The following is a 461,373-nucleotide window of genomic DNA, read 5'->3' on the forward strand; positions in this document are numbered from 1 at the left end:
CAGCTACTTCCACGCTTCGATGAACTGAAGCGAACCGCGCATCAAAACCCTCAAAACCTTTGTAACTCATTGAATCTCAAAGGTTTTTCCGTTTCGACTGCGCCGGAAGTGGGGCGAATTATAGAGCCACAGGATTTCCCGTCAACGCTTATTTTCACTTTTCTGTCATAAGGGCCGGAAACGCCGTAAACAATAAGGTCTGCGGCGTTAGTACTGACGTCTTCGCGGGCAAGCCCTGCTCCTACAGTCCTCTGTCGCTCCCCAATTTTGTATACGACGCAAACCTGTAGGAGCAGGGCTTGCCCGCGAAGAGGCCCTTAAGCCTTGCTCCACCTATATGAACACCACAGCCAGCGAGCCAACCCAACAAAGTGAGCAATATATTGCTCAATGATGCGTTGTTCCGCATCATATACACCTGCCTCCCTTATATAGCCCCGGATGACACTCTCCCCATGACCCAGCAGTCCCGCAGCCTGGCCTCGACACTTTTCCCCGTCGGCCTGCTGCTTATCGCAATGGCCTCGATTCAATCCGGTGCCTCCCTGGCCAAAAGCATGTTCCCGATTGTCGGTGCCCAGGGCACCACAACCCTGCGCCTGGTATTTGCCAGCATCATCATGGTACTGGTCCTGCGCCCCTGGCGAGCCAAGTTCACCGCCAAATCCCTGCGCACCGTGATCATCTATGGCATTGCCCTGGGTGGCATGAACTTCCTCTTCTATATGTCCTTGAGAAGCGTGCCCCTGGGCATCGGCGTTGCCCTGGAGTTCACCGGCCCCCTGGCGGTGGCGATCTACGCCTCACGCCGGGCCATCGACTTTCTCTGGATTGCCCTGGCAGTCAGTGGCCTGCTGCTGTTGATCCCCACCGGCGCCGCCAGCGCCAGCCTTGATCTGCTCGGCGTCAGCTATGCACTGGGAGCGGGTGTCTGCTGGGCGCTGTATATCCTCTATGGCCAGAAAGCCGGCCACGACAACGGCGTTCAAACCGCCGCGCTCGGCGTGGTGATTGCCGCCCTGTTCATCGCCCCGATCGGTATCGTCCACGCCGGCGCCGCGCTGCTCACCCCGGCCCTGATCCCGGCGGCCATCGGCGTTGCCATCCTCTCCACCGCCCTGCCCTACAGCCTCGAGATGGTCGCCCTGACGCGCCTGCCCGCGCGCACCTTCGGCACCTTGATGAGCATCGAACCGTCCTTCGGCGCATTGTCCGGGATGCTGTTCCTCCACGAGTACCTGTCCGTTGCCCAGTGGCTCGCCATCGCCTGCATTATCTGCGCCTCCGTCGGCGCTACCCTGACCCTGCGCAAGGAGTCCGCACCGCCCGTCGCGGTCGATTGAAACAGAGTGTGAGCCAGCGCTGGTATTTACCGCTCAAATAGGACATGTTTACGCCTAACTCAATGCCAGCCTTGGATATTTTGGACAGGGGCATCAAGGAAGAATCAGGCGGCACGAAAAAAGCCAAACCGGACGGATTGATCCGGGGGCAGAGATAGGGAAGGTAATGAAACGCTTCTTGATAGTCCTGGCAGTACTTGCCGTCGCGGGCTGCGCCGCGACCTCGAAACCGATGAAATACGGCAAGCGTGGCGTCCATATCAACTGTTCCGGGCTGACATCCTCCTGGGAAAAGTGCTACACCAAAGCCGCCGACTCCTGCAGCGATAGCGGCTATAAAGTGCTGGCCAAATCCGGCGACGCCGTGGAAGACCCGGGCGATTACCCATTCGGCCTCAACCCGGCCGGCTATACCAGCCGCAGCATGATCATCATCTGCAAAAAGCCGTCCGCGCTGAGCCCTAAACCGCCCCTGCCAGTTGACGATTGATTTCATCATGGCTGGATCGCAACACCTGGCGCTGAATGTCCGGAGTCACCAGCATTCGCGCCACCACCAATGCCCCCACGCACTGGGACAGAATCGACCAGGCCCGGCTTTCGCTGCCCAGTGCCTGTGCCCAGCGCTGCTGTAACCGATAGATCCAGTCTTCGGCCTGCTGGCGCACCGCCAGATCCGCCCTCGCGATTTCCGCCCCCAGCGCGGGCAAGGCACAACCATTCTCCGGCTGCTCGACATGGCTCATGCTCAGGTAGAGCTTCAGGCAACGCTTGAGCTGCGCCTGATCGGGCTCCCCCTCCCCACCCAGCCGCACCAGGCTCTGGCTCAGTTCCCGCTCGACAATTGAACTGAACAATTCGTCCTTGGACGAGAAATGGCCATAGAACGCCCCGCCACTGAGGCCGATGGCTTTCATCAGGCCGTCGACGCCGACGCCCGCCAAACCTTCCCGTTTTGCCGACAGCGCGCTGCTTTCGAGCAACCGCTCACGGGTTTGCTGCTTGTGACTGAGGGAATAACGCATGGTGCCGTTCCTGTTGACCGCCTTGACGATGGGTGAATCGTAGCATAACGTTCGTTTAGTTAACGACCGTTTACTAAAAGAGCGATCCACACATGACTACTGCAACCCAGAACAAGAAAGTCGTATTGGTCGTCGGTGCCGGCGACGCTACGGGCGGTGCCATCGCCAAACGTTTTGCCGCCGAAGGGTTTATCGCCTGCGTCACGCGGCGCAGTGCCGACAAGTTGCAACCCTTGGTGGAGGCCATCCAGCAGGCCGGCGGCGAAGCCCATGGGTTTGCCTGCGACGCGCGCAAGGAAGAGGACGTCATCGCCCTGATCGAACAGATCGAGAGCCAGATCGGCCCGATCGAAGCATTCGTCTTTAATATCGGCGCCAATGTGCCCTGCAGCATCCTTGAGGAAACCGCGCGCAAGTACTTCAAGATCTGGGAAATGGCCTGCTTCTCTGGGTTCCTCAATGCCCGTGAAGTCGCCAAGCGCATGGTCACCCGCAAACGCGGCACTATCCTGTTCACTGGTGCCACCGCCGGCCTGCGTGGGGCCGCGGGTTTCGCCGCGTTTGCCGGCGCCAAGCACGGTATCCGGGCCTTGGCCCAGAGCATGGCGCGGGAGTTGGGTCCGCTGAATATTCATGTGGCCCATGTGGTGGTCGACGGTGCCATCGACACCGACTTTATCCGCAGCAACTTCCCGGAAAAGTACGCCCTCAAGGATCAGGACGGCATTCTCGACCCCGCCCATATCGCCGAGAATTATTGGTACCTGCACAGCCAGCCCCGCGATGCCTGGACCTTCGAGCTCGATCTGCGTCCCTGGAATGAACGCTGGTAAGCTCAAGCCCACGACAATAACAACAAGGATGCTTTATCCATGAAAAAAACCGTCGAGTTCTACTTTGACCTGGGTAGCCCGGCTGCCTACCTGGCGTACACCCAGTTGCCCGGCCTCTGTGAACAGACCGGCAGCCAGCTGGTTTATCAGCCAATGCTCCTGGGCGGCGTGTTCAAGGCCACGGGTAATGCCTCTCCGGCCGAGATACCGGCCAAGGGGCGCTATATGATCCAGGACCTGGGGCGCTATGCTCGTCGTTACGGCGTCGCCTTCCTCTACAACCCGCACTTTCCGATCAATACCCTGATGCTGATGCGCGCGACCACTGGCGTGCAGCTGCGCTACCCAGAACGTTTTGTCGAGTTCGTCGACACCCTCTATCACGCCCTCTGGGTCGACGGACGCAACCTGAACGACCCGACCACCGTCGCCCGGGTGTTGGCTGAAAAGGGCTTCGACCCGCAGCGGGTCCTCGCGCTGACCCAGGACGAAGAGGTCAAGGCCGTCCTCAAGGCCAAGACCGAGCAGGCCCTGCAGCGCGGCGTATTTGGCGCGCCGAGCCTGTTTGTCGGCGATCAGCTGTTCTTCGGCCAGGACCGCCTCGACTTCGTCCGCGAAGCCTTGCTCCAGGACTGAATAACCTAGATCTCGATCACCAACCGACCTTGCGCCGCGCCGCCGGCCAGCAAGGTATAAGCCTCCTCGGCGGTTTGCAGGGTAAACCGCCGGGGATCGAGCAAAGGCTTCAATTGACCGGCCTCGATCAAGCGTGCGGCCTGTGCCAGTATCTGCCCGTGATGCTCGCGGCCGTGACCGGTGAGCAATGGCAGCAGGGTAAACACCCCGGAGTAAGTGGCCCCGCGAAAGGACAACGGTGCCAGGCTGTGTTGCCCCCAACCAAGGCAGCTCAGGACATGCCCGTGATAGATCCGCGCTGCCTGGAACGACCGGTCCAGGGTTTCGCCGCCCACCGTGTCATAGACAATATCGAAGCCCTCGCCGGCGGTATGCTGCGTGACATATTCCTCCACGCCCTGCTGCCGATAATCGATAAAGGTCGCGCCAAAGCTCTCGATCTGAGCCTGCTGCGTGGCCGAACCGGTGGCGAAGACCCTGGCGCCGAACGCCTTGGCAATCTGCACCGCCACATGGCCGACCCCACCTGCTCCGCCATGAATCAACACTGACTGATCGGCGCCTACCCGGGCGCGATCGACCAAGCCCTCCCAGGCGGTAATCAGCACCAATGGCAATGCCGCGGCCTCGCGCATGCTCAGGTTGGCCGGCTTGCGCGCCAACAGTCGAGCATCGACCGCGGCAAACTCGGCCAGCGAACCCTGGGCACCGCCGATCCCGGTGGCCAATCCGTACACCTCATCCCCCACCGCCCAGCCGCTGACACCTTCGCCCAGGGCTTCAACCACCCCGGCCAGGTCCATGCCCAGGATTGCCGGCAACGGTTGACGGGCATGACCGGCCTGGCCGGCGCGGATCTTGGCATCCAGCGGGTTGATGCCGCTGGCCTTGATACGGACCAGCACCTGACCCGCCGCGGGTGCGGGACGGTCGATGGAAACCAGGCGCAACGGCGCATTGGCGGCGTCGACCAGCAGAGCGTTCATTTCAAGGGAGTGGGACATGTCGGCGATCTCGATCAGTGGAAGTGAGAGCGATCATGCGCCCCGTCACTCATGCCGATAAGACACATTATTGTTATAGTGATCATGCCCTTTTGGCATGAATGAGGCGTCCCGTGGATAAACTCAATGCAATGGCCATTTTTGTCCGGGTCGTCGAGCGCGGCAGTTTTTCCGCCGTGGCCCGGGAACTGCGGACCAGCCAGCCGACCATCAGCAAAATCCTCAAGGCACTGGAGGTCGAACTGGGCGGCAAGCTGATCGCCCGCAGCACCCGCCAGTTGTCACTGACCGATGAGGGCCAGCGCTACTACGCGCAATGCCGGCAGATCCTCGCCGCCGTGGACAATGCCGAACACAGCTTTCAGTCGGGCCGGGAACAGGTCGCCGGCAGCCTGCGCATCGGCTCCTCGGTGAGTTTCGGGCGTTTGCAGATCGCCAGTCGGCTGCCGGACTTCCTCGCACGCTACCCGCAACTGGAGATCGACCTGCAACTCAGCGACCAGAACCAGGACCTGGTCGAGGAAGGCCTGGATGTCAGTCTGCGCATCGGCGAACTGGGCGACAGCAACCTGATCGCCCGGCGCATCGGCGATACCCGGCGGATCACCGTCGCCAGCGCCGCGTACCTGGCGCGCCGGGGCGAACCGCAAACCCCGGAACAACTGAGCGAACACAACTGCCTGCAATTCAATCTGCTGAGCAGCCAGAACCTCTGGTACTACGAAAAGGACGGGCAGCGCTACAGCGTGCGCATCAAGGGCAATGCCCAGAGCAACAATTCGGAGGCGATTAGGGAAATGGTCCTGGGCGGGCTCGGCATTGCGCTGTCGCCGGTGTGGCTGTTTGCCGAGGATCTGCAGGCGGGGCGGGTTATGGCGATTCTGCCCGACTATCAGACCCAGTCGCTGCCGATTCATGCGGTGTTTCCGGCCAATCGCCGACAGTCCGCCAGGGTCAAGGCGTTTGTCGACTATATGAGCGAAGCCCTGCTGAGCGATTGAACACAGCGCGATCCATTGCGGGAGCCGGCAAGCCGGCTCCTACAAAACCGTGATCAGATCGCGACGGTACGGGTGTTCAACCACTCCAGTGCCGCGCCATCGAGCAACGGGCTCAAGCGCTCGCGCACTTCGGCGTGATAAGCGTTGAACCAGTCACGCTCTTCCTGCGTCAACAACGACGGTTCCAGGCAACGGGTATCGATCGGGCACAGGGTCAGGGTTTCGAACTTGAGGAATTCGCCGAACTCGCTCTTGCCCGCCTCACGGTTCAGCACCAGGTTTTCGATACGCACACCCCAACGGCCCGGACGGTAGGTCCCAGGCTCGATGGAGGTGATCATCCCCGGCTGCATGGCGGTCTGCGGGGCCGGAACCGCCTGATAGGCGATCACCTGCGGACCTTCGTGCACATTGAGGAAGTAACCGACGCCATGGCCGGTGCCATGCCCGTAATCCACGCTTTCGGCCCAGATCGGCGCCCGGGCGATAGGATCCAGCAGCGGCGAAAGAATGCCACGGGGAAACTGCGCCCGGGACAAGGCAATCACGCCCTTCAGTACCCGAGTGCAATCGCGTTTCTGCTCAGCCGTCGGCGTGCCGACCGGCACCATCCGGGTGATGTCCGTGGTGCCGCCCAGGTATTGACCGCCGGAGTCGATCAGCAGCAGGCCGTCGCCCTCGATCAGCGCATGCTCCGCTTCAGTGGCGTGGTAGTGCGGCATCGCCCCATTGGAATTGAACGCGGCAATGGTATTGAAGCTCAGCGACACATAACCCGGACGCCGCGCCCGGGCTGCGCTCAGGCGTTCATCGATGGTCAGTTCGGTGACACGTTCACGGCCCAGTGCGGTTTCCAGCCAGGCAAAAAATTCGCACAGGGCCGCGCCATCCTGCTCCATGGCCTGACGGATATGCACCGCGTCATCCAGGCTCTTGCGGGACTTGGCCAAGGTCGTCGGGTTGAGCCCCTCGACCAACTTCACATCCTCGGCAAGGTTGTCCAGCAAACCGACCGTCACGCGCGCCGGATCGACCAGCAGGCCCGCTCCCGCCGGAATGCCGGCCAGCGCCGCGCCGATTTCGCTGTAGTCGCGCAAGGTCACGCCATCGGCCTTGAGCACCTGCACCAACTCGGCACTCACCTTGCCCAGGGACACGAACAGCGTGGCCTGCTCCTGGTTCACCAGGGCAAAGGACACGAACACCGGGTTGAAGGACACATCGGCGCCGCGCAGGTTGAACAACCAGGCGATATCATCCAGCGTGGCGATGAAATGCCAGTCGGCGCCACGGGTATTCAACTCCCGGCGCAACTGGGCGAGCTTCTCGCCACGGGAAACCGTCGCTTGCGGCGGCAGGTGCGGGTAGATCGGCTGGTCTGGTAGCACCTCGCGGTCTTCCCAGACCTGGTCGAGCAGATCGATGTCGGTGCGCAGCCGCGCGCCGCGCGCCTGCAACTTGTCGCCCAGGGTTCGCGCCGAAGCCAAGGCCATGACGGCGCCATCCACCGCAACCACACCACCAGACGGCAACTGTTCGGCCAGCCAGTCCAAGGGACCGGGTTGCCCCGGCAACAATTTCATCAGCTCGATACCGCTACCGGCCAACTCCTTGGTCGCCTGCTCCCAGTACCGGCTGTCAGCCCAGACGCCGGCAAACTCCGGCGTCACGATCAAGGTGCCGACCGAGCCATGGAAACCAGACAGCCACTGCCGGCCCTGCCAATAGGCCGGCAGGTATTCCGACAAGTGCGGATCGGCCGACGGCACCAGCAAGGCCTGCACGCCTTCACGGCGCATCAGTTCGCGGGTGCGTGCCAGACGCTGGGGAACGGTTCCTTGACTCGGGGTCTGCGTGCTCATCATGTCTCCTGCTAACCACTTATTATTCAATTATCATCCGGCACACTCACGGCTGGGCAATCGCCCAGAACGGTGCCGGTGCACTCAGGCTTGCCTTGATCGCCTTGGCGGCGCGGTCGATGTCCTGCTCAGAGGTAAAACGCCCCAGGCTCAGGCGAATGGTCCGGCCGGCCAGGCGTGCATCGTGCCCCAGTGCCAGCAGCACATGGGACGGCGCCTGGCTCGCGGAATTGCACGCCGACGTCGCCGAATACGCCAGGGACCGGCCCAACGCCACACCGTCGAACTCGCCTTCGGCAAAGGTCAGACTCAGGGTATGGGGGATGCGTTCAGTCGGGCTGCCGTTCAGGCGCAGGCCCGGGACATCCGCCAGTTGCTCGAGCAAGCGCTGGCGCAGATGAGCGATGCTGGCGATTTCTTCTTCCAGGTGCTCGGTGGCCAGGGCAAAGGCACTGCCCATGCCGGCGATCTGATGGGTGGCCAGGGTGCCGGAGCGCAGGCCGCCTTCATGGCCGCCACCGTGGATCTGCGCGTGCAGCTTCTGCTGCGCGCGCGGGCCGACATACAAGGCTCCGATACCCTTGGGACCGTAGACCTTGTGGGCGGAAAACGACATCAGGTCCACCGGCAAGGCGGCCAGGTCGATCGCCACCTTGCCCGCGCCCTGGGCCGCGTCCACATGAAACAGCGCGCCCTGTTCACGCACCCGCTGGCCGATGGCCGCGATGTCATTGAGGGTACCCAGCTCATTGTTGACCAGCATCAGCGAGACCAGAAAGGTGTCCTCGCGCAGGACCTCACTGACCATCGCCGCGGTGATCAAGCCTTCGGCATTCGGCACCAGGTAGGTGACGGCGACACCGGCTTCCTGGAGTTGCCGGGCGGTATCGAGCACCGCCTTGTGCTCGATCTGGCTGGTGACCACATGCCCGCCGCTGACACCACGGGCCTGGGCGACGCCCTTGAGGGCCAGGTTGTTCGATTCGGTGGCCCCGGAGGTCCAGACGATCTGCCCGGGGCTCGCCCCTACCAGGCTCGCCACCTGTTGCCGGGCCTGCTCGACCGTCTGCCGGGCGCGCTGGCCGAAGGCATGGGAGCTGGACGCCGGGTTGCCGAAATTGCCGGAAAAGCCGAGACACTCGACCATCACCCGGATCACCCGCTCATCCACCGGCGTGGTAGCGGCATAGTCGAAATACAGAGGAAGTTCATTCATGGCAAAAAGACTCATAAAGCGTGTCCCGCGGATCGATCTCTTGCTGATCACCCACCCTGGTGGTTGGGCGGACAGCTATACCCGATGGAAAACGATTAAAGAAAGATAACTTTCATTTAAAAGTGCGTAGGAACGCTCCCGACCTCAGCTTAACAGGCCACAAGCGCTTGTAGGAGCCCGGCTTGCCGGCGAAAAGACGTCCAGGCGCGCCCGATAAAACGCCCCTGTACCTGTATGTCGGGGCGAAAGGCCCGTATAAACCTTAATATTCTATAAAGATCTATAAATATAAAAATACATTCGTTTACGGAATATTAGAAAGTCCTTACAACTGAGTGCATCCCTGTCGACTGTTGCCCGGGCAACTGTTCGCCCACCAACAGTCGATCAACAAAACAGTCCGCCAGCCAGCACCCGGCACCTCGCTTACCGCGTCGGGCGCCCGCAAACACGGGATCTGGGGCCTTGGTACAGCTCTTGCTGATGCCCTGTCACTGACCCGGCTCGCCGAGCCACTGTTTGAAAAGGAACTGATCATGTCTCGCACACTGAAAGTCGTTGCCCTGTCCGGCGGTACCTACCGTCCCTCCCGCACCCTGGTGCTGACCCAGGCGGTGCTGGCGGAACTGGCACAGCAACTGCCCATCGAAAGCCACTTGATCGAGCTCGGCGATATCGCCCGCCCACTGGGCTCGGCGCTGTCCCGCGCCGAACTGAGCGCCGAGGTCGAGGCCGAACTGCAGGCCATTGAGAACGCCGACCTGCTGATCGTCGCCGCGCCGGTCTATCGCGGTTCCTATCCGGGCCTGCTCAAGCACCTGTTCGACCTGATCGACCTCAACGCCCTGATCGACACCCCGGTGCTGCTGGCCGCCACCGGCGGCAGCGAACGCCATGCCCTGGTCCTCGATCACCAGTTGCGCCCGCTGTTCAGTTTCTTCCAGGCCCTGACCCTGCCCATCGGCGTCTACGCCACCGAGGCCGACTTCGCCAACTACCAGATCACCAGTGAGCCCTTGAGGGCGCGCATCCGCCTGGCTGCCGACCGCGCCACCGCCTTGTTCGGCGTGCACGCCAAACCCCTGCTGAAAATCGCCTGAGGCACTGTCATGGATGTTTTCTGGTTTCTCCCGACCCACGGCGATGGCCATTACCTGGGCACCACCCAGGGCGCGCGCCCGGTCACCCTCAACTACCTGAAACAAGTGGCCCAGGCCGCAGACAACCTCGGCTACCACGGCGTGCTGATTCCCACCGGACGCTCCTGCGAGGACTCCTGGGTCATCGCCTCGGCCCTGGTGCCGTTGACCGAACGCCTGCGTTACCTGGTGGCGATCCGTCCCGGGATCATCTCGCCGACGGTCTCGGCACGCATGGCCGCGACCCTCGACCGCTTGTCCAACGGCCGCTTGCTGATCAACGTGGTGACCGGCGGCGATCCCGACGAGAACCGTGGCGACGGCAGCTTCCTCGACCATGGCGAACGCTACGAAGTGACCGACGAATTCCTCCAGATCTGGCGCCGGGTATTGCAAGGCGAGGCGGTGGACTTCGAAGGCAAGCACCTGCGGGTGCAGAACGCCAAGGCGCTCTACCCGCCGGTACAGAAACCTTACCCGCCGCTGTATTTCGGCGGTTCGTCCGACGCCGCCCACGACCTGGCCGCCGATCAGGTCGATGTCTACCTGACCTGGGGTGAACCGCCGGCCGCCGTGGCGGCGAAGCTGGCCGATGTGCGTGAGCGCGCCGCCCGCAAGGGTCGCACCGTGCGCTTCGGCATTCGCCTGCATGTCATCGTCCGGGAAACTGCGGAAGACGCTTGGAAAGCCGCGGACAAACTGATCGAACATATCAGTGACGAAACCATCGCCGCCGCGCAGAAATCCTTCTCGCGTTTCGACTCCGAAGGCCAGCGGCGCATGGCCGCGTTGCATGACGGACGGCGTGACAACCTGGAGATCGCGCCGAACCTGTGGGCCGGTGTCGGCCTGGTCCGTGGCGGTGCCGGGACGGCCCTGGTCGGCAATCCACAGCAGGTGGCCGAGCGCATCAAGGAATACGCCGACCTGGGGATCGAGAGCTTCATCTTCTCCGGCTACCCGCACCTGGAGGAGGCCTATCGCTTCGCCGAACTGGTGTTCCCGCTATTGCCCGAGCCCTACGCCAGCCTGGCCGGGCGCGGCATCACCAACCTGACCGGGCCGTTTGGCGAAATGATCGCCAACGATGTGTTGCCAACCCAAGCCACAGGATCCTGAACCGTGACTGCCCAGCCACGCAACGCCCTGTTGACCCCTCTGCAAACCGCCCGGCAACTGGCCGCCGATTTTGCCCTGACCGCCGTCGAGCGCGACGAACGCGGCGGCACGCCAAAAGCCGAACGTGACGCCTTGCGTCACAGCGGCCTGCTGGCCCTGAGCATCCCCACCCAGTACGGCGGCCTCGGCGGCCGTTGGAGCGAGACACTGGACGTGGTCCGCGAATTCGCCAAGGTCGACAGCTCGATTGCCCATGTCTTCGGCTTCCATCACCTGATGCTGGCCACCGTGCGCCTGTTCTCCCGTCCCGAACAATGGCAACCCTGGTTCGAACAGACCGCACGCAAGAACTGGTTCTGGGGCAATGCCCTCAATCCCCTGGACACCCGCACGGTGGTGCGCAACCTCGGCGGCTGGCGCGAATTCTCCGGCAAGAAAAGCTTCTGCTCCGGCGCCAGCGACTCGCAGATGCTGATCGCCTCGGCAGTGGACGAAAGCGCCGGCGGCAAGTTGCTGATCGCCGCCATTCCCAGCGGGCGCAGTGGCATCACCCTGCATGACGACTGGCACAATATGGGCCAGCGCCAGACCGACAGCGGCAGCGCCAGCTTCGAGCGGGTGCGGGTCGAGGAATCCGAACTGCTGCTCGACCCCGGCCCATTGAGCACACCTTTCGCCTGCCTGCGGCCCCTGATCGCGCAACTGACCCTGACCCATATGTTCCTCGGCATTGCCGAAGGGGCTTTCGAAGAGGCTCGGCAATACACCCTCGACGAAACCCGGCCCTGGTTCAAATCCACCGCCCGGGATATTCGCCAGGACCCTTACGTGCTCAACCACTACGGCGACTTCTGGGTCGCCCTCGAAGGTGTCCGCCTGCTGGTGGAGCGCGCCGCCGGGTTGCTGGACCAGGCCTGGGCCAAGGGCCAGAACCTCAGCGGCGAGGAGCGCGGCAACCTGGCCATCGCCATCGCCACGGCCAAGGTCGCCGCCAACCGCGAAGGCCTGGCCCTGTGCAGCAAGTTGTTCGAAGTCACCGGTGCCCGCTCGACCCATGCCTCCCTGCGCCTGGACCGCCATTGGCGCAACCTGCGGACCCAGAGCCTGCACGACCCGCTGGACTACAAACTCCAGGAACTCGGCGACTGGGCTTTGAACCAGACGCTGCCGATCCCCACTTTTTATTCCTAGAGAAGCCTATGCAGCTGCTAACGTTACCGCCCTCGCCGGCCCTGGCCACCTCCATCCGCGCCACCGCCCAGGTCTTCGAAGACCCCAAGTCCCAGGCCCTGCTCGCCCACCTGCAACAAGTGGCGCCGAGCGAAGCCAGCGTGCTGATCATCGGTGAAACCGGCACCGGCAAGGAGCTGGTGGCCCGGCATATCCATAACCTCAGCGCCCGGCGTAACCGCCCGTTTGTCGCGGTCAACTGCGGGGCCTTCTCCGAATCCCTGGTGGAAGCCGAGCTGTTCGGCCATGAAAAAGGCGCGTTCACCGGCGCCCTCAGCGCCAAGGCCGGCTGGTTCGAAGAGGCCGACGGCGGCACCCTGTTCCTCGACGAGATCGGCGACCTGCCAATGCCGATCCAGGTCAAGCTGTTGCGGGTCCTGCAGGAACGCGAAGTGGTGCGCCTGGGCTCGCGCAAAAGCATCCCGATCAATGTGCGGGTGCTGGCGGCCACCAATGTGCAGCTGGAAAAAGCCATCAACGCCGGGCACTTTCGCGAAGACCTGTATTACCGCCTCAACGTCGTCAGCCTGGAGCTCAGCCCCCTGCGCGAACGCCCCGGCGATATCCTGCCGCTGACCCGGCACTTTATCGAGAGCTACAGCCAGCGCCTGGGTTATGGCGATATCCGCATCAGCCCCGGTGCCGAACAGAAGCTCAGGAGCTACGGCTGGCCGGGCAATATCCGTGAGCTGGAAAACGTCATTCATCACACCTTGCTGATCTGCCATGACGGCGTGATCGAGCGCGACGACCTGCGTCTGTCGAACCTGCGCATCGAGCGCCAGGACGACAGTGGCAGCGCTCTCGATGACTCGGCCGAGGCCTTGCTCAACCGGGCTTTTCAGAAACTCTTCGAGGAGCAGGCCGGCGCGTTGCATGAAAAGGTCGAGGATGCGTTGCTACGCGCCGCCTACCGTTTCAGCCACTACAACCAGGTGCACACCGCCGCCCTGCTGGGCCTGAGCCGCAATGTGACACGCACGCGGCTGATCAAGATCGGCGAGTTGGCGGTGAACAAGCGCCGGGCAGGCGAAAACGTCCAGGGTGACCGGATGTTGCAACTGTCCATCTAGCCCACCAGGGCACACTGCAAGGCGTCGTCCTGGCTGCGCTCGATGCTGCGCAGCACCTGGAACGAATCGAAGCTCACCGCCTTGGCGTGGTGGGCGCGGATCAGTGCCCAGAAATCCTCTTCGCCGCTTTCGAAACGGGCAAATGCCGCTTCGCCATCTTCCCTGGAACGCCATTGCAGTGTGTTGAGCACACGCCGACCGTCGTCGCTGGCCTGCACCGTGCCGCTGATAAAGCCACCCTCGACCCGGGCCAGTCGCTCGGTCTGCCTGGACAAGGCAGAGACCAGCGCCTCCAGTTGGACAGGCTCGATCTCGAACTGGATCAATTGAGTAAAACTGCGATTTTGTTCTGTCGACGGCATGAAAAGGTTCCCCGTGAAGTCAGACAGGATCTTGTGATCCGAGGCCACGCAGGGTAAAACCTCCAGTTAACTCAAGGTCAAGAGATTTCTCGCCATGGCAACACCAAAACCCCTGCCCACGGACAAGGCCCTGACGGTCGGCCAACTGGCGGCCCGCAGCGGCGTGGCGGTGACCGCCCTGCACTTCTATGAATCCAAAGGCCTGATCCAGAGCTATCGCAATGCCGGTAACCAGCGTCGTTATCCGCGCGAGGTGTTGCGCCGGGTCTCCCTGATCAAGGTCGCCCAGCGCCTGGGCATTCCGTTGGCGGAGATTCACCAGGCCTTGCAGAGCCTGCCCGAAGGCCGTACGCCGACGGCCGAAGACTGGAAGCGCCTGTCGGAAAACTGGAGGAGCGGGCTGGACGAACGCATCGCCCAATTGACCCGGTTGCGGGACAAGCTCAACGGATGTATCGGCTGCGGTTGCCTGTCGATGGAGAACTGCCCGCTGCGCAACTATGGCGATATGTTGGGTGCCCATGGGACAGGCGCGCGGCTGCTGGAGCCGCGGTGAGCCTGTCCATGGTTCAGAACCCCGGGGCGATCTGACCCTTGTAGCGGGTCAGGATAAACTGCCGCACGGCATCGGAATTCAGCGCCTTGGCCAGTTTCTGGATACGCGGGTCATTGATATTGTCCGGCCGCGCCACCAGGAACTCGACATACAGGTCCTTGCCCTTCTCGACGATCAACGCGCTATGGGTGTCGATCCCGGCTTCCAGCGCGTAGTTGGCAAACACGAACGCCAGATCCACCTGGCTCACCGACCGGGCCAGCATCGCCCCTTCCAGTTCGCGGATCTTCAGGTGTTTGGGGTTCTCGACGATATCGTGCTGGGTCGCCAGGGTATTGCTCGGGTCCTTGAGCTTGATCAAACCCGCTTCGTGCAGCAGCACCAAGGCCCGCCCGGTGTTCACCGGATCATTGGGAATCGACACCGAGGCACCGTCCTTCAGCTCGGAAATATGCTTGATCTTGGTCGAGTAAGCCCCGAACGGCTCGATATGCACGCCGACCACCGGCACCAGGTTGGTGTGGCGGGTCTTGTTGTAGTCATCAAGGAACGGCCGGTACTGGTAGTAGTTGGCGTCCAGGTTCTTCAGCGCCAGCTGCTGGTTGGGCTGGATAAAGTCATTGAACACCTTGATCTCCAGGTCCACGCCTTCCTTGGCCAGTTCCGGTTTGACGAACTCGAGGATCTCCGCGTGGGGCACCGGGGTGGCGCCGACAATCAGTTTTTCATTGGCGTGAACCGCCAGGGACATCAGGGCAGCCAGGATGGCCAGGGTCTTTTTCATGCTGTGCTCCAGAGAGGCAAAAGGGGCCGGCGTGTGGCGGACGTTGGGCCAGGGTCGTTCAGGGTTATGGGTAATGAATTCAACGATGGCTGTAGCGGGCCACCAGACGATCACCGATCATTTGCAGGCCCTGGACCAGGACCAGCAGCAGGATCACGGTGACCACCATCACATCGGTCTGGAAACGCTGGTAGCCGTAGCGGATCGCCAGGTCCCCCAGTCCGCCGCCGCCGATCACTCCGGCCATGGCGGTGTAGTCCACCAGCACGATGGCGGTCACCGTCACCGCCGCCAGCAAACCCGCGCGGGCTTCGGGTAACAGGGTGTGGCGGATCACCTGCCAGGTGCTGGCGCCCATGGCCTGGGTCGCCTCGACCACGCCACGGTCGACTTCGCGCAAGGCGGTTTCCACCAGCCGGGCGAAAAACGGCGTGCAGCCCACCACCAGCGGCGGGATGGTCCCCGGCACCCCGAGGGACGTGCCCACCAGCAAGGTGGTCAGGGGAATCAGCACGATCAGCAGGATGATGAACGGCAGCGAACGCAGGATATTCACCAGCACCGACAAGCCGCGGTACACCAGCAGGGTTTCATGCAACTGGCGCTTGCCGGTGAGAAACAGCAGCACGCCCAGGGGCAGGCCCAGCAATACGGTGAAACCCAGGGCCGCCGCGAGCATGCTCAGGGTATCGAGGCAGGCCTGGGCGATGTCCGCCCAGTAGATATTTTTCAACCATTCAGCCATGGACTCAGGACCAGTCGTGACGCGGTGGCTTGATGCCGTTGAGCAACCAGTTGCCGACCACGTGGTACTTCCAGCGCACCGGGTCGTGCAGGGTGTGAACCCGGGCATTGCGCCAGTGGCGATCGAAGTTGTGCTTTTTCAAGGTCGAACGGGTGCCGCCCAGTTCGAAGAGCTTGTTGCTGGCCTCGATGGCAATCTCGGTGGTCAGCACCTTGGCCTTGGCCACCGCCAGCGAGGCCCGGGCGACATTGTCTTCATCGGGGGCCGGACGCGCGGCATCCAGGGCCTTGCCGGCTCGTTCGAGCAAGGCTTCGGCGGCTTCGAGGCGGATCTCCAGGCCGCCGATCTGAATGATGGTCAGGGGGTCTTCGCTGGCCTTGTCCACCCCGGCGTCGATCCAAGGACGGGCGTGTTCACGCACAAAAGCCACGGTGTCACGCAGGGCCGCCCGGGCGATGCCGGCGTCGATGGCGGCGGTGGTCAGTTGGGCGAAAGGCCCGGCCAGGGTCGGGCTTTCGTAGGAGCGATACGTGGGGAACAGGTTGAAGGCCGGCACCTTCAGATCCTCGGCCAGCACCGTGCCGCTGGAAGTGGTGCGCTGGCCGATGCTGTCCCAGTCATCGACGATCACCAGGCCCGGCGTACCGCGCTGAACAAACGCCAGTTGACCTTTCTGCTCGTCATCCAGGGCCAGTACCGCCAGCCAGTGGGCGTACAACGAGCCGGTGCAGTAGCCCTTGCGAGCGTTGATCACATGCCCATCGCCGTGACGACGAATCGTCGCCTGGATGTCTTGGACATTCTTGCCGCCGGTTTCCGACAGGGCATTGGCAAATCGATGGCCCTGCAGGGCCAGGGCGAAGAAATGCGCTTGCTGCTCGGGGGTGCCTTGCAGGCGGATGTCTTCCAGCAGGCAGTAGTGGTTCTGCGGGATCTGCCCCAGGGACGGATCGGCCGCCGAGATGATCGTAATCACTTCGGCCAATACCGCATAGGAAACCTGGGCGCCGCCGAATTCGCGCGGCACGCTGATGCCCCAGAGACCACTGTTGGAATAGCGATCCACCACTTCGGCGGGCACCTGGCGGGTGCGATCACGCTCTGCGTCGTGCTCCAGCAGATCAGCGGCAACGCCGTGGGCAACCGCGAGCGCTTCGGCCTCGTCACGGATCAGGTGGGCGTTGGGGGAATGGATCGGGTAAACGGCGGATTCAGGCAAGGACGACATGGAACGCTCTCGGGCGAATAGTGTTGCCTGGGCTATTGCAGCTTCTGTGCCTGAATTATTATTTGTTGATTTTCATAGGGTTATGGCGTTTACCCAGCAACAGCGTGACGCACGCAGAAGAACACAATGCCGCTTCACTGTTGCTGGGTGAACACCTGGACGAGACCTCAGGCCAGCGCTTCCTCCGCCCTTGCGACCTTCTTCGCTTCCAGCTCCCGCACCAGCGGCAACACCCGTTTGCCGAAGTACTCCACCTCTTCCTGGAAGTGCAGGAATCCCGCCAGCACCAGGTCCACGCCCACGGCTTTCAAGGCAACGATCCGTTCGGCGATCTGCTGCGGCGTGCCGATCAGGTTGGTCTTGAAGCCGTCGTTGTATTGCACCAGGTCCTCGAAGCTGGACTTGGCCCAGTTGCCCTCGCCTTCCGGCGACGACTTGCCCGCCTGTTTCGCCGCATCGCCAAAGGCGCCGACGGCCTCGGGGTCGGCCTTGTCGATAATTTCCGCCAGCACCGCACGGGCCTCTTCCTCGGTGTCGCGGGCGATGACAAAGGCGTTCACCCCGACTTTTACCGAATGGCCATTGGCGGCCGCCTTGGCGCGGATATCATCGACCTGGGCCTTGATTCCTTCGGGCGTGTTGCCGTTGGTGAAATACCAATCCGAGACCCGCGCCGCCATATCCCGCGCCGCCCGGGAACTGCCGCCCTGGAAAATCTCCGGGTGTGGCTGGCTGAGGGGCTTGGGTTTGAGGCTGTAGTCGTTGAAACGGTAGAAATCGCCCTTGAAGGTGAACTGCTCTTCGGTCCAGATGCCTTTCAGCGCACGGATGAACTCTTCGGAGCGGCGATAGCGCTCATCGTGTTCCAGCCAGTGTTCGCCGATGGCGTGGAACTCACCGCGAAACCAGCCGCTGACGATATTGACGGCGATCCGGCCGCCGGTGAGTTGATCGATGGTCGCCAGTTGCTTGGCCGCCAACGCCGGCTGCCAGGGGCCGGGCAGGATCGCGGCAATCACCTTCAGCCTGGTGGTCGCGGCCAGCAGGGCATGGCTGAAGGCGACCGACTCATGCTGGTATTCGGCGCCGTAGCCAGCGGTGAAACGGATCTGGGTCAGGCCGTATTCGAACCCGGCCTCTTCCGCCAACTGCGCCAGCTTGCGGTTGTAGTCGATATCCCAACGGGTGCGCTGTTCGATCTTGCTGACCACCAGCCCACCGCTGACATTGGGCACCCAGTAGGCGAATTTTACGGCTTGCTGACTCATGGTATCTGACCTCGGACCGGGGAATGTCAGAGGGTCAGAGCAGCAAACGTGCCAGTGACCGGGAACCCTCCTGGCAGAAAGAGGCCTCAGTGGAGGAAGTGTTTATGCGGGAGCGACGCTTATGTGGGAGAGGAGCTTGCCCGCGAAGGCGTACTCAAGGCCGCCAAGAGCTTCGCGGGCAAGCTCCTCTCCCACAAAAGCGCGCTACCCACACGGGATCGATACACCCCGGGCGCTGTGGCCTGGCGGACGATTTGTTGAAGCGCTGTGCATCAGGCAACAGTTGTCCCTCACCCGCCCACGGCAATCGCCCGCGCCACCGGGCCTGGCGCTCTCGGCATGGACCCTGCAACCGCTCCTGGCAATCGCATTTTTCTCTGCCTGCCCTCAAGGAGCTGTCCCATGACCGAACACCAGGTGATCAACCCGCTATCCCTTGGCGTCGACTACGAACCCCTGGCCGAACGCTTTCGGCCGATCTTCGCCCGTATCGCCGCCGGGGCGCTGGAACGGGAGCAATCGCGCAACCTGCCCCACGAGCCGATCCAGTGGCTCAAGCAGGCCGGTTTCGGCGCCGTGCGGGTGCCGGTGGAATATGGCGGTGGCGGTGCTTCCCTGCCCCAGCTGTTCCAACTGCTGATCGAACTGGCCGAAGCCGACTCCAACGTGCCCCAGGCCTTGCGCGGACATTTCGCCTTTGCCGAGGACCGCTTGAATGCCGCGCCCGGGCCGAATCGCGACCTGTGGTTCAAGCGCTTCGTCGACGGCGATATCGTCGGCTGCGCCTGGACCGAAATCGGCAATGTGGTGATTGGCGATGTCGGCACCCAAGTCACCCCGGACGGCGAACACTGGCGCCTCAATGGCGAGAAGTTCTACAGCACCGGGAGCATTTTTGCCGACTGGATCGACGTCTACGCCCGCCGCAGCGACACCGGTGGCAATGTCATCGCCGCCGTGCGCGCACGCCAGCCGGGGGTCGAACACAGCGACGACTGGGATGGTTTCGGCCAGCGCACCACCGGTAGCGGGACCTCGCGTTTTATCGATGCCCCGGTGGAGGCCGGGCATGTAATCGACTTCGCCACCCGCTTCAAATACCAGACCGCGTTCTATCAGTTGGTGTTGTTGGCGACCCTGGCCGGGATCGGCCGGGCGGCATTGAAGGATGTGGCGCATCAGGTCCGCGAGCGCAAACGGATCTACAGCCACGGCAATGCCCCCCATGTCAGTGGCGACGCCCAGGTGCAGCAGGTGGTGGGCGAAGTCGCCGCCCTGGTGTATGCCGCCGAAGCCAGTGCGGTGCGGGCCGCGCATCCGGCGCAACGGGCTTATATTGCCCGGTTTGGTGCTGACACCGAGGCTGAACGGCAAGCCAATGTGGACGCGGAAATCGAGTCCGCCACCGCCCAGGTGGTGGTGTCCGAGTTGATCCAGCGGGCCACCAGCGAATTGTTCAATGCCCTGGGTGCTTCGGATGTCCGCCAGGGCAAGGCGCTGGACCGACACTGGCGCAATGCGCGGACGGTGTCGTCGCACAATCCGGCGATCTACAAGGCAAGGATTGTCGGGGATTGGCGGATCAACGGGACTGAGCCGCCCTATGATTGGCAGATCGGTAACGGCCCGCAATCAAAGTCATAGTCAACATTTGTGGTACCTGGTCCACCGCCGCGAAGGCGTCAGAACAAGCACCCCATGGGATAAGGTCGCGGCAACATTCGGTAATGGGTAAGATGACGGCCTTTCGGCGCGGCCCTGCCGCGCCACCTGCCGATAGTAAGCCGACCCCATGCCTTTCGATCTCAGCGTAGACCTGACCACCCTCGCCATTCTCACCGTCGTTGCCTTTATCGCCGGATTCATCGACGCCATCGCCGGCGGCGGCGGGCTGCTCACCACCCCGGCCCTGCTCACCGCGGGGCTACCGCCGCATCTGGTGCTGGGCACCAACAAACTCAGTTCGACCTTCGGCTCCGCCACCGCCGGTTTCACCTTCTATCGGCGCAAGCTGTTTCAGCCCGGACAATGGAAACTGGCGATTCTCGGCACCTTCGTCGGCGCGCTGATCGGTGCCGTGACCGCGCACTTCATGCCCGCCGAATGGCTGAACAAGATGCTCCCGGTGATCGTCTTCGCCTGCGGCCTGTACCTGTTGTTCGGCGGCACGCCCAAGGCGCCGCTGGACAGCAACGCGCCGATCAAAAAGAAACGGCAATTGCCCCAGGGCCTGGCCCTGGGTTTCTACGACGGCGTGGCCGGTCCCGGCACCGGTGCCTTCTGGACCGTCAGCAGCCTGCTGCTCTACCCCATCGACCTGGTCAAGGCCAGCGGCGTGGCCCGCAGCCTGAACTTCGTCAGCAATGCCGCCGCACTCTCGGTGTTCGTGTTTTCCGGCCAGGTGGACTGGGTGATCGGCCTGTGCATGGGCATATCGGTGATGGTCGGTGCCTTCTTCGGTGCCCGCACCGCCATCAGCGGCGGCGCGAAGTTTATCCGCCCGGTGTTTATCACCGTGGTCCTCGGCCTGACCGTACGCCTGGCCTGGCAACACTGGTTCAGCGTGGCCTGAATCCAGAGAACACCCCATAACCTGTAGGAGCCGGCTTGCTGGCGATAGCGATTTTCCAGGCGACGATGATGTCGGCTATCAGATCCCATCGCCAGCAAGCCGGCTCCTACAAGGACGGTGCATGGCCATGAATTGAGCGGTGTAAGGCTAGACCGGCAGCAGCGGTTCCGCATACCCCAGGCGCCTGGCCAGGTACAGGTCGATCAGGTAACGGGCGATTGAACGCGAAGCCGGCAACGGCGGCATATCGTGGATGCTGAACCATTGCGCATCCTCGATCTCATCCGCCTGGGGAACAATCTCGCCACCGGCATACTCGGCGTGAAACCCCAGCATCATCGAGTGCGGGAACGGCCAGCACTGGCTGCCCATGTACTGGATATTCTTCACCTCGACCTGCACTTCCTCGCGCACTTCCCGAATCAGGCATTCCTCCGCCGACTCACCCGGCTCGGCGAAACCGGCCAGGGTGCTGTAGACCCCGGGCACAAAACGCGGCGAACGGGCCAGCAGCACTTCGTCGCCCCGGGTCACCAGCACGATCATGCTCGGCGAAATCCGCGGGTAACTGCGCAAGTCACAGGACTGGCAGAACATCGCCCGCTCCAGAGGCACCTGGGTCATGGCCTGGCCGCAACTGCCGCAGAAGCGGTGCTCGCGGGCCCAGGTAGCGATCTGCGCGGCATAACCGAGCATGCGATAGAGCGTGTGATCGCCCTCGAGCATGAATGTCCGCAGGCCCTGCCAGCGACCGCCCGGCAGTTCGAAGCCGGACTTCAACTCCAGCAGATAGACCGGCTCGCCGTCCAGATGCCCGATGCCATGCTCGGCCAACAGCGACAAGTCCTGGCGCTTGAGCCACTCGCGAGGAAACAGCACCCCATTGTCGTCCAGCAGAAAACCGGCGGGGCTATGCACCACGGCCCAGCCGCCGGTCTGCTCGATATCCAGTACTGCGGTTGTCCAGCGTTGAGTCATCGGGAGAGTCCTAGGCGTCAATCAGGGAATTCGGCTTTCTGCTTGCTCATGTGCGCGGCGATGGCGACGCGCAAGTCAGTGGATTGCAACATGGCGGCGTTCCAGGTGGCAACGTATTCCAGACCGTCATCGATCCGATGGTCGCGCATATAGCTGACCATCGCCTTGGTTCCGGTGACGGCAATCGGCGATTTAGCGGCAATTTCCCGGGCAATGCCCAGCACACCGTCGAGCAAGGCCGCCTGATCGGGGTAGACGCGATTGACCAGGCCGATGCGGATCGCTTCGTCGGCACCGAAGTGGCGACCGGTATACGCCAGCTCACGCAGCATGCCGTCGCCGATGATACGGGGCAAACGTTGCAGAGTGCCGACATCGGCGGCCATGCCGATATCCACTTCCTTGATGGAAAACTGCACGTCCTCGGCACAGTAGCGCATGTCACAGGCGGCGATCAGGTCGACGGCACCGCCCAGGCAGTAACCCTGGATCGCCGCCAGGACCGGCTTGCGGCAGTTGTCGACAGCATTGAAGGATGCTTGCAACTCCTGGATCTTGCGCCGTAGCAGGCGGGCGTTGCGGCCGACATCCTTGCCCAGTTCGTTGGCCACCGAGGCCAGCATCATCAGGTCGATCCCGGAGGAGAAGTGCTTGCCGTTGCCGCTGATGACCACCACGCGCACGGCGTCGGTGTCTTCGATCCACTGGAAGATCTCGATGATTTCGCTCCAGAAGGCGGCGTTCATCGAGTTGATCTTTTCCGGGCGATTGATCCGGACATGGGCGATGTTGTCTACCAGTTCGACGTGGAAGGCTTGGTATTCGGACATGACGGGCATCCTTGGCAGGGCACTGGAAAGGTTGGAACTATAGCAAGCAGGCAGGTGTGGCTGGAGGAAGCGGATGTGCCAAAAGCAGGACCGGGCAGTTCTTCGGCTCGGGAGGGGAATGGCCGCCTGCGGCGGTTCGCGGGCAAGCACCGCTCCCACAGGTTTTTCGTCGTACGCAAAACCGGGAGCGGCTCGGACATTGTGGGAGCGGTGCTTGCCCGCGAACCGCCAGAGGCGGCCATCCACAGCTGATCTATCGCCTGGCCAGAATAAACTGCTCAATGGCCTGCGCCGCACCATCCTCGCTATTGCTACCAGTGACCACATCCGCCTGACGCTTGACCACCTCCTCCGCCTGCCCCATGGCAATCGCCAACCCCGCCCGGTGGAACATCGCCGGGTCGTTGCCGCCATCGCCGATGGCCGCCGTCTGCTCCAAGGGCACGCCAAGGTATTTGGCCAACGTCAGCAACGCCTCGCCCTTGTTCGCCTGCATCGCGGTGATATCCAGGTAGGAACGCTGCGATCGACTGGCCAGCGCCTGCTCCGCCACCAACGGCTGCAACACCGACTCCAGGTCAATCAGCAATTGTCCGTTGCCACTGGCGCCGACAATCTTGTCGATGCGGTCGAGGTACGCCGTGAAATCGTCCACCACCGTCGGCGCATAACCCAGTGCATGCTGCTCCCGAGGGACCATGGTGCCGTGGGGGTTACGCAGCAGCCAATGGTTGTCGGCAAACACCCAGACCTCAACCTCCTCATGCCGCGACAACAACTCCAGGGTGGTCACCGCCGCTTCGCGGGGGATGTAATGCGTCACCAGGTAACTGCCGTCGGGGTTGACCAGCGTGCCGCCATTGAACGCCGCAGTGGGAATATCCACCCCCAGCGCCTCGATCTGCTGGCGCATGGCCCGCGGCGGGCGTCCGGTGGCGAGGCTGAAAAACACCCCCGCCGCGCGCAACGCCTCCACGGCCTCGACCGTGCGCGGACTGAGGCTGTGATCGGGCCCCAACAAGGTGCCGTCCATATCGCTGAGCAGCAAACGGATCGGATACCGCACCACCGCCTTCATCCGAGGCTGCGCCAGACACGGCCGTCACGGGCCAGCAACTCGTCGGCGGCTTCGGGGCCGTTTTCCCCGGCCTTGTAGCCCTGCACCTGATCATCCTCGCCCCAGGCATCGAGGAACGGCTGCACCGCCCGCCAGCCGTTCTCGATATTGTCGGCGCGCTGGAACAGCGTCTGGTCACCGGTCAGGCAATCGTAGATCAGGGTTTCATAGCCGGTGGACGGCTGCATCTCGAAGAAGTCCTTGTAGGCAAAACCCAGCTCGACATTGGTCATTTCCAGTGCCGGCCCCGGACGCTTGGCCAGCAGGTCGAACCACATGCCTTCGTTGGGCTGGATCTGGATCTTCAGGTAGGTCGGCTGCAGGCGCTCGACCTCGGTGTCGCGGAACTGCGCATAGGGCGCCGGCTTGAAGCAGATGGCGATTTCCGTGTTGCGCACATTCATGCGCTTGCCGGTGCGCAGATAGAACGGCACGCCGACCCAGCGCCAGTTGTCGATCATCACCTTGAGCGCGACATAGGTCTCGGTGTTGCTTTCGGGCGCCACGTTGCTTTCTTCACGATAACCGGGCACGGCCTTGCCGCCCAGTTCGCCGGCCTGGTACTGGCCGCGCACCGAATTGGCCCGGGCCTCCTCGACCGTCCAGGGACGGATCGCGCCGACCACCTTGGCCTTTTCACCGCGTACCGCATCGGCACCGAACGCCGCCGGTGGCTCCATCGCCACCATCGCCAGCAACTGGAACAGGTGATTGGGCACCATGTCCCGCAGGGCGCCGGTGTGTTCGTAGAAACTGCCACGGGTCTCGACGCCGACGGTCTCGGCGGCGGTGATCTGCACATGGTCGATGTAATGGTTGTTCCAGAACGCTTCGAACAGACCGCTGGAGAAACGGCTGACCAGGATGTTCTGCACGGTTTCCTTGCCCAGGTAATGGTCGATGCGATAGATCTGCTTCTCGCTCATCACCTTGAGCAGGCGGGCGTTCAAGGCTTCGGCGGTGGCCAGGTCGGAACCGAAGGGTTTTTCGATCACCACCCGACGAAACACCCCGTCGCTTTCCTCCAGCAAGCCGGCCGCGCCCAGGCGCCGCGCCACTTCGCTGAAGAAGCGCGGCGCGGTGGCCAGGTAGAACATCGCGTTGCCCGTGCCGCTGGCGATGATTTTCTCGCCCAGGGCGACATAGGTCGCGTCGTCGAGGAAGTCGCCCTGCACGTAACTGATGTGTTTGGCCAGGCGCTTCCAGAGTTCGGCATCCAGCGCGGTCTCCGCGCCTTCCCCGGTCTTGGCCGCGACTTCGGCGCGACTGAAGTCTTCGAGTTTCTTGGCGAAATCGGCATCGCTGATGGCGTTGTGATCGACCCCGACGATATGCAGGTTATCGCCCAGCAGACCATCGCGGGTCAGGTTGTAGAGCGCCGGCATCAACAGGCGCTTGACCAGGTCCCCATGGGCACCGAACAGAAACAGCGTGGTCGGCGGCGGGGGCTCTACCTTGCGCTTGCTACGGGAGGCATTCATTTTTTCGGTGTCTCCACATGGCCGCCGAAGCCGAAGCGCATGGCCGACAGCAGTTTGTCACCATAGGTGCTTTGCTGGCGGGAGCGGAAGCGGGCAAACAGCGAATTGGACAGCACCGGGACCGGCACCGCTTGTTCCATGGCCGCCTCGATGGTCCAACGCCCTTCGCCGCTGTCGGCCACCGCGCCGCTGTAACCGTCGAGTTTCGGGTCACTGGCCAGGGCGTCGGCGGTCAGGTCCAGCAGCCAGGACGAAACCACGCTGCCGCGCCGCCAGACTTCGGCGATATCCCCCAGGTTCAGGTCGAAACGCTGGTCCTCGGGCAGGCTCGGCGAGTTCTTGGTCTTGAGGATGTCGAAGCCCTCGGCGAAGGCCTGCATCATGCCGTACTCGATGCCGTTGTGGATCATCTTGACGAAGTGCCCGGAGCCCGGCGGGCCGGCATGGATATAACCGCGCTCGGCGCGGTCGTCGGCGCTGACCCGGTCGCGGGTGCGGGGAATGCTGCCGATCCCGGGGGCCAGGCTGGCGAACAGCGGATCGAGGCGTTCGACCACCTTGGCGTCACCGCCGATCATCATGCAGTAACCGCGCTCCAGGCCCCAGACCCCACCGGAAGTGCCGACATCAATATAGTCGATGCCCTTTTGCGCCAGCTCCTGGCCGCGACGGATATCGTCCTTGTAGAAAGTATTGCCGCCGTCGATGATCACATCGCCGGCGTCCAGCAGTTTACTCAGTTCGGCAATGGTGTCCTCGGTCGGCGCACCGGCCGGCAGCATCACCCAGACCGCGCGCGGTTTATCCAGGCCGGCCACCAGCGCCGACAGGTCGGCGACGCCACTGGCGCCCTCTTTAGCCAGGGTGCTGACGAAGTCGGTATTGCGGTCATACACCACTGTCTGATGGCCATCAAGCATCAGGCGCCGCGCGATATTGCCGCCCATGCGGCCCAGTCCGATGATTCCCAGTTGCATGCAGGGTACTCCCGATATCGATGAAAAAGCTCTGACACACCTTAGCCCAGCGGCAGGCGGATGTCTGTCTCGATATCGGTCGGGACACTGATTGCAGACGCCAAGCGGCCTGTTTTCAAGTGGCTCTATCCACTTCGCCAGTATTGAAAAACAGCGCCTGGGCCACAGGCTTGTCGAGGATCTGGCCCCGGTGGATATCCAGCGTCAACTGCGCCCGGCCGCCCTGCCCGGCCTCGATCCTCGTCGCCGCCCGGTGCCGGGCCGTGGCCTGGGCCTTGCTGCCCAGGCGCCGTTGCGCAAGGGTCTTGAGATGCGCGCTGACAAACCCGGCATCCGCCGTGGTGGCTGCCGGGTAATGGAAATGCGCGTACCACAGGGGGCGGCCATCCTTGTGGCTGACCACATACTCTTGCAGGAAACCGCCCTGTTCCTGCGCCTGTCGCCCGCCGGCGCGGTGAATATCCACCTGGTCCTGCTCTTTCAGATACTGCAGGCGCGCCAACCGCGGGGGATTGCGCTTGATCGCGGTGATACGCGCCTGACGCCCTTCGGCGATCAGCCCGGCGGCTTCGCGGCGCAAGCTGTCCTTGAGCGTTTGAGCGGTTTTCATGGGCGCCGATGTCCCGCCGCTCTCAGTGAGGGCCTGTTGGATATCGTCCGCCAAGGCGTTCAGTTTCTGCGCCTTCAGCTCCAGGATACCTTGCAGGTCGCGGGGGTCCTTGGAGGTTCCGGTCAACGCCATCACCTGGCGAATCAAGGCCTCGACACCCTCGCGCTCGGCCTGACCCTGGGTCACCAGCCGGGACAGTCCGACCTTGCGCGGGATCGGCGGTGCCGGCTCGGCCTTCACTTCCTCCCAGAAGGTGTCCCGGGCATCCTCCTTGTTCTCCTTGAAGGCCGACACCAGTGCGCCGTTGGGATCGGTGATCTCGACGATCTCATCCTCCTGTTCGGGCGTACGCTCGCATACCCGGCCGACAAACACTTCACGGTTGCGGGTGCGGATAAACTTCTTGCGCGTGCCGCCAGCCACCGGAGCGGGCCTGGGCACGGGATCGGGTTCGGCCGGCGCGGCCTCTTCCCATAATTCGAACAGTCTGTTCAGCGCCCCTTCACGCAACTGCGCCAGCAGCCTCGACAGGCGCGTGGCGTATTCGAGCAGGCGCTGTTGCGGCATCAGGCCCTGCAAATAATTCAGCAAGTCGTGGGTCTCATCGTAGCGATTGACGGCCGTCAGCAAGGCATCGATGCGGTCCTGGCGCGGATCTTCGGCACTCAGGCGATTGATGGTGTTGGTCACGTACCGGGTTTGCTCGGCGCTGTGCTTGATGGCCGCGAAAATCTGATCGTCCATTTGCAAGGTGATCTGCAAGGGCAGTTCGTCCAGGGTCAAGGCCAGCAGGGTCGACAGTTGCACCGCCTGCCAATCCAACGGGGTGAACGGCTGCACCGGTGCCTGCTGCAGTGCGGCGGCTTGCGCCGGCCCCAGTTCGGGAAGCGCCCGCAACTCATCGAGCGCGGCATATTCCCGGGTGCTCCAGAGGATCTGCTTGTCGGTGATCTCGACATTGTTCTTCAGGTTGGCGACGACCTGGGCATAACGGGCATCCGAGTCGGCGGCGATCATCTCGTTGATCTCCCGGGCACTCAGGCTGCCTTCGCGGCCCACCGCCAGGGACAGGTTCAACAATGTCCGGCAATTGCGCACGCTGTCGGCCAAGGCGGCCACCAGCGTCGCCGATTTGGGCACCACCTGGCGATTGTCATTGAACGCCTTGATAAGGCGGATCTTTTCTTCGAGGGCCACCTGCAAGCCCTCCAGCTTGCCCAGGTATTCGCGACGTTTGTCACTGCGCTGTCGGTCGCTGAAGTTCTTCGCGGTCTTGCCCTCGCTCATGGTCTCAAGACGCTTGCGCAGTATTTCGGCGTCGTTCAACAGGGTGCCGATGCGCGCCGAAGCCTGGGTCATTTGCTCGTGCAGCGCGCTGACCCGGTCGCGCAGTTTGCGCTGCAGGCGCGCCTGAACGGTTTCGCGGCCGCTGCCACCGCGCAGGCGCAGACGCAGATCGAAGCGCCAGCGACCTTGCTCATCGCGCTCCAGAAACGGCCCCGGAACGCCTGAAGCATCGACCACACGGGGCCCGTCATCACTCCACGCGACCTGATACAGGGCATTCTCGATCAGCGCGTGCCAGCCCGTGTCCCCGGGGCCCCCGAGATGCACCAGTCCCTTGTTCGGACCGCTTGCGGAAACCGAACCAAGGCCATCGAGTCGCGGCGGCGTGTCGAAGCCCCTGACACTGAACTTCTCCAGGGCTTTGCGCGAGGCCATCGACAGGGCCTGACGCGGATTCGACCAGGACAAGTCGAAAGGCAGTGGTGGCGAATCGTCGGAAGTCGGAGGCGCTGTGATCCGCTCAAGCGACACCTCCCCCTCGATCGCCAAGGGCTCGCGCTGATCCGCCGACTCCGGGGTGGTAAACGACTCCGGCAACGGCTCGCGCTCATCCGCCGTCACCTCATGCAACAGAACCGCCGCCAGGTTGCTCAGCATATCGGCCCAGCCCTGGGCCCGGGCATCCTCGTCGTCGCCCTGCAACGCCGGCAGGTCCTGGCGAATCCCCCGGTAGAGCAGGATCAACCAGCTGGCCTGGGTCAACGGGCCGCTGGCAAACATCAGCATCGAGCTGAACAGCTGCCATCCGCTGTCCTTCAACCGCGCCCAACGTTTTTCCGCATTCGACCACAACTGCATATCGGCCTGGCGGATCACCGCGTTGATGCAGGCATGAAACAGATGGTGGACATAGTCCTCGGCGACTTCCTCGCCGCCCAGGGTTGCCGGTGCCGCCGGTGCCGGCAACGGCGCGGCTTCATCACCCGGCAGGACCGAGCCGAGATGGGGCTGGCGGAAACCGCCGTTGGCATACACCGCACGTCGATTGGCGGGGAGCCAGGCCAGCACACTGTCCTGCAAGGCTCCCGATTGCCCGACTGCCTCCAGCAGCGCCGGCCGGCTGACATACTCGCCCAGGGGCGGGTCGAACAACGGACGGTAAAGCAGATGCGGGCCCCGGCGGGTATCCCGGGGCTCGATAAGAAACATGCCCGCAGCCTTGTCCGGGCTCGCCCTAGGACTGGCCAGAAAGGCCAGCGGCCGGAGCACGATCGGCAGGCCGTCGACCTGGCGATCACGGGCGTCGAACGCCAACATCGCCCTGACCAGCCGATAGCCCATTTCGGTCATCCCCTGTTCGCCACGGAGCTTGAGTTCCAATGCCGCCAGGGGCAGTTGGGCCTGGATCTGGTGGAAAAAGCGTTGCTGGCGGAACACCGCATACCGCGTATCGTCCAACAGCCGCTGCCGCAGGTAGGCCGGGTAGCCGGCACCGATATCCACCTCGGCGATCAGTTCCAGTAGATAGTCGGCCGTCATCCAGTCCGGTAGCGGCACATCAGCGGCGAGCCGGACACGCATCCGCGTCGCGCCGAAACGAAAATCATCGAGGTTTTCCAGCGCCAGTTCGGGCAGCGTCAACTGGACTTCCTCGAACTCACCCAGCACGTCCGGCAACAGCGGCTTGCGCCGGTACTTCTCCAGCGTCAGCTGGATATCCTGCATGCGGATCTCCGGCATCCGCGGATGCCGCCGCGCCATGGCCGCCCTCAGCGCCTGTCGGCTAAAGCGCGACAGTGAAGCCACCTCGTCGAAAATACTGTGGGACGAAGACTTGCCCAGTGCCGCGACCAAGGTCGATAACAACCCGGCATAACCGCGCCGGTCCGCCTCCCCGGCATTCAGCAGCCACAGCGGCGCCACCTCGCGCACCCGCCGTTGCAGAGGGGTGAGCGGCGCGGGTGCGGGCGTAGCAAACCAGTCTCCCGGATCAGTGATGCGCTCGACGCGCGCCGACCAGGACTCGCCAGCTCCCTGCGTAACACCGCGCGGCAAACGCTCCAGCGCGCGCAACTGGTTTTCCAGCAAGGCCCCGGCCAGGTTGTCGAAGACATTCAGCTGCGAGGGGATCAGGTCGACCTTCCCGGGGTCCGGCACCTGACCACGCAATAGCGTCCAGAGCTCATCGACTGGCTGCAAACGCTTTACGTCATGACCCGGGCGGAGCAGGAAATAGGCAAATTCCGAGGCTGACAGCTGGCGGGCGAAAACCACCGCGACGGGCGTGACGCCAAGCCGTTGCCGCCGGCCCTTGGCATGCAGCAGATAAGCCGCCAGGGCATTCTTGCCCAGCAGGCTGTCACGGATCGACTGGTCTTCGCTGACCAGCGCCTTGGGCAACCTCTGGCTGGCCTGGAGCGCCTGGCTATTGGGCATGCTGCCAGTGCCGTACATCGAAACGAACAGCAGGTTCGAGAGGGCCGCGCAACGGCTGGGAATCTCCGGCGCGTGCCGATCCCAACCAGGCACCCAGGCGTCCGAGCCCGGGACCTTGCCCGCCCAGCCGGGCACCGGTTCATTCCAGAACGCAACCAGTTGTGCCTTGAAGACTTCGAGCAGGGCATCGCCCCAATCATCAAGCGTCGCGCCCAACCGTTTCAGGTCCACCGTAGTGACCGCAACCTCCACCGGCGAGCCGGGTGCCCGGCTCACCAGTATCGAATCGGGAGCGTCATAACGCGGGCTCCAGCCTTCGCTGAAGCGCCGCAACAGGACTTCGGACAAGCCGCTGTATCGATAGCGGGAGGCCGGCTCCCGCTCTCCGAGCCAGAGGGTTTCAGCCTGGATCCGTTGCCCCTGAACCCTGAGGTCGGGAGCCTGTTGGTCCAGCGCCGCCTGCACCAGCGAGTCCACCACCGACGACAGTGTCGGTCGAGCGGCGAAAAGCGTGCGGGCGGTGTTTCGGTAGTGTTGAAGTGAAGTCTCCAGCGAGGTCGGCAGGGAGATCATGAGGCCGCAATCCTTGACATGGGAAAGCGGCCAGCTAACAGGAACCGGTCAGCCCTCGCGCGGTAGCGGGCTATACCGCGTCACGCGGCTCAATCAACCGGGTTCGCGGGCACCGGGAAAAAATACTGTTGCGCCGCCGCCAGGTCGATCCGGCTGCGATAGATCTGCAACGCCAGGTTGGCACTGCCCCCCTTCCCCGTCTGGATCTTCTTGAAGGCCTTTTCCTGCTCCAGCGACTGGTACTTGCCGCCGAGCTTGCGCTGCTCGAGGGTTTTCAAGTGGGCGGCACCGAAGGCCGAGTCGAGTGCCGACAGGCTCGGGTAATGAAAGTGCGCGTACCACAGCGGCTTGCCGTCCTTGTCGAGCAACGCATACTCCTGCAGGAAATCATTCTTGCCGAGCGGGATCCGCTCGCCTTCCTTGCGGATGCTCACTTCGCCCAGCCCCAACAGGTAGTCGATACGCGGCATTTCCGGTGGGTTGGCCTTGATCGCGAGGATCCGTGCGTACTGCCCGGAAGCCCGCAGTCTCGGTGCTGCGTCACGCAGTTGCTGCGCCACCGCCTGGGCATTCCTGACCCGCTCCGGATTGCGCGGCGGCGTTTGCGCCACGCCGAGGAGCTTGTCGATCTCCGTGGCCTGGTGCTCCATCGCCTCGGCCTGCAAGCGCAGGATGTCCTCCTGCGCCCTGGGCGCATTGGAGCGCACGGCCTGGCGCATGACCCGATCGATCGCCGACGCTTCGTCGTTGAGCAGTTGGCGCGCGTTGGACACCCGTTTTTCCAGTCCGACCTCGGGCCTGATCACCGCCGGCCTGGCCGGTTTGTCCGGAGCGACGACCGCTTCCCAGAGCCCATCGGCGGTATTTTTCCGGTAGGTCTCGATCACCTGCCCATAGACATCGCTGACCTGCACGGTCTCTTCGCCATCCGCCGATGCCGGTGCCTGGACCTCACCGGACAGCAGTTGCCGGTGGCGCGTACGGATGACTTTTCTCGTGGTCTTCTTGGACGATGGGCCAGCAACAGGCATCGGCGGCAGCTCCCAATCATCCTGGCCCAGCAACAGGCGCAGATCTTCCCGGGTCTCCTGCCCGAGTGCCTTCAGTGCCGCGAGCACCTGGTCGAGCTTTTCCGTGGGCAGGCGACGACTGACCAGCGTCGCCAGATAGAACTCGAGCTTTTCCAGTAGATCACCGGATTGCTCGACAACCGACTCCAGCAGCTCGATACGCTCGCCGGTCAACAATTTGACCTCATCAAGGGCATCGAGAGAGGAGTAATAGGACACATACGAGCGATGGATCTGATCCCAGATGTCCTCAAACATTTCCTGCCCGAGATGCTCGGGCGTCAGCTCGCCCAGGGCAAAACGGTTCTTCAACTGCGCAATCTTCCAGGCGCGCACTTCCACCTCGATGGAGCCCCAGCCGACCGTCTTAATCAGCCGCTGATAATTCTCCCGGCCGTCGCGTATCTGTCTCAGTTGATCGAGCCAGTCCTTCTGCCAAAGGGCCCAGTCGACCGCCTTATCAGTGGCCGTGGCATCACGCTCCCACTCGGCCTGGACCAAAGCCGGTGCCAACTGCTCTGCTTCAGGCAGTTGGGAAGCCCTCGAATAGGGCATACCCAGTCGTTCCAACAACCAGGTCTGCTGGGCATGGAGCAAGGTCTGCAGTCCCATCACCCCGTTGTCCAGCGCATTGATCTGAAAGGGCCGCGCAGCCTTGATCAGCCGGGTATCGGCCATCAACTTTTTGCTCAGGTCCAGTTGTTGGCGGTAGTTCTGCAGATTTTCCTCCAGCAAGGCGGTCATCTCGCCAAGCAGTGCGGTTCGACGCTCGTAGGTGACCCGCTTGGCCGTCTCGCCCTCGGTCGCCAGCCTCCAGCGCTTGACACTGCTGCTGATCGACGGCTCGCTATCCTTGGTCTGCTGGTTGAGTGCTATCAGTGTCTCGCGCGCCTCGACGAGGTTTTGCCCACCACCGGCCTGGGCCCGCTTGGGCGGACTGCCGCCGCGTAAACGCATATCCAGGCTCCAGCGCCCCTGCTCGTCGCTGCACACCCAGGGTCCGGCATTGCCGTGCTCGTCGACGACTCTGATGCCCTCCTCGTCGGCCTCCCAGGCCACCTCGTAAAGATCACCCTGGATCAAGGCGCACCATTTGCCCTTGCCGGCATCCTCGATATGGACCAATCCCCGAGCCGGCCCCGAGTCCGCCACGCGACCCAGTTCGGTCAAGGCCGATGCCGGCTTGTCAAACGCACGCAGACGATAGGCGCGGACCCGCCTCATCAACGAATCGGGGATTGGCCAGCCCGACATCGACCACGCACTCAATTCGACTCGGGGCAAGTCGGGCGCCCGCGCGATGGTCGGCGCGGGCAACGCTTCCGCGCGCGGCGGCGCAGGCCTGGGTAACGGTGGCGCCTCGGTTTCACCCGGGGCGGAAGCGGCGCGATAGTGCAGCAGCAAGGCCGCGAGATTGAACAACAGGTCCGCCGCTCCCGCCGACTGTTCCGCCCGATTGTCGCTGTCCAGTGCCCGTAGATCGTCGTGACCGATCTTCAGGACCACCAGCCAGCCGAGCACCTCCACCAGACGCCCGACATAAGGCAGCAGGCCGGCAAACGGTAGTTGGGTGATGCCCAGCAGCACCCGCCAGGCGCCCTCCTTCCAGTCCGCCCAGCGCTGCTCGGCATTGGACACCGACTGCCGGTCGGCCTGCTCGACCTGGGCCTTGACCATGGCGGCGAAGATCGCCGGCAGATAGTCACCTTCGATGATGCCCTCGGCGAGCGTTGTGGGGACGGGCCTGGACGGTGCCGGCGCGAACTCGTCGCCGCCGAGGAATTGCTCGATATGCGCTGCATCGAAACCGCCATGGTCATAACGCTGTCGTGCCGTTTCGCTCATCCAGGTCAAGACGCTGCGCTGCAGATCGCCGGGCTGGCGGATCGCGGCGAGCAACGCCTGGCGGGTTTCGAATTGGCGCAGCGGTTGTTGCAGGAACAACGGGCGGTACAGGATCAACGGGCCGCGGCTCATATCCCGTGGACCGATCAGGAACATCGCCTGCACCTCGTCCGCCTGCCAGTCGTCCCTGGCCTTGAACGCCAGGGGCCGCAGGACGATTTCCACGGTATCGACAAAGCGCCCCGGACCCGCCGGTTGGACCAGCGCCTGCACGTAACGAAAGCCGTCGAGGCTGAAACCCGATGCTCCCTTGATCTTCAACTCCAGGGCCTGGAGCGGCAAACGCACCCGCCACTGCGCAACGAACAACGCCTCGCGCCGCCGGGCCTCGGCGACATCAGTGATCAAATGCTCCTTGAGCAGGTCCGGGTAGGCCTGGCCGATGTCGGCGCGGGTCACCAGGCCGCGCAGGTAATCCGCAGTCATCCACCGCGGGACGGGCTCCGGCAACCCGCGCACCTCGATGCGAATCCGCATACCGGTATGGCGCATGCCCCCCAGGTTGGCCAACGCCAGTTCCACCAGCGTCATATCGACCGGCACCGTGACCTGCGCCTGTTGCGGGTCGAGGGTCTGGGTAGCGCTATAGTCGAGTTTGTCGATAGTGAGCTTGATTACATTCGGGTCGATGACACGGGTCCCGGGATAGTCCTGGAGCATCAGCGCCTGCAATCGCCGCGCGGCGAATTCATTGAGGGTGCCGATGTCTTCGAGGAAATGCCGGCCTCCAGACTCACACTGCTGACGTGCCAGCTCCCGCAGCAAAGCGCTGTAGCTTGAACGATCGGCAAGCGAGGCCCCCAGCAACCAGTCGGGCAGCGATTCGCTGGTCAGCCCCAGGGCCGCCGGGCCGCAGCGCTCCTGCCTGAGCACCTGGAAACGACTGGCATCCTGGGTCCTCGCGGGCACGGCGAACCACTTGCCCGGATCGGTAATATCGTCCACCCAACGCTGAAGATGCGCCCTGGCCTCCCAGTCGCCCGGCGGCGTCGCGCTCAGCGCCTGCAATTGATATTCGAGCAAGCCTTTTGCCAGGCTGTCGCCGATGACTTCGGCCGGTTCATTCCAGCGCCAGACAAGCGACTCCCTTATTTCCAGATTGCGCCCGGCGGTCCGGCTGCCGATCAGCATCGCGACCAGCTCGGCACTGTCCATCTTGCCCTGGCGCAGGCCACCCTCTCCCGGATGGAAATAGAGCGGATAGGGCAATGGCTGTAGATTTTCTTCATAGCGCAGGAAGTCGATCACCGGAAACAGCTCCGGGTAGCGTCGGCCCTGGGCATCCACGCTGAAGACCCGGGTCTCGAAGGCGCGAATATCCAGGGTCGGGCTTTCGCCCTGCGCATCGCCAGGCGCATAACCCATGTAGAACGGCAGGCGACTCAGGTCGGGGAGCCCTCTGCGGCCAGGCGTCTGTCCCGGAACGAGCAAGCGTCCGATCGCCGCCGCCAGCCGCGCCCAACGGCTCGGCCCGTGCCCCTCCGGCGACTGATTCCAGCGCTCGATCAGTTGCTGCTTCAGGTTCTCCAGCAGCCGTGATCGCGCCGCCTGGTCCAGGCGCTTGAGCAACCCGTCGAGATCGATCGCCAGGGGTTTCCGCGCGGCCGGTGGCTGCTCGCGCCAGAGCAGATTATGGGTTTCCAGGCGCGGGCTCCTGGAAGCCCCCCAGACCGGAACCCGCAGGGCAAAGCGCTCGACCATGACCTCGCTGAGGCTGTAATAGTTATGCCCTGCCGGGGCACCGTCGATACCCTGGGCCAAGACCCAATAGGGCACGGCGAGGCGTACCCGCTCGGCCGACAGTTCGAATTCGCCATAGTGCTCGTCCAACACCGCCTGAACCAGCGGTGTCGCGACCGAGAGCAAACTGGGGCGATCGGCGAAAAGTGCCTTGGCGACCGAAGTCGGATCCATCGGTTGACTGTCCGGAACCGGCGACTGCGTTGACATGGTTGACGTCCTCGTTCGAATGATAGGAACGAGTCGTTACCGGGTGCATCGGTTTGCCGGCCACGACTCCGGGAGGATTCAAACCTCCCGGCAGGCATCGTGTGCGGTAGATGGATAGGCCCTCTCCGGCAGAGGGCCATGGGTGGCGCAACGGGACTAGAGGGACTTGTTCCAGAACAGCATCTGGCCGTGTTCCGGATCGAGCTGCGCCCCACTGAAACCGAATTTCTTGTAGGAGGCCTGGGCCACGCCGTTGCCTTCCAGCACCTCCAGGGTGATCTTGCAGCAGCCGCGCTGACGAGCGATGTCCTCGACCTTCTGCAGCATCTTCTGGCTCAGCCCGAGGCCGCGAAACTTGCTCACCACCGAGACATCATGCACGTTCACCAGGGGCCGGCAGGCAAAGGTGGAAAAGCCTTCGAAGCAGTTCACCAGCCCGGCCGGCTCGCCGCCGACAAAGGCCAGTACGCTGAAGGCGTGGGGCCGCTTGGCCAGTTCGCCGGGCAGCTGTTGCAGCACATCCGGCGCGAGGCTCTGGCCCCCACCCATCGGGTCTTCGGCATAGTGATTGAGCACCAATCCAATCGCCTCGGCATGTACCGGGTTGGTGTAACTCGCTTGCAATACCAGTATGTCTGCAACGTCCATGTCAGTCCTCGGCGAAACCATTAAAGGGAGCTCTTGCGTGTCAGGAGCCCCGATTGTAACCATGCCCGACGCGGGGAAAGGAAGAAAATTCATGCGTCGACCTCTACTGCAGGAGACCAGAACGCCTATCCATTCAAGTCTTGATAAAAATCAACAGCCCCAGGGCCCCATGCGCAGACATTCACCCCATGCGTTCAGACCGTACCGCCTTTGCTGATCGGTGCACCCGAACGTCCCGTCCCGACCCTGGAGGTGTCATCATGGCAACGCCCTTGCAACAGAGCTCATCCCCCGGCACGACCACACCCTCATTGAAACCGGCGACGCTGGCACAATCGGCGCGCCTGTCCCTGAGCCTGTTGATCGCCCTGGTAGTGGGCTCCATCATCGGTAGCGGCGCCTACAGCCTGCCGCAGAACATGGCCGCCGGTGCCGGTGCCGGCGCGATCCTGATTGGCTGGCTGGTCACCGGGGTCGGCATGCTGTCCCTGGCCCTGGTCTACCAGATGCTGTCCAACCGCAAGCCGGAACTGGACAACGGCGTCTTCGCCTACGCCAAGGCCCTGGGCGGCGACTTCGTCGGCTTCAACTCGGCCTGGGGCTACTGGATCAGCGCCTGGATCGGCAACGTCGGCTACCTGGTCATCCTGTTCGCCGCCGCCAGCTATTTTTTCCCGGCCTTCGGCGACGGTAACAACAAGGTGGCGATCATTGCCGCCTCGCTGCTGCTCTGGGCGATGCACTTCATGATCCTGCGTGGCATACGCACCGCGGCGCGGGCCAATGCCATCACCACCATCGCCAAGATCGTGCCGATCCTGGTGTTTGTCGGCTGCGCCGCGCTCGCCTTTCATCCTGACACCTTCGTTGCCGGTTTCTGGGGAGCACCGGCCCTGGGCTCGATTCTCGACCAGGTCAAGAGCACCATGCTGGTCACCGTCTGGGTCTTTATCGGTATCGAAGGCGCCAATGTCTATTCCGCCCGGGCGGCGGAACGGGTCAACGTCGGCCGGGCCACCATCATTGGCTTTGCCATTACCTTGTTGTTGCTGATTTCGGTCTCGCTGCTGTCGCTGGGCATCCTCGGCCAGCCCGAACTGGCGGCCATGAAAAACCCCTCCACCGCCGGTGTGCTGCAAGCCATCGCCGGCCCCTGGGGCGGCATGATGATCAGCCTCGGCTTGATGGTTTCCGTGGGCGGCGCCCTGCTGGCCTGGACCCTGCTCTCGGCCGAGTCGCTGTTCAGCCCGGCCAAGGCCAGTGTGATGCCAAAGGTCCTGTCCAAGGAAAACGGCCAGGGCGTACCGGCCAATGCACTGTGGGTCACCAACGGTTGCATTCAGCTGTTCCTGATCCTCACGTTGTATGCCAATGCCACCTACCTGGCACTGATCTCCCTGGCCACCTCGATGATCCTGCTGCCCTATCTGTTCAGCGGCCTCTATGCGCTCAAGGTCAGCTGGCTGGACCGTGGCCAGGCCGGGCGCGACAGCCTCAGCGGCCGCGACCTGGCGATTTCCCTGGTGGCCAGCGTCTACTGCTTCTGGCTGTTGTACGCGGCCGGTCCCAAGTACCTGCTGCTCAGTGCCCTGCTCTACGCCCCCGGCTCGCTGATCTACCTGCTGACCCCGGGGCGCAAACCGCTCAACGGTTTCGCCAAGGGCCTGCTGGTGCTGATCTGGCTGGCGGCGGCGGTGGCCGCCTGGATGCTCTGGCAGGGTCTGCTGAGCCTCTGACACGCTCGGCCCCGACGTTATGAAAAAGCCCCTTGCCGATTACCGGCAAGGGGCTTTTCAGTTAACCCCGGCTTCAGTCGGGCCTGACCGTCAGTACACTGCATTCGGGAATCAGCAGGATCCGCTCGGTGGTATCGCCGATCAGCTTGCCCAGGCCCTTGGGCTGGACCGCCCCCATCACCACCACATCGATCCCATTGGCCTGCACGTAGTCGGCGATCACCCCCACCGGCATGCCCATCAGGAAATGCCGGCGCTCGGCCGGCACGCCATAGTCGTCCGCCAACCGGGTGAACGGCTCCAGCAGCGCGGCACGCAGCTCATCGATCCAGATCACGGTGACACTGGGGTCGGCCATAAGCGCCGGCGACAAGTCGTAGGCATACAACAAGTGCAGTTCGGCGTCACATTGCAGCGCCAGGGCTTCGGCCTCACGGATGATCTTGCGGTTGAACTCGGTGATGCCTTCGTCCCCCGTGGAGGTGTCGACAGCCGCCACTACCCGCCGGGGCAATGCCGAGGCGATCTGGTTGACCAGGTGCACCGGCACCGGACTTTCCTGCAACAGCTGCCAATCCAGCGGGGTGGTAAAGACCCGCCTGAGCAGCGGCTCCAGGTAGACATCCTTGATCAGCAGGTCGGGTTTGATCTCGCGGGCGTGAACCAGGATGTCGCGCAAGGGCTGGGTGGTCCACAGCGCTTCGGTGGTCAGTTGCAGGCCACTACCGCGCAAACTTTCGGTCGCCCCCTCCAGCCAGACCCGGTATTTATCCGTGTACGCCGCGCGGGCCTGTTCATCCATGCCCGATTCGATCAGGTGGATACGCGGCGGTGGCTGGACCAGCGCGGTGATATGCAAGGCCGCGCCGCTGGCCGCCGCCAGCGCGGCGGCACGCTTGGCGGCCGGGGAATGGGGCAGGTGCTGATCGGTGATCAGCAGCAGGCGCTGGTATTGACTCATGACACACCTCCATGGGGCAGGACGTTCGGAGCGCCGGACAGCCGCTCGCTGTTCATCGATTTACTGGGCGAAATCCGGCAGTTCGACAGGCTTGATCACCAGCAGGCTGCAGGGGGGTTGATACAACAGGCTTTCGGTGGTGCTGCCCAACAGCTTGTTGAGCGAGCGGTGGGTCACGGTACCGATGACCAGCACATCAAAGACGTCCTGGCCGACAAACTCGACGATGGCCTTTCCCGGCGTGCCGACAATGAAATGCCGGTTGTCCTTGTGCAGGGCATGTTTGTCGGCCAGGTGCAGGAATTTGGCCTTGCGCTCGTCATAGCTGGGGCTGACCGAAACGGGCACCTTGCCGATGCCGATATCGGCGAGATACAGGGCCGTCCAGTCATAGACCCCGAGCAGGTGCAGCGGGCACTTGCAGTGCGTGGCGAAGCGGGCGGCCTGGTCGATGATCCGGTCGTTGAGTTCCCGCGTCGCGACGTCATCGCGCAACACATCGACGCAGGCCAGTACCTTGCGCGGTATGGGCATGCCCTGGGCGGTGACCAGGTGGATCGGCGCCCGGCTGTCACACAGCAAACGCCAGTCCAGTGGGGTGAAGAAAATCCGCTTGAGGGCCGATTCCTGATGGGCATCCTTGATCAGCAGATCCGGATGCTGCGAACGCACGTAACCGGACAAGGCACTCAGCGACGGCTGGTCCCACTTGACCTCGGTCGTCACCTCGACCCCCTCGCCGCGCATGGCCTCGGCCTCCTGTTCCAGCCATTGGCGATAGCGCTGCAGATAGGCCTCGCGAATCTCCGCCTGCCGGTCGGCGTCAAGCAGATCGAGCTGCTGCAACCCATCGAGATAGACGAAGGCCACCAGGGTCAGCGTGGCGTTCATGGCCTTGGCCAGCGCCAGGGCGCGGTCAAAGGCCGGGCTGTGGGTCATTTCGGACGGAGCAACCAGGAGCAAACGTGGACGTGAAGACAAGGGACACCTCCAGGGCACGCCCTGTCGAGCGCACCGGGTAGCGGGCGACGACTTCACGAGACAAGTATTGAAGGGGGTCACCCGAAGAGAATCGGTCATCTCCGATTCTGCGGTGCCCGGCCGGCAGGCCCTTGATTTACATCAAGTGCCGATGGTTTGCCCGCGTGCTCACCAATGATCGCCACCCGCCGGCAAGCCCGGCTTGATCTGTATCAAACCGCCGCAAGCGGGTTGTCGCAGCATGCTGTTTCAATCCGATCCTGCTCATGGAGAGTGAAATCATGGCGATGATGAAAGCGGCGGTATTTGTCGAAAAAAACCGGATCGTGCTACAGGACAAGCCGGTCCCGTCCATCGGCCCCCTGGATGCGCTGATCCGTATCACCACCACCACGATCTGCGGCACCGACGTGCATATCCTCAAGGGCGAATACCCGGTGGCGCCGGGGCTGATCATCGGCCATGAACCGGTGGGCATCATCGAGAAGCTCGGCTCGGCGGTCAGTGGTTTCCACGAGGGCCAGCGGGTCATCGCCGGCGCCATCACCCCCAGCGGTCACAGCTACGCCTGCCTGTGCGGTTGCTCGTCCCAGGATGGTCCGGACACCGCCCACGGATTCAAGGCCACCGGCGGCTGGAAGTTCGGCAACCTGATCGATGGCTGCCAGGCCGAGTACGTGCGGGTCCCCGACGCCATGGCCAACCTCAGCCCGGTGCCGGATGGCCTGAGCGACGAAGAAGTGCTGATGTGTCCGGACATCATGTCCACCGGTTTCAGCGGCGCCGAACGGGCCGGGATCCAGATCGGCGACAGCGTGGTGGTCTTCGCCCTCGGCCCCATCGGCCTGTGCGCCGTGGCCGGGGCCAAGCTCAAGGGCGCGAGCACCATCATCGGCGTCGACTCGATCAAGGCCCGCCAGGACATGGCCCGCCGCCTGGGCGCGACCCATATCGTCGACTTCACCCAGGGCGATCCGGTCGAGCAGATCATGGCCCTGACCCGCGGCCGGGGCGTCGACGCCGCCATCGAGGCCCTGGGCACCCAGACCACGTTCGAATCCGCCCTGCGGGTCCTGCGCCCGGGCGGCTGTCTTTCGAGCCTGGGGGTCTACTCCTCCGACCTGCGGATTCCGCTGGATGCCTTCAATGCCGGGCTGGGGGACAAGCAGATCATCACCACCCTCTGCCCCGGCGGCAAGGAACGCATGCGCCGGCTTATGGACGTGGTGGCCGCCGGCAGCGTCGACCTCAAGCCGCTGGTCACCCACCGCTTCAAACTGGACGATATCGAGGCGGCCTATGAGCTGTTCGCCCACCAGCGCGACGGTGTAATGAAAATCGCTATCACCCCGTGAACAACAGTGCCCGCCGGCCGGATCGCTCCGGTCGGCGGGCACCGGATTGAACGCTCAGAGCGAGTCGGTACCGAGGGTCAGCACGGAACAGGGTGGCTGCGACAGCAGCGACTCGGCAAAGCTGCCCAGCCAGGGAAAGGCATCGGCCTGGGAGCGACCGATGACCAGGGTGTCCACCTCACGTTCGCGCACAAACTCCTCCACCCGCTGGATCGCCTGCCCCAGCAGGAAATGGCGGCGGCGGCCGGGTACCTGATGCGCCCTGGCCAAGTCGTCGAAAGCCTGGCTACGCAATTTCTGCAGGGCCGCCGCGGCATCCGAATCCCACGGGTACTCCTGCATCAGCTCATAACCGGCGAGAATATCGCAGGCGTGCAGCAGTTCCAGGTCCGCGTCGCAGATCATCGCCAGTTCGCTGGCCAGGTGAATCACCTGATCGTCGCGAGTCGTCTCGCCGTCGCCGACATTCTCCAGGGCCACCGCCGCGACGAAATTCTTCGGCCGTGGCGGCGCATCGTGCCGGACCAGCATCACCGGCTTGCTGCACTGGCGCACCAGGTGCCAGTCGGTGGGACCGAGCAACGCGCATTTGAGCTGCGACTCGACCTGCAGGTCCTTGACCACCAGGTCGACCTCGATGTCCTTGACGTAGTCGCGAATAGCCGCATGGGGGTGTTGCGACCAGACCACGTCGTAGCTCACCTCCAGGCCCTGGTTGGTGAGGCTGTGGGACAGTTCGGCGAGTTTTTCACGCTTTTTGTCCAGGTAACCTTCCCGGGCCAGGGTGCCGGCGCCGTGATTGAACAGGGTCATCGCCGCGATGGACTCGACAAAGTCGAAGAGCACCAGGTGCACAGCCGCCTTGCTGGCGCGTGCCAGGGTGGCCGCGCGATGCAGGGCGGGGGTCGCCTGGCAGTGGGTATCGGTAATCAGCAGAATACGTTGATAGTCGCTCATGACGGGGGCTCCAAGGAGGAACAATGGACAATCGACCCTTTAGCTTCACCCTGCTTTTAAAACGACCGCTTGATTTATCTCAAACAACCCGCTACACCTGCTAGGCTCGTCCGACGGCCCCTGTTTTATCGGTGTTTCTACCCGAATTGGATGCCCTCTCCCTACTAATGCAGAGGAACTCCCGTGAACAATCAGGAAGCACTCAAACTCAGGCCTTCGGGCCTGAAATCAGCGTGTGCCAATTGCAGCGTGCTGGAACTGTGCCTGCCCCTGGGCTTGAACGATACCGAGGTCAAGCGCCTGGATGACCTGATCGTGCAACGCGTGAAGATCAAGAAAGGCAACACGCTCTACCGCCAGGGCGATCCGCTGCACGCCCTGTACGCGGTACGCCTGGGCTTTTTCAAGACCACCCTGACCTCGGAGGATGGCCGCGAGCAGGTCACCGGCTTTCAAATGACCGGGGAAATGCTCGGCATGGATGCCATCAGCGAAGACCGCCACGCCTGCAATGCCGTGGCCCTGGAGGACAGCGAAGTCTGCCCGATCCATTTCTCGCAGCTGGAACGCTTGTCCCGGGACCTGCCCTCCCTGCAGCACAACCTGAACAAACTGATGAGCCGGGAAATCGTCAGGGACCACAGTTTGCTGCTGATGATGGGCAATATGAACTCGGATGAGCGCCTGGCGGCGTTTTTCCTCAATCTCTCGCAACGCCTGGCCCTGCGCGGCTACTCGCCCTTCACTTTCATCCTCAGAATGCGCCGCGAAGAAATCGGCTCCTACCTGGGCCTGCGCCTGGAAACCATCAGCCGCGGCATCGCCCGGTTGCGGGAGTTGAACCTGCTGGAGGTCCACGCACGGGAGGTGAAAATACTTGATGTGGGGGGGCTGAAGGCGCTGATCGCCGGTTGCGGCCACCACGGCAACCCGTTGTAACCAGGCAGTTGTGCCCGTGTTTGACTTGAATCAAGCGCGGGCACCCGCCATGGCGTAGAAACAGAACACCGATACCGGCCCACGACCGTACCTGTTCGAGGAGTTCTGATCATGCCCGACCTCAATAGCCCCATCCTGAACCTGCCCGATTTTTCCTCGGTGACAGGCGAACACTGGATCGAAAGCCTGCAGGACGGTACCCACGTCCTGATCCGGCCCTTGCGTGTCGAGGACCGTGAGCGGGAAAAGGCCTTTATCCAGCGACTGTCCCCGGAATCCCGTCACCAGCGCTTTCTCGGTGAAATCGTCGATCCCAGCCCCGTCCTGATGAACCAGTTGATGAATGTCGACACCCACAACCGCGTCGCCTACGTGGCTCTTGTCCATGACAATGGCCAACTGCGTGAAGTGGGGATCAGCCGCTATGCCGCCTCGGGTGCCGAGAATGAATGCGAGTGCGCCATTACCGTTGCCGACGACTGGCAACATCGCGGCCTGGGCACGGTCCTGATGAAACACCTGATCGAAGCCGCGCGGCGCAATCATTTCACCCGGATGTATTCCATCGACAGCGCCTCCAACGTGCACATGCGCCAACTGGCCGACACCCTGCACTTCAGCCGCGAACGCGACCCCGACGATGCGACCCAGGTCATTCATCGGCTGTCGCTGTAAAGCCTCCCGCTCCACCATGGCGCGGCCCGTTGTTCGCGGCCCGCGCCAGATTCCCCTTCAGACAAGACGTTCCGGGCTCAGGGCCAGCAGGCTGCAAGTGCTGCGATAGAGGATATTTTCCGCCGTGCTGCCGAGGATGCCGTCCAGGCCGTGGGAATGGCGGGTGCCCATCACCATCACATCCACCCCGTTGTGCTCGACGAACTGGCCGAGGGTGTCGATAACCGATCCCGTGAGGAAATGCCGCAGGTTCTTGCCGACCCCGTTGCGCTCCGCCAGGGCCTTGAACCCCTGCTGCTCATCGGCACGGCTGGCCATTTCCAGGCCCTCGGCCATCGGCAAGGTGCCCCAGCCCATCTCGTGGACATAGGACCGGGACTTGTCATGCACATGCACCAGGCTGAACGTCGCCGCGCATTGCCGGGCAAACGCCTGCCCGGCCTGGACCAGCGTGTCGTTGAAGCACTCCTCGGCCCTTTCCCTCCCCAGATCCACCGCCACCAGGACATGACGCGGCAATGGATGGCTGCAACCCGCCACCAGATGTACCGGGACCGGACAATCACGTAGCAACTGCCAGTCCAGCGGGGTGGCGAACAGTCGTTTGAGCCCCGATTCCAGGTGGACATCCTTGATCAGCAGGTCGATATTCAGATCACGGACGTACTCGATGATCGGTTGCAGCGGATGATGACGCCAGAAAATATTGCAACTCACATCCAGGCCACGGCCCCGCAGGCGATCCGTCTCATGGTGCAGCCAGCGGCGATGCAGGTCCAGGTAGCCCTCGCGGGCCTGGGTCATGGCTTTCTGGTCGAATAGCGTGGCCACATCAAGGGTCGGCACATAATCGAAGGCCAGGATATGCAAGGCGGCCCCGGTGGACAGGGCCAGCTCGGTGGCCCGCTCGAAGGCGGGGCTGCGGTTCATCTCGGCGGGAGCCAGCAAAAGAATACGATGGTAGTCGGACATGGCGCACCTCTGGGGCAACAGGTTCCCGGCCCAGGGTGGCACGACTTGCAGACCACCCGGCAAATCTCGCCTTTATCGGCGGATCGGGACATTGCGCCCATGATGAGGCGCGCCGGCCCTGCCAGCTTGATATACGTCAAGGCCGCCCCAGCGGGGGACCTAACCAAAGGCTCCCTTGGGCTTCAACCGCCTTGATGCATATCAAATGCCCGACGCCCGACAGCCCTCACCCTGAGACAACACTGCGGGATGCGCACCATGGAAACCATCACTCACGCAACCAACCTGGCCTCGGCCCTGGGCCTGGGCCTGCTGGTCGGGTTCGAGCGTGAGCGCAAGAAAGGCGAGGGAGCGAACCGCCACTTCGCCGGCCTGCGGACCTTCGCCCTGACCTCCCTGCTCGGTTATGTCGGCCTGCTGCTGGGCGGCCCCATGCTGCTCAGTACCCTGACCGTGGCCCTGGCCATGCTCGCCGGCGTGGCCTACTTCAAGCGGCGCAGCCAGAACCCCGGCATGACCACCGGGGTCGCACTGCTGCTGGTCCTGCTGCTCGGGGCCTTGTGCAACAGCGAGGCGGTACTGGCGGTGGCCCTGGCGGTGATTCTGACCGTGCTGCTGAACTTCCGGCAAAGCCTGCACCGGTTTGCCCTGAACCAGCTGAGCGAAACCGAAGTCAAGGATGGGCTGATCCTGGCCACCGCCGCACTGGTAATCATGCCCCTGGTGCCCGACGCCTTTATCGGTCCCTATCAGGCCATCAACCCCCGCTCGATCTGCCTGCTGACAGTGCTGATCATGGGCGTCAGCGCCCTGGGGCATATCGCCATCCGGGTCCTGGGCGTCCGGAACGGGTTGAGCCTGGCCGGATTCGCCTCCGGTTTCGTCTCGAGTGTCGCAACCATCGCCGCCATGGGCAACCGCGCCCGCCAGCAACCCGGGCTCCTGCCACAGGCCGCCAGTGCCGCGATCCTGTCGAACCTGGCGACGCTGATCCTCCTCGGCCTGGTGCTCGGCGCCATCAGCCCTGCGACCCTGGTCCAGCTCAGCCTGCCGCTCATGCTGGGCAGCGCGGTGGCCGCGTCCTACGCACTGCGGCTGATGAAACGCCCTCCCGCGGACACGAGCCCGCCGATCAATATCGGCCATGCCTTCAACCTCAAATTGACGCTGATGGTGGCCGCCGGCATCTCGAGCCTGTTTCTCGTGACCAGCGCCATGCAGGCCCGATTTGGCCTCTCCGGATTGTTTACCGCGTCGATACTGGGCGGCCTGGCCGATGCCCATGCGACTTCGGCGTCGGTGGCCGCGCTGGTCAAATCCGGCCAACTGTCGGCCGAGAACGCACGCTTGCCGATTCTGGCGATTCTCGCCAGCAATACCCTGTCCAAGTGTGTCATGGCCTGGTCCAGCGGCGGCGGCGCCTTCGCCCGCCGGGTGGTGCCGGCGCTATTACTGATCCTGCTGGCCTTGGCGGCCGGCGCTTTTATTCAGGGCAGGCTGATACCGGGGTGAAGCGCTGCAACTGCATCTCGCGCAAACGACTGAGGGTGCGGCGAAACGGGAATGCCAGGTAGCCTTCGGTGTACAACGCCTCCAACGGCACCTGGGCGGCGATGTACAGCGGCACCTTGCGGTCGTAACACTCGTCCACCAGGGCGATAAAGCGCCGGACGCTATCGTCATGGACCGACAGCTGCGGTAACTCACGGTCACCGGCATCGACGCGGCGCGCCGCGTCCTCGGTGCCGCGGGCGATCCGCCCGGGACGCTGGCGGGCACTGAGGTTGGGCACCTCACTCAAGAAAATCGCCGTGTAACGATCACACAGCGCCATGAAATCCATGGCCGCCAGGGGCTGCTCGCACAGCTCGGCATAGCGGCACCAGAGCACCGTCGGCGAGGCCCGCACCACCGCCAGGGTCCGATAACCCATGGCGACCGGTTCGGCGGACAGCGGCTGCCCGGCGGTCAGCACCTTGAACGCTTCGACCAGCCCCGCCGACTGCCCCTCGGGGTCGACCCAGTAACGCTGCACGCCGGCCCCCGGATGCAGGCGATGGTCCTCGCCGCCGTCGACATCCACCACCTCCATATGCTGCTCGATGGCGGCAATCGCCGGCAGGAAACGCTCGCGATTGAAGCCATCGGCATAGAGCTGTCGCGGTGGCTGGTTGGAGGTCGCAACGATCACCACGCCCTCGTCGAACATCACCTGGAACAGCCGTCCGAGGATGATCGCGTCGCCGATATCGCTGACGAACAGCTCATCGAAGCACAGCACGCGGACCTCCCCGGCCAGCTCACGGGCCAGGGCCCGCAGCGGGTCGGCGATACCGCTGAGCTGGAACGAGCGCTGGTGGACCCAGCCCATGAAGTGATGGAAATGCTGGCGCCGCGACGGCACGCGCAAGGTCTGGTGGAATTGATCCATCAGCCAGGTCTTGCCGCGCCCGACCGGCCCCCAGAGGTAAACGCCCTTGGGCACCAGGCCCTGGTGCAACGCCTCGTGGCAGCGCTGCAAGGCCTGCACCGCCTGCCATTGGGCCTGGTCGTGGAGAAAGCCGCGCTGCTCGACGGCAGCGCGGTAGGCACTCAGGGGAGAATCGGCAGTCATGGCGTCGGGCAGGCTCGCAACCGGGAAGCCGTGCAGTATGCCAGCTTGTCCTAGAGGGAAATATCCAACCGCGCGATCTTGCCCTGCTCATTGAGCCGGAACACGTAGCGCAGCTCCACCGAGCCGCCGGGAAAAGTCCCCGAGACCAACTGCTTGACCAGCACCTTGCCAGTGCGTTGCGCGACGTCGAGGACTTCGACCCGGGGTTGGTATTTACGCGCCGTCTCATCCATCCATTGGGCGATGGCGAGGGTGCCGACGCGATGATGGCCTTCATCGAAGACGTTCGCGTCTTCGGCGAAGAAACTCGCCACCGCCGAACTGTCGCGGGCATTGGCAGCGCTGATATAGGCCTCGATGGCCGGGGCGAGCACCGAAGTTTGAGTGGTCATGCTGTTCACAGCTCCTTGCTGGTAGAAGGTGGAGCCATCCTAGTACAGGGCTCCGTCAGTTCTTGTCAGGAGTGAAGCGTTCGTGTTCGTCCTGGTCGAACAGCTTGCGCCATTGCCTTAGCAGGTCGCTGCGCCGGCCCGGATAACGCTCGCCCTGCTCCCGGGCCGTGGCGATGCGGTCGGTGCGAAAGGTCCGGAAGGCCTGGCGCAACTCACACCAGGCGACCACCACCCGCGCCTCGTTCATAAAGCCCAGGGCCAGGGGCCAGATCAGCCGCTGGCTGGGCACCCTGTTCACATCGGCGTAGTCGATATGCAACTTGGCCTGGTCACGGATGGCCTGACGAAACACATTCAACGGCACCGCATTGTCCGGGTAGCCACAGCCCCGCGGCCCCGGCAGCAAGGTCGGATTGCGCAGGGCCTCCTGGGCGGGCGGCGCCAGCACCGCGGCGATCTTGGCCAGGGCATCGGAAGCGGCCTTGCTCAACACCTCGTCACCCCGTTGATCGACATATTGCAGGCCGAGGACGATGGCCTCGGTTTCATCGGCATTGAGCATCAGCGGTGGCAGGAACAAACCGCTGCGCAGGACGTAGCCGACGCCCGCCTCGCCCTGGATCGGCGCACCGAGGGCGGTGAGTTCGGCAATATCGCGATAGACCGTGCGCTCGGAAATCTCCAGCTCGCAGGCCAGGGCCGCGGCGGTGGCCGGGCGGCTTTTGGCGCGCAATACCTGGAGCAAGGTGAGTAAACGCGAAGTGCGGGACACGGTGGACGACCTCTGGCCGGATCAAGGGCCGCAGCTTAGCAGAGCCCCCTGTCAGAAATTGTCAGTAGCGCAGCGGCCTGGATGAAGTCGGCGCGCTGGCATTGCAGAGCAAGGCCAGATACCCGAATTTTGAAGCGAAAACGGTCTTGCAGCGAACGGGCTTGCCCGCTCGCCACAAGACCGCGCTCGCCCCTCAGGTGTTCTTGACCACCGGGCGACCGGGCATCGGGGCCTCAATCTTCAGACGTATCGACTTCACCCAGTCTCACCCGTTTGGCAAACTCGGTCTCGATACCTTGCGCCAGTATCCGCGCCTGACCTCGCCAATCCTCGCGCTCGACCCGCCCTGGAAAGCTGAAGTAATGCTCGATCCAGTGCACCTGCGGCTCCGTCCACTGGGCAATCTGGGAAAACCGGTAAATGCCCAGCTCGTGCAGCACGGCTTCATTCTTGTGACCCACCCCGGAAATCAGCTTCAGGTTATCGAGGGGGCCGGTGGGCTGCTCCATGACCAGCGGACGACTGCCCACTCCGGCGGCATCGGTGGCCGCCGCCCGGGTTCCTGGTTGCGAGCCCGTGGTGCTGGTGGCGGCATCGGCCGCCAGCATCGAGCGAATCCAGGCGCTGAGCCAGCAACCGACCAGGTAAGCGGCAAACAGCAGCAAGGCCGTTTCCAGCCACAAGCCGGCGCGCCCCGGTAACAACTTGAGCACGGCGACCACCAGACCGATAGCAAAGAGCCATAACGCCCCATGCAACCAACCGGCGACCCAACGGAGATGACGTTCGGTCTGAGTGACAATCCAGCCCACCAGCAAACCGAGAATCCCGGCCACCAACATCCAGCCCCAATACTGTTCAAGTAAATAACTCATGATGGTTGCTCCTGGTTATTTAGCGTCAGTCGGGGCGGTCATGGCGTTGTCATCCGTTACCTTTATTTCTATCCGACGATTTTGTGCCTGGCCTTCCGGCGTATCGTTGGACGCCACCGGATCAGCCTCGCCAAATCCCGCAGCCTTCAGATGTTCCCGGGTAACGCCATGTTTGGCCAGATAACTGACCACGGCGTCGGCCCGGCGCTTGGACAGTCCCAGGTTGAAGGCGGCGTTGCCGGTATTGTCGGTGTAGCCATCGACTTCAAACTGCTCGTCGGGACACTGTTTGGCCGTGGCCACCAGTGCATCCAGCGCCGTTTGCGAAGCCGGTGACAAGATGTCCTGGGCGGTGTCGAACAGCACTTTGTATTGATTCAGGGCCGCATCGAACTGTTGCTCGCAGGCCTTGGCATCAATAATGCCGACTGAACTCGGTGGATTGGCCTGGGACTCATCGACAACAGGCGGCGTCGGTGCCACCGGCGCGGGAGGGACAACTTCGGGAGGAGTGCCGATCTCACTATCGGCCGGTTTCACCGGCTGGTCGGCCAGGGTACCGACAACCTGTCTGACACCATACGTCTGATCCGCCGCGTTGCGGTTTTGTGATGTTGCATTGGGCAGGGTCACGTCACGTCCGGCGACAACAATGGGAGCGCTATCGGTTGCACTCCCCACGCGGGTCTGCAAATCCTGTTCGACTTCAGGCGTTGTTATCCAAAGAGCGGCCAACCACAGCAAAGCGAGTAACGGCAAACCCCACCACCAGTTTTTCGAGCGAGCCATTTGTCTTCTCCTTAACGTAGAAAAACTAACGGACTGCGAAAAATGCTGTAGCAGGTGATATTCAAGTGTAGGTAATAGTGGCGGACCGTCAATATAACGGCAATTTCCATCCAATGTGTCAAACTAATGTCCCACTCGACAAGGAAGCCGAAACCCTTATGAACACTCCCGAACTCCGTACCGAACGACTACGGCTACGACCCTTGCAACAGGATGATGCCGCCGCCATCCAGCAACTCTTTCCCCACTGGGAAGTGGTGCGGTTTCTCAACGCCCGGGTGCCCTGGCCTTATCCCGAAGATGGCGCCCTGAGCTATCTGCGCGACGTCGCCCTGCCCGCTGTCGAACGCGGCGTGGAATGGCACTGGTCGATCCGCCTGCGCGCGGCCCCGGAACAGATGATCGGCGCCATCAGCCTGATGGACGAAGCCGACAACAACCGCGGCTTCTGGCTCGCTCCCCAATGGCAGGGCCAGGGCCTGATCGGCGAAGCCAGTACCGCCGTCACCGCGTATTGGTTCGAGACCCTCGGCCGCGAGCGGATGCGCGTGCCCAAGGCCGCCTCCAACCTGGCCTCGCGGCGGGTCTCGGAACGTGAGGGCATGCGCCTGCTGCACAGCGAGGAACGGGATTTCGTCAGCGGGCGTTTACCCTGTGATATCTGGGAAATCACCCGCGAAGAGTGGCAGCGGTTGCGCTGATCAGTCCTGGATAAAACGCACGCCTGGCTTGGCTCGCTCATCGACCTGCAACTCGAACACATCCGGGCGGGCATAGTGGCCGGTGACGTCAAAATCATAACGGGCGCGGACCAGCTGCTCGGTGTCGATCTGCGCGGTCAGCAGGCCGGCCTCGCCGACCAACGGCCCGGCCAGCACCTCGCCCATGGGCCCGACAATCAGGCTGCCACCGTTGATCAGCGGACGTTCCGCCGGCCAATTGACCACCTCCACGCCCAGTGCCTGCGGCGAAGGCTGGACCTGGCAGGCGCTGATCACAAAGCAGCGGCCTTCACAGGCGATATGGCGCATCGTCACCTGCCACATCTCCCGCTCATCCACCGTCGGCGCGCACCAGACCTCAACGCCCTTGGCGTACATGGCCGTGCGCAGCAGCGGCATATAGTTTTCCCAACAGACCGCCGAACCGATCCGCCCGGCCTTGCCTTCCACCACCGGCAACGTCGAACCATCGCCCTTGCCCCAGATCAGCCGCTCGGTACCGGTGGGCATCAGCTTGCGGTGTTTGGCCACCAGCCCGCCCTGGGGTTCGAAGAACAACACCGTGCAATACAAGGTAGAACCCGCGCGTTCGATGACCCCGAGCACCAGGCTCGCCCCGGTGCGAGCGGACAACTGCGCCAGCGCGTCGGTTTCGGCGCCCGGGACATCGATGGCATTGGCGTGATAACGGGCGAAGGCCTCACGGCCCTCGGGCAGCCGATAACCCAACTGGGTGCCGAAGGTTTCGCCCTTGGGATAGCCACCCAACAGGGCTTCGGGCATCACCACCAGGCAGGCGCCGGACTCGATGATCGCGCGCTCATAGCCGAGGATCTGTTCCAGGGTGTCACCCTTGCCCCCCGGCAAGGAACCGATTTGCAACGCGGCAACGATGGACTTGGGCATGACGTGAACTCCATGAAAGTGTGCTGCCGATTGTCATGCCGGCCGACATCATGAATAAAGCCACCTTCGGAACTGAATGATATTAACCAAATAAATATCGAACCCGGACGTCTCAACCTGTTCCAGGATCCTCGAAGCACAGTGCGCGCTATCAAATTGATCTGTTTGCCATCCACTGTTCTCGACAGAGACTGCCGAGGGTTAGAATGGCCGAAACCAGGGAAGAATTCATGAGCGAACCGATCCTTTCAGAAGCCGAGTACGACGCCATCACCGACGCTGCCGCGCATTGGTGCATGCGGCTGCATGAAGAGGATTGCACCAGCGCCGAACGCGAAGCCTTCGCCGCCTGGCTCAAGGCCGACCCGCTGCATGCCGTCGAATACGAGGCCATGCTGGAAATCTGGGACGTGGCCGATCAACTACCGCCGACGGCCGTGCCCCAGGTGGTGGCCCTGATAGCGAAGCGCCGTCGCTGGCAAGGCTACGCCATGGCCGCGACCATCAGCCTGCTGGCCGTGCCCGTCGTCGGCTACCTGGGTTGGAGCCTCGGTTGGATTCCCAATGCCTACCAGAGCTTCGAAACTTCGAACCAGTTGCGTCAGGTCACCCTGGCCGATGGCAGCCAGGTGGAATTGAACCTGGGAACGCGGCTGACCTACAGCAACTACAAGGATCAGCGTCGGGTGACCTTGAAAAAGGGCGAAGCCTATTTCGAGGTGCGCCACGACGCCGAGCACCCCTTCGTGGTGAAGGCCGCCGAGGGTCAGGTACGGGTCACCGGAACCCAGTTCAACGTGTGGATGTATCAGGATCAGGTTCGCGTGACCTTGCTGCAAGGCTCGGTGCTGGTCAGCAGCAATACCACCCACCCTGGTGACGGTTATCGCCTGGACCCGGGCATGCAGGCGCGCTACAAATCCGGCGACCATGAGCCGCAGATCAGCCAGACCTATGCGCAAGACGCCAACCTGGCCTGGCGCGATGGCAAACTGGTCCTCGATAACCTGATGCTGAGCGATGCCCTGCCGTTGATCAACCGCTACCTTGAGCGCCCGGCGCTGCTGGCCGACAAGAACACCGGGACGATTCGCATCGGCGGGATCTACAGCACCGGGGAAGTGCAGCGGTTGCTGACCTCCCTGCCCAAGGTGCTGCCGGTGTACCTGACGCAGAACAAGGAAGGCCAGGCGGTGATCAACGCGATCCCGCAGGATACCCCGAAGGGCTGACGGGATCTTGAAAGCACCGTGAAACCTGTAGGAGCTTGGCTTGCCAGCGAAGCTTTTGCCGCCCTGAAGGACGCCATCGCCGGCAAGCCGGTTCCTACAAGGGACCGCGTTCAGCCTCACCACGAATGTTACTTCTGCGGTTCGCGAATCACCTGCGCCTGATACTCGGCATCCGCCCTGATCTGCTGTTCGGTGAACGGCAACACACTCCATTGCTTCTTCGAGAACGCTTCGGTCTGGTCGCGGAAATGCGGCGATGCCGGATCAGTAGACAGCGAAAACGCCAGCAACCCCAGTGCCTGAGGCCCCTTGTCGTCAAAACTCACCACCTGCAGATAGCTGGTGCCACCGACGACTTCGCGCTTGCCGCCCTCCCCCGGCACACTCTGAATCGCGTTGTACACGCCCAGGGTCGCCGGGCCGCCATGCACCGGCACCGGCTGCCCGCCCCGGCTGACCTGCTGCACATCGCCCCAGTGACTGGCGGCCGTCAGTCCCGCCGCCTTCACCTGTTCCAGCGACGCCAGCATCGCTCCGTGCAGCGCCCTGGCCACCTTGATCTGCTCGAAGGCCAGGCCGCGCGGGGTGTGCTGCGGATCAGCCGGATCAAACCTGACCCGCCAGAAATTCTCGCCTTCGGACAAGTGCGCCATGATGTTCTGGAAATGCACCATGCCCAGCCCGCTTTGCAGGTTCGCATGAGCGTCCCAGTCCTTGAGGCTGGCGCACACCGGCGCCAACGTCGTGGCATCGCTGCCCAGGTCGCCGGCGCAGAAGCGCAGCAGGTCCGGCAGCACCAATCCGGCCAGGTACACCTGATCGTCCATCACCATCGCCTGCAGGTCCGCAACCTTGATCGCCGCGGGCCGATCCAGCCGTGCCAGGCGCTCAAGGGCAAAGCGCGCCCGTGGCCCGAGGGGCTCGCCCTCACGACTGACCAGCGGCGAAAAGCCCGTGAGCGGCGCCCGCGGATTGACCATCCAGGCCGAATCGTTGGAGTTCTGCAGATAGTCGCCGCGTTCCAGTTGCGGCAACTGGTCCGCCGGGAAGATACCCTTCTGCGCGGCATTCGCCGCCACGTTCCAGGCACAGGCGGCGCGCGAGCCGTCGAGCACCACCAGCGGCCCGCTGCCATGGGGATCGCCGCACAAGGCCAGCTTGGCCGCATCCACGTAAGGCACCACCGACAGGTTCAGGTACAGCGCCTTCCCCTGGTCATCCACCGCCAGGGTGTTGACCCAGGGAATGCCCTGAATCCGCTGCACCGATGCCTGCAACGCCTGAAGGTTGTCGGCATGGTTCATCGCATACCACTGCTGCAACACCCGGTCGTTGTCCTGGTTGGCATCGCGCAGGCTGAACGCCACGTCACGGTTCCAGTCGAGCTTGCCGGGCCATTGCACCACCGGCCCGAACACCGAGCTGTAGAGCACCCGTTCAACGGTCCTGGTGCTGCCATCGGCCTGCTTGACCTCGACCTTGACCAGGCGCTTGTCCAGCGCCGTGGATTGTCCGTCGAGCAGGTAACGGGTCGGATCCTTGGGATCGAGTTGCAGCCGATACAGGGTGAAATGCCTGGACGTGTCCACCGTGTGGGTCCAGGCCAGGTGCCGGTTGAAACCGATATTGATCATCGGCAGACCCGGCAAGGCCGCCCCCATCACGTCAAGCTGACCGGGAATGGTCAGGTGCATCTGGTAGAAACGCAGGCCACCGACCCAAGGGAAATGCGGGTTGCCGAGCAACAGGCCACGGCCGTTGAACGAACGCTCGCCGCCGACCGCCAGCGCATTGCTGCCGCGGTCCAGGGCGAAACGTTGCAGGCGTTCGGCCGCCAGCTGGAACGACGCACTCGACACCTGGGCAGTCTGCCGCGGTGGTGTGGCGGCGGCCAGGGCTTCGGCGAACTGCCCGACACCGCCTTCGACCAGCAGGCGCCGGGTCAACCTGACCAGGTCCTGCGGCGTGATCGGCCGCACCCACTGCCCTCGGCACTGCTCCGGCAAGCCCCCGGCCTGGCGCTCGCCGAGCTGGCGGTTGTAACCGGCGACATAACCCTCGATCAATTGCGTGACCTGCGGGGTTTGCGCCTGCCAGAAAGCCGCCACCGCCTCGGGCGTATTGAGCCAGTTGAAAAACAGGTCGCTGGTGAGGTTGTCACGCCGTTCGACGGTCATCTGTTCGGGGCCGAAGTAGCGCGAGCGCTGGCCGTTGACCGTGACGATTTCGTTGGCCAGTAGGCACAGATTGTCCTGGGCATAGGCATAGCCGATGCCGTAGCCCAGCCCGCGCTCGTCGCTGGCGCGAATATGCGGCACGCCAAAGGTGGTACGACGGATCTCGGCGTTCAGCTCGCGACTCGCGTCGCCAGCCTCGCGGGCCTGGGCGTGACTGCCCAGGCCGATCAACAACGTCGCCAGGCACAGCCTGGATAGCGAGCGGGTAATAATCACACTGACTCCTGATGGAATATCGAACACCAGGCGACCGCATGTGCAACAGCGAACGGCAACCCGGAAAAGCGGCCACCGAGGGAAATAAACAAGGGACGGCCGATGCCTGCCCATGAAAGACGAGTCTGAATATGAAAATTTAGGGATATACAGGCGTCTGAACATGAAACTTGAGGGATATCCAGGTGCTATCACCTGTCTGCGACTTGATACCGACAAATTTTCTACATTCGAGGCTTCATGATTTATCCGTCTCGCTCGTCCTTATCAAGGAGAGCCGACATCACATTCCTGATCAGGCTCTGAAAAGGAGTTTTTGCATGTACGACCAGCACAGGTCAACGGACGGTAATTCTTTGCAACGCGATCCTTCCTACAGCTCGGGCGCCATGTTGGCCAAACCTGCCGAACGCAGCGGTAATAACCGCATCCGTCAGTTGCTCAAACACTTCGGTTTGCGCACCAGCCTGATCCGACTCAAAGTCATCGACGCCCTGCTGAGCGCCGACGAAGATCAGCGCCGGCTGGGTGTGCGCGGGGTTCACAGTCATTTGCTGGAATTGGGCATTCCCCTGTCCTTTCTCAGCGTGCGCGAGGTGCTCAAGCGCCTGTGCAGCGAGGGCGTCGTGGTGCTCAACGCGGACAAGAGCTACAGCCTGCACCCGGATGCGACCGCGGCCCTGGAGTTACAGGACTCCATGCCGCAGAGCGCGCAGATCGGCGACTGAGTTCAGGGCTTGACCTTGCGCCGCATCACACCGTTGATCACCACCACGAGCACCGCCACGCCAATGGCGATGTACTGGAACAGCTTCTCGCTGATGACCCCGGTGTTTTGCAGATAGGACAGGCCGAACATGATCCCCAGTACCACCAGGGAAATCAGAATCGAGTACTTCAGACGCTGCGATTGAGTCATTACCTATTCCTGAATAGTTAAAACTTGAAACGACAAATGTATCCGACTTGTATCTGAATCCATACCAAAGCCCTACAAAGGCCGATGAATGAAACGACGCAAACGGGGTCCCATAGTATATCCGGGGAAAGGTTTTATCTTCCCGGCTTCACCCATGAGGATTTATCCATGTTTCGTCGAATCACGATGTTGATTCCCCTGCTGATCATCTTGTCTCTGAGCGGTTGCTTCATTTTTCCCCGTGGCGGAGGCTGGCACGATCATGACCATCGTTACTATGATGGGGGTGGCTACTACCGTCGCTGATCGCTCTTGTCGGGGACGGTGATCGACCGTCCCCTCATCGCCTAAACCCGGTACCCGGTCGGGCACAGATTTCCACCAGCCAATCGACAAACACCCGCACCCGCGCCGACATCTGTCGATGGGGCGGATACATTGCGCTCAGCGGTAATCCGGGGGGTGGATAATCGCCCAGCACTTCGCACAATTGGCCGCTGCGCAGTTGTTCGACCACGTGGTAATAGGGAATCTGCACCAACCCATAACCCGCTTCACACGCCGCCAGGTAACCGTCGGCACTGCTGACCGAGAGACGCTTGGGCAGGTCGATCGCCTGCAACTGGCCACCCTGCTGGAACTCAAGCCCGAAGCGCTTGCCGCTGACACTGGAAAAATACTCGACCATCCGATGCCCCGCCAAGTCCGCCAGTGACGTCGGCAACCCCATGCGCTCGATATAGGCCGCACTGGCACAGGTCACTTGCTCGACCAGCACCAGCGGCCGGGCCACCAGCGATTCGTCCAGGGCCTCGCCACCCCGCAACACACAATCGATACCGTCGCGGATCAGGTCCACGGGCCGGTCATTCAGGCCGATTTCCAGGTCGATCAGCGGATAACGCTCGCTGAACTCGGGCAATACCGGAATCACGATCAAACGCCCGATGCCCGCCGGCATATCGACCCGCAGGGTCCCCCGTGGATTGCGCCGGGCAGAGGAAAACACCGCTTCGGTCTCCTCCAGGTCCGCCAGCAGTTGCACGCAGCGCTGGTAATAGGCCGCGCCGTCGAGGGTGGTGCTGACCTGGCGGGTGGTGCGGTGCAACAGTTGCACCCCCAGGTGCGCTTCCAGTTGCTTGACCAGCACCGTCACCGAGGCCCGGGGTACTTGCAGGCTGTCGGCGGCCTTGGCAAAACCGCCCAGCTCGACGATCCGGGTAAAGACCCGCATGGCATTGAAGCGATCCATCGGCCCTCCATTATTGGGATTTTACGAATAGTGATAGTGCTTTTAGCCGGTTTATCGCGCTTTTGTCGAGGTTCACACTGCATGAAATCCCACAGGAGCCACACCATGCACACCCGTCAACTCGGCAAGAACGGCCCACAGGTCTCCGCCATCGGCCTCGGCTGCATGGGCATGACCGATTTCTACACCACCGGCAGCGACACCCGCGAAGCCACCGCGACCTTGCATCGGGCCCTGGAACTGGGCGTAACCCTGCTCGACACCGCCGATATGTACGGCCCCCACAGCAACGAAGAACTGATCGGCCAGGCCATCGCCGGCAAACGCGACCAGGTGTTCCTGGCCAGCAAGTTCGGCATCCTCCGTGACCCGGCCAGGCCGGCGTACCGTGGGGTCAGCGGGAAACCGGAGTACATCCGCACGGCCATCGACGGCACCCTCAAGCGCCTCGGCGTGGAGACCCTGGACCTGTACTACCAGCACCGTATCGACCCGGAAGTGGCCATCGAGGAAACCGTCGGCGCCATGGCCGAGCTGGTCAAGGCCGGCAAGGTTCGTTACCTGGGTTTGAGCGAGGCCTCGGCCGAAACCCTGGAGCGGGCCCATCGGGTGCATCCGATCAGCGCCTTGCAAAGCGAGTACTCGCTGTGGAGCCGTGATCAGGAAGACAACGGCTGCCTGGCCGCCTGCCAACGCCTGGGAATCGCCTTTGTGCCCTACAGCCCGTTGGGCCGTGGTTTCCTGACCGGAGCCTTGAAGAGCCCGGACGATTTCGCCGCCGATGACTATCGGCGTTTCAGCCCACGCTTCCAGGGCGAGAACTTCGCCCGCAACCTGCGGCTGGTGGAGCAGGTGCAAGGGTTGGCCGCGGAAAAAGGCGTGACGGCCGGGCAACTGGCATTGGCCTGGGTCCTGGCCCAGGGCGACTACCTGATCCCGATTCCCGGGACCAAACAACGCAAATACCTGGAAGAGAACGTGGCGGCCCTGGAGGTGAAGCTGAGCCCCGCCGAATTGCAGGCCCTGGAGGCGATTTTCCCGGCGGGTGCCACGGCCGGGCTGCGCTATCCGGAAGCGGTGATGCAGGGCCTGAATCGCTAAAGACCCGACTGCCGAACCCTGATCCCGAGCACACAACGGAACCTTGTAGGAGCAGGGCGTGCCCGCGAAGCTTTTGGCGCCCTCAAGGACGCCTTCGCGGGCAAGCCCTGCTCCTACAGGATCGTGGGTGACCGCAGAGGAGTGTCACTCCTCAGAAATCGCGCTTGTAGAAGATATCCAGGGAACTGGCCACGCCGCTCGCCGCCTCCAGGTAAACCTTCTTGCTCAACATATAACGCAAGGCGATGGTATTGGCCGGTTCGAATACCCCCACCCCGTAGCGCAAGCTCAGCTTCTCGGTGATCTTGCCGCTGGCCACCACCGATGTGGTGCTGCCGCTGCCCTGGGTATCGAGGGCAAAATCCTCGATGCCCAGGTTCTTCGCCAGGTCGCCGGTCAACCCGGCACTGCCCATCAAACCCAAGCCCAACGCCGCCTGGGCCAGCACATTGCTGTCTTCGCCAGTGGTGCTCAACGGTCGTCCCAACACCAGGTAGGACAACGCCTGCTCCTGGCTCATGGCCGGTTCCGAGAAGATCTGCGTGGTCGGTTGCTCGGCACTGCCGCTCAGGCGAATACCGGCAATCACATCATCGGTCTGGCGAATCGCCTCGATATCCAGGTACGGCTGGTCGATGGGCCCGGCGAACAGCAAGCGCGCCCGGCGAATGGTCAGGCGCTGGCCATAGGCGCTGTAGCGCCCGTCATTCAGGCGCAACTCACCCCGGGTATCGAGGTTGTCACCGATATGCACCTGGCCCTGCAAGTCGGCGGTCAGGCCAAAACCGTTGAAACTGAGCTTGTCCTCCCCCACCAGTACCTCGATATCCATGGACATCGCCAGGGGCGCCTTGCCCTCCTCGGTCTGCTGGCCGACGATCACCGTGTCGTCCGAGACCTTGACCGTCGACGGCGGCAGCTCGCGCACGACGATCGCGCCCTTGGGCACATGCACCTTGCCGGCAATCGCCAGCTTGTCGCCGTGCATCGACACCGTCAGGTCCGGCGCCACCTCCAGGGTCGCATAGGGCTCGACGCTGACCGGCAACTGCGAGCCCTTGATCGCCAATTCCACTTGTAGCGCATCGGTCCAGTCGATATGCCCGGTCAGGCTGCCGTGTCCGGCATCACCGCCGGTCCAACTGCCGTTGAGCTGGACGTTTTCCCCGGCAATCTGCGCCTGCACCCGCAGGTCCTTGACCGTGGTCGGCACTTCCGAGCCGGAGACCTCGCCACCGCTCAAGGTCAGGTTGCCGTTGACCTTGGGCGCCAGCAAGCCGCCGGACAAACGCCCGCTGCCATCGAGGCGACCGGCCAGGGTCTCGACCTTTCTTACGAAAGGCCGGGCCACACTGAGATCGAGGCCGCTGAGACGGAAATCGCCGGTCAGGGGTTTGTTCTTCGCCAGGGGATTGATCTGCGCCTGGAGCATCAGTTCGCCGAGCTTGCCACCGCGAAAATCCAGGACCGTGTCGACCCGCCGTGGGCTCAGGTTGCTGGTCAGCTTGAGGGTCTCGTAGGGGAAGTCCAGCCATCTGCGTCGTTCGCGAATACGCAGGGTGCCGCCGCTGGCATCGATCATGATCTGGCCCTTGGGGCCGCTGGCCGGCAGGTCCACTTGCAGGTCGGCATTCAGCCGGCCCTGCCAGGCGAAGTCGCGGGGCAACCATTGCCCCAGGCTTTCCAGGGGGAATTGCTTGAGGTGATAACGCAAGCGCGGTTCGGGCATCAACCGCTGATCCTCGCCGCACAGGCTGGCCTCTCCCGACAGCCAGCAGTGGCTGCCGAAATTCAATCGGCCATCGGCAAGGTATTCGAGTTTGGCCGGGTTCTGCAGTTTCCAGTCCTGGCCGCCGGTCTGTACATCGCCGGAAACCAGGCGCCCGCGCCAGTTGCCTTTGTCGAGTCCGCCGTCCAGGCCCAGGGCCAGTTTCAACAGCGGGCCTTGCAGATCGAGCTGCGCTTGCTGGCGCTTGAGATCGCCCTGCCCGTGCAAGGTCAGGGTACCCAGGGCCGTTTCGCCAGCCTGGATACCTTCGCCCTTGAGATCCAGTTGCCCACGTTGGGTGCCGTCGAGGTTGGCCTCGAGGCTGAGGTTTTGCAGACGGTTATCGGCAAATACCAACTGCTGGCCGTGCAGGCTGACCTTGCCTTGCGGCGCCTTCAGCGTGCCGGCGAGATCGACCCGGCCTTTGACTTGTCCGCGCAACTGCGGCCAGAGCTGGCCCAGGCGCGGCAGGTTGAGGTCGAGCTGCCCGGCCAGGCGTTGTTGCAGGCTGCCGCTGCCCTGGATACGGTTATCGCCCAAACGAATGTCCAGGGCACCCAGGGTCCATTGCTCGCCTCTACCGCTGGCCTTGGCTTGTAACACTGCCGGTTGCCCGCGCAGTTTGCCCTTGAGGTCGATATTCGCCTCCAGGTTCAACTGCTGGTTCTTCAACTCGCCTTTGCTGCGCAGCGGCCCGGCCAGGGTCCCGGGCAACTCCGCCAGCCAGTAAGCCGGATTGAGCGCGCTCAGGTCCAGTGCGGTGTCCCAGGCGATGCCATCGGCGAATTGCAACTTCAGGTAACCGCTGGCCTTGCCCTGCCCCGCCGTCAGTTCGAGCTGCGGCAGGGCGATCTGTTCCAGGTCGCCACTGAACGGCGTCAGCAGCCGGAACTTGCCCGCCGGGCCATCGAGATCGGCCTGGACGAAACCCAGGTAGTTGCCGTCACGGTAATGTACCTCACCGACCAGGGTCCGCGCCTTGACCGCCGGTTCCTCGATCAACGGGTACAGGCGATGCCAGGGAAAGTCCAGCCAGTCGACCTTGGCGTCGACAGCGAAGCCCTTCTGCCAGTCCAGTTCGGCGCTGAGTTTCAGCCGCTGTTTGGCATCGGCCGTCAGGTCCAGCGCGGCGATCTGCGCGCCCCGCGCATCGACCCGGCCTTGCAGGTTGAGGTCGACGGGACCTTGCTCGGCCGGCAGCACGGCCTTGCCCTGGAGCTGGTAACCGTCTTTCAGGTTGCCGCTGCCGGTGAGCTCCAGCTGATTGAGTTGCAGGGTGTCCGGCAGTTCGGCGCTGGCCTTGAAGCCATCGGCGGTGACCCGCACCCGGGCCGGCAGGTGCTCGGCCAGGGCCTCCAGTTCGCCCGTCAGTTGGCCCTGCAGATAACCGCTGCTGTTGGCCTTGAGCTTGAGGGTCTTGAGCAGATCGCCCTGCACCTCCAGCGCCAGGGCCCAGGGCTCGCCGCCCGGGGCCGGCAACAGCAGCTTGCCCTCGGCCGTCAGCGGCCAGTCGCCGCTCGGTTGCAGCAGCCCGGAGAGGTCCAGGCTGAGGTCGTCGTGCTGCAGATGCACGGTATCGATCTGCAAACCCTGCGCCGTCCAGTGCGCGGCCAGTTGCAATTCCTTGAGCTGCTCGCTGCCATCGAGCCACAGGCTGCCGATACGCACCTGGCGCAACTCGATCGCCACCGGCAGTTTCAGCGTCGGCAAGCTCAGCGGCCCGCTCTCGGCCGGCGCGCTCGGTTCAAAGCGCAGGTCGACCCGCTCGACTTCCAACTGATCGACACACAGCACAAAGTGCGTCAGGCACAACGGCGACCAATTGAAGCGCGGCTGCTGCAATTCAACCCGATTGCCGCCCTGTTGCCAGAGCAGATGATCGGCGCTCCACTGCCCGCCCAGATGACCCTGGAAATTTTCCACGCTCAAGCCCGGCACCTGCGCCAACGCCCAGCGGCTGCCGGCCTGGGTGCCCAGCAGCAGACCCAACGACACCAGCAACAACAGCATCAGCGCGACAAGCGCCAGGCCGAGTATTTTCAAACCACGCTTCACAACTCAGGCCCCATGGAAAAGTGCAAACGGATACCCCCGGGATCGTCCAGCGCATGGGCCAGGTCGAGACGGATCGGCCCCACCGGCGAGATCCAGCGCACGCCGATGCCGACGCCGGTCTTGAGGCTCGGCAACTCCAGGGTGTTGAACGAGTTGCCCTGGTCGACGAAGGTCGCGACCCGCCATTTCTCGGCGATGGAATATTGGTACTCAAGGCTGCCGGCGACCATGTAGCGCCCACCGATCCGATCCCCTTCGGAGTTTTCCGGGGACAGGCTCTGGTAGTCGTAGCCGCGCACGCTCTGGTCGCCGCCGGCGAAGAAGCGCAGGGACGGCGGCACGTTCCGGTAGCCATTGGTGGCGCTGCCGCCGAACTGGATCCGGCCGAGGAAACGGTGATTATCCCAGACCGTGGTCAGGCCCTTGAGCGTCGCCGTGCCGTACAGCAGGTTATTGTCCGAGGCCAGGCCTTCCTTGGCGACCTTGCTGTCGAACTCCAGGCGATAGCCGTTGTGCGGATCGATGCGGTTGTCGCTGCGCAGGTAGGAGTAATTGATGCCCGGCATCAGCAAGGTACTCAGGCCCGAGTCGTCGCCGAGGCGGTACTCCTCGCGCTGCCACTTGAGCGAGATCACCCGCTGCCAGCCGCTGGGCAGCTTGCTGTGCCATTCCGGGCCGATGGTGAACAGCTTGCTCAGGCTGTCGGTGTTGGCGATCTCTTCGTACTGGTAGCCGGCGGCCCAGCGCAGCTTGTCGGTGAGCGGCGGGTCCAGCGGATGGTCGTACCACAGGCCGATATTCTGCCGGGGCGCGGACACCTCGCTTTCGATGCCATAGCTATCGCCCTGGGCATTGACCCAGTGGCGAGTCCAGTTGGCCTTGACCCGGGGCCCGACGTCGGTCGAATAACCCAGGCCCAAGCCCATGGTGCGCGGCTTGCGGGTATCGAGCTGGACCTCGACCGGAATCACCCGGTCCTTGGCCGCCAGCGGCGCCGCATCCACCCGCACGCCTTCGAAGTAGCCGCTCGATTGCAGGGCCTGGTTGAGCTCGGCGATCAGTTCGGAATCGTAAGGGGTACCGGCCTTGAATGGCACCATGCGGTGCAGCAGGTCCTCGTCGAAGGGCGTGTCGCCGGCGAAATGCACCGGTCCCAGGGAGTAGCGCGGACCGCTGTCATAGATCAGCTCGATATCGGCGATGCCCGCCTTGGGGTCGACGATCAACTTCTGGCTGATAAAGTGGCCGCTGAAAAACCCATAGCGCGAGGCCCGGTTGAGAATCAGGCGCTTGGTATCCTCGTAGTGCCCATGGTTGAGCACGGCACCAGGCTTGAGGGCATCACTCCTGGGGATCTGGAAAGCCTTGAGGCTGGCGGCCGGGCCTTCGATGCGCACGGTGACATTGCGCAGATGCACCGGTTCGCCGGGATCGATGGTCAGGATCAGCTTGGGGGTCTTGCCGGCTTCGACTTCGGTCTCGATCTGCGGCTGATAATAGCCGAGCGCCTGGGCGGCCTTGCGTGCCTGCTCCTGCGCGCCGCGGCTGAAACGCCGCAGGGCATTTTCACCACGATTGCCGAGACTGCCAATGTAGCCTTCCACATTGGCCTTCAACTCGTCGTTCGCCGGCTTGACCCGTACATCGAGTTCGCTTTGCGCCAGGGCCGCCATGCTGCAACAGAGCAGGAGCAAACCGCTGGTCAATCTTATAGAAAACATCATAGGCGCGGATGCTATCACGGGCTGGGTTAAGGCCGTCATAGAACGCGAAACCGACCGGAAAGTTCGACAGTCAAGCCATTGCTGTTTGTAACATCAGGGGGTTGGCGTGATAAAACACGTGCTCGCGGATCGGTCCCACCGCTACCTCACCGATGTCCTCATAACCCTGGCGCTTGTAGAACTCAACGTAACGCGAGTTACCGGTATCGAGCACCACGCCTTGGGAATGCGGGTCTTCGGCACACCAGTTGTGCACCGCCATCAGCAACTGCTCGCCATAGTGCTGGCCCTGGAACTGCGGGTGGATGCCCAGCAACGGCAGCACGTGCACCGAATTCGACGGCAGACAGGCGAGCACCGCCTGCTGGTACTCCAGGTAACGGCGGGTACAGCGAAAGCCGGTGCTCAGCACCATGCGCATGCGCCAGACCCAGCTCTCGGTAATGTCCAGTCGACGTTGGGGCGGAGCGATCAGCGCAATGCCGATCAGGCGGTCGTTGACCAGCAGCCCGATGGCCGGCAGATCCTCGAGAAAGTGTTGCTTGACCCGCTCGCGTACCGTGGCCCGGACCCGCTGTTCGTAGCCCGGGCGTTCGGCCTCGAACAGATAGGCGAACGTCGGTTCATGCCGATAGGCCTGGTACAACAGCGAGCGTGCTTCGCGAGAATAACCACCGTCGAGCAGATGGATCTGGGCCGTGATCTCTGGCATTTCCGGCATGGGGGTCAACCTCCCTGGCCGCGGCGCGTTGCCGCAACGATCTGAGAGAACGTTAGCAGTGCATCGACACTCCCGCCACGCTGGCCGTCGCCGGACTTGTCGGCTAGCATCGCTGTTTTGCCAGGATTGCCGCCCATGAAAATCGTCTCGTTCAACATCAACGGCCTGCGCGCCCGGCCCCATCAGTTGGCGGCGCTGATCGAGAAGCACCAGCCGGATGTGATCGGCCTGCAGGAAACCAAGGTCTCCGACGACCAGTTTCCACAGGCTGAAGTCGAAGCCCTGGGTTACCACGTGCATTTCCACGGTCAGAAAGGCCATTACGGCGTGGCGCTGCTGTCGCGCCAGGCACCACTGAGCCTGCACAAGGGGTTCGAGGGCGACGATGAGGAAGCCCAGAAGCGCTTTATCTGGGGCACCTTCGCCGATGAAAACGGCACGCCGGTGACCATCATGAACGGCTATTTCCCCCAGGGCGAAAGCCGCGACCATCCGACCAAGTTTCCGGCCAAGGAACGCTTCTACCAGGACCTGCAGCAGTTGCTGGAAAGCCGGTTCCAGCACGACCAGCCGCTGGTGGTGATGGGCGATATCAATATTTCCCCGGAGGACTGCGATATCGGTATCGGCGCCGACAATGCCAAGCGCTGGCTGAAAACCGGCAAGTGCAGCTTTCTGCCGGAAGAGCGCGAATGGCTGGCACGCCTGAAGAACTGGGGGCTGGTGGACAGCTTCCGGCATCTGCACCCTGAGGTGAATGACCGTTTCAGCTGGTTCGACTACCGCAGCCGTGGCTTTGAAGACGAGCCCAAGCGTGGCCTGCGGATCGATGTGATCATGGCCTCGAATGGCTTGCTGCCACGGGTCAAGGCCGGTGGGGTCGACTATGAATTGCGCGGCATGGAAAAGCCTTCCGACCATGCACCGATCTGGCTGGAGCTGGGCTGATCCCCGCTCTCCTGAACAGCACAACCCTGTAGGAGCAGGGCTTGCCCGCGAAGCTTTTAGCGGTCTCAAGGCCCCCTTCGCGGGCAAGCCCTGCTCCTACAGGTACGTGGCGTTTTCAAGAGTGGGTCTTGGCGCCCGACCGCCGTCATTTAACTGAAACCTGACTGACTTATTCTTGCAGCACTCCGGCCCACAAAAGGTGCAGGCCCCATGCTGCGCGCACTCTCACTGCTGATCCTCTGCGGCCTCCCGGCCCTGACCCTGGCGGCCCTGCCCGCGCCGCCCGATGACGGCCCGGCGCTGCGCATCCAGGGTTCCAACACCATCGGTGCCGACCTCGGACCGGCGCTGGTCAAGGGCTGGCTCGAGGAACAGGGCCTGCACGGCGTGCACCTGGCCAACACCGGCAAGGACAACGAACAGCGCGTGCTCGCCACCACCGAGCAAGGCCGCCGGGTCCGGATTGAAGTCGCCGCCCATGGTTCCAGCACCGGCTTCAGCGCCCTGAAAGCCGGTACCGCCGACCTCGCCGCTTCTTCCCGTCCAATCAAGGACGCCGAACTGGCGGACCTCGCCAGCCTCGGCGATCTGAAAAGCCCCGACGCCGAGCAAGTGATCGCCATCGACGGCGTGGCGATTATCCTTCATCCGCAAAACCCGCTGACTCGACTGAACACCGAAGAACTGGCGAAAATCTTTTCCGGCGAAGTGAAAACCTGGGAAGAACTGGGCGGGATCGGCGGCGCCATTCACCTCTACGCCCGGGATGAAAAGTCCGGGACCTGGGACACCTTCAAGGAACTGGTGCTGGCCCGTCGCGGCAAGTCCCTGGCCGCCGGCGCCCAGCGTTTCGAATCCAGCGAACAGTTATCCGATGCGGTCAGCCAGGATCACCAGGGGATCGGCTTTATCGGCCTGCCCTACGTTCGCCAGGCCAAGGCCGTGGCCATTGTCGATGGCGATTCGCAAGCGATGCTGCCGCTGGCCAGCCTGATCGCCACCGAGGATTATCCGCTGTCCCGACGACTGTTCTTCTACCTGCCGCCCAACCGCCAGAACCCCTGGGCCGCGTCCCTGGTACGTTTCGCGCAAAGCCCGGCGGGCCAGGCGATTGTCGCCGGCAACGGGTTTGTCGCGCAGACGGTGCAAGCCATCCCGGTCACGCCCGGCCCGGCCATGTCGCCGGAATACCAGGCCCTGGCGAAAGAAGCGCAGCGCCTGTCAGTGAATTTTCGTTTCGAGGAAGGTAGCGCCAGCCTGGACAACAAGGCCCGCCAGGATGTGCTGCGGGTCCTGGATTACCTGCATGCCCAGGGCAAGCTGAACAAACAGGTGACCCTGGTGGGTTTTGGCGACGCCAAGAACGACCCGGCCCGCGCCGCCCTGCTGTCCAAGCTGCGGGCGATGGCGGTGCGTCGCGAACTGGTGAAAGGCGGCGTGGTGTTTCGCGATATCCAGGGCTTCGGCGCGCAGATGCCGGTGGCGGCCAACACCCTGGATGAAGGCCGCATCAAGAACCGGCGGGTCGAGGTCTGGGTGTATTAAGAGCGCGGTTCTCAGCGCTCCGAACGCATCATCTCGCGCGGTACATATTTGCCGATCTCGTACTTGCCGATCGCCGCCCGGTGCACTTCATCCGGGCCGTCGGCCAGGCGCAGGGTGCGTTGCATGGCGTACATGTAGGCCAGCGGGAAATCGTTGGAGACCCCGGCCCCACCGTGGATCTGAATCGCCCGGTCGATCACCTTCAAGGCTACGTTCGGCGCCACCACCTTGATCTGCGCGATCTCGCTTTTCGCCACCTTGTTACCGGCGGTGTCCATCATGAAGGCCGCCTTCAGGGTCAACAGGCGCGCCATGTCGATCTCCATCCGCGAGTCGGCGATCTTGTCGATATTGCCGCCCAGGCGAGCCAATGGCCGGCCGAACGCGGTACGGTTGACCGCCCGTTTGCACATCAACTCCAGCGCGCGCTCGGCCATGCCGATGGAACGCATGCAGTGGTGAATCCGGCCCGGGCCAAGGCGACCCTGGGCGATCTCGAAACCACGGCCCTCACCCAGCAGCACGTTCTCGTAAGGCACCCGCACGTTCTCGAACAGCACTTCGGCGTGACCATGGGGGGCATCGTCGTAACCGAATACCGGCAATGGACGGACGATCTTCACCCCGGGGGTATCCACCGGCACCAGGATCATCGAGTGCTGCTGGTGACGCGGTGCGTCCGGATTGCTCAGGCCCATGAACACCAGGATCTTGCAGCGCGGATCACAAGCGCCGGAAGTCCACCACTTCTTGCCGTTGATCACCCACTCGTCACCCTGGCGCTCGGCGCGGGCGGCCATATTGGTAGCATCGGACGAAGCCACATCCGGCTCGGTCATGGCGAAGGCGGAACGGATCTCGCCGCGCAGCAGCGGTTCCAGCCAGCGTTGTTTCTGTTCTTCATTGGCGTAACGCACCAGCACTTCCATATTGCCGGTGTCCGGTGCCGAGCAGTTGAACGGCTCCGGCCCGAGCAAGGAGCGGCCCATGATTTCCGCCAGGGGGGCGTATTCCAGGTTGGTCAGGCCGGCACCCAGTTCGGATTCCGGCAGAAACAGGTTCCACAACCCCTCGGCCTTGGCGCGGGCCTTGAGTTCTTCCATGATCGCGGTGGGCTGCCAGCGATCGCCTTCGGCGACCTGGCGCTCGAACACCGGTTCGGCCGGATACACATAAGTGTCCATGAACGCGGTCACGCGTTCACGCAGTTCCTGAACCTTGGGCGAATAGGCGAAATCCATGGGCAGCTACCTTCTTGAGCAGGTGGTCGGAGTCATGGAATCGATGCTAGATCAGCTACGAAAATTTACCAAAGCTATTCTCGCCGTGTATTAACATTCATCACCGATATATGATCGGCTGATCGAACCCTAACAATAAGAGCGCCGCGAAATGAATCTGAGCAAGGTCGACCTCAATCTTTTCATCGTCTTCGACGCCATCTATACCGAGGCCAACCTGACCCGCGCCGGGCAGATCGTCGGCATCACCCAGCCGGCGGTGTCCAACGCCCTGGCACGCCTGCGCGAGACCTTCAACGACCCGCTGTTCGTGCGCACCGCCCAGGGCATGGTGCCCACGCCGATGGCGCAGAACATCATCGGCCCGGTGCGCAATGCCCTGTCGCTGCTGCGCATCTCGGTCCAGGAAAGCCGGATCTTCAACCCGTTGCAGGCGAACAAGACCTACCGCATCAGCATGACCGACCTCACCGAGGCGGTGATCCTGCCGCCACTGTTCCAGCGCCTGCGCCGCCTGGCGCCGACGGTGGCGATCGAGAGTTTCCTCTCCAAGCGCCGCGAGACCACCAAGGAGCTGGCCGCCGGACGTATCGACTTCGCCGTCGACGCGCCGCTCAACACCGACCCCCAGGTGCGTCATGTCAAGCTGATGGAAGACCGCTATGTCTGTGCCATGCGCAAGGGCCATGCAATGGCGGGCAAGGACAAGCTGACCCTGGATGACTACATGGGATTCACCCACATCCATATTTCCAGCCGACGCAATGGCCTGGGTTATGTCGACCTGGCCCTGGGCAAGATGGGCATCCAGCGCAAGATCGCCTTGCGTTCGCAGCATTACCTGATGGCCTCGCAGGTGTTGCAGCAGACCGATATGGTCATGACCGTGCCGGAACGCTTCGCCCGCCGCCATGACTTGCATTACTTCCCGTTGCCGGTCAATGACGTGCCACCGGTGGAAACCCACCTCTACTGGCACGAAAGCACCGACCAGGACCCGGCCAACCGCTGGATGCGCGAGCAGATGATCGAACTGTGCCAGCAGGTCACGGCCCATGAGAAGAAGCTCGACAAGGCCTGAGCCTGGGGAAAACACTACTCACTTGAATCTGAACGCATACCCCGTGGGAGCGGAGCTTGCCCGCGAAGCTTTTGGCGATCTTGAAGCCCCCTTCGCGGGCAAGCTCCGCTCCCACAAAGGTCATCGCATGCCTCACGCATGCTTGACGTATACGTCAAGCAGCCCTTAGCTTAGCGCCATGACCTTTCTCGAGCGCTTTCATGAGCAGCCAGACCTACAGCATCTCCGACCTCGCCCGCGAGCTCGACATCACCACCCGGGCCATTCGCTTCTATGAAGAGCAAGGCCTGCTCAGCCCTGAGCGCAAGGGCTTGGAACGCATCTACTCGGCCCGGGACAAGGTGACCCTGAAACTGATCCTGCGGGGTAAGCGCATCGGTTTTTCCCTGGCCGAGTGCCGCGAACTGATCGAACTCTACGACCCCACCAGCGGCAACCACAAGCAGCTCAACAGCATGCTGGCGAAGATCACCGAGCGCCGGGCGCAGCTGGAGCAGCAACTGCTGGATATCGAACAGATGCAACTGGAACTCGACACTGCCGAGGAGCGCTGCCATCAGGCGCTGCAGACCCTCGAACAACAGGCCGACCCCATCCTGTAGGAGCAGAGCTTGCTCGCGAAGGGGCTCTTGAGAGCGCTAGAAGCTTCGCGGCCAGACCCTGTTCCTACTCACCAACAAGGTACCCCCCATGTCACTGCCCACCCACGTACGCCTGATCGAAGTCGGTCCCCGCGACGGCCTGCAGAACGAAGCCCAACCCATCAGCGTGGCCGACAAGGTCCGCCTGGTGGACCGTCTCGGCGACGCTGGCCTGGGCTATATAGAAGTCGGCAGCTTCGTCTCGCCCAAATGGGTGCCGCAGATGGCCGGTTCCGCCGAAGTCTTCGCGCAGATCCAGCGCAAGCCCGGGGTCACCTATGGCGCGCTGGCCCCCAACCTGCGCGGTTTCGAAGATGCCGTGGCCGCCGGGGTCAAGGAGGTGGCGGTGTTCGCCGCCGCCTCCGAAGCCTTCTCCCAGCGCAATATCAACTGTTCCATCAGCGAAAGCCTCGAACGTTTCATACCGATCATGGATGCCGCCCGCCAGCATGGCGTGACGGTGCGCGGCTACGTGTCCTGCGTGCTCGGCTGCCCCTATGAAGGCCCGGTCGCCGCCGAGCAGGTCGCCGTCGTGGCCCGCGAGCTGTATGCCATGGGCTGCTACGAAGTGTCCCTGGGCGACACCATCGGCACCGGCACCCCGGGCGCCACCCGGCGGATGTTCGAGGTGGTCTCGGCCAGCGTGCCGCGGGAAAAACTTGCCGGGCATTTCCACGACACCTACGGCCAGGCCATGGCCAATGTCTACGCCAGCCTGCTGGAAGGCATCGCGGTCTTCGACAGCTCCATCGCAGGCCTGGGCGGCTGCCCCTACGCCAAGGGCGCCAGCGGTAACGTCGCCACCGAAGACGTGCTCTATATGCTCAACGGCCTGGGTATCCACACCGGTGTCGACCTCGACCAGTTGCTCCTCGCGGGCCAGGAAATCTGCGCCGTGCTGGGACGTGTTACTGGCTCAAGGGTCGCCAAGGCACGGCAGGCGGTGTGAATGTGTCCGGGTGTTACCGTCTGGAAACACAAACGAGTAACACGGAAACAGATTCACGACATTGCCCTTGGCCGAAGGTTCACGAAAAATATCAAAGCCTTGATTTTAAAGGGTTTTAAAAAGTTGGCACGCCACCTGCTATATCTCTTGCATAACAAGAATAAAAAGCAGCAAACCCATAAAAATAAGACGTACCGACTCTGACATAACAAAAACAACACGGCAGAGACGCAGCTAACAGATTTTTTTGGAGAAGGTGTGCTTTCAGGGAACCCTCGGGTCACCCGCAACCGGACAGAGAACAATAAAACTACCTCAAGGTAGCTCCCGGACTGGTTGGATCACCTGATAAAGCAGATCAGCGCTCAAAAAAATACGTTTGCTCTTTGACCCCGGATGGGGGTCACCTAAACGGCGAGAAAGGGTCACGGTCGACAAAAACAACAACAGACCGCCCCTCAATAATAAGAAAAGAGCATACAACAACACATTCAAGGGGAGCTTCGGCTCCCCTTCGTGTTTCCGCCTTCCTGTCATTCGCTGACAAATCCTCCTTGTGCCTATCTATGTACCGCATCCGCCGAATTCATGGAGCGGATACTGAACCTGCCTACGCGGCCATCCTCCTGTGCGATCGCCCCGTATCAATACCCGACTGATGACAGATCCTGAACAGGATGTTTATTTCTTTAATTGGCAGGTATCACCATGTCTCCAAGAACCCCGGTCAAACCCACGTCGTCCACCATCAAGATACCTGTGCCCAAGACGCCGGACCTTCCCGAATCCTTGCGCCCATCACTTCCCACGGGGCCACATGCCAGCGGCCTGCGCCCACACCACCTGGACAACCCGGCGGTTTCCGGCGGTCAGGCGCCCGCCCTTGGTCGACCGGCAATCAACACGCCAACGGAGCAGAACCTGCAACTGACGGATCTTCCGGATCAGGCCAGGAGCGCCACCTCCCGTTCACTGGAGAGCTACCGGGTCAGCACGAGCCGGGCATTGCCGCCGCCCGACCCGCAGGGCCTGCGGATCATCAAGAACCGTCACTATGTCGATCTCGATAGCGGTGGCACGGTCATGGTCGCGTACGACACGCAACTCGAGACCTACCGGGCAAAACGTTCCAATGAACTGCTGCCGTCCGGCCCCGCGCTTTATCGGATAGGCAACGGCAGCACCTGGGGAACGGAGCCCATGGCGGCCTCCGTCGATCAGGCCACGGCCAGCCCGCCACCGCGCAAACGGCCACGGCTGGTTGACGAGCCGGCGGCCGAGTCCAAGCCATCGGCAGAAGATAGCCGTGCGGCCGACACACCACGGGCGTCCGCTGTCGTCGTGGCCAAATTCAGCTATTCCGGCCAGCCCCCCTACACCCGTCTCGCGGGCCCTGACAGCCAGGGTTACTATCGCCTGAAAAAGTTTGATGCCGATAACACCGAAGACAGCGTGTACGCATTCAGCAAGGACGACGACAACTGGGTGCTGGTTGACCCGCCAGAGGGTCGGATGGACGCAAACGGTCAGTCGCTTGCCGCCGAACGACTGCCCGCCTGGACCGACCACGAGATCTGGGAACACTACGGGCTTCACGGCAACGACATAACGCGCTTCCGCTCCGAGGTCGAAACCTCCGGCAAACAGCCGCAATGGGCCAATGCCAGCCAGGCAGGCAAGACCAGGGAGCAATTGATCCGGGCGCTGAAATGGGCCCATCCCGACAAGAGCGCGGAAGAACGCGGGCAGATCCTGCAAGGATACAACCTGCTGCCGAGCATGCTGCCTCGCCTGCAACAGGCACTTCAGGAACACGCCAGAGTCCCTGACTGGGCACAGACGCACAAACTTCAGTCGGCGACCGAGACCGATCCACGGCGCTTTGACTTGCTGGAACAGGAAGTGCTGCCGCACATCCGCAATATCCGCAACTTTGAACTGCACTCGCTCGACCCGGATTTCGACGCCTACTACACCCGGCCATTCCTCGAGGCGTTCCTGCTCAAGATCGGCTACCGGAAAAACATCCATGGCTGCCTGTACCGCACGGATATCCCCGCCATGTTCAGGACGGAAGATCGCACGCCGTTCGAGCTGGCCAGGGATGGCTGCATGCTCGCCCGTGAAAACCACCCACCGGGCTCGACCACGAAAAAAGCCCTGAGCGCCACCTTCAGCCTGAGCGACGCGAAAAACTACAGCGTCGGTGGCGGGCCGGGTATCGGCCAACTGCGTTACAACAGGCAAACCAACAAATATCCCGGCAGACGCCCCGAGTCGGAGAGCGGCAGCGACGCCGACAGCGAGGGCAGCGCCGATGAGAGCTCGTCGAATGCCAGCCAGGCCGCTTCGTCGTCAGCCTCGGGCAGCACCCGCCAACCGAGTGAAGCGGCATCGAACGGCTCGGGCTCGGGCGCGCCGATTTCCCTCGACAGCGAACGCGGCTATACCACCTACAGGCACCGGCAGATCACCAGCTTCATCTACATGATCGATACCCGCAACGTCGAGGTCGTGCCGGGGCAGGAAAATCGCTTTTTCAACCATGATCCGCAGAGAAGCAACTTCTTTCCTTATGACGATATCGAGGGGCATATTTCAGTCTCCGACCGAGGCGTCAGTGCCGAACGGATATGGCTGGTCAACTCCAGCCTAACCCGTGCCGCCAGTGTCCGCGCGATCCATCAGGCCGCGGGACACACCGCCGCCGACATCGAGAGTGCAACCTGGAGCGGGGTCGACAACAGCGCGGTCTACGATCAGTTGATCGACCAGGTGGCCGAGGCCGGCGGGACTGTGCTGAATTGGCCCGCCGACGGGAAAATCTTTGCCGATGATGTGACCTGGCCCGTCTCACGCAGCTGATTTCACCGCCTGATCGGGTGAATACCTACCGCAGTCCCAACCGATACGCCGCATACGCTGCCCATTCGAATCACGAATCGGGCTTCACACCATGACAGCAAACACTTCGGCGGACGTCGGGTCCGCCATTCCCCCCAGCCGTCCTCCCATACTCCAAGGGCATCGGGGGCGCCATTATGATCTGGTCAAGGGCAAGTTCCCCGGATGGCTGGTCCAGGCCGACACCGCGACGCACCTGGCCCTGGGACAACGCGCACTGGCCGCCGACCTGCCGGTGTTGAAAGAAGCACCGGAGATCTTCAGCCAACTGCATCAGAGCTACACCGCCTGCCTGCACTACCAGCGCCAGGTCCAGGCCGTGCTGCGCAACATGAACAGTATTGAAGCTTTCGCCAAACCCTTGCTGGAGCAGGCCTTGAAGAAGGAGTTCGGGCAGGTGCTGGATGCCAAGCGGGCCTTCATCTTTCAACCGACCAAGGGTATCCCGGGCGATCTCCGCTCATCCATCTCCACCCTGCTGCACGCCGCGCTGCACAACTACGAAGCCCGGGAAACCGAGGAAGGCAAGCTGGACGCACCCGGCGACGCGGCGACGATCCACAGCGGTAATCCCATCGATCCGGACGCGCGGCGGCTGCCCCTCTCGCCAGCCAGGTTCGCCGCCTTGTGCCGCAAGCTGGATCTGGGCCGGCAGTACCAGGAACATCTCCATGAGGTGTTCTTCCCAACCGCCAGGGCTGGGGAAACGGTGCTGGAAGCGCAGCACAGTGTTCGTGGCCATTTCACCGTGTATGACGCCTATGCCCTCGAAACCCAGGTGCATATCGCCTTCCTGCGCGCCCATCTGGACGAGGCCGCCTATCGGCTGATGCTGGAGGTGGCCAAGGGCAAGGAGGTGCCGGTACCGGCCGGACACCCGCAACGCTGCTTTACCTTGAGCCTGCTGAGAATCGCGCTCAACGGCATTCTGGTCGTACGCACCGCCGACGACGCCCGCAGCTGGGTGGTCTACCTGCCGGACGATCCCTTCCATCCCGTCAAGCAATACCCTTCCCGCGCCGCCTTCGAAGACGACCTGCGGGAAAAGCTGCGGACCCTCGATTACCTGAAGTTCTTTGTCCGCTTCATTCCCCAGCGCGAGCGGACAAGGTTTTTCGACAAACTCCAGGAACGCCTCAACCCGAAGCAATGGAACGGCTATTTCTATCAGCCGACACCCGACCCGCGGGCAAAACTCGATGTCGCCGGCGAGGAAATCGGCAGTTATCTGTTTCGTCAGCGCTACCAGCAGAAGGTCGAGAGCTTCTTCGACGACGCCCGGTTTGTCGCGGTGCCCACGGCGCAAAAGGATCGGCAAAGCCTTACGGCGCGCCTGCAGCACTACCTCAATATTGCCCTCAATATCCTCAATGTCGCGGCGTTCATTGTCCCGGGGCTGGGGGAAATCATGCTGGGGGTGGTCGCGGTACAGCTGGGCAACAGTATTTTCCACATGATCGACAGCTTCGCCCTGGGCGAAAAACAGCAAGCCTGGGCCTACCTGACCGGCGTGTTGCAAAACCTCTCATTGATCACTGCGCTGGGAGCCGCTGGAGCCTCCGCGGCGGCCGCCGAAAACGCGGCGATCGCCAGTGCCGGCTTTGTCGATGGACTGCGCCCGGTGACGCTGCCCAACGGCGATATACGCCTGTTCAATCCCGACCTGGCACCGTTCGCCCACAAGCTGGTCCTGCCCCGGCCCCTGGAGCCCGATGCCATGGGCCTCTATCACCATCAGGGCCGGACCTACCTGCCGCTCGACGGCAAATACTACGAACTCAAGCCGCAGGCGTCGTCCCGCCGCTATCAAGCCCGGCATCCACGCAAAACCGACGCCTATACCCCGACCTTCCGGCACAACGGCGCCGGTGCCTGGGTCCATGAGTTCGAGCAGCCGCTGGCCTGGAACGACCTGGGCGCGTTCAGACGCCTGGGGCCGGAGGCCGCGGCCCTCGACGAAAGCGCTGCCCGGCGCGTCATGCAGATCAGCGGCATCAACGGCGATGTGCTGCGCAGTGTGCATCTGGATAACCTGCCGCCCCCGGCCTTGCTGCGCGACACCCTGATCCGCTTCAAGCTCGACCGCGACCTCAACGGCCTGATCGCCCGTCTGCAACGCGGCGATGCCCTGGGTTATTCACGGGATGAATTGCACATGACCCTGCAACTGCTGACCAACCGGCCCGTGTGGCCGGCCTCGAAAGTGTTGCGCTTGCTCGATGAGCAAAAGGTCACGCTGACCGAGTACCCGCCCGATGCAGACGCCCGGGTGACGCGCATAGACGCCACCTGGGACAACCTGCATGCCAATGACTTGCTCGAACTTGTGCTCACTCGGCTGGGAGAACCCGAGATCACCAGCCTGCTCGACGAAGAGTTCGGGCAAGGCCCCCTCAGCCTGGCGGCGCGCACCCGCAAACTGCGGCAGATACTGGCCGGGGAGGCGCTCAAACGGCGCAATAGCCTGTTCGCCTCCCACTATGAGTTTCGTACCCGCTCGACCCATCCATCCGCCGCGCAGGCGCTGATCCAGCGGGACTTCTCCTCGCTGCCGAGCCTGGTGGTCAGGGAACTGCTCAGCCAGGCCAACAGCGTCGAACTGCAACGGCTCGCCGCCGGATCGGTGCCGCTGCGCCTGGCCGAGGAGGCCCGCTACTACCTGCACAACGTCCGTATCGCCCGGCTCTATGAACAGGCCTGTCTCGACTCGGTCGACCAGGCCGAGGCCTATCGGGTCATCCTGCCCATGCTGGAAAAACTGCCGGGCTGGTCGAACGCGCTGCGCCTGGAAATCCGCGACGATACATTCAACGGGCCGCTGCTGGACAGCCTCGGCCCCGAGCCGGCCGCCGTGAGCAAGGTCCTGATCAAGCAGGGCAAGCGCTATACGGCCCGCGACGCCGAAGGTCAAGAGTTGCATGGCCCGGACGACCTGTATGCCGCCGTGCTGCATGCCTTGCCGGACGCCGAGCGGGCCGCCCTCGGCTTGCCCCATGTCGGTCAGGGCGCGCAGCTGCGGCAAATGCTCCTCGAGCTACCGTTACCACCCCGCGAAACACTGCGCGAGAGCCTCGGTCTGCCGCCCATCAAACCGCACCATATCCCGCCGATGCGCCTGGCCGCCGGACAATTGGCCTATCCGATGAGCGGGCGTGGCGCGGGCCGGGCACTGCGCTCATTCGAATTCAACCGCCTTGCCCTGGAGTTGTATCCGACCCTGCGTCTCTCCGAGGTGGAAACCCTGCATGGCTTGCGGGACATGAGTCTGGGCGCGGGGATAGCGCGACTGCGGGCGCTGGAACTCGAATACGCGACCCTGGAAGACCAGCTTGACGCCTGGCTCGGCGAACCCCAGACCTCCGCCGAAGCCAGCGGCAAACAACAGGTCGCCCTGCTGATCAAGCGCTGCTGGCGCCATGAAACAGAGCTGGCCTGCGATGCCGACGAACTGCCCATCGGCGGTCGCCAGCTCAGCCTGGCGGGCTATCCGGTGGACCGCCTGCCGGCGCTGTCGGCAAACTTCGAGCATGTCAGCGAACTGCATCTGCGCGGCCTGGGGCTCAGCGCAACCCCGGAACTGGACAGTTTCCTCGACGTTTTTCCACGCCTGCAACGACTGGACATGAGCCGCAATGCCCTGACGAACCTGCCCACGGCCCTGGGCCGGCTGATGGCGCTCAGGCACCTCGACCTCAAGGCCAACCAGATTGTCCTGACACCGGCCAGCGCGGCTCCCCTGACCCAGCTGATCCGCCTGGAAGTGCTGATCCTGGAAAACAACAGCGCCCTGTCCATGCTGCCCGACCTGAGCCCGCTGACCCGCCTCGCCTACCTGCACCTGCGCAATACCGGGCTGCGCGACTGGCCGCCGGGTTATGCCAATCTCCCGGCCCTGAGACGCCTCGACCTCAGCGACAACCGCATCAGCGCCATTCCCGACGAGGTCTTCGGGACCGACCCGCAACGTCAACGCCTCAACCGGGCGATCAACCTGGAAGGCAACCCGATACCGGTCGCACTGCGCCAACGTGTCGACCGCTACCGACAGGAAACCGATCTCGACCTGGGCCTCGACGTGCTGATCGAAAGCGACGATCAGTCGGAGTGGAGCAGCGATTCGCGCCAGCCATCGCGCGCCAGCTCCCGCCACAGCCGCTGGGGCTCGCCCTCGCCCGTGCCCCGTGACAACACGCACTGGCTCGAGGGCCTGAGCAGGTCGGAACGGGAAACCAGACGCGACCTGTGGCTGCGGCTGGCCAGCGACGATATCGAAGCCTCCGAAGCGTTTTTCAGGGTGCTGGAAGACCTCAAGTATTCCGCCGACTATATCAGCGCCGAACATCGTCCCGAATTGTCCAAGCGTGTCTGGCGCATGGTCAGGGCCGCCACGGAAAATACCGAGCTGCGCGAGCAATTGTTCAGGCGTGCCAATGCGCCGGATCCGGATAGCTGTGAAGACGGGATCAGCGTGGTGTTCAGCGATATGGGCTTCGATGTCCTGCTGTACGAGGCCAGGGCCCTGCCCCTCGAAGCCCGTGAAGCCGAACTGCTGCAACTGGCCCGGGGAAAATCACGTCTGGAGGGGGTGAACCGCCAGGCCAAGGATCTGATCGACACCCGCAAGGCCAGCGGGGTAGATCCCGATGAAGCGGAAATCTACCTGGCCTTTCGCATCGGCCTGGCCGAAAGGCTCGGGTTGCCCTGGCAAGCCCGGAAAATGAATCACGACCGGGTGGCCGGCGTGAGCAGCCAGCAACTCGACGAGGCTTACCAGGCCATCCTGGCCGACGAGCGTCAGCCCGGCGAAACCTCCGGACGCCTGGTCCGCCAGCCGTTCTGGAAGGACTATCTGGAGGAACGCTTTCACGAGGGACCGCTCAAGGCGCCACGGGAGCAGCGCGACAAGCTGATCGGCGCGCTCGACGATTTGTTGAGTGCGCAACGGGAATGGTTCGGCGGCAATCCCCTGGACGAGCAGCAGAACGCCGACCTGGCCGAGACGATAAAACAATCGGCCCAGACACTCGGGTTGACACCCGATGCAGCCTTCGCCAGTGCCATGACCGACAGCACCTATCTGAGACTGTCCAGCGATATCGCCAAAGCCTACAGCGACACTCTGGAGCAGTTGACCGAACAGTTGCTGCGGCAACACGACCTATAGACGCGGGGCTCGAGTGGAGCGGTGCCTGTGTGTGCGGGGCTTGGTCCGGGCGGTGTTCCGACGAAGCTTTTAGCGCTCTCACGGGCCTCTTCGCGAGCAAGCTCTGCTCCCACAAGAGCCAGCTAGCACGAGACGCTGGTCAAAAGGCCATAACCGACTATTTTACAGACGCGGATTATTGATATTAACCAACTGATTTAACTCAACTTTTTCAACTTTTAAGTGCAGGCGTTCGGCATAAGCTGAAAGCCTTATTCACGGAAAAAGTTGATCTTCATGAGTACCGAGCAACGCCCACTTGCCGCCTCCGCCAGCCAGGCGCGATCGACCAGGAACCGTCGCCTGATCCTCAAGCGACTGCCCTCCTGGCTGACCCAGGCCTCCCTCGAACGACGCCAGGCATTCGCCACGCGCCTCAGGCAGAGCCAGATATCCAAAGCCGCACTGGCGCGCCATCTACACGGTCTCAAAAGCGCCAAGGACTTTGCCGCGCCGCTGCTCTCCCGGGCCCTGGACGAGCACTATGGCCCGGGCCTGGACATTCACCACGACCAACTCCGGCATGTGCATATCCTCGCCGCCGCCACCCTCGGCGAACCGCGTCGGGAGAACATTGTCGTGCAGAGCCTGCTGCAAGCCGCCCTGCAGAACTTTGAAAGCAGCGAAACCGGCCCTTTCGGTTTCGACCACGGCTCGGCCATCCAACGTAAAAGTACCGCTGCCCTGAAAAAGCCCATCGCGCCTCCGGACTTCGCCGCCCTCTGCCGCCGGCTCGACCTGGGCGGCCAGTACAAGCGACACATCGAACATTTTCTCCTGCCCACCGAACGCAACCGCCCAAGCCCGCGCTTCAAGACCCTCTTCGAGCACCAGGAGCGCGGCGAACTGGCGGTGCAGGCGGAGATTGCCCTGATCAAGGGCAACCTGGATAAATCGGCCTACCAGATGCTGCACAGCCTGCTCGACCCGACGCAAAAAACCCGTTGGGACAACCGGCCCGTGCACTGCTATTCCCTGACCCTGCTCGACTTTCCGAACGTCGACAGCGGCGCCTGGGGCGCGTTGCTCAAGGGCGTGCTGCTGATCGAGCACGACGCTCCATCAAGCGCAGGCGAGCGCCCCTGCGTGGCCTACCTGTCGGCTGATCCGCTCCAGGCCGTCAAGCGCTATCCGTCCTTCAACGCCTTCCACAATGAACTCAGGGAACGGCTGCGGGATAAAACCTATCAGGCGTTCTTCAAGCGTTATGTTCACCTGCGCACCCAACCGGCACTCTTGCGTGCCCTCGAGGATTGCCTGAGCCCCCTCGACCCCGTCAGCGAACAGCGCAAGCCGGCCCCGCAAGCCAACCTGCGCCTGGAGAAAGGCTCGCTGGGCGACAATCCTTTCAGCGAGTTCTGCGTTCTGCAAACGGTCAAGAAGCTCGACGACGCCCGGATCAGCGCGGTGCCCACGGACGACGAGGACAAGAAGACCCGCACCGCGCGCCTGCGCTCGTTGCTGAACTGGGGGGTCAATCTGTTGTTCCTGGTGCCCGGGCTCGGCGAGGCGATGCTCGCGGTCGCCGCCGCGCAACTGATCGTGCAGCTCTACAACGGCATCGAAGAATGGAGCCACGAAGAGAAAATGCAGGCGGTGCTCGGCTTTATGGGCGTGCTGCTGAACGTTGAACTGCTGGGATTGGGGGCCGTCATGACCCTGGACTTCGAAGGTTCGACGTTTATCGAAGGGCTCAAGCCGATCAACACCGCCCAAGGCGAACAGGCACTCTGGAAACCCGACCTGACCCCTTATGAACACCCACTGCCCGACACACCGGAGCTGCAGCCCGATGGCGCGGGGCTCTATCACCATCAGGACAAGACCTTTCTGGGTCTTGACGGCCGCCATTACCGGATCAAGCCCGGCACAAGCCCCAACCGCTTCCGCCTGCAACACCCGAACAACCCCGACGCCTACGCCCCGCTGATCCATCACAACGGCAAGGGCGCCTGGCGCCATGAATTCGAGCAACCCTTGCAGTGGCGGCAACCGCAGCTGTTTTCCCGACTGGGGCCGGATGCGGCCAGCCTGGACCCGGTGTCGGCGGAAAAAATCATGCAACTGAGCGGGGTCGACGACGATGCCCTGCGCCTGCTGCACCTGGATCAGGAACCACCCCCGGCGTTGCTCGAAGACAGCGTGACCCGTTTCAAGCTCGACCGCGACCTCAAGCGCCTGGTGCAACGCCTGCAAAGCGGTGGCGCGGCCAACAGTTCAATCGACGAACTGCACATGGAACTGCAATTGCTCACCAGCGAACCGGTCTGGCCGCCCTCGAAAGTGTTGCGCTTGCTGGACCGTCACGGCGTGCCGCTGAAGGAATACCCCGCCGGCCAGGCGCAAGCCTTGCGGCGCATCGACCTGCGCTGGCCCGGGCTCGACGCCAACCAACTGCTGCGCAAGGTCCTGGAAAACCTCGACGAGGCCGAAATCCGCAGTTTGCTCGGCGAAGATTTCGGCACCGGTCCCATCAGCCTGGATGCCCGTGCCGTGGCCCTCCGGCGCAAGCTCGCGACCCAGGCCGGCAATCGCCGGGCGGCGCTGTTCGATTCACACTATCGCTATCGCACCCAGAGCAACGACCCCGCCGTTGCGGTGATCCGCAAAGAGTTTCCCAGTCTGTCGACGCCGATCGCGGAGGAATTGTCCAGAAACGCCAGTCCGGCCGAACAGCGGGTTCTGCTCAACGCCAGGCGTGTACCGTTGCGACTGGCCGAAGAGGCCCGCTATTACAGCCGCAATCTGCGCCTGGCGCGCGCCCGGGAAGGCCTCTATCTCGACGCGACGAGCAACCCCGATACCGACAAGCTGATCCTCAACCAGATCGGCAAGCTGCCGGGCTGGTCGGATCAGGTGCGTCTCGAAATCCGCCAGCCCTACTTCAGCGGGCCCTTGCTCGACAGCCTTGGCGCGGAGCAGGCACCGATTCGCAAGGTACTGGTTAAAAATGGCGACCAGTACGAAGCTCATGACGCCCTGGGCCAGGAACTCCACGGCCCGGACAATCTGTACAGCAGTGTCCTGCACGCCCTGCCCGACACCGAGCGCAAGGCCCTGGGCTTTCCCGGCCCCCATGAGGCCGCCGGCCTGAAGCAGACCGTGCTCGATCAGCCATTGCCGCCGCGCAAGGAGATGGAAAAACTCCTCGGCCTGCCCCCCACCAAACCCAACGAAACGCCGCCGAGGCGCCTGGCCGCCCGCCGGCCCGGCCCGTCTGCCGCCGGGCCCGAGGCGGCAGAAAGAATCGTGGGGGCCCGCTCCCCGGCCTTCACCGAGCTTGCGCAACGTCTTTACCCCACCCATGACTGGCGCAATGTGGAGGCCTTTCTCGACCTGCGCGGCCTGAACGAAGGCGCGGCGGTGCAACGCCTCGAGGCACTGGAAAGCGAATACAACACCTTGTCCACGGAGCTCGAAACCTGGGTCAGTACACCGCCGGATCCCCAGATAGGCGTGACGGTCAGGCACTATATTGCCCGGGCGATCAGGCAATGCTGGCGCCGGGAACCCTTCCTGGGCAGCGCCCCGGAAGGCTATCAGATCAACTTCTCACTTTACGACTCGACAGCCCGGCTGCCGACGCTGTCGGCCAACTTCAGCCATGTCACCGAACTGTTCATGAGCGGGACCCACCCGGACATCACCCGGGGACTGAACCGTTTCCTCGAGGGTTTCCCCCAGTTGAAGCGCCTGTATATCGGCGGTGGCGTCCTGACCGAGATTCCCCCCGCGTTGGGTTCGATGAGCGGACTGGTCCACCTCAACCTGAGCGGCAACCGTATCGTCCTGACCGAGGAAACGGCCAACCTCCTCGAAGGGCTGACCCACCTGAGGGAACTGAACCTTTCCAGCAACCCGACCCTTGGCCGTTCGCCGGATTTCAGCGCGATGCTCGAACTGGAGCGTATCGACCTGCGCAACACCGGGCTCACCCAATGGCCGACCGGCTACCAGGAACTGCCGGCACTGACCCGACTGGACCTGAGCTCGAATCACCTGACCACTATCCCCAGCACCGTCCTGGACACCAGCGAAGAAGGGCAACGCATCGCCAGGGCCATCAACCTCTACCACAACCCCATCGAAAGGGACTTTTTCGATGACGCCGTGGACTACAACACGGAAACCGGGATCGACCTGGGGCTGGATATGCCGGTCGATTCGGATTCGGAAGCCAGCGTGAGCGGCGGCGACTCGCCGGCCCATAGTCCGTATGGCCCGCGAGGGCCCGTCACACGGGATGAGAGTGCCTGGTTGCAAGGGCTCGACAGCCAGGCGCAGGAGGCCTTTCGCGACACCTGGCTGCGCCTGGCCGGCGAGGAACCGGTCGATGGGTCCGAAGCGTTTTTCCGGGTGATCGGCGATCTGCGTGAATCGGCCGACTATGCCGACAGTGCCACTCGCCCAGGACTCATGGACAAGGTCCGGCGCATGGTCAGCGCCGCGGTCGATGACACCGCGCTGCGGGAGAAACTCTTCGCCAAGGCCAACGCACCGCAATCGGACGCCTGTGCCGACGGCATCACCGTGGCCTTCAGCGACATGGGCCTCGACGTGTTGCTGCATGAAGCCTACACCGAACCGGACGCCCGCAAGATCGAGTTGAAACTGCTGCAACTGGCCAAGGGAAAATCGCGCCTGGATCGCGTCAACGCCCAGGCCCGGGACCTGATCGGCAAACGCCAGGCCGAGGGTCGACGTCCCGATGAAGCGGAAGTCTACCTGGCCTTTCGCATCAGCCTGGGGGATCGGCTGGAACTGCCCTGGCAGGCCTCGAAGATGAATTACAACCAGATTTCCGGGGTCACCCCGGCCCAGGTGGATGCCGCTTACCTGGCCATCCTCGAGCAGGAGCAGCAGCCGCTGGATCGGGTCAGGCAGATCCTCGGGCAGGAGTTCTGGAAGGACTACATGGAGGTCCAGTATCTGCAGGAGCTCAGCGCGAAAGAGGCGCTGCGCGAGGCCAAGAGCGATGCCCTTCTGGACCTGCAATCGACACAGGAACGCTGGTTCAACAATGGAAACCTGCCCGAGGAAGAAAAGACCCGGCTGCAAGCGGTTATAAAAGCCTCGGCCGGCACCCTGGGCAAGTCCGAGCAGGAAGTGTTTGCCCGGCCCATGACCGACGCCGAATACCAGGCCCTCTACGAAGCCATCGGGCGTGAACACAGCGACGAGATGGAGCGCCTGACCCTGGAGGCGTTGCGCGAGCACGGACTGGCGAGCTGAATCCAACGAGGCTCCGGCCCTGAGCCAGGCCGAAACAGGTGGCGAACGGGCTGCTGCGTCGAAAATGTCCGATTGACAGTCAGCCCTATCACCTTTACGTTAACGTAAAGGTGAACAATCACTCACACCCACGCCTTGCTCAACCCATAACAACAGGTGCCCCATGAGCTATCCGACCCTGAACTTCGCCCTCGGTGAAACCCTCGACATGCTTCGCGACCAGGTGCGGACCTTTGTCGCCCGGGAGCTGGCGCCGCGGGCCGCGCAAATCGACGTGGACAACCTGTTCCCCGCCGATATGTGGCGCAAGTTCGGCGACATGGGCCTGCTCGGCATCACTGTTCCGGAAGAGTACGGCGGCGCCGGCCTGGGTTACCTGGCCCATGTGCTGGTAATGGAAGAGGTCAGTCGCGGCTCGGCCTCGGTCGCCCTCTCCTACGGCGCCCACTCCAACCTCTGCGTCAACCAGATCAACCGCAACGGCAATCACGCCCAGAAAACCCGTTACCTGCCCAAGCTGATCAGCGGCGAGCATGTCGGCGCCCTGGCCATGAGCGAACCCAATGCCGGCTCCGACGTGGTCTCGATGAAATTGCGCGCCGACAAACACGGCGACCGCTACGTGCTCAACGGCAGCAAGACCTGGATCACCAACGGCCCCGACGCCAACACCTACGTGATCTATGCCAAGACCGAGCCGGAAAAGGGCGCCCACGGCATCACCGCCTTTATTGTCGAGCGCGACTGGAAAGGCTTCAGCCGCAGCAACAAGTTCGACAAGCTCGGCATGCGTGGCTCCAACACCTGCGAGCTGTTCTTCGATGACGTCGAAGTGCCGGAAGAGAATATCCTCGGCGTGCTCAACGGTGGCGTGAAGGTGCTGATGAGCGGCCTCGACTACGAGCGCGTGGTGCTCTCCGGCGGCCCGACCGGGATCATGCAGGCCTGCATGGACCTGGTGGTGCCCTATATCCACGACCGCAAGCAGTTCGGCCAGAGCATCGGCGAGTTCCAGCTGATCCAGGGCAAGGTCGCCGACATGTACACCCAGCTCAATGCCAGCCGCGCCTACCTGTATGCGGTGGCCCAGGCCTGCGAACGCGGCGAGACCACCCGCAAGGACGCCGCCGGGGTGATCCTCTACAGCGCCGAGCGCGCGACCCAGATGGCCCTCGATGCGATCCAGATCCTCGGCGGCAACGGCTATATCAACGAATTCCCCGCAGGACGCCTGCTGCGCGACGCCAAGCTGTATGAAATCGGCGCCGGCACCAGCGAGATCCGTCGCATGCTGATCGGCCGCGAACTGTTCAACGAAACCCGCTGAGGGGCGCGCACATGGCAATCCTGCACACGCAACTCAATCCGCGTTCGGCCGAGTTCGCCGGCAACCGCGCGGCGATGCTCGAACAGGTCGTCGCCCTGCGCACCCTGCTGGCCCAGGTCCAGCAAGGTGGCGGGCCGAAGGCCCAGGAACGGCACACTTCGCGGGGCAAACTGCTGCCCCGGGAGCGGATCAACCGCCTGCTCGATCCCGGTTCACCGTTCCTGGAAATCAGCCAGTTGGCGGCGTATGAGGTCTATGGCGAAGACGTCCCGGCCGCCGGGGTGATTGCCGGGATCGGCCGCGTCGAAGGCGTCGAATGCATGATCGTGGCCAACGATGCCACGGTCAAAGGCGGCTCCTACTACCCCCTCACGGTGAAAAAACACCTGCGGGCCCAGACCATCGCCCAGCAGAATCGCCTGCCGTGCATCTACCTGGTGGACTCCGGCGGCGCCAACCTGCCGCGCCAGGACGAAGTGTTCCCGGACCGCGAGCACTTCGGGCGGATCTTCTTCAACCAGGCCAATATGAGCGCCCAGGGCATCCCGCAGATCGCCGTGGTCATGGGCTCCTGCACCGCCGGCGGGGCCTATGTGCCGGCGATGGCCGACGAAGCGATCATGGTCCGCCAGCAGGCGACCATCTTCCTCGCCGGCCCCCCGCTGGTGAAAGCCGCCACCGGTGAAGTGGTCAGCGCCGAGGACCTGGGCGGTGCCGATGTGCACTGCAAGATCTCCGGCGTGGCCGACCATTACGCAGAGAACGATGAACACGCCCTGGCCCTGGCCCGGCGCAGCATCGCCAATCTCAACTGGCGCAAGCTCGGCGAGTTGCAGCAACGCACGCCGATCGCGCCGCTGTACGGCAGCGACGAGCTGTATGGCGTGGTGTCGGCGGATGCCAAGCAACCGTTCGACGTGCGCGAGGTCATTGCCCGGCTGGTAGACGGCTCGGTATTCGATGAGTTCAAGGCGCTGTTCGGCACCACCCTGGTCTGCGGCTTTGCCCACCTGCACGGTTACCCCATCGCGATCCTGGCGAACAACGGCATCCTCTTCGCCGAAGCCGCGCAGAAAGGCGCGCACTTTATCGAACTGGCCTGCCAGCGCGGCATCCCGCTGCTGTTCCTGCAGAACATCACCGGTTTCATGGTCGGCCAGAAGTACGAGGCCGGCGGCATCGCCAAGCACGGCGCCAAGCTGGTCACCGCCGTGGCCTGCGCCAAGGTGCCGAAATTCACCGTGATCATCGGCGGCAGTTTCGGCGCCGGCAACTACGGCATGTGCGGGCGCGCCTACGACCCGCGCTTCCTGTGGATGTGGCCGAACGCGCGAATCGGCGTGATGGGCGCCGAACAGGCCGCCGGGGTGCTGGTGCAGGTCAAGCGCGAGCAGCACGAGCGCAATGGTGAAAGCTTCACGGCGCAACAGGAAGCCGAGATCAAGCAGCCGATCCTCGACCAGTACGAACACCAGGGGCACCCGTATTACTCCAGTGCCCGGCTGTGGGACGACGGCGTCATCGACCCGGCCCAGACCCGCGAAATCCTTGGTCTGGCACTCTCGGCCGCCCTCAACGCGCCGATCGAACCGAGCCGCTTCGGCGTGTTCCGGATGTGACCATGAGGCCCTATCGCCGCCCCTCTCCCAGTGGAGCCCGCACCGTGACCGACTTCAACACCCTCGAATTGCAGCTCGACCCCCGGGGCTTTGCCACCTTGTGGCTGAGCCGCGAAGACAAGAACAACGCCTTCAACGCCGAGATGATCCGCGAGTTGATCCTTGCCCTGGAGATGGTCCAGGCCAACGCCGCCCTGCGTTTCCTGGTGCTGCGCGGCCGTGGCCGGCACTTCAGCGCCGGCGCCGACCTGGCCTGGATGCAGCAATCGGCCCAGCTCGACTACGCCACCAACCTCGACGATGCCCGCGAGCTGGCCGAACTGATGTACAACCTGGCCAAGCTGAAAGTCCCCACCCTGGCGGTGGTCCAGGGCGCGGCCTATGGCGGCGCCCTTGGCCTGATCGGCGCCTGTGACATGGCCATCGGTGCCGACGATGCGCAGTTCTGCCTCTCGGAAGTGCGCATCGGCCTGGCCCCGGCGGTGATCAGCCCGTTCGTGGTCCAGGCCATCGGCGAGCGTGCCGCCCGCCGCTACGCCCTGACCGCTGAACGTTTCAGCGGCCTGCGGGCTCGCGAGCTGGGCCTGCTGTCGGAAACCTGCCCGGTCGGCGAGCTGGACCAGCAAGTCGCGGCCTGGATCGACAACCTGCTGCTCAACAGCCCGCAAGCCATGCGCGTGAGCAAGGAACTGCTGCGGGAAATCGGCAGCGGCGAACTCAGCCCGGCGCGGCGGCGTTATTGCGAAAACGCCATTGCCCGTATCCGCGTCAGCGCCGAAGGCCAGGAAGGCCTGCGGGCCTTTCTGCAAAAACGCCCGCCGAGCTGGCAGGCCGAGTCCACCGCCAAGGGGCCGCGCTGATGAGCACGCCCGTGATCACTTCCATCCTGGTGGCCAATCGCGGCGAAATCGCCTGCCGGGTCATGCGCACCGCCAAGGCCCTGGGCCTGACCACGGTCGCCGTGCACAGCGCCATCGACCGTGATGCCCGGCATAGCCGCGAAGCCGATATCCGCGTCGACCTGGGTGGCAGCAAGGCCACCGAAAGTTACCTGCAGATCGACAAACTCATCGCCGCCGCCCAGGCCAGCGGCGCCCAGGCGATTCACCCCGGTTACGGTTTTCTCTCGGAAAATGCCGGCTTTGCCCGGGCCATCGAGGCCGCCGGCCTGGTGTTCCTCGGCCCGCCCGCCAGCGCCATCGATGCCATGGGCAGCAAGTCCGCGGCCAAGACGCTGATGGAAACTGCCGGCGTACCGCTGGTACCGGGTTATCACGGCGCGGCCCAGGACCTGGAAACCTTCCGCGCCGCCGCCGAGCGCATCGGCTACCCGGTACTGCTCAAGGCCACCGCCGGAGGCGGCGGCAAGGGCATGAAAGTGGTCGAGGACGTCAGCCAGTTGGCCGAAGCCCTGGCCTCGGCCCAGCGTGAAGCGCAGTCGTCCTTCGGCGATTCGCGGATGCTGGTGGAGAAATACCTGCTCAAGCCGCGGCATGTCGAGATCCAGGTGTTCGCCGACCAGCATGGCCACTGCCTGTACCTCAACGAACGCGACTGCTCGATCCAGCGCCGCCACCAGAAGGTCGTCGAGGAAGCCCCGGCGCCGGGCCTGAGTGCACAACTGCGCCAGGCCATGGGCGAGGCGGCAGTGCGCGCGGCCCAGGCCATCGGTTATGTCGGTGCCGGCACCGTGGAGTTCCTGCTGGACGCCCGTGGCGATTTCTTCTTTATGGAAATGAATACCCGCCTGCAGGTCGAGCACCCGGTCACCGAAGCCATTACCGGCCTCGACCTGGTGGCCTGGCAGATTCGTGTGGCTTGCGGTGAAGTGCTGCCGATCACCCAGGAACAGGTGCCGTTGCATGGCCATGCCATCGAAGTGCGCCTGTACGCCGAAGACCCGGGCAATGACTTCCTGCCGGCCACCGGGCGCCTGGAGCTTTATCGCGAGTCGGCGCCAGGGCCGGGACGTCGGGTCGACAGCGGCGTGGCCGAGGGCGACAGCGTCTCGCAGTTCTACGATCCGATGCTCGGCAAGCTGATCGCCTGGGGCGAGACCCGCGAACAGGCGCGCCTGCGCTTGCTGGCGATGCTCGACGAATTCGTGATCGGCGGGCTGAAAACCAACCTCGGTTTCCTCCGACGGATCGTTGCCCATCCGGCGTTTGCCGAGGCGGAGCTGGATACCGGCTTTATTCCCCGTTATCAGGAAGATCTGCTGCCGCAACCGGGCGCGCGTACCGATGAATTCTGGCAGGCGGCCGCCCAGGCCTTTATGCAGAGCCAGGCCCCAGGCGTACGGGCGGACGACCCGGCCTCACCTTGGGCCCAGGGCAACGGTTTTCGCAGCGGGATGCCGGCGCAAAGCGTGGTGCACCTGAGCTGCGAGGGTGAGGACCGCGCCGTCAGCCTGGCGCCGGACACCCGGCTCGAACTGCACGATGAGTACCTGTCGACGGAGCATGCCGGCGTTCGCCGTCGACATCGAATGATCAGCGGGGCCGACGGGCTCTATCTGCATTGGCAGGGCGAGTGCCACAAGATCACCCGCTTCGACCCGATTGGCGCCGTCGACAGCGGCCACGGCCACCATGGCGGCCTGAGCGCGCCGATGAACGGCAGCATCGTGCGGGTGCTGGTGGAAGTCGGGCAAAGCGTCGAGGCCGGGGCCCAGTTGGTGGTGCTGGAAGCGATGAAGATGGAGCACAGCATCCGCGCGCCCCAGGCGGGCGTGATCAAGGCGCTGTATTGCCAGGAAGGCGAAATGGTCAGCGAAGGCAGCGCGCTGGTGGAGTTGCAGGAATAGCTGACGCCACTCTCACGGACGCCACAAACCTTGTAGGAGCAGGGCTTGCCCGCGAATAGGCCGGTAAGTCTTGCATCGATCTTGCGCACGCCTGGGCTTTTGTGGGAGCGGCGTCCCGACAAGCCCTGCTCCTGCAGTCCGTGGTCAGCCCTCAGAACTTCGCGGTCGCCTGCACCACCACGCCGATCACGCAACAATCCTCGCCAACCGGGATCTTCGGCCAGGTCGGGTTCAATGGCTTGAGATAGGGTTGCCCGCCCTCCTCCATCCACTGGCGGAAAATCGCTTCCTCACCCTCCCGCAGGCGGGCAACCACCAGGCTGCCGGCCTTGACCTCCCGATCCGGGTCCACCAGTACCATCATGCCCTCGGGCACGCTGGTGCCGGACGGAGCCGTCATCGCATCCCCCACCACCTGCAACCAGAACGCCGCCGGGGCGTAATGATCGGTCACCTCGTAACGCCCGGCGTACTCGCCCTTCGCCGAGTCCTGCAGCGTGGCAACCACCTGCCAGTCGCTGACCGGGTAACGAAACGCCGAAGTGATGTCGTAGACCTGCTCGTCCCGCTCCTCGGGGGCCTGGGCCGCCACCGCGCGGTCGCGAACCAGCAGGACCACCTCCAGGTGCCCGAGCCCGAGCGCCTGGAGGACCTTGTTCATCATCACGAGATCAGGCTTGCGCCTTTTGTTCAGCCAATGACCGACACCGCCCTGGGTGATGTCCAGGCGTTCGCCAAGTTTTTCCTGCGAAAGACGAAGCTCTTCGAGCTTGGCCTTCACCAACGCTATCCATTTATCCATGGACGGAACAATACGGACAGTACTTCAGCGCTCAATACACAAAATGTATTGTTTGTGACAAGCAACGCAATACCAATAGTACTAATCTTGGAGAGTTGATTTGAACTTCCTCTGAAAGGCAGGCCCCTCATGACTTCCATCACGACAGAAAGCCCTCGAACCGACTCGAAAAGCCCCCTCGCATCCCTTAAGGATCGCGCCGCCGCCCAACGTGCACTCGACTATTATTTGAAACCAGCTGTTTCAACGGCCGCCTGCGCGGCGAACACCAGCGATGACCCCCTCCACCAGAAGCTCTTTGCCGTACGCGACGACCTGGATATCGAGGACGCCATGATCCAGGCCTCGGACCTGCTGCGCTGCGCGGCGGCGGCCGCCTACGAAGCCGCGAACAGCGCGAACCGCGACCTGGGTTGTTCGGTGGTGTACATGATCGACATGGCCAAGGCCCTGGTGGACCGCGTCGTCCAGATACAAACCCGCACGACGTGAGCCCGCCATAGCCAGGGGATAACCGACTTTGGGGAAGGAATGGGAAAAATAATATCCGCGAAGAACGGGAAAAGACTTGATCTACAAATGATAATGATTATTATTGCAATCAACTGATCGCGAGATCGGTCGATAGCCCGGAGACCTCAGGTCGGACTCCTGGATTATCTCCTCATCAGGCTAATCACGGTTTTTGACCCGGCTTTTTGCCGGGTCTTTTTTTGCATCCGCTTTATTCACGGGCTTGGCTTCAGGCTGATGAAGACAGGTGCGCTGCCTTCTGGGTGGGCAGTCATGACCTCGCGCCTCGGCTAATACGCCATCGAGGTGTAGAGTAGCCACCACAAAAAGCCTTTTCAGGTACTCACCCGTGGTTCTATCTCCTCTCAAAATCAGCAGCGACTTCGACAGCGGCAATATCCAGGCACTGGACACCAGCCACCCGCACCACCTGCTCCTGGCCATCGAGCCGGATACCCGCAGCCAGCACTTCCAGTGGTTCCATTTCAAGGTTGAAGGCCTGCGCGCGGGCGAGACCTACACCTTCGAACTGAGCAATGCCAGCCAGTCCTCCTACAACAAGGCCTGGACCGGCTACCGCGCCGTCGCCTCCTACGATCACCAGAACTGGTTCCGCGTCGACACCCGTTTCGACGGCGAAAGCCTGCATATCAGCCTGGTGGCCGAACAGGAGCAGGCCTGGTTCGCCTACTTCGAACCCTACAGCCGCGAACGCCATGACTGGTTGATCGAGCAGGCCCTGAGCCACGCCGGCACCGAGTTGCTGGCCGTCGGTAAAAGTGTCGAAGGCCGGGATATCCAGCTGTTGCGCAAGGGCAACGGCGCCGAGGGCCGGCGCAAGGTCTGGATCATCGCCCAGCAGCATCCGGGCGAGCACATGGCCGAATGGTTCATGGAAGGCGTGATCGAGCGCCTGCAACAGGAGGACGATGCCGAGCTGCGCGACCTGCTGACCCGCGCCGACCTTTACCTGGTGCCCAATATGAACCCGGACGGGGCCTTCCACGGGCATCTGCGCACCAACGCCATGGGCCAGGACCTGAACCGTGCCTGGCAGAACGCCAGCCAGGAAATCAGCCCCGAAGTCCTGTTCGTCCAGCAGCAGATGGCCAAGCATGGCGTCGATCTGTTCGTCGATGTCCATGGCGACGAGACCATCCCCTATATCTTCACCGCCGCCTGCGAAGGCAACCCCGGCTACACACCGCGTATCGCCCAGTTGGAAAGCCGCTTTCGCAGTCATCTGAGCGCGCTCACGGCGGATTTCCAGACCACCCACGGCTACACCCGCAGCCTGCCCGGCCAGGCCAATATGACCCTGGCCTGCAACAGCGTCGGCCAGCGCTACGACTGCCTGTCGCTGACCCTGGAAATGCCCTTCAAGGACAACGACGACGCCCCGGACCTGCACGCCGGCTGGTCCGGCCAGCGCTCGAAGCAGTTGGCCAAGGACTTGCTCAGCAGCGTCGCGGATATCGTCGAACACCTGCGCTGAAGCGGCACGGTGGTGCAAGGGCCCGCGCCATTGCACCCCGCGCCGAAGCCCCTCAGCCGGCCGTGCAGGCGGGTGGAGCCTCCACTTGCGCCACCAGCCGGGCAATCAACCAGGACGCCGCCGGGCCTGGCGGCGTGTCGGTTCGATAAATCGCATCAAGCCCATAAGGGCCGCCGCGCATATCCGGCAGGTCCAGGCTGACCAGGCGCCCACTGGCCAGGTCCTCGGCCACCATCGGCGCGGGCATGTTGCCCCAGCCGACCCCTTCGCGCAGCAGCATCAACTTCGAGCCCAGGTCCGCCAGGCGCCAGGTGCGGGTGCCGAGCACGCCGAACTCCTGGTTGCGGGTCAGGCTCGAACGGTCCGAGAGCACCAATTGCACATGCTCACGGCCAGCCCCAGGCAGGTTCACACCCTGGGCCAGCGGATGACTGGGCGAGGCCACTGAAATCAGCTGGACGCTGCCCACCCCGACCCGCTCCAGCCCCGCCATGCCGCGACTGAAAAAACCACTGACACCGACACTCGCGCGCCCCTCCAGCACCAGTTGCGCCACCGCCCCCAGGGCCTCCACGTGCAGGTGCAGGAGCACCGTGGGGAATTGCGCGCGAAAGCCCTTGAGCACATCCACCAGGCGCGCCGCCGGCAGCATCACATCGACCACCAGGTGAATTTCGGCTTCCAGCCCCTGCAACAGCCCCTTGACCTTGGCCCGCAAGCCATCGATGCCACTGTAGATGGTCCGCGCCTCGGTCAGCACCGTACGGCCGGCGTCGGTCAACTGCGGCTTGCGCGTGGTGGTACGATCAAACAACTGCACCCCCAGTTGCAGTTCCAGGTTGGCGATGGTGTAGCTGATCACCGAAGTGGCGCGACTGAGCTTGCGCGCGGCCGCGGCAAAACTGCCGGTTTCGACCACGGTCAGCAGCACCCGCAGTTGGTCGAGGGTCGGTGTGCCGGGATTGGGAATCATGGGGTGGGCTCCTGGAGACGTTCGATATTTTCGAACCTAATCCTCGAAATTATTCGGCTATTGCGTACGTTAGCGCGATGGCAGACTGCACACCACTCCGACGCACCATGGTGGTCGCGTCGCTCTCATAGGTACAAGTCCATGTCCAACACCGCCAATGCCAACTCCGCACTCCACAGTCAATCCGACAGCGCCAGCGCTTCGGCTGCCATCGCCCTCGCCGGACGCGTCCTGCTGGCCGCGATCTTCCTGCTCTCGGGCTTCTCGAAGATCGCCAACCCGGCCGGTATGATCGGCTACATCGAATCGGTGGGCCTGCCCCTGCCACAGCTGGCGCTGATCGCGGCGATCGTCGTCGAAGTCGGCGGCAGCCTGCTGTTGATCCTCGGTTACCGCACCCGCGCGGTCGCCCTGGTCATGGCACTGTTCACCGTGGTCACCGCCCTGGCGTTCCACAATCACCTGGGCGACCAGAACCAGTTCATCCACTTCTTCAAGAACATCGCCATGGCCGGTGGCCTGTTGCAGGTGGTCGCTTTCGGTGGCGGCCGCCTGAGCCTGGATGCCCGTCGCAAAGCCTGACCGAGCGGTTATAAAACCGGTCCTTGGCCTCGCCGCACCGGACACGATGTGCAAGGATGTTCCCTTGCACAGCGTTGTCTGCCGGCCCGCCAAGGATTTTTCATGACTGCCCTCACCGCCCACGCCCCGGTCAAACCGGGACGCCTGGAACAGATGTCGACCCGTATCGCCTTCTTTATCGCCGGTTTCGGCGTCGCCGCCTGGGCGCCGCTGGTGCCTTACGCCAAGGCCCGCGCCGGGCTCGATGAGGGTACCCTGGGGCTGTTGCTGTTGTGCCTCGGGGTCGGCTCGATCATCGCCATGCCAGTGGCCGGTGCCCTGGCCTCACGCTTCGGTTGCCGACGGGTGCTGAGCGGCGGCACTTTGCTGATCTGCCTCGCGCTGCCACTATTGGCCACGGTCAGTTCGATTCCCTGGCTGGTGGCCAGCCTGTTTCTGTTCGGCGCCGGGCTCGGCGCGGTGGACTCCACCGTCAACCTGCAAGCGGTGATCGTCGAGCGCGCCAGCGGCAAGACCATGATGTCGGGCTTTCACGGGCTGTTCAGCCTCGGCGGGATCTCCGCCGCCGCCGGGGTCAGCGCGCTGCTGGGCCTGGGGCTGTCGCCCCTGGGAGCGATTGGCGTGGTGATCGTGTTTCTGCTGGCGGCGCTGTACAAGGCCGCCCCGCACCTGTTGCCCTATGGCAGTGAAAGCTCGGGACCGGCCTTTGCCGTGCCCCATGGCGTGGTGTTGTTTATCGGCCTGCTGTGCTTTGTGGTGTTCCTCGCCGAAGGTGCGATGCTCGACTGGAGCGCGGTGTTTCTCAGCGCCGAGCGCCAGGTCGCGGACGCCTATGCGGGCCTCGGCTACGCGGCCTTTGCCCTGACCATGACGGTCGGACGGCTGACCGGCGATGCCATCGTCCGGCGTCTGGGGGCGAAAAAAGTGATTGTCTTCGGCGGGCTGACCGCCGCGGCCGGCCTGGCCCTGGCCACGCTGGTGCCGGCCTGGGAAGCAGCGTTGATCGGTTATGCGCTGGTGGGCGCCGGGTGCTCGAATATCGTGCCGGTGCTGTACACCGCCGTGGGCAAGCAGAAGGTCATGGCGGAAAACATCGCCGTGCCGGCGATTACCACCCTGGGGTATGCGGGGATTCTGGCGGGACCGGCGGCGATCGGTTTTATCGCCCATGCCAGTTCGTTGAACCTGGCCTTTATGGTGATCGCGGTGATGTTGGTGGGAGTGGCGGTCAGCGGGCAAATCCTGCGCACCTGAAATGACACAACCTTCGTAGGAGCCGGCTTGCTGGCGATCCAGGCGACGCGGTATGACAGGACACCGCGTCGATTCCATCGCCAGCAAGCCGGCTCCTGCAGGATGGGGTCAGCCATCAGCCGATCAGAACCCAACACTGGCCTGCACAAAGAAGGTCCGTGGTTCACCCACGTAGATCCCCGCATTGTTGTCGCTCGACCGGGTGAAGTACTGCTGGTCGAAGACGTTACGCACCCCCGCCCCCAGTTTCAGGTTCGACAGCTGCGCGCCGAAGTCATAGGCACCGCGCAGATCCCAGGTCATATAGCCGGGAATATTGCCGTACTGGCCGTCAGCGGTCGGCGTGGTGATGTAGTTGCCGTTGAAGCTGCCGTCGGCGTTGCTCCCGGTCCCCGGCGCGCGCTGGGAAGACTGGGCGAAACCGTCGAGGTTGTAGGTCCAGCGATTGACCGCATAACGCAAACCGACATTCAGCACCTCCCGCGAGTACAGCGGCAGGTCACGGCCCTTGAAGCCCGGGATATCGCCCTGGGAGGTCGCCTTGGTGTAGGTCAGGCCGACATTCGCGGTCAGGCCCTCGAGCGCCGGGTTGAGGTCCGCCAGGTTGTAATGCGCGGAGGTTTCAAGACCCCGGTGAGCGGTGGCGCCCAGGTTGGTCCAGCCCACATCGTTGCTGACGTATTGCAGCTCATCGGAGAAGTCGATGTAGAACAACGTCATCTCTGCGCCCCAGGTGCCGTTGTCATAGCGCGTGCCCAGTTCGTAGGTCTTGGCCTTTTCCGGTTGCAGGCCATTGGCCGTGCTGTTGCCGTTGCCACCCTGGGCAATCTGGAAATATTGCAGGCTGCCGAAGGAGGTTTCGTAGTTGGCGAAGACTTTCCAGGCATCGGAGAGGTGGTACATCACGCTCAGGGCCGGCAGCGGCTCGTTGCTGTCGACGCTGCGGAACTTCTCCTGGACCGGCACGTAGTTGGTCCCCGGCACGGCCCGATCATGCCAGTTGCTGCTGATGCGCTCGAAGCGGATACCCGGGGTGATGGTCCATTTGCCGATATCGATCTTGTCATCGAGGTAGAAGGCATTGGCCTCGGTGCCGCCGGTGCGGTCCTGGTAGATATGCCCGTCGGAGGTCGGCGTCAGGGTCGGCACGCCGTTGACCAGGGCCACGCGGCTGGTGGCCTCATGCATGCCTTCCTTCAGGTAGCGGTAGCCGACGCTGACTTCCTGGGTGGTCGGGCCCAGGTCGAAGACGTGGGACGCCCGTGGCTCGATGCCAAAGGTGTAGTAGCTGCGCGGGTAAGCGCTGAGGGTCTGGAGGTCGCGGGCGGCGATATTGCTGCCACGGAAACTGTCGGTGTAGTAGGTCAGCACTTCGACCTGGGTCTGGTCATCCACCTGCCGTTTGTACTTGAAGGAGATATCCTTGCGCCGGCCGGTGAAGTTGTCGTAGTTGCGCACCGACTGGTAAGGATTGGCGTCGTACTGCTTCTGGGTCAGGCCGCCGGGCATGTCCGCATTGGCATCGTAGTAATGCAGGTTGAGGGAGAAGTCGTCCTGGTCGGTAGGCGCCCAGTGGGTCTTGAGCAGGACATCGTTGATGTCGTTGCCGTTGTTGCTTTCCCGATAACCCTCGCCCTTCACGCCGGAATACAACAGCGCCGCGCCAAAACCGTTGTCCGCGGTGCCGCCGAGGAACGCCGTGTCGAGGTGCTTCACACCGCCGTAACGCGAGGTTTCCAGGGTGCTGCCGATCTCGCCGGAAAACTTCTCGGGGATCGCCCGGGTCACGAAGTTGATCACGCCGCCGACGTTCTGCGGTCCATAACGCACGGAACCGGCACCGCGTACCACGTCGATGCTGTCCAGGTTGCCGACCGACACCGGGGCCATCGACAACTGGGGCTGGCCGTACGGGGCGAACGCCGCCGGCACGCCGTCGATCAGCACGGTGGAACGTGGCGACAGACGGGACGTCAGGCCGCGCACGCCGACGTTAAGGGAAATATCGCTACCGCCGGTGCCGTTGTTTTCCTGCACCTGCACGCCGGGCACGGTACGCAGGGCGTCCTTCACGTTCATCGCGCCCTGCTCGACCATCGCCTGGCGACGGATCACGGTCCGCGCCCCCGGATGGTTCTGCACAATCGCCTGGTCGGCGTCGCCGAGCCAGTCACCCACCACCTTGACATCCAGCGGCGCCAGCTCCAGGGCACCGGCGGTGGCCGGCGCGGCGGCACGCAAGGTCACCGAGCCGTCCTTGAGGTCATAGTCCAGGCCGCTGCCGCGCAGCAGCACGTTCAGGGCTTCTTCCGGCGACAGCTTGCCGTCGACCGCCGGGGCAAGCTTGCCGGCCACCAGTTGCGGGCTGAAAAACACTTGCAGGGAGGTTTGCTGTCCCAACTGACTCAAGGCCGACGCCAGGGGCTGGGCCTGGATATGGATGGCCGCGTCCCCCTGAGCCGCCTGGCTCAGGGGGGCAACGGCACTGATCGCCAGGGCCAGGGCAAAGACCGGGGAACTGGGCAGTGCGTTGCGGATCGCCTGGTAAAGCGCGTTGGGTGTGTTGTTCACGTCTGACCTTGTCCTGTAGTTCGCCATTGCATGCGATTGTTAATGCAAACCAGTTGCAGTTGGACAAGAAGACGAAGAACTCGAAAAAAACCTGAATCTATTTTGCAATTATTTCCTGGGCACCGTCGGCACGGGTCCTGACGGCCACTGGCAGGATGCTCGGCAAGGCCCTGAGCAGGGCCTCGGTATCGTTGAGCTTGAACACGCAGGTCAAGCGCAGATTGCCCACGGCCACGGAGACAACGCCCAGGGGCTTGTCCCGATAACGCGAGACTTCCTGCACCACATCGCTGAGGCGGGCATTGTTGAAGACCAGCTTGCCGCTGCGCCAGGCGGTGAGTTCGTCGGCGTTCACCGCTTCCGCCGCGGCGACCCGGCCCTGCTCATCGACCCGGGTGCCCTGGCCCGCCGTGAGATTGACGAAATCCCCATCCGCCGCGTCGCGGCCCTGGACCTTCACCGTGCCCGCCTCGACCACCACCCGGGTCTGCGCCGGATCGCGGCGCACATCGAAGCGCGTGCCAGTGACCGTGACCTTGCCGACCCCGGCCTGGACCACGAACGGGCGACTGCTGTCATGCTCGACACTGAACATCGCCTCGCCCTGCTCCAGCTCGACCTCACGGCGGTCGCGCTGGTAATGCACGCGGACCCGGCTGCGGCTGTTCAGGTCGATAATCGAACCGTCGGGCAAGGCCACTTGTCGACGCTCACCAAGCACGCTGGCAAAGGTCGCGTCATAGGGCGCCGGATGATTCAGGCCGCTGAACAGCCCCAGGGCCAAGGCCACCGCGACCACCCCGGCGGCCACCGCATAACGCAGCAGCGGCCGGCGCTTGAGCCGCGCTGGAGGCTCGTCGCAGAGCGCCTGCAAACGCGCCTGGGGCACCAGGTCGGTGGCGCTCCAGAGCCCCTGGAGCAGGTCGAACTCATCCTGATGCAACGGATGCTCATGGCGCCAGGCATCGAATTCGGCCTGTTGCCCGGCGCTCAACGGCGCCTCCCGAACCCGCACAAACCAGGTGGCGGCCTCATCGCGAACCGTGGCGCTATCACGATTCTCCATCATGCAAAATCCTTGTAGGAGCGAGCTTGCTCGCGATAAACGTCAACGATAACGCGGAGCCTCTGACTGCCCCCAGTGCCCTGGAGATCATCGCGAGCAAGCTCGCTCCTACGGGTAGAAACGCACGGGAGCGTCATTGATCCGCTCCATCCAGGCGCTCGCGCAGATGCCGCAGGGTGCGAATCATATACTTCTCCACCATATTCTTGGACAGCCCGAGGCGCTCGGCGATCTCCGCCTGGGTCAGGCCCTCGATCTTCTGCCAGACAAAGGCCTTGCGACAATTGACGGGCAACTCGCCCAGGGCCCGCTCGATGGAATCGGCAAGCTGGATGGCGTGCATGAAATGCTCCGGGTCGCCGGTGGGCGGTGCGCTGTGGTCAATCGCTTCCAGCTCCAGGGCCCCACGCCGGTCTTCGCGACGATAGGTATCCACCGCGATATTGCGCGCGGTCTGGTGCAGATAGGCCCGTGGTTGCTCGACGCCGGCGGCCTGGCTTTCCAGTACCCGCACAAAGGTATCGTGGGCCAGGTCCTCGGCTTGCTGACGGTTTCTCAGCCGACGGGTCCAGGTGCCGATCAACTCCTCGTAATGCTCGAAAAAACCGGGTCTGCGGGGTGGAGGGAGATTCATGGCGACAGGCTATGAAGGCGGGGCGCAAATAGTAATGCTTCCTATTAATAGTCGCAACTGATTCCGGTGCTCGTCCTTCTCAACGGCTCAGCGCAGTCCGTCAGAGCGCAAAGCTGTCGATAATTGCCTGTTTGACCAGCAGCACGGCGCCATCCGTCTGCGCATGGGTGCGCCAGCCAAGCTCGATGGGATAGTGCGGCAGGTCGATCGGACAGGGGAGCATCTGGATATCGCATAACCCAGCGATCGCTCGGGCGGCATGGGTGGGCAAGGTCGCCACCGCCGACGAGCCCTTCAACAGGAAGGGTAATGCCGCGAAATGCGTGGTGGCGGTGACGACCTTGCGGCTCAGCCCCCTGGCCGCGAGCCCCTCATCGACGATGCCGATAAAACCTCCCGATGAAATCAGGATGTGCTCGCGGGCCACATAGTCCTGCAGATCGAGGGCTGTCCTGTCGCCCAGGCTGGCGCGATCCACCAGGCAGGCATAACCGCCCTCCCCGAGCAACTGCCGACCCAGCAGCCGATTGGGGATGCCGCCAGCGGTAATGGTCAGATCGAACTGGCGCTCCATCAGGGCATCGACCGCGATCTGGCTGTGGGTCTGGCGAAAGATCAGCCGCAGGTTTTTCGCCCGTTGCGCCACGGTTTCAATCAGCTGGCGACCGAGGGCGATTTCAAAGTCGTCGGACAGGCCGATGGTCACCGAGCGCCCTTCATAGCTGGCCAGGGTCGGCTGGACCAGGGAAAAACTCTGGCGACATTTGTTCAAGGCGTCGGAGATCACCGGCTTGAGCTGGTTGGCGATCAGGGTCGGCGACAGGCCCCGGCCGGTGCGGACAAAGAGTTGATCGCCGTACATCGCGCGCAGGCGATTCAAGGCGGCGCTGACCGCCGACTGGGTCAGCCCGAGCTGCAACGCCGCGCGACTGGCGCTGCCCTCGTCATGCAGGGCCTCGAAAACCTTGAGCAGGTTGAGATCGGTACTGTTGATATTCATCCTGTTTGTACTGCCTGCAAATGAAGGCGCCTAGATTAATACATTCTCTGTGCCCATCATCCCCAAGGCGTCGCTACCCGCCTCGGTCGTTCAACCCGGAGCCGCTCGGCCCGGCGCACCTGGCTTCCTCCAGCAGCGCTCGAATCACCTTTTCCTGCTCGGCATAAGCCCCTCGCCAAAGTGGCTGTAGCGCACCTGGCCCTTGGCGTCGATCAGGTAATGCGCCGGCCAGTACTGGTTATCGAAGGCACGCCAGATGCTGTAGTTGCTGTCGATGGCCACCGGGTAGCCGATGCCGAGCCGCCTGGCCTGCTGGCGGATATTGCCCGGACTCACCCCGCCGGCCGTGAGGTGCACCCAGGTCAGTCCTTTTTGGAATGATCCCTGGACCTTAATTCGTTTGAACCCGCCCCCCTGGCACCCGCAGAATTCAGCGCAAGTCCAGTCATCCCGATTTTGCGGAGTACCACCCCCATGAGCACCGCTGTCTTCGCCCACCCCGACGAGATCCGCGCGCAGTTTTCCCGTGCCATGTCGCAGATGTACAAGACCGAAGTGCCGCTCTACGGCGCGCTGATGGAGTTGGTCGCGCAGGTCAACGAACAGGTGCTGGGCAACAATGCCCAGGTTGCCGAAAGCCTGCGCCAGACCGGCGAGATCCGTCGCCTGGACATGGAACGCCACGGCGCCATTCGCGTCGGCACGGCGGCGGAACTGGCGACCCTGGCCCGACTGTTCGCGGTGATGGGCATGGAACCGGTGGGTTATTACGACCTGACTCCGGCCGGCGTGCCGGTGCATTCGACCGCCTTTCGCGCGGTGCATGAAACGGCCTTGCAGGTCAGCCCGTTCCGCGTCTTCACTTCGCTGCTGCGCCTGGAACTGATCGAGGAAGACGGGCTGCGGGAATTCGCCGAATGGATCCTCAGCCGGCGGAATATCTTCACCCCGCGCACCATCGAACTGATCGAAAAGGCCGAGATGAATGGCGGCCTCGATTCCGCCGATGCCGCCGAGTTCGTCCAGCAGGCACTGGAAACCTTCCGTTGGCACAACAGCGCCACGGTGTCCCTGGACGAGTACAAAAAGCTCAATGCCCAGCATCGGCTGATCGCCGATGTGGTGGCGTTCAGGGGGCCGCATATCAACCACCTGACCCCGCGCACCCTGGACATCGACGCGGTGCAAGCCGCCATGCCGGGCAAGGGCATCACCCCCAAGGCGGTGATCGAAGGCCCGCCCCGCCGTGAGTGCGCGATCCTGTTGCGCCAGACCAGCTTCAAGGCGCTGGAGGAAGCCATCACCTTTATCGGCCAGGACGCCAGCGAAACCGGCAGCCACTCGGCCCGTTTCGGCGAAATCGAACAACGCGGCGCGGCACTGACACCCAAGGGCCGCCTGCTCTACGACCGCTTGCTGAACGCCGCGCGAGAGGAACTCGGTGACTTCCCCAACGAGGCCAATGCCGCGCGTTATGAGCAGATCATGGCAAACACCTTCAAGGCCTTCCCCGACAACTACAGCGAGATGCGCAAGCAGGGGTTGGCGTACTTCCGCTACTTCCCCACCGAGAAAGGCATTGCGGCACGTAGCAGCGAATTGCCGCTGCGGGAGCTGGAAGCCTTGATCGAAGCCGGCCAGGTGAGTTTCGAGCCGTTGGTGTATGAGGACTTTTTGCCGGTGAGCGCGGCCGGGATCTTCCAGTCGAACCTGGGGGATGATGCCCAGGCGCATTACACCGGCAGCTCCAACCGCGAGCAGTTCCACCAGGCGCTGGGGCGTGAAACCATTGATGAGTTGCAGCTGTATGCGGCGACGCAACGGCGTTCGTTGTTGGCATGTTCGACCCGGTTGAATATCGCGCCGTTGGTCTGATCCATACGTGTGAACGCTGCATAACCCTGTAGGAGCCAGCTTGCTGGCGATGCAATCTGATAGCCGACATCGCCGTTGCCTGGAAAATCACTATCGCCAGCAAGCTGGCTCCTACAGGGTTATGCAGCGTTCGGAACGGGCCAGCTATATCGCCTGCCCGGCCATCAACTCATTCAGCGCCACCACCAACGGCGCCCGCACCGACGCCCGCTGCCAGACAATCCCCAAAGTCCGAAACAGCCTCGGCTCCGGCACTTCCCAACGGCGCACACCCTGCGCCTCGTGATTGGCCTTCGGCCGGTCAGGCACCAATGCCACCCCCAGTCCCTCGGCGACGAACTTGACGATGATATCAATGCCATCCAGCTCGAACTGGGACTTCGGCTTGAGACCATGCCCCTGCAGATAAGCCTCCACCAGCTTGCCGCCGACCACTTTGCGACTGAAGCGGATAAAGGGCTCTTCAACAAGGGTCGCCAGCACATCCTCGACCTGCATCGCCGCCGGGGTAATCAGCACCAGCGGTTCCTCCACCAACGCCACCCACTCGCAGCTCTTGGGCAAGGCGAACAACGGATGCACGATCAACGCCGCATCCAGGTCGCCGCTCACCACCTGCTCCATCAACTCCTGGGAGTTGCCGGGCTCGATATAGATTTCGATCTCGGGATAACGTCGACGCCATTCATGCAGCGACGGCGGCAGCAGTTGCATCAAGGCATATTGGGTCGCCCCCAGCCGCAGGGGCCCGACCGGCAGCACACCGCTGGAGGCACTGGCCCGCAGGTCGCGGGTTTCGCGGACAATCAGCCGCGCCCGCTCGATAATCCGATGGGCCGCCGCGGTCGGCTTCACGGTATGCCCGCTGCGTCTGAGCAAGGCATTGTCGAGCTGTTTTTCCAGGGCCTTGATCTGCTGGGCCACGGTGGTCGGCGCCAGGTCCAGTTGACGCGCCGCCGCGGCAATGGAACCGCAGTCGATCACCGCCAGGAAAGTTTCGAGAAATAGAGTGTCCATCCACGGATTTTACGTTGTTCAACCCCGTGAACAAGCGCTTTTCAAGGGCAGCGGAAAACCGCAGATTAGGCCTTTGCCCACCCAGGAGCGCGACATGACCTCACAGCCCATTCAACTGGCCGATATCGAACAGGCCGCCCTGCGTATCCAGGGGCACGCCGTGGAAACGCCATTGCTGGAATTCCACAGCCTGAATGAACACTGCCAGGGCCGGGTGCTGGTCAAGCCGGAAGTGCTGCAACGAACCGGTTCGTTCAAGTTCCGTGGCGCCTACAACACCCTGGCCAGCCTCAGTCCCGAAGAACGCGCCCGTGGCGTGCTGGCCTTCTCCTCCGGCAACCATGCCCAGGGCGTGGCTTGCGCGGCCAGGCTGCTGGGCATCCAGGCGACGATCCTGATGCCCAGGGATGCACCCGCCTTGAAGATCCGCCGCACCCGCGAATATGGTGCCCAGGTGGTGCTGTTCGACCGCGAGACCGAAGACCGCGAGGCCATCGCCGCGACACTGACCGCCGAAAGCGGCGCGGTGCTGGTCAAGCCCTACGACGACCCACGGGTCATGGCCGGCCAGGGCACCCTGGGACTGGAGATCGCCCGCCAGGCCCGGGCGCTGGGCCTGCGTCCCGACGTGGCCCTGGTGCCCTGCGGCGGCGGGGGCCTGATTGCCGGGGTCAGCGTGGCCCTGCACAGTCAGTTTCCCGAGGTCGCGGTGTATGCGGTGGAACCGGAGGGTTTCGATGACACCGGGCGCTCCCTGGTCGCGGGCAGCCGGCAAAGTATCCCGCCGGGCGGCCATTCGATCTGCGATGCGATCCTGACCGCGGCACCGGGCGAGTTGACCTTCGAGATCAATCGCCGGCTGCTGCGCGGCGCGTTGACGGTCACCGACGCCGAAGTCCGCTTCGCCCTGAGATGGGCGTTCGAGAATCTCAAGCTGGTGGTCGAACCGGGCGGCGTGGTCGGCCTGGCGGCATTGCTGGCCGGGCGCATCGTGCTGGAAGGTCGCTGCGCGGTGGTGGTGTTGTCAGGGGGCAATGCCGACCCGGCGCTCTTCGCCAATGCATTGCTGACGAACGATTGAACGACGTCGGTGCAGGAGTGACGGCTTCCGCACCTCAGGCCTTCCCTTCCAGCGCCTGCAAGCGCCGATACAAGGTGCGTTCGCTCATCCCCAGGGTTTTCGCCAGTTCGCTGCGCGAGCCATCGAACATCGCCAGGGCGTGGGCCAATTGCTCCAACTCGTTGCGCCCACGCCGTCGCTGGGGTGCCGCCGACGCGGTTTCACGCCTCAGTTCGGCGGGCAGATCGGCCAGCCGGATCACCCCATCGTCGGTAAACAGCCGGGCCCGCTCCAGCACATTGCGCAGTTCGCGGATATTGCCCGGCCAGTCATGCAGCCCCAGGGCCTTCATCGCCGGCGGGTCGATACGCGGCACCGCCGTCGGCGCCAGGCGTTGCAACAGGCTGTCGATCAGCAACGGCAGGTCGTCGCCGCGCTCGCGCAAGGCCGGCAGGCGAATCGGAAAGGCGCTGATACGGTAGAACAGGTCCTGGCGAAAACTCCCGGCCGCGACCATATCCTTGAGCGGCTTGTGGGTCGCGCAGACCAGGCGGAAGTCCGAGTGCACGGTACGCAGGCTGCCCACCGGGCGAAAGCTGCCGGACTCGATCAGGCGCAGCAACTTGACCTGCATCGCCAACGGCACCTCACCGATCTCGTCGAGAAACAGCGTGCCGCCATGGGCCGCCTCGGCCAGGCCGATCTTGCGCTGCACGGCGCCGGTGAAGGCGCCCTTTTCGTAACCGAAGAGCTCGCTCTCCAACAGGGTTTCGGTCAGGCCGGTGCAGTCGACCACCACCAGCGGCCCGCCGGCCCGTGGACTGCCCTCGTGGAGGGCGCGGGCAAAGAGTTCCTTGCCGGTACCGGACTCGCCTTGCAGCAACACCGGAATCGGCGACGGCGCCGCCCGTTGCAAGGCACTCAAGGCCTCCTTGAACGGTGCCGAGCGACCCACCAGGCCCTGATGCTGCGGCTGGGCCGAGGCCACGGTGACGGTATTCAAGCGTTCGACATAACCCACCACTTCGCCCTGCGCGTCCAGCAACGGCCGCAGTTCCACGTCGACATGCTCGGGGCCACGGGGCGTGTGGTGAATATGCAGGACCCGCTCGGGCAAGCGGCTTTCATGGGCCTTGCGCATGGGGCAATGCTCGCCGGCCTGGTCGCAGGGCACCGCGAACTGATGGGAGACCCGAAAGCATTTCGCGCCGACATGGGGACGCCCCTCTACCCCGAACTGACGCTGGTAGGCGGTGTTGGCGGCGACGATGTTGTAGTCGGTGTCGAGGACGATGGTCGGCTGGAGGTCGTGTTCCAGATAGGACACCAGGGCCCGCATATCGGCTCGGGCAAGATCGGTGGCAAGGATGGTCATGGCAACTCCCGGGTGGAGGCAGGAGCTTAATCCATGCCAATGCTTTCTGCCATTAGCTGCCATCAACTGCCAGAATGACTGCCAATTTATCTGCCAAATACCTCTAAATCAGAAAACGTCGGCGAATAGGTTGATATAAATCAGCAAACACAGCAGAAAATAAAAAACTCAGCTTGGCATGCTTATTGAACTCTTTGTCAGACAGGACCGGGACATTGAACACACCGCCTAACCTGTAGGAGCAGGGCTTGTCGGATCGCCGCACCGCCGCGAAGGGGCCCCTGAGAACGCTAAAAGCTTCGCGGGCAAGCCCTGCTCCTACAGGACCGTGTGAACCCCATCCCCGCCGATGACACCAGGAGTACGCAATGACCTTTGGCGACAAGCTAGCCGTAGAAGCCTTTTTCGATCCCGATACCTGGACCATCAGCTACCTGGTGCTGGACACCAGTACCCGCTGCTGCGCACTGATCGACAGCGTGCTCGACTACGACCCCAAGTCCGGGCGCACCCGCACGGCATCAGCCGATCGCCTGGTCGCCAGGATCCACGAACTGGACGCCCGGGTGGAATGGATCCTGGAAACCCACGTCCACGCCGACCACCTCTCGGCGGCGGCCTACCTGAAGGAACAACTCGGCGCCAAGGTCGCCATCGGCAGCCATATCACCGTGGTCCAGCAGGTATTCGGCGAGCTTTTCAATGCCGGCAGCGACTTCCAGCGCGACGGCAGCCAGTTCGACGTGCTGCTGGGGGACAATGCCGAATTCAGCATAGGTACCCTGAAGGCCCGCGCCCTGCACACGCCAGGACATACCCCGGCCTGCATGAGCTACCTGATCGAGTCCGGCGACGAACGGGTCGCCTTTGTCGGCGACACCCTGTTCATGCCCGACTACGGCACCGCCCGCTGCGACTTCCCCGGCGCCGACGCACGCACCCTCTATCGCTCGATCCGCCAACTGCTGGCGCTGCCACCCCAGACCCGGCTGTTCATGTGCCACGACTACCTGCCGGGCGGTCGCGAGCTGCGCTACATGACCACCGTCGCCGAACAGCGCGCGGACAATATCCATATCCATGAGGGCATCGACGAAGACAGTTTCGTCAGCATGCGCGAGGCCCGCGACGCCACCCTCGATATGCCGGTGCTGATGCTGCCGGCGGTGCAGGTCAACATGCGCAGCGGCCACCTGCCCGAGCCGGAAGCCAACGGCGTGCGCTACCTGAAGATCCCGCTCAATGCCCTCTGAACCAGGACCCGACACCATGTCTTCGACTGCCGTTTCCCATCACCAGATCCTGATCGTCGGCGCCGGCGCGGCCGGTATCGCCGTGGCCGCCAGCCTGCTGGCCCGGGCGCCGGACCTGGATATCGCGATCATCGACCCGGCCGACACCCATTATTACCAACCCGGCTGGACCCTGGTAGGCGCCGGGGTGTTTCGTCCCGAGTCGACCGCCCGGCCCATGGCGTCACTGATTCCCCGTGGCGTGCGCTGGATCAAGGCGGCGGTCAGCGCCTTCGGCCCCCACGGCCACGAAGTGGTGCTCACCGACCAGAGCCGGGTCGGCTACGAACAGTTGATCGTCTGCCCCGGCCTGAAACTCGACTGGGCGGCCATCGACGGGCTCGAAGAGACTCTCGGGCGCAATGGCGTGACTTCCAACTATCGCTACGACCTCGCGCCCTACACCTGGAAACTGGTGCAGGAACTCAAGGAGGGCGAGGCCCTGTTCAGCCAGCCGCCAATGCCGATCAAATGTGCCGGTGCGCCGCAGAAAGCCCTGTATCTGTCCTGCGATCACTGGCTCGGGAGCGGACGCCTGGAGCGGATCAACGCGCGTTTCTTCAACGCCGGCGCCGTGCTGTTCGGCGTGCCCGACTATGTCCCCGCGCTAATGGAATACATCGACAAGTACGCGATCGACCTGCAATTCGGCCACAGCCTGGTGGCGGTCAACGGCCCGGCGAAACAGGCGACCTTCGCCCGCACCCTGGCCGATGGTACCCGGGAAACCCTGGTCCGCTCGTTCGATATGCTGCATGTGGTGCCGCCGCAGGTGGCCCCGGACTTTATCCGTTCAAGCCCTTTGGCCGACGCGGCCGGCTGGGTCGATGTCGATCCGGCCACCCTGCAACACCGTCAGTTTTCCAATATCCACGGCCTGGGCGACGTGACCAACACCAGCAATGCCAAGACCGCCGCCGCCGCGCGCAAGCAGGCGCCGGTGGTGGCTAACAACGTGCTGGTGGCCCTCGGCCGCCTGCCCCGGCAGGCCAGCTACGACGGTTATGGCTCGTGCCCGCTGACGGTGGAGCGCGGCAAGATCGTTCTCGCCGAATTCACCTACGGCGGCAAGCTGGCGCCGACCTTCGCCCCCTGGTTGCTGGACGGGCGCAGGCCGACGCGGCTGGCCTGGTGGCTGAAGGAGCGGATCCTGCCGCCACTGTACTGGCGCGGCATGCTCAAGGGCCGTGAATGGCTGGCGCGGCCGACATTGACGGCGGCCAAAACCCAACCATGAACGAACATCTTTTTCTGGGGGCGGGACTCGGCACGCTGATCGGCGCGATCCTGGCCCTGACCGGGGCCGGCGGCGGCATTCTCGCGGTACCGCTGCTGGTGTTCGGGCTGGGTTTGTCGATGGTCGAAGCAGCGCCCATCGGCTTGCTCGCGGTGGGTCTGGCGGCGGGTGTCGGGGCCTTGCTCGGCTTGCGCCAGGGGATTGTCCGCTATCGGGCAGCGGCCTATATCGCCGGGGTCGGCGTGCTGCTGACGCCCCTGGGGTTATGGCTGGCCCATCATCTGCCCAACGAGCCGCTGGCCCTGGGGTTTGCCGCGGTGATGGTCTATGCCTGCGGCCGGATCTTCCTCAAGGCCCGCAAGGAGTTGCAACACGGCCGTCCGGCGCCGCGACCGGGCTTTCAGCCCTGTGTGCTGAATCCGTTGCAAGGCCGGTTGCGCTGGACCCTGCCCTGCGCCCGCGCGCTGACCGTGACCGGCATGCTCTCGGGATTGTTGTCGGGGCTGCTCGGGGTCGGTGGCGGTTTTGTCATCATCCCGGCGCTGACGCGTTACACCAACCTGGACAGCAAGAGCATCGTTGCCACGTCCCTGGCGGTGATTGCTCTGGTGTCGTTGGGTAGTGTGGTCACGGCCACATTGTCCGGGGCCATGCACTGGTCAGTCGGTGGGCCGTTTGCGGTGGGGGCGGTGGTCGGGTTGGTGCTGGGGCGCCAGGTTGCCGGGCATCTGGCCGGACCCCGATTGCAGCAACTGTTCGCGCTGGTCGGGGTGATGGCGGCGGTGTTGCTGGCAGTGGGGGCGCTGGGGTTCTCGTTCTAAACCATAGGCTTTTGGCGATCTCAAGGACCTCTTCGCGGCGGTGCGGCGTCCCGACAAGCCCTGCTCCTACAGGTTTATGTCGTACGCCAAATATATGTCCGACACAGGGCTGTAGGAGCAGGGCTTGCCCGCGAAGCTTTTGGCGGTATCAAGGCCCCATCGCCGGCAAGCCGGGCTCCTACAGTTCAGGGACTGCCTTCCAGCCCGTGCTTTATTCAGCCGGCAACTTGCGGAACCCCACCGCCAGACGGTTCCAGCTGTTGATGGTATTGATCGCCAGGGTCAGGTCGACCATTTCCGCCGGACTGAACTCGGCACTCAGCAAGGCGTAGTCTTCATCCGGCGCATGGGTCTGCGAGAGCTGGGTCAGGGCCTCGGTCCAGGCGATCGCGGCGCGTTCGCGCGGGGTGAAGAACGGCGTCTCACGCCAGACCGACAGGCAGTGTAGGCGACGTTCGGTCTCACCGAGCTTGCGCGCATCAGTGGTATGCATATCGACACAAAAAGCGCAGCCATTGATCTGCGAGGAACGCAGCTTGACCAGTTCGACCAGCGACTGCTCCAACGGCAGTTTGCTCACCGCACTTTCAAGCGCCAGCATGGCTTTGATGGCATCGGGCGAAGCCGTGTAGAAATCGACACGAACACTCCCCTGCCGAGCCCCGACATGGAATTGCACATCACCCTCAATGGCACCCGCGACCTGACCAAACAGATCACCGAACAGCTGCGCGAGGCCATTTCCCGGCATATCGGTTTCTCCCGTGGAGTCCGCTGCAGCAGCGATGACCTGCTGGTGACCAATGGCGCACAACAGGCCCTCGACCTGGTTGCCCGGGTGCGGGTGGACCTGATCCCCGACGGCACGCAACTGATCTATGTCACCCCGGCGCATCAGTTCCCCCTCGGCATGCCCATGAGCCTGACTCGCCGCCTGGCCCTGCTGGAACGGGCGCGGGAACTGCTCCGGCAGATGACCTAACAGCGGCGTGATGGCATCAGTCACGCGCCAGCACGTTGATGATTGGGCAGGTCGCAGGGTTGTCGCCGGTATTGCATTGCAATACCAAGCCCCCCAGCGCCTGCCGCATGGCCGCGAGGTCTGCCATCTTCTGCTCGATAAGAACCAGCTTGCGCTCGGCCAGCGCCCGCGTCTCGTTACAAGCATATGCCGCGTCGAGGGTGAGCAACGCAGCCACTTCATCCAGGGTAAACCCCAACGCCTGCGCTCGCTTGATGAAGCGCACGCGCTTGGCCAGTTCCTGCGCGTAACGTCGATGACCGCCCAGCGGCTTGGGCGGCTCGTCCAGCAAACCACGCCGCTGGTAGTAGCGGATGGTCTCGATGTTCACCCCAGCCGCTTCCGCCAGCTTGCCAATGGTCATTTCAGCTGCCATCACATTTTCCTTGATTCCGTACTCAGGTACGGGATTTAGAGTAGCACTTGGGCAAACGGACTCAAGGAAATCGGCATGCGACAACTCACCGGAAAAGGCTCGCTGATCGCGGGCGTGCTGGCCGCTCTCGGCGCGTCGCTGTGCTGTGTCGGGCCGCTCGTGCTGCTGGCGCTGGGTGTCGGCGGCACTTGGGTGGGCAACCTGACGGCAATGGAGCCGTACCGCCCCTTCTTCATCGCTCTGACACTGCTGTTTCTCGGGCTGGCCCTGCGCAAGCTCTACCTCGTGCCGCAAGTCTGCACGCCTGGCACACCGTGCGCCGATCCGCGCACGATCCAGCGCCAGCGCCGCCTATTCTGGATTGTCGCTGCGCTGCTGCTGGGCCTGTTGGCCGTGCCGTGGCTGGCCCCGTTGTTCTACTGAAAGGAAATTCCCATGCGCAAACTGCTGATTGCTCTACTGGCCAGCATGCCCCTCGCGGCGCTGGCCGCCACCCCGGAAACTGTCACGCTGGCAGTGCAGAACATGACGTGCCCTGTGTGTCCGTTCACGGTCAGGAAGTCGCTGGAAAAGATTCCCGGCGTCAGCGCGGTCAAGGTCGATTTCGAGAAAAAGACCGCCACCGTCCTCTATGACCCCGACAAGGCCCAGCCAGAGGCGTTGACCCAGGCGACAACGAACGCGGGCTACCCCTCCAACGTACAGAAGTGATGCCCCTATGAACGCCGTCATTCTCGAATCCGTGCTGACCTGCCCGCACTGCGGCCATATCCAGCAGGAAACCATGCCCACCGACGCCTGCCAGTACTACTACGAGTGTCCGAGCTGCAAGGTATTGCTGCGCCCCACCCCTGGCGACTGCTGCGTATTCTGTTCGTTCGCCTCGGTGCCGTGTCCGCCGATCCAGCAACAGCGTGGGTGCTGCGACGGTTAGGTCCGCGGGATGCAGCGCCAGGTCGACGAGCAACCTGGCGACGCCACTGACCAGATGTTCAGTCTTGGTTATCCGGTTCCAACGCCGCAGGGACGATAACGCGTTGTAAAACTTCGGTCAGCTGCTTTTTGAACTGATTGAAACTATGCATATCGATTCGCAGGGGGTCCACATCTCCCGCAAGTATCGCTTGATTGAGATCTTCGGTTGTCGATGATCCATTGCGGACACGTTCAAGCTGCCCCTTGAGAGAATCAGGTGAGTCGTCATTACCTGAAGCCAACTCAAGCACAGCACAATGCTGATAAGCCGGCGTCCGCAATGCACACAGCAACCACGCTTCAGACTTGGGTTTCGGCAACATGGGAACACCCAGCAAAGAGTCCCCGTCCTCAAAACCGTTGAGCATGGACTTCCATTTGTCCCGCCATTCACCACGCCCCGAAGACTGCGTTCCATCTGCATCCCGGAACAGCACAGGCACCACCGTATCCTCAGACTCTCGCGCCAGCTCACCGGCTTTGAGCGCGAGACGCCGAGCGTTCTCGTAGTAGTAACCGGTTTCCTTGGCTGTGCGCTTTCCAGGAGCCGATAGTCGGCGTCCACTATGTTTCGGCTCCACAACCAACAACTCTGTTTTATGAACGAAATGCACAGCCTGAAAGTCGAGCAACGAGTACTGCACAACATCCTCGACCAGCTTGTCCAGAATCAGCGTCATCGGGCCCGGAAAAAACGCGGGGCCCTGCCTGCCTGGCGCCAAGCGACCGATATCGGAAGGGCCTTCTCCACTCACCAGCAACAGCATCCGTGTTACCTCACCATCAGCCGGCCAATTTCCAGGGGAAGGCGAACAAGATCAGTATCGACAAACACCTCCCCCGGCCCCATCACCGTCAACTTTTCCGCGATCGATGGAATGGAAAAGAAAGGAATGACCCGGGTTCTACCGTCTTCGGTCTTGTAGATCAGTTGAACCCCTCGTCGGGCAATATTATCTTCCAGATAATTCAGGATCATCGGGCTGTGGGTCGTCACCATAACCTGTCGATCCAGCCCCACCAGATAATCCAGCAAAAACTCGATGAGTTCAGGGTTTATACCGTTTTCCACCTCATCAAAGAGTATGAAGCCATGCGCCGACAAGGTTTCGGCCAAGATAGCCATCAGGCGCAACATGCCATCGTTCATATGCCGGGCTTGAGTGCTGAAGCTGCCTGAGCTGTAGCTTTCCTGTATCCCCAAGGACTTCCAGCCGGAATTGAGGGATTTGAGTTCGATTGACTGAAGGTGGGGGTAGTTTTTCTTCAGCATCGCCACCAGCGCGCTGAGTTGACCGGGACTCAGTTGATGCACGAACGCCGATAGCTGCTCACCGGCAAAACCCAATCCGCCCTGACTACCACGCGCCTGTTTGCGCAAATACTGAGGGGACAGCGCATCCAACGAAGTGATACCAGCGATAAATCGTTTGAACGGTAAAAAGCTTTTTGGCAGCCGCGACTCTTTCAACGCGGAGAGAATGGACCCCTGATACTCAAATTCAATGGGCAGCGGAGAGTTGTCTCTACCACTACCGTGAACACTCGTTTCATGAATAGAAAACCGGCCATCTGAAACGCGTATCGCATCTTGATCAACGATCCACGACTCTTCGGTGCAGCGTAATAATGTCCGATTGAAGCTGCCATTCCACGTTGCCAGCTTACCGGCAAACTCACACTTGATCTCAAAGCTGATATTGCTGTTTTTACCGAGCTTTGACTTGAGGTCGACAGGTTTCCACTCACGATTTTTCAGCCAGCCAGACAGGTCGCCCTTGATTTGCTGAGAAAGAAAATCCAATGCCTGCAGAATCGTGGATTTACCCGCACCATTCAAACCGACAAGACAGGTGAAATCGGCCAGCCGCATTTTAAAACCGACCAGCGACTTGAAATTATCGATCCAGAACTCACGAAGACGTATGCCGCCCTCAAGCGGGAGGACATCCTCCAATCGTTCATTGCCGATATCGCGCTCACCCGTCATGACTGTTCCTTGATCTGAATCGCGGCCAAAGGCGCCCAATATAGGTCAGCAGGGCTGACCCCTCAAGCTGATTGACTGCTTCATTCTGTAACACCGGAAGATCGCATCGCCACTCAGTGACTCAATCATGTCAACCCGCTAGGTCCGACTGCGCAACCACTGCATAAACCCGCGCTTCTCCACCGGCTTTGGCACTTCGCGGGTGAAGTTCTGCACCGCGCTCAAGCGCCGGTCGAGCAGGCTTTTCATGGCCTCGCCGATATCGTGCCGGGCTTCCAGGCACGGCTTGAGGTACTCGTTTTCAATGCGATACAGCACGCAGTCGGTCTTGGCGGTGAAGTCCGCCACCACCGCCATGTCGGCCAGCACCCCGGCCTCGCCGATCACCTCGCCCGGCCCCATGCGCCCGGCCTCCATCGGCACGCCGCCGCGCAACAGCGTCACCGAGACCACACCGGACTCGATGATGAACAAGTGATCGCTGACCTCGCCGCGGGCCATGATCTCGCTGCCGGCACGGAACATCTGCGCCTGCATGTTCTCGCTGAACGTATCCTTCTCCTCCGAACGCAAGGTAGAGAAAATCGAAGAGCTTTCCAACAACCTTCGCGCACGCGATAAATTCACCGGCGCGGCAGTCTCCCCGCTCGACAGCAGGCTCACCCCCGAAGCGCGCAAATGGCGGAACGCCAGGTCGTAGAGCTGATTGCGCACTTCGCGCTTCTCACCCATGGACACCACAAAACCGTTGATTTCGTATTCGGCGCCCTCGGCACTGGAGCTTTTCAGCGTCACGCAAGGCGCCGGGGTCGGCAGCAAGGCACGACAGCCGAGCATGGCCCGCTCCAGGGCATCGATCACCACCTGGGGCCGGGAATGCGGGCTGACCTGGACACTGATGGACAGGCCATGCATATCGCTGGGCCGGCTGAAGTTGACGATCTTGGCCTTGGCCGCGAGGGAGTTGGGCACCACCGCCATGCTGCCCTGGGAGGTCTGCAGGCGCGTGGCGCGCCAGTCGATATCGACGACCCGGCCTTCGGTACCGTCGATGGCCACCCAATCATCGACCTGATAAGGCTTGGTGGCATTCAGCACGATCCCGGAGAACACATCGCTGAGGGTGCTCTGCAAGGCCAGGCCGACAATGATCGCCAGGGCCCCGGACGTCGCCAGCACGCCCTTGACCGGCAGGTCGAGCACATAGGCCGCCGCCGCGACAATCGCAATCAGGAAGATGATCGCCCCGAGCACATCCTGCACCAGCCGTCCGGCATGCCCGACCCGCTGCATCATCACCGTGCCGAGCAGCACCGTCAGGGTCCGTGCGCCGAACAGCCACCAGCCGATCTGCAAGCCGGTGGCCGCCAGGTGCCGGGGGATGTCATCCGGCCAGGGCGGGGTCTGCAAGGGGTTCATGCCTTCGTTGAACAGCAGCAGGCTGAACAGCGAGAACACCGTCAGGCGCACCGCCAGTTTCCAGGTATCGCTCTTGCTGCCCATCAGGTGCCACAACAGCAGATCGATCACGATCAGCAGAAAAGCGCAGGACAGGGGATGTTCAGACAACAGGTCAAGCATCGAGCCACTCCATGAAAAGAAACCGTCGGCGACGCGAAGATCGCACAGAACGGCTTCATGGAGTTATAGCTTTATATTCGAAGTGGTGGGCGGCCCTCGGGGAAGGAGGACCGCCTGGCGGCGTCAGTCGTGCATCTGCCCGAAGCGCCCGGCCTGGAAGTCGGCAAAGGCCTGGTGGATCTCGGCTTCGCTGTTCATCACGAAGGGGCCGTGGCCGACAATCGGTTCGTCAATCGGCTCGCCGCTGAGCAGCAGCACCACGGCATCGCTGTCGGCGTGCAGCGACACGTCGCGACCGGCCCGCTCGAAGACGACCAACTGCCCCGGTTGCGCCAGTTGCTCGCCATTGACCCGCACACCACCGCGCAGGACCACCAGCACCGTGCTGCGGCCTTCATGCAGGTCCAGCGCCAGGGTTTTCCCGCCGGCCAGACGGATATCCCAGACATCCATCGGCGTGAAGGTCCGCGCCGGCCCGCGTTGTCCATCGAACTCACCGGCGATCAGGCGCAGGCTACCGGCCTGGTCCTTGAGGGGAATCCTGGGAATATCGCTGTCGAGAATGCCCTGGTAACCGGCCGGTGCCGACTTGTCCCGGGCCGGCAGGTTGACCCACAACTGGACCATTTCCAGGCGGCCACCGCGTTTGGCGAAGGCTTCGGAATGGAACTCCTCGTGGATGATCCCCGCGGCGGCGGTCATCCATTGCACGTCGCCCGGGCCGATCACGCCGCCGGCACCGGTGGAATCGCGGTGCTCCACTTCACCGTCATAGACGATGGTCACGGTTTCAAAGCCGCGATGGGGATGCTGGCCGACGCCACGGCGCTGGGTGGTGGGAGTGAAATCAGCAGGTCCAGCGTGGTCCAGCATCAGGAACGGGCTGATGTGCTGGCCCAGGTTGTCATAGGAAAACAGCGTGCGCACCGGAAAGCCATCGCCGACCCAATGGCCCCTGGGGCTGGTGTAGAGACCAAGAATCTTTTTCATGGGTACCTCCATCAATATGGGGCACAGCTTAGATTCAACTGATTTTTGGCGCTAGACGGTAAAAATCAGCTTCATCGTTCCACTACTGGAACGACCACCCACAGAGCCCAGGATGCTGGATTAATTTATATTTCAGACATAATATGAAGCGAAATATTACGAACATAATTTTTTATATCAAGAAAGGAGCCGTCCATGCAGACCCCGAACCGCGACGTCACGCTCGCCCAATGGATCGCCGAGGAACAGGCCATGCGCGAGCGCCTGCAAGGCCCCGGCAGCCTGACCCTGGCCGAAGTCAGCCAACTGACGCCGGCCGAGTTCTTCAACGGCATCGGCAACGGCGAACTGCCCTCGCCGCCGATCGGCAGCTTGCTGGACTTTATCCCCATCGAATGGGCCGAGGGGCACTTCGTGTTCCAGGGCACCCCGGACTCCCGCCATTACAACCCACTGGGCAGCGTCCATGGCGGCTACGCGGCGACCCTGCTCGACTCGTGCATGGGTTGCGCCATCCACACCCGCCTGCAAAAGGGCCAGGGCTATACCACCCTGGACCTGCGCATCAGCTACGTGCGGGCCTTGACCGACAGCAGCGGGCCGATCCGCGCCGAGGGCAAGATCGTCCACCTCGGGCGCTCCACCGCCCTGGCCGAAGGGCGGATCTATGACGTCGACGGCCGGCTTTATGCCACCGGGTCGACCACCTGCATGATTCTCCAACCGCGCGGCTGAACAACCGCCACGCCCCTTGCGCCCTACCCAGGAGTTTCGCCATGACCTCCATCGTGATCGCCGGTTACGCCCGTTCCCCCTTTCATTTCGCAAAAAAAGGCGCGCTGATCGATATTCGCCCGGACGACCTCGCCGCCCAGGTGCTGCGCGGCCTGGTGGACAAACTCGGCCTCGACCCCGCCGAACTCGAGGACCTGGTCATGGGCTGTGCCTACCCGGAAGCCGAGCAAGGCATGAATATCGCCCGTATCGCCAGCTTCCGCGCCGGTTTCCCCGACAGCCTCGGCGGCGCGACGATCAACCGTTTCTGCGGCTCGTCCATGAGTGCCGTGCACTATGCCGCCGGGCAGATCCTGCTGGGGGCCGGCGACGCGTTCCTCTGCGCCGGGGTGGAATCCATGACCCGCGTGCCCATGGGCGGCTTCAATATCTCGCCGAACCCGACGCTGATGCGCGACCACCCCGAGGTGTATATGCCCATGGGCTACACCGCCGAAGAAGTCGCGCGGCGCTACGACATCGGTCGGGCCGAGCAGGAAAGCCTGGCCGTCGAGTCCCACGCCAAGGCCGCCCGGGCTCGCGAACTGGGCCGCCTGGAGGCCGAAATCATCGCCATCCAGACCGCGAACGGCTGGGTCAAGGAAGATGGCTGCATTCGTCCCGGCACCAGCCTGGAGGGTTTGGGAGGGTTGAAACCGGCGTTCGACGGCACGGTCACCGCTGGCACCGCCTCGCCCTTGACCGATGGCAGCGCCGCCGTGCTGGTGTGCAGCGAAACCTTCGCCCGCGAGCGCGGTTTGTCGATCCTGGCGCGGATCAAGGTGGTCGCGGTGGCCGGCTGTGCCCCGGAGATCATGGGCATGGCTCCGGTCCATGCGACCCGCAAGGTGCTGCAACGGGCCGGTTTGCAAATCGGCGATATCGACCTGGTGGAAATCAACGAGGCCTTTGCCAGCCAGTCCCTGGCCTGCCTGCGGGAACTCGACCTGGATCACGGCCGGATCAACCTCGACGGCGGTGCCCTGGCCATCGGTCATCCCCTGGGAGCCACCGGCGCACGCATCACCGGCAAGGCCGCCGCCCTGCTGCAACGCACCGGCGGGCGCTACGCCATTGCCACGCAATGCATCGCTGGCGGCCAGGGCATCGCGACGTTGCTTGAGGCCGTCGAGGACTGATCTGGCAGACAAGGGTGCGACCACAACCGAGGGTCGTACCCCTCCGAAGAAGCCGTTACGCGCTCAGGGACTACGGGGCACCTGGGCGCGCGTACGGAAATCACCCGGCTAGAGACCCGTAACATCAACCACTATCACCCTGGCTCCCCGGACAGGACCGCTGTAGTCAGGTGGACGACCGTAGCAGGTGATATAGGCATACTTGCCATCGGATGAAAGGGTCATGGCGAATGGAGCGTCCGGAGCGATGATGATATCGCCAAGGATCGTGCCAGTACGGGTATCAACCGTTTGCAACATACTCCACTGGTCTGTCCCCTCCGTGGTGTAACTCAGATAATAAGCACGATCGCCTTCAGGACTCAGATGGATATACTGCCCCGTGGCAAAGATGGGGCGGATGCTCCCGGTGTTCGTATCCACCACTGACGTCTCCACGATGCGACCCGCAGGGACATAGAGCAATGCGCCATCCGGACTCAACGCGGAGGAATTCGGCGAACCGGGAATATACGGGCTCAACTGGATCACTTTATGGCTTCGTGTATCGATAACGCCGATAACGGCGTCATACGGACTGTAGCTGACCGGGATATAAGCGCGCTGTTTGACGGGGTCAACAGTAAGGGCGTTATCAAGGCTTCCCGATTCAAACTCAATGGTGTCGATTATTCGTTCTTCGTCGGCGTCCAGAACGATGATTTGTGCATTTCCGAGGTGGCTGTTCGGGCAAACGACATAGACCCGTCGGTTGATTGAATCGACCGTGACTCGCCGGGGTGGAACCTCGACGGCGATTTCCTTGACCACCTGGTGATTCACGGGATCAATCACAAAAATCGCAAATTCATTGAGACAAGTGACATAGCAGCGGTTTTTGTCCGCATCAAACGCAACATGGTAGGGGTTCGCCCCTACCGGGATATTGGCAACCACCACCCGTTGCCGGGTATCGATCAGCGATACGCTGTCCAGGCTGAAATTACAGACAAAAGCCCAATCTCCATCTGGACTCAGTGCAATGCCGCGAGGTGAGGCTTTGGCCGGTAACTGGATGACTTCGTACCCCCTATCGATAACCGGCACCTGCGATTCAATTTTTTTAGTCATGGCTACATGACTCCGTGTGACCTTGGGAACAACCCTTTAACTGTAGGCGACGGTTTTCAAGGACCCCTGGCTAAACCTGCCTGAACTGGACAGATGGTTTATCCCGCGGCTCGACCACTGGCCTGACTATCCAGGCATGCGACAGAAGCAGCCCCTCCCTCCTGTGACCCGACACTCCGGCTATTCGTGCGCACGGGTAAAGAGTCCTTTTCCCAACCCCTACTTTTTCTCAAAGATCGGGGTGGGGATACTCCTGCTCATTCCCACTGTCACTTCAGGAGTCACCCATGTCCGTTCCCGCCTTCGGCCTTGGTACCTTCCGCCTGCAAGGCCAGGTTGTCATCGACTCGGTCAGCACCGGCCTCGAGCTGGGCTACCGGGTCATCGATACCGCGCAGATCTACGAAAACGAAGCCGAGGTCGGCCAGGCCATTGCCGCCAGCGGCATCCCCCGTGACGAACTGTTCATCACCAGCAAGATCTGGATCGCCAACCTCGGCAAGGACGCCTTGATCCCCAGCCTCAAGGAAAGCCTGCGCAAACTGCAGACCGACTACCTGGACCTGACCCTGATCCACTGGCCATCGCCAGAAGCCCAGGTGCCGGTCGCCGAATTCATGGGCGCGTTGCTGGAGGCCAAGAAACTGGGCCTGACCCGGCAGATCGGGGTGTCCAACTTCACCGTCGAGCTGATGCAGCAGGCGATTGCCGCCGTCGGTGCCGATCAGATCGCCACCAACCAGATCGAACTGCACCCTTACCTGCAGAACCGAAAGGTGGTGGCAGCGGCCCAGGACCAGGGCATCCAGATCACCTCCTACATGACCCTGGCCTACGGGGAAGTGCTGAAGGACCCGGTCATCCGCCAGATCGCCGAACAACACCAGGCAACCCCGGCACAGGTGACCCTGGCCTGGGCCATGCAGTTGGGTTATGCGGTGATTCCGTCGTCGACCAGGCGCGAGAACCTGGCGAGCAACCTCAAGGCCCGAGACCTGCGTTTGAATGACGAAGAAATGGCGAAGATCGCCGGCCTCGAACGCGCCCATCGCCTGACCAGCCCGGCAGGCCTGGCGCCGAAGTGGGATTGAGGCCTTCCCCGCTGACTGCGAACACCTGAAAACACCGCAAACTTGTAGGAGCAGGGCTTGCCCGCGAAGCTTTCAGCGTCCTTGAGGCCCTCTTCGCTGGCAAGCCCTGCTCCTACAGGTCGGTGGTGTTTTCAGAAATGCATTCCGACCGGAATGGAAACCTCAGATCAACTGGTTGCGCTTGGCAAACTCCGCCAGCGCCACCACCGACTTGAGGTTGAGCTTTTCGATCAAGCGGGTCTTGTAGGTACTGACCGTCTTGTCGCTGAGCAGCATCAGTTCGCTGATGTCCTTGTTCTTCATCCCCCGGGCGAGGTAGCGCAGGATACTCAGTTCGCGGTTGCTCAGGCTGTCGATCAGCACCGGTTCCGACACACTGGCGCCCTGGCCTTGAACATGCCCTTCCAGGCGCGGAAAGAAGCTCTTGTTGAGCATCACCGCCTGGATCGCCAGGCGTAGCTCGATCAACTCGGCGGTCTTGGAGATATAACCCATGGCGCCGGCGCGCATGCAGCGCTCGGAGTAGAACTCCGGCGCCTGTTCGGTAAGTACCACCAGCTTGCTCGGCAGGTGCAGGTCGGTGAGTCGCTTGATCGCTTCCAGGCCATCGAGCCGGGGGATATTGAGGTCCATGACAATCAGGTCCGGCGCCAGCTCCCGCGCCAACTGCACCGCATCGACGCCGTTATCGGCCTCGGCGACGACCTTGAACCCCTCCTTTTCCAACAAGACCTTGATGGCCATGCGAATGAACGGGTGATCGTCAACTATCAGGGCTGTGCGCATTACAAATCCTCAAGAAGTACGCCAGCCACTGCTTGAGACGGGAACGTGCTTGCATCGAAAAAAGACAGGGAAATAGCGAAATACAGTATAGGAAAATTCTCAATTCCTGCTGTGGCTGGACAGTGGGCCTGCGGCCATTCCGGCCTGTGGCGGTCAGGTTCAGGGCGTGAGGGCTGAACAAGGTCGGCCACTTTAGCGAGAGGCCTCGGGAGCATCTGTAGGGAAAATCCCAAGATCCCCGTCACTTCCAGGAAGCTTGCACGGATCCGGCAATAGGGGGCACCGACTGGACGGTGCCCGCGAAGGGCAGGTCAGTCGGTGGTACTCGGGCTCCAGAATGCCTGCTGCACCATGCTTGAGGTCGACAGCCGCGCCACCAGCGCATCGAGTTCGTCGCCGTCCACCGAGGTGATTGCCAGGGTCGCCTCGATTTCCACTTCCTCGTCGCCGAAGGGTCGCACCTCGACATCGCTGGCCGGGTAGTTGCTGCGCTCCAGTTCCTTTTCGAGCAACGACAGGACGGTCTTCTGCTGGGCCCGTCGGACAATCAGGTAGAGGAGATAGGTGACCTCCGCCGAGACCACGTCCAGGGGCTGGCGGTTGATGTAGTTGACGATCGGCCGCAGCAAGGTGTTCGCCGCAAGGACGAACAGGGTTCCCAGCAGGGCTTCGAGGATCAGGTCGGCACCGGCGCAGGCGCCGACCGCCGCCGAGGCCCAGAGGGTCGCGGCGGTGTTCAGGCCACGGACATTGCCCTCCTCGCGCATGATCACGCCGGCGCCGAGAAAACCGATGCCGGAGACCACGTAGGCCACCACCCGCACCGCCCCTTCGGAGCCGCCCAGGCGGTTGGCCATATCAACGAAAATCGCCGCCCCCACCGCCACCAGGACGTTGGTGCGCAGGCCGGCGGTGCGCTGGCGGTACTGGCGTTCAAAACCGATCAGGCCGCCAAGGATAAAGGCGGCGCTGAGGCTGACGAAGGTGTCGATCAGGGAATCGAGGTTGATGTTGTTCAGGGCTTGCATGGAAGCTCTCGTGTCTGCACGCGGTGACGCAGACATAGCACATTCACATGAACAGAATGATGGCAGCGCACAGGGCTCAGCTCGCCTCCCACTGACGCAAGCGCACGCGGCAGTGCTTCATGGCATTGACGATGTGTTTTTCCACCAGGCTGCGGGAAATCCCCAGGCGCTCGGCGATCTCCGGGTGGGACAGGCCTTCGATCTTGCGCAGCGTGAAGCTGTCGCGGCACGGCCCGGGCAGCTCCGCCAGGGCCCGTTGCAACATGTCCAGGCGCAGGCCATGGTCCAGGGAGATTTGCGGCGACGGGCTGAAAAACCGCTCGTCGCTGTCGAGCACGTCCAGGGATTCGTTCTGGCGTACGGTATTGCGCCGGTGCTCATCGATCAGCAGATTCATCGCCGTGCGATAGAGGAAGGCCCGCGGCTGCCCTATCGGGGTCTCGCTCGAACGCTCGAGCACCCGCAGGTAGGCATCGTGCACAACGTCTTCGGCCGCCTGGCGATTGCCCAGCCGGGCATTGAGGAAACACACCAGCTCGCGGTAGTAGCTTTCCAACCTGACTCCTGTCCGCACACCCGGCGGGACTGTCCTTGAGCATGATCGGCAGCGTCCGGCTCGGGACCTCATGACAATGGCTGTTTGAAGCAGGCGTAATTTATAATAATTCTCATATAGATTCCAATCTTCCATTACCCACCCGGCGCAAATACCTCGAAAAGTCCACGGGCCGGACTTAAATTCGCGCGCCGACCTCTCGTCTATCTTGCAGCTCCCGTGTTTGTCGCCCGGCGACAACGAGTGCCGCGGTGCCCCCGTGTGCCCGCCGCGTCGTCACGGACCGACTTTCCATCGGCTGGAACCCTGCATGAACCGTCCCCGACGCACCCGCCGCGCCCTGCTTGTCACGCTTTGCCTGATCCCCGTCGTCGCCCTGGCCGCCTGGCAGATCCTGCCACCGGGACGTGATCGCTTCGCCACCGTCACGGTCACCCGTGGCGATATCGAAAGCAGCGTCACCGCCCTCGGCACCCTGCATCCGCGTCGTTACGTCGACGTCGGGGCCCAGGCCTCCGGACAGATCCACAAGATCCACGTCGAAATCGGCGATCAGGTCAAGGAAGGCCAGTTGCTGGTGGAGATCGACCCGTCGACCCAGCAGGCCAAGCTCGATGCCGGTCGCTATTCGATTAAAAACCTCAAGGCCCAGTTGCAGGAACAACGCGCCCTGCACGACCTGGCCCGACAGAAGCACCAACGCCAGCAACAACTCAGCGCCGGCGGGGCCACCCGCAGCGAGGATGTGCAGGCGGCCGAAGCCGAGCTGCGCACCACCCAGGCGCGCATCGACATGTTCCGCGCGCAGATTCTCCAGGCCCAGGCCAGCCTGCGCAGCGACGAGGCGGAGCTGGGTTACACGCGGATCTATGCGCCCATGAGCGGCACCGTGGTCGCCCTCGATGCCCGCGAAGGCCAGACCCTCAACGCCCAGCAACAGACACCGCTGATCCTGCGCATCGCCCGGTTGTCGCCGATGACGGTCTGGGCAGAAGTCTCGGAGGCCGATATCGGCCACGTCAAAGCGGGCATGCACGCCTATTTCACCACCTTGAGTGGCGGCAGCCGACGCTGGACCAGCACGGTCCGACAGATCCTCCCTGTACCGCCCAAGCCCCTCGAAGCCGGCAGCCAGAGCAGCAGCAGTTCCAGCAGCAGTAACAAAAGCGGCAGCTCGCGGGTGGTGCTTTACACCGTACTGCTGGATGTCGACAACGCCGACCAGGCGCTGATGGCGGACATGACCACCCAGGTGTTTTTCGTCGCCGACCAGGCGCAAAACGTCCTCACCGCGCCGATCGCCGCCCTGCAAGGCGACTCGCGGGCGCCGCTGCAGACGGCCCGGGTGGTCAGTAGCAACGGCGAGATCCAGACGCGCCAGGTGCGTACCGGCATGAGTGACCGGCTACGGGTGCAGATCCTCGACGGGCTGGCCGAGGGCGACCATCTGCTGATCGGCCCCGCGACCGGCAGTGGAGGCTGAATGCAAACGCCACTGATCGACCTGCAGGACATCCGCAAGGCCTATGGCGGCGGCGACAGTCCCGAGGTGCAGGTGCTGCGCGGCATCGACCTGAGGATCCATGCCGGCGAATTCGTCGCCATCGTCGGCGCCTCCGGCTCGGGCAAATCGACCCTGATGAATATCCTCGGCGGCCTCGACCGGCCGACCTCCGGGCGCTACCTGTTCGCCGGTGAAAACGTCGCCGAACTCGACAGCGATGCCCTCGCCTGGCTGCGCCGCGAGGCCTTCGGTTTCGTGTTCCAGGGCTACCACCTGATTCCTTCCGGCTCGGCCCGGGAGAACGTCGAGATGCCGGCGATCTACGCCGGCACCCCGGCCGCCGAGCGCCAGGCCCGCGCCGCCGCCCTGCTCGAGCGCCTGGGCCTGGCCAGTCGTAGCTGCAACCGCCCGCACCAGTTGTCCGGCGGCCAGCAACAGCGGGTATCGATTGCCCGCGCCCTGATGAACGGCGGCCATATCATTCTCGCCGACGAACCCACCGGCGCCCTCGACAGCCACAGCGGCGGCGAAGTCATGGCGCTGCTCGACGAACTGGCCAGCCAGGGCCATGTGATCATCCTTATCACCCACGACCGTGAAGTCGCCGCCCGGGCCAAACGGATCATCGAGATCCGCGACGGACTGATCGTCAGCGACAGCACCCGCGACAACCCCGAGCTGCAGCGCGGCAACGACCCCGTCGCCCTGCAGGCGATCGACCTGCGCCAGCGCCTGAGTGACGGCAGCGCCTATCGTGGCGCCTGGAAAAGCGAGCTGGTGGACGCCGTGCAAGCGGCCTGGCGGGTGATGTGGATCAACCGCTTTCGCACCGCCCTGACCCTGCTCGGCATCGTCATCGGGGTCGCCTCGGTGGTGGTGATGCTCGCGGTCGGCGAAGGCAGCAAGCGCCAGGTGATCGCACAGATGGGCGCGTTCGGCTCGAACATCATCTACCTGAGTGGCGCGCCGGCCGCGCCGCGAGCGCCGCTGGGGATTATCAGCCTGGACGACGTGGCGGCGCTGGCGGAACTGCCCCAGGTGAAAATGATCATGCCGGTCAACGGCGCCGACGCCGTGCTGCGCTTCGGCAACCTCGACCACACCGCCTATGTCGGCGGCAATGACACCCAGTTCCCGGCGATCTTCAACTGGCCGGTGGTCGAGGGCAGTTACTTCACCCAGGCCGATGCCGATGCCGGAGCCGCCGTGGCGGTGATCGGCCACAAGGTCCGCGACAAACTGCTCAAGGAGGTGGCCGACCCCATCGGCCAGTACATTCTCATCGAAAACGTGCCGTTCCAGGTGGTCGGCGTGCTCCAGGAAAAGGGCGCCACCTCCGGCGAAACCGACAGCGACGATCGCGTGGCAATCCCCTACTCGGCCGCCAGTGTCCGGCTGTTCGGCACCCACAACCCGGAATACGTGGCCATCGCCACCCGCGACGGGCGCAATGTCCGCGACGCCGAGAAGGCCATCGACCAGGTGATGCTGCGCATGCACGACGGCCGCCGGGACTTTCGCCTGACCAACAACGCCGCGATGATCCAGGCCGAGGCCCGCACCCAGAACACCCTGTCGCTGATGCTTGGCTCGATTGCCGCCATCTCCCTGCTGGTGGGGGGCATCGGGGTGATGAACATCATGCTCATGACCGTGCGCGAACGCACCCGGGAAATCGGCATCCGCATGGCCACCGGTGCCCGCCAGCGCGACATCCTGCGCCAGTTTCTCACCGAAGCGGTGATGCTTTCGGTGGTCGGCGGCCTGACCGGCGTGGCCCTCGCCCTGGCGGTCGGTGGCGTCCTGCTGCTGGCCAAGGTCGCCGTGGCGTTTTCCCTGGGCGCCGTGATCGGCGCCTTTGCCTGCGCCCTGGTCACCGGCGTCCTCTTCGGCTTTATGCCGGCCCGCAAAGCTGCCCGGCTCGACCCGGTCACAGCGCTTACCAGTGAATGATCGAACCCATGAAACCGCGCTTTTCCCTGTTGACCATTTGCCTGCTGCTCAATGCCTGCGGCGGGCCCGCACCGCGTCCGGACGACGACACGCCGCCACCGCCCCATTGGCAGTTCGAAACACGACACAGCGCCCAGCAGACCAGCACCCTCTGGTGGCAAAGGTTCGGCAGTCCGGAGCTGGACCGGTTGATCGAGCAGGCCCGCGTCGACAGCCATGACCTCGCCGCCGCCCTCGCCCGGGTGCGCCAGGCCCAGGCCACGGCGGTGATCGCCGGTGCCCCGCTGCTGCCGCAGGTGACCCTGGGCCTGAACGGCAGCCGCAGCCAGTTGCTGAACAACCGCGACAATGCCGACAGTGACAACAGCAGCAAAAGTTATGGCGCCAACCTCAGCGCCAGCTACGAGGTGGACTTCTGGGGGGGTGTCGCCGCCGCCCGCGACAGCGCCGTGCAGAGCCTGCGGGCCAGCGAGTATGACCGGGCGACGGTGGAACTGACGCTGCTCGGCGGCGTTGCCGAACAATATGCCCGCACCCTGTCCGCCCGCGAACAGGAAGCCATCGCCGGCTTGAACCTGAGCAACGCCCGGAGGGTGCTGGAGTTGGTCCAGACCCGCTATGACTCGGGCTCGGCCACGGCGCTGGAACTGGCCCAGCAAAAGAGCCTGGTGGCCAGCCAGGAACGACAATTGCCGCTGGTGCGCCAGCAGGCCGGCGAGTCGCTGATTACCCTGGCGGCGTTGCTCGGCCAGCCGGTCCAGAGCTTGCGGATCGGTGCCCAGCCGTTCAGCAGCCTGAGCTGGCCGTCGATTGATACCGGCGTGCCGAGCGAACTACTGCGCCGACGTCCGGACATTGCCCGGGCCGAAGCGCAACTGGCGGCGGCGCAGGCGGATGTCGAGGTGGCGCGAGCGGCCTTGTTGCCGAAGCTGACCCTGGGTGCCGGCCTGGGCTCGGAAGCCACCCAGGCCGCCGATGCCTTGCGCACGCCCTTCTACACCCTGAGCGCCGGCCTGCTCGCGCCGGTCTTCAACAACGGCCGCCTGCGGGCCGAACGCGACCGGGCCACGGCGCGCCAGGAGGAGTTGCTGGAAAGCTACCGGGGCGCGATCGTCAACGGTTTCGCCGATGTCGAGAAGGCCCTGAACAGTATCAGCGGCCTTGATCAACAACGACGCTGGCAGGACGAAGAATTGAAGCAGGCGCAACGGGCCTTCGAGATTGCCCAGAGCCGTTATCAGGCCGGGGCGGAGGATCTGCTCACGGTGCTGGAAACCCAGCGCACACTGTATGCGGCCCAGGACCAGAATGTACAGCTGCGCCTGTCGCGGGTGCAGGCCAGTATTGCGTTGTACAAAGCACTTGGTGGCGGCTGGCAGACACAAGAAGGGCGTTCGGCCAAGGAAATTTGAAGCCGAGCGCGTTCCTGTGGCGAGCGAGTATCAGAGCAACCTATCCTTGATCGACAAGTGCCGCGCATACCACGGCCGCCGCGGTACCCGGCGCAACAACCCGGCCAGGTCCTTCTCCGGCGTAAAGGTAATCCGCAAGGCCAGCTTCATGGTCTCCGGGTCCATCTCCACCGTCTTGCCCATGCTCAATCCCGGCGTGGTGCTGCAACCATGGGTGGTCGGCCCGAGCCAGGGATCGTCCACTTCCACCCAGCGCCCCGGGGCGAACCAGGGCACGCCATTGACCTCCTGGCGCGTGACCTCCCCCGGATGAAAACGCTCGTGCGCCCGGAACCAATCCTCCAGCCGATCATCGATCCAACCATGGAACATCCAGAACACCGGGTTCACATGGGAGGAAAACGGATCGCCGAGAAAGTCGTTCTGCGGCGCATACCAGCGCGGGGCAAAGTCGGTGAACTCCCGGGCCATGGGCACCGGCGCGCCATTGGACGGATCGCGCGCCACCGAAGCCCAGCGCATATGCAGCCAGTCATGCAGCCCCAGCTCGACCTCGGAGCCGAACTGGCCCAGGGTCAAGCGGGACAGATAACGCGGATCGCTGTAACGCGACTCCCAGGCCTGGAAGTTGCTGTGCCAGGTCTCGGCACTCTTGATATCGCTGACCCACTGGCTGTACTCGTCGTCACCGTCGGCCAGCCAGGTCGGCGGCACGGCGCAGCCATCGTGGTTATCGAAATAACGGGCAAAGCCCTGGCGATCGCGCTCCAGCTCCGGCTGGGGCAGCGGAAAAGCGCGCCATGACGGCAAGGCCTGGAACGAGCGGGCCATGCGCAACATATGCCGGTGCATAAAGAAAAAGTCGATGCCCGAACCGTTACGATCCTTGCGCTTGCCACGGGCGTCGCGCTCCTTGTCCCGGGGACCGGGCTGCCAGCCGATCCCGCGCAAGCCATTGCGCTTGTCTTCGGGGAGGGTGTGCCACTTGTCCCGGGAAGCATGCCAGAGCTGGTGGAACAAGCGGTGCTCGGGGGACACCAGCCAGGCCAGCAGGGGCGCGCCCAGGCCGATACGTTCGCGGGCTTCGGGAAACACCTGCTTGACCGCGACAAAGCGGTTGTCCAGTTGCGGCAAGGCCAGCGGCCGGTCCAGGCGCTCGACATGACCGCTCAAGGTGCCACTGCCAGCGTTGCCGAACGTGGCCCAGACTTCATCCAGAACCAGGCTGAATTCATACAGCGGCCTCTCGGCGTCCCCCAGGCTCAGGCGCCAGAACAGCCGCGAGCCGTCGCTCTCGGCAAGGTCACCGACCAGCCGCCAGCGGGGTTGACCGTCAGCCCGCAACGCCTGGGCGGTGTCAATGAAACCGCGCAAGCCGCGACCACGCGGGGCGATATCGAGGAACAGTTCCAGGCCTTCGAGGGGCAGGCCATCCAGGCCCGCATCGCGTCCTTCGAAACGCAGGCTCCAGACCCCGCGCAGGTGGTTGGCCAGGCGCTGGCCGGCCGTGTCGAGCAGGTCGACCGTGGCCTCGCCCGGCGTGACGGGTTCCCTGTCCCGGGTCAGTTCGCGGTGCGCGTAATAGGCCGCGGGAACAGCCACGCCCGTGAGCGCCAGGCCCGCCATGAAGCCTCGTCGAGAAATCGTCATCGCCCTACCTGTGTCAGCCCTGAAGCAGGCTTTATCCAAGCTAGAACGTTGCACTGCGTAGGAAATTTAGCCGGGCGCGGCGCCTAAATCAGAACGTACGCCATCCGTTCTTCCCAGATAGCAACATCGGCAAACCACAATGAGATGGCAATGATAAAACCGCGTTCGAAAAAGGCGCTCTACATCGGCCTGCCCCTGGCCCTGGGGCTCTGCGCCGCCGCAGCCTGGCTGACCTGGGACCTGTGGCCCAACCCCGGTTACTCGCTGAAGATCATGAAGCAGGCCGACGAGCTTCAGGAGCGGATCATCAGCTTCGACAGCCATATCACCGTGCCCCTGACCTTCGGCACCGAAGGCCGCGAAGCCGACAAGGATGGCAGCGGCCAGTTCGACCTGGCCAAGACCGGCCGCGGACGGCTGTCCGCCGCCGCGCTGACGGTGTTCGGCTGGCCGGAAATCTGGAACGGCCCGAATGCCCCGCACCGCCCCACCGCCGGCTTTGTCGAGGAGGCACGCAAACAGCAGGAGGTGCGCTACCAGATCATCAGCGGCCTGGTCCGTGACTTCCCCAACCGCGTCGGCATCGCCTACAGTCCCGACGATATGCGCCGCCTGCACGGTGAAGGCAAGTTCGCGATCTTCATCAGCATGCTCAACGCCTATCCCCTGGGTCACGACCTCGATCGCCTGGACCTGTGGGCCGCCCGCGGCATGCGCATGTTCGGCTTCAGCTACGTGGGCAACAACGACTGGGCCGACTCTTCGCGCCCGCTGCCGTTCCTCAACGACACCCCGGATGCCCTCGACGGCCTCTCCGAGATCGGCCAGCAGGCCGTGCACCGCCTCAACGACCTGGGGGTGATCATCGATGTCTCGCAGATGTCGACCAAGGCCCTGGAGCAGGTCAGCCAATTGAGCCGCACGCCGATGGTTGCCTCGCACTCGGCACCCCGCGCCCTGGTGGATATCCCGCGCAACCTCAGCGACAAGGAAATGCAGTTGATCAAGAACAGCGGCGGCGTGGTCCAGATCGTCGCGTTCCCGGCCTATCTGCGCCCGCTGAGCCAGCGCACCCAGGACAAGCTCAACACCTTGCGCAAACGTTTCGACCTGCCGCCCCTGCCCAACCTGGCCATGGCCCTGATGCCCGGCGACCCGATCATCACCGTCTGGCCGGAACAACGCTTCGGCCAATACGCCAGCGCTCTCTACGCCATTCTCGACGAGGAACCCAAGGCCGACCTCAAGGACTTCGGCAACGCCATCGACTATGCGGTGAAGAAGATCGGCATCGATCACGTCGGCATCAGTTCCGACTTCAACGACGGCGGCGGCATCGACGGCTTCAAGGATGTCAGCGAGGCACGCAACGTCACCGCCGAACTGCTCGATCGCGGTTACTCCGAAGCCGATATCTCCAAGCTCTGGGGCGGCAACTTCCTGCGGGTCTGGGACCAGGTGCAGAAAGCCGCCCGCCCCGGCACCACGTCACCCACCGCCACGCTCTCGCGCCAGTGAATTGCCCATGACCGATCGTAGAACCTTTCTCAAGCAGGCCGGCGTACTCGCTGCCGGCCTGCCCCTCGGTGCCAGCCTGAATGCGCTGACCGCCAGCCCGGTCACAGCCGAGAGCCCGGCATTGTCCACGGACAAGTGGGCCGGGTTGCGTCAGTTGTTCGACCAGGACCCCGACTACCTGCACTTCTCCAACTTCCTGGTGACCTCCCACCCCCGCCCCGTGCGCGAGGCCATCGAGCAGCACCGCGCCGCCATCGACCGCAACCCGGGGCTGGCCATGGACTGGGACCTGCAGGAAACCTGGAAACGCGAAGCCCAGGTCCGCCTGTGGGCCGGCCGCTACCTCAAGGCCGAGCCAGGGCAGATCGCCCTGACCGGCAGCACCACCGAGGGCCTGGCGATGATCTACGGCGGCATCCATGTGCGCCCCGACCAGGAAATCCTCACCACCGAACACGAACATTATTCGACCCGCAATCTCTTGCGCCTGCGCAGCGAGCGCGAAGGTACCCGGGTGCGCAAGATCAGCCTGTTCAAGGACCCGGCGCTGGTTTCGGCCGACGAGGTGATCGGCAATATCGACCGTGCGATCAAACCCGAGACCCGGGTGCTCGGCATGACCTGGGTGCAATCGGGCAGCGGGGTGAAACTGCCGATCGGCCAGATCGGCCAGTTGGTCGCCGAACACAATCGCCAGCGCGACGACAAGGACCGGATCCTCTACGTGGTCGACGGCGTGCACGGCTTTGGCGTGGATAACCTCGACTTCCCGGACATGCACTGCGATTTCTTTATCGCCGGCACCCACAAGTGGATGTTCGGCCCGCGCGGCACCGGCATTGTCTGCGCCCGCTCGTCACAGGTCAGGGACGTCAGCCCGCTGCTGCCGACCTTCTCCGAAGACACCAACTTCGCCACCTCCATGAGCCCCGGCGGCTACCACGCCTTCGAGCATCGCTGGGCGCTGGACAAGGCCTTCGAACTGCACCTGCAACTGGGCAAGGCCGAGGTCCAGGCGCGTATCCAGCAGTTGAACAGCCTGATCAAGCAACGCCTGCAAGCCGACCCACGGATCGAACTGGTCACGCCGATCAACCCCGAACTGTCCGCCGGCTTCAGCTTCTTCCGGGTCAAGGGCCAGGACAGCGACAAGGTCGCCGCCTACCTGATGCGCAACAAGGTGGTGGTCGATGCGGTGGATCGCGATGTCGGGCCGCTCGTAAGGACCGCGCCAGGCCTGCTCAACAACGAGGCCGAGATCGACCGTTTCATGGCCCTGCTGGGCAAACAGTTATGACCGCCAGCGCTTTCCGATTTCCATTCCTTGCCTGCGAGAACTTTCATGAAATTCCACCTGCTTGTTTCCCGGTCTCGCGTCGGCCTCTGGCCCGCACTGATCCTCAGCGCCCTGCTCGGCGCCTGGCTGCCGAACGCGGCCCTGGCCGCCACCCCGCCACTGCCGGGCAAGGTGTTCAAGGACTGCAAGGATTGCCCGGAGATGGTCGTGCTGCCCGCCGGCACCTTCACCATGGGCACCCCCGAGGACGAAGTCGGACGTGAAGCTGATGAAGGTCCGATGCACCCGGTAACCTTCAAGAAGGCCTTCGCCGTCAGCCGCTTCCAGGTGCTCGGCGCTGAGTGGAAGGCCTATATCCATGACACCGGCTACAAGATGCCGGATGGCGATACCCGTCCCGGTCGCGAATGCCTGGCCGGCCAGCCGCGCTACCCCCAGGGCGACCGGCAACCGGCGGTGTGCATGGACGCCCACGAAGCCCAGGCCTATGCCGACTGGCTGTCGAAAAGAACCGGAAAAAAATATCACCTGCTCAGCGAGTCGCAACGCGAATACGCCGTGCGTGGCGGCACCAGCGGCTCGTTCCCCTTCCCGTTCGACAAGGACAAGGGCTACAGCATTGCCGAGCACGCCAACACCTACGGCCCGGCCGACGGTTTCAGCTATACCTCGCCGGGCGGCAGCTTCCCGCCGAACGCCTATGGCGTGTATGACGGCCACGGCAACGTCTACGAGTGGACGGCCGATTGCTACGTCGACAGCTATGTCGGCGCGCCCGCCGACGGCAGCCCGCGCCTGGACAGCAAGGAATGCGAGGACCGCCGGGTAATTCGTGGCAACGACTGGAGCGAAGCGCCGGTGTTCTCGCGCTCGGGCAATCGCAATGAACGCAGCGCCATCACCCGTGGCGACTGGCTGGGCTTTCGCGTCGCCCGCGAGTTCTAAATCCCAACCCCATCGACTCGTCTACAGAGTTCAAGGCGCCTTCCGGGGCGCCCGCGTCTACAGCCCCTTCACGAGTAGCCCCCATGCCTGCCCCAGCCCCAAGTCTCGCCCGGGAAACCTTCAGGATCCTCAAGCCGTTCTGGCTGCTGGTCGTACTTTCGGCCGTATTGGGGATCGTCAGCGGCCTCAGCGTCACCGGCCTGCTGGCCACCGTCAACAACGCCATGAACGCCGCCGCCGGGCCCGACAGCCACACCGCCCTGCTGTTCGGCGGCCTGTGCCTGCTGACCCTGGCCTGCTCCACCCTGTCCAACCTGCTGACCAACTATGTCGGCCAACAGGTGGTCGCGCGCCTGCGCCGCGAACTGGCCGCCCAGGTGCTGGTGGCGCCCATCGAGCAACTCGAACGCTACCGCGCCCATCGCCTGATCCCCGTGCTGCTCGGCGATGTCAGCACCCTGAGCACCTTCGCCCTGTCGGTGGCGCCGATGGTGATCGCCTTTACCGTGACCCTGGGCTGCCTGTCCTACCTGGCGATGCTCTCCTGGCAGATCCTGCTGCTGACCGTGGTCACCGTGATCATCGGCTCCGGCGCCCAATGGCTGGCGCACCGCTACGGCATGCGCAGCATCCTCACCGCCCGCGACGGCGAAGACGAATTGCAGAAGCACTACCAGGCGATCTCGGCCGGGGCCAAGGAACTGCGGATCCAGCGCAAGCGCCGCCAGCATATGCACGATGAACAGATCCACGGCACCACCGAGCGGATCTGCCGGGCCAACATCCGCGCGGCGAATATCTTCGTCAGCGCGGAAACCTTCGGCTCGATGCTGTTTTTCGCCGTGATCGGTATCGCCATCACCTTCCAGGCCCTCTGGCCCGGTACTGACCGCACCGTGCTGGGCGGCTTCGTGCTGGTCATGCTGTATATGAAAGGTCCGCTGGAACGCCTGATCAACACCCTGCCGATTATCAGCCGCGCGGAAATCGCCTTGCGCCGCATCGCCGAGCTGTCCTGGCAGTTCTCTTCGCCGGAACCGCACCTGCTGATCCAGGACCGCCAGGCCGCCCCGGCGCCGCTGCAGAGCATCGAACTGCATCAGTTGCGTTATGACTACCCGCGGGTCGAAGGCAGCCAGGCTTTCCACCTGGGGCCGGTGAACCTGACCATCAAACAGGGCGAGATCCTCTTTATCGTCGGCGAGAACGGTTGCGGCAAGACCACCCTGATCAAACTGCTGCTGGGGCTGTACAGCCCGCAACAGGGCGAGGTGCGCCTCAACGGCCAGGCGGTGACCGCCGAGGGCCTGGATGATTACCGGCAGTTGTTCACCACCATATTTGCCGACTACTACCTGTTCGACGAAGTGCTCCAGGGCGACGACCTGCTGCCCCCGGAATCGATCAAGTACCTGGAACGCCTGGACATCGCCCACAAGGTCAGCATCCGCGACGGCCGCTTCACCACCACCGACCTGTCCACCGGCCAGCGCAAGCGCCTGGCGCTGATCAATGCCTGGCTGGACCAGCGTCCGGTGCTGGTGTTCGACGAATGGGCCGCCGACCAGGACCCGGCCTTCCGCCGGGTGTTCTACACCGAACTGCTGCCCGAGCTGCGCCAGCAGGGCAAGACGATCATCGTGATTTCCCACGACGACCGCTACTTCCCGGTGGCCGACCAGTTGGTGCGGATGCAGGCCGGACAGATCAAGGTCGAGCGTCGCGAGGAGCAGCCCGCTTTTGCCGAAAACGCCTTCTCATAACCCCCGCCCCGTGTAGGAGCTGGCTTGCCAGCGATGAGGCCCGGAAGTCTTGCATCGACTGTCCGGCCGCTATCGCCGGCAAGCCGGCTCCTACAGAACAATCGCATCCCTCCCGTCACCATTTTTTTCACTTTTCTTTTCCGTCTTTGTCGCCCTCGTACGTCTTTATTTCAAATGCAAAAAATTCTCACTCGCTTTTCCAGCAATTTTGACAAGAGCAGACACAATGCCAAAACAACACCGCCTCACACCCTTGAGCAAAGCGTTGCTGGTTCGCCAGCTGTTCTGCTCGCCACCTTCGCTGGCCGTCATGGGGATGGCGCTGGCACTGCCCCTGGCGGCACAGGTCCAGGCCCAGGAGTTCGAATTCAACATCGGCGCCCAACCGTTGGGCAGCGCCCTGCAGGAACTGGGGCGCCAGGGCAATATCCAGATCCTGTACAACCCGGAGCGGGTCCAGGGTCTTCACGGTACGCCGGTCAAAGGCGTGTTTACGCCCGGCCAGGCCGCCAGTGAGTTGCTGAAGAACACCGGCGTCGACTACAACCTGCAGGGCGACACCCTGACCCTGAGCGATACCGCCGCCAAGGGCTCGGGCCTGACCCTGGCCGCCACCAACATCAGCGGCCAGGCCCTGGGCAGCAACACCGACGGCACCGGCTCCTACACCACCGGCGCGGTAACCATCGGCAAGACCGCCCAGACCCTGCGCGAAACCCCGCAGTCGGTCACCGTGGTGACCCGCCAGCAGATGGACGACAAGAACCTCACTTCCCTTGAACAGGTGATGGACCAGGCCACCGGCATTACCTTGCAGACCCGCAACTTCGGTGACAACCAGTACAACTCCCGGGGTTTTGAGCTCGGGGCCGACGCCTACATGATCGACGGTGTACCCGGCCTGAGCTACAGCCCCACTGGTTGGATGACACCTGACACGGCGGTATTCGATCGTGTGGAAATCCTTCGTGGTGCCGCCGGCATGCTGGTGGGTAACGGCAACCCCGGCGGCGCTGTGAACCTGGTGCGCAAGCGCCCGACGGCCGACCCGCATTACTCGATCACCACCCGGATCGGTTCCGATGATTTCTACCGCGTGGACCTGGACGGCACCAGCCGCCTGAACGACAGCGGCACCCTGCGTGGACGGATCGTCACCGCCTATGAAACACGCGATTACTTCGTCGACTATGCCAGCAGCCGCAAGCCGGTGTTCTATGGCATCGTCGAAGCCGACCTGGATGACGCCACCACCCTGGCCGTGGGCCTGCGCAACCAGACCAGCAGGACCGACGGCTACTCGGTCTTCGGCCTGCCTCGCTACAGCGACGGCAAGCCTCTGGGTGTGTCGCGCTCGACCTCGTTGGCACAGAACTGGGCCTATCACGATACCCAACAGACTGAACTCTTCGCGGACCTGGAACATCGTTTCAACGATGACTGGAAGAGCAAGACCTCGGTCACCCGTACCGAGGGTGGATTCAGCCAACAGATTGCGAACAGCCGTGGCTCCGTCGATCCAGTGACATTGACTGGACCAGGGAGCTATAAGGTGCTGTTCCGTGAAGACGTGGTCGAGAACGTCGGCCTGGACAGCAATATCTCCGGCAATTTCAACGCCTTCGGTCTGGAGCACTCAGTGCTGATCGGCGCCAACTGGTCAAACCAGAAGCGCCATAGCAAGACCTTCGATACGAGCGTAAGCGTTCCGATCAATGTGTTCGACCCGAATCCCAACCTCATCGATAAACCGGCATTCACCGGCTGGAGCGGCATCGCTGACGACAATGCCCGGCGCTATGGCGTCTATGCCAATACCCGCTTGCATCTGTCAGAACCGCTGAGCCTGGTGCTGGGTGGACGTCTGAGCTGGTACGAGTATGAAACCAAGGACATGCTCACCGGCATCAGAGCCGCCAACCGCCAGGACCACGAGTTCACCCCCTTTGCCGGTCTGATCTACGATTTCAACCCACAGTGGTCGTGGTACGCCAGTTACGCGGAGATCTTTGAACCGCAAAGCAACTTACGCACTCAATCCGGTACCCTGCTGGAACCGGCCATTGGCAGCAACTATGAAACGGGGATCAAGGGTGAGCTGTACGACGGCCGCCTGAACGTCTCGGCCGCGGTGTTTTACATCAAACAGAAAAACGTTGCCTTGGCGAATCCGGACGAAAACGTCGTATGTACCTTCAATGCCGACCAATATTGCTACACCAACGGCGATGTCCAACGCAGCAAGGGGTTTGAACTCGAGGCCAGCGGTGAAGTGCTGACGGGCTGGCAAGTGGCGGCCGGCTACACCTTCGATATCACCAACAAAAGCAGTGGTGGCCCGACCGACTACCAGACACCCAAACACCTGCTGCGCGCCTCCACCACCTACAACCTGCCTGGCGACTGGAATCGCCTGACCGTGGGCGGTGGTGTTTCAGCGCAGAGTGGTTACTCCACCGATACGCTCGGAGCACCAGAGTCCAACGGCGGACGTGCCGTCTGGGATGCCCTGGCCTCGTACAAGATCGACAAGAACTGGAAGGTCGGCCTGGACGTGAAGAACATCTTCGACAAGGTCTACTACAAATCAATCGGGGAGTTGGGTCGTGGCAACTACTACGGCGATCCACGCACCTATATGCTGACCGTCCGCGCGGACTTCTGATCCTCGAAGCAACCTGGTGGGTAAACCCACCAGGCGTGCATAAAAAAAGCCAAGGGCCCATACCCTTGGCTTTTTTTATGACTGCAGAAATATCTGTCGACCCCCATCGGGAACACACCATAAACCTGTAGGAGCAGGGCTTGCCCGCGAAGCTCTTGGCGCCCTCAAGGCCCTCTTCGCTGGCAAGCCAGGCTCCTACAGGTAATCATGTCGATCCAAATGGCGGGCCAGGATCAGCACCGCCACTACAAGGATCGTGCACTGGCCTTATTCAGCGGCCAGGCACTCCAGCACTGCATTCAACAACGCCGGACTGAGGATGACACTGTCATGACTCTCCTCCAGCACCCGCGACCCCGCCAGGCCATTGACCGAACATTCACGCAGCAACCGCGCCTCGGCCTCATGTATCCGCGCGGCACTGCGGCTCCCTGTCGCCCACCAGCAATCGACCTTCACCGCCAGCGGTTTCAGGCTGAAGGCCTCGCTCAACACTGCATTGGCATGCAACAGGCGATACCCGGTCTCGATCTCGTCCTGCAACGCGATATCGCGATGGATCTCGCGCAAGCGCTCGACACTCACCCCGCCTACCCCGGCCACCTGCTCGATCACCCACTCGACCACTGCTTGTTCATCACTCAAGCTCGCCCGCGCCTGTTCCAGGAAGCCCAGCACCGTCGCTTCATCGACCCCAGGCACAAAAGCCAGCAGGCTGCTCAACAACGGCCCATACAACCCAGGCTCCTCGACTTGCGCATCAGCCCGCACTTCAGGCTCGGCAGGGTGCTCCTCGCCCCCCTGGGGCATCAGCGAATCCACCAGCCCGACAAAACCCACCCGCTCACCCGCCTGCTCAAGACGATGGGCCACCTCGACGGCCAACGCCCCACCCAATGACCAGCCCAGCAGGTTGTAAGGCCCATGTGGCTGGGTGACGCGGATCTGCTCCAGGTAGTAGGCCACCATGCCGTCCCAGGACTCATCGAACCAGCCCGGCACCACATAACGCTTGTTGACCAGCCCATAGACCCGGCGCTGATTGCCCAGGGTCCCGGCCAACGGATAGTAGGCGTAGGCCCCACCACCACCAGGCGGCAGGCAGAACAGCGGACTCCGGTCATTGCGGCAGGCGTTCATGGCAATCACCGGCGACTTGACCCGCGCCTCCCCTTCCAGCAGGAAATCCGCCAGCGCCTCCAGGTTCGGCAGCAACAGGAAGTCATGCAGCTTGATCGTCACATCAAACGCCTCACGCAGGCGCCCGACCAGGGCAATCACCAGCAGCGAGTGCCCGCCACGCTCGAAGAAGTTGTCATCCAGCCCGACCCGCTCGACCTCCAGCACCTGCGCCCAGATAGCCGCCAGGCGCTGTTCCAGTTCGGTACGCGGGGCCCGGTAGACCGGCCCCGAGGCATTCACATCCGGCGCCGGTAACGCCCGGCGATCCAGCTTGCCGTTCGGGCTCAGCGGCATGCCTTCCAGCAGCACCAGATGGGCCGGCACCATATGCTCCGGCAATTGCGCCTTGAGATGGGCCTTGAGCGCATCACGCAACGGGCCTTGCGCCACAGCTCCGGCATCAACCAGATCGCGCTCGACCGGCACCAGGTACGCCACCAACTGCTTGCCCAGCGGCCCGTCGATATCGATGACGTTGGCCTCGCGTACACCCGGATGCTCCTGCAACCGCGCCTCGATCTCGCCCAACTCCACCCGCAAGCCACGAATCTTGATCTGATGATCGAGACGCCCGGCGTACTCGATCACCCCCTCGTCACGATAACGGGCCAGGTCGCCGGTGCGATACAAACGGCCACCGTGCTCGTCGAACGGGTCCGGGACAAAGCGCTCGGCGGTCAGCGCCGGACGCCGGTGATAACCACGGGCCAGGCCGACGCCACCGAGGTACAACTCGCCGGCGGCACTGAACGCGGCCGGCAACAGGCCGTTGTCCAGCACATGGCCCTTGAGGTTGTCGATCGGTCGGCCAATCGGCACGCTCAGCTTGTCATCCGCCGTGCAGGTCCAGTGGGTCACGTCGATGGCGGCTTCGGTCGGGCCATAGAGGTTGTACAACGCCGCCTGGGGCAGACGCTTCAGCACCTCCTGGGACAACTCGGCCGGCAACGCCTCGCCACTGCACACCAGGCGTCGGATGCCGCGGCAGCGCCGCACATCAACCCCGGCCATGAATACCTGCAACATCGAGGGCACGAAATGCAGGGTACTGACCTGATAACGCTCGATGCTCTCCATCAGTTGCTGCGGATCGCGATGCTCACCCGGCCTGGCGATGGCCAGGCGGGCGCCGGTCAGCAACGGCCAGAAAAACTCCCAGACCGACACATCGAAGCTGAACGGGGTCTTTTGCAGGACCGTGTCGTGGGCCTTCAGGTCATAGGCCTTCTGCATCCAGGCCAGACGGTTATACAGCGCCCGATGACTGTTGCCCGCACCCTTCGGCCGGCCAGTGGAGCCCGAGGTGTAGATCACATAGGCCAGATGGTCCGGTAACGTCAGGTTGCGCGGATTTTCCTCGCTGGCGGTAAACGACTCGGGAACATCCAGGCACAGGCTGCGCACATGGGCCGGGATCGGCAGGGTCTCAAGCAGATGGCGCTGGGTCAGCAGCAGGTCGATGCCGCTGTCCTCGATCATGTAGGCCAGGCGTTCGCGAGGATATTCAGGGTCCAGGGGCACATAGGCGCCACCGGCCTTGAGGATCGCCAGCAGGCCGATGACCATCTCCAGGCTGCGCTCGGCGGCGATCCCCACCAGCACATCCGGTCCAACCCCTTGCTCGCGCAAGCGATGGGCCAGTTGATTGGCCCGGGCATTGAGCTGGCGATAACTCAAGGCTTGTCCGTCGAACACCAGCGCCGGCGCCTCCGGCGAGCGCTGCACCTGGGCCTCGATCAGGCTGTGCAGGCACCAGGGTCCCGGATAGTCGGCATGGGTCAGGTTCCACGCGTCCAGCGTCTGCCGCGCCTCGGCGCCAGCGAGCATCGGCAGTTCGCCCAGGCGTTGCCGGGCCGAATCGGCCAGGGCCAGCAGCAGGTGTTCGAAATGCCCGGCCAACTGCACCACCGCCGCGTCCGAGAGCTGCTGCCGGGCATAGCGGTAGTCCACCGACATGACCTCGCCCACCTCCACCACCAGGGTCAGCGGATAGTGGGTCTGCTCCCGGCTCTGCAAGCCACTGAAGGACAGTCCGTTGTCAGCGCCCTGCTCCAGGACCTGCGAGGTCGGGTAGTTCTCGAACACCAGCAAGGTGTCGAACAGTGCTTCGCCGCTCCAGCCGGCCCAGCGTTGAATGTCATAGAGCGGGGTGTGTTCGTGCTCGCGCAAGGCCAGGTTGCGCGCCTGCACCTGCTGCACCCAGTCGCCGACCTGTAGCTCCGGCCCCGGGCTGCCCAGCACCGGCAGGGTGTTGATAAACAGGCCCAGTTGTTCCTCGACGCCGGGCAGGTCCGCCGGACGCCCGGACACCGTGGCGCCGAAGGTGACACTGCGCTGGCCGGTGTAGCGTTGCAGCAGCAACAGCCAGGCCGCCTGCACCAGGGTGTTGAGGGTTACCCGCTGCTCGCGGGCGAACTCGCCCAGGTGCAGGGTCCGTGCCGCATCGAGGGTCTGGCGATGTTCGCCATAACCCCGGGCCTCGGCCACACCACCGGCCTTGAAGGCCTGCACCAGGCGGGTCGGTTCGACGAAGGCGGCCATCTGCTCGGTCCAGAAACGCTGATCGGCGCCGCTGTCCTGGCGTTGCAGCCACTGGATGTAGTCGCGCAGGCGACTACCGGGCGGCGTCACCCCTTGTCCGTTGTAATGCTCCAGCACCTCGCCCAACAGCCGCGCACTGCTCCAGCCGTCCAGCAGGATATGGTGGTTGGTGTAGATCAGGTGGTGACGCTGTTCGGCGGTGCGCAATACCGTCAGGCGCAACAGCGGATCGCAGGCCAGGTCGAAGCCGCGTTGCAGATCCGCGTCGGCCAGCTCGGCCAACAACGCGTCAAGGCCGTCGCGGCCACGCAGATCCTGCTCGACAAACGCCAGGGCCTCGGTTTTGCGAATCACCTGCAGCGGTTGTCCGCTGCCTTCGGCAAAGCGCGCCCGCAGCGCCTCGTGACGGTCGATGGCGGCCTGCCAGGCGGCGCGGAAACGCGGCACATCGAGCCCCGTCACATCGACCCGCATCTGGTTCAGATAGTTGCCCGAGGCCGGTGCCGACAGGCTGTGGAACAGCATGCCTTGCTGCATCGGCGACAGCGGGTAGACGTCCTCGATGTCCCGCGCCGCCACCGGCAGACGATCCAGTTGGGCCTGGTTCAGGCCCGCCAGCGGGAAGTCCGACGGGGTCACGCCGTGGTGCCCGTCGTGGACGCAGTAAGCGATCACCTCGGCCAACGCCAGCTCGTACGCCGCCGCCAGGCCCTCGATGGTTTCGCCGCGATAGACCTCGCCACTGAAGCTCCAGTCCAGTTGCAACTGGCCGTCGTAGACCTGGCCATTGAGGCTCAGCCAGTTACCCAGCGGTGCGTCTTCACTCTGGCTCGCACCGCTGTCATCGGCGCTCGGGGTCAACAGCGCGCGCTCGCCAGGAGCGGCGTCGGTATTGAACTGCCCCAGGTAGTTGAAGGTCACCCGGGCTTCGGGCAACGCCTGCAAGGCCGCGACGGTCTCGGCATCACCGAGATAGCGCAGAATGCCGTAGCCGATGCCCTTGTTCGGCACCGCGCGCAATTGTTCCTTGATGCTGCGGATACTCGCACCCGGCTCGCCCTCGGGCGTGAGCCGCAGCGGAAACAGACTGCTGAACCAACCCACGGTACGGCTCAGGTCGAGGTCCTCGAACAGGTCCTCGCGGCCATGGCCTTCCAACTGGATCAGCGCCGAGGCCTGCCCGCTCCAGGTACACAGCACCTGGGCCAGGGCCGTCAGCAGCAGGTCGTTGACCTGGGTGCGATAGGCCGCCGGGGCCACTTTCAAGAGTTGTTGGGTGAGGTCTTTGCTCAGGCTCGAACGGGCGTAACGGACCTGGCGCCGGGTATTGGCCCCCAGCGGATTATCCCGGGGCAACTCGCCTTCTACATGCCCGAGACTCTGCAACCAGTAGTCGCGTTCGGCCTTGAGCAGCGGGCCATGGGCATAACCTTGCAGGTGCTCGGCCCAGGCCTTGAGCGAACTGCTGCGCGGTGCCAGGACCGGCGAACGGCCCGCCGCCAAAGCGGTGTAAGCCTGTTGCAGGTCTTCAAACAGCACACGCCAGGACACCCCGTCCACCGCCAGGTGGTGAATCACCAGCAGCAAACGCTGTTGCCCTTGCGGCAGGTTGACCAGCAGTGCACGCAGCAACGGCCCCTGTTTCAAATCGAGGCTGCGCTGGGCTTCGTCGGCCAGCTCGGTCAGCCGTGCCGGATCGTCGAGTTCGTGCACCCACAACGGATCAATCGCGGGGCCCGCGCGGAAGCTCGCCTGCCAGACGCCGTCCCTCAGCTCGAAGCTCAGACGCAGGGCCTCGTGCCGTTCGATAAGCATGTGCAGGGCATTACGCAGATGCGCCGGGTCCAGGGTTGTCGACGGTTCCAGCATCAGCGCCTGGTTCCAGTGCTGACGCTGGGGGATTTCCAGCTCGAAAAAGCGCGCCTGGATCGGCAACAGCGGCAGGTTGCCCCGCACCGTCTCGACCACCTCGGCCTTCTTCTCGATCAGCCGGGCCACCGTCGCCAGTTGGCCGATGGTCTGCTTCTCGAACAACTGCCGGGGGCTCAACCTGATGCCCTGGCGCTTGGCCCGGGCGATGATCTGCAGACTGAGGATCGAGTCGCCGCCCAGCTCGAAGAAGTTATCGCTGCTGCCGACCCGCTCCAGCTTGAGCACATCGGCCCAGACCGCCGCGAGTTTCTCTTCGATCTCGCCGACCGGCGCGGTGTAACGCTTGCCGGCGACGCCCGGTTTCGGCAATGCACGCTTGTCGAGCTTGCCGTTGGCGGTCAGCGGCAGGCGTTCGAGGGCGACGATATGCGCCGGCACCAGATACTCCGGCAGTTCGGCCAGCAAGGATTGGCGCAAGGTCTCGACTGCCAGTTCGGTGCCTGCTTCGGGAACACAATAGCCGACCAGTTGCAGGCGCGAGGCATCGCTGTCCAGCGGCAAGGCCAGGACCACCGCCTCACGCACACCGTCCAGGCCTTGCAGCACCTGCGCGACTTCGCCGGGCTCGACCCGGTAGCCACGAATCTTCACCTGGTCGTCGGCCCGACCGAGGTATTCCACCCGGCCGTCAATCATCCGCGCCCGGTCACCGGCACGGTACAGGCGTTCGCCGTGCCGGGACTCGGGATCGGGCACAAAACGTTCGGCGGTCATGGCCGCCCGTCCCAGATAACCCTGGGCCAGGCCGGCGCCACCGAGGTACAGCTCGCCGGCGACGCGTTCCGCCACCGGGTTGAGCCAGGCATCCAGCACCCGCGCCTGGTCGTTGGCCAGGGGCCGACCCACCGGCACCGTGCGGCAACCCGCCAGGAGCTCGCGGACTTCGTGGGTCAGGATGCCCACGGTGGTTTCCGTCGGCCCGTAGTGATTGACAATGCGGCACTCCGGCGCCAGGTGCCGGATCTGCTCGATCAGCGCCCAGGGGCTGGCTTCGCCACCGAGGACCAGCAATTGCCGGGGCAGCACGTCCGCCGGCCGCGCGGCCTGCAACAGGCCCTGCAAATGGCTCGGGACGATTTTCAGCACATCAACCTGGTGCTCGGCCATATAGGCCGCGAAGCCGTCGGGATCGAAGGCGTGTTCGGCGGCCATCAGGTGCAGTGGGCGACCGGACGCCAGGGCACCGAACAGCTGGGTATGACCGAGGTCGGCGGCAATGGTCGAGACCAGCGCCATGCTCGCCCCGGGCGCCAGCTCCAGGCGTTGCAACAACGCCTGCACATAGTTCGCCAAAGCCTGGTGGCTGATCAGCACACCCTTGGGCTGCCCGGTGGAACCGGAGGTGTAGATGATATAGGCCGGCTGTTCCGGCAGGACCCGGATCGCCAGGGATTCGGCGCTGCAATCGGCCCATTGTCCGGGGTCATGGGCCAGCACCGGGCAAACACCCAGGCCGGCGGACTTGTTATCGCCCGGCGCATGCATCAGCAGCGTGGCGGCACTGTCCTTGAGCAGTTGCTGCAAACGTTCGCTCGGCTGCGCCGTATCCAGCGGCAGGTAGACCGCACCGGTTTTCAGCACGGCGAGCAACCCGATCACCCACTCGAAGGAACGCTCCTGGCACAGGGCAATCACATCACCGCGACCGATGCCCCGGGCGTGCAGGTAGTGCGCCAGCCGGTTGGAACGCTGTTCCAGTTCATCGTAGTCGATCGACTGACCGGCAGTGTGCAGTGCCGCCTGACCCTGTCCGATCCGCCGACCCTGTTCCCAGAGCGCGAGGAAATCGGTAAAGGGCCATGGCCCGGCCTGGTGCTCGATGGGCTGGGCAGCGCTAACGGGTTGTTCCAGCAACGGTTGTTCAACGGCGCGCACCAATTGCTCCAGTACCTGACGCCAGGACGCGGCCATGCGCTCGATGGTTGCGGCCTCGAACAGGTCCGTGGCATAGGTGAAGCTGGCCTCGACGCCCTGTGGAGTGTCGGTGAAATCCAGGGCCAGGTCGAAGCGGGCGTCGACGATATCGATGGCGAAGGCTTCGACGCTCAGGTCCTGGGCCTTGTCTCCAGCGCTGGCAGCAGCCAGCACGTTCTGGTTGATCTTGACCTGGAACAGCGGGTTATGACCGAGGCGGCGCTCCGGGGCCAGGGCTTCCACCAGTTGCTCGAAAGGCAGCTCCTGATGGGACTGGGCGCCGGTCACCACCTGTTTCACCTGTTCCAGCAGTTGCTGGAAGCTGGCGCGTTCGTCCACCTGTACCCGCAGGACCTGGGTGTTGATAAAGAAGCCGATCAGTCCTTCCAGTTCCTCGCGGCTGCGTCCGGCATTCGGCGCGCCGATACGGATATCGGCCTGGCCGCTGTAGCGCGAAAGCACCACGGCCAGCGCCGCCAGGCTGAGCATGAAGAGGGTCTGGCCGTTCTGCCGGGCCAGGTTCTTGAGTTGTGCCGAGAGAGCGGGCGTCAGGTCGCTGTGGACGATAGCGCCACGATAACTCGGTTGCGCCGGACGCTCGTGGTCCAGTGGCAGCTCCAGCAACGGATGTTCGTCGCCCAGTTGTTCTTTCCAATAGGCCAGCTGGCGCTCGCCCTCGCCGGCTTCGAGCCAGGCCCGTTGCCAGATGGCGAAGTCGGCGTACTGGATCGGCAGCTCCGGCAAGGCCAGACGCGGTCCCTGTAGGAGCTGGCTTGCCGGCGATCGCGATGTTGTATTCACCGCCGTCATCGCCAGCAAGCCGGCTCCTACAGGGTTAGCGGCGCTTTCGAGTTCGCCGAGGTAGAAACGGATAAATTCACGAACCAACACCTCTCCCGACCAACCGTCGGAGATGATGTGGTGCATGCACAGGGTCAGCACGTGTTCGGCTTCGCCCAGGCGGAACAGCCTGACCCGCAGCACCGGCCCTTCCAGCAAGTCGAACGGCGCGCTCAGTTCGGCGGCGACCAACCCCTTGAGGTGCTCCTCGGCACTGTCGGCGACAGTCCCCGAGACGTCGACCCGCACCAGGCTCACCACGGACTGCTCAAGAATCTCCTGATGAAACGCGCCCTCATCCGAGACAAAACGCGTGCGCAGGCTTTCATGCCGCCGCACCAGCCGTTCCAGGGCCCGGCCCAGCGCCGCCTCATCCAGCCCGCCGCTCAAGCGCACCGCCATCGGTACGTTATAGGCGCTGTTACCCGGCTCCAGTTGCCAGAGAATCAGCATCTGCTGCTGGGCATGGGACAGCGGAATGCGCGGGACCTCGTGACGGGTGACGGCGATCGGCAGCAGCCTGAAGCTCTGCCCGGTCGCCTGCATCTTTTCCAGGATCTGGCGACGCTGGTCCAGGGGCAAGCCGACGAAGCGCCGGGCAATCCGTTGTGCCGTGGTGGTATCCATCTCAAGCCTCCGCCATGTCGTTCATCATGCGTTCAATGTCGGACAGCCCGTCATCGGTCAGGGAAAGGCCAGTGCCTTCAAGTGCCTGTGCAAACTCGTTCAATTGAGGTTTCTCGAAAATCATCCGAAGCGGTATGTCGATCCCCAGGCCCGAATGAATCCGGGAGATCACCTGGGCGGCCAGCAACGAGTGCCCGCCCAGTTCGAAGAAGTTGTCATCCAGGCCGACCCGCTCGACCTGCAGCACCTGCGCCCAGATTGCCGCCAGTTGCTGCTCGCGCTCGCTGCGCGGGGCCACGTAGGTTTGCTGCCAGGCGCTCGGGTCCGGCTTGGGCAGGGCCTTGCGGTCCAGCTTGCCGCCGGGGGTCATCGGCAGGGCGTCGAGCACCACCCAGTACGCCGGGACCATATAGTCCGGCAGGTTGGCCTTGAGATCGTCGCGCAGGGCATCGCGCAAAAGCTGTGGTGTGTCGTGCAAGGCCGGATCGGCGGGCACCAGATAGGCCGCCAGTTGCTTGCCGGACGGGCCGTCGACAGCCACCACCAGCGCTTCGCGCACCTGCGGATGCTGTTGCAGGCGCGCTTCGATCTCGCCCAGTTCGATGCGGAAACCCCGGATCTTGACCTGATGGTCGAGGCGCCCGGCATATTCGATCAGCCCCGCGTCGCGGTAGCGGGTCAGATCGCCGGTCCGATACAGCCGACCGCCACCCTGCCCGTCGAACGGATCGGGAATAAAACGCTCGGCCGTCAGCGCCGCACGGCCGTGATAACCCCGGGCCAGCAAGGCGCCGCCGATCAGCAACTCGCCCGTGGCGCCCTGGACCGCCGGGGTGAAATCGCTGTCGAGGATATACATGCGCCGGCCCCCCAACGGCCGCCCGATCGGCATCGACGACGGCTTGGGCAGTTCGCCGCGAACATAAGCGTCACACTCCAGGTAACTGGCGGTGATGGTGGTTTCCGTCGGGCCGTAGGTATTGAGCAGGCGCACATGGCCCAGCCCCGCCTGTTTCCACAGTTCGAGGCCTTCCGGTGGCATGGCCTCGCCGGTGGCACTGACCTGGCGCAGCGGACCGAAATCCCTGGGCGCCTGGCGACTGAATTCCTGCACCAGCAGGTACCAGTAGGCGGTGCTCAAATCCGCCACGGTGATGCCCGAGCGCAGAACTTCCTGGTGGAAGGTGTTGCTGTCCCAGACCTCGTTGCCGCGTACCACCACCGCTGCACCGTGACACAGGGCCGGGAACAGCTGTTCGACGAAGCCGTCGAAATTCAGGGTGGAGAACAGCAGCACGCGGTCCTCGGGTTGCAGGCGGAAATACTCGATGGCGACGTGGCCATGGGCGCTCAGGGCGGCATGGTCGATGGCCACGCCCTTGGGCTGGCCGGTGGAGCCGGAGGTGTAGATGATGTAGGCCAGGTTGTGCGGCTGCACCTGGCTGGCCGGAGCTTCATCGTCGATCCCCGGCAGCTGATCTTCGATCTGATCCAGGCACAGCGTGCGTAGCGAAGCCACCACCGGCAACTGCGCCAGCAGATGAACGTGGCAGAGCAACAGCTCGATGCCGCTGTCCTGCATCATGTAGGCCAGGCGCTCGCGGGGGAACTCCGGATCCAGCGGCACATAGGCGCCGCCGGCCTTGAGGATCGCCAGCAGCCCGACCACCATCTCCAGCCCACGATCCACCGCGATGCCCACCGGCACTTCCGGGCCGACGCCGAGCGCCCGTAGCCTGTGGGCCAGGCGGTTGGCCCGGCGCTCCAGCTCGGCATAGGTCAACTGCGCGTCGCCGAAGATCAGCGCCGTGGCCTCGGGAGTCGCCCGGGCCTGGATGGCGATCCGCTCGTGGACACAGGGCGTGTCCGGGTAGACGCCGTCGATACGGCTCCAGCGTTGCAGGATGCACTGGCGCTCTTCGTCGCCGAGCAGCGGCAGGTCGGCAATACGCTGCGCCACCCCCTGTTCAACGACAGCCCGCAGCAGATTGCGCCAGTGCCCGGCCATACGCTCGACGGTGGCGGCATCGAACAGCGCGGTGGCGTAGGTCAGGGCGGCCCGCAGGCCTTCTTCACCTTCGAAGGTGTCCAGCGCCAGGTCGAACTGGGCGCTATGGCCGCCGCTGTCCAGTCCTTCGATCCGCAAGCCCGGCACCTGGCGCACCGCGCCCTTGCGTTCGGTCTGGTGGTTGTAGAGCACCTGGAACAACGGGCTGTGGCTGAGGCTGCGCTCGGGTTGCAGGGCCTGCACCAGATGCTCGAACGGCAGGTCCTGGTGTGCCTGGGCACCCAGCGCCGCCTGCTTGACCTGGGCCAGCAACTGGCCAAAGGTGCTGTGCAACCCGAACTCGGCCTTGAGCACCTGGGTGTTGACGAAGAAGCCGATCAGGCCCTCGGTTTCCGTGCGGGTGCGGTTGGCGATCGGCACGCCGACGCGGATATCGGCCTGCCCCGAGTAGCGATGCAGCAGGGTCTGGAACGAGGCCAGCAGCAGCATGAACAGGGTCACGCCCTGCTCCCGGGCAATCGCCTTGAGCGGCACCAGCAAGGCCGGCTCGAAGGCCACCTCGAGGCGCGCGCCGGCACTGCTCTGCAACGCCGGGCGCGGTCGGTCGGTGGGCAATTCCAGCACGGGTTGCTGGTCGCCCAACTGACCGCGCCAGTAGTCCAGTTGCCGGGTTTCCTCGCCCGCCGCCATCCAGTCGCGCTGCCAGTGGGCATAGTCGGCGTACTGGAACGGCAAGTCCTTGAGCACCGGCGCATGGCCCTGGCTGAAGGCGGCGTAGTACTCGATCAACTCGTCGACCATGATCGGCATCGACCAGCCATCCGAGACGATATGGTGCAGGGTCACCACCAGCACATGGCGGGTCTGGCCAAGGCTCAACAAGCAGGCCCGCAGCAACGGCCCGTGTTGCAGGTCGAAGGGGGCCTCTACCTCCTGCGCCACCCGGGCCTTGACCCAGCGTTCGGGATCCTCGCCCAAACCCGGGTTGAACTCGTCCAGGGCCAGGGCAAAGACCCCGGCCGGTTGCACCCGCTGCACGCCCTGCCCGTCCAGTTGGCCGAAGGTGGTGCGCAGGCTCTCATGACGGTCGATCAAGGCCTCGAAACCGCGGCGCAAGGCTTCGCGATCCAGGGCCCCGTCCAGTTGCAGGGCCGCCGGGATGTGATAGGCGCTGTTGTCCGGCTCCAGTTGCCAGAGCAGCCACTGGCGTTGCTGGGCATAGGACAGGCGCAGCGGCTGGTCACGGTCGACCAGGCTGAAGGCCGGTGCGTCCTGCGCCTGATCCGTTTCGGCACTGGCGGCAAAGCCGCCCAGGTCGGCGGTTTCGAACAGGCTGCGCAGGGACAGTTCCAGACCCAGTTCCTGGCGAGCCCGGGCGATCACCTGGGTCGCCAGCAGCGAGTGGCCGCCCAGTTCGAAGAAGTTGTCCCGCAGGCCGACCTGTTCGACCTTCAGCACCTGGGCCCAGATCGCCGCCAGTTGCTCTTCGATTTCCCGCTGCGGAGCGATGTAAGACTGCTGCAGCACATGGCTGTCCGGCGCGGGCAAGGCCTTGCGGTCGAGCTTGCCGTTGGCGGTCAGCGGCAACGAGTCGAGCAGCACCAGGTGCGTCGGCACCATGTAGTCGGCCAGATGGGCCTTGAGGTAGTCCCGCAGTTCGCCATGCAGGGCCGTTGTCCGGGATTCATCCTGCAGCACCGCCGGGTCGGCGGGGACCAGGTAGGCCACCAGTTGGGTGCCGGTCGCGCCTTCCACCGCCAGCACCGCAGCCTCGCTCACCCGTGCGTGGCCTTGCAGGCGCGCTTCGATTTCCCCCAGTTCAATGCGGAAGCCGCGAATCTTCACCTGCTGGTCGCGCCGGCCGATGTATTCGATCGTGCCGTCGGCGCGCAAGCGCGCCAGGTCGCCGCTGCGGTAGAGGCGTCGGCTGCCCTGGGGATCGAACGGATCGGGGACAAAACGCGTGGCCGTCAGGTCCGGCCGCTTCAGGTAACCCCGTGCCAGCCCGGCACCCGCGATATACAGCTCGCCGACGCAGCCCGCTGGCAACAGGTTCAGCCCATCGTCCAGCAGGTACAGGGACAGGTCGCTGATCGGCTCGCCGATGGGGCTGCCGGCGGCCTGCTCAAGGTCGGCCAGGGACAGCGGCCGGTAGGTCACGTGCACGGTGGTTTCGGTGATGCCGTACATATTGACCAACTGCGGGGACTGATCGCCGCAGCGCTCGAACCAGGGCCGCAGGCCTTGCACTTCCAGGGCCTCGCCGCCAAACACGACGTAACGCAAGGCCAGCTCGCGCGGTGAATCGACGGCCACCGACAACAGTGACTTGAACGCCGATGGTGTCTGGTTCAGTACCGTCACCCGCTTATCGCAGAGCAGGCGGTGGAAGTCCCGGGGCGAGCGGCTGATGTCCTGGGGCACCACCACCAGCTTGCCGCCATGGAGCAAGGCACCGAAGATTTCCCAGACCGAGAAATCGAAGGCGTAGGAGTGAAACAGCGTCCAGACATCATCGGCGCCGAAGCCGAATTCGCCGTCGGTGGCACTGAACAGGCGCAGCACATTGCCATGGGGCAACAGCGCGCCCTTGGGCTTGCCGGTGGAACCCGAGGTGTAGATAACGTAGGCGAGATGATCGGCGCCGGTGACACAGGGCGGATTGTCCCGCGAGCGGTCTTGGGGCAGTTGATCCAGGTCGAGGCACTCGACATCTGCCGGTACTGGCAGGCGCCCCAGCAGGTGCCCTTGCGCCAGGAGCAGCTTGAGTCCGCTGTCCTCGATCATGTAGCGCAGGCGCTCGTCCGGGTAGCCGGGGTCCAGCGGCACATAGGCGCCACCGGCCTTGAGTACGGCGACAATCGCCACGAGCATCTCCAGCGAGCGCTCGCAGGCGACGCCCACCAGCACATCCGCGCCGACGCCCTGGGCGATCAGACGATGGGCCCACTGGTTGGCCCGGGCGTTGAGTTCGCCATAGGTCAGTTGCTGGTCGGCATAGACCACCGCCACCGCGTCCGGACGCCGAGCAGCCTGGGCTTCGATACGTTGTTGCAGGCAACCGTCCACCGGGTATTGCCGGGGTGCCGGGTTGCACTGGGCCAGGACTTGCCGCTGCTCGCTTGGCTCCAGCAGGGCGAGATCGGCGATACGCTGGTGGGGATTGGCGGTAATCGAACGCAGCAGGTTCAGCCAGTGCCGGGCCAAGCGCTCGACGGTGCTCGCTTCGAACAGGTCGGTGGCGTACTTGAATACGGCCTCGATACCCTGGGGTTGGTCGGTGGTATTGAGCACCAGATCGAACTGCGCCGTTTGGCTTTGCCAGTGCAGCGGTTCGATGCGTAATGCCTGGGACGGCGATAGTGGATTCACCGACGCCATCGCCGGCAAGCCGGCTCCTACAGGGGGCGCGGTGTTTTCAGGGTTGGCGGGGGTCTGTGGGAGCCGGCTTGCTGGCGATGACGATGTCACATTCAGCGATGCACCGGCAGGATTCACCCGATTGGCCGGAGCCTGCGCCTGGTGATTGAACATCACCTGGAACAACGGGCTGTGGCTCAGACTGCGTCCCGGCTCCAACGCCTCGACCAGTTGTTCGAACGGCAGGTCCTGATAAGCCTGGGCCTCTTGTGCCGTCTGCCAGACCTGGCGCAACAGCTCGACAAAAGCGTCCTGCCCGTCCACCTCGGCCTTGAGCACCTGGGTGTTGACGAAGAAGCCGATCAGCCGCTCCACCTCGGCCCGCTCGCGGTTGGCCACCGGCACACCCACGCGGATATCGCCCTGCCCGCTGTAGCGATGCAGCAGCGCCTGGAACGATGCCAGCAACAAAGCGAACAGGCTGACCCCTTGTTGTCGGGCCAAGGCCTTGAGCCCTTCGCTCAACCCGGGGTCGAGCACCAGGGCCTGACTGGCACCGGCAAAGCTGGGGGACAACGGACGCGGATGATCGACCGGCAACTCCAGCACCGGTTGCTCGCCGCCAAGCTTGCCCAACCAATATTCCAGTTGCCGCTCCCGTTCACCGGCTTCCATCCAGTGCCGCTGCCACAACGCATAGTCGGCGTACTGGATCGGCAGCGCCGGCAACTGCGGCGTACGGCCCTGGCTCAGGTCGGCATACAGCGCCAACAGCTCCTCGGTCATCACCTGCAAGGACCAACCGTCCGACACGATATGGTGCTGGGTCAGCACCAGCACCTGTTCATCGGCCGCCACCTGCAACAGCGCGGCCCGCAACAGCGGGCCACGGGCCAGGTCGAAAGGCGTCTGACTCTGTGCCTGGACAAAGGCCTGGACCCGCGCCTCACGCTCCGCCGAAGAGACAGGGTCGAGGGTGTGCAGATCGAGGCTGAAGCGAGCGGCGGGCACCACCACCTGCAGCGGTTGCCCGTCGGTCTGGGTGAACACCGTGCGCAGGCTTTCGTGCCGCTCCACCAGGGCCTGGAAGCTGCCCTGCAAGGCCTTTACATCGAGCCGGCCGTGCACCCGCAGGGCCGTGGCAATGTTGTAGGCGGAACTCTGCGGCGCCCATTGCCAGAGGAACCACTGGCGCTGTTGGGCGTAGGACAGCAGCAGGGGCTCCTCGGCCGCGCGGCGAAACACCGGCGCGACCTCGAACAGATTGATGCCCTTGTGCTTGAGCAACGCCGCCAAGCCTTTGCGCTGCCTGGACGAGAGTTGCCCCACCGACTCGATTAACCCTTGCACTCGTGCTTCCCCTCAAGAAATCAGTTTTTCCAGATCTTCGAGGGATAGACGTTTGAGGGCCTCCAGGGATTTAGCCAATTCATCCTGAACAGGCGACGATGCACCGCGCAGCGCTTCGATCCGTTCGCAGAACGCCAGCAGGTTGTCGGCCTGGAACAGTTCCTTGAGGGGGATCTTGTCGCCCAGGCGTTCGCCGATCCGGCTGACCACCAGGGTCGCCAGCAACGAATGGCCGCCCAACTGGAAGAAGTTGTCGCCCAGGCCCACCTGCTCGATCCCCAGCACCTCCTGCCAGAGCGCGGCGACCTGGCCTTGCAACTCGCTGCGCGGCGCCTCGTAGTGCTGCTGCCGGGGGCCGCTGCCCAGGGCGATCAGGGCCTTGCGGTCGAGCTTGCCATTGGGGGTCAGCGGCAAGGCCTCGACCCGGTGCAACTGGCCGGGCACCATATGTGCCGGCAAGCGCGCGGCCAGGGCAATCCTGAGACCGGCGATGAACGCCTGGGCATCGACAATCCCCGCTGGCGTTACCACATAGCCCTGCAAGTGCTTGCCCGCCGCATCCTCCTGGGCCAGCACCACCGCTTCGCGCACCGACGGCTGCTCGAGCAGACAGGCTTCGACTTCGCTCAACTCGACGCGGAAACCGCGAATCTTCACCTGATGGTCGGCGCGACCGATGTACTCGATCCGCTCGCCCTCGCCCTGGCGCACCAGGTCGCCAGTGCGATACAGGCGCTCGCCGTCAGTGCCGAACGGGTTCGGCACATAACGCTCGGCGGTCAGTCCGGGTCGGCCCAGATAGCCCCGGGAAACCCCGGCACCGCCCAGGTACAACTCGGCCGCCACCCCGGCGGGCAACAGCTGCAAGCCGGGATCGAGCAGATAGGCCTGGGTATTCTCCAATGGACGCCCGATATTCGCCGTGCCCTGGGCGGTGCGCAGGCTGAAGGTCGAATAGGTGGTGTCTTCCGAAGGACCATACAGGTCATACACTTGACGCACCCGGGTGCCGGCGTAGAGCGCATCCACCAGTGTCTGCTTCAGTGGCTCGCCAGCCAGGTTGAGGGTGCCGACCGAGGCCGGGATCTGCCCGGCCCGCAACAGCGCGGCGATGGCCGAGGGCACCGTATTGATCAGCGTGACCCGCTCGCGGGCCGGCAGCTCCGCCAGCGCCAGGGCATTGTCCGCCAGGACCAGGCAGCCGCCACCGGCCAGGGTGACGAAGATCTCCCACACCGACAGGTCGAAGCAGATCGAGGTCGAGGCCAGCACCCCGCGCAGTTGCTCGCGGTCATAGGCCTGCAACGACCAGTGGATCAAGGCCGCGAGGTTGTCATGGGTGACCGCCACGCCCTTGGGCTTGCCGGTAGAACCCGAGGTGTAGATGACATAGGCCAGGTTCTGCCCGCAGGTGTCCACGGACGGCGTGCTGGTCGGGTAGCTCGCCAGCCAGTCATCGCCCTCCTCTATCAGCAGCACCGGAGCGGGCAGCGTCTCAGGCAGGCGTTCGAGGAGGATCGCCTCACTCAGCAACAGCGCCGCGTGGCTGTCGTCGAGCATATGCAACAGCCGCTCGCGCGGGTACTCGGGGTCCAGCGGCACATAGGCACCGCCGGCCTTGAGGATCGCCAGCAAGGCGACGATCAGGTCCGGGGTGCGACGCAGGCACACGCCGACCCGCACCTCGGGGCCGACGCCGCGCTCGCGCAGGAGGTGGGCCAGGCGATTGGCGCGCCGGTCCAGGGTCCGGTAGTCCAGCTGCCAGTCGGCGAAGAGGATCGCCGGGGCCTCGGGCTGACCGGCGACCTGATCCGCAAGATGCTCAAGCACATGACCCCGGATCCGCGGATTGAACGCTGCCCCTGTAGGAGCGAGCTTGCTCGCGATGAGCGCAAGGGCACCGTGACTCTCCAGGTACCCCGCGTTATCGTTGACGTCCATCGCGAGCAAGCTCGCTCCTACAGAAGAGCGCCGGCTCCAGTCAAGGGCGACCTGCCGCTCGGCCGGGTCGAGCAACTCCAGCGCACCCAACGGCTGGCGCGCGTCGACCATGAACTGGCGCATCAGGTATTCCAGCTGCCGGCCCAGTCGCGCCACACCCGCAGCGTCGAAACCAGCCCGGTCGTAACCGCAATCCACGATCAGTTCGCGCCCGGTCACCGCCACCAGGGTCAGCGGATAATTGGTCTGCTCGGAACGTTCTATAGCCGCGAACTCAGGACCCGCATCCGAAGCCCGGCCCAGCGCTTCGGCCATCGGATAGTTCTCGAACACCAGCAGGCTGTCGAACAACCCGCCCGCGCCCAGGCCCGCCCAACGCTGGATCTCGTAAAGCGGCGTCTGCTCGTGCTCGCGCAACGCCAGGTTGAGGTCCTGCACCTGTTGCAGCCACTCACCCACCGTCAGTTGTGCATCAGGGCTCGCCACCACCGGCAGGGTGTTGATAAACAGGCCGATCTGCTGCTCGACCCCGGGCAGGTCAGTCGGACGGCCGGCCACGGTGGCACCGAAGGCCACGCAATCCTGGCCGGTATACCGCTGCAACAGCAGCAGCCAGGCGGCCTGCATCAGGGTGTTGAGGGTGACTTTGCGTTCCCGGGCAAAACGGTTCAATCCGGCAGTCAGCGCCTCGCTGAACACATGCCGATGTTCCCCATACCCCTGCGCCTGTTCGTGGCTGCCCAGCGTCCCGACCAGGCGGGTCGGCTCCTGCAGACCGGCCACGGCCGCGCTCCAGAAGTCCTGGCTGGCGCGGGCATCGCGCTGGCCGAGCCACCCGATATAGTCGCGATAACGTCCTGTACCCCGGGCAATGCTCACCCCGGCATAACGTTGCAGCACTTCGCCGAACAGCTGCGAGGTGCTCCAGCCGTCCATCAGGAGATGGTGGCTGGTGTAGATCATCCGGTATTCGGTCTCGCCGGTGCGCACCAGCGTCACCCGCAGCAAAGGTCCGCGATGGGGCTCGAAACCGGCGGCGAGGTCGGCTTGTGCCAACTGCTCGAAGGCCGCCTCATGCTCGCCCCGCGTGCGCCAGTCGTGGACCTGCATCGGCATCTGCAACGTGCGCAGGACAATCTGCACCGGCGCCGCCAGTTCCTGGGGCCAGACAAATACCGTGCGCAGCATTTCATGGGCCTGCACGGCCTGCTGCCAGGCCTGGCGGAAACGCTCTACATCCAGCTGTCGTACATTCAGTCGCAGCTGGTTGATATAGGCCGCCCCCTCCGGATCGTCCAGATGATGGAAGAGGATCCCCTGCTGCATCGGCGACAGCGGATAGAGATCCTCGATCGCCCCCGCCGCCGCCGGCAGACGCTGCAGTTGCCCGGCACTGAGAGTCACCAGCGGGAAGTCCGATGGCGTCACGCCCAGTTGTCCGCCCTGGCAGCAATGTCCGATCAGTTCGGCCAGGGCCTGTTCATAGGCGCGGGCCAGGGCTTCGATGGTTTCAGGCCGATACTGCTGGCGATTGAACGCCCAATCCAGTTGCAGCTCGCCGTCGAACACCTGGCCATTGAGGCTCAGGCCATCGCCCGGCGGTGCATCCTCGGGCTGGTTGCGCCCGGTGGACTCGCCGCTGGGCACGAACAGCGCGCCGTCGGCTTCGGTGAAACTGCCGTCGAACTGGCCCAGGTAGTTGAAGGTTACCCGCGCCTGGGGCAAGGCCGCCAGTTGTCGGGCAAAACCGGCATCGCCCAGGTAACGCAGCACGCCATAACCGATGCCTTTGTTCGGCACCGCCCGCAGTTGCTCCTTGATGCCGCACAGGGAAACACCCGGCTCCGCCTGGGGTGTGAGGCGGAGCGGAAACAGACTGCTGAACCAGCCCACGGTGCGGCTCAGGTCGAGGTCGTCGAACAGGTCTTCGCGACCGTGACCTTCGAGCTGGACCAATACCGACGGTTGCCCGCTCCAGTCGCAGAGCACCCGCGCCAGGGCGGTCAGCAGCAGGTCGTTGACCTGGGTGCGATAGGCCGTCGGCGCGACTTTCAACAGTTGCTGGGTCAGCGTCTTGTCCAGGCGTGAGCTGGCATGACCGACCTCGCCGCCAGGCGCCTGCCCGGGAGCCACTTCAAACGGCAATTCCTGGAGGTCGCCCGCCAGGGTCTGCAACCAGTAATCACGCTCGGCCAGCAGACGTTCACTGCGAGCATAACCGTGCAACTGCTCGGCCCAGGTCTGCAGCGAACTGCTGCGCGCGGCCAGCGCCGGTGGCTGCCTGGAGACGCTGGCAATATAAGCCTGCTGCAGGTCTTCCAGCAGGATCCGCCAGGACACGCCGTCCACCGCCAGGTGATGGATCACCAGCAGCAGGCGCTGCTCGCCGGCGGGCAGATTGACCAACACCCCACGCAACAACGGACCGTTTTTCAGGTCCAGGCTGCGCTGGGCCTGATCGGCCAGCTCCGTCAGTTGCGCCGGGTCGGCGAGTTCACGGACCCACAGCAGATCGGTCGTAGCCGCCGACGCATACTGCGCCTGCCATTGACCCTCCTGCTGTTCGAAACTCAGGCGCAGGGCATCGTGTTGCGCCACCAGCGCCGCGAACGCCGCTTGCAGAGGCGCGGCCTCCAGGGTTTCGCGGGGCTTGAGCATCAGCGACTGGTTCCAGTGCTGACGCTGAATAATCTCCATCTCGAAAAAACGTGCCTGGATCGGCAGCAACAACTGCCGACCGCTGGCCTGGGCCATGACATCGCCAGCCGGCTTTTTCTCGATCCGCTTCGCCACCCTCGCCAGCTCGCCGATGGTCTGCTTCTCGAACAACTGCTTGGGACTGAGGCGGATGCCCAGGCGCTTGGCCCGGGCGATGATCTGCAGGCTGAGGATCGAGTCACCGCCCAGTTCGAAGAAGTTGTCGCGGATGCCGACCCGCTCCAGCTTGAGCACATCGGCCCAGACCGCCGCCAGTTGTTCTTCGATCTCGCCGACCGGGGCAACGTAGCCCTGCTGCACGGAACCCGGCTGCGGCAACGCGCGCTTGTCCAGCTTGCCGTTGGCCGTCAGCGGCAATTGCTCCAGCAGCACGATCTGCGCCGGCACCAGATAATCGGCCAGACACGCCTGCAACTGGCGGCGCAGGTCATCGACCGAGCATTGCGCACCGGCTGCCGCGACACAGTAGGCAACCAGTTGCAGGCGCCCGGCGTCCTCATCCACCGGCAATGCCAGGACCGCCGCCTGGGCCACGCCGTCGAGGCCCTGGAGCACCCGCGTGACTTCCGCCGGCTCCACCCGGTAACCGCGAATCTTAACCTGGTCGTCATTGCGCCCGAGGAATTCCAGCAGTCCCTGGCGCGTGCGACGCATGCGGTCGCCGCTGCGATAGACCCGCGCTCCCGGCGCACCGAAAGGATCGGGCAGGAAACGCTCGGCGGTCAGCCCCGGCTGCCCGAGATAACCCAGGGCGACACTGGCGCCACCGATATACAGCTCGCCCGGCACCTGCTCGGCGACGCTATTGAGTACATCGTCCAGCACATAGCCGTGGGCACCCGGCAAGGCGCGGCCCACCGCGACACCACGGGCATGCGGATGCAGCGCCGAGACTTCGTTCGCCAACACCCCGACGGTGGTTTCGCTGGGACCGTAGTGATTGATAAAACGGCAGTCCGGCTTGAGTGCCCGTATCTGCTCGAACAACGCCGGCGAACAGGCTTCGCCACCGACGATCAGCGCATGCCAGGGCAGCACGTCGGCGGGCTCGCTCGCCTGCAACAACGCCGCCAGATGGCCGGGAACGATCTTCAATACGCCGACCTGATGCTCGCGCATGTATTCGGCGAAGCGGTCGGGGTCGAAACCCAGCTCTTCGGGGAGCACATGCAAAGTGCGCCCGGAACACAAGGCACCGAACAGCATGGTGTGACCGAGGTCGGCGGCGATGGTGGAGACCAGCGCCATGCTCGCCTCGGGTGCCAGCTCCAGACGCTCCAGCAGGCCGCTGACATAACTGGCCAGGGCCCCGTGGCTGACCAGCACGCCCTTGGGCAGGCCGGTGGAGCCGGAGGTATGGATCACGTAGGCCGGGGCCTGTTCCGCCAGGTCCAGGTCCGGCGTGGTATCGGCTTGATGACGCCATTGTCCGGGGGCATAAGCCAGGCCGATACAACCGGCAACGGCCAGCGTCGTCACCCGGGGATCGCCTTCGGCGCACAGCAGCAGGCGCGTGCGGGCGCGCTCGAGCATCGGCTGCAAGCGCGCATCCGGGGCCTTGCTGTCCAGCGGCATATACACCGCACCGGCCTTGAGAATCCCCAGGACACAGGTCAGCCAGTCCAGCGAGCGCTCCATCAGCACCGCCACCGGCTCGCCGACGCCGACGCCCTGGTCGCGCAGATGATGGGCAAGGCGATTGGCCGCCTGGTCCAGTTCAAGGAAACCCAGGGTCCGCTCGAGGCAGCGAGCGGCCAGTCCCTGGGGTTGGCGTTGCACCTGGGCGTTCCACTGTTGCAGCACCGGAATCGCCGCCATACGGGGTTCCGTCGCCAGGGCCGGTGGGCGGTTTTCCAGGCTCAGCAGCGGCGCGTGCGGGGCGCGCATCACGGCATCGAACAGCCGCAGCAACGAAGCAATGAAACCCTCGATAGTCGAGGGTTGGTAAAGGTCGCTGGCATAGGTCATCTCACCGAGGATCAGATGGCCGGCGTCGGTGATGTCCAGGGCCAGATCGAAGTGGGTGCCGTCCTTGTGCAGCGGGTATTCCTCGACCAGCAGGCCCGGCAGGCTCAGGGTGCGCTGCTTCTGCATGCCGACGTTCTGGTTGAACTTGGCCTGGAACAGCGGGTTGTGGTCCAGGCTGCGTTGCGGCGCCAGGGCATCCACCAGTTGTTCGAACGGCAACTCCTGGTGCGCCTGGGCGCCAAAACTGCTTTCACGAATCCGCGCCAGCAGCTCAAGGAAACTCTCGCGCTCGTCGACTTCGCAACGCAACACCTGGGTGTTGATGAAGAAGCCGATCAGGCCTTCGACCTCGGCCCGACCACGGTTGGCGTTGGGCACACCGACGCGGATATCCCGTTGTCCGGCGTGCCGCGAAAGGAACCAGGCATAACCGCCGAGCACCAGCATGAACAGGCTCAGGCCCTGGCTGCGGGCAAAGGCCTGGAGCTGCGCCGAACGCTCGGCGCCGAAATCGAAACGCAGGGTCTGGCCCCGGAAGCTCTGCACCGGTGGACGCGGGAAGTCGGCAGCCACCTCCAGCAGCGGCTGCTCCTCGCCCAATTGCCGCCGCCAGTAATCCAGCTGCCGCTCGCCCTCGCCCGCTTCCAGCCAGCGGCGTTGCCAGATCCCATAGTCGGCGTACTGCAAGGCCAGCTCCGGCAGCCCGGGCTCGCGGTTCTGGCAGAAGGCCTGATAGCCCTGCACGAACTCCTTGACCATCACGTCCATCGACCAGCCGTCGGAGACGATATGGTGCATGCACACCAGCAGCACCCATTGTTCCTCGTCGAGCCGGATCAGGCTGGTTCGCAGCAGCGGACCAGTGAGCAGATCGAAGGGTTGCGCGGTGAGCGCGGCGACCCGCTCGGCCAACTCGGCGTCACGGATTTCGACGGCGCAGGTCGTCAGGTCGATACGCTCCAGCGGCAGCGCCTGCTGGTCGAGGATCACCTGGCGCGGTTGCTCGCCGTCGACCTGGAAGCGGGTGCGCAGCACTTCGTGGCGCTGGACCAGATGTTCAAAAGCGCGCTGCATGGCGCTTTCATCCAGTTGACCGCGCAGGCGCAAGGCGGCGGCCATGTTGTAGGCGGCACTGTCCGGTTCGAGCTGCCAGAGAAACAGCAGGCGCTGCTGGGCATAGGACAAGGGAATCACCGCCTGCTCATGGCGGCTGACCGGCACCGGCAGCAGGCTGAAATCCTTGCCCTGCTGGCTCAGGCGGGCGAGGAACTGCCGCCGTTGCTCCAGCGGCAGGCCGATAAAACGTTTGGCAAGACTCAATGCGGCCTGGGCACTCATGCTCCCACCTCCTCCAGCGAACTCATGAACTGCTCCATATCACCCCAGTCGCTCTCGCCGACGCCCTCGGCCAGGCCCGCCACTTCAATCGCCAGGTCCCCCAGCAAGGGGGTTTCAAACAGGCTGCGCAACGGCAGGCTGACCGCCAGGCGCGCCTTGATCCGCGCGATCACCTGGGCGGCGAGCAACGAATGCCCGCCCAATTCGAAGAAATGATCGTCAAGCCCGACCTGCGGCACCTGCAGGACCTGTTCCCAGATCTCGGCGAGATTGCGTTCGATCTCGCTGTGGGGCGCCCGGTAACGGGCCTGCAACTGGCTCGGATCGGGCAGCGGCAAGGCCTTGCGATCCAGCTTGCCGCTGGGGGTCAACGGCAGGCGCGGCAACAGCAGCAGGTGGGTCGGCACCATGTAGTCGGGCAACCGGCCTTGCAGCAAGGTCTTGACCTGCTGGCGCAGGGTCGCCGCGTCCGCAGCCTGTTCCGCCACCAGATAGCCGACCAGTTGCGTGCCGCCCGTCAGCGGCAGCGCCAGCACGGCGGCTTCGCGCACGCCCGGGCACTGCAACAGACGGCCTTCGATTTCCCCCAGTTCGATACGGAAACCGCGAATCTTCACCTGGTGGTCGACCCGACCGACGTACTCCAGGGCACCGTCGGCGCGCAGGCGGGCGCGGTCGCCGCTGCGGTAGAGGCGCTCACCGGGGTTGAACGGATCGACGATAAAGCGCTGGGCACTGAGGGCCGGTTGCCCCTGATAGCCACGCGCCAGGCCGGGCCCGCCGATATACAACTCACCGACCGCGCCCTGGGGCAGCAGGTTCAGTTCGTCGTCCAGCACCAGCAGCCGTCGACCGGACAACCCCTGGCCGATGGGTACGCCGCGCCAGGACACATCTTCAGGCAACAGTGCCGAGCAGTCATGGGTGGTGGAAACCACCGTGGCTTCGGTCGGGCCATAGGTGTTGATCAGCCGTACGTGGCCCAGGCCGGCGAGCGGCCAGAGACGCAGGCCGTCGACCGCCATGGCCTCGCCGCCGATATGGATCTGCCGCAGCACGCCATAGTGCTGCGGTGGCCGGGCCGCCCAGTCCTGGACCAGCAGGTGCCAGTAGGCGGCCGGCAGGTCCGCCAGGGTAATGCCGTGTTCAAGGATCGCGTCATGTAGGGTCGCACTGTCCCACAGGCGCCCGTCCCGCAGGACCACGCAGGCGCCCAGGCACAGCGGCGGGAAGAACTGTTCGACAAAGCCGTCGAAGCTGCTGGTGGCCATTTGCAGGACCCGGTCGGAATCCACCAGTTGGCTGTATTCGCTGGCCCGGGCGATAAATTCGGCCAGGGCGGCATGACTGATCGCCACGCCTTTCGGCCGGCCGGTGGAGCCCGAGGTGTAGATCACATAGGCCAGGGAATCCGGCTCGATGCCTGGCGGCAGGTCGTGGTCGGAAAAGGCCGAGTCATCGAGCTGGTCCAGGCAGAGGATTTCGCCGCCCTGGAAGGTCGGCAGGCTGGCCAGCCAAGGGCTCTGGGTCAGCAACAGTTGCAGGCCGCTGTCCTGCAAGACGTGCTGCAGGCGCTCGGTGGGGGTTTGCGGGTCCAGCGGCACATAGGCGCCACCGGCCTTGAGCACGGCGAGGATGGCCACGGCCATTTCCAGGCTGCGGGACACGGCGAGCCCCACCAGCACGTCGGGGCCGACGCCGCGCTCGCGCAACAGATGGGCCAGGCGGTTGGCCCGGCGGTTCAGTTCGGCGTAGGTCAGGTGGGGTGCACCTTCGGGTTCGGCGAGGATCAGCGCTGTGGCTTCGGGGGTCCGCCGGACCTGGGCTTCGAATAGCTGCGGCAGCAGCATCGGATCAGCGACCGATGCCGGTTTGCCGGTCGAATGGCCCAGCAACTGGATGATTTCCTCGGGCACCAACATCGGCAACTGCGCCACCGCCTGTTGCGGATCGCGGCACACAGCCGCCAGCAGATTGCGCCAGTGCCCGGCCAGACGGGCAATGGTCTCAGCGTCGAAAATATCAGCGGCATAGGTAAAGGCGGCGAACAGCTGCTGGCCTTCCTCGCGGGTTTCCAGCATCAGGTCGCTGGCGGCGGCGTGCTCCCGCGAACTCGCAGAGCCCTCCTCCGCACCCAGGTGCCGCACCTGCAGCCCGCAGGCGAGGGTCTTGCCCTGCACATCGGTAACCAACGGCTGGTGGTTGAACATCACCTGGAACAGCGGGTTGTGACTCTGGCTACGGGCCGGTTGCAGGGCCTCGATCAAGGCGTCGAAAGGCAGTTCCTGATGGGCCTGGGCACCGGCGGCGGCCTCGCGTACGCGCTGCAGTAACTCAGCGAAGGACTGCTGGCCACTGACCTCGCTGCGCAAGACCTGGGTATTGACGAAGAAACCGATCAGGCCCTCGGTCTCGCTGCGGGTACGGTTGGCGATCAGGCCGCCGACACGGATATCGGTTTGCCCGCTGTAGCGGTATAGCAGGGTCTTGAACGAAGCCAGCAGGACCACGAACAAGGTCACCCCCTGGCGCTGGGCCAGGGTCTTGAGTTGCTGGCGCAGATCCGCGTCGACCTGCACTTCCAGGCGCGCGCCACGGTGACTGGCCTGGGCCGGATAGGCTCGGTCAGTGGGCAATTCGAGCAGCGGATGCTCTTCACCCAGGTGCCCGCGCCAATAAGCCAGTTGCCGTTCACGCTCACCGGCTTCCAGCCAGCTGCGCTGCCACAGGGCGTAGTCACGGTAGTGCACGGTCAGGGGCGACAAGCCCGGTGCCTGGCCGGCGACGCAGGCGTCATACAAACGGGTGAACTCATCCACCAGGATATTCATCGACCAGCCGTCGGCGATGATGTGGTGCAGGGTCAGCAACAGCACATGTTCCTGCTCGGCCAGGCGCAGCAGGCGAATGTTCAGCAACGGCCCGCGCTCCAGGTCGAACGCCTGCCCCGCCTCCTCGGCCATGGCTTGCCGGGCGCGCTGCACGCGCAGGTCCGGGGCCAGCGCGGACAGGTCGCTGATCGCGATGCGTACCGCGCTCGGCTCGGCCACGCGCTGGAAAGCCCGCTCGCCGTACTGGCCAAAGGTGGTGCGCAGGCACTCATGGCGCGCCACCAGGGCGCTGAAGGCCTGCTCCAGCGCAGGCAACTCCAGTACCCCGTTCAGGCGCACGGCCATCGGCAGGTTGTAGGCCGCGCCGGTGGGATCGAGCTGCCAGAGAAACCACAGGCGCTGCTGGGCATAGGACAGGCCGTCGCGTTCGGCGACGCCGTTATCGGCAACGATGGGCAGCAACGAAAAATCGACGCCCTCCCGGTCCATCGCGGCGAGGAAGACCTTGCGCTTCTCCTCCGGCAACGCGATAAAACGGCGGGCCAGTTGCTGTGCGTCCCGCGGATTCATTGCGCGTACCCCTCGGCCATCGCCACCACCACCTTGCGCTTGCCGGTGAACGGCGAACGGGCGTGGGCGCTGAGCATGTTGTCGAGCATCAGCACATCGTTTTCCTGCCAGGGAAAACTGATGGTGCAGTCGTCGAGCACGCCACGGACTTCGTCCAGCAGGTCGACCTCGATGGCCGAACCGTCGCCGTAATAGACATTGCGCGGCAGGTCTTCCTCATCCACCGCATCGAGCAGGGTCTCGCGCACTTCCGGCTGCAGGTTCGAGACATGGAACAGATGCGCCTGGTTGAACCAGACCATGTCCTGGGTCACCGGGTGCCGGGCCACCGCCTGGCAGCGCTGGCGGGTGCGCAACTCGCCGTCGTCCTTCCACTCGCATTCGATGGAATGGGCCCGGCAGTAGGCCTCGACCAGCGCCTCGTCCTCGGTGTTGAACACCTGGCTCCACTCCACATCCAGGCCGTTGCCGTAGTTGCGCACGTACATCAGGCCCTTGCTGATGAAACGCTCGCGGATCCGCGCCGGGACCCGGCGATAGACTTCACGGCTGTCGCAGATCGGCGTCTCGCCGCCGGTCTGCGCGGCGATCATGCTGTAGAACCAGATCTTCATCGGCCATTCGAGGGTGTAGGCCTGCTCGTTGTGCAGCGGAATGCTCTGGTGCGCCGGGTATTCGGTGGAGGTGTAGACCCCCTTGGTCACGTTGCTGCGCGGCGTCGAGCCGAACTCGTAGTTGAGCAATGGATGACCGAAACCGGCGGCGAACTCGCGAAAGGCCTCGGCACCGCCCACCTCGAAACCACGCAGCAGAATCCCGCCGGCACGGTACAGGTGCGCGTCGATCAGCGGCTTGCATTCGGCGAACGCCTCGCGCAGGTCGAGACCGGGTTCAGGCGCCTGGATCAGCATGGGCAAGGTGCCCGACCCGGTCAGCAGCGGCCGGATATCCAAACTCAATGCAGTGTTCATGACGACTCTTCTCCCTTGATCTCGGATCGCAAGTGCCGGGCGCGCGAATGCGCCGTGCACTTGGCTGTGCTTCGATTAACGGATGGCCGTACAGGGAAATTAGGCGGACCGGGCAACGTCGCTCGGCGACCAAGGCGGTTTTGACCGCTGAAACATTTACTTTCATTTCCCTATACGTTTTTCCAAGGCTCATCCGTCTTATCCAAATGACACCCTTAGAAATCGAGCCCCCGCTTTCCCATGTCGAAGCCTTCCACCTCGAAGAAATCCCGCTCAAAACTCTGGTTCCTGGTCCATGGCTGGCTGGCGCTGCCCATCTGGTTCTTTGTCCTGATCGTCTGTGTCACCGGCACCCTGGCGGTGATCAGCCAGGAAATCGTCTGGCTGGCCAATCCCGAGATCCGCGCCAGCAAGCCGTTCGACGACGCGCCGCTGCTCAGCTTCGACCAGGTGATCGCCGCCATCGCCAAGAGCGATCCCGAGGTGATCGTCCAGCAGATCATTCGCCCGGACGAAGCGCATTTCGCCCTGCGCGCCGATATCAACTACCCCGACGGCCGCTCGGTGAGCGTCTACGTCAATCCCTATACCGGGGTGATCCAGGGCATCAGCCCGCCGTTCGACTTCAAGCAGCTCACCCGCGCCCTGCACGGCTGGTGGCTGGTGCCTTTCGTCAACGGTTACAGCTGGGGCTGGTACCTGGTGTCGCTGCTCGGGCTGCCGCTGCTGGCGTCGCTGGTCACCGGACTGGTGGTGTACAAGCGTTTCTGGAAGGGCTTCTTCAAGCCGACCTTGCGCTTCAACCACGGCGCGCGGATTTTCTGGGGGGATTTCCACCGGCTGAGCGGCATCTGGTCGATCTGGTTTATCGCGGTGATTTCCATCACCGGCACCTGGTTCCTGATCCAGGCGATCCTCGCCGACAACCAGATCAGCTTCGCCAGCCGGCCGATCCCGGCAATCATTTCCCATGACAGCGCACCGCTGATGCCCGACGGCCGACCGGCGCCGATGCTCGGCGCGGACGAAGCCCTGCGCATCGCCCAGCAACGGGTTCCCGGGCTCGATTCGAGCTTTGTCAGCCTGCCCGGCAACGCCTTCAGCCCCATCGAAGTCGGCGGCCGCAGCGGTTATCCGTTGATGTACCAGACCCTGCAGATCAACCCCTACACCGGCAAGATCGAACAATCGCGCCTGCTCTCGGATCGCAACAACCTGGAGTTCGTCACCGAATCGATGCGGCCCCTGCACACCGGGGATTTCGGCGGCCTGTGGATCAAGCTGATCTGGTTCTTCTTCGGCCTGGTGCTGAGCATGATGGTCTTGAGCGGCCTGCTGATCTGGACCAAGCGCACCGCCCTGGCCACCGCCCAGGCCCTGAAACGCAGTGCCAAGACCGAACGGGCGCCCGCGCCCAAGGCCCACGCGGCCCTGAATGCCGAGACCCCGGAGGTGACCCCGTGAGCAAGGACAGTGCGCTGCCTGCGCCCTCGCCCCTCCGCCGCTTCTGGCACAAGTGGCGCTTCCACCTGAATATCCTGCTGGTACTGATCCCCCTGGGCTTTATGCCGCGCTACTTTTCCGATGCCGCGCTGTTCCGTGGCGACACCGGCCTGGGCAAGCACCTCAATCAAATCCAGGTCGGCCCCTGGAGCCTGGAAATGGCCGAACTCTGGGACGAAGGACCCCGTCGCGACGGACCCGCCGGTTATCTGAAAAGCTTCAATGCCCGCCTGTGCGACGTTTGCGGCGAACAGATCAAGGCCGCCTACCTGCGCGTCGGCAAACCCCGCAGCCTGCGCGCCGCCGGGGTGATCTTCTTCGGCACCGCCTATCGCATGAATGCCGTGGTGCCGATTCCCGACCGGACCCAGGACGATGCCGAACTGTGGATCACCCTCGAGGGCTGGGACGGTTCGGTGCACCAGGCCTCTCTTCCACTGCGCCAGGCCTCCCCGGCCACCCTTGCCTGGCTGGACAAACAAGGAGCGCGAAAATGATCTTCACGCCACCCAAGGCGCTTGCCACCGGCCTCCTGCTGCTGGCCGCCGGTTTCAGTACCAGCACCCTGGCCCACAATCCGATCTGCGAGTGCAAGCAGATCGATGCCGAGCAGATTCAATGCAAGGGCGGTTTCTCCGATGGCAGCGCGGCCACCGGGGTGACCCTGGACGTAATCGGCTATGACGAAAGCATCCTGCTGCCGGGCAAGCTGGGGCAGGACTCGACCCTGACCTTCAAGAAGCCGGCGACCGATTTCTATGTGCTGTTCGACGCCGGTCCCGGGCATATCGTTGAAATCGACCATGGGGATATCGAAGCCCCATGAACACCACCACCCAGGTCGTCCGCCCCGCCGGGGCCGGCCATGAAACCCTCTGCGTGCTGCTGTTCTGCCTGATCGTGCTGCTGGTCGCCGGTTCCGTGGTGGCGCTGCATGGCGAGAAGCAGAACGTCAGCACCCTCGAGGCCTATCAGGTGGATGCGCGCCGCGACCTGAGCGCCGGCGAGCAGGGCATCTACGCCGACCTGCGGGTCACCCTCGACGAAATCCACCTGCTGCAACAGGACCAGCAGGCCCTGCCCGCCCCCGAGCAACTCGGCGAAGAAGGCTTTGCCCCCTTTGCCCAGGACGCCAGCTCGGTCAGTCGCGGCGGCCACGCCTGGCGCCTGCTCGACCAGCGCGCCTACTTCGGCCTGAGCCACGCCACGGCCACTGCCGGTTCGTTCCTGATGCGGGTCGGCAACGATGCGAACGCCGCGCCGGACATCTGGCTCAACCGTAGCAACAACCTGGCGGCCCCCGCCGACCTCAGCGACAGCGCCCTGATCACCGGCGGCTGGCAGCGGGTGGTCGCGCAATTCGATGCCGGCGTAACCCGCCAGCATCGGCACTGAACCTTCCGACTCACCCCAGGGAAGACTGTCTACCCATGTCCATTTCCGCTCTGTTCGGCCGCCGTCGCCTGTTGCTCGCGCTGCTGCTCTCGCCCCTGCTGCTGTCCTTCCAGGTCCAGGCCGACCCGGCCAAGCGCCTGCGCATCGGTATCACCCTGCATCCTTATTACAGCTACGTGGCGAATATCGTCGGCGACAAGGCCGAAGTAGTGCCGCTGATCCCGGCCGGCTTCAATCCCCATGCCTACGAACCCCGCGCCGAGGACATCAAGCGCATCGGCACGCTGGATGTGATCGTGGTCAATGGCGTCGGCCATGACGACTTCGCCGACCGCATGATCGCCGCCAGCGAAAAGCCCGACATCGCCGTGATCGAGGCCAATGAAAACGTGCCGCTGCTGGCGGCCACCGGCACCGCCGCGCGAGGCGCCGGCAAGGTGGTCAACCCGCACACCTTCCTCTCCATCAGCGCCTCCATCGCCCAGGTCAACAACATTGCCCGGGAACTCGGCAAGCTCGACCCGGACAATGCCAAGACCTACACCGCCAACGCCCGGGCCTACGGCAAGCGCCTGCGGCAGATCCGCGCCGACGCCCTGGCCAAACTGACCCAGGCACCCAATGCCGACCTGCGGGTGGCGACGGTGCATGCGGCCTATGACTACCTGCTGCGGGAGTTCGGCCTGGAAGTCACCGCCGTGGTCGAGCCGGCCCACGGCATCGAACCGAGCCCGAGCCAGTTGAAGAAGACCATCGACCAACTGCGCGAGCTGGATGTGAAGGTGATCTTCTCGGAGCTGGACTTCCCGTCCACCTATGTCGAGACCATCCGCCGCGAGTCGGGGGTGCGGATCTATCCGCTGTCGCATATTTCCTATGGCGACTACAGTGCCGACAAGTACGAGAAGGAAATGACCGACAACCTGGACACCGTGGTCCGGGCGATTCAGGAGGCCGGGGTATGACCGCCGCCGAACGGTTGGTCGTCCGGGCCATCGGCCCGACGTTGAAGTTCGACGGCATCGATCTGGTGCTGGGCAACACCACCATTCTCGATCAGGTCAGCTTCCAGGTTCGCCCCGGTCATGTGCACGCCCTGGTCGGGCCCAACGGTGGCGGCAAGAGCTCGCTGATCAAGACCCTGCTCGGGCAGATGCCCCACCAGGGACGCCTGAGCCTGGAATGGCCCGACGCTCCCGGGATCATCGGCTATGTGCCCCAGGCCCTGGAGTTCGACCGCGGTCTGCCGATGACCGTCGACGATTTCATGGCCGCCATGTGCCAGCGCCGTCCGGCTTTCCTCGGACTGTCCCGGCATTTCGCCGGAGCGATTGGCGAGGCCCTGGAACGGGTCGGCATGCAGGACAAACGCAAGCGCCGCATGGGCGCCTTGTCCGGCGGCGAACGGCAGCGGGTCTTGCTGGCCCAGGGCCTGATTCCGGCACCACAACTGCTGGTGCTCGACGAACCGATGTCCGCCCTGGACGAAGCCGGCATCCAGGTTTTCGAGCGCTTGCTGCTCGACTGGCGCCGCGCCGGCATCACCGTGTTGTGGATCGAACATGACCTGGAAGCGGTCAAGCGCCTGGCCGACCGGGTCACCGGCCTCAATCGCCGGATCCTGTTCGATGCCTCGCCGGCCGAGGCCCTGACCCCGGACCGCCTGCTGAGCCTGTTCTCCACCCATCCGCGCAGCCTCAACGAGGAGACCCGGCCATGACTTATGAAGCTTTTCGCCTGATGATCCAAGGCTGGGCCTCATCCGGTTTCCTGCCAGCGGCGCTGGCTTACGGTTTTGTAGTCAATGCCCTGATCGCCGGACTGTTGATTGGCCCGGTGCTGGGCGGCCTCGGCACCCTGGTGGTGGTCAAGCGCTTCGCGTTCTTTTCCGAAGCCGTGGGCCACGCGGCCCTGACCGGCGTGGCCATCGGCATCCTGCTCGGCGAACCCTACACCGGCCCCTACGGCAGCCTGTTCGGCTACTGCCTGCTATTCGGCGTGCTGCTCAACTACCTGCGCAACCGTACCGGCCTGGCGCCGGATACCCTGATCGGGGTCTTTCTCTCGGTGTCCCTGGCCCTCGGTGCCAGCCTGCTGCTGGTGCTGGCCGGCAAGATCAACGTGCATATCCTGGAAAATGTGCTGTTCGGTTCGGTACTGACGGTCAACGGCAACGACCTGCTGGTGCTGCTGATTGTCGGCAGCCTGGTGATGGGCCTGAGCCTGCCGTTGTACAACCGCATCATGCTGGCCAGTTTCAACCCGCAACTGGCGGCGGTGCGCGGTGTCACGGTGAAAACCCTCGACTACCTGTTCGTGGTGCTGGTGACGCTGATCACCGTGGCGGCGGTGAAAGTCATCGGCGCGATCCTGGTGGGTGCCCTGCTGGTGATTCCGGCCGCCGCCGCGCGCCTGCTCAGCCAGTCGCTCAAGGGGTTCTTCTGGATCTCGGTGGCGATTGCTACCGTCAGCACCCTCTGCGGCATCCTGCTGCCGATCCTGTTCGACCTGCCCGTGCCGTCCGGCGCGGCGATCATCCTGATGGCCGGTATCGCCTTCGCCCTCGCGGCGATCGCCCGTGGCACCGTGCCCAGCCTCAAAGGGAATATTGGATAAATGCCTGTTTTTCGCCCCCTGGCGCTCGCCCTGACCCTGAGTAGCCTGTACAGCGCAGCGTCGTTCGCCACCCCGGCGCCGATGCAGATCACCGCCAATCACGGCCTGGGTACCGTGGCGTTGCACGCCAGCAGCACGGCCAAACCGGTGCGCATTCTCGCCAGCCTGCCGATCACCTACGGCCTGGGCGAAATCCTGCTCAAGGACACCGACGTGGAACTGCAACGGGCCGCCGACGCCAATCTGCCGGGCAGTCGCCAGAGCGCCTATTTCAGCGGTCGCGGGGCCCCGGCCCTGCAGAAGCTGGCGAACAATGCCGACGCGGTGATCGGGCTGCGTTCGCTGTGGCCCGAGGACCCGCTCTACCCCATGGCCCGGCGCAGCAATGTGCGGATCGTCGAGGTGGATGCGGCTCGCCCGGTGGATGGCGGCCTGGCGGGTATCGCGGTACAGCCGGGCAATGGCGTGGACGGTCTGAACAGCCAGCCCTGGCTGTCGAGCAACAACCTGGGACGGATGGCCGATGTGATCGCCGCCGACCTGGTACGCCTGGCCCCTGAGGCCAAGCCGAAGATCGAAAGCAACCTGGCGACCCTCAAGCAGCGCCTGCTCAAACTCAGCGCCGACAGCGAAGCAAGGCTGGCCAAAGCCGACAACCTGAGCGTGTTCAGCCTCTCCGAGCGCTTCAACTACCTGGTGGGCGGACTCAACCTGGAGCTGATCCAGGTCGATGCCCGGGCCGACGAGCAATGGACGCCCGAGGCCCTGGCCAAGCTGAGCGCAACCCTCAAGGACGCCGAGGTGAAACTGGTGCTGGATCACCGTCAGCCTCCGCAGGCCGTGAAGTCGGCGATCAGTCAGGCCGGCAGTACGCTGCTGGTGCTCGAGAACGAGAACGCCGACCCGCTGACCGGGCTTGAAGACTCGATCACGCAAGTCCTGGAGAAACTGGCTCCCTTATAGACAAGCGTTGTCCCGCTGCAGATTCCGCTCATCCCCGACAAGGACAGGCTGAAACCATAAACAGATACCTCAAGCGCAAAAACACCCCTGGAGATACTCCTTCGTGCGGTTCCTCAAAACTCACGATAAAAGGACTTGTCCATGGCCAACACACTCAGCAGGAATGATCGGGTCGCCAGACCCGTCGATGGCATTGTCATCTCGGACCTTGTGGCAAACCCTGCCGTCAAGAAGCCTTCCACCAGCCCCGTTCCCTCACCGGCCAGGGGCCGGGCCGGCCTCGCCGAACTGGACGCGCGCCTGGGACCGGTGACCCTGGACAGCTTTGTCATCAGTCGCGTGGAACTCTATGACATGGGCGCCAGGCTCGGCGGACGCGCCCTCGACAGTGCCGACCCGCAACTCCAGGGCAGCGGCCGGGCCCTGGTGGATGATTTGCAGTTCGATCCGGATGAACTGCAACGGCATCTGGAGACCGGGGACGACAGCCATCAGCGCCCGATCGACGTGCTGTTTGAAATAGGCTCGCAACGCTCCCTGCAGGCCCCGCCCTTGCTCGGGACAGAAAAACCGGCGCTGGCCGCCAACCTGATGAAGCATCTCGATCAGTTGCTGGTGCGCTTGCAGAACCTGCAAATTCTCACGCACAAATATGTCACCTTCAGCCTTCCGAGCTGGATCGATACCGCCAAGAGCCGCAGCATGCTCACGGCCGGCTCGGGCATGCAGGCCTATGGGATCTACAGCGGCCTGGTCGGCATCCGCGAAGCACTGAAAAAGCGCGACGTCACCGAGGCGGCCGTGAATGCCGGCAGTATTGGCGCCGAGCTGACGTCGGTGTTGGTCGAGCGCGGCTTGCGGAAAACCGGGGAAGCCCTGCTCAGCCAGGGCGGCAGGATTTTCCAGGGCTTTCGCGCCACCTCCGCCGGCCTGCTGGTCAGCCGCAGTGCCGGCCTGCTGGGCAATGTGCTGACCCTGCCATTCGATATCCACAGTGCCGTGGTGGCGTTCAACAATGCCGCCAAGGCCAGCGGCAAGGAGGCCATGGACCATTACGTCACGGCCGGGTTCAGCATTGCCAGCGCCACCTTGTCGCTGGCCCTCGGCGCGGCGGCCGCCGCCGGCTTCAGTTCCGCCGGCCCGCTCGGTCTCGTCGCCTGCGCGGTATTGATCGTCGGTGCGAAGATCTACAGCGCCGTGCGCCAGGTCGACGATATCGACGACTATATCGAGCTGAGCGTCAACGAGCGCTGGCGTTCGGGCTGGTTCGCCTTTACCGGGCAGGCGCTGGACCAGGAGGTCATGGACCGCTACCTGGTCGAGCGCACCCGGGTCGACTATGGCAAGGCCCTGGAAACCCGCGCCAGGGCGCTCCTCGACGTGGAAATGAAGGAAACCCTCGCGGGGGTGGTGAACGGCAACTTCCACGTTGAGCTGGAGCCCGTCAAACACTGGGCAGCGCGCTGGGATGAGGGCGAGGAACAACCCTATACGACCGTCAATACGCCGGTGGTCCGCGAAGGCGACGATGTCATCGATGCCGCAAAGGGCCTGGGGCAAATCCCGGGTCTGGTCAGCGGAACGCCGGGGGAAAAAAAGGGCCTGCTCTGGCAATTGGGCGGCGGCAACGACCGGGTCATCGGCGTACGCGACAAACCCAACTACTTTGCCTTTTCCACCGGCAAAAAGACCCTGACCGGCGGCGATCGGGATGACGCCTTTCTGTTCCAGACCCAGGCCACCCTGACCTCCCCCAACGTGCCCGCCATCAGTGCGCTACAGGGTGGCGACGGCCAGGATACGCTGTCGCTGCAAGGGCAGGTCCCATCTCGCAATAGCTTCCGGTTCGTCGGCCACGAGGTTGACCTGGACAGCGGCACCTTGGGGTTGCGCCGTAACGCCGCGGATCTCAACCCGGTCGCCTATGCCACGCTGGCCGCCATCGAGCATGTCGAGACCCTTGCCGGTGGCAGCAGTCGCGTGAACGGTAACTCGCAGGCCAACCACATCACCCTGCAGGGCTCGGACGACCAGGCGAGCGGCGGTGACGGCGACGACCACTTCATACTCAAGGGCACGGAAAGCAGGGTCGCCGGCGGCGCCGGCAAAGACCACTACCGGATGACCCCGACTGGACGAACCGTGATCCTCGACGAGGACGGCGGTGAGCCCAGCACCATCGAACTGGACTGGCCCATGGAGCGCATCCAGAGCTGGCGCATCGTCGACACCGCGCTGGTCGTCACCTCGTTGCGTGACGAGAATGGCAGGCTGCCCAGTCACCAATTGACCATCAGGGGTGTCTATAAACACGACGGCGGGCGGCAACTGCAAAATGACCTGCTGTTGTTTGTCACCCGGGAGGGCCACACCCTCAAACCCGATCTGCCGGCCACGCTGGAGGGCACGGACGACCAGGATATCCGCGCCACGGTGCTGATCCTCGGACAACTCCCACCAGCCCCGCAGCCCGTCAATGGCGGCGAGCACAGTCTTCCCGGAGCCTCGACCAGCGGCTACTTCATCGCCAGGCAGACCCTGCACACGACCTTCCAGGTCACACCCGACGACACGCGCCCCTCAACCACGCTGTTCCTCGACTACGACAGCGCTGAGATCGAGCAGGTCAGCACCCGTTACCAGGTGCAATCGAAGAGGATCGGTGCCTTCAACTACCTGAGCTACAGCGAGGCCAGCCTGAGCCTGCGGTTCGACGACCAGACACAACTGACGCTCAAGGACTGGGTGGTCGAAGGCGCGGGCAAAGCGACCGATGTCGGCGCCGCGCTGCATACCACCGGGTTCGACCTGAACCATGGGATTGTCCTGGTGCTGCGCGATGGCAGTTCATACCAGGTCGGCGCGCCAACCGCCAGCTATCTCGACGACAGCCGCAACCCGGGCATCAGGAGCATCGATGGCCGTGCCTCATTACGCAGGCGTACCGGCAACTGCCTGTTCCGTTCGCCGGAAAGCCAGAGCGCCTTGCTGAAGGACCATCCGCAGCGCGTCGACTTCAAAGCCGGCGGCGCCTCGACGATCTACACCCTGGAGGGAATGAGTTCAACCTATGAACTCTATCCCTGCTCCGGCGCGACCATCCGCCTGTCGACGCCGGGAGCCCTGGCGAAAATCACCAATGCGTCGACCTGGTACATCCATACCCAGGCAAGCGCGCAGATCGTAACGCCCGGCGATATCAGGATCGCCCCCCAGCAGCTATGGGTCGGCAATATCCGCTTCCTGCTGCCGACCCACGACGATCCCGCGCAACCGATGGACCTGATCTACATCGTCGTGACATCCGGCGCCCGGTATGAGGTGGACCGGATCTTCGACCAGCTGTTGCTGCAGGAACTGGATGCCCGTGCCCATGCCGATCTGGACGCCATAAAGCGCTGTATCGAACAGCATCAGGCAGACGACCAACTGGCCAGCAGCAGCGTCAGGATCAAAGGGCTCAGGGTGATCAGCGATTCGACTTCAAGTGCGCGATCCCAGACCGACTACGCCGCAATCACCTACGACACGCTGACACAGCAGTGGCGCACCGACAACGACGAAGCCTCCCTTGTCGACCCTGCGGACCTGTTTATCCACACCCCGCGCTAGCCGCGCGGGGCCTCCAACCCTACCCGAGAAACACCGGACCGGGCTTGCCCACGGCACAAGACGCGCCGTTGGCCGGCCCAGTGAGAACACGCTCAACGAAAGGATTCCGTCATGTCCCCCAGAACACCGATTCGCCCCGGCACCTCCGGCACCGGACAACCCGATCTGCCGGCCATCAGACTCCCCGAAATCAGCCCGGCGATACGCAACCGCCTGCCCGCCACCGGCACCCCGGTGCTGCCGAGCGCCCCCGGGGGCACACCGCCCGTCAGGCCGGTAGTGGCTCCCGTCGCACAAATCCCCGGCACGGCCCCCATTGCCATCAGCAGCATCGTCGGTCCCGTTGCCAACAGCCTGTCGCCGGGCCGCCCCTTGAGCGCCTACTCAAGGCCCGCGCCCAAAGGCCTGCCGCCCGCCGACAGCGAAGGGTTTCGCGTGGCCCAGCAGCGCAAGTTCGTCAATCTCGAAGATGGCCAGGTGGTCATGGTCCGCTATGACGAAAGCGTCAGGTCCTACTGCGCCCAGGCGCGGGAAGAGTTCCTACCCTCGGGCCCGGCCTTGTACCGGGTCGCGGGCAGCGATATCTGGAAAGAAAACAGTGCTGCAACGGCCTTGCGTCAGTATCAACTGCCTGAGGAACATCGACTGGTTGTCGCCCAGGCGCCAGCCTTGTCGAACACCAGCAGTTCCCTCGTGCAAATCGCCACGAAGAAGAAGCTCATGGAGCTGCGCGCACGGCTGCTGGCGAATTCCGACACGTTCTTCAGAAACAACACACTGCCGCCCGCGCCCACACGTCCCCAGCCAAGCCGTGGCACCAGCCCCCGCGCAATGATCGAAGCCTTTTATCAAAACGCCGAAGGCTTGGTCCTCGGCGAAGTGCTGACCAGCCCGGGCAGCAAGCTGTTCCTGATCGAGAACATGGCCACCTTGGCTGAAAAAGGCGTGAAAACCCTTTATCTGGAGCACCTCAGAACCGATATCGAGCAAATTCACCTGGACCACTTCCACAAAACCGGAATCATGAGCCATCAACTGGATACCCACTTGCGAGTACTGGGCACCGTGTATGGCAGCTCCTCGCCGGGCTTTTACAATTACCATCGCCTGGTCAGCACCGCGCAAGCTCACGGTATTCGGGTTCAGGCGCTCGATTGTGCGGCGAGCTACTCACTCTCGAAAGATGAACGCGCCCTGTTCGACCACGGACGGGTGATGGTCCAGCATGCCAATCAGGTCATCCACGCCGATCGGCTGAATGGCGCCGGGGGTAAATGGATTGCCCTGCTGGAAAACAAACATGCCAATAGCCGTCACTCCAGAATTGCCCCGGGACTGGCCATGGCCCAAGGCACTATCGGCCTGCAGGTCGAAGATGTGGTGATCGGGCCCGCGGCACAAACGCTGCTGCCGGTCGCCTCCAGCACCACCCATACCAACTTCATCGGCGCCGACCTGAAACTGTCGGTAAAAGTACCCTGGAATGTCTCGTTTGAAGCTTCGCCCCGCTTCAGGGACTTGCTCAACCCCGAAATCCGCGAAAAAAAGGGTGTCGCGATAATGGACTCCGGCAATGCCACGAATAGCGTCAATCGCAATATCCGCAGCGAATTCTTTCGCCGCAAGGAACTCCTGGAGAAAACCGCCCAGGCCTTCTTTGCCCACACCCAGGTCATCCCTGGCCAACGCCCAGTGCCGCAGTTACCGGCAGAAAGTCCTCCGGCGCGGTTCCTTGAAAAAATCTACGAAAACAGCCAGGGACTGGTGCTGGGGGCTGGCGCCAAGTCAACCATGGCGAGGCAACTGCTGATCGACAACCTGCCGGTTCTCTCGAAGCTGCAGGTGCAAAGGATTTATGTACAGCACCTGATGAAAGACTTCGACCAGCAGCTTCTGGACGACTTTCACACCACGGGTGTGATACCCGACGAACTGAAGAACCTGCTTCGCAATGAGGACAGCAAGGACTCGATTGATCCGAAGGGCAGGTATTCACTGCGGCAATTGCTGGTCGGCGCTCGCCAGCACGGTATCAGGATCCAGGCACTGGACACGGCCATCAGCTATCCCGACGGGAAGCGCGTGCAGAACCGGGACCCGGCATGGAGTCCGAGCATCAGACGCTTGTCCACCTTCAACTATATTGCCCACAAGCTGATCAGCGCCGACCAACAGCAATACGGTGCGCATCGATGGCTGGCGCTGGTGGAAAGTATCCATGTCAACACGCTCAGGCAAATACCCGGTCTGGCCGAATTACAAGGCGCGGTGGGCCTGCGTACTGTCGCCACGGGGGGGAAGCCGGCGCTACGGATCACGCCTGACAGCGGCGAAGTGGCGCTTTTTTCCAATGGGGTTCATCAGGTCCGCGCGGACCTGAAGCTGGAGATCAGTATTCAGTCCTCCCCCCTGCGCCCCAACCAGCACAACTCCAGGGAGTGTCTGCACAAGCCATCGGACTTCCTGATTGAAACCACCAACGAGGGTTTCCTGCTGGTCCAGAAACCTAAAGACAGGCCCTACACGGAGATCCCATTGATTGCCAGCGAAGGACAGTTCCTTGCCCCGGCCGGATCCGGTATTCCTGACAGCGAAAGATTCAGCAGCATTGGCGATCTGGTATGGCGGCTCAAGAGCATCGGCATGGTGCAGGTGGCCGGGACGCCCGGAGGCCTGCCCGGGACACTCAGGCTCGATACCCATCCGCAACTCCATCGACCTGGCATGTTTCTGTTCGGCCAGGTCGAGAACGGCCCCGTGCTGGTCTATCGCTCAACGGACCGCTCGTTGAAGGTCATCCCGATCCTGCAAAAGGCCGGGATGCCCGACCAGCTCTGCCTTAGAGCACCAGCACTGGGCTACGACGGATCGGAAGTCTTTGACAATCTCGATCATTTGAAGCGCGAATTGATCTACGCGAAGAATCTGGACCCTTACATAGCCCATCACGATCTCTGAACAGTCGGCCCCCATCGCGCGCGGGGGCAAGCCTTCAACCCGCGACGGCCTGCGCCTCCATTTTCTGGCGCAGGCTCAGCGGGCGCATATCGGTCCAGACCTCTTCGATATAGTCCAGGCACTCTTTCTTGAAACCGCTTTTACCCACGGCGCGCCAGCCATTGGGGATCGCCTTGTAGTCCGGCCAGATGGAATATTGCTCCTCGTGGTTGACCACTACCTGGAAGAGGATGTCGTCGCGGTCGAATACTGAAGTCATTGCTGTTCTCCGTCGTGTGGGGATGAGGCCGCGCCCGCTGCGCAGCGCTCGTGTAGAAGGAAACGTTGAAGCCCGGCAAAAAATTAGAGGCCGGCCACCGCCGCCGCCAGCGCATCACCGAAAATCCGTGCCACTTCGTCAATCTGAGGCGCGCTTATCACCAGGGGCGGCAAGAACCGCACCACGCCACCGTGACGCCCGCCCAGTTCGAGAATCAGCCCGCGCTTGAGGCACTCACGCTGAATCAGCGGCGCCAGGCGCGCAAAGGCTGGCGGATGCCCCTGGGCATCCGGGGTACCGCTCGGATCGACCAGTTCGACCCCCAGCATCAGGCCGCGCCCACGGATATCGCCCAACTGCGGGAAGTCCCGCTGCAGGATGCGCAGGTGCTCGCTCAAACGCGCGCCCATGGCCGCCGCGTGGGCCGGCAGGTCGTGTTGCTTGAGATAACGCATCACCGCGGAGCCGGCGGCCATGGCCATCTGATTGCCACGGAAGGTCCCGGCATGGGCGCCCGGGGCCCAGGTGTCGAGCCAGTCGCGATAGACCATCACCGCCAGGGGCAGGCTGCCGCCAATGGCCTTGGACATCACCACCACGTCCGGAATGATGCCGGCGTGTTCAAAGGCGAACATCTTGCCGGTACGCCCGAAACCGCTCTGGATTTCGTCGACGATCAGCGCCACGCCGGCCTGCTCGGTGATCCGCCGCAGGCCGCGCAGCCAGTCGAGGTCCGCCGGGATCATGCCGCCCTCGCCCTGCACCGCCTCGACAATGATCGCCGCCGGCAACTGCACGCCGCCCTCGGGATCGTTCAGCAGGTTTTCCAGGTAATGCAGGTTGACCTTGACCCCCTGCGCGCCACCCAGGCCGAACGGGCAACGGTAGTCGTAGGGATACGGCAGGAACTGCACGCCATTGCCCAACAGTGCGCCCAATGGCTTTTTCGGCCCCAGGCTGCCCATCAGGCTCAAGGCGCCCTGGCTCATGCCGTGGTAGGCGCCCTGGAAAGACAGGATGGTGCTACGCCCCGTGGCCGTACGCACCAGTTTCAGCGCGGCCTCCACCGCATCGGTGCCGGTGGGGCCGCAGAACTGGATCTTCGCCTCCTTGGCCAGGGCCTCGGGCAACAAGCCGAACAGGTCCTGGACAAACTGGTCCTTGACCGGCGTGGTCAGGTCGAGGGTGTGCAGCGGCAGCTCATCGGCCAGGACCTGCTGGATCGCCTCGATCACCACCGGGTGGTTGTGCCCCAAGGCCAGGGTCCCGGCACCGGCCAGGCAATCGATGAAACGGCGGCCCTCGACATCCTCGACATACAGGCCCTTGGCGCGCTTGAGCGCCAGGGGGATACGCCGTGGGTAGCTGCGAGCGTTGGATTCCTGGCGACTCTGGCGGGCCAGTATCGGCGACTCGTCGAACTGATAGAGCGTTCCAACCGGCAGCTGACTGGCACCCACCGGTAATTTTTCGATAAGGCTGGTAGCGACTGACATCTCTCGATCCCTCAATACTCTGCTGATAGTGACCAAAACCCTGTGCCCGCGCGCGGGTGCGCGCAGGCTTTGTGTTCTGGAAACGCACCGGCGGCACCAGGATTTACACCCGGGCGACGCTTTGCATCAGGAGTTTTTCAGGAGAGGGGGTTCAGACCGCCTGCAACGGCATGGTCAGTTCGACCCGCAGCCCGTCGGGACGGCTGTCGAAGTGCAGCACGCAGCCGCAACGCTGGACGATGGCGTTGACAATCGCCAGCCCCAGGCCGCAACCGGTGCTGGTGCTGTTGCGCCAGAAACGTTGGGTCAGGTGTTGCAGATCGTCCGGGGCGATGCCCGGGCCGTGGTCGCGGACCTGGAAGCGCACGCGGTTGCCGATGGTTTCCACATTCAATTCCACTGGCGCATCCCCCGGTGTGTGGCGCAGGGCATTGTCCAGCAGGTTGCGCAAGGCGGCGATGGACAGGGTCGAGGGCATTTCCAGCGGCGCCGCGGAGAAGTTTTCCGCGAGGTGCAAGGCAATGCGACCACGATTGCCATTGGCCGAATCCTGGATCGCCAGGCGCGCCACCTGCTCGGCATTGCACTGCACACCATCGTCGAACGACAGGCTGCCTTCGACCCGCGCCAACAGCAGCAATTGCTCGAGGGTCCGGTGCAGGCGGTCGGCGCCGGCCTCGGCGTGGGCCAGGGACTGGTCACGGGCCGCGCCTTCGGTCATGCGCGCCACTTGCAGGTGGGTCTTGATCGCGGTCAGCGGGCTGCGCAGTTCGTGGGCGGCATCGCCGGTCAGGCGGCGCTCGCGCTCGATGGTCTTGCCGATACGCTGGAACAGCTGGTTCTGGGTGTCCAGCAACGGCTGCAATTCCCGGGGCAGCGGCTGCACCTGCAAGGGTTCGAGGGAGTCGGGGCTACGGCGCATCAAGGCATCGCGCATGCGATTGAGCGGCGCCAGGCCCTGGCCGATCCCCAGCCACAGCAGGCACAGGCAACCCACCAATGCCACGCCGACCGGCACCGAGGCCGCCAGCAGCACCGAGAGGTTCAGCGCCTCGCGTTCGACCTGGCGGTCGGCGGTGGTGATATGCACGTCGCCGCGCACCAGGGTGAAGCTGCGCCAGGGCGCGCCATCGATCATCTGGTCATGGAAACCGGCGGTCTGGTCCTCCAGGGCCTGTTCCGGGTTGTTGTGGCTGCGGGCCAGGATCTCGCCGCGCAGGGAGCTGACCTGGCAGGCCATGCCACCGGGGATATTAAGCTGTTCGGCGCTGAAATGGGTGCCGTCGCCCTTGGTCGAAATCGGCGGCAACTGCTCCAGCAACCCGGCGACCATGCGCGCCGAAGCCACCAGGCGCTGGTCGAGGGAAAACATCATCTGGTGGCGCAGGTCGCTGAGCATCCAGGTCGCGGCCAGGGCCCAGATCAGGATAAACGCCGCGCCGATGGTCAGGCTCAGGCGCAGACGCAGGCTCATCATGACGCGGTGTCCTCGTTACCCGCCGGGCCCAGTCGATAGCCGAGGCCGCGAACGGTTTCGACAATACCGTTGCCGAGCTTGCGGCGCAGGTGGTGGATATGCACGTTCAAGGCATTGCTTTCCAGCTCGTCGCTGAAACCGTAGACGCTGTCTTTCAGTTGCTCGCTGGAGAGGACCCGGCCGCGGTTGTGCAGCAGCGCCTGCAACAGCGCCTGCTCACGGCGCGAGAGGTCCACCGGCTGGCCGCCGAGCAGGGTCACGCGGCTGCTCGGGTCGTAGCTCAGGGCGCCGTGCTCGATCAGGTTGACGCTGCGCCCGGCCACGCGCCGCAGCAGGGTTTGCAGGCGGGCGAACAGTTCGCGCAGGTCGAAGGGCTTGAGCAGGTAGTCGTCGGCGCCGGCCTGCAAGCCGTCGACCCGGTCGGTCACCGAGTCGCGGGCGGTGAGGATCAGCACCGGTATCTCCAGGCCCTTCTGGCGCAGTTGTGCCAGCAGCTTCAGGCCGTCTTCGTCGGGCAGGCCGAGGTCAAGTACCATCACGTCGAACTCGGCCGCGCGCAACATGGCCCGCGCCGCCGCGGCATTGGCGACATGCTCGACGATCATGCCCTGGGCGGTCAGTCCGGCCTTGATGCCGCTGGCGATCAGTTCATCGTCTTCGCAAACCAGTACGTGCATGGGGATACCTGCGCAAATGTGTCGATTGGAACGCAAATGGATTAAGCGGCGATTATGCCGCCAATGCCCGCAGAATAGTTAATCACCCGGTGCCTACAAAGTCCGTGTACAACCCGGATAATATCGGGTTAATGATCGGTTAATCGCCCGCTTGCAGGCTGGCTCCACTCGCCACGGTTCTAAGGCTTTTTTATGCGTTGGTTGTTGACCTTTGTTTTTGTCCTTTTCGCAGGCCTGGCCCAGGCCGGTAACGATCCGTTCGCGGTAAAAAAGCCGGACTTCCTGCCCGTCGGCCAGGCCTTCGCCTTCAGCACCGAGACCCTGGCCTCGGGACAAACCCGGCTGTACTGGCAGATCACCGACGGTTATTACCTCTACCAGAAACGCCTGAAGCTCGACGGCCTCGACCCGGCCCAGCGGCCCGCGCTGCCCGAGGGCGAGCACCATAGCGACGAGTTCTTCGGCGACCAGCAGGTCTATCGCAGCGAACTCGAGCTGCTGATCCCGGCCGGCGCCACGGGCAAGGTCACCGTGGGCTGGCAAGGCTGCGCCGACGCCGGCCTGTGCTACCCGCCACAAAGCCAGGTCGTCGACCTGGGCGGCAAGGCCCCGGTGTCCACGGCGCCAGGCCAGGCTCAGGCGCAGGATCAATCCCTGGCCGCCAACCTGCAGCACAACGCCCTGGGCTGGAGCCTGCTGGCCTTCTTCGGCCTCGGCCTGCTGCTGGCGTTCACCCCGTGCATGCTGCCGATGCTGCCGATCCTCGCCGGCTTGGTAGTGGGCAGTGGCGCCAGTCCAAGGCGCGGCTTTGCCCTGGCCAGCAGCTATGTGATCTGCATGGCGCTGGTATATGCCGCACTGGGCATGCTCGCGGCCCTGCTCGGCGGCAACTTGCAGGCGCTGCTGCAACAACCCTGGTTGCTGGGCAGTTTCGCCGCATTGTTCGTGGTGCTGGCCCTGCCGATGTTCGGTTTCTTCGAACTGCAATTGCCGGCGGCCCTGCGTGATCGCCTGGAAAACGCCGGTAGTGGTCGTCGCGGCGGCAGCCTGGTGGGGGCCGGGATACTCGGTGCCCTTTCCGGCCTGCTGGTCGGCCCGTGCATGACCGCGCCCCTGGCCGGTGCCCTGCTGTATATCGCCAAGAGCGGCAATATCGTCGAAGGCGGTCTGGTGCTGTTCACCATGGGCATCGGCATGGGCTTGCCGCTGTTGCTGCTGGTGACCGTGGGCAACCGTTTCCTGCCCAAGCCGGGATCCTGGATGGACCGGGTCAAGGCGGTGTTCGGCTTCCTGTTCCTCGGCACCGCCGTGCTGATGATCCGCCCGGTGGTCAGCGAATCCCTGTGGCTCGGCCTGTGGGGCGCGTTGCTGCTGATCATCGCCTGCAGCTGCATCTGGCAACAGACCCGGCAGCCGGGCCCCACCGCCCTGCTGAGCACCTGCGCCGGCGTCCTGCTCGGCCTCTGGGGTTCATTGCTGGTGGTCGGGGCGGCGGGTGGCAGCACCGAGCTGTGGCGACCGTTGCACGTCTATACCGGGGCGGCCGCGGCCAACGGCGCGACAGCGGCCCACGATGCCTTTATCACCCTCAATGACCCGGCTGCCCTGCAGCGCGAACTGGACACGGCCAAGGCCCGGAGCCAATGGGTGCTGGTGGACTACTACGCCGACTGGTGCGTGTCGTGCAAGATCATGGAGAAAACCGTCTTCTCCAACGCCGAGGTCCAGGAGGCCCTGGGCGATGTCCGACTGGTGCGCCTGGATGTGACCAACGACAACCCCGCCAGCCGCGAGTTGCTCGGCCGCTATGAAGTGCCGGGACCACCGACCCTGCTATGGCTCGCACCGGACGGCCAGGAACGCCGGGCCAGTCGGATTACCGGCGAAGTCGATGCCAAGGCTTTTCTCCAGAACTGGAACAGCACACGGGATGCTCGCTGATGCTCACCCTGACCCTCGGTACCTTCGCGTTGTCGATCAACCACCTGCTGTTGTTGCTCGCCCTCGCCCTGGCGACGCTGGTGGGCTGGCGGGTGGCGAAACGCAGCGGTGACAACCCGGAGTCGGTGCTGTTCGGTCTGTTCATGCTGGCCATGCTGGTGGCGCGGATCAGTTTCGTGATCGCCTATTGGAGCTATTTTCGCGAAGATCCGTTGCAGGTGTTGGATATCCGCGACGGTGGTTTCCTTGCCTGGCCGGGGGTGCTGGCGCTGCTGTCGGGCACCGTGCTGTTCTGCTGGCGACGTCCGGCCCTGCGCCGGCCGCTGGGTTTCGGCCTGGGCAGTGGCCTGGCGTTCTGGCTGCTGGCCAGCCTGTCGATGACCCTCTACGAACAAGGCACCCGCCTGCCGGAAATCACCCTGCGCAATGCCCAGGGCCAGGAGGTGCAATTGCGCGACTACCAGGGCGGCCCGCTGGTGATCAACCTCTGGGCCACCTGGTGCCCGCCGTGCCGACGGGAAATGCCGGTGCTGCAAAAAGCCCAGCATGAACGCCAGGACGTGACCTTCCTGTTCGTCAACCAGGCCGAAAGCATGCAGAGCGTCAGCACCTTCCTGATGACCCAGGGCCTGAACCTGGACAACGTGCTGTTCGACGGTACCGGCAAGCTGGCCCAGAGCGTCGGCTCCATGGCCCTGCCCACCACCCTGTTGTACAACGCCGAAGGCCGCCTGCTGGGTACTCACCTGGGCGAATTATCCCAGGCCAGCCTGGCCCGGGCCCTGGAAAACTTCGGTCCGCCCAAATCCACTTCGGCCACACCGGCCACCGCAAGGAAACCGCTATGCCCTTCAACCGCCACCTGCTGAACCTGAGCCTGAGCACCGCACTGGGCGCGTTGCTGCTGCAAGCGCCCATGGTCCAGGCCGAAGAACTGCCCGCGCCGATCAAGAGCATCGAAGCCAAGGGCGCGAAAATCGTCGGCAGCTTCGACGCACCGGGTGGCCTGCGGGGTTATGCCGCCCAGTTCCAGAATCGGGGCATGGCCCTGTACCTGACCGCCGATGGCAAGAATGTGATCGCCGGCAACCTGTATGACGCCGACGGCAACGACCTGAGCCAGGCGCCGCTGCACAAGCTGGTGTATGGGCCGATGGCCAAGCAGGTCTGGGGACAGATGGAGAAGAGCAGCTGGATCGAGGACGGCAAGCAGGATGCACCGCGCACCGTCTATCTGTTCAGTGATCCGAACTGTCCGTACTGCAATATGTTCTGGGAACAGGCACGGCCGTGGGTCGACTCGGGCAAGGTGCAATTGCGCCATATCATGGTCGGGATTATCCGCGAGGACAGTGCGGCCAAGGCGGCCGCGCTGTTTACCGCCAAGGACCCGCAACTGGCCCTGCATGACCATGAGAAGGCCGGCAAGGGCAGCAAGCTCAAGCCGCTGGACACGATCCCGGCACCGATCCAGGCCAAGCTCGATGCCAACATGAAGCTGATGGAGGATCTGGAGCTGTCGGCGACCCCGTCGATTTTCTATCTCGATGAGAATGGTGATCTGCAACAGCAGCAGGGTGCACCGTCACCGGACAAGCTGCTGAAGATTCTCGGGCCGAAGTGATTCGCAGCCAAGCTCCAGACGGTTGGGCCTGACGCTATTTGGCGCCAAAACACGTGACTGTAGGAGCAGGGCTTGCCCGCGAAGCTTTTAGCGTCCTCACGGGCCTCTTCGCGAGCAAGCTCTGCTCCTACAGGTTTTGCAGTGTATTCAGGTTCCCTACTCCGGCCCCCTTACAACCCTTCCAGCTCCGCCATCAGGTCACTCAGGCGGTCGACTTTCTCTTCGCTGATCCCATTGGCTTCCAGCCCGTCGATATAAACCGCCAACGCCTCCACCGTGCCGCACTCGAACATCGCCCGCAGCGGCACATTGCGCTGCAGGACCTTCTGCACCCGTGAAGCGATCTGCGTGGCCAGCAACGAATGCCCGCCCAGTTCGAAGAAGTTGTCGCGTACACCGACCTGCTCGACCTTCAGCACTTCGGCCCAGACCCCGGCCAGAATCTGCTCCAGTTCATTGCGTGGAGCCAGGTAGTCCTGGCAGGCCAACTGGCCGATCTCCAGGACCGGCAAGGCCTTGCGATCAAGCTTGCCATTGGCGTTCAACGGCAGCGCGTCCAGCCACAACCAGTGCAACGGCACCATGTACTCCGGCAACTCGGCCCGCAGGCGCTGGCGGATCCGCTCCAGTCGTTCGTTCACACCCAGGGCCGAATCCGTCGCCACCAGGTAACCCACCAGGTGCTTGCCGTTGACCCCCTCCTGAACCCCGACCGCCGCCTCGCGGACCTCCGGCTGTTCATGCAGGCGCGCCTCGATTTCCCCCAGTTCGATCCGATAACCGCGGATCTTCACCTGATGGTCGATCCGCCCGACATACTCCAGCACCCCGTCAACACGGCGCCGTGCCAGGTCACCAGTGCGATACAGACGCTCGCCCGGAGCTCCGAACGGATGCGGCACAAACACCTGCGCGGTGCGCAACGGATCGCTGACATAACCGCGACCGACCCCGATCCCGGCCACGCACAACTCGCCCACCGCCCCCGGCGGCACCAGTTCATCGGCACCGTCGAGCAGGTACAGACGGTTGTTGTCGGTCGGCAGGCCGATCGGCAGGTAGCTGCCCCGCGTCGAGGCCTCGTCGACCCGGAAAAACGCCACATCATCCGAGCACTCGGCTGGACCATAGGCATTCACCAACCCGACCTGTGGATAGCGTTGCAACCACTGATGGGCCAGCTCGGGCGGCATCGCCTCGCCGGTCGGCAGCAACCAGCGCAGGCCGTCAAGGCTGACCGGGTCGAGGGCGAGCATGCCCTGGATCAGCGACGGCACGCTTTCCAGCACACTGATGCCCTCCTCCCGGACATGCTCCAGCAAAGCTTGCGGATCATGGGCCAGGGCATTCGGCACGATAGCTACCTGAGCGCCGAACAACGGCGCCGCCAGGAACTGCCAGACCGAGATATCGAAGCTTTGCGAGGCCGTCTGGGCAATCACATCCGCCTCGCTCAGTTGCAGGTACGGCACCTTGCTCAACTGGTTGTTGAGCATGCCGCGCTGCTCCACCATCACGCCCTTGGGCAGGCCGGTGGAGCCGGAGGTGTAGATCACGTAGGCCAGATTATCCGGGGCGCTGTGGATACCCGGGTTGGACGACGCATATCGCCCTTCCTGGACGTCTTCCCAGACCAGCAGCTTCGGTCGCAGCGGCTCGGCGAACTCCGCCAGCAAGGCCCGCGCCCGCGCCAGGCAATCCCGGGTGCAGACCAGCAACGGCGTGCGGCTCAATTCGACAATCCGGCTCAGACGCTGGCCCGGCAGACCCGGGTCCAGCGGCAGATAGCCGGCGCCGGCCTTGAAGCTGCCGACGATCATGCCCAGCAGCTCCAGGCCCCGTTCGGCCAGCAGCGCCACGGGCTGATCGAGACCGACACCGGCTTGAACCAGTGCATGGCCCAGTCGGTTGGCCGCCAGGTTCAGTTGTTCGTAACTTTGCTGTTGATCCCGGCAGCTCGCCACGATCCGTTGCGGATGTTCCTCGACCCGCGCCTCGAACAGCGCCACATAACTCTGCTCCAACGGATAAGCCCGTTCGCTCTGGTTGCAGCCGTGCAACAGAAATTCCCGCTCCTCTTCAGCCAGCAGCGGCAAGTCGGCCATATCGCCGTGCAAACCGTCCATCAAGGCCAGCAACAGGCGCTTGAACTCGCCGAGCAGGCGCTCGATGCTGGCTTCCTCGAAATAACGCCGGTCGTAGGACAGGTGCAGCCCGAGGTCATCGCCCGGATAGCAGACCGCCGTCAGCGGGAAGTTGGTGTGGGTCCGGCCCGAGTCCGAAGTGGCATTGAAGCTATGGGCATGGTCGAGCACCGAAACCTGCACCGGGGCATTCTCGAACACGAACAGGCTGTCGAACAGCGGCTGGCCCTTGGGCAATTCGCTGTGCTCCTGGATATTCACCAGGGGCAGGTATTCGTACTCGCGCAGTTCCAGATTGTGCGCCAGCAACCCGCTCAGCCAATCACGCACGCTGCAGGTCACGCCGTCCCGAGGCAGTTTCACCCGCAGCGCGATGCTGTTGATAAACAGGCCGACGGTGCGTTGCATCTGCGGCATATCCACCGGACGACCGGCCACGGTCACACCGAACAGTACGTCGCGATCACCGCTGAAACGACGCAGGACCAAAGCCCAGGCCGCCTGGGCAAAGGTGTTCACGGTCAGTTGATGCTGCTGGGCCAACTCCCGCAAACGTGCGCCATCGCGGACATCGAGACGGGTATGGCAATCCCCTACCCGCATCCCTCCGGTGGCTCCCGCATGCTCGCGCAGGAACGGCCGGTCACTCGGAATATGGGTGGCCCGCTCGAAACCTTGCAGGTTGTGTTTCCACCACTGCCGGGCCTGCACCAGATCCTGGCGTTGCAACCAGCCGATATAGTCGCGGTAGCGCGGTGGCTGCACCAATTGCGCCTCACGGCCCTCACCCATGGCCGTATAGATTTCAAAGAAATCGTCCATCAGCAACGAGCGGCACCAGGCATCGATCAGGATATGGTGGTTGCTCATCATGAACCAGTAGCGCGCCGCGCCGACCTTGATCAGGCGCAGGTGGAACGGCGCCTCACGGAGCAGATCGAAACCGGCTTCGCGCTCGCTTTCGAGCAAGGCTTGCAGACGCGGCTCATGGCCGGCCTCGGCTTCAAGGCTCCAGTCCAGGTATTCGAAAGGTGTGCTGCCCGGCTTGTGGATAACCTGCAACATGTCCTCGCCGACGCTCCAGCAGAAGGACGCGCGCAGGGCTTCGTGACGGGCGATCACCTGCCGCCAGGCCTCGGCGAAGCGCTGCGGGTCCAGTTCGCTGTCGATGCGGTAGCGGTCCTGCATGTAATAGAGGCCGGTGCCCGGTTCCAGCAAGGTGTGCAGCAGCAGGCCTTCCTGCATCGGCGTCAGCGGGTAGACGTCCTCGATCCGCGCGGCCGGCACCGGCAGCGCATCGAGCTGCGGCTGGGTCAGGCGCGCCAGGGGGAAGTCCGATGGGGTCAGGCCGCCGTTGCCGTCTTTCAGGCAATGTTCGATCAGGCTGTCCAGCTCGCCCAGGTAGGCCTGGGCCAGTTCGGCGACGGTCTGTGGGGCGAGGCGTTCGCGGCTGAAGGTCCAGCGCAGGACCAGCTCACCGCCATACACCTGGCTGTCGATACTCAATTCGTTGGGCAGCGGTGCGTCCGGCGAATGGGCTTGCCCCGCCGATTCGTCCAGCGGCCGGAACAGCGCCTCGTCGCCAAAGCTCTGGTCGAACTGCCCCAGGTAGTTGAAGGTGATCGCCGCCTGCGGCAAGGCCGCCATCGCCGTGCGATGCGCCGGATCGGCCAGATAGCGCAGCACGCCATAACCCAGGCCCTTGTGCGGCACGCCGCGCAATTGCTCCTTGATCACCTTGATCGAGGCGCCCTGCCCAGAGGCCTCTTCGATCAGGCACGGGGTCAGGCGCACCGGGTAGGCACTGGTGAACCAGCCCACGCTGCGGGTCAGGTCGATTTCGTCGAACAGGGTTTCGCGGCCATGGCCTTCGAGCTGGATCAGCGCCGAGTCGCTGCCGGTCCAGCGGCAGATCACCCGCGCCAAGGCGGTCAGCAGCAGGTCGTTGACCTGGGTGCGATAGGCCGCCGGAGCCTGTTGCAACAAGGCCCGGGTGCGCGCCACCGGCAGGCGCACGCTGAGGGTTTGCCCATGACGGTTCTGCAACCCGCCCTGGCGGTTCGTGCCCGGCAGTTCGGTCCCAGGTCCAGCCAGTTGCGCCTGCCAGAGGGTCATCTCTTCGCGCAGCGATTCACCGCCGGCATAGGCCTGCAAGCGCACCGCCCAGTCGCGCAAGGCACTGGTCTTGGTCGGCAGTTGCAAAGCCTGGCCTTCGATCAATTGGGCATACGCCGTTTGCAGATCGTCCAGCAGGATGCGCCAGGAAACGCCATCCACCACCAGGTGATGAATGGCCAGCAGCAGGCGTTGTTCACCCTGCGGCCCGTCCACCAGCAAGGCCCGCAGCAGCGGTCCCTGTTGCAGGTCGAGGCTGCGCTGGGCTTCGGTGTACAGCTCGGTGCACTGCGCCCAGTCCAAGACACGAACCAGCTGCAACACACTGACTTCCGTGGGCGCCGCGTACTCCGCCAGCCACTGGTCATGGGGCTGGGTAAAGCGCAGGCGCAACGCGTCGTGATGCTCCAGCAACACCAGCAGCGCCTTTTCCAGGGCATGGGGTTCCAGGACACGGGTCGGCGCCAGCAAGACCGCCTGGTTCCAGTGCTGGCGTTCGGCAATTTCATTGTCGAAGAACCAGTGCTGGATCGGTGTCAGGCCCGAGGCGCCGCTGAGCAGGCCTTGTTCGGCGACGATCCGCTCGCTGCGGGTGGCCACCGCCGCCAGGCTTTGCACGGTCTGGTGCTGGAACAGGTCGCGGGGGCTGAAATGAATCCCCTGCGCCCGCGCCCGGCTGACCACCTGGATCGACAGGATCGAGTCGCCGCCCAGTTCGAAGAAGTTATCGTACAGGCCCACTGGCGAGAGGTTCAGCACTTCGCTCCAGATAGCCGCCAGGGACTGCTCCAGTTCGTTGCCTGGCGCCACATAGTGCTGGCGGTTGAGCTCCGGGTCCGGTGCCGGCAAGGCGCGGCGATCCAGTTTGCCGTTGCCGGTCAGCGGCATCTGTTCCAGCAGGATCAGGTGCGCGGGGACCATATAGTCCGGCAGTTGGCGCTTGAGATGCAGTTTGAGGGCTTCACGCAAGGCAGCCTGTTCCGTCTCGCCTTGCTCGGCCACGTCGCTGCTCAGATAAGCAACCAGCTGCCGACCGCCCGGCATTTCCAGGGCGAGGACCACCGCCTCGCGAATCGCCGGATGTTCCAGCAGACGGTTTTCGATTTCCCCCAGTTCGATGCGGAAACCGCGAATCTTCACCTGATGGTCGACCCGGCCCAGGTACTCGACCTGGCCGTCGGCCAATTGCCGGACCCGGTCGCCGGTGCGGTACAGGCGTCCGCCATCGGCCGAGAACGGATCGGCGACAAAACGCTCGGCGGTCATGCCGGGACGCGCATGGTAACCCTGGGCCAGGCCCGCGCCGCCGACATACAGCTCGCCGGTAGCGCCTTGTGGCAGCAATGCCAGGTCCTCGTCGAGAATAAACGCCACCCGCGCGCCGATCACACGGCCAATCGGCACGCTGGCAACGCCCTCCTCCAACTGCGCGGGAGCAAGGCTGGCCAGGGGCATGACCACGGTTTCCGTCGGGCCGTAGGCATTGAAGAACAGCCGCGGCTTGAAGGCCGCGCGAATCCGTTGCAGGTGCTCGCCGGTCAGGGCTTCGCCGCCGGTAATGCACAAGCGCACCGGCAAAGTCCGGCCCTGGGTCGCCAGCCACTGGGCCAACTGGCTGCCATAGCTGGGGGTAAAGCCAAGGACATTGACCCGCTGCTCATCAATCAACTGGCAGATCTGCTCGGCATCCCATTGCCCCTGGGCGCGCAGCACCACTCGCGCACCGCTGAGCAGGGGCACCAGCAGGCGCTCGGTGGCGGCATCGAAGTTGATCGAATAGAAGTGCAGCTCGCAATCGTCGGGCTGCATCTCGAAACGCCGGATCACCGCCTGGCAATGCATGGCGATTTCGCCATGGGACACCACCACGCCCTTGGGCTTGCCGGTGGAACCGGAGGTGTAGATCAGGTACGCCTGATGCTGCGGCAGGTTGATCAATGGCAGCTCGGTGGACGGATAGTCGGCCAGGGCCGGAGCGTCCTTTTCCAGGCACCAGCTCGCCACACCGGCCGGCAGTGGCCCAAGGGCGTCGAGCAGTGTCGTGTGGCCCAGCAGCAAGCCAACGCCGCTGTCCTCGATCATGTAGTGCAGGCGATCCAGCGGGTATTCCGGGTCCAGCGGCACATAGGCGCCGCCGGCCTTGAGAATCGCCAGCAGGCCGACCACCAGGTCCAGCGAGCGCTCCAGCGCCAGGCCGACCCGCACCTGCGGGCCGACGCCCTGCTCACGCAGGCGCCAAGCCAGGCGATTGGCGCGGCGGTCGAGTTCGCCGTAGCTCAGGGTCTCGCCGGCAAAGGTCAGCGCCGGAGCGTCCGGACGGGCCAGGACCTGCTGGCCGAACAGGCTCTGGATGCACTGGTCCAGGCGCTGTTCGCCGGCCTCGTTGCCCAGGCTGTCATGCAACGCCTGTTGCTCCCCGGCCTGCAACAGCGGCAGCTCGCAGAGGCGTTGTTGCGGATCCTCCAGCAAGGCCCGCAGCAGGTTGCGCCAGTGCCCGGCCATACGGGCAATACGCGGCTCGTCGAACAGATCGGTGCTGTAGGTCAGGCAGCAACCCAGGCGCTGGTCGAGGTCGGTGACTTCCAGGTTGAGGTCGAACTTGGTCGCCCGGGCATCGTTGACCAGGTATTCCACGGTCATCTCGCCCAGGCGCCGGCTTTGCTGGAACTCCCAGCGCTGGACATTGCACATCACCTGGAACAGCGGGTTGTAGGCCGCGCTGCGGGGCGGTTGCAGGGCCTCGACCAGTTGATCGAACGGCAGGTCCTGATGGGACTGGCCTTCGATCACGGTATGCCGGACCTGCTCGAACAGCTCGCCGACGCGCATCTGGCCGTCGAGCTGGCAACGCAGCACCTGGGTATTGAGGAAGGCACCGATCAGGCCTTCGCTTTCCGGGCGGATCCGGTTGGCCACCGGTGCGCCGATGCGCAGGTCGCCCTGGCCGCTGTAGCGATAGAGCAGCACGGCCAGGGCGGCGGTCATGGTCATGAACAGGGTCAGGCCGTGCTCGGCATTGAAGGTACGAACCCGCGCGGCCAGGGCATCGTCGAGGTCGAAGCGGTACAGCTCGCCATGGTGGCTTTGCACCGGCGGCCGCGGCCGGTCGCCGGGGAGTTCGAGCAACGGGTGTTCGTTGCCCAGTTGCGCGGTCCAGTAATCCAGCTGGCGCTGGCGCTCGCCGGACTCCAGCCATTCGCGCTGCCAGGCGCTGTAGTCCAGGTATTGCACGGCCAGCGGCTCCAACGGCGATTCGCGGCCTTCGACAAAGGCTTCATAGAGCGCGCTCAGTTCACGGGCGAAGATATCCATCGCCCAGCCTTCGGTGACGATATGGTGCAGGGTCAGGACGAAGTAATGCTCCTGTTCCCCGGCCTTGACCAGGCAGGCACGCAGCAAGGGTCCGGTTTCCAGATCGAATGGCTGGTGCGCCTCGCTGTCCGCCAGTTGCCGCAGACGCTGCTCGCGGGTGACGGGGTCGAAGGCGGAGAAGTCCTTCAGGGCCAGACTCAGACCGGTCTCGGCGGCAACCCGCTGACAGGCCACGCCATCCACGCTCGGGAAGGTGGTGCGCAGGGTTTCGTGGCGCAGGATCAACGCCTGCAACGCCGCCTCGAAACAGCCCAGGTCGAACACACCACTAAAGCGCGCCATGCCGCCGACGTTGTAGGCCGGGCTGTCCGGCTCCATCTGCCAGAGGAACCACATGCGCTGCTGGGAATAGGACAAGGGCACCGGTCGGCTGCGGTCGACCGGCTGGATCGCGGTTTGCAGGTTACGTCGACCGGAACCCTGGATCAGTCGGATCCGTTCGGCAAAGGCCCCCAGTTCGCTGGCTTCGAACAGCACCCGCAACGGCAGCTCGACATCGCAGGCCTGGCGGGTACGGGAAATAATCTGGGTGGCCAGCAACGAATGGCCGCCGAGGGCAAAGAAGTCGTCCCGCAGGCCGACGCGCGGCTGGCCGAGCACTTCACGCCAGATCGCGGCGATCTGCTGCTCCAGCGCACTTTGCGGCTCCAGATGCTCGCGCACCTGCCACTGCGGTTCCGGCAGGGCCTGGCGATCCAGCTTGCCGCTGGGGCTCAGGGGCATGGCGTCGAGGCGCACCAGTTGCGAGGGCACCATATAGTCCGGCAGCTCGGCGGCCAGTACGCTCTTGAGGCGTTCGCTTTGCTGCGCTTCGGACTCGGCGCTGGCGGGGCTGGTGTAGTAGCCGATCAACTGCGCACCGGCCGCGGTTTCGCGTACCAGTACCACGGCCTGGGCCACCTCTTCTTGGGCCAGCAGCCGCCCTTCGATTTCCTGCGGTTCCAGACGCAAGCCACGCAGCTTGACCTGCTGGTCGAGACGGCCGAGGTATTCCAGCACGCCCTCGGCATTCCAGCGCACCCGGTCGCCGGTACGGTAAAGACGCGCGCCCGCCTCTCCCAGCGGGTCGGCGACAAAACGCTCGGCCGTCAGCCCCGGCCGCCCCAGGTAACCCCGGGCCAGGCCGATACCGCCGATGCACAGCTCCCCGGGAACACCGGCGGGCAGTGGGTTGAGGTCGGCATCGAGGACCCGGGCAATCACGTTGCCCAGCGGCCGGCCGATGGGCGAACGCTCGCCGTCCGTGACCTGGCAGTGCCAGTGGGTCACGTTGATCGCGGTTTCGGTCGGGCCGTAGCGGTTGTGCAAACGCACATTCGGCAAAGCCTCCAGGGTCCGGTCGCGCAGCTCGGCGGGCAAGGCTTCGCCACCGGAAAACAGCCGCCGCAAACTGCCGCAAGCGGACACCTGCGGCTCATGAACGAAGAGTTGCAGCAGCGCCGGGACGAAATGCAGCGTGGTCACGCCGTAGGTCTGCACCAGTTGCGCGATACGCTGGGGGTCACGGTGCTCGCCAGGGCCGGCAAGCACCAGGCGGCAGCCGCTGATCAGCGGCCAGAAGCATTCCCAGACCGACACGTCGAAGCTGATCGGGGCCTTCTGCATCAGCACATCGCTGTCATCCAGCGCGTAGGTCGCCTGCATCCATTGCAGGCGCTCGGCCAGGGCCGCATGGGTGTTGCCGACGCCCTTGGGCTGGCCGGTGGAGCCGGAGGTGTAGATCACATAGGCGAGGTGATCGCCTTCCAGGTGCAGGCCCGGTGCCTGGCTCGGCCAGGTGTCGAGCTTGAGCAGGTCGAGGGCGATGGCACTGACCCCGGGGGCCACCGGCAAGCTGTCGAGCAGATGACTCTGGGTCAGCAGCAGTTCGACGCCGCTGTCGGCGAGCATGTAGGCCAGGCGCTCGGCCGGGTAGTCCGGGTCCAGCGGCACATAGGCGCCGCCGGCCTTGATGATGGCGAGCAGGCCGATCAGCAGTTGCGGCGAGCGCTCGACGGCGATGGCCACCCGCACGTCCGGGCCGACGCCCTTGTCCCGCAGGTAGTGGGCCAGGCGATTGGCCTGGGTGTGCAGGCTGGCGAAGTCGAGACTGCCGCCCTCCCATTGCAGGGCGATGCGTTCCGGGGTCAGTCGGGCCTGTTGCTCCAGCAGTTCCGGCAACCATTGCCGGGCCGGGGCACAGGCCGCCGCGCCCCATTCGATCTGCCGTGCCTGTTCGGTGTTATCCAGCAGTTGCACATCAGCAATAGCCCGTTGCGGTTGGGCGCAGACTTCACGCAGCAGGCTGACGAAATGTCCGGCCAGGCGTTCGATGGTCGGCGCGTCGAACAACTCGTCGGCGTAGTCGAAGGACAGGCTCAGGCGCCCGCCGCGGTCTTCCTCACTGTGCAATTGCAGGTCGAACTTGGCCTCGCGGCTGTGCCAGGGCAGCTCGTCGGCCAGCAAGCCGGGCAAGCGGCGCAAGACCCCGAGGTCGCGTTGCTGGTGGTTGAACAGGACCTGGAACAGACCCTGTTCGCGGGCCTGCGGAAAGGCTTCGAGCAGTTGTTCGAACGGCAGGTCCTGGTTCGCCTGGGCTTCGAGGGTGGCCTGGCGGGTGCGGGCCAACAGTTCGCTGAACGGCAGGCGCGCGTCCAGCTCAACCCGCAGCACCAGGGTGTTGATAAAGAAGCCGATCAGCCCCTGGGTTTCCAGGCGCGGACGGTTGGCGCCGGGCACGCCGATGCGAATGTCCTGCTGGCCGCTGTAGCGGTGCAGCAGGCCCTGGAACACCGACAACAACAGCATGAACGGCGTCGATTCGAAGGCCTGGGCGGTCTGGCGCACGGCCTCGCCCAGCGTCTTGTCCAGGCGCAGGGTCAAGCGTTCGGCGCTGTGGTGTTTTTGCGCCGAGCGCGGGTGGTCGGTGGCCAGGCTCAGGGTCGGCAGTTCGTCGCCACCCAGGCGGGCTTTCCAGTAATCCAGCTGCCGCTGGCCTTCGCCCTGGGCCAGCCATTGGCGCTGCCAGCCGGCGTAGTCGGCGTACTGCAAGGACAGTGGCGCCAGCTCCGCGACCTGGCCTTGGGCTGCCGCGGCGTAAAGCCTGGCGAACTCGTCCATCAGGATATTCAACGACCAGCCGTCGGCGATGATGTGGTGCATCGTCACCAGCAACTGATGTTCCTGGTCGTCCAGGCGCACCAATGTCACCCACAGCAACGGGCCGTTTTCCAGATCGAATCGAGTGCGCGCTTCGTCCTCGCGGATTTGCCGGGCGCGGGCTTCACGGGCGTCGGCGGGCAAGTCACCGAGGTCGATGCATTGCAATTCGAAAGTGGCCTTGGCCTCGATCCGTTGCAGGGCCTGACCGTCGCGTTCGAGGAACCGCGTGCGCAGGGATTCGTGGCGGTCGATCAATTGCTGGAAGCTGCTGCGCAGCGCCGCTTCGTCCAGCTCGCCGCGCAGGCGCAGGGCACCGGGAATCGTATAGGCGCTGCTCTGCGGGTCCAGTTGCCAGAGGAACCACAAGCGGTTCTGGGCCAGGGATTGCGGCAGGTCCTGGTTTCGCGACAGCACGGCAATCGCGCCCAGGGCCAGGCCGCCGTCCTGCTGCACGCGCGCCACTTGTGCGCTGAAATCGCCGAGGGTCGGCGCTTCGAACAACAGGCGCAGGTTCAGTTCGATACCCAACGCCTCGCGCAGGCGGGCCACCACCTGGGTCGCCAGGATCGAGTTGCCGCCCAACAGGAAGAAATGGTCGTCGCTGGCGACTTGCGTCACCTGCAACAGCTCGGACCAGATTCGGCCGATCAGGGCTTGCAGTTCATCGCCGGCGTTATCTGCCGCCACACCCGGTTCCGCGTCTACCGAGCGATCCGGGAATACCGCATAGGCGTCGAGGCTGCCATCGGCCAGACGGCTGCGGCAGGCCGAACGTTGCAACTTGCCGCTGGAGGTTTTCGGCAAAGCCCCGGGATTGAGCAGCACCACCACGCTCGGCGCTTGTTGATACGCCTCGGCCACCGCCTGGCGGATCGCCTTGATCAGGGCTTCTGGCGGCAGGATCTTGCGCACGCTGCGGCTGATCTCGGCGGCGATGCCGATGCCCTCCTCGCCCCGTTCGGTGACCGCAAACGCCGCGACCCGGCCTTTGCGCACCACCTCCACTTCCCGCTCGATGGTCTTTTCGATGTCCTGGGGATACAGGTTGTGACCACGCACGATCAGCATGTCCTTCAGGCGCCCGGTGATGTAAAGCTCACCGTCGCGCAGGAAACCCAGGTCGCCGGTGCGTAGCCAGGTCGCCCCGGCGTGCTCGACAAAGGTCTTGGCCGAGGCTTCGGGATTGCGCCAGTAACCCCGGGCAATACTCGGCCCGGTGGCCCAGACCTCACCGACCTGATTGTCGGCCAGCACGTGCAGGGTGTTCGGTTCGACCACCCGCACGGCATGCCCGGGCTGGCCGGTGCCGCAACTCATCACCGCGTTGCCGTCGCCCGGCTGCGCGCGATTCTGCGCCAGGGCCGCATCGTCCAGGCGCAGGGCGGGAATCCCCCGGCCACGCTGGCCACCGGCAACGAACAAAGTGGCTTCCGCCAGGCCATAGGAGGCGAACCAAGCATCGGCGCTGAAACCGCAAGGCTCGAATTGCTCGGCGAAACGCTCCAGGGTGTCGAGGCGAATCGGCTCGGAACCGGAATAGGCCACCCGCCAGCTTCTCAGGTCCAGGCGCGCCAGCGCGCTGTCGCTGACCCGCTCGCTGCACAGCCGATAGGCGAAGTCCGGGCCGCCGCTGATGGTGCCGCCGTATTCGCTGATCGCTTCCAGCCAGCGCAATGGGCGAGCGAGGAAATAGGCCGGGGACATCAGCACACAGGGCACGCCGCTGAAAATCGGTTGCAGCAGCCCGCCGATCAGGCCCATGTCGTGGTAAAGCGGCAGCCAGCTGACGATCACGTCATCAGGATTGAGATCGATACCGAAACCGCGACGGATCAGTAGTTCGTTGGCCATCAGATTGCCGTGGCTGACCTGCACGCCCTTGGGAAACGCGGTGGAACCCGAGGTGTATTGCAGGAAGGCGATGCCGTCGGCATGCAGTTCGGGCGGGATCCAGTCAGCCGCCAGCGCGCTGTCCAACTGATCGACACAGAGCAGGCGCGGGGCGTCGCCGGCGGACAGTTCATCCATCTGCAACAACGGTTCGCGCAAGGCTTCCTGGGTCAGGACCAGGCGTGGCTCGGCATCGGCAATAATCGACAGCAGGCGTTCCTGATGATGACGACGGGCGGATTCCGGCGGATAGGCCGGCACCGCGATCACCCCGGCGTAGAGGCAACCGAAGAACGCCGCGACGTAATCCGGGCCGCTGGGAAACAGCAGGACCGCGCGGTCCCCAACCTCGGCCTGGGTCTGCAACGCTGCCGCAATGGTCCGCGCCCGCAGGTCCAGGTCGCGGTAACTGAGCACGGCGCCCTGCTCCTGGTTCTCGGCGAGAAAGCGCAAGGCCAGCCGCTCCGGCGTCTGCGCCGCGCGACGTTGAAGGGCCTGGGCCAGGGTACTGGGGAGGTCGAACGCATCCATCATGGTATTCCTGCCTGAAGTCGGCCGGCCCGGAGTCTTGAAGACGGGCAGGCCGATTGAATATGAGACGTGAAAAATAAAGGTGAGGCGCAAAGCCCCGGGTCAGCCCGTCGCCCAGGCCAACTGACGCCGCGTGCCATTACGCCAGCGGGCCAGATGCTCGTCGGCATAACGCCGCAGGCAACGCAGCAGCGCGGCTTCCTGATCGATCAGGTAGAAGTGATGGCCGTCGAACATATCCAGGGAGAAACCGGTGCCGGTTTCTTCCTGCCAGTCGAGCAGCTCATCGGCGCGGATACTGTCCTGCTTGCCGCCGAACACATGGATCGGCAGCGGCAGCGGCGCGCGCTGGCCGTAGCTGAAACTGCCGCAGAGCAGGAAGTCGGCGCGCAGGATTGGCAGCATCAACTGCATCAGGTCGCGGTTGGCCAGGGTTTCCTCGGCCGTGCCCTTGAGTTCGCGCAGCCGCTCGAGCAGTTGCTCATCGGTTTTCGCCACGGCGTACTGGCTGACATCGCGCCGCACCGGCCCGGCGGTCGCCGAGACAAACAGCGCCAACGGCAGCGGCAAGCCACGCTCGCGCAGGACGTGCAGCAACTCGAACGCCAGCAGGCCGCCAAGGCTGTGGCCGAACACGGCATAGGGCTGGTCGAGATCAACGGCGATCTCGTCGGCCAACTGCCCGGCCAGGGTCCTGATATCGCTTTGCAGCGGCTGGTTCATGCGCATGCCGCGCCCCGGCAACTCCAGCGGCGAGACCTGCAGCCACTGCGGCAGCTTGCGCCGCCAGCGATGGTAGAACGTGGCGCTGGCACCGGAGTAAGGAAGGCAGAACAGTCGCAGCCCGGGGGACGTGTTCATGCCCAGCCACCCTTGATGAAAACCATGTCGCCCTCCTCGAAGATACCGATCCTGGGCCGTGCGGGTGCCCGGCCTGTTCTCCATGAGAACGGATGGCCCGAGGGAATAATTAGTCCCGGTCGCCCTCTGCAAGGCCGGTGGCAGAGCACAATGAACAGGCAGGTATCAAGCGGCACACAATATGATTAGTTATTTTTCTCATTTGACAATCATTATCATTCATCCTACTTTTATGTCCGCCACGCCGGGCACCTCCTCACGGCACTGCCCCGCTACCTACTCGCTACAAGGTGATTTCCATGATGGAACATGTACCCACAAGCAAGTGCGACTCACCGCTACTGCAGGCCTTTGTCGACAACCGTCTGATCCTGGTCAAGATTGCCGCGCGCATCACCGGCTGCCGCTCTCGCGCCGAGGACGTGGTGCAGGACGCGTTTTTCCGCCTGCAGTCGGCGCCGCAGATCACCTCCTCGTTCAAGGCCCAGTTGAGCTACCTGTTCCAGATCGTGCGCAACCTGGCCATCGACCACTACCGCAAGCAGGCGCTGGAGTTGAGGTATTCGGGGCCGGAAGAGGAAGGCTTGAACGTGGTGATCCAGGGGGCGTCGCCGGAAAACTCGCACATCAATTTCCGCACACTGGAAAATATCGCCGATGCCCTCGGCGAGTTGCCGCAGCGCACCCGCTATGCGTTCGAGATGTACCGGCTGCACGGCGTGCCGCAGAAGGACATCGCCAAGGAGTTGGGGGTTTCACCGACCCTGGTGAACTTTATGATTCGCGATGCGCTGGTGCATTGCCGCAAGGTCTCGGGAACCCGCGGCAACAGCCTGGCAGGACGTTAAGCAGGGACTACTGGCCCGCCACCGCAGCAGCGGCCGGCATCACCGTGATGCGATAAGGCTGGAAGATTTTCAGCAACTCGCCGCTGTCATGCAGGCGCTGCAACAGCTTGCCGAACGCCTCGCCACTGATGGGCGCTTGCGGACGCAGGATCGCGTAGTGATGGTAGACCTGGTCGATCCGCTCGGAGATCAGCAGCTCCTTGGCCACATCCGGGTTGCGGATCAGGTAGTCGGACAGGTAGGAGCGGGTCACCAGGGCGATATCGGCCCGCCCGCGCAGCACCATCAGCAGATTGGCGTCATGGGAGTACGTCAGGGTGGCGTTGTAGGTGTCGGCGAGGAACTTGGGGTCGGCGTTGAAGCTGGCAAACTCGTAGTGGTAACCGCTAAACAGGGCCAGGCGCTTGCCCTTGAGGTCGGCAAAGTAGCTTTCGTTGCGACCCGGCTCACGCTGGGCGACAAACACTTCGGCGTCCTCCAGCCCCATGTCGACCGCTGTATGCGGAATATCCTTCCAGCCCCAGGCCGGGTTCTCGAAGATCGCCATATCGGTCCGGCCCTGCTGCAGATCACCGAAACGACGCGGAATCGAGGTCGGCACCAGGGTGAACTGGTAATCGCTCTGCAACTTGTTCAAGGCCTCGGCCAGCTGCGGCAACAAGCCGGTATCGGCGCCCTGCTCGGGTCGGATGGTGTAGGGCGGGAAATGCGCGGCGCCGATACGAACCAGTTGGGCCGCCGAAACCGGCAAGACCACCAACACCGAGAGCGCCAACAACAGGATCCGGGAAACCGTGCGCACAGGCAGGACGTTCAAAGGCACACACCTCAGGAAAAAAATCGTGGCATCAAACTAGGCGGTTTTCCCAACTTAGACAACTTTCCGCCCGCTAATTAATGACTTGCGCAGCAACATCACGAGTCTTTGAGAATCAACATCAAAGCCTCTTCGGCCAGTTGGTCCAGCGTCAGGCTGCCCTGGGGTCGAAACCAGGTGGTGGTCCAGGACAAGGCGCCGGTCAGGAAGCGCCGGGTGATGAACACGTCGCCCTTGATATAGCCGGCATCGCGGGCTTCGCCCAGCACCTGGAGCCAGATCTGCTCGTAGAGATCGCGCAAGGCCAGGACCTTGGCCTGCCCCTGCTCGGACAACGAGCGCCATTCATAGACCAGCACCGCCATGGCTTCACCGGTGCCACCCATGATCGATTGCAGTTCACAACGGATCAGCGCCAGCACCCGTTCACGCAGGCTGCCGGCTTCGGCCAGCGACGCGCGCATCAGGGCCGTGTTGTAAACGATAGTCTCCTCCATCACCGCGCGCAGGATTTCGTCCTTGCTTTTGAAGTGATGGAACAGGCTGCCGGACTGGATGCCGATGGCACTGGCCAGGTCGCGCACCGTGGTGCGGTCGAAGCCCTGGCTGCGAAACAGGTGGGCCGCGGTCTGCAGCAATTTGCCGCGGGCGCTGTCCGGGTCGGTCAGTTGTCCGGCGCTGACCAGTTCGCGCATGACACGCTGGGCTTGTTGCTCGTTCACGGCATTTTCCTCATGACTCTACGGCGTCCCACCCTCGGCCCACCGCAGGAGGGAGGTTGCGCGCAATTTAAGCCTACAAGGACAGCCAAGCAAGCGCTTGGGGTGAACGGACCGGTGGGATTTACAAACCAAGCGCTTGCTTGGTAGTCTCGTCCAGGGATTTTCGGAGGCGGCTCTGATGAAGGCAAGGGTTCGTGTCGGTTGCGCCAGTGCGTTCTGGGGCGATACCAGCAGCGCGGCGGCGCAACTGGTCGAAGGCGGGCGCCTGGACTACCTGGTGTTCGACTATCTGGCGGAAGTGACGATGTCGATCATGGCCGGGGCGCGGATGAAAGACCCCGGCGCCGGTTATGCGACGGACTTCGTCGAGGTCCTGCGGCCCTTGCTCGGCGAGATCGCCCGCCAGGAAATCCGCGTGATCAGCAATGCCGGCGGGGTCAATCCACAGGCCTGCGCCGCGGCCCTGCAAGCAGCCTGCAACACCGCCGGAGTACCGTTGAAGATTGCCGTGCTGCTGGGCGACGACCTGCAACCGCAGCTTGGGCAACTGGCCGCGAGCGGCATCCAGGAAATGTTCAATGGCACGGCGCTGCCCGCACACTGTGTGTCGACCAACGCCTACCTTGGCGCGCCGGGCATCGCCCAAGCACTAAGCCTGGGCGCGGATGTGGTGATCACCGGGCGGGTGGTCGACAGCGCGCTGGTCAGTGCCGCCCTGGTGCATGAATTCGGCTGGTCCTGGCAGGACTACGACAAGCTGGCCCAGGCCGCCCTCGCCGGGCATATCATCGAGTGCGGCGCGCAGTGCACCGGCGGCAACTTCACCGATTGGCGCGAGGTGCCGGACTACGAGCACATCGGTTTTCCCATTGTCGAGGTCAGCGCCGACAGCCACTTCGTTGTCAGCAAGCCTGAAGGTTCCGGCGGTCTGGTGACGCCGCTGACCGTGGGCGAGCAACTGCTCTACGAAATCGGCGATCCCAGGGCCTATCTGCTGCCGGATGTCATTTGCGATTTCACCCGGGTCCGGCTTGTGCAGCAGGCCGCCAATCGCGTCAGCGTCAGCGGCGCCAGGGGCTTGCCACCGACCGCGCAATACAAGGTCTGCGCCACCTATCCTGATGGATTCCGCTGTACCGCCAGCTGCCTGATGGCCGGGATTGACGCCGTGGCCAAGGCCCGCCGGGTCAGCCAGGCGATCCTCGACAAGACCAGTGAAATGCTCGGCGCCCGGGGCTGGCCGCCCTACAGCGAAGTCAGCAGCGAACTGCTCGGCAGCGAAGCCACCTACGGGCCCCATGGCCGCCGCCAGGACAGCCGCGAGGTGGTGATCAAGCTGGCGGTGCGTCATCCCGAGCGCCAGGCCCTGCTGCTGTTTTCCCGGGAGATCGCCCAGGCCGCCACCGGCATGGCCCCGGGGCTGAGCGGGATCCTCGGCGGACGCCCCACGGTATCCCCGCTGATCCGCCTGTTTTCCTTCCTGATCGATAAAGAGGCCTGCACATTGAGCGTGCATCTCGACGGCCAGGCGCATGCCGTCGCCCTGCCCGCCTCGAGCGCCATGCAAACCATTGCCGAAGACCTGCAACCGCCCAGGCCACAGGGCCGTGCCGAAGCCAATGTGCCCCTGGTGAAACTGGCGGTGGCGCGCTCTGGCGACAAGGGCAATCACAGCAATATCGGGGTCATGGCGCGGCACCCCGACTATCTGCCGTGGATCGCCGAGGCCTTGACCCCGGCGGTGGTGGTGGACTGGATGGGCCATGTCCTCGACCCCACCCATGGCCGTGTCGAACGCTGGTACCTGCCCGGCAGCCACAGCCTGAATTTTCTGCTGGAAAACGCCCTGGGCGGCGGCGGTATCGCCAGCTTGCGCATCGATCCCCAGGGCAAGGCCTTCGCCCAGCAACTGTTGGAAATCCAGATTCCCGTGCCACGACAGATTGCCGATCAACTGGCTTGAGGACTGTCACCGTGACCTGTGCATCCCTGTTCGATCAAGCACCCAGGAGAATCCCATGCCCGTAATCGAATCCCGGCTCGATGACCATGGCGAGGATTTCGCCCGTCATCGCCAGGCCATGCTCGCCGGCCTCGGGCAGATCCGCCAACTGGAACAGAACCTGCTGGACAAGGCCGAAAGCGCGCGGGAGAAATTCACCGGCCGGGGTCAGTTGCTGCCCCGGGAACGCCTGAACCTGCTGCTCGACCCCGGCGCGCCGTTTCTCGAACTGGCCAGCCTCGCCGGCTACAAGTTGCACGACGACAAGGATGGCAGCCTCGCCGGTGGCGGCCTGATTGCCGGTATCGGCCATGTCTGCGGCGTGCGCGTGCTGGTGGTAGTCAACAACAGCGCGATCAAGGGCGGGACCATTTCCCCCAGCGGCCTGAAAAAGACCCTGCGCCTGCAACAGATTGCCCTGGAAAACAAACTGCCGGTGATCACCCTGGCCGAAAGCGGCGGGGCCAACCTCAACTACGCGGCGGAGATTTTCGTCGAAGGCGCGCGCAGTTTCGCCAATCAAGCGCGGATGTCGGCAATGGGCCTGCCACAGATCACCGTGGTCCACGGCTCGGCGACGGCGGGCGGCGCCTATCAACCGGGGCTCTCGGATTACGTGGTGGTGGTCCGTGGCAAGGCCCGCTTGTTTCTCGCAGGTCCCCCATTGCTCAAGGCGGCCACCGGTGAAGTGGCGACCGACGAGGAACTCGGCGGCGCGCAGATGCATGCCCAGGTGGCCGGCACCGCGGAATACCTGGCGCAAAACGATGCCGACGGCGTGCGTATCGCCCGGGAAATCATCGCCCAACTGCCCTGGAACGACCGACTGCCGATCACAGCCGCCAGGACCTGGACCGAACCGCTCTACCCCATCGACGAGCTGCTCGGACTGATCCCCGACGACCCGAAAAAACCCTATGACGTGCGCGAGATCGTCGCCCGCCTGGCCGACGGCTCGAACTTCCTCGAATTCAAGGCCGAGTTCGACACCCAGACAATCTGCGGCCATCTGCAGATCCAGGGCCGGCCCTGCGGCCTGATCGGCAATAACGGCCCGATCACGCCCAAGGGCGCGAGCAAGGCGGCGCAGTTTATCCAGCTCTGCGACCAGAGCCGCACGCCCCTGGTGTTCCTGCATAACACCACCGGTTTTATGGTCGGCACCGAGGCCGAGCAACAAGGAGTGATCAAGCACGGGGCGAAGATGATCCAGGCGGTGGCCAATGCCCGGGTGCCGAAATTGACCCTGGTGGTCGGCGGTTCCTATGGCGCCGGCAACTACGCCATGTGCGGCCGCGGCCTGGACCCGCGTTTTATATTCGCCTGGCCCGGCAGCCGTACGGCGGTGATGGGCGGCGCCCAGGCCGGCAAGGTGCTGCGCATCGTCACCGAGGCGCGGCAGCTCAAGGACGGCCTGGTGCCCGACACCAAGATGCTCGACGGGCTGGAGCAGATGACCGCGCAAAAGCTCGACAGCCAGTCCACCGCGCTCTACGGCACGGCCAACCTGTGGGACGACGGTCTGATAGACCCTCGGGACAGTCGCACGCTGCTGGGTTATTTGCTGGATATCTGCCACGAAGCCGAGGTTCGTCAGCTACAACCCAATAGCTTTGGCGTGGCGCGGTTCTGATCAACGATCACGGAGCACAAGGAAATGATCTTCACCCAGGAACATGAAGCCCTGCGGCGCACCGTGCGCCAGTTCGTCGAACGCGATATCAACCCCCATGTCGACGAGTGGGAGAAAGCCGGACGCTTTCCCATTCATGAGATTTTCCGCAAGGCCGGCGAGCTGGGCCTGCTCGGTATCTCCAAGCCGCAAGCCTTCGGCGGCCTGGGCCTGGACTACAGCTATTCCATCGTCGCCGCCGAGGAGTTCGGCACCATTCATTGCGGCGGGATTCCCATGTCCATCGGCGTGCAGACCGATATGTGCACCCCGGCCCTGGCGCGCTTCGGTTCCGATGAACTGCGCGAGCAGTTCCTTATTCCGGCGATCCGTGGCGAACAGGTGGGTTGCATCGGCGTGTCCGAGGTCGGTGCCGGCTCCGATGTCGCCGGGCTCAAGACCCGCGCGCGCAAGGACGGCGACGACTATGTGATCGACGGCAGCAAGATGTGGATCACCAATTCGCCCTGCGCCGACTTCATGTGCCTGCTGGCCAATACCTCGGACGACAAGCCACATCTGAACAAGTCGTTGATCATGGTGCCGATGGACAGTCCCGGGATCAGCCTTAGCCCGCACCTGGACAAGCTCGGCATGCGCAGTTCGGAAACCGCCCAGGTGTTTTTCGACAATGTGCGGGTGCCCCAGCGCAACCGCATCGGCCAGGAAGGCGCGGGTTTCATGATGCAGATGTTGCAGTTCCAGGAGGAACGGCTGTTCGGCGCGGCCAATATGATCAAGGGACTGGAGTATTGCGTCGACAGTACCCTGGTCTACTGCAAGGAGCGCCAGACCTTCGGCGCACCGCTGATCGACAACCAGGTCATTCACTTCCGCCTGGCGGAGCTGTCGACCGAGATTGAAGCGCTGCGGGCGCTGGTCTACCAGGCCACCGAGCAGTACATCAACGGGCAGGATGTGACCCGGTTGGCCTCCATGGCCAAGCTCAAGGCCGGGCGCCTGGGTCGCGAGGTCAGCGACAGTTGCCTGCAATATTGGGGCGGCATGGGCTTTATGTGGGACAACCCGGTGGCCCGGGCCTATCGCGATATGCGCCTGGTGTCGATTGGCGGCGGTGCCGACGAGATCATGCTGGGGATCATCTGCAAGTTGATGGGCAGCTTGCCGGGGAAAAAGCGGTGATTGCCCTGCCGGTGTGCCGGACCTTGCGCCTGGCTTTGGAAGGCGGCGTGCTGCGGATCACCCTTGCTCGTCCGGACAGCCGTAACGCGATGAACCGGCAGATGGTCGACGAGCTGCGCGCGACCCTCGCCGCCGTGCGCCTTGATCACAGCGTTCGCGTGCTGGTGTTGCGGGGCGCCGGCGGGCATTTCTGTGCCGGTGGCGATCTTCAGGATATGGCCCGGGCGCGGGACGCTGGTGTGGAGGCCTGCCGTGAGTTGAACCGGGCATTCGGTGCCTTGCTGGAGGAAACCCAGAGCGCCCCGCAGGTGGTGATCGCCGTGCTGCAAGGGGCGGTGCTGGGTGGCGGTTTGGGATTGGCTTGTGTCAGCGATATCGCCATCGCCCAGAGCAGCGCCGGCTTGGGCTTGCCGGAAACCAGCCTGGGGGTATTACCGGCGCAGATTGCGCCGTTCGTGGTAAGGCGGATCGGTTTGACCCAGGCACGGCGATTGGCACTGACTGCGGCACGGCTCGATGGGAATGAGGCCGGACGTTTGGGGCTGGTGCATTTTGTCGAGGCGGACGAGCAGGCCCTGGACACACGCCTGGAGACAGTGATCGTCCAGGTGCTGCGCTGCGCGCCGGGGGCGAATGCGCTGACCAAGGCGTTGTTGCTCGATGAGCAGCCGCTGGGGCCTTTGCTGGACCGGGCGGCCGAGTGGTTTGCACAGGCGGTGACCGGAGAGGAAGGGGCCGAGGGGACATTGGCCTTTGTGCAGAAACGGGCACCGCGTTGGCAGCCCTGAAAAGCTTCGCGGGCAAGCCCTGCTCCTACAGATCCGAGTCGAACACAAAACGAGAGTACGACACAAATTTGTAGGAGCAGGGCTTGCCCGCGAAGACGGCCTCACTGACAACCCATTCACCCGAGGATGCCCCCCATGCCCGCCTTCCATAAAATCCTGATCGCCAATCGCGGTGAAATCGCCTGTCGGATCATCCTCGGCGCCCAGGCCCTGGGCTATCGCACCGTTGCCGTGTTCAGCGAAGCCGACACCCAGGCCCGCCATGTGCAACTGGCCGACGAAGCAGTCTGCATCGGCCCACCCCCGGTCACCCAGTCCTACCTGAACAGCGCCGCCCTGCTCGACGCCGCCCGCAAGACCGGTGCCGATGCACTCCACCCCGGCTACGGCCTGCTCTCGGAAAACGCCGCCTTCGCCCAGGCCTGCCTGGACGCCGGCCTGACTTTTATCGGCCCCAGCCCCGCCGCCATCGCCCTGATGGGCAGCAAGCGCCTGTCGAAAATCGCCATGCTCGCCGCCGGCGTACCGTGCATCGCCGGCTACCAGGGTGCGGAACAGGATGACGCGACCCTCGCCCGCGAAGCCGAACGCCTCGGTTATCCGTTGATGATCAAGGCCAGCGCCGGCGGCGGCGGACGCGGCATGCGCCTGGTGCAACGGACCGAGGAGTTGGCGCAACAGCTCCACTCCGCCCGCTCGGAAGCCCTGAACGCCTTCGGCAGCGACGAACTGATCCTGGAACAGGCGCTGGTCGAACCGCGCCATGTGGAAATCCAGCTGTTCGGCGACCAGCATGGCCAGCTGATCCATCTCGGCGAACGGGACTGCTCGATCCAGCGCCGTCACCAGAAGGTCATCGAGGAGGCGCCCTGCCCGGTGATGACCGCCGAACTGCGCCAGGCCATGGGCGAGGCGGCGCTGAAGGCCGGCCGCGCGGTGAACTATGTCGGTGCCGGCACCGTGGAATTCCTGCTGGATGCCAGCGGCCGGTTCTATTTCCTGGAAATGAACACCCGCTTGCAGGTCGAACACCCGGTCAGCGAAATGATCACCGGCCTGGACCTTGTGGCCTGGCAGATCAATGTCGCCGCCGGCCTGCCGCTGCCGCTGCGCCAGGAACAGGTCGAGTTCAAGGGCCATGCCATTGAAGTGCGCCTGTATGCGGAGGATCCGACCCGGGACTTCCTCCCGCAAACCGGACGGATCCTCGGCTGGGAACCGGCACCGATGGCGGGCGTACGGATCGATCACGGCCTGGTCGAGGGCGACGCCATCAGCCCGTTCTATGATCCACTGCTGGGCAAGCTGATCGCCCACGGCGCAACCCGCGAAGAAGCCCGGCGCAAATTGTTGCGGACGGTCGAGGATTGCGTGCTGCTGGGGATTGCCAGCAATCAGCGTCTGCTGGTGCGGTTGCTGAAACATCCGCGCTTTGTCGAAGGCCGATTCAGTACCGCCTTTATCGACGAACATTTCAGTGAACACCCAAGTTATGTCCCCTCGACGGTGGAACTGGCCCTGGCCGCCGCGCTGTTCTATCGGCAGGCGGCTGACCGGCATGCGCCCGGGCTCTCGGGCTGGAGCAACACCGCCAGCGTCCCGCGCCCCTGTCGACTGGCGCTGGAAGACAGCCACTTCGATCTGTTGCTCACCGATCGTCCCGGCGCGGCACTGCGGGTTCAACGAGCCGATGAGCGCGTCGAACTACGGATACTGGAGCGCGATGCACGCTGGGTACGGGTGCAGATCGACGGTGTGCTCCGGCGCTACGCCTACCGCCTTGACGGCGACCAGCTCTGGCTTTGCACCGGCCCCGGCAGCCTGCACCTGCGCGATCGTACCCACGCCCCCGTGCAAGCACCGGGCGCTATCGGCTCGGGCACACTGCAAGCACCGATGGACGGCGCCATCGTCCAGGTACTGGTCAGCGAAGGCAGCCCGGTCAGCAAAGGCCAGCTGCTGCTGGTGCTGGAGGCCATGAAAATGGAGCATCCGCTCAAGTCAGGAGTGGAGGGTGTGGTGCGGCGAGTACGGGTTATCCAGGGCGATCAGGTAAAAAACCGCCAGATCCTGCTGGAAGTCGAATAAGCCGCTAGGCGGATCAAGCGCCTTTGGCTACGCTTGAGTCCGACTAGGATGCTGTATTCGGAGCTTGAGATGCCCCACTGGCTGGTGATTGATCTGGAAGCCACGACGGATGATGGGGGCTGGCCGCTGGCCGAGATGGAAATCATCGAAATCGGCGCCACCCTGGTCAACCGTGAAGGCCGCGAGCTGGACCACTTCCAGCGTTTTGTCAGGCCCCTGCGCCGTCCCCTGCTGACCCTCTTCTGCCGCGAGCTGACCCATATCAGCCAGGCGCAGATCGACGGTGCGGCGCCACTGGGCGAGGTCTGGCCGCTGTTCGAGCGCTGGCTGGGCCAGCACCAGACGCGCTTGGAAGGCTGGGCCAGCTGGGGCGACTACGACCGTCGGCAGCTGGAACAGGACTGGCGACAGCTCGGGCTGTCGAGTGCCCTGGGCCAGGTGCCGCATATCAACCTCAAGCAGCGCTTCGCCAAGGCAAGGCGCCTGGAGCGGCCGCTGGGCCTGAACGGCGCCTTGCAACTGGCCGGACTGCAATTCAATGGCCAGCAGCACCGGGCACTGGAGGATGCACGCAATACCGCGCGCCTGCTGCCGTTGAGCCTGCCGAACTGAATACCCCTCTTCAACGCGTGACGAGGCAAAACGCCTTGGGCATACTGATCGGCCCAATTTTTCAGCTCATTTCGAGGAATCGCCCATGTTTAAAGTCAACGAGTACTTCGACGGCACCGTCAAGTCGATTGCCTTCGCACAAGCCGAAGGCGCCGCCACCATCGGCGTGATGGCCGCGGGCGAATACGAATTCGGCACCGCCCAGCGCGAGATCATGCACGTGATCTCCGGTTCCCTGACCGTCAAGCTGCCCGACAGCAGCACCTGGGAAACCTTCGAAACCGGCAGCCAGTTCAACGTACCGGCCAACAGCAAGTTCCAGCTGAAAGTCGCCGTGGACACCGCTTATCTGTGCGAATACCGCTGAGTCAGCAACGCTGACTGTCCCCAGCCCTTGAGAACATCCCGTCTGGCATTGTCCCGATGCCAGGTGGTCAAGGGCGAACCCTGGCCCGCCCCTTCTCGGTCAACCGATACTTCTGCGCAGGACTGCGCGGTGAGTCCGGGTCCGTCATCTCCACACACCCGGACACCAGCGCCGGTCCCAGATAAGTGCTGCGAAAGCTCGCGCGATGGTTCAGCTCAAGACGCGACATCTCGACTCTCGGGTCGCCAATCCGGCATCGCCTCATAGGCCGCAAAGGCGTTGCGCACTTCCTGGATTTCCCGCGGCAACCCCAGGACCTTCTTGCCATCGAGTACCGCCGTGACCTGCTCCAGGCTCAAGGTGTTGTTCTCGATGGCCAACGACGCCTGGATCGTCCGGATACGATTGCCGCGACGCAGTTGTGGCGTGAGCTGGTCGTTGCGCACCGCCGACAACTGCCCCAGTTGCTCACTGATACCGACTACCAGCGAAAACATGCGGGGCGTCAAGGTCAAAGGCGGCTGATAGCAGGACATATCCTCATCCGGGATGGCTGGCGAAGGTCGTCATAATGCCCGAACCTGGAAGTCCAAGCACATCACTCGTGCACCACGGACTCCCGCGCATTGAACTGCAACGCCGCCAGCCGCGCGTACAACGGGTTGCTCGCGATCAACTGGGAGTGGGTGCCGATCGCCACCAGCTTGCCCTGGTCCATCACCGCGATCCGGTCGGCGTTCTGCACCGTGGCCAGGCGATGGGCGATCACCAGGGTGGTGCGGCCGTGCATCAGGCTTGGCAGCGCTTCCTGAATCAAGTGTTCGCTCTGGGCATCGAGGGCACTGGTGGCTTCGTCCAGCAACAGGATCGGCGCATCCACCAGCAATGCCCGGGCAATCGCCAGGCGTTGCCGTTGGCCGCCGGACAGCCCCAACCCACCATCCCCCAGGTGCGTGCGATAGCCATCGGGCATTTGCTCGATAAATTCGTGGGCATGGGCGATACGTGCCGCCTCGCGGACCTGGGCGTCGCTGGCCGCCGGGTTGCCGTAGCGGATATTTTCCTCGACGCTGCCAAAGAACAGCGCCGGGCTTTGCGAAACCAGCGCAAAACAACGACGCAAGTCCTGCGGGTCCAGCTCGGTCAAGGGCTGACCGTCGAGCAGCAGGCGCCCCTGTTGTGGATCGTAGAAACGCAGCAACAGGTCGAACACCGTGGATTTACCCGCCCCCGAGGGCCCGACCAGGGCCAGGGTTTCTCCAGCCCTGACTGTCAGGTTCAGGCCATCGATGGCATGGCTGTCCGGACGCGAGGGGTAGCTGAAGCGCAGATTCTCCAGCACCAGGTTGCCGCTGACCCGTTCGGCCAGCTTCACCCCACCGCCGACCGGCGCGGTGATTTCATTGCTCGACTGCAACAACTCACCGATCCGCTCCCCCGCTCCCGCCGCCCGCTGCAACTCACCAATCACCTCGCTGAGGGTGCCGAAGGCGCTGCCGACGATCAGGCTGTAGAAGACAAAGGCCGCCAGTTCACCGCCGGAAATCTTCCCGGCCATCACATCCATGCCGCCGACCCAGAGCATCACCGCCACCGCGCCCAGCACCAGCACGATCACCAGGGTAATCAGCCAGGCCCGTTGCACGATGCGCTTGCGCGCCGTCTCGAAGGCCTGCTCGACGGTCACGGCGAAGCGCTGCTCGTCCTGCACCTGGTGGTTGTAGGCCTGCACGGTCTTGATCTGGCCAAGGGTTTCGCTGACATAGCTGCCGACATCGGCAACCCGATCCTGGCTCAGCCGCGACAGGCCACGCACCCGGCGACCAAAGATCAGGATCGGCACCAGCACCAGCGGCAAGGCGACCACCACGATGCTGGTGAGCTTGGGGTTGGTGATAAACAGCAGCACCACCCCGCCAATCACCATCAGTGCATTGCGCAGGAACAGCGAGAGCGACGAGCCGATCACCGACTGCAACAGCGTGGTGTCGGCGGTCAGGCGTGACTGGATTTCCGAACTGCGGTTGTTCTCGTAGAACCCCGGGTGCAGGTAGATCAGGTGGTTGAACACCTGCCGACGAATATCCGCCACCACCCGCTCGCCAATCCAGGACACCAGGTAGAACCGCGCGAAAGTGCCCACCGCCAGGCCCAGGACCAGCAACATGAACAAGCCGATGGACTGGTTGAGCAACTGCGGCGACTGGGTCATGAACCCCTTGTCCACCAGCAGGCGGATACCCTGGCCCATGGACAGGGTGATGGCGGCGGTGACGATCAGCGCCACCAGGGCGCCGGCCGCCTGCCAGCGATAAGGGGCGACAAAACGACTGGCCAGGCGAATGGCGCGGCGATGGCGTGCAGAGAGCATGGGCAAGGAATCCGTTGGGCGACGAAGACAGAGCCTACACCGAACCGGGAAGGAACTTATGCAAAACGCAATCAATCGGATTAATTATGACCGTGCATGCTAATCCCTAGAAAGTATTGGTCTAAAGCCTCTCTGGCGGTGACGGGCGGTTTCTGCTGCACTGGTGCCGTGGCCCTGCTTGTAGCCTGTTGTCACAGGCTGGTCATGCGACGCTTATAATCTTTAACTGAACCTGATGACGAAACCTGAGCGAGGAGACAGGCCATGGATTTGCAAAACAGCAGCAACAACCAGATTCCGGTGATTCGTCCCTGCCCGCAGAAATTGGGCTGCGCGATTATCGACGCACAGGGCCGTGAAGTGCCGATCACCGAAGAAATGATCCAGGACGCCTGCCGCGAACTGGAACAGCGCTTGGTCAAGCCTGCTGAGCAAGACTGACAGCCCGAACTCCCCCTTGACCCGGCCTCGCTGCCGGGTTTTTTATGCCTGCGTCTACAACAGGACAGCCCCCAGGGCCAACACCAGCTTGCGCAGCACTTCGTCGTCGCCGTTGATCTTCACCGGCAAGCCTTCGATTTCCCGGCGCTCGGGATAGTGTTTGCGCAGCAGGTCGAACGCGACCTTCTGCTCGGCCACGTTGCCGGTCAGGCTGCGGCGGAAATCCGCATCGTCACGCCGTGGGTCATAGACCCCGCGACAGATCATCGCCATGGCCCAGGCCGGGTCGCTACCGGCATTGAGGGTGACCTGCACCAGCCAGGGCTTGGGCAACAGTTCATCGAGACCGACCGTGGGAGCCTGGTCGAGGAAGGCGCAGAACGCCTGGTAGATCTGCGCGGTACCGCGTTGCTTGCCGTCGAGGCTGTACCCGGCGATATGCGGCGAGCCCAGTACGCACAACTCGGCCAGGGCGACATCCACTTGCGGCTCGGCCTCCCAGACGTCCAGCACCGCCTGCAGGTCCTCACGCTCCAGCAGCACTTCGCGCAACGCGGCGTTGTCCACCACCGGACCGCGCGCGGCGTTGATCAGCCAGGTACCGGGCCTGAGCTGCTCCAGGTGCCGGCGATCGAGCAGATGCCAGGTGGGTTGCTCGCCCGTGCGGGTCAAGGGCGTGTGCAGGCTGATTACATCGCACTGCTCGATGATCTGCTCCAGGCTGACATAATCGCCGCCTCCAGCCGCCTGCCGCGGCGGGTCGCAGACCAGGACGTTCCAGCCCAGCCCGCGCAGGACCTTGATCAGCCGCCCGCCGACTTCACCCGCGCCGACCACCCCATAGGTGCGCGCGGTAAGGTCCGCGCCTTCGATTTCCGCCAGGGTCAGCAGGCTGCCCAGCACATAGTCGACCACTCCACGAGCATTGCAGCCGGGGGCGCTGGACCAGTGAATGCCGGCCTGTTCGAAGTAGTCGAGGTCCAGGTGGTCGGTGCCGATGGTGCAGGTGCCGACAAAGCGCACCGGGCTGCCTTCGAGCAACTCGCGGCTGACCGAGGTCACCGAACGCACCAGCAACACATCCGCCTCGGCCACCGCCGCCCGGTCGATGCTGCGGCCCGGCAAGCGACGGATCTCGCCAAAACCGGCAAAGAAGGCATCGATCAGGGGAATATTTTCGTCGGCAACAATCAGCATGGCAGGCTCCTTGGGCAAGGGCGCAGTGTAGGCGCAGTCAGCGTCCGAGGGCCAGCCAAGCGTCAAGCCTCCTGTCCCTGGCGGAACTTCGACCTTACAAATGAGCTACAACCGGCGATTACCTGACTCCTGCGTCAACAGGTAGAATCGGCGGCTTTTCGCGTCATGCCTGGATACATCATCGGTGAACAGCCTCACTGCAACATCTGACACCCCGCCTCTGAGTCGACCGGCCCGGGTCCGCCTGGAACTGCGTAACCTGCTGGGCCTGGCCCTGCCGATCATCATTGCCCAGCTGGCGCATACCGCCATGGGCTTCGTCGACGCGGTGATGGCCGGCCGGGTCGGCCCACGCGACCTGGCAGCGGTGGCGCTGGGCAACTCGATCTGGGTGCCGGTGTTCCTGTTGATGACCGGCATCCTCCTGGCGACCACCCCCAAGGTCGCCCAGCGCCATGGCGCCGGAACCCCGGCCGAGATCGGCCCGCTGGTGCGCCAGGCCCTGTGGCTGGCGCTGGTGGTGGGCCTGGCGGCGGGCGTGATCCTCTACAACGCCGAGCCGGTCCTGCATTTGATGAAGGTCGACCCGGAACTGATCGGCCCGTGCATGGACTACCTGCGCGGCATCGGCATCGGCCTGCCGACGGTGGCGCTCTATCACGTGCTGCGCTGCTGCAGCGACGGCATGGGCCGCACCCGGCCGAGCATGGTCCTGGGCCTGTGCGGGCTGGCGCTGAATATTCCGCTGAACTACGTGTTCATCTACGGGCACTTCGGCGTGCCGGCCATGGGCGGACCGGGCTGCGGCTGGGCCACGGCGATCGTGATGTGGTGCATGCTGTTCGGCATGGCCGGCTGGGTGCGCTGGGCCAAGGTCTATCGGCCGAGCCAGGTATTCAGCCATTTCGAGTGGCCGCAGTGGGCGGTGATCAAGCGGTTGCTGAATATCGGCCTGCCCATCGGCATCGCGGTATTCGCCGAGGCCAGCATCTTCTCGGTGATCGCCCTGCTGATCGGCAGCCTCGGCGCCACGGTGGTGGCCGGACACCAGATCGCCCTGAACATCAGCTCGCTGGTATTTATGGTCCCCTACTCCCTGAGCATGGCCATCACCGTACGGGTCGGCCAGGCCCTGGGCCGCGAACAGCCCCGTGAAGCGCGCTTTACCGCTGGGGTTGGAGTGGCCACGGCGCTGGCTTATGGCTGTTTGTCGGCGAGCCTGATGCTGCTGTTTCGCGAACACCTGGCGACCCTCTACACCAACGATCCGCGGGTGATCCAGGTGGCAACCATGCTGATCGTGTATTCGGCGCTGTTCCAGATCTCGGATGTGATCCAGGTCACGGCGGCCGGGGCCTTGCGCGGTTACCAGGACACCCGGGTGACCATGATCCTGACGTTGTTCGCCTATTGGGGCATCGGTTTGCCGGTGGGCTACGCCCTCGGTTTGACCGACTGGCTGGGTGCGCCGAGTGGCCCGAGCGGGCTGTGGCAGGGTTTGATCGTGGGATTGTCGTGCGCGGCGGTGATGCTCTCGATCCGCCTGGTACGCAGCGCGCGCAGGCGGATCCGGATGAGCCGCTCGACGGCCTAGTCGAGCTTCTTGCGAATCCAGTACAGGTAGGTACCGGCCTCTTCGCGCTGCTCCACCAGTTCATGGTCGAGAAACACGCAGAACTTGGGGATATCGCGACGGGTCGACGGATCGGTGGCGATCACCTTGAGCAGCCCCCCCGGCGCCAGGTCGCGGATATGCTGGTGCAACATCATCACCGGCTCCGGGCAATTGAGCCCGGTGGCGTCGAGGGTGCCGTCAACGGCGGGGTCGTGGGGTTGGGTCATGCTTCACTCCTGAAACCAGGCCGGCATTATCTAGCTTTTTTCACATCCAGTCGACGCAAGTGGCAGGTCACTTCCTCACGGTCGTGGTACAGCTGCTTGCAGCCGATCTCCACCCGGATGCCACGGGCCTTGAAGCCCTCTTCGATACGCTCCAGCAAACGCCGGACTTCGGCATAACGCTGCTTCATCGGCAACTTGAGGTTGACCACCGCCTCGCGGCAATGCCCCTCGCCGATCCAGGTCTCGAGCAAGGCGGCATTGCGCGCCGGTTTCTCGACGATATCGCAGACCATCCAGTCCACCGGCTGTTTCGGCTTGAAGGTGAAGCCGTCGGCCATCAGATGCTGGACCAGGCCGGTATCCATCAGGCTTTCGGCCATGGGACCGTTGTCGATGGCGGTCACCAGCATGCCCCGGTTGACCAGTTGCCAGGTCCAGCCGCCGGGCGCGGCGCCGAGGTCGACGCCGGTCATGTCGCTGTGCAGGCGCTCGTCCCACTGGTCGCGGGGGATAAAGTGGTGCCAGGCCTCTTCCAGCTTGAGGGTCGAGCGGCTCGGGGCGCTCCTGGGGAACTTGAGCCGGGGAATGCCCATCGGCCACATCGCCGAATTGTCCGCGTCGGCCAGGCCGAGGAAGACTTCCCGACCGCTCTTGAAGGTCAGCAACAGGCGCGGCTTGAGCGAGTCCTCCACCAGCTTGCCGGCCTGGACCAGGGCCTTGCGCAGCGGGCCTTCGAATTTCTTGCAGAAGTTCGAGAGTTCCTTGCCATCGTTGGTATCGACCACTTCCAGCCAGAGGCTGCCGAACGTCGGCCACGCCGCCAATTCAGCGAGGATCACGCTGATACGGTCGGTTTCCGGGAGGTCGATAAACCGCCCGCGCGCCCACTGCCGGGGGAAGATCAACTCGGCGAAACGCAAGCCGTTCATCAGACGACGGGCGCCGTCGTCGTCGCTGCAGACGAACTCGGCGCAGGCACTGTTGGTCTTGGCCTTGGCGTAGCCCGGGACGTCCAGGCGCGCGGCGTGCTCGGAAATCTCCGAGCAGACTTCGCCTTCGAAGCCCGGACGGCAATGCATAAAAAGGGTGTTCATTGAACTCAGCCTGTCACTAAAACCGGCGCATCATAGCCGAGTTCGGAACCTTGGACCTGCCCATAGAGTCCAGTAACTAGCCAGTTTTCCCGATCGGAGCTAGCGTTAAGGCTCTGTTCGTTCCACCCGGCCCGTGCCGTGCGGGCCTCAAGGAGTCATTTCATGTCCTCCCTCGATAGCCTGAAAACCCTTAAAACCCTGGAGGTAGGCACCAAGACCTACCACTATTTCAGCCTCCCGGATGCCGCCAAGTCCCTCGGCAACCTGGACAAGCTGCCGATGTCGCTCAAGGTCCTGCTGGAAAACCTGCTGCGTTGGGAAGACGACAAGACCGTCACCGGCGCCGACCTCAAGGCCATCGCCGCCTGGCTCAAGACCCGCGGCTCCGACCGGGAAATCCAGTACCGCCCGGCCCGGGTGCTGATGCAGGACTTCACCGGGGTGCCGGCGGTGGTCGACCTGGCCGCCATGCGCGCCGCCGTGGCCAAGGCCGGCGGCGATCCGCAGCGGATCAACCCGCTCTCCCCCGTCGACCTGGTGATCGACCACTCGGTGATGGTCGACAAATTCGCCACGCCGCAGGCCTTCGGCGAGAACGTCGATATCGAAATGGAGCGCAACGGCGAACGCTACGCCTTCCTGCGCTGGGGCCAGAACGCCTTCGACAATTTCAGCGTGGTGCCGCCGGGCACCGGGATCTGCCATCAGGTCAACCTCGAGTACCTCGGCCGAACCGTCTGGACCAAGGATGAGGATGGCCGCACCTATGCCTTCCCCGATACCCTGGTCGGCACCGACTCCCACACCACCATGATCAACGGTCTCGGCGTGCTCGGCTGGGGCGTCGGCGGCATCGAGGCGGAAGCGGCGATGCTTGGCCAGCCGGTGTCGATGCTGATTCCCGAAGTGATAGGTTTCAAGCTCACCGGCAAGCTCAAGGAAGGTATCACCGCCACCGACCTGGTGCTGACGGTGACCCAGATGCTGCGCAGGAAAGGCGTGGTCGGCAAGTTTGTCGAGTTCTACGGCGATGGTCTCGCCGAACTGCCCCTCGCGGACCGCGCGACCATCGCCAACATGGCCCCGGAATACGGCGCCACCTGCGGTTTCTTCCCGGTGGACGAGGTGACGCTGGATTACCTGCGCCTGTCCGGCCGGCCGAGCGAAACCGTCAAGCTGGTGGAGGCCTACAGCAAGGCCCAGGGCCTGTGGCGGCTGCCGGGCCATGAGCCGGCCTTCAGCGACAGCCTGGCCCTCGACATGGCCAGCGTCGAAGCCAGCCTGGCCGGGCCAAAACGTCCGCAGGACCGGGTGTCGCTGCCGGATGTCGCGCAAGCCTTCAACGACTTCATGGCGCTGCAATTCAAACCCGTGCACAAGGACGAAGGCCGCCTGGAAAGCGAAGGCGGCGGCGGTGTCGCGGTGGGCAATGCGGATATGGTCGGTGAAGCCGACTACAGCTATGAAGGCCAAACCTACCGGTTGAAAAATGGCGCGGTGGTCATTGCCGCCATTACCTCCTGCACCAACACTTCCAACCCCAGCGTGATGATGGCCGCCGGACTGGTGGCCAAGAAGGCCGTGGAAAAAGGCCTGAAACGCAAACCCTGGGTCAAGAGTTCCCTGGCCCCCGGCTCCAAGGTGGTAACCGACTACTACAAGGCCGCCGGCCTGACCCGCTACCTCGACGAACTGGGCTTCGCCCTGGTGGGTTATGGCTGCACCACCTGCATCGGCAACTCCGGGCCGTTGCCCGAGCCGATTGAAAAAGCCATTACCCAGTCCGACCTCACCGTCGCCTCGGTGTTGTCCGGCAACCGTAACTTCGAGGGCCGGGTGCACCCGTTGGTGAAGACCAACTGGCTGGCCTCGCCGCCACTGGTGGTGGCCTACGCCCTGGCCGGCAGCGTGCGCATCGATATCAGCCACGAACCGCTCGGTGAAGACCAGGACGGCAAGCCGGTGTACCTGCGGGATATCTGGCCGAGCCAGAAGGAAATCGCTGACGCGGTGGCCCAGGTCGATACCGCCATGTTCCACAAGGAGTACGCCGAAGTCTTCGCCGGCGACGCCCAGTGGCAGGCCATTGAAGTCCCCCAGGCCGCCACCTATGTCTGGCAGAAGGACTCGACCTATATCCAGCACCCGCCGTTCTTCGACAATATCGCCGGGCCCCTGCCGGTGATCGAAGATATCGAAGGCGCACGGGTACTGGCCCTGCTCGGCGACTCGGTGACCACCGACCACATCTCCCCCGCCGGCAATATCAAGGCCGACAGTCCCGCCGGACGTTATCTGCGCGAACTGGGCGTGGAACCCCGGGACTTCAACTCCTACGGTTCACGCCGTGGCAACCATGAAGTGATGATGCGCGGCACCTTTGCCAATATCCGCATCCGCAACGAAATGCTCGGCGGCGAGGAAGGTGGCAATACCTTCCATGTACCGTCCGGCGAAAAACTGCCGATCTATGACGCGGCCATGCGTTATCAGGCCGAAGGCACGCCACTGGTGGTGATTGCCGGCCAGGAATACGGCACCGGCTCGAGCCGAGACTGGGCCGCCAAGGGCACCAACCTGCTGGGAGTCAAGGCGGTGATCGCCGAGAGTTTCGAGCGTATCCACCGTTCCAACCTGGTGGGCATGGGTGTGCTGCCCTTGCAGTTCAAGCTCGACCAGAACCGCAAGAGCCTGCAACTGACCGGCAGGGAAACCCTGAGTATCGGCGGACTGAGCGGCACCGAACTGCAACCGCGAATGAACCTGCCACTGACCCTGACCCGTGAAGATGGCAGCCAGGAGAAAATCGACGTGTTGTGTCGGATCGACACGCTTAATGAAGTGGAATACTTCAAGGCCGGGGGAATCCTGCATTACGTATTACGGCAACTCATTGCTTCTTGATGGTTCCATGAAATAGCGCGAAGGCGCGCCGGCGTTGGTCGGTGCGCCTTTCAAGCCAGATCGGCCAGCCCCCCGGTTATTCATCCCCAAACACTATCTTACAAACGACGAAACAGTTTCTTCCCTTCATGAATATCGCCTCTCACACGCACAAGTAACACGGCGCAATCTCCGCGCACTACTTATGTGTTCAGTCTCGCAGGGTCATGCTACATCCCTGACAACCGCCGTTGAGAGTGTGCCTCATCACCCGGGCTGGAGGAGCCCAGCCTTGAAAACACGCCGGTACGGCCGCTGTTTTTCATTGGCCAGCGGCTCTGGCCCGTACGTTATGATAGTTGGCCCTCAACACCGGGATTTACTTGTTCAACGAATAGAGGACCCTGCATGTCTGTTTTGCCCTGGGCGTATCTGGCCCTGCTTTCCCTGGGTTATGCCCTGGCCTTGAGCGTCGGCCATCTGGGGCTGCCCAGCCTGATCGCCTTCGCCCTGCTGCTGGCCACCGGTGCCGCGGCATTCCAGCAGCGCAATCGCCCGGTTCGTTACCTGGGTCACGGCCTGTTCCTGCTGCTCGCCATCGGCCTGGCCCTGCACTGGCTGCCGGGCTTCGAGAATGGCCGGATGATCAGCGCGGTGCGTTTCACCCCGGACGCCGTGCCTTTCACCATGTACCTCAATCTCGATAAACCGCTGGTCGGCTTCTGGCTGCTGCTGGTCTGCCCGTGGGTGGTCAATCGCCGCTCCGCGCGACGGGTGCTGGGCACCACGGCAATTGCCGGGGCCGTGACCTCGCTGCTGGCCCTGGGCGGCGCCATCAGCCTGGGCATCGTCGACTGGGCGCCGAAGTGGCCAGAACAAGGCGGGCTCTGGCTGCTGAACAACCTGCTGCTGGTGAGCCTGGTCGAGGAAGTGCTGTTTCGCGGCTATATCCAGGGCGGCCTGAGTCGCTGCTTCAGATCCTTGCCACGGGGAGAAAGCCTGGCGCTGTTCGGCGCCGCGCTGATCTTCGGGCTGACGCACCTGGGGGCAGGCTGGCAATGGGCATTACTGGCGACACTAGCCGGTGTCGGCTATGGTCTGGCCTACCGTTTTGGCGGTTTGGCCGCAGCCATCGCCACCCATGTCGCACTTAATACACTGCACTTCGTTTTCTTTACTTATCCGATGTTGCAACCGTGATAAACCGAACGACAGTACCTATTGGCTACTGTCGTTCGGTTAAACCCCACGGAAAACTGAACACATTAACTTCACGCGTGTTCGACTCGTATTCAAGGACGGGTACGAGTACGCAAAGGCCAGAATATGAACCGGCGCTGAAAGTTGAAAAATATATTCAATATTTCCCCTGCCCTGCCGACAACCCGTCAAAGCCTTGCGGATAGAGAAACCATGCGTAATAACCAACCCATTACCCAACGCGAACGCACCTTCCCCGCTCAGCAACGGTTGATTTCCACTACCGACGCCAAAGGCGTGATCACCTACTGCAACGACGCTTTTGTCGAGATCAGTGGATTTTCCCGCGAAGAACTGATCCGCGCGCCCCACAACCTGGTGCGCCACCCGGACGTTCCGGAGGCGGTGTTTGCCCATATGTGGAACACTCTGAAACAAGGCCTGCCATGGATGGGCATTGTCAAGAACCGCTGCAAGAGTGGTGACCATTACTGGGTCAACGCCTATGTGACGCCCGTTTTCGAAGGCAGCCAGGTGATCGGCTACGAATCGGTGCGGATCAAACCCACCGCCGAGCAGATCCGCCGTGCCGAGGCGCTGTACCAGCGCATCAACCAGGGCAAGTCGGCCGTGCCGCGGCGCGACAAGTGGCTGCCGGTACTGCAGGACTGGCTGCCGTTTATCCTGGTCAGCCAGGTCAGCTTCCTGATCAGCATCTGGCTCAACTCCTACTGGGGCTTTGCCCTGGCCGCGGCGGTCTCGGTACCCCTCGGGCTGATGGGCCTGAGCTGGCAGCAGCGCGGCCTCAAGCGCCTGTTGCAGTTGGCCGAACAGACCACCTCCGACCCACTGATCGCGCAGATGTACACCGACAGTCGTGGTGCCCAGGCCCGTATGGAAATGTCCATCCTCAGCCAGGAAGCCCGTCTGAAAACCTGCCTGACCCGCTTGCAGGACACCGCCGAGCACCTGACCAGCCAGGCGAAGCAGTCCGACGAACTGGCGCAGAAAAGCTCCACCGGCCTGGATCGCCAGCGCCAGGAAACCGAGCAGGTGGCCACCGCCGTCAACCAGATGGCCGCCACCACCCAGGAAGTCGCCAGCCATGTCCAGCGCACGGCCGATGCGACCCAGGAAGCCAATCGCCTGACCAGTCGCGGTCGTGATATCGCCGGCGAGACCCGCGAGGCCATCGAGCGCCTGTCGGTGGTGGTCGGCGAGACCGGCAGCACGGTTACGCAGTTGGCCAAGGACAGTGACGAGATCGGCGGCGTGGTCGATGTGATCAAGGGCATTGCCGACCAGACCAACCTGCTGGCCTTGAACGCGGCGATTGAAGCGGCCCGCGCCGGGGAAATGGGTCGTGGTTTTGCGGTGGTTGCCGATGAAGTGCGTCAACTGGCGCAACGCACCAGCGAATCCACCGGCCAGATCCACGCCCTGATCGCCAAGCTGCAACAGACCGCCGGCAACGCCGTGCAAACCATGGACGCCGGCCACCGCCAGGCCCAGGAAGGCGTGGCGCGAGTCATGGAAGCCGATGCGGCGCTGGTGGGGATCAGCGAAGCAGTGGCCAATATCACCGACATGACCACCCAGATCGCCGCCGCCACCGAAGAGCAAAGCTCGGTGGCCGAAGAGATCAGCCGCAATATCAGCACCATTGCGCAACTGGCCGACCAGACCTCGGAGCAGGCGCACGACTCGGCGCACTTGAGCGAAGAGTTGACCCGCACCGCCAACACGCAGTATTCGTTGGTGGAGCGTTTTAACCGGTAATCGTTAAAGCGCCCGGAAAACCCGATGATTAATAGTCATCGGGTTTTTTATTGCCTGAAGAAAGTCAATCAACTCTACTTTTAGAGTAAGAAACTTCCTAAAACATACAAACCTTTAACCGACACAACTTACCTCATCAAAACCATCCCTGCAAAACCCTTGACAATGCTCAACCGTTACTATTCGTTAAAGAGCAGGCATGACATCCCATAGATAGTTACTACCCACTTGAGACGTTCATGCCTTATTTGCCAGATCAGCACGTGCCGACATAAAACACTCACAATAATCGGTAACGCGTCTGACCGTGAAACGACCTGACAACACTCAATTAGATAGCAGGACTATCCTTATGATGGATCTAGTAAACACCCTACAGTCTCGCTTCACGAAAGAGGACCTTATCGCCCCCCGTGTCGAGCAAGCGGCCCCGGAGGATGGGCTGCTGCCAGTCGGCGAGCTTGACAGTCCCCTCTCGGTTTCCCTGCCACTGTGGCCGAATGCACGGCCCGATGACCGCTATCAACTCACCTGGAACAATGTATTGATTGGCGACCCCATTCCACTGACGCCGCCTCTGCAATCGGGTGATATCTTGTATGCGCATCTCCCGGTCAGCACACTCGCCGTCGAAGGGACTTATCAACTTGGTTACCGAATCAGCACGGGGCCGGGCGCAATCGCCTATCAGTCGCAAACCACGCCCCTGGTTATTGATCGCAGCCCACCCGGCGGCACTCTTCTCGCCGCCCTTATCCTTCCGCCGGTCACCCTCGACGGCCTGAGCAACCATGAACTCGTCGCCCTGGACAACCAACTCACCGTCACGGTTCCCGGTTACTTCGACATGCAGTGGGGCGATGTGATTCAAAGTTATTGGGGCGAGCAGGCCGGGCCCAGCCATACCGTGCAAGCCGATCAACTCGGCAGCGATAAAATCCGGCTCAGTGTCGACCGAAGTTTCCTCGAACACCTGGGCAACGGCGAATTCGCCCTGAGTTACAGCGTCCGCGATCGCGCCGGCAATACCTCCGTGCGCTCGCAAGCGGTCATGCTCAAGTTGCAGTTACAGCAGGCACCGGCCAACCTGCAAGCCCCCCTGGCCCTGCAACTGGAAAATGGCCAGGTCCATGATGCCCAGGCCCGCATCGGCGTGAAGATCGCGGTGCCCACCTACCAGCATGTCGCCATCGGCGACGAAATCTGCGTGCTGTGGAACGGCGAACGGGCCGCCGCCAGGCGGATCATCACCGCCCACGAACTGGACAAGCCTTTGCTGCTGAACGTCATGGCGCGTTATCTGGTGATTTCCCGCCACGGCGACGGCCCGGCCCGGCTGAACTACCAGGTTCGCCGCAATGGCGAGGTGTTCACCTCACCGACACTGGAACTCGAGGTTTTTTTGCAACTGCCCGGCCCGCAGGACCCGACCCCGCAGACGATGGTCAACGAGGCCCTGGCCGCGCCGTTGATCAAGGGCAAGAATCCGAATGGCCGGCGGCTGGACAACTACCTGGATGAGGACAATGCACAACTCTCGGCCGACGCGGTCATCGCCTGGCGCAAGGCGTTCCAGGCCGGCGACCGGATCAACCTGTTCTGGGGCCAGTCCAGCCAACCGCTGGTACACCTGATTACCCCTCGTGATGTCGAGGCCGCCTGCTATCTGGTGATCAACGTACCGAACAGCCTGATTGCCGAACAAGGCTGCGGCGTCGATATCAGTGTGCAGTACACCGTGACCCGGGAAGGCAATCCGAACACCTCCTACTCGCCCAAGCAATCGGTCGCGGTGATCTTCCAGATGCAGTTGCCGGGTGGCTCGGCGGGCCTGATGGAGCCGGTGTTCGCCGCGGCCAACGTGCTGAATGTAGTGGACCCGCGCCAGGACCCGGAGGGCACGGTGGTGCTGATCAGCCCCTACCGCAACATGAAAGTCGGCGACCGCATCGTCCTGCGCTTTTGCGGCTTCGACGCCCTCACTGGCGGCAACGAGATCGAGGCCGCGGCCTTCAGCAGCGAACGCCTGGTCAGCGAGCACGAACTGCGCAACGGCTGCCGGCTGCGGGTGCCGCTGGCGCGCCTGATGGCCATCGAGCATGGTCGTGGCCGGGCCCGCTATGAGGTGATCAGCGAGCTGGGGCGGGTCACCTCATTGCCCGCCGATGTCTACATCTCGTCACGCGCGACCGTCATGGCGCGTTGAGCGTCAGACACGAAAAAAGCCCTCGGCGATCCTTCGTCGAGGGCTTCGGATCAAAGCGGTCGTCAATGACCGCGCCGATCAGAACGCGTAGCGCAGGCCGAGATTGACACCCCAGGGCTGCTCGATGTGCTCGCCCTTCATGTAATCGAAATCGGCATGCAGTTGCAGGTCCGTCGACAGCGCGGCAGAAACCCCCACGCCCAATTCGCCACGGGTGCCGAACAGGCTGTTGTCGAAGGCCGTGTCATTGACCTTCACCGTATTGTCGTTGCGGGAAAATTCATGGGCCATGGCCACCCGCAGATACGGCTGCAACAGACCGCCGTCGCGCAGTTCAAGGTTACGCCCCAGGGTCGCGCCGGCCTTGCCAAGCACGGAGACGGTACGGTCGTTCTCCGCTCGCAGCCCATTGTCCAATTGGTAGCTGCCGCCCTTGACCAGGACCGAGGACAACTGGGCGTAAGGCTCGACAAAGACATCGTCACGCAGCTTGATGTGTTTGCCTAACTCCAGCGAAGCGCCATAGGCGAAGTTGTCGTAGTCACCCTTGGCCTTGGTGCCGTTGGTCATCCTGACATCGGCCTGGTTATCGAAACGGTTCAGCTTGAGCACGCCGTCGAGGTAGTAGCCGTCGTCCCGCAGCCAGGTGCCGTAAGCACCGAGGGAGTAGCTGTCGACCGTGGCGGAGGTGCCACGATTGAGGCTCAGGTCGGAACGACTGTGGCCGGCCATGACCCCGACCAGCAACTGCCCGTCCCTGACCGGCACGGGCAGATCGGCGCCGAATGACAAGCCTTTCTGGCGTTGCTTGTAGCCGAGCCCCGCCTCGGCGGTGATGTTGTGCTGGCTGCCGTAACTACGAATCCAGCCACCGCCCTCGCCACTGGTGCGAATTTCCCCCATGCGGCTGCGCAAAGTCGGCAGCTCGCCATACCAGATGGTCGGCCCGACGTTGAACAGCGCCAGCGAGGCCTCGGTCGAGGGGCTGATGGTCTTGCCGGAGCCGACGATAAACCAGTCATCGCCCTGCTTCTCCAACTGATAGGAGTAGACACCCAGGTCAATGCTGCCGCCGACCGCTTCGAACAGCGCATCGCCGCCTTCGGTGTGCACCACGTGCAAGGGCGTGATCTCCGGGGAGTTGGGCTCGAGCCCGGTGTTCTGGACATTCAGCAGGAAGTTACCGTGGGCCTCGCCGTTGATATCCAGTTTGTCGCCGGTGTTGTCCATCAGGTTGACGTGCATATTGAACATGCCGGTGCCGGACAGCTCGCCCAAGGACAGGGTGTAGAACTGATCGGCCGAGCCCAGGGTCACGCTGCCGCCGTCCATGGACAGCGACTTGACCTCGGCGTCGCCGGTCAGCGTCCAGTTCGCTCGACTGTTGATCGCCACGCTGTTGGTGTTGATCAGGTTACCGAACAGTTGCGCGCCGTTTTGCAGGGTGACATCCAGGGTGCTGCTGTCATCGGCCACCAGGTCGCCGCGCAGCAGGCTGCTGTCGGCGGTGAAACCGACGTTACTGGCGCCCGCGACGTCCAGCAAGATGCCGTTGCCGGACAGCAGGTGCGCGTCGTTCTGCACGGTGATTTTCGCAATGGTGCCTTCCTCCGCCGAGATGGCCGGGCCGGTCAAACCTTCTATCGTCGAGTTGTCGACCACGATATTGGCTTCCCGAGGAATAATCGGGCCGCCGGGCGCGGCGGTTCGGCCATCGAGTTGCAAGCCGATCGAGTCGCCCTGCACATAGCTGTTGTTGGTCATATTCAGGGTGGCGCCGAGCAAGCGGATCCCCACGCCCCCCACTCCGCCGAAGTCGCTGCCGAACACTCGGGTATTGTCCAGACTGAGTTGCCCCAGCGCGGCCACGGCAATTCCGATTCCGGCTCCGGTCAGCGTACTGTTCTGGATATCCGCCCTGGAAGCTGTGGTCGTACCTGCCGACGTCACGGTGCTCAGTTCGAGTGCCGTGCCGATATCGTTGCGCACCTGCGCCTCATTGAGGGTAGCCCTGGCGCCCCCCAAGTGGATACCTCCGGTGACCGTACCGCCATTGACCCTCACCTGGGAGGTCGATCCGTCAGCCCTGACGCTGGTCGCGGCGCCGCCGTCGACAATATCCAATATGCCGCCATTGATCACTTGCCATGAAGTGGCCTCGCTCTCGGCCGTGACCGTTTCCCGGCGATTGTCCACTATCCCCTGGGGCTCATTGTCCGGAGCGTCTTGCGCCAGACTCACCGGGGAACCCAATACGGCCCCCATGAGGCAGGCGATTTTCCCGAGGCCTTTATACGGGGCCAATCGATAAGTCGTGCGTAACATTACTTCTTCTCCACCAAACAGAAGTAATAGTTTGATAAGGCTCGACCCCGATTTAATATTAAAAAAGGCCGTCAAAAAAGTAGGACACCTCCTAAATAACACAAGATACATTCCTACAAGAAAATCATGCTTTCGAGCATCTCAACATCTAAAAAGCGCTTGACACTCTTTTCACATATCTATTACGTGAGCCCCAGATAGGAAAACACCTATCGATAAAACCTGAAGTAACGCATTCCTGACTTATCAATATCTGACACCGTCAGTCGCCTTATCTTCATCCATTTCCAATCAGGAACAGAAATATGTGCACAAACAAGAAGCGCCTTATTCTTACTCAAAACAGTTACACCCGAGCCAACCACAAAGAGCTGGATAAACCCGATGTAGCAAGTGCCTTTCCAGACGGCTTATTGCCCTTGAGTGCACTTAATGCACCACTTCCCGTCACCTTCAGATTATGGGACGACGCCACGACCGACCAGACCTATCAATTGTTCTGGGAGGGCGATGCCATTGGTACCCGCACCGATGTCCTCGATGAAGACCTGGCAAACCCGGAGGAATACCTGAGCCTGGATATTCCCGTGGAACTGCTGGTTGAGAAGAATGACCCGGTCAATCCAACCGATAAGAAATATAAGCTCAAATATCAGGTCTACGACAAAATCAGCAAAGAGGAAACCGACTCGTTCGAGACCCTGATCGAGGTCGACACCACCCGTCCCGGCCTGCCGAGCCATGGCCCGATGGCCTTCCCCCGGGAGGTCGATGATGGCCTGACTTCGGCGGAGTTGACCGCACTGGGCAATAGCCTCGATGTGATGGTGACCAGCTACAGCACCATGGCCGAGGGTGACTTCATCGAGACGTTCTGGGGCAACATCCCAGGCCCCACGGCCACGGTGCAGATGAACGATGTCGAACTGGAGGAAGTCCCCCTGTCCTTCACTCGCGCCTTCCTTGAAGACGTCGAGTCCCAGGTCGGCAACGTCCTGTCGGATGTCACCTATATCGTCACCGACCGTGCCGGCAACGTCTCGCCGCGCTCCCTGGCGCGGCAGATCCGCCTGCTGCTGGCCGAGATCCCGGACGATCTGCCACGGCCGATCGTCGAACAGGCCAGCCCCGCACAAGGCGGGCTGATCGACTACAACGATGCGATCACCGGTGTCACCGTCGATATTCCACATTACCTGGGTGCCCAGGCCGAGGACCTGGTGACGCTCTATTGGGGCGACAACAACCCGTTGCCGGCCATTCCGGTCCAGGACGGCGAGGAAGACAACGATCCGGTTCTTTCGCCGGTCCTGCAATTCGACATTATCAATCGCTTCCCCGAGGCGACGGTCAATGTCCACTATGAAGTACGCCGCAACGGCCAACTGGTCGGGTCCTCGCTGGTGCAACCCGTGGCGGTCTACCTGACCCTGCCCGTTCCGGAGGAACGCCTGCAGCCACTGACGATCCAGGGCACCAGCGGCAATCCCAACCGCGAAGACAACTTCATCGACCCGGACGACTATGAGCTGGATGGGCGGGCCATCTTCCGTTGGGTCAACGGCCTGCGCGTCGACGACTACGTCAACTTGCACTGGGGCCAGCAGGTGGTGGATCAGTGGTATCGGATCACCCAGGCGGACTTCAATGCCGGTGTCGATATCGACATTCCGGTGAGCAACCAGGTCATCAAAACCGAGGGGACCGGTGCCGCCATCCCGGTGACCTATACCATCACCCGCGACACAAACCCCAACCCGGCACTGGCGCCGAGTCAACCGGTGGTGGTGCGTTCGAAAATGGAACAACCCGGTGGCGAGCTCGGATTGCTGGAGCCGGTGTTCACCCGGCTGTCCGACGCCGGCCATGTCATTCCGAGCCTGAGCCCGGACGGCACGCCGGTACTGGTCAGGCCGTATGACAATATCCGCCTCTACCACGACATTGCCCTGACGTTCAAAGGGTTTGAACTGGACGGAACGCCTATCCCGGACGCGCTCTATGAAAAGACCGATACGATCAACCCGACCAATATCGACACGGGCCTGACTTTTCTGATCCCGCTCGCCAAGTTGATCAGCATTTGCAAAGGTTATGCGGAGGTTACTTATCGGGTTGAACCGCGTCCTGAACATAATCAGGAACCGGCCAACTCGTTGATGGGCTCGGCCCCGGTCAGTATGAACAAACCCGGTGTCGGTTGCAGTTAACGCGCCAACTTAATATTCCCTGAAAACCTAAAAGCCCTTTATAAGCCAAGACTTATCAAGTGCCTCAGTGTGTCTGCGGCCTTCTCTTGAAGGCCGTATTCAAACAAGGAAATCAATATGACACTTAAAGCACCTGTTTTCGACCAACCCCATGTTCCCGATGCCTTCGAAGATGGTTTGCTGCCCATCAGCGCACTGAATGCCCCGGTCCTGGTGACATTCAAAGTCTGGGACAATCCCTCGACCAGCGAAACTTACCAGTTGCTCTGGAACGAAGTGCCTATCGGCAATAGCGAGTTCATCAAGCCCGAAGACCAGCCCGGCGACCCCCTGGAACTTTATGTTCCCCTCGACCAGCTGATCGAGGGCAAGTATCAACTGGCCTATCGTGTCACCGATACTTTCAGCGAAGAATTCACCGACTCCTTCGCCTCCCCCGTCGAAATCGACACCACCGCCCCCGGCTATCCCACCACCCTCGCGCCCCTCGACTTCCCCCCGGCTGTCAGCGACGGCCTCACCTCGGAAGAACTGACGCAACTGGGCGATGTGCTGCCAGGCACCGTCCACGGCTACAGCGGCTTCGCCATCGGCGACCGGATCAGAACCTTCTGGGGAGCCACCGAAGGTCCCGGCGGCAAGGTCGAGGAAGATGACATGGAGGAACCGCGAAAAGTCATCATCGAGTACCCCCGCGCCTTTCTCGAGTCCCTGGACGACTTCAACGGCCCGGTGTTCTATACGGTCACGGACCGCGCCGGAAACAGCTCCCAGGACTCGACCGCCATCGATGTGTTGCTGTTGCTCAACGGGCTTCCGCTGCCAGGCGACCTGCAACGCCCCACCATTCGCGGCGCCTCGCCCGAGGCTGTGGATAACCTGATCGACGAAAATGATTTTGAGCGGGATGCGCGTGCCGTCATTACCTGGAATCCCGGTTTGCGCGAAGGGCAAGACATCCAGCTGCTCTGGGCCGGACAACCGATGTTCGACCCGCCCTATGCCATCACCGAGGGCGATGTCGCCGCCGCCCGCGATTTGCATCTGCCGGTTCTCAACAGCCGGTTCAAGCCGCTGGGCACCGGCAGCGATATCCGCGTGTGGTACAGCGTGACCCAGGCCGGCAATCCGAACGCTTCAAGATCGCCGGAGCAAAGCATCATCGTCCGCTCCCACGATGAACTGCCCGGCGGACCCGCAGGGCCCGACGCCCCGCTATTCACCGAGCTGAACGAGAACGGCGCGATCAACACGGCCAACGGCCAGGACGGCGCACCGGTGCATATCGTCCCCTACTTCAATATCAAGGCAGGCGATGTCATCCACTTCCTTTACGAAGGTTTCGACCAGCTGATTGGCGGTAATCCAACAAACCAGTGGCCGCACACCTCCGCGCCATTGACCGAGGAACAGGTCCGCGACGGCTATGACCTGCGCGTCCCAAGAACGGTGCTGGATGCCACTTGCTACGGTCATGCCGAGGCCTCGTTCCACGTCGACAGCGTCACCGGAACCGGCCGCTCGAAACGCCGGAGCGCCTATCTGGACATGCGCGTGGCTGGTCGATGCCCGTCCGCCTTCAGCCAGTGACCTGATCTCTTTTGCCCATGGAGCCTTTATCATGTCCAAGCACATCCATCAGCGAAACCTGGATAAACCGCTGATCCTCAGCGCCAATCCCGCCGGGGTCGGTGCCATCGATGTCGAAAACCCGGAGAAACCCTTGAACGTGCTGGTCGGGCCGTTGAACCTCAAGCCCCTGGATCATATCGATCTGTACTGGGCGGAGGCCGCGGAACCGGCCGCCACTTACGATCATCCCCTCGACGCGCCACCCACCAACGGCTTCGTGACCCTGTCCGTCGACAGCCGCAGCCTGGCGTCCGCCCCGGACCCGGTGCCGGTCAGCTATCGCTTCAGCCCATTTCCCGGTGGCACATCGGAGGACTCCGACGCCAGCCACATCCGGGTAAAGCTGGAAGCCCCCGGCGGCATCGATACCGACCCGGCGACGCCCTATGAGAACGAAGCCCTGCGTCCACCCCAGGTGCAACCGTCGGGGGTGATCGTCGATCCGCAAGGCGTGCGGGTGATCATCGCGCCTTACCCGCACATGAGTGAAGGCGACCGGATCAGCGTGAGCTGGGCCGACCAGACGCTCCAACACCCGGCCTTGGGCGCGGCGGAACTGGAGCGAGAGGTGGTCGTCCCGATCCCCGCGCAAATCGTCGAAAGCGTCGGCAACTCCAGCAGCCTGCCGGTGCGCTACGAGATCCATGACGTGGTCGGCAACTGGTCGAAACGCTCACCCGCCACCGAGGTTGTGGTCAGTCTCGGGGGCTGACCACTCCCGCGTCGGTTGCCACCGGCCAGGCAACCGGCGCTTTACAGCGCCTGACTCAGGATAAAGTCGTGGATGTGCCGCGCCGCCGTGTCCAGATGCTGCCCATGGGTGAAACCGCTGGCCTTCAGCGGCTTGAGATCGTGATCGGCCGCTGCCAGCCAGCTCAGCTCGATTTGCGCCGACAGTTCATAACCCGACACGGTTTGCCGATTGCCCAGGGCATCGCGTTCGCCCTGCACGATCAGGGTCGGCGTGACGAGATCCGCCAGATGCGCCACCCGTGGTTTCTCCGGCTTGCCCGCCGCATAGAACGGATAGCCCAGGCATACCAGTCCCGACGCACCAAGGTCGTCGGCCAGCAGGCTGGCCATGCGTCCGCCCATGGACTTGCCGCCAATGAACAGCGGCCCCTGGACCTGACGCCGCACGCCCTCGTACACCTCGCGCCAACACTCCAGCAAGCGCGCCTGCGGGTTCGGTGGACGCTTGCCGCCATCCAGGCGCCGTTGCGCCATATAGGGAAACTCGAAACGCACCACGGCAATGCCCTGTGTCGCCAGGCGATCGGCCATGGCAGCCATGAAGTCACTGTCCATCGGCGCGCCGGCACCGTGGGCGAGGATCAGCGTGGCGAGCGGGCCAGCCTCTCCGGCGGCGTTGTACAGATAGCCAGAGTCCACGACCCATGTGGCCTGGGAATGGGTTGTTGGCAGGGTCGACATGTCGCCTCTCATCTCACTGTCCGCACCGATCACGGCCCCCAAATGGGCCCGCGCCGGAAACCTAGATATGTAACGCATCGCTGCGCCGCTTTTCCTGAAAATGAAAACACCTTATCTGCCAGCCCAGACACTGCAAGGCCGGCGGCGCCGACACGGGACGCTCCCCGGTCCATTTCCAGACGAGTATTGCCATGCCTCAAGACGCCCTCACCCACGCCGAACAACCCGGCGCCAGTCGCCTTCCAACGGATCTTGCAGTCGCGCCGATTCGTCAGAAGACGACGATGCCGCTGCTCAGCCGCACCTTCGCCAGCCTCGACGAAGCCGTCCAGTATGCCCACGGCCAGGCCGCTTTCAAAGGTTTGAAGCGCCCCTCGTCGTTTATCCTCAAGCAGGCACAGAAGGCGGACTTCACCGTTGCGCAAGCGCTGGACGGCGCCCCGATGCCCTTCGACCCGGACGCGCTCTTCGGTCGGGACGCCCAGGGCCGGCTGCGGCTGCCCGAAGGCTTTATCCTCGCCGGCCTCTACTGCCAGGCCGAGACCGCCCATGAACAACTGCCGCCCCGGGAAAGCTGGCTGTACGAAAACTTTTTCAGTCCCTACGACCTGTTCGCCGGGCTCCATCACGCACGCCGTTCCCGTGCCCCCGCGCCTGGCGCGCACCCGCCGCCGTTGTTTTTCGGCACCCCCGACGGGGCGCTGCTGGCCTACCACCCAGGGGACAGCGAACTGGAGCAGGCACTGCTGCCCGAAGGCGCGGACTGGCAGGCACGGGCCCGACACGCCCGCGAGCAACTGTTGAGCGGCGCACTGCCGCCCCACCAATTCGTCCGCACGATCGCCGCCGCCGGCTCCTTGCAGGTGTTGCACGGCAGCTACCTGTGGAATCGACAGGGGCGGGTCGACCCGATCCATTGGGCCCCCTTCACCGACGCCGTAGTGCCTGAACTGGGCCCGGCCTTCCTCTCGGCGGACGACGCCGCCCGCCATGCCCAACAGCTGATCCAGGGGGGGAGCGACAAGGAGTTCGGCGGGCTGATCTTCCAACGCCAGGACGCGACCTTTGTCGCCACGCTGCCGATCACCGGTAACGACCGCCGCTTCAACCGCAATACCCTGTATCCGATCACCGAAACCGGTATCGCCAGCTTCCCCCCCGGACACCGGCTCTATGCCGTCTACCGTTCCAACATAAGCCTGTCGGCCCTCAAGGAGCAAAACGACGGGCCCCTCGACAGGCCCTCGATACTCTCCGAACAGGAGACCCGCCTGCGCCTGAAAAGCATCACCCCGGATGAGGTCCTGACCACCCTTCTCGCCCGGCCACAGGGGGTCAGGGCGTTTTATGCGCTGATGACCGACTCCACCATCATCAAATACATGCCCAGCGGCTCCGCTGAAGAGGACGCGTTGATCCCGCGCCTGCTACCGGGTAATGATCTCAGCGACCTCAATCGGTTGCTGCCCAGCGAGTTCATCAAATCCCTGGCCAAAACCGGCGCGCTCTACGTGGTCCGTGGCGATACCTACTGGGGCCCGCCCGGCCAGGTGCCCCGCGATTGGGCACCCTATCCAGCGCAGAAAGCCTCGACTCCGGCCTTGCCGGCCTTCGGGCCACTGTTCGACAGCGCGGATGCCGCGGCCCTGTACGCCAACGAACGCATCAATGGTCATTACCGCGACCGGCGGATCGGCGTGATTATCAGCGACAGCCACCAGCGCTACGCCGCCAGTGAACCGCTGAGCGCCCGGGAACCGCTGTTTGCCGTGGACCCACGCTTGCCCACCGGCGCCGACGGTTCTCCGACATTGCCGTCCGGCTGTCGCCTGGCCGGCTTCTACTACAGCGCCGCGCTGTATCCGCGACGCCTGCCGTGCAAGGACGTCTGGATATACCGCAACTTCTTTCTGCCCGCTGAGCTGCTGGCGGCGCTCAAACAGATCAAAGCCTATCGTCCGGAGCCGAACTCGCCGATCCTGCCCTTGTACCTGAGCACCCGCGATGGCGCGCAGTTGAAATACCGATCGCTGGATATCCACGCCGACCAAGCGCTGCTCGCCGGCAGCGAAAACCTGCTGAGCTACGGCGAACGCCTGGTCAAGGGCATACTCGACCCGCTGAATTTCATTCACGCGCTGGCCGACAGCGGTGAACTGAGCGTGCTTCAGCCCAGTGAACTGTGGGGACCGGCCGGTCGGGTCAGCAGTGAATGGCACGCTTATCATCAGTTGCAACGGCGCGTCCTCGGCCCGCTCTTCGCCAGCGCCGACGACGCGGCACGCCACGCCCACGGGCAGATTCCCCGCCGTTACGACAAGGTCCATGGCGGGGTGATCCTGAAACGCGCGGACGGCCTGTTTGTCGCCAGCGCGCCGCTGGTTTCAGCCACCGAGATCTTCGACCACACGCTGGTATTCCCCCACCGAAATGGCTTTCCCCTGGAAGATCACACGATTGTCGGGACCTACAGCTCACGCCTGGGCAACCTGGATTTCCTGCTGGCGGCGACGGAAGCCCAGCTGTACCTGAACCTGTTTCCGACCTGGGACATCTATCGGGCCATCAAGGATCGCGCGATTCCATTGCGCTATTTCTCCGGCCAGGACGGCTCGTTGATCCGCTACACCAGCCAGCACTCCCCGAGCGAAATCGACCTGTTCAAGACGCTGTCGCCCTCGCCGACAGACCCGCTGAACCTGATGGAAAATCCCACGGAACAACGCTTCAAGAGCGGCCTGGAGACCGACAAGGGCGCCGTGCTGACATTCGCTCGTGATCTGGTCAAGGCCGGCGAGCTGCGGGTGCTGGTCCCTGGTCGCGATATCTGGACCAGCCCCGGGAAAGTGCTGTCGATTCGCGACAGCGCCGCCGGGGTGCGCGTCGAGACCGACCAGGCACTGATTGCTACCTCCCCCCCCACGTTCAGTCCGGTATTCATGACCGCAGCGGATGCCGTGCGTCATGCCCTTGCGCAAACCAACCCGAGAACCCAGCGCAACTTCGGCTTTATTTTCAAGAAAACCGAGAAGGAATACGTCTCCACAGCCCCCGCCCTCGACATCAGCGGTGACTTCGATCGCACGCTTATACTCCCGCCGAATATCGCCGTTCTCAGCCTGATCCCCGGTTATCGCCTCGATGGCCTCTATGTGTCGGAACCCCGGCGGGAGGCGCCGCCCAGCGACAGGGCCTACCAACACTTTATCTCAGTGCGCGATTTCGCCCACGCCATCAAGACCGCTCGCGAAACGGCAATAGTGCCGGGCCACCAGAGCACCACCCGGCTGTATCTGGCGAGCGCCGACGGGGCCTTGTTCAGCTACCAGGTGCCGTTGGTGCCCGATGCCGACGAAGTGCTACGGGGCAGTCTCTTTCACAACGACGGTATCGATACCCAGGGCCAGTTGGAGAACGGCTCGCTGTCCGGTCGTGACTATGTTCGTCGCGTGGCCGCCAGTGGCAAATTGAGTGTCTTGCGGCCCGGTACGCTGTGGCGCCAGACAGGCCCGGTCAGTACCACCTGGGACCCATCCGACGGTGTATCCGACACCACCGAACGTTATGCCCTCAGCCCGCTTTTCGCTCACCCGGACGATGCCGCGCGTTATACCCATGGCAAGATCGGCCAGGGTCGAGGCGCACTGCTGGCGGATGCGATCTATCGCACCTCCGCCCCTGACGGTTATGTCACCCTCGAACCTTTCGTCGATGGCCAGGCGATCAAGGTCACCCGCACCCTGGCCGACCGGAAGACACAGGCACTGGAGCAACAGCGTCTTGAATTGACCCTGGGGAAAACCCCGCTCGACAGTATTCACTATGCCAAACCCCTCGACCCCGCGCGCTATCAGACCGGCGACACACCCTGCGCCGACTTTTTCTGCGTCGAGGATATCTGCTTCGTCACCAAGACCCTGCTGGCGGAAAATCTCTTCCTCAACGGTATCTACTACTCCAGCCAGGACGGCGCCTTGCTCAAGTACGAGCCGAGGGATTCCAGCGCACAACGGGATTTGTGCATACCGGTCGAACCGGCCAGCGGCAACGGCATCACCCTGCCTCATGTTCGCTTGATCAACGCCGTCGCCAGCGCGGGCAAATTGAGTGTGCTGCAGACCAGTCCGTTCTGGGAGAAGGCAGGCCCGATCTCCCCCACCTGGAACCCGCCGCCGGCCAGCGCCGATCGACGCCCGCGCGCCACGCGGGAGCTGGTCCCGCCGCTGATCAACAGTTTTAATCTCGGCGGCATCGGCGCCACCGATGTGATCGACCCGCAACGGCCGTTGCCCGTGGTGATCGCCCCGCTGGAGCTGAAACCCAGGGATCGGATCGACCTGTATTGGGGCAGCCATCCCGATCCGGTCGCCAGCCATACCCAGGACAGCACACCCGGCGCCAGCCACCTGACCCTGCGGGTCGAGACTCGCTGGATCATGTCGGCGGAAGCCGTGACGGTGCGCTACGTCCTCACCCCCTTTCCCGGCGGCGCGCCGGAAACCGCCGAAACCCAGGTACGGATCAAGCTGGACGTCCCCGGCGACCCCGACACCCAATCCGCGACGCCCACCGTCAACGACAAGCTCGAACTGCCGGTGATCCTGCCGCCCGGGGTGATCGAAGACCCGGAGGGGGTCAGCGTGGTGGTCAAACGTTATGCGAACATGGCCGCCGGCGATGCGATCGTGGTGTCCTGGCATGGCCGCCTGGTGCGGCACCCACCCTTGCTGGCCCCGAGCGACGAAGTGGTGGTGCCGATCGATCCGCAGATTATCCGCGAGGCCGGCAACTCCGACGCGATCATCGTGCGTTACGAGATACGCGATGGGGTCAACAACTGGTCGCGCTGGTCACGCCCGGCCCTGGTCGAAGTCGGCATCGGCGATCCGGACCTGCGCCCGCCGGTGGTCCCCCGTGCCCAGGGCATGCAACTGAACCTGGACACCCTCAATGGCGCCGACGTGCAGACCCTGGTGCTGCGCTATGAAGGCATGAGCAGCGCCCAGACCCTGCGCCTGCTGGTCGAACGGGAAACCGCCCTCGGCGCGACGCTGCCCGCGTACAGCGCGATGCTGCCCGGCAGCGACAGCGATGCCTTCGTCTCCTTCGAAGTGCCGAACGAGCAGTTTCTCCTGATCATCCGGGGCCAGGCGCGGTTCTACTACTACGTCGAGACGCCCAACCATCCCGCGCGCCGCTCCCGGAGCCTGCCGCTGCAGATCACCGGCCGCGCCCTGACCCTCAAGCCACCCCGGGTGCCAGTCGCCGAAGCCAACGGCAACGTGCTCGACCCAACGCAAACCGGCGTGATTGCCCGGGTCGAGCCCTATTCGTTTATCGCCCCGGGCCAGAGCGTGAACCTGATCTGGCTCGGCACCACCGCCACCGGCATGGAAACCCGGCACCAGGAGGCCAAGGTGGTAATCGGGACCGACCAGGACATCGACTTCAGCATTCCGGACGACCAGGTCAGCGTGCTGGCCGGGGGCTCCGTGGTGGTGCGCTATGAAGTCCAGACCGTCGCCCCGGAGCCCGTCGTGTCCCAGGCCCTGCTGTTGCCGGTCAGTGCCGGCCCGCTGGATCTGCCGGTGCCCAAGGTGCTGGAGGCCCACGACACGCTGCTGTTCCCGCTGCAGGCGCTGATGGGCGCGACGATCCGGGTCGGCTATGTCATGGAGACCCGCGACAGTATCCAGGCCTACTGGCGCGGCACGCCCGGTGCTGGCACCCCTCTTATCGATGCCAAGCCCGGCAGTGCCGGCGGCAGTGTCGACTTCGCCGTGCCCGTCACGGCGGTCAGCGCCAATATCGGCAAACGCGTGGAGGTCGGCTATACCGTCACCCGCGACGGCATCCCCGCCCCATCGGAGAAACTGCTGCTGGACGTCCTGCCCATCGCCCAGGATGAGCTGCCCACGCCCTTCGTTCATCAGGCACCGGACAATCAGGTCCTCGACCTCAACACCTTCAGCGGCGATGCCCGCATCGAGATCCTGAAATGGCCGCATATCCAGCTCGGGCAACGGGTCTGGTTGCGTGGCGAAGGTACCCGGGCCGACGGCCAGCCTTATTCCTTCGCGATTTGGGAGGCCCGGGAAATCCCCTCGATCGCCGACGCCTTCGACGACCCCGTGCCACGGGGGGAGCTTGATCAATTGAAAGACCTCAGCGGCCTGACCTTCACCTTCAAGGTGACCTTCGACGGCAGCCCCGACGAATCCACCGCCCTGACCTTCCCCCGGCTACGCCTGGTGGTGCGGACCAGACAGCGGGTGCCGGAACTGCTCTTCGACACCCACCCCGTCAGCCTGCCCGGCAAGATCTACCTGATTCCCTGCCACCCACAGGTGCTGCCGGCCTTCGGCCCGGGCACGACGAGCCAGCGCACGGCCAGCGGCGGCGTGCCCGGCTATCACTACAGCAGCGACAACCCGCGGATCGCCGTGGTCGACGGTAACGGCAAGGTCAGCGTGCGTGGCAATGGCCAGACCCGGATCCGGGTCAGCGACAGCGCCGGGCAGCGCAAAAGCTACGAAGTCAGCGTCAGCGGCGTGGTCCAGTGCTACAACCTGGGCGAGGGCAGCAACGACGAGACCCTGCACAAGGCCCGGCAAAAAGGCCTGAGCATTCCGTCGCTGGACGAACTGATCAGCATCCGCACGGCCTACGGCAACCGCTGGCCGTTGCAGTCGCCGCTCAAACCGAAAACCTGGTCATCGACCAGCAAAAGCCCGTTGGGACTGGTGCACGCGGTACTCGACATGACCTTGGACGTGGTCGAGCCGGAGCACCCCTATATCAAGGTCACCCCCGGCCTGAGCCTGCTCTATGAAGCCAGCGGCCTGGGTATCGGCTCCGCGCTGCTCCTCGACTGCAAAAAAGCCCGGGGCCTGCCCGAGAATGCCCGGGAGCTGGAGCGACCCAGGGTCGAGGCGGCCCTGGATGACGGCCAGGGACTGCTGCCGATCAGCGCCCTCGACGCCCCCGTCCGGGTGACCTTCCCGGTCTGGAGCAACCCTTCCACCGACGAGACCTATCAGCTGTTGTGGGGCACGGAATTGCTGGGCAGCCCGGTGTTCATTGGTCCGGGCGATAATCCCGGGGACACCCTGAACCTGGACATTCCCGTCGAGGCGTTGACCCACGGTAACCACGAACTCAGATACCGGGCATACGACACCATCAGCCAACAATGGACAGACTCGTTCCCGACCCTGATCGAGGTCGACCGTGAAAAACCCGGCCAGCCGTTGCTCGCGGCCATGGCTTTTCCACCCCAGGTCCACGACGGCCTGACCTCGGCGCAGCTGAGCCAACTGGGTAATGTGCTGCCGGGGACCATCGCCAGCTACAACGGTTTCGCGGTCGGCGACCAGGTGAGCACCTTCTGGGGCGATATCGAGGGGCCGGGGATGCGGGTCATGGAACTCAAGACCATCGTCATCGAGTTTCCCCGCGCCTTTCTCCTCTCACTGGGGGCCGATGCCGATTGGCCGGTGTCCTACCGGATCCAGGACCGCGCGGGCAACCTGTCGGAACGCTCTGAAGCGGTCACCGTCAAGTTGCGACTGTCGGGAAGTGGGCGTCCCGATCTGGTGTTCGACCAACGTCCGGTGACGCTCAGCGGCAAGATCTACCTGATCCCCAGCCATCCGACGGTCCTGCCCGCCTTCGGCCCGAGCACTTCGGTCCGACGCCAGGCCAGTGGCGGTACGCCCGGTTATACCTACACCTCGGGCAATCCGGCGATTGCCGTGGTCGACGCGTCCGGCCTGGTCACGGTGCGCGGCAACGGCAGCACGACCATCACCGTGCGCGATCAGGGTGGACAGATGAAAAGCTACAACCTGACGGTCAGCGGCGTTATCCACTGCCATGGGCTGGGATTGGGGACCTTCGCCAGCATGCAGGCGAAGGCGAGCGCCGGACATAGACGTCTGCCGACACGCGCCGAGCTGAAGGAAATCCATCGCCTCTACGGCAACCGCTGGCCCCTGGGCGCCCAGCGCGAATGGCTGGAGGAAACCCTGCGGGAAACGGAGTCGACGAGCTCACGGGATTTCGGCCTGACCTGGTCCACCGATCGCGCGACCGTGGTGCCGCCGATCAAGTACTACGTGGCGCACCTGCCCAGCGGCAAGGAGTCGATTCTGTTCGACCTGAGCAATGCCTATGGCCTGGGCCTGAGCTGAACCGAAACCTGCGCCGGCCTTGAGGCTTGAACGCATACCCTGTGGGAGCGGTGCTGTCGGGTTGCCGCAGCGCCGCGAGGCTTTTGGCGGTCTCGCGGGCCTCTTCGCGGGCAAGCTCCGCTCCCACACAAGCTCCGCGTGCCCACAGGCCCGCGCCTGCTCAACCCGCCCCATTGACCTTCGTCAATACCACCCGCTGGCTATTTGCCCATGCTTGGCTGGCTTTTAGTCTGCCTATAACTCCAGATCCCGCGAATGCAACAGCGCCGGCCGGGTCTGAACCGTGGATGGGGAACCATGAACACTTCAATCAGTACCGCCTACAACTACAAGGTGGTCCGCCAATTCGCCATTATGACGGTGGTGTGGGGCATCGTCGGCATGGGGCTCGGGGTTTTCCTCGCGGCCCAATTGGTCTGGCCCGAACTCAACTTCAACCTGCCGTGGACCAGCTTCGGCCGCCTGCGCCCGTTGCACACCAATGCGGTGATCTTCGCCTTTGGTGGCTGCGCACTGTTCGCCAGTTCCTACTACTCGGTGCAACGCACCTGCCAGACCCAGCTGTTTGCGCCGAAGATCGCGGCGTTCACCTTCTGGGGTTGGCAACTGGTGATCCTCCTGGCGGCCATCAGCCTGCCGCTGGGCTACACCAGCTCCAAGGAATACGCCGAACTGGAATGGCCGATCGATATCCTGATCACCATTGTCTGGGTCGCCTACGCCATCGTATTCTTCGGTACGCTGGTGAAGCGCACCACCAAGCACATCTATGTCGGTAACTGGTTCTTCGGTGCCTTCATCATCACCGTGGCGATCCTGCATATCGTCAACAACCTGGAACTGCCGGTCAGCCTGACCAAGTCCTACTCGATCTACTCCGGCGCTACCGATGCCATGGTCCAGTGGTGGTACGGGCACAACGCAGTGGGCTTCTTCCTGACCGCCGGCTTCCTCGGGATGATGTACTACTTCGTGCCGAAACAGGCCGAGCGCCCGGTGTATTCCTATCGCCTGTCCATCGTCCACTTCTGGGCGCTGATCACCCTGTATATCTGGGCCGGTCCCCACCACCTGCACTACACCGCCCTGCCGGACTGGGCCCAGTCCCTGGGCATGGTGATGTCGCTGATCCTCCTGGCCCCGAGCTGGGGCGGCATGATCAACGGCATGATGACCCTCTCCGGGGCCTGGCATAAGTTGCGCAGCGACCCGATCCTGCGCTTCCTCGTGGTGTCGCTGGCGTTCTACGGCATGTCGACCTTCGAAGGGCCGATGATGGCGATCAAGACCGTCAACGCCCTCTCCCACTACACCGACTGGACCATCGGCCACGTGCACGCCGGTGCCCTCGGTTGGGTGGCGATGATCTCCATCGGCGCGCTGTACCACATGATCCCGAAAATCTTCGGCCGCCCGCAGATGCACAGCATCGGCCTGATCAACGCGCACTTCTGGCTCGCTACCATCGGCACCGTGCTCTACATCGCCTCGATGTGGGTCAACGGCATCGCCCAGGGCCTGATGTGGCGCGCGGTCAACGATGACGGCACCCTGACCTACTCCTTCGTCGAAACCCTGGTGGCCAGCCACCCCGGCTACGTCGTCCGGCTGATCGGCGGGGCAATCTTCTTCAGCGGCATGTTGCTGATGGCCTACAACACCTGGCGCACCGTGCGCGGCGCGCAACCCGCCGCCGTGATCGCCGCCGCGCAGATGGCCTGAGGAGTTCGTCATGAAACACGAAGTGATTGAAAAGAACGTCGGCCTGCTGATGCTGCTGATGGTGCTGGCCGTGAGCATCGGCGGCCTGACCCAGATCGTTCCGCTGTTTTTCCAGGACGTCACCAACAAGCCGGTGGAAGGCATGAAGCCCTACACCGCACTGCAACTGGAAGGCCGCGATATCTACATCCGCGAAGGCTGCGTCGGCTGTCACTCGCAGATGATTCGCCCATTCCGTGCCGAGACCGAACGCTACGGGCACTACTCGGTGGCCGGTGAAAGCGTCTGGGACCACCCGTTCCTCTGGGGTTCCAAGCGCACCGGACCGGACCTGGCCCGGGTCGGCGGGCGCTACTCGGAAGACTGGCACCGCGCGCACCTGTACAACCCGCGCAACGTGGTCCCGGAATCGAAAATGCCGGGCTACCCCTGGTTGGTGGCCAACCCGCTGGACAACAGCCTGACCGAAACCAAGCTGCGGGCGATGCGCACCCTGGGCGTGCCCTACACCGACGACGATATCGCCGGGGCCAGGGAGTCCGTGAAGGGCAAGACCGAAATGGACGCCCTGGTCGCCTACCTGCAAGTGCTCGGCACTTCGATCAAGAGCAAGAGGTGAGTCATGGACATGAGTAGCGGAATGATCCGCGGCCTCGGCACCCTGGTGGTGTTCATCGCCTTTATCGGCCTGGCCCTCTGGGTGTTCAACGCCAAGCGTACTTCCGAGTTCGCCGAAGCCTGCATGCTGCCCTTCGCCGATGACGAGCCGCTTCCCGCCCCCCCTGAAGATCCCACTGCAACAAGGAGCACCCGGCCATGACCACCTTCTGGAGTGCGTATATCTGCGTACTGACCATCGGCAGCCTGATCGGCCTGACCTGGTTGCTGATCGGCACACGCAAGGGTGAAACCAAGGGCAGCGTCGACCAGACCATGGGCCACAGCTTCGACGGCATCGAGGAGTACGACAACCCGTTGCCGCAGTGGTGGTTCATGCTGTTCGCCGGGACCCTGGTGTTTGCCGTCGGCTACCTGATCCTCTACCCCGGCCTGGGCAACTGGAAAGGTATCCTGCCCGGCTACGAGAACGGCTGGACCGGCGTCCACGAATGGGAAAAGGAAATGGACAAGGCCGATGCCAAGTTCGGACCGATCTTCGCCAAATTCGCGGCCATGCCCGTGGAACAAGTAGCCAAGGACCCGCAAGCGCTGAAAATGGGCGGACGCCTGTTCGCCTCCAACTGCGCGGTGTGCCATGGCTCGGACGCCAAGGGCGCCTACGGTTTCCCCAACCTCGCCGACGAGATCTGGCGCTGGGGCGGCAGTGCCGACACGATCAAGACCACCATCATGGGCGGACGCATCGCGGCCATGCCGGCCTGGGGCGAAATCCTCGGTGAGGACGGGGTGAAGAACGTCGCGGCCTATGTCCGTCACGACCTGGCCAAGCTACCGCTGGCGCAGGATTCCACGGCGGACCTGGCGGCGGGCCGGCAAACCTTCAGCACCACCTGCATCGCCTGCCACGGTGCCACCGGCCAGGGCAGCCAGATCATGGGCGCCCCCGACCTGACCCAGCCTTCCGGCTTTATCTACGGCAGCAGCCTGGTGCAATTGCAGCAGACCATCCGTCACGGCCGCCAGGGCCAGATGCCGGCCCAGAGCGAACTGCTCGGCAACGATAAGGTGCAGTTGCTGGCCGCTTACGTGTTCAGCCTCTCCCATGGCGGTCAAGGAGAAAACAAAGCCCAATAACCACCGGATATTTCCTGTCGCATCGATCAGGATGCGACAGTTCCCCGCCTGTACGCGACCCAATGTCGCACCTCTCTTTTAGTCCGCCTACCCACTCCCGGGAATCGGTACTAAGCTTTGCTCACTTCGATCAAACCGCATCCCCTCGCCTGCCGGACGATTCCGGCCTTTTCGAGGGCGCGTTTTGACCTTACACCGAGCATGGAAAGGCCGCAGAATCAGCGTCGCACGGTATTGACCCAGGTCATGCCGCGTTGCAATGACCCTGGGCTTTATCCATACTTGCGGGCGATTTTCACCCCTAATAAATATACCTAAACCGTGGAACCTTAGAATGAGCACAGCAATCAGTCCGACTGCTTATAACTATAAGGTAGTCCGCCAGTTCGCCATCATGACGGTGGTCTGGGGGATCCTTGGCATGGGGCTCGGTGTCTTCATCGCCTCGCAACTGGTCTGGCCGGAGTTGAATTTCGGCCTGCCCTGGACGAGTTTTGGACGCCTGCGCCCGCTGCACACCAACCTGGTGATCTTCGCCTTCGGTGGTTGTGCGTTGTTTGCCACCTCCTACTATGTCGTGCAGCGAACCTGCCAGGTACGACTGATCTCCGACGGCCTCGCGGCCTTCCACTTCTGGGGTTGGCAGGCGGTGATCGTCGGTGCCGGGATCACCCTGCCCCTGGGTTACACCACCACCAAGGAATACGCCGAACTGGAATGGCCGCTGGCAATCCTCCTGGCGATTGTCTGGGTGGTCTACGCCCTGGTGTTCTTCGGCACCATCATCAAGCGCAAGACCAAGCACATCTATGTCGGCAACTGGTTCTACGGTGCCTTCATCATCGTCACGGCGATGCTGCACATCGTTAACCACATCTCGCTGCCGGTGAGCTTCTTCAAGTCCTACTCGGCCTATGCCGGGGCGACCGATGCGATGATCCAGTGGTGGTACGGCCACAACGCCGTGGGCTTCTTCCTGACCACCGGCTTCCTGGGGATGATGTACTACTTCGTGCCGAAACAGGCCGAGCGGCCGATCTACTCCTATCGCCTGTCCATCGTGCACTTCTGGGCGCTGATCACCCTGTATATCTGGGCCGGCCCGCACCACCTGCACTACACCGCCCTGCCGGACTGGGCCCAGTCCCTGGGCATGGCGATGTCGATCATCCTCCTGGCACCGAGCTGGGGCGGCATGATCAACGGCATGATGACCCTCTCGGGCGCCTGGCATAAGCTGCGCACCGACCCGATCCTGCGCTTTTTGGTGGTGTCCCTGGCGTTCTACGGCATGTCGACCTTCGAAGGGCCGATGATGGCGATCAAGACCGTCAACTCGCTTTCCCACTACACCGACTGGACCATCGGCCATGTGCACGCCGGGGCCCTGGGTTGGGTAGCGATGATCTCCATCGGCGCGATCTACCACATGATCCCGAAAATCTTCGGGCGTCCGCAGATGCACAGCATCGGCCTGATCAACGCGCACTTCTGGCTCGCCACCATCGGCACCGTGCTCTACATCGCCTCGATGTGGGTCAACGGCATCACCCAGGGCCTGATGTGGCGCGCGATCAACGACGACGGCACCCTGACCTACTCGTTCGTCGAAGCCCTGCAGGCCAGCCACCCCGGCTATATCGTACGCGCCATCGGCGGTGCGTTCTTCGCCAGCGGCATGCTGTTCATGGCCTACAACGTGTTCCGTACCGTTCGCGCCTCGGACCCGGCTGAAGCTGAAGCCGCCGCTCAGATCGCTGTCGCTGGAGCTCACTGATGAAGCACGAAGTAGTCGAGAAAAATATCGGCCTGCTGGCCTTCTTCATGGTCATCGCCGTGAGCATCGGCGGCCTGACCCAGATCGTCCCGCTGTTCTTCCAGGACGTCACCAACAAGCCGGTCGAAGGCATGAAGCCGCGCCCGGCACTGGAACTGGAAGGCCGTGACATCTTTATCGCCAACGGTTGTGTCGGCTGCCACTCGCAGATGATCCGCCCGTTCCGCGCCGAGACCGAACGCTACGGGCACTATTCTGTAGCCGGTGAAAGCGTCTGGGACCACCCGTTCCTCTGGGGTTCCAAGCGCACCGGGCCGGACCTGGCCCGGGTCGGCGGGCGTTACTCCGATGACTGGCACCGCGCGCACCTGTACAACCCGCGCAACGTGGTGCCCGAGTCGAAAATGCCGGCTTATCCGTTCCTGGTGGAAAACAAGCTCGACGGCAAGGACACGGCGAAGAAAATGGAAGTCCTGCGCACCCTCGGCGTGCCTTACACCGACGAAGACATCGCCGGGGCCAAGGATGCCGTGAAGGGCAAGACCGAAATGGACGCGCTGGTGGCCTACTTGCAGGGCCTGGGCACCATCATCAAAAGCAAACGGTGATCTGGATGGATATCGGGATGATTCGTGGCCTGGGCACCCTGGTGGTGATGGTGGCCTTTATCGGCCTGGCGCTGTGGGTGTTCAGCCCACGGCGCAAATCGGAATTCGAGGACGCAACCCTGTTGCCTTTCGCGGATGACCCCGAAGCCATCAAGCAGGTCGAAAAAGCGTCTAGGAGTAATAAAGAATGACTATGTTCTGGAGTCTGTACGTCACAGTCCTCACTCTGGGTACCATCTTCGCCCTGACCTGGCTGCTACTGTCCACCCGCAAGGGACAGCGCGCCGATCAGACCGAGGAGACGGTTGGCCACTCCTTCGACGGTATCGAGGAATACGACAACCCGCTGCCCAAATGGTGGTTCATGCTGTTCGTCGGCACCATCATCTTCGCCCTCGGTTACCTGGTCCTGTACCCGGGCCTGGGCAACTGGAAAGGCCTGCTGCCCGGCTACGCCTACCTCGACAACGATAAGCAGACCGCCTTCGCCAACGGCCAGACCGGCTGGACCGGCGTGCACGAGTGGGAAAAGGAAATGGCCCGCTCGGATGCCAAGTTCGGGCCGATCTTCGCCAAGTACGCGGCCATGCCCATCGAGGACGTGGCCAAGGACCCGTTGGCGCTGAAGATGGGCGCACGGCTGTTCGCCTCCAACTGCTCGGTGTGTCACGGTTCCGACGCCAAGGGCGCCTACGGCTTCCCCAACCTGACCGACGAAGACTGGCGCTGGGGCGGTGAACCGGAAACCATCAAGACCACCATCATGGGCGGTCGCCACGCGGTGATGCCGGCCTGGGCCGACGTCATCGGTGAGCAGGGCGTGGCCGATGTCGCCTCGTTCGTGCTGACCAATCTGGATGGGCGCAAGCTGCCGGAAGGCGCCAAGGCCGATCCGGTGGCGGGGCAGAAACTCTTCGCCACCAACTGCGTGGCCTGCCACGGTCCTGAAGGTAAAGGCACCCCGGCCATGGGCGCGCCGAACCTGACGCACCCGGCGGCGTTCATCTACGGTTCAAGCTTCGCGCAGTTGCAACAGACCATCCGTTATGGTCGCCAAGGGCAGATGCCGGCCCAGGCGCAGTTGCAGGGCAACGACAAGGTTCACTTGCTCGCCGCCTATGTCTACAGCCTGTCCCACGGTGATAACAAACCTGCTGAATAAGCCAGTTTGAGCAACCCCCGACGGCCCCACCAGCATAACTGGCGGGGCCGTTTTCATTACGCGCGGCCGCTTTCCACACGCAGGAAACACCCCACGGGTCGGCGGATCAGAGATCGCCATAGCCGGCTCCAATCCGCCCCCACTCACGATCAATCATCTATAGTCAATTGACTTGGATCATGCCTTGTTACATCTGCTACACCATACTGAGCGCAGACCCAACGCGACCAAAGGTCGCACCCTTGGAGCGCAGGGACGGGCGTATCATTGCGCCATTGCACTACTCTTTCCGATCGCGGTCGGCACGTACTGACCGAGGCATTTCCCCCAGCCGTGGGACGCAATAATGAGCAAGCAGATTCCGGTACACGACGTCACGCCACCTGCCAAACCCGCCAATGCAACTGTCGACCTCTACGCTTCGCGAGAGAAAATCTACACCCGTGCCTTCACCGGCCTGTTCCGCAACCTGCGGATGGTGGGGGGGGCCGGCCTGTTCCTGCTGTACTTCGGTACCGTGTGGCTGAGCTGGGGCGGTCATCAGGCCGTGTGGTGGAACCTGCCCGAACGCAAGTTCTTCATCTTCGGCGCGACCTTCTGGCCCCAGGACTTCATCCTGCTCTCGGGTCTGCTGATCATCGCCGCCTTCGGCCTGTTCTTCATTACCGTCTATGCCGGACGGGTCTGGTGCGGCTATACCTGTCCGCAAAGCGTCTGGACCTGGATCTTCATGTGGTGTGAAAAGGTCACCGAAGGCGACCGCAACCAGCGCATCAAGCTGGACAAGGCGCCCATGGGCGCCAACAAATTCCTGCGCAAATTCGCCAAGCACAGCCTGTGGCTGCTGATCGGTTTTGTCACCGGCATGACCTTTGTCGGCTACTTCTCGCCGATTCGCGAACTGGTCATCAGCTTCTTCACCGGCGAGGCCGATGGCTGGTCGTACTTCTGGGTCGGCTTCTTCACCCTCGCCACCTACGGCAACGCCGGCTGGCTGCGCGAACAGGTGTGCATCTACATGTGCCCCTATGCGCGCTTCCAGAGCGTGATGTTCGACAAGGACACGCTGATCGTCTCATACGACCCGCGCCGGGGCGAAGAGCGGGGTCCGCGCAAGAAAGGCGTCGACTACAAGGCCCAGGGCCTGGGCGACTGCATCGACTGCACGATGTGCGTGCAGGTCTGCCCCACCGGTATCGACATTCGCGACGGCTTGCAGATCGAGTGCATCGGCTGCGCTGCCTGCATCGACGCCTGCGACAGCATCATGGACAAGATGCAGTACCCCCGCGGGCTGATCAGCTACACCACCGAACACAACCTTTCCGGGCAGAAAACCCATAAGCTGCGGCCACGCCTGATCGGTTATGCACTGGTGCTGCTGACCATGATCGGCCTGCTGGTGACGGCGTTCTTCATGCGTCCGCTGGTGGGTTTCGACGTCAGCAAGGACCGGGTGCTGTACCGCGAGAACGCCGAAGGGCGGATCGAAAACGTCTACAGCCTGAAGATCATGAACAAGGATCAGCGCGACCATACCTATGTCCTGGACGCCAGCGGACTGCCCGACCTGAAACTCCAGGGCAAGCGCGAAATCCACGTGGCCGCCGGCGAGATATTCAGCATGCCGATGGAACTGTCCAGCGCCCCCGAGCAACTGCCGTCGAGTACCAACGAGGTGAAATTCACCTTGCGCGATGCCGATGACGACAGCGTTCATATTGAAGCCAAGAGCCGATTCATCGGCCCGCAAATCCGTTAAGGAACGACACGATGCCCGCAGCAACCGCCGCAAGCCCCTGGTACAAGCACCTCTGGCCCTGGATCCTGATCGGGATCATGGCCTGCTCGGTGACCCTGACCCTGTCGATGGTGACCATTGCGGTGAAGAACCCGGACAACCTGGTCAACGACAACTACTACGAGGCCGGCAAGGGCATCAACCGTTCCCTGGACCGCGAACTGCTGGCCCAGAGCCTGAAGCTGCATGCCAGCGTGCATCTGGACGAAGTCACCGGTGAGGTCGACCTGCGCCTGCTGGGCAACAGCCAGCCGGCCAGTGTCGAGCTGAACCTGATCTCGCCGACCCAGCCGGAGAAGGACCGCAAGGTCATCCTGAACCGCAGCGCCAGCGAACCGGGGCGTTATATCGGGCAACTGGCCGACAAGATCGAAGGCCGGCGCTTTGTCGAGTTGCTGGGGGTCGAAGGCGACAAGACCTGGCGCATGTTCGAGGAAGAACAGATCAGCCAGGACAAGGACCTGAAGCTGGGCGATGAGCCGCTGCAAGGCGCTGAAGAACAGAGCAAATAAATACGATCCCGCTTCTGTGGGAGCTGGCTTGCCGGCGATGGCGTCCGAACAGGCAATGCCAGGTTCCAGGGCCCATCGCCGGCAAGCCGGCTCCTACAGTGACCGATGGCGCCTATGACAACCCCGACACCCTGCTACCACTGCGCCCTGCCCGTCCCCTCCGGCAGTCGCTTCACCGCTGTCGTCCTGGGCGAGCCCCGCGAGTTCTGCTGTCCGGGTTGCCAGGCGGTGGCGCAGGCGATTGTTGCCGGTGGCCTGGAACACTATTACAGCCATCGCAGCGAAACCTCGGCCAACCCCGAAAGCCTGCCGGTGCAACTGGTGGACGAACTGGCGCTGTACGACCGCAGCGACGTGCAAAAACCCTTTGTCCGCCATGACGGCGAACTCGCCGAAGCGACCCTGCTGATGGAGGGCATCAGTTGCGCCGCCTGCGGCTGGCTGATCGAGAAACACCTGCTCGGCCTGCCCGCCGTGGCCGAGGCGCGGCTGAACCTGTCCAATCACCGCCTGCAGGTGCGTTGGGCCGACAGCCAGTTGCCGCTGAGCCAGATCCTCGGCGAACTGCGCCATATCGGCTACGCCGCGCACCCCTATCAGGCCGACCAGGCCAGCGAACAGCTCGCCAGCGAAAACCGCAAATCCCTGCGCCAACTGGGCCTGGCCGGCCTGCTGTGGTTCCAGGCGATGATGGCGACCATGGCCACCTGGCCGGAATTCAATATCGACCTCAGCCCGGAACTGCACACCATCCTGCGCTGGGTGGCGCTGTTCCTGACCACACCCATCGTCTTCTACAGCTGTGCGCCGTTCTTTCGCGGTGCCTTTCGCGACCTGCGCACCCGCCATCTGACCATGGATGTCTCGGTCTCGCTGGCCATTGGCAGCGCCTACTTCGCCGGGATCTGGACCGCGATTACCGGGGTTGGCGAACTCTATTTCGACGCCGTGGGCATGTTCGCCCTGTTCCTGCTGGCCGGCCGCTACCTGGAACGCCGCGCCCGCGAACGCACCGCCGCCGCCACCGCGCAACTGGTCAACCTGCTACCCGCGTCCTGCCTGCGCCTGGGAGCCGACGGCCAGAGCGAACGCATCCTGCTCAGTGAACTGCGCCTGGGGGAGCGGGTGTTGGTGCATCCCGGTGCCGTGCTGCCGGCTGACGGGCGGATTATCGACGGCCAGTCGAGCATCGACGAATCCCTGCTGACCGGCGAATACCTGCCGCAGCCGCGCACAGCCGGGGATGCGGTCACCGCCGGCACCCTGAACGTCGAAAGCGCGTTGACCGTCGAGGTCATGGCCCTCGGCCAGGACACCCGCCTGTCCGCCATCGTCCGCCTGCTTGACCGTGCCCAGAGCGAAAAGCCGCGCCTGGCGCAGCTCGCCGACCGCGCCGCGCAGTGGTTCCTGCTGTTCTCGCTGATCGCCGCAGCGGTCATCGGCCTGATCTGGTGGCAACTGGACCCGACCCGGGCGTTCTGGATCGTGCTGGCGATGCTGGTCGCCACCTGTCCGTGCGCCTTGTCACTGGCCACCCCCACCGCCCTGACCGCCGCCACCGGCACCCTGCACAAGCTCGGCCTGCTGTTGACCCGCGGCCACGTGCTCGAGGGCCTGAACCAGATCGACACGGTGATTTTCGACAAGACCGGCACCCTCACCGAAGGCCGCCTGACCCTGCGTTCCATCCGCCCGTTGCGCGAGCTGGACAGCGAACGCTGCCTGAGCCTCGCCGCCGCCCTGGAAAACCGTTCCGAGCACCCGATTGCCCGCGCCTTCGGCCGAGCCCCCCAAGCCGCCGAAGAGGTCCATGGCACTCCCGGCCTGGGCCTTGAGGGCCGGGTCGGCGAGCAGTTGCTGCGGATCGGCCAGGCGGCGTTTGTCTGCGAACTCGGCGCCAGCCCGCTGCCGCCGACGCCGGACGAAGCCGGACAATGGCTGCTGCTGGGCGACACCCAAGGGCCACTGGCCTGGTTTGTCCTCGACGACCGCCTGCGGGACGACGCCCCCGCGTTGCTGGCAGCCTGCCGGGTCCGGGGCTGGCGCACGCTGCTGCTGTCCGGCGACAGCTCGCCGATGGTCGCCAGCGTCGCCGCCGAACTGGGCATCGATGAAGCCCGGGGCGGCCTGCGCCCGGACGACAAGTTGCAAGTGCTGCGCGACCTGCATAGCCAGGGCCACAAGGTGCTGATGCTCGGTGACGGCGTGAATGACGTGCCGGTCCTGGCCGCCGCCGATATCAGCGTGGCCATGGGCACGGCCACCGACCTGGCCAAGACCAGCGCCGACGCGGTGCTGCTGTCCAATCGCCTGGGCGCCCTGGTGCAAGCCATCGGCCTGGCCCGGCGGACCCGGCGGATCATCATCGAGAACCTGATCTGGGCCAGCCTGTACAATGGCCTGATGTTGCCGTTCGCCGCCCTCGGCTGGGTCACCCCGGTGTGGGCCGCGATCGGCATGTCCATCAGCTCGCTGACCGTGGTGCTCAATGCCTTGCGCCTGACCCGCCAGATCACGTGAAAACTACTGCGCTCGGAAATGCTGCGTTAAAAACAGGCTCGGAATGCTCATTTACAGTCAGTAAACTCCGCTTCCTCGCCTGTTTTTGCCTGGCCTTTCCTTCGCTCGCTACGTTTTCACGCGATCTGGAAGTGAGAAATTATGAAAAAGCAAAGCCCGTTGCCGGCCTGAGCCGCGCGGGCATGGAGTTCCCATGCCAGCTCTCTACATCATGATCCCCGCCGCGCTGCTGATCGTGGCCATCGCCGTCTACATCTTCTTCTGGGCAGTGGACAGCGGCCAGTACGACGACCTCGAAGGTCCGGCCCACAGCATCCTGTTCGACGACCAGGACCCGAACCACACCGCCGCCGTCGAAGAAAGCAAAGCCACCCCGGACAAGCACGACAAGGCCCCACCCCATGCTTGAACTCGCGCCCCTGCTGGTCTCGGCGCTGATTCTCGGCCTGCTCGGCGGCGGTCATTGCCTGGGCATGTGCGGCGGCCTGATGGGCGCCCTGACCCTGGCGATTCCCCCGGCGCAACGCAGCCGGCGCTTTCGCCTGCTGCTGGCCTACAACCTCGGGCGAATTCTCAGCTATGCCAGCGCCGGCCTGCTGATCGGCCTCGCCGGCTGGGCCGTGGCCAGCAGCCCGGCGGCGCTGTTTCTGCGGGTGATCGCCGGCTTGCTGTTGATCAGCATGGGCCTGTACCTGGCCGGCTGGTGGAGCGGCCTGACCCGTATCGAAAGCCTGGGACGCGGCCTGTGGCGGCATATCCAGCCGCTGGCCAACCGCCTGCTGCCGGTGTCGAGCCTGCCCCGCGCCTTGCTGCTGGGCGCGCTCTGGGGCTGGCTGCCGTGCGGGCTGGTCTACAGCACCCTGCTCTGGGCAGCGAGCCAGGGCAATGCCGTCGACAGTGCGCTGCTGATGCTCGCCTTCGGCCTGGGCACCTGGCCGGTGCTGCTGGCCACCGGGCTGGCGGCGGAGCGGGTCACCGCCGTGCTGCGCAAACGTAGCGTGCGCATGAGCGGCGGCCTGCTGGTGATCCTGTTCGGCCTGTGGACCTTGCCGGGGCCGCACCAGCACTGGTTGATGGGGCACTAACGGCCGTTGATTCAGGTCAAGATGGCCCGGTGGCGCAGCCCCTAGACTTCGGATATTGCAGCCAATCCGGGGGAACGCCCGCATGCTCGACGCCATTCGTTGGGACTCAGACCTGATCCACCGCTACGACATCGCGGGACCGCGCTACACCTCCTATCCCACGGCCGTACAGTTCAACAGCCAGGTCGGCACTTTCGACCTGCTCCACGCCCTGCGTGACAGCCGCAAGGCCCTGCGGCCATTGTCGCTGTACGTACACGTGCCGTTCTGCGCGAACATCTGCTATTACTGCGCCTGCAACAAGGTCATCACCAAGGACCGTGGCCGTGCCCTGCCCTACCTGCAACGCCTGGAGCAGGAAATCCAGCTGGTCGCCTGCCACCTCAACCCGGCGCAGAAAGTCGAGCAACTGCACCTGGGCGGCGGCACCCCGACCTTTCTCAATCACGACGAACTGCGACAACTGATGAGCTGCCTGCGCCAGCACTTCAACCTGCTGGACGACGATTCCGGCGACTACGGCATCGAGATCGACCCACGGGAAGCCGACTGGTCGACCATGGGCCTGCTCCGTGAACTGGGCTTCAACCGGGTCAGCATCGGCCTGCAGGACCTCGACCCGAACGTGCAGCGGGCGGTCAATCGCCTGCAGAGCCTGGAAGAAACCCGGGCGATCATCGAGGCGGCGCGGACCCTGCAATTCCGCTCGATCAATATCGACCTGATCTACGGCCTGCCCAAGCAGACCCCGGACAACTTCGCCCGTACCGTCGACGAAGTGATCAACCTGCAACCCGATCGCCTGTCGGTGTTCAACTACGCCCACCTGCCCGAGCGCTTCATGCCGCAACGCCGGATCAACAGCGATGACCTGCCGGCGCCGGCCGACAAGCTGGAAATGCTCCACCGCACCATAGAGCAACTCACCGCCGCCGGTTACCGCTATATCGGCATGGACCACTTCGCCCTGCCCGACGACGAGCTGGCGATTGCCCAGGAAGAATCGACCCTGCAGCGCAATTTCCAGGGCTACACCACCCACGGCCATTGCGACCTGATCGGCCTCGGTGTCTCGGCCATCAGCCAGATCGGCGACCTCTACTGCCAGAACAGCAGTGACCTGAACCAGTACCAGAACACCCTCGCCAGTGCGCAACTGGCCACCAGCCGGGGCCTGTTGTGCAATGCCGACGACCGCCTGCGCCGGGCCGTGATCCAGCAGATCATCTGCAACTTCAGCCTGGAGTTCGCCGATATCGAGCGCCAGTTCAATATCGACTTCGGCGGTTATTTCGCCGCGCTCTGGCCACGTCTGACGGAGATGGCCGCGGACGGCCTGATCGAACTCGACAGCCAGCGCCTCACGGTCCTGCCGGCCGGGCGCCTGCTGGTGCGTTCGGTCTGCATGGTCTTCGATGCCTATCTGGAACAGCAGAACCGCCAGCGTTTCTCGCGGGTGATCTGAAGGATCGATCGGTTTGCCACGGCCGGGCCCCGGACCTGCGCGGTGCCACTCACGCCAACCCAGGATCCGAGTTGGGGGGGGTCACCCAGGGCAGGGGTGCGCCATTTCGGCGCAGGCTGGCCTGAGCGCCCCTAGCTGGGTTACCCTTACGTCTTATGTGTGTTCTCCCACAAGGATTTAAGAAATGTCCGACCCAGTGAAATTGCGCACCCACAGTCAGGCCCATTGCAAGGATTGCAGCCTGGCCCCTCTCTGCCTGCCCCTTTCGCTGAATCTGGAGGACATGGATGCGCTGGACGAAATCGTCAAGCGTGGCCGACCACTGAAGAAAGGCGAGTTCCTGTTTCGCCAGGGCGACACGTTCGGCTCGGTCTATGCCGTGCGCTCCGGGGCGCTGAAGACCTTCAGCCTGAGTGACGGCGGCGAAGAACAGATCACCGGCTTTCATTTGCCGAGCGAACTGGTCGGCCTGTCGGGCATGGATACCGAGACCTATCCGGTGTCGGCCCAGGCGCTGGAAACCACTTCGGTCTGTGAGATTCCCTTCGAGCGCCTGGACGAACTGGCCCTGCAACTGCCGCAATTGCGCCGGCAGTTGATGCGGGTGATGAGCCGGGAGATTCGTGACGACCAGCAAATGATGTTGCTGCTGTCGAAAAAGACCGCCGACGAGCGCATCGCGACTTTCCTGGTCAACCTCTCGGCGCGCTTCCGTGCCCGGGGTTTCTCGGCCAACCAGTTCCGCCTGAGCATGTCGCGCAACGAGATCGGCAACTACCTGGGGCTGGCGGTGGAGACCGTCTCGCGGGTGTTTACCCGTTTTCAGAGCAATGAACTGATCGCCGCCGAAGGCAAGGAAGTGCATATCCTCGACCCGATCCAGCTCTGTGCGCTGGCGGGGGGGTCGTTGGAGGGCTGATGCGATTGTGGCGTTCTGGAGGACGCCAAGAGCTTCGCGGGCAAGCCCTGCGCCTACAGGTTTGTGCGTGTTTCAGACTTGTGTCCGACACCGCACTGTAGGAGCAGGGCTTACCCGCGAAGAGGCCCTCAAGACCACCATATGAACCTGCCGGACTAACCCAGCACTTCGCTCAACGGAATAAAGTTGACCCAGTCACCTTCCACCAGGGTGCTCTCCTCCAACACCTCGACCAAACCCTCTGCCCACGCCGCACTACGCAGCACGCCGGAGCTCTGGTTGCGGTAGATGATCGCCCGGCCGTTTTCCAGGCGCCCGCGCAGGTATTCACGACGATTGCCCGGCTTGGGCCAGACAAACCCGGCCGGCACCTTGAACTGCAAGGGCCGGACTTCCTGTACGCCCTGGCGACGTAACAGATAAGGCCGGGCCAACAACGCAAAGGTGACCAGGGTCGAAGCCGGATTGCCCGGCAGGCCGATCACCGGCACCCCGCGAAAATGCCCGAAGGTCAGCGGTTTGCCCGGCTTGATCGCCAGCTTCCACAGCTCCAGCTCACCGGCCTCGCGCAAGGCGATGCCAAGGAAATCGGCTTCGCCCACCGACACCCCGCCCGTGGACAGGATCAGGTCGACATCGCCCAACTGCGTCAGGCGCTGGCGGGTTGCCTCCAGGTCATCCGGCAAAATCCCGGCATCCAGCACTTCGCAACCCTGGCGCGTCAACCAGCTGCACAGCAACACGCGGTTGCTGTTGTAGATCTGCCCCGGCCCCAGCGGCTGGCCCGGCTCGATCAACTCGTCGCCGGTGGACAACACGGCCACCCGCACCCGCCGCACCACGTTCAGCTCGGCACAGCCCAGAGACGCCGCCAAGCCCTGCTCGATCGGCCCCAAGCGGGTCCCGGCGGTGAGTACCACTTCGCCCACCGTGGTTTCCTGGCCCTGGGGCCGGATATTCTGCTCAGCCACCAGCGCTTCGATAAAGCGCACCCGCCCATCGGCGAGTACCTCGACGTTTTCCTGCATTTCCACGCAATCGGCCCCCGCCGGCACCGGGGCACCGGTAAAGATCCGCGCGCAAGTGCCCGGCTGCAAAGGCTCGGGGGCCTGCCCGGCAAAAATCCGCTGGCTGACTGGCAGCGGCTCGCCCTGCCAATCGGCCAGGCACAGGGCGTACCCGTCCATGGCGCTGTTGGGCCAGGGCGGCAGGTCGAGACCGGAAATCAGGTCCTCGGCCAACACCCGCCCATCGGCCTGGGCCAACGGTACACGTTGCGCCTCACGGATCGGCGCCGCCTCGGCCAGTTCAAGCAGACAGGCCAGGGCGACTTCCACCGGCATCAAGGCACCGAGCTTGCCCGGCTTACCCGCGGGATTCACAAGGCGCCGCCTGTTTCAGATGAGGGACGAAGTTGCACGGGCGATGGCGCGAGTCCAGCTGCTCGGCGAGGATCCCGTCCCAGCCGGTGCGCACCGCGTTGGTCGAACCCGGCAGGCAGCAGACCAGGGTGCCGTTGGCCAGGCCGGCCAGGGCCCGGGATTGCATGGTGGAGGTGCCGATATCCGCCACGGAGATCTGCCGGAACAGTTCACCAAAGCCGTCGACTTGTTTATCCAGCAAGCAGGCCACGGCTTCCGGGGTGCTGTCGCGCCCGGTAAAACCGGTGCCGCCGGTGATCAGCACGACCTGGACCACGTCTTCGGCGATCCAGGTAGCGACCTGCGCGCGAATCCGATAGAGGTCGTCCTTGAGCAACACCCGCTCGGCCAGGCGGTGCCCGGCGGCGGTCAGACGGTCGACGAAGACCTGCCCCGAGGTGTCGGTTTCAAAGGTACGGGTGTCACTGACGGTCAAGACCGCGATGTTCAGCGGTACGAAAGGTGTATCAGCCTTGGCTTTCATAGGCTCGGTCCAGTTGTAGAGAGGAACAGCCCGGTGTTATATCACAGCCTCCCTTTTGATCGCTGCTGCCGAGACCACTGCCCATGTCCGTAAACGACTTTTCCATTCTGCTCCTGGCCGGCGGTCGCGGCCAACGCATGGGCGGCCAGGACAAAGGCCTGCTGGAGTGGCGCGGGCAACCGTTGATCGCCCATCTGCATGCCGTGGCGCGGCCGTTCACCGATGACCTGATCATCTCCTGCAACCGCAACCCGGAGCGCTATGCGGCCTATGCCGACCGGCTGGTGAGCGACGACAGCGACGATTTTCCCGGGCCCCTGGCCGGCATTCGCGCGGGCCTCGCGGCGGCACGCCATGGGCATTTGCTGGTACTGCCCTGCGATGTGCCGCAAATCGACGCCGCCTTGCTCACGGCCATGCTCGAGACCGTTCGCCGCGATCCGAGCCGGCCGCTGATGCTGCGCCAGGGCGAACACTGGGAACCGCTGTTATGTGTGATCCCCACTGCCCACGCAGGGGTCTTCGACAGCGCCTGGGCCCTGGGCGAGCGCAGTCCGCGCAAGGTCATGTTGCAACTGCGGGCCCAGGCCCTGCAGTGCCCGCCGGATGATCCCCGATTGGCCAATCTGAATACCCCGGAGCTGCTGCAATCGCCGGATCACTCGCCTGATGCCCCCTCATAAGGAACTTGCTGAGCCTATATCCGTCAGAAACTTCAATCAGTGTTGTAATCCATCGGCTCTGACATCTATTAACGCTATTCTCAAAAAACACCCTTTCCGGAGAAGTACCATGACGCAACGGACTCTTGCCGCACTCCTGCTGACAACCGCCCTGGCCGGCCTCGCCGGTTGCTCGTCGCCGACGGTGATCACCTTGAATGACGGACGTGAAATCCAGGCGGTGGACACCCCGAAATACGACGAAGACTCGGGGTTCTACGAATTCAAGCAACTGGACGGTAAAAAGACCCGCATCAACAAGGACCAGGTGCGGACCGTCAAAGAGCTGTAAGGCCTCTACGCTTTCAATACGGAGCCCGCCTTGCGCGGGCTCCGTCGTTTTTTTCCCGACGGCGGCGACGTACAGGCACAACCTGCGGGTACGGCCTATTCTATGGGAATCCCTCACTCGAGCCCATTTCTCTTCCGGTGGCTGAATCATGAAAGTCCTGATGCTGCACGGCCTTAACCACCATCTGTTCGGCAAGTGCGAGCCGATCCGCCATGCGGGCATCACCCTGGAACAGATCGACGAGCGCCTGCGCACGCTGGCCCGGGAACTGGACGTGGATGTCACCAGTTTCCAGACCAACAGCGAGGGGGCGATGTGCATCCGCATTCGCCAAGGCGCCCGCGAGCAGGTCGACGCGGTGCTGATCAATGCCGGTGCCTGGGCCCACAGCAGCTACGATATTCGCGACGCCCTGGCGCACTTGTCGGTGCCGGTGATCGAGTTGCACATGGCCAATATCAATCGCAACGAACCCTTGCACCAGCCTTCGGTGCTGGCCGAAGTGGCCCGGGGCCAGATCTGCGGTTTCGGCGTCGACAGCTACCTGCTGGGCCTGCGGGCCGCGGTGAGCGCGGCTCAGGCCCAAGCCCAGGCCTGCTACTGACGGCCGTCGGTGTCACCAGTGCAGAACGATCTCGCTCTCGAAGCGACGCTCACGGTCGCTGATCGGATCAATGAAACGCAAGCCCTGGGCCAACAGCTTGAGAGGGTTGGCGTAGTCATCCACGGCATCCTTGAGCACCTGTGGATAAAACGGGTCGTTGCAGATGCCCGCGCCAAGAGCCGCCATATGCACCCGCAACTGATGCTTCTTGCCCGTCACCGGATACAGCCCGTAGCGCCACAGCTCGCCATTTTTTTCAGCGACCTCGACAGCGGTTTCGGTATTGCTGGTACCGTCCCCTTCGCGCATGCGGAAAAACGGCTCGCCTTCCACCAGGCGGCTTTTGTGCACCAGCGGGAACGACAGGCTCGGCAAGGCACGGGCAATCGCCTCGTAGCGCTTTTCAATCTGCCGGGTCGGAAACAGCGCCTGATAGGCCGAACGGCTCGCGGGATTGGCCGAGAACAGCACCAGGCCGGCGGTGTGCCGGTCGATCCGATGCAACGGCACCAGGTGCGGATTGTCCAGGCGGTGGATCAAGCGTCGCAACAAGGTCTGCTCGACATACTCGCCGGCCGGCGTGACCGGCAGGAAATGCGGTTTGTCCGCCACCACCAGGTGTTCATCGGCGTAGAGAATCGTCTCCCTCACCGGAATCGGCGTTTCGTTCGGCACTTCGCGAAAGTAGTGGATGCGCAGGCCTTCGCGGTAAGGCAACTGCGCGCTGATGGCCACGCCCTCGGCGTCCAGCACCCGGCCGCGGGCAATGCGATCGAGCCATTGCTCGCGGCTGATCGCCTTGAAATGTTCGCACAGGCAGTCCAGCACCGTGGCCCACGAACCGGGTGGCAGGTACAAGGTGCTGGCCTGGTGCTCGGCGGCATTGAAGGGCAAGGCGGACATGACAGGACTCGAACGGCTGGGCAAGCCGGCATTATCCCGCAAGACCCCGGCAGAACCTAGGCTCGCGGTAACGCAATCGCGATGCCCGTCGCCTTGCCCGTGCCTCAGCCCGAAGCGATCTTGCTACCCAGCAGCTTTGCACCGGCCGCCTCGGTGTAGTCCTTCAGCCAGCGCAACACATCCACCGCCTCCCAGCGCCCCGGATCGTAGAGGGCATACAACAAGCCCTGGTAACCCACCACATCCAGTTGCCGGTGATAACCCGCGCGCTGGAACAGGGCTTCGATTTCCGCGAAACAGGTGTTGAAATGCAACTTGTTGAACGGTGTCTTGCCTTCCGTTACCAGCCCGTCCAGGCGCAACTCGAGTACCGCCTCGCGCACCACATCAGCGGACATGCGGTTCACGCTGGATTTCAATTGTTCGACATTGAGCATGCTTTAACCCTCTTGATCTCTCTGGATTCCGTTCCCGGGTGCGCACGTCAGGGTGGGCATCCTGTCCCAACACCGGAACGAAAACTGTATAAACATACAGTAACTGATTTTTTGATGACCCGCCAACCGATTGCCGCCTGCCGGCAGCCCTCATGATTCCCTGGGATGGACTTTTCCATAGACGTTGCCGCCGATGAACGAGCCCACCGTGCCGAGGATCACCATGGCGTAGGTCCCACCATCGATCTTTCCATACCAGGTCAACGCCGCGGTGCTTACGCCAACCACCACGGTGGCCAGGAACTTGCGACCGCCCAGTTGGTTGACCAGCAGAATGGACCTCCCTTTCATTTCATTTCCTCCCTTGCACCACTGGAACGTGCTGCCTCAAACGTCATGCAGCGACGTAAGCACAGTCGTTTTTCCAGCGCAACCGCAGGTAATTTGATGAAACAGAAGCGCCACCACCACCCGACAAGGGTGCAGCAGGCATATGACAGGAGCGAGATAGATCGCTTCAGCGTAGAAAAGCCACGACCTGCTCGACATCAAAGGGCCAGTCCAACTCGGCCCTGGTGTCCGCCCGGCGTAGCACCGGAATCCGCAAGCCATAGGCATCGAATAAGGCCTCATCGGCGGCGATATCCACCAGTTCCACCATCAGGCCGTGATCGACCAGCGGCATCAGCAGGGCTTCGGCGACTTCACAGAGATGGCAACCCAGGGTGCCGAACAGCTGGCATTCAGGAAGCATGGCAAGGGGTCCGGGACAGGATGAAGACTTATTCTAGGTCCGTCATCCGGGCCAGTCGAGCGACGACACGGCCCTCAGAGCAGGAAGCGCACACGCCGGCTGACGAGGATCAGCAATGGTGCCGCGACTAAAGCCAGGAGCAGCACTACCGCGGTCAGGGTATTGCCGTACGCCAGTCCCGCCGACAACGCCCCGTAGAGGAACAACGGATGCACATAGTAGAGCGCGGAGGACAGCTTGGCGTTGAGGTTGCTGCTGGAAGCGCGGAAAAACACGAACGGCAACAGGAACAACGCCGACGTGACCAGCGGCAACGATGCCAGGAAATCGAAGTTCTGCCGGGCATCGGCCTGATGCGAGTAATTCAGCCAGGCTTCGCCCAACAGCAGGGCCAGGCCGAGCGCCAACGCCAGGCAGACCTTTCCCCGGGTAGCCCGTTCCGGCACGCCGTGACGGGCCAGGAGAAACCCCAGCGCCATGAACGGAAAGCCCATGAACAGGAAATTCCGCGCGGTGTAGTCGTTCTGGTTGAAATGCTGGAGAAAGGCGTTGGGCAGCTCGAAATAGACCCGGGCATATTGCAGCACCAGGCCGACCACAAAGGCACTCGACGCCAGCGCCAGCAGCAGGCCCGTGGGTCGATTGCGCAACAGGTAGAGGATCAGGCCGCCACCGAGCATGCCCACCAGGTACCAGAGGTGGAAGTAACCGATCACGAACTGCTTCAGTATTCCCAGCACGCCGCCGACACTGCCCAGGTCGGCGAAGCTCGCATAGATCGGGCTGTAGACCAGCATCCAGAGCAGATACAACTGCAGGCCACGCTTGAACCAGAGCGCAAACGAGTGCCCGGAGGCGAGGGTCTTCCACAGGTAGTAACCGTTGATGACAAAGAAGGTCGGCACCGCCACGCGGAACAAGCCATTGCACAGCAAGTAACCCACCGCGGTGTAGTTGCCGCCCATGAAATGGCAATGCAACACCACGACAAATATCGCCAGCAGGACTTTCAAGGCATCCAGATTGCCGTTGAGGACTTTAGCCATCCTCATTTGCCGTCCGGCAACGGATCGGACGCTTTGTGGGAGGAGACGGTCCGAAACCGTCGCTTGCAGTAGCTTGTCGCCCGATCGAGCACCGGTTTTTCAAAAAACGAGTAGCCGACCCAGCCGTAACCCCAGACCGCGAGCATCATCAGGACCAGGAACACCAGATTGTCCTCGATATGGGTCGGCCAGTTGCCGATGATCTGCCAGGCCCGGCCCACGACGCCGAGCACCAGCAAGTGCGAGAGATAGATGGTGTAGGACATATCACCGGTGAAGACCAGGAAGCGTGGGCAACGGATCAACTGGCGCCGCTCCAGCAAGGCCAGCGACAGTGTCAGGGCGCCGAATACCAGCCCCACCCACAGCATCCTCGGCAAGCCCTCGGTAGAGAACAGTTCATAGTGCCCGATCAAGGCAAAACCCGGCACCAGCGCCGTCGCCAGGACCAGCCAGAGCACGGCATTCGGTACTTTTGCACTGTGCCGACCATAGAAGAACAGCGCCGCCGCGCTGCCGATAATGAATTCCAGTGCATAGGGGTGCAGGATAATCTTCAGGGCCGAGGAATAGTCGCGCCAGGAGTCCAGCAGGTTGAACGCCACCAGCGCCACCGCCCAGGCCAGCAGCAACAGCGGCAAGCCACGCTCGCGAAACCCCAGCAGCAGGCTGAACACCAGGTAGAACCACAACTCGAACACCAGCGACCAGGCCACCATCACCAGCAATACCCGATCATTGGGCAGCAGCAGGAACGACAGCCACAGGTTGGAACCGCCGTGGGAGCTGTTGACCAGCATCGGCTGGACCAGATAGACCACCAGGGTGATAAAGAAGTAGAGCCAGTAGTTGGGGTAGATCCGCGAGACCCGGTTGAACAGGAAACGCTGGGCCTGGACCCGATCCTGGAAGCGGCCGCGGGTGACGATCACCATGACGAAGCCGCTGATGACAAAAAACAGGTCGACGCCCAGCTGGAAAAAATCCACCCACGCCGGCAGCAAGGTATCGCCGCCGGAGTACTTGTGCTCGACCGCCGCCATGTGGAACAAGACCACGCCCAGCACTGCCGCGCCCCTCAAGCCTTGCAGTGAATACAGACGCTCCATAGACCTCTCCGCTCGACGGGAACCTGGCCACACGCCCCCCTGATCTGGGGTTGATCATAGCGAACCGAGTCGGATTAGTCCTGACTCACCGCACCGATCTTGTGGATCGACAGATCGGCCCCGTAGTACTCCTCTTCCTGGCTCAAGCGCAGGCCATGCACGGCCTTGATCGCGCCGTACACGGCAAAGCCACCGATCAGGGCTACCACCACCCCCAAGCCGGTGCCGATCAACTGGCTGACCAGGCTGACGCCACCCAGGCCGCCCAACGCCTGCTGGCCGAAGATCCCACAGGCAATCCCGCCCCAGACCCCACACAGGCCATGCAACGGCCAGACGCCAAGCACATCGTCGATCTTCCACTGGCTCTGGGCCGCGATAAAACACCAGACGAACAAGCCGCCCGCCACCACGCCGGTCACCAGCGCGCCCACCGGGTGCATCAGGTCGGAACCGGCACAGATCGCCACCAGCCCGGCCAGGGGGCCGTTGTGCAGGAAGCCCGGATCGTTGCGGCCGATGATCAGCGCCGCCACCGTGCCGCCGACCATCGCCATCAACGAATTGACCGCCACCAGCCCACTCACCCCTTGCAGGGTCTGCGCGCTCATGACGTTGAAGCCGAACCAGCCGACGATCAGGATCCACGACCCCAGGGCCAGGAACGGAATACTCGACGGTGCGAACGCCACCAACCGCCCCTCGCGGTAGCGACCCTGACGCGGCCCCAGCAAGAGCACCGCCGCCAGCGCCAGCCAGCCACCCATGGCGTGCACCACCACGGAGCCGGCGAAGTCATGGAAGCTGGCGCCAAAGCGCGCCAGCAGCCAGGCTTGCAGGCCGAAGTTACCGTTCCAGACCAGGCCTTCGAAAAACGGGTAGACAAAGGCTACGATCAGGGCGGTGGCGCACAACTGCGGGGCAAACCGCGCACGCTCGGCAATCCCGCCGGAAATGATCGCCGGAATCGCCGCCGCGAAGGTCAGCAGGAAAAAGAACTTCACCAGGCCATAGCCGTGGTCGCCGCTGATTTGCGCCGCCGGCTGTAAAAAGCTCACACCGTAGGAAATCCAGTAACCTATAAAGAAATAGGCCAGGGTCGAAATCGCGAAGTCGCTGAGGATTTTCGACAAGGCATTGACCTGGTTCTTTTGCCGAACGGTGCCGACCTCGAGAAAGGCGAAACCGGCGTGCATGGCCAGGACCATGACCGCCCCGAGCAGAATGAACAGGGTGTTGGAACCGTGGACCAGAGTGTCCACAGCGCTTTGCAAATTTTCCATGGAGACGGCAGACCTGAAGTCAGGGAAAAGCACCAAAGCAGTTCAATTACTACGCATTTCGCACCAGATTGGCGCCACCCCGAGCCGAGAGCGAACCGCTTTGGCGCAGGACGAAACACGCAGCGCGAGGAACCCTCGGGTTTTTTCCGCGTTTTTTGATTATTTGAGGTATGGTTTTCGCAGGCCAGGGCCCTAGCGCGCCCAAATACAGCGCACATGCCCGGCACAACGCACCAGCACAAAGCAAAAGCTGTACCAGCCGATCGCAGTGAACCTTCAGCCCGGGTCCACACTCGAAACCTGCACAGACTTTTCACGGACGCTTTTTCATAGATAGCTTTTCACGGAGAACATCATGGCTCGCAAAACGGCACAGACGGCTCAAGAAATACTGATGGCGGATTTCCAGACCCTGGTCAGCGACACCGAGCGCCTGCTCGAGCACACCGCCAGTCTCGCCGGCGACCAGGCCGATGAGCTGCGCACACAGATTCACGAAAGCCTGCTCAAGGCCCGCGAAACCCTGCAACTGACCGAAGCCTCCCTGCGCGATCGCGGCCAGGCGGCGGTCGACGCGACCGAAGCCTACGTCCAGGCCAAACCCTGGCAGTCCATCGGGATTGCCGCCGGTATCGGCTTTATCGTCGGCCTGCTGGCGACGCGGCGCTGATATGGCCGGGGATGAATCGAGCGGCAGCGGCGCCTCGAGTCGCCGCCTGGGTGCGGCGTTCCTCGGCCTGTTGCACAGCCATGTTGAATTGTTCGGCATCGAGCTCCAGGAGCAGAAGGCCCGGACCGTCAGCCTGTTGCTGTTCGCCGGGCTGACCCTGGTGTTCGGCCTGTTGCTGCTGGTGGGGCTGTCGGCGCTGGTACTGATCCTGCTCTGGGACACCGCGCGCCTGGCCGGGATCATCGGCCTTTGCGTGTTTTACTGCATGGCCGCGCTGTTCTGCGCCCTGCGCCTGAAAGCGGCGATCTTCGATGAGTCGTCGCCCTTCCATGCCACCCTTGAAGAGTTGGCCAACGACCGCGAGCGACTGCTGCCATGAGCCTGCCCGACCTGACGCACCTCCATACCCGGCGTGATATGCGCAAGGCGCTGATCCGCCTGCGCATGGAAATGCATCGCCAGGAAATCCGCCATGAGTCCCGCGAACTGCTGCAACCCTTGCAGCGCATGCGCGGCCTGGGTCGGAACTGGCAGGCCAACCTGGGCCTCAAGCACGCGCCTCTGTGGGGAATCGGCATCGTCACGCTGCTGGGCTTCATGAGCGGCAGGGGCGCCAAGGGCGGCGGCGTCGACAGCCTGTCGCGCTGGGCGCGCCTGGGGGCCAGCCTGTTGCCGCTGATTCGGCTGGCGCTGCGGGGCACCGCGTCCAAACCCTGACGCCAGAAAAGCTGGCTGCATTCTTGCAGTAGCCATCGGGTTGAGCACGAACCTTCGGGCTCGCGCTCAATCTGCCTTGCCCGCCGCAGCCAGACTTATAAGACCCAGCCCAAGGAGGCACCGTGATCGACGGGCAACCGCTCGCCTGCTTTCAGCCGTTCATCGATACCGCCACCGGCCGTATCGCCGGTGTCGAGGCCCTTGGCCGACTGCGCCAGGACAATGGACAACTGACCTCCGTGGGCCCCCTGTTCGCCGATCCGCGAACCCCCTCCGCCGCACTGCGACGCCTGGACCGGCAGATCCGCGACAACGCCCTCAGCCGGCTGCATGAAGCGCCCCCGGACTGGTTCCTGAGCCTGAACATGTCGCCGCGCTGGATCAGCCGCCTGAGCAATGGCCAGGCCCTGCCGAGCCTCAAGCAACTGGCGCAGTACGCTGTCGACCCACGGCGCATCGTCTTCGAAATCACCGAACTGGGGGGCGACAGCCTGCGCCTGGCGGAAGTGGTCAAGCGCTATCGAGAGGCCGGCGCACGGATCGCCATCGACGATTTCGGCGCCGGGTATTCCCAACTCGATCGGGTGCTGGCCTTGCAGCCGGACATTCTCAAGCTCGATATGCGCCTGTTCCAGGCCGCGGCCCGCGGCGGTCCCAGCAGCGAAGTGGTCAAGGCCCTGGCGCAAATGGCGGAAAAGACCGGCTGCTGGATCATCGCCGAAGGCGTGGAAACCGAGGCCGAGCTGAATTTCGCCCTGGAATGCGGCTCGCGTTACGTCCAGGGTTATCTGTTCGCCAAGGCCGAACTGGATTTCTTTGCCACCGATGCCTTTGTCGCCCGCTTCGCCGAACTGCGCGAGCGTTATGTGCAGCAGAAGCTGGCCGAGCGCGCGCGCCTGATGAACCTGCGCCAGCAACTGGGCGGGCTCATGGCCACACTGCAGAGCTGGGCCCAGGGCCAGGCACCGCTCAGCCAGTTGCCACGGCCCGACGGTTACCCCTGGCTGCTGCGTTTCTACCAGTGCGATCGCCACGGCACCCAGCTCACGCCCAATCTGGAATGGCGCCACAATGCCTGGCAGGCCGACAGCAGCTACCTGGGCCACAACTGGTCCTGGCGGCCCTACTTCTATCACCTGCTGGCCGAAGGCTGGGACGAGCGCCGTCTGATCCTTTCCAGCACCTATCGCGACGCCACCAGCAACCAGTATTGCCTGACCGCCGGGCAATTCTTCGGCAACGGCCAGCGGCTGCTGCTGATCGACATCGACGCCGCCGGCCTATAAGGTTTGCCTGCACAGGTTTACTTGCACAGTTTTGCTTGCAGGCCGGCACACTAAACGGGAAGCTGGGGCATCAGTCACCGACGGAGAGCCCCGCCTTGGATTGGCACACCCTGCTTACCCGCGAACGTCTCGGGAAATCGCTGCACAGCCCTGAAGAACTGGGCCGCAGCCCCTTCCACAAAGACCACGACCGCATCATCTTCTCCGGAGCCTTCCGGCGCCTGGGGCGCAAGACCCAGGTCCACCCGGTGACCAGCAACGACCATATCCACACCCGCCTGACCCACTCGCTGGAAGTCAGTTGTGTCGGTCGCTCCCTGGGTATGCGCGTCGGTGAAACCCTGCGCGATGCCCTGCCCGACTGGTGCGAACCGAGCGACCTGGGCATGGTCGTGCAATCGGCCTGCCTGGCCCATGACATCGGCAACCCGCCGTTCGGCCACTCCGGCGAGGACGCCATTCGCCACTGGTTCCAGCAGGCGGCCGGGCGCGGCTGGCTGGACGGCATGAGCGTGGCCGAAGGCAATGACTTCCTCAATTTCGAAGGCAACGCCCAGGGCTTCCGGGTCCTGACCCAGCTGGAATATCACCAGTTCGAAGGCGGTACCCGCCTGACCTACGCCACCCTCGGCACCTACCTCAAGTACCCGTGGACGGCGCGCCACGCCGACTCGCTGGGCTACAAGAAACACAAGTTCGGCTGCTACCAGAGCGAACTGCCGATTCTCGAGCAGATCGCCCATAAGCTCGGCCTGCCACAGTTGGAGGAACAACGCTGGGCGCGCCACCCGCTGGTCTACCTGATGGAGGCCGCCGACGATATCTGCTACGCCCTGATCGACCTGGAAGACGGCCTGGAAATGGACCTGCTCGAGTATGCCGAGGTCGAGTCCCTGTTGCTCGGCCTGGTGGGCGACGACCTGCCGGAAACCTATCGGCAACTCGGGCCGCAGGACTCCCGTCGACGCAAGCTGGCGATCCTGCGCGGCAAGGCCATCGAACACTTGACCAACGCCGCGGCCAGGGCCTTCGTCGAGCAACAGGACGCGCTGCTGGCCGGGACCCTGCCAGGGGATCTGGTCGAGCATATGCATGGCCCGGCCAAACGCTGCGTGCTCAACGCCAAGGACATCGCCCGCAAGAAAATCTTCCAGGACAAGCGCAAGACCCTCCACGAGATCGGCGCCTACACCACCCTGGAAATCCTCTTGAACGCCTTCTGTGGCGCGGCCCTGGAACAACACGGCGGACGCACGCCGTCGTTCAAGCATCGGCGTATCCTCGACCTGCTCGGCAACAGCGCCCCCCGGCCCGAGTGGCCGCTGCACAGCTCGTTCCTGCGGGTGATCGACTTCATCGCCGGCATGACCGACAGCTACGCCAGTGAAATGGCCCGGGAAATGACCGGTCGCTCCAGCCCGGTATAAACCCCAGCCGCCCGCCCCTGATCAGGGCGGGTTGTTTAGCGGGATAAAACCTACATCGGCGAGAGAATGAACTGATTGATCATGGCTTCGACCCACTGAAATAATTGCTTTCCTCTTATGTCTGCCGCCCACACTCAAGCTGACCTGCCATTCAACAAGCGCCCGATTCCAGGCATATTTTCCTACACAGCGCCTATCTATGTAGCCTTGTCCCGAGCCGACAGGTCGCCCGGAAAACACCATGCCCAAACACAACTTACGCGTGTTGCTGGTAGAGGATCACCCCTTTCAACTGGCCGCCACCCAGAGCCTGCTCAACAGCTATGGCTTCCACGCCCTGACGCCAACGCTCAACGCCCGGGAAGCCATGAGTGCACTGAATTCGGCGCACACCCCGTTCGACCTGATGTTGTGCGACCAGTGCCTGCCGGACGTCCTCGGGCTGGACCTGATCGAAACCGCCTGCCGCAGCGGCATGATCAAACAGGCGATCCTGCTCAGCAGCCTCAGCAGCGAAGAACTCGCGGCCCTCAGCGCCCTCGCGCTGGAGCGACGGCTGCCCTTGCTCGGCTGCCTGAGCAAACCGCTGAACGGCCCGGACCTGCAGAGCGCCCTGGGCCTGGATCGCTACCCGCATGAGGTACGCGGCCCTGCCGAGCCCTAGCCATCGCCGAGCCTCATCCCGGCGCGCCGACGTGACCTGCCCCCCTGCCCCGACTCCGCCCCGGGGGCGGCAATGGCAAAAACATGCCTACCAGCAAGTAGGACATTTCCCAAAACATTATAAGAATTTATAAAGCATCAACCATTCCGTATAACCACCCCATTCAATACTGAACGGCTCTTCCCTTTCAAACTTGCGTCATGCGTAAGTCGAAACCCTATTTAAAGTAGGAATATTCCTATACTACCTCTGTAGGGCCTTCCCTTCATGCGCCCGCTTGTCCAACTGAGCTAAGGTTCGCGCTTTCCAAACAGCTCGTATGGGACTTTATTATGAACTCGGTTTTTATCGTCGACGACCACCCCGTTGTCCGCCTGGCCATCAGGATATTGTTGGAACAAGAAGATTGTTATGAAATAGTCGGGGAAACCGATAACGGTGTCGACGCGATGCAAATGGTCCGCGAATGCATGCCGGACCTGGTGATCCTCGATATCAGTATCCCCAAACTCGACGGCCTGGAGGTGCTGGCCCGCTTCAATGCAATGAATTCGCCGCTCAAGACCCTGGTGCTGACGGCGCAGACGCCCAACCTGTTCGCCATGCGCTGCATGCAGTCCGGCGCCTCGGGTTATGTCTGCAAGGCCGAAGACTTGAGCGAGTTGCTGAGTGCGATCAAGGCGGTACTGTCCGGCTACAATTACTTCCCAAGCCAGGCGTTGATCGGTGCTCGAAAAGAGGGGCCGGAAAATCCGGAGATCGAACTCTTCAAACTCGTCAATGATCGGGAACTGATGGTCCTGCAATTGTTTGCCCAGGGCCGGACCAACAAGGAAATCGCCAAGGGTATGTTTCTCAGCAACAAGACCGTCAGTACCTACAAGAAAAGACTTATGCAAAAACTCAAGGCCAAATCCCTGGTAGAGCTTATCGAGATGGCCAAACGCAACGCGGTAGTGTGAGAAAACCAATGCCCATGCGCATAAAGGACTATCTGATGGTGATCACAGGCTTGTGCCTGTGCCTGTCAGCGCTTGCAGAGACCCCGGGTATCACCCACTTCTCATTACTCAGCCGTTCAAGCGCCAGCCACATGGAGGTCGTGCTGGACAAGGAGCAACGGCGCTGGGTCGAGGACAAGCGCGAGCTGGTACTCGGCACCTCCGCCCCGGACTACCCGCCTTTCGACATGACCGTCAGCGGCCATGACTATGAAGGCATCACCGCCGACTACGCCGGTATCCTGGCCAAGGCCCTGGGCCTGCCGATCAAGGTGCAGAGCTTTGCCACCCGCGAAGCCGCCATCAGTGCCCTCGAACAAGGCCGGATCGACCTGCTCGGCAGCGCCAACGGCTTCGAGGCGGTGAACAAGAACATCGCGCTGTCGACCCCCTACGCCATCGACCAGCCGGTGCTGGTCACCCGTGAAAACGAAACCCGCGCCCTGAGCGATGGCCTGGCAGGCATGCGCCTGAGCATGGTCTACCACTACCTGCCACTGGACGAGATCAAGAGCCTTTATCCCAACGCCACGCTGCAGTTCTACCCGTCCTACCTGAACGCGCTCAACGCCGTGGCGTTCGACCAGGCCGACGTGTTTCTCGGCGACACCATCTCGACCCACTACCTGATCAACAAGGGCTATTTGCGCAATGTGAAAATGGCCAACTTCGGCAAGCACGAGGCCTACGGCTTCAGCTTTGCCGTACGCGGTGACAACGCCGCCCTGCTGGGCGCCGTCAACGCCACCCTGAAAGCGATCCCCACCAGCGAGCGCGAGAGTATCGCCCACCGCTGGAGCGCCGGCAGCGACATCCTGCTGACCGACCACAAGCTGCAACTGACCGCGCGCGAAGAACGCTGGATCAAGGAGCACCCGGTGGTCCGCGTGGTGGTCAACGAAGCCCTGGCGCCGATCACCTTCTTCGACGCCGACAACAGCTTCCGTGGCGTCACCGCCGACCTGCTGGAACTGATCCGCCTGCGCACCGGCCTGCGTTTCGACGTGCAGCGCTCGCGCAGCCTGGACGACATGATCAACCGGATCAAAAACAACCAGGCCGACATTATCGCCGCCGTCAGCCCGACCAATGAACGCGAGAACATCCTGCATTTCAGCCGGCCGTACATGGAGAACTCGTTCGTGCTGCTGACGGCCAAGGGCCGCGACAGCGTCAACAACCTCGACCAGATGCAGGGCCGGCGCCTGGCGGTGATCCGCGGCAACCCGCTGATCGACTACCTGCGCAGCGATTTCCCGGAGATCAAGCTGATTGAAACCGACGACAGCCTCAAGGCAGTCGAACTGCTCGCCCAGGGTCAGGCGGAAGGCGCGGTGAGTTCGCTGGTGATCGCCAACTACCTGATCGCCTCGCAAACCTTCGACGACAAGCTGCAGATCAGCGCGACCATCGGCACCCAGCAGGCGATCTTCGCCCTGGCCACCGCCCGTGGGGCCACGGAGCTGGGCTCGATTCTCGACAAGGCGCTGCTGAGCATCGCCCCGGACGAACTGGGCATCATCAACAGTCGCTGGCGCGGCTACACACCATCGTCCGAGAGCTACTGGCGCAACTACCATCGGCTGATCCTGCAGATCGTCATGGGGGCCGGCGCGCTGCTGCTGCTCTCGCTGGGCTGGAACGCCTACATGCGCCGGCAGATCCGGCAACGGCAACTGGCCGAGCGGGCCCTGAGCGACCAGTTCGAATTCATGCGCGCGCTGGTCAACGGCACCCCGCACCCGATCTATGTGCGTGATCGCGAAGGCTTGTTGCAGACCTGCAACGACAGCTACCTGCAAGCCTTCTCGACCAAGCTCGAGGATGTGATCGGCAAGCGGGTCATGGACGCCTACCAGGGCAACGCCTTCGAGGCCCGGGAATACCAGGCCGACTACCAGCGGGTGATGGACGAAGGCACGGCGCAGATCTGCGACCGCACCCTGCATATCGGCGACCGCCGGATGACCATCTATCACTGGATCCTGCCCTACCGTAACTCCCTGGGCGAGGTGCAGGGCATCATCGGCGGCTGGATCGACATCAGCGAACGCCGCGAACTGTTCGAAGAACTGCGCGCGGCCAAGGACCAGGCCGACAGCGCCAACCGGGCCAAGAGCACCTTCCTGGCAACCATGAGCCACGAAATCCGCACACCGATGAACGCGGTGATCGGCATGCTCGAACTGACCCTCAAGCGCGCGGACCAGGGCCACCTCGATCGCCCCGCCATCGAAGTCGCCTACAACTCGGCCAAGGACCTGCTGGAACTGATCGGCGATATCCTCGATATCGCCCGCATCGAGTCCGGTCGCCTGAGCCTGTCCCCCGAGCGGGTCAACCTCGGCGAACTGGTGGAATCGGTGGTCCGGGTCTTCGATGGCCTGGCACGGCAGAAACAGCTGGACCTGGTGGTGCAGCTGCCTGAACGCCAGGACATCGGCGACATCCTGATCGATCCCCTGCGCTTCAAGCAGATCCTGTCCAACCTGATCAGCAATGCCATCAAGTTCACCGAGCAGGGCCAGGTCACCATCTCGTTGCAGATGCAGCCCACCGCGGTGGCGCAACGGACGAACATGACCCTGACCGTCCAGGACAGCGGCATCGGCATCAGCGCCGCCGATCAGGCCCGGCTGTTCGAGCCCTTTGTACAGGCCGACAACTCCGGCCACCTGGCCCGTAGCGGCGCCGGCCTGGGCCTGGTGATCTGCCGCAGCCTGTGCGAAATGATGGGTGGCACCCTGAGCCTGTCCAGCGTGCCGGGCGAAGGCACCCGAGTGGTGGTGGCCCTGGAACTGGACTGCCTCGAAGCCACTCAAGGCACCGCCCGGCGCGATCCGGAACTGACCCCGGCGCTGCAGGCGCTGAATGTCCTGGTGGTGGACGACCACCCGGCCAACCGCCTGTTGATGTGCCAGCAACTGGGCTTTCTCGGCCACTCGTTCAGCACCGCACAGAATGGTGCAACCGGTTTGCAGGCCTGGAAAGACGGGCATTTCGACCTGGTGATCGTCGACTGCAACATGCCCGTCCTGAACGGCTACGAGATGACCCGCCGCCTGCGCGAACATGAAGCCCGCCATGACCTCCCGGCCTGCGCGGTGTTCGGTTTCACCGCCAACGCCCAGCCCGAGGAACGCACCCGCTGCAAGGAAGCCGGCATGAACGACTGCCTGTTCAAGCCCATCAGCCTGACCACCCTCAACCAGAAACTCGCCGACGTCATGCCGCGCCCGCGTCCGAGCCAGGCCGCCTTCAGCCTCGACGGCCTGCACGCCCTGACCGGGGGCGAGCCGCTGCTGATGCGTCGCTTGATCGACGAGCTGCTGAGCAGTTGCCAGGCGGACCGCGAGGAACTGCTCGGACTGCCCATCAACGGTGATCTGGTCCCCCTCATCGACATGGCCCACAAGATCAAGGGCGCGGCGCGGATCGCCCAGGCCAACGCGTTGGTGGAACACTGCGAAATCCTGGAAAAGCAATGCCAGGAGGACGCTCCGAGGCCGCAGATCGAAAGCGCCCGGCAGGCGATTGTGCAGGCCTTGCTCGAACTCGAAACGGCCTTGCGCGAGCACACCGGCCCGCCGCCTGAAAAAATGCCCGGCCAGGAGCACACCTGACAGCGGACATTGGCTATCCTTGGGCGCTGAGCACGGCCCCATCACCCAGGGAGATCAGCGATGCCCCGTCCCATGCAACGCGAAAGACGCCGGCTGGCGCTGCACGTGCACATCAGTATCCTGTTCACCTGCCTGCTGCTGCTGACCGGCACCCTGCTGGGGCTGTTCAACTACCGGCAAACCACGCAGATCATTCTCGCCAGCAGCGAAAAAATCTTCGGCAGGGTCCGCGACGATGTACAGCTGGACCTGCTGCACACCTACCAGCCAATTCGTCATCTGCTGAGCCTGCTGGCCATCGACGATCGCACCCAGGCCCTTACGCTTGGGCAACGGCTGGCACTGCTCAAGCCCTTCACCCAGGCCCTGAACGACAACCCGAACCTGGCATCGCTGTACCTCGGTTACGCCGATGGCGACTTCTTCATGGTCCGGCCGCTGCGCGACAGCGCCCTGCGCGCCTATTTCAAGGCACCGGAGAACGCCGCCTTCCAGGTCTGGAGTATCGAGCGCGACCCCGGCGTCGCGGGGGTCAAGTCCGAATCATTGTTCTACGACGCGGCCCTGCAACTGATCAGCCGCCAGGACAATCACCGCGAAGCCTACGATCCCCGCGTACGTTCCTGGTTCAACAGCGCCCTGAAGGACAGCGACCAGATCACCACCGCGCCCTACCTGTTTTTCTCCACCCACAATGTCGGCACCACCCTCGCCCGACGCGGCAGCGCCAACGTGGTGATCGCCGCCGACCTGACCCTGGCGGATCTTTCCGCGACCCTGGACAAACACAAGGTCACGCCCTCGACCGAAATCGTCCTGTTCGATGAACACGACAATGCCGTGGCCTATCCCGACTACGCCCGGCTGATCGGCCACAGCAGCGACGCACGGTTGCCCCGGGTCCAGGACCTGAGCCCGATCCTGCAACGCTTCATGGAACCGGGCAGCAGCACCGAGCACCACCTGGACAGCGCGCAACGGCAATGGATAGTCGCCCGTACGCAACTCGCCGAAGGCGGGCCCAAGGGCCTGCAACTGGCCCTGCTGGTTCCGGAAGACGAACTCCTGGCGGACGCCTACCGGATCCGCTGGCAAGGCGCGCTGATCACCCTGGCCACCCTGCTGCTGTGCCTGCCCCTGGGCTGGCTGACGTCCAGGCTGCTGGTCAAGCCGCTGCACGCCCTGGTACAGGAGGCCGATGCGATTCGCAGCTTCAACTTCAACCACCCGGCGACACCGCGCTCGCCGGTGCTGGAAGTCGACCGGCTGGCGACCTCGATGATCCGAATGAAGCAGACCCTGGCGAGCTTCTTCGAAATCGCCTCCAGCCTCTCGGCGCAAACCCGCTTCGATCCCCTGCTGCAACGGGTGCTCGAGGAAACGCTGAAAATCGCCCAGGCCCGCGCCGGGCTGATCTACCTGCTGGACAGCGACAGCCGCCAGCTGGAAGCCCATGCCCTGATCATCGATGGTGTCCAGCAGGATCCCCGGCACTTCGATATCCGCGGTGCAGCCGAGGCTGACGAACAGCGCCCGGACTGGCTCAAGGCACTGGACCGGCAGGACAACGTGGTCGCCACCCTCGGCTTCGAGCAGGCGGCCGACTTGCAAAAGGTCATGCTCGCCCTGGAGAGCCCGCGGATTCACCTGATCGGCATCCGCTTGCACAACCGCCATGGCGAAACCGTCGGCGTCCTCGCCCTGCTGCTGCCCGACAGCGGCACCGAAACCGATATGGAGAACCTGCAGCCGGACCGCATCGCCTTTATCAGCGCCATTTCCGGCACCGCGGCCGCCTGCATCGAAAGCCAGCGCCTGCAAGCCCGGCAGAAACAACTGCTGGACGCGTTCATCCAGTTATTGGCCGGCGCCATCGATGCCAAGAGTCCTTACACCGGCGGCCACTGCCAACGGGTGCCGGTGCTGACGCTGATGATCGCCGAGGCCGCCGCGGCCAGCCAGACACCGGCGTTCAAAGGCTACCAACCCAGCGAAGACGAATGGGAGGCGCTGCATGTCGCTGCCTGGCTGCATGACTGCGGCAAGGTCACCACTCCCGAATACGTGGTCGACAAGGCCACCAAGCTGGAAACCCTGTACGACCGCATTCACGAAATACGCACCCGCTTCGAAGTGCTCAAGCGCGATGCCTGGGTCGACTATTGGCAAGGCCGGGCGCTGGGTGGCGACGAAGCCGACTTGGGCCGGGCGCGCGACGCCAGCCTGACGGCCCTGGACGAGGACTTCGCCTTTGTCGCCCACTGCAACCTGGGCGGCGAGGCCATGGCCGAAGCCGACCTGGAACACCTGCAGCGGATTGCCCAACGCACCTGGACCCGCACGCTGGACGATCGTCTCGGGGTGTCCTGGGAAGAAAAGCTCCGCCAGGAACGCAGCCCCGCCGCGCCCCTGCCGGCCACCGAAGCGCTGCTGGCGGACAAGCCCGAGCATCTGTTCGAACGCAACGAGGCCGAACTGATCCCCGCCGACAATCGCTGGGGCTTTCAGCTCGACGTGCCGCCCTACAAGTTCAATCGGGGGGAGTTGTACAACCTGAGCATTACCCGCGGCACGCTGACCCGCGAAGAGCGCTACATCATCAACCATCACATGGTGCAGACCATCCTGATGCTCGATCAACTGCCGTTTCCCGGGCACCTGACCGCCGTGCCGGAGATCGCCGGCGGCCACCACGAGAAAATGGACGGCACCGGTTACCCCAAGCGCCTGAAGCGCGAACAGATGAGCCTGCCGGCGCGGATGATGGCGATTGCCGATATCTTCGAGGCGCTGACCGCCGCCGATCGCCCGTACAAAAAGGGCAAGACCCTGAGCGAAGCGCTGGGCATCATGGCCGGCATGTGCCGCGACGCCCATATCGACCCGCAATTGTTCGAGCTGTTTATCCGTGAGGAAATCTACCTGGCGTACGCCCGGCAACACGTCCTGCCCCAGCAGATCGACACGGTGGATGCCGAGTCGCTGCTGGAAAAGGCCGGTCTGGGCGCCTGAGTCGCCTCAGCAGTCGGTCAGGCGCAGGAAGATCGCTGCCAGGTGTTCGATCCCGGCCTGGTCTTCGAGGGTGAAGCGGGCCAGGCTCGGGCTGTCCAGGTCGAGCACGCCGATCAGGCGGCCGTCCTTGACCAGTGGCACCACCAGCTCGCTGTTCGAGGCGCTGTCGCAGGCGATATGCCCGGCAAACGCATGCACGTCTTCGACCCGCTGGGTTTCCCGGGTGGCCGCGGCGGTGCCGCAGACGCCCCGGCCGAAGGGGATTCGCACGCAGGCGATCTGCCCCTGGAACGGCCCAAGGACCAGTTCCTCATGGCGATTGAGGTAGAAACCGGCCCAATTCAGGTCATCCAGCTGATTGAACAGGAAGGCCGAGAACTGCGCGGCATTGGCGATGAAATCCCGCTCGTCCGCCAGCAACGATTCCAGCTGTGCGTGCAACAGACCATAGCCCTCGAGGCCGGCCCCGGTGTTCTGCAAATCGATCATGGTGCCTGCTCCAACAACTTCAAACCCACCCAATAACGCGCAAACTGATAGGCGCAGCGACCGTTGCGATTGCCGCGTCCGGTGGCCCAGCGCACCGCCTGGATATCCAGCGCCTCGTCGCGCTGCCAGGCCAGGCCGGCCTTGAGCGCCAACTCGCCGATCCAGTGTTCGACAACACTGAGGAAGTGCTCCTGGGTAAAGGGATAGAACGACAGCCACAGGCCGAAACGATCGGACAGGGCAATCTTGTCCTCCACCGCTTCGCTGGGGTGCAGCTCGCCGTCGACGCGCTTCCAGTTTTCGTTGTCGCTCTCTTTCTCGGGCACCAGGTGCCGGCGGTTCGAGGTGGCGTAGAGCAGGACATTGTCCGGGGCCTGTTCGAGGGAACCGTCGAGCACACTCTTGAGCACACGGTAGTCGCCTTCACCGGCCTCGAAGGACAGGTCATCGCAGAACAGCACGAAACGCTGGGGCAGCTTTTGCAACTGCTCCACCACCCGCGGCAGGTCGGCCAGGTGATCGCGCTCGATCTCGATCAGGCGCAAACCGGCCTTGGCATGTTCGGCGAGCAAGGCGCGCACCAACGAGGACTTGCCGGTGCCGCGCGACCCCCAGAGCAAGGCATGGTTGGCGGGCAGGCCATCGAGGAACTGGCGGGTGTTGCGCGCCAGTTGCTCGCGTTGCTTGTCGACGCCGATCAGGTCGGACAAACGCATGTCCAGGCTGACCTCCAGCGGCAACAGATAACCGCTGCGCCCTTCGCGCTGCCAGCGGGCCGCCAGGCAGCCGTTCCAGTCGATGGCCTGGCGCGGTGCCGGCAACAGGGGTTCAAGACGGGCGAGCACCGCATCGGCACGCTCAAGAAAGGCATTCAATCGAGAATCCACGACGTTTCCTCAGGCAAGTTCATACGATGATGTCGCGTTGGCGCCGCCGGGCGCCGGCAAGCTCTGGCAGACTGCACACCGCGCGTATCGAATCCCCCACTGCCGGTGCACGCATCGAATCAGCTATGCTTGCCGGGCGAAGGGAAAGGAAAGTGGTACACCACCCCATGGATATAAAGTTCACCCACCGCTTGTCCTACAAACAAGCCCGGTTGACGGTGCTGGTCGGCTTCATTCTGGGAACACTGCTCAGTCTGCTGCAAATCGGCATCGATTATGCCAGCGAAAGCGCCTCGATCAACCGTGAAATCCTTTCCCTGCTGGAAATCAGCCACAACCCGGCATCGAGGATCGCCTACAACATCGACGCCGAACTGGCGCAGGAACTGGCCCTTGGCCTGCTGCACTCGCCGGCGGTGCTGCGCGCGCAGTTGATCGACAACAACAATATGGTCCTGGCCAGCGTCGAGCGACCGCGCCAGGAAGGCAGCTATCGGATGATCAGCGATTGGCTGTTCGGCTCTGATCGCACCTTCGAAGACCGGCTTTATCTCAGCCATCTGCCAGACGAATCCCTGGGCACCCTGCACCTTGATATCGACACCTACACCTTCGGTATCCGCTTCCTGCATCGGGCCGAGATCACCCTGCTCAACGGTTTTGTCCGCAGCCTGATCCTCACCATCATCCTTCTCGTGCTGTTCTATACGATGCTGACCAAACCCCTGGTGCGGGTGATCGAGGCGCTCAGCAGCAGCACCCCGGGCCAGCCGAAACAGGCGCGCCTGGCCTTTCCCCCCGGCCATGAACACGATGAAATCGGCGTACTGGTCAAGGTCGCCAACCAGCAATTCGAAAACATGGGCACCGAGATCCAGCAGCGGCGCAGCGCCGAAAACCGCCTGACCGACTACCTCGGCCAGTTGGAGAATATCGTCTCGGCGCGCACCACCGAACTCAAGGCCAGCAACGCGCGCCTGAGCCAATCCAACGAGGAACTGGAAGTGGCGCGCCGCACGGCCCTGGACATGGCCCAGGCCCGTTCGGCGTTCCTGGCCAACATGAGCCATGAAATCCGCACGCCCCTGAACGGCCTGCTGGGCATGATCGCGCTGTCCCTGGACAGCCAGCTGAACGCCGAGCAACGCCAGCAATTGTCGATTGCCCACGACTCCGGCAAGGTCCTGGTGGAGTTGCTCAACGATATCCTCGACCTGTCGAAATTCGACGCCGGCCAGTTGGAGCTGGAACGCATCCCCTTCGACCTCGGCGCCCTGGTCGAGGACACCGCCAACCTGCTCTCGCAAAACGCCGCCCCCAGCGTCGAACTGGCCTGCCTGATCGACCCGCAATTCCCGGCCCTGGTGCTGGGCGACCCGACGCGGGTGCGGCAGATCGTCAGCAACCTGTTGTCCAACGCGTTGAAGTTCACCCGCTTCGGCCGCGTCGATGTGCGCCTGAGTGCTCGCGACAACGGCGTGCGCATCGAAGTCTGCGACACCGGCATCGGCATCGCCCAGGAGGCCCAGGCCAAGATCTTCCAGCCCTTCACCCAGGCCGGCGCCGGCATTACCCGCCAGTACGGCGGCACCGGCCTGGGGCTGACCCTGACCTACAATCTGTGCGAGGCCATGAAAGGCAGCCTGACGATCAATTCCGAGGTCGGTTTCGGCAGCCAGTTCTGTGCCGAACTGCCCTTGCCCGGGCACACGCCGGCCGCGACACCGCGACGCCTCACCGGTAAGGTCATCGCCGTGACGTCGAGCACCAGCGGCCTGAGCGAATTGCTCAGCCACCAATTGCCGGTCTGGGGCCTGGACTACCAGCGCTACGGGCTGGACGACAGCCTGGCGGGGGTCAGCCCCGACCTGTTGATCACCGACTGCCCGGAATGCCTGTTCGGCCTGCGGCCGGCGATCAGCGCGCCGATCCTGCTGGTCACCGCCTATGGCAATTTCATGCCCACCGAACAGGCCAACGCCCTCACCCCGCTGCAGCAACAGGCCCGGCCGCTGGCGCGCAACGCGCTGTACCAGACACTGGCGCGCATCCTGCTGCCCGATGACCCGGCCGAGCTGAACGTGCAGCCGCGGGACAACCAGCCGCTACGCCGGGCCCGGATCCTGTTGGTGGAGGACAATCCGGTCAATCAGCTGGTGGCCAAGGGCATGCTCGGCAAGCTCGGCTGCGAAGTAACGGTGGCCGCCCATGGTGGCGAGGCGCTGAGCCAACTGGAGCAGCAGGTGTTCGACCTGGTGCTGATGGATTGCAATATGCCCGTCATGGACGGCTACGAAGCCAGTCGGCAGATTCGCCGCAGCGGGCGCTGGCCGAACCTGCCGATCGTGGCGCTGACGGCCAACGCCATGCCCGAGGAACGTGAACGCTGCCGGGCCGCGGGCATGAGCGACTACCTGGCCAAGCCCTTCCGCCGAGAAGAGCTGATCGCCCTGCTCGAACAGTGGGTACCGGCTACAGCGGCATGAGTTGGGTCAGTAACTGGTCAAGACCGTCGCGCAGTTCATCCAGCCGGGTCAGATCGAGACCACTGTCGCAAAGCAGCCGTGCCTTGATCGGCAGCACCTGCGCGCGCAGAGCCACTCCGGCGGGACTCAGGCTCAGGTGCACTTCACGCTCGTCGAGGGCTGAACGCCGGCGCTGCACCAAGGCCATCTGCTCAAGGCGCTTGAGCAGTGGCGTCAGCGTCCCCGAGTCCAGCAGCAGGCGCTCACCGAGGGCCTTGACCGTCGGTTGCGCCGGTGCGCCGTCATGCCACTCCCACAGCACCAGCATCGCCAGGTACTGCGGATAGGTCAGGCCCAACTGTTCCAGCATCGGCTTGTAGCCTCGAATCACCGCCCGTGAAGCGGCGTAGAGCTTGAAGCAGAGCTGGGAGTCAAGGCTCAGCGAATCGCTGGACAGGTCGTTCATTTAAGCAGGGCTTCGATCTCGCGGGTGAGGTGCTCGGGCTTGGTGGTGGGTGCGAAACGCTTCACCAGACGGCCGTCCTTGCCGATCAGGAACTTGGTGAAGTTCCACTTGATGCCCTGGGACCAGAGCAACCCCGGCGCGCGTTTCTTCAACTGGACGAACAGCGGGTGGGCGCCGTCGCCGTTGACGTCGATCTTCTTGAACAGCGGGAAACTGACGCCGTAGTTCAGCTCGCAGAACTCGGAAATCGCCCCTTCGTTACCCGGCTCCTGCTTGCCGAATTGGTTGCAGGGGAAACCGAGGACGACCAGCCCCTGGTCCTTGTAGGACTGCCAGAGTTGCTCAAGCTCTTTGTACTGAGGGGTAAAACGGCATTTGCTGGCGGTGTTGACCACCAGGATCGCCTTGCCGGCGAAGTCGCCCAGGGTCTTTTGCTCACCCTTGATGGTGGTGCAAGGGATGTTCAGCAGGTTATCGCTCATGACAGTTCCTCCAATGAATGTCGAACAAGATAGCGAGCAATTGAATTGCACACAATTTAATAACCGGGGTGGATGGAGCTTTATAAGCCACGACCACACAGACTTCCCCGCCGGGCTTGGCGCGGGCCCTGAATTCCGGGACACCGCGCAAGAACCGGACTCAGCCCCGCGGCACCAGATCCAGGCACACGGAGTTGATGCAGTAGCGCAAACCGGTCGGCGGCGGACCGTCGGGAAACACATGGCCCAGGTGTGCGTCGCATTTGGCGCAGACCACTTCGGTGCGGATCATGCCGTGGCTGATATCGCGGATCTCGACCATCGCGCTGTCGCCGATGGGCTGGTAGAAGCTCGGCCAGCCGCAGCCGGAGTCGAACTTGGCGCGAGAATCGAACAGCGGCTCATTGCAGCAGATGCAGTGATAGACCCCATCGGTCCTGGTGCCGTTGTATTTGCCGGAAAACGGCCGCTCCGTGCCTTTGAGCCGGCACACGTTGTACTGCTCCGGGTCGAGCATGGCGCGCCATTCGTCCAGGGTTTTTTCCAACTTTTCCATCGTCACACCTCGGCGGCTGAAAAACCCCGATCTGTATCTTTTCCACGGATCGGGTGGCACGTATGATTGCGCCTCGTCAAACGCCAGTCTGGCACCCGCGTCCGACGCATTCAAACGGATTTTCCAAGCCGGCGGCCGGGGACCATGGGACGAGGTGAAAACGCAGTATTGCCATAGCGGCCTCGACGAGACCGCCTGGATCGTCCATTTTCAGGATTACATCGCCATGCAGGTCAGCAAATCGAACAAGCTCGCCAACGTCTGCTACGACATTCGCGGCCCGGTGCTCAAGCACGCCAAACGCCTGGAAGAGGAAGGCCATCGCATCCTCAAGCTGAACATCGGCAACCCGGCGCCCTTCGGTTTCGAAGCCCCGGACGAAATCCTCCTGGACGTGATCCGCAACCTGCCGACCGCACAGGGCTACAGTGACTCCAAGGGGTTGTACAGCGCCCGCAAGGCGGTCATGCAGTACTACCAGCAGAAGCAGGTCGAAGGTGTCGGCATCGAAGACATCTACCTGGGCAATGGCGTGTCCGAACTGATCGTGATGTCCATGCAGGCCCTGCTCAACAATGGCGACGAAGTACTGATCCCGGCACCGGACTACCCGCTGTGGACCGCCGCCGTGAGCCTGGCCGGCGGCAACCCGGTGCACTACCTGTGCGACGAACAGGCCAACTGGTGGCCGGACCTGGCCGATATCAAGGCCAAGATCACCCCCAATACCAAGGCCTTGGTGATCATCAACCCGAACAATCCGACGGGCGCGGTGTATTCCAAGGAGGTGCTGCTGGGCATGCTCGAACTGGCCCGCCAGCACAACCTCGTGGTTTTTTCCGACGAGATCTACGACAAGATCCTCTACGACGATGCCGTACACGTCTGCACCGCATCCCTGGCGCCGGACCTGCTGTGCCTGACCTTCAACGGCCTGTCCAAGTCCTACCGGGTCGCGGGTTTCCGCTCCGGCTGGGTGGCGATCTCCGGTCCCAAGCACAATGCCCAGAGCTATATCGAAGGCATCGACATCCTGGCCAACATGCGCCTGTGCGCCAACGTGCCGAGCCAGCACGCGATCCAGACCGCCCTCGGCGGCTACCAGAGCATCAACGACCTGGTGCTGCCGGCCGGTCGCCTGCTGGAACAACGCAACCGCACCTGGGAACTGCTCAACGACATTCCCGGCGTCAGCTGCGTGAAACCCATGGGCGCGCTCTACGCCTTCCCGCGGATCGACCCGAAAGTCTGCCCGATTCTCAACGACGAGAAGTTCGTCCTCGACCTGCTGATCTCGGAAAAGCTGCTGGTGGTCCAGGGCACCGCGTTCAACTGGCCATGGCCCGATCACTTCCGCGTGGTCACCCTGCCCCGGGTGGATGACCTGGAACAGGCCATCGGGCGCATCGGTTCGTTCCTGAAAACCTACCGCCAGTAATTTCCTACACTTTCCTGCGACTCATCCGAGAGTCGCAGGAAAGCGCTTTGCCCCCATTTCTTTTTGTATGTCTTTGCGTCAGCATGCCGCCGGCCAGGGAACCTCTCTCATTGCCAACACATCCCCCGGTTTCAAAGGGGCGCGCGGCGTTGCAACGCCTCGAAAACCCAAGCCCTCCATTAGGAAATGACTGGCAAGCGGCTAGAATCAAGCTGTAGGACACAGTTTGAAATAGTCACCCGGTTGAATAGGTCGCAGCTGCACCTTATATACCCCGCATGACGCTACATCTTTAGCTGAGGAGAAACTTTCAACCATGATGCGCATCCTGCTGTTCTTGGCCACTAACCTGGCGGTCGTGCTGATTGCCAGCATCACCCTGAGCCTTTTCGGCTTCAACGGGTTCATGGCGGCCAACGGGGTTGATCTCAACCTCAATCAGCTGCTGGTCTTCTGTGCGGTCTTTGGTTTCGCGGGTTCGCTGTTCTCGTTGTTCATCTCCAAGTGGATGGCGAAGATGAGCACCGGCACCCAGCTCATCACCCAGCCTCGTACCCGCCATGAGCAGTGGCTGCTGCAAACCGTCGAGCAACTGTCCCGCGACGCCGGGATCAAGATGCCCGAGGTGGGTATCTTCCCGGCCTACGAGGCAAACGCCTTCGCCACCGGCTGGAACAAGAACGACGCGCTGGTCGCGGTCAGCCAGGGCCTGCTGGAACGCTTCTCGCCCGATGAAGTGAAGGCCGTGCTGGCCCACGAGATCGGCCACGTAGCCAATGGCGACATGGTCACCCTGGCGCTGATACAGGGCGTGGTGAACACCTTCGTGATGTTCTTTGCGCGGATCATCGGCAACTTCGTCGATAAGGTCATCTTCAAGAACGAAGAGGGCCAGGGTATCGCCTACTATGTGGCGACCATCTTCGCCGAACTGGTCCTGGGTTTCCTGGCCAGCGCCATCGTCATGTGGTTCTCGCGCAAGCGTGAATTCCGCGCCGACGAAGCCGGTGCCAGCCTGGCCGGTACCGCCGCGATGATCGGCGCCCTGCAACGCCTGCGCTCTGAACAGGGCCTGCCGGTGCACATGCCGGATACCCTGAACGCCTTCGGTATCAACGGCGGCCTGAAACAGGGCCTGGCGAAGATGTTCATGAGCCACCCGCCGCTGGAAGAGCGTATCGAAGCCCTGCGTCGGCGCGGCTGATAGCCATACCTGTGAGGTGTGGGAGCGGAGCTTGCCCGCGAAGAGGCCCTGGAGGCCGCTAAAAGCTTCGCGGCGGTGCGGCGATCCGACAAGCTCCGCTCCCACAGAGTCCGCGACACCCTTGGAATCGTCGTCGGCTTACCTGCTTCCTAAGAAACCTTCTCCAACCGGTAAACCCGCTCGTCGAGCCGCGTCACCCCAGCCTGGAGAAACTTCCAGCTCTCGCCAAGCACATCCTGTTCATCCTCCACCTGAAGCTGCCACTGCGGCTCCAGCAAGCGCCGGACCTCACCATCGAGCAAGGCGAACGGCGGCCCGTCGAGCTGGGTCTGATCGTAGTCGAGGGTGATCAACAAGCCCTGGGTGCCCGCCGCCAGTATCCCGCTCAAATGCGCCGCATAACGCTCGCGCATTGGCGGTGGCAAGGCGATCAGCGCCGCCCGGTCATACAGCCCCACACAGTCGGCCACGTCGGCGGCCGTCAAGGCGAAGAAGTCTCCACACCAGAGTTCCAGCGGACCCGCCTCATAGACCATGAACTCACCCTGCCGGCGTATCAGCGGCTTGAGCTGCTGCTCGGCAAAAAACGCCTCCACGGCCTTCTCCGACAACTCCACCCCCAGGACGCGCAGGCCCTGGGCCGCCAACCACGCCAGATCAAGGCTCTTGCCACACAAGGGCACCAGCACCCGCGCCTCTATCGGCAGTGCCAGGTCGGGCCAGAAGCGCTGCAGATGGGGGTTGACCTGCTCCAGGTGAAAGCCGATCTGGTTGTGTTCCCAACGCTTGTGCCAAAATTCCGGTTGCATAGGTTCACCCTGAAAATTCGATCAAAAAGCACTAAAACTTATATTAGATTTAGATCAATGATCTGATTGAAGATGGCGTCATCTTAAACTTGACGCTCAGGACTTTCATTATGCTCCCCAGCCTGTTCATCTCCCACGGTTCACCCATGCTGGCCCTGGACCCCGGCGCCAGCGGCCCGGCCCTGGCCCGCCTGGCGGCCGAGCTGCCGCGACCGAAGGCCATCGTCATCGTCTCGGCCCACTGGGAAAGCCAGGACCTGCGGGTCAGCAGCAATCCGCAGCCGGAAACCTGGCACGACTTCGGTGGTTTTCCCCGGGAACTGTTCGCCGTGCAATACCCGGCACCCGGCGAACCGCAGTTGGCCGCCGAGATTGTCGCCCTGCTCAACGCCGATGGCCTGGCCGCCCGCCTCGATGACCAGCGCCCATTCGACCATGGGGTCTGGGTGCCCCTGTCGCTGATGTACCCGCAAGCCGATATCCCGGTGGTCCAGGTGTCCTTGCCAAGCCGCATGGGCCCTGCCTTGCAAACCCGTATCGGGCATGCCCTCAGCGGCCTGCGGGCCCAGGGCATCCTGCTGATCGGCTCCGGCAGCATTACCCATAACCTCGGAGAACTGGACTGGCATGCCGGCCCCGACAGCATCGAGCCGTGGGCCAAGGCCTTCCGCGACTGGATGGTCGACAAACTCGCTGCCGATGACGAAGCCGCCCTGCACGACTACCGCAAACAGGCGCCCTACGCCGTGCGCAGCCACCCCAGTGACGAGCACCTGCTGCCGTTGTATTTCGCCCGTGGCGCCGGTGGCCAGATGAGCATCGCCCACAAGGGGTTCACCATGGGCGCGCTGGGCATGGACATCTATCGCTTCGCCTGACCCCACCAATCCCCTGTAGGAGCGAGCTTGCTCGCGATAATGGCTCAGGCACCGCGGGGTATCAGACGCCCCGCGTTATCGTTGACGCCCATCGCGAGCAAGCTCGCTCCTACAGCAGGCAAAAAAAATCCCCGAACCAGTCGGGGATTTTTTTATCGATCAATCAACCCGGGGGTTGATCAATCTTCGCGGTAGCGACGCAGCTTGAGCTGCTTGCCAGCCACACGGGTGTCCTTCAGCTTGGTCAGCAGACGCTCCAGACCATCTTCCGGCAGTTCCACCAGGCTGAAGCTGTCACGCACCTGGATGCGACCGATCGCTTCACGGGCCAGGCCACCTTCGTTGAGGATGGCACCCAGCAGGTTCTTGGCGGCGATACCGTCACGCGCACCCAGCGCGGTACGGCAGCGGGCACGGCCTTCGGCCAATGGCACCGGGGCACGACGCTCACGATCGCTACGCTCGGGACGGTCACCGGAACGCTCCGGACGATCGCCACGTGGCGCGTTGTTCGGCACCAGCGGACGCTCTTTCTCGATCGCCGCCAGGGTCAGCGCCTGGCCATTGGTGGCCTTGCGCAGCAGGGCCGCGGCCAGGGCACGCGGGCTGCAACCGATATCGGCGGTCAGGCGATCCAGCAGTTCGCCGTGGGTCGATTCAGCATCGGCTACCAGTGGCGACAGGCTGTTGGTCAGTTTCTTGATGCGCGCATCGAGAACGGCCTGGGCATCCGGCAGGCGGACTTCGGCAACTTTCTGACCGGTTACACGCTCGATCACTTGCAGCATGCGGCGCTCACGTGGAGTCACCAGCAACAGCGCACGACCTTCGCGACCGGCACGGCCGGTACGGCCGATACGGTGAACGTAGGACTCAGGATCGTACGGCATGTCGACGTTGAATACGTGAGTGATGCGCGGAACGTCCAGGCCACGAGCAGCAACGTCGGTCGCCACAACGATGTCCAGACGGCCATCCTTGAGGGAGTCGATCACGCGCTCACGCTGGTTCTGGGCGATGTCACCGTTCAGCGCAGCGGCTTTGTAGCCTTTGGCTTCCAGGGCACTGGCCAGGTCCAGGGTCGCTTGCTTGGTGCGCACGAACATGATCAGGGCGTCGAAATCCTCGACTTCCAGCAGGCTCAGCACAGCCGAGGTCTTCTGGTCGGCGTGAACCAACAGGTGAGCCTGTTCGATCGCGGTCACGGTCTGGGTCTTGGTCTGGATCTTGACGTGTTGCGGATCGCGCAGGTGGCGTTCGGCAATGGCGCGGATCGACTGCGGCAGGGTCGCCGAGAACAAAACGGTCTGGCGGGTTGCCGGCAAGGCCTTGAAGATGACTTCCAGGTCGTCCATGAAGCCGAGCTTGAGCATTTCGTCCGCTTCATCGAGAACCAGGTGGTTCACGGTGGCCAGGACTTTTTCGTCACGACGCAGGTGGTCGCACAGACGGCCCGGAGTGGCGACAACAATCTGTGCGCCATTACGGATTGCTTTCAGTTGTGGGCCCATGGGCGCGCCGCCGTAAACGGCCACAACGGTAACGCCCGGCATTTGCTTGGCGTAGGTTTCGAAAGCGGTTGCTACTTGCAACGCCAACTCACGGGTTGGCGCCAGGATCAGGGCTTGCGGTTCGCGCTTAGCAGGATCGATGCGATGCAGGATCGGCAGGGCGAACGCAGCGGTTTTACCCGTACCGGTTTGCGCCTGGCCAATCATGTCGTGGCCGGCCATGATGATCGGGATCGATTGCTGCTGGATAGCCGAAGGCTCTTCGTAGCCAGTCGCGGTGACGGCTGCAAGAATATTCGGATTAAGATTAAAAGCGGCGAAGCCGCCGATTTCCTGGGTCATGGGTCTGCCTCTAAGTGCATCCGCAAAGACCCATGCTCCAAAGCTGCGCATGCCTTGTAAGACTCTGAGAGTCACCCTGGCAGCTTTGTCGGCGGGGATTTGCGAAAACGATTGAATGAAAGAATCGTCAAGGATAGTCCGCATGGCGGACAGCAGCCGAAGCTGACTTCGGGGAATTGCATTACCTAAACGCGGCCCGGTTAAAGGCCGGCGCGCACTATACCGGAATTGGCGAAAAAAGGGAGATTTATTTATCTCGAAATATCGCTGCACGCCTCTCTATGGCGGGCTTTGCGGATAACCGAGGGAAGGTTTGCCTCTGGCTCACCTTGCCGGGCGGGCCTGGCGACTTAAACGGTTCACTCGTCGGGAATATGTCCGCCAGGATTGCTCAAGCGTTCGGCGATCTCCAGAACACGGCAAAACCTGTAGGAGCCGGGCTTGCCCGCGAAGGCGTCCTTGAGGGCGCCAAAAGCTTCGCGGGCAAGCCCTGCTCCTACAGGTCGGTGTCGTTCTTCAGATTTTCGCGGCAAACAGCGCCTGATGCGCACGACACTGCTCGGCGGTCAGCATGAACACGCCATGCCCGCCCCGCTCGAAGTCCAGCCAGGCAAAATCCACCTCGGGGTACAACGCCTCGACATGCACCTGGCTGTTGCCGACCTCGACAATCAGCAGGCCCTTCTCGGTCAGATGATCCGCCGCCTCGGCCAGCATCCGTCGCACCAGGTTCAGGCCGTCTTCGCCGCAGGCCAGGCCCAGCTCGGGCTCGTGCTGGTATTCCTCCGGCATGTCGGCAAAGTCCTCGGCATCCACATAAGGAGGATTGGAGACGATCAGGTCGAAACGCTGACCGGGCAGACCATCGAAGCCATCACCCTGGACCGTGAACACCCGCTCATCGACACCATGGCGCTCGATATTCTGGTTGGCCACTTCCAGCGCTTCGAAAGACAGGTCGGCCAACACCACTTCCGCCTGCTGGAACTCATAGGCACAGGCGATGCCGATGCAGCCGGAGCCGGTGCACAGGTCGAGAATCCGCGCCGGCTCATTCGCCAGCCAGGGAGCAAAGTGGCCTTCGATCAACTCGCCGATCGGCGAACGCGGAATCAACACCCGCTCATCGACGATAAACGACATGCCGCAGAACCACGCCTCACCCAACAGGTAAGCAGTGGGCACACGGTCTTCGATGCGGCGCTTGAGCAAGTGCTGCAAACGGCTCAGTTCGTCGTCTTCCAGGCGGCAGTCGAGATAGCTATCGGCAATTTCCCAAGGCAGGTGCAAGGCCCCCAGCACCAATTGACGCGCCTCGTCCCAGGCATTGTCGGTGCCATGGCCGAAAAACAGATCCGCGCCATGAAAGCGGCTGACAGCCCAACGAATATGGTCGCGCAGCGTGCGCAGGCGGGAATTGATCACGGGGAGGCTCCTGAAAAAAACGACGGGGGATTCTAACAGTCAAACCAGCACCGGGTGAAAATAAGGCAAAAAGACATCATCGAGCGCGGTTTCGCACGCCGGCAAACAACCCTTGACACGGCTACAGCCCAATAACCACGCCGCCTGCACGGGTTGCGATTCACATACGCGCTCAGCCGGAGGACAATGCGGTAAAAGCCCCACTCAAAGGAGCCCCGAATGTCCGTTCCAAAGACGATGTTTCAACTCAGCGGTCGTGGTTATGCAGCCGCCAATCTGAGCCATGCCAGCCTGTTGATCATCGACGCCCAGAAAGAATATCTCAGTGGCCCGCTGGCCTTGTCCGGCATGGACGCTGCCGTCGACAATATCAAGCAGCTGGTTGCCGCCGCCCGACAGGCCGGACGGCCTATCGTGCATATCCGTCACCTGGGCACCGTGGGCGGTCTGTTCGATCCCCAGGGCGAGCGCGGTGAGTTCATTCCGGGGCTGGAACCCCAGGGCGACGAAACCCTGATCGGCAAGCTGCTGCCCAGCGCCTTTCACGGCACGGGCCTGGAGAAGCACCTGCAGGAACTCGGCTCCCTGGACCTGATCGTCTGCGGCTTCATGAGCCACTCCAGCGTCAGCACCACGGTGCGCGCGGCCAAGAACCTGGGCTTCCGCTGCACCCTGGTGGAAGATGCCTGCGCGACCCGCGACCTGCCCTACAAGGATGAAATCATCAGCGCCGCCCAGGTCCAGCGCACCGAGATGGCGATCATGGCGGACAATTTCGCCACCCTGGCGCAGACCAAAGACCTGATCGGCTAGCGGCGGCGATGGGTTGTCCTGGCGACCGCCCATCCATTAGTCCTGTCAATTGCGTCTCATTTTCCGATTTCCCGGACACATCAGGAACAAGCCGACCATCTCCCGGTCGAAGGGCCGATACTCATAGAGGAAATCGGAATGAAGATATCCGATGGTTTTGACGCTCGCCGCCTGCGTCCCCGGGGCCAGAGCACCTGGGGCTCGCGCTTGAGCGCTGCCATTGCGGCGCTGTTGGCCACCTTCGGGGTGTTGCTGGTGATGGCCGGGGCGGCCAGCCTGCTCGGCCATGCGCCGGCACTCGGGGATTTGAATGCCACGCCGACCGGTTCGGCGGTGGCCTTGGGCGTGGGCGTGCTGACGCTCTGGTTCGGGGTCTGGCTGTGGCGCCGCAGCCGTCGTCGGATGCGCAGCCGCCATGGACTGAACATCGCCCCCCACCTGATGAAAAAGCACGACTGATCAAGCACCTGCGCGCAATCGACTGTGACGACACCCGGGGGACTTGGGTAAACTGCCAGGCCCTGCGGAGGCTGACATGCAAGACGACGACTTTTCCCTGTTCAAAAGCGAGATCCGTGGCGTCAAGCCGATCAAGCATGACCGTGCCGACACCGGCAAGCCCAAGTCCGACCGTGCGCAACTGGCCAAGCTGCGCCAGGCGGCCACGGTGCGGGTGCAGGACACCGCGGTGGACGGGCTGTCCGACCAGTTCGTCATCGACGTCGGTCCCGAAGACGACCTGCACTGGGCCCGTGACGGGGTCCAGGAAAGCCAGATGCGCAAGCTCAAGATCGGCCAGATCCCCTTCGAAGGCAGTCTCGACCTGCACGGCATGAGTGTGGAAAAAGCCCGGGAAACCCTCTGGGCGTTTCTTGCCGAGGCGACCAAATTCGAAATCCGCTGCGTGCGCGTCACCCACGGCAAGGCCGTACGCCTGGACGGCAAGCGCCCGATGATCAAGAGCCACGTCAACACCTGGCTCCGTCAGCACGCCCAGGTCCTCGGGTTCACCTCCTGCCAGCCCAAGCATGGCGGCGCGGGCGCGGTGTATGTGATGCTGAAACGAACCATGATGGAAGGTCGCGACGAGTAACCGAACCGTCATCGAATTTGCAGGCGGCTGCCAGCCGCCGTATCCTTGTTCTTTGCGTAAACTCCCACAGGTAGCTTCATGTCCCTGGAACAGAATTACACCGCGATCCTCGGCCAACTCGGCGAGGACGTCTCCCGCGAAGGTCTGCTCGACACGCCCAAGCGCGCCGCCAAAGCCATGCAGTACCTTTGCCGCGGTTACGAACAGACCCTGGAAGAAGTCACCAACGGTGCCTTGTTCAGCTCCGACAACAGCGAAATGGTGCTGGTCAAGGACATCGAGCTCTACTCGTTGTGCGAACACCACCTGCTGCCCTTTATCGGCAAGGCCCACGTGGCCTACATCCCGAGCGGCAAGGTGCTGGGCCTGTCCAAGGTCGCGCGTATCGTCGACATGTACGCCCGGCGCCTGCAGATCCAGGAAAACCTCAGCCGCCAGATCGCCGACGCGGTCCAGCAGGTGACCGGGGCCCTGGGTGTCGCGGTGGTGATCGAAGCCAAGCACATGTGCATGATGATGCGCGGTGTGGAGAAACAGAATTCGTCGATGATCACCTCGGTGATGCTCGGCGAGTTCCGCGAAAACGCCGCGACCCGCAGCGAGTTCCTCGCGCTGATCAAGTAAGCCCCTGATGCAGTACCTGTGAGAGGGTGCTTGTGTGGGAGCGGTGCTTGCCCGCGAAGCTTTTAGCGGTCTCAAGGGCCTCTTCGCGCGCAAGCTGCGCTCCCACAAGTTTAGCTCCCACACAAACCTGTCAGGTAAGCTGCGCCCCTTCTCCACCGCCCGCGAGGCTATCCCGTGTTCGTCAAAGCACTTCGAGTCGGCTTGGGCCAACTCATCATCTTCATCGATTTCCTCACCCGCCCCAGCAAGCAAAAGCGCTCCGCGCCAGACCAGGCCAAGGTCGATGCCGCGGCCAGGGACCTGACCCTGTATCAGTTCCACGCCTGCCCGTTCTGCGTGAAGACCCGTCGCACCCTGCGCCGCCTCAACGTGCCGGTGGCGCTGCGTGATGCGAAGAACAACGAACAGGATCGCCAGACCCTGCTCGAGCAAGGCGGCAAGATCAAGGTGCCGTGCCTGCGTATCGAAGAAAACGGCCAGACCATCTGGATGTACGAGTCCAAGGTGATCATCGAGTACCTGGACAAGCGTTTTGCCGCGGCCTGAGTTCAGTCGCCGTCAGTTGCGGCAGCCGTTGGTTTCATCACGACACTCGGTATAAGCCTTCAATTGCGCCGCCCGCTGCCTGGTCAACTCGGTCTTGCACTGCAAATCCAGCAGCGGCCAGATCGAACCACCGTCCGCCGGTTTGCCATTCTGATACAGGCAATCGGCGTCGCGGAAAGCCAGCCACTTGCGCTGGGCATCCTGGAGCGCGGCCTTGTTGGCCGGGTTCTTCAGGTAATCCATCTGGGTCTTGTAGTAGGTGTTCAGGTCATTGTCGGCCTGCTTGAACGCCTTGCCCGCACATTCATTCATCGACGCCTGGTTGGCATCGCAGTTGTCGGCTGCCTGTGCACCCATGGCCAGGCCCAGCAGGCTGGCAGTCAAAAACGCTACGCGTGGATATTTCATGGACGGCACCCCGTTCAGTAGGTAATAAACACAGTTCTCGATAGGACCTCGCCGGCGACAAAAGTGCTTGCGCGGGCAAAAATAAACCGGCCCTGGGGCCGGTTTAAGTGTTTCCGGATTTGCCGATTAATCCAGCATGCCGACATGCTTCGGATGGCTGGCCACCCGCAGCAACCAGGCCTGGATACCCGGGTATTCGCTCAGGTCGAAGCCGCCCTGATGGGCCACATGGGTATAGGCATACAGCGCGATATCAGCAATCGAATAGTGCTCGCCCACCAGGTACGGGGTTTGCTGAAGCTGCTTTTCCATCACTTTCAACGCCTTGTGCCCGCGTTTCTGCAGCTTGAGGTATTCCTCGCGACGCTCTTCCGGCAAGCCCAGGTAGAACTCGATAAACCGCGCTACCGCGATATAGGGTTCGTGGCTGTACTGCTCGAAGAACTGCCATTGCAGCACCTGGGTACGCAGACGCGGCTCGGTGGGCAGGAATTCGCTGCCATCGGCCAGGAAGTTGAGAATCGCATTGGACTCCCACAGGCAGGTGCCGTCTTCCAGCTCCAGCACCGGCACCTTGCCGTTGGGGTTCTTCGCCAGGAATTCCGGGGTCTCGGTGTCACCCTTGAGGATGTCCACCGGGTGCCAGCGATATTCCTGCCCCAGCAGGTGCAGCATCAGCTTGATCTTGTAGCAATTGCCCGACTGGTAATCGCCATAAACCTTGTACATGGCCCTCCCCTTAAGCCGCTTGTGCAGCCTGTGCGTGACGGATGACAGCAGCCAGGCGCTTGAGACCTTCGTCCAGGCGCTCCGGTGCGATATGACTGAAATTGAGACGAAGATTACCCGGATTACGCTCCGGTTCGGCAAAAAAAGGTTCGCCGGGCATGAATGCGACATCCCGACTCAACGCCTCGGCGAGCAAGGTGCGGGTATCCAGCGGCTGTTTGAGGGTCAGCCAGAAGAACAAACCGCCCTGCGGCACCTGCCAATCGGCCAGGTCAGCGAAGTGGCGCTCCAATGCCTGTTGAAAGGCATCCCGTCGGACCCGGTAAAAGTCCCGGAGTTGCACCAGGTGCTGGCGATATTTTTCCGTACCGATCCACTGCAACGCCTGCCACTGGCCGACGCGGTTGGTGTGCAGGTCCGCCGACTGCTTGAGCTTGAGCAGATGGGGGAACAGGTCCGGGCTGGCAATCAGGTAACCGACCCGCAACCCGGGGGCCAGGGTCTTGGACACCGTGCCGGTATAGATCCAGCTGCTGCGCTTCAAACGGCTGACAATCGGCCGGGCGCTGCCGCCGTCATAGGTCAGCTCGCGATAGGGTTCGTCTTCGATCAGGGTTACGCCGAATTCGTCGAGCAAGGCGGCGACGGCCTCGCGCTTGGCTTCACTGTAGCGCACGGCGGACGGGTTCTGGAACGTCGGAATCAGATAGACGAAGGCCGGCTGGTGGTTTTCCAGGCGCGCACGCAGTTGGAGCAGGTCGGGGCCGTCCTGTTCCTGGGGGATCGTCAGGCAATCGGCGCCGAACAGCTGGAAGATCTGCAAGGCGGCGAGGTAGGTCGGCCCTTCGAGGAGGATCTCGGTGCCCTTGTCGATATGCAGCTTGGCCACCAGGTCCAGGGTCTGCTGGGAACCGCTGACCACCAGCACCTGGCTGGCCTGGCAGTCGATCCCCAGCGCCCGCGCCTCGGCGGCCAGCACCTCGCGCAGCGCCGGTTCGCCCTCACTCATGCCGTATTGGCCGAAGGCGACCGGCAGGCCCTCCCAGTCCAGCGTCGGCAACATGGCTTCGGATGGCAGTCCGCCGGCAAAGGACATCACTTCCGGGCGTTGAGCGGCGGCGAGGATTTCGCGAATCAGAGAGCTTTTCAGACGGGTCACGCGTTCGGAGAAGGCCATGGCAGGTCACCGGTAGCTAAGTAAGCGAAAAGTACGTCAAACTGCTTGACCGAAATTACGCCGCCACGAGCCGATACGTCAATATGCTTGACCTTAAAAATTCGAATGCCCAGCAAGATGCCATGCAAGCCTTCTTCTTCGGTTACCAGGCGTTCACCGCCAAGGCCGACGAAATGCTCGAGCGTCGTGGCTTGAGCCGGGTGCACCAGCGCATTGTGTTTTTTATCGCCCGTTATCCGGACGTGAGCGTCAAGGAGTTGCTGGCCTTGCTCGGCGTCAGCAAGCAGGCGCTGAACATGCCGTTGCGCCAGTTGACCGAGATGGACCTGGTGCGCAGCGTTGCGTCCGAGGCCGACAAGCGCAAGCGCCTGCTGCGCCTGACGGCGGACGGGGCGAGCCTGGAAGAGTCGTTGCGCCGTGAGCAGGTCAAGTTGTTGCAGAAGGCCTTTGCCCAGGCCGGTGAGGCCGCGGTGGAGGGCTGGCTGGCGGTGAACCTCGCGCTGGGAGAAAACCGCCCTTCCTGATACGCCCCCTTGTAGGCGCCGGCTTGCTGGCGATAGCGGTTTAACAGGCGATACAGATGTCGACTGCCAGATTGCAATCGCCAGCAAGCCGGCTCCTAAAGGTTTCGCGACTACTCCCGCCAACAAGATCCTACCTTCCGACGTATCGCACACAAATCTAAAAACATTATTTGCTTTATTTGTATACAAAAGCATAATTCGCTTCGTGCGAGTTCCTGACTTTACAGTCAACAAACCCGTGCTGCCTCAAAGAGCCGTTGCCCGCCCCTGCGCCCGGCTCTGGAAATAACAATAAAACTCTTGAGGAGTACTCGCTGTGGAAAGCCGCAAATCCGAAGCCCCCCTGCTGGACCTGTCGCCACCGTCAAGTTCCGGCCTGCTGGAACGCCTGTTCAAGCTCAGGTTGCATGGCACCACGGTGAAAACCGAACTGATCGCCGGGGTGACCACCTTCATCACCATGGCCTACATCATCTTCGTCAACCCGAACATCATGGCCGACGCCGGCATCGACCATGGCGCCGCCTTTGTCGCCACCTGCATCGCCGCCGCCCTCGGCTGCCTGCTGATGGGCCTCTACGCCAACTGGCCGGTGGGCCTCGCACCGGGCATGGGCCTGAACGCGTTCTTCACCTACACCGTGGTCGGCACCATGGGCTACCACTGGGAAACCGCCCTCGGTGCGGTCTTCATCTCCGGTGTACTGTTCATGGCCCTGACCCTGTCGAGGATCCGCGAATGGCTGCTCAACAGCATTCCCGTCAGCCTGCGCCATGCGATGGGTGCCGGGGTCGGGTTGTTTCTCGGGGTGATCGGCCTGAAAACCGCCGGGATCGTCGTTGCCAGCCCCGCCACCCTGATCAGGCTCGGCGCCCTGCATGAACCCGGCCCATTGCTGGCCGCCATCTGTTTCCTGATGATCGCAATCCTCAGCTACCACCGGGTCTTCGGCGCCATCCTCATCAGCATCATCACCGTGACCCTCGCCGGCTGGGGCCTGGGCCTGGTGGAATACCACGGCATCTTCTCCACCCCACCGAGCCTGGCCCCGACCTGGATGGCCATGGACCTGAAGGGCGTATTCAACGTCAGCATGATCAGCGTGGTCCTGGCCTTTCTCTTCGTGCACATGTTCGACACCGCCGGCACCCTGATGGGCGTCGCCCAGCGCGCCGGCCTGGTCAACCCCGACGGCCGTATCGAGAACCTGTCCCGGGCGATGAAAGCCGACAGCGTCTCCAGCGTATTCGGTGCCGTGGTCGGTGTGCCACCCGTTACCAGCTACGTGGAAAGTGCCGCGGGTGTTGCCGCTGGTGGTCGGACTGGTCTGACCGCTGTTACTGTAGGTATCCTGTTTGTGGCGGCCATGTTCTTTGCCCCGCTGGCTGGCATGATCCCTGCGTACGCGACCGCCGGCGCGCTGATTTATGTAGCGATGCTGATGATGAGCGGCATGGCGCATATCGAGTGGGACGACGCGACGGACAGTATTCCGGCGATTGTGACCGCGATCATGATGCCGCTGACTTTTTCGGTCGCCGACGGCATCGCCCTGGGTTTTATCACCTATGTGGCACTGAAGGCCGGGACCGGCAAGTTCAAGGATATTTCCGTCAGCCTGTGGGTGCTGTGCGCCATTTTTATCGCCAAGTTCATCTTCCTGTAAGAGAGCCCATGCGGTAGTAACCAGCCTCACTTCGGTGGGGCTTTTGTACGAAGGGAGAAACCTGATGAGTCTGGAAACCTGGTTGTTGTTCAGCAGTGCCGCCCTGGTGGTGATCCTGATCCCCGGGCCGCTGTCGCTGCTGATGATCAGCAACAGCCTGAATTATGGATTGCGTCGTTCATACCCGGCCTTTCTCGGCGGGGTCAGTGCCTCGATCTGCCTGTTGAGCGCTTCAGCCCTGGGCCTGGGTGCGTTGCTGCTGGCCTCGGAGCAGTTGTTCAGCGCGCTGAAGATGGTCGGCGCGCTGTACCTGTTCTATCTCGCCTGGCAGAGCTGGCAGCAATCGCGGCAACCGGCACGGGCGGCGAATGTGCCCGAAACCGCGCCGGCCCCACGCTTTCGTGCCCTGTTTGGGCGCGCCTTTGTGCTCGGTGCCAGCAACCCGAAGGACATCCTGTTCTTCGCGGCCTTCCTGCCGCAGTTTCTCAAGGCCGACCAAGCGTTTCTCGGCCAGTTGCTGGTGATGATCGCTACTTGGACCGTGTTGGATCTGCTGTGCAAGCTGGCTTATGGCCTCGGCGCCCATGGCGCGGCGAGTTATCTGCGAAGCGGTAAAGGGCAGAGCTGGTTCAACCGGATCAGCGCCGGGTTGTTCGGTGGGGCGGGGGCGATATCTTTGTTGAGCCGTTAGATATGCAGTGCCAGTACTGGCCTCTTCGCGGGCAAGCTCCGCTCCCACAATGTCCGAGTCAACCTCGGTATTGTGTACAGACACAAAACTGTGGGAGCGGAGCTTGCCCGCGAAGAGGCCCTCACATTCACCATCACAACCTCTGCCAACCCAATCGCCAGACATAAAAAAGCCCGCAGTGAACGCGGGCAAATAACCAAGGAAGCTTTGGCGCAGATGCTTGGGGAATCTAGCTGCCTCGGTAGGTCGAATAGCTGTAGGGCGAAATCAGCAACGGCACGTGGTAGTGCTCCTGCTCGGCACTGATCCCGAAACGCAGCACCACCACGTCGAGGAACGCCGGCTCCGGCAGCGCCACGCCACGAGCCCGATAGTAGTCACCGGCATGGAACTGCAACTGATAGACCCCGGAGCGGTAATCGGTCCCTTGCAGCAACGGTGCATCGCAGCGCCCGTCGCTGTTGGTCTGGGCGCTGGCGACCAGCTCCAACTGTGCGCCTTCGACCCGATACAGCTCGACCTTGATCGAACTGCCGGGGCAGCCATGCGCGGCATCCAAAACATGCGTAGTCAAACGTCCCATTGCTTCTGCGGGCCGCCCTGCCCTTCAGGCAGATCAGGCCTCGCGCCTCCCGGAGTCAGTGGATAAAGGAGAGGCCATGCCCCAGAGGGGCGGCCCGGAAATAATTAAGACACTTTTACAAAAAATTGTACACAATAAATTCAAGCTTTTTTCCGACAGCCCCGGCTCGGCCCAGCCAGCCGCGAATAGAGCGCAATCACTTGCCCGCAGAAGACCTCAGAACCACTAGCTGACCGATCAGGCAGGTTTCTTGCAGTGTTCCCCGAGGTGAAACCTGCGGTCATCAAACGGAAAGAAATGCAAAAATACGGGCTTACAAAATGATTATAAAGTTGTATACAATCATTCCATCGCCGTGACGCCACCCGGTTTTGACGGGGCACCACGCAACCGTCACCACGAACAAGAAGGAAGACTGCAGTGAGCGCCGACTACCCACGCGACCTGATCGGTTACGGCAGCAACCCGCCTCACCCCCACTGGCCGGGCAATGCCCGCATCGCCTTGTCCTTCGTGCTCAACTACGAAGAAGGCGGCGAACGCAACATCCTCCATGGCGACCCGGAATCCGAGTCCTTCCTCTCGGAGATGGTCGCGGCGCAGCCTCTGCAGGGCGCGCGCAACATGAGCATGGAGTCGCTCTACGAGTATGGTAGCCGTGCCGGCGTGTGGCGGATTCTCAAGCTGTTCAAGCGTTTCGATATTCCCCTGACCGTGTTCGCCGTGGCCATGGCCGCCCAGCGCCACCCGGACGTGATCCGCGCCATGGTCGCGGCCGGTCACGAGATCTGCAGCCACGGCTACCGCTGGATCGACTACCAGTACATGGACGAAGCCCAGGAGCGCGAGCACCTGCTCGAAGCCATCCGCATCCTCACCGAAATCAGCGGCGAACGCCCATTGGGCTGGTACACCGGACGCACCGGGCCGAACACCCGCAAGCTGGTGATGGAGGAAGGCGGCTTCCTCTATGACTCGGACACCTACGACGACGACCTGCCCTACTGGGAACCCGACAGCCCCACCGGCAAGCCGCACCTGGTAATTCCCTACACCCTCGATACCAACGACATGCGCTTCACCCAGGTGCAAGGCTTCAACAAGGGCGACGATTTCTACCAGTACCTCAAGGACGCCTTCGACGTGCTCTACGCTGAAGGCGACGAAGCGCCGAAGATGCTCTCCATCGGTTTGCACTGTCGCCTGATTGGCCGCCCGGCACGCCTGGCCGCCCTCCAGCGCTTCATCGAATATGTCAAAGGCCATGACCGGGTCTGGTTCAGTCGCCGGGTCGATATCGCTCGCCACTGGCACGCCACCCACCCTTTCCAGGGAGTCGCGAAATGACGGCCTTCAAGACCCTCAAGCCCTCGACCTTGAGCCGCGAAGCCTTTATCCAGGCCTTCGCCGATATCTACGAACATTCGCCCTGGGTCGCCGAAAAGGCTTTCGACCTGGGCCAGGACGCCGACCTCGACGAGGTCGAGACCCTGCACCAGCGCATGAACGACATCCTCTTGAGCGCCGATCACGCCAGCCAGCTGGCCCTGATCAACGCCCACCCGGACCTGGCCGGCAAAGCCGCCGTGCAGGGTCAACTCACCGAAGCCAGCACCAACGAACAGGCCGGCGCCGGCATTCACCAATGCTCGAACGAAGAGTTCCAACGCTTCACCGAGCTGAACGACGCCTATAAAGCCAAGTTCAAGTTCCCCTTCATCATGGCGGTAAAAGGCAGCAACCGGCATCAGATCCTCGCCGCGTTCGAAGTGCGCATCCATAACCCGGTGGACACCGAGTTCCAGTGCGCGCTGGCCGAGATCAACAAGATCGCCCTGTTCCGCCTACTGACCCTTTAGCGAGCCGTACCTGAACCCGGCAAGCCTCCCCAGCCACTTATTAAAAGGCAGACAAAAAGCATGAAAGCTTACGCCGTACCTTTCGAGAAGTTCGTCAACCTGGCCGACGCCCGCCTGGGCACCAGGATCCTCTCGGTCACCGACGACTGGTTCGCCGACGCCAACCGCCTGTTCCAGCCGACCCCGGCCGTCTGGAAAGAAGGCGTGTTCGATGACAACGGCAAGTGGATGGACGGCTGGGAGTCGCGCCGCAAGCGTTTCGAAGGCTACGACAGCGCGGTGATCCGCCTCGGCGTCGCCGGCTCGATCAAGGGCGTGGACATCGATACCTCCTTCTTCACCGGCAACTATCCGCCGTCGGCCTCCCTGGAAGCCTGCTTCCTGAGCAGCGGCGAGCCGGACGAAAACACCCAGTGGGTCGAAGTGCTGTCCGCCGTCGAGCTGCAAGGCAACAGCCACCATTACCACGAGATCAGCAACGACCAGGCCTTCAGCCACCTGCGTTTCAACATCTATCCGGACGGCGGCGTGGCGCGCCTGCGGGTCTACGGTATTCCATTCCGTGACTGGTCGGCGGTGGGCGACAACGAACAGGTCGACCTGGCTTCCGCCCTCAACGGCGGTCGTGCCCTGGCCTGCTCCGACGAGCATTTCGGCCGCATGAGCAACATCCTCAACCCGGGCCGTGGCGTCAACATGGGCGACGGCTGGGAAACCGCGCGCCGGCGTACCCCGGGCAATGACTGGGTGATCGTGGCGTTGGGTCATCCGGGCGAGATCGAACAGATCATCGTCGACACCCTGCACTTCAAGGGCAACTACCCGGACAGCTGCTCGATCCAGGGCGCCTTCGTCAAGGGCGGCACCGACAGCCAGATCGAGACCCAGAGCCTGTTCTGGCGTGAACTGCTGCCGAGCCAGAAGCTGGAAATGCACCAGGAACACAGCTTTGCCGAACAGATCAAGGCGCTGGGACCTATCACCCATATCCGCCTGAACGTGTTCCCGGACGGTGGCGTAAGTCGCCTGCGGGTGCTGGGCAAAGTCGCGAAGTAACCCCATGGGTGGTTTTCGCGCCTCGCGCGGGAACCGCCGATACACAGAATTCGAGAACAGAAGAACCGCATGCGCACACTGACGATTGAACCGCTGAGCAAAGAAGCCTTCGCCCCCTTCGGTGACGTGATCGAAACCGACGGCAGCGACCACTTCATGATCAACAACGGTTCGACCCAGCGCTTCCATCGCCTGGCGACGGTGCAAACCGCCACGCCGGACGACCAGGCGATCATCAGCATCTTCCGCGCCGACGCGCTGGACATGCCCTTGACCGTGCGCATGCTCGAGCGCCATCCGCTGGGCAGCCAGGCTTTTATCCCGCTGCTCGGCAACCCCTTTCTGATCGTGGTCGCGCCCCTTGGCGATGCACCGGTATCAGGCTTGGTCCGCGCCTTTGTCAGCAATGGCAGGCAGGGCATCAATTACCATCGCGGCGTCTGGCACCACCCGGTGCTGACGATCGAAAAGCGGGATGACTTCCTGGTGGTTGATCGCAGTGGCTCCGGCAACAACTGCGATGAGCATTTCTTCAAAGAGGATGAGTACCTGATCCTCGCCCCCCACCAATAAGAGAAGGTCTGATCACTCCCGAAAAAGAGTGACAGGCGAGAGGTAAAGACTGTGCAAGCACATCTGATGGAATGGCTGAACCTGAGCGTGCGCTGGATTCACATGATCACGGGCGTGGCCTGGATCGGTGCATCGTTCTACTTCGTCTGGCTGGAGAACAACCTCAACCGGGTCAATCCCAGGGACGGCCTGGCGGGCGATCTGTGGGCGATCCACGGCGGCGGTATCTACCACCTGGAAAAATACAAGCTGGCCCCGCCGACCATGCCGGACAACCTGCACTGGTTCAAATGGGAAGCCTATTTCACCTGGATGTCGGGGATCGCGCTGCTGTGCGTGGTGTTCTACTCCAACCCGGTGCTCTACCTCGTGGCCCCCGGCAGCGGCCTGAGCGGCCCCGAGGGCGTGGCCATCGGTATCGGCGCACTGATCGCCGGCTGGTTCGTCTACGACTTTCTCTGTGACTCGGCCCTGGGCAAGCGCCCGGCCCTGCTCGGCTTTATCCTGTTCGTGCTGCTGATTGCCGCCGCCTACGGGTTCAGCAAGGTGTTCAGCGGTCGCGGCGCCTACCTGCATGTCGGCGCGATCATCGGCACCATCATGGTCGGCAACGTGTTCCGCATCATCATGCCGGCCCAGCGCGCCCTGGTGGCGGCCATTGCCGAGAACCGCACGCCGGACCCGAGCCTGCCGGCCAAGGGCCTGCTGCGTTCGCGGCACAACAACTACTTCACCCTGCCGGTGCTGTTCATCATGATCAGCAACCACTTCCCAAGCACCTATGGCAGCCCGTACAACTGGCTGATCCTGGCCGGGATCGCGGTGCTGGCGGTGATGGTGCGGCACTATTTCAACACTCGGCACAACAGTCACAAGTTTGCCTGGACCTTGCCGGTCGCGGCCCTTGGGATGATCTGCCTGGCCTATGTCACCGGCCCGTCGCCGGTCCCGAGCGCACCGCAAGTGGCCAAGGTCCCGGCGAAGATCGAATACCAGCCGTTGCCGGAAACCGCGTTGGGCGGCAAGCCGGCCCAAGCCACGCCAGCGGTACCAGAGACGCCAGCCGTTACCGCCGCACCAGCCGCCGCCGCAGCTCCGGATTCGGTTCCTGCGCCAACGACCACAGCGAGTGCCGCCGACGTCAGCTTCGACAAGGTTCACCGTGTGATCCAGGAACGCTGCGCGGTGTGCCATTCGGCCCAACCCACCAGCCCGCTGTTCAGTTCGGCGCCGGCCGGGGTGATCTTCGATACCGCGCAACAGATCCAGCAATTGGCTCCACGTATCCAGGCCCAGGCCATCACCACCCAGATCATGCCGTTGGGCAACATCACCCAGATGACCCAGCAGGAACGTGACCTGATCGCGGCCTGGATCAATCAGGGGGCACGCACCAACTGAATGTCGCTATTAGCCAGCTGATTTGGAGACACCGCGTTACCTGTAGGAACGTGGCTTGCCCGCGAAGCTTTTAGCGATCTTGAAAGCCTCTTCGCGGGCAAGCCCTGCTCCTACAGGTTCGAGATCAACCGTGAAGCGGTTGCGTTGCCCCGGCTACAAAAAACGCTGTCCGCAACCACACAGCGCTAAAACCACAAGAATAAAAAAATCCGAGGTGTTGCATGTCCGAGTTATCCGAACCGCGCATCCCCGCCGCACCCGCTATCCAGCGCCTGCCTCTGTTGCAGCTGATCCTGGTGGGCCTGCAACACGTTCTGCTGATGTATGGCGGCGCCGTCGCCGTACCGCTGATCATCGGACAGGCCGCCGGCCTGGGTCGTGAGGAAATCGCTTTTCTGATCAACGCCGACCTGCTGGTGGCCGGTATCGCCACCGTGGTGCAATCCCTCGGCATCGGCCCCATGGGCATCCGCATGCCGGTGATGATGGGTGCCAGTTTCGCCGCCGTCGGCAGCATGGTGGCCATGGCCGGCATGCCCGGTATCGGCATGACCGGGATCTTCGGCGCCACCATCGCCGCCGGTTTTTTCGGCCTGCTGATCGCCCCGTTCATGTCCCGGATCGTGCGTTTCTTCCCGCCCCTGGTCACCGGCACCGTGATCACCGCCATCGGCCTCTCGCTGTTTCCGGTGGCGGTCAACTGGGCCGGCGGCGGCAGTGCCGCGACACAATTCGGCTCGCCGATCTACCTCACGGTGGCCGCGCTGGTGCTGGCCACCATCCTGCTGATCAACCGCTTCATGCGCGGCTTCTGGGTGAATATCTCGGTGCTGATCGGCATGCTCCTGGGCTATGTGCTGTCCGGCGTCATCGGCATGGTCGACCTCAGCGGCCTGGCCCAGGCGCCCTGGCTGAAAGTGGTCACCCCGCTGCATTTCGGCCTGCCGCAGTTTCACCTGGCACCGATCCTGTCCATGTGCCTGGTGGTGGTGATCATCTTCGTCGAGTCCACCGGGATGTTCCTCGCCCTGGGCAAGATCACCGGCCAGGACGTCACCCCACGCATGCTCCGGCGCGGCTTGCTGTGCGACGCCGGCGCGTCGTTCCTCGCCGGTTTCTTCAACACCTTCACCCACTCCTCCTTCGCCCAGAACATCGGCCTGGTGCAGATGACCGGTGTGCGCTGCCGTTCGGTGACCATCGTCGCCGGGCTCTTCCTGATCGTCCTCAGCCTGCTGCCCAAGGCCGCGTTCCTGGTCGCCTCGATTCCGCCGGCGGTACTGGGCGGCGCGGCCATCGCCATGTTCGGCATGGTCGCGGCCACCGGGATCAAGATCCTCCAGGAAGCCGATATCTCCGACCGGCGCAACCAGTTGCTGGTGGCGGTAAGCATCGGCATGGGCCTGATCCCCGTGGTGCGACCGGAGTTCTTCGCCCACCTGCCGCTGTGGATGGGTCCGATCACCCACAGTGGTATCGCCATGGCGACCTTGAGCGCCGTGTCCCTGAACCTGCTGTTCAACGTGCTGGGGGGCGCCGAACGGGCGGCACTCAGCGGGCATGTTCACCCCCACTGATACCTTTGCCGGCGGACGCGAGCGCTCTGGCACGGGCGCTTGAGCCCTCGGGCGCGAATCAGTATGCTGCGCGCCCGCTGGAATCCGCTCGAACAAGCCATCGCCACCGACACCTGACCCAAGCGCCTCTCTATCCCGGCGCGGGACAACCCCAAGGCCTATAGAAGCCCTCACCACTCGACTGTCCCACGGACAGCCGAACGCAGGGTCTTTGACTGTTTTTTGCCTTGAACCGGCCCTTGCCAGAAGCAGGCAGGCCGCTGAACCGGCGATGGCCGACAGAAAAAAAGCGCCGAACCCAGAGCGCTGAACGACGGAAGCCTTGAACCACTGACCTTAGGGAGCAACCCAATGAAGCGCACCTCTACGAGCCTGATATTGTCCGCCACCTTGCTGAGCGCAGGAACCGCCTGCGCGGGCGACCTGCTGCAATGGCAGAACAACAGCCTGACCTACCTGTACGGCAAGAATTTCACCGTCAATCCGCAGATCCAGCAGACCGTCACCTTCGAACACGCCGACGCCTGGAAGTACGGCGACAACTTCTTCTTCCTCGACCGGATCTTCTACAACGGCAAGGCCGATACCCGCCTCGGCCCGAACACCTACTACGGCGAGTTCACCCCGCGCCTGTCCATGGGCAAGATCTTCGACCGTTCGTTCGCCTTCGGCCCGGTCAAGGATGTGCTGCTGGCCATGACCTACGAGTTCGGCGAAGGCGACACCAACGCCTACCTGTTCGGCCCCGGCTTCGACCTGGACGTACCCGGCTTCGACTACTTCCAGCTGAACTTCTACCAGCGCCATACCGACAGCAACCGTCCGGGCAGCAATATCTGGCAGATCACCCCGGTCTGGTCCTACACCATCCCAGTGGGCCATTCCAACGTGCTGATCGACGGCTATATGGACTGGGTGGTGGACAACGACCGCAATGCCCAAGGGACCTACCACGCCAACCTGCACTTCAACCCGCAGATCAAGTACGACCTGGGTAAGGCCCTGCATTGGGGCGAGAAGCAGTTGTACGTGGGTATCGAGTACGACTACTGGAAGAACAAGTACGGCCTCCAGAGCAGCAGCGACTTCAGGACCAACCAGGACACCGCGAGCCTGTTGATCAAGTATCACTTCTGATGCTGTCGTGGGTTCTGCGGCGCCTGGTCGAACGCTATCGCCGGCAAGCCGGCTCCTACAGTTGCGCGTATCGCCACAGACTCTCGGCGTGCGCCCCCCCTGTAGGAGCCGGCTTGCCGGCGATGGCGGCCGAGAGGACAGCGCAGGGCTCAAGGGCCTGACCGACTTTGCTCATTCAGACGTGCGGGAGGGGCATTCTTGAGCCTTGCGCAAACCCGGTGCTACCATGCCCAACCGCCCGGGCCGGCAAGGAAAAACCTGGTTTATGAGCACCATCCGCGAACGCAACCGTGAACTGATCCTGCGCGCCGCCAGCGAAGAGTTCGCCGACAAGGGCTTCGCCGCCACCAAGACCAGCGATATCGCGGCCAAGGCCGGCCTACCCAAGCCCAACGTCTACTACTACTTCAAATCCAAGGACAACCTCTACCGCGAGGTGCTGGAAAGCATCATCGAGCCGATCCTCCAGGCCTCGACCCCCTTCAACCCCGCGGGCGTGCCCGCCGAGGTACTGGCCGGTTATATCCGTTCGAAGATCCGTATCTCCCGCGACCTGCCGTTCGCCTCCAAGGTCTTCGCCAGCGAAATCATGCACGGCGCGCCGCACCTGAGCCCCGAGCAGGTGGAGCAGCTCAATGCCCAGGCCCGACACAATATCGCCTGCATCCAGACCTGGATCGACCGCGGCCTGATCGCCCCGCTCGATCCCCATCACCTGATGTTCAGCATCTGGGCCGCGACCCAGACCTATGCCGATTTCGACTGGCAGATTTCCTCGATCACCGGCAAGGCCAAGCTGGAAGACGTCGACTATGAAGCGGCGGCGCAGACCATCGTGCGGTTGGTGCTCAAGGGCTGCGAGCCGGATCGATAGTCAGACAGACACCCCGGCATCCGCCACCAGCCCCAACGCCTCGATTGCACTGATCGCACACTGCTCATCGATATCCGAAGTATCCCCGCTAATCCCGATGGCCCCGATCACCTTCCCCTCCTGATCGCGAATCAACACCCCGCCCGGCGCCGGCACCACGCTGCCCTGCCCCAGGCTGTTCAATGCCGCCACAAACGCCGGTCGCTGCTGCGCATCCAACGCCAGCAAGCGCGAGCCCTTGCCCAGGGCGATCGCGCCCCAGGCCTTGCCGATGGCGATCTGCGGACGCAACAGGCTCGCCCCATCCTCGCGTTGCAGTGTCACCAGGTGACCACCGCCATCCAGCACCGCAATGGTCAGCGGTGCTGCCGAAATGACCCGGCCGGCGGCAATCGCCTCGCTGGCCAGACTGACTGCGACGTTCAAGGTTAAAGCGCTCATGGTGCCGTCCTTATCGAGTGAGGAGAGAGCCGTCGCTGCTCCTTTTCAGAAGCAGTTCGGCCAAACAAATAGAACACAATGTTAAATATTTTTGTATACAAAAATATAGAAACCCTCATTAAACCCTTGAGAAACGGCCCCAGAACGAATCCACCAATCATTTTAGAAAAGGCATTGACCAGCGCCGCCTTGCGTGAATACACTCGCCACACAGCAACTTGTATACAATTAAAAAACGCAAGAGGCACAAAACAATGAGCAAAATGAGAGCAATCGAAGCCGCCGTCCTGGTGATGCGTCGCGAAGGCGTGGACACTGCCTTCGGCATTCCCGGTGCCGCGATCAACCCGCTGTACAGCGCGTTGCAAAAGCTCGGCGGTATCGATCACGTCCTTGCTCGCCACGTCGAAGGCGCCTCGCACATGGCCGAGGGTTACACCCGCACCAAGGCCGGCAATATCGGCGTGTGCATCGGCACCTCGGGCCCGGCCGGCACCGACATGGTCACCGGCCTGTACAGCGCCAGCGCCGACTCGATCCCGATCCTCTGCATCACCGGCCAGGCACCGCGGGCACGCTTGCACAAGGAAGACTTCCAGGCCGTGGACATCACCAGCATCGTCAAGCCGGTGACCAAGTGGGCGACCACCGTGCTCGAACCCGGCCAGGTGCCCTACGCCTTCCAGAAAGCCTTTTATGAAATGCGCTCCGGCCGCCCCGGCCCGGTGCTGATCGACCTGCCGTTCGATGTGCAGATGGCGCAAATCGAATTTGATATCGACGCCTACCAACCACTGCCCCTGGCCAAGCCAGGCGCCACACGGATTCAGGTCGAGAAGGCCCTGGCCCTGCTCGACCAGGCCGAACGCCCGCTGCTGGTGGCCGGTGGCGGCATCATCAATGCCGATGCCAGCGAACTGCTGGTGGAGTTCGCCGAACTGACCGGCATTCCGGTGATCCCGACCCTGATGGGCTGGGGCACGATCCCTGACGATCACCCGCTGATGGTCGGCATGGTCGGGCTGCAAACCTCCCACCGCTACGGCAACGCCACGCTGCTCAAATCCGATGTGGTGCTGGGTATCGGCAACCGCTGGGCCAACCGTCACACCGGTTCCGTGGAGGTCTACACCGAAGGACGCACCTTCATTCACGTGGACATCGAGCCGACCCAGATCGGCCGCGTATTCACCCCGGACCTGGGCATCGTGTCCGACGCTGCCGCGGCCCTGACGGTATTTATCGAAGTGGCCCGTGAATGGCAGGCCGCCGGCAAGCTGAAGGACCGCAGTGCCTGGCTTGCCGATTGCCAGCAGCGCAAGGCCAGCCTGCAGCGCAAGACCCACTTCGACAACGTGCCGGTCAAACCCCAGCGCGTCTATGAAGAGATGAACCAGGTGTTCGGCAAGGACACCTGCTACGTCAGCACCATCGGTCTGTCGCAGATTGCCGGCGCGCAGTTCCTCCACGTCTACAAACCACGGCACTGGATCAACTGCGGCCAGGCCGGGCCCCTGGGCTGGACCATTCCGGCCGCGCTGGGGGTGGTCAAGGCCGACCCATCGCGCAAGGTCGTGGCACTGTCCGGCGACTATGACTTCCAGTTCATGATCGAGGAACTGGCGGTGGGCGCGCAGTTCAAGCTGCCGTATATCCACGTGGTGGTGAACAACTCCTACCTGGGGCTGATTCGCCAGGCCCAGCGCGGCTTCGACATGGACTACTGCGTGCAATTGTCTTTCGACAACCTCAACGCACCGGAGCTCAACGGTTATGGCGTGGACCACGTCGCCGTCGCCGAGGGCCTCGGTTGCAAGGCCCTGCGGGTGTTCGAACCGGACCGGATCCAGGGCGCGCTGCGCCAGGCCCAGGCGATGATCGAGGAATTCAGGGTCCCGGTGATTGTCGAGATCATCCTGGAGCGGGTGACCAATATTTCCATGGGCACCGAGATCAACGCCATCAACGAGTTCGAAGACCTGGCGCTGGTCGGCAACGATGCGCCGACGGCGATTGCCTTGCTCGACTGATCCCACCCCGCGTTTGGACGGGCTTGCCAGCGCAGTCGATATCACCTTCACTGCCGCTATCGCTGCGCCCGCAGCCCGTCCAAATGCTTTGTATCGATTCGCCAGGAGATTCCCATGCCACGCTTTGCCGCCAACCTGTCCATGCTGTTCACCGAAGAGGATTTCCTGGCCCGTTTCAAGGCCGCCGCCGAGGCCGGTTTCAACGGTGTGGAATACCTGTTCCCCTACGACTTCAGCTCCGCCGAGATCAAGGCGCAACTGGATGCCCACGGCCTGACCCAGGTGCTGTTCAACCTGCCGGCCGGCGACTGGACCAAGGGCGAACGCGGGATTGCCTGCCACCCGGACCGGGTCGAGGAGTTCCGTGCCGGGGTCGACCTGGCCATCGCCTATGCGCAGGTGCTGGGCAATACCCAGATCAACTGCCTGGCCGGCATCCGCCCCCAGGGTGTCGACGACGCCGTGCTGGAAAAGACCTTCGTCGACAACCTCAAGTACGCCGCCGGCAAGCTTGAAGCCGTCGGCATCCGTCTGGTGATGGAAGCGATCAACACCCGCGACATCCCCGGTTTCTACCTGAACACCACGGCCCAGGCCCTGTCGATCCGCCATCAGGTGGGCAGCGCCAACCTGTTCCTGCAATACGACATCTACCACATGCAGATCATGGAAGGTGACCTGGCGCGGACCCTGTCCGACCACCTGGCCGAGATCAACCATGTGCAGCTGGCCGACAACCCCGGGCGGCATGAGCCGGGGACCGGAGAGATCAACTATCGATTCCTGTTCGAGCACCTGGACCGCATCGGTTATCAGGGCTGGGTCGGCTGCGAATACAAACCGCTGACCAGCACCGAAGCCGGGCTGGGCTGGTTGAAAACCCATAACGCGACATAAGAAAAAGAGGACGTTGTCATGGCTAAAATCGGTTTTATCGGCACCGGCATCATGGGGCATCCCATGGCCGCCAATCTGCAAAAGGCAGGTCACAGCCTGTTCCTGTCCAACCACCACGACGCCGCGCCAGTCGACCTGATCAGCGCCGGCGCGGTGGCCCTGGCGAGCCCGAAGGAAGTCGCCCAGGAAGCCGAGTTCATCATTGTCATGGTGCCGGATACCCCGCAGGTCGAGGATGTGCTGTTCCGTGCCGACGGGATTGCCGCCGGCGTCGGTCCGGGCAAGATCGTCATCGACATGAGCTCGATCTCGCCCACCGCGACCAAGGCGTTCGCGGCCAGGATCAACGAGAAAGGCGCGCAGTACCTCGACGCCCCGGTGTCCGGCGGTGAAGTCGGTGCCAAGGCCGCGACCCTGAGCATCATGGTCGGCGGCGACGCCCAGGCCTTCGCTCGCGCCCTGCCGCTGTTCCAGAACATCGGCAAGAACATCACCCTGGTGGGCGGCAACGGCGACGGTCAGACCGCCAAGGTGGCGAACCAGATCATTGTCGCCCTGAATATCCAGGCGGTGGCCGAGGCACTGTTGTTCGCCGCGAAAAACGGCGCCGACCCGGCCAAGGTACGTGAAGCACTGATGGGCGGCTTTGCCTCGTCGAAAATCCTCGAAGTGCATGGCGAACGCATGATCAAGGGCACCTTCGACCCGGGCTTCCGCATCAGCCTGCACCAGAAGGACCTGAACCTGGCGCTGGCCGGTGCCCGCGAGCTGAATATCAACCTGCCCAATACCGCCAATGCCCAGCAGGTATTCAACACTTGCGCGGCCATCGGCGGCAGCCAGTGGGACCATTCGGCACTGATCAAGGGCCTGGAGCATATGGCGAACTTCTCGATTCGCGAGCGCTAGGCCCCTCCCGGCTCAACGCGGTCAACTGTAGGAGCCGGCTTGCCGGCGATGAGGCCCATGAGCCTTGCATCGCCCGATCAGCCGCCATCGCCAGCAAGCTGGCTCCCACAATGTAGCGTCGAGCACAGATCCTGTAGGAGCAGAGCTTGCTCGCGAAAGCGGTCTTGCGCCCCCAAAGAATCCCCCTGACACCCCACCATGCCGAAGATCCCCAGCACACCCCACTGCCCCGACTGGGCAACCGCCCTGCTCAACGGCTTCAGCCAGATCTTCCTCCAGCGCCATCCGCTCTGCGGCCTGTGCTGCCTGCTGGCAATACTTCTGGCGGCACCGAGCCTGGTTGGCGGCGCGTTACTCGGCGGCCTTGCCGGCCTGCTCACCGCCCAGCGTCGCAGCTACCCCAAGGCCGAGCGCCAGGCCGGTCTCTACAGCTATAACGGCGTACTGCTGGGCCTACTGATCAGCCTGCAGTTTCCCCGGTCGATACTGATCCCGCCACTGATCATCGCCGCCTCCGGCCTGAGTGCAATCCTGGTCCGGCAATGGCTCAAACACACCGGCGACGTTCAAAGCCTGCCCGCCTACACCGCGCCCTTTGTCGGCCTGAGCTGGTTGCTGCTGGCGTTCACAACCCATGACCCGACAAGCAGCTCGCCACTCCCCCTCGCAGACACCTTCGCCTACGCCAACGCCGCCTTCATGGGCCTGGGCCAGATCGTATTCCTCGACCAGCCCCTGGCGGCCTTGTCGATCTTCATTGGACTGCTGATCGCCAATCGCCGCGCAGCCGTCTGGGCGGTCCTCGGCAGCACCGTCGGGCTGGCCTTCGCCCTCCTGCATGATCCTGCGTCACCCGCCCAGTTCGGCCTCGCCGGCTACAACCCGGCGCTGGTCGCGCTTGCCCTGAGCCAGCAACGGCGCGCCCCCTGGCCCGCGCTGATAGGCATGCTCCTGGCGAGCGTACTGACACCCGGCTTTGCCGCCCTCGGCCTGGCCCCGCTGACCGCCCCCTTTATCCTCGCCTGCTGGCTGATCCGGGCCGGAGCCCGCGTGCTACGCCAGGCCAGCGACGACAACGGCCAAGACCGCCGGCTTGCGCATTGATCGGCAATCCCCCACGCTTCCCACATCCATAAGCTTGGGCAACACCTCATGAACAGCAACAACGACTGGCGCCAGCGGCTCTACGTCATGGTTTTCCAATCCGACACCGTCGCCGGCAGGCGCTTCGACAAAACCCTGCTGCTGATTATCCTCGCCAGCCTGGTGATCGTGATCCTCGACAGTATCGAGAGCTTTCACCAGACCTTCGCCACCCCCCTGGCCTATATCGAGTGGGGCTTCACCTTCATCTTCGCGGTCGAGTACCTGCTGCGCCTGTACTGCTCGCCACGGCCGCTGCGCTACGCCTTCAGCTTCTACGGGCTGGTGGACCTGCTGGCCATCGTGCCGGGGATCCTCGCCCTCTACTACAGCGACGCCCAGTACCTGCTGATCATCCGTATCATCCGCATGCTGCGGATCTTCCGGGTCCTCAAGCTCGGCCCGTACCTGAAACAGGCGCACTACCTGCTCGACGCCCTGCGCGGCAGCAAGCAGAAGATCCTGGTGTTCCTGCTCAGCGTCTGCACCCTGGTGATCGTGTTCGGCACCCTGATGTACGTGGTCGAAGGCCCGGAGCATGGCTTTACCAGCATTCCCAAGGGCATCTACTGGGCTATCGTTACCCTCACCACCGTGGGTTATGGCGATATCGTGCCCAAGACCGTGTTGGGCCAGGTGATTTCCTCCCTGGTGATGATCACCGGTTACTCGATCATCGCCGTGCCTACCGGGATCTTCACCGCCGAACTGGCCAGCGCCATGCGCGGCGATTCCCACAAGCACGACTGCCCGGTTTGCGGGAAAAACAGCCACGAGCCGGAAGCCTCTTTCTGCTCTCGCTGTGGGAATCCGCTATACAAGAAAATAGAATAAACAAAGCACTTTTTAATCTTTAAGTGACTATGTCAGCGCCGTTATAGTTGCTGGCAAATTGCCCCTCTCTCAGCTGAAACAAGGACTGCGCAGTGAAAAAACTCTTTGGCGCTTCACTTCTGGCCGCTGGCCTGGCCTTTGGCAGCCTGGCCCAGGCCGCACCGACCTTGCTGAACGTTTCCTACGACGTGATGCGTGACTTCTACAAGGACTACAACGCGGCGTTCCAGAAGCACTGGCAGGCCGAGCACAATGAAAACATCACCCTGCAGATGTCCTTCGGCGGCTCCAGCAAACAGGCGCGTTCGGTTATCGACGGCCTGCCGGCGGACGTGATCACCATGAACATGGCCACCGACATCAACGCCCTGGTGGACAACGGCAAGCTGGTGCCGGACAACTGGGTCACCCGCCTGCCGAACAACAGTGCGCCGTTCACCTCCGCCACTGTGTTTATCGTGCGCAAGGGCAACCCCAAGGCCCTGAAAGACTGGCCGGACCTGCTCAAGGACGGTGTCCAGGTGATCGTGCCCAACCCCAAGACCTCGGGTAACGGCCGCTACACCTACCTGTCGGCCTGGGGTTATGTGCTGAAGAACGGCGGTGACGAGAACAAGGCCAAGGAGTTTGTCGGCAAGCTGTTCAAGCAGGCTCCGGTGCTCGATACCGGCGGCCGCGCAGCGACCACCACCTTTATGACCAACCAGATCGGCGATGTGCTGGTGACCTTCGAGAACGAAGCGGAAATGATTGCCCGCGAGTTCGGTCGCGATCAGTTCGAAGTGGTCTACCCAAGCGTGTCAGCCGAGGCAGAGCCGCCGGTGAGCGTGGTGGACAAGGTGGTCGACAAGAAGGGCAGCCGCGCGGCGGCTGAAGAATACCTGAAGTACCTGTGGTCGCCGGAAGGCCAGGAAATCGCCGCCAACAACTACCTGCGCCCGCGTGATCCGCAGGTGCTGGCCAAGTTCACCGACCGCTTCCCGAAAGTCGACTTCCTCTCGGTGGAGAAGACCTTCGGCGACTGGCGCACGGTGCAGAAGACCCACTTCAATGATGGTGGTGTGTTCGATCAGATCTATAACGGTAAGTAACTGATACCACCCGGCATTGAAAACACCGCGAAACCTGTAGGAGCCGGCTTGCTGGCGATGAGACCAGTGAGCCTTGCATCGCCTGATTGGCCGCCATCGCCAGCAAGCCGCTCCCACAGATCGAGGGTGTTTTCAAGATAACGCCTTCCTTACATCGGCGGTTTGACTCCATCCTTACCCGCTGAAATCCCCGCCGCCGTCAGCTTGCCATCCGCCCCCTGCTGGGCAAACAGCACCACCTTCACCCCCGGCTTGAGCAGACTGCGATCGCCTGGCACCAGGTTGACCACAGGCACGCCCTCCGGCACCACGATCTTCTTCTCGCCGCCTTTGTAGCTCAGGGTCAGGGTCCGCCCATTGGCGACCTTCAGCTCACCCACCCGGCCATTGGTCATGGTGCTGCCCTGGGCCAGATCGAAAGGACGGTGACCGTCTCCGGTACCGGCCATCTCCGGTGGGAATACATGAACTTCCATCGCCGTCAGCGTACCATCCGGGCCAGGCATCGCCGCCGTGCCGATGTAGCTGCCGGGCTTGATATCCGAGAGAGTCGCGAGGGTCACACCGCGAACCTGGGTGTCCTTGGTCAGGCCGACCGTGACATCCTCATTAGCGATGGTATGCACCTTGAGCGCATCGCCGTCGAGCGCCGTGATTTCACCGCGCACCGCCACCCGCTGGGCCGGGGCATCAGCAGCCTGGGCAAGACCAACAGACATCAATACCGCCAGACTCATCGCCGAGGCCAACGCACTGCGGCGGGCCAATTTGCCGAAAATCGAATTCATAGGACGTCAGGTTCCTTGGGTGGGGAGATAAACAGTTCTCAATTCAACAGGACTGTTATAGCGCTGATAACGGGATTCGGGGGATGAAAATATCGCCTTTGCGGTAAATCGCCCGGACCTTACGCTTGAACAACTGGACCGCACCTCCATGCTGATGGATCGTGCAATCCCCGATGGTGAAGTCACGGGGTACGAGGCTTTGATCCAAGGGCTCTCGTTACCTGACGCCGATGACCGCCATGTCCTGGCTGCCGTGATTTGCGCCGCCCAGCGTCAACGCCATCAGCTCAAGACGCCGCCCCTTTGTGTTGACGACTATCTCGATATTCTTTTCCGACAAGGCCTGGTTCAAACGGTAAAGGCACTGCTGGCCTACCGTCCCATGCTTTGATCACAGCACTTCAGGCATCGGCTGATCGATACGCCAATTGACGAAACCTGAAATAACCTCAAAAAAAACGGCGATATCTAAAGATCGCCGTTCTCACTCACTGACCGAACTGCTTGCCCAGCCCCGGCGGCACGCCATGGATATCGGTGTCTTCCCATGGCCCGTTGGGGCTGATGGAGCGGCTCCAGCCGTTGTTCCAGCGATAGTAGGTGCGCTGGCGATAGAAGGTGTTGGTCTGGTTGTCGAGGACATAGACGCCCATCTGCCCGTCCCAATGGCTGTTACCGCCCGGCGGCGGGGCAAACGTCGGCGAGAAGCTCGGACGTGGTTTGCCCGGTGGGATCGGTTTACCCGGCGTGCCCGATGGATAAGGTTGGGTCGTCGGGCCGGAAGGCGGGATTGTCGGACCCTCCGGCGGCGGGCGATAGACCGCACAAGCGCTCAACCCCAGGACCAGCGTTAACAGGGTGAGGCGAGCGATGGCGGTCATGGCGAATTCTCTATTTATCCGGGCTGTCGATGGTCAGGTTCTGTTGCGCGGCGGTGCTGCTGGCCAACGGCTGGCTGCGCCCGATCCACTCGCCCGCCGTCGGTTGGCCGGCGCGGGATACCCGTGCAACCAGTTGGACTTCAGGAAAGTTCGACAGTTTCAATTGCGGCATCATCGCGTCCGCATCACCCAACTCGACGGTGGCCGGCAGGTCGGCGACCGTCAGGCGCTTGGCCGCCAGCGGCGCAGGCGGGCCCTGGGTGGCACGAGCGAAGATAAAGACGCTGTCGCCCGGCCGGACCTTGGCTTTCAGCTCCGCCGCCAGATCGACCCGCACTGTCAACAGCGCGCCCTTGACCACAGGCCGCTCGACGACCGCGACCTTGCCACCGCTCGCCACCAACTTCTCACTGGCACGGTCGATACCGCCCTGCAACGCGGCACGGGAATTGTCATCCGGCGGCAATTGCGCCAGCAGGCGTTTCCAGTAGTCGATGGCCTCTTGGTAACGCTGCCCTTCAAACGCCGCGATCCCCAGCAGACCCAGGCTGGTGACTTCCTTCGGATCGATCTTGAGGGCTTCGTCGGTCAGCGCCTGGACCTGCGGCGACCACTGCTTGCCATCGGCGAAGTATTGCGCCTGGGCCCACTGCCCGAGCAACTCCGGCTGGCGTCCGGCGACCTTGACCGTACGTTCGAACACCTTCGCCGCATCCCCCGCACGGTCCTGGGCCATATAGGCGCGCCCGAGGAAATACAGGCCCTCGGCCGAATCCGGCTGGGCCGCCACCGCCCGTTCCAGACGCCGGGTCATCTCTTCCACGGACTGCGGTGCCTGGGCGAATTCGCGGGTCAGTTCGACCTTGTCGCTGGCGCCGAAATGCAGGTACAGCGCCAAGCCCAGCACCGGTACCAGCAGCGCCGCCAGCAACGGCAATGGCTTGCCCAGCCGTGAGACACGGGCCGGTGCCACACCTTCGGTATCGGCCAGCAACTCGCGGGCGGCTTCCGCCCGACCGCTGTCCATCTGTTCGGCGCTGAGCACGCCTTCAACCTGCTGCGCCTGCAACTCGGCGACACGCTCCTGGTAGAGGGCGACGTTCAACGCGGTGCGGTCTTCTTCGCGCTGCACGCGGCGTTCACGCAAAATCGGAATCAACAGAAAACTCAGGGCAATCAGTAACAACAGACCTGTAGCGAGCCAGAAATCAATCATTCGGTTTTCTTATCCAGCAGGTGGTCGAGGCGCTGGCGCTCCTCGGCGGAAAGCGCGTCCGGGGCGGCAGCGCCCTCGGCACGACGACGGCGGACGATCACCGCGATCACGACAAAGCCCCCCAGCAGCAGGCCGGCCGGGCCGAACCAGAGCAAGGCGGTCTTGCCGCTCAGGGCCGGCTTGTAGCGTACGAAGTCGCCATAACGGTCGACCATGAAGTCGATGATCTGCTGATTGTCCTTGCCCTCGCCGAGCATGCGGAAAATCTCTCGGCGCAGGTCGGCGGCAATCGGCGCGTTGGAATCGGCGATGTCCTGGTTCTGGCACTTGGGGCAGCGCAGTTCCTTGGTCAGGTCGCGAAAGCGTTCACGCTCGGCGTCGTTGGCGAACTCATAGGTGTCGATGGCGGCATGGGCCACGCCAACCAGACTCAGGCCCAGGACGACCGCGGCTAACCAGCGCTTCATGGTCGGGCCTCGTCCACCAGCGACTGATACACCGTCGCCAGCTGTTCACGCCAGACCGTCTCGTCGATCACCCCGACGTGCTTGTAGCGAATCACGCCCTTGGCGTCGATGAAGAAGGTCTCCGGCGCGCCGTACACCCCCAGGTCCAGGCCCAGGGTGCCCTGCTCGTCGCGGATATTCAGCTGGTAAGGGTTATGGAAATCCTTCAGCCATTTCAATGCCTCGGCATTGTCATCCTTGTAGTTCACGCCATAGATCAGCACGCCTTGCTGGGCCAGCTTGTTCAGCACCGGGTGCTCGACCCGGCAGGAAATGCACCAGGTCCCCCAGACATTCACCAGCGCCGGCTTGCCTTGCAGGTCGGCCACGGTCAGCTTCTTGTCACCCTGCACGTCGGGCAACGCGAACGCCGGGAACGGCTTGCCGATCATCGCCGACGGCAGCTCGGACGGATCGAGGTACAAGCCGCGATAGAGGAACACCGCCATCACCAGGAACGCCGCCAGCGGCAATACCATCAACCAACGCTTCATGCAGTCGCTCCACTCATGCCCAGCGCTTCACGCACACGGCTTTTCACCTTGACCCGATAACGCCGGTCCAGGGCCGCCAGTGCACCGCCCAAACCGGTCAGCAGACCGCCGAACCAGATCCAGCGCACGAACGGCTTGACGTGTACCCGTACCGCCCAGGCGCCGTTTTCCAGTGGTTCGCCGAGGGCGACATAGAGGTCGCGGGTGAAACCGGCGTCGATCCCGGCTTCGGTCATCATCGATTGCTGCACGGTGTACAAGCGTTTCTCCGGGTGCAGCAGTGCCACTTCCTTGCCGTTTTCAATCACCCGGATCGTGCCTCTGTCCGAGGTGAAGTTCGGCCCTTCGACATGCTTGGCGCCTTCGAAGATGAAGTGATAGCCGCCCAGTTCCATGGACTCGCCCGGCGCCATGCGCAGGTCGCGCTCGGCGCTTTCCTGGCTCGACAGCACCACACCCAGGGCGCAGACCGCGATGCCCAGGTGCGCCAACTGCATGCCCCAATAGCTGCGGGTCAGGCTCGGAAGCCCCTTGATCAGGCCTTTGTTGCGTGTCTTGTCGAGGATGTCGCGTACCCCGGCCAGCAGCACCCAGGCCGCCAGCAGGAAGGTCGCCAGCACCGCCCAGTTGAAATCGCCATAGACCAGCCCGGCCACCACCGCCAGGGCAACGCTGCCCAACAGCACCGGGGTCAGCATGCCCACCAGCCATTTCACCGGGGTGTCTTTCCAGCGCACCAGCACGCCGATCGCCATCACCACCATCAGCAAGGCCATCAACGGAATGAACAAGGCATTGAAGTACGGCGGGCCGACCGACAGCTTGGCCCCACTGAGGGCATCGAGCACCAACGGATACAAGGTGCCCAGCAGGATCATCGAGGCCGCCACCACCAGCACCAGGTTGTTGCCCAGCAGCAGGGTTTCCCGCGACCACAGGTTGAAGCCCACATGGCTTTTCACCACCGGCGCGCGCAGGGCGAACAGGGTCAGCGAACCGCCGACCACGAACAGCAGGAAGATCAGGATAAACACACCGCGCGCCGGGTCGGAGGCGAAGGCGTGCACCGAGGTCAGCACGCCGGAACGCACCAGGAAGGTTCCCAGCAGGCTCAGGGAAAACGCCGCAATCGCCAGGAGCACGGTCCAGCTCTTGAACACCCCGCGTTTTTCCGTGACCGCCAGGGAGTGGATCAGCGCCGTACCCACCAACCAGGGCATGAACGAGGCGTTTTCCACCGGGTCCCAGAACCACCAGCCACCCCAGCCGAGTTCGTAGTAGGCCCACCAGGAGCCAAGGGTGATACCTACACCCAGGAACGCCCAGGCGACGATGGTCCAGGGCCGCGACCAGCGCGCCCAGGCGGCATCAAGACGCCCGCCAAGCAAGGCGGCGATGGCAAAGGCGAAGGCCACCGAGAAACCGACGTAGCCCATATAGAGCATCGGCGGGTGGACGATCAGGCCGACGTCCTGCAGCAACGGGTTGAGGTCGCGACCGTCCGCCGGAATCTGCGGCAGGATCCGTGAGAACGGGTTGGACGTCAGGATCAGGAACAGCAGGAAGCCGGTGCTGATCATGCCCATCACCGCCAATACCCGGGCCAGCATCACCTGGGGTAACTGCCGGGAGAAGACCGACACGGCAAAGGTCCAGCCACCGAGGATCAGGGCCCAGAGCAGCAGTGAACCTTCATGGGCGCCCCATACCGCGCTGAACTTGAAGTACCAGGGCAAGGCGCTGTTGGAGTTGTTGGCGACATAACTGACGGAAAAATCATCGGTCATGAAGGCGTAGGTCAGCACCCCGAAGGCGAATACCAGAAAGGAAAACTGCCCCCAGGCCGCCGGCCGCGCCAGGCTCATCCACAGGCGATCACCGCGCCAGGCGCCGAACAGCGGGACGATGGCTTGCACCAGGGCAAAACACAGCGCGAGAATCATGGCCAGATGGCCCAACTCAGGAATCATCGATCAACCCTCCTTGGCTTGCGTCGGGGCGGATTGACCGCTGTCTTTCAACGCCTTGGTAACTTCCGGTGGCATGTATTTCTCATCGTGCTTGGCCAGCACTTCATCGGCCACCACCACGCCATCGGCGTTCAGCTTGCCGAGGGCAACAATGCCCTGCCCTTCGCGGAACAGGTCCGGAAGGATGCCGCGATAGGTAATGGTGACGGACTTGTTGAAATCGGTGACCACGAACTTCACGTCCAGCGAATCGCCGGAACGTTGCAGCGAGCCCTTCTCCACCATGCCGCCGGCGCGAATCCGCGTGCCATGGGGGGCGTCGCCATTGGCGATCTGGGTCGGAGTGTAGAACAGGTTGATATTTTCCTGCAGTGCACTCAAGGCCAGGCCCACGGCGGCGCCGACGCCGACCAGGATGGCGAGGATAATGATCAGGCGCTTTTTGCGCAGCGGGTTCACTTGGCATTCTCCCGGCGCAGACGACGCGCCTCTTGTTGCAGGTAACGCCGCCGAGCCAGGATCGGCGCCGCGACGTTCAAGGCCAGTACAGCCAGGCAGATACCGTAGGCCGACCAGACATACAGGCCGTGATGGCCCATGGCGAGAAAATCGCCGAAGGTGGCAAAACTCATCGAGCCACCCCCAGCTCGTTCAGGACTTCAGCCTTGACCCAACTGGCCCGGGCCTCGCGCTTGAGTACTTCAAGGCGCATGCGCAGCAGCACCACGGCGCCGAAGAAACAGTAGAACCCCAGCACCGTCAGCAACAGCGGCAGCCACATTTCAGCAGGCATGGCGGGTTTTTCGGTCAGGCTGAAGGTCGAGCCCTGGTGCAGGGTGCTCCACCACTCCACCGAGTATTTGATGATCGGGATATTGATCACTCCGACAATCGCCAGCACCGCGCAGGCCTTGGCGGCGCTGTCGCGATTGGTGATGGCGTTGCCCAGGGCGATCAGGCCGAAATAGAGGAACAACAGAATCAGCATCGACGTCAGCCGCGCATCCCAGACCCACCACGCGCCCCAGGTCGGCTTGCCCCAGATGGCCCCGGTAATCAGGGCCACGGCGGTCATCCAGGCACCGATAGGCGCGGCGCATTGCAACGCGACGTCGGCCAGTTTCATCTTCCACACCAGCCCCACCACACCGCAGACCGCCAGCATCACATAGCAGGACTGGGCCAGCATGGCGGCCGGCACGTGGATGTAGATGATGCGAAAGCTGTTGCCCTGCTGGTAGTCCGGCGGCGCGAAGGCCAGGCCCCAGACCACGCCGGTGCCGATCAGCAGCACGGCGGCCACGCTCAGCCAGGGCAGCAGGCGCCCGCTGATGCCATAGAACCATTTGGGCGAGCCCAGCTTATGAAACCAAGTCCAGTTCATCACGGTACATCCAGGGTCTTCGCTGGTCATCAACCGACCAGACCTCATTATTCGCCGACGCTGATCTTCAGGCCAGCCGCTATTGCAAAAGGTGTCAGGGTCACCGCCAGGGCGGCCAGGCTGCCCAGCCAAAGCAGGTAACCGGTGGCCGGCATGCCCTGCAACGCGGCCTGCAAGGCCCCGCTGCCAAGAATCAGTACCGGGATATACAAAGGCAGGATCAGCAGGGCCAGTAACAGGCCACCACGTTTCAATCCCACCGTCAGGGCCGCCCCCACCGCACCGAGCAGACTCAGTACCGGCGTACCCAAGAGTAGCGATAACAACAGCACCGGCAAGCAAGCAGTGGGCAATCCGAGCATCAGCGCCAGCAAAGGCGCGAGCAGAACCAGGGCCAGACCGGAAAAAATCCAGTGTGCCAGTACCTTGGCCAAAACCAGAAGGGCCAGGGGGTGCGACGAAAGGACCCACTGTTCCAGGGATCCGTCCTCGAAATCGCTGCGAAACAGCCCGTCCAGCGAGAGCAGGACGGACAACAGGGCCGCCACCCAGACCAGCCCTGGAGACAAGGTTTGCAACATATTTGTCTCGGGACCGACCGCCAACGGGAACAGCGCAATCACAATGGCGAAGAACACCAGGGGATTGGCCAGTTCCGCCGGACGGCGAAACAACAGCCGCGCTTCACGGGCGAACAACAGACCGAAGACACTCATGCGGCCCACCGTCCCAGGTCAAGATCACGGTAACCGGCCGGCACCCGGGTCAGCGTGTGGTGGGTGGTCAGCACGACCATGCCACCGCGTTCGCAATGGCCGGCCAGGTGTTCTTCGAGTTGGGCGACCCCCTGCTTGTCCAGGGCGGTGAAGGGTTCATCGAGAATCCACAGCGGCGGGCTGTCCAGGTACAACCGGGCCAGGGCGACGCGGCGCTGCTGGCCGGCGGACAGGGTATGGCAGGAGACATCCTCGAAACCCCGCAGCCCGACCGCCGCCAGGGCCTGCCAGATCGCCTCGCGCCCGGCCGGCTGATGCAGGGCACAGAGCCAACTGAGGTTCTCTTCGGCGGTCAGCAGGTCCTTGATCCCGGCGGCATGGCCGATCCACAACAAGGTGCGGGCCAGCTCGCTACGCCGGGCATTCAGCGGCTGCCCGTCAAGCTGTACTTCCCCGGCGGTCGGCTGCATCAGACCGGCCAGCAGGCGCAACAGGCTGGTCTTGCCACTGCCGTTGGGGCCGCTGATCTGCAAGAGGTCGCCGGGGCGCAGCTGCAACTCGAGGTGCTCGAAGAGCATCCGCCCGTCCCGTTCACAGGCGAGCGCCAAGGCTTCTAGAAGAGGGCTGGTCAAATAATCGAGGCCTTTTTACAGTTCAAGTCGGCACGGGCGCAGCCGTTAAAGTGAAGCAGAATAAATGCTTTTGCAGCTCGACCTACAGAGCTGTGTCAATTTTTGCGCTATTTTGGACACACTTTCGGAGATGGGCGGCATTATACATGCGATGCCCTACTCCAAAGAGGGCTATTTCGACAGGCTGCGACCCGATGACAGGCGAAATCAACATCCTCCCCCTGCCCCAGTTGATCCCGGCCAACAGCCGTCCGATGCAACTGGCCAGCGAACTGCTGCAGCTGACGCCGCCGCTGGAAGGCCTGATCGCCCCCGGGCAGAGTGCCGAGGCCGAAGTCCTCTCGCTCAAGCAAACCGACCAGACCTTCCAGATGCTGCTCAAGGTCACCACCGACAGCGGTCGCCAGACCACCGTGCAGGTCAACAGCAACCTGCCGCTGCCGCAAGGCACCAGTGTCGCCGTGACCCAACCGACGCCCGGCAACCTGGCGATCACCGTGCAACAGGCCCTGAGTGCCAGCATCGCCGCCCTGACCCGCCTGGATACCACGCAACTGCCGGTTGGCACCTTGCTGCAAGGCAAGGTCATGACCGCCCAGCTACTGCCACAGACACCCGGACAACCGGCGGTCTATCGCTCGCTGGTGACCCTGCTCAACACGGTCCTGAGCGGCACCACCCTGACCCTCGACAGCCCGCAGCCGCTGCGTATCGGCAGCCTGCTGAGCGCCCTGGTGCGGGACGCGCAAAGCCTGAGCCTGGTGCCGTTGGCCGCCCGCCAGGACCAATTGGCGGTGGCCCAGCAGTTGGTCACCCAGCAAGGTCGCCAAGGCTCGCTCGACAGCCTGGTCAGTACGCTGCAGAACCTGTCCCAAAACGCCGAGCTGCCCGAAGACCTGCGCACGGCCATCAACACCCTGCTGGCGGACCTGCCTGACGTCAATCAGTTGAGCAACCCCAAAGGGCTCGCCCAGGCCCTGCAAAATAGCGGGCTGTTTCTCGAAGCCAATCTGTTGCAAGGGCAGAATCCGGCGCTGACCCCCGACCTCAAGAGCAACCTGCTGCGCCTGATCGCCCAGATCATGCCGCAGTTGCCCGGCAGCCCGAACTTCGACCCCGGAGCCGCCGGCGCGCTGCTCGCCCGCACGCTCCCGGGCTTTGTCCGCAGCGCCCTGGGTACCCTCGGCCAGGTCGGCGAGCCGACCCAGCCGATCAGCTTTCCGCTGCCCTCGCGCCTGCTGCAAAGCCTCACCGACGATGGCGACCTGGAAGGCCTCCTGCGCCTGGCCGCGGCCGCCGTTTCGCGCCTGCAAAGCCATCAGCTTTCCAGCCTGGAACAGACCGGGCGCACCCCCGAGGGCAATCTGCAGACCACCTGGCAGCTGGAAATCCCCATGCGCAACCTGCAGGACATCGTGCCTTTGCAGATCAAGATCCAGCATGAGGAAAAGGAGCCGCCACCCGAGCAGGAAAAACGCGAAAAGCGCGAGCAGAAGGAACAACTGTGGCGAGTGGAGCTGGCCTTTGACCTGGAACCGCTGGGGCCGCTGCAAGTCCAGGCACAGTTGGTGCGGGGCAGCCTGTCCAGCCAGTTATGGGCCGAACGTCCCTACACCGCCAGCCTGATCGCCAGCCAACTGGGCGAGTTGCGTGAACGCCTGCGGGCCTCGGGCCTGAATGTCAGCGACCTCGATTGCCATCAGGGCACGCCCCCCCAGGGCAAGCAAACCCGACTGGACCAACGCTGGGTTGACGAAACCGCATGAAGAATCCCAACACCCCACGCCAGGCCATTGCCCTCAAGTACGACGGCCAACAAGCCCCGACTCTCACCGCCAAGGGCGACGAGGAGCTGGCCGAAGCCATCCTGAAGCTGGCCCGCGACTATGAAGTACCGATCTACGAGAATGCCGAGCTGGTGAAACTGCTGGCCCGGATGGAGTTGGGCGACAGTATTCCGGAGGAGTTGTACCGGACCATCGCCGAGATCATCGCCTTTGCCTGGAATCTCAAGGGGAAATTTCCGGCTGGCCAGGATCCCAATGCGCCCCCTGTGGAGAAGGATATTACCGAGCGTGGGGAGGATTATTAATTCAGAAAATCATTCACAACGCGCCAGAGTAAAATCCGTCTACATGTTGAATGAAAGTTTCACGAGCTGTCCTTTCATGGCAGCTGTACATCAGGACTTGACAACATACCCATACAAGCACTGCTTACCGTCGCTTTCAACCTGTCTATGCACACCTTGTATATCAGGTGAAAAATACGGAAAGGCATTCATAAACGTCTCAATCGCTATTACATAGTCCAGCACAGCGTCACCCCATTGCTCGCCGGGCGCAATACACATAATTCCTGGAGGATAAGGAACCACCCCCTCTGCGGCAACCCTGCCCTTCGCAGTGGCTAAAGGAATAAGCTCAACATGACCACGAACCAGTTGGAGATTCGCTTCATAGGGCGACAGGACAACACGTGGAAAATGGGCCTCACTAAACATATCACGCAGCAATTTCTTGAAATTAAAACGAGCATACAGAAGGTGCATTTCCTGACAAAGATCAGCGACTCTGTAGTCTTGATAGCGTGTCAGTTCCTCTTGACAAACCGAAGGAACAACATCAATGAGCAGTGAGTTGGACTTTATGTGAAATTCAAACTCGCGCAACCTGGAGACCAGCGTGCAAATTTTGGCATCCCCCACTGCGGGCGTAAGCAAAAAAACGATAGAATTGAGATCACTTTTCTCTGGAACAACACCTTTATCTCGCAGGTAGTGCGCAAGTATCGTGGCAGGTACGCCAAAGTCTTCATATTCCCCGCTGCTCAAGTTGATGCCTGGAGTCGTCAGCAGCAGTTTACAGGGATCAATGGAGTATTGCCCCCTTCCATACCCGACAAAGTGATGCCATTGCTCACTGGGAGAAAATTCAAAAAAACGCGCATCGTTCAAAATCGTATCGGTGCCGTAATCTTGCCAAGGTATACCTTCAATACAAGGTGGTACAAATGGGGTTATCATTTCGCAAGCAGAAAAAATGGCTTTACGCGCCTCAATCCCGAGGCGAACACACTCCATCCATAACCGTTGACCACTTCCTTGCGAATGGATCTTCGCATTGACATCAAGAGATGCGAACAGCGGATAAAAAGGACTCGTTGACGCATGCAACATAAAAGCGTTGTTAAAACGATCATGGTGACAGTATCGAACCTGTGCCTGAATATGATCATCTTTTTTGTGGATTTGAGAGGCCTGGGAAAAACCGGCCAATTGCTTATGAACTGATTGCGTCACGATAATGCCGGGACTTTCCTCGTCCAGGCTCAACAAAAGAGGGGAACAGTCACGTATGACGGATATGAACTGCTCATACCCCAGCCATGCTGAATCAAACAGTATATAGTCACACAAATGGCCTATTTTATTAACCACCTCTCGTGCATCATAAACAGTACCATCCCATGTACCAGACTGAAGAATAGCCAATCGAAACGGGCGACGCCACTCCGCTCGTTCAGGAGCAACCGCTTTAAGTCTATTTCGCAGATAACGCTCATCAAAACAATGTTCGGGTATGCCGCCTATAAGCCCGAACGCATTTCGAGCGGCCTCTAGGTAGACCGGTGTCGCCCCTGCTTGAATCAATGCCCCGTGATAGCAAGACTTGTGATTATTGCGATCGAATAAAACACAGTCTCCCGGGGTGAGCAGAGCGTTCGCGACGACTTTATTCGAGGCTGATGTTCCATTAAGAACAAAATAAGTTCTGTCTGCATTAAAGACACTCGCCGCATGTACTTCAGCGTCTCCGGGAGGCCCTCCATGGCTCAGCAACTCCCCAAGCACAGGATCGGCATGTGGCACATCGGATCGAAATAGGTTTTCTCCGAAAAACTCAATAAATTCTTGCCCTGCCGGATGTTTAGAAAAAAAATCGATTCCTTGATGACCTGGGCAAGCAAATGTAATATTCCCCCTTGAAACATATCGAGTCAGCGCGCTAAAAAAAGGCGGTAACAGAACCTCTGATATTCTGGGGCTTTCGATGGTTTCAAACTCATTTTTCTTTTTCATGCTCTATCCTTTTTATTTTAAAAATCACTGCTCTGGCGGCCAAAGTGATCAACAAGGAAATTATGGAAAATGATGCCCCTCCGACCAGCAATGAAAACACACCTGAAAAAAGCCCCGAGACGGCTTCGCAGGTATTGGCAATGGTCGAATAGATCCCATAGTTTTTACCTAACTCCCCCTTGACTGAAAGTGTCTGAATATTGGTAATGATCGATATATCGACTATCGCACCAGAAAAACCAAGAAAAAACACAACCACAAACACACTGGCAAGATGAAATTTTATAACAATTGAGACCATCAAAAATAGAAACCCATATACCATCCAGGCTTTCATCAATTGTATCGGCGTCGTGCACCGCACGAGCCACGTATAACACAAGCTCCCCAGTACGGTACCAAATGACATCAGCGAAAAAATATAGCCCACCAATGCCTCATCGCCATAGATGCTTATAATAGATGCTGGCAATACAAATCTTAGCAACGACGCGACAAACAAGACACATACTGATGTACCCGCCACGACCATGAAAAGGTTTTGATTTCGCGTGCATATATCAACAAGCGTATTTCGCGCCTCCAAAAAAACGACTGAACATGAAAAATGACTGCTGTGCTTGCCCGGACGACTCACCTGCAAACACAATAAAAAAATTATTGACAGCAGATAACTCACGGCATAAAAACAAATCACATTGCTTTTTTCGCTTGAAGCGATTATCAGGGAACAGATTAATGGCCCGAGTATCGAGGCTACGTCCTCGATCAATTGGAGAAGGCTATTTCCCGCCGGCAAATCTCTTTCTTCAAGAACATAGGGTAGATACGCACGGAAGCTAGGCTGAAACAAGCTTCTAGCGATGGTCATGGCCATTGAGCTTATGACCAGTATATATATGCTAAGCCCTCCACTTATATAAATAAAATACAGAATAGCTGCGATAACAAACCGCAAAAAATCACTGCCCAGCATATTGTATTTCTGAGGAAAAGCATCTGCCAACCAGCCCCCCACGGGACCAAACAAAAGATACGGTATAAACCTGAAAAAATAGATAATTCCAAGATAGAAAAACTCAAAAGAAAGCAACTCAATTGCGATAAGAGCGAATGCAACCTCATAGGCGAAGTCACCAGTCTTCGATATCAAACTCGAACAAGAAAGCGGAAATATTTTTTTATTAAAAATTACGCTATGCATCCCTACACCTCGGTTTTCATCACCGAACTTAATATTGACTGAGACCGACGGCTTTATTCAGAATATTTCTCATCACCTCGAAAAATGATAGACCTGCGAACAGACCCGGGACTCAACCGACTGACAAACGCCTCAAGAATCAAATCGGGCTTGCAGTTACCACAGGTGAAAATATCGAAAAAAAGACCACCACACTCAGGATAGGTATGGATAGACGCATGAGACTCCGACAACAAAACCAATGTGGTAACGCCACAGGGGGAAAACTGCTTGGAGAGATGACCGCAGACAGTGGCACCACCCGCCGATATTGAGTCAATCAACGATTTTTCCAGAAAAGGCAAATCGTTCAACCGGTCAAAATCCAGCCCTGTCAGTTCGCCAAATATGTGAGTCCCCAGAAATGTCGCATGAAGTGTACTCATGTTAAACATCCCCTCTCTAAATCATTTCACATTGGGAAAGGTTTAGCTTGATAGGACACGCTAAGCCGACCTGAAAAATATTTCACCCTCGGAAATATCGCGTATTGAGCCATCCAGCTGTTCGGCGATAAAACCATCCATGGCTTGCTGTTCAATAGCAGGCAACAGGTAATACATTACATTTACGTAATTATACCAACCGGTCTTGGTGAGCACATACTGCGTTTCAGTTTCAGTAACAAGCCCCGCCTGCTCAAGCGAAACGACCTTATCTTTGATTTCCGGCATCATTGACTGAAAGGAAAGCCTGTCTTTATCGACCGATCCAAAATATGGCAGCCTTAACGCCAGCGGCCGCAGTGCATCCAACTCACTACCGTGTTTGCACACCTGAAATGTATCCTTTATATTATTCGGCCTTGCAAGCTGAGATATGTACTTACTTCTCAGGTTGGTATTGATTAACTTGGCGCCCTGCAGACTGCTTATAGCGCCTGCACCAAATCCAATCAGGTCATGGTCTTGGTAACCATACACATGTTCGTGATACTCAAATCGGTAGCCGGTGTAGACCACATCCTGATTAATGTTCCCCTTGCCGACCTTACGATACCCATGCCCATTGTGAGGCATATAGCCCCTTGAGCGCATATAGCCGTCTACCAACATGTTCATCGTGAATTTTCTGGTCGCTGACGTAGGGGAATGATTCAGCACACTTAATGCCTTGTGCAGTGATGGCTGGGTCATAATATTGTCGATGGGATAGACATCAATATTACTGACTCCGGTATCACACGCCTGCGTCAAATCCGAAAGCAGTTCTTCTTCAGTATGCCCAGACATACCATATAGAATATCGAATGACACAGTAGAAAAATGCTCAGACAAAATATCAACACTACGTTTAATTTGGTCAAGCGTGGCGGTGAGTGTAAAGAGATCACGCCATTTTTTTGAGAACGTTTGCAGGCCGAATCTTGGGTGAGTCACTCCCATTCTTTGCATGGCTTTGGCTTTTTCTGGGGTGAGGCTTTTAACCTCTATTTCAAATGAAAACTCCTTGACCTTTGTCAAGTCAAAATTTCGATGCAGGACGTCACCGATCCGAGTGATTTGCTCAGCTGACATTATGGAGGGGGTACCACCGCCAAAGAAAACTGCATTGATGGGGACACTGGAAAGATGTAAGGACTCGCTCTTTATTTCTATCTCATTAATCAGTGCCTGAACATACAATTCAATGATGTTCACATCGCTAACGCGGCCACGAGTGAATGGACAGAATGAACAAATCGTGTCACAAAATGGGATATGCATATACAACGCCCTTTTTCTAGCGTTTCCATTTGCGACGGACAGGATTTTTTCAACATCTACATGATCTTCAACGACAACACCGGAAGCAGGAAAGAAAAAATTATAAATTGGGTACTGCATATTAAAAGGAAGCAAGTCTGCGGTGAGGATATTCATCATCATACCTTCCGACTCTTAATTTTATCATTGATATTGCGGCTAATTATTTTTAGCCGCAATATTTTTAGCCCACCTTACCAACAGGCTCTCGTGCCGAACTCCTTGACTCGGCTAGTCGCCTGTTGGTTTTTTTTGAAAAACCCTTTCGCACTTTTCGCGCTCATGTGTATATCTCCACTATTGGTTTTTATTTTGTCCGAGCGAGTGCTGGACAATTCCAATCTAGATAGACACCATCAATTTTGTCAATTCTTGAACACGGGACAGGGATAGTTTAACTCACCCTGAAAAAGCCGACACGTAAGACAGTTCACACAACATGTATAGTGCACCGTTGAAAGCAACAGCTCTAGACTGCGACTCTCTTGTAGGACTCGCCATCATTCAGAAACATTTTCCACGAAACAATTTGAAATGATTGAATGTCATTTTTCTCTCTCATGTATAAATTCCTATATACATAAAGATGGCATAGATGTGTTGAGCGCGAGCCTGTTTTTATCTGCTGCTGATCCAACTTCCTGCGAGGCTCATTCCCTTCCCCCTACACTGCCCTACAGCCCTCAAACATAGGGCGCTGTAGCCCCATTCTGATTTTGTTTTCCTGCGTTCAACACTACCACCGACGGGTCCACACTTCGTGCATTCCCCTTGCAGGAGGCACAACGGATGTTCACCTCGGCACCTCGCTTTACCTTCACTCTTCCGGACTTCGAACAGGGATTGGAAGTCCTGGCGTTCAAGGGTACGGAAGCTATCAGCCAACCCTACCGCTTCGAACTGGAGTTGGTCAGCCGGCAGCCGGACCTCAACCTCGACGAGCTGCTGCATCGGCAGGGTTTTCTCGCCTTCAACAACGACGGCGCGGGCATTCACGGCCAGATCTACGGCATCGGCCAGGGCGATACCGGCCAGCGCTGGACCCACTATCAGCTCACGCTGGTGCCGCAACTGGCCTATCTGGCCCATCGTTTCAACCAGCGAATTTTCCAGAACCGGAGCGTGCCGCAGATCATCGCCCAAGTGCTCAAGGACCATGGCATCCTCAGCAATGCCTTCAGCTTCAATCTCGCCAATCCCTTCCCCGCTCGCGAATACTGCGTGCAATACAACGAGTCCGACCTGGACTTCATCCAGCGGCTGTGTGAAGAGGACGGCCTGCACTATCACTTCCAGCACAGTGCGCAGGGCCATCACCTTGCCTTTGGCGACGACCAGACCTATTTCCGCCAACTGCTCGACAGCGTGCCATACCGACCTGACAGCGGGATGGTCGCGCAACGGCCCTGCATCCAGTCCTTCGACCTGCACCTGGAAACCCGCAGCACCCGGGCAACCTTGCGCGACTACGACTTCAAACAACCTGGTGCCCGGCTGGAAAACAGCGCCTGCGTGCTCCACTCCCTGCCGCAGCCGGACCTTGAAGATTACCGTTATCCCGGTCGCTACCACCGCGACGAACACGGCCGGCAGCTCAATCGTCGCCAGTTGGAAAGCCATCGAAGCGACAGCCGACGGGCGTCGGGCAAGAGCAATGAACCCCAACTGGCCAGTGGGCACTTCCTGCTCCTGGCCGAACATCCACAGCCAGACTGGAACACCCTCTGGCTACTGACCCAACTGACCCACGAAGGCAAGCAGCCGCAGGTGCTGGAGGAGTTGGCAGCGAACCAAAGCCGTGCCGACAGCGATTTCCGCCAAGGCTACCGTAATACCTTTCTCGCCACCCCCTGGGAGGTGTTCTTCCGTCCACCGCTGCAAGCGCGCAAATCCCGTCGGCTCAATACCCAGAGCGCCATCGTCACCGGCCCGCCCGGCGAAGAAATCCACTGCGACGAATATGGCCGGGTGAAGGTGAAGTTCCACTGGGACCGCTCGGACGAAACCGGTGCCCAAAGCAGTTGCTGGCTACGGGTAGCCTCCAGCTGGGCCGGGCCCGGTCATGGCGCCGTGACCTTGCCCCGCGTCGGCATGGAAGTACTGGTGACCTTTCTTGAAGGTGACCCCGACCAGCCGCTGATCACTGGCTGCCTGCCCAATCAGCGCCATCCGCCGACCTACCCGTTGCCGGCGCACAAGACCCGCAGCGTGTTCAAGAGCCGCAGCAGCCCTGGCGGTGGTGGCAGCAATGAGCTGCGTATCGAAGACCGCAAGGGCGAAGAGCAGATCTACCTGCATGCCCAGCGCGATTGGCAACAACACATCGAGCGCAATCTCTCGGTCACGGTCGGCCATGAACGACATGAGTGCGTGGAAGCCAACAGCTACTGCGAGCTCAAGGCCGAGGAACACCACACCGTTCACCAGGACCGCCGCGTCGAGGTAAAAGGCGATGACAGCCTGCTGGTCGCTGGCAGCCAACAGGTAAAGGCCGGGCTGGGTTACTTCATCGAGGCCGGGCAGGAGATCCACCTGCGGGCCGGGGACAAGGTGGTGATCGACGCGGGAGAGCAACTCACCCTCAAGGTCGGCGCGCACTTCATCAAGCTCGACGCCAACGGCATCACCTTGAACGGACCCGAGGCGAACGAGGACGCGGGTATAGGCTCGGGGCCGCGGATCAAGGGGCCGTTGCTGCCGGGAGCGGTGGAACAGGCGCTGCCGCCGTTGCGCCTTGAAACAGCCGTCGTCGACGGAGTGCCGGAACAACGCCAGAAAGAACTGGCGCTCGATACAGGTTTCTCCGACTGAGCCCCCTTTAACCCGGGCAGGAATTCGCCGACGAGTGTGCCGCGATGACAGAGATATTCAGGACTGAAAACTGGTCATTTCCCTTAAAGGACGGAAATCAGGCCCCTTATGATCCTCACCGTGACGTCAAGGCCTTGGCAAAGGCCGAAGGCGGTTACTACCCATTGGGACGGCGAGGGCTTTGGCACGGAGGCATTCATTTCGATGAAGCCACGGGCCTGATCTCGGATAAGCGCGAGATCTCTTGTTTGGCCGATGGCGAGGTGATCGCCTATCGCATTGATGAACGCTATCCGGCTTCGAGTTTCGAGGGGCGCTCGGCGGTGTTTTCCAGCGGTTTTGTGCTGGTCAGACATCGGTTGCAGCCACCACCGTTGACAGGAATCTCCTATGCACCTCCTGCGCCCACATTGACTGTTTACAGCCTGTACATGCACCTGCTGGATTGGGCGGGCTACCTGACCAGCTCGGGGTTGCGCCGTCCCACTTTCTGGGGCGGAGGCGTTTATCGGGTCAAGGACAGTGCGCAGGACAAGACACTCGGGTTGAGAATCCGGGCCGCCCCGAAAGATCATCCAGACCATGGAGTAATCCTCGCTGTCCTACCGCGGGGCACAACCGTCATGACCAAGGCTGCGCCTGCGGCGGATAAATGGCTGGAGGTTGTCAGCGTCAGCCCTGAAATCGAGGGGTTGGCGCCGTCCACTGGCTGGGTGTTCAAGCCAGAAATGACCGCATTGGGAACGGATCGGTATCTGATCGGTAATGCTGCCAAGGATGCGCCTGTCGAGCAAATGACCGGTTTGAACGTTCGAGCAACGGCCAATGCCAACGCCAACCCCCTGGGGCTACTGCCGATTGGCACCTCACTCAAGATCAGCAACGTGGGTGCAGTGGGCAAATTCCGCAAGCTGCTGAAGATCGTCAGCGGCAAGTGTGTACCACCTCTGGCGATCGATGAGAACGGACATCTACCGGGTTTTGTCTGGCTGGATGCACTGGAGGCCAACCGCGAACCCGAGGCGAAAGATCGCGTTGTCGTGCTGGATGAACCGATCAGGATCAAGGCGGGAGATCTGATCGGCCATGTCGGCAAATATCAGGAGCTCAGCGAGGACACCGCCAGAAACCTGCTGCACCTGGAAGTTTTCAGCTGCGAGGACGTGCCCGACTTTATCGCTCGAAGTCGTGAGTACGCCGCCTGTCTTCCCGCCGACCAGCGCACCTTGTTGAAACTCTACAAAGGCAGCAGCCGGGTGGTCCCCCACCGTGAGGACATCAATACCGATAACCCGCCGAGCATCAATGAGCCCGGAGCGGTGATCGGTGCGCCGGTGACTCTGCCGGTCGGGCTGCTGGAGTCGTTGCCGCCCGAATCGAAATTGAGCATTACCGAAACAGTTCCCGGAACCACCATCAGCTACACCCGTCGCTGGTGGCGCCTGGACGATCATTTGCCGAACGAGTCCGGCGAGACAGTCAGCGGCTGGGTGCTGGAGCAAGACCTGCTGACGACTCGTCATAGTCCGTGGGAATGGGAGGGTTATGAATGCATCACCGAGACCAGTCGAAATGCCGACAACCTTGCTCATCACCTTTCATCGCTGGCAGATCTGACCCTAGAGCAACGTCGTCATTACCAGGCGTTGGCGAGCAGCGCAGGCAAAGGGCCAATCAGGTCACGGCTGCACACACTCCTGAATATCGGCGAAAACGAGCACCTGGGACACGAAGAGATCCGTGCCGCACGGGACAAACCTTGGCACGCGCAGGCGATAGGCAGGCTGATTACCCACTATGAAAGCGAGTGGTTCTGGAACCCGCAAAAGTGGGATGAACTGGACGCGCTCTGGGACCACACGGGACGCGTGAGGCCAGAACAATGGCAGATTTCAAAAGCACGGATAAAGAAACTGTCATGGTGGGCAGAATTGGCAGGGCTGCACGGGATCAGTTTGGAGGGCAAGGCGTGGCACTTTCATATGATCACGATCATGATGAACTTCCATAACTACAAGATCATCACCCATCAAAAACCAGGACAAATCACATTCAACGCCGAAGGCAATGATATTCCGGGCTCTCCTTATTACAGCCGCCATATCCATTGGCCCGGAAATGACCTATCGGGAGTAACGATAGGCCGCGGTTACGATATGGGAACAAGAAGCCAGTCTGAAATTCATAATCATATGCTTGCGGCAGGCATCCCCCATGCCCAGGCATCCAGACTCGCCGAGGCGGCTGGCCTGAAGGGCAGCCAGGCAGCTCAATTCGTCAATAATTACCGAACATCGATAGGAGATATCACACATCAACAAGAGCAGGCCCTCTTTGACTTGATTTACCCGTTTTACATCGATAGAGCGATAGCCAACTACAATAAATGGACAGAGAACCTGGCCGGACGACAGCCGTGGGAATCGCTTCACCCCATCATCAGGGATATTCTTGTCGACTTCGTTTACCAAGGTTTTACCGCTGGCCCCAACCCGATGAATGCCGGGATGAAAAACAATTTTTCCGAACTGATAAGTTATATAGAAAATACACCCGCAATCAGCCAATACGAGCCGGGCCGGCAGCGAGCGAACTATTTGAGAAAGTACCAGCAATGAACATTACTAAAAAAGCCCTGATTTTTTTACTCCCTGCTACTTTGTGGTCGATCGCAAGTGACGCCTACGCACTTGATTGCGAAAACATCATCGCCAGCGCACAGATTGACGCTTGTGCAAAATCAAAAAAAGAAAGCACGGACAAAACACTTAACGAAATCTATAAAAAACTGATCATTCGAATCAAAGAGCAATACGCCCCTGACCCCGAAATGGGAGAGCGTTACCTTTCAAAACTCAAAAACTCCCAGCGCGCCTGGATAACGTTACGTGATGCGAACTGTGAGCTTGAATCCTTTTTAGCGGATCCGTCCTCTCCTGCCCATGAAACGCTCACCAACAACTGCATCACAAAAATGAGTCGGGAGCGATCAGCCTACCTGGACCAAACACAACCCTGACCCTGGCGGAAGCTGGCAAGAAGAAGCTTCCGCCATCGCCGATGGTGGCAATGAGCGGCCAACGCAAGCTTGCTCGCGATCCGCACACCCGCCCTTCACCTAGGTCGCCGGCCGAATCTCACCGATCAAGGTCTGCAACGAATAACCCAGGCGCGGCGCCAGTTCATCGGCCCGGCTCTGCAATCCGCGCAGGTCCAGCTCCTGGTCGAGGTCCGCCGGCACGATCAGGATGACATTGCCCTCCTTCACCGGCAGCTCCCAGTAGTGTCGGTGATACAGCCCGCGCAACAACGCAGCACCCAAGGGTTTGCCGTCATCGGTGGCCCATTGGTTGATCACCAGCCAGCCGCCAGGATTGAGTTTCTTCTGGCAGTTTTCCAGAAAGCTCCAGGCCAGATGGCCGACACCGGGACCGACATCGGTATACAGGTCGACAAAAATCAGGTCGGCCGACTCCGCGCTCTCCAGCAGTTCCAGCGCATCACCGACGCGGATATACAGGCGCGGATCGTCGTCCAGCCCCAGGTACTCGATGGCCAGGCGCGGCACGTCCGGGCGCAACTCGATGGCCTCGACATCCTCCAGCGGCAGGAACCGCAGGCACGCCTGGGTCAAGGTCCCGGCCCCAAGCCCCAGGAACAGCGCGCTTTCCGGCTCTTCGTGGCACAAGGCACCGATCAGCATCGCACGGGTGTAGTCGTATTCCAGCCAACTGGGATCGGCGGTGAACACGCAGCTCTGCTCAATGGCATCGCCAAATTCGAGAAAGCGGTAATCGTCCACTTCAAGGACTCGAATCATGCCGAAGGCATCGTGCACTTCGGCGAGCAGACGCTCCACGCGCTCCTCAGCCATTTCATATCCTTGCAAGCGGGAAAAGCGCAATTGTCAGCCAAGCCGACAGAGCAGGTCACGTACTAATTACTGCTAACATGGGCCTCCCACCGTCAAACCTCGAGTTCATGATGAGCCAACCCTGGAGCCCCGACAGCTGGCGCGCCCTGCCGATCCAGCAACAACCCCAGTATCCGGACGCCGCGCACCTGCTGCGAGTCGAGCAAAGCCTGGCCAGTTATCCACCACTGGTGTTCGCCGGGGAAGCCCGTGAACTGCGCCGTCAGTTCGCCGAAGTCACCCAGGGCCGCGCCTTCCTGCTCCAGGGCGGCGATTGCGCCGAGAGCTTCGCCGAGTTCTCGGCGGCGAAGATTCGCGATACCTTCAAGGTGCTGCTGCAAATGGCCATTGTCATGACCTTTGCCGCCGGCTGCCCGGTGGTCAAGGTCGGGCGCATGGCCGGCCAGTTCGCCAAACCCCGTTCGGCCAACGACGAAACCATCAACGGCGTGACCCTGCCGGCCTACCGTGGCGATATCGTCAACGGCATCGGCTTCGATGAAAAAAGCCGCGTGCCGGACCCGGACCGCCTGTTGCAGTCCTACCATCAGGCCACGGCGACCCTGAACCTGCTGCGGGCCTTCGCCCAGGGCGGCTTTGCCGACCTGCACCAGGTGCACAAGTGGAACCTGGACTTCATCGCCAACTCGGCCCTGGCCGAGAAGTACAGCCAACTGGCCGACCGTATCGATGAAACCCTGGCGTTCATGCGTGCCTGCGGCATGGACAGCTCGCCGCAATTGCGCGAAACCAGCTTTTTCACCGCCCACGAGGCACTGCTGCTGAATTACGAAGAAGCCTTCGTGCGCCGCGACAGCCTGACCAACGATTATTACGATTGCTCGGCCCATATGCTCTGGATCGGCGACCGTACCCGTCAGCTCGATGGTGCCCACGTCGAGTTCCTGCGCGGGGTGAACAACCCGATCGGGGTCAAGGTCGGCCCGAGCATGAACACCGACGACCTGATCCGCCTGATCGATATCCTCAACCCGGACAATGATCCCGGTCGCCTGAACCTGATCGTGCGCATGGGGGCGAACAAGGTCGGCGATCACTTGCCGCAACTGATCCGCGCCGTGGAAAGCGAAGGCAAGAAGGTGCTGTGGAGCTCCGACCCGATGCACGGCAACACCATCAAGGCCAGCAGCGGCTACAAAACCCGGGATTTCGCGCAGATCCTCAGCGAGGTGAAGCAGTTCTTCCAGGTGCACCAGGCCGAAGGCAGCTACGCGGGCGGGATTCATATCGAGATGACCGGGCAGAACGTCACCGAATGCATCGGTGGCGCGCGCCCTATTACCGAGGATGGGTTGTCGGATCGTTATCACACCCATTGCGATCCGCGGATGAACGCCGATCAGTCGCTGGAACTGGCGTTTTTGATTGCCGAGACGTTGAAGCAGGTGCGGCGTTGAGTCAGTAGGTTTTTTGTTGTCTGGAAGGGCCTCTTCGCGGCGGTGCGGCGATCCGACAAGCCCAGCTCCTACAGTCCATTTTGCGTACGACACCGGACTGTAGGAGCTGGGCTTGCCCGCGAAGAGGCCCTCACAGGCACCACCATATCCAGCGCTTACAGCAACCCACGCAACCGCTGCGCACTGACCCGCTGGCAATTGAGCTGAATATCCGCCAACCCTAGCCAATCGGCCAACCGCCGCAAATTGACGGCCAGCGCCGCCATCCCCGCCTCATCCAGCCCCTGCTCTTCCTCATGCACCGCATGCACGGCCAACCGCCCGAGCGCCCGTTCCGCACGCAGGTCGACCCGCGCGGCAATCCGTTCGTTGTGCAAAAACGGCAACACGTAATAGCCATACACCCGCTTGTGCTGCGGCGTATAGATCTCCAATCGATAACGGAAATCAAACAACCGCTCGGTGCGGCTGCGCTCCCAGATCAGCGAATCGAATGGCGACAACAACGCACTGGCCTCGACCCGGCGCGGCACCTTGATGTCCGGCAGGCAGTACACCGGCTGGCGCCAGCCCTGCACCTCGCCCACCTGCAACTCACCCGCCTCGACCAGTTCCGCCAGGCGTGCACGGCTATCGCCCGGGTCCAGGCGAAAGTAGTCACGCAGATCCTTTTCCGTCGCCACCCCAAGAGCCGCCGCGGCCTGGCGTAACAAGCCGCGCTGGGCCTCGGCTTCGTCGATCAGCGGTTGCCCGAGCACCGCCGAGGGAATCACCCGCTCCGGCAGATCGTAGAGCCGTTCAAAGCCCCGGCGCCCGGCCACCGTCACTTCACCGGCGGCGAACAACCATTCCAGCGCATGCTTCTCGGCACTCCAATCCCACCAGGGTCCGGCTTTTTCCTCACGACTCGACAGGCTGCCCGCGCCCAACGCGCCGCGCTCCTCGACCAAAGCCAGTACCCGGCGAATGGTCGCCTGCTCATCGCGGCCGAAACGCGCCATCTGCTGGTAGATCCCCTCGCCACGGGACGCCCGCTGCATGCGCCAGCGCATCAGCGGATACAGCGACATCGGCAGCAACGACGCTTCGTGCCCCCAGTATTCGAACAAGGTGCGCCGTCGCCCCTGGCTCCAGGCGGCCTGGTCGAGCAAGTCGGAGGAGTAGTTGCCCAATCGCGAGAACAACGGCAGATAGTGCGAACGCACCAAGGCGTTGACCGAATCGATCTGCACAACCCCCAGGCGCTCGATCAGCCGATTGACCTGCATCGGCTTGATCGATGCCGAGGCTCTACGCCCCTGGAAACCCTGGGCCGCGAGCGCCAGGCGGCGGGCTTGTTTCAATGAAAACGACAGGTCTGCGGGCATGCACGCCTCCTTGTGAACCCGCAAACTACCGCAGTCGCCCCCTGCTTGTGTAGCGCTATCAACGGCCCTTGCCCAGCGGATCATTCCAGAAATGCCGATGGGTTTCCTGCTCGACATCGGCGCGACTGAGGCCCATGTCCTTGAGCGCGTCGTCATTCAATGCCGCCAGTACCTGACGCTCGCGCGACACCTCATGCCAACGGACAACCCGCCGCCACAAGGCCCGCAGCGACAGCACCGAATGCGCGCCACCATCGATCAACAGATAACCTTTTTGACCTTTCATCATCCTACCCTCCAGTTGGGGATGACTAAAGTCTGTACCTGGCGCTAAGATCAATCCAACGAATGTTTCTTATGCAATACATCTCGGAGATTGATGAATTGTCCAGCTACCCGAGCATCGACACCGACGTTCTGCGCACCTTTGTCGCGATTGCCGATCAAGGCGGCTTTACCAAGGCCGGCGAGTTGGTCAACCGCACGCAATCAGCCGTCAGCATGCAGATGAAACGCCTGGAAGAGGATGTGCTCAAGCGCCAGTTGTTCGAGCGCGACGGACGCCAGGTGAGACTGACCGCCGAAGGCCAGGTGCTGCTCGGGTATGCCCGGCGCATCCTGAAACTGCACAGCGAAGTGTTCAACACCCTGCGCGAGCCGCATATGGTCGGCATGGTGCGGATCGGCGTACCGGATGACTACGTGATGCGTTTCCTGCCGGGCATCCTCTCGCACTTCGCGCAGTTCTATCCGCTGGTCAAGATCGAAGTGAACTGCGAATCCTCCACGCAGTTGCTGCAACGCCACGACCTGGACCTGACCATCGTCACCCGCAAACCGGGCAATGAACTCGGCCAGTTGCTGCGCCAGGAACGACTGGTCTGGGCCGAAGCCCAATGTTCCGCCAATCACGAACAAACGCCCTTGCCACTGGCCATGGACGGTATCGATTGCTTCTGCACCCAATGGGCCTGCAATGCACTGGACGCCCGTGGCCGCGACTATCGCCTGGCCTACAACTGCCCGAGCCTGTCGACGATCATGGCGGTGGTCAACGCCGGCCTGGCCATGACCGCCCAGTTGGAAAGCCTGATTCCCCAGGACTGGCGGATTCTGGGCGAAGCCGAAGACTTGCCCCAGTTGCCCCTGCTCAACATCATGCTGGTGCGCAACCTGAACAAGCCGTCGCCGATCACCGAATGCCTCGCCGAGCACATCGTCGAAGGTTTCAAACTTTGAAGCTGAGCAGCAGCGCGCCGAGCACCAGGTAAGCGCAAAACAGGCCGCGTAAGACTTTCTCGGGCAAGGCGTAGGCCACTTTCACGCCCCAACTGATGCTCATCAGGCCGCCGATGGCCATGGGGATGCCCATGCGCCAGTCCACCTCGTTATGCACCGCGTAAGTCACCAGGGTGACGCTGGTGCTCGGCAATGCCAAGGCCAACGACAGGCCCTGGGCCACCACCTGCGAAGTACCAAAGACGCTGGTCAGAACCGGCGTCGCCACCACCGCCCCGCCGACCCCGAACAACCCGCCCATGGTGCCGGATGCCGCGCCCAAGACACCGAGCCAGGGCCAAGGGTGACGCATCTGCGCCGACACCGGGGACTGCGCCATGAACAGGCGCACCAGGTAGAACAGCGCCAGTGCCAGCAGAAAGCCGACAAAACCCAGGCGCATACTGCGCGGATCCAGGCCCACCGCCCACAGGGCGCCGAACCAGGCAAAACAGAAACTCATCAGTACCAGCGGCAGCGCGTGGCGCAGTTGGATGCGATTGCGCTGGTTATAACGATGCAAGGCCAGCACCACGTTGGGTACCACCATCACCAGTGCCGTGCCCTGGGCCAACTGCTGGTCGAGGCCGAACAGGATACCCAGCACTGGAATCGCGATCATCCCGCCGCCAATGCCGAACACCCCACCCACTCCGCCCATCACGACGCCCAGCAGCAAGTACTCAATCAATTCGATCACAGCCGTCTCCCCACTCAATGGCCTTCATGCTACGCAGTCCGCTCTAGCACGGAAACGCACAGCAACGCACAATGGCTATGCCAACTTCGCACAAGCAACCATTTATGAATCCCACGGCACTGACCGATCAGCTCGGCCTGTTTCTTGATGTCCTGGAAACCGGCAGTTTTTCCGCCGCCTCCCGCCTCCATCCGCTGACCCCATCCGCCGTGGCGCGACGGATCGACAGCCTGGAAAACTCGGTCGGCAGCCGCCTGTTTATCCGCAGCACCCATGCGGTCCGGGCCACGCCCGCCGGCCTGGCGTTCGCCGAACGGGCCCGGCGGATCGTTGCCGAACTGCGCCTGGCCCGGGCCGAGGCCGTGTCCCTGAGCAACGCCCCCGAGGGGCTGATCCGGGTCGATGCGCCCGCGGCTTTCGGTCGCCGCCACCTGGCACCGGCCATCGCCGACTTCCTTACCGGTTACCCGGGCCTGGATGTGCAGTTGCACCTGATCGATAGTTTCGTCGATATGCAGGGCTCCAACCTGGGCAAGGTCGATCTGGTGCTGCGCGCCGGGCAAATGGTCGATACCCGGCTGGTGGCGACGCCCTTGGCGAGCATCGTGCGGATCGCCTGTGCCAGCCCCGCCTACCTGAAAAATCGCGGCACGCCGACTCATCCGGGCGCGTTGAGCGAACATGACGGCCTGGACTGGGATGCCCTGGCCCCGTTCATGGCCTGGCGCTTTGTGCAGGACGGACAGATGCAACTGCACCGCCCGGCGCGTGTGCGCATGACCTCGAACAACGCCGAGGCGCTGCTGTCCGGAGCCCTGGCCGGCCTGGGCATCGCCCATTTGCCGACCTGGCTGGTCAGCGAATACCTGCTGCGCGGAGAACTGCTGCCGCTGTTCTGCGAAAACGGCCTGCCGGCGCCAGAGAGCTCCGGGGTCTATGCCCTGCGCCTGGAACAACCGGCCAACTCCCGCAGCCGCTTGCTGCTGGAGTTCCTCAAGGGTCGCTTCAGCCCCGTACCGCCTTGGGACCTGGCCCTGCAAAGCGGCCTGGGACGACACTAGGCTGGGAAAATTCTCTGGCGCATTAAAGATTCGACCGCTAGATTCATCGAACGTAACGCACAAGGCTTTAGTGATGACCAGCAACCGCGACAACTGTGACGACCTGCTCCTCGACAACCAGGTGTGCTTTGCCCTGCACTCCACCTCGTTGTTGATGACCAAGGTCTACAAACCCCTGCTCCAGGCCCTCAACCTGACCTACCCGCAATACCTGGCAATGATGGTGCTCTGGGAAAAGGACGGCCTGACCGTGGGCGAGATCAGCACGCGCCTGCTGACCGATCCGGGTTCCCTGACCCCCCTGCTCAAGCGCCTCGAAAGCGAGGGGCTGTTGAGCCGGACCCGGAGCAAGGAGGACGAGCGCGTGGTGATCGTCGAGTTGACCGAACAGGGCCGGGCCTTGCGCGAGCAGGCCCGGGGTATCCCGCAGTGCATTCTCGCCGCCAGCGGCGATTCCCTGGAACGCCTGCGCGCCCTTCAGGCCGAGTTGGTGGCCCTGCGTGGGCATCTGCAAGACAACCTCTGACCCCCGCCTCTTTTCAGCGCTTCGCGCTGATCGCCGGCAAGCCGACTCCTACAAAAAAGCCGGATCGCTCCTAGCCACAGGAGCGATCCGGCTCGCCGAACCCCCTCGCGGTTACCGTTAGTCTCCCTCCCTGATCCAGCCCCAAAAATTCGAACCCTGTCTTTTTTGAAAATTTATCTTGCGCGCAATATATTTGCGATATACATTTACCTCGCACTTAGTTAACGCGCAAACAATTAGCGCACAACACACAACCCTGAAACGACGAGGCTCATCATGCAAACGCTCTATACCGCAATCGCAACCTCCACCGGTGGCCGTGACGGCCGTGCTGTTTCCAGCGACCAGATCCTCGACGTCAAGCTCGCCACCCCGAAAGAACTCGGCGGTGCCGGCGGCGCGGCGACCAACCCGGAACAACTGTTCGCCGCCGGTTACTCGGCCTGCTTCATCGGCGCCCTGAAATTCGTCGCCAGCCAGAGCAAGCGCCAGATCCCGGCCGATGCCGCGATCACCGCCCATGTCGGCATCGGCCAGATCCCCGGTGGTTTCGGCCTGGACATCGACCTGCACATCAGCCTGCCCGGCCTGGAACAAGCCGAAGCCCAGAGCCTGGTCGATGCCGCCCACCAGGTCTGCCCGTACTCCAACGCCACCCGTGGCAACGTCGACGTCCGCCTGCACGTCACCGTCTAACCACTTCGCCACTCAAGGATCCGAACATGAACACTTTCAGCAAAGTCCTGACCGGTACCCTGCTCGCGCTGTCCGTCCAGGGCGCCTTCGCCGGTGATGTCGAGCACAACACCCAGGCGTTTCTCAATGCCTTGAACAGCGGCGGTGGCAAGCCGATGGAACAGATGACGCCGACGGAAGCACGGGCCGTGCTGTCCGGGGCACAGTCGGGGGTCAAGCTGAACCTGCCCCGCGCCGATGTCAGCCAGAAGACCATCCAGGTCGACGGCAAGCCGCTGGAGCTGACCATCGTCCGCCCGGCCGGGGTCAAGGGCACACTGCCGGTGTTCATGTTCTTCCACGGTGGCGGCTGGGTCCTGGGGGATTTCCCGACCCACGAGCGGCTGGTCCGTGACCTGGTGGTCGGCTCGGGTGCGGCGGCGGTGTTCGTCAACTACACGCCGTCCCCGGAAGCCCACTACCCGGTGGCGATCAACCAGGCCTACGCCGCGACGAAATGGGTGGCGGAACACGGCAAGGAGATCAATGTCGACGGCAAGCGCCTGGCCGTGGCCGGCAACAGCGTCGGCGGCAATATGGCGGCGGTGGTCAGCCTGATGGCCAAGGACAAGGGCACCCCGGCGATCAAGTTCCAGCTGCTGCTGTGGCCGGTGACCGATGCCAATTTCGAGACCGCGTCCTACAACCAGTACGCCGAGGGGCACTTCCTCAGCAAGAACATGATGAAATGGTTCTGGGACAACTACACCACCGATGCCAAGCAACGCGGCGAGATCTATGCCTCACCGCTGCGCGCGACCACGGACCAGCTCAAGGGCCTGCCGCCCGCGCTGATCCAGACCGCCGGCGCCGATGTGCTGCGGGACGAGGGCGAAGCCTACGGGCGCAAGCTGGATGAAGCCGGCGTAGCGGTGACCAGCGTGCGTTACAACGGCATGATCCACGACTTCGGCTTGCTCAATGTGGTCAGCCAGGTGCCGGAGGTGCGTTCGGCCATGCTGCAGGCTTCGCAAGAGCTGAAGGAACACCTGAAATAAGCCCCACCCTAGAAACAAGCAGACACAAAAAAGCCCGGCGCATGTCCGGGCTTTTTTGTTCGTGCGGCGAAAAGCAGTGCTTATTTAGCACGGCCTTTGTAGGAACCGCCTTCACGGGTATCGATCTCGATCATGTCGCCGATTTCGATGAAGTCAGCTACCGACAGTTCGGTACCGTTCTTCAGTTTGGCAGGCTTCATCACCTTGCCGGAAGTGTCACCGCGAGCGGAACCTTCGGTGTAGTCGACCTGACGCACGATGGTGGTCGGCAGTTCTACGGAAACCAGGCGGTCTTCGAAGAACACGGCTTCGCAGACGTCGGTCATGCCTTCTTCCACGAATGGCAGAACAGCCTCGATGTCTTCGGCGTTCAGCTCGTACATGGTGTAGTCGGAGGTGTCCATGAACGTGTAGGAGTCGCCGCTGATGAAGGACAGGGTCGCTTCTTTGCGGTCGAGGATCACGTCGTCCAGTTTGTCATCGGCGCTGTAGACGATCTCGGTCTTGTAACCGGTCAGCAGGTTCTTCAGCTTGGTCTTCATGATTGCGCTGTTACGACCGGATTTGGTGAATTCAGCTTTCTGAACCAGCCAAGGATCGTTTTCGAGACGGATCACGGTCCCGGGTTTCAGTTCTTTACCAGTTTTCATTGCGAATATCCGAATTTGGATGGGATGTACATAAATCTAGGCCGCGTATCATATCCAATTTAGGTAAAGCTTCACCAGCGCCGTGGCAAGATCGGGCCGCGAAGCCTGTTCCAGACACCAGCGCTCGGCGTGTTCGGCCAACTCCCGCTCGTGTTCCAGCAGCGTTTTCCAGGCCGATGCCATGTCGCCCGGTGTATTCCAGGCCCGCCACCAGCCCTCGAACGCCGCTTTGGCCGGTGCTGACAAGCCCTGGGTGTACAACCCGAGAAAGGCCTCCAGCTTGTCCAGGTGAACGTCATCCTCCTGGCGATAGATGTGCCAGAGCAACGGCCTGCCCGCCCATTGCGCCCGCACGAACGAGTCTTCGCCGCGCACCGCGTTGAAATCGCAACTCCACAGCAGGCGGTCGTAATCCTCCTGGGGGACGAACGGCAACACCTGCACCGTCAGTTGGCCACGGACTTCCCGGGCCCCCACCGCCAGGCCCTCGGTCCCCAGCCAACGCTGGACATCGGCCAGGATACGTCCCACCGGCACCAGCAACTGCGTCGGCCGGGTATCCGCCGCCAGGGCATCGAGCCAACTGGCCAGGCTCGCGTTTTCATAGGCGAACAGCGAGATAAGCCGTGCACCGTCTGTCGGTTCAACGCCGAGTCCATGGAGGAAATCGCCACGCGCCCGCGGATCCTGGACAAAAGCCCGACGCTGCTCCAGCAAACCGGCTTCGCGCAGCAGGCCACCCGTTCCGGCCTGGAAGCCCGGGAAGAAGAAGAATTTCTGCACCTGCTTGAACTTGACCGACGGCAGTCCGTGGCAGCCGACGATCCAGTCCTCGGCGCTCAGGTAGTCGAGATTGAGCCATAACGGCACCTTGTCCCGGGCCGCCATGGCTTCCATGTACTCATGGGGCAATCCACAGGCAAAGGCGCCGATCACCACATCGGCCGCCGGCACGGGCAACCAGGGCGCCGACCAACGGCAGACCTCGACCCCACGCTGCGACTGCCGCTCGAGCCCGACATCAATCGCCGGGCACAGATGCTCGAAGGCTCGCAGATCATCGACCCACAGCCGCACGGCACAGTCGTGTTCGGCAGCCAGCTGCCGGGCCAGGCGCCAGGTCACCCCGATATCGCCGAAGTTATCCACAACCGTGCAGAAAATATCCCAGGTGGCCTTCATTCCGGGCTCCATTTGGCAAAAGCGCCGATTGTCCGCATAAATCCGTGCGCGCAGAAGAGCCGATGTCGATTAATCTTCATATGCGACAATGATCCTTTGCTCCGAATCGCCCTGCCAGGAGGTCACCATGCCTTACCGCCGACAAGCGCGCCGCCCCCTTTATGTCACCCTCAACCCACTGCAATTGACCGCCAGTATCGCCCTGGGCATCTGGCTGGGCGTCATGGCCCTAGCCCTGACGGCCTGGGTGGTGGCACGGATCTTTGTCCCGCAGCCCCTGGCACCGCTGGCCGAGGCCGCCCGCCAACTGAGCAACCCGGCTCCCGCCGTCAGCAGCACCCCGGCGCCACAAAGCGGCGGCGATTCGACGCAGATGTTCGAGCAGTACAAGCAGAACCTCTCCAAGAATGAAGAACAGCAGCGCCTGGAACAGGCCCGCAGCAGCTACCGCAACCTGTCCAACCCCAAGTGCCAGTTCTGGCTGCAACAGGACCAGACCGCGCCCACTGACAAGAGCCGCGCCAACGTGCTGCAGTTCTGCAATTGAGTGACGTCACCGTGATGGACAAGCACGCCGTGCATCAACGGCTCCTGGATCTGCTGGACATCGACCTCGACGTCTTGCAGCGCGCGGCACAAACCGCCTACGAAACCGCGACCCACGAAGAAAACGTCGCCGAGAACAAGTATGACACCCTGGGCCTGGAAGCCTCATACCTGGCCACCGGACAAGCCCGGCGCATGGAGGAAATCCGCCAGGCCCTCAAGCGCTGCCGGGAATTGATCCTGCGCCCGCATGACCCGCAGACCGGTATCCAGCTCGGCGCCCTGCTGGCACTCGAGGCCGAGAATGGCAGCGAACAATGGCTGTTCCTGGCACCCGATGCCGCCGGTCTCAAGGTCGAGGAAGCCGGCCAGTTGATCACCGTGATCAGCCCGCGCTCGCCCTTGGGCGGCGCTCTGCTGGGCAAGCAGGACGGCGACGAGGTGACGATCAAGGTCGGCGGTGTGACCCAGCGCTACAGCATCATCCGAGTGGAGTGAGGCCTGCGTTTACTTGGCCGCCGCCATCAGGCGATTGACCTCACTGCGGACCATGCTGGTGTATTCCGGCGGCGACAGGGTGTCGAGTTCCGAACGCACCCACTCCGCCCACTTGCCCTTGCGCTTGGCGCGCTCGCCGAACAGGCGCGCGGCCTCGCCCTTGGCCTTGCCCAGGTTGCTCTGCCAGAGATCGAACAGCCGGGACTTTTCGTCCTCGAGGGCGGCACGCTCAGCCAGGGACTTGTTAGCCAGATTGAAGCTCATTGGAAAATCCTGCGGTGTAAATAGAGGCATATCTTACACCGTCGATGGAAATATCCTGCCGTGGATTTTGTTTCGCCCCAGGGCCACGGCTGAAAAATTTGCAACTTTCACCGGCACAATCGACTCACAGGGTGAGTCCCATCATTCTCTTGAAAGGAAGATCATCATGGCCCGCAAATCCGCCGTACAAGCCGCCGAAGACCAGATCAAGGACCAGGCCTTCAGCGAGCTGCAAGCGCTGATCCAGGACTCGGAAAAACTGCTGAAGGAAAGCGCCTCGCTGGTGGGCGAGGAAGGCGAGAACCTGCGTACCCAGATCAGCCACAAGCTCAAGCAGGCGCTGGACTCCGTGAGCCATGTGCGTGACAGCACCAAGCCGGTGGTCGAGGCGACCGAAACCTACATCGGCGGGCACCCATGGCAGACCGTGGCGATTTCCGCCGGCTTCGGCCTGGTGGTCGGCCTGCTGCTGGGCCGTCGTCACTGATCGGTCGCTGTTTGAACGCGCCCTTGCCGCCCGGCAAGGGACGCGGCCCCCGAAGCACTATCTACCACCCCAGCCTCCCGCCACCCGATAGCGTTTTTGCCATTCTCCGCGAAGCCTGGCCTGCCAGCGCCCCGCGGTTCGTCAGTACGTACGAAGGCAAACGCCATGACCCTCGATTCATATCCCTACGGGTTCTCCGAAGCCCTGGAAGCACGCGACGCCCCCAATCAGCGGGAAATCGCGCGCAACATCACCCAGGCTGACCGAACCTGGTTAAGGAACATCCTGCTTCCCAACCAGGACGCCCGCCAGGCACTCGATACCCCGATGTCCGTCGATAAACTCTTCATCGTCGCCCAAGGCTCTCCCGCGACCGAGCTGGCCGGCACTTTCCTGGTCAGCGGCCCGCCGGGGCAGCGGGTGTTCCTCTGTACCCCGGGGTTCGGCCTGGAGCCTTTCGACCATCGCGAGCTGGCGCTGAAAAAACTGCTCGAACGCCTGAGCCTGGCCCCGCAACGCGACGAACTGCTGCGTTTCGTCGCACTCAGGATCAAGACCGCCATTCGCTTTGACCCGCCGCCCACCCTGGTCTCGGAGCCGATCCGGGGAGGCGTGCTGATCGATCGACGGCAGTCGATAGAAACCTACCTCGACTACAGCCTGAAGAACCTGCATGACGAATTGCTCAGGTTGCCGACACTGAAGTCCCTGCTTAGCCGACTGTTCGAGAACCATCTGGGCCAGCACTTCCCCCACGTCAACCTGACGGCCCTGAGGGTGATCAGCTACGCCACCCCCCTCTCCGGCGACGGCACGGCGACGCTCCCACTCACGCAACTCTCAACCCGGCTGCTCAGCGAGACCTTGCTGGAACACTACAACCGGGGCGCCTGGCCCGCAGGGCAGAGCCGCGAATTCATCGCCCCCGGCTATTCCTCCTCGGCGACGGATACCGTCGTTTGGGAAGCAGCACTGGCGAGTCTCTCCGGCCAGTTGTACAGCCACCTGGAAAGCACCTTGCGAGACTTCTGGAAAGAGCCCCTCGACAACGGACAACCCCGCCAGGATCTGTTTATCGATGCCATGGGCACGCGCTTTCGGGCCGAGCTGCTCCAGCAGGAACAGGACTAGAATACCCTCAGTCCCGAGGACTACTACCCCCTGTGCGGACTCTACCCGGCGGACACCTCAAGACTGCACGAACTGACGCTCTACACCCTGCGTGTGAAAACCAGCGGGTTCAGTGGCGCACTATCCAATGCCTTTGTCGTGCGCAGCGACCGTCAGCCACGCCCGGTTTTCTTCTTCTATGCCGCCGGTCAACTGCTGGCCTTCGAAAGCGAGAATTCACTGCTGGCCTCGGTCAAGACCCGGCTTCAAGACCCGGACCATAACAATGACTTGCGCCACGGCCTGTCACTGCGCGAACGAGCCGAGCTGAAGGACTCGCAGACCCTCGACCTCGGGCTGACAGCGGGCAACCCGGGGATCTTCAAGGCGCTGTTCAATAGCGTCGTCGCCAAACCGCTGGATAACGTGGAGTACGTGTTCACACGCTATCGCCGCAGCAACGGCATGCTGGCCCTCGCCGCGGCGTTCGAGCAAGCACTGGATGTCCGCGCCTTGATCGAGCCGCGATTGGTTGCACTCGCCCCCCTGGGTCGATGGAGCCATCACCTGGATCTCTCTCCCAGCGAGAGGTTCGTCACACCGGGCTTGCGGCGGACACTGGCGCCCACGCTGGACACCGTCAGGTACCAGTTGAAAACACTGAGCGAGCTCAAGGAAAGCATCGCCGAGGGCCTGAACAAGCGCCCGTCCCTCAGGGACTTCATCCAGAGCGAGCTGTCCAGGGAACTGAGCCTCATCCATCGAGGCAACTTGTCACCCAGCAACCTCTACATCAATCAGTATGCGTCCGCCCTTCCGCCCCTCGGCGATACGACACTGCTGCCGAGCCATTCACAAAGCCTGGAGGAACACTTTCTCGAGCGCCTGACCCAGCACACCGGCGCGCTGGTAAAGGCCCCCCATCGCGGCCTGTTCGGCAAGGATAGCGAAGATCACTGGACACGCGTTTCCGACCTGGACATCACGCAGCTCAACACCATCGTCGAGCAGGCCCTGCCGGATTTTCTCGGGCACTACCTGCGCCAGCAGCGCTCGGTGTATGGCGAACTGTCCGAGCGTTTGAGCGACGCCGTGACCAGCGGGTTGCGCCGCGAAGCACAGTTCAAGGTGCTGCAAAACACCTTGAGCGAAACCGACCTGGAGCTGCTCGACAACCTGCTCGACAGCCAGCGCCGGGACCAACGCCCGGGTTTGCGCGGCTTCATCCCGGATGCCTTCGCACTGACGCTCAGGATCGACGCGGCGGAGCCGCCGATCAAACTGCGCAATTGCTACCTGCTGACCGAACGGGGCGGCCTGGACAGCGAGCACTCCGGCACCGTGCAGCTATGGACCCCGGTCCAGGGAGCGGAAACCTTCCACTCGTTTCACGCCGCCGAAGTCGAGCTGCAACGACGCCTGCACGACCCCGTGGAGCGCCTGTCCCTGCTGGAGAATATCGCCAGAAGCGAACGACCGGCGAATCTGCCCATCCCGCAGCCCCCCACCCACTACCGGGCTTATCCGGCCCTGGGCTTTGAACTGATTCAAAACAGTTTGCGCAGCCATCAACAACACTCGCTGGTCGACAAAGCGATGGGCGACCTGGCCCAGGCCACGGCCAGCGCCTACTCGGGCGAGCACCTGCGTCGGCACCTGCAGTCCTGTCTTGACACCCACTCGACGCTGCCCACCCTTGAGAAAGCCATCCAGGCCGCGGAGAACGCCGCCCTGCACCTGGCGCTGCCAACCTGGCTGGCGAACACCAGCGACAGCCGGCAGTTCGCCCTGGCGAGCCTGCTTGACCACTATCGCCAGGATGCCGCGACGACCGGGGACTATCACCAGGACATTCCCGATATCCGCGACAACGCCAGGACCAAGGTCAGGAGCCTGCTGTCACGGGACTTTCCGGCTGCCGGCCTTGACCCCGACCAGATCAGCGTCTCGCTGACGCTGCGCAACGCCGCCGAGATCATCCGTGAATCGCTGACCGACTTCGCCTTGCGGCACTTCGACGATATCGACCACAGCTCGATCATCGCGAGCACCCCGACGGGCTGGCTGCCCAGGGCGCTGACCAGTGATCGCCTGAAAAGCCTGGTGAAAGAGGCCGCGGTTGGCAGCCACTATGGGAACCTGCTCGACTCCTACCTGTCGTCCAGCGAGAGTGGCAATGCCCAACGCCAGCGCGCTTTTCGAAAACACGCTTTCTGGCAAAGCCTGCTGCACGCCTTCACCCAAGTGATCCGCAACACCCTGTCCAGCACCGCCCACGGCTATATCAAGCATCTGCTGGCGATGCCGGACGGTCTCGCCAGGAAACCCTTGAACGGACAGAGCATCGATGTTCGCCCGCTGGAATTGATCAGCGGCGCCCAGGGGAAAGCCGACCCCGTGGCCGGTTTTTATCTGATCGGTCCCAAATCCGGCGAACGCGGCCCGCGAGTTCTCCTCAGCCCCCAGGGTCCGCAGCCGATTTTCCAGGAATACATCGATGAAGCCGCCTTGCGGGCCGACCTCAGGAACTCGGGCAGCCTGCAACAGCGAGTCCTCGAAAGACTGGCCCATGGGCGGCGCGCTCATTACGCACAACAGCTGTTCGGCGCACAGCGGGCGCTCCTGGGAATCAGCGACAATCCGCTGCGCGGCAATTTCTTCCAGCAGCTCTACCGGGACACCACCGCGCTGCTCAAGGACATGCTCGGCCGGCAGAGCGTGCCAGGCCAGCACCCGGTCTGGAGCAATGCCCTGTCCTGGCTCAAGGCCGGGCTTGAGCAGGGCGCGACGTTCATGCTCGGGCGGCTGCGCTTGCCGCTTCTTATCTGGCAGACCCTCCCGCAGCTCAAGGATGCGACGCAAAAGGCCTGGCAGGGCCGCTGGGGCGAGGCGATCGAAGAGTTCGTCATCAGTCTGGCGCAACTGGCGGTGGCACGACGCGGCTGGAGCCCATCGAGCCTGACCGGCCCCGTGCAAACAGAAACCGAAGGCCTTATCGAGTCGCCCTTTGCCGACCCGGCCTGGGGCGCCAGTCACCTGACGCCCGGACAAAAGGCCGCGATCCTCGGCCATGAAGCCCATGACGTGGCCTTGGCGGACATGAGCCCGGATCTGGTCACCGGCCTGTACCAGGACACCATGACCGGCAAGACCTTCGCGGCGGTCAGCGGAAAAGTCTTCCAGGTACAGGAAGACGATCAGCGCTGGCACATCGTCAAGGACCATAAACGGGGCCCATGGCTGCAACAGAATCCCTACAAACAGTGGTCATTCAACCTGCAAGGACACTGCCTGGAGGAACTCTCGCAATGAAGCTGTTTGACTTTTGCCTGACCCGAAGAGCAATCCGCGAACAATTGCGCGTACAGGCGATCGGGATTAACAGCATCCGTCGACTCTACCCCGACCGGGCTCGCCTGATCCGCCGTGGCCACGAACAAGCCGCGGCCTATTTGACCGCGGCCATCGGGAACATGAACCGACTTTTTTCCGACACCCGCCTGGATAAAAAGCGTCGCCTTTTCGTGGAAAAGTTCTTCGATACCTCTGCGGTGAATGAAAGCATGATCAGGAAAATCAAGTTCCGTGCGCACCTGCTGCTCGGGGAACTGCTCAATCCATCGCTCAATCCCGAGACCTCGTTACGCTATGTCGTGGGCTCGGCCCTGCACCCGGAGTACAACATCCAGGCGTTCATCCTGTCCAACGAAACGGCCAGGAGAATCTATTTGACCGAGCGCTTTTTCGAGCCCGGCTTCCAGGTCTACCTGCCCCTGCGCCCGAGAACCTTCGACATGCAGGGACACAATATGGCGGCGGTCCTGCTGCATGAAGTCAGCCATCTGGTCCTCGACACGATCGACTTCAGTCCTCTGGATGCGAGCCGGCCCTTCCTCGATCTGCTGGATACCAGCACGCTGCTGGGAAGGCTGCACCACGATGCCCTGGAGCGGCTCCAACAGCACGCTTTCTCCAGCAGCACCCCCGACAACGAATTGTTCAAGGAGCCCGACGATGACGACCGGCACTGGCATGACGTGGTGGGAAAACCTCGCCAGCGGTTGTTGCAACTAACCGGTGCCCGGAGTCTGGATGAAGCCCGGCGGATTTTTTTCTCGGATGAGAACAAAAGAGTCGATGTCATGCTGGAGAACGCGGATTCCCTGACACTGTTGCTCACTCACCTGGGAAGACCACCCGAATACCATCCCCTGCTACAGGCGGGCGCCAACCGTACACCCGGGATCTTGTCCATCCCGGGCGGCAAGGCTCATTGACCGGCCAGTTCACGCAACTGTTGCAGATCGCCCTCGGCCAGGACGATCCCTTCGCGTAGCGACTCGGCCCGCTGCTGGTGCCGTCGGTCACCCGGCAGGCGTTGCAGGCCGACACCCTGCATCTGGCTGACCAGCGTCCGGGCGCGCTCGGCGAAGTCCTGCCCTGCCGATTTGGCCGGGTCGATGACAATGATCAACTGCCCGGTCCAGGGAGTCTTGGCGCCGGGATGTTTCGACCAGTCGAACTCGAAGGAAAAATTGCCGCCGGTCAGGGCCGCCGCCAGCAGTTCGACCATCATCGACAACGCCGACCCCTTGTGGCCACCGAACGGCAGCAGCGCGCCGCCGTCGAGGATCGCCTTGGGGTCGCAGGTCGGCTGACCGTCGCGGTCCACGCCCATGCCGGGCGGCAGGCTGCGGCCCTCGCGGGCGGCAATCTGCACATCGCCATGGGCCATGGCGCTGGTGGCGAGGTCAAAGACGATCGGATCGCCACCGGCCCGCGGCGCGGCGAAGGCAATCGGGTTGGTCCCGAACAGCGGGCGCTCGGCGCCATGGGGCACCACGCAGGTCATGCTGTTGACCACGCTCAGGGCCACCAGCCCCTCGTAGGCAAAGGGCTCGACATCCGGCCAGAGCGCGGCGAAGTGATGGGAATTGCGGATCGCCAGCACGGCGATCCCGGCACTGCGGGCCTTCTCCAGCAACAACCCGCGGGCGGCGGCCAGGGCCGGCTGGGCAAAACCGTTGGCGGCATCGACCCGGACAAAGCCGGAGGCGACATCTTCGACCCGGGGAATGGCCTTGCCATCCACCCAGCCGCTGGCGAGGGTGGAGACATACCCGGGAATCCGGAAGATACCGTGACTGTGGGCGCCATCGCGCTCGGCGCTGGCGCAGTTCTCGGCCAGGACCCGGGCGACTTCCGCCGAGGTGCCATGGCGCTGAAAGACCTGGGCAAGCAATGCCACCAGATCGCTGTAGGAAATCGTTTGAGTAGCCGTCTCGCTGGGTACAGACATCCGAAGCTCCGATTCCGATTTATTTATTATTGGATCGATGAGAGAAAAGCAGTGCTTGGGCAGGCGTCCAGACTATCCGGCGACAGGGGACTCCTTGTCAAACAGGGCATCGAAGCGGCTGGCCAACTGCTGCTCGGCGAACTGCTCGCGGATGAAGTCGACAAAGGCCCGGGTCTTGCCCGGGAGCAGCTTGTGTTCGGCGTAGTAGATCGAGATATGGCCGTCGTCGACGTACCAGTCGGGCAGCACCCGCTGCAAGGTCCCGGCCTGCAACCAGGGCACCGCGAACGGCATGCTCACCAGCGCCACGCCCAGGCCCTGGGCCGCCACGGCGCAGGCGGCTTCCGAATCGCTCATGGTCATGCGCGGGCTCAGGTTCAGCGGCTGATGTTCGCCGTTGCGCGCGGTCAATTGCCAGGAACGCACGCGGCCAGTCTGCGGCGAACGGATCAGGATGCCGTCGCAGCGGCGCAGATCCTCGGGGGTGCTGACCCCAGGCTGGCGTGCCAGGTAATCCGCCGACGCCACCAGCACCCGATGGGCCACCGTCAGCTTGCGCGCCACCACCCCCTGGGGCAGTTCGAAACCGCCACCGATGGCCGCGTCGAAACCCTGGCCGATCAGGTCCACCTGGCGGTTATCAAAATGCCAGTCCGGGCGGATATCCGGAAAACGCCGCAGGAACTCGCCGAGCAGCGGCACCACATAAAGACGCCCGAACACCGTGCCGACGCTGACCTTGAGGGTGCCGGCCGGACGGCCTTCGGCACTGGCCAGGTTGGCGACGGCATTCTGGATGGTGTGCAGGCTGGCGCTGACCTCACCGAGGAACACCTGGCCGGCCTCGGTCAGGCTCAGGCTGCGGGTGCTGCGCTGGAACAGCCGTACCCCCAGCCGCGCCTCCAGCTTGGCGACACTTTTACCGACCGCCGCCGGGGTCAGGCTCAGGCGCCGCGCCGCCTCGGCAAAGCTGCCGACTTCGGCGCTGCGGACAAAACATTCGATACTGCTGAAGGTTTCCATGCTCACCACTATAAACTTTTGGTTTACACAGACTGTAGCAATTACCGTCTACACAGTCAGCAATCCGAGGTCGATACTCGGCTCCAACAACAAGGCCACCTCCCCACCCTTCCACGGCCTTGAACTTTGGAGAACGACATGACCGAACACAATCTGACTGGCAAAGTAGCTTTGATCCAAGGTGGCTCGCGCGGCATCGGTGCCGCCATCGTCAAGCGCCTGGCGGCCCAGGGCGCAACAGTAGCCTTCACCTACGTCAGTTCCGACGCCAAGGCCAGGGAATTGCAGGACAGCGTGATCGCCGACGGCGGCAAGGCCCTGGCGATCAAGGCCGACAGCGCCGATGCCGTCGCCATTCGTCATGCGGTCAGCAGCACCGTCGAAGCCTTTGGCCGAATCGACATCCTGGTCAACAATGCCGGCGTGCTGGCCATGGGACCACTTGACGAGTTCAAGCTGGAAGATTTCGACCGGACCCTGGCAGTCAACGTGCGCAGCGTCTTTATCGCCACCCAGGAAGCCGCCCGGCATATGGGCGAAGGCGGTCGGGTGATCAATATCGGCAGCACCAACGCCGAACGCATGCCGTTCGCCGGCGGCGCCGCGTACGCCATGAGCAAGTCCGCGCTGGTGGGCCTGACCAAGGGCCTGGCACGGGATCTCGGGCCACGGGGCATCACCGTCAACAATGTGCAGCCCGGCCCGGTGGACACCGATATGAACCCGGCCGACAGTGATTTCGCCGGCAGCCTGATCAGCCTCATGGCCGGTGGCCGTTATGGCCGGGTCGAGGAGATCGCCAGCTTCGTCGCCTATCTGGCAGGGCCGGAAGCCGGCTACATCACCGGGGCCAGCCTGACCATCGATGGCGGGTTCAGCGCGTAACACGCGGTTGCAGTGCCAACGCCTGCTCCAGCAACAGCAGAAATGCTGCAGCCGCAGGCGTCGGCGTATGCGACCACACCGCGTACAGGTACCGCGACGGCGCGTCGGACACCGGCAGCGTCACCACCCCTTCGAAGCCCTCGGCGATTTTCTTCGGCACCAGGCCCAGCGCCAGCCCCCGACGTACGAACTCCCCCACCAGCATCACATTGCCCGCCTCGAACTGCACCCGATGGCGCAAGCCCGCCGCGGCAAAGGCCTCATCGGTCTGCCGGCGCCCCGCCGTGCCGGCCTGGAAATCCACCAGCGGCTGGTTCTCCAACTCCGCCAACGGCAGACGCTCGAAGCGGGTCAGCGGATGCCCCAGCGGCAGCACCGCCACCAACTCCTCCTCCGCCAGCAGCCGCTGCGCCAGGCCCTCGATCTTTTCCCCCGGCCATAAACCGACAAACGCCAGGTCCAGCCGCCGTTCGCGCACATCGAGCATCAGCGACTCGCTCTTGCTCATATTCAGGTGAATGTCCACCTGTGGATAAAGTCCGTGGAAACGCGCGAGCAAGCCCACCAGGTCGACTTCGGTCAGGGACGAGATCTTGCCGATGGACAGGCTGCCGCGCACCTCCCCGGAAGCCGCCGCCACTTCGGCGACAATCCGTCGGGTCGCCTCCAGCGCCGGCCGGGCGCTGCGGACAAAGGCCTCGCCGGCCGCGGTCAGGCGCACCTTGCGCGAGCTGCGCTCGAACAGCGCCGCGCCCAGATCCTCTTCCAGACGGGCGATCTGATGACTGAGGGCCGACTGCACCACATGGCAGCGCTCGGCCGCACGGGTGAAGCTGCCCTCATCCGCCACCGCCAGGGCGTACTCGATCTGCTTGAGGTTCATCGGCTGTATCTCGTTTCAAGATGGATAGAATGAAAACAATGCATTGGTGTCATGCTAAGACATTCCAGATAATTCGTGCATCGAATTCACACAACGAGACAGTCAATGTCCGACACCAACGCTATACACAAACCTTTGAGTTCTGCCCTGATCCTGCTGATGTCGATTGCCACCGGCCTCGCGGTTGCCAGTAACTACTACGCCCAGCCGCTGCTGCACACCATCGCCCAGCACCTGGGCCTGAGCACCGGTACCGCCGGCACCATCGTCATCACCGCGCAACTGAGTTACGGCGCCGGACTGTTGCTGCTGGTGCCGCTGGGGGACCTGTTCGAACAACGCCGGCTGATTTTCATCATGACCCTGCTCAGTGCCCTCGGACTGCTGATCAGCGCGTTCTCGCCAAGCCTGCCCTGGCTGCTGTTCGGCACCGCGCTGGCCGGCCTGTTCTCGGTGGTGGCCCAGGTGCTGGTGCCCATGGCCGCCAGCCTGACCGCACCGGAACAACGCGGGCGGGTGGTCGGCACGCTGATGAGCGGCCTGTTGCTTGGCATTCTCCTGGCGCGCACGGCGGCGGGCCTGCTGTCCGACCTTGGCGACTGGCGCAGCATCTACCTGCTGGCGGCCGGCCTGATGTTTATCTGCGCCTTCGCCCTGCTGCGTGCCCTGCCGGAAAACCACCAGCATGCAGGGCTGAGTTACCCGGCCTTGCTCGGCTCTGTGTTTCGCCTGTTCGTCGAGGAGCCGGTGCTGCGGCTGCGCGCCGTCATGGGCCTGCTGACCTTCTGCCTGTTCGCGTTGTTCTGGACGCCCCTGGCCTTCCTGCTGGCGAGCCCGCCCTATGGCTATTCGGATGGGGTGATCGGCCTGTTCGGCCTGGCCGGTGCCGTCGGTGCCATGGCGGCGAACCTCGGCGGGCGCATGGCCGATCGGGGCAAGGGCGAGTTCGCCACCACCCTGGGCCTGCTGGCGTTGCTGTTGTCATGGCTGCCGCTGGGCTTTGCCGGACATTCACTGGCGGCGCTGCTGATCGGCGTGCTGGTGCTGGACTTTGCCGTGCAGCTGATTCACGTCAGCAACCAGAACGCCGTGTTCAAGATCCGCCCCCAAGCGCGCAACCGTCTGAATGCCGGTTATATCACCTGCTATTTCATCGGCGGCGCGCTGGGCTCGCTGCTCGGGGCGCAGTTGTACGGGCCCTATGGCTGGAACGGCATCGTCACCGCCGGCGGCTTGATTTCCGCCCTGGCGCTGGGCATCTGGGTGGTGATGCAGCGCCGCAGCGGACTGTCGGTGTCCGCTGCCTGAAAGACCACGCCGTCAGACAAGGTCCCAGTCAATCGTCGGTAGCCCGACCGGCGCCAGCGGGAAATGCTTGAGCGACTGCACGATCCGATCCGCATGGTGGTATTTCTCCGCCGCCATCGCCGGATCGGGCACCGCCACCGCATACATGCCCGCCGCCTTGGCCGCCGTCACGCCAAACGGCGAGTCCTCGAACACCAGGCAGTCCTCGGCCGCCACTCCCAGGCGCTTGGCCGCCAGCAGGAAAATATCCGGCGCCGGCTTGGCTTCGCCGACTTCGGGGTCGTCGGCGGTGACAATGGTATCGAACAGCGCAAACCATTCCCGGTGCAGGGTGGTCTTCAACTCGAACGAGCCCCGCGAAGAACTGGTGCCCACCGCAATCGGAATCCCGTGGGCCGACAGATGCCGCACCAGCGCCTCGGCGCCGGACATGGAACCGGCCTTGGGGAAACGCTCGCGCATCAGCGGCTCGCGCACCTCCAGGAACTCCTGGGGGCTGATCGGCAACTCCATCGCCTCGACCACGTAACGGGCCAGATCGCCGGCACCACGACCGATGATGTGCTGTTTGTGATCCCAGCCGAAGGTCCGGCCGTAGCGACCGACGATAAGCTGCGTCACTTCGGAATAGATGCCCTCGGTGTCGAGCAGCAAACCGTCCATATCGAAAATCACGGCCTTTACCGGGCCCGGGGTAGAGAGTGCTGCGGTCATCGCATCCGCCGTATACAAGGTTGAAAGCCTGCTAGCGTCGCAGAGCCGGGCGATTCTTTCCATCCGAGAGTGAAGCCGCTAGCATGGCCGCAGTATTTTCCAGGCCCACGGGCCCGCCGACGGCTTGCCGCCCGGCCATCCGACAGAGACGCCAGCATGATTGCCAAAGAATCCCGAACCGAGGTCGCCCTTGCCAGGTTCCTCGACGCCCACCCGCACCTGCGCGAAGAAACCCGCGACCTGAGCCCGAAGGAACAGCAGCAACAGTTCCAGTGGGCCTTCGAGGACGAAGCCGAAAACCAGGGGCTCGAACCCTGGGAACTGACCTTGCAACTGGTGGCTGAAACCCCTGAGGAGCTCAAGGCCATGCGCCTGGAAGTCCACCGCGAAGTGGCCGAGGCCCTGGGCATGGATTGGGACGAGTATTGCTCGTTCAACGAGATCAGCGAGGACTGAGCCGTTCGTCGCGCCAACGGCACTCGAGCCGGCGGCTGGGGACCGATATCAGGTAAGGACTCTTTAATCGACAAGGAGACTCACCATGAATCCGTCCCCCCTCGCGCGGCCCGACCGATCCGCTCGAAAGCCCGCAGCAAGCCCGGTGGCTCCCGCAGTTCCGGCGGCACCGAAAACAACCTTCCAGGTCTCGGCAGCGGTTCCCCACAGAAATGACCTGGAGTGAGAAGGGCCGGTTCAAGTCCTTGAGCCGGCCCTTCTGACAGGCGCCTAGAGCTTGGCGGGTATTTGCCTCGCCAGTTGTCCCCCTCCAATGAAGAACGCCTGTTGATTGGCCACCAGTTCGGAACGCAATTCGCCCACGAGGTTGGAAATGGCCCTGGCACTGGTCAAGCGGACCGTGGAAATCCCGGTCACCAGCAAATCCACCCTCCCCGAATCCGGGTCGAAGACCTTCACCGTCAGCGAGCTGTCATGGCTCACCGTGCATTGGCAACGAAGGGGTAAAAAGCCGAGTTCAATGATGTTGCGCAGTTCAAGAATGGAAATCACATCAATACGTCCCTATAGAGTGATGGAAAAGCAACCGCGCAAGGCAATCCATGGGTTCTTGTCGGCACCAGGAGCCTCGCGCTTCTGGCGCCGGCCTTCGATAGAGGCCCTGGCAGACATCGTAGCTATGTGACGCCACTTAGTCGTCAGCACCGATCACTTTTCCTTACGTACGCCATCTCTTACACCGACTCCATCATTCCGACAGCGCCCAGGGCACTCGCTCAATTGCCCTTGTGATGGCTCATTTCCAACTTCCTCGCCATGTCCAGATGCATCTGCAACTTGGGCAGGGTTTGTATGGCGAAGGCCTTCAACTCCGGGGACGCGGAATGTTCAGCTTCATCCTTGAACAGCTGGATCGCGTCCTCATGGGCCTTGATCTGGTTGGCCACATAGGCGATATCGAAGGATTCACCTTCCTGCACCTGCACCTGCAACATCAGCTTGCGCGCCCGGTCGAGGATTTCCGCCTCCGGGGCCATGGGCAGGTCGTGATGGGCGGCGATGGCCTTCAGGTCGCGGTTGGCGTCGGTGTGGTCCTTGATCATTTCCACGGCAAAGCTGTTGATGTCCGTGGACGTGGTTTTCTGGATCGCCAGGCGGCTGGTCTCGATCTCGGCGATCCCGGACGCCGAGGCCGTATCGATGAACTGCGCGGGGGTACCGGCATTGACCGGCCCGGCGAGGCTCGCGCCCAGCAGCAGGACAAGAGAGGTGAGACGTAACAGGGGGGTCTTCCGGCTCATGGGCGTTCTCCAGCACTTTAAAAAAACAGGTGGGCTGAAGGATTGGAAATAATCGGGCGGGCAAGGTTTAGAAAAAAACCGCGGGACTGACGAACGGTGATCGGCACAGCAGGTATCCTGCAGGCTTGCGCCCCCATGACCCGCTCAATTCCCAGGCAAAAAAAAGCCCGCGGGAGGGCGGGCAAGGGAAGCTTTTGAACGAGCGCGATTACTATAGACGCTGCTTGGCAAGCGAATTATGAAACATTTTTCATCTGCGCTCGGCGGCTGACAGAAAGGAACAGGCATGCTTTGGGTGGTCATGCTCGGCGGAAAACATCCCCGGGCGAAAATAGAAGTGCACGATGTGGCCTTTGTACTGGCCGACAACCTGGAGGCCACCTATCCGCAACTGCGCCAGGAGTGGTTCGGCAGCCCCGCCGGCCTGCATATCGATGCCTGGATGCAGGTCGACGGCGTCGACGGTTGGAAGGTCGAACTGAGCAACCTGGCGCCCGCCCCCGGCTCGCCGCGCCTGTACTTTATCAACCTGGGCGGCTACGAAGCCCGGGCCTTCGGCGAAGCGCATCATTACCTGCTGGTGGTGGCCCGCGACAAGGCCGAGGCCAAGCGCCTGGGCATGCGGCAGATGCTGGCAGGCTGGGAGCAGGCGCACACCGATGCCCTGCTGGATATCGACGACTGCCTGCCCATCGACCTGGTCGGCGGGCGTTATATCGAGCTGGTGCAGGCGCCGAATCGCGGCATTGTGCAGGGTAATGACTATATCGTCCTGCCCTGAGCATCACCTGATCCCGATCAACGAAACTCGATGCCCGGCAGATCCATTTCGGGCACGTCGCCCAACAGGAAATCGCGAAAGGCCAGAATGCGTTCCTTGCGCAGGCTGCTTTTCAGCCAGACCAGGTAGTAAGCCTCGCCCGAGCCGACGGCGGTCTTGAACGGCAGCCCGAGCAAACCGCCACGGACATCTTCGAGGATCAGGTACAGGTCACCGATCGAAACGCCGTGCCCGCGCATGGCGGCCGAGATCCCCTGGTCCAGGGTACTGAACAGCTTGCCGCGCTCCACCCTCGCCCGCCCTTCCCAGCCCATGCCCGCCAACCAGCGCCGCCAGTCGCGCCGGTCCGTGGACGAGTGAATCAGTTCGTGCTGCTCCAGGGTGTCGGGACTCCAGGGTTCGACCTCCAGAAGCTGACTCGAACAGATCGGAATCAGCCACTCGTCGAAGAGCTTGCAGCACTCGACCTGGGCACCAAAACGCCCGTCACCGAGCAGAATTGCACAGTCATAGGGTTCGGTGTGGAGGTCGACGGTGTCGATATCCATCCACACGCTGGACAGTTGCACCGGCAAGTCAGGGTTCACCTGCTTGAGGTTTTCCAGCGACTGCAACAGCCAGCGCATGGTCAGGCTCGACGGCGCCTTCAGCCGTAGCTGCTCGGCATTGGCGCGAAAAGGCAGACAGGCCTCCTCGATCACCTTGAACCCGGTTTTCAAGCCATGGGCCAGGCGTTGCCCGGCTTCGGTCAATTGCAGCTTCGGGCCATTGCGCTCGAACAGATGACAGCCGAACAGCGCCTCCAGATTGCGAATATGTCGACTGATGGCGCTCTGGGTCAGCGACAGTTCCTCGGCGGCGCGGGTAAACGAAGAGGACCGGGCCGCCACCTCGAAAGCACGCAGGGCATAGAGCGGTGGGATACGTTCGGCCATGGGCTCGCCTCACTATGATTAATAATCATAGTGAGGCACAGATTTATCCATTTTTCAAACCCGCGGCACTCCCTCAGGCTTGCCGGACTCGATTCTCCCGCGCAGGCGCTCCTCCATGAACCTCTCGTTGCTACTGCTTTACCTGCTGAGCATTTCCCTGCTGATCGTGACACCCGGCCCGGTGGTCGCGCTGCTGGTCAACACCAGCCTGGGGGCCGGCAGTGGCCGGGCGCTGCTGACGATGCTCGGCACCAATGGGGCGTCGCTGGTACTGGCGCTGCTGGCGGCGCTGATTTTAAGCGGCGGCCTTTCGCTCAACCTGCAATTGATCAATGTCGTCAGCCTGAGCGGCTGTCTGTTTATCGGTTACCTGGGGGTAAAGAGCCTTCAGGAAGCCCTCTCGACAGCTGTCGACGACGGTGTGCAAGCCAACAGGAGCGAGCGGCGCACCGGTTTCGTCAATGGCTTCCTGGTGGGTATTTCCAATCCCAAGGAGATCATCTTTTTCGTCTCCTTCTTCCCCCAATTCATCCAGGTCACGCCGTCCTTCGGCCATAGCGTGGCGTTGCTCGCGGTGCTCTGGGCGGTGATCGACCTGGCGGCCATGACCTTCTATATCCTGCTCGCCCGCCAGGCCTTTGCGGTCAGGCACAAGGCCAAGATCACCTTCGCTTCCGGCATCCTGCTGCTGATGATGGCGATATTCGGAGTGCTGTACGCCGCCCGCGCGCTGCTCTCAAGCCTGAATTGAATGACGTGTTTTAGTCATGATTCGGTCAATGAATGATGATTAGCAGCGCGCCGCCGTTCTGCTAGGGTCTTTTACCTGGGTCAGGGAGTGCGGCGGATGAACGAATTCGAACAACAGATCTTGTCGGTCAATGGGATCGAACTGAGCGTGCATGTGGCGGGGCCGCTTGACGGCCGGCCGGTGTGGCTTCTCCACGGTTTCCCGGAATGCTGGCATTCCTGGCGCAACCAGGTGCCGGCGCTGGTGCAGGCGGGTTATCGGGTGTTTGTCCCGGAGATGCGCGGCTACGGGCGCAGCAGTGCCCCCGCCGATGTGAACGCGTACGACCTGCTGACACTCTGCGCCGATATCCAGGCCGCCATGGATGCCTTCGGGCACACACAAACCTGCATCGTCGGCCACGACTGGGGCGCGCCGGTGGCCTGGCACCTGGCGTTACTGGAGCCGCAGCGGGTCAAGGCGCTGGTCACCTTGTCGGTGCCTTTTGGCGGACGCCCCAAGCGCCCGGCGACCGAACTGATGCGCGAGCACTATGCCGATCGCTTCAACTACATCCTCTATTTCCAGGAACCCGGGATCGCCGAACAAGAACTCGATGCGGATATCGACCGGAGCTTGCGGGCGTTTATGGGCGACACCGAAGTCTTCCTGCAAACCAAGGCGGTCGATGCACGTTTGTTTGACGGCGTGGCAGTAGCCACGGAGTTACCCGATTGGTGTGCGCCCGCGGATTACGAAATCTACCGGCAGACCTTTGCCGGCCAGGGCTTTCGTGGCGCGCTGAACTGGTATCGCAACTTCGAACGCAACTGGCAGCGCACGGAGTTTCTGGCAGGTTTGCAGGTCCGGCAGCCGACATTGTTCCTGATCGGCGATCGCGACCCGGTGGGTGTGCTGGAAGCCCACACCATCAAACGCATGCCAGGGCTGGTGCCGCAACTCGAACAGCAGCTGATCGAGGATTGCGGGCACTGGATACAGAGTGAGAAAGCCGAGGCCGTGAATGCGGCAATGCTCGGGTTTCTTGGGCGGGTTTATGCCGAGGGGGCCGGAACAGCGAGCTGAGGCAACGGGCGACTGGCAATCAGGATAAACAGCACCGACAGCAGCGCACAAAGCGCTCCCAGCAGAATCGAAGCCACGTAGCTCTGATAAAGGTCAAACAGCAGCCCCGCGACACTCCCGCCGATCAGGGCAGCGACCCCGACGGACATGTACAGGGCACCCAGAATGGCGCCCAGGCTCGCCGTGCCGAACCAGTTGGCCGCCACCGCCGGGTAGAGGGAAATGCAGCCCCCATTGGCCACGCCGAAACACACGGCGAACAGCGCCAGCGTGGTGAAGGTATGGGCACCGAGCCACAGCAGATTGAGCAGCACCAGCGCGAAGGTCAGCAGCATCAGCAAGCGCCGTGCGCCCATCCGGTCACCGAGACTGCCCAGGAACAAGCGGCCGGCGACGTTGCCGACGCCGATAAGGCCGATCAGCAAATTGGCTTGGGTAGCGGAAATACCAAACTGGCGCGCGTAGGGATTGATGTGCACCAGCGCAAGAAACAGACCGACCGATCCAAAGAAAATCGCCCCGAAATACCACCAGAATCGCGCCGTTCCCGCGGCTTCGGCCAAGCCCAGGCCGTTGGCGACCACATGACGCTGGGGGCTCGAAGAAGAAGGCACGAGACCGTCCGGAAAAAGTCCCAGCTCCTGTGGATGACTCCTGACCAGCGAAGCCACCGGCAGACCGACCACCAGAATGGCCCCGGCAAAGATCTGCAGGGTCGACTCCCAGGAGAAATACTGCATCAGCAATCCGGCGACCGAGGGGCCGACAAAGGTCCCGACCCCGGTGCCCGCCAGCGCAATACCCGAAGCCTGGCTGCGGTTCTTCACGAACCAGCGCTGCACCGCCGTCACCGTCGGCACATACACCAGACCGACACCCAGTCCGACCAGCACACAGAAGCACACCAGGAACCACTGCAAAGAGTCAGCGGCCAGGCTGCTGAGGAAAAAACCCAGCGCCAGCAAGACGATGCCAAGGCCGATCACGACCCGGGCCGAGATGCGATCGGCCAGAGAACCGGAGAAGACCCCGACCGAGTAATAGATCAGGGCCGTCAGCGAAAACACCGAGGCCACGGAAAAACGTCCCACCTCGAAGTTGGACTGGATCTGTGAGAGGAACGCCCCGAAGGAGTAGGCACCGCCAAAGATAAGGGCCAGCAACACATGCGCCGCGAACACGACGTACCATCCCGGGAACACCTTGGTTTTCATCACAGTCTGCTCTCGTATCCTGCTTATGGTTAAGCGCAACATCCATTTCAGATCCGGTCATGGCTGCCGCACACTCTTGTATATACATGAATATGCAACTTTACAGCCAACCTGTATCCGCGCGTATCAAAAACCCATAAAAAACGTAATACATTGAATTTTATATAAAAAATATAAAACCACAGACCCGGTCGGCTTTTTTCGGCCGTCGCGTTCGGAATTCTTTTGCCGCACGACGATACATTCAGTAACAGCATGTCTAGGCTTGGGACAAGGTCGCTCGGATGGGCATCATTTCTTCCCAAGGACAAGTTGCCGCACCATCAGGTTTAATCCAGACTGCCGTATCAATAGTTGTTCCACTACTTCTCGGGAAGGCAAACGTGGCATACCGGTTTTCGCTCACATCCCGAATGACGCTGCTCATTGTCATCATGTGCACAGTGCTCGTTGGCTCCGATATCTGGCGCAGCTTTACTGCTCGCTCGGTACAACTGGGCGAAGTGACAACCGCCACCGCGAACCTTTCCCGCGCGATGGCTCAACATGCCGACGACACGTTCAAGGAAGCCGACCTGGTACTGAGCGGAGTTGTCGAGCGTGTCCAACGCGACGGCACCACCGCACCGGCACTGGAGCGCTTGCACCAGCTCTTTGTCTCGCGACTCAGCGAACTCTCGCAACTCGATGGCCTCTATCTGTTCGACCGCAATGGCGAGTTGCTGGTCAGTTCGTTACCCGGGCCTTTGCGCAGCTACAACAACTCTGATCGTGAGTATTTCATCTTTCATCAAAATCACCCTGATCAGGGCGTGCGGATATGGCCTCCGCTGCGCAGCCGCTCTACGGGAAAGTGGACGATTCCGGTGTCGCGACGCATTGACAATCCAGACGGCAGCTTTGCCGGTATCGCCGCCGCCACGATCGATCTTGATTTTTTCTCGCAGTTTTATAATCGCCTCGAGATCGGGCAGGAAGGAGCCGTTGCCCTGGAATTTGACTCAGGCGTCATGGCCGTCCGGCGTCCATTCGAAGAACGCCTGATCGGCGCAGACGTGACCACTACCCGGCTTTTCCAGGAGCACAAACTACAACCGCAAGGCGGTACCTTTTCCATTGCCTCGGCTCAGGACGGCGTGGTCCGCCTGAATAGCTATCGCAGCCTGAATGACTATCCGCTGTTCGTCGCCGCGGCCCTCTCGAAGGATGAAAACCTCGCCGCCTGGTGGTCGGATACGCTGTGGCATGCCGCGGGAGTGGGGTTGCTGGTCTGCGTGCTGATCATTTTCGGCCTGCGCCTGATTCGCCAGGTAAACCTGCAAAGCAAAACCGAAAAAGAGCTGGCCGCGAGCCTGGAAACCACCCGGGCGATCCTGGAGACAGCCGCCAACCCGATTATCACGGTCGATGGCGCAGGCAAGGTACGATCACTCAACCCAGCCGGCCAACGGGCGTTCGGCTACGACACAGAGGAAATACTCGGGCGCAATATCAGGACGCTTGTCCCGGAATCTCACCTCGCGGCGTACAACGCTTATACCGCAGAATTCTCACAGCAGAGCTTCACTGAAACCGGTAGCAGCGTGGAATTGTCCGGCTTGCGCAAGGACGGGTCGACCTTTCCACTCTACGCCTCCACCAGTTCAATGAAAGGCACCGACGAACGCTGCTTCGTCTGTGTCATGACCGATATCACCGAACAGAAGAAACACCGCAGCGATCTTGCCGCCACCCGTGACCACCTCCTGTTGGCCGCCGATATCGCCGAGCTCGGCATTTGGTCATGGAACCTGTGCGACGGTACGCTGCATTGGAATGATCGTATGTTCGAGATCTATGGCTACTCACAGGCGCTGGTCGAGAATGGCCTGAACTTCGAACATTGGCGCTCGCGGTTTCACCCGGATGACCTGGAGATCGTCATCGCCGCACTCAACGCGGTGATCGATGATCGCGAACAGCGCCTGCCATCGTTCCGGATCGTCCTGCCCGACGGGCGAGTGCGCTACCTGGAAACCCGCGTCCGGGTCGAGCGTGATGCCAGCGGTACACCGACCCTCATGACCGGGATCAATCATGACGTGACGGCCCAACATGAAATGGAAGTGAGCCTGCGCCATGCCAAGGAGCAGGCCGATGCGGCGAGCGCAGCCAAATCATCCTTCCTGGCGAACATGAGCCATGAAATCCGCACGCCCATGAACGCTGTGCTGGGGATGCTGCATCTGGTGCAGTTCACGCCGCTGAACCTGCGTCAGCGCGACTATGTGAGCAAGGCCCAGACAGCCGCCCAGTCGCTGCTTGGGCTGCTCAATGACATTCTCGATTATTCGAAGATCGAGGCGGGCAAGCTCCAGCTGGATCCGCATCCATTCGACTTCGAACCCTTGATGCAGGACCTGGGTGTCGTATTGGCCGGCAACCAGGGCCAGAAGGATATCGAAGTGTTGTTCGATATCGATCCGGCCCTCCCCAGTGGCCTGATCGGCGACAGCCTGCGCTTGCAGCAGGTCTTGATCAATCTCGCCGGCAACGCCCTCAAATTCACCTTGAAAGGACAGGTCATCGTCAGTCTTGAGCTCCTGGAGCGCACGGCCTCCAAGGTCCAGGTCCGAATTGCCGTAACGGACAGCGGCATCGGCATGAGCCCCGAACAGATAGAACATATCTTTGAAGGTTTCAATCAGGCCGAAGCCTCGACCTCACGCCGCTTCGGCGGCTCGGGTCTCGGCCTGGTCATCTGCAAGCGCCTGGTCAAACTGATGGGGGGCGATCTGCTGGTGGAAAGCCGCCCTGATGTGGGCAGCCGGTTCTGGTTCGATGTCTGGCTGAAGGTGGACGCAGGCGCAACGACAAGGACCCTCCCCGCCAACCATTCAATGCGGGTGCTGGTGGTCGACGACAACCCGATTGCCGCCGAGTTGCTGATGCGCACGGTGGCCGCCCTGGAATGGCAGGCCGACCTCGTCTCCTCGGGTGTCGAGGCCGTGAACAAGATAAGCAAAGCCCTCCATGAGGGAGAGCGTTATGACGTGGTCCTGATGGATTGGCGGATGCCGGATCTGAATGGCATGAGCGCGGCCAAGTTGATTCGCGAACTGAAAGGACGGTTACCGCCGCCCGTGGTCGTCATGATCACCGCCTATGGGCGCGAAGTCCTCGCCGAGAGCCATGATCGCGGCGATGCCCCTTTTGCCGGGTTCATTACCAAGCCCGTGACGCCCCGACAGCTGACCGAGGTCATTTTGCGGGCGTTGCAAGGCATCGACACACCGACTGAGACTCCAGCGCTTGAGCACAAACCTTCAAGGCGTCTTGCGGGTCTCAACTTCCTGGTGGTGGAAGACAACGCCTTGAACCGTCAGGTCATCGAGGAACTGCTGAAATCGGAGGGCGCCTCCGTGCAATTGGCCGAAGGCGGTTTTGAGGGGGTCAACTGCGTGATAACGGGGAACACGTCCTTCGATGCCGTGCTGATGGATGTGCAGATGCCTGACATCGATGGCTACGAAGCGACCCGGAGAATTCGCGCCAACCCCCGCTTTACCACGCTGCCCATCATTGCGATTACCGCCAATGCGTCCTCTTCCGATCGGCAGGCCTGTTTGCAGGCGGGGATGAACGGGCATGTCGGCAAACCGATCGATATCGAGCATCTGGTTTCGGTGCTGCGGGCACAACTGGAGGGAAAAGAGCCCCCGGCACCAGTCGCGCGCCCTGTCGCAAATGATCCGGTCATGGAACAAGACGAACTTATTGAAGACCATGCTTCGATCGTCAAGCGGCTGGATGGAAACCTGAACCTGATACGCAGTGTCCTGAAGATCTTTGGTGCCGAGACGGAAAAGCAACTCCAGAACCTGGACGAGCAGATAGCGCAAAAAAACCGGGTGGGCGCCGCCAGTGTATTACATGCCATCAAGGGCAGCGCCGGCACCATGGGTGCCCTCGCGCTTTCAAGAAGAGCCGGCCAGCTTGAGCAGGCGCTGAACGCTGGTGCGGCATCGGCAGCCGACGATCCTCTGGTCAATGACTGCAGTGCTGAACTGCGGCAATTGATGCAGGCCAGCCTTGAGCAATTGACCATAGCGTTCGCCGAGCCCGCGGGTCCGGTTGAGCCGGCTGGAGAGGCGTTGCCTTTGACTGAATGGCGGCTGCATTTAAACGAAATACTCACGCTGCTGAATGCTTCGAACCTGCAAGCCATTGCGGCGGCGGAAGCACTTCTTGCCCAAACGCCGGCGGAACGACTGGCCCGATTCAATCCGTTTATCAAACAGGTCAGGGCATTGGATTTTACGGCCGCAGCACTGAGTGCCTATGAAATGCTGGAGCAAGCCTGACCATGGAGCGAATTCTCGAAGATTGGCTGCTTCATACAAACCGACGTCCCAAGATTCTGATTGCTGACGATCAGCCCACTAATATCCGGGTGTTGTACGAACTGTTTTCCGCGCAGTGCGACATCTTCATGGCGGCCAACGGCGAGCAGGCGCTGAAGATATGCCGGGCCGAGTTGCCCGACCTGATTCTGCTCGACGTGGTGATGGAGGATATCGATGGCCACGAGGTGTGCCGCCGACTCAAGGCCGATCCGTTGACGAGCACGATACCGATCATCTTCATCACCGCGCAGAACCAGGCCGCGGATGAAGTCATTGCACTGGGGCTCGGGGCGGTCGACTTTATTGTAAAACCCATCAACTCGGTGATCGTCCGCGCCCGGGTCCAAACTCACCTGACCTTGAAATTGCAGGGTGACTTGTTGCGTGCGCACGCCTTTCTGGACGGCTTGACTGGTGTGGGCAATCGACGCAAGTTCGATGACGATTTGCTCACCAATTGGCGCCAGTGCTTGCGCGACAAGGTGCCCATGTCCCTTATCTTGCTGGATATCGACTACTTCAAGCGTTACAACGACCGCTATGGCCATCAGAGCGGAGACAGCTGCCTGAAGTTGGTTGCCAAGACGCTTTGCGAGTCGCTCCGGCGTCCCCATGACAAGGTGGCGAGGTATGGCGGCGAGGAGTTCGCCTGCATTTTGCCGAAAACGAAGCTTGAAGACGCGGCCAGGATAGCCGAGGCCATGCAGGAGCGTATCCGGGCGCTGGATATCGAGCATCTCGGCTCGGAGGTTGATCGGGTGGTCACCACCTCCTCGGGTGTGGCGACGCTGCTGCCTGCACTCGGTGGCAGTCCGGAGGCACTGTTGGCGGCGGCGGATGTGCAGCTTTATGAGGCGAAGCGTGGCGGCCGGGCGCGGGTTTGTGCGGCTGGAGATGAGTGATGGCCAATCGACGAGCCATCGTCGAACATTCCTCCGGTAATCAGATTGCGCTGTCGCACGCATATTTACATTCAACGCTTTCTTTTATGGCGCTTTGCCTTGATTGAACTACCGTCAAACAAAGAACAAGCCATACCGGCTTGAATTACCCACGTAGTGTTCAGCGATCAGATAACGGAGCAGTCAGACCAGCGTCTGACGTCTGGTCGTGCGCGGTATCAAGGATATTGCGCAATCCATTGGTGGTTGGGCTGGCCTGGGGCACCCTGGTTCAACCCACAGACGGCCTGTTCGGCGAGGATGAAGTTATGCACGATCGTACCCTGCCCGCTCTGAAAACAATGACTCATGGCCTGTTGCTGCTGGTCCTTGGCATGGACGCAGCTCACGCCGCCGCAGGCAACTGCTCGCAATTGGCCAGTTTGCCCAGCGTGTTCGAGGTCGGCCAGGGACTTCAGGATGAACTGCGCATGCCGGTCGCGATTACCCAACTGGCAGTGGGCGACCCGAAAATTGCCGACGTGCAAACCAGCGGCGGTAGTGCCTTTATCCTCACCGGCGTCACTCCGGGAACCACCAGCCTGATGGTCTGGACCAGCTGTTCGCCGACACCTCGCCAAAGCATGGTGTTCGTCAAGGGCAAGGCCACTTCGGCACTGACCAGCCTGTCGACGATGCCTTCCGAAGACCCGCTGCTGCCGAGCCAGGTGCAAACCGACATTCGCTTCGTCGAAGTCAGTCGTACCAAATTGAAAGAGGCCAGCACGTCGATCTTCGGCAAAAGCGGCAACTTTCTGTTCGGCTCGCCGGGCACTGTGCCCGGGGTCACTGTGACCCCGGGCCGCATTGGTAGCCTGGCGCCAAACATCCCGCTGAATAACGGCACTTTCAATATCGGCTTTGGCGGCGGCAATGTGCTGGGGATGATCAATGCCCTGGAAGGCAGTGGCTTTGCCTACACCCTGGCACGGCCAAGCCTGGTGGCCCTCAGCGGCCAGAGTGCGAGTTTTCTTGCCGGTGGCGAAGTACCGATTCCGGTGCCCAGCTCAAGCAGCAACAACATCTCCATCGAGTACAAGGAGTTCGGTGTCCGCCTGACCCTGACCCCGACCATCATCGGAAAAAATCGCATTGCCCTGAAAGTGGCCCCCGAGGTGAGCGAGCTGGACTTCACCAACGCCGTGCAGATCGCCGGTACCGTGGTCCCGGCGCTGACCGTGCGACGTACCGACACCAGCATTTCCCTGGCCGACGGCGAAAGTTTCGTCATCAGCGGCCTGATCAGCACCAACAACAGCTCCCAGGTGAACAAGTTTCCCGGGTTGGGCGATATTCCGATTCTCGGCGCATTCTTCCGCAATAACACCATTAACCGTGAAGAGCGCGAACTGTTGATGATCGTCACCCCGCACCTGGTCCAGCCACTGGCCGCCAACGCGCAACTCCCATCGTTGCCCGGCGAGCAACTGCGCAACTACGACCCGAACTTCTACCGTATGTACTTCCTCGATAGCGGCGACTTCGACAATCGCATGGGACTCTCGCAATGAGCCCGAAACTGAACCCGAGCTGGCGTGCCATCACTCGTCACGCCAATGATCTTGAGCGTTTCTCCCCGGCCAGATTGGTTGCCATTGGCCAAGCGTTCACCCTGTTGTAGCCGGAGGAGGCTCTATGAAAGCGCTCGTAGCCATAGCGGCGACAGTGATGCTCGCAGGTTGTGCCAGCAATGGCCTGTCTTCAAGACCAAGTAGCTGCGCCAGTCCCAGCTCGGATCAGCAGTTGAGCCTGAACCTGGCCGACGACATGACCAACGATGGCCGGTTGTATGCCAGCCTGGCGAACCTGGAAGGACTGCCTGACAACCTGGTTCAGGTGCGCCTGCGCAAGGCACGAATACTGCGCCTGCTTGGGCGTAACGACGCCGAACCGTTGTATCAGGGCCTGCTCGGCACTTGTCTGGCCGCTGAAGGCGAGCATGGCCTGGGCCAGTTGGCCGCGGCCAGGAACGATAACGCGGCCGCCATGGAGCACCTTGAGCGGGCGAAGAAGATGGCGCCCACCGACGAAAAAATCCGCAATGACCTGGGGGTGGTCTACCTCAATCAGCAACGGATCAATGAAGCACGTTTCGAGTTTCTGACCGCCATGGAGCTCAAGCAGTCCGATTCACTGGCGGCACTGAATATGGTGACACTGCTGATCTATCAGGATAACTGGAAGCAGGCTGCCGAACTGGCGAACCGCGCCAACCTGAGCCCCAAGCAGGTCACCGACGCTCAAACTCGCGCAGCAAGACTCAAGACCCCAGGCAAGAAAGCGCTGGTTTCCGAGGGCAGTCGCACGGCCGAGGTAGTCGATGCCTCAACCAATGCGATCAAGTAGGAAAAACGAGGAATCGAGATGAATACCAAGAGGCTGTTGATAGTCTGCATGGCTTGCCTGTCCACGACCGCCTGGGCGATTGAGCCCGGCCCCTCTTCAGCACCGCAACAAGGCACTGAACAGTGGATGCAACTACAGATTCGCGGTGTGGTGGCCTCGCCGCGACTGCAAAGCGTTTCGGCCACCGAACGTGATCTGGCCATGCAGCGCTGGCTCAATAGCTTCACCTATCCGATTCCCGAGCATTTTGATCAAAAGGCATCGGGAAATATGAGCAGCAAATGAGTCACCTCCGTGACTGAGTCGCGCTGACCTCACGGCATCCCGAAAGCGTTGAGCACCCCGATCATGGCCGGGCCGATCGCGATCAGGAAGAAACTCGGCCATAGACAGAAAATCAGCGGGAAGATCAGCTTGGTACCGATTTTCGCGCCCATTTCTTCGGCGGCCTGCGTACGCCGATCGCGGAACTCATCGGCGTAGATACGCAGGGTATCGGCCACGCTGGTGCCGAAGCGGATGCTCTGCCCCAAGAGACTGACCAAGCCTTGCACATCTTCCAGCCCGGTACGCACGGCCAGTTGCTTCAGCGCCTCGGTACTGCTGATGCCGGCACGGATTTGCGCATTGACCAGGGCCAGCTCCTCGGCCAGTTCGACCTGACTGACCGACATCTCTTCAGCCACCCGTTCGATGGTCGTCGGCAAGGCCAGACCCGACTCCACGCAGACCACCATCAGATCCAGCGCATCCGGAAAGGCCGCGCGCAGCCTGCCTTGTCGCAGCTGCTTGCGCTTGCTGACATACAGTCCAGGCAGCAACCAGCCGATGCCCGCTACCAGGATCAACAGCAACAGGCCCGGGGCCAGGGAAAGCCTGGGAATCAGTGGTAACACCAGCAGCGCAAGACCGACCAATACCAGCGGCAGCAGCAAGCGCACCGCCCAGTACATCTGCGCCGCCGAAGACGAACGGTATCCCGCGTGTATCAACAGCAACTGGGTTGCCGACGCCTGGGCGGCTTCGGTTGAACCAAAGCGCTGACCGACCCTTTCCAGCAACAGTTGCAGATTACCGGGGGCATCGGCTCCCACCGTGCTGCCGAAATGCCCGCGCTTGATCAGTGCAAGACGCCGCCGCATTGGATCCTGAAGCCCCAGGAACAATAACATCAGGGTAACCACCGCCAACACCGCACTCATACCGATCGCACTGACGAACAACAGGCGTGCCAGCGCCTCATTACTCGTCACCCGACTGAACAACCCGAGTAGATAGTCCATGACCCGCACCTCCGCGTAGCGAAAACCACTTAAACCTGGATCCGGATGATTTTGCGGATCCAGAGAATCCCGACCAGCATTGCGCAGAATGCCCCGATGATCAGCTTATGGCCGAGGGGGTCATTGCTCAGTACCGGCAGGTAGCTGGGGGTCGTGACCAGGATCGCCGTTGCCAGTACAAAAGGAATGGACACCAGCACCCAGGCCGACATACGTCCTTCAGCCGACAAGGTCTTGACCTTGCGCTGAAAGCGGAAGCGCCCGCGGATCAGCCGACTCAAACGCTCCAGCACCTCGGTCAGATTGCCGCCGGTCTCGCGATGAATGAGGATCGACGTCACCAGCATCATCACCGTCATGCTCGGCATACGTTCCAGCAGACCGAGCATGGCCCGGCGTACATCATTGCCATAGTTGATATCGGCGAAGGTCAGGCCAAACTCATGAGCCACCGGCCCCTTGTGTTCTTCGGCAACCAAACGCAGGGTTTCGTTGAATGGATGACCGGCGCGCAGCGCCCGGCACATGGCATCCAGCGCATCCGGCAAGCCTTCTTCGAACGCCGCAAAGCGTTTGTTACGGTCGCGGAAGATTTTCAGCAGCGGCAGCCAGGCCAGCACCACGGCAACCGCCAGCGCCATCCACCAGGGTGAGGCCAGCAGCAAGACCAGCGCCGCGCCCCCGCCTCCCAAGGCGATCCCGAGCAATAGCAGCCGATAGGCCCGATAGTCATGTCCGGACTGCTCAATCAACTGTGTCAGATTGGCCATGAGCGGCAGTTGCTCAAGCATGGCCTCCAGTGGCGACAAGCGGGTCAGGTATTTCTGCCGCAGCACGGTCTGCATATTCGGCAGGTTGTTGGCTTTCTCCAGCACGTGCAGGCGACCGCGAATGCGCTTGCGCATCTTGCCCGCCTCCCCGAACACCGGCACCGTCACGCCCTGGGCCAGGAGAAAGACGGCAATAAACACCATGCCGAGAAAGATCAGAATGAATTCACCCGAGATAGCGTTCATGACTGCCGTCCCTCCATCCATTCAGGCCTGAACAGGGCGAGCGGCAACTCGATGCCACGCTTGGCCAGCACGTCGCGAAAGGCCGGAATCATGCCGCTGGGCCGATACTCGCCGAGCACTTCGCCCTGTTCGCCCATGCCACTGCGGGCAAAGGAAAAAATTTCGGTCATGGTGATGATCTCGCCTTCCATGCCGTTGACCTCCTGCACGCTGACCAGGCGCCGTTTGCCATCCTCCTGACGCTCCAGCTGGATCACCACATCGATGGCCGATGCAATCTGCTGACGCATGGCCTTGATCGGGAAAGTCGCCCCGGTCATCGACACCATGTTCTCGATTCGCCCCAATGCATCGCGCGCGGTATTGGCGTGGATCGTGGTCAACGAGCCGTCGTGGCCGGTGTTCATCGCCGTCAGCATGTCCAGCGCCTCGGCGCCACGCACTTCGCCGATCACAATGCGGTCCGGGCGCATCCGCAGACTGTTGCGCACCAATTCGCGCTGGCTCACCTCGCCACGCCCCTCGATATTCGAAGGACGGGTTTCCAGACGCACTACATGCGGCTGCTGCAGTTGCAACTCGGCCGAGTCTTCAATGGTGACGATCCGCTCGTTTTGCGGAATAAAACTGGACAGCACATTGAGCATGGTGGTCTTGCCGCTGCCGGTACCACCGGAGATCAAGACGTTCAAACGTCCACGCACAATCGCCTTGAGCAGCAAAGCAATGCCCGGGGTCAAGGTCCCGACCTGGATCAGGCTGTCGGTGTTGAGCAGGTCCACGGCAAAGCGGCGAATCGACATGCTCGGGCCGTCGATGGCCAATGGCGGGATAATCGCGTTGACCCGCGAACCATCCTTGAGCCGCGCATCCACCAAAGGCGAAGACTCGTCGATACGCCGCCCCAGGCTGGAAACGATACGGTCGATGATGTTCAGCAAATGCTGATCGTCGCGAAAGCGCACATCGGTCCGCTGCAACTTGCCGAAGCGCTCGACATAGACCGAGGCATGGCCGTTGACCAGGATATCGGACACGCTTTGATCCGCCAGCAACGGTTCCAACGGGCCAAGACCGAGCACCTCGTCGGTAATCTGCTTGATGATCAACTGGCGGCTGACCGAACTGACCGGTGCTGAATGCTCATCCAGCAGACGCTGGCAAATATCACGAATCTGCCGGGTCGCTTCGGCCTGCTCAAGCGAGTCGAGCAAGGACAGGTCCATGACTTTAAGCAATTGCTGATAGATCTTTTCCCGCCACTCGGCCTCCACCGGAGTGACCTGGCTCTTGGTCTCATAAAGAATGTCCGGCGCTGCACGCTCCCACGCCATCAACTCCTCGGCAGGATCCGGCAGGTCATCGCCCTGCTGACCCAGCAACGATACGGCGGGTTTGCCGGACTGTTTGCGCAAGCGGTTACGAAAGTCGCTGATCATGGGTTATCCCCTGAAAAAACGGTTGAAGACGCGTTTGAACACGCTTTTGTCCCCGGTCATCCGGTTACCGGCCAACTGCTCGGTCATCTCGCGCATGGCGACGGTGATTGCAGCCCGCGGCGCTTGTAGCCCCAACGGCACACCTGAGTTCTGGCTCTGGCTGACCAGATTGAAGTCGTTGGGCAAATGCAGCAGATTCGCGCAACGCAGCGCCTCGCCGATATCCTTGAGACTGATCGCTGCCGCTTTGTCATAGCGATTGACCACCACCTGCAATTGATCGCCGCGCACGCCGAGGTCTTCGCGAAGAATCCGCAACAGGGAGCTGGCATCACGAAGATGGCTGACGCTCTGTTGCACCACGACATAGACCCGATCCGCCTGCTCCAGCACGGAGCTGGTCAGGTGGTCGATCTGTCGCGGCAGGTCGACCACCACCCAGTCATAGCTTGAGCGGGCCAACTGCAACAAGGTATCGAGTTGTTCGGACTGGGCATCCTGCGGCAGGTACAGCTCGCCGGCCCGGCCACCAAGCACATGCAAGGTCGGGCTGAAGTGGCTGCAAAATCCGCGCAATGCGACCCCGTCCATCTCCTCGACCTGCTGCAATACCTCCAGATGGCTATGCGACTGCGCCACATCCAGGTAATGCGTCACGCTGCCAAATTGCAGATCCATATCCAGCAACAGGGTATTGCCGCCCTTGACGCTGAGCTGATGGGCCAGATTGCAAGCCAGCAAGGTAGCGCCGGAGCCGCCCTTGGCGCTCATCACGGCGATCAGTTTGCCTTCGACCCCACTGCTGACCCGGACCTCCACGACCAGACGATTCAAGGCGGCCACCAATTCCGTCTCGGCAATCGGCTCCGGCAAGACATCACGAGCGCCGGCCTGCATTGCCAGGCGCATACCCTCCTGATCACTCAGCGAGCCGCACACCAACAGCGGCGGACGCTCATGGGCCGGACGCTGGAGCAGTGCCGCCAGTTCCTCGCGCCACAGGTGGCTGACGCGTACCAACAACAGATCGGGCATCCGCTCCAGACCATAGAGCGGGTCGACATGCCCATTGCTCACCAGGCGAGTGCTCACTTCCAGGCTCGCTACGCGCTGGCAAACGCTTTGCAGATCACGCAACGCCGTGGCATCACGGCTGCTGATCAGCAATCGCAGCCCGGGTTTGCCGGTCGCGAGGGTTAACGGAGTTTCCTTTGTATTCAGCATGGAGTGACCTCCCCTGATTCGGAATGATGTCCAAGGGCTTCGCGTGGCAAGGTCGCCCTGAAGGTGGGCAAGGTAATAGGTACGCCAAACCCGGGAATGAATAAATTGAACACGTAGCCCTGCAGGCTCAGCTGGACATAACGGATGGCACGGAAGCCCGTGGAACTGGTGGTGTCGGTGGGGTTGGCCACCACGGCACCGTTGCTGTCCAGATAGGTCAGCGTCAGGTTGCCGGTGTTCAGATTGCTGATCAGCGGGCTCGAACCTGTGTTGCCCGCAGCGTTGAAGATCGCCCGCTGCAAGACGATCGGATCGCTGATATTGCACACCGCCGCCAGGCGCGCGCCGCGCCGTACGGATTCATCAAGGGCATTCACGGTGAAGTACAGGCGGCCCATTTCCAGCACGCCAAACAACAGAATGAACACCAGCAAGCCGATGAAGGCGAACTCCACCACATACACCCCGCGCATCTGTCTGCGATTCATCACAGGACCCTCATGACAGTCGTGGCGACCAGCGGAATACTCAGCGCAATCGGCGTGGGAAACAGCCCTCTGATCGAGCCGGTACAATTGCCTGCGCCGATCACCGGGCAGAAGGTATAGGTAATGGTGACCTGCACATGGTCGGTGCCCAGCACGGAGACCGCCACATTTGCGCTCGTCAACCCCGACACCACCGCTGTCCCGGTGCTGGCAGGCACACCATAGACCGCCACGTTTTTCGTCTGGGTCAGCAGCGTGCTGCTCAAGGCAACAGTACCGAGCGTCGAGTTCCAGGCCTGGCTGGCCACGTAACGGCCGGCATCGCGGCTGGCCTGTAACAGGGTGTTGTACTGAAACAGCATTCGGCCGAACTCACCGAGGGCCAGTAACAGCAGCAACAGCAACGGCAAGACCAGAGTGAATTCCACCAAGGCCACTCCTTGTTGGCCCCTTGGTTGTTTAAACGTGTGAGGTCCCATGACGCCCCCTACGAGTCGTTGCTCGGAGTGCTGCTGCCATTGATATAGGTTTTGTAGAGCTGAATGATCTGCGGGCCGGAATCACCCGAAGGATTGGGACCCGGCACGTTATCGCCTTCGCACTCCTGGACGAACTGGCCGAAGATCTCCGAAGTACTTCCGCCGCTGGCGGCCGGCTGGACCACGAAATAACAGCCAAAACCCAGGACGGGAATCGAGGTGGCACCGTTGTTTTGCCCGGTGCAGTTGCCAATCACGACTTTCAGCATCCGTCGTTCGAAGACTCCACCGCTCTGGCACCCCGTGCCTGAACCGGCAACACACCCGGCGGAACTCGCCAGCCAGTCGTTGTAGCCCAGGAGCGCCGTACCACCAGCGGAGAGATTGCCATTACTCGACGTGACAGGCTGGCCCTTGTACTCCGCCCGTGGAGGTGTACTGGAGCTGTTCCAGGTGATCGCGGGCGTGCTGTAGCTGACGATCAGGTCTGGCGGATACTGCGCGGCACTGATCCCTCCTCCGGAGTACTGACCGAAGCGGGTGTTCAATCCTTGGGACGTAGGGCCAACTTTGTTGCCTGGTGCGGTCGTGACATTTTGCCCAACGCTGCGACACACCAGGCCGCCTCCGGCCAGATCATCCCTGACCGTACTGCCACCCGAACCGAAATCGAGCAGTTGAAAGTTGCCTGGGCCAATCGCGGACGAAGAGCCAGAGCCCGTTTTCAAATCCTGCAAATCACCGAAGTGATAACCCCAGAACACCCCGGCGCTCGGGTTGTATTGGTTTGGGTCACCACAGACCATCAGTGGTGCGAGATCACAGGGGCTGGTGGGGCTGGGTCCAGCGGTGGCCATCGCCGCCACCGCCTTGCTGCCCAGACCGCCAGCGCCGAATAACTGGGCGAATTTCCAGAAAAAACCGTTCAGGTGATAGTTCGCTACCGTTACCCGAACATAAGTGGCATTCGCCGGCCCCGGATAGGAGAACGGCCCGTAGACGCTGTTGGCCAGTTCGACCACCGCGAAGGTGCCGGCGCTGCCACCGATGGCCGTGGCCAGTTCGCTGTTGCCGGTGGCATTGGCATTCAACGTCAGCGTATTCAGCGCGGCAGTGCGCGTGGTGCTGGCGATCCCGATACCCCCGGTGACCTGGCTCAGGGTTTTGGCGCCACTCAGGGCCGCGGCGTCCACCGCATTTTGCAGGCGGGTCTTGTTCAGCAGCAGGTGGCCGCCGTCCAGCGCCAATGCAGCCATGATGCCGATCGCCGCCAACGCGATCACCATCAGTACGGTCACCGATCCCCGCTGGCGCCTTGGCGTTACCGAAAACGGCTGTTGAATTCGAGGACACATCATAAATCCCTCACCTGCCGATAACATCGCCTGGCTGTCCAGGCACCTATTGCGTCCTGTCAGTGCACATTGACTACATGGGCTTCGGTGCCACGAATAACGGTTATAGCCCCACCGCCACCGCCGCTACGGTGCACCACGCGCCTTGGCGCCGTTTCGCTGGCCATTGCCACGGCCTGCACAACAGGCGCGACGGTCGCGGGCTTTTTCTCGCTGTTCAGCGGATTGCGCAGGGCCAGTTGCAACTTGCCTTCGGTCTGCGCCGTGACCAGGGCCTCCGCCTCGGCGGCGGTCATTTCCAGTGTCACTGCACGCACCACCACCGGCTGTGTCTTATCGGTGCCCGCGGTCTGATCCACCGCCAACACCCTCAAGTTCTCGAGGATGGTTCTGGATACGGCATTGTTGCCGTTGCCATCGGCGTGTTTGGTGGCCAGCACATCGACCCGGTTACCAGGCAACAGGAACCCGCCGACGCCGACCACATCGTCCACCCGTACCGAAATGGCACGTTTGTCGGGTGCAATCAGCGAGGCCAAGGTGCTGCCCCCCAGGTGTTCGCTCAAGCGTGCACCGCGTACGATGTCCCCGCGCAGAATGTCGAACGTGGCGATCTTGCCCACGGCTTTGTCGCTGGAATCGAAGGCATCGTCCGGGATCGTATCCATAGGCATGCGGACGGTCGTGACCTGCTGGGCCTCGACCATCTGCCCGAAAGGAATCTCGACCGTGGCGACCACCACGCTGCGCAGGTGATCATCCGGGCTGGCATTGAGCCGTGCGCTCAGCCAGGAGTTGGCCATCCAGGCGGCGCCCAGGCCCATGACCAGGGAAACACCAATCAGGGTTGCGGTACGAGAGCTCATATCGGTATCTCCTACTCAAAGAAAGTCGAGCTGGACGAAGTAGTTGCGCCAGGCCCATTCCAGTTCCTGCGGCGACAGTGGCCCGGAACCGCCCTGGTAACGCTGACGATCGAGCGCCATGCTCAGGAGATCACGGGGATGGCAAGGCACCAGGGGCATGCCTTCAACGGCGTAAAGTTTCTGCAGGGCATAGCGCACCAGCGTCGGGTCATAGCGAATGCCCAGGCGCTCGGACTCCTGTTGCCAGATCCGTTCGTACTCATCGGGCTTCAGGTAACCGAATTGCAGCTTGTAGCCAATCCGCCGCAAGAAGGCCTCGTCGGCCAACTCCAGGGGATTGAGGTTGGTTGAGAACACCAGAATCAGATCGAACGGCAGCTCGCAATGCCGGCCGCCGCCGAGGTTGAGGAAGTCGCGCTTTTCCTCCATCGGGACGATCCAGCGATTCAACAGTTCGGCGGGAGCCATGCGCTGGCGGCCCATGTCATCGATGATGAACAGGCCATTGCTGGCCTTGAGCTGCAAGGCGGCCTGGTACTGACGGGTGAAGGGGTCATAACGCACGTCCAGCTGTTCCATGCTCAACTCACCGCCGGTGATGACGATCGGGCGTTTGCAGCAAAGCAGGCGACGGTCGATCCCTTCGTTGAGCATCAGATTGTTCTGTTGACCGTGATCATCCAGGCGCTGATGCACCTGAGGGTCATAAATCTCGATCACCGACTCATTGATCACGATGGCCTGGGGCACCCAGATGGCCTCGTCAAACAGGCGAATCAAGCGACTGCTGACATAGGTCTTGCCGGTACCCGCCGGACCATAAATCATGATCGCGCGCCCGGAGTTCAGCGCCACGCCCAGTTGATCAAGCATCCCCTCGGAGAGCACCATACCGCTCAGCGCCGTGTGCATATCGTGAGCATTGATATGTCCGTGGTGAATGGTCTGCACCTTGAGCAGGGAGCGGTAGGTACTCACCGGGAACGGTGCCGCACCGATATAGCCGCTACGCGACAGGGCATCGCGGGCAGCACCACGACCGCGTTCAGTCAAGCCATAACGCAGCGATTGCCCGCCCGTTTGTGCGCCGAACTGACCCAGCACCTCGACCCGCCCATCCTTGCGTAAAAACGTCAGGACCTCTTCCATGACCGCACCGGTCAGCGCCAGGCGTTCTACCAGCCGCGACATGTCCAGCACGCCGGCGTCGTACAAGTGCTTGCACACCAACTCGCCGAGAAAACTATCCGTCAGGCCCGTCTCGCTGATAGAGCACGGCTGGGGGGCCAGTCGCTGCACCGCTTCTCGCTCACTGTGGCAGGCATCACTCTCGACGACGTGCATGACTAACCTCCCAACCCATTGGCAAAGAGTTGCCAATGGACGGTGTTTAACGTACCGAGCAAAATGGCAATCGAATAAGGGAACGGCTTGCCGGCCACTTCATCTGAAGTCGGCGCCAGGTAGGCCTGCGCCCTCAGAATCAGCCAATAGCGCCCCAGGGTCTTAAACAATTGACCGCGAACCAGCACTATCAGCAAACCGCACACGCCACCGGCGATCAGGCTGAATAGCGCGGCCCATATCGCGTAATGGAAGGGTAAAAAACCGCCAACCACAGCCATCAATTTGACATCACCGGCAGCCATGCCACCGAGCGCGTACATGGGCAGGAACAGCGCAAAACAGATCAAGATGCCTAACAGGCTGCCGCCCAATCCGCTTACACCTCCTGCATACATCTGACCGACCAATCCCAAGGCAAGTCCCAACAGGACCAAGGTATTGGGAATACGGTGGTGCAGCAGATCGCTCACCACCGCCACGCCCAACAGTCCTATCAGCAAAACAGTCGAAACCAGCATTTCCGTGGACATGGGGCTTCTCCCTGCAAGGGATTAATCGTCAGCACGCAACGTTGTTATTGACGATTTGGCACAGTGCCGTGATCTTGGCACTGACACTGCCGCCCAGTAGTGTGAAGGCGACAGCCACAGCGACCGTAATCAATCCACCCGCCACCGCATATTCCACAATGGTCAGGCCATCTTCATCTTTGGCGAACTTGCGTAGCGAAGTTCCTATTGTTTGCAGCATCATGTTTCTCTCCCACTCCAGCGGTAAAACCGCTTAGAACATACGTTGGTAGAGGTCGAGCGAAGTCCATTGAGAAAGTTGCCCGGCAGCCTCATCAGCAAGGATAAAAAACAGCTGCCTGTTCCATGGGCATCGCCGTGTCACCCAACGGCAATTGCCTATCAGCAGGCCGCACCTTTGACCGCTGCGCACAGCGCCGTGATTTGGGTATTCACCGCGCCCCCCAACTTCACGAATATGGCTGCGACAGCCACTGTGATTAACCCACCGGCCACCGCGTATTCGACGATGGTCAGGCCGTTTTCATCTTTGGCGAACTTCATTACCGAAGTTTTGATTGTTTGCAGAGTCATTTTGTACACCTCATTTCGATAGTTGCTCTTCCGGGGAAAGCAGCTCTTTTTGCACTGCTTGTGGCTACCTTAGTCAGGGCAACACCAAGAGGGTTAGGAGGATTTTGCGTATCGCTAGGACTTTTTTGCGGACATGGCCAACAAGCGGGTTATTGGCCCCTGGGGAAGGAAAAGCAAAGGTTGAAACGAGGCGTGACTCGCCAATAGCACGCCCTTCATTCACAAGAGACGAACGGCTAATCCTGGGTGCAACGCCAACAGGCCAATAAACAACTGCCCGGTCCTGACCACCAGGCAAGATATGGATCGTATAGAACTAAAATAAGATCTCCTTAGCAGGATTTAGTCTGAAAAATGATATCAAATTGACAATACTACTCAGTGGATGGCGGCACGCACCTCAGAGCCCAGCACATGACGTCTAACGTGACCAGGAAACCATCACTACTGTGGTTCGATCGGACCCACGATCACTCCACAAGCGAGCTCATCACGCAGTTTGAGCACGCCTGCGACTGCAAACTGGCGAAAGAGTCGGTGTTCTCCAGCCAGATGCAGGCCGACATGATCTGCATCCATTTCGATCGCCCGGACACACCGGGCCTGAGGATGTTGCTGGAGACCAAACGCAGCGCCCCCACCATCCCCATCACCATGTTCACCGTGCAGCACTCCGAAGAGCTGGCTGTATGGGCCATGCGTTCCTGTGTCTGGGAATACCTGGTGTTGCCCCTTTCAGTCTCCGAGAGGAATCGCTACCTGGCGGCTGTAGCCCAGCTCCACAAGCTGCGTCGTCATGTCAAAGACCAGCGCAAGACACCGCAGATCGACCATTCCCCGACCCTGCCGGGCAGTATCCGGATGACCCCGGGCCACCAGAAACACCAGGCGCTCAGCAATGTACTGCTGTATATCGACCAGCATTTCCGGGACAGTATCGACCAGAAGGAACTGGCCCAGCGCTGCGGCATGACCGCCTTTCGCTTCAGCCGCCTGTTCAAGGAAGCCTACGGGCTCGGCTTCACGGATTACATCTTGAACAAGCGCATGAACTTCGCCAAGGAACTGCTCGACAACAGCCAGATGCCCATTACCAGCATCGGCTATGAAGCCGGCTTCAAGGATCCGTCCTACTTCGCCCGCGCCTTCAAGCAGTTCGCCAACTGTACGCCCAGCGAATACCGCCTGATGCGCCAGCGTGAAGTGCCTGTAGTCGCGCAACCGATACAGGACACTGCGACCATTGAAATGCTCGATAACCTGGTTCAGAGCCTCGGTGGCTGAAACGTTTGCGATTCCCGCGCACTGGCGAGGCCCTAGCGAATGGATAACCTCGAGGCAGGACCGGAACCCGCCGCGGTTCACTACACGGGCGGGTCATTCAGTCAGTCGGCGGCATGGGCTGAGCGAGGCGTGGGTTGGCTGGCGGGATAAACCGGTCCCCCACTCCACCTTGCTCCGTCAAACCTTGAAATGGCTGACCATCATCTGCAACTGGTTGCCCAAGCGGGCCAGCTCGACGCTGGAGGCGGCGGTTTCGTCGCTGGCGGCGGCGGTCTGCTCGGAAATGTCGCGGACGTTGATGATGCTACGGCTGATCTCATCGGCCACGGTGCTTTGTTGCTCGGCGGCGGCGGCGATCTGCTGGTTCATCGACTGGATGTCAGACACTGTGCGGGTGATATTTCCCAGTGAGACACCGGCCTTGCGCGTCAGCGCAACGCTGTTATCGGTCAGGCTACGGCTGTTGCTCATGACGTTGGCCACCTGCTGGGTACCGCTCTGCAAGCCGGCGACCAGGCCTTCGATTTCCTCGGTAGACTTCTGGGTGCGCTGGGCCAGGCTGCGAACTTCGTCGGCGACCACGGCAAAACCACGACCGGCCTCACCGGCACGGGCGGCTTCGATGGCGGCATTGAGCGCCAACAGGTTGGTCTGCTCGGCCACGGCCTTGATCACATCCATGACGCTACCGATCTTGTTGCTTTCCTGCTGCAGGAGGGTCATGGCCTCGGTGGAGCGCAGCACTTCCGCCGCTAGGCGTTCGATCTGCGCGATGGCCTCGGCAACCACCTTGTCACCTTCACGGGCCTGGCCGTCGGCATCCGCGGCGGCTTGCGAGGCTTGTTCGGCGTTGCGCGCGACAGCCTGCACGGTGGTGCTCATTTCGTGCATGGCGGTGGCGACCTGATCGGTCTCGACCTTCTGACTGTTAACCCCGACGCTGGTCTGTTCGGTCACGGCCGACAGTTCCTCGGCGGCACTGGCGATCTGCGTGACACCATCGCGAATACCGCTGATCAGGTTGCGCAGGGTCTCGCCCATGAGCTGGATGCCTTGTTGCAGCGTGCCCAGTTCATCACGGCGAGTGACCACCTGGTTGTGAGTGAGGTCGCCACCGGCAATGCGCTCGACGACGCCGAGGGTTTCGCGGATCGGTCGGGTAATCTGGCGGGTGATGATGACCGCGGCCAGGATGCCGAACAGCAAGCTCAACAGGGTGCTGCCCAATTGCATCATGCGCGTCTGGCTGACCTCGCTATTGCGGCTGTCCACCTGCCCCTGGTAAAGGGCCTCGCTGCGAGCCGATATCTCGACCACTTGGTCGGCCAGTTCCTTGCCCGTCTGGGTAACGACATCATTGGCCGTTTTGTAGCCCAGAAAGGCGGTTCGGTAATTGCCCAGGGCGGTTTCCAACTGGCGCAATGCATCCGGCAGGGGCGAGCCGAAATGTTCGCCAAGCTGTTTCAGGCTGCCAATGGCTCCATTTAATTGGTTGATGGCCTTCTGCTCGGTATCCGCGTTAGCCCCGGCAATGTAGCCGCGTACTTCGAAACGGCTGAGCAGGAACTGCTCCCTGGTCTGGGCGACGGCCTGGAAGCGTTCGATACGCTCTGCGTCGCCTGGAGGCATTTGCAGCACGCTACTACTGACCGCATCGATCAGCTTCAAGGCCGCCGCGCCGTTATCGCTGAAGGTTTGTCGGGCACTGTTGCGGGCGCGATAGGCGTCATGCATTTTATTCAGCGACTGCTGGAATTTGCCGATAATGACCGCCTGTTCTCCAAGCAGTTTCACAAAATCCGGGTTCTTGAACGTCTGGGTCAGTTTTTGATCCTGGGTGCTGAATGCGTCCAGGGCGGACTGCACGTTCTGGGCCGCTGCTTCATCGCCATTGCTCAGCATGTACTGCAGGCGAGCCACGCGCACCTTGTTCAGCAAGGTATTTAACAAGGTGATATCGCCCATCCGATCACTGCGCCAGATCAACTTGTCCAGGCTGGTCCAGCTGGTCAGGGCAAGGACAGTGGTCAGTGCCAGTACCAGGCCGAAGCCCAGGGCCAGCTTGAGGTTGACGCTGATATTGCCGAACCATTTGTTCATTCAATCCTCCACAATGCATGCGGTTTTTGGTTTTCGGGGCAACAGGGAGCTGTCCCCGGGGACCACCGGTGATCTTTCCATGGCAGGTACAGGCGCGATATGGCTTCGAAGGAACGTTTTTATTGGTTTTTTCTCGATGTTATCCACAGCTGTTTGATGGCAATAAGAGCAGCCGTTACTTTCCTCAACATATCCATACGGATGGAATGGCTGAGGCGAGTTATTCGAGGTTCTCGGAAACCACTCTTGGATAGATCGAGATCAAGGCAAGCCCCGCTGGGATAAGGACTTTTGCTCAGGATACTCAGAACCGGAGCCGGATGATAGCGCTAGGCCACTATCACCGAAAAGGTTTCACGCGAATCAGGGATCCCGGAGTCAGTCAGCGAGTCCGCCGGTTGGCTACAGGCCATTGCGCTCCTGCAACTCCCCTCGTCCAGCATATGGCATGGCACATCCCTGGCATCGCTGCTGACCAGCGGAGAGTGCGTGGTGAGAATTTTACAGGCTCGTCCATGAGTGGACCTGCACTTGTTGATCCGTCCGCCAATTAAAACAACGCCTTTTCTTACAAAATCCAGCGCTATTTCCCCTTTCCCAGCTATCCGTTCGGCGTTAGGGTTCATTCATCACTGTACATTCAGCGATACAGGATTGGCGTCCTGTGAATACGAGGCGGCTCCAGTTAATAACTACTCGGACACCTCAACATGAACGAACACTTCGAAACCACGCGCTTCCCTCGTCATAATCGTTTTATCCATGCCCTGATGCTGGAATCACAAGCCTGGTTCAGCCTGACTGACCTTGGTCGCCTGATGGGCCGTCCACTGGACGAGCGTCTGGCTCGCAAGCTCGACAGCGATCAGCGCCGCATGCTCTGGCTGAACTACCATGGAAAAATCCAGGAAACCCTGATGGTCAGTGAGTCGGGCGTCTACGCCTTGATGGTTCACCATCACATCCCGGAAAACCAGAGTCTGCGGCAATGGCTGACACATGAAGTCATTCCTGCATTGAGAAATATCCAGACAAGCATCCCCAATCAAGGTCCTAGCCTTAGTTCGCTACACTGGGCAGGTCATGCGGTCAGTCTGCTGCATTGGCAGAACGAGGCGTGGGTCAGGTGGCGAGATATGCCAGGGCTAATACAGCCGACGGAAAGAATGCCGCTCTAGTTGAAACTGGTAATAAGCCGCATCACCGAAGAGAAACGATGATGCGGCTTACTTCAAAAACAATCCTCTCTGGCGTGATGACTTGACTGCATTGCATAAGGCGGGCGTGATCGACAAACAGTCAGTCGACATCGTCATTACGATGCAAAAAAAATGACAAAACAGCGGTGACTGCTGCAAGGAAATGCCAATGGCAATCAAAAGCGACATCTTCGGCTGCGTTGAGCTGAGTGATAACGACGCTACGCGTTTTGTTCAGCACATGCGTGAAGACAAGCCCAATGCACAAGCCAAAGCCTCGTATGCACGCGGCCGTACTCTCATCAGCCAGGTCTCAGACAGGCTTGGACATTATTCGCGACGGACTGCTAGCGCACCTCCCCGACAAGATGGCTGACACCCTCGCCAACCAGGCAAAAGCGACTGGTCGTAGTAAATCTGCCATTGCCATCGACGCCCTACGCGACTACCTAGCTCGTAAAACGTGGCAAATCGCCGAGATTCAGCGTGCTGTAGAAGAAGCTGATATGAGCGACTTCGCCACGGATGAGGAAGTGGAAGCCACCTTCAGGAAGTGGGGTGCCGACGCGCGTTGAGTGGCTGAAAACCGCAATCAAGAATCTGGATGACGCAGCCGCCTATATCGCGGCTCGGACAACCCACAAGCAGCTCAAGCCTTCATGATTGAGGTCCGTGCCAGCGCTCAACGGCTGGCGCAGCTTCCCGCGATATAACGCCCTTTTTCAGACGCCAAAAACCACAAACCCCCGACTTTCTCTAGGAAAATCAGGGGTTTGTGTTTGCAGAATGTGGCGGTGAAGGAGAGATTCGAACTCTCGATACAGTTTCCTGTATACACACTTTCCAGGCGTGCTCCTTAAGCCACTCGGACACTTCACCGTATCTCGTCAAACCTATTCAGTCTGTCGAGGCGCGCTAATGTAGTCGAAAGCTTTTCCGATGGCAAAGGTTTTTTTCAGAATTTTCATGCGGTTAAGTCGATCAGTCGCACTCCCCCAGCCCCTCGGCCCGCGGAGCAGGGCAAAACCGCCAATCTCCGGCCCGGCGCGTAGCGCTCTATCCTCTCCACAGCAGGCCCGCCGCAAGCCGTCCACCCGGCCCACGGGCGGAAAAGCCTGACTCACCAGTCAGTCACGGCGCTTTACCTGACCCCAACGGCTGGGTAACGTCTGCCCCACTTCTATATAAGGAATTGCGTCATGAGTGAATTGATCTCTTACCACCTCGACGACGGTATCGCGACCCTGACCTTGAGCAATGGCAAGGTCAATGCCATTTCCCCGGACGTGATTGCCGCGTTCAACGCCGCCCTGGACCAGGCCACCGCCGACCGCGCTATCGTGATCATCACCGGCCAGCCCGGTATCCTGTCCGGCGGCTACGACCTGAAAGTGATGACCGCCGGTCCCAGGGAAGCCGTCAGCCTGGTGACCGCCGGTTCCACCCTCGCCCGCCGCCTGCTGTCCCACCCTTTCCCGGTGATCGTCGCCTGCCCGGGGCACGCGGTGGCCAAGGGTGCTTTCCTGTTGCTCTCGGCCGACTATCGCATCGGCGTCGAAGGGCCGTTCAGCATCGGCCTGAATGAAGTGCAGATCGGCATGACCATGCACCACGCCGGGATCGAACTGGCCCGCGATCGCCTGCGTCGTTCGGCATTCCACCGCTCGGTGATCAATGGCGAGATGTTCAACCCGCAGGATGCCGTGGATGCCGGCTTCCTCGACAAGGTGGTAGCCGCCGATGCGCTGAAGGACACCGCACTCGCCGCCGCCCAGGCGCTGAAGAAGATCAATATGACCGCCCACAAGAACACCAAGCTGAAAGTGCGCAAGGCGCTGCTGGACACCCTGGATAACGCGATCATTCTCGATCAGGAACATATGGGCTAAGCCTCGGGTGTAGGCCTTCAGCGCACAGGCACGCTCAAGGCCGTCAAAAGCTTCGCGGGCAAGCCCTGCTCCTACAGTCTTCCGCCGTTCATCGATTTTGTGTACGGCACAAAACTGTAGGAGCAGGGCTTGCCCGCGAAGAGGCCTTCAAGATCGCCAAAAGCTTCGCGAGCAAGCTCTGCTCCTACAGATTTTTGGTGTATGCAGAGTTTGTGTATGACGACCAACTGTAGGAGCCTGGCTTGCCAGCGAAGAGGCCTTCAAGGCCGCCAAAAGCTTCGCGGGCAAGCCCTGCTCCTACAGGATTGTGGTCGTATCCAGCATGTGTGTTCGGGCGAGGTATCTCTGGAGCGACTCCCCGTTTTGCAAGGCACAACCTCGCAACCGCTCTAGCCCGCACCTGTCGCCAGCAAGCGGAAACATGCGCTAAAACATCGCCATCTCCCGGCTACAGACGGCAATTGCCGAAAACAGTGCACATCCGTACACTGCGCCACCTTTTGTCCGGGCGGAACCTGTAGATGTTGTTTTTGCTGCGTATGTTGTTGATGGGACTGCATTTTGTGTTGGCCGGGGTGCTCGGTGTGTTGCTCGGGCTATGTCGCCCCTTCAATCCGGACAACAGCCGGCTGTGTGCCCGCCTCTATGCGTTGCCTGCGATGTGCATCCTGCGCCTGCGGGTGAAAGCCGAGGTCGGTGCATTGCTGAACCAGCCGCAAAGCTGTGTGATCGTCGCCAACCATCAATCCAACTATGACCTGTTCGTCTTCGGCAATGTGGTCCCCCGCCGCACCGTGTGCATCGGCAAGAAAAGCCTGAAGTGGGTCCCCCTGTTCGGCCAGCTGTTCTGGCTGGCCGGCAATGTACTGATCGACCGCGGCAACGCCCACAAAGCCCGGCGTTCCATGCTGACCACCACCGAAACCTTGCAGCACAAGGACACCTCGATCTGGGTCTTCCCGGAAGGCACGCGCAACCTGGGCGAAGAACTGCTGCCGTTCAAGAAAGGCGCGTTCCAGATGGCCATTGCCGCCGGTGTGCCAATCGTGCCGGTGTGTGTCAGCAGCTATATCAAGCACATGCGCCTGAACCGCTGGCGCAGCGGCAAGATCCTGATCCGCTCGCTGCCGGCGATTCCCACCGCCGGGCTGACGCTGGACGATATGCCCATGCTGATCGCCGAATGCCGGGAGCAGATGCGCACCTGCATCGAAGCCATGGATCGACAACTTTTCCCCGAACTCCCACGCGTTTGCTGACTCTGATCAGGCACGGCGGGATAAGCTGCACCCCGCCCCTCCCTCAAAAAAGAAGAAGTGATCAGCACTATGGGTAGAGTCGTTGCCTCGGCGGTTTACAGTGCCGGCAGGAAAGTCCGGGATATCACACTCGATGAAGGCAGTGCCTGGGCGGCCAAGCCCGACCACTTTGTCTGGATCGGCCTCGAAGAGCCCAACGCCCAGGAACTGGCCAACCTGCAAAAGCAGTTCAATCTCCACGAACTGGCCATTGAAGACGCCCTGGAAAAACACAGCCGGCCCAAGCTTGAAAGCTTCGGCGATGCACTGTTTATCGTCACCTATTCGCCGGTGCGCCATGAAGGCAAGCTGGAGTTCATCGAAACCCATATCTTTGCCGGCAACGGCTACATCATCACTTGCCGCAACGGCCACTCCAAATCCTACGCCCACGTCCGGCAACGCTGCGAAGCACGGCCGCTGCTGCTGGAGCACGGCGAGGACTTTGTGCTGTATGCCCTGCTCGACTTCGTGACCGAGAGCTATCAGCCCGTCAGCGAAGCCATCCACGCCGAGATCGACGAGCTGGAAAAGAATGTGCTCGGCAGCGCCCTGAACGAAGGCGATATCCAGCGCATCCATCATCTGCGCCGGGACGTGCTGCGCCTGCGCCGCTACGTCGCGCCGATGGTGGAGATCAGCGAGGAGGTGTCGCGCCTGGACTTCCCGTTCATCGACAAGAACATGCGCCCGTATTTCCGTGACGTGCAGATCCATGTCACCCGCCAGATGGAAGACCTGGCGACGCTGCGCGATATCGCCAGCCAGACCATCGAGATCGGCGTGCTGCTGGAGGCGGCGCGCCAGAGCGTGGTGCAGCGCAAGTTCGCCGCCTGGGCGGCGATCCTGGCGTTTCCGACGGCAGTGGCCGGGATCTACGGGATGAACTTCCAGAATATGCCGGAGCTGAGTTGGCATTACGGCTACTTTGCCGTCCTGGGGTTCATCTCGGTAGGCTGCGTGACGTTATGGGCCAGCTTCAAGAGATCCGGCTGGCTATAACTCAACGCCGGTGATGGGGCCGCCCAGGCCCCTGAAGGCCCCCATCGACACCCTCACCAGTTCAGGCCGATGCCGCCTCTGGCTTATGCGCCACAAAACGCATCATCCATTCCGCAACAGTGGTGCCGTGGTGCTCGTGCACCAGGCTCGCCACGCCGTTGGAGTAGATCTGCTCGCCAAGAAACTCCTGGCGGATCTCCAGCAGCGCCCGGGAGTAGTCGTGGATAAATTCCGGATGCCCCTGGAAGCACAGCACCTGGTCGTTGATGTGGTACGCGGCAAACGGGCAGAAATCGCTGGAGGCAATCACCGTGGCATTTTCCGGCAGTGCGGTGACCTGGTCCTGGTGGCTGATCAACAAGGTCAGTTCTTCGCGCACCGGGCTCATCCACGGCGCCTTGGCGGCCATCTTGTATTGATGGATGCCCACGCCCCAGCCCTGGGTCGCCCGCTCGGTCTTGCCGCCCAGCAGCAGCGCCAGCAATTGATGACCGAAGCAGATGCCCAGCAGCTTGTCACCACGCTCGTAGCGGTTGAGCAGGTAAACCTTGAGGGTCTGGATCCACGGATCGCTGCCGAAGGAGTCGGCCTTGCTGCCGGTCACCAGGTACGCGTCGAAACTCAGCTCGTCACTCGGGTAGTTGCCCTGCATCACATTGTAAATGCTGAACTCGGCCGCGATCGGTTGCCGGGAGAACAGGCGCTCGAACATCTGCCCGTAGCCCTGATATTGATCGACCAGTTCCGGGCGCAGGACATCGGTTTCCAGAATGCAGATGCGTAACGACATAAAAATACCTGACACAAAAAGATAAAGAATGAAACCCGAGCCTGCCTTGAAACCTGCTTTCAAGGCAAGCACAGAACGCGCGCTCGCAAGCTCCGGTTCAGCTTGCCGGCAAACCGACGAAAGGGAGGCCGAACGGCCGTGCCCCTCACACTCGGACGAACGGTAGTCTGCTAAGGGACAGTCGCTTTTCACCCTTGCACGTGTCTAGCAAAAGGCCCGCTAGCCGGCTGGCGATATGCCTCATGCCTTTTTAAAAAGACTTCCTGATCTAATGATACGAAATGGTTCTAAGCCAAGTGTGACGCGGGCTCTAAGGTTAAGCCTGTAGCGATGGCCGTCGGGTTTTGCCGAGGCATCGTCTACGTCAGCTTTAGCATTGTTGTCAGTAGTCGTCGTCAGGAATAACAACAAAAGGCAGTCCGCCATGTTCAAACATTCGAAAATCCGTCAAGCCGGTCTCATCGTCATCGCCACCACCTTACTATTGATCCTGCCGAACCTCACCAAAGTGATCGGCTAGACGCTCTGTGGCGTGTTTCCCGGCAACCCCGCACCGACCCTTACGGGTTCACTACCGAAGTGCGGTTTTGTGTGCCAATCTTGAGCCATGACTCGATGGAGGGTGACTCATGCGCTACTGGATCATCATTACCGCGCTGCTCATCAGCTTTTCCGCCCAGGCCGGCATTATCGATGTGAATCGCGCGGTGGACGAAATCCGCGACGGTGCGCTGATTCTCGATCTGCGTAATAACGCCGATTTCGCCGCCGGCAATGTGCACAACTCGCTGCAAGTCGACCTGGCCCTGGAGGACGGCACCGGCAACAACGCCGAGGGCCTGGCCTACCAATTGCGCCAGGTGGTGTTCGATCCCAGCGCCACGGTGGTCATCTATAGCGACACCAACCAGCACGCCCTCGATGCCGAAGACACGCTGATCAAGCATGGCTACCTCGGCATCGTCAACGGCGGTAATTACGAAGAATTGCGCGACGCGATCTTCGACCATGTCGAAGACACCCCGAGCTGGGTCTTCGAAAACGACGACAACACGGCCGACGAGGCCGCACCATCAGGTCCTCCTGCCGAATGAAACCGCTGATACTGCTCACCGCCCTGCTGTTCTGCCCTGCCCTTTACGCCGCGCAACTGGAACTGCCCCAGGGCAGCGGCAGCCGGACCTGGCAAACCGAGGAACTGCTGGGCCAGGCCCAGACCATCACCGTCAAGGATGATGTCTCCTACAAGCGCGATATGACCTATCGCGCCGTGCCAATGGCAACATTGCTGCAAGGCATCAAGGCCGACGATCATCTACAGGCGGTGGCGCTGGATGGTTTTGCCGCCGAGATGGGCGCCGCCCCACTGTTGAACCGCCAAGGCGCCCAAGCCTGGCTGGCGGTGGAGGATCCGGCTCAGCCATGGCCGCCACTGGCTGACGGCAAACCGAGTGCCGGGCCGTTTTACCTGGTCTGGACAGACCCGCAGGCCGGCCATATCAGTCCCGAGCAATGGCCCTACCAGATGGCCAGTATCCAACGCCTGGCCCCGGTGGCCGAACGTTTCCCGGCCCTGCGTCCGGACCCGAAGCTGGCGGCCAATGATCCGGTGAACAAGGGCTTTGCCCTGTTCCAGAAAAACTGCATGGCCTGCCATCGACTCAACGGTGCCGGAGACGCACAGGTCGGACCGGACCTGAACGTGCCCTACAACCCCACCGAATATTTCGCCGCGGGCTACCTCAAGCGCTATATCCGCGACCCGCAGAGCCTGCGGCACTGGCCGCAGGCGAAGATGCCCGCGTTCGCCCCGGCGGTGCTGCCGGACGGCGAACTGGATCAGCTGGTGGCGTACTTGAAACATATGGCCAAGCGCAAACAGCCGCTCTAAGACGTTATTGCTGCTGCACCGACAGGACCGGCAACACCGGCGTCGGTGACACCAGCACCTTGGCGTGCATCTGCTCACAGCCGCCGCCCCGGCGCATGCCACGGACCGGACAAGCATCAAGGTAGTCCAGGCCCACCGCCAGTTTCAGATGGCGCTCGGGCCGGGACAACTGATTGGTCACATCGAAGCTGTACCAGGCGTCGTCCAGCCAGGCTTCGGCCCAGGCGTGACTGGCCAGGTGCTCGCTGTTCTCGCTGTACAGATACCCCGACACATACCGCGCCGGAATCCCCAGGCTGCGTGCGCACGCCAGGAACGCGTGGGTATGGTCCTGGCACACCCCGGCGCGCCGGGCAAAGGCCTGGGCGGCACTGGTGTCGACTTCAGTGGCACCCGGCGTGTAGGTCATGTGCTGGTTCAGCGCCTGCATCAGATCGATCAGTGCGCTGCGATCACGCCGCTTGCGGCATTGCTTGTCGGCGAAGCCGCGCAGGGCATCGTCCGGTTCCGTCAAACGGGTCATGCGCAAGAACGGCAAGGCCGACTGGCTCTCGTGTTCGGCCTCGCGCTGCTCGTCGATATCCACCTGGCCCCGGGCGCCGATGATAATGGCTTCATGGGGCTCGTCGAGGGTCAGCACGTGGAGGATATTGCCGAACGGATCGAGCTGCGCCCGCACCGGACGCGGCAGGGTCAGTTGCCAGCTGAGCACGTGCTGGCGCTCGCTGTCGTGGGGGGTCAGACGCAAATACTGGATGCTCGCCCGAACCTGATCCTCGTAGTGATAGGTGGTCTCGTGGCTAATGGAAAGTCTCATGCAGCCTCCAGGTAGGAACTGTGGATGGCGTTGCCCAGTTCGGCAACCAGGGGAATGAACTCGATCAGCCAGGTGTGCAGGCCTTCATCGAGGATTTCATCGATACCGGTGTAGCGCAGTCGCGCGTCCATCTCGGCGGCCAGGCGCTGGGCCGGCCGGCCGTTGATGCCCGGCAGGCTGGCGAGGATCTGGTCGATTTCTTCGGTGCAGGCGCGCAATGAGCGCGGCACATCGGCACGCAACAACAGCAGTTCGGCGACCTGCCGCGCGCCCGGGGCGTCACGGTAGATCTCAGTGTAGGCCTCGAACGACGACAAGGCCCGCAGCAACGCACTCCACTGGTAATAGGCGTGGGCCGTGCCGTCGCTGACCGCGTCAGCCTGGTCGCCGGCCATGTCATAGCGGGCATCCAGCAGGCGCAGGGTGTTGTCGGCCCGTTCGATAAAGGTACCCAGGCGAATGAAACGGAAAGCATCGTTACGCATGATGGTGCCGTAGGACGCCCCACGGAACAGGTGGGAACGTTCCTTGATCCACTCGCAGAAACGACTCATGCCATAACGCCCCAGGCCCTGGTCGGCAATGCCGCGAATCTCCAGCCAGGTGGCGTTGATGTTTTCCCACATGTCCGCGGTAATCCGCCCACGTACCGCATGGGCACTGGCCCGTGCCGCCCGCAGGCAGCTGAAGATGCTCGCCGGGTTGGCCGCGTCCAGGGCGAAGAAGTGCAGCAGCCGGTCGGCATGCAGCTCGCCATGGCGCTCCAGATAGTCGTCCAGGGTGCCGGTGATCAGCAACGGCATGGCCATTTCGTGCAGGCCGTCACCACGACCGTCCTGCGGCATCAACGACAACGAATAACTCACGTCGAGCATCCGCGCGAGGTTTTCCACGCGCTCCAGATAACGCGACATCCAATACAAATCCGAGGCAGTTCTACTTAGCATGTCAGGCTTCCTTAATCCTCGACCACCCAAGTGTCCTTGGTGCCGCCGCCCTGGGACGAGTTCACCACCAGGGAGCCTTCGCGCAGTGCGACGCGGGTCAGCCCGCCCGGCACCACGCGGGTCTCGCGACCGGAGAGGACAAATGGACGCAGATCGATATGGCGCGGGGCAATGCCGCTCTCGACAAAGGTCGGGCAGGTCGACAAGGACAACGTCGGCTGGGCGATATAGGCATGGGGCTTGGCCTTGAGCCGGGCACGGAAATTCTCGATTTCCGCGGCGCTCGCCGCCGGCCCCACCAGCATGCCGTAGCCGCCCGAGCCCTGGGTTTCCTTGACCACCAATTCAGGTAGATGCGCCAGCACGTGGGAGAGTTCCTCGGGCTTGCGACATTGCCAGGTCGGCACGTTCTTCAGAATCGGCTCTTCGTCCAGGTAGAAACGGATCATATCGGTGACGAATGGGTATACCGACTTGTCGTCCGCTACCCCGGTGCCGATGGCATTGGCCAGCACCACATTGCCGGACCGGTAGGACGACAGCAGGCCGGGCACACCGAGCATCGAATCGGGGTTGAAGGCCAGCGGATCGAGGAAGGCGTCGTCGAGGCGGCGATAAATCACATCCACCTGTTTCGGGCCGTCGGTGGTACGCATGAAGACCTTGTCGTCACGCACGAACAGGTCGGCCCCCTCCACCAGTTCCACGCCCATTTCCCGGGCCAGGAACGCGTGCTCGAAGAACGCACTGTTGAAGCGCCCGGGCGTCAGTACCACCACGCTCGGGTTGTCCAGGGGACTGGAGCTTTTCAGTGTGTCGAGCAACAGGTTGGGGTAATGGTCGATGGGCGCGATGCGTTGGGCGGCGAACAGCTCGGGGAACAGGCGCATCATCATCTTGCGGTCTTCGAGCATGTAGCTCACGCCGCTGGGAGTGCGCAGGTTGTCTTCGAGAACGTAGTAGCTGCCGTCGCCATCACGGACCAGGTCGACCCCGGAAATATGCGAGTAGATATCGCGGTGCAGGTTCAGGCCCTGCATGGCCAGCTGGTACTGCTCGTTGGCCAGGACCTGTTCGGCGGGGATGATCCCGGCCTTGATGATTCGTTGTTCGTGGTAGAGGTCGGCGAGAAACATGTTCAGCGCCTTGACCCGCTGGATGCAGCCGCGTTCCACGACACGCCATTCACTGGCGGGAATGCTGCGGGGTATGGTGTCGAACGGAATCAGCCGTTCAGTGCCTTGCTCGTCTCCATAGAGGGTGAAAGTAATCCCGGCGCGATGAAACAGCAGATCGGCCTCACGTCGCCGTTGTGCCAACAACTCCTCGGGAGTGTCGGCCAGCCAACGAGCAAATTCCCGGTAATGCGGGCGGACCTGTCCGCCGGCATCGTACATCTCGTCAAAATAGGTGCGGATCATGCCGTGCTCCTTGTCACCCGGTCACAAGAGCCTTCGCAAGGCCCGTGCCATCGGCATAAACGCTTTAATATCAACAGGTTGGATAATCATCCAACTTGCGCCGCACCATCACTGTGCAGTAAACGCCCCAATGTAATCAGCAGCGCCTCATTGCGAAGCAGGCTTTGCCTATCCACCAGCATAGTCAGAGTTTGTCCGCCTGCGCGGGCGGTCCTTTTTTGTGCGTGATAAACAAAAACGGCCAACCCTTGGGTCAGCCGTTGCTGGTTGAAAGAAGAAGTGCACTCAATTGAGTGCCCGCACCGGGTGCTTGACGCCCCACCCTTCGATCGTACCGCCCAGGGGCTCGACCACCGCCCCGAAGTTCTGCTCGAAGTCACCGATACCGCCATAGGTGGCGTACATCACCTTGCTCAGTTCCAGGTACCAGGCGCCGTCGTCGCGGACACTGACCTGGGCATTCAAGGATTCACCGCGAAACTTGCCTGCCGCCCTGCGCGCCCGCTCCTCGTCCGGGAAAACGGCATAGAACTCGATGGGATGGATGCGTGCGAAATCAAAACCGCCTTCTTTCATGCGGCGCAGCACGTTGCTGCTGATGTCTTCTTGATAGGCTGTGCTCATGAAACGTCCTCCTCAGCAAGCGTTGGATAGACTTTCCGTACTCCCGAACCAGGCACCGAACGGCGCTGGCGATACGACAAACGGGAAACAAGCATGTAGCTGACAAGACCAGACCTATAGCGAATCATTCGCTGATCTCCCTTGCAGAGTAGCGCGATGACATCGCCTCTGCCAGAGGGAATACAGAGGAAAAAACGCGCTCAGGGTAAAGGCGTGATACTGAGGATCTCGATGCTGTTCTGATCCTTCAGGCTTTTGACTGTCGGGTCCGGGGCACGGCCTTCCAGGTCATTGAGGTCCAGTGTGGCAGGAACCGGCAACAGCTTGGCGCGAATCAATCGCGCGGCCTGTTCCAGGTCCGGTTGGCTGGCGCATTCGAACTGTTCGGTGTCCTGCACGCCATGATCGTCGACGAAGGTAACTGCCCACTTGCTCATCGGTGCCTCCTCGGTAAAGCCCATGGATGGGCTTATAACATCTGGACTGTGGGGCACGGGAGATCGTTCAACCTGCTTTGAGCCGCACAAGCCCTGGAAAACACTGCATAACCTTGTAGGAGCAGGGCTTGCCCGCGAAGAGGCCCTCAAGACCGCTAAAAGCTTCGCCGACAAGCCAGGTTCACAAGGTCCGTGAACATTCCGACAAGGTTTCAGCCCCTCACTTCTCCGCGCGTTCCTTCAGGGCCTTGAGGGTATTGAACGGCGCATCGACCACAAACTTGTTGGCCAGCCACGATGGCACGCTGCCGCCCGGCTCGGTATGCACCTGGTAAGTCACTTCGGTCATGCCGCCGTCCTTGGGCACCAGCTTCCAGAAGCCTTCGACCTGGGCGACACGGACATAACCTTTCTCTTCCGGCAGGTAGGTCGGCACTTCCTTGAGCGCGCGGGTCAGGCTGCCGTCAGCGCCCTTGGTGGTGGTGATCTGCAAGATCGAGTCACGATCGGTGACCGGGAACGGTGCCTTGAACTGGGTGTAGGTCCAGCTCAGGTCACCGTCCTTCTTCAGCAGCTTCTGCGACTTGCACTCGTGAATCCAGGCACAGGCGCCGACCACGTCTTCCTGCAGCGCCTGGATCTTCGCCACGGGTGCCTTGATCAGGGTCACGCCACGGTAGGCCTTGTACTGGGAGTTGGCCACTTCACTCAGGGAAACCTTGATGCCGTCCTGATCCTTGGCCGTTTCCCAGTTTTCCGCGTAGGCAGTACCGCTCAACAAGACAGTCAAACCACAAACCACAGCCATTCGATGCAGCGAACTCATTGTTTTATTCCTTATTGTTGAAGTTCCGGTCATTGAACACACCTTAAGCCGCTGTCATTTGCTCCCACCAGCCGATCAAGCGGATAGCCTCTTCACTGCTGCTACCGCATACCTCGGGATCGGCCTGGAAAGCCCCGCACACAGAGGGCCGTTCAGGCTTGCCAAACAGGCCGCACAGACCTTCGACCGAGAGTTGCACGCAACGTTCTCCCGCCGGCTTGCCGTTGGGCATACCCGGAATCGGTGTACTGATGGAAGGGGCGATGCAACAAGCGCCACAGCCCTCACGGCACTTCATGACGACAAGCTCCTGACAAGGGAAACGGTGTGTGGAAGACAGAGTAACCGCTAAAACGGCTGTTTAAAATTGGTCGCATAATTGTTTTTCACCGATAAGCCCCATGACCGGGCAGTCACCGACGAAGCGTTGTGCAGGGAGCGGCCGTTTTACTGTTTGAATTCAAAATCCAGGGCCGCACCGTCGACTTCCTTGCGGTTTTCGTTACGCAGCTGCAGGTCCATCTCATTCTTGAGCAAGCGCCCGTTGAGCTGGAAAGGTGTCTGTTCAGGCGTTTTTTCGAATAGCTGCGGTAACAACGGCCGACTTTTCGACAACGGCACTGCGCCCAGCGGTTCAAGACGCTTGACCATCTCCTGGGGCAGACTCAGATCCAGCTGGGCCGGTGGCAGCTTGGTGTTCAGCGCGTCACTGGCCGGCACGGCCTTGGCGGCAATCGGTGCACGTCGCTTGGCCTTGCCCGGCGGCGCCTTCCGGGTTGTTGCCCGTTTACTCGGCAGCGGCTTTTTCTTCACCAGCTTGACGCTGCTGGCCGGGGTCCCGAGCGGCTTCTCCGTCGTCGCGGGCACGCTGCTGGCCTGGGCCTGCGCCGTCACAGCCACCCCCGCGCCCATGCCTGTCAGCAGGATCATCAACAGCAAACGAATGGAAAAAGTCGCTTTCATAGGCTCTACGACGTGGACGACAGAGGGCGCATATGCTCGCCTGTTGAACGCCTCCTGACAAGCAGGCGATCATCCGGGGTCGTCCATTCCTGTAGCCATCCCGTTACAAAAGCCCCGCCGCGGTCTCCTGGCACAGCTGGCTGGCCAGCATGCCGAGGGTCATCAATGCCCGTTCGGCCTCGCGGTTCCAGGGGATCCCGCAGTTGAGCCGGATACAGTGGTTGAATTGCTCGGTGTTACTGAAGATCAACCCCGGGGCGATACTGATGCCCTGCTGCAGCGCCCGCACATGCAACTCCTGGGTGTTGACCCGTCCGGGCAGGCTGACCCACAGAATGAAGCCGCCGGTGGGCCGGGTCATCTGCGTCCCTTCCGGGAAGAACTGCTGAACCGCCAATTGAAAGGCACTCAGGTTCTTCCGGTACTCCTGGCGGATATAACGCAGGTGTCGATCATAGCCGCCGTTCTCCAGGTAGGCCGCCACCGCCATCTGCGTCACGCTGCACGCCGAGTGGGTACTGAAGGTCTGCAAGCGCTGGATTTCCTGCTGGAACTTGCCGGCGATCATCCAGCCGATGCGCACGCCGGGGGACAGGGTCTTGGAAAAGCTCGAGCAGTAGATCACCCGGTCCAGTCGGTCATAGGCCTTGAGGGCCTTGGTCCGGCCGACTTCGAACATCAGCTCGCCATAGATATCGTCTTCGACGATCTGGATATCGAAGTCCGAGGCCAGGCGCAGCAACTGCTTCTGCCGCTCTTCCGGCATGGTCCCGCCCAGCGGATTGCTCAGGCGAGTAGTCAGGACCAGGGCCTTGATCGACCATTGGTTGGCCGCCAGTTGCAGGGCCTCCAGGCTCATGCCGGTGGACGGGTCGCTGGGAATCTCGATGACTTTCAGGCCCAGCAGATCGGCCAGTTGCAGCAGACCGTAATAGGTCGGCGATTCGGCGGCGATCAGGTCGCCCGGCCGGGTCAGCACCCGCAACGACATTTGCAGGGCGTCCACACAACCGTGGGTGATCACCACTTCCGAAGGGTCGATCACCACCCCGGCATCGCGCATGCGAATCGCCACCTGTCGGCGCAAGGGTTCGAAACCGGGGCTGAACATGTAGCTGAAGGCCCGCGGACTGTGGAAGCGCGTGACCTTGGCCAATTGCTGGTGCAGGGCGCGCACCGGCAGGTAATCCACCGACGGCACCGCCGCACCGAAGGGAAACACCCCTTCACGACGGGACTCGACCAGCACCTGCTGGATGATGCTGCTGCGGGTGACCAGCCCTGGTCGCTCGACCCGGGCGATGTCCGGCGTGGGCGCGGTCAGGGCCGGGGTCTGGTGAACGTAATAGCCCGATTGCGGACGCGCGCGGATCAGCCCCTGGTCTTCCAGGTTGGCATAGGCCTGCAGCACCGTGGCGTGGCTGACATTGAGCTGCGAGCTCATCTTGCGCACCGACGGCACCCGCTCACCCGGCTGATAGACGCCCCGCCGGATATCCTCGGCGAGCTGCTGCGCAATACGTTGGTAGAGCAATAGGTTGGTCATGAAGCGGCACTCGGTTTCAACGGCATTTTTATTCTTGGAAGCAACGATACCGGAACAGTTCAAAAGTGTACTGGCACAGTTTCTACAATAGTCGACAATACAGTGACAAGAGAAGTAAAACTGTACGGGCAGCTACCATCGCGCAAACACCCCATTCCCCTGTAGGAGCCGGCTTGCCAGCGATGAGGCCCTCGAGCCTTGCGCTGCCCGCCCGGACGCCATCGCCGGCAAGCCGGACTCCTACAGGACTGCACGGTGTTTTCAAGGGGGTAACAGGCACAAAAAACCCGGCGCCTTGAGGGGGCCGGGTCTTCGTTGCAAACCGACAGCCGTCAGCGCGCCGCGCCGAGCTGGCCCTTCTCGTCGGAAAAGACAATCTCAACCCGACGGTTCTGTGCCCGTCCACGCTCGGTGGCGTTCACATCCACCGGGTACTGGTCGCCATAACCTTCAACCTGGATGCGCTTCTCGTCGATCCCCAGGTCCACCAGCATATCGGCCACCGACTGCGCGCGCTCGCGAGACAGTTTCAGGTTGCCGTCGGCATCGCCGGTGCTGTCGGTGTAGCCCTCGATACGCACGATACGACGCGGGTTGAGCTGGAGAAACTGCACCAGCTTGAGCACCGTGCGGTTGGCCGAGTTCTTCAGTTCCGCCTCACCGGTGTCGAACAGCACATCGCCGAGGGTCATCACCAGGCCGCGATCCTTCTGGTTACTGGTCAGGCTGGCGATCTGCTCTTCTACCCACTTGCCCTGCTGCTGCACGCTGAGCAATTTGCTTTCGCGCAACGCCAGTTGCAGGCGCTGACGCTCCAGTTCCAGCTTGGCCGCCCGCTCCTGGTTCAACGCGGTTTCGGTGTGTTCTCGGGCAATGTCGGCATAACGCTCGCTCAGGTAGGCGTAGTGCTCGACATCACCGGCGCTGCCCAGATAGCCGGACAGGCGCTCGGCCCGGGACAGGGATTCACCGGCGCGGATCACGTCCTTGGGCGCATAACGCAGCACATTGGCGTCTTCCTTGACCTTCTGGAAACTCGCCGACGCCGCCTGCAAGGCCGCCTCGCTGTCGTTCTGGCCGGCGCAACCGTACAAGCCGACACAGGCCAGCAACAACAGGCCCCCCGCCCTTGCGCTCGAATAGATCATTGAGCCGTCTCCAGTTGCTTGCGCAGGCGCGTGATGCGGGTGTTGAGCAGCGTGACCTGCTCCTGGCTCTTCTCGGTCAGGACCTTGGCTTCGGCCAGGCGTGCATCCAGCTCGGCCTGTTCAGACTTGCGCCGGGCACCACGGAAAGCATCCTCAAGCATATTGGCCTTGGCCCGGCGAAACTTGTCCTCGGCCATTTTCAGCTCAGGGACATCGTTGGCGTTGGCCCCGACGGCATGGGCCTGCGCGATGGCGCGCTCGGTCAGGCGCATCTGCTCGTTCGGCGCCGGGTCGGTGGCACAGCCCGCCAGCGCCAGCACGGCCAGGGCCGCAAATAGAGGTCGAATACTCACAAAAAAATCCCTAGGGTTTTGGGGCGCTGACCGGTTGCAACTGCGCCTTCCAACGCTCCAGATTGCGCTGCAGCGCGGCTTCGGTCAGGCCGGAGGCGGGCAATTCTGTCATCTTTTTCGCCAACTGTCCGCGCAACCAGGGATCATTGCAGGCCGAGTTGTGGGAAACGGCGAGAAACAGACCGGGCTGGTCGACCGGTTGCGGATAGGCCTTGAGGTCGTTGGCCATGCCCAGGGCCTGGGTCGTGACCATGCCGGCATAACGCCCGGCCAGCACGTAGTCGACCTCGCCCAGCAGCAGCTTATGGAAAGCCGGGGTCAAGGCCGGCGTACGTTGGAGGGTCAGGCGCTCCTTGCTGAAAGTGCTGAACGGCTGGGTCAGCCGGGCCTTTTCCGAGATAGCCCCGGTGTGCCCGCGCAAGTCCTCGGCGCTGCTGTAGAGCAGCGGCGAATCCTTGCGGGTCCAGACCAGGAAGTCGTTGCGCACCAGCGCCGGGTGGATATAGTCCAGCGAATCCAGCTCATCGAGGGCGATGGGCGCATCCACCAGCAGATCCATACGCCCACTGCGCACCTCTTCCTGGGCCTGGGCACGTTTGCCGCCGTAAAGCACCTCGACCTTGAGCCCCAACTCCCCCGCCACCTGGCGCAGCAGATCGGCACTGGCGCCGATCAGGTGCACCGGGTCCTGCGGATCGCGCCACAGGTACGGCGGCGAATCCGGGCTGCCGGTGACGATCAGGCGCTCGCATTTGCCCAGTGCCTGGGCCTGCGGGGCCAATACGGGCAAGCCCAGCAGCAGTGACAGCGCAACGGCGCGAAGCCTGTCCATGAAGTGAATCTCCCTTGCAAAAAAAACCCGGCCAAAAGGCCGGGTTCTTTTATAAGCCAAGCCGCTGGATCAGACCAGCTTCTCGAACTCGGGTACGGCTTCGAACAGGTCCGCCACCAGGCCGTAATCGGCGACCTGGAAGATCGGTGCGTCTTCGTCCTTGTTGATCGCGACGATCACCTTGGAGTCCTTCATACCGGCCAAATGCTGGATCGCACCGGAGATACCGACAGCGATGTACAGCTGTGGCGCGACGATCTTGCCGGTCTGGCCGACCTGCATGTCGTTCGGTACGAAACCGGCGTCGACCGCGGCACGGGAAGCACCCACCGCGGCACCGAGCTTGTCGGCCAGGGCGTACAGGTGCTTGAAGTTGTCACCGTTCTGCATGCCACGGCCGCCGGAAACGACGATCTTGGCAGCGGTCAGTTCAGGACGATCGGACTTGGCCAGCTCTTCGCCAACGAACGACGATTTGCCTGCATCGTGAGCAGCGGCAACCGCTTCAACCGCAGCAGCGCCACCTTCAGCGGCAACCGGGTCGAAACCGGTGGCACGCACGGTGATGACCTTGACGGCGGCGTTCGATTGCACGGTGGCAATGGCGTTACCGGCATAGATCGGACGCTTGAAGGTGTCAGCGCTTTCCACCGAGATGATCTCGGAGATCTGGTCGACGTCCAACTGCGCGGCAACCCGTGGCAGGATGTTTTTGCCGTTGGAAGTGGCAGCAGCCAGGATGTGGCTGTAGCCCTTGCCCAACTCGACAACCAGCGGAGCGACGTTTTCCGGCAGTTGATGGGCGTAGGCGGCGTTGTCAGCCACCAGTACTTTCGACACACCAGCGATTTTCGCAGCGGCTTCAGCGACGGCACCCACGCCCTGGCCTGCAACCAGCACGTGAATGTCGCCACCGATCTTCGCAGCGGCAGCCACGGTGTTCAGGGTGGCCGGAGCCACGACCTTGTTGTCGTGTTCGGCGATTACCAAGATAGTCATGATCAGATTACCTTCGCTTCGTTTTTCAGTTTCTCGACCAGTTCTGCAACCGACTTGACCTTGATCCCGGCGCTGCGAGCAGCCGGCGCTTCGACTTTCAGGGTCTTGTTGGTGGAGGCGGTGGAAACGCCCAAAGCATCCGGAGTCAGCACTTCAAGCGGCTTCTTCTTGGCTTTCATGATGTTCGGCAGGGACGCATAACGCGGCTCGTTCAAACGCAGGTCGGTGGTGACGATGGCCGGCAGGCTCAACGACACGGTCTGCAGGCCGCCGTCGATTTCGCGGGTCACGGCAACCTTGTCGCCCGACACTTCGACTTTCGAAGCGAAGGTGCCTTGGGCATAACCGCTCAGGGCCGCCAGCATCTGGCCGGTCTGGTTGTTGTCGCTGTCGATGGCCTGTTTGCCGAGGATCACCAGTTGTGGCTGTTCCTTGTCGACAACGGCTTTCAACAGTTTGGCCACGGCCAGGGAGGTCAGCTCTTCAGCCGATTCAACCAGGATGGCACGGTCGGCACCCAGGGCCAGCGCGGTGCGCAGTTGCTCCTGAGCGGTGGACGGACCAACGGAGACGACGACGATTTCAGTCGCGACGCCTTTTTCCTTCAGGCGTACCGCTTCTTCCACTGCGATTTCGCAGAACGGGTTCATCGACATCTTGACGTTGGCGAGGTCGACGCCGGAATTGTCCGCCTTGACGCGGACCTTGACGTTGTAATCGACAACGCGTTTGACAGCTACAAGAACCTTCATGGATTCCTCGTTACTCTCCGGTGAAAAGGAAATCGCCAGGACTCATCCTGGCGGTTGATGCTCAACGGCGCACGACTCCATAAGAAGCACAAGGGCACCTCCAAAAACGCCGGCACTTGATAAGGAAAATACCAACGCCGACCACCCTATACCGTCCGTCGGACGTGACCGGGCAGTCATGAACCGTCAAGGCGTGTAAACTCCGCGCCAGAACGGCATGCCGCTGTACTTCCCACTGCCTTCGCCCTGTCTTTAGAGGGGCTCCTGAATCCTTGATTCAGCCTACGGCGAGCGCGAAACCGCCCGTATCTTGACCGGAACGCCCATTCCGGTCAATACGGCAAAATGGCCAGTCATAAGCCGCGCTTCTTTGATTTATCTAGCCTGCAGCGAATTCAAACAAACGTTTGTATTGGACGCTGGTAGTGGTGTAGATATAATGCGCCGCCTAGAGAGAAAGATGTCTCATCCGTGATCCTCCTCCCGACGTGGTGCAGGAATACTGGAGCGCGACACCAAACCTCCAATTAGAAAAATGTGAGCCTTGAGTAGGAGAGAGTCTGTGGAACGCGAATACATGGAATTCGACGTGGTCATCGTCGGTGCCGGCCCCGCAGGCCTGTCCGCCGCTTGCCGGCTGAAACAGAAAGCGGCCGAAGCGGGTCAGGAAATCAGCGTCTGCGTCGTGGAGAAAGGTTCCGAGGTCGGTGCCCATATCCTTTCCGGCGCGGTGTTCGAGCCACGGGCCCTGAACGAACTGTTCCCGGACTGGAAAGAGCTCGGCGCGCCGCTGAACACTCCCGTCAAGCGCGACGACATCTATGTCCTGCGCAGTCACGAGACCTCGACCAAGGTTCCCGACTTCTTTGTGCCCAAGACCATGCACAACGAAGGCAACTACATTATCTCCCTGGGCAACCTGTGCCGCTGGCTGGCCCAGCAGGCCGAGAACCTGGGCGTGGAAATCTACCCGGGCTTCGCCGCCCAGGAAGCGCTGTTCGACGAGAACGGCGTGGTTCGCGGGATCATCACCGGTGACCTCGGTGTCGACCGTGAAGGCCATCCGAAAGACGGCCTCTACACCCCCGGCATGGAACTGCGCGGCAAGTACACGCTGTTCGCCGAAGGCTGCCGTGGGCATATCGGCAAGCAGCTGATTTCGCGTTTCAAGCTCGACAGCGATGCCGATGCCCAGCACTACGGCATCGGCCTGAAGGAAATCTGGGAAATCGATCCGGCCAAGCACGAGCCAGGCCTGGTGGTGCACACCGCCGGTTGGCCGCTGGACATCATGAGCGCCGAGAACACCGGCGGCTCGTTCCTCTATCACCTGGAAAACAACCAAGTGGTGGTGGGTCTGATCGTCGACCTGTCCTACAGCAACACCTTCCTGTCGCCGTTCGACGAGTTCCAGCGCCTCAAGCATCACCCGGTGCTCAAGCAGTACCTGGAAGGCGGCAAGCGCATCAGCTACGGCGCCCGCGCCATCTGCAAGGGCGGCCTGAACTCGCTGCCGAAGATGGTCTTCAACGGCGGCGCGCTGATCGGTTGCGACCTGGGCACCCTGAACTTCGCCAAGATCAAGGGCAGCCATACCGCGATGAAGTCCGGCATGCTCGCCGCCGAAGCCGTGGCCGAGAAGCTGCTGGCCGGTGCCGAGGGTGGCGATGAGCTGCACAGCTACGTCGAGTCGTTCAAATCGAGCTGGCTGTACGAAGAATTGTTCGCCAGCCGCAACTTCGGCCCGGCGATGCACAAGTTCGGCCCGATCGTCGGTGCCGGCTTCAACTGGCTCGACCAGAATATCTTCGGCGGCAAACTGCCGTTCACCCTGCACGACACCAAGCCGGACTATGCCTGCCTGAAGCTGGCGAAGGACTCGACGAAAATCGATTATCCGAAACCGGACGGCAAGCTCAGCTTCGACAAGCTCAGCTCGGTGTTCATCTCGGGTACCAACCATGAAGAAGAGCAGCCCTGCCACCTGAAGCTGAAAGACCCGAGCATCCCGATCAGCAAGAACCTGCCGCTCTATGATGAGCCGGCACAGCGTTACTGCCCGGCCGGTGTGTATGAGGTGATCACCCAGGAAGACGGTGCCAAGCGTTTCCAGATCAACGCCCAGAACTGCGTGCACTGCAAGACCTGTGACATCAAGGACCCTTCGCAGAACATCACCTGGGTCACCCCGGAAGGCGCCGGCGGCCCGACTTATCCGAACATGTAAGTCCTCGGCACAACAGAAAGGCCCCTTCGGGGGCCTTTCTGCTTACTTGAGAATGCACTGAAGTTTGTGCTATCCGCAGAGCTTGTAACGTCCTCAAGGCCCTCTTCGCGGGCAAGCCCTGCTCCTACAATGTCGTGTCGTACACAACATCAGTGATCGACGTTTAACTGTAGGAGCAGGGCTTGCCCGCGAAGCTTTTAGCGCCCTCACGCTCTAGCGCTGTGCCTCAGTTCACCCCCACCTCCACCCGATCGCCATTCAAGCGCACCGGCCAGACCCGCAAGCGCTGCTCGGGGTACTCGACACACACGCCATCCGCCAAACGAAAGTGCTGTTTGTACAAAGGCGAGGCAATCACCAGTTCGCCCTTCAGCGTACCGACGATGCCACGGCCAATCACATTGGCCCCCGATTTCGGATCACGGTTATCGATGGCAAAGACCTGCTCGCCACCGCCGATAGCCGGCAGATGGAACAGTGCCACCTGGGCGCCGTCAAGCCAGGCGACCACTCCGGAATCAGCCACCAAATCGGCGCGATTACACAGGGTTTTCCATTCCACAGCATTCTGCGGACGTTCCAGGGTCGTGGTGTTCATCAGTTCAACTCCTCGGCGACAGGGATCAGCTGCAGTTCATCGGCACGGGCCGGACGACGCTGGCCGCGCTCCTCGACGAAACGGATGGCGGGATCGCCGCCGGTGTCATTGACGAAGGTGCGGAAGCGCTTGAGTTTCTCCGGGTCCCGCAGGGCGTTGGCCCATTCACACTGGTAACGATCGATCAGCAGATTCATCTGCGCCTCCAACTCGTCGGCCAGGCCCAGGCTGTCATCGATGATCACCGCCTTGAGATAGTCGAGGCCGCCTTCCAGGCTTTCACGCCACACCGAGGTGCGTTGCAGGCGGTCGGCGGTGCGAATGTAGAACATCAGGAAACGGTCGATGTAGCGGATCAAGGTCGCGTCATCGAGGTCGGTGGCGAACAGCTCGGCATGTCGCGGGCGCATGCCGCCATTGCCGGCGACATACAGGTTCCAGCCCTTGTCGGTGGCGATCACGCCGATGTCCTTGCTCTGGGCCTCGGCGCATTCGCGGGTGCAGCCGGAAACCGCCAGCTTGAATTTGTGCGGCGCCCGTACGCCCTTGTAGCGGTTCTCCAGCAGCAGGGCCATGGCGACGCTGTCCTGCACGCCATAGCGGCACCAGGTGCTGCCGACACAGGACTTCACCGTGCGCAATGATTTGCCGTAGCCGTGACCGGTCTCGAATCCGGCATCCACCAGCTCGCCCCAGATCTGCGGCAATTCGTGCAACTGGGCGCCGAACAGGTCGATCCGCTGGCCGCCGGTGATCTTGGTGTACAGGTCGTATTTCTTCGCCACCGCGCCGAGGGCGATCAGTTTGTCCGGGGTGATCTCGCCGCCGGCGATACGCGGGATGATCGAATAGGTACCGTTCTTCTGCATGTTGGCCATGAAGGTGTCATTGGTGTCCTGCAACGGCACCAACGCCGGGTCCATGATCGGCTGGTTCCAGCACGAGGCAAGGATCGAACCCACCGCCGGCTTGCAGATATCGCAGCCGACATGGCCTTTGCCGTGACGGGCCAGCAACGCGTCGAAGGACTCGATGCGCTCGACCCGGACAATCGCGTACAGCTCCTGGCGGGTATGGGCGAAATGCTCGCACAGGCTCTTGTCCACCGTGACGCCACGGGCGCTCAACTCGTGCTCGAAGACTTGCTTGAGCAGCGCGGCACAACCGCCGCAACCGGTGGCGGCGCGGGTGCAGGCCTTGAGTTCGGAGAGCTCGCTGCAACCGCCGTCGATGGCCGAACAGATCGCCCCTTTACTGACGTTATGGCAGGAACACACGGTGGCGGTCGCGGGCAAGGCATCCACGCCCAGGGCCGGTGCCGCCTCGCCCAGCGGCAGGATCAGCCCGGCCGGGTCGGCGGGCAGGTCGATACCGTTGCTGACGTACTGCAGCAGGGTGTCGTAATAGCTGTTGTCACCGACCAGCACCGCACCCAAGGCGCGTTTGCCATCGGCGGACACCACCAGGCGCCGGTAGCTGGCACTGGCTTCATCGATAAAGCGGTAGCTGCGTGAACCTGGCGTGGCGCCATGGGCATCGCCAATGGAGCCGACATCGACGCCGAGCAACTTGAGCTTGGTCGACATATCCGCGCCCATAAACGGCTCGCTGTCTTCACCGCAGAGTTGCGTGGCGACCGCGCGGGCCATCTGGTAGCCCGGAGCGACCAGACCGAAGATGCCGCCGTTCCAGGCCGCGCATTCACCGATGGCGTAGATGTCCGGATCGCTGCTGACGCACTGGCTGTCGATGGCCACCCCACCACGTGGACCGAGTTCCAGACCAGACTGTTTGGCCAGGGCGTCCTGCGGACGGATACCGGCGGAAAACACAATCAGATCGGCCTCGAGGAAATCCTCGCCGGCGAAGTTCATCCGGTAGCGGTATTCACTGCCGGTGCTGATCGACTGGGTACCACGGGACAGGTGCACACTGACCCCCAGCGCCTCGATCCGGTCCTTGAGCGCCTGACCGCCCTGCTCATCCAGCTGGACCGGCATCAGCCGTGGCGCGAACTCCACCACATGGGCTTCGAGACCCAGGGACTTCAGGGCATTGGCCGCTTCCAGGCCCAACAGGCCACCACCGACCACCACGCCACGCCGGGCATTTTTAGACGCGTCGCGGATGCGGTCGAGATCACCCAGGGTCCGGTAGACCAGCCGCGAGTCGCCCTCGGCGCCTTCAATCGGCGGAACGAAGGGAAAGGAACCGGTCGCCAGCACCAGCTTGTCATAGGCCACACGGCCGTCGGCGGTGATCACCTCGCGACGTTCGCGATCAATCTCCAGCACCGCGCGGCCCAGGTGCAAGGTGACACCCGGGGTCTGGTACAGCGCGATATCGCCGAGAGCCAGGGCTTGAGCATCGCGACCGCTGAAGTATTCGGACAAATGCACGCGATCATAGGCGCGCTGCGGTTCTTCGCTGAATACATGAATCCGATACTGCGCCAGGGCACCGCGCTCGACCAGTTGCTCGACGCAGTGATGACCCACCATGCCGTTACCGATCACCAACAGTGTTGGCCGGTTGTTCGAGGTCGCTGAATAGCTGTTCATAGGAAGCATCCGTCAAAGCCAATCCGGTTTTTCGAAGGCAAAAAAAAACGCCTGGAACCAAAAGGTTCCAGGCGCCTTTGCCTGTTCGTGCTGCCGGCCCATGGGCCCGACGCAGTCATATTCACCCGGGCCGGTTGTGGCCAAACGATCGCCGTTGATCGACGGGGCATCCCACTCGCGCCATCGCGGTGAGGTGCAAGGGGCTATGCATCGCTTGTGCCAAGGCCCAAAAACCAAGGCCTGACACGATCCTTGCAGGAGCAGGGCTTGCCCGCGAAGGGGCCCGCGAGACCGCTAGGAGCTTCGCGGGCAAGCCCTGCTCCTACAGTTGCGCGGTGTTTTCAATAGCCCATTTCCTTAGCTGACTGACGTTGGGAAAAGTTCAAGCCCAACCAGGCAACAAAGCGCCAAAACAGTGCAACAAGACTCGACTCGCCCCATCAGGACGCTGATTTTCATCTCCCGGAGTTGCACCAGCTCCCTGGCCTCACCCCATGTCAGCCTTATCCAACGCACCCTGTCGACCACCACCGAAGCAGTTGGCGCGCGCATTGCTACAGCCTGACCAGGCCATCAACGTCGATGGCTGTGTATTTCACTCTTCAGGCAACATTCACGACAAAGGCGCCGTGTCGCTCCCGTTGAAAAACGTGGAGCAGCAGGTGCTTTTTTCGTTTCTGCCGGACCCGGTTTCCAACCCCGAGGACGCACCATGACCGATACCCACCTGGCCAGCAACACCGTGCGCAGCGTCTGTCCTTACTGCGGCGTGGGTTGCGGCATCGTCATGCAGGTCGAGGACAATCTGATCGTCAAGGTCTCGGGCGACAAACAACACCCGAGCAACTTCGGTCGCCTGTGCACCAAGGGCAGCACCTGCGGCCAGGCGGTGGCCAATTCCGGACGCATGGAGCACGCTTTCCTGCGTTCGCAACGCAGCCGCGACCCGGCGCGCGTCGGTATCGACCAGGCCATCAGCGCCACCGCCCAACGCCTGCGGGACATTATCGACAGCCATGGCCCGGACGCCGTGGCGCTCTATGTGTCCGGGCAGATGTCCCTGGAAGCCCAGTACCTGGCCAATAAACTGACCAAGGGCTTTATCCGCAGCCGCCATATCGAATCCAACTCGCGCCTGTGCATGGCCAGTGCCGGCAGTGGCTACAAACTGTCCCTGGGGGCCGACGGCCCGCCGGGCTCCTATGAGGATTTCGAGCACAGCGAGCTGTTCCTGGTGATCGGCGCGAATATGGCCGACTGTCACCCGATCCTGTTTCTGCGCCTGCTCGACCGGGTCAAGGCCGGGGCCAGGCTGATCGTCGTCGATCCGCGGCGCACCGGCACCGCCGACAAGGCCGACCTGTTCCTGCAGATCAAACCGGGCACCGACCTCGCCCTGCTCAACGGCCTGCTGCACCTGCTGGTGAAAAACGGCCACGACGACCGCGACTTTATCACCGCCTTCACCGAAGGCTGGGAAGTCATGCCCGACTTCCTCGAAGACTACCCACCGGCCCGGGTGGCCGAGTTGACCGGCCTGGCCGAGGCCGACCTGCACCAGGCCGCACAGTGGATCGGCCAGGCGGCCAACTGGATGAGCTGCTGGACCATGGGCCTCAACCAGAGCGTGCAAGGCACCTGGCACACCAACGCGCTATGCAACCTGCACCTGGCCACCGGCACCCTCTGCCGCCCTGGCAGCGGGCCGTTTTCCCTGACCGGGCAACCCAACGCCATGGGCGGTCGCGAGATGGGCTATATGGGCCCCGGCCTTCCGGGTCAGCGCTCGGCGCTGGTGGCTGATGACCGTGCCTTTATCGAGCAGCTTTGGCAACTGGCTCCCGGCAGCCTGCGGGCCGAAGCCGGCGAAGGCACGGTGGCCATGTTCGAGGCCTTGCGCGCCGGCAGCATCAAGGCCTGCTGGATTATCTGCACCAACCCGGTGGCGAGCATGCCCAACCGGCAGAACGTTATCGAGGCACTGCAAGCCGCCGAACTGGTGATCAGCCAGGACGCCTACCTGGATACCGAAACCAACCGCTACGCCGATATCCTCCTGCCCGGCGCCCTGTGGGCCGAAGCGCAAGGCGTGATGATCAACTCCGAACGCAATCTGACCCTGATGCAACAGGCCGTGCTGCCACCCGGTGAAACCCTCCCCGACTGGCAGATCATCGCCCGCGTGGCCTGTGAAATGGGTTATGCCGAGGCCTTTACCTATGACAGCGCCGAGGCGGTGTTCGAGGAAATCAAACAGGCCTGGAACCCCAAGACCGGCTATGACCTGCGCGGCGCCAGTTATGCCCGCCTGCGCGAGCAACCGCTGCAATGGCCGTGTGCCGAGGCCCGGGGGCCCACGCGCAATCCGATCCGCTACCTCAACAACGGCCTCAGCCAGGCGCTGAAATACGACCAGGACGGCCAGCAACCGGCAATCGCCTTCCCGACCGAAAGCGGCAAGGCGCAGTTCTTTGCCCGGCCGCACCTGATGCCAGCGGAAATGCCCGATGAGGAATTCCCCCTGGTGCTCAATACCGGGCGGGTGCAGCACCAATGGCACACCCTGACCAAGACCGGCAAGGTGGCGACCCTGAACAAACTCAACCCCGGCCCCTTCGTGGAAATTCATCCCGAGGATGCCGCGCGCCTGGGCATCAAGGAACGCGACCCGGTGCAAATCCGTTCACGGCGGGGCCGTGCGGTACTCCCGGCAGTGATCGCCGAGCGGGTTCGGCCGGGCAACTGTTTTGCACCCTTTCACTGGAACGATGTGTTCGGCGACAACCTGGCGATCAATGCCGTGACCAGCGATGCCATCGACCCAGTGTCGTTGCAGCCGGCCTTCAAGTTCTGTGCGGTCAACCTGCTGGCCCTGGTTCCAGAACCCACCCGCCTTGTCCCCGAACTCGCGCTGACCGACGCCTTGGCTGCCGCCCCGGAGAATTTTCCCCCCATGCAGATCAACGCTTTCGCCCGCCTGCTCAACCTCGATGTTCCGGCAGAGCTGAGCCTGGCCGCCGACGAACGCTTGTATATGCAGGGTTACCTGCTGGGCCTGCGCAGTGCCGAGGCCAAGGCGCCGGGCGTGCCCACCCTGCCCGCCAGCGCGCCTTTTGGCGCCGACAAACGCCTGCTGCTCAATGGCCTGCTTGCCGGGCTGTTTTCCCGTACGGCGAGCACCGCGCTGGAACCACGGGCCGCCGCCGACCTCCAGGCCCCCACCGCTGAATGGCTGGTGCTCTGGGCCTCACAAACCGGCAACAGCGAAGAACTGGCCCAGGCCTGCGCCAAGCGCCTGGACAGCGCCGGCCAACGGACCCGCCTGCGGGCCATGGACGAGGCCGGCCTTGACGACCTGCGCGCCGCCAGCAGCGTATTGCTGGTCACCAGCACCTTTGGCGACGGCGACCCGCCGGACAATGCCGCAGGTTTCTGGCAGGCCCTGCAAGGTGCCGAGGGCCAAGCCCTGGCGCAAAGCCGCTACAGCGTGCTGGCCCTGGGCGACACCAACTACGACCAGTTTTGCGGCTTCGGCCGCAAGCTCGACGAGCGCCTGAGCGAACTCGGCGCCGAACGCCTGCTGCCGCGCCTGGAGTGCGAGCAGGATGCCCAGCAAGCCGTCGAACCCTGGCTCACAACCCTGTGCACGGCGCTCAGCGGCCCGTCCGCGCCCCCGACCATAGTCGCCAACGCTGTCACACAACCCGCCCTGACCGACATCGCCAGCCCCTACAGCCGCCATCACCCCTTGCACGCCCGCCTCCTGCACAACCAGGTGCTCAATGCCCCCGGCGCGGAAAAGGAAACCCGCCATCTGGTGTTCGACCTCGGCGACCAGGACTTTCCCTACCAGGCCGGCGATGCCCTCGGCGTCTGGCCGAGCAATTGTCCGGAGTCGGTCGACAAGCTGCTGGATATCCTGCAACTGGACGGCAACAGCGGGGTCACGCTCAAGGACAAGGCGCCAATGGCGTTGCGCGAAGCCCTGCTCGATCACCTGGATATCACCCGGATCACCCCGGAGATTTTGCGCCGGGTCTGCGGGCTCTGCCCCAGTCCCTGGCTGGACGAATTGCAGGAGGAAGCCAACCAGGCCCGGCTCAAGGATTGGCTCTGGGGCCGGCAACTACTGGACCTGCTGCACGAATTCCCCATCAGCCTCGGCGCCAGCCAGTTGCTCAGCCTGCTCAAGCCCTTGCAGCCACGGCTGTATTCGATCTCCTCCAGTGCGAAAGTCACCCCGGCGCAAGTGCACCTGACGGTTTCCACCGTGCGCTACCGGCATCGCGAACAGATCCGTGGCGGGGTCTGTTCGAGCTTTCTCGCCGACCGCGCCACCAGCACCGGCGTGCGCTTGTTTATCCAGCGCACCACGCACTTCCGGGTCCCGCAAGATCCGCGCACGCCGATGATCATGATCGGCCCCGGCACCGGCATCGCGCCGTTTCGCGCCTTCCTGCAGGAACGCCAGGCCCAGGGCGCCGAGGGCAGGAACTGGCTGTTTTTCGGCGAACAACGCGCCGCCAGCGACTTCTACTACCGCGAGGAACTGGAGGCCTGGCTGCGCAGCGGTCACCTGAGCCGCCTGGACACCGCCTTCTCCCGTGACCAGACTGAAAAGATCTACGTGCAGCAGCGCATGCTCGAAGCCGGCGCGCAGCTCTGGAGCTGGCTGGAGCAAGGGGCCAGCGTCTATGTCTGTGGCGATGCCAGCCGCATGGCCAAGGATGTCGATGCCGCGCTGAAGAAAATCGTCCAGGTCCACGGCCGGATGAGCGCTGGTGCGGCGGGACTGTATGTCAGTGCCATGAGCAAGGATCGACGCTATCTGCGTGATGTCTATTGAGTGAGCGGAATATTCAATACACCGCAAAACTGTAGGAGCCGGGCTTGCCCGCGAAGCTTCTGGCGGTCTCGCGGGCCCTTTCGCTGGCAAGCCATGCTCCTACAGGGGAGCGTGTTCGGCCTTGACCGACGGCTATCGGCATAACTATTGCTCCGCCTTGTGACAGGCGTCAGCCCCACAGCTTCAGGAATCACCGCATGCACAACGATTTGGCAAGGTCACCATTGGCCTGGGTAGCGGGCAGCGATGCCCCGGAAAAGAACGTGCTCAACCTCGGCTATATGCCCTTGAGCGACAGCGCCTCCCTGGTGGTCGCGGCCACCCAGGGCTTCGCCCAACCCTATGGCCTGACGCTGAATCTGCAGCGCCAGAACTCCTGGGCCGGCCTGAGCAACAAGCTGGTCAGCGGCGAACTGGATGCCGCCCATGGCCTGTACGGCATGATCTACGCCATCCAACTGGGCATCAGCGGCACACCGGCCACCGACATGGCGGTGCTGATGGGCCTGAACCAGAACGGCCAGAGCATCAACCTCTCGCAACCGCTCAAGAACGCCGGCGTCACCAGCGCCCAGGCCCTGCAACAGCGTGCCCGCAACGGCCAGGCCAAACTGACCTTCGCCCAGACCTACCCCACCGGCACCCACGCCATGTGGTTGTATTACTGGCTGGCCAGCCAGGGCATCCACCCGCTGGAAGACGTCAACAGTGTGGTGGTACCGCCACCGCAAATGCTCGAACACCTGCAAGCCGGACGCATCGACGGCTTCTGTGTCGGCGAACCCTGGGCCGCCCATGCCATCGAGCAGGGCCAGGGCTTTACCCTGACCACCAGCCAGGCGATCTGGCCGGACCATCCGGAAAAGGTCCTGGCCTGTACCCGCGCCTTCGTCGAGGAATACCCCAACACCGCGCAAGCCCTGGTGATGGCGATCCTGGAAGCCAGCCGTTTTATCGAAGAGAGCCAGGAAAACCTGCGCAGCACCGCGCAATTGCTCAGCGGCAGCGACTACCTCGACGCGCCCCTGGCGAGCATCGAGCCACGTCTGCTCGGTCGCTACGACGACGGCCTCGGCCGGCACTGGCAAGATCCCCATGCCCTGACCTTCCATGACCGTGGCGCGGCCAACTACCCGTACCTCTCCGACGGCATGTGGTTCATGACCCAGTTCCGCCGCTGGGGCCTGCTGCGCGAGGCGCCGGATTACCTGGGCGTGGCCAGCCAGGTCCAGCAACTCGACCTCTACCGCCGCGCCGCGAACGCCCTGGACATTCCCATGCCCGGCACCCCGATGCGCAGCAGCCGACTGCTCGACGGCCAGGTCTGGGACGGTTCCGACCCAGAGGCCTACGCCCGTGGTTTTGCCCTGCATGCCCTCAATGATCACTGACAGGAGCTGGCCGTCATGCTGAAAATCCTGCTGATCAACGACACCTCGAAAAAGCTCGGGCGCCTGCGCACGGCCTTGAGCGAAGCCGGTTTCGAGGTGGTCGACGAATCCGGCCTGACCATCGACCTGCCCGCGCGGGTCGAGGCGGTGCGCCCGGATGTGCTGCTGATCGACACCGACTCCCCCAGCCGTGACGTGCTCGAACAGGTGGTGCTGCTGAGCCGCGATCAACCGCGACCGATCGTCATGTTTACCGACGAACACGACCCCGCCGTGATGCGCCAGGCGATCAAGGCCGGGGTCAGCGCCTATATCGTCGAAGGCATCCAGTCCCAGCGCCTGCAGCCGATCATGGACGTGGCCATGGCCCGCTTCGAAAGCGACCAGCATCTGCGCGCGCAGTTGCAGGCCCGCGACCAGCAGATCGCCGAACGCAAGCGCATCGAGATGGCCAAGGGGCTGCTGATGAAGATGAAGGGCTGCGACGAGGCCGCCGCCCATACCCTGATGCGCCGCCAGGCCATGAGCAAACAGCAGAAGCTGATCCAGGTCGCCGAGCAGGTGATCGCCATGAGCGAACTGCTCGAGTGACATGCACCGCAACGCAGCACAGCCGCGCCAACGGGCTGCGTTGTGGGGCACGGGCCTTTTCCCCTCGACTCGCCCGCACGCCACGGGCAACGCCCTGCAAAGGCCGCGCTTGAGCGCTGAATGAACTCAAACTGAAAGCTGGCACATATAGTGCTGAGGCAATACCCGGTAGCCAACGGCGGCTGCCCCACTCCGACAAAGACGTCGCAATCCCCTTCGTGCAAACGAACCGGGATGCGGCGTTTTTGCGTTTTTAGCGTCGGTAAACGGGGGCAGGCGGCCGGTGAACATCACCCGTGCGCAGGTTCCGAGCCTTCGTTGAACCCTTTGGCAGATGAGGTGTTAGATGCACAACAGTTTCTGGAAAGCCGGCCATACACCGACCCTGTTCGCGGCGTTTCTGTATTTCGACCTGAGCTTCATGGTCTGGTACCTGCTGGGGCCACTGGCGGTGCAGATCGCCACCGACCTGCAATTGACCACCCAACAGCGTGGCTTCATGGTAGCCACGCCGATCCTGGCCGGTGCCATCCTGCGCTTTATCATGGGCATGCTCGCCGACCAGCTGTCACCGAAAACCGCCGGCATCATCGGCCAGGTGATTGTCATCGTGGCCCTGCTGGCAGCCTGGCAACTGGGCGTGCACAGCTATGAACAAACCCTGCTGCTGGGTGTGTGCCTGGGCATGGCCGGGGCCTCCTTCGCCGTCGCCCTGCCCCTGGCGTCGCAGTGGTATCCGCCGCAGCACCAGGGCAAGGCCATGGGCATCGCCGGCGCCGGCAACTCGGGCACCGTGATCGCCGCCCTGGCGGCACCGCTGCTGGCCGCCGCCTTTGGTTGGGTCAACGTGTTCGGCCTGGCCCTGATTCCCCTGGTGTTGACCCTGGTACTGTTCAGCCTGATGGCGCGCAACGCGCCCAACCGCGCCAAGGCCAAATCCATGGCCGACTACCTGAACGCCCTCGGCGACCGTGACAGCTGGTGGTTCATGTTTTTCTACAGCGTCACCTTCGGCGGTTTTATCGGCCTGGCCAGCGCCCTGCCCGGTTACTTCCATGACCAGTACGGCCTCAACCCGCAAACCGCCGGTTATTACACCGCCGCCTGCGTGTTCGCCGGCAGCCTGATGCGTCCGTTGGGCGGCGCCCTGGCGGATCGTTTCGGCGGGATTCGGGCCCTGCTCGGCACCTACGCCATCGCCACCCTGTGCATCGGCGTGGTGGGCTTCCACCTGTCCAGCTCGGTGGCGGCCCTGGCGCTGTTCGTCATTGCCATGCTCGGCCTCGGCGCGGGCAACGGTGCAGTGTTCCAACTGGTGCCGCAGCGCTTTACCAGGGAAATCGGCGTGATGACCGGCCTGGTCGGCATGGCCGGCGGTATCGGCGGTTTTCTACTTACGGCAGGGCTGGGAGCGATCAAGCAGAGTACCGGTGACTACCAGCTCGCCCTGTGGTTGTTCGCCAGCCTGGGGCTGATCGCCTGGTTCGGCCTGTACGGGGTCAAGCGCCGCTGGAGAACCACCTGGGGTTCGGCGGCCTTTTCCGCCGCCCGGGTCTGAGCCAGGACCATGGGTCTGCAACTCAGCTACGCCGAGGCCAGCGCCAGCGGCCCCCGGGAGCAGAACCAGGATGCGACGCGCCTGGTGATCCCGGTAGCCGCCCTGGCCGCCAGCAAGGGTTATCTGTTCGCCCTGGCCGACGGTGTCAGCCAGTGCGCCGACGGCGGCCTGGCCGCGCGCTCGACCTTGCAGGCCCTGGCGCTGGATTATTACGCCACGCCGCCGACCTGGGGCGTGTCGCAAGCCCTGGACCGGCTGCTGCTGGCGCAGAATCGCTGGCTGCATGCCCATGGCGGGCAGTCACCGCTGTTGACCACCCTCAGTGCGCTGGTGCTGCGCGGGCGTTCATTCACCCTCGCGCATATCGGTGATTGCCGGGTCTATCGCTGGTTTGCCGGACAGTTGCAACGCATCAGCGAGGATCACGTCTGGGACCAGGCCGGCATGCAGCATGTGCTGAAACGGGCGCTGGGCCTGGAACAGCATCTGGTGGTCGACTACCTGGAAGGCGAGCTGCGCCAGGACGAACAGTTCCTGATCCTCAGTGACGGGGTCTGGGCCACCCTCAGCGACGCGTCGATCGTCGATATCCTGCAGCGCGACCTGCCGCTGGAACAGGCGACCCTGGCCCTGGTCGAGGCCGCGCATCGGTCCGGCAGCCAGGACAATGCCAGTGCCGTACTGGTGCGCATCGATGAACTGGCCGACACCGATCTCGACGATCTGCTTGGGCAAGCCGAGCAATGGCCACTGCCACCGACACTGAAACCGGGGCAGTGGTTCGAGGGCTGGCAGGTCGAGGGTCTGTTGAAACAGAGCCGTCAGTCGCTGCTGTACCGGGTCCACGATGCACAGCAGCAACCCTGGCTGCTGAAGACCCTGCCAGTGCAACGCCAGGACGACACGGCCGCGGTCCAGAGCCTGCTGCTGGAGGAATGGTTCCTGCGGCGCATGACGGGCCGCCACTTCCCCGAAGTGCATCCCGCCGAGCAGCGTCAACACCTGTATTACCTGATGCGCGAATACCCGGGGATAACTCTCGCCGAACACTTCGACGCCCACGGCCAACTGGGTCTCAACCAGGGGCTGGAGTTGGCGTTACGACTGCTGCGGGCAGTGGGCCTGCTACACCGGCGCAATCTCCTGCACCGTGATATCAAGCCGGAAAACCTGTTGCTGGGGACCGACGGCGAGCTGCGGGTGCTGGACTTCGGACTGGCCTACTGCCCCGGCCTGAACCGCCAGCGCGATGCCGAGTTGCCCGGCACCCCCAGCTATATCGCCCCGGAAGCCTACGGCGGTGCGCCACCGAGTGCGGCGCAGGATCTGTATAGCGTCGGCGTCAGCCTGTATTACCTGCTGACCGGGCACTATCCCTATGGCGAAATCGAAGCCTTCCAACGTCCCCGGTTCGGCTCGCCGGTGCCGGCCAGTCGTTATCGTCCGGACCTGCCCGACTGGCTCGAACACAGCCTCGGCAAAGCCCTGGCCAGCGACCCGGCCCAGCGCTACGAAACCGCCGAAGAATGGCTGCTGGCATTGCAACAGGCCGAACACTTGCCGGCACCGCGCCCCCGTCCATTGCTGGAGCGCGAGCCAATCAAGGTCTGGCGCACCCTGGCCCTTGGCTCCCTGCTGTTGAATCTGATCCTGCTGGCCTGGCGACTGCACGGCTGAAGCGAACCTCTCCTGGAGAACTGAATATGCACGGCAAAGTCTGGTTGGTGGGCGCCGGCCCCGGTGACCCGGAGCTCTTGACCCTCAAGGCGGCGCGCGTCCTGCGGGGCGCCCAGGTGGTGATGGTCGATGACCTGGTCAATCGCGCCGTGCTCGAACATTGCCCCGACGCCCGGGTGATTGCCGTGGGCAAGCGCGGCGGCTGCCGCTCGACGCCGCAGGCCTTTATCCATCGGCTAATGCTGCGTTACGCCCGCCAGGGCAAATCGGTGGTCCGCCTCAAGGGCGGCGACCCGTGCATCTTCGGCCGCGCCAGTGAAGAAGCCGACTGGCTGCAAGCCCGCGGGATCGAGGTCGAAGTGGTCAATGGCATCACCGCCGGGTTGGCTGGCGCCACCCACTTCGGCATCCCGCTGACCTTGCGCGGCGTGGCCCGCGGCGTGAGTTTCGTCACCGCCCACACCCAGGACGACAGCCCTCTGGACTGGACCGCCCTGGCGCAAAGCGGCACAACATTGGTGGTGTATATGGGCGTGGCCAAGCTGGCGGAAATACGCGGCAGCCTGATCGCCGCCGGACTCGCCACCCGCACCCCGGTGGCACTGATCGAAAACGCCTCGCTGCCCCAGCAACGGGAGTGCCGCAGCGACCTGGCGCATATGCACGAGGATGCCCTGGCGTTCGAACTCAAGAGCCCGGCGATCCTGGTGATCGGCGAGGTGGCGGCCTGCGCGTCAAGCCAGGTTCAAGCCGCCCGCTCGTCCCCGGGGCTGCGTTCGAAGTAGCGTTTGTACTCGCGACTGAACTGCGAGGAGCTCTGATACCCGACCCGATGGGCGACCTGCGCCACGCCCAGGCCGTCGGCCAGCAACAATTGTTGCGCCTTGAGCAGGCGCAGGCGCTTGAGGTATTGCACCGGCGACAGCAGGGTGACGCGCTTGAAATGCTCGTGAAAGGTCGACAGGCTCATATTCGCGCAACTGGCCAGGGTCTCGACGTTCAAGGGCTCGGTGTAATGGGCATGCAAAAGACCCAGGGACGCCGCGATCCGGGAAAAATGCCCCTGCTGCTCCACCAGCGCACGCAGCACTTCCGACTGCGGCCCGCGCAAGGCGGCGAACAACAACTCGCGCACCCGCGCCTCACCCATGACACGACACTCCAGCGGGTCCCGCAGGCAACGCAGCAAGCGTTCGACGCAACCGCGCATGCTGTCATCCAGCACCACCGAGGCCATGGATTCCGGGGTCTGGGCCGCCGCCGGGCTGTCATGGTTGAAGCCCATGGCCAAGACCAGCTCCCCCAGCACCGCCCGGTCGATAGCAACGGAAATCCCCAGCAGGGGCGCGCCATCACTGCCGGCAAAGGTCTCGCACTCGAAGGGCACCGAAAGGGCCTGGATCAGATAGTGTCCGGCGCCATATTCCAGGGTCCGCACCCCCAGGTAGGCCAGCTTGCTGCCCTGGACAATGATCATCAGGCTCGGCTCGTAGATCTGCGGACCACGGGCCACATCACAGCCGACGCGCAACACCTGCACGCCCGGCAACAGGGTCGGGACGAAGCCGTCACGAGTGGCCAGGGGCTCGATCAGCGCAACCAGGGGGGCATTGGCGTCCAGATGACGGGTCAACTGCATGGCAAAAACTTCACGGAAAAAGGGATGGGAACATCTTCGCAGGTCCGGGGACACAGGCGAATGGCGAAATCGCGATACCGGAGGAATAGGCAAGACACGCGGAGGAATCGCCATGGCCGTGTCCAGCTTCGACGCCGACAATGCATCGCCTCAACCGTCACAGCTTTGCGAGGCTCCTCATGTACACCGCCATCGGTTATGCCGCCCAGTCGCCAACCACGCCCCTCGCCCCCATGTCCTTCCAGCGTCGCTCGCCGCGACCTGACGATGTCGCCATCGAGATCCTCTACTGCGGCGTCTGTCACTCCGATATCCACCAGGCCCGCAACGAGTGGGGCATTGCCGTCTACCCGTTGATGCCCGGCCATGAAATCGTCGGCAAGGTCACCGCCGTCGGCGCCAACGTTACCCGGCACAAGGTCGGCGACCTGGTGGGCGTCGGCTGCATGGTCGACTCCTGCCGTCATTGCGAAGCCTGCTCCGCCGATCTGGAGCAATACTGCCTGGAAGGCCCGACCATGACCTACGCCACCCCGGATCGGGTCGATGGCAGCAACACCATGGGCGGTTACTCCGACAGCATCGTGGTCAGCGAACACTTCGTTGTGCGCATTCCGGAAAAACTCGACCTGGCCAGCGCCGCGCCGATTCTCTGCGCCGGCATCACCACCTACTCGCCGCTCAAGCACTATGGCGTCAAGCCGGGGGACAAGGTCGGGATTCTCGGCATGGGCGGCCTGGGCCATATGGGCATCAAGTTCGCCAAGGCCATGGGCGCTGAAGTCACCCTGTTCACCCGTTCGGCGAGCAAGGCCGAGGAAGGTCGTCGCCAGGGTGCCGATCATGTGATCGTGTCCACCGACGCCGAGCAGATGGCCGCCGCCGCGGGCCGCTTCAACTTCTTGCTCGATACCATCCCGGTGCAGCACGACCTCAACCCCTACCTCGACACCCTGGCCTTCGACGGCGTGCATATCCTGGTGGGCCTGATCGAGCCGGTGGACCCGGCGTTGCATGCCGCCAAGCTGGTGCTCAAGCGCCGGGTACTGGCCGGTTCGCTGATCGGTGGCATTGCCGAAACCCAGGAAGTCCTGGATTTCTGCGCCGAGCACGGCATCACCTGCGACATCGAGATGCTCGACATCCGCCAGATCAACGAAGCCTACAGCCGCATGATCGCCGGTGACGTGAAGTACCGTTTCGTGATCGACATGGCGACCCTCAAGGCCTGATCAAGGCTGCGCGCGCCACGGCAGGAGCCGGCAACCCGGCTCCTGCTCCCACCACCGGGCCTGCATCCACGCAACGGCCCCATGCTATATTCGCGTCCCTTTCCGACCCACAGAAGGAATGCCGACGTGAACAAGAAGACCGGCATCAGAGCCCAGCAAGCCGACCAGACCCGCGCGCGTATTCTCAAGGCGGCGGTGAAGGTGTTCACCCGCGACGGTTATTCCGGCGGCCGGGTCGAAAGCATCTCCCGCGAGGCCGAATCCAACGACCGCATGCTCTACTACTACTTCGGCAGCAAGGAACGCCTGTTCATTTGCGTGCTGGAACATATCTACGAGCAGTTCAACAAAGCCGAAAGCAAGCTCAAGCTGAACCTCGAGGAACCGCTGCAAGCCTTGCAGGACCTGGTGGCCTTCGTCTGGACCTACTACGTCAAGCACCCCGAATTCGTCGCCATCCTGAGCATCGAGAACCTGCACAAGGGGCGGCATGCGCAGCAGTCGGGTGAATTGCGCCGGCTTTCCGGTGAAGCGGTGGGCGTGCTGCGCCCGATCATCGAGGCCGGTCAGGCCAAGGGCATCTTTCGCCAGGACCTGGATATCAAGCACGTGTACCTGATGATCGCCTCGCTCTGTTATTTCTATAACTCCAACCAGCACACCCTGAGCTCGTTCCTGGGGGAACCGCTGGCGGAGAAACGCCAGCAGCAGGACTGGCTGGCGTTTATCAGTGATCTGGTGGTGCGTGGGGTGCTGCGCCTGCCTTAAATTCTGCAAACCCCGCGGACCTTTAGGAGCCTGGCTTGCCAGCGAAGCTTTTAGCGGTCTTGAGGGCCTCTTCGCCGGCAAGCCAGGCTCCTACAGGGTTGTGGTGCTACAACGAATAGCGTTCATCAGTGAGTACCAGGATTCGCTCGAACATGGGCCACGGTCTTTTCCAAGCCCTGCCACGGCGGCGCCTCGCCGGCAAACCGACTGCGCAGATACGCCGCCAACTCCGCCACCTGGGTATCCGACAGGCTGTCCTTGAATCCCGGCATATAACCCAGGTCCCGGGTCGCCGGATTCTGGATACCCTGCAGGATCACCTTGAGCAGATTGTCCGGCACATCGCTGTGCACATTGCTGTTGGTCGCCAGTGATGGGCTGACTCCAAACAACTTCGGCCCCAGCCCATCGGCGTGGCAACCCTGGCAGGAACCTTCGAACAGGCGCTGACCGTTACTCAGTGACAACTTCACCTCAGGCACCACCTTCTGCGCAGCGGCCACCGGCCGGGTCGCCTTCTCCACCACCTGCGCTTCGGCCTGCGCCCCATTGAGCGACGCCAGGTACACCGCCATCGCCCGCACATCCTCTTTCGGCAATTTCGCCAACTCGGTGACCACCGGCCCCATCGGCCCCGTCGCCACGCCATGGGCATCGGAGTAACCGGTGCTCAGGTAGCTGAACAACTGATCCTCGGTCCACGGCGTCGGCGCCTTCGACAAACCGTTCAACGCCGGCGACTCCCAACCATCGACCATCGCCCCGGACAGAAACGCTGCCCCGCCCTTCTCCGCACCCAGAAGATTGCGCGGTGAATGACAAGCCGCGCAGTGCCCCAATCCGTTGACCAGATAAGCCCCACGATTCCATTGCTCGCTACGCTGCGGCTGCACCTGGATTTCCCCCTTGCGCAGGAACAGGGCATTCCAGCCGGCCATCAACGGCCGCTGGTTGAACGGAAAACCCATTGCATTGGCCTTGGCCGCCTGGCTGACCGGCGCCTGGGACATCAGGTAGGCATACAGCGCCTGCATATCGGCATCGTTGATATTGCGAAACGCCGTATAGGGAAACGCCGGATACAGATTGCGCCCGTCACGACCGATGCCGTCACGCATCGCCCGCTCGAAGGCCGGATACGACCAACTGCCGATGCCGGTCTTCACATCCGGGGTGATATTGCTGCTGTACAGCGTGCCGAACGGCGTCTCCATCGCCAGCCCGCCGGCGTTGGTTACACCACCCGGCGCCGTGTGGCACACCGCGCAATCGCCGACCGCCGCCAGCAAGCGCCCACGCTCAAGGGTCGCCGTCGACCAGGTCCCGGCACTGGGCGGTGCGATAGGCGCGATTTCCCCATGCCAGGGCCAGGCCGTGGCGGCCATGCCGAGCAGCGCGCCGAAGGCCGCGAACAACGAGCCGAACAACCATTTCGAACGTTTCTCCGGCGACTTCGGCGGATCCCCGGCGGTGCCGGCATTGAGCGCCTGCAACACCCGCTCGGGGGTAATCGGCAGTTCGCGAAAACGAATCCCGGTGGCATCGAAGATCGCATTGGCAATCGCCGCCGCGCTCGGCACCGAGGCCGATTCGCCGGCGCCCATGGGCGGCTCGCTCTGGCGCGGCATCATCAGCACATCGATCTGCGGCACCTCGGGAAAGGTCAGGATCGGATAACCGCCCCACTCCTTGCTCGTCACCGTCGACTCTTCAAAGGTCACCCGCTCCTTGAGCACCCGGCTGGTGGACTGGATCACATTGCCGTGAATCTGGTGCCGCACGCCGTCGGGGTTGATCATCATCCCCGAATCATGGCCGATCACCACCCGGGTGACCGAGACATCGCCGGTCTGCCGGTCCACCGCCACATCCGCGACCCAGGCCGCCCAGGCCGCGCCGAAGCCGGGAAACTTGCTGTGGATATAACGCGCATAGGCAAAGCCGCGACCGCGCAGCAGATGGTCTTCGTTCGGCGTTTGCATCGGCGCGGTGCGCGGGGTCCAGGCGGCCCGTTCGGCGGTGGATTTCACCAGGTCCACGGCCCGCTGGTCCGGCAGGTAACGCAGGCGATATTCCACCGGATCGACCCCGGCGGCGAAGGCCAGCTCGTCGATATAGGACTCATGGGCAAAGGTGTTGGGCAAGGCCGACACCCCGCGCATCCACGACGCCCGGACAATCGGCGACATGTCGTTGATGCTGACCCGCATATGCTCATAGGCATAAGGCGGGATCGAAGTGCGGTCGCCCATTTCGAACATTGCCGCCACCGGCTCGACCCGCCCGGTCAGCAGCAAGGCCAGGGTCGGTGCGCCATTGGACGGGTAGCTGGTCTCGAAGTCGTAGGCCCCCACGCTGCCATCGGCATTCAGGCCGCCATCGATGTCCATCAATTGCGCCGTGCCCTTGGGTTCCCAGGCGTGTTCCTGGTCACGGGTCAATTGCACCCGTACCGGCTTGCCCACGGCGCGGGACAGCAACAGGGCGTCGGCACAGACGTCATCGGCGCAGTTGCGGCCGTAACAGCCAGAAGCCTCCATGCGGATGATCTCGATACGTTCTTCCGGGTACTCCAGCAGCCAGGCGAGGTCGGCCCGCAACAGGTGCGGATTCTGGCTGCCGGACCAGACCCGGATGCCCTCCTCGTGATAATCCGCCAGGCCACAGGACGGGCCGATGGAAGCATGCATCTGATAGGGCCAGAGGTAGGTGCGCGGCATGCGCTGGCTGGCGCCGGCGAGGGCCGCATCGACATTGCCCTGGTCCAGCACCGTACGCTTGATCCTTGGGTTGTCGCGGATCGCCTGCTCGACATCGCTCAGGTCCGGCAGCTTCTGCGTCCAGTCCTTCCAGCGTACCCGCAGTTCCCGCGCCGCCTTCGCCGCCTGTTCTTCGCGCAACGCAACCACCCCGATAAAGTCGCGGATCACCACCACCGCGACGATCCCGGGGATATGGGCGATGGATGACTCATCGACCTCCAGCAGGCTGTTGCCGACAAAGTCGCCGCAATCGAAACCGGCATAAGGCGGGCGCACGACCCGACCATGGAGCATGTCCGGCACGCGCATGTCATGGACATAGATCAGCTCGCCAGTGGCCTTGGCCGGAATATCCACCCGCGCCGTGCCCTTGCCCACCAGCCGATAGTCTTCGGCCGGCTTGAGCGGTGCGTTGCCGCTGATACGCAACTGGTCGTGCTCTCCCGCCACCAGTTCGCTGTAGCCCAGGGCCCGGCCATCCGGCGCCTTGACGATACCGCGTTCGACCCGCAGCGCCGCCACGTTCAGCGACCAGCGCCCGGCAGCCCGTTCCAGCAGGAAGCGCCGGGCTTCGGCCGCGGCGTTGCGCAGGGGAATCGCGGAGATCTGCAAGGTCGCGCTGGCAATGGTTGCGCCCTGGTTCGGCGCGCGCTCGGTGTCGCCGAGCACCATGCACACCTGCTCCACCTCCAGGTCCAGCTCCTCGGCGACGATCTGCGCCAGGGAGGTGCGAATACCGGTGCCCAGGTCCACATGGCCGTTGAAGGCATAGACGAGGCCATCGTCGTTGACCGCGATAAACAGCCCCAGCTCCTTGGGCAAGACCCGCGGCGTGCCGCCTTTGGCCACCGGCCCCGAGGGCGGCAGGATATCGTCGACGATCAGCAGCACGCCGGTCTTGGCCAGCCATTGGTCGCGGGTGGGGATGGCGTCGCTCATGGTCGTCGATCCTGGTTCAAGGCAATGGACGGGCGGCACGCAGCACCGCGCGAAGAATTTCGATATGGGTGCCGCAACGACAGAGATTGGCCGACAGTTCCTGGCGGATCTGCGCTTCGCTGGGGTGCGGGATACGGTCGAGCAAGGCCTTGGCGGTCATGATCATGCCGTTCAGGCAATAGCCGCACTGGGCGGCCTGCTCGTCGATAAAGGCCTGTTGCACCGGGTGTGGCGCCTCACGGCTGCCGAGGCCTTCGAGTGTGACGATCTGCCGGTCCACGGCGCCGGCCAGGGGAAACACACAGGAGCGCGCGGCCACGCCGTCGACGATCACCGTGCAGGCGCCGCACTCCCCCAGGCCGCAGCCGTACTTGGGGCCGTTGAGCCGCAGGTCGTTGCGCAGCACCAGCAACAGCGGGGTATCGGCCATGGCCGTGACGGAGTGTCGTTGGCCGTTGACCTCAAGGGCTACCGTGATTTCCTGCATCGTCATGGAATGCGCTCGCTTCATTTGATGAAGTGACCACTACATGAAAAGGGCGCAGGCTGAGAACGATGTCTCCTGACGACACACTTTTTTCGATGAAGTGGTTACCACATGAAGAGAGAGCAAGAAGAGTGCCAGCCGGACTTTCAGGCGTCCGACCATGGCATTGGAGAAACACAAAACCTGTGGGAGCGGAGCTTGCCCGCGAAAGGGGGACACCGCGGTTCTTCAGCTAGACCGCGTCATCGTTCTTCGCGGGCAAGCTCCGCTCCCACACAGGCCCGCATCCAGAAAGGGTTACTCGTCGCGGTCGTCGATCATCTTGCGCAGCAGGAACAGCACCGCGACCTGTTCGGCGGGATTGAGGTTGCTCATGGTCAGTTCGCTGATCTTCGCCGCGCAGGGCACGGTCTGCTGCACCAGCCGGCTGCCGGCCTCGGACAAACCGACAATGACCTTGCGCCGGTCTTCCGGGTCCGGCTCCAGGGTGATCAACTCACGGGCCCTGAGCCGCTCGACGATGCCGCGAATGGTCGCCTGGTCCACGGCGGTGGCCTTGACCAGTTCGGTCAGGGAGCTGGGGCCGTGATCGCGCACCGCGCACAGGGTGACGAACTGCACCGCGGTGAGCTGCGAATCGCCGACATTCTGCTGGAAGATCGCCATATGCCGCTGGTAGGCCTTGCGCAGCAGGTGACCGACTTGTTCGGAAAACACATAAGGGTTGGAATCAGGAGTATCCGGCACGGCAGGCTCGAAAAGGCGAGGGAGAATGGGCTGGCATGATGGACAGGTTGGGGGGCAGACTCAAGCATGAGGTTGCCCGGCCCGGCCTCTTCGCGGCGGTGCGGCGATCCGACAAGCTCCGCTCCCACAGTACCGCGTCATACCTATCAGTATCGGTAGACACCCGAACTGTGGGAGCGGAGCTTGCCCGCGAAGGGGCCCGCAAGACCACCAAAAGTCTCACTGACAGCCCCTTCACCCCAGACTCAGCGCGCCCGCGACGCCTCCGGCGCCACCACATCACCGCCGATCACCACCGCCTGGTCATCCAGGTATACATCGCAATGGCGCAGCGGAATGTCCATATGGCACGGCGTCTTGCGCGTCCCGCCGACCTCGGTATTCGGCCCGGTGGAGAACAGGAAGTTGCCATAGAACGCCCGGGCATCCATGCACATGCCGTCGTTCTTGTCGTGCAACCCCATTGCCGTCCACTGCGCCCGTGGCTGCAGGCCCCAGCCGATATGGGAGATGCCATACACCTCGGGATCATTGAAATACTTCATGTAGTCGCGCAGGTACCCGGCCTCGAAACCACCGTGGATCGAGGTGATAAAACCCTTCTCGACCTCCAGGGTGATCTTCTCCCGGGTATAGGTCTTGAACGGCAGCAGGATATCGCCGACATCCAGTACCAGCACGCCCTCGGCGGTTTCTTCGTTCGGCCAGGAGAACAGAAAGCCGCTCGGCCAGTGATCCCAACGCCCCGGCTCATCGGCGAAACCATACTCGGTCACCGACGGATACTGCCCCAGCGCCGCGCGGAAATCGCTGCCGGCGCGGGAGGTCACATGGATCGAACGGGCCTTCTTCAACAGCTCTTCCGCCGCCAGCACCCGCACCTTGTCGGCCTCGGTCGGCAGCATCCGCGCCAGCACTTCCGGCGGCTCCACCGCCAGCAGGATGCGCGTGCCGGTCTTGAGGATCTGCTCCTGTTCCGGCGAGTGCAGCAGCATCATGGTGTCGACGATCAGATCCGCCGCTTCCAGCGCCCGCTGCGCGGCGATATTACCGGTCAGCGCGGTGTCGCCACAGTAGGCGGTCATATCGTTGCCCATGGCCGTCGGGTGGTTGAACGACGGCAATTCCACCGCGTACACCTTGGCCCCCAGGCGCTGCGCCGCCTCCATCGCCGAACGCACGGTGCGCGGATCGGAGTAATGACTCTTGAGCACCGCGACACTCTGGGTCGAGTCGACTTTCGACAGCTTCAACACGTGTTCAAACATCTGCGTCAGTTCGCAATCACTTACCGGCATTTTCCTCTCTCCTCTTCGCTCGCGCTGCACCAAGTCGAGGCGCGACGCTTCAGTCTAGTGCGTTTTTATAGCGTATACGCCATTTAGCATCGATAAGACCTGAATTCACAGCGCTCTGCAAGCAGTAGACCAAAACGTTACAAACTCACACATACCCAACAAAACAAGGTTACTTAGCGTTACCAGAGGCTAAAACAGGTAAAAATTTAATTTTTACAGAGGCGCTAGTCTTTTTAAAAAAAGAGCGTATACACTTTAAAAACCCGGTGGCCGAATCCGCCACCCCACACTCGGAACGAGGAGCAAGCCCCATGGCAAGCACGCAAAAAATCGCCATCGTCGGCGCGGGCCTGGGTGGCGCCGCCGCCGCCACGCTGTTGCAACAAGCTGGATTCGACGTGTCGATCTACGAGCAGGCCCCGGAGTTTTCCCGCCTGGGCGCCGGGATCCACATGGGTCCGAATATCATGAAGATCTTCCGCCGCATGGGCATCGAGCAGCAGCTCGACCAGATGGGCTCGCACCCGGATCACTGGTTCAGTCGCGATGGCATGAGCGGTGACTATCTGTCGCGCATTCCCCTGGGCGAGTTCGCTCGCAAGGAATACGGCGCCTCCTATGTCACCGTGCACCGTGGCGACCTGCATGCCTTGCAGATGTCGACGATCAAGCCCGGCACCCTGCACTTCAACAAGCGCCTGGAGAAGATCGAAGACACCGGCGACCAGGTGCGCCTGAGCTTCACCGACGGCACCACGGCCAGCGCCGATATCGTTATCGGCGCCGATGGCATCAACTCGAAGATCCGCGAAGAACTGCTCGGCCACGAAGCACCGCTGTACAGCGGCTGGGTCGCCCACCGCGCGCTGATCACCCGCGACAAGCTGGCCCGCTACGACCTCAACTTCGAGGACTGCATCAAGTGGTGGAGCGAGGACCGGCACATGATGGTCTACTACACCACCGGCAAACGCGATGAGTACTACTACGTCACCGGCGTGCCACACCCGGAGCTGGACTTCGAAGGCCCGTTTGTCGACAGCAGCCGCGAAGAGATGTTCGAAGCCTTCCAGGGTTACCACCCCACCGTGCAGGCGCTGATCGAATCCACCGACACCGTGACCAAATGGCCGTTGCGCAATCGCAATCCGCTGCCGCTGTGGAGCCGTGGTCGCCTGGTGCTGCTGGGCGATGCCTGCCACCCGATGAAACCGCATATGGCCCAGGGCGCCGGCATGGCCATCGAAGACGCCGCCATGCTCACCCGCTGCCTGCAGGAAACCGGCCTCGGCGACCACCGTACCGCCTTCGAACTCTATGAAGCCAACCGCAAGGAGCGCGCCTCGCGGGTCCAGGCGGTCTCCAACGCCAACACCTGGCTGCGCACCCAGGAAGATCCGGCCTGGGTCTACGGTTACGACCTCTACGCCCAGGTGCTGAAATCGGGGGTGGCGGCGTGAGCACTTTCGTCCACGGCGGCAACGTCCAGGCCAACGGTATCCGCCAGCACTACCTGCGGTATGGCGGCACGGGCCCGGCGCTGATCCTGATCCCCGGCATCACCAGCCCGGCGATCACCTGGGGCTTCGTTGCCGAACGCTTCGGCCGGCACTTCGATACCTATGTGCTGGATGTCCGCGGCCGCGGCCTGTCTTCCAGCGGTCCGGAACTGGACTACAGCGCCGAGACCTGCGCGAGCGATATCGCCGCCTTTGCCGCCGCCCTGGGCCTGGACACCTACCATCTGGTCGGCCACTCCATGGGCGCGCGCTTTGCCGTGCGCAGTGCCGTGCTCAGCCCCGCCGGGGTCAAGAGCCTGGTGCTGATCGACCCGCCGGTGTCCGGTCCGGGTCGTCGCGAGTACCCGAGCAAGCTGCCCTGGTACGTCGACTCGATCCGCCAGTCGCTGATCGGGATGGACGCCGAGGCGATGCGTGCCTTCTGCGCCACCTGGACCCAGGAGCAACTGCAACTGCGCGCCGAATGGCTGCACACCTGCTACGAACCGGCCATCGTCAGGGCGTTCAACGACTTCCATACGGTGGACTTCCACCAGGACCTGCCTCGGCTCACGGCCCCCGCCCTGCTGTTGGTGGCCGGTCGCGGCGGCGTGATCCTGCCGGAGGACGAAGCCGAAATCCGCGCGCTGCAACCGGGCATCCAGGTCGCCCACGTGGCCAATGCCGGCCACATGATTCCCTGGGACGACCTGGACGGTTTCTTCGCCGCCTTCGGTGACTTCCTCGGCGTGAGCCTGACTTGAACCTGAACCTGTGGGAGCCTTGAGATGAGCGAACAAAGCGCCAATGACAATTACCAGGGCGTCTGGGGCCAGCGGATCGGCTTCGGCCGGAAACCGGCCCTGCTGATGATCGATTTCATGCAGGGCTACACCACCGAGGGCGCGCCACTGTTCGCCCCCGGCGTGGTCAGCGCCGTGGCCGAAAGCGTCGAGCTGCTGGACTGCGCGCGGCAGCATGGAATTACGGTGGTGCACACCAATATTCGCTACCATCCGGGGCATTTCGCCGATGGCGGCATCTGGGTGCGCAAGGCGCCGGTGATGAAGGACATGGTCGAAGGCAATCCGCTCGCGGCCTTCTGCGAAGCGGTGTTGCCGCTGCCGTCGGAAGTGGTCATCAGCAAGCAATACGCCAGTGCGTTTTTCGGCACCAGCCTGGCCTCGCAGTTGCACGCCCAGGGCATCGACACCGTGGTGCTGGCCGGTTGCTCCACCAGCGGCTGCATCCGAGCGACGGCGGTGGATGCCGTGCAGCACGGGTTCAGGACCATCGTGGTACGTGAATGCGTGGGTGACCGCCATCCGGCGCCCCATGAAGCGAATCTGTTCGACATCGACAGCAAGTACGGCGATGTCGTCAGCAAACAGGAAGCGATCTCGAAGTTCCAGGGAGCTTGACCGCAGAACCGTGCCACAGAGCATGGTCGCGTAAAAAACTGAGCGTCGCCTCCGTGCGGAGCGTGACGCCCAGTCTTCTGACACTGCCTTTGGAAGCCGCCTTTACCGCGCTCCAGAGTGCTGGAAAAAGCGGCTGTAATAAAAACCATAAGTCACCGCCAGGAGACAACCAATGCCCATTGCGAATGCAACATCAGCGACCTCGGTCGCCGACCCGACCCAAGCGCTTTACCACAAGATCACCTGGAAACTGATCCCGTTCCTGTGTTTCTGCTACCTGGCCGCGTACCTCGACCGGATCAATATCGGCTTCGCCAAACTGCAGATGCTCGACCAGCTGCACTTCAGCGAAACCGCCTTCGGCCTCGGTGCCGGGCTGTTCTTCGTCGGTTATATCCTCTTCGAAGTACCGAGCAACCTGGTACTGGAAAAGGTCGGGGCGAAAATCTGGATCGCGCGGATCATGATCACCTGGGGCCTGCTCTCGGCCTGCACCATGCTGGTCACCTCGACCACCCAGTTCTACATCCTGCGTTTCCTCCTCGGCGCCGCCGAAGCCGGCTTCCTGCCGGGCGTGCTGTTCTACCTGACCACCTGGTTCCCGACCCATCGACGCGGGCGGATCATCGCCCTGTTCATGATCGGCCTGCCGCTCTCCAGCGTTATCGGCGGACCGCTGTCGGGCTGGGTCATGGGCCACTTCGACCAGGTCAACGGACTGCGCGGCTGGCAATGGCTGTTCCTGATCGAAGCCGTGCCCAGCGTGCTGCTCGGCATCCTGACCTTCTGGGCATTGCCGAACCACTTCCGCCAGGCCAAATGGCTCAATGAAGAGGAAAAGGCCGTCCTCGAAAGCGAACTGAAAAACGACGAGGCCAGCAGCCCCGACAGCAAGCAGCACTTTCGCGACGGTTTCTTCAACCTCAAGGTCTGGATGCTCGGCGGTATCGACTTCTCGATCCTGCTCAGCGCCTACGCCATGGGCTTCTGGATGCCGACTTTCATCCGCAATGCGGGGATCACCGACACCTTCCATATCGGTGTACTGACCGCCCTGCCAAGTGTCGCCGCCCTGCTCGGCATGCTGCTGATCGGCGCCAGTTCCGACAAGCATCGCGAACGCCGCTGGCACATCATCGTGCCGTTTTTCGTCGGTGCCGTCGCCATGGCCACCAGCACCTTCTTCACCCATAACGTGGTGGCGACGGTGGCCCTGTTCGCCATTGCCTCGGCGGCGATCATCGGCGCGGTGCCGGTGTTCTTCAGCCTGCCGGCGACCTTCCTCAAGGGCACCGCGGCGGCCACCGGTTTTGCCCTGGCCTGCTCGCTGGCGAACATCGCCGGGCTGGTCAGCAACTCGCTGATGGGCGTGGCCATCGACCTGACCGGCAGCAGCGCCGGAGCCCTCTGGTTCTTCGCCGGCTGCCTGATCCTGAGCAGCTTCCTGGTGATCGCCCTGCCGGCAAAACTGGTCAATCGTTAAGTAACCACTTACCTGCCGGTGGCCTTTCCAGGCGTCGGCAGGCATGCTGGATTAGCGCAATACAACAACAACTCATTGGGGCACATCACCATGCAACGCTTTCTCAAGGGCTGCGCGCTGGCGCTGGCTGTCGGCCTGTCCGCCGGCTCGCTGCAAGCGGCTGAAAAAGTCATCATCGACACCGATTTCAATGTTCTCAACGACGACGGCCAGGCCTTTATCATGCTGGCGCAACTGCATGCGCAGAAGAAGATCGACCTACTGGGCATGACCCTGGTCAGCGGCAATGCCTGGGTCGACCAGGAACAGGTCGACGCGCTCAAGGCGGTGGAACGCATGGGGGTGGAAAAGGAGATCGGCGTCTACTCCGGCGCGGCCTATCCGCTGCTGCATGACTTCGCCACTTATCCACAGGAGCAGGCGATGTTCGGCGCCGGCTGGCCCGGGGCATTCAAGAACCCGCGGCCGACCTCGGCTTCGCAATTGGTCGCGCCGCCCGATGGCCTCGCGACCCATACCAAGCTGCGCAGCGAAACCGCGCCGCAGTTCATTATCGACAGCGTGCGCAAATACCCCCATGAAGTGACCTTGCTGGCCATCGGTCCGCTGACCAACCTGGCCCTGGCAATCCGCCAGGCGCCGGATATCGTGCCGCTGATCAAGCGCATCGTGTACATGGGCGGCGCCATCGAGATTCCCGGCAATACCACGCCGGCGGCGGAGTTCAACTGGTGGTTCGACCCGGAGGCGGCGAAGATAGTCCTGCGCTCGTCGATCGAACACGTGATCTTCCCCAACGATGTCTGCGAGAAAGTCACCTTCGATGCTTCTGTCTACAACCGGGTGATTGCGGCCAAGGGCGCGGTGCCGGAGTTGTACAAGAGCGTGTTCGGGCCAGAGTTCGCCAAGAACCCGGGCTATCACAGCTTTACCTGGGACAGCCTGCCGGCATTGTTCCTGGCCGAACCTGAGATCGTCACCGAGTCCCGTGATATGTGGATCGATGTCGACACCCATTTCGGTCCGGACTACGGCCGCGCGCTGGGCTACAAGAAGAGCCCGCCAGTGGGGACGCAGAAAGCCAAAATCGTGTTCGCGGTGGACCAGAAGAAATTCTGGAACGACTACGTCTCGCTGGTGACCTTGCCGACGCCGGTGAAAAAACCCTGAGGTCAGCGGCGCCAGATAGACCGCTATCGCCAGCAAGCCGGCTCCCACAGAAGAGCAACGGTGAACGCTCCATCGGAGTAGGCACAGACCTCTGTGGGAGCTGGCTTGCCAGCGATGACCGCGCAGCGGTCGCCATTCAGAACCGCACGTCAACCGTGTTCAGCACCCGCACAAACGCCCCGTTCAAGGTCGCGTTGTGATGCTCGACAATCGCCCTGGCCGACAACCCGGGTGTTTCCATGCAGGTATGGGCATCCCCCACCAGCACCGCCTCGAAACCCAGATCCCGCACCAGGCGGCTGGTGCTGTCGACGCAATACTGAGTCTTCATCCCGACGATCACCAGGCGCTGCACACCGGCATCATCCAACTGCTCGGCCAGCCCGGTATTGAAGAAACAACTGGGGCGCGTCTTGTCGACCAGACGATCCACCGCGGGATCCACCCGCAACTCCGGCACCAACTGCCAGGGCGCACTCCCCGCCGCAATCGGCGAGCCTTCAGGGCCGGTATGCCGGACCGCAAAAATCGGCGCACCGGCCTGCCGCGCCGCGCCAATCAGCTGATTGATATTCTCCAGCACCCGCTGCCCTTCCCAGGGCAGGTCGGGGCCGTGGAACAGCCCGACCTGCATATCGATGATCAACAGGGCCGAACGCTGTGCATTGTCTGTTTGCATGGGGTGTTTCTCCTTCCGTGTGATGCCAGCAAAGGCCCGGAAACCAAAAGGCCCCGTCCATTGCTGGCGGGGCCTGGGTTCGCTGCGTTTACCGACTCACGCACCAACCTCACGCCCGCCATAGGCGGTCGTGGTGGTCTCGGTGAGGTTCAACGGATTCCGGTTCATGGGCTCGATCATGCTACGGTCGGTTCGAACCTGGCAACCCCGTCATCGAAAAAGACAACAGCGCGCAGCCTCAGAAGCGCAACCGCCAGTGCCCGTTACGGCGCAGGTCGACCACGGATAAGGGCTCGATATCGATCGAATTGAAGGAGGTGGGCCCGGCCCCCAGCGCGTGCAGCAGTGCCGCGCGGATCACGAAGGGGTGGGTCACCACGATAAAATGCCCTTCCTCGCGAAAACCCTCGAGCCAGGTCCCGACCCGGGCACACAACGCCGCCACCGACTCACCCGCCGGCGGGACCTGCGTCGGGTCCGAGGTCCAGGCCGCGAGCAATTCTGGTTCGCTCTCGAGCAAATCCGTCAGCATGACACCCTGCCATTCGCCGACATCCAGGTCTCCCAGTTCCGGGACGATCTCGACCTCCGCCCCCAGGGCCTCGGCGGTCTGCCAGGCGCGGGTTTCCGGGGCACTGAGGATGCGCACCGGTTTCTTCAAACGCGCCGCCAGCTCGGCCGCCTTGAGCAAGCCCTTGGGCTCCACCGGTTCGTCCAGCGGAAAACGCCCCAGGCGCTGGGCCTCGGTGCGGGCGTGGCAAACAAAGCTCAAACGAATCGACATAAGGGTGTGTTCCGAAAGGCAGTCCGTGTCGTGGCTCAACATACCGGGAAGTCACTCAGCCGGGATTGCAAGTATCGCTCAAGCGAACAAAGGCTCAAATGCGACGTTCGGCTGCAGAGCGAGCTAGTATAGTCAGCTCACTTGATCCCACGAGGAACTGATCGATGCCTGTTGTCGTCCCGCTCAAGAAAACCCTCGGCGCCCTGCTCCTGCTGGTCGGCCTGGCCGGTGCGAACAGCGCCTTCGCCCATGCCCACCTGAAAAGCGAAACCCCGGCCAAGGATGCCACCGTCAGCGCCCCGGCCGAATTGCGCCTGGTGTTCAGCGAAGGGGTTGAAGCCAAGTTCACCAAAGTCGAACTCAGCAGCGCCGATAAAGCGGTCACGCTGAAAAGCATCGCCACCGATCCGTCCGACAAGAAAACCCTGATCGTTACCCCTGCGGCTCCTCTCCCGCCTGGCCAGTACAAGGTCGTGTGGCACGCAGTGTCGGTCGACACTCACAAGAGCGAAGGCAACTACAGCTTCACGGTGGGCAACTGAGTCTATGCAGAACGCCATGGTCCTGTGCCGCTTCCTGCATTTCGCCGTGGTGTTGTCGTTGTTCGGGGCCTGCCTGTTCAGGCCCTGGCTGATCGGCAGCGCGGCCAGCCCGGCACTCGACCGGGGGCTGCTCGAAATCAAGCGCTGGCTGGCGCTGCTGGGGTTGCTCAGCGCCGGCGGCTGGTTGCTGCTGACCACCGCCACTATGACCGGCGACTGGGCCGACGCCCTGAATCCCGCCACCCTGCAGTTGGTCCTGGGCAAGACCTTTTTCGGTCAGGTCTGGAGCTGGCACCTGGGCTTGTCCCTGTTGCTGGTGATCAGCCTGTTGGCCAACGCCCGCCCGGCCATCAACCTGCTGCTCGGTTTCCTGCTGCTGGCGACCCTCGCCCCGGTCGGCCACGGCGCCATGCTCGACGGCCTCGACGGTCGCTTGCTGATGCTCAACCAGTTCATCCACCTGAGCGGGGTCGGTGCCTGGGTCGGCGGCTTGATGTTGCTCGCCCTGATGCTGAGCAAGCCGGCGGAACATGACATCAAGCGGGTCCTGCGACGGTTCGGCGACCTCGGTTACCTGCTGGTCGCCGTGATTATCGCCACAGGTCTGATCAATGTGCGGGTACTCACCGGAGCCCTCTGGCCGACGCCACTGTTCAGCGGCTTCGCCCTGATCCTGCTGATCAAGGTGCTGATGGTCGCGCTGATGCTGGGATTGGCCCTGTTCAACCGGGTGATGAGCCCTGGCGGGCGTTTCAGCGTCTTGCGCACCAGTGTGACGGTCGAATGGCTGCTCGGCCTGGGGGCGATTCTCGCGGTATCGCTGCTGGGCACTTTGCCGCCGATGCTGATGGACTGAGCCCCCCCCGGGCTGGCTGGCGAACAGCGTAAACCCGTCCGGACTTTCATACTCCCGTTCGCAAAAAAACCTGGCTCATCTAATCATCTATATGAATCCATCAGGTATATTCCTTCCAACCGCGTAACAAAATAATACAAGAAGGGGTTCCCGTTGGATCTTTCACATGCCGCGTGGCTTGCCCACGACACCCGTCTGATCGTCTGCTGCCTGCTGGCCATCGCCACCATCATCGTGCTGATCAGCCTGACCAAACTGCCGCCCTTCCTGTCCATCCTGATCGGCACCTTCGTCGCCGGGATCGGCGCCTCGCTGCCCCCTGAAGAAGTGGCCAAGGCGTTCAGCAAGGGCGCCGGCAGCCTGCTCGGCGAAGCCGGGATCATCATTTCCCTGGGCGCCATGCTCGGCGCGCTGATGGCCGAGTCCGGGGCCGCCGACCGCATTGCCTCGACCCTCCTGCGCCATGCGCGGGGCAAGGCCCTGCCCTGGGTCATGGCAATGGTCGCGATGATCATCGGCCTGCCGCTGTTCTTCGAAGTCGGCCTGGTGCTGATGGTGCCGATCATCTTCGTGATCGCCCGCCAGTCCGGCCAGCCGCTGCTCAAGGTGGCGATCCCGGCCCTGGCCGGCATGACCACCCTGCATGCGCTGATGCCGCCCCATCCGGGCCCGTTGATCGCGGTCAGCGCCTTGCACGCCGACCTCGGCATGACCATGTTGCTGGGCTTTTGCATCGCGGTGCCGGCGGTGATCCTCGCCGGCCCGCTCTATGGTATCTGGTTGTCCAAACGCCTGGATGTGAAGGAGCCGGCGGAAATCGGCGCCTTGTTCACCGCCAAGGTCGAGACCCGGCGCAAGCCGAGCTTCGCCATTTCACTGTTGATCATCCTGCTGCCGGTACTGCTGATGCTCGGCAGCACCCTGGCCAAGGTCGCCATGGCGCCGCAAAGCAACCTCGCCATCACCCTGAAGTTTCTCGGCGAACCCTTGATCGCCCTGGGCCTGGCAGTGATCGCGGCGGTGATCTGCCTGGGCTGGTCCATCGGCATGGCCCGCGACCAGGTCGGCAGCGTGCTGCGCAAAAGCCTCGGGCCGATTGCCATGCTGCTGCTGACCATCGGCGCCGGCGGCGGCCTGAAACAGACCCTGCTGGAAGCCGGCATCAGCGACACCATCAGCAAGGTCGCCACCGGCGCCAACCTGTCCTACGTCCTGCTGGCCTGGCTGATTGCCGTGGCCTTGCGCCAGGCCACCGGTTCGGCGACCGTGGCGACCACCACCACGGCGGGTATTCTCGCGCCGCTGATGGCCGGCCTGGCAACCACCCAGGCCTCGCTGGTGGCCCTGGCCATCGGTGCCGGTTCGGTGTTCTTCTGCCACGTCAACGACGCCGGCTTCTGGATGGTGCGCGAGTACTTCGGCTTGCAGCTCAAGCAGACAATCTGGGTCTGGTCGGTGTTGCAGACCATCGTTTCAGTGGTCGGGCTGATTGGCACGCTGCTGTTGTGGCAGTGGTTTAAATAAACTGCCGTAATCCATTTGGTAAGCCTGAACAGGATCCCTTGTAGGAGCGGCTTGTCGGTTCGCCGCACCGCCGCGAAAGGGCCCTCAAGGCCGCCAAAAGCTTCGCGGGCAAGCCCTGCTCCTACAGGTTTCGCGGCGCATTCAAATTCGCGGTGTTTCAGGATCCCCGCTCAGTCCTGCGAATAGGCAAAGTTCTTCAACACCTCACCATCCATCCGGTAGCGCACCCATTCACTCTGGGGTTGCGCACCGATGGACTCGTAGAAGCGAATCGCCGACTCGTTCCAGTCCAGCACACTCCACTCCAGGCGCCCGCAATCATTGGCACAGGCGATCTGCGCCAAGTGCCGCAACAGCTTCTTACCGGCGCCGGCACCGCGTTGTTGCGGTGAAACATAGAGGTCTTCCAGGTACAGGCCATTACGCCCGAGCCAGGTGGAGTAGCTGAAGAAAAACACCGCAAAACCGACCGGCTCGCCATCACGCAGGCAGATCAGGCCATGGGCCGTGGCACCTTCGCCAAACAGGCTGCGCTCGATGTCGACGACGCTGGCGATCACTTCATGGCGGGCCCGTTCGTACTCGGCCAGTTCAGTGATGAAGGCCAGGATCTGCGGCGCATCGCTGGGCCGGGCTTCGCGTATTTCAAGGGACATGGGCGCTTCCAGAGTCGGTGAAGTCGCCCATGCTATGCGGATTGTGCGACGGTTTGAATCACTATTGCTCGAGGCCCGGTTGTGCCAGGTACAGCACTTCATACGCCTTACCCGCGCGATGGCGGTCAGGCTCGGACGACGACAGGGTGATCCGGATCAACTGCCAGGCCGCCGTATCCAGCGCGAGGAACACCGCCACCGTGTCGTCCTGACGAACGATGGCCTGGTTACGCTCCACCTCCTCGGCCAGCAACCGCACTCGATCCGCTTGCGCATCGAACGGCAAGGTTTCGCGATACAGCGCCCGGGCCTGCGGCGCACTGCCCAGCTGCAGATCCAGCGGCAACCAGGCCTCGATCTCCGGACGGCCGAATGAGTCGATCACCCGCTGGAAACGCTCGTCCATCAGAAAGCCCGCAGCGGCGCTCGAATCGGCCCAGAGGTACACCGACGAATACAGATTGGCCTGGCCCCCGAAGACCCCGCGTTCCTCGGCGATAAAAGCCTTGAAGACCAGCCCTTGGGTATCGTCCCAGAACGGCCCCAATTCGCTGGCCCGGTGGCGGATCAGGCCCATGTCATAGTTGGCGGGCAAGCGGTGTGAATACTGTTTGGCAAACATGACGACACTCCTGTGGGAAAAGGTTATCGAGAACCTGGAGCCAGCTTGCGCAAGATCGATAATTACAACAAGATATCGATAAATATATGTGTGATAAGAGATAGATATGACAGAAGCCGTCAAGCCTCTCGATATCGACACTGTCCAGGCCTTTGTGCTGATTGCCGATTTCGCCAGTTTCACCCGCGCGGCCCAGGCGCTGGACACCTCCCAGGCGGCCATCAGCCTGAAGCTCAAGCGCCTGGAAGAACGTCTCGGCTACCGCTTGCTGGAGCGCACACCCCGCCATGTGCGGCTGTCGCCTTCGGGTGAACAATTTATCCACGCCGCCCGCGCGTTGCTCCAGGCCCACGAACGGGCGCTGGGGGATATGAGCGCCACACCCAATCGTCGCCTGATCATCGGCATCAGCGACCATGTCGCGGGACCGGACCTGCCGACCCTGCTGAGTCGCCTGGCGCACTACGATCCCCTGCTGATCATCGAGGTGCGGATCGCCTCGTCCCGGGACCTCGGCGCGGCCTTCGATCGTGGCGAGCTGGACGCCGCCATCGTGCGCAGCGAAGGCGACCGTCACGACGGCGAGGTGCTGGTGGTGGAGCGCTTCGGCTGGTTCGCCGCACCCACCTGGCAACACCCCCCCGGCAGCGTCCTGCGCCTGGCGACCATGGCCGCGCCCTGTGGCGTGCGGCATCTGGCGGTGCGGGTGCTGGATGATGCGGGCATCCCCTGGACCGAAGTGTTTATCGGCGGCGGCGTGATGGCGGTGGGCGCGGCGGTCAGTGCCGGGCTCGGCGTGGCGGCGCTGGCCAAACGGGTGGCACCGGCCGGCGCGATCGAAGTCGGTGAGCAACTCGGGCTGCCGGCGCTGCCGATCACCGAAATCATCCTGCATGCGCGTCCCACGGACTCTCGTTCTCAGGAAACCTTGCGAGCGCTGAGTGCTGCATTTCGTGGGGTACTGGAGCGCTAGTCGATCATGACTTCCAGGCGGCGTAACGACCTGGACAATTATGGAAACAAATCGGCCGGGATCCCTTTGGGGGCCCGGCCGAATTCGTTAAGCGACAACTTGAACTAGATCAGCAGGAACAACGCCAGCAAACCACCGAAGATCGCCCACTTCTCCAGGTAGTAGCGGGTGCGGTTGGTTTTCTTCAAGGCCTTGCCCCGCAGGCGAATGCCGTAGATCTTGGTGAAGAACTTGTTGATCCCACCAGTCTTGTCGTTCGCATCATTCGGCGAAGCGGCGGCGGACATCACATTACGACTGAACCAGCGGTTGAACGCCGTCGCCCAGCGATATTTCAACGGACGCTCGACATCGCAGAACAGGATCACGCGGTTCTGATCGGTCTTGTTTTCGGCGTAATGGATAAAGGTCTCGTCGAACATCACCGGCTCGCCATCGCGCCAGTGGTAATCCTGGCCGTCGACATTGATGTAGCAGCCCGGATCGTTCGGCGTTTCCAGGCCCAGGTGGTAGCGCAAGGAACCGGCGTAGGGGTCGCGGTGGCGAACCAGGCGCGAACCCGGCGGCAACTCGGCGAACATCGCCGCCTTGATGCTGCCGATGCTATTGAGCAGCTCCGTGGTGCGCGGGCACAGCTCAACGGCGGAAGGATGGTTGTCGCCATACCACTTGAGGTAGAAACGCTTCCAGCCAGTCTTGAAGAAGGAGTTGAAGCCCACGTCGTTGGGCGTCTCGGATTTCTTGATCTCACCGGCGCGCAACAGGGCCAGGGCCTCGGTGCGGATTTCCTGCCAGTTGTCCTGCAACGGCTTGAGCTCGGGGAAGCCGGCCGGGTCCAGGTACGGGCGGCTCGGCACCTTGGAGAACAGGTAGAGGAAGCAGTTGATCGGGGCGAGGAAAGTCGAGTGGTCACTCAATTGCCGGCCCAGCTTGTGCCGGACCTTGCCGCGCAGGTGTACGTACGCGATGGACAAGACGTAAACAGCGATAATGATGAGTTTCACGGGCGTCGTCACAGAAGTCGAAAGGACACGCTACCTTTCATGCATCTGGTGGCCCGGTGCACACGGCCGGGGTCCAGAGGTCGCAAAGGTAGCCAACGCACTAGGGTAGAACAGCTGGCGTATGGGTTTCCAGTGTTTCGTCTTCCGGGTTAAAGCAAAACCACTATCTGTTACAGGATTTTCTTACAGCTTCACTGGTGCACTCCATCCCTGTAGGAGCCGGCTTGCCGGCGATGGCGATCCACGGAGCGCCACCAAAATCCCGCCTGCCGGCGGATCGCGAGCAAGCTTGCTCCTACAGGAGCCGGATTCAGCCGTTCGCCAGCATGGCATCCACTTCTTGCTTCCCGGGCGAGGTGGCCGGCCCCCAGCGTGTAACCGCCAGGGCCGCCGCCGCATTGGCGCGGCGAGCCGCCTCGACGGCATCCAGCCCCGCCGCCAGCCCGGCGAGGAATACACCGGCATGGGCATCGCCCGCGCCGTTGCTGTCCACCGCCTGTACCTTGAAACCAGGCACATGCCGGTGCTCCCCGACCCGACTGACCCAACAACCGTTCGGGCCATCGCGAACCACCAGCAGCGCACCGTCGGCCAAACGCCCGGTCAGATTGTCGAGGGAACCGGCAATATCCGCCGCGCCGGTAAAACGCAGGGATTCGACACTGTTACTGGTCCAGATATCGATACGCGGCAACAAGGCCGCCATGGGGGCTGCATCCGGCGAGTTGACCAACGGACCCGGATCGAACACCACCGTCACCGCCTTCGGCAAGGACAACACCCATTCCAGCAGCGCCGGTGCCTTGTCCGGATATTGCAGGCTGTAGCCACTGACATAGACGTAATCGTCGGTTTGCACCGAGACCCGCGCCAGCTCTTCAGCCGAGACACCGCCTTCGGCTCCGATATAGGAAATAAAGGTGCGCTCGGCGCTGGCCTCGGTCAGCGACACGCAAAGCCCGGTGTCCTTCGCACCATCGCGCTCGAGGGCGATCTCGACCCCTTCCGCCGCCATCGCCTGGCGGGCGATGTCGCCGAAGCGCCCGTTACCGTGGCGCCCGAGGTAGACCACCGGCAGGCCATTGCGCCGGGCCGCGGCCATGACATTGAACCCCGCACCGGCTTCAAAGCTGGCGGCATTCGCCAGCACGTCGCCGCCGGTCGCCGGCAGTTGGTCGAGGGACATGACCAGGTCAACCATGACCTGGCCGGTATGCAGCAACTTAGCCATTGGCATTCTCTACAAACGCAGCACGACGATCCGCCGCACCGCCGAGCACGGCGTAAATACCGCCGGCAACCAGGAAGGTGACGATCCAGCCGAGGCCGTTGTGGCCCAGCCAGGAATCGGACAGGAAACCACGGAACCAGGTGGTCTCGGCGGTGGTGCCGATGGTGGTGAAACTGAAGCCCAGGACAATCGCCACGGCCCAGGCTCCGAAGGCGCGCCATTCGATGCCGCCGCTATACCAGTAGGCGCTGGTCGGACTGACGTCCAGCAGGTCCTTGGGGCTGTAGTACTGGCGATGCACCAGGTCGACCACGAAGATCCCGACCCAGGCGGTGATCGGCACCGCCAGCAGCGAGATGAAGGTGATGAACGGGCCGTAGAAGCTGTCGGCGATCAACATGAAGTAGATGGAGCCGACAAAGATCGCGACGATATCGACGATCACCGCATGCACGCGCTTGACCTTCAGGCCCAGGGTCAAGGTGGTCAGGCCCGCCGAGTACACCGACAGGTTGTTCGACAACAATAGCCCGCCGAACGCGGTGATCAGGTACGGCACGGCCATCCAGGTCGGCAGCATGTCACGGATCGCGATGATCGGGTCAGTCGCCTGGGCCAGATCGTGGTTGCCCACCGACAGCAGGCCGCCGAGGGTGATCAGCAGCACCAGCGGGATACCCGCGCCGAAGGCCGCCGAGGCCACCAGACGGACCGCCTTGACGCTCTTGTGCTGGTAGCGCGACATGTCGGCGCCGGCGTTGGCCCAACCGATCCCGGTACCGGCCGCCATGGTGCCGATGCCGATGATCATCGCGCTCATCGGCGCCGGGGTGGCGTTGAACACCGCGCTCCAGTCGATGGTCGCGCAGAGGAAACCGCCCACCAGGATATTCAGGCCGCCGAAGACATAGGTCGCCCACTTCTGGATCACCAGCAAGGTGGCATGCCCCAGACCCGAGACCGACAGGGTCAACAACACGAAGATGGCGATAAACAGCAGCGTCAGCACTGGCGCGCTCTTGGCCTCTACGGGTGAGTGGAACAGGATCGAACACAAGGACAGCAGCACGAACGCCGCGGTGGTGGTGTTGACCGTTTCCCAGCCCAGGCGCGACATCAGCGAAACGATGGTCGGGCCGATATTGCCGCGCACGCCGAAAATCGCTCGCGACAGGGTCAGGCTCGGCGCATGGCCACGCCGACCGGCGATGGAGATGATCCCCACCACGGCGAAGGAACCCGCCGCGCCGAGGATCGCGACGATGATCGCCTGCCAGATCGCCAGCCCGCGAAAGGCCACCAGGGTTGCCCCCAGTGGCAGGCCGAGAATACTGATGTTGGCTGCGAACCAGACCCAGAACAGTTGCAACGGATGGCCGTTGCACTCGGCTTCCGGGACCGGTTCTATACCGCGGGTTTCCAGTTGGCCGGCACTTTGTCCGGCTTTTGATGAGGTCATGGTGTTCAGCTCCTGATGCCAATTGTTGTGGTTGTTGGGCAGTGCGGAAGGTGTAGAAACCCCTGGGCCATTTCCGGGCCCCCTTCGTCTGCAGTCCATTGCGTGTTGTTGTGTGTCAGGCGTTGCGCAGGGCGATCAGCCCCTGGACCAGCGGTACCAGTTCCAGCGCATTGACTTCGATGATTTGCGCGACCATCTCGGCGGGCCAGCAGTCCAGGCCGTCACAGGCCCCGAGCATGGCGCCGAGGATGCCGGCGATGGTGTCGGTGTCGCCGCCGATGCTGGCGGCCAGGCAGAGGGCGTCGAAGGCGTTGAGCTTGCCGAGCGCGACCCGCTGGGCCAGCGCGAAGGCCACCACCACCGACTCCTGGGAAGCGACCGAGGTACCGACCACGTCATACAGCAGGTCGGCCAGTTCGGCGTCCGGGCAATCGCGGACGAGCTCACGGGCCCAGCGAATCCGCGGCCCCAGGCGCCCGCCGGCAACCCAGTGGCCATGCTGTTCGGCGCTAAAGGCCATTTCGGTGCCGATATCCAGCGCGTGCGCCAGGCTCTGGCGGTTGATCCCGCAGGAAATCACCGCGGCGACGGCGGCGGCGCTGGAGATTCCCAGGCTGGTGTTGTGGGTGACCTGGCAGGCCTGGATCACCGCCTCGAGAAAGCGCTGGGGCTGGTCGATATCGGCGGCGATGCCCACCGGGGTGATACGCATGGCCGCGCCGTTGGTGGTGCCGTAGCGCCCGGCTTCCTCGGGGCTGTGGCCGGCCAGGATCATTTCAATGGCGCGCTTGGTCGATGGACCGAGCAGATCCTGCGAGCCCTTGGCCTGCATCACCGCTTCCCAGGCGATCAACCTTTCGGCCAGCAGCGCTGGTTCGATATAGCCATTACCGTCGATCAACAACTGTCCGACCAGGATCGCCTGTTCGGTGTCGTCGGTGATGGAGCCGGCGGGCATGTTCGGCGCGATCGGCTGGTCGGGACCGGCGTCGACCAGCGTGGTGATGCTGCCGAAGCGGGCCTGGATCTGGGCACGACTCAGGGATTGGGTCGGCATGCCCAAGGCGTCGCCCAGGGCGAGGCCGTAGAAGGCACCGAGGGCTCGATGAATCGGGGTCATGTCGGGTTTCCAAACGCCAGGTGCAGGCGGAAATGCAAAGGATCAAGCAGACTTTCGACCTGCTCCATAAAACGTCCCCGCTTGTCGTAGGTGGTTCGCAAGGCCTTGAGAAACACCGTGCCCAGCGGACGCCCGAGCAGTTCGGCATCTTCCGCGCAGAGGGGTTCGGCACCGATCCACTGATCGCCGCGATCACCGACATAGCCGTAGGCCGCCAGGGTAATGGTCAGGGAGTTGTCGATCAGGCCGACGTTGGGCAGGCCTTCCAGGCCGCCGCTGGCCGGTATCAGCGAGTGTTCGAGGGAAACCGCGGTGCCTTCGGTATTGCGCCGGCGCCGGTCGAGGGCGATGAACTGCTCGGTGCCATAGCGACTGAACAGGTCCGGCCGCGTCACCGCTTCCAGGCGCAACACCTCGGTGTTGATCAGCGCCCCGCTGTCCGCCAGGGCCTGGGCCCAGCCGGCGCGCTGGTCGAGGGGAATGCCATCGTAGGTGACGATGGAGCCCACGCCGCTCTGGGTCGCAATGTAGTTGCGCCGCTTGAGCTCGGCCAGGGCCTCGCGCAGCGTGCCACGGCTCACCGAGAATTCTTCGGCCAACTGATGTTCACCCGGCAACAGCAAGCCGTCTCCAAGAAGACCGCTTTCGATGCGCCGGATAAGCTCATCGACCACCCTTTTTTTCTTATCAAATCGGACATGTCTAATCATGTACAAATTGATAACCGAAAGAGGCTCAGGGGTGCAAGGGATTTATTTTACAAGGAGATGAATGGTGGTGTTTTCCAGGGCGCTATCGCCGGCAAGCCAGCTCCCACAGGTTCGGGCTTGGCACAAAATATAGTCGTACGCGGGTCCACTGTAGGAGCCAGCTTGCTGGCGATCCGCCGACAGGCGGAGACAATTCAGGGCTCCAGGCCAATGGGGAAAAACACGCCCCCACTCCAGACCCCCAGCCAGGATTGGCCGTCGATCTCACGGCTGACCGCCAGTTCCACCAGTTGGTAGAACACATTGCGATGAATCAGCGCTTCCAGATTACTGCGCACATGCACGTAGGGCGCCGGTTCCTGGCTGATCGGATCGATCACCACCCGGATCGGATGCTCGGTACCGGCCGTCACCTGTTCATCGACGTAAGTGGTAAACCGCAGTTGCTGTGCCTCGCCCTGCCCTTCGACCTCCAGGGTCACCGCGACAAAGGGCGCATCGTCGACTTTGATCCCGACCTTTTCCACCGGCGTGATCAGGAAATAATCATCGCCGTCGCGGCGCATGATGGTGGAGAACAACTTGACCATCGGCTTGCGGCCAATCGGCGTGCCCTGGTAATACCAGGTGCCGTCACGGGCGATACGCATGTCGATATCGCCGCAGAACGCTGGATTCCACAAGTGGACCGGCGGCAGGCCTTTTTCCGTCCTGGGGATTTGTGCCAACAGGTCGTTGGCCTTGCCCGACTCACTCATACTCAATCCGACATCCACTGTTCACCGACGCCTAACAGACTACGCGCATATTCGGCCAAGGGGGCGGCGATCAGGTCTTCGGGCTTGTTGTTGTGGAACGTCAGCAAGCCGCCACGGCTTTTGATCCGTGCCGTATCGATCAGGTACTGGGTGCCGGTCTCGATCAGCATGATCTGGATCACCCCGCTGTCCACGCCCAGGCGGTCGACGGATTCCTGGTCGGCCCACTCGTCGTAGTTGCCGATGCGGTCGTCAGCCTTGGCGAAGCGCGTGTACAACAGGTAGTGCGCGCCGGCGGAGCGGGCCTCGGCCATGGCCTGGTCGAGCCCCAGGGGCGCGCGGGCGCGGCGCACCATGGGGAAATATTCGACGAAGCCGTTGAAGGCTTCCTCGGCCACCACGTTGGGACGCGGGTAAGCACTGCCGGGTGGCGTGAAAGCGCCCTGGGCAATGTAGATAAAGGAGTCCGGCTGGATGCGGAACGAGCGGATCCGGCGCGTATCGCTATGGTCGAGCAGTCCCACATCGCTCGCCTGATAACGGACACCTTCCCCCAGATCACTGACTTTCATGCAGCCGCCCAGCGCCAAAAACGCCAGCAGCACAACCAGGCTACGCATCCTACCCTCCAGTGGCCGGTGACGGAAAACCGGCGAATAGTCGCGTGGATGCAGCTTCCGCGCCAGATCAGCCGCCGATGATTTTCATCACCGTCGCGCCGCCCGAAAAAGCCACTTCCTGTTTGTCACCCAAGGCCTTGACCAGCAGCCGCTGCAACGCCGGCAACGCCTCGTGGCGCGGCTTGTCGAGCAGGTCGCCGACATAATGCCGGTTGCTCGACGACAGGCAGCCATGCAGCCAGCCGGTGGACGACAACCGCAGGCGCGAACAAGTCCGACAGAACGGCACGCTTTCGTTGGCGATCACGCCAAAGTGACCACGCCCCGGAATCGCATAACGCACGGCGGTGGCATCCACCGGGGCATCGGCCTGCAGGTATTCATAGCGCTCGCCAATCAGCCCGAGCAACTGCTTGAGGCTGACGAACTGCTGGAGAAAGGCATTGCCATCGCTGGCCAGGTGGCCCATGCGCATCAGTTCGATAAAGCGCAGCTCATAGCCGCGCTCAAGACAGTAATCCAGCAGCGGCATCACCTGGTCCAGGTTCTGCCCGCGCAACGGCACCATATTGACCTTGATCTTCAGTCCCGCCGCCCGCGCCTGCTCCATACCGTCGAGTACGCTGGCCAGGTCGCCACCACGGGCGATAGTACGAAAAGCACTGGCATCCAGGGTATCGAGGGAAACGTTGATCCGTTTGATCCCGGCCTCCACCAGCAGCGGCAATTTGCGCGCAAGCAACTGGCCATTGGTGGTCAGGCTGATATCGTCCAGGCCCATCTGGCCGACCGCGCCCATAAAGGCTTCCAGCTTCGGGCTGACCAGCGGCTCGCCGCCGGTAATGCGCAAGCGCTCGATCCCCGCCGCCTCGATCAGGTAGGCCACGCCCCGTGCCATGGCCTGCGCCGACAGTTCGTCCTGGGCAGCCACCAGCCGCTTGCCATTGGGCACGCAGTAGGTACAGGCATAATTGCAGGCGGATGTCAGGCTGATGCGCAGATTGCGAAAACGCCTGCCTTGACGGTCAACGATCATGGGACACTCCGGCGATGGACTGTGGAACGCGCAAAACTTGACTTAAAAATCAAGTTTTGACAAGCCCTATCCCTGAGTATAAGCCCGGGGCATTGCGCCATATAGGGGAACGTGGCGCAATCACCAAGCCGAATATCTTAGCTGACGGGCGTTTCAGGGTCGCGCTTGCGCTTGTTGCCCATGCGCACGCCGATATCCATCAGGAACTGGAAGAAACCTTCCTGGTCTTCCAGCACATTGCTCCAGAACGGCGAGTGGTACAGCGCGACAGCGCCATGTACCAGGGCCCAGGCGGCGCAGTAGTGGAAGTACGGCGGCACGTCCTCGAGCTTGCCTTCGCTGATACGGCCCTTGATCAGCAAGGTCAGGCGTTCGAAGTTGGACGCGCGGATCTTGTGCAACTCCTCGACCATCTCCGGCACCTGGTGGCCCTTGACCACTTTTTCTTCCAGGCGGTCGAACAGGCGATAGCGCTGGGGATCACGCATGCGGAATTCGAAGTAGGCCCGGGACAGGGCTTCCTTGTCCTTGTCGACATCCGCCGAGTGCAGCAGCTCGTTCAAGTCACGCTCGTAGTCGAGCATCAGGCGCAGGTAGATCTCCGCCTTGGATTTGAAATGCTTGTAGATGGTGCCTTTGCCGATACCGACGGCATCCGCGATCATCTCGACGGTGACACTGTCTTCACCCTGTTCGAGGAACAGCTTTAGCGCGGTATCGAGAATTTCCTGCTCGCGGCGACGAAACTCACGGACCTTACGGGGTTCTTTGTGCATAAGAAAAGGTCTGTAGGGGCAAAATCGAAGCCAAGTATTATGCCTGACTCGCGCCAAATTGCACGAATCATCCGAGGCTTTTAGTTTTCACTGTCGACGAATCAGGCCGCCCTGGTCAGAAAATCTTCGCGGTGGTCACGGATCGTCGCCGCCGCCGGCCGCCGAAAAGCGTCCTGGCACGATGAGAACTCAACAGAAGCGCCTGTATTCCAAATCTGTTTAAAAAATGAGCAATGCTGACTGGACGTCGGGCGATCCTGACCAATACTTGAACTGTCGGCGCGACATCTCCCCCAAGTGACGCGCTGATAAAGGTGCCGAAGGACCGCGTACCTTTGTTTTACTCCTAATGGTCTTAACCCGGATTCACCCCCCAGAACCCGGGTTTTTTTTGCCCGCGATTTGCCCCCCTCAACTACGTCGAAGCCTGGCTTTTGTGGGAGCGGAGCTTGTCGGATCGCCGCACCGCCGCGAAGCTTTTAGCGTTCTGACGGGCCTCTTCGCGGGCAAGCTCCGCTCCCACAGGCCAAGGGAAACAGGCGCTTGAAGTTCTGGGTGGTCTGCTCGGCGAACTGCTCGTAGGGCACCCCGCGCAGCATCGCCAGGTAATCGGCGACATCGCGCACATACTGCGGCAGGTTCGGCTTGCCGCGATGGGGAATCGGCGCCAGGTACGGTGAGTCGGTTTCCACCAGCAGGCGGTCGGTCGGCACTTGTCGCGCGACGTCGCGCAAGGCGTCGGCATTGCGGAAGGTGACGATGCCCGAGAGGGAAATATAGAAGCCCAGGTCCAGTGCGGCCTTGGCCATCTCCCAGTCTTCGGTGAAGCAATGCAGCACGCCGGCCTGGGGCAGTTGCGCCTCGCGCAGCAACGCCAGGGTATCGGCGCGCGCGCCACGGGTGTGGACGATCACCGGCTTGCCGGTCTGCGCGGCTGCTTGCAGGTGCAAGCGGAAGGACGCCTGCTGCAGTTCGGCCGCTTCAGGCTCGTAATGGTAGTCCAGGCCGGTTTCGCCAATGGCCACGACCTTGGGATGCTCAAGCTCGCGCAGCAACCAGTCGAGCGCCGGCGCGGCGTCGGCCTTGACGTCCAGCGGGTGCACGCCGACCGAACAATCGACATCGGCGTAACGCTCGGCCAGGGCCTTCACATCAGCCGCATTGTCGACACTCACGCCGATACACAGGAAGTGCCCGACTCCGCGCTGACGCGCTGCGTCGAGCGCCGCATCGAGGGAGCCGGCATGTTCGGCGAGATCAAGACGGTCGAGGTGGCAATGGGAATCTACAAGCATAAAAAGGCGACAACTACATCGTATGGGTGGGACGGTCGGACTTCAGGGCGCCGGCCAGGTGGGTTTCGATCTTGCTGCGAGCGGTGTTGTCGCCGTCGTTGAATTGCACGCCGACGCCCGCCGCGCGGTTGCCCTGGGCACCCTTGGGGGTGATCCAGGCGACCTTGCCAGCGACCGGGATCTTTTCCGGCTCGTCCATCAGGTTGAGCAACATGAACACCTCGTCGCCCAGCTTGTAGCTCTTGCTGGTGGGGATGAACAGCCCACCGTTCTTGATAAAAGGCATATAGGCCGCGTACAGCACGGACTTGTCCTTGATGGTCAGGGACAGGATGCCGTTGCGCGGGCCGGGACCAATGGGTTCGTTCATACTCGCTCCGGTCATGCAGATAGCCGATTCTAGGCCCATCGCCTCAGTGTTGGGTAGGTAAAGCTGCCCATTGCACCAATAGCGCTTCGAGCAGCAGCACCCGATTGAGGTTGGCCTTGCTCAGGACTTTCTGGCGCTGGGCGAGAATCCAGTCCTGGATCGACAGGACCTTGTCCCGGGCGGTTTTCTGCGCCAGGTATTGCACCACCTTGCGCATGTCGGCCAGGCCCAGGCCGGCTTCGTCCTCGGTCAGTTGATAACGCAGGATCAAACTCGACCAGTCGCAGAACCAGTCGAACAGCAACAACAGGGGAATCGCATTCCACCCTTCGGCCAACTGGGTGGCCGATTGCTGTTGCTTGAGCAACTTCTTCACCCCATCGACCACCAGCGCCCGCTGTTCGCGAACGCCCTGGGCCTGGAGACTGACCGCGGCCAGGGGTGAACCCGCCGCCAGGGTCAACAATTCGACCCGTTCTTCCGCACTGCTGTCCGGCAACGCCGTCGCCAGCCATTGCAGGCTCATGGCCTCGCTCGGCAGCGGGCAGGCCTGTTGCACGCAACGGCTGCGGATGGTCGGCAGCAAGCGGCTGGACTGATGGCTGACCAGCAACAGCACGGTATCGCCGGAGGGCTCTTCAAGGCTCTTGAGCAAGGCGTTGGCGGCGTTGATATTCATCGACTCCACCGGCTCGATCAGCACTACCTTGCGCCCACCCAGTTGCGCGGTCTGGACCACGAAACTGACCAGGTCGCGGACCTGGTCGACCTTGATCGCCTTGTCGGCTTCTTCAGGTTCCAGGATGTAGTTGTCCGGATGACTGCCGGCGTTCAGCAACAGGCAGGACTTGCAGTGCCCACAGGCATTGAGATTCGTCGGGCTCTTGCACAGCAGCAGCGCCATCAGCCGTTCGGCCAGGGCGCGCTTGCCGATGCCCGCCGGGCCATGCAGCAGATAGGCATGGGCATGCTGGGGCCGCCCGGCCATTTGCTGCCAGAGGCTGTCCTGCCAGGGATAGGCTTCAGCCACGGTGCCGCTCCAGGATTTCCGGCAGCAGGCGGTCGAGGGATTGTTGCACCTGGGCCAGCGTCTGGGCCGCATCCACCAGCCGGTAGCGCGACGGATCGGCTTCGGCGCGTTTCAGGTAGGTGCTGCGCACGGCGTCGAAAAACACCCGGCCTTCCTGCTCGAAACGATCCAACCGACCCCGGGCACTGGCCCGGGCCAGGCCGACTTCCACCGGCAGGTCGAAGACCAGGGTCAGGTCCGGACGCAGTTCGCCCTGGACAAAATGTTCCAGGGTGGCGATACGCTCATGGGACAGGCCGCGACCGCCGCCCTGGTAGGCATAGGTGGCATCGGTAAAACGATCGCACAGCACCACCGCGCCACGGGCCAGGGCCGGACGGATCACCGTGGCCAGGTGCTGGGCCCGCGCAGCGAACACCAGCAGCAGTTCGGTATCGGCACACATGGCTTCATCGCTGGTCGCCAGCAGCAGTTCGCGGATCCGTTCGGCCAGCGGCGTACCACCAGGCTCGCGGGTCAGCAGGACATCGACGCCCTGGGCCCGCAGGCACTCGGCCAGGTAATCGCGGTTGGTACTTTTGCCGGCGCCTTCCGGGCCTTCCAGGGTGATAAACAAGCCAGTCACGGGCAGTCCTTAATCAGGGTCATTGCGAGTCTTTCGCCTCGGCTTCGGTTGACGCGGGTGCCGCGGGTACAGGTTCGACAAGCGGGGCCGACGCGGGTTTCGACTCTGGCTCGGGCTCCTCGGGAGCCGGGCTCTGAACCGGGGCCGGCGCGGCCGCTGGAGCCGTCGGCGCAGGTGCAGGTGCCGGAGTAGCAGTCGAAACCGTCGGTGCAGGAGCAGCCGCCGGCGCAGGGCTGGAGCGGTAATCGGCCCGGCGCTTGAGCTGGAACTCACGCACCGCGTTGTTATGGGAGTCCAGGTCGTCGGAAAAGACATGGGTGCCATCGCCGCGCGCCACAAAGTACAGGCTGTTGCCCGCTACCGGGTTCAACGCGGCGTGAATCGCCTCGCGTCCGACCATGGCAATCGGCGTAGGCGGCAGGCCGACATTCATGTAGGTATTGTAGGGATTGGCCTCACGCAGGTGGGCACGGGTGAGCTTGCCGGTATAACGTTCGCCCAGGCCGTAGATCACCGTCGGGTCGGTCTGCAACAACATGCCCTGTTGCATCCGCCGCACGAACACCCCGGCGATCTGGCCGCGCTCCTGGGGCACACCGGTTTCCTTTTCCACCAGCGATGCCATGATCAGGGCCTGATAAGGCTCGGTATAGGGCGCATCGGCGGAGCGTTTCTGCCACTCCTGGGCCAGGACGCTATCAAGACGATCATAGGCCTTCTCCAGCAGTTCGGCGTCGCTCATGCCACG

371 protein-coding genes, 1 tRNA gene and 4 pseudogenes (1 of these 376 only partly in view) are annotated in these 461,373 nt (G+C 62.7%); 196 read left to right on the forward strand and 180 right to left on the reverse strand.

The genetic code is table 11. The features are described from left to right. Positions 1-455: 455 nt before the first annotated feature. Entirely contained in the window at positions 456-1,343 is an 888-nt protein-coding gene (rhtA, locus tag M5C01_RS00005) for a threonine/homoserine exporter RhtA (RefSeq protein ID WP_103494776.1), read from the forward strand. 166 nt (positions 1,344-1,509) lie between these two features. Next, positions 1,510-1,833, forward strand: a complete 324-nt coding sequence (locus M5C01_RS00010) for a hypothetical protein (RefSeq protein ID WP_103494777.1) — start codon at positions 1,510-1,512, stop codon at positions 1,831-1,833. Here the strand turns inward: M5C01_RS00010 and M5C01_RS00015 are convergent. After that, positions 1,805-2,368 carry a TetR/AcrR family transcriptional regulator gene (locus M5C01_RS00015; protein ID WP_152736898.1) on the reverse strand — a complete coding sequence of 188 codons (564 nt, stop codon included), beginning with the start codon at positions 2,366-2,368 and terminating at the stop codon, positions 1,805-1,807. The genes M5C01_RS00010 and M5C01_RS00015 overlap by 29 nt on opposite strands. A gap of 92 nt (positions 2,369-2,460) precedes the next feature. Here M5C01_RS00015 and M5C01_RS00020 point away from each other — a divergent pair, with 92 nt between their 5' ends. Next, the gene (locus tag M5C01_RS00020; RefSeq protein ID WP_152736899.1) at positions 2,461-3,201 is read left to right on the forward strand and encodes an SDR family oxidoreductase; all 741 of its coding nucleotides are present in this window, start codon (positions 2,461-2,463) and stop codon (positions 3,199-3,201) included. A 39-nt stretch (positions 3,202-3,240) separates the two neighbouring features. After that, positions 3,241-3,837, forward strand: coding sequence for a 2-hydroxychromene-2-carboxylate isomerase (locus tag M5C01_RS00025; RefSeq protein WP_152736900.1), 597 nt, complete (start codon positions 3,241-3,243; stop codon positions 3,835-3,837). Between the two features lie 5 nt (positions 3,838-3,842). On the opposite strand, the gene M5C01_RS00030 is transcribed toward M5C01_RS00025, so the two are convergent. After that, positions 3,843-4,841, reverse strand: coding sequence for a zinc-dependent alcohol dehydrogenase family protein (locus M5C01_RS00030; RefSeq protein WP_152736901.1), 999 nt, complete (start codon positions 4,839-4,841; stop codon positions 3,843-3,845). 101 nt (positions 4,842-4,942) lie between these two features. Between M5C01_RS00030 and M5C01_RS00035 the strand changes: the two genes are divergently transcribed. Next, positions 4,943-5,842 carry a LysR family transcriptional regulator gene (locus tag M5C01_RS00035; protein ID WP_152736902.1) on the forward strand — a complete coding sequence of 300 codons (900 nt, stop codon included), beginning with the start codon at positions 4,943-4,945 and terminating at the stop codon, positions 5,840-5,842. A 53-nt stretch (positions 5,843-5,895) separates the two neighbouring features. Here M5C01_RS00035 and M5C01_RS00040 read toward each other — a convergent pair whose 3' ends face one another. Together M5C01_RS00040 and M5C01_RS00045 are read right to left on the reverse strand one after the other, a co-directional pair. Further along, positions 5,896-7,704, reverse strand: coding sequence for an aminopeptidase P family protein (locus M5C01_RS00040; protein ID WP_152736903.1), 1,809 nt, complete (start codon positions 7,702-7,704; stop codon positions 5,896-5,898). Between the two features lie 46 nt (positions 7,705-7,750). Beyond that, complete coding sequence (locus M5C01_RS00045; RefSeq protein ID WP_152736904.1) at positions 7,751-8,920, reverse strand: aminotransferase class V-fold PLP-dependent enzyme; 1,170 nt, start codon at positions 8,918-8,920, stop codon at positions 7,751-7,753. 536 nt (positions 8,921-9,456) lie between these two features. Between M5C01_RS00045 and msuE the strand changes: the two genes are divergently transcribed. The 4 genes from msuE to M5C01_RS00065 are packed head-to-tail and all read left to right on the forward strand — an operon-like array spanning position 9,457 to position 13,481. Beyond that, on the forward strand, positions 9,457-10,020 hold the full coding sequence (gene msuE, locus M5C01_RS00050; protein WP_152736905.1) for an FMN reductase: 564 nt from the start codon (positions 9,457-9,459) through the stop codon (positions 10,018-10,020). A 9-nt stretch (positions 10,021-10,029) separates the two neighbouring features. Further along, positions 10,030-11,178 (forward strand): FMNH2-dependent alkanesulfonate monooxygenase, encoded by a 1,149-nt coding sequence (gene ssuD, locus M5C01_RS00055; protein ID WP_152736906.1) that lies wholly within the window; start codon positions 10,030-10,032, stop codon positions 11,176-11,178. A gap of 3 nt (positions 11,179-11,181) precedes the next feature. After that, positions 11,182-12,369, forward strand: a complete 1,188-nt coding sequence (locus M5C01_RS00060) for an acyl-CoA dehydrogenase family protein (protein ID WP_178129717.1) — start codon at positions 11,182-11,184, stop codon at positions 12,367-12,369. Positions 12,370-12,377: 8 nt separating this feature from the next. Continuing rightward, a complete protein-coding gene (locus tag M5C01_RS00065; protein ID WP_103494790.1) occupies positions 12,378-13,481 on the forward strand; it encodes a sigma-54 dependent transcriptional regulator in 1,104 nt (367 codons plus the stop codon). Here the strand turns inward: M5C01_RS00065 and M5C01_RS00070 are convergent. Beyond that, positions 13,478-13,843 (reverse strand): antibiotic biosynthesis monooxygenase, encoded by a 366-nt coding sequence (locus M5C01_RS00070; RefSeq protein ID WP_103494824.1) that lies wholly within the window; start codon positions 13,841-13,843, stop codon positions 13,478-13,480. The two genes, M5C01_RS00065 and M5C01_RS00070, sit on opposite strands and share 4 nt — an antisense overlap. A gap of 94 nt (positions 13,844-13,937) precedes the next feature. On the opposite strand from M5C01_RS00070, the gene soxR reads away from it, so the two are divergent. After that, complete coding sequence (soxR, locus tag M5C01_RS00075) at positions 13,938-14,399, forward strand: redox-sensitive transcriptional activator SoxR (protein WP_103494791.1); 462 nt, start codon at positions 13,938-13,940, stop codon at positions 14,397-14,399. 13 nt (positions 14,400-14,412) lie between these two features. Here soxR and M5C01_RS00080 read toward each other — a convergent pair whose 3' ends face one another. From M5C01_RS00080 to sfnG, 4 genes are all read right to left on the reverse strand, one after another. Continuing rightward, positions 14,413-15,183, reverse strand: a complete 771-nt coding sequence (locus M5C01_RS00080) for a MetQ/NlpA family ABC transporter substrate-binding protein (protein ID WP_152736907.1) — start codon at positions 15,181-15,183, stop codon at positions 14,413-14,415. Positions 15,184-15,262: 79 nt separating this feature from the next. Continuing rightward, positions 15,263-15,928, reverse strand: a complete 666-nt coding sequence (locus M5C01_RS00085) for a methionine ABC transporter permease (protein WP_152736908.1) — start codon at positions 15,926-15,928, stop codon at positions 15,263-15,265. 4 nt (positions 15,929-15,932) lie between these two features. Further along, the gene (locus M5C01_RS00090) at positions 15,933-17,156 is read right to left on the reverse strand and encodes an SfnB family sulfur acquisition oxidoreductase (RefSeq protein ID WP_152736909.1); all 1,224 of its coding nucleotides are present in this window, start codon (positions 17,154-17,156) and stop codon (positions 15,933-15,935) included. 167 nt (positions 17,157-17,323) lie between these two features. After that, positions 17,324-18,424 (reverse strand): dimethylsulfone monooxygenase SfnG, encoded by a 1,101-nt coding sequence (gene sfnG, locus M5C01_RS00095; protein WP_103494795.1) that lies wholly within the window; start codon positions 18,422-18,424, stop codon positions 17,324-17,326. Positions 18,425-18,826: 402 nt separating this feature from the next. Between sfnG and M5C01_RS00100 the strand changes: the two genes are divergently transcribed. Continuing rightward, positions 18,827-20,068 (forward strand): acyl-CoA dehydrogenase family protein, encoded by a 1,242-nt coding sequence (locus tag M5C01_RS00100; RefSeq protein ID WP_152736910.1) that lies wholly within the window; start codon positions 18,827-18,829, stop codon positions 20,066-20,068. Positions 20,069-20,216: 148 nt separating this feature from the next. Continuing rightward, positions 20,217-20,996, forward strand: a complete 780-nt coding sequence (locus M5C01_RS00105; protein ID WP_103494797.1) for a TSUP family transporter — start codon at positions 20,217-20,219, stop codon at positions 20,994-20,996. A gap of 147 nt (positions 20,997-21,143) precedes the next feature. Here the strand turns inward: M5C01_RS00105 and nudC are convergent, their stop codons facing one another. From nudC to M5C01_RS00145, 8 genes are all read right to left on the reverse strand, one after another. Continuing rightward, the gene (gene nudC / locus M5C01_RS00110) at positions 21,144-21,974 is read right to left on the reverse strand and encodes an NAD(+) diphosphatase (RefSeq protein WP_103494798.1); all 831 of its coding nucleotides are present in this window, start codon (positions 21,972-21,974) and stop codon (positions 21,144-21,146) included. Positions 21,975-21,991: 17 nt separating this feature from the next. After that, on the reverse strand, positions 21,992-22,804 hold the full coding sequence (locus tag M5C01_RS00115) for a crotonase/enoyl-CoA hydratase family protein (protein ID WP_152736911.1): 813 nt from the start codon (positions 22,802-22,804) through the stop codon (positions 21,992-21,994). 253 nt (positions 22,805-23,057) lie between these two features. Beyond that, positions 23,058-23,882 carry an HAD family hydrolase gene (locus tag M5C01_RS00120; RefSeq protein ID WP_152736912.1) on the reverse strand — a complete coding sequence of 275 codons (825 nt, stop codon included), beginning with the start codon at positions 23,880-23,882 and terminating at the stop codon, positions 23,058-23,060. Further along, the gene (gene zwf / locus M5C01_RS00125; protein ID WP_152736913.1) at positions 23,879-25,402 is read right to left on the reverse strand and encodes a glucose-6-phosphate dehydrogenase; all 1,524 of its coding nucleotides are present in this window, start codon (positions 25,400-25,402) and stop codon (positions 23,879-23,881) included. Before zwf ends, M5C01_RS00120 begins: the two co-directional genes overlap by 4 nt. Beyond that, positions 25,399-26,379, reverse strand: a complete 981-nt coding sequence (gene gnd, locus M5C01_RS00130) for a phosphogluconate dehydrogenase (NAD(+)-dependent, decarboxylating) (RefSeq protein WP_103494802.1) — start codon at positions 26,377-26,379, stop codon at positions 25,399-25,401. Before gnd ends, zwf begins: the two co-directional genes overlap by 4 nt. Before the next feature lie 115 nt (positions 26,380-26,494). Then, positions 26,495-31,285: a hypothetical protein gene (locus M5C01_RS00135; protein ID WP_152736914.1), complete on the reverse strand. Its 4,791-nt coding sequence runs from the start codon at positions 31,283-31,285 to the stop codon at positions 26,495-26,497. Positions 31,286-31,374: 89 nt separating this feature from the next. Next, positions 31,375-36,210, reverse strand: coding sequence for a DUF6543 domain-containing protein (locus tag M5C01_RS00140; RefSeq protein WP_152736915.1), 4,836 nt, complete (start codon positions 36,208-36,210; stop codon positions 31,375-31,377). 156 nt (positions 36,211-36,366) lie between these two features. After that, complete coding sequence (locus tag M5C01_RS00145; protein ID WP_103494805.1) at positions 36,367-36,858, reverse strand: GNAT family N-acetyltransferase; 492 nt, start codon at positions 36,856-36,858, stop codon at positions 36,367-36,369. Between the two features lie 326 nt (positions 36,859-37,184). Between M5C01_RS00145 and M5C01_RS00150 the strand changes: the two genes are divergently transcribed. Continuing rightward, complete coding sequence (locus M5C01_RS00150; protein ID WP_248764276.1) at positions 37,185-38,594, forward strand: basic amino acid/polyamine antiporter; 1,410 nt, start codon at positions 37,185-37,187, stop codon at positions 38,592-38,594. 73 nt (positions 38,595-38,667) lie between these two features. Here the strand turns inward: M5C01_RS00150 and M5C01_RS00155 are convergent, their stop codons facing one another. Beyond that, a complete protein-coding gene (locus M5C01_RS00155; protein ID WP_152736917.1) occupies positions 38,668-39,555 on the reverse strand; it encodes a universal stress protein in 888 nt (295 codons plus the stop codon). 60 nt (positions 39,556-39,615) lie between these two features. Next, entirely contained in the window at positions 39,616-40,536 is a 921-nt protein-coding gene (locus M5C01_RS00160; RefSeq protein WP_177102914.1) for a universal stress protein, read from the reverse strand. A 281-nt stretch (positions 40,537-40,817) separates the two neighbouring features. Between M5C01_RS00160 and M5C01_RS00165 the strand changes: the two genes are divergently transcribed. Beyond that, on the forward strand, positions 40,818-41,891 hold the full coding sequence (locus tag M5C01_RS00165; protein WP_103494809.1) for an NAD(P)-dependent alcohol dehydrogenase: 1,074 nt from the start codon (positions 40,818-40,820) through the stop codon (positions 41,889-41,891). A gap of 54 nt (positions 41,892-41,945) precedes the next feature. On the opposite strand, the gene M5C01_RS00170 is transcribed toward M5C01_RS00165, so the two are convergent. After that, positions 41,946-42,848: a universal stress protein gene (locus tag M5C01_RS00170; RefSeq protein ID WP_152736919.1), complete on the reverse strand. Its 903-nt coding sequence runs from the start codon at positions 42,846-42,848 to the stop codon at positions 41,946-41,948. A 183-nt stretch (positions 42,849-43,031) separates the two neighbouring features. Here M5C01_RS00170 and fnr (M5C01_RS00175) point away from each other — a divergent pair, with 183 nt between their 5' ends. Both fnr (M5C01_RS00175) and M5C01_RS00180 read left to right on the forward strand, forming a co-directional pair. Then, positions 43,032-43,787, forward strand: a complete 756-nt coding sequence (fnr, locus tag M5C01_RS00175; protein WP_103494811.1) for a fumarate/nitrate reduction transcriptional regulator Fnr — start codon at positions 43,032-43,034, stop codon at positions 43,785-43,787. Positions 43,788-43,898: 111 nt separating this feature from the next. Next, a complete protein-coding gene (locus tag M5C01_RS00180; protein ID WP_103494812.1) occupies positions 43,899-44,462 on the forward strand; it encodes a GNAT family N-acetyltransferase in 564 nt (187 codons plus the stop codon). A 57-nt stretch (positions 44,463-44,519) separates the two neighbouring features. Here the strand turns inward: M5C01_RS00180 and M5C01_RS00185 are convergent, their stop codons facing one another. Next, the gene (locus M5C01_RS00185; RefSeq protein WP_152736920.1) at positions 44,520-45,434 is read right to left on the reverse strand and encodes a universal stress protein; all 915 of its coding nucleotides are present in this window, start codon (positions 45,432-45,434) and stop codon (positions 44,520-44,522) included. A 258-nt stretch (positions 45,435-45,692) separates the two neighbouring features. Between M5C01_RS00185 and M5C01_RS00190 the strand changes: the two genes are divergently transcribed. After that, the gene (locus M5C01_RS00190) at positions 45,693-46,946 is read left to right on the forward strand and encodes a DUF4010 domain-containing protein (protein WP_103494825.1); all 1,254 of its coding nucleotides are present in this window, start codon (positions 45,693-45,695) and stop codon (positions 46,944-46,946) included. On the opposite strand, the gene zapE is transcribed toward M5C01_RS00190, so the two are convergent. The 5 genes from zapE to M5C01_RS00215 all read right to left on the reverse strand — a co-directional run bounded on the left by zapE (position 46,918) and on the right by M5C01_RS00215 (position 50,876). Beyond that, the gene (gene zapE / locus M5C01_RS00195; protein WP_103494814.1) at positions 46,918-48,048 is read right to left on the reverse strand and encodes a cell division protein ZapE; all 1,131 of its coding nucleotides are present in this window, start codon (positions 48,046-48,048) and stop codon (positions 46,918-46,920) included. The genes M5C01_RS00190 and zapE overlap by 29 nt on opposite strands. A gap of 50 nt (positions 48,049-48,098) precedes the next feature. Continuing rightward, positions 48,099-48,440 (reverse strand): nuclear transport factor 2 family protein, encoded by a 342-nt coding sequence (locus tag M5C01_RS00200; RefSeq protein WP_040069438.1) that lies wholly within the window; start codon positions 48,438-48,440, stop codon positions 48,099-48,101. Positions 48,441-48,495: 55 nt separating this feature from the next. After that, a complete protein-coding gene (locus tag M5C01_RS00205) occupies positions 48,496-49,212 on the reverse strand; it encodes a YafY family protein (protein WP_178129718.1) in 717 nt (238 codons plus the stop codon). A 233-nt stretch (positions 49,213-49,445) separates the two neighbouring features. After that, positions 49,446-50,087 (reverse strand): hypothetical protein, encoded by a 642-nt coding sequence (locus M5C01_RS00210; protein ID WP_152736921.1) that lies wholly within the window; start codon positions 50,085-50,087, stop codon positions 49,446-49,448. 15 nt (positions 50,088-50,102) lie between these two features. After that, a complete protein-coding gene (locus M5C01_RS00215; RefSeq protein ID WP_152736922.1) occupies positions 50,103-50,876 on the reverse strand; it encodes an OmpA family protein in 774 nt (257 codons plus the stop codon). Positions 50,877-51,034: 158 nt separating this feature from the next. Here M5C01_RS00215 and M5C01_RS00220 point away from each other — a divergent pair, with 158 nt between their 5' ends. Beyond that, entirely contained in the window at positions 51,035-51,577 is a 543-nt protein-coding gene (locus M5C01_RS00220) for a GNAT family N-acetyltransferase (protein WP_152736923.1), read from the forward strand. Here the strand turns inward: M5C01_RS00220 and M5C01_RS00225 are convergent, their stop codons facing one another. Then, positions 51,578-52,504: a carbon-nitrogen hydrolase family protein gene (locus M5C01_RS00225; protein ID WP_152736924.1), complete on the reverse strand. Its 927-nt coding sequence runs from the start codon at positions 52,502-52,504 to the stop codon at positions 51,578-51,580. Between the two features lie 230 nt (positions 52,505-52,734). Here M5C01_RS00225 and M5C01_RS00230 point away from each other — a divergent pair, with 230 nt between their 5' ends. Then, positions 52,735-53,736 carry a FecR family protein gene (locus M5C01_RS00230; RefSeq protein ID WP_152736925.1) on the forward strand — a complete coding sequence of 334 codons (1,002 nt, stop codon included), beginning with the start codon at positions 52,735-52,737 and terminating at the stop codon, positions 53,734-53,736. Positions 53,737-53,864: 128 nt separating this feature from the next. Here M5C01_RS00230 and M5C01_RS00235 read toward each other — a convergent pair whose 3' ends face one another. Then, positions 53,865-56,189: an acylase gene (locus tag M5C01_RS00235; protein ID WP_178129719.1), complete on the reverse strand. Its 2,325-nt coding sequence runs from the start codon at positions 56,187-56,189 to the stop codon at positions 53,865-53,867. A gap of 320 nt (positions 56,190-56,509) precedes the next feature. On the opposite strand from M5C01_RS00235, the gene M5C01_RS00240 reads away from it, so the two are divergent. Continuing rightward, on the forward strand, positions 56,510-56,917 hold the full coding sequence (locus tag M5C01_RS00240; protein WP_103494821.1) for a fe2+ zn2+ uptake regulation protein: 408 nt from the start codon (positions 56,510-56,512) through the stop codon (positions 56,915-56,917). A gap of 2 nt (positions 56,918-56,919) precedes the next feature. Here the strand turns inward: M5C01_RS00240 and M5C01_RS00245 are convergent, their stop codons facing one another. Together M5C01_RS00245 and M5C01_RS00250 are read right to left on the reverse strand one after the other, a co-directional pair. Beyond that, positions 56,920-57,108 (reverse strand): hypothetical protein, encoded by a 189-nt coding sequence (locus M5C01_RS00245; protein WP_100943910.1) that lies wholly within the window; start codon positions 57,106-57,108, stop codon positions 56,920-56,922. Between the two features lie 340 nt (positions 57,109-57,448). Continuing rightward, complete coding sequence (locus tag M5C01_RS00250) at positions 57,449-58,360, reverse strand: LysR family transcriptional regulator (protein ID WP_103494822.1); 912 nt, start codon at positions 58,358-58,360, stop codon at positions 57,449-57,451. A 105-nt stretch (positions 58,361-58,465) separates the two neighbouring features. Between M5C01_RS00250 and M5C01_RS00255 the strand changes: the two genes are divergently transcribed. Next, positions 58,466-59,461 carry an aldo/keto reductase gene (locus M5C01_RS00255; RefSeq protein WP_103494823.1) on the forward strand — a complete coding sequence of 332 codons (996 nt, stop codon included), beginning with the start codon at positions 58,466-58,468 and terminating at the stop codon, positions 59,459-59,461. 151 nt (positions 59,462-59,612) lie between these two features. Here the strand turns inward: M5C01_RS00255 and M5C01_RS00260 are convergent, their stop codons facing one another. The 3 genes from M5C01_RS00260 to M5C01_RS00270 form a co-directional block, all read right to left on the reverse strand. Beyond that, complete coding sequence (locus M5C01_RS00260) at positions 59,613-63,284, reverse strand: translocation/assembly module TamB domain-containing protein (RefSeq protein ID WP_178129720.1); 3,672 nt, start codon at positions 63,282-63,284, stop codon at positions 59,613-59,615. Next, entirely contained in the window at positions 63,281-65,008 is a 1,728-nt protein-coding gene (locus M5C01_RS00265) for an autotransporter assembly complex family protein (RefSeq protein WP_152736927.1), read from the reverse strand. Before M5C01_RS00265 ends, M5C01_RS00260 begins: the two co-directional genes overlap by 4 nt. 70 nt (positions 65,009-65,078) lie before the next feature. Continuing rightward, complete coding sequence (locus M5C01_RS00270) at positions 65,079-65,729, reverse strand: GNAT family N-acetyltransferase (protein WP_103497092.1); 651 nt, start codon at positions 65,727-65,729, stop codon at positions 65,079-65,081. A 135-nt stretch (positions 65,730-65,864) separates the two neighbouring features. On the opposite strand from M5C01_RS00270, the gene xthA reads away from it, so the two are divergent. Both xthA and M5C01_RS00280 read left to right on the forward strand, forming a co-directional pair. After that, a complete protein-coding gene (xthA, locus tag M5C01_RS00275; protein WP_103497093.1) occupies positions 65,865-66,677 on the forward strand; it encodes an exodeoxyribonuclease III in 813 nt (270 codons plus the stop codon). Positions 66,678-66,887: 210 nt separating this feature from the next. Further along, positions 66,888-68,222 carry a phosphate ABC transporter substrate-binding/OmpA family protein gene (locus M5C01_RS00280; RefSeq protein WP_152736928.1) on the forward strand — a complete coding sequence of 445 codons (1,335 nt, stop codon included), beginning with the start codon at positions 66,888-66,890 and terminating at the stop codon, positions 68,220-68,222. A gap of 11 nt (positions 68,223-68,233) precedes the next feature. On the opposite strand, the gene M5C01_RS00285 is transcribed toward M5C01_RS00280, so the two are convergent. After that, positions 68,234-69,463 carry an acyl-CoA dehydrogenase gene (locus tag M5C01_RS00285; RefSeq protein ID WP_103497095.1) on the reverse strand — a complete coding sequence of 410 codons (1,230 nt, stop codon included), beginning with the start codon at positions 69,461-69,463 and terminating at the stop codon, positions 68,234-68,236. Positions 69,464-69,614: 151 nt separating this feature from the next. On the opposite strand from M5C01_RS00285, the gene M5C01_RS00290 reads away from it, so the two are divergent. The 10 genes from M5C01_RS00290 (at position 69,615) to M5C01_RS00335 (ending at position 91,225) form a co-directional block, all read left to right on the forward strand. Beyond that, a complete protein-coding gene (locus M5C01_RS00290; RefSeq protein ID WP_100943899.1) occupies positions 69,615-70,544 on the forward strand; it encodes a LysR family transcriptional regulator in 930 nt (309 codons plus the stop codon). Between the two features lie 200 nt (positions 70,545-70,744). Beyond that, positions 70,745-71,146, forward strand: a complete 402-nt coding sequence (locus M5C01_RS00295; RefSeq protein WP_103497096.1) for a MerR family DNA-binding transcriptional regulator — start codon at positions 70,745-70,747, stop codon at positions 71,144-71,146. An 88-nt stretch (positions 71,147-71,234) separates the two neighbouring features. Beyond that, entirely contained in the window at positions 71,235-72,134 is a 900-nt protein-coding gene (locus M5C01_RS00300; RefSeq protein WP_152736929.1) for a hydroxymethylglutaryl-CoA lyase, read from the forward strand. 708 nt (positions 72,135-72,842) lie between these two features. Beyond that, positions 72,843-74,999, forward strand: a complete 2,157-nt coding sequence (locus M5C01_RS00305) for a hypothetical protein (protein ID WP_152736930.1) — start codon at positions 72,843-72,845, stop codon at positions 74,997-74,999. 91 nt (positions 75,000-75,090) lie between these two features. Further along, the gene (locus M5C01_RS00310; protein ID WP_152736931.1) at positions 75,091-80,202 is read left to right on the forward strand and encodes a DUF6543 domain-containing protein; all 5,112 of its coding nucleotides are present in this window, start codon (positions 75,091-75,093) and stop codon (positions 80,200-80,202) included. A gap of 276 nt (positions 80,203-80,478) precedes the next feature. Next, complete coding sequence (locus M5C01_RS00315; protein WP_152736932.1) at positions 80,479-85,473, forward strand: DUF6543 domain-containing protein; 4,995 nt, start codon at positions 80,479-80,481, stop codon at positions 85,471-85,473. 163 nt (positions 85,474-85,636) lie between these two features. Then, positions 85,637-86,800, forward strand: a complete 1,164-nt coding sequence (locus tag M5C01_RS00320) for an isovaleryl-CoA dehydrogenase (protein WP_152736933.1) — start codon at positions 85,637-85,639, stop codon at positions 86,798-86,800. Between the two features lie 11 nt (positions 86,801-86,811). Then, positions 86,812-88,419 (forward strand): carboxyl transferase domain-containing protein, encoded by a 1,608-nt coding sequence (locus M5C01_RS00325; RefSeq protein WP_152736934.1) that lies wholly within the window; start codon positions 86,812-86,814, stop codon positions 88,417-88,419. A 44-nt stretch (positions 88,420-88,463) separates the two neighbouring features. Continuing rightward, positions 88,464-89,279: a gamma-carboxygeranoyl-CoA hydratase gene (locus M5C01_RS00330; protein ID WP_178129721.1), complete on the forward strand. Its 816-nt coding sequence runs from the start codon at positions 88,464-88,466 to the stop codon at positions 89,277-89,279. Further along, positions 89,279-91,225 (forward strand): acetyl/propionyl/methylcrotonyl-CoA carboxylase subunit alpha, encoded by a 1,947-nt coding sequence (locus M5C01_RS00335; protein ID WP_152736936.1) that lies wholly within the window; start codon positions 89,279-89,281, stop codon positions 91,223-91,225. Before M5C01_RS00330 ends, M5C01_RS00335 begins: the two co-directional genes overlap by 1 nt. A 151-nt stretch (positions 91,226-91,376) precedes the next feature. Here the strand turns inward: M5C01_RS00335 and M5C01_RS00340 are convergent, their stop codons facing one another. Further along, positions 91,377-92,027, reverse strand: a complete 651-nt coding sequence (locus tag M5C01_RS00340; protein ID WP_103499590.1) for a LexA family transcriptional regulator — start codon at positions 92,025-92,027, stop codon at positions 91,377-91,379. Positions 92,028-92,156: 129 nt separating this feature from the next. Between M5C01_RS00340 and M5C01_RS00345 the strand changes: the two genes are divergently transcribed. Both M5C01_RS00345 and M5C01_RS00350 read left to right on the forward strand, forming a co-directional pair. Then, a complete protein-coding gene (locus M5C01_RS00345) occupies positions 92,157-92,519 on the forward strand; it encodes a DUF3077 domain-containing protein (RefSeq protein WP_103499591.1) in 363 nt (120 codons plus the stop codon). A 370-nt stretch (positions 92,520-92,889) separates the two neighbouring features. Next, positions 92,890-94,035 carry a carboxypeptidase family protein gene (locus M5C01_RS00350; protein ID WP_178129722.1) on the forward strand — a complete coding sequence of 382 codons (1,146 nt, stop codon included), beginning with the start codon at positions 92,890-92,892 and terminating at the stop codon, positions 94,033-94,035. Positions 94,036-94,087: 52 nt separating this feature from the next. Here the strand turns inward: M5C01_RS00350 and M5C01_RS00355 are convergent, their stop codons facing one another. After that, positions 94,088-95,008 (reverse strand): LysR family transcriptional regulator, encoded by a 921-nt coding sequence (locus M5C01_RS00355; RefSeq protein ID WP_152736937.1) that lies wholly within the window; start codon positions 95,006-95,008, stop codon positions 94,088-94,090. 141 nt (positions 95,009-95,149) lie between these two features. Here M5C01_RS00355 and M5C01_RS00360 point away from each other — a divergent pair, with 141 nt between their 5' ends. Then, on the forward strand, positions 95,150-95,590 hold the full coding sequence (locus M5C01_RS00360; RefSeq protein WP_103499594.1) for a DoxX family protein: 441 nt from the start codon (positions 95,150-95,152) through the stop codon (positions 95,588-95,590). Between the two features lie 102 nt (positions 95,591-95,692). Continuing rightward, on the forward strand, positions 95,693-96,844 hold the full coding sequence (locus tag M5C01_RS00365; protein ID WP_152736938.1) for an MFS transporter: 1,152 nt from the start codon (positions 95,693-95,695) through the stop codon (positions 96,842-96,844). 123 nt (positions 96,845-96,967) lie between these two features. Here M5C01_RS00365 and M5C01_RS00370 read toward each other — a convergent pair whose 3' ends face one another. From M5C01_RS00370 to M5C01_RS00390, 5 genes and pseudogenes are all read right to left on the reverse strand, one after another. After that, positions 96,968-99,382 (reverse strand): TonB-dependent receptor, encoded by a 2,415-nt coding sequence (locus M5C01_RS00370; protein WP_248764277.1) that lies wholly within the window; start codon positions 99,380-99,382, stop codon positions 96,968-96,970. 130 nt (positions 99,383-99,512) lie between these two features. Beyond that, positions 99,513-100,484, reverse strand: a complete 972-nt coding sequence (locus M5C01_RS00375; RefSeq protein WP_152736940.1) for a FecR family protein — start codon at positions 100,482-100,484, stop codon at positions 99,513-99,515. A gap of 130 nt (positions 100,485-100,614) precedes the next feature. Next, positions 100,615-101,115 carry a sigma-70 family RNA polymerase sigma factor gene (locus M5C01_RS00380; protein WP_152736941.1) on the reverse strand — a complete coding sequence of 167 codons (501 nt, stop codon included), beginning with the start codon at positions 101,113-101,115 and terminating at the stop codon, positions 100,615-100,617. Between the two features lie 100 nt (positions 101,116-101,215). Continuing rightward, the gene (locus M5C01_RS00385) at positions 101,216-102,115 is read right to left on the reverse strand and encodes a LysR family transcriptional regulator (RefSeq protein ID WP_152736942.1); all 900 of its coding nucleotides are present in this window, start codon (positions 102,113-102,115) and stop codon (positions 101,216-101,218) included. Between the two features lie 73 nt (positions 102,116-102,188). Further along, positions 102,189-102,439 (reverse strand): annotated as a pseudogene (locus M5C01_RS00390) (hypothetical protein); the annotation flags it as partial. 150 nt (positions 102,440-102,589) lie between these two features. On the opposite strand from M5C01_RS00390, the gene M5C01_RS00395 reads away from it, so the two are divergent. Next, complete coding sequence (locus M5C01_RS00395; protein WP_152736943.1) at positions 102,590-103,990, forward strand: VOC family protein; 1,401 nt, start codon at positions 102,590-102,592, stop codon at positions 103,988-103,990. Positions 103,991-104,134: 144 nt separating this feature from the next. Here the strand turns inward: M5C01_RS00395 and M5C01_RS00400 are convergent, their stop codons facing one another. Beyond that, positions 104,135-105,007, reverse strand: coding sequence for a LysR family transcriptional regulator (locus tag M5C01_RS00400; RefSeq protein WP_152736944.1), 873 nt, complete (start codon positions 105,005-105,007; stop codon positions 104,135-104,137). Between the two features lie 94 nt (positions 105,008-105,101). Here M5C01_RS00400 and M5C01_RS00405 point away from each other — a divergent pair, with 94 nt between their 5' ends. Further along, the gene (locus M5C01_RS00405; RefSeq protein ID WP_103499604.1) at positions 105,102-106,088 is read left to right on the forward strand and encodes a threonine/serine dehydratase; all 987 of its coding nucleotides are present in this window, start codon (positions 105,102-105,104) and stop codon (positions 106,086-106,088) included. A gap of 34 nt (positions 106,089-106,122) precedes the next feature. On the opposite strand, the gene M5C01_RS00410 is transcribed toward M5C01_RS00405, so the two are convergent. Then, on the reverse strand, positions 106,123-107,442 hold the full coding sequence (locus M5C01_RS00410) for a sigma 54-interacting transcriptional regulator (RefSeq protein WP_103499605.1): 1,320 nt from the start codon (positions 107,440-107,442) through the stop codon (positions 106,123-106,125). Positions 107,443-107,810: 368 nt separating this feature from the next. On the opposite strand from M5C01_RS00410, the gene M5C01_RS00415 reads away from it, so the two are divergent. Genes M5C01_RS00415 through M5C01_RS00425 form a run of 3 tightly spaced genes read left to right on the forward strand, consistent with a single transcriptional unit; the run spans position 107,811 to position 110,792 of the window. Next, positions 107,811-108,695, forward strand: a complete 885-nt coding sequence (locus M5C01_RS00415) for an MBL fold metallo-hydrolase (protein WP_103498099.1) — start codon at positions 107,811-107,813, stop codon at positions 108,693-108,695. 16 nt (positions 108,696-108,711) lie between these two features. Further along, positions 108,712-109,971, forward strand: coding sequence for an FAD/NAD(P)-binding oxidoreductase (locus tag M5C01_RS00420; protein ID WP_152736945.1), 1,260 nt, complete (start codon positions 108,712-108,714; stop codon positions 109,969-109,971). Then, complete coding sequence (locus M5C01_RS00425; RefSeq protein WP_103498100.1) at positions 109,968-110,792, forward strand: sulfite exporter TauE/SafE family protein; 825 nt, start codon at positions 109,968-109,970, stop codon at positions 110,790-110,792. The genes M5C01_RS00420 and M5C01_RS00425 overlap by 4 nt, the downstream gene beginning before the upstream one ends. A 211-nt stretch (positions 110,793-111,003) precedes the next feature. On the opposite strand, the gene M5C01_RS00430 is transcribed toward M5C01_RS00425, so the two are convergent. After that, positions 111,004-111,471, reverse strand: coding sequence for a carboxymuconolactone decarboxylase family protein (locus M5C01_RS00430; protein WP_255914241.1), 468 nt, complete (start codon positions 111,469-111,471; stop codon positions 111,004-111,006). A gap of 48 nt (positions 111,472-111,519) precedes the next feature. Here M5C01_RS00430 and M5C01_RS00435 point away from each other — a divergent pair. Continuing rightward, positions 111,520-111,756 (forward strand): annotated as a pseudogene (locus tag M5C01_RS00435) (PLP-dependent aminotransferase family protein); the annotation flags it as partial. 34 nt (positions 111,757-111,790) lie between these two features. Here the strand turns inward: M5C01_RS00435 and merR are convergent. Then, entirely contained in the window at positions 111,791-112,189 is a 399-nt protein-coding gene (gene merR, locus M5C01_RS00440; RefSeq protein WP_152736947.1) for an Hg(II)-responsive transcriptional regulator, read from the reverse strand. 69 nt (positions 112,190-112,258) lie between these two features. Between merR and M5C01_RS00445 the strand changes: the two genes are divergently transcribed. The 3 genes from M5C01_RS00445 to M5C01_RS00455 are packed head-to-tail and all read left to right on the forward strand — an operon-like array spanning position 112,259 to position 113,123. After that, positions 112,259-112,612: a mercuric transporter MerT family protein gene (locus M5C01_RS00445; RefSeq protein ID WP_178129739.1), complete on the forward strand. Its 354-nt coding sequence runs from the start codon at positions 112,259-112,261 to the stop codon at positions 112,610-112,612. Positions 112,613-112,624: 12 nt separating this feature from the next. Then, positions 112,625-112,900, forward strand: coding sequence for a mercury resistance system periplasmic binding protein MerP (gene merP, locus M5C01_RS00450; RefSeq protein WP_152736949.1), 276 nt, complete (start codon positions 112,625-112,627; stop codon positions 112,898-112,900). Positions 112,901-112,907: 7 nt separating this feature from the next. Beyond that, complete coding sequence (locus M5C01_RS00455; protein WP_152736950.1) at positions 112,908-113,123, forward strand: GDCCVxC domain-containing (seleno)protein; 216 nt, start codon at positions 112,908-112,910, stop codon at positions 113,121-113,123. 58 nt (positions 113,124-113,181) lie between these two features. Here M5C01_RS00455 and M5C01_RS00460 read toward each other — a convergent pair whose 3' ends face one another. From M5C01_RS00460 to M5C01_RS00475, 4 genes are all read right to left on the reverse strand, one after another. Beyond that, positions 113,182-113,931 (reverse strand): hypothetical protein, encoded by a 750-nt coding sequence (locus tag M5C01_RS00460; RefSeq protein WP_152736951.1) that lies wholly within the window; start codon positions 113,929-113,931, stop codon positions 113,182-113,184. 5 nt (positions 113,932-113,936) lie between these two features. Then, a complete protein-coding gene (locus M5C01_RS00465) occupies positions 113,937-115,154 on the reverse strand; it encodes an ATP-binding protein (protein ID WP_152736952.1) in 1,218 nt (405 codons plus the stop codon). A 138-nt stretch (positions 115,155-115,292) separates the two neighbouring features. After that, entirely contained in the window at positions 115,293-116,735 is a 1,443-nt protein-coding gene (locus M5C01_RS00470; RefSeq protein WP_103498097.1) for a mechanosensitive ion channel domain-containing protein, read from the reverse strand. Between the two features lie 123 nt (positions 116,736-116,858). Further along, positions 116,859-117,725, reverse strand: a complete 867-nt coding sequence (locus M5C01_RS00475; RefSeq protein WP_152736953.1) for a pirin family protein — start codon at positions 117,723-117,725, stop codon at positions 116,859-116,861. Between the two features lie 195 nt (positions 117,726-117,920). Between M5C01_RS00475 and M5C01_RS00480 the strand changes: the two genes are divergently transcribed. Together M5C01_RS00480 and M5C01_RS00485 are read left to right on the forward strand one after the other, a co-directional pair. Further along, positions 117,921-118,460: a PaaI family thioesterase gene (locus M5C01_RS00480; protein ID WP_103498096.1), complete on the forward strand. Its 540-nt coding sequence runs from the start codon at positions 117,921-117,923 to the stop codon at positions 118,458-118,460. Positions 118,461-118,501: 41 nt separating this feature from the next. Further along, positions 118,502-119,638 carry a thiolase family protein gene (locus M5C01_RS00485; protein ID WP_152736954.1) on the forward strand — a complete coding sequence of 379 codons (1,137 nt, stop codon included), beginning with the start codon at positions 118,502-118,504 and terminating at the stop codon, positions 119,636-119,638. 108 nt (positions 119,639-119,746) lie between these two features. Here M5C01_RS00485 and M5C01_RS00490 read toward each other — a convergent pair whose 3' ends face one another. Next, positions 119,747-120,748, reverse strand: coding sequence for a YncE family protein (locus tag M5C01_RS00490; RefSeq protein WP_152736955.1), 1,002 nt, complete (start codon positions 120,746-120,748; stop codon positions 119,747-119,749). 287 nt (positions 120,749-121,035) lie between these two features. Between M5C01_RS00490 and dkgB the strand changes: the two genes are divergently transcribed. Then, positions 121,036-121,839, forward strand: a complete 804-nt coding sequence (gene dkgB / locus M5C01_RS00495; protein ID WP_152736956.1) for a 2,5-didehydrogluconate reductase DkgB — start codon at positions 121,036-121,038, stop codon at positions 121,837-121,839. Between the two features lie 162 nt (positions 121,840-122,001). Here the strand turns inward: dkgB and M5C01_RS00500 are convergent, their stop codons facing one another. From M5C01_RS00500 to M5C01_RS00510, 3 genes are all read right to left on the reverse strand, one after another. Beyond that, positions 122,002-122,625, reverse strand: a complete 624-nt coding sequence (locus tag M5C01_RS00500; protein ID WP_103498093.1) for a response regulator transcription factor — start codon at positions 122,623-122,625, stop codon at positions 122,002-122,004. A gap of 311 nt (positions 122,626-122,936) precedes the next feature. Then, positions 122,937-123,653, reverse strand: a complete 717-nt coding sequence (locus M5C01_RS00505) for an MgtC/SapB family protein (protein WP_103498092.1) — start codon at positions 123,651-123,653, stop codon at positions 122,937-122,939. A 76-nt stretch (positions 123,654-123,729) separates the two neighbouring features. Next, complete coding sequence (locus tag M5C01_RS00510) at positions 123,730-124,209, reverse strand: sigma-70 family RNA polymerase sigma factor (RefSeq protein ID WP_218586066.1); 480 nt, start codon at positions 124,207-124,209, stop codon at positions 123,730-123,732. 310 nt (positions 124,210-124,519) lie between these two features. Here M5C01_RS00510 and M5C01_RS00515 point away from each other — a divergent pair, with 310 nt between their 5' ends. From M5C01_RS00515 to M5C01_RS00525, 3 genes are read left to right on the forward strand one after another with little or no spacing between them, the layout of a single operon-like run. Continuing rightward, positions 124,520-125,692: an efflux RND transporter periplasmic adaptor subunit gene (locus M5C01_RS00515; protein WP_152736958.1), complete on the forward strand. Its 1,173-nt coding sequence runs from the start codon at positions 124,520-124,522 to the stop codon at positions 125,690-125,692. Next, positions 125,693-127,666, forward strand: coding sequence for a MacB family efflux pump subunit (locus M5C01_RS00520; RefSeq protein WP_152736959.1), 1,974 nt, complete (start codon positions 125,693-125,695; stop codon positions 127,664-127,666). Between the two features lie 8 nt (positions 127,667-127,674). Beyond that, positions 127,675-129,078 (forward strand): efflux transporter outer membrane subunit, encoded by a 1,404-nt coding sequence (locus tag M5C01_RS00525; protein WP_152736960.1) that lies wholly within the window; start codon positions 127,675-127,677, stop codon positions 129,076-129,078. 30 nt (positions 129,079-129,108) lie between these two features. Here M5C01_RS00525 and M5C01_RS00530 read toward each other — a convergent pair whose 3' ends face one another. Next, positions 129,109-130,728: a PvdJ/PvdD/PvdP-like protein gene (locus tag M5C01_RS00530; RefSeq protein ID WP_152736961.1), complete on the reverse strand. Its 1,620-nt coding sequence runs from the start codon at positions 130,726-130,728 to the stop codon at positions 129,109-129,111. A gap of 150 nt (positions 130,729-130,878) precedes the next feature. Here M5C01_RS00530 and pvdM point away from each other — a divergent pair, with 150 nt between their 5' ends. From pvdM to M5C01_RS00555, 5 genes are all read left to right on the forward strand, one after another. After that, the gene (gene pvdM, locus M5C01_RS00535; protein ID WP_152736962.1) at positions 130,879-132,246 is read left to right on the forward strand and encodes a pyoverdine-tailoring dipeptidase-like protein PvdM; all 1,368 of its coding nucleotides are present in this window, start codon (positions 130,879-130,881) and stop codon (positions 132,244-132,246) included. A 7-nt stretch (positions 132,247-132,253) separates the two neighbouring features. Then, positions 132,254-133,543: an aminotransferase class V-fold PLP-dependent enzyme gene (locus M5C01_RS00540; RefSeq protein WP_152736963.1), complete on the forward strand. Its 1,290-nt coding sequence runs from the start codon at positions 132,254-132,256 to the stop codon at positions 133,541-133,543. Positions 133,544-133,588: 45 nt separating this feature from the next. After that, a complete protein-coding gene (locus tag M5C01_RS00545) occupies positions 133,589-134,488 on the forward strand; it encodes a formylglycine-generating enzyme family protein (protein WP_152736964.1) in 900 nt (299 codons plus the stop codon). A gap of 83 nt (positions 134,489-134,571) precedes the next feature. Continuing rightward, the gene (locus M5C01_RS00550) at positions 134,572-136,251 is read left to right on the forward strand and encodes a cyclic peptide export ABC transporter (protein ID WP_152736965.1); all 1,680 of its coding nucleotides are present in this window, start codon (positions 134,572-134,574) and stop codon (positions 136,249-136,251) included. A 226-nt stretch (positions 136,252-136,477) separates the two neighbouring features. Continuing rightward, positions 136,478-138,916, forward strand: coding sequence for a TonB-dependent receptor (locus M5C01_RS00555; RefSeq protein ID WP_152736967.1), 2,439 nt, complete (start codon positions 136,478-136,480; stop codon positions 138,914-138,916). Between the two features lie 267 nt (positions 138,917-139,183). Here the strand turns inward: M5C01_RS00555 and M5C01_RS00560 are convergent, their stop codons facing one another. From M5C01_RS00560 to M5C01_RS00580, 5 genes are read right to left on the reverse strand one after another with little or no spacing between them, the layout of a single operon-like run. After that, positions 139,184-147,952: a non-ribosomal peptide synthetase gene (locus tag M5C01_RS00560; protein WP_152736968.1), complete on the reverse strand. Its 8,769-nt coding sequence runs from the start codon at positions 147,950-147,952 to the stop codon at positions 139,184-139,186. 1 nt (position 147,953) lies between these two features. Then, positions 147,954-154,670: a non-ribosomal peptide synthetase gene (locus tag M5C01_RS00565; protein WP_248764266.1), complete on the reverse strand. Its 6,717-nt coding sequence runs from the start codon at positions 154,668-154,670 to the stop codon at positions 147,954-147,956. A 12-nt stretch (positions 154,671-154,682) separates the two neighbouring features. Next, the gene (locus tag M5C01_RS00570; RefSeq protein WP_248764267.1) at positions 154,683-162,635 is read right to left on the reverse strand and encodes a non-ribosomal peptide synthetase; all 7,953 of its coding nucleotides are present in this window, start codon (positions 162,633-162,635) and stop codon (positions 154,683-154,685) included. Then, the gene (locus tag M5C01_RS00575) at positions 162,632-166,036 is read right to left on the reverse strand and encodes a non-ribosomal peptide synthetase (RefSeq protein ID WP_152736969.1); all 3,405 of its coding nucleotides are present in this window, start codon (positions 166,034-166,036) and stop codon (positions 162,632-162,634) included. The genes M5C01_RS00570 and M5C01_RS00575 overlap by 4 nt, the downstream gene beginning before the upstream one ends. Continuing rightward, positions 166,033-167,007 (reverse strand): TauD/TfdA family dioxygenase, encoded by a 975-nt coding sequence (locus tag M5C01_RS00580; RefSeq protein WP_152736970.1) that lies wholly within the window; start codon positions 167,005-167,007, stop codon positions 166,033-166,035. Before M5C01_RS00580 ends, M5C01_RS00575 begins: the two co-directional genes overlap by 4 nt. 240 nt (positions 167,008-167,247) lie before the next feature. Here M5C01_RS00580 and M5C01_RS00585 point away from each other — a divergent pair, with 240 nt between their 5' ends. From M5C01_RS00585 to M5C01_RS00630, 10 genes are all read left to right on the forward strand, one after another. After that, positions 167,248-168,471 carry a PepSY domain-containing protein gene (locus M5C01_RS00585; RefSeq protein WP_152736971.1) on the forward strand — a complete coding sequence of 408 codons (1,224 nt, stop codon included), beginning with the start codon at positions 167,248-167,250 and terminating at the stop codon, positions 168,469-168,471. Next, a complete protein-coding gene (locus tag M5C01_RS00590) occupies positions 168,468-169,007 on the forward strand; it encodes a thiamine pyrophosphate-binding protein (protein WP_178129723.1) in 540 nt (179 codons plus the stop codon). The genes M5C01_RS00585 and M5C01_RS00590 overlap by 4 nt, the downstream gene beginning before the upstream one ends. After that, positions 169,004-169,336, forward strand: coding sequence for a hypothetical protein (locus tag M5C01_RS00595; protein ID WP_152736972.1), 333 nt, complete (start codon positions 169,004-169,006; stop codon positions 169,334-169,336). Before M5C01_RS00590 ends, M5C01_RS00595 begins: the two co-directional genes overlap by 4 nt. Continuing rightward, positions 169,333-169,905: a DUF6162 family protein gene (locus M5C01_RS00600; protein WP_152736973.1), complete on the forward strand. Its 573-nt coding sequence runs from the start codon at positions 169,333-169,335 to the stop codon at positions 169,903-169,905. The genes M5C01_RS00595 and M5C01_RS00600 overlap by 4 nt, the downstream gene beginning before the upstream one ends. 35 nt (positions 169,906-169,940) lie before the next feature. Next, positions 169,941-170,870 carry a metal ABC transporter substrate-binding protein gene (locus M5C01_RS00605; protein WP_103496891.1) on the forward strand — a complete coding sequence of 310 codons (930 nt, stop codon included), beginning with the start codon at positions 169,941-169,943 and terminating at the stop codon, positions 170,868-170,870. Beyond that, complete coding sequence (locus M5C01_RS00610) at positions 170,867-171,625, forward strand: metal ABC transporter ATP-binding protein (protein ID WP_152736974.1); 759 nt, start codon at positions 170,867-170,869, stop codon at positions 171,623-171,625. The genes M5C01_RS00605 and M5C01_RS00610 overlap by 4 nt, the downstream gene beginning before the upstream one ends. Next, on the forward strand, positions 171,622-172,521 hold the full coding sequence (locus tag M5C01_RS00615) for a metal ABC transporter permease (protein ID WP_152736975.1): 900 nt from the start codon (positions 171,622-171,624) through the stop codon (positions 172,519-172,521). The genes M5C01_RS00610 and M5C01_RS00615 overlap by 4 nt, the downstream gene beginning before the upstream one ends. Continuing rightward, positions 172,522-173,484: a zinc ABC transporter substrate-binding protein gene (locus M5C01_RS00620; RefSeq protein WP_152736976.1), complete on the forward strand. Its 963-nt coding sequence runs from the start codon at positions 172,522-172,524 to the stop codon at positions 173,482-173,484. A 141-nt stretch (positions 173,485-173,625) separates the two neighbouring features. Then, positions 173,626-177,096: a calcium-binding protein gene (locus M5C01_RS00625; RefSeq protein ID WP_152736977.1), complete on the forward strand. Its 3,471-nt coding sequence runs from the start codon at positions 173,626-173,628 to the stop codon at positions 177,094-177,096. Positions 177,097-177,531: 435 nt separating this feature from the next. Then, positions 177,532-180,054: a membrane-targeted effector domain-containing toxin gene (locus M5C01_RS00630; RefSeq protein WP_248764268.1), complete on the forward strand. Its 2,523-nt coding sequence runs from the start codon at positions 177,532-177,534 to the stop codon at positions 180,052-180,054. Between the two features lie 34 nt (positions 180,055-180,088). Here M5C01_RS00630 and M5C01_RS00635 read toward each other — a convergent pair whose 3' ends face one another. The 4 genes from M5C01_RS00635 to M5C01_RS00650 form a co-directional block, all read right to left on the reverse strand. Then, positions 180,089-180,313, reverse strand: coding sequence for an MbtH family protein (locus M5C01_RS00635; protein WP_103496885.1), 225 nt, complete (start codon positions 180,311-180,313; stop codon positions 180,089-180,091). 83 nt (positions 180,314-180,396) lie between these two features. After that, positions 180,397-181,809: an aspartate aminotransferase family protein gene (locus M5C01_RS00640; RefSeq protein ID WP_152736979.1), complete on the reverse strand. Its 1,413-nt coding sequence runs from the start codon at positions 181,807-181,809 to the stop codon at positions 180,397-180,399. A 151-nt stretch (positions 181,810-181,960) separates the two neighbouring features. Next, positions 181,961-183,286: an ATP-binding protein gene (locus M5C01_RS00645; RefSeq protein WP_178129724.1), complete on the reverse strand. Its 1,326-nt coding sequence runs from the start codon at positions 183,284-183,286 to the stop codon at positions 181,961-181,963. After that, entirely contained in the window at positions 183,283-183,963 is a 681-nt protein-coding gene (locus M5C01_RS00650; RefSeq protein ID WP_103496883.1) for a response regulator, read from the reverse strand. The genes M5C01_RS00645 and M5C01_RS00650 overlap by 4 nt, the downstream gene beginning before the upstream one ends. A 192-nt stretch (positions 183,964-184,155) precedes the next feature. On the opposite strand from M5C01_RS00650, the gene dsbD reads away from it, so the two are divergent. From dsbD to dsbG, 3 genes are read left to right on the forward strand one after another with little or no spacing between them, the layout of a single operon-like run. Continuing rightward, a complete protein-coding gene (dsbD, locus tag M5C01_RS00655; RefSeq protein ID WP_152736980.1) occupies positions 184,156-185,904 on the forward strand; it encodes a protein-disulfide reductase DsbD in 1,749 nt (582 codons plus the stop codon). Further along, positions 185,904-186,773, forward strand: a complete 870-nt coding sequence (locus M5C01_RS00660; RefSeq protein WP_103496881.1) for a TlpA disulfide reductase family protein — start codon at positions 185,904-185,906, stop codon at positions 186,771-186,773. Before dsbD ends, M5C01_RS00660 begins: the two co-directional genes overlap by 1 nt. Beyond that, the gene (gene dsbG / locus M5C01_RS00665; protein WP_152736981.1) at positions 186,749-187,528 is read left to right on the forward strand and encodes a thiol:disulfide interchange protein DsbG; all 780 of its coding nucleotides are present in this window, start codon (positions 186,749-186,751) and stop codon (positions 187,526-187,528) included. The genes M5C01_RS00660 and dsbG overlap by 25 nt, the downstream gene beginning before the upstream one ends. 170 nt (positions 187,529-187,698) lie before the next feature. Here dsbG and M5C01_RS00670 read toward each other — a convergent pair whose 3' ends face one another. Both M5C01_RS00670 and M5C01_RS00675 read right to left on the reverse strand, forming a co-directional pair. Then, positions 187,699-200,724, reverse strand: coding sequence for a non-ribosomal peptide synthetase (locus tag M5C01_RS00670; protein WP_152736982.1), 13,026 nt, complete (start codon positions 200,722-200,724; stop codon positions 187,699-187,701). A gap of 99 nt (positions 200,725-200,823) precedes the next feature. Then, on the reverse strand, positions 200,824-201,582 hold the full coding sequence (locus tag M5C01_RS00675) for an alpha/beta fold hydrolase (RefSeq protein WP_152736983.1): 759 nt from the start codon (positions 201,580-201,582) through the stop codon (positions 200,824-200,826). A gap of 299 nt (positions 201,583-201,881) precedes the next feature. Between M5C01_RS00675 and M5C01_RS00680 the strand changes: the two genes are divergently transcribed. Then, on the forward strand, positions 201,882-202,430 hold the full coding sequence (locus tag M5C01_RS00680; RefSeq protein ID WP_152736984.1) for an RNA polymerase factor sigma-70: 549 nt from the start codon (positions 201,882-201,884) through the stop codon (positions 202,428-202,430). A gap of 7 nt (positions 202,431-202,437) precedes the next feature. On the opposite strand, the gene M5C01_RS00685 is transcribed toward M5C01_RS00680, so the two are convergent. Beyond that, positions 202,438-203,247 carry a transporter substrate-binding domain-containing protein gene (locus tag M5C01_RS00685; RefSeq protein WP_152736985.1) on the reverse strand — a complete coding sequence of 270 codons (810 nt, stop codon included), beginning with the start codon at positions 203,245-203,247 and terminating at the stop codon, positions 202,438-202,440. Positions 203,248-203,345: 98 nt separating this feature from the next. Next, on the reverse strand, positions 203,346-203,969 hold the full coding sequence (locus M5C01_RS00690; protein ID WP_103499698.1) for a TetR/AcrR family transcriptional regulator: 624 nt from the start codon (positions 203,967-203,969) through the stop codon (positions 203,346-203,348). Positions 203,970-204,147: 178 nt separating this feature from the next. Here M5C01_RS00690 and M5C01_RS00695 point away from each other — a divergent pair, with 178 nt between their 5' ends. The 7 genes from M5C01_RS00695 (at position 204,148) to M5C01_RS00725 (ending at position 212,641) form a co-directional block, all read left to right on the forward strand. After that, the gene (locus tag M5C01_RS00695; RefSeq protein WP_152736986.1) at positions 204,148-205,932 is read left to right on the forward strand and encodes an acyclic terpene utilization AtuA family protein; all 1,785 of its coding nucleotides are present in this window, start codon (positions 204,148-204,150) and stop codon (positions 205,930-205,932) included. A gap of 55 nt (positions 205,933-205,987) precedes the next feature. Beyond that, positions 205,988-207,604, forward strand: coding sequence for a geranyl-CoA carboxylase subunit beta (gene atuC / locus M5C01_RS00700; RefSeq protein ID WP_152736987.1), 1,617 nt, complete (start codon positions 205,988-205,990; stop codon positions 207,602-207,604). A 24-nt stretch (positions 207,605-207,628) separates the two neighbouring features. After that, the gene (gene atuD, locus M5C01_RS00705; RefSeq protein ID WP_152736988.1) at positions 207,629-208,786 is read left to right on the forward strand and encodes a citronellyl-CoA dehydrogenase; all 1,158 of its coding nucleotides are present in this window, start codon (positions 207,629-207,631) and stop codon (positions 208,784-208,786) included. Further along, positions 208,783-209,574, forward strand: coding sequence for an enoyl-CoA hydratase-related protein (locus M5C01_RS00710; protein ID WP_103499694.1), 792 nt, complete (start codon positions 208,783-208,785; stop codon positions 209,572-209,574). Before atuD ends, M5C01_RS00710 begins: the two co-directional genes overlap by 4 nt. A 135-nt stretch (positions 209,575-209,709) precedes the next feature. Then, positions 209,710-211,662 (forward strand): acetyl/propionyl/methylcrotonyl-CoA carboxylase subunit alpha, encoded by a 1,953-nt coding sequence (locus M5C01_RS00715; protein ID WP_152736989.1) that lies wholly within the window; start codon positions 209,710-209,712, stop codon positions 211,660-211,662. 69 nt (positions 211,663-211,731) lie between these two features. Beyond that, positions 211,732-212,274 (forward strand): exonuclease domain-containing protein, encoded by a 543-nt coding sequence (locus M5C01_RS00720; protein WP_103499702.1) that lies wholly within the window; start codon positions 211,732-211,734, stop codon positions 212,272-212,274. Positions 212,275-212,359: 85 nt separating this feature from the next. After that, complete coding sequence (locus M5C01_RS00725) at positions 212,360-212,641, forward strand: pyrimidine/purine nucleoside phosphorylase (RefSeq protein WP_100940553.1); 282 nt, start codon at positions 212,360-212,362, stop codon at positions 212,639-212,641. 230 nt (positions 212,642-212,871) lie between these two features. On the opposite strand, the pseudogene M5C01_RS00730 reads toward M5C01_RS00725, so the two are convergent. Both M5C01_RS00730 and M5C01_RS00735 read right to left on the reverse strand, forming a co-directional pair. After that, positions 212,872-213,177: pseudogene (locus M5C01_RS00730) on the reverse strand (Fic family protein); the annotation flags it as partial. 62 nt (positions 213,178-213,239) lie between these two features. Beyond that, positions 213,240-215,018: an ABC transporter transmembrane domain-containing protein gene (locus tag M5C01_RS00735; protein WP_178129725.1), complete on the reverse strand. Its 1,779-nt coding sequence runs from the start codon at positions 215,016-215,018 to the stop codon at positions 213,240-213,242. Between the two features lie 258 nt (positions 215,019-215,276). On the opposite strand from M5C01_RS00735, the gene M5C01_RS00740 reads away from it, so the two are divergent. Further along, on the forward strand, positions 215,277-215,453 hold the full coding sequence (locus M5C01_RS00740) for a PA1571 family protein (RefSeq protein ID WP_177103040.1): 177 nt from the start codon (positions 215,277-215,279) through the stop codon (positions 215,451-215,453). 54 nt (positions 215,454-215,507) lie between these two features. On the opposite strand, the gene pdxB is transcribed toward M5C01_RS00740, so the two are convergent. Further along, positions 215,508-216,650, reverse strand: a complete 1,143-nt coding sequence (gene pdxB, locus M5C01_RS00745; protein WP_152736991.1) for a 4-phosphoerythronate dehydrogenase PdxB — start codon at positions 216,648-216,650, stop codon at positions 215,508-215,510. Between the two features lie 184 nt (positions 216,651-216,834). On the opposite strand from pdxB, the gene M5C01_RS00750 reads away from it, so the two are divergent. Then, positions 216,835-218,244 carry an MATE family efflux transporter gene (locus M5C01_RS00750; RefSeq protein ID WP_178129726.1) on the forward strand — a complete coding sequence of 470 codons (1,410 nt, stop codon included), beginning with the start codon at positions 216,835-216,837 and terminating at the stop codon, positions 218,242-218,244. Here M5C01_RS00750 and tusA read toward each other — a convergent pair. Both tusA and rlmM read right to left on the reverse strand, forming a co-directional pair. Then, positions 218,241-218,492, reverse strand: a complete 252-nt coding sequence (gene tusA / locus M5C01_RS00755) for a sulfurtransferase TusA (RefSeq protein WP_103499689.1) — start codon at positions 218,490-218,492, stop codon at positions 218,241-218,243. The two genes, M5C01_RS00750 and tusA, sit on opposite strands and share 4 nt — an antisense overlap. Positions 218,493-218,518: 26 nt before the next feature. Beyond that, positions 218,519-219,586, reverse strand: coding sequence for a 23S rRNA (cytidine(2498)-2'-O)-methyltransferase RlmM (gene rlmM / locus M5C01_RS00760; RefSeq protein WP_152736993.1), 1,068 nt, complete (start codon positions 219,584-219,586; stop codon positions 218,519-218,521). Positions 219,587-219,748: 162 nt separating this feature from the next. Here rlmM and acnA point away from each other — a divergent pair, with 162 nt between their 5' ends. The 4 genes from acnA to M5C01_RS00780 all read left to right on the forward strand — a co-directional run bounded on the left by acnA (position 219,749) and on the right by M5C01_RS00780 (position 227,654). Then, the gene (gene acnA / locus M5C01_RS00765) at positions 219,749-222,490 is read left to right on the forward strand and encodes an aconitate hydratase AcnA (protein WP_152736994.1); all 2,742 of its coding nucleotides are present in this window, start codon (positions 219,749-219,751) and stop codon (positions 222,488-222,490) included. Between the two features lie 387 nt (positions 222,491-222,877). Next, positions 222,878-223,669 carry a CPBP family intramembrane glutamic endopeptidase gene (locus tag M5C01_RS00770; protein ID WP_152736995.1) on the forward strand — a complete coding sequence of 264 codons (792 nt, stop codon included), beginning with the start codon at positions 222,878-222,880 and terminating at the stop codon, positions 223,667-223,669. Between the two features lie 213 nt (positions 223,670-223,882). Then, positions 223,883-225,448 carry a PAS domain-containing methyl-accepting chemotaxis protein gene (locus M5C01_RS00775; protein WP_152736996.1) on the forward strand — a complete coding sequence of 522 codons (1,566 nt, stop codon included), beginning with the start codon at positions 223,883-223,885 and terminating at the stop codon, positions 225,446-225,448. 352 nt (positions 225,449-225,800) lie between these two features. Beyond that, the gene (locus tag M5C01_RS00780; RefSeq protein ID WP_248764269.1) at positions 225,801-227,654 is read left to right on the forward strand and encodes a hypothetical protein; all 1,854 of its coding nucleotides are present in this window, start codon (positions 225,801-225,803) and stop codon (positions 227,652-227,654) included. A 78-nt stretch (positions 227,655-227,732) separates the two neighbouring features. On the opposite strand, the gene M5C01_RS00785 is transcribed toward M5C01_RS00780, so the two are convergent. Next, positions 227,733-229,979, reverse strand: a complete 2,247-nt coding sequence (locus M5C01_RS00785) for an autotransporter outer membrane beta-barrel domain-containing protein (protein ID WP_248764270.1) — start codon at positions 229,977-229,979, stop codon at positions 227,733-227,735. A gap of 419 nt (positions 229,980-230,398) precedes the next feature. Here M5C01_RS00785 and M5C01_RS00790 point away from each other — a divergent pair, with 419 nt between their 5' ends. The 3 genes from M5C01_RS00790 to M5C01_RS00800 all read left to right on the forward strand — a co-directional run bounded on the left by M5C01_RS00790 (position 230,399) and on the right by M5C01_RS00800 (position 234,533). Next, positions 230,399-232,189, forward strand: a complete 1,791-nt coding sequence (locus M5C01_RS00790) for a hypothetical protein (RefSeq protein ID WP_248764271.1) — start codon at positions 230,399-230,401, stop codon at positions 232,187-232,189. A 117-nt stretch (positions 232,190-232,306) separates the two neighbouring features. Further along, on the forward strand, positions 232,307-233,779 hold the full coding sequence (locus M5C01_RS00795) for an addiction module component (RefSeq protein ID WP_152736998.1): 1,473 nt from the start codon (positions 232,307-232,309) through the stop codon (positions 233,777-233,779). A 31-nt stretch (positions 233,780-233,810) separates the two neighbouring features. After that, positions 233,811-234,533, forward strand: coding sequence for a hypothetical protein (locus tag M5C01_RS00800; protein WP_152736999.1), 723 nt, complete (start codon positions 233,811-233,813; stop codon positions 234,531-234,533). Between the two features lie 41 nt (positions 234,534-234,574). On the opposite strand, the gene M5C01_RS00805 is transcribed toward M5C01_RS00800, so the two are convergent. Continuing rightward, entirely contained in the window at positions 234,575-235,255 is a 681-nt protein-coding gene (locus tag M5C01_RS00805) for an alpha/beta family hydrolase (RefSeq protein ID WP_248764272.1), read from the reverse strand. A 191-nt stretch (positions 235,256-235,446) separates the two neighbouring features. On the opposite strand from M5C01_RS00805, the gene M5C01_RS00810 reads away from it, so the two are divergent. The 16 genes from M5C01_RS00810 to fnr (M5C01_RS00885) all read left to right on the forward strand — a co-directional run bounded on the left by M5C01_RS00810 (position 235,447) and on the right by fnr (M5C01_RS00885) (position 258,773). Beyond that, entirely contained in the window at positions 235,447-243,447 is an 8,001-nt protein-coding gene (locus M5C01_RS00810; protein WP_178129727.1) for a hypothetical protein, read from the forward strand. A gap of 297 nt (positions 243,448-243,744) precedes the next feature. Next, positions 243,745-245,169: a cytochrome-c oxidase, cbb3-type subunit I gene (ccoN, locus tag M5C01_RS00815; RefSeq protein WP_152737001.1), complete on the forward strand. Its 1,425-nt coding sequence runs from the start codon at positions 243,745-243,747 to the stop codon at positions 245,167-245,169. Between the two features lie 10 nt (positions 245,170-245,179). Further along, on the forward strand, positions 245,180-245,788 hold the full coding sequence (gene ccoO, locus M5C01_RS00820) for a cytochrome-c oxidase, cbb3-type subunit II (RefSeq protein ID WP_103499661.1): 609 nt from the start codon (positions 245,180-245,182) through the stop codon (positions 245,786-245,788). A gap of 3 nt (positions 245,789-245,791) precedes the next feature. Beyond that, positions 245,792-245,989 carry a CcoQ/FixQ family Cbb3-type cytochrome c oxidase assembly chaperone gene (locus M5C01_RS00825; RefSeq protein ID WP_103499660.1) on the forward strand — a complete coding sequence of 66 codons (198 nt, stop codon included), beginning with the start codon at positions 245,792-245,794 and terminating at the stop codon, positions 245,987-245,989. Beyond that, on the forward strand, positions 245,986-246,924 hold the full coding sequence (ccoP, locus tag M5C01_RS00830; RefSeq protein WP_152737002.1) for a cytochrome-c oxidase, cbb3-type subunit III: 939 nt from the start codon (positions 245,986-245,988) through the stop codon (positions 246,922-246,924). Before M5C01_RS00825 ends, ccoP (M5C01_RS00830) begins: the two co-directional genes overlap by 4 nt. A gap of 334 nt (positions 246,925-247,258) precedes the next feature. Further along, positions 247,259-248,701 carry a cytochrome-c oxidase, cbb3-type subunit I gene (gene ccoN / locus M5C01_RS00835; protein ID WP_152737003.1) on the forward strand — a complete coding sequence of 481 codons (1,443 nt, stop codon included), beginning with the start codon at positions 247,259-247,261 and terminating at the stop codon, positions 248,699-248,701. Continuing rightward, positions 248,701-249,309: a cytochrome-c oxidase, cbb3-type subunit II gene (gene ccoO, locus M5C01_RS00840; RefSeq protein WP_100940578.1), complete on the forward strand. Its 609-nt coding sequence runs from the start codon at positions 248,701-248,703 to the stop codon at positions 249,307-249,309. Before ccoN (M5C01_RS00835) ends, ccoO (M5C01_RS00840) begins: the two co-directional genes overlap by 1 nt. 5 nt (positions 249,310-249,314) lie before the next feature. After that, positions 249,315-249,500 (forward strand): cbb3-type cytochrome c oxidase subunit 3, encoded by a 186-nt coding sequence (locus M5C01_RS00845; RefSeq protein ID WP_100940961.1) that lies wholly within the window; start codon positions 249,315-249,317, stop codon positions 249,498-249,500. After that, complete coding sequence (ccoP, locus tag M5C01_RS00850) at positions 249,497-250,471, forward strand: cytochrome-c oxidase, cbb3-type subunit III (RefSeq protein ID WP_152737004.1); 975 nt, start codon at positions 249,497-249,499, stop codon at positions 250,469-250,471. Before M5C01_RS00845 ends, ccoP (M5C01_RS00850) begins: the two co-directional genes overlap by 4 nt. A gap of 346 nt (positions 250,472-250,817) precedes the next feature. Then, positions 250,818-252,233 carry a cytochrome c oxidase accessory protein CcoG gene (gene ccoG, locus M5C01_RS00855; protein ID WP_103499333.1) on the forward strand — a complete coding sequence of 472 codons (1,416 nt, stop codon included), beginning with the start codon at positions 250,818-250,820 and terminating at the stop codon, positions 252,231-252,233. Positions 252,234-252,244: 11 nt separating this feature from the next. Next, positions 252,245-252,784: a FixH family protein gene (locus M5C01_RS00860; RefSeq protein WP_103499332.1), complete on the forward strand. Its 540-nt coding sequence runs from the start codon at positions 252,245-252,247 to the stop codon at positions 252,782-252,784. A gap of 114 nt (positions 252,785-252,898) precedes the next feature. Then, complete coding sequence (locus tag M5C01_RS00865) at positions 252,899-255,304, forward strand: heavy metal translocating P-type ATPase (RefSeq protein ID WP_152737005.1); 2,406 nt, start codon at positions 252,899-252,901, stop codon at positions 255,302-255,304. A 193-nt stretch (positions 255,305-255,497) separates the two neighbouring features. Continuing rightward, the gene (gene ccoS, locus M5C01_RS00870) at positions 255,498-255,713 is read left to right on the forward strand and encodes a cbb3-type cytochrome oxidase assembly protein CcoS (RefSeq protein WP_103499330.1); all 216 of its coding nucleotides are present in this window, start codon (positions 255,498-255,500) and stop codon (positions 255,711-255,713) included. After that, positions 255,706-256,389 carry a sulfite exporter TauE/SafE family protein gene (locus M5C01_RS00875; protein ID WP_152737006.1) on the forward strand — a complete coding sequence of 228 codons (684 nt, stop codon included), beginning with the start codon at positions 255,706-255,708 and terminating at the stop codon, positions 256,387-256,389. Before ccoS ends, M5C01_RS00875 begins: the two co-directional genes overlap by 8 nt. Positions 256,390-256,471: 82 nt before the next feature. Further along, positions 256,472-257,854, forward strand: coding sequence for an oxygen-independent coproporphyrinogen III oxidase (hemN, locus tag M5C01_RS00880; protein ID WP_103499329.1), 1,383 nt, complete (start codon positions 256,472-256,474; stop codon positions 257,852-257,854). A 184-nt stretch (positions 257,855-258,038) separates the two neighbouring features. Then, positions 258,039-258,773, forward strand: coding sequence for a fumarate/nitrate reduction transcriptional regulator Fnr (gene fnr, locus M5C01_RS00885; RefSeq protein ID WP_103499328.1), 735 nt, complete (start codon positions 258,039-258,041; stop codon positions 258,771-258,773). A 155-nt stretch (positions 258,774-258,928) separates the two neighbouring features. Here fnr (M5C01_RS00885) and glp read toward each other — a convergent pair whose 3' ends face one another. Both glp and moaB read right to left on the reverse strand, forming a co-directional pair. Beyond that, entirely contained in the window at positions 258,929-260,116 is a 1,188-nt protein-coding gene (gene glp / locus M5C01_RS00890; RefSeq protein ID WP_152737218.1) for a gephyrin-like molybdotransferase Glp, read from the reverse strand. Between the two features lie 22 nt (positions 260,117-260,138). Continuing rightward, entirely contained in the window at positions 260,139-260,678 is a 540-nt protein-coding gene (gene moaB, locus M5C01_RS00895) for a molybdenum cofactor biosynthesis protein B (protein ID WP_152737007.1), read from the reverse strand. 83 nt (positions 260,679-260,761) lie between these two features. On the opposite strand from moaB, the gene mobA reads away from it, so the two are divergent. From mobA to M5C01_RS00910, 3 genes are all read left to right on the forward strand, one after another. Continuing rightward, positions 260,762-261,361 carry a molybdenum cofactor guanylyltransferase MobA gene (gene mobA, locus M5C01_RS00900; protein ID WP_152737008.1) on the forward strand — a complete coding sequence of 200 codons (600 nt, stop codon included), beginning with the start codon at positions 260,762-260,764 and terminating at the stop codon, positions 261,359-261,361. Positions 261,362-261,470: 109 nt separating this feature from the next. After that, the gene (locus M5C01_RS00905; RefSeq protein WP_103499324.1) at positions 261,471-261,692 is read left to right on the forward strand and encodes a YgdI/YgdR family lipoprotein; all 222 of its coding nucleotides are present in this window, start codon (positions 261,471-261,473) and stop codon (positions 261,690-261,692) included. Positions 261,693-261,840: 148 nt separating this feature from the next. Beyond that, on the forward strand, positions 261,841-262,296 hold the full coding sequence (locus M5C01_RS00910; protein ID WP_177103006.1) for a type II 3-dehydroquinate dehydratase: 456 nt from the start codon (positions 261,841-261,843) through the stop codon (positions 262,294-262,296). A 12-nt stretch (positions 262,297-262,308) separates the two neighbouring features. Here the strand turns inward: M5C01_RS00910 and M5C01_RS00915 are convergent, their stop codons facing one another. The 7 genes from M5C01_RS00915 to M5C01_RS00945 form a co-directional block, all read right to left on the reverse strand. Beyond that, positions 262,309-263,199 carry a pseudouridine synthase gene (locus M5C01_RS00915; RefSeq protein WP_103499322.1) on the reverse strand — a complete coding sequence of 297 codons (891 nt, stop codon included), beginning with the start codon at positions 263,197-263,199 and terminating at the stop codon, positions 262,309-262,311. 104 nt (positions 263,200-263,303) lie between these two features. After that, a complete protein-coding gene (locus tag M5C01_RS00920; protein WP_100940592.1) occupies positions 263,304-263,636 on the reverse strand; it encodes a transcriptional regulator in 333 nt (110 codons plus the stop codon). Between the two features lie 150 nt (positions 263,637-263,786). Beyond that, on the reverse strand, positions 263,787-263,987 hold the full coding sequence (locus M5C01_RS00925; RefSeq protein WP_100940593.1) for a hypothetical protein: 201 nt from the start codon (positions 263,985-263,987) through the stop codon (positions 263,787-263,789). Positions 263,988-264,153: 166 nt separating this feature from the next. Next, the gene (locus M5C01_RS00930; RefSeq protein WP_103499321.1) at positions 264,154-264,390 is read right to left on the reverse strand and encodes a glutaredoxin family protein; all 237 of its coding nucleotides are present in this window, start codon (positions 264,388-264,390) and stop codon (positions 264,154-264,156) included. A 74-nt stretch (positions 264,391-264,464) separates the two neighbouring features. Next, on the reverse strand, positions 264,465-265,436 hold the full coding sequence (locus M5C01_RS00935; protein ID WP_152737009.1) for an acyltransferase family protein: 972 nt from the start codon (positions 265,434-265,436) through the stop codon (positions 264,465-264,467). A gap of 2 nt (positions 265,437-265,438) precedes the next feature. Then, positions 265,439-266,545, reverse strand: coding sequence for an acyltransferase (locus tag M5C01_RS00940; RefSeq protein ID WP_152737010.1), 1,107 nt, complete (start codon positions 266,543-266,545; stop codon positions 265,439-265,441). A gap of 74 nt (positions 266,546-266,619) precedes the next feature. Beyond that, complete coding sequence (locus M5C01_RS00945; protein ID WP_103499318.1) at positions 266,620-267,828, reverse strand: ammonium transporter; 1,209 nt, start codon at positions 267,826-267,828, stop codon at positions 266,620-266,622. A 355-nt stretch (positions 267,829-268,183) separates the two neighbouring features. On the opposite strand from M5C01_RS00945, the gene M5C01_RS00950 reads away from it, so the two are divergent. From M5C01_RS00950 to M5C01_RS00990, 9 genes are all read left to right on the forward strand, one after another. After that, positions 268,184-268,498: a DUF883 family protein gene (locus M5C01_RS00950; protein ID WP_103499317.1), complete on the forward strand. Its 315-nt coding sequence runs from the start codon at positions 268,184-268,186 to the stop codon at positions 268,496-268,498. A 1-nt stretch (position 268,499) separates the two neighbouring features. Continuing rightward, positions 268,500-268,877, forward strand: coding sequence for a phage holin family protein (locus tag M5C01_RS00955; RefSeq protein WP_103499316.1), 378 nt, complete (start codon positions 268,500-268,502; stop codon positions 268,875-268,877). Then, positions 268,874-269,215 (forward strand): hypothetical protein, encoded by a 342-nt coding sequence (locus tag M5C01_RS00960; protein WP_103499315.1) that lies wholly within the window; start codon positions 268,874-268,876, stop codon positions 269,213-269,215. Before M5C01_RS00955 ends, M5C01_RS00960 begins: the two co-directional genes overlap by 4 nt. Positions 269,216-269,337: 122 nt before the next feature. After that, on the forward strand, positions 269,338-270,501 hold the full coding sequence (locus M5C01_RS00965; RefSeq protein WP_103499314.1) for an EAL domain-containing protein: 1,164 nt from the start codon (positions 269,338-269,340) through the stop codon (positions 270,499-270,501). 95 nt (positions 270,502-270,596) lie between these two features. Beyond that, positions 270,597-271,928: a deoxyguanosinetriphosphate triphosphohydrolase gene (locus M5C01_RS00970; RefSeq protein WP_103499313.1), complete on the forward strand. Its 1,332-nt coding sequence runs from the start codon at positions 270,597-270,599 to the stop codon at positions 271,926-271,928. 241 nt (positions 271,929-272,169) lie between these two features. Beyond that, positions 272,170-272,592: a response regulator gene (locus tag M5C01_RS00975; protein ID WP_103499312.1), complete on the forward strand. Its 423-nt coding sequence runs from the start codon at positions 272,170-272,172 to the stop codon at positions 272,590-272,592. Between the two features lie 332 nt (positions 272,593-272,924). Beyond that, positions 272,925-273,554: a response regulator transcription factor gene (locus M5C01_RS00980; RefSeq protein ID WP_040064687.1), complete on the forward strand. Its 630-nt coding sequence runs from the start codon at positions 272,925-272,927 to the stop codon at positions 273,552-273,554. Positions 273,555-273,562: 8 nt separating this feature from the next. Next, the gene (locus tag M5C01_RS00985) at positions 273,563-277,216 is read left to right on the forward strand and encodes a transporter substrate-binding domain-containing protein (protein WP_152737011.1); all 3,654 of its coding nucleotides are present in this window, start codon (positions 273,563-273,565) and stop codon (positions 277,214-277,216) included. A 60-nt stretch (positions 277,217-277,276) separates the two neighbouring features. After that, on the forward strand, positions 277,277-280,228 hold the full coding sequence (locus tag M5C01_RS00990; protein ID WP_103499310.1) for an HD domain-containing phosphohydrolase: 2,952 nt from the start codon (positions 277,277-277,279) through the stop codon (positions 280,226-280,228). Positions 280,229-280,234: 6 nt separating this feature from the next. Here the strand turns inward: M5C01_RS00990 and M5C01_RS00995 are convergent, their stop codons facing one another. Beyond that, a complete protein-coding gene (locus tag M5C01_RS00995; protein WP_152737012.1) occupies positions 280,235-280,717 on the reverse strand; it encodes a GAF domain-containing protein in 483 nt (160 codons plus the stop codon). Beyond that, positions 280,714-281,604 carry an ATP-binding protein gene (locus tag M5C01_RS01000; protein WP_103499308.1) on the reverse strand — a complete coding sequence of 297 codons (891 nt, stop codon included), beginning with the start codon at positions 281,602-281,604 and terminating at the stop codon, positions 280,714-280,716. The genes M5C01_RS00995 and M5C01_RS01000 overlap by 4 nt, the downstream gene beginning before the upstream one ends. A gap of 167 nt (positions 281,605-281,771) precedes the next feature. Here M5C01_RS01000 and M5C01_RS01005 point away from each other — a divergent pair, with 167 nt between their 5' ends. Further along, complete coding sequence (locus M5C01_RS01005) at positions 281,772-284,090, forward strand: response regulator (protein WP_152737013.1); 2,319 nt, start codon at positions 281,772-281,774, stop codon at positions 284,088-284,090. Here the strand turns inward: M5C01_RS01005 and M5C01_RS01010 are convergent. From M5C01_RS01010 to msrB, 3 genes are all read right to left on the reverse strand, one after another. Next, entirely contained in the window at positions 284,077-284,535 is a 459-nt protein-coding gene (locus M5C01_RS01010) for a MarR family transcriptional regulator (RefSeq protein ID WP_152737014.1), read from the reverse strand. The two genes, M5C01_RS01005 and M5C01_RS01010, sit on opposite strands and share 14 nt — an antisense overlap. Then, the gene (locus M5C01_RS01015) at positions 284,532-285,017 is read right to left on the reverse strand and encodes a glutathione peroxidase (RefSeq protein ID WP_152737015.1); all 486 of its coding nucleotides are present in this window, start codon (positions 285,015-285,017) and stop codon (positions 284,532-284,534) included. Before M5C01_RS01015 ends, M5C01_RS01010 begins: the two co-directional genes overlap by 4 nt. A 160-nt stretch (positions 285,018-285,177) precedes the next feature. Beyond that, complete coding sequence (msrB, locus tag M5C01_RS01020) at positions 285,178-285,573, reverse strand: peptide-methionine (R)-S-oxide reductase MsrB (protein ID WP_103499305.1); 396 nt, start codon at positions 285,571-285,573, stop codon at positions 285,178-285,180. Positions 285,574-285,799: 226 nt separating this feature from the next. Here msrB and M5C01_RS01025 point away from each other — a divergent pair, with 226 nt between their 5' ends. Both M5C01_RS01025 and htpX read left to right on the forward strand, forming a co-directional pair. Beyond that, the gene (locus M5C01_RS01025; protein ID WP_103499336.1) at positions 285,800-287,011 is read left to right on the forward strand and encodes a pyridoxal phosphate-dependent aminotransferase; all 1,212 of its coding nucleotides are present in this window, start codon (positions 285,800-285,802) and stop codon (positions 287,009-287,011) included. Between the two features lie 316 nt (positions 287,012-287,327). Then, complete coding sequence (gene htpX / locus M5C01_RS01030) at positions 287,328-288,215, forward strand: protease HtpX (protein ID WP_103499304.1); 888 nt, start codon at positions 287,328-287,330, stop codon at positions 288,213-288,215. 149 nt (positions 288,216-288,364) lie between these two features. On the opposite strand, the gene M5C01_RS01035 is transcribed toward htpX, so the two are convergent. Then, positions 288,365-289,024 (reverse strand): thiopurine S-methyltransferase, encoded by a 660-nt coding sequence (locus M5C01_RS01035; RefSeq protein ID WP_152737016.1) that lies wholly within the window; start codon positions 289,022-289,024, stop codon positions 288,365-288,367. Between the two features lie 110 nt (positions 289,025-289,134). On the opposite strand from M5C01_RS01035, the gene M5C01_RS01040 reads away from it, so the two are divergent. Beyond that, on the forward strand, positions 289,135-289,902 hold the full coding sequence (locus tag M5C01_RS01040) for a class III extradiol ring-cleavage dioxygenase (protein ID WP_103499845.1): 768 nt from the start codon (positions 289,135-289,137) through the stop codon (positions 289,900-289,902). Between the two features lie 179 nt (positions 289,903-290,081). On the opposite strand, the gene M5C01_RS01045 is transcribed toward M5C01_RS01040, so the two are convergent. Together M5C01_RS01045 and prmB are read right to left on the reverse strand one after the other, a co-directional pair. Further along, positions 290,082-291,755 carry a DEAD/DEAH box helicase gene (locus M5C01_RS01045; protein ID WP_103499836.1) on the reverse strand — a complete coding sequence of 558 codons (1,674 nt, stop codon included), beginning with the start codon at positions 291,753-291,755 and terminating at the stop codon, positions 290,082-290,084. A 516-nt stretch (positions 291,756-292,271) separates the two neighbouring features. Continuing rightward, entirely contained in the window at positions 292,272-293,180 is a 909-nt protein-coding gene (prmB, locus tag M5C01_RS01050) for a 50S ribosomal protein L3 N(5)-glutamine methyltransferase (RefSeq protein WP_103498207.1), read from the reverse strand. A gap of 219 nt (positions 293,181-293,399) precedes the next feature. Between prmB and M5C01_RS01055 the strand changes: the two genes are divergently transcribed. The 5 genes from M5C01_RS01055 to M5C01_RS01075 all read left to right on the forward strand — a co-directional run bounded on the left by M5C01_RS01055 (position 293,400) and on the right by M5C01_RS01075 (position 296,256). After that, positions 293,400-293,993, forward strand: a complete 594-nt coding sequence (locus tag M5C01_RS01055) for a cysteine hydrolase family protein (protein WP_103498208.1) — start codon at positions 293,400-293,402, stop codon at positions 293,991-293,993. Between the two features lie 138 nt (positions 293,994-294,131). Then, positions 294,132-294,452 (forward strand): hypothetical protein, encoded by a 321-nt coding sequence (locus tag M5C01_RS01060; RefSeq protein ID WP_103498209.1) that lies wholly within the window; start codon positions 294,132-294,134, stop codon positions 294,450-294,452. 76 nt (positions 294,453-294,528) lie between these two features. Next, positions 294,529-295,086, forward strand: coding sequence for a Smr/MutS family protein (locus M5C01_RS01065; protein WP_103498210.1), 558 nt, complete (start codon positions 294,529-294,531; stop codon positions 295,084-295,086). A 78-nt stretch (positions 295,087-295,164) separates the two neighbouring features. Continuing rightward, positions 295,165-295,710, forward strand: a complete 546-nt coding sequence (folE, locus tag M5C01_RS01070) for a GTP cyclohydrolase I FolE (protein WP_017129709.1) — start codon at positions 295,165-295,167, stop codon at positions 295,708-295,710. A gap of 174 nt (positions 295,711-295,884) precedes the next feature. Further along, positions 295,885-296,256, forward strand: a complete 372-nt coding sequence (locus M5C01_RS01075; RefSeq protein ID WP_178129728.1) for a glutathione S-transferase N-terminal domain-containing protein — start codon at positions 295,885-295,887, stop codon at positions 296,254-296,256. 12 nt (positions 296,257-296,268) lie between these two features. Here the strand turns inward: M5C01_RS01075 and M5C01_RS01080 are convergent, their stop codons facing one another. The 3 genes from M5C01_RS01080 to M5C01_RS01090 form a co-directional block, all read right to left on the reverse strand. Beyond that, complete coding sequence (locus M5C01_RS01080; RefSeq protein WP_152737019.1) at positions 296,269-296,664, reverse strand: lysozyme inhibitor LprI family protein; 396 nt, start codon at positions 296,662-296,664, stop codon at positions 296,269-296,271. Between the two features lie 126 nt (positions 296,665-296,790). Then, positions 296,791-297,393, reverse strand: coding sequence for a glutathione S-transferase family protein (locus M5C01_RS01085; RefSeq protein WP_103498212.1), 603 nt, complete (start codon positions 297,391-297,393; stop codon positions 296,791-296,793). A 10-nt stretch (positions 297,394-297,403) separates the two neighbouring features. After that, positions 297,404-298,570 carry a PLP-dependent aminotransferase family protein gene (locus tag M5C01_RS01090; protein WP_152737020.1) on the reverse strand — a complete coding sequence of 389 codons (1,167 nt, stop codon included), beginning with the start codon at positions 298,568-298,570 and terminating at the stop codon, positions 297,404-297,406. 83 nt (positions 298,571-298,653) lie between these two features. Here M5C01_RS01090 and M5C01_RS01095 point away from each other — a divergent pair, with 83 nt between their 5' ends. From M5C01_RS01095 to M5C01_RS01105, 3 genes are all read left to right on the forward strand, one after another. Then, positions 298,654-299,094 (forward strand): MarR family transcriptional regulator, encoded by a 441-nt coding sequence (locus M5C01_RS01095; protein ID WP_152737021.1) that lies wholly within the window; start codon positions 298,654-298,656, stop codon positions 299,092-299,094. Between the two features lie 316 nt (positions 299,095-299,410). Continuing rightward, positions 299,411-300,760 (forward strand): NCS2 family permease, encoded by a 1,350-nt coding sequence (locus M5C01_RS01100; RefSeq protein WP_178129729.1) that lies wholly within the window; start codon positions 299,411-299,413, stop codon positions 300,758-300,760. Positions 300,761-300,824: 64 nt separating this feature from the next. Continuing rightward, the gene (locus tag M5C01_RS01105) at positions 300,825-301,451 is read left to right on the forward strand and encodes a LysE family translocator (protein WP_152737022.1); all 627 of its coding nucleotides are present in this window, start codon (positions 300,825-300,827) and stop codon (positions 301,449-301,451) included. A 229-nt stretch (positions 301,452-301,680) separates the two neighbouring features. Here the strand turns inward: M5C01_RS01105 and uraH are convergent, their stop codons facing one another. After that, positions 301,681-302,034, reverse strand: a complete 354-nt coding sequence (gene uraH / locus M5C01_RS01110; RefSeq protein WP_152737023.1) for a hydroxyisourate hydrolase — start codon at positions 302,032-302,034, stop codon at positions 301,681-301,683. A gap of 420 nt (positions 302,035-302,454) precedes the next feature. On the opposite strand from uraH, the gene puuE reads away from it, so the two are divergent. From puuE to M5C01_RS01150, 8 genes are all read left to right on the forward strand, one after another. Continuing rightward, entirely contained in the window at positions 302,455-303,381 is a 927-nt protein-coding gene (gene puuE, locus M5C01_RS01115; RefSeq protein WP_178129730.1) for an allantoinase PuuE, read from the forward strand. Continuing rightward, positions 303,378-303,893, forward strand: coding sequence for a 2-oxo-4-hydroxy-4-carboxy-5-ureidoimidazoline decarboxylase (uraD, locus tag M5C01_RS01120; protein ID WP_152737025.1), 516 nt, complete (start codon positions 303,378-303,380; stop codon positions 303,891-303,893). The genes puuE and uraD overlap by 4 nt, the downstream gene beginning before the upstream one ends. A gap of 60 nt (positions 303,894-303,953) precedes the next feature. Continuing rightward, the gene (gene alc, locus M5C01_RS01125; protein ID WP_152737026.1) at positions 303,954-304,949 is read left to right on the forward strand and encodes an allantoicase; all 996 of its coding nucleotides are present in this window, start codon (positions 303,954-303,956) and stop codon (positions 304,947-304,949) included. Between the two features lie 69 nt (positions 304,950-305,018). Next, on the forward strand, positions 305,019-305,522 hold the full coding sequence (locus tag M5C01_RS01130; RefSeq protein ID WP_100940633.1) for an ureidoglycolate lyase: 504 nt from the start codon (positions 305,019-305,021) through the stop codon (positions 305,520-305,522). Positions 305,523-305,573: 51 nt separating this feature from the next. Then, positions 305,574-306,923: a urate hydroxylase PuuD gene (locus M5C01_RS01135; RefSeq protein ID WP_178129731.1), complete on the forward strand. Its 1,350-nt coding sequence runs from the start codon at positions 305,574-305,576 to the stop codon at positions 306,921-306,923. A gap of 221 nt (positions 306,924-307,144) precedes the next feature. Beyond that, complete coding sequence (locus M5C01_RS01140) at positions 307,145-308,500, forward strand: nucleobase:cation symporter-2 family protein (RefSeq protein ID WP_152737027.1); 1,356 nt, start codon at positions 307,145-307,147, stop codon at positions 308,498-308,500. 351 nt (positions 308,501-308,851) lie between these two features. Then, entirely contained in the window at positions 308,852-309,637 is a 786-nt protein-coding gene (locus M5C01_RS01145) for an outer membrane protein OmpK (protein ID WP_152737028.1), read from the forward strand. 265 nt (positions 309,638-309,902) lie between these two features. Next, on the forward strand, positions 309,903-310,511 hold the full coding sequence (locus tag M5C01_RS01150) for a TetR/AcrR family transcriptional regulator (RefSeq protein ID WP_100940637.1): 609 nt from the start codon (positions 309,903-309,905) through the stop codon (positions 310,509-310,511). Here M5C01_RS01150 and M5C01_RS01155 read toward each other — a convergent pair whose 3' ends face one another. Next, entirely contained in the window at positions 310,512-310,952 is a 441-nt protein-coding gene (locus M5C01_RS01155; protein ID WP_103496221.1) for a heme-binding protein, read from the reverse strand. A gap of 254 nt (positions 310,953-311,206) precedes the next feature. Here M5C01_RS01155 and gcl point away from each other — a divergent pair, with 254 nt between their 5' ends. From gcl to M5C01_RS01185, 6 genes are all read left to right on the forward strand, one after another. Continuing rightward, positions 311,207-312,982 carry a glyoxylate carboligase gene (gcl, locus tag M5C01_RS01160; protein WP_152737029.1) on the forward strand — a complete coding sequence of 592 codons (1,776 nt, stop codon included), beginning with the start codon at positions 311,207-311,209 and terminating at the stop codon, positions 312,980-312,982. Positions 312,983-313,096: 114 nt separating this feature from the next. After that, on the forward strand, positions 313,097-313,879 hold the full coding sequence (gene hyi / locus M5C01_RS01165) for a hydroxypyruvate isomerase (protein WP_152737030.1): 783 nt from the start codon (positions 313,097-313,099) through the stop codon (positions 313,877-313,879). 18 nt (positions 313,880-313,897) lie between these two features. After that, positions 313,898-314,788: a 2-hydroxy-3-oxopropionate reductase gene (locus M5C01_RS01170; RefSeq protein WP_103496224.1), complete on the forward strand. Its 891-nt coding sequence runs from the start codon at positions 313,898-313,900 to the stop codon at positions 314,786-314,788. Positions 314,789-314,986: 198 nt separating this feature from the next. Continuing rightward, complete coding sequence (locus tag M5C01_RS01175) at positions 314,987-315,892, forward strand: urea transporter (RefSeq protein ID WP_152737031.1); 906 nt, start codon at positions 314,987-314,989, stop codon at positions 315,890-315,892. A 48-nt stretch (positions 315,893-315,940) separates the two neighbouring features. Continuing rightward, positions 315,941-316,765, forward strand: a complete 825-nt coding sequence (locus tag M5C01_RS01180) for an ion transporter (protein ID WP_103496225.1) — start codon at positions 315,941-315,943, stop codon at positions 316,763-316,765. A 92-nt stretch (positions 316,766-316,857) separates the two neighbouring features. Then, positions 316,858-317,856, forward strand: coding sequence for a sulfate ABC transporter substrate-binding protein (locus M5C01_RS01185; RefSeq protein WP_103496226.1), 999 nt, complete (start codon positions 316,858-316,860; stop codon positions 317,854-317,856). A 149-nt stretch (positions 317,857-318,005) separates the two neighbouring features. Here the strand turns inward: M5C01_RS01185 and M5C01_RS01190 are convergent, their stop codons facing one another. Continuing rightward, the gene (locus tag M5C01_RS01190; RefSeq protein ID WP_177101544.1) at positions 318,006-318,644 is read right to left on the reverse strand and encodes a DUF5666 domain-containing protein; all 639 of its coding nucleotides are present in this window, start codon (positions 318,642-318,644) and stop codon (positions 318,006-318,008) included. Positions 318,645-318,747: 103 nt separating this feature from the next. On the opposite strand from M5C01_RS01190, the pseudogene M5C01_RS01195 reads away from it, so the two are divergent. Further along, positions 318,748-319,035, forward strand: a pseudogene (locus tag M5C01_RS01195) (PIN domain-containing protein); the annotation flags it as partial. 97 nt (positions 319,036-319,132) lie between these two features. Here the strand turns inward: M5C01_RS01195 and M5C01_RS01200 are convergent. The 10 genes from M5C01_RS01200 to ccmA are packed head-to-tail and all read right to left on the reverse strand — an operon-like array spanning position 319,133 to position 326,389. Beyond that, a complete protein-coding gene (locus tag M5C01_RS01200) occupies positions 319,133-319,525 on the reverse strand; it encodes a hypothetical protein (RefSeq protein WP_152737033.1) in 393 nt (130 codons plus the stop codon). Positions 319,526-319,535: 10 nt separating this feature from the next. Beyond that, positions 319,536-320,741, reverse strand: a complete 1,206-nt coding sequence (ccmI, locus tag M5C01_RS01205; protein WP_152737034.1) for a c-type cytochrome biogenesis protein CcmI — start codon at positions 320,739-320,741, stop codon at positions 319,536-319,538. After that, on the reverse strand, positions 320,738-321,208 hold the full coding sequence (locus M5C01_RS01210; protein WP_103499457.1) for a cytochrome c-type biogenesis protein: 471 nt from the start codon (positions 321,206-321,208) through the stop codon (positions 320,738-320,740). Before M5C01_RS01210 ends, ccmI begins: the two co-directional genes overlap by 4 nt. Next, on the reverse strand, positions 321,205-321,741 hold the full coding sequence (locus tag M5C01_RS01215; RefSeq protein WP_152737035.1) for a DsbE family thiol:disulfide interchange protein: 537 nt from the start codon (positions 321,739-321,741) through the stop codon (positions 321,205-321,207). Before M5C01_RS01215 ends, M5C01_RS01210 begins: the two co-directional genes overlap by 4 nt. After that, complete coding sequence (locus M5C01_RS01220) at positions 321,738-323,711, reverse strand: heme lyase CcmF/NrfE family subunit (RefSeq protein ID WP_152737036.1); 1,974 nt, start codon at positions 323,709-323,711, stop codon at positions 321,738-321,740. Before M5C01_RS01220 ends, M5C01_RS01215 begins: the two co-directional genes overlap by 4 nt. A 3-nt stretch (positions 323,712-323,714) precedes the next feature. Next, positions 323,715-324,170, reverse strand: a complete 456-nt coding sequence (gene ccmE, locus M5C01_RS01225) for a cytochrome c maturation protein CcmE (RefSeq protein WP_100940651.1) — start codon at positions 324,168-324,170, stop codon at positions 323,715-323,717. Continuing rightward, the gene (gene ccmD, locus M5C01_RS01230; protein WP_103499454.1) at positions 324,167-324,343 is read right to left on the reverse strand and encodes a heme exporter protein CcmD; all 177 of its coding nucleotides are present in this window, start codon (positions 324,341-324,343) and stop codon (positions 324,167-324,169) included. The genes ccmE and ccmD overlap by 4 nt, the downstream gene beginning before the upstream one ends. Then, the gene (locus M5C01_RS01235) at positions 324,340-325,098 is read right to left on the reverse strand and encodes a heme ABC transporter permease (protein WP_177101554.1); all 759 of its coding nucleotides are present in this window, start codon (positions 325,096-325,098) and stop codon (positions 324,340-324,342) included. The genes ccmD and M5C01_RS01235 overlap by 4 nt, the downstream gene beginning before the upstream one ends. Before the next feature lie 44 nt (positions 325,099-325,142). Next, the gene (ccmB, locus tag M5C01_RS01240; RefSeq protein WP_103499452.1) at positions 325,143-325,811 is read right to left on the reverse strand and encodes a heme exporter protein CcmB; all 669 of its coding nucleotides are present in this window, start codon (positions 325,809-325,811) and stop codon (positions 325,143-325,145) included. Next, positions 325,808-326,389: a cytochrome c biogenesis heme-transporting ATPase CcmA gene (gene ccmA / locus M5C01_RS01245; protein WP_247263414.1), complete on the reverse strand. Its 582-nt coding sequence runs from the start codon at positions 326,387-326,389 to the stop codon at positions 325,808-325,810. The genes ccmB and ccmA overlap by 4 nt, the downstream gene beginning before the upstream one ends. 248 nt (positions 326,390-326,637) lie before the next feature. On the opposite strand from ccmA, the gene M5C01_RS01250 reads away from it, so the two are divergent. Next, on the forward strand, positions 326,638-328,209 hold the full coding sequence (locus M5C01_RS01250; protein ID WP_152737037.1) for a flagellar hook-length control protein FliK: 1,572 nt from the start codon (positions 326,638-326,640) through the stop codon (positions 328,207-328,209). Then, entirely contained in the window at positions 328,206-328,535 is a 330-nt protein-coding gene (locus M5C01_RS01255; RefSeq protein WP_100940656.1) for an EscU/YscU/HrcU family type III secretion system export apparatus switch protein, read from the forward strand. Before M5C01_RS01250 ends, M5C01_RS01255 begins: the two co-directional genes overlap by 4 nt. A 90-nt stretch (positions 328,536-328,625) precedes the next feature. Here the strand turns inward: M5C01_RS01255 and speC are convergent, their stop codons facing one another. From speC to M5C01_RS01275, 4 genes are read right to left on the reverse strand one after another with little or no spacing between them, the layout of a single operon-like run. Continuing rightward, the gene (speC, locus tag M5C01_RS01260; protein ID WP_152737038.1) at positions 328,626-330,524 is read right to left on the reverse strand and encodes an ornithine decarboxylase; all 1,899 of its coding nucleotides are present in this window, start codon (positions 330,522-330,524) and stop codon (positions 328,626-328,628) included. Beyond that, positions 330,508-331,728, reverse strand: coding sequence for an MFS transporter (locus M5C01_RS01265; RefSeq protein ID WP_152737039.1), 1,221 nt, complete (start codon positions 331,726-331,728; stop codon positions 330,508-330,510). The genes speC and M5C01_RS01265 overlap by 17 nt, the downstream gene beginning before the upstream one ends. 53 nt (positions 331,729-331,781) lie before the next feature. Further along, complete coding sequence (gene speD / locus M5C01_RS01270) at positions 331,782-332,153, reverse strand: adenosylmethionine decarboxylase (RefSeq protein WP_152737040.1); 372 nt, start codon at positions 332,151-332,153, stop codon at positions 331,782-331,784. Positions 332,154-332,213: 60 nt separating this feature from the next. After that, positions 332,214-333,635: a radical SAM protein gene (locus tag M5C01_RS01275; RefSeq protein ID WP_152737041.1), complete on the reverse strand. Its 1,422-nt coding sequence runs from the start codon at positions 333,633-333,635 to the stop codon at positions 332,214-332,216. Between the two features lie 666 nt (positions 333,636-334,301). Here M5C01_RS01275 and M5C01_RS01280 point away from each other — a divergent pair. From M5C01_RS01280 to M5C01_RS01290, 3 genes are read left to right on the forward strand one after another with little or no spacing between them, the layout of a single operon-like run. Beyond that, positions 334,302-336,323, forward strand: coding sequence for a type VI secretion system tip protein VgrG (locus tag M5C01_RS01280; RefSeq protein ID WP_152737042.1), 2,022 nt, complete (start codon positions 334,302-334,304; stop codon positions 336,321-336,323). A 44-nt stretch (positions 336,324-336,367) separates the two neighbouring features. Further along, positions 336,368-338,941 carry a pesticin C-terminus-like muramidase gene (locus M5C01_RS01285; RefSeq protein WP_248764273.1) on the forward strand — a complete coding sequence of 858 codons (2,574 nt, stop codon included), beginning with the start codon at positions 336,368-336,370 and terminating at the stop codon, positions 338,939-338,941. Next, complete coding sequence (locus M5C01_RS01290) at positions 338,938-339,342, forward strand: lysozyme inhibitor LprI family protein (protein WP_152737043.1); 405 nt, start codon at positions 338,938-338,940, stop codon at positions 339,340-339,342. The genes M5C01_RS01285 and M5C01_RS01290 overlap by 4 nt, the downstream gene beginning before the upstream one ends. A 99-nt stretch (positions 339,343-339,441) precedes the next feature. Here the strand turns inward: M5C01_RS01290 and M5C01_RS01295 are convergent, their stop codons facing one another. Next, positions 339,442-340,197 carry a spermidine synthase gene (locus M5C01_RS01295; protein WP_103499669.1) on the reverse strand — a complete coding sequence of 252 codons (756 nt, stop codon included), beginning with the start codon at positions 340,195-340,197 and terminating at the stop codon, positions 339,442-339,444. Between the two features lie 110 nt (positions 340,198-340,307). Between M5C01_RS01295 and M5C01_RS01300 the strand changes: the two genes are divergently transcribed. Then, positions 340,308-341,654, forward strand: a complete 1,347-nt coding sequence (locus M5C01_RS01300; RefSeq protein ID WP_100940659.1) for a class II 3-deoxy-7-phosphoheptulonate synthase — start codon at positions 340,308-340,310, stop codon at positions 341,652-341,654. A 155-nt stretch (positions 341,655-341,809) separates the two neighbouring features. On the opposite strand, the gene M5C01_RS01305 is transcribed toward M5C01_RS01300, so the two are convergent. Further along, positions 341,810-343,021 carry a winged helix-turn-helix domain-containing protein gene (locus M5C01_RS01305; protein WP_152737044.1) on the reverse strand — a complete coding sequence of 404 codons (1,212 nt, stop codon included), beginning with the start codon at positions 343,019-343,021 and terminating at the stop codon, positions 341,810-341,812. A 58-nt stretch (positions 343,022-343,079) separates the two neighbouring features. After that, positions 343,080-343,307 (reverse strand): DUF1127 domain-containing protein, encoded by a 228-nt coding sequence (locus M5C01_RS01310; protein WP_152737045.1) that lies wholly within the window; start codon positions 343,305-343,307, stop codon positions 343,080-343,082. A gap of 98 nt (positions 343,308-343,405) precedes the next feature. Here M5C01_RS01310 and M5C01_RS01315 point away from each other — a divergent pair, with 98 nt between their 5' ends. After that, complete coding sequence (locus tag M5C01_RS01315; RefSeq protein ID WP_177101648.1) at positions 343,406-344,260, forward strand: LysR family transcriptional regulator; 855 nt, start codon at positions 343,406-343,408, stop codon at positions 344,258-344,260. Here M5C01_RS01315 and M5C01_RS01320 read toward each other — a convergent pair. Next, complete coding sequence (locus tag M5C01_RS01320) at positions 344,250-344,999, reverse strand: sulfite exporter TauE/SafE family protein (RefSeq protein ID WP_177101577.1); 750 nt, start codon at positions 344,997-344,999, stop codon at positions 344,250-344,252. The genes M5C01_RS01315 and M5C01_RS01320 overlap by 11 nt on opposite strands. Before the next feature lie 104 nt (positions 345,000-345,103). Here M5C01_RS01320 and M5C01_RS01325 point away from each other — a divergent pair, with 104 nt between their 5' ends. The 4 genes from M5C01_RS01325 to M5C01_RS01340 all read left to right on the forward strand — a co-directional run bounded on the left by M5C01_RS01325 (position 345,104) and on the right by M5C01_RS01340 (position 348,319). Then, on the forward strand, positions 345,104-346,060 hold the full coding sequence (locus M5C01_RS01325; protein ID WP_103499665.1) for a LysR family transcriptional regulator: 957 nt from the start codon (positions 345,104-345,106) through the stop codon (positions 346,058-346,060). A gap of 73 nt (positions 346,061-346,133) precedes the next feature. Continuing rightward, positions 346,134-346,586, forward strand: coding sequence for a MarR family transcriptional regulator (locus M5C01_RS01330; RefSeq protein WP_152737047.1), 453 nt, complete (start codon positions 346,134-346,136; stop codon positions 346,584-346,586). Between the two features lie 276 nt (positions 346,587-346,862). Further along, positions 346,863-347,282 carry an organic hydroperoxide resistance protein gene (locus M5C01_RS01335; protein WP_103499663.1) on the forward strand — a complete coding sequence of 140 codons (420 nt, stop codon included), beginning with the start codon at positions 346,863-346,865 and terminating at the stop codon, positions 347,280-347,282. A 26-nt stretch (positions 347,283-347,308) separates the two neighbouring features. Then, entirely contained in the window at positions 347,309-348,319 is a 1,011-nt protein-coding gene (locus M5C01_RS01340; protein ID WP_103499662.1) for an alpha/beta hydrolase, read from the forward strand. Positions 348,320-348,399: 80 nt separating this feature from the next. Here the strand turns inward: M5C01_RS01340 and M5C01_RS01345 are convergent, their stop codons facing one another. Next, a complete protein-coding gene (locus tag M5C01_RS01345) occupies positions 348,400-348,969 on the reverse strand; it encodes an elongation factor P (RefSeq protein WP_100940667.1) in 570 nt (189 codons plus the stop codon). A gap of 48 nt (positions 348,970-349,017) precedes the next feature. Next, the gene (gene earP / locus M5C01_RS01350) at positions 349,018-350,151 is read right to left on the reverse strand and encodes an elongation factor P maturation arginine rhamnosyltransferase EarP (RefSeq protein WP_152737048.1); all 1,134 of its coding nucleotides are present in this window, start codon (positions 350,149-350,151) and stop codon (positions 349,018-349,020) included. Between the two features lie 127 nt (positions 350,152-350,278). Between earP and M5C01_RS01355 the strand changes: the two genes are divergently transcribed. Further along, complete coding sequence (locus M5C01_RS01355; RefSeq protein ID WP_103497314.1) at positions 350,279-350,698, forward strand: hypothetical protein; 420 nt, start codon at positions 350,279-350,281, stop codon at positions 350,696-350,698. 14 nt (positions 350,699-350,712) lie between these two features. Beyond that, positions 350,713-351,195, forward strand: coding sequence for a GreA/GreB family elongation factor (locus M5C01_RS01360; RefSeq protein ID WP_152737228.1), 483 nt, complete (start codon positions 350,713-350,715; stop codon positions 351,193-351,195). A 9-nt stretch (positions 351,196-351,204) separates the two neighbouring features. Here the strand turns inward: M5C01_RS01360 and M5C01_RS01365 are convergent, their stop codons facing one another. Next, positions 351,205-351,459: a hypothetical protein gene (locus M5C01_RS01365; protein ID WP_100940670.1), complete on the reverse strand. Its 255-nt coding sequence runs from the start codon at positions 351,457-351,459 to the stop codon at positions 351,205-351,207. A gap of 166 nt (positions 351,460-351,625) precedes the next feature. Here M5C01_RS01365 and M5C01_RS01370 point away from each other — a divergent pair, with 166 nt between their 5' ends. The 4 genes from M5C01_RS01370 to M5C01_RS01385 all read left to right on the forward strand — a co-directional run bounded on the left by M5C01_RS01370 (position 351,626) and on the right by M5C01_RS01385 (position 357,333). Beyond that, positions 351,626-351,946 carry a DUF883 family protein gene (locus M5C01_RS01370; protein WP_103497316.1) on the forward strand — a complete coding sequence of 107 codons (321 nt, stop codon included), beginning with the start codon at positions 351,626-351,628 and terminating at the stop codon, positions 351,944-351,946. A gap of 165 nt (positions 351,947-352,111) precedes the next feature. Then, positions 352,112-353,077 carry a hypothetical protein gene (locus M5C01_RS01375; protein ID WP_152737049.1) on the forward strand — a complete coding sequence of 322 codons (966 nt, stop codon included), beginning with the start codon at positions 352,112-352,114 and terminating at the stop codon, positions 353,075-353,077. A gap of 138 nt (positions 353,078-353,215) precedes the next feature. Next, on the forward strand, positions 353,216-356,368 hold the full coding sequence (locus M5C01_RS01380) for a DUF6543 domain-containing protein (protein ID WP_248764274.1): 3,153 nt from the start codon (positions 353,216-353,218) through the stop codon (positions 356,366-356,368). Continuing rightward, the gene (locus tag M5C01_RS01385; protein WP_152737051.1) at positions 356,293-357,333 is read left to right on the forward strand and encodes a hypothetical protein; all 1,041 of its coding nucleotides are present in this window, start codon (positions 356,293-356,295) and stop codon (positions 357,331-357,333) included. Before M5C01_RS01380 ends, M5C01_RS01385 begins: the two co-directional genes overlap by 76 nt. Here M5C01_RS01385 and M5C01_RS01390 read toward each other — a convergent pair. Continuing rightward, on the reverse strand, positions 357,327-358,355 hold the full coding sequence (locus M5C01_RS01390; RefSeq protein ID WP_152737052.1) for an Ldh family oxidoreductase: 1,029 nt from the start codon (positions 358,353-358,355) through the stop codon (positions 357,327-357,329). The genes M5C01_RS01385 and M5C01_RS01390 overlap by 7 nt on opposite strands. A gap of 72 nt (positions 358,356-358,427) precedes the next feature. After that, on the reverse strand, positions 358,428-359,378 hold the full coding sequence (locus tag M5C01_RS01395; RefSeq protein ID WP_152737053.1) for a LysR family transcriptional regulator: 951 nt from the start codon (positions 359,376-359,378) through the stop codon (positions 358,428-358,430). 138 nt (positions 359,379-359,516) lie between these two features. Here M5C01_RS01395 and M5C01_RS01400 point away from each other — a divergent pair, with 138 nt between their 5' ends. Further along, positions 359,517-360,263 carry a 3-oxoacyl-ACP reductase family protein gene (locus M5C01_RS01400; protein WP_103497321.1) on the forward strand — a complete coding sequence of 249 codons (747 nt, stop codon included), beginning with the start codon at positions 359,517-359,519 and terminating at the stop codon, positions 360,261-360,263. On the opposite strand, the gene M5C01_RS01405 is transcribed toward M5C01_RS01400, so the two are convergent. Next, positions 360,253-361,146 (reverse strand): LysR family transcriptional regulator, encoded by an 894-nt coding sequence (locus M5C01_RS01405; RefSeq protein ID WP_152737054.1) that lies wholly within the window; start codon positions 361,144-361,146, stop codon positions 360,253-360,255. The two genes, M5C01_RS01400 and M5C01_RS01405, sit on opposite strands and share 11 nt — an antisense overlap. A gap of 105 nt (positions 361,147-361,251) precedes the next feature. Between M5C01_RS01405 and M5C01_RS01410 the strand changes: the two genes are divergently transcribed. Beyond that, positions 361,252-362,454 carry an MFS transporter gene (locus M5C01_RS01410; protein ID WP_152737055.1) on the forward strand — a complete coding sequence of 401 codons (1,203 nt, stop codon included), beginning with the start codon at positions 361,252-361,254 and terminating at the stop codon, positions 362,452-362,454. Positions 362,455-362,466: 12 nt separating this feature from the next. Here M5C01_RS01410 and M5C01_RS01415 read toward each other — a convergent pair whose 3' ends face one another. Next, a complete protein-coding gene (locus M5C01_RS01415) occupies positions 362,467-363,168 on the reverse strand; it encodes an HAD-IA family hydrolase (RefSeq protein ID WP_103497324.1) in 702 nt (233 codons plus the stop codon). Between the two features lie 156 nt (positions 363,169-363,324). On the opposite strand from M5C01_RS01415, the gene M5C01_RS01420 reads away from it, so the two are divergent. Continuing rightward, a complete protein-coding gene (locus M5C01_RS01420; protein ID WP_103497325.1) occupies positions 363,325-363,624 on the forward strand; it encodes a DUF6388 family protein in 300 nt (99 codons plus the stop codon). Positions 363,625-363,894: 270 nt separating this feature from the next. Here the strand turns inward: M5C01_RS01420 and M5C01_RS01425 are convergent, their stop codons facing one another. Both M5C01_RS01425 and M5C01_RS01430 read right to left on the reverse strand, forming a co-directional pair. Continuing rightward, positions 363,895-364,176 (reverse strand): DUF1652 domain-containing protein, encoded by a 282-nt coding sequence (locus M5C01_RS01425; protein ID WP_177101601.1) that lies wholly within the window; start codon positions 364,174-364,176, stop codon positions 363,895-363,897. 224 nt (positions 364,177-364,400) lie between these two features. Continuing rightward, on the reverse strand, positions 364,401-364,925 hold the full coding sequence (locus M5C01_RS01430) for a DUF4142 domain-containing protein (protein ID WP_152737056.1): 525 nt from the start codon (positions 364,923-364,925) through the stop codon (positions 364,401-364,403). A 286-nt stretch (positions 364,926-365,211) separates the two neighbouring features. Between M5C01_RS01430 and M5C01_RS01435 the strand changes: the two genes are divergently transcribed. Beyond that, on the forward strand, positions 365,212-365,706 hold the full coding sequence (locus M5C01_RS01435) for a DUF1543 domain-containing protein (protein WP_152737057.1): 495 nt from the start codon (positions 365,212-365,214) through the stop codon (positions 365,704-365,706). Between the two features lie 17 nt (positions 365,707-365,723). Here the strand turns inward: M5C01_RS01435 and M5C01_RS01440 are convergent, their stop codons facing one another. Continuing rightward, positions 365,724-366,641, reverse strand: coding sequence for a LysR substrate-binding domain-containing protein (locus tag M5C01_RS01440; protein WP_152737058.1), 918 nt, complete (start codon positions 366,639-366,641; stop codon positions 365,724-365,726). Positions 366,642-366,756: 115 nt separating this feature from the next. Here M5C01_RS01440 and M5C01_RS01445 point away from each other — a divergent pair, with 115 nt between their 5' ends. Further along, complete coding sequence (locus tag M5C01_RS01445) at positions 366,757-367,392, forward strand: LysE family translocator (protein WP_152737059.1); 636 nt, start codon at positions 366,757-366,759, stop codon at positions 367,390-367,392. A 96-nt stretch (positions 367,393-367,488) separates the two neighbouring features. After that, the gene (locus tag M5C01_RS01450; RefSeq protein ID WP_152737060.1) at positions 367,489-368,457 is read left to right on the forward strand and encodes an alpha/beta hydrolase; all 969 of its coding nucleotides are present in this window, start codon (positions 367,489-367,491) and stop codon (positions 368,455-368,457) included. On the opposite strand, the gene M5C01_RS01455 is transcribed toward M5C01_RS01450, so the two are convergent. Beyond that, a complete protein-coding gene (locus M5C01_RS01455) occupies positions 368,427-369,671 on the reverse strand; it encodes an MFS transporter (RefSeq protein ID WP_218586068.1) in 1,245 nt (414 codons plus the stop codon). The two genes, M5C01_RS01450 and M5C01_RS01455, sit on opposite strands and share 31 nt — an antisense overlap. A gap of 284 nt (positions 369,672-369,955) precedes the next feature. On the opposite strand from M5C01_RS01455, the gene M5C01_RS01460 reads away from it, so the two are divergent. The 5 genes from M5C01_RS01460 (at position 369,956) to M5C01_RS01480 (ending at position 377,628) form a co-directional block, all read left to right on the forward strand. Next, positions 369,956-374,014: a response regulator gene (locus M5C01_RS01460; protein ID WP_218586069.1), complete on the forward strand. Its 4,059-nt coding sequence runs from the start codon at positions 369,956-369,958 to the stop codon at positions 374,012-374,014. A 2-nt stretch (positions 374,015-374,016) separates the two neighbouring features. Then, on the forward strand, positions 374,017-374,958 hold the full coding sequence (locus M5C01_RS01465) for a diguanylate cyclase (protein WP_152737062.1): 942 nt from the start codon (positions 374,017-374,019) through the stop codon (positions 374,956-374,958). Between the two features lie 308 nt (positions 374,959-375,266). After that, positions 375,267-376,508 carry a type II and III secretion system protein family protein gene (locus M5C01_RS01470; protein ID WP_152737063.1) on the forward strand — a complete coding sequence of 414 codons (1,242 nt, stop codon included), beginning with the start codon at positions 375,267-375,269 and terminating at the stop codon, positions 376,506-376,508. A 124-nt stretch (positions 376,509-376,632) separates the two neighbouring features. Next, positions 376,633-377,343 carry a tetratricopeptide repeat protein gene (locus M5C01_RS01475; protein ID WP_152737064.1) on the forward strand — a complete coding sequence of 237 codons (711 nt, stop codon included), beginning with the start codon at positions 376,633-376,635 and terminating at the stop codon, positions 377,341-377,343. Between the two features lie 18 nt (positions 377,344-377,361). Further along, the gene (locus M5C01_RS01480) at positions 377,362-377,628 is read left to right on the forward strand and encodes a DUF3613 domain-containing protein (protein WP_152737065.1); all 267 of its coding nucleotides are present in this window, start codon (positions 377,362-377,364) and stop codon (positions 377,626-377,628) included. Positions 377,629-377,657: 29 nt separating this feature from the next. On the opposite strand, the gene M5C01_RS01485 is transcribed toward M5C01_RS01480, so the two are convergent. The 12 genes from M5C01_RS01485 to M5C01_RS01540 form a co-directional block, all read right to left on the reverse strand. Then, positions 377,658-378,626 carry a type II secretion system F family protein gene (locus tag M5C01_RS01485; RefSeq protein ID WP_152737066.1) on the reverse strand — a complete coding sequence of 323 codons (969 nt, stop codon included), beginning with the start codon at positions 378,624-378,626 and terminating at the stop codon, positions 377,658-377,660. A 29-nt stretch (positions 378,627-378,655) separates the two neighbouring features. Further along, positions 378,656-379,642 carry a type II secretion system F family protein gene (locus tag M5C01_RS01490; protein WP_152737067.1) on the reverse strand — a complete coding sequence of 329 codons (987 nt, stop codon included), beginning with the start codon at positions 379,640-379,642 and terminating at the stop codon, positions 378,656-378,658. Then, a complete protein-coding gene (locus M5C01_RS01495; protein WP_152737068.1) occupies positions 379,639-381,081 on the reverse strand; it encodes a CpaF family protein in 1,443 nt (480 codons plus the stop codon). The genes M5C01_RS01490 and M5C01_RS01495 overlap by 4 nt, the downstream gene beginning before the upstream one ends. Positions 381,082-381,084: 3 nt before the next feature. Next, complete coding sequence (locus M5C01_RS01500) at positions 381,085-382,305, reverse strand: AAA family ATPase (protein WP_152737069.1); 1,221 nt, start codon at positions 382,303-382,305, stop codon at positions 381,085-381,087. Continuing rightward, positions 382,299-382,793 (reverse strand): TadE/TadG family type IV pilus assembly protein, encoded by a 495-nt coding sequence (locus M5C01_RS01505; RefSeq protein WP_152737070.1) that lies wholly within the window; start codon positions 382,791-382,793, stop codon positions 382,299-382,301. The genes M5C01_RS01500 and M5C01_RS01505 overlap by 7 nt, the downstream gene beginning before the upstream one ends. Then, positions 382,793-383,272 carry a TadE/TadG family type IV pilus assembly protein gene (locus M5C01_RS01510; protein WP_152737071.1) on the reverse strand — a complete coding sequence of 160 codons (480 nt, stop codon included), beginning with the start codon at positions 383,270-383,272 and terminating at the stop codon, positions 382,793-382,795. The genes M5C01_RS01505 and M5C01_RS01510 overlap by 1 nt, the downstream gene beginning before the upstream one ends. A gap of 8 nt (positions 383,273-383,280) precedes the next feature. Next, positions 383,281-384,630 (reverse strand): TadE/TadG family type IV pilus assembly protein, encoded by a 1,350-nt coding sequence (locus M5C01_RS01515; protein ID WP_152737072.1) that lies wholly within the window; start codon positions 384,628-384,630, stop codon positions 383,281-383,283. Between the two features lie 56 nt (positions 384,631-384,686). After that, on the reverse strand, positions 384,687-385,493 hold the full coding sequence (gene cpaB, locus M5C01_RS01520; protein ID WP_152737073.1) for a Flp pilus assembly protein CpaB: 807 nt from the start codon (positions 385,491-385,493) through the stop codon (positions 384,687-384,689). Between the two features lie 15 nt (positions 385,494-385,508). Beyond that, on the reverse strand, positions 385,509-386,837 hold the full coding sequence (locus tag M5C01_RS01525; protein WP_152737074.1) for an AAA family ATPase: 1,329 nt from the start codon (positions 386,835-386,837) through the stop codon (positions 385,509-385,511). A gap of 2 nt (positions 386,838-386,839) precedes the next feature. Then, the gene (locus tag M5C01_RS01530; RefSeq protein WP_152737075.1) at positions 386,840-387,370 is read right to left on the reverse strand and encodes a prepilin peptidase; all 531 of its coding nucleotides are present in this window, start codon (positions 387,368-387,370) and stop codon (positions 386,840-386,842) included. Between the two features lie 28 nt (positions 387,371-387,398). Next, a complete protein-coding gene (locus tag M5C01_RS01535; RefSeq protein WP_152737076.1) occupies positions 387,399-387,593 on the reverse strand; it encodes a Flp family type IVb pilin in 195 nt (64 codons plus the stop codon). A gap of 158 nt (positions 387,594-387,751) precedes the next feature. Then, entirely contained in the window at positions 387,752-387,943 is a 192-nt protein-coding gene (locus M5C01_RS01540; protein ID WP_152737077.1) for a Flp family type IVb pilin, read from the reverse strand. A gap of 414 nt (positions 387,944-388,357) precedes the next feature. On the opposite strand from M5C01_RS01540, the gene M5C01_RS01545 reads away from it, so the two are divergent. After that, positions 388,358-389,227 (forward strand): AraC family transcriptional regulator, encoded by an 870-nt coding sequence (locus M5C01_RS01545; RefSeq protein ID WP_152737078.1) that lies wholly within the window; start codon positions 388,358-388,360, stop codon positions 389,225-389,227. Between the two features lie 177 nt (positions 389,228-389,404). On the opposite strand, the gene M5C01_RS01550 is transcribed toward M5C01_RS01545, so the two are convergent. Beyond that, complete coding sequence (locus M5C01_RS01550) at positions 389,405-391,327, reverse strand: methyl-accepting chemotaxis protein (protein ID WP_152737079.1); 1,923 nt, start codon at positions 391,325-391,327, stop codon at positions 389,405-389,407. 710 nt (positions 391,328-392,037) lie between these two features. Between M5C01_RS01550 and M5C01_RS01555 the strand changes: the two genes are divergently transcribed. Together M5C01_RS01555 and M5C01_RS01560 are read left to right on the forward strand one after the other, a co-directional pair. After that, positions 392,038-392,505: a Bro-N domain-containing protein gene (locus M5C01_RS01555; protein ID WP_152737080.1), complete on the forward strand. Its 468-nt coding sequence runs from the start codon at positions 392,038-392,040 to the stop codon at positions 392,503-392,505. A gap of 365 nt (positions 392,506-392,870) precedes the next feature. Further along, positions 392,871-393,101: a ribbon-helix-helix protein, CopG family gene (locus M5C01_RS01560; RefSeq protein ID WP_255914366.1), complete on the forward strand. Its 231-nt coding sequence runs from the start codon at positions 392,871-392,873 to the stop codon at positions 393,099-393,101. A 214-nt stretch (positions 393,102-393,315) separates the two neighbouring features. On the opposite strand, the gene M5C01_RS01565 is transcribed toward M5C01_RS01560, so the two are convergent. After that, a tRNA-Ser gene (locus M5C01_RS01565) sits at positions 393,316-393,405 on the reverse strand. Positions 393,406-393,725: 320 nt separating this feature from the next. Here M5C01_RS01565 and M5C01_RS01570 point away from each other — a divergent pair. The 3 genes from M5C01_RS01570 (at position 393,726) to M5C01_RS01580 (ending at position 396,715) form a co-directional block, all read left to right on the forward strand. Next, the gene (locus M5C01_RS01570; protein ID WP_152737083.1) at positions 393,726-394,415 is read left to right on the forward strand and encodes a crotonase/enoyl-CoA hydratase family protein; all 690 of its coding nucleotides are present in this window, start codon (positions 393,726-393,728) and stop codon (positions 394,413-394,415) included. Positions 394,416-394,936: 521 nt separating this feature from the next. Then, the gene (locus M5C01_RS01575) at positions 394,937-395,674 is read left to right on the forward strand and encodes a 1-acylglycerol-3-phosphate O-acyltransferase (protein ID WP_152737084.1); all 738 of its coding nucleotides are present in this window, start codon (positions 394,937-394,939) and stop codon (positions 395,672-395,674) included. Between the two features lie 69 nt (positions 395,675-395,743). Next, entirely contained in the window at positions 395,744-396,715 is a 972-nt protein-coding gene (locus M5C01_RS01580; protein WP_103499483.1) for a magnesium and cobalt transport protein CorA, read from the forward strand. Between the two features lie 61 nt (positions 396,716-396,776). Here the strand turns inward: M5C01_RS01580 and M5C01_RS01585 are convergent, their stop codons facing one another. Beyond that, the gene (locus M5C01_RS01585) at positions 396,777-397,505 is read right to left on the reverse strand and encodes an amidotransferase (RefSeq protein ID WP_103499484.1); all 729 of its coding nucleotides are present in this window, start codon (positions 397,503-397,505) and stop codon (positions 396,777-396,779) included. Between the two features lie 629 nt (positions 397,506-398,134). Here M5C01_RS01585 and M5C01_RS01590 point away from each other — a divergent pair. Both M5C01_RS01590 and M5C01_RS01595 read left to right on the forward strand, forming a co-directional pair. Next, a complete protein-coding gene (locus M5C01_RS01590; RefSeq protein ID WP_103499485.1) occupies positions 398,135-398,599 on the forward strand; it encodes a rhodanese-like domain-containing protein in 465 nt (154 codons plus the stop codon). Continuing rightward, the gene (locus M5C01_RS01595) at positions 398,596-399,396 is read left to right on the forward strand and encodes a cytochrome c (protein WP_152737085.1); all 801 of its coding nucleotides are present in this window, start codon (positions 398,596-398,598) and stop codon (positions 399,394-399,396) included. The genes M5C01_RS01590 and M5C01_RS01595 overlap by 4 nt, the downstream gene beginning before the upstream one ends. Positions 399,397-399,400: 4 nt before the next feature. Here the strand turns inward: M5C01_RS01595 and M5C01_RS01600 are convergent, their stop codons facing one another. The 14 genes from M5C01_RS01600 to M5C01_RS01665 form a co-directional block, all read right to left on the reverse strand. Continuing rightward, the gene (locus M5C01_RS01600; protein WP_103499487.1) at positions 399,401-400,213 is read right to left on the reverse strand and encodes a transglutaminase family protein; all 813 of its coding nucleotides are present in this window, start codon (positions 400,211-400,213) and stop codon (positions 399,401-399,403) included. Next, the gene (locus tag M5C01_RS01605; RefSeq protein WP_100940699.1) at positions 400,210-401,160 is read right to left on the reverse strand and encodes an alpha-E domain-containing protein; all 951 of its coding nucleotides are present in this window, start codon (positions 401,158-401,160) and stop codon (positions 400,210-400,212) included. Before M5C01_RS01605 ends, M5C01_RS01600 begins: the two co-directional genes overlap by 4 nt. 11 nt (positions 401,161-401,171) lie before the next feature. Then, positions 401,172-402,581: a circularly permuted type 2 ATP-grasp protein gene (locus tag M5C01_RS01610; protein WP_103499488.1), complete on the reverse strand. Its 1,410-nt coding sequence runs from the start codon at positions 402,579-402,581 to the stop codon at positions 401,172-401,174. Positions 402,582-402,866: 285 nt separating this feature from the next. Continuing rightward, the gene (locus M5C01_RS01615; protein ID WP_100940701.1) at positions 402,867-403,205 is read right to left on the reverse strand and encodes a ribonuclease E inhibitor RraB; all 339 of its coding nucleotides are present in this window, start codon (positions 403,203-403,205) and stop codon (positions 402,867-402,869) included. A 200-nt stretch (positions 403,206-403,405) separates the two neighbouring features. Further along, positions 403,406-403,642 carry a hypothetical protein gene (locus tag M5C01_RS01620; RefSeq protein ID WP_247263424.1) on the reverse strand — a complete coding sequence of 79 codons (237 nt, stop codon included), beginning with the start codon at positions 403,640-403,642 and terminating at the stop codon, positions 403,406-403,408. A 220-nt stretch (positions 403,643-403,862) separates the two neighbouring features. Beyond that, entirely contained in the window at positions 403,863-404,468 is a 606-nt protein-coding gene (locus M5C01_RS01625) for an START domain-containing protein (protein WP_152737086.1), read from the reverse strand. A 43-nt stretch (positions 404,469-404,511) separates the two neighbouring features. Next, complete coding sequence (locus M5C01_RS01630) at positions 404,512-404,766, reverse strand: YkgJ family cysteine cluster protein (protein ID WP_103499491.1); 255 nt, start codon at positions 404,764-404,766, stop codon at positions 404,512-404,514. A gap of 149 nt (positions 404,767-404,915) precedes the next feature. Continuing rightward, positions 404,916-405,431, reverse strand: a complete 516-nt coding sequence (locus M5C01_RS01635) for a hypothetical protein (RefSeq protein WP_152737087.1) — start codon at positions 405,429-405,431, stop codon at positions 404,916-404,918. A 103-nt stretch (positions 405,432-405,534) separates the two neighbouring features. After that, entirely contained in the window at positions 405,535-406,977 is a 1,443-nt protein-coding gene (locus M5C01_RS01640; protein WP_100940706.1) for a PLP-dependent aminotransferase family protein, read from the reverse strand. A 332-nt stretch (positions 406,978-407,309) separates the two neighbouring features. Continuing rightward, positions 407,310-408,125 carry an OmpA family protein gene (locus M5C01_RS01645; RefSeq protein ID WP_152737089.1) on the reverse strand — a complete coding sequence of 272 codons (816 nt, stop codon included), beginning with the start codon at positions 408,123-408,125 and terminating at the stop codon, positions 407,310-407,312. Next, positions 408,122-408,478, reverse strand: a complete 357-nt coding sequence (locus M5C01_RS01650; protein WP_178129733.1) for a DUF4398 domain-containing protein — start codon at positions 408,476-408,478, stop codon at positions 408,122-408,124. Before M5C01_RS01650 ends, M5C01_RS01645 begins: the two co-directional genes overlap by 4 nt. Positions 408,479-408,488: 10 nt before the next feature. Then, positions 408,489-409,310 carry a transporter substrate-binding domain-containing protein gene (locus M5C01_RS01655; protein ID WP_152737090.1) on the reverse strand — a complete coding sequence of 274 codons (822 nt, stop codon included), beginning with the start codon at positions 409,308-409,310 and terminating at the stop codon, positions 408,489-408,491. 69 nt (positions 409,311-409,379) lie between these two features. Beyond that, on the reverse strand, positions 409,380-410,309 hold the full coding sequence (locus tag M5C01_RS01660; RefSeq protein WP_100940712.1) for an FAD-binding protein: 930 nt from the start codon (positions 410,307-410,309) through the stop codon (positions 409,380-409,382). 2 nt (positions 410,310-410,311) lie between these two features. Beyond that, a complete protein-coding gene (locus M5C01_RS01665) occupies positions 410,312-411,061 on the reverse strand; it encodes an electron transfer flavoprotein subunit beta/FixA family protein (RefSeq protein WP_152737091.1) in 750 nt (249 codons plus the stop codon). Positions 411,062-411,623: 562 nt separating this feature from the next. On the opposite strand from M5C01_RS01665, the gene M5C01_RS01670 reads away from it, so the two are divergent. Then, positions 411,624-413,288, forward strand: coding sequence for an electron transfer flavoprotein-ubiquinone oxidoreductase (locus M5C01_RS01670; protein WP_178129734.1), 1,665 nt, complete (start codon positions 411,624-411,626; stop codon positions 413,286-413,288). Positions 413,289-413,514: 226 nt separating this feature from the next. Here the strand turns inward: M5C01_RS01670 and nirD are convergent, their stop codons facing one another. Both nirD and nirB read right to left on the reverse strand, forming a co-directional pair. Continuing rightward, entirely contained in the window at positions 413,515-413,886 is a 372-nt protein-coding gene (gene nirD / locus M5C01_RS01675) for a nitrite reductase small subunit NirD (RefSeq protein WP_152737092.1), read from the reverse strand. After that, positions 413,886-416,447: a nitrite reductase large subunit NirB gene (nirB, locus tag M5C01_RS01680; RefSeq protein WP_152737093.1), complete on the reverse strand. Its 2,562-nt coding sequence runs from the start codon at positions 416,445-416,447 to the stop codon at positions 413,886-413,888. The genes nirD and nirB overlap by 1 nt, the downstream gene beginning before the upstream one ends. A 727-nt stretch (positions 416,448-417,174) precedes the next feature. On the opposite strand from nirB, the gene M5C01_RS01685 reads away from it, so the two are divergent. The 6 genes from M5C01_RS01685 to cobA all read left to right on the forward strand — a co-directional run bounded on the left by M5C01_RS01685 (position 417,175) and on the right by cobA (position 427,295). Continuing rightward, positions 417,175-421,293: a sulfite reductase subunit alpha gene (locus tag M5C01_RS01685; protein ID WP_178129740.1), complete on the forward strand. Its 4,119-nt coding sequence runs from the start codon at positions 417,175-417,177 to the stop codon at positions 421,291-421,293. 197 nt (positions 421,294-421,490) lie between these two features. Beyond that, positions 421,491-422,684 (forward strand): CmpA/NrtA family ABC transporter substrate-binding protein, encoded by a 1,194-nt coding sequence (locus M5C01_RS01690; protein WP_152737096.1) that lies wholly within the window; start codon positions 421,491-421,493, stop codon positions 422,682-422,684. Positions 422,685-422,699: 15 nt separating this feature from the next. Next, the gene (locus M5C01_RS01695; protein ID WP_152737097.1) at positions 422,700-423,275 is read left to right on the forward strand and encodes an ANTAR domain-containing protein; all 576 of its coding nucleotides are present in this window, start codon (positions 422,700-422,702) and stop codon (positions 423,273-423,275) included. 346 nt (positions 423,276-423,621) lie between these two features. Then, the gene (locus M5C01_RS01700; RefSeq protein WP_152737098.1) at positions 423,622-424,833 is read left to right on the forward strand and encodes a nitrate/nitrite transporter; all 1,212 of its coding nucleotides are present in this window, start codon (positions 423,622-423,624) and stop codon (positions 424,831-424,833) included. Positions 424,834-424,842: 9 nt separating this feature from the next. Continuing rightward, positions 424,843-426,510: a bifunctional protein-serine/threonine kinase/phosphatase gene (locus M5C01_RS01705; RefSeq protein WP_152737099.1), complete on the forward strand. Its 1,668-nt coding sequence runs from the start codon at positions 424,843-424,845 to the stop codon at positions 426,508-426,510. Positions 426,511-426,536: 26 nt separating this feature from the next. Then, positions 426,537-427,295 (forward strand): uroporphyrinogen-III C-methyltransferase, encoded by a 759-nt coding sequence (gene cobA / locus M5C01_RS01710; protein WP_152737100.1) that lies wholly within the window; start codon positions 426,537-426,539, stop codon positions 427,293-427,295. Here cobA and M5C01_RS01715 read toward each other — a convergent pair. Continuing rightward, positions 427,256-428,149, reverse strand: coding sequence for an AraC family transcriptional regulator (locus M5C01_RS01715; protein WP_103499672.1), 894 nt, complete (start codon positions 428,147-428,149; stop codon positions 427,256-427,258). The two genes, cobA and M5C01_RS01715, sit on opposite strands and share 40 nt — an antisense overlap. A 179-nt stretch (positions 428,150-428,328) precedes the next feature. Here M5C01_RS01715 and M5C01_RS01720 point away from each other — a divergent pair, with 179 nt between their 5' ends. Together M5C01_RS01720 and M5C01_RS01725 are read left to right on the forward strand one after the other, a co-directional pair. Continuing rightward, positions 428,329-429,381, forward strand: coding sequence for an NAD(P)-dependent alcohol dehydrogenase (locus M5C01_RS01720; protein WP_152737101.1), 1,053 nt, complete (start codon positions 428,329-428,331; stop codon positions 429,379-429,381). A gap of 126 nt (positions 429,382-429,507) precedes the next feature. Beyond that, on the forward strand, positions 429,508-430,149 hold the full coding sequence (locus tag M5C01_RS01725; protein WP_248745693.1) for a TetR/AcrR family transcriptional regulator: 642 nt from the start codon (positions 429,508-429,510) through the stop codon (positions 430,147-430,149). A gap of 125 nt (positions 430,150-430,274) precedes the next feature. Here the strand turns inward: M5C01_RS01725 and M5C01_RS01730 are convergent, their stop codons facing one another. The 4 genes from M5C01_RS01730 to M5C01_RS01745 all read right to left on the reverse strand — a co-directional run bounded on the left by M5C01_RS01730 (position 430,275) and on the right by M5C01_RS01745 (position 436,382). Further along, positions 430,275-433,850 (reverse strand): molybdopterin cofactor-binding domain-containing protein, encoded by a 3,576-nt coding sequence (locus M5C01_RS01730; RefSeq protein WP_152737102.1) that lies wholly within the window; start codon positions 433,848-433,850, stop codon positions 430,275-430,277. Positions 433,851-433,866: 16 nt separating this feature from the next. After that, positions 433,867-434,343, reverse strand: a complete 477-nt coding sequence (locus M5C01_RS01735; RefSeq protein WP_152737103.1) for a (2Fe-2S)-binding protein — start codon at positions 434,341-434,343, stop codon at positions 433,867-433,869. Between the two features lie 291 nt (positions 434,344-434,634). After that, on the reverse strand, positions 434,635-435,084 hold the full coding sequence (locus M5C01_RS01740; protein ID WP_100940725.1) for a MarR family winged helix-turn-helix transcriptional regulator: 450 nt from the start codon (positions 435,082-435,084) through the stop codon (positions 434,635-434,637). Positions 435,085-435,329: 245 nt separating this feature from the next. Then, positions 435,330-436,382: a 2,5-dihydroxypyridine 5,6-dioxygenase gene (locus M5C01_RS01745; protein ID WP_152737104.1), complete on the reverse strand. Its 1,053-nt coding sequence runs from the start codon at positions 436,380-436,382 to the stop codon at positions 435,330-435,332. A gap of 311 nt (positions 436,383-436,693) precedes the next feature. Here M5C01_RS01745 and M5C01_RS01750 point away from each other — a divergent pair, with 311 nt between their 5' ends. From M5C01_RS01750 to M5C01_RS01770, 5 genes are all read left to right on the forward strand, one after another. Beyond that, positions 436,694-437,842 (forward strand): FAD-dependent monooxygenase, encoded by a 1,149-nt coding sequence (locus M5C01_RS01750; RefSeq protein ID WP_103498260.1) that lies wholly within the window; start codon positions 436,694-436,696, stop codon positions 437,840-437,842. Beyond that, entirely contained in the window at positions 437,839-438,645 is an 807-nt protein-coding gene (locus M5C01_RS01755; protein ID WP_178129735.1) for an alpha/beta hydrolase, read from the forward strand. The genes M5C01_RS01750 and M5C01_RS01755 overlap by 4 nt, the downstream gene beginning before the upstream one ends. A 24-nt stretch (positions 438,646-438,669) precedes the next feature. Beyond that, positions 438,670-439,302: an N-carbamoylsarcosine amidohydrolase gene (locus tag M5C01_RS01760; protein WP_152737106.1), complete on the forward strand. Its 633-nt coding sequence runs from the start codon at positions 438,670-438,672 to the stop codon at positions 439,300-439,302. Between the two features lie 172 nt (positions 439,303-439,474). Then, on the forward strand, positions 439,475-440,785 hold the full coding sequence (locus tag M5C01_RS01765) for an MFS transporter (protein ID WP_103498257.1): 1,311 nt from the start codon (positions 439,475-439,477) through the stop codon (positions 440,783-440,785). A 90-nt stretch (positions 440,786-440,875) separates the two neighbouring features. Beyond that, positions 440,876-441,955, forward strand: coding sequence for a nucleoside hydrolase (locus M5C01_RS01770; protein WP_152737107.1), 1,080 nt, complete (start codon positions 440,876-440,878; stop codon positions 441,953-441,955). A gap of 136 nt (positions 441,956-442,091) precedes the next feature. On the opposite strand, the gene M5C01_RS01775 is transcribed toward M5C01_RS01770, so the two are convergent. Together M5C01_RS01775 and M5C01_RS01780 are read right to left on the reverse strand one after the other, a co-directional pair. After that, positions 442,092-442,634, reverse strand: a complete 543-nt coding sequence (locus tag M5C01_RS01775; RefSeq protein WP_152737108.1) for a cysteine hydrolase family protein — start codon at positions 442,632-442,634, stop codon at positions 442,092-442,094. A gap of 238 nt (positions 442,635-442,872) precedes the next feature. Beyond that, complete coding sequence (locus M5C01_RS01780) at positions 442,873-443,418, reverse strand: histidine phosphatase family protein (RefSeq protein WP_152737109.1); 546 nt, start codon at positions 443,416-443,418, stop codon at positions 442,873-442,875. Between the two features lie 164 nt (positions 443,419-443,582). Here M5C01_RS01780 and copC point away from each other — a divergent pair, with 164 nt between their 5' ends. From copC to M5C01_RS01795, 3 genes are all read left to right on the forward strand, one after another. Beyond that, positions 443,583-443,960, forward strand: coding sequence for a copper homeostasis periplasmic binding protein CopC (gene copC, locus M5C01_RS01785; protein ID WP_103498254.1), 378 nt, complete (start codon positions 443,583-443,585; stop codon positions 443,958-443,960). Positions 443,961-443,964: 4 nt separating this feature from the next. Further along, positions 443,965-444,816, forward strand: a complete 852-nt coding sequence (gene copD, locus M5C01_RS01790; protein WP_152737110.1) for a copper homeostasis membrane protein CopD — start codon at positions 443,965-443,967, stop codon at positions 444,814-444,816. A 153-nt stretch (positions 444,817-444,969) separates the two neighbouring features. Beyond that, entirely contained in the window at positions 444,970-446,340 is a 1,371-nt protein-coding gene (locus tag M5C01_RS01795; protein ID WP_152737111.1) for a gluconate:H+ symporter, read from the forward strand. A 170-nt stretch (positions 446,341-446,510) separates the two neighbouring features. Here the strand turns inward: M5C01_RS01795 and M5C01_RS01800 are convergent, their stop codons facing one another. After that, positions 446,511-446,996, reverse strand: a complete 486-nt coding sequence (locus tag M5C01_RS01800) for a GNAT family N-acetyltransferase (protein ID WP_152737112.1) — start codon at positions 446,994-446,996, stop codon at positions 446,511-446,513. Between the two features lie 61 nt (positions 446,997-447,057). Further along, on the reverse strand, positions 447,058-447,618 hold the full coding sequence (locus tag M5C01_RS01805) for a DUF4865 family protein (RefSeq protein ID WP_152737113.1): 561 nt from the start codon (positions 447,616-447,618) through the stop codon (positions 447,058-447,060). Between the two features lie 106 nt (positions 447,619-447,724). Here M5C01_RS01805 and M5C01_RS01810 point away from each other — a divergent pair, with 106 nt between their 5' ends. Further along, positions 447,725-448,591, forward strand: a complete 867-nt coding sequence (locus tag M5C01_RS01810) for a LysR family transcriptional regulator (protein ID WP_152737114.1) — start codon at positions 447,725-447,727, stop codon at positions 448,589-448,591. Between the two features lie 104 nt (positions 448,592-448,695). Here the strand turns inward: M5C01_RS01810 and lpxO are convergent, their stop codons facing one another. From lpxO to mltG, 14 genes are all read right to left on the reverse strand, one after another. After that, on the reverse strand, positions 448,696-449,595 hold the full coding sequence (lpxO, locus tag M5C01_RS01815; RefSeq protein ID WP_177100285.1) for a lipid A hydroxylase LpxO: 900 nt from the start codon (positions 449,593-449,595) through the stop codon (positions 448,696-448,698). 310 nt (positions 449,596-449,905) lie between these two features. After that, positions 449,906-450,826, reverse strand: a complete 921-nt coding sequence (locus M5C01_RS01820; RefSeq protein WP_152737115.1) for a PfkB family carbohydrate kinase — start codon at positions 450,824-450,826, stop codon at positions 449,906-449,908. Then, a complete protein-coding gene (locus tag M5C01_RS01825; protein WP_152737116.1) occupies positions 450,819-452,285 on the reverse strand; it encodes a cytosine permease in 1,467 nt (488 codons plus the stop codon). The genes M5C01_RS01820 and M5C01_RS01825 overlap by 8 nt, the downstream gene beginning before the upstream one ends. A 115-nt stretch (positions 452,286-452,400) precedes the next feature. After that, positions 452,401-453,405, reverse strand: coding sequence for an ADP-ribosylglycohydrolase family protein (locus M5C01_RS01830; protein WP_152737117.1), 1,005 nt, complete (start codon positions 453,403-453,405; stop codon positions 452,401-452,403). After that, positions 453,402-454,115, reverse strand: a complete 714-nt coding sequence (locus M5C01_RS01835; RefSeq protein WP_103496787.1) for a GntR family transcriptional regulator — start codon at positions 454,113-454,115, stop codon at positions 453,402-453,404. The genes M5C01_RS01830 and M5C01_RS01835 overlap by 4 nt, the downstream gene beginning before the upstream one ends. A 194-nt stretch (positions 454,116-454,309) precedes the next feature. Next, positions 454,310-454,873: a DUF1285 domain-containing protein gene (locus tag M5C01_RS01840; protein ID WP_152737118.1), complete on the reverse strand. Its 564-nt coding sequence runs from the start codon at positions 454,871-454,873 to the stop codon at positions 454,310-454,312. Between the two features lie 2 nt (positions 454,874-454,875). Next, positions 454,876-455,493, reverse strand: a complete 618-nt coding sequence (locus tag M5C01_RS01845; RefSeq protein WP_152737119.1) for a DUF4823 domain-containing protein — start codon at positions 455,491-455,493, stop codon at positions 454,876-454,878. A gap of 67 nt (positions 455,494-455,560) precedes the next feature. Continuing rightward, a complete protein-coding gene (locus M5C01_RS01850) occupies positions 455,561-456,529 on the reverse strand; it encodes a radical SAM protein (RefSeq protein ID WP_103496784.1) in 969 nt (322 codons plus the stop codon). Positions 456,530-456,666: 137 nt separating this feature from the next. Beyond that, positions 456,667-457,305: a TetR/AcrR family transcriptional regulator gene (locus tag M5C01_RS01855; protein WP_103496783.1), complete on the reverse strand. Its 639-nt coding sequence runs from the start codon at positions 457,303-457,305 to the stop codon at positions 456,667-456,669. Positions 457,306-457,784: 479 nt separating this feature from the next. Next, positions 457,785-458,600 (reverse strand): TatD family hydrolase, encoded by an 816-nt coding sequence (locus M5C01_RS01860; protein ID WP_152737120.1) that lies wholly within the window; start codon positions 458,598-458,600, stop codon positions 457,785-457,787. A 13-nt stretch (positions 458,601-458,613) separates the two neighbouring features. Then, positions 458,614-458,970 carry a PilZ domain-containing protein gene (locus tag M5C01_RS01865; RefSeq protein WP_103496781.1) on the reverse strand — a complete coding sequence of 119 codons (357 nt, stop codon included), beginning with the start codon at positions 458,968-458,970 and terminating at the stop codon, positions 458,614-458,616. A 43-nt stretch (positions 458,971-459,013) separates the two neighbouring features. Next, positions 459,014-460,000, reverse strand: a complete 987-nt coding sequence (locus tag M5C01_RS01870) for a DNA polymerase III subunit delta' (RefSeq protein WP_103496780.1) — start codon at positions 459,998-460,000, stop codon at positions 459,014-459,016. Beyond that, positions 459,993-460,625, reverse strand: coding sequence for a dTMP kinase (tmk, locus tag M5C01_RS01875; RefSeq protein WP_103496779.1), 633 nt, complete (start codon positions 460,623-460,625; stop codon positions 459,993-459,995). Before tmk ends, M5C01_RS01870 begins: the two co-directional genes overlap by 8 nt. Positions 460,626-460,644: 19 nt before the next feature. After that, positions 460,645-461,373 carry the 3' portion of an endolytic transglycosylase MltG gene (gene mltG, locus M5C01_RS01880; RefSeq protein ID WP_152737122.1) on the reverse strand. 507 nt of this gene lie beyond the right edge of the window, so only the last 729 of its 1,236 coding nucleotides appear in the window; the start codon falls outside the window, past its right edge; it ends in the stop codon at positions 460,645-460,647.

Source organism: Pseudomonas sp. MWU12-2319 (assembly GCF_023242525.1).
GTDB classification, from domain to species: Bacteria; Pseudomonadota; Gammaproteobacteria; order Pseudomonadales; family Pseudomonadaceae; genus Aquipseudomonas; species Aquipseudomonas gingeri_D.

Excerpts from the sequence above, each read along its gene's own strand:
- rhtA (WP_103494776.1), top strand. The coding sequence starts at position 456 with ATGACCCAGCAGTCCCGCAGCCTGGCCTCGACACTTTTCCCCGTCGGC.
- M5C01_RS00010 (WP_103494777.1), top strand. The coding sequence starts at position 1,510 with ATGAAACGCTTCTTGATAGTCCTGGCAGTACTTGCCGTCGCGGGCTGC.
- M5C01_RS00015 (WP_152736898.1), bottom strand. The coding sequence starts at position 2,368 with ATGCGTTATTCCCTCAGTCACAAGCAGCAAACCCGTGAGCGGTTGCTC.
- M5C01_RS00020 (WP_152736899.1), top strand. The coding sequence starts at position 2,461 with ATGACTACTGCAACCCAGAACAAGAAAGTCGTATTGGTCGTCGGTGCC.
- M5C01_RS00025 (WP_152736900.1), top strand. The coding sequence starts at position 3,241 with ATGAAAAAAACCGTCGAGTTCTACTTTGACCTGGGTAGCCCGGCTGCC.
- M5C01_RS00030 (WP_152736901.1), bottom strand. The coding sequence starts at position 4,841 with ATGTCCCACTCCCTTGAAATGAACGCTCTGCTGGTCGACGCCGCCAAT.
- M5C01_RS00035 (WP_152736902.1), top strand. The coding sequence starts at position 4,943 with ATGAGGCGTCCCGTGGATAAACTCAATGCAATGGCCATTTTTGTCCGG.
- M5C01_RS00040 (WP_152736903.1), bottom strand. The coding sequence starts at position 7,704 with ATGAGCACGCAGACCCCGAGTCAAGGAACCGTTCCCCAGCGTCTGGCA.
- M5C01_RS00045 (WP_152736904.1), bottom strand. The coding sequence starts at position 8,920 with ATGAATGAACTTCCTCTGTATTTCGACTATGCCGCTACCACGCCGGTG.
- msuE (WP_152736905.1), top strand. The coding sequence starts at position 9,457 with ATGTCTCGCACACTGAAAGTCGTTGCCCTGTCCGGCGGTACCTACCGT.
- ssuD (WP_152736906.1), top strand. The coding sequence starts at position 10,030 with ATGGATGTTTTCTGGTTTCTCCCGACCCACGGCGATGGCCATTACCTG.
- M5C01_RS00065 (WP_103494790.1), top strand. The coding sequence starts at position 12,378 with ATGCAGCTGCTAACGTTACCGCCCTCGCCGGCCCTGGCCACCTCCATC.
- M5C01_RS00070 (WP_103494824.1), bottom strand. The coding sequence starts at position 13,843 with ATGCCGTCGACAGAACAAAATCGCAGTTTTACTCAATTGATCCAGTTC.
- soxR (WP_103494791.1), top strand. The coding sequence starts at position 13,938 with ATGGCAACACCAAAACCCCTGCCCACGGACAAGGCCCTGACGGTCGGC.
- M5C01_RS00080 (WP_152736907.1), bottom strand. The coding sequence starts at position 15,183 with ATGAAAAAGACCCTGGCCATCCTGGCTGCCCTGATGTCCCTGGCGGTT.
- M5C01_RS00085 (WP_152736908.1), bottom strand. The coding sequence starts at position 15,928 with ATGGCTGAATGGTTGAAAAATATCTACTGGGCGGACATCGCCCAGGCC.
- M5C01_RS00090 (WP_152736909.1), bottom strand. The coding sequence starts at position 17,156 with ATGTCGTCCTTGCCTGAATCCGCCGTTTACCCGATCCATTCCCCCAAC.
- sfnG (WP_103494795.1), bottom strand. The coding sequence starts at position 18,424 with ATGAGTCAGCAAGCCGTAAAATTCGCCTACTGGGTGCCCAATGTCAGC.
- M5C01_RS00100 (WP_152736910.1), top strand. The coding sequence starts at position 18,827 with ATGACCGAACACCAGGTGATCAACCCGCTATCCCTTGGCGTCGACTAC.
- M5C01_RS00105 (WP_103494797.1), top strand. The coding sequence starts at position 20,217 with ATGCCTTTCGATCTCAGCGTAGACCTGACCACCCTCGCCATTCTCACC.
- nudC (WP_103494798.1), bottom strand. The coding sequence starts at position 21,974 with ATGACTCAACGCTGGACAACCGCAGTACTGGATATCGAGCAGACCGGC.
- M5C01_RS00115 (WP_152736911.1), bottom strand. The coding sequence starts at position 22,804 with ATGTCCGAATACCAAGCCTTCCACGTCGAACTGGTAGACAACATCGCC.
- M5C01_RS00120 (WP_152736912.1), bottom strand. The coding sequence starts at position 23,882 with ATGAAGGCGGTGGTGCGGTATCCGATCCGTTTGCTGCTCAGCGATATG.
- zwf (WP_152736913.1), bottom strand. The coding sequence starts at position 25,402 with ATGAATGCCTCCCGTAGCAAGCGCAAGGTAGAGCCCCCGCCGCCGACC.
- gnd (WP_103494802.1), bottom strand. The coding sequence starts at position 26,379 with ATGCAACTGGGAATCATCGGACTGGGCCGCATGGGCGGCAATATCGCG.
- M5C01_RS00135 (WP_152736914.1), bottom strand. The coding sequence starts at position 31,285 with ATGATCTCCCTGCCGACCTCGCTGGAGACTTCACTTCAACACTACCGA.
- M5C01_RS00140 (WP_152736915.1), bottom strand. The coding sequence starts at position 36,210 with ATGTCAACGCAGTCGCCGGTTCCGGACAGTCAACCGATGGATCCGACT.
- M5C01_RS00145 (WP_103494805.1), bottom strand. The coding sequence starts at position 36,858 with ATGGACGTTGCAGACATACTGGTATTGCAAGCGAGTTACACCAACCCG.
- M5C01_RS00155 (WP_152736917.1), bottom strand. The coding sequence starts at position 39,555 with ATGAGTCAATACCAGCGCCTGCTGCTGATCACCGATCAGCACCTGCCC.
- M5C01_RS00165 (WP_103494809.1), top strand. The coding sequence starts at position 40,818 with ATGGCGATGATGAAAGCGGCGGTATTTGTCGAAAAAAACCGGATCGTG.
- M5C01_RS00170 (WP_152736919.1), bottom strand. The coding sequence starts at position 42,848 with ATGAGCGACTATCAACGTATTCTGCTGATTACCGATACCCACTGCCAG.
- M5C01_RS00180 (WP_103494812.1), top strand. The coding sequence starts at position 43,899 with ATGCCCGACCTCAATAGCCCCATCCTGAACCTGCCCGATTTTTCCTCG.
- M5C01_RS00185 (WP_152736920.1), bottom strand. The coding sequence starts at position 45,434 with ATGTCCGACTACCATCGTATTCTTTTGCTGGCTCCCGCCGAGATGAAC.
- M5C01_RS00190 (WP_103494825.1), top strand. The coding sequence starts at position 45,693 with ATGGAAACCATCACTCACGCAACCAACCTGGCCTCGGCCCTGGGCCTG.
- zapE (WP_103494814.1), bottom strand. The coding sequence starts at position 48,048 with ATGACTGCCGATTCTCCCCTGAGTGCCTACCGCGCTGCCGTCGAGCAG.
- M5C01_RS00200 (WP_040069438.1), bottom strand. The coding sequence starts at position 48,440 with ATGACCACTCAAACTTCGGTGCTCGCCCCGGCCATCGAGGCCTATATC.
- M5C01_RS00210 (WP_152736921.1), bottom strand. The coding sequence starts at position 50,087 with ATGAGTTATTTACTTGAACAGTATTGGGGCTGGATGTTGGTGGCCGGG.
- M5C01_RS00215 (WP_152736922.1), bottom strand. The coding sequence starts at position 50,876 with ATGGCTCGCTCGAAAAACTGGTGGTGGGGTTTGCCGTTACTCGCTTTG.
- M5C01_RS00220 (WP_152736923.1), top strand. The coding sequence starts at position 51,035 with ATGAACACTCCCGAACTCCGTACCGAACGACTACGGCTACGACCCTTG.
- M5C01_RS00225 (WP_152736924.1), bottom strand. The coding sequence starts at position 52,504 with ATGCCCAAGTCCATCGTTGCCGCGTTGCAAATCGGTTCCTTGCCGGGG.
- M5C01_RS00230 (WP_152736925.1), top strand. The coding sequence starts at position 52,735 with ATGAGCGAACCGATCCTTTCAGAAGCCGAGTACGACGCCATCACCGAC.
- M5C01_RS00240 (WP_103494821.1), top strand. The coding sequence starts at position 56,510 with ATGTACGACCAGCACAGGTCAACGGACGGTAATTCTTTGCAACGCGAT.
- M5C01_RS00245 (WP_100943910.1), bottom strand. The coding sequence starts at position 57,108 with ATGACTCAATCGCAGCGTCTGAAGTACTCGATTCTGATTTCCCTGGTG.
- M5C01_RS00250 (WP_103494822.1), bottom strand. The coding sequence starts at position 58,360 with ATGGATCGCTTCAATGCCATGCGGGTCTTTACCCGGATCGTCGAGCTG.
- M5C01_RS00255 (WP_103494823.1), top strand. The coding sequence starts at position 58,466 with ATGCACACCCGTCAACTCGGCAAGAACGGCCCACAGGTCTCCGCCATC.
- M5C01_RS00265 (WP_152736927.1), bottom strand. The coding sequence starts at position 65,008 with ATGATGTTTTCTATAAGATTGACCAGCGGTTTGCTCCTGCTCTGTTGC.
- M5C01_RS00270 (WP_103497092.1), bottom strand. The coding sequence starts at position 65,729 with ATGCCGGAAATGCCAGAGATCACGGCCCAGATCCATCTGCTCGACGGT.
- xthA (WP_103497093.1), top strand. The coding sequence starts at position 65,865 with ATGAAAATCGTCTCGTTCAACATCAACGGCCTGCGCGCCCGGCCCCAT.
- M5C01_RS00280 (WP_152736928.1), top strand. The coding sequence starts at position 66,888 with ATGCTGCGCGCACTCTCACTGCTGATCCTCTGCGGCCTCCCGGCCCTG.
- M5C01_RS00285 (WP_103497095.1), bottom strand. The coding sequence starts at position 69,463 with ATGGATTTCGCCTATTCGCCCAAGGTTCAGGAACTGCGTGAACGCGTG.
- M5C01_RS00290 (WP_100943899.1), top strand. The coding sequence starts at position 69,615 with ATGAATCTGAGCAAGGTCGACCTCAATCTTTTCATCGTCTTCGACGCC.
- M5C01_RS00295 (WP_103497096.1), top strand. The coding sequence starts at position 70,745 with ATGAGCAGCCAGACCTACAGCATCTCCGACCTCGCCCGCGAGCTCGAC.
- M5C01_RS00300 (WP_152736929.1), top strand. The coding sequence starts at position 71,235 with ATGTCACTGCCCACCCACGTACGCCTGATCGAAGTCGGTCCCCGCGAC.
- M5C01_RS00305 (WP_152736930.1), top strand. The coding sequence starts at position 72,843 with ATGTCTCCAAGAACCCCGGTCAAACCCACGTCGTCCACCATCAAGATA.
- M5C01_RS00310 (WP_152736931.1), top strand. The coding sequence starts at position 75,091 with ATGACAGCAAACACTTCGGCGGACGTCGGGTCCGCCATTCCCCCCAGC.
- M5C01_RS00315 (WP_152736932.1), top strand. The coding sequence starts at position 80,479 with ATGAGTACCGAGCAACGCCCACTTGCCGCCTCCGCCAGCCAGGCGCGA.
- M5C01_RS00320 (WP_152736933.1), top strand. The coding sequence starts at position 85,637 with ATGAGCTATCCGACCCTGAACTTCGCCCTCGGTGAAACCCTCGACATG.
- M5C01_RS00325 (WP_152736934.1), top strand. The coding sequence starts at position 86,812 with ATGGCAATCCTGCACACGCAACTCAATCCGCGTTCGGCCGAGTTCGCC.
- M5C01_RS00335 (WP_152736936.1), top strand. The coding sequence starts at position 89,279 with ATGAGCACGCCCGTGATCACTTCCATCCTGGTGGCCAATCGCGGCGAA.
- M5C01_RS00340 (WP_103499590.1), bottom strand. The coding sequence starts at position 92,027 with ATGGATAAATGGATAGCGTTGGTGAAGGCCAAGCTCGAAGAGCTTCGT.
- M5C01_RS00345 (WP_103499591.1), top strand. The coding sequence starts at position 92,157 with ATGACTTCCATCACGACAGAAAGCCCTCGAACCGACTCGAAAAGCCCC.
- M5C01_RS00355 (WP_152736937.1), bottom strand. The coding sequence starts at position 95,008 with ATGATTCCCAATCCCGGCACACCGACCCTCGACCAACTGCGGGTGCTG.
- M5C01_RS00360 (WP_103499594.1), top strand. The coding sequence starts at position 95,150 with ATGTCCAACACCGCCAATGCCAACTCCGCACTCCACAGTCAATCCGAC.
- M5C01_RS00365 (WP_152736938.1), top strand. The coding sequence starts at position 95,693 with ATGACTGCCCTCACCGCCCACGCCCCGGTCAAACCGGGACGCCTGGAA.
- M5C01_RS00375 (WP_152736940.1), bottom strand. The coding sequence starts at position 100,484 with ATGATGGAGAATCGTGATAGCGCCACGGTTCGCGATGAGGCCGCCACC.
- M5C01_RS00380 (WP_152736941.1), bottom strand. The coding sequence starts at position 101,115 with ATGAATCTCCCTCCACCCCGCAGACCCGGTTTTTTCGAGCATTACGAG.
- M5C01_RS00385 (WP_152736942.1), bottom strand. The coding sequence starts at position 102,115 with ATGAATATCAACAGTACCGATCTCAACCTGCTCAAGGTTTTCGAGGCC.
- M5C01_RS00395 (WP_152736943.1), top strand. The coding sequence starts at position 102,590 with ATGAGCACCGCTGTCTTCGCCCACCCCGACGAGATCCGCGCGCAGTTT.
- M5C01_RS00400 (WP_152736944.1), bottom strand. The coding sequence starts at position 105,007 with ATGGACACTCTATTTCTCGAAACTTTCCTGGCGGTGATCGACTGCGGT.
- M5C01_RS00405 (WP_103499604.1), top strand. The coding sequence starts at position 105,102 with ATGACCTCACAGCCCATTCAACTGGCCGATATCGAACAGGCCGCCCTG.
- M5C01_RS00410 (WP_103499605.1), bottom strand. The coding sequence starts at position 107,442 with ATGACCATCCTTGCCACCGATCTTGCCCGAGCCGATATGCGGGCCCTG.
- M5C01_RS00415 (WP_103498099.1), top strand. The coding sequence starts at position 107,811 with ATGACCTTTGGCGACAAGCTAGCCGTAGAAGCCTTTTTCGATCCCGAT.
- M5C01_RS00420 (WP_152736945.1), top strand. The coding sequence starts at position 108,712 with ATGTCTTCGACTGCCGTTTCCCATCACCAGATCCTGATCGTCGGCGCC.
- M5C01_RS00425 (WP_103498100.1), top strand. The coding sequence starts at position 109,968 with ATGAACGAACATCTTTTTCTGGGGGCGGGACTCGGCACGCTGATCGGC.
- merR (WP_152736947.1), bottom strand. The coding sequence starts at position 112,189 with ATGGCAGCTGAAATGACCATTGGCAAGCTGGCGGAAGCGGCTGGGGTG.
- merP (WP_152736949.1), top strand. The coding sequence starts at position 112,625 with ATGCGCAAACTGCTGATTGCTCTACTGGCCAGCATGCCCCTCGCGGCG.
- M5C01_RS00455 (WP_152736950.1), top strand. The coding sequence starts at position 112,908 with ATGAACGCCGTCATTCTCGAATCCGTGCTGACCTGCCCGCACTGCGGC.
- M5C01_RS00460 (WP_152736951.1), bottom strand. The coding sequence starts at position 113,931 with ATGCTGTTGCTGGTGAGTGGAGAAGGCCCTTCCGATATCGGTCGCTTG.
- M5C01_RS00465 (WP_152736952.1), bottom strand. The coding sequence starts at position 115,154 with ATGACGGGTGAGCGCGATATCGGCAATGAACGATTGGAGGATGTCCTC.
- M5C01_RS00470 (WP_103498097.1), bottom strand. The coding sequence starts at position 116,735 with ATGCTTGACCTGTTGTCTGAACATCCCCTGTCCTGCGCTTTTCTGCTG.
- M5C01_RS00475 (WP_152736953.1), bottom strand. The coding sequence starts at position 117,725 with ATGAAAAAGATTCTTGGTCTCTACACCAGCCCCAGGGGCCATTGGGTC.
- M5C01_RS00480 (WP_103498096.1), top strand. The coding sequence starts at position 117,921 with ATGCAGACCCCGAACCGCGACGTCACGCTCGCCCAATGGATCGCCGAG.
- M5C01_RS00485 (WP_152736954.1), top strand. The coding sequence starts at position 118,502 with ATGACCTCCATCGTGATCGCCGGTTACGCCCGTTCCCCCTTTCATTTC.
- M5C01_RS00490 (WP_152736955.1), bottom strand. The coding sequence starts at position 120,748 with ATGACTAAAAAAATTGAATCGCAGGTGCCGGTTATCGATAGGGGGTAC.
- dkgB (WP_152736956.1), top strand. The coding sequence starts at position 121,036 with ATGTCCGTTCCCGCCTTCGGCCTTGGTACCTTCCGCCTGCAAGGCCAG.
- M5C01_RS00500 (WP_103498093.1), bottom strand. The coding sequence starts at position 122,625 with ATGCGCACAGCCCTGATAGTTGACGATCACCCGTTCATTCGCATGGCC.
- M5C01_RS00505 (WP_103498092.1), bottom strand. The coding sequence starts at position 123,653 with ATGCAAGCCCTGAACAACATCAACCTCGATTCCCTGATCGACACCTTC.
- M5C01_RS00515 (WP_152736958.1), top strand. The coding sequence starts at position 124,520 with ATGAACCGTCCCCGACGCACCCGCCGCGCCCTGCTTGTCACGCTTTGC.
- M5C01_RS00520 (WP_152736959.1), top strand. The coding sequence starts at position 125,693 with ATGCAAACGCCACTGATCGACCTGCAGGACATCCGCAAGGCCTATGGC.
- M5C01_RS00525 (WP_152736960.1), top strand. The coding sequence starts at position 127,675 with ATGAAACCGCGCTTTTCCCTGTTGACCATTTGCCTGCTGCTCAATGCC.
- M5C01_RS00530 (WP_152736961.1), bottom strand. The coding sequence starts at position 130,728 with ATGACGATTTCTCGACGAGGCTTCATGGCGGGCCTGGCGCTCACGGGC.
- pvdM (WP_152736962.1), top strand. The coding sequence starts at position 130,879 with ATGATAAAACCGCGTTCGAAAAAGGCGCTCTACATCGGCCTGCCCCTG.
- M5C01_RS00540 (WP_152736963.1), top strand. The coding sequence starts at position 132,254 with ATGACCGATCGTAGAACCTTTCTCAAGCAGGCCGGCGTACTCGCTGCC.
- M5C01_RS00545 (WP_152736964.1), top strand. The coding sequence starts at position 133,589 with ATGAAATTCCACCTGCTTGTTTCCCGGTCTCGCGTCGGCCTCTGGCCC.
- M5C01_RS00550 (WP_152736965.1), top strand. The coding sequence starts at position 134,572 with ATGCCTGCCCCAGCCCCAAGTCTCGCCCGGGAAACCTTCAGGATCCTC.
- M5C01_RS00555 (WP_152736967.1), top strand. The coding sequence starts at position 136,478 with ATGCCAAAACAACACCGCCTCACACCCTTGAGCAAAGCGTTGCTGGTT.
- M5C01_RS00560 (WP_152736968.1), bottom strand. The coding sequence starts at position 147,952 with ATGGATACCACCACGGCACAACGGATTGCCCGGCGCTTCGTCGGCTTG.
- M5C01_RS00570 (WP_248764267.1), bottom strand. The coding sequence starts at position 162,635 with ATGAGTGCCCAGGCCGCATTGAGTCTTGCCAAACGTTTTATCGGCCTG.
- M5C01_RS00575 (WP_152736969.1), bottom strand. The coding sequence starts at position 166,036 with ATGAATCCGCGGGACGCACAGCAACTGGCCCGCCGTTTTATCGCGTTG.
- M5C01_RS00580 (WP_152736970.1), bottom strand. The coding sequence starts at position 167,007 with ATGAACACTGCATTGAGTTTGGATATCCGGCCGCTGCTGACCGGGTCG.
- M5C01_RS00585 (WP_152736971.1), top strand. The coding sequence starts at position 167,248 with ATGTCGAAGCCTTCCACCTCGAAGAAATCCCGCTCAAAACTCTGGTTC.
- M5C01_RS00595 (WP_152736972.1), top strand. The coding sequence starts at position 169,004 with ATGATCTTCACGCCACCCAAGGCGCTTGCCACCGGCCTCCTGCTGCTG.
- M5C01_RS00600 (WP_152736973.1), top strand. The coding sequence starts at position 169,333 with ATGAACACCACCACCCAGGTCGTCCGCCCCGCCGGGGCCGGCCATGAA.
- M5C01_RS00605 (WP_103496891.1), top strand. The coding sequence starts at position 169,941 with ATGTCCATTTCCGCTCTGTTCGGCCGCCGTCGCCTGTTGCTCGCGCTG.
- M5C01_RS00610 (WP_152736974.1), top strand. The coding sequence starts at position 170,867 with ATGACCGCCGCCGAACGGTTGGTCGTCCGGGCCATCGGCCCGACGTTG.
- M5C01_RS00615 (WP_152736975.1), top strand. The coding sequence starts at position 171,622 with ATGACTTATGAAGCTTTTCGCCTGATGATCCAAGGCTGGGCCTCATCC.
- M5C01_RS00620 (WP_152736976.1), top strand. The coding sequence starts at position 172,522 with ATGCCTGTTTTTCGCCCCCTGGCGCTCGCCCTGACCCTGAGTAGCCTG.
- M5C01_RS00625 (WP_152736977.1), top strand. The coding sequence starts at position 173,626 with ATGGCCAACACACTCAGCAGGAATGATCGGGTCGCCAGACCCGTCGAT.
- M5C01_RS00635 (WP_103496885.1), bottom strand. The coding sequence starts at position 180,313 with ATGACTTCAGTATTCGACCGCGACGACATCCTCTTCCAGGTAGTGGTC.
- M5C01_RS00640 (WP_152736979.1), bottom strand. The coding sequence starts at position 181,809 with ATGTCAGTCGCTACCAGCCTTATCGAAAAATTACCGGTGGGTGCCAGT.
- M5C01_RS00645 (WP_178129724.1), bottom strand. The coding sequence starts at position 183,286 with ATGATGAGCCTGCGTCTGCGCCTGAGCCTGACCATCGGCGCGGCGTTT.
- M5C01_RS00650 (WP_103496883.1), bottom strand. The coding sequence starts at position 183,963 with ATGCACGTACTGGTTTGCGAAGACGATGAACTGATCGCCAGCGGCATC.
- dsbD (WP_152736980.1), top strand. The coding sequence starts at position 184,156 with ATGCGTTGGTTGTTGACCTTTGTTTTTGTCCTTTTCGCAGGCCTGGCC.
- M5C01_RS00660 (WP_103496881.1), top strand. The coding sequence starts at position 185,904 with ATGCTCACCCTGACCCTCGGTACCTTCGCGTTGTCGATCAACCACCTG.
- dsbG (WP_152736981.1), top strand. The coding sequence starts at position 186,749 with ATGCCCTTCAACCGCCACCTGCTGAACCTGAGCCTGAGCACCGCACTG.
- M5C01_RS00670 (WP_152736982.1), bottom strand. The coding sequence starts at position 200,724 with ATGATGGATGCGTTCGACCTCCCCAGTACCCTGGCCCAGGCCCTTCAA.
- M5C01_RS00675 (WP_152736983.1), bottom strand. The coding sequence starts at position 201,582 with ATGAACACGTCCCCCGGGCTGCGACTGTTCTGCCTTCCTTACTCCGGT.
- M5C01_RS00680 (WP_152736984.1), top strand. The coding sequence starts at position 201,882 with ATGATGGAACATGTACCCACAAGCAAGTGCGACTCACCGCTACTGCAG.
- M5C01_RS00695 (WP_152736986.1), top strand. The coding sequence starts at position 204,148 with ATGAAGGCAAGGGTTCGTGTCGGTTGCGCCAGTGCGTTCTGGGGCGAT.
- atuC (WP_152736987.1), top strand. The coding sequence starts at position 205,988 with ATGCCCGTAATCGAATCCCGGCTCGATGACCATGGCGAGGATTTCGCC.
- atuD (WP_152736988.1), top strand. The coding sequence starts at position 207,629 with ATGATCTTCACCCAGGAACATGAAGCCCTGCGGCGCACCGTGCGCCAG.
- M5C01_RS00715 (WP_152736989.1), top strand. The coding sequence starts at position 209,710 with ATGCCCGCCTTCCATAAAATCCTGATCGCCAATCGCGGTGAAATCGCC.
- M5C01_RS00720 (WP_103499702.1), top strand. The coding sequence starts at position 211,732 with ATGCCCCACTGGCTGGTGATTGATCTGGAAGCCACGACGGATGATGGG.
- M5C01_RS00725 (WP_100940553.1), top strand. The coding sequence starts at position 212,360 with ATGTTTAAAGTCAACGAGTACTTCGACGGCACCGTCAAGTCGATTGCC.
- M5C01_RS00740 (WP_177103040.1), top strand. The coding sequence starts at position 215,277 with ATGGATTTGCAAAACAGCAGCAACAACCAGATTCCGGTGATTCGTCCC.
- pdxB (WP_152736991.1), bottom strand. The coding sequence starts at position 216,650 with ATGCTGATTGTTGCCGACGAAAATATTCCCCTGATCGATGCCTTCTTT.
- tusA (WP_103499689.1), bottom strand. The coding sequence starts at position 218,492 with ATGACCCAACCCCACGACCCCGCCGTTGACGGCACCCTCGACGCCACC.
- rlmM (WP_152736993.1), bottom strand. The coding sequence starts at position 219,586 with ATGAACACCCTTTTTATGCATTGCCGTCCGGGCTTCGAAGGCGAAGTC.
- acnA (WP_152736994.1), top strand. The coding sequence starts at position 219,749 with ATGTCCTCCCTCGATAGCCTGAAAACCCTTAAAACCCTGGAGGTAGGC.
- M5C01_RS00770 (WP_152736995.1), top strand. The coding sequence starts at position 222,878 with ATGTCTGTTTTGCCCTGGGCGTATCTGGCCCTGCTTTCCCTGGGTTAT.
- M5C01_RS00775 (WP_152736996.1), top strand. The coding sequence starts at position 223,883 with ATGCGTAATAACCAACCCATTACCCAACGCGAACGCACCTTCCCCGCT.
- M5C01_RS00780 (WP_248764269.1), top strand. The coding sequence starts at position 225,801 with ATGATGGATCTAGTAAACACCCTACAGTCTCGCTTCACGAAAGAGGAC.
- M5C01_RS00785 (WP_248764270.1), bottom strand. The coding sequence starts at position 229,979 with ATGTTACGCACGACTTATCGATTGGCCCCGTATAAAGGCCTCGGGAAA.
- M5C01_RS00795 (WP_152736998.1), top strand. The coding sequence starts at position 232,307 with ATGACACTTAAAGCACCTGTTTTCGACCAACCCCATGTTCCCGATGCC.
- M5C01_RS00800 (WP_152736999.1), top strand. The coding sequence starts at position 233,811 with ATGTCCAAGCACATCCATCAGCGAAACCTGGATAAACCGCTGATCCTC.
- M5C01_RS00805 (WP_248764272.1), bottom strand. The coding sequence starts at position 235,255 with ATGTCGACCCTGCCAACAACCCATTCCCAGGCCACATGGGTCGTGGAC.
- M5C01_RS00810 (WP_178129727.1), top strand. The coding sequence starts at position 235,447 with ATGCCTCAAGACGCCCTCACCCACGCCGAACAACCCGGCGCCAGTCGC.
- ccoN (WP_152737001.1), top strand. The coding sequence starts at position 243,745 with ATGAACACTTCAATCAGTACCGCCTACAACTACAAGGTGGTCCGCCAA.
- ccoO (WP_103499661.1), top strand. The coding sequence starts at position 245,180 with ATGAAACACGAAGTGATTGAAAAGAACGTCGGCCTGCTGATGCTGCTG.
- M5C01_RS00825 (WP_103499660.1), top strand. The coding sequence starts at position 245,792 with ATGGACATGAGTAGCGGAATGATCCGCGGCCTCGGCACCCTGGTGGTG.
- ccoP (WP_152737002.1), top strand. The coding sequence starts at position 245,986 with ATGACCACCTTCTGGAGTGCGTATATCTGCGTACTGACCATCGGCAGC.
- ccoN (WP_152737003.1), top strand. The coding sequence starts at position 247,259 with ATGAGCACAGCAATCAGTCCGACTGCTTATAACTATAAGGTAGTCCGC.
- ccoO (WP_100940578.1), top strand. The coding sequence starts at position 248,701 with ATGAAGCACGAAGTAGTCGAGAAAAATATCGGCCTGCTGGCCTTCTTC.
- M5C01_RS00845 (WP_100940961.1), top strand. The coding sequence starts at position 249,315 with ATGGATATCGGGATGATTCGTGGCCTGGGCACCCTGGTGGTGATGGTG.
- ccoP (WP_152737004.1), top strand. The coding sequence starts at position 249,497 with ATGACTATGTTCTGGAGTCTGTACGTCACAGTCCTCACTCTGGGTACC.
- ccoG (WP_103499333.1), top strand. The coding sequence starts at position 250,818 with ATGAGCAAGCAGATTCCGGTACACGACGTCACGCCACCTGCCAAACCC.
- M5C01_RS00860 (WP_103499332.1), top strand. The coding sequence starts at position 252,245 with ATGCCCGCAGCAACCGCCGCAAGCCCCTGGTACAAGCACCTCTGGCCC.
- M5C01_RS00865 (WP_152737005.1), top strand. The coding sequence starts at position 252,899 with ATGACAACCCCGACACCCTGCTACCACTGCGCCCTGCCCGTCCCCTCC.
- ccoS (WP_103499330.1), top strand. The coding sequence starts at position 255,498 with ATGCCAGCTCTCTACATCATGATCCCCGCCGCGCTGCTGATCGTGGCC.
- M5C01_RS00875 (WP_152737006.1), top strand. The coding sequence starts at position 255,706 with ATGCTTGAACTCGCGCCCCTGCTGGTCTCGGCGCTGATTCTCGGCCTG.
- hemN (WP_103499329.1), top strand. The coding sequence starts at position 256,472 with ATGCTCGACGCCATTCGTTGGGACTCAGACCTGATCCACCGCTACGAC.
- fnr (WP_103499328.1), top strand. The coding sequence starts at position 258,039 with ATGTCCGACCCAGTGAAATTGCGCACCCACAGTCAGGCCCATTGCAAG.
- glp (WP_152737218.1), bottom strand. The coding sequence starts at position 260,116 with ATGCCGGTGGAAGTCGCCCTGGCCTGTCTGCTTGAACTGGCCGAGGCG.
- moaB (WP_152737007.1), bottom strand. The coding sequence starts at position 260,678 with ATGAAAGCCAAGGCTGATACACCTTTCGTACCGCTGAACATCGCGGTC.
- mobA (WP_152737008.1), top strand. The coding sequence starts at position 260,762 with ATGTCCGTAAACGACTTTTCCATTCTGCTCCTGGCCGGCGGTCGCGGC.
- M5C01_RS00905 (WP_103499324.1), top strand. The coding sequence starts at position 261,471 with ATGACGCAACGGACTCTTGCCGCACTCCTGCTGACAACCGCCCTGGCC.
- M5C01_RS00910 (WP_177103006.1), top strand. The coding sequence starts at position 261,841 with ATGAAAGTCCTGATGCTGCACGGCCTTAACCACCATCTGTTCGGCAAG.
- M5C01_RS00915 (WP_103499322.1), bottom strand. The coding sequence starts at position 263,199 with ATGTCCGCCTTGCCCTTCAATGCCGCCGAGCACCAGGCCAGCACCTTG.
- M5C01_RS00920 (WP_100940592.1), bottom strand. The coding sequence starts at position 263,636 with ATGCTCAATGTCGAACAATTGAAATCCAGCGTGAACCGCATGTCCGCT.
- M5C01_RS00925 (WP_100940593.1), bottom strand. The coding sequence starts at position 263,987 with ATGAAAGGGAGGTCCATTCTGCTGGTCAACCAACTGGGCGGTCGCAAG.
- M5C01_RS00930 (WP_103499321.1), bottom strand. The coding sequence starts at position 264,390 with ATGCTTCCTGAATGCCAGCTGTTCGGCACCCTGGGTTGCCATCTCTGT.
- M5C01_RS00935 (WP_152737009.1), bottom strand. The coding sequence starts at position 265,436 with ATGGCTAAAGTCCTCAACGGCAATCTGGATGCCTTGAAAGTCCTGCTG.
- M5C01_RS00940 (WP_152737010.1), bottom strand. The coding sequence starts at position 266,545 with ATGGAGCGTCTGTATTCACTGCAAGGCTTGAGGGGCGCGGCAGTGCTG.
- M5C01_RS00945 (WP_103499318.1), bottom strand. The coding sequence starts at position 267,828 with ATGGAAAATTTGCAAAGCGCTGTGGACACTCTGGTCCACGGTTCCAAC.
- M5C01_RS00950 (WP_103499317.1), top strand. The coding sequence starts at position 268,184 with ATGGCTCGCAAAACGGCACAGACGGCTCAAGAAATACTGATGGCGGAT.
- M5C01_RS00955 (WP_103499316.1), top strand. The coding sequence starts at position 268,500 with ATGGCCGGGGATGAATCGAGCGGCAGCGGCGCCTCGAGTCGCCGCCTG.
- M5C01_RS00960 (WP_103499315.1), top strand. The coding sequence starts at position 268,874 with ATGAGCCTGCCCGACCTGACGCACCTCCATACCCGGCGTGATATGCGC.
- M5C01_RS00975 (WP_103499312.1), top strand. The coding sequence starts at position 272,170 with ATGCCCAAACACAACTTACGCGTGTTGCTGGTAGAGGATCACCCCTTT.
- M5C01_RS00980 (WP_040064687.1), top strand. The coding sequence starts at position 272,925 with ATGAACTCGGTTTTTATCGTCGACGACCACCCCGTTGTCCGCCTGGCC.
- M5C01_RS00985 (WP_152737011.1), top strand. The coding sequence starts at position 273,563 with ATGCCCATGCGCATAAAGGACTATCTGATGGTGATCACAGGCTTGTGC.
- M5C01_RS00990 (WP_103499310.1), top strand. The coding sequence starts at position 277,277 with ATGCCCCGTCCCATGCAACGCGAAAGACGCCGGCTGGCGCTGCACGTG.
- M5C01_RS00995 (WP_152737012.1), bottom strand. The coding sequence starts at position 280,717 with ATGATCGATTTGCAGAACACCGGGGCCGGCCTCGAGGGCTATGGTCTG.
- M5C01_RS01005 (WP_152737013.1), top strand. The coding sequence starts at position 281,772 with ATGGATATAAAGTTCACCCACCGCTTGTCCTACAAACAAGCCCGGTTG.
- M5C01_RS01010 (WP_152737014.1), bottom strand. The coding sequence starts at position 284,535 with ATGAACGACCTGTCCAGCGATTCGCTGAGCCTTGACTCCCAGCTCTGC.
- M5C01_RS01015 (WP_152737015.1), bottom strand. The coding sequence starts at position 285,017 with ATGAGCGATAACCTGCTGAACATCCCTTGCACCACCATCAAGGGTGAG.
- msrB (WP_103499305.1), bottom strand. The coding sequence starts at position 285,573 with ATGGAAAAGTTGGAAAAAACCCTGGACGAATGGCGCGCCATGCTCGAC.
- M5C01_RS01025 (WP_103499336.1), top strand. The coding sequence starts at position 285,800 with ATGCAGGTCAGCAAATCGAACAAGCTCGCCAACGTCTGCTACGACATT.
- htpX (WP_103499304.1), top strand. The coding sequence starts at position 287,328 with ATGATGCGCATCCTGCTGTTCTTGGCCACTAACCTGGCGGTCGTGCTG.
- M5C01_RS01035 (WP_152737016.1), bottom strand. The coding sequence starts at position 289,024 with ATGCAACCGGAATTTTGGCACAAGCGTTGGGAACACAACCAGATCGGC.
- M5C01_RS01040 (WP_103499845.1), top strand. The coding sequence starts at position 289,135 with ATGCTCCCCAGCCTGTTCATCTCCCACGGTTCACCCATGCTGGCCCTG.
- M5C01_RS01045 (WP_103499836.1), bottom strand. The coding sequence starts at position 291,755 with ATGACCCAGGAAATCGGCGGCTTCGCCGCTTTTAATCTTAATCCGAAT.
- M5C01_RS01055 (WP_103498208.1), top strand. The coding sequence starts at position 293,400 with ATGTCCGTTCCAAAGACGATGTTTCAACTCAGCGGTCGTGGTTATGCA.
- M5C01_RS01060 (WP_103498209.1), top strand. The coding sequence starts at position 294,132 with ATGAAGATATCCGATGGTTTTGACGCTCGCCGCCTGCGTCCCCGGGGC.
- M5C01_RS01065 (WP_103498210.1), top strand. The coding sequence starts at position 294,529 with ATGCAAGACGACGACTTTTCCCTGTTCAAAAGCGAGATCCGTGGCGTC.
- folE (WP_017129709.1), top strand. The coding sequence starts at position 295,165 with ATGTCCCTGGAACAGAATTACACCGCGATCCTCGGCCAACTCGGCGAG.
- M5C01_RS01080 (WP_152737019.1), bottom strand. The coding sequence starts at position 296,664 with ATGAAATATCCACGCGTAGCGTTTTTGACTGCCAGCCTGCTGGGCCTG.
- M5C01_RS01085 (WP_103498212.1), bottom strand. The coding sequence starts at position 297,393 with ATGTACAAGGTTTATGGCGATTACCAGTCGGGCAATTGCTACAAGATC.
- M5C01_RS01090 (WP_152737020.1), bottom strand. The coding sequence starts at position 298,570 with ATGGCCTTCTCCGAACGCGTGACCCGTCTGAAAAGCTCTCTGATTCGC.
- M5C01_RS01095 (WP_152737021.1), top strand. The coding sequence starts at position 298,654 with ATGCTTGACCTTAAAAATTCGAATGCCCAGCAAGATGCCATGCAAGCC.
- M5C01_RS01105 (WP_152737022.1), top strand. The coding sequence starts at position 300,825 with ATGAGTCTGGAAACCTGGTTGTTGTTCAGCAGTGCCGCCCTGGTGGTG.
- uraH (WP_152737023.1), bottom strand. The coding sequence starts at position 302,034 with ATGGGACGTTTGACTACGCATGTTTTGGATGCCGCGCATGGCTGCCCC.
- uraD (WP_152737025.1), top strand. The coding sequence starts at position 303,378 with ATGACGGCCTTCAAGACCCTCAAGCCCTCGACCTTGAGCCGCGAAGCC.
- alc (WP_152737026.1), top strand. The coding sequence starts at position 303,954 with ATGAAAGCTTACGCCGTACCTTTCGAGAAGTTCGTCAACCTGGCCGAC.
- M5C01_RS01130 (WP_100940633.1), top strand. The coding sequence starts at position 305,019 with ATGCGCACACTGACGATTGAACCGCTGAGCAAAGAAGCCTTCGCCCCC.
- M5C01_RS01140 (WP_152737027.1), top strand. The coding sequence starts at position 307,145 with ATGTCCGAGTTATCCGAACCGCGCATCCCCGCCGCACCCGCTATCCAG.
- M5C01_RS01145 (WP_152737028.1), top strand. The coding sequence starts at position 308,852 with ATGAAGCGCACCTCTACGAGCCTGATATTGTCCGCCACCTTGCTGAGC.
- M5C01_RS01150 (WP_100940637.1), top strand. The coding sequence starts at position 309,903 with ATGAGCACCATCCGCGAACGCAACCGTGAACTGATCCTGCGCGCCGCC.
- M5C01_RS01155 (WP_103496221.1), bottom strand. The coding sequence starts at position 310,952 with ATGAGCGCTTTAACCTTGAACGTCGCAGTCAGTCTGGCCAGCGAGGCG.
- gcl (WP_152737029.1), top strand. The coding sequence starts at position 311,207 with ATGAGCAAAATGAGAGCAATCGAAGCCGCCGTCCTGGTGATGCGTCGC.
- hyi (WP_152737030.1), top strand. The coding sequence starts at position 313,097 with ATGCCACGCTTTGCCGCCAACCTGTCCATGCTGTTCACCGAAGAGGAT.
- M5C01_RS01170 (WP_103496224.1), top strand. The coding sequence starts at position 313,898 with ATGGCTAAAATCGGTTTTATCGGCACCGGCATCATGGGGCATCCCATG.
- M5C01_RS01175 (WP_152737031.1), top strand. The coding sequence starts at position 314,987 with ATGCCGAAGATCCCCAGCACACCCCACTGCCCCGACTGGGCAACCGCC.
- M5C01_RS01180 (WP_103496225.1), top strand. The coding sequence starts at position 315,941 with ATGAACAGCAACAACGACTGGCGCCAGCGGCTCTACGTCATGGTTTTC.
- M5C01_RS01190 (WP_177101544.1), bottom strand. The coding sequence starts at position 318,644 with ATGAATTCGATTTTCGGCAAATTGGCCCGCCGCAGTGCGTTGGCCTCG.
- M5C01_RS01200 (WP_152737033.1), bottom strand. The coding sequence starts at position 319,525 with ATGACCGCCATCGCTCGCCTCACCCTGTTAACGCTGGTCCTGGGGTTG.
- ccmI (WP_152737034.1), bottom strand. The coding sequence starts at position 320,741 with ATGATTGATTTCTGGCTCGCTACAGGTCTGTTGTTACTGATTGCCCTG.
- M5C01_RS01210 (WP_103499457.1), bottom strand. The coding sequence starts at position 321,208 with ATGAAGCGCTGGTTAGCCGCGGTCGTCCTGGGCCTGAGTCTGGTTGGC.
- M5C01_RS01215 (WP_152737035.1), bottom strand. The coding sequence starts at position 321,741 with ATGAAGCGTTGGTTGATGGTATTGCCGCTGGCGGCGTTCCTGGTGATG.
- M5C01_RS01220 (WP_152737036.1), bottom strand. The coding sequence starts at position 323,711 with ATGATTCCTGAGTTGGGCCATCTGGCCATGATTCTCGCGCTGTGTTTT.
- ccmD (WP_103499454.1), bottom strand. The coding sequence starts at position 324,343 with ATGAGTTTTGCCACCTTCGGCGATTTTCTCGCCATGGGCCATCACGGC.
- ccmB (WP_103499452.1), bottom strand. The coding sequence starts at position 325,811 with ATGAGTGTCTTCGGTCTGTTGTTCGCCCGTGAAGCGCGGCTGTTGTTT.
- ccmA (WP_247263414.1), bottom strand. The coding sequence starts at position 326,389 with ATGCTCTTCGAGCACCTCGAGTTGCAGCTGCGCCCCGGCGACCTCTTG.
- M5C01_RS01250 (WP_152737037.1), top strand. The coding sequence starts at position 326,638 with ATGACAGGCGAAATCAACATCCTCCCCCTGCCCCAGTTGATCCCGGCC.
- M5C01_RS01255 (WP_100940656.1), top strand. The coding sequence starts at position 328,206 with ATGAAGAATCCCAACACCCCACGCCAGGCCATTGCCCTCAAGTACGAC.
- speC (WP_152737038.1), bottom strand. The coding sequence starts at position 330,524 with ATGAAAAAGAAAAATGAGTTTGAAACCATCGAAAGCCCCAGAATATCA.
- M5C01_RS01265 (WP_152737039.1), bottom strand. The coding sequence starts at position 331,728 with ATGCATAGCGTAATTTTTAATAAAAAAATATTTCCGCTTTCTTGTTCG.
- speD (WP_152737040.1), bottom strand. The coding sequence starts at position 332,153 with ATGAGTACACTTCATGCGACATTTCTGGGGACTCACATATTTGGCGAA.
- M5C01_RS01275 (WP_152737041.1), bottom strand. The coding sequence starts at position 333,635 with ATGATGATGAATATCCTCACCGCAGACTTGCTTCCTTTTAATATGCAG.
- M5C01_RS01280 (WP_152737042.1), top strand. The coding sequence starts at position 334,302 with ATGTTCACCTCGGCACCTCGCTTTACCTTCACTCTTCCGGACTTCGAA.
- M5C01_RS01285 (WP_248764273.1), top strand. The coding sequence starts at position 336,368 with ATGACAGAGATATTCAGGACTGAAAACTGGTCATTTCCCTTAAAGGAC.
- M5C01_RS01290 (WP_152737043.1), top strand. The coding sequence starts at position 338,938 with ATGAACATTACTAAAAAAGCCCTGATTTTTTTACTCCCTGCTACTTTG.
- M5C01_RS01295 (WP_103499669.1), bottom strand. The coding sequence starts at position 340,197 with ATGGCTGAGGAGCGCGTGGAGCGTCTGCTCGCCGAAGTGCACGATGCC.
- M5C01_RS01300 (WP_100940659.1), top strand. The coding sequence starts at position 340,308 with ATGAGCCAACCCTGGAGCCCCGACAGCTGGCGCGCCCTGCCGATCCAG.
- M5C01_RS01305 (WP_152737044.1), bottom strand. The coding sequence starts at position 343,021 with ATGCCCGCAGACCTGTCGTTTTCATTGAAACAAGCCCGCCGCCTGGCG.
- M5C01_RS01310 (WP_152737045.1), bottom strand. The coding sequence starts at position 343,307 with ATGAAAGGTCAAAAAGGTTATCTGTTGATCGATGGTGGCGCGCATTCG.
- M5C01_RS01325 (WP_103499665.1), top strand. The coding sequence starts at position 345,104 with ATGAATCCCACGGCACTGACCGATCAGCTCGGCCTGTTTCTTGATGTC.
- M5C01_RS01330 (WP_152737047.1), top strand. The coding sequence starts at position 346,134 with ATGACCAGCAACCGCGACAACTGTGACGACCTGCTCCTCGACAACCAG.
- M5C01_RS01335 (WP_103499663.1), top strand. The coding sequence starts at position 346,863 with ATGCAAACGCTCTATACCGCAATCGCAACCTCCACCGGTGGCCGTGAC.
- M5C01_RS01340 (WP_103499662.1), top strand. The coding sequence starts at position 347,309 with ATGAACACTTTCAGCAAAGTCCTGACCGGTACCCTGCTCGCGCTGTCC.
- M5C01_RS01345 (WP_100940667.1), bottom strand. The coding sequence starts at position 348,969 with ATGAAAACTGGTAAAGAACTGAAACCCGGGACCGTGATCCGTCTCGAA.
- earP (WP_152737048.1), bottom strand. The coding sequence starts at position 350,151 with ATGAAGGCCACCTGGGATATTTTCTGCACGGTTGTGGATAACTTCGGC.
- M5C01_RS01355 (WP_103497314.1), top strand. The coding sequence starts at position 350,279 with ATGCCTTACCGCCGACAAGCGCGCCGCCCCCTTTATGTCACCCTCAAC.
- M5C01_RS01360 (WP_152737228.1), top strand. The coding sequence starts at position 350,713 with ATGGACAAGCACGCCGTGCATCAACGGCTCCTGGATCTGCTGGACATC.
- M5C01_RS01365 (WP_100940670.1), bottom strand. The coding sequence starts at position 351,459 with ATGAGCTTCAATCTGGCTAACAAGTCCCTGGCTGAGCGTGCCGCCCTC.
- M5C01_RS01370 (WP_103497316.1), top strand. The coding sequence starts at position 351,626 with ATGGCCCGCAAATCCGCCGTACAAGCCGCCGAAGACCAGATCAAGGAC.
- M5C01_RS01375 (WP_152737049.1), top strand. The coding sequence starts at position 352,112 with ATGACCCTCGATTCATATCCCTACGGGTTCTCCGAAGCCCTGGAAGCA.
- M5C01_RS01385 (WP_152737051.1), top strand. The coding sequence starts at position 356,293 with ATGGCTGCAACAGAATCCCTACAAACAGTGGTCATTCAACCTGCAAGG.
- M5C01_RS01390 (WP_152737052.1), bottom strand. The coding sequence starts at position 358,355 with ATGTCTGTACCCAGCGAGACGGCTACTCAAACGATTTCCTACAGCGAT.
- M5C01_RS01395 (WP_152737053.1), bottom strand. The coding sequence starts at position 359,378 with ATGGAAACCTTCAGCAGTATCGAATGTTTTGTCCGCAGCGCCGAAGTC.
- M5C01_RS01400 (WP_103497321.1), top strand. The coding sequence starts at position 359,517 with ATGACCGAACACAATCTGACTGGCAAAGTAGCTTTGATCCAAGGTGGC.
- M5C01_RS01405 (WP_152737054.1), bottom strand. The coding sequence starts at position 361,146 with ATGAACCTCAAGCAGATCGAGTACGCCCTGGCGGTGGCGGATGAGGGC.
- M5C01_RS01410 (WP_152737055.1), top strand. The coding sequence starts at position 361,252 with ATGTCCGACACCAACGCTATACACAAACCTTTGAGTTCTGCCCTGATC.
- M5C01_RS01415 (WP_103497324.1), bottom strand. The coding sequence starts at position 363,168 with ATGACCGCAGCACTCTCTACCCCGGGCCCGGTAAAGGCCGTGATTTTC.
- M5C01_RS01420 (WP_103497325.1), top strand. The coding sequence starts at position 363,325 with ATGATTGCCAAAGAATCCCGAACCGAGGTCGCCCTTGCCAGGTTCCTC.
- M5C01_RS01430 (WP_152737056.1), bottom strand. The coding sequence starts at position 364,925 with ATGAGCCGGAAGACCCCCCTGTTACGTCTCACCTCTCTTGTCCTGCTG.
- M5C01_RS01435 (WP_152737057.1), top strand. The coding sequence starts at position 365,212 with ATGCTTTGGGTGGTCATGCTCGGCGGAAAACATCCCCGGGCGAAAATA.
- M5C01_RS01440 (WP_152737058.1), bottom strand. The coding sequence starts at position 366,641 with ATGGCCGAACGTATCCCACCGCTCTATGCCCTGCGTGCTTTCGAGGTG.
- M5C01_RS01445 (WP_152737059.1), top strand. The coding sequence starts at position 366,757 with ATGAACCTCTCGTTGCTACTGCTTTACCTGCTGAGCATTTCCCTGCTG.
- M5C01_RS01450 (WP_152737060.1), top strand. The coding sequence starts at position 367,489 with ATGAACGAATTCGAACAACAGATCTTGTCGGTCAATGGGATCGAACTG.
- M5C01_RS01455 (WP_218586068.1), bottom strand. The coding sequence starts at position 369,671 with ATGAAAACCAAGGTGTTCCCGGGATGGTACGTCGTGTTCGCGGCGCAT.
- M5C01_RS01460 (WP_218586069.1), top strand. The coding sequence starts at position 369,956 with ATGGGCATCATTTCTTCCCAAGGACAAGTTGCCGCACCATCAGGTTTA.
- M5C01_RS01465 (WP_152737062.1), top strand. The coding sequence starts at position 374,017 with ATGGAGCGAATTCTCGAAGATTGGCTGCTTCATACAAACCGACGTCCC.
- M5C01_RS01470 (WP_152737063.1), top strand. The coding sequence starts at position 375,267 with ATGCACGATCGTACCCTGCCCGCTCTGAAAACAATGACTCATGGCCTG.
- M5C01_RS01475 (WP_152737064.1), top strand. The coding sequence starts at position 376,633 with ATGAAAGCGCTCGTAGCCATAGCGGCGACAGTGATGCTCGCAGGTTGT.
- M5C01_RS01480 (WP_152737065.1), top strand. The coding sequence starts at position 377,362 with ATGAATACCAAGAGGCTGTTGATAGTCTGCATGGCTTGCCTGTCCACG.
- M5C01_RS01485 (WP_152737066.1), bottom strand. The coding sequence starts at position 378,626 with ATGGACTATCTACTCGGGTTGTTCAGTCGGGTGACGAGTAATGAGGCG.
- M5C01_RS01490 (WP_152737067.1), bottom strand. The coding sequence starts at position 379,642 with ATGAACGCTATCTCGGGTGAATTCATTCTGATCTTTCTCGGCATGGTG.
- M5C01_RS01495 (WP_152737068.1), bottom strand. The coding sequence starts at position 381,081 with ATGATCAGCGACTTTCGTAACCGCTTGCGCAAACAGTCCGGCAAACCC.
- M5C01_RS01500 (WP_152737069.1), bottom strand. The coding sequence starts at position 382,305 with ATGCTGAATACAAAGGAAACTCCGTTAACCCTCGCGACCGGCAAACCC.
- M5C01_RS01505 (WP_152737070.1), bottom strand. The coding sequence starts at position 382,793 with ATGAATCGCAGACAGATGCGCGGGGTGTATGTGGTGGAGTTCGCCTTC.
- M5C01_RS01510 (WP_152737071.1), bottom strand. The coding sequence starts at position 383,272 with ATGGGACCTCACACGTTTAAACAACCAAGGGGCCAACAAGGAGTGGCC.
- M5C01_RS01515 (WP_152737072.1), bottom strand. The coding sequence starts at position 384,630 with ATGATGTGTCCTCGAATTCAACAGCCGTTTTCGGTAACGCCAAGGCGC.
- cpaB (WP_152737073.1), bottom strand. The coding sequence starts at position 385,493 with ATGAGCTCTCGTACCGCAACCCTGATTGGTGTTTCCCTGGTCATGGGC.
- M5C01_RS01525 (WP_152737074.1), bottom strand. The coding sequence starts at position 386,837 with ATGCACGTCGTCGAGAGTGATGCCTGCCACAGTGAGCGAGAAGCGGTG.
- M5C01_RS01530 (WP_152737075.1), bottom strand. The coding sequence starts at position 387,370 with ATGTCCACGGAAATGCTGGTTTCGACTGTTTTGCTGATAGGACTGTTG.
- M5C01_RS01535 (WP_152737076.1), bottom strand. The coding sequence starts at position 387,593 with ATGATGCTGCAAACAATAGGAACTTCGCTACGCAAGTTCGCCAAAGAT.
- M5C01_RS01540 (WP_152737077.1), bottom strand. The coding sequence starts at position 387,943 with ATGACTCTGCAAACAATCAAAACTTCGGTAATGAAGTTCGCCAAAGAT.
- M5C01_RS01545 (WP_152737078.1), top strand. The coding sequence starts at position 388,358 with ATGACGTCTAACGTGACCAGGAAACCATCACTACTGTGGTTCGATCGG.
- M5C01_RS01550 (WP_152737079.1), bottom strand. The coding sequence starts at position 391,327 with ATGAACAAATGGTTCGGCAATATCAGCGTCAACCTCAAGCTGGCCCTG.
- M5C01_RS01555 (WP_152737080.1), top strand. The coding sequence starts at position 392,038 with ATGAACGAACACTTCGAAACCACGCGCTTCCCTCGTCATAATCGTTTT.
- M5C01_RS01570 (WP_152737083.1), top strand. The coding sequence starts at position 393,726 with ATGAGTGAATTGATCTCTTACCACCTCGACGACGGTATCGCGACCCTG.
- M5C01_RS01575 (WP_152737084.1), top strand. The coding sequence starts at position 394,937 with ATGTTGTTTTTGCTGCGTATGTTGTTGATGGGACTGCATTTTGTGTTG.
- M5C01_RS01580 (WP_103499483.1), top strand. The coding sequence starts at position 395,744 with ATGGGTAGAGTCGTTGCCTCGGCGGTTTACAGTGCCGGCAGGAAAGTC.
- M5C01_RS01585 (WP_103499484.1), bottom strand. The coding sequence starts at position 397,505 with ATGTCGTTACGCATCTGCATTCTGGAAACCGATGTCCTGCGCCCGGAA.
- M5C01_RS01590 (WP_103499485.1), top strand. The coding sequence starts at position 398,135 with ATGCGCTACTGGATCATCATTACCGCGCTGCTCATCAGCTTTTCCGCC.
- M5C01_RS01595 (WP_152737085.1), top strand. The coding sequence starts at position 398,596 with ATGAAACCGCTGATACTGCTCACCGCCCTGCTGTTCTGCCCTGCCCTT.
- M5C01_RS01600 (WP_103499487.1), bottom strand. The coding sequence starts at position 400,213 with ATGAGACTTTCCATTAGCCACGAGACCACCTATCACTACGAGGATCAG.
- M5C01_RS01605 (WP_100940699.1), bottom strand. The coding sequence starts at position 401,160 with ATGCTAAGTAGAACTGCCTCGGATTTGTATTGGATGTCGCGTTATCTG.
- M5C01_RS01610 (WP_103499488.1), bottom strand. The coding sequence starts at position 402,581 with ATGATCCGCACCTATTTTGACGAGATGTACGATGCCGGCGGACAGGTC.
- M5C01_RS01615 (WP_100940701.1), bottom strand. The coding sequence starts at position 403,205 with ATGAGCACAGCCTATCAAGAAGACATCAGCAGCAACGTGCTGCGCCGC.
- M5C01_RS01620 (WP_247263424.1), bottom strand. The coding sequence starts at position 403,642 with ATGAGCAAGTGGGCAGTTACCTTCGTCGACGATCATGGCGTGCAGGAC.
- M5C01_RS01625 (WP_152737086.1), bottom strand. The coding sequence starts at position 404,468 with ATGAGTTCGCTGCATCGAATGGCTGTGGTTTGTGGTTTGACTGTCTTG.
- M5C01_RS01630 (WP_103499491.1), bottom strand. The coding sequence starts at position 404,766 with ATGAAGTGCCGTGAGGGCTGTGGCGCTTGTTGCATCGCCCCTTCCATC.
- M5C01_RS01635 (WP_152737087.1), bottom strand. The coding sequence starts at position 405,431 with ATGAAAGCGACTTTTTCCATTCGTTTGCTGTTGATGATCCTGCTGACA.
- M5C01_RS01640 (WP_100940706.1), bottom strand. The coding sequence starts at position 406,977 with ATGACCAACCTATTGCTCTACCAACGTATTGCGCAGCAGCTCGCCGAG.
- M5C01_RS01645 (WP_152737089.1), bottom strand. The coding sequence starts at position 408,125 with ATGATCTATTCGAGCGCAAGGGCGGGGGGCCTGTTGTTGCTGGCCTGT.
- M5C01_RS01655 (WP_152737090.1), bottom strand. The coding sequence starts at position 409,310 with ATGGACAGGCTTCGCGCCGTTGCGCTGTCACTGCTGCTGGGCTTGCCC.
- M5C01_RS01660 (WP_100940712.1), bottom strand. The coding sequence starts at position 410,309 with ATGACTATCTTGGTAATCGCCGAACACGACAACAAGGTCGTGGCTCCG.
- M5C01_RS01665 (WP_152737091.1), bottom strand. The coding sequence starts at position 411,061 with ATGAAGGTTCTTGTAGCTGTCAAACGCGTTGTCGATTACAACGTCAAG.
- nirD (WP_152737092.1), bottom strand. The coding sequence starts at position 413,886 with ATGAACACCACGACCCTGGAACGTCCGCAGAATGCTGTGGAATGGAAA.
- nirB (WP_152737093.1), bottom strand. The coding sequence starts at position 416,447 with ATGAACAGCTATTCAGCGACCTCGAACAACCGGCCAACACTGTTGGTG.
- M5C01_RS01690 (WP_152737096.1), top strand. The coding sequence starts at position 421,491 with ATGCACAACGATTTGGCAAGGTCACCATTGGCCTGGGTAGCGGGCAGC.
- M5C01_RS01695 (WP_152737097.1), top strand. The coding sequence starts at position 422,700 with ATGCTGAAAATCCTGCTGATCAACGACACCTCGAAAAAGCTCGGGCGC.
- M5C01_RS01700 (WP_152737098.1), top strand. The coding sequence starts at position 423,622 with ATGCACAACAGTTTCTGGAAAGCCGGCCATACACCGACCCTGTTCGCG.
- M5C01_RS01705 (WP_152737099.1), top strand. The coding sequence starts at position 424,843 with ATGGGTCTGCAACTCAGCTACGCCGAGGCCAGCGCCAGCGGCCCCCGG.
- cobA (WP_152737100.1), top strand. The coding sequence starts at position 426,537 with ATGCACGGCAAAGTCTGGTTGGTGGGCGCCGGCCCCGGTGACCCGGAG.
- M5C01_RS01715 (WP_103499672.1), bottom strand. The coding sequence starts at position 428,149 with ATGCAGTTGACCCGTCATCTGGACGCCAATGCCCCCCTGGTTGCGCTG.
- M5C01_RS01720 (WP_152737101.1), top strand. The coding sequence starts at position 428,329 with ATGTACACCGCCATCGGTTATGCCGCCCAGTCGCCAACCACGCCCCTC.
- M5C01_RS01730 (WP_152737102.1), bottom strand. The coding sequence starts at position 433,850 with ATGAGCGACGCCATCCCCACCCGCGACCAATGGCTGGCCAAGACCGGC.
- M5C01_RS01735 (WP_152737103.1), bottom strand. The coding sequence starts at position 434,343 with ATGACGATGCAGGAAATCACGGTAGCCCTTGAGGTCAACGGCCAACGA.
- M5C01_RS01745 (WP_152737104.1), bottom strand. The coding sequence starts at position 436,382 with ATGCCGGTAAGTGATTGCGAACTGACGCAGATGTTTGAACACGTGTTG.
- M5C01_RS01750 (WP_103498260.1), top strand. The coding sequence starts at position 436,694 with ATGGCAAGCACGCAAAAAATCGCCATCGTCGGCGCGGGCCTGGGTGGC.
- M5C01_RS01760 (WP_152737106.1), top strand. The coding sequence starts at position 438,670 with ATGAGCGAACAAAGCGCCAATGACAATTACCAGGGCGTCTGGGGCCAG.
- M5C01_RS01765 (WP_103498257.1), top strand. The coding sequence starts at position 439,475 with ATGCCCATTGCGAATGCAACATCAGCGACCTCGGTCGCCGACCCGACC.
- M5C01_RS01770 (WP_152737107.1), top strand. The coding sequence starts at position 440,876 with ATGCAACGCTTTCTCAAGGGCTGCGCGCTGGCGCTGGCTGTCGGCCTG.
- M5C01_RS01775 (WP_152737108.1), bottom strand. The coding sequence starts at position 442,634 with ATGCAAACAGACAATGCACAGCGTTCGGCCCTGTTGATCATCGATATG.
- M5C01_RS01780 (WP_152737109.1), bottom strand. The coding sequence starts at position 443,418 with ATGTCGATTCGTTTGAGCTTTGTTTGCCACGCCCGCACCGAGGCCCAG.
- copC (WP_103498254.1), top strand. The coding sequence starts at position 443,583 with ATGCCTGTTGTCGTCCCGCTCAAGAAAACCCTCGGCGCCCTGCTCCTG.
- copD (WP_152737110.1), top strand. The coding sequence starts at position 443,965 with ATGCAGAACGCCATGGTCCTGTGCCGCTTCCTGCATTTCGCCGTGGTG.
- M5C01_RS01800 (WP_152737112.1), bottom strand. The coding sequence starts at position 446,996 with ATGTCCCTTGAAATACGCGAAGCCCGGCCCAGCGATGCGCCGCAGATC.
- M5C01_RS01805 (WP_152737113.1), bottom strand. The coding sequence starts at position 447,618 with ATGTTTGCCAAACAGTATTCACACCGCTTGCCCGCCAACTATGACATG.
- M5C01_RS01810 (WP_152737114.1), top strand. The coding sequence starts at position 447,725 with ATGACAGAAGCCGTCAAGCCTCTCGATATCGACACTGTCCAGGCCTTT.
- M5C01_RS01820 (WP_152737115.1), bottom strand. The coding sequence starts at position 450,826 with ATGGCTAAGTTGCTGCATACCGGCCAGGTCATGGTTGACCTGGTCATG.
- M5C01_RS01825 (WP_152737116.1), bottom strand. The coding sequence starts at position 452,285 with ATGACCTCATCAAAAGCCGGACAAAGTGCCGGCCAACTGGAAACCCGC.
- M5C01_RS01830 (WP_152737117.1), bottom strand. The coding sequence starts at position 453,405 with ATGACCCCGATTCATCGAGCCCTCGGTGCCTTCTACGGCCTCGCCCTG.
- M5C01_RS01835 (WP_103496787.1), bottom strand. The coding sequence starts at position 454,115 with ATGATTAGACATGTCCGATTTGATAAGAAAAAAAGGGTGGTCGATGAG.
- M5C01_RS01840 (WP_152737118.1), bottom strand. The coding sequence starts at position 454,873 with ATGAGTGAGTCGGGCAAGGCCAACGACCTGTTGGCACAAATCCCCAGG.
- M5C01_RS01845 (WP_152737119.1), bottom strand. The coding sequence starts at position 455,493 with ATGCGTAGCCTGGTTGTGCTGCTGGCGTTTTTGGCGCTGGGCGGCTGC.
- M5C01_RS01850 (WP_103496784.1), bottom strand. The coding sequence starts at position 456,529 with ATGATCGTTGACCGTCAAGGCAGGCGTTTTCGCAATCTGCGCATCAGC.
- M5C01_RS01855 (WP_103496783.1), bottom strand. The coding sequence starts at position 457,305 with ATGCACAAAGAACCCCGTAAGGTCCGTGAGTTTCGTCGCCGCGAGCAG.
- M5C01_RS01860 (WP_152737120.1), bottom strand. The coding sequence starts at position 458,600 with ATGCTTGTAGATTCCCATTGCCACCTCGACCGTCTTGATCTCGCCGAA.
- M5C01_RS01865 (WP_103496781.1), bottom strand. The coding sequence starts at position 458,970 with ATGAACGAACCCATTGGTCCCGGCCCGCGCAACGGCATCCTGTCCCTG.